General features: G+C 65.3%; 407 protein-coding genes, 1 tRNA gene and 1 riboswitch (1 of these 409 only partly in view). Of the genes, 185 read left to right on the top strand and 223 right to left on the bottom strand.

Features of this window, described 5'->3' with window-relative positions; all coding sequences use genetic code 11:
- Nucleotides 1-494, bottom strand: the 5' portion of a protein-coding gene (locus tag AC51GR_RS02040; protein ID WP_496322963.1) for a hypothetical protein. The gene continues 25 nt to the left of window position 1, outside the view; only the first 494 of its 519 coding nucleotides appear in the window; it begins with the start codon at nucleotides 492-494; its stop codon lies off the left edge, out of view.
- A 137-nt stretch (nucleotides 495-631) separates the two neighbouring features.
- Nucleotides 632-898, bottom strand: coding sequence for a metal-sensitive transcriptional regulator (locus AC51GR_RS02035; RefSeq protein ID WP_496322962.1), 267 nt, complete (start codon nucleotides 896-898; stop codon nucleotides 632-634).
- A 163-nt stretch (nucleotides 899-1,061) separates the two neighbouring features.
- Between AC51GR_RS02035 and AC51GR_RS02030 the strand changes: the two genes are divergently transcribed.
- From AC51GR_RS02030 to AC51GR_RS01985, 10 genes are all read left to right on the top strand, one after another.
- Nucleotides 1,062-3,215, top strand: coding sequence for an MMPL family transporter (locus tag AC51GR_RS02030; RefSeq protein ID WP_496322961.1), 2,154 nt, complete (start codon nucleotides 1,062-1,064; stop codon nucleotides 3,213-3,215).
- 21 nt (nucleotides 3,216-3,236) lie between these two features.
- Nucleotides 3,237-3,470, top strand: coding sequence for a YgaP family membrane protein (locus AC51GR_RS02025; RefSeq protein ID WP_496322960.1), 234 nt, complete (start codon nucleotides 3,237-3,239; stop codon nucleotides 3,468-3,470).
- 38 nt (nucleotides 3,471-3,508) lie between these two features.
- Nucleotides 3,509-3,919 carry a DUF302 domain-containing protein gene (locus tag AC51GR_RS02020; protein ID WP_496322959.1) on the top strand — a complete coding sequence of 137 codons (411 nt, stop codon included), beginning with the start codon at nucleotides 3,509-3,511 and terminating at the stop codon, nucleotides 3,917-3,919.
- A 65-nt stretch (nucleotides 3,920-3,984) separates the two neighbouring features.
- Complete coding sequence (locus AC51GR_RS02015) at nucleotides 3,985-5,211, top strand: cytochrome P450 (protein ID WP_496322958.1); 1,227 nt, start codon at nucleotides 3,985-3,987, stop codon at nucleotides 5,209-5,211.
- The gene (locus tag AC51GR_RS02010; protein ID WP_496322957.1) at nucleotides 5,208-5,822 is read left to right on the top strand and encodes a TetR/AcrR family transcriptional regulator; all 615 of its coding nucleotides are present in this window, start codon (nucleotides 5,208-5,210) and stop codon (nucleotides 5,820-5,822) included. Before AC51GR_RS02015 ends, AC51GR_RS02010 begins: the two co-directional genes overlap by 4 nt.
- A 104-nt stretch (nucleotides 5,823-5,926) precedes the next feature.
- Nucleotides 5,927-6,919: a metal ABC transporter solute-binding protein, Zn/Mn family gene (locus tag AC51GR_RS02005; protein WP_496322956.1), complete on the top strand. Its 993-nt coding sequence runs from the start codon at nucleotides 5,927-5,929 to the stop codon at nucleotides 6,917-6,919.
- A gap of 13 nt (nucleotides 6,920-6,932) precedes the next feature.
- Nucleotides 6,933-7,844 carry a metal ABC transporter ATP-binding protein gene (locus AC51GR_RS02000; RefSeq protein ID WP_496322955.1) on the top strand — a complete coding sequence of 304 codons (912 nt, stop codon included), beginning with the start codon at nucleotides 6,933-6,935 and terminating at the stop codon, nucleotides 7,842-7,844.
- A complete protein-coding gene (locus tag AC51GR_RS01995) occupies nucleotides 7,841-8,743 on the top strand; it encodes a metal ABC transporter permease (protein WP_496322954.1) in 903 nt (300 codons plus the stop codon). Before AC51GR_RS02000 ends, AC51GR_RS01995 begins: the two co-directional genes overlap by 4 nt.
- Nucleotides 8,744-8,874: 131 nt before the next feature.
- The gene (locus AC51GR_RS01990) at nucleotides 8,875-12,336 is read left to right on the top strand and encodes an ATP-binding protein (RefSeq protein ID WP_496322953.1); all 3,462 of its coding nucleotides are present in this window, start codon (nucleotides 8,875-8,877) and stop codon (nucleotides 12,334-12,336) included.
- Between the two features lie 128 nt (nucleotides 12,337-12,464).
- Nucleotides 12,465-13,859: an FAD-binding oxidoreductase gene (locus AC51GR_RS01985; RefSeq protein WP_496322952.1), complete on the top strand. Its 1,395-nt coding sequence runs from the start codon at nucleotides 12,465-12,467 to the stop codon at nucleotides 13,857-13,859.
- 27 nt (nucleotides 13,860-13,886) lie between these two features.
- On the opposite strand, the gene AC51GR_RS01980 is transcribed toward AC51GR_RS01985, so the two are convergent.
- From AC51GR_RS01980 to AC51GR_RS01970, 3 genes are read right to left on the bottom strand one after another with little or no spacing between them, the layout of a single operon-like run.
- Entirely contained in the window at nucleotides 13,887-14,402 is a 516-nt protein-coding gene (locus AC51GR_RS01980; RefSeq protein WP_496322951.1) for a DUF2599 domain-containing protein, read from the bottom strand.
- Nucleotides 14,399-14,857, bottom strand: a complete 459-nt coding sequence (locus AC51GR_RS01975; RefSeq protein WP_496322950.1) for a MaoC family dehydratase — start codon at nucleotides 14,855-14,857, stop codon at nucleotides 14,399-14,401. Before AC51GR_RS01975 ends, AC51GR_RS01980 begins: the two co-directional genes overlap by 4 nt.
- Nucleotides 14,854-16,416 (bottom strand): carboxylesterase/lipase family protein, encoded by a 1,563-nt coding sequence (locus AC51GR_RS01970; RefSeq protein ID WP_496322949.1) that lies wholly within the window; start codon nucleotides 16,414-16,416, stop codon nucleotides 14,854-14,856. Before AC51GR_RS01970 ends, AC51GR_RS01975 begins: the two co-directional genes overlap by 4 nt.
- A 92-nt stretch (nucleotides 16,417-16,508) precedes the next feature.
- Here AC51GR_RS01970 and AC51GR_RS01965 point away from each other — a divergent pair, with 92 nt between their 5' ends.
- Both AC51GR_RS01965 and AC51GR_RS01960 read left to right on the top strand, forming a co-directional pair.
- Complete coding sequence (locus tag AC51GR_RS01965) at nucleotides 16,509-17,279, top strand: alpha/beta fold hydrolase (protein WP_496322948.1); 771 nt, start codon at nucleotides 16,509-16,511, stop codon at nucleotides 17,277-17,279.
- Between the two features lie 164 nt (nucleotides 17,280-17,443).
- Nucleotides 17,444-18,268 (top strand): hypothetical protein, encoded by an 825-nt coding sequence (locus tag AC51GR_RS01960; RefSeq protein WP_496322947.1) that lies wholly within the window; start codon nucleotides 17,444-17,446, stop codon nucleotides 18,266-18,268.
- 86 nt (nucleotides 18,269-18,354) lie between these two features.
- Here AC51GR_RS01960 and rlmB read toward each other — a convergent pair whose 3' ends face one another.
- The 6 genes from rlmB to AC51GR_RS01930 all read right to left on the bottom strand — a co-directional run bounded on the left by rlmB (nucleotide 18,355) and on the right by AC51GR_RS01930 (nucleotide 23,611).
- Complete coding sequence (gene rlmB, locus AC51GR_RS01955) at nucleotides 18,355-19,320, bottom strand: 23S rRNA (guanosine(2251)-2'-O)-methyltransferase RlmB (RefSeq protein ID WP_496322946.1); 966 nt, start codon at nucleotides 19,318-19,320, stop codon at nucleotides 18,355-18,357.
- Nucleotides 19,321-19,384: 64 nt separating this feature from the next.
- Nucleotides 19,385-20,797, bottom strand: coding sequence for a cysteine--tRNA ligase (gene cysS / locus AC51GR_RS01950; protein ID WP_496322945.1), 1,413 nt, complete (start codon nucleotides 20,795-20,797; stop codon nucleotides 19,385-19,387).
- A gap of 11 nt (nucleotides 20,798-20,808) precedes the next feature.
- Entirely contained in the window at nucleotides 20,809-21,273 is a 465-nt protein-coding gene (gene ispF, locus AC51GR_RS01945; RefSeq protein WP_496322944.1) for a 2-C-methyl-D-erythritol 2,4-cyclodiphosphate synthase, read from the bottom strand.
- On the bottom strand, nucleotides 21,270-21,938 hold the full coding sequence (ispD, locus tag AC51GR_RS01940; RefSeq protein ID WP_496322943.1) for a 2-C-methyl-D-erythritol 4-phosphate cytidylyltransferase: 669 nt from the start codon (nucleotides 21,936-21,938) through the stop codon (nucleotides 21,270-21,272). The genes ispF and ispD overlap by 4 nt, the downstream gene beginning before the upstream one ends.
- Nucleotides 21,939-21,959: 21 nt before the next feature.
- The gene (locus AC51GR_RS01935; protein ID WP_020107769.1) at nucleotides 21,960-22,448 is read right to left on the bottom strand and encodes a CarD family transcriptional regulator; all 489 of its coding nucleotides are present in this window, start codon (nucleotides 22,446-22,448) and stop codon (nucleotides 21,960-21,962) included.
- A 245-nt stretch (nucleotides 22,449-22,693) separates the two neighbouring features.
- Nucleotides 22,694-23,611, bottom strand: coding sequence for a PaaI family thioesterase (locus AC51GR_RS01930; RefSeq protein WP_496322942.1), 918 nt, complete (start codon nucleotides 23,609-23,611; stop codon nucleotides 22,694-22,696).
- Nucleotides 23,612-23,801: 190 nt separating this feature from the next.
- Here AC51GR_RS01930 and AC51GR_RS01925 point away from each other — a divergent pair, with 190 nt between their 5' ends.
- Both AC51GR_RS01925 and radA read left to right on the top strand, forming a co-directional pair.
- Entirely contained in the window at nucleotides 23,802-24,431 is a 630-nt protein-coding gene (locus AC51GR_RS01925) for a copper chaperone PCu(A)C domain-containing protein (protein ID WP_496322941.1), read from the top strand.
- Between the two features lie 109 nt (nucleotides 24,432-24,540).
- The gene (gene radA, locus AC51GR_RS01920) at nucleotides 24,541-25,938 is read left to right on the top strand and encodes a DNA repair protein RadA (RefSeq protein ID WP_495514583.1); all 1,398 of its coding nucleotides are present in this window, start codon (nucleotides 24,541-24,543) and stop codon (nucleotides 25,936-25,938) included.
- Here radA and AC51GR_RS01915 read toward each other — a convergent pair.
- Nucleotides 25,930-26,511, bottom strand: coding sequence for a PaaI family thioesterase (locus AC51GR_RS01915; protein WP_496322940.1), 582 nt, complete (start codon nucleotides 26,509-26,511; stop codon nucleotides 25,930-25,932). The genes radA and AC51GR_RS01915 overlap by 9 nt on opposite strands.
- A 47-nt stretch (nucleotides 26,512-26,558) precedes the next feature.
- On the opposite strand from AC51GR_RS01915, the gene disA reads away from it, so the two are divergent.
- Nucleotides 26,559-27,641 carry a DNA integrity scanning diadenylate cyclase DisA gene (gene disA, locus AC51GR_RS01910; protein WP_496322939.1) on the top strand — a complete coding sequence of 361 codons (1,083 nt, stop codon included), beginning with the start codon at nucleotides 26,559-26,561 and terminating at the stop codon, nucleotides 27,639-27,641.
- Nucleotides 27,642-27,674: 33 nt separating this feature from the next.
- Nucleotides 27,675-29,408, top strand: coding sequence for a ubiquinone-dependent pyruvate dehydrogenase (poxB, locus tag AC51GR_RS01905; protein ID WP_496322938.1), 1,734 nt, complete (start codon nucleotides 27,675-27,677; stop codon nucleotides 29,406-29,408).
- A gap of 23 nt (nucleotides 29,409-29,431) precedes the next feature.
- Here poxB and AC51GR_RS01900 read toward each other — a convergent pair whose 3' ends face one another.
- Together AC51GR_RS01900 and AC51GR_RS01895 are read right to left on the bottom strand one after the other, a co-directional pair.
- Entirely contained in the window at nucleotides 29,432-30,205 is a 774-nt protein-coding gene (locus AC51GR_RS01900) for a hypothetical protein (RefSeq protein ID WP_496322937.1), read from the bottom strand.
- Between the two features lie 101 nt (nucleotides 30,206-30,306).
- A complete protein-coding gene (locus tag AC51GR_RS01895; RefSeq protein WP_496322936.1) occupies nucleotides 30,307-30,951 on the bottom strand; it encodes a carbonic anhydrase in 645 nt (214 codons plus the stop codon).
- 16 nt (nucleotides 30,952-30,967) lie between these two features.
- Here AC51GR_RS01895 and AC51GR_RS01890 point away from each other — a divergent pair, with 16 nt between their 5' ends.
- Entirely contained in the window at nucleotides 30,968-31,846 is an 879-nt protein-coding gene (locus AC51GR_RS01890) for an HhH-GPD family protein (protein ID WP_496323339.1), read from the top strand.
- Here the strand turns inward: AC51GR_RS01890 and AC51GR_RS01885 are convergent.
- Nucleotides 31,819-32,643 (bottom strand): alpha/beta fold hydrolase, encoded by an 825-nt coding sequence (locus AC51GR_RS01885; RefSeq protein WP_496322935.1) that lies wholly within the window; start codon nucleotides 32,641-32,643, stop codon nucleotides 31,819-31,821. The two genes, AC51GR_RS01890 and AC51GR_RS01885, sit on opposite strands and share 28 nt — an antisense overlap.
- Before the next feature lie 124 nt (nucleotides 32,644-32,767).
- On the opposite strand from AC51GR_RS01885, the gene AC51GR_RS01880 reads away from it, so the two are divergent.
- Entirely contained in the window at nucleotides 32,768-33,076 is a 309-nt protein-coding gene (locus AC51GR_RS01880) for an antibiotic biosynthesis monooxygenase family protein (RefSeq protein WP_496322934.1), read from the top strand.
- A gap of 152 nt (nucleotides 33,077-33,228) precedes the next feature.
- Entirely contained in the window at nucleotides 33,229-34,716 is a 1,488-nt protein-coding gene (locus AC51GR_RS01875) for an aldehyde dehydrogenase (RefSeq protein ID WP_496322933.1), read from the top strand.
- Between the two features lie 93 nt (nucleotides 34,717-34,809).
- Here the strand turns inward: AC51GR_RS01875 and AC51GR_RS01870 are convergent, their stop codons facing one another.
- The 12 genes from AC51GR_RS01870 to AC51GR_RS01815 form a co-directional block, all read right to left on the bottom strand.
- Entirely contained in the window at nucleotides 34,810-35,418 is a 609-nt protein-coding gene (locus tag AC51GR_RS01870) for a hypothetical protein (protein ID WP_496322932.1), read from the bottom strand.
- Nucleotides 35,419-36,441: an Rv1363c family protein gene (locus AC51GR_RS01865; protein ID WP_496322931.1), complete on the bottom strand. Its 1,023-nt coding sequence runs from the start codon at nucleotides 36,439-36,441 to the stop codon at nucleotides 35,419-35,421.
- Nucleotides 36,438-37,883, bottom strand: a complete 1,446-nt coding sequence (locus tag AC51GR_RS01860; RefSeq protein ID WP_496322930.1) for an MCE family protein — start codon at nucleotides 37,881-37,883, stop codon at nucleotides 36,438-36,440. The genes AC51GR_RS01865 and AC51GR_RS01860 overlap by 4 nt, the downstream gene beginning before the upstream one ends.
- On the bottom strand, nucleotides 37,880-39,142 hold the full coding sequence (locus AC51GR_RS01855; RefSeq protein WP_496322929.1) for an MlaD family protein: 1,263 nt from the start codon (nucleotides 39,140-39,142) through the stop codon (nucleotides 37,880-37,882). Before AC51GR_RS01855 ends, AC51GR_RS01860 begins: the two co-directional genes overlap by 4 nt.
- On the bottom strand, nucleotides 39,142-40,401 hold the full coding sequence (locus tag AC51GR_RS01850) for an MCE family protein (protein ID WP_496322928.1): 1,260 nt from the start codon (nucleotides 40,399-40,401) through the stop codon (nucleotides 39,142-39,144). Before AC51GR_RS01850 ends, AC51GR_RS01855 begins: the two co-directional genes overlap by 1 nt.
- A 2-nt stretch (nucleotides 40,402-40,403) precedes the next feature.
- Nucleotides 40,404-41,597, bottom strand: a complete 1,194-nt coding sequence (locus AC51GR_RS01845; protein WP_496322927.1) for an MCE family protein — start codon at nucleotides 41,595-41,597, stop codon at nucleotides 40,404-40,406.
- A complete protein-coding gene (locus AC51GR_RS01840; RefSeq protein WP_496322926.1) occupies nucleotides 41,597-42,658 on the bottom strand; it encodes an MCE family protein in 1,062 nt (353 codons plus the stop codon). Before AC51GR_RS01840 ends, AC51GR_RS01845 begins: the two co-directional genes overlap by 1 nt.
- Nucleotides 42,659-42,696: 38 nt before the next feature.
- Nucleotides 42,697-43,875: an MCE family protein gene (locus tag AC51GR_RS01835; protein WP_496322925.1), complete on the bottom strand. Its 1,179-nt coding sequence runs from the start codon at nucleotides 43,873-43,875 to the stop codon at nucleotides 42,697-42,699.
- Between the two features lie 3 nt (nucleotides 43,876-43,878).
- The gene (locus AC51GR_RS01830; RefSeq protein WP_495514565.1) at nucleotides 43,879-44,730 is read right to left on the bottom strand and encodes an ABC transporter permease; all 852 of its coding nucleotides are present in this window, start codon (nucleotides 44,728-44,730) and stop codon (nucleotides 43,879-43,881) included.
- Between the two features lie 5 nt (nucleotides 44,731-44,735).
- Nucleotides 44,736-45,500 carry an MlaE family ABC transporter permease gene (locus tag AC51GR_RS01825; protein WP_482135834.1) on the bottom strand — a complete coding sequence of 255 codons (765 nt, stop codon included), beginning with the start codon at nucleotides 45,498-45,500 and terminating at the stop codon, nucleotides 44,736-44,738.
- 270 nt (nucleotides 45,501-45,770) lie between these two features.
- Entirely contained in the window at nucleotides 45,771-46,778 is a 1,008-nt protein-coding gene (locus tag AC51GR_RS01820) for a 3-oxoacyl-ACP reductase (RefSeq protein ID WP_496322924.1), read from the bottom strand.
- 165 nt (nucleotides 46,779-46,943) lie between these two features.
- Nucleotides 46,944-47,135 carry a ferredoxin gene (locus tag AC51GR_RS01815; RefSeq protein ID WP_496323338.1) on the bottom strand — a complete coding sequence of 64 codons (192 nt, stop codon included), beginning with the start codon at nucleotides 47,133-47,135 and terminating at the stop codon, nucleotides 46,944-46,946.
- A 146-nt stretch (nucleotides 47,136-47,281) separates the two neighbouring features.
- Here AC51GR_RS01815 and AC51GR_RS01810 point away from each other — a divergent pair, with 146 nt between their 5' ends.
- Genes AC51GR_RS01810 through AC51GR_RS01800 form a run of 3 tightly spaced genes read left to right on the top strand, consistent with a single transcriptional unit; the run spans nucleotide 47,282 to nucleotide 51,224 of the window.
- Nucleotides 47,282-48,469 carry an acyl-CoA dehydrogenase family protein gene (locus tag AC51GR_RS01810; RefSeq protein WP_496322923.1) on the top strand — a complete coding sequence of 396 codons (1,188 nt, stop codon included), beginning with the start codon at nucleotides 47,282-47,284 and terminating at the stop codon, nucleotides 48,467-48,469.
- 39 nt (nucleotides 48,470-48,508) lie between these two features.
- A complete protein-coding gene (locus AC51GR_RS01805) occupies nucleotides 48,509-49,630 on the top strand; it encodes an acyl-CoA dehydrogenase family protein (protein WP_496322922.1) in 1,122 nt (373 codons plus the stop codon).
- Nucleotides 49,631-49,634: 4 nt separating this feature from the next.
- On the top strand, nucleotides 49,635-51,224 hold the full coding sequence (locus AC51GR_RS01800; protein WP_496322921.1) for a long-chain-fatty-acid--CoA ligase: 1,590 nt from the start codon (nucleotides 49,635-49,637) through the stop codon (nucleotides 51,222-51,224).
- Nucleotides 51,225-51,291: 67 nt separating this feature from the next.
- Here the strand turns inward: AC51GR_RS01800 and AC51GR_RS01795 are convergent, their stop codons facing one another.
- The 4 genes from AC51GR_RS01795 to AC51GR_RS01780 all read right to left on the bottom strand — a co-directional run bounded on the left by AC51GR_RS01795 (nucleotide 51,292) and on the right by AC51GR_RS01780 (nucleotide 55,825).
- Nucleotides 51,292-52,158, bottom strand: coding sequence for an SDR family oxidoreductase (locus tag AC51GR_RS01795; RefSeq protein WP_496322920.1), 867 nt, complete (start codon nucleotides 52,156-52,158; stop codon nucleotides 51,292-51,294).
- Between the two features lie 8 nt (nucleotides 52,159-52,166).
- On the bottom strand, nucleotides 52,167-52,967 hold the full coding sequence (locus tag AC51GR_RS01790) for an enoyl-CoA hydratase (protein ID WP_496322919.1): 801 nt from the start codon (nucleotides 52,965-52,967) through the stop codon (nucleotides 52,167-52,169).
- Between the two features lie 87 nt (nucleotides 52,968-53,054).
- Complete coding sequence (locus AC51GR_RS01785; RefSeq protein WP_496322918.1) at nucleotides 53,055-54,182, bottom strand: NAD(P)H-dependent flavin oxidoreductase; 1,128 nt, start codon at nucleotides 54,180-54,182, stop codon at nucleotides 53,055-53,057.
- Nucleotides 54,183-54,187: 5 nt separating this feature from the next.
- The gene (locus AC51GR_RS01780; protein WP_496322917.1) at nucleotides 54,188-55,825 is read right to left on the bottom strand and encodes an acyl-CoA synthetase; all 1,638 of its coding nucleotides are present in this window, start codon (nucleotides 55,823-55,825) and stop codon (nucleotides 54,188-54,190) included.
- Between the two features lie 105 nt (nucleotides 55,826-55,930).
- On the opposite strand from AC51GR_RS01780, the gene AC51GR_RS01775 reads away from it, so the two are divergent.
- Nucleotides 55,931-56,725 (top strand): crotonase/enoyl-CoA hydratase family protein, encoded by a 795-nt coding sequence (locus tag AC51GR_RS01775; protein ID WP_496322916.1) that lies wholly within the window; start codon nucleotides 55,931-55,933, stop codon nucleotides 56,723-56,725.
- Nucleotides 56,726-56,759: 34 nt separating this feature from the next.
- Here the strand turns inward: AC51GR_RS01775 and AC51GR_RS01770 are convergent, their stop codons facing one another.
- The 5 genes from AC51GR_RS01770 to AC51GR_RS01750 all read right to left on the bottom strand — a co-directional run bounded on the left by AC51GR_RS01770 (nucleotide 56,760) and on the right by AC51GR_RS01750 (nucleotide 61,055).
- Entirely contained in the window at nucleotides 56,760-57,383 is a 624-nt protein-coding gene (locus tag AC51GR_RS01770) for a TetR/AcrR family transcriptional regulator (protein ID WP_496322915.1), read from the bottom strand.
- Complete coding sequence (locus tag AC51GR_RS01765) at nucleotides 57,383-58,060, bottom strand: TetR/AcrR family transcriptional regulator (RefSeq protein ID WP_496322914.1); 678 nt, start codon at nucleotides 58,058-58,060, stop codon at nucleotides 57,383-57,385. The genes AC51GR_RS01770 and AC51GR_RS01765 overlap by 1 nt, the downstream gene beginning before the upstream one ends.
- Nucleotides 58,061-58,070: 10 nt before the next feature.
- Nucleotides 58,071-58,427, bottom strand: coding sequence for a DoxX-related protein (locus tag AC51GR_RS01760; RefSeq protein WP_496322913.1), 357 nt, complete (start codon nucleotides 58,425-58,427; stop codon nucleotides 58,071-58,073).
- A 72-nt stretch (nucleotides 58,428-58,499) separates the two neighbouring features.
- The gene (locus AC51GR_RS01755) at nucleotides 58,500-59,873 is read right to left on the bottom strand and encodes an ABC1 kinase family protein (protein WP_496323337.1); all 1,374 of its coding nucleotides are present in this window, start codon (nucleotides 59,871-59,873) and stop codon (nucleotides 58,500-58,502) included.
- A gap of 144 nt (nucleotides 59,874-60,017) precedes the next feature.
- Complete coding sequence (locus AC51GR_RS01750; RefSeq protein ID WP_496322912.1) at nucleotides 60,018-61,055, bottom strand: LLM class F420-dependent oxidoreductase; 1,038 nt, start codon at nucleotides 61,053-61,055, stop codon at nucleotides 60,018-60,020.
- Between the two features lie 65 nt (nucleotides 61,056-61,120).
- Here AC51GR_RS01750 and AC51GR_RS01745 point away from each other — a divergent pair, with 65 nt between their 5' ends.
- From AC51GR_RS01745 to AC51GR_RS01730, 4 genes are read left to right on the top strand one after another with little or no spacing between them, the layout of a single operon-like run.
- A complete protein-coding gene (locus AC51GR_RS01745; protein WP_496322911.1) occupies nucleotides 61,121-62,140 on the top strand; it encodes a Zn-ribbon domain-containing OB-fold protein in 1,020 nt (339 codons plus the stop codon).
- Entirely contained in the window at nucleotides 62,137-63,195 is a 1,059-nt protein-coding gene (locus tag AC51GR_RS01740; RefSeq protein ID WP_496322910.1) for a thiolase family protein, read from the top strand. Before AC51GR_RS01745 ends, AC51GR_RS01740 begins: the two co-directional genes overlap by 4 nt.
- On the top strand, nucleotides 63,195-64,370 hold the full coding sequence (locus tag AC51GR_RS01735; RefSeq protein WP_496322909.1) for a thiolase family protein: 1,176 nt from the start codon (nucleotides 63,195-63,197) through the stop codon (nucleotides 64,368-64,370). The genes AC51GR_RS01740 and AC51GR_RS01735 overlap by 1 nt, the downstream gene beginning before the upstream one ends.
- Before the next feature lie 34 nt (nucleotides 64,371-64,404).
- On the top strand, nucleotides 64,405-64,848 hold the full coding sequence (locus AC51GR_RS01730; protein ID WP_496322908.1) for a nuclear transport factor 2 family protein: 444 nt from the start codon (nucleotides 64,405-64,407) through the stop codon (nucleotides 64,846-64,848).
- 210 nt (nucleotides 64,849-65,058) lie between these two features.
- Here AC51GR_RS01730 and AC51GR_RS01725 read toward each other — a convergent pair whose 3' ends face one another.
- On the bottom strand, nucleotides 65,059-66,345 hold the full coding sequence (locus AC51GR_RS01725) for a cytochrome P450 (RefSeq protein WP_496322907.1): 1,287 nt from the start codon (nucleotides 66,343-66,345) through the stop codon (nucleotides 65,059-65,061).
- Between the two features lie 160 nt (nucleotides 66,346-66,505).
- Here AC51GR_RS01725 and AC51GR_RS01720 point away from each other — a divergent pair, with 160 nt between their 5' ends.
- From AC51GR_RS01720 to AC51GR_RS01700, 5 genes are all read left to right on the top strand, one after another.
- Entirely contained in the window at nucleotides 66,506-67,672 is a 1,167-nt protein-coding gene (locus tag AC51GR_RS01720; protein ID WP_496322906.1) for a steroid 3-ketoacyl-CoA thiolase, read from the top strand.
- A gap of 6 nt (nucleotides 67,673-67,678) precedes the next feature.
- Nucleotides 67,679-68,158, top strand: a complete 480-nt coding sequence (locus tag AC51GR_RS01715) for a nitroreductase family deazaflavin-dependent oxidoreductase (protein WP_496322905.1) — start codon at nucleotides 67,679-67,681, stop codon at nucleotides 68,156-68,158.
- 125 nt (nucleotides 68,159-68,283) lie between these two features.
- Complete coding sequence (locus tag AC51GR_RS01710) at nucleotides 68,284-69,984, top strand: alkaline phosphatase D family protein (protein WP_496322904.1); 1,701 nt, start codon at nucleotides 68,284-68,286, stop codon at nucleotides 69,982-69,984.
- Nucleotides 69,985-70,004: 20 nt separating this feature from the next.
- Complete coding sequence (locus tag AC51GR_RS01705; RefSeq protein WP_496322903.1) at nucleotides 70,005-71,084, top strand: metallophosphoesterase; 1,080 nt, start codon at nucleotides 70,005-70,007, stop codon at nucleotides 71,082-71,084.
- Between the two features lie 47 nt (nucleotides 71,085-71,131).
- Nucleotides 71,132-71,785: a GNAT family N-acetyltransferase gene (locus AC51GR_RS01700; protein WP_496322902.1), complete on the top strand. Its 654-nt coding sequence runs from the start codon at nucleotides 71,132-71,134 to the stop codon at nucleotides 71,783-71,785.
- Between the two features lie 188 nt (nucleotides 71,786-71,973).
- On the opposite strand, the gene AC51GR_RS01695 is transcribed toward AC51GR_RS01700, so the two are convergent.
- The 3 genes from AC51GR_RS01695 to AC51GR_RS01685 are packed head-to-tail and all read right to left on the bottom strand — an operon-like array spanning nucleotide 71,974 to nucleotide 74,062.
- On the bottom strand, nucleotides 71,974-72,348 hold the full coding sequence (locus AC51GR_RS01695) for a DUF8021 domain-containing protein (RefSeq protein ID WP_496322901.1): 375 nt from the start codon (nucleotides 72,346-72,348) through the stop codon (nucleotides 71,974-71,976).
- Entirely contained in the window at nucleotides 72,345-73,265 is a 921-nt protein-coding gene (locus AC51GR_RS01690; RefSeq protein ID WP_496322900.1) for an SDR family oxidoreductase, read from the bottom strand. Before AC51GR_RS01690 ends, AC51GR_RS01695 begins: the two co-directional genes overlap by 4 nt.
- A 17-nt stretch (nucleotides 73,266-73,282) precedes the next feature.
- Nucleotides 73,283-74,062 carry an SDR family oxidoreductase gene (locus AC51GR_RS01685; protein WP_496322899.1) on the bottom strand — a complete coding sequence of 260 codons (780 nt, stop codon included), beginning with the start codon at nucleotides 74,060-74,062 and terminating at the stop codon, nucleotides 73,283-73,285.
- Nucleotides 74,063-74,153: 91 nt separating this feature from the next.
- Here AC51GR_RS01685 and echA20 point away from each other — a divergent pair, with 91 nt between their 5' ends.
- From echA20 to AC51GR_RS01660, 5 genes are all read left to right on the top strand, one after another.
- On the top strand, nucleotides 74,154-74,927 hold the full coding sequence (gene echA20, locus AC51GR_RS01680) for a (7aS)-7a-methyl-1,5-dioxo-2,3,5,6,7,7a-hexahydro-1H-indene-carboxyl-CoA hydrolase (protein ID WP_496322898.1): 774 nt from the start codon (nucleotides 74,154-74,156) through the stop codon (nucleotides 74,925-74,927).
- A 6-nt stretch (nucleotides 74,928-74,933) separates the two neighbouring features.
- Nucleotides 74,934-75,824 (top strand): CoA transferase subunit A, encoded by an 891-nt coding sequence (locus AC51GR_RS01675; protein WP_496322897.1) that lies wholly within the window; start codon nucleotides 74,934-74,936, stop codon nucleotides 75,822-75,824.
- On the top strand, nucleotides 75,821-76,621 hold the full coding sequence (locus AC51GR_RS01670; RefSeq protein WP_496322896.1) for a CoA-transferase: 801 nt from the start codon (nucleotides 75,821-75,823) through the stop codon (nucleotides 76,619-76,621). The genes AC51GR_RS01675 and AC51GR_RS01670 overlap by 4 nt, the downstream gene beginning before the upstream one ends.
- Nucleotides 76,618-77,688 carry an NAD(P)H-dependent flavin oxidoreductase gene (locus AC51GR_RS01665; protein ID WP_496322895.1) on the top strand — a complete coding sequence of 357 codons (1,071 nt, stop codon included), beginning with the start codon at nucleotides 76,618-76,620 and terminating at the stop codon, nucleotides 77,686-77,688. The genes AC51GR_RS01670 and AC51GR_RS01665 overlap by 4 nt, the downstream gene beginning before the upstream one ends.
- A 184-nt stretch (nucleotides 77,689-77,872) precedes the next feature.
- Complete coding sequence (locus AC51GR_RS01660; protein WP_496322894.1) at nucleotides 77,873-79,189, top strand: class I SAM-dependent methyltransferase; 1,317 nt, start codon at nucleotides 77,873-77,875, stop codon at nucleotides 79,187-79,189.
- A 15-nt stretch (nucleotides 79,190-79,204) separates the two neighbouring features.
- Here AC51GR_RS01660 and AC51GR_RS01655 read toward each other — a convergent pair whose 3' ends face one another.
- From AC51GR_RS01655 to AC51GR_RS01630, 6 genes are all read right to left on the bottom strand, one after another.
- Entirely contained in the window at nucleotides 79,205-80,185 is a 981-nt protein-coding gene (locus AC51GR_RS01655) for a DUF389 domain-containing protein (protein ID WP_496322893.1), read from the bottom strand.
- A gap of 43 nt (nucleotides 80,186-80,228) precedes the next feature.
- A complete protein-coding gene (locus AC51GR_RS01650; RefSeq protein WP_496322892.1) occupies nucleotides 80,229-80,888 on the bottom strand; it encodes a TetR/AcrR family transcriptional regulator in 660 nt (219 codons plus the stop codon).
- 96 nt (nucleotides 80,889-80,984) lie between these two features.
- Entirely contained in the window at nucleotides 80,985-82,490 is a 1,506-nt protein-coding gene (locus AC51GR_RS01645) for an aldehyde dehydrogenase family protein (RefSeq protein ID WP_496322891.1), read from the bottom strand.
- A 257-nt stretch (nucleotides 82,491-82,747) separates the two neighbouring features.
- A complete protein-coding gene (locus tag AC51GR_RS01640) occupies nucleotides 82,748-83,998 on the bottom strand; it encodes an acetyl-CoA C-acetyltransferase (RefSeq protein WP_496322890.1) in 1,251 nt (416 codons plus the stop codon).
- Nucleotides 83,940-84,752: an SDR family oxidoreductase gene (locus tag AC51GR_RS01635; RefSeq protein ID WP_496322889.1), complete on the bottom strand. Its 813-nt coding sequence runs from the start codon at nucleotides 84,750-84,752 to the stop codon at nucleotides 83,940-83,942. Before AC51GR_RS01635 ends, AC51GR_RS01640 begins: the two co-directional genes overlap by 59 nt.
- On the bottom strand, nucleotides 84,749-86,002 hold the full coding sequence (locus AC51GR_RS01630; RefSeq protein WP_496322888.1) for an acyl-CoA dehydrogenase family protein: 1,254 nt from the start codon (nucleotides 86,000-86,002) through the stop codon (nucleotides 84,749-84,751). The genes AC51GR_RS01635 and AC51GR_RS01630 overlap by 4 nt, the downstream gene beginning before the upstream one ends.
- A 137-nt stretch (nucleotides 86,003-86,139) precedes the next feature.
- Here AC51GR_RS01630 and AC51GR_RS01625 point away from each other — a divergent pair, with 137 nt between their 5' ends.
- A complete protein-coding gene (locus AC51GR_RS01625) occupies nucleotides 86,140-87,735 on the top strand; it encodes a FadD3 family acyl-CoA ligase (protein WP_496322887.1) in 1,596 nt (531 codons plus the stop codon).
- Between the two features lie 267 nt (nucleotides 87,736-88,002).
- Here AC51GR_RS01625 and AC51GR_RS01620 read toward each other — a convergent pair whose 3' ends face one another.
- The 16 genes from AC51GR_RS01620 to hpt form a co-directional block, all read right to left on the bottom strand.
- Nucleotides 88,003-88,341, bottom strand: coding sequence for a histone-like nucleoid-structuring protein Lsr2 (locus AC51GR_RS01620; RefSeq protein ID WP_496322886.1), 339 nt, complete (start codon nucleotides 88,339-88,341; stop codon nucleotides 88,003-88,005).
- A 152-nt stretch (nucleotides 88,342-88,493) separates the two neighbouring features.
- Nucleotides 88,494-90,029, bottom strand: a complete 1,536-nt coding sequence (gene lysS, locus AC51GR_RS01615; protein WP_496322885.1) for a lysine--tRNA ligase — start codon at nucleotides 90,027-90,029, stop codon at nucleotides 88,494-88,496.
- Nucleotides 90,030-90,163: 134 nt separating this feature from the next.
- Nucleotides 90,164-90,601 carry a hypothetical protein gene (locus tag AC51GR_RS01610; RefSeq protein WP_496322884.1) on the bottom strand — a complete coding sequence of 146 codons (438 nt, stop codon included), beginning with the start codon at nucleotides 90,599-90,601 and terminating at the stop codon, nucleotides 90,164-90,166.
- Between the two features lie 175 nt (nucleotides 90,602-90,776).
- Nucleotides 90,777-91,592 carry a type III pantothenate kinase gene (locus AC51GR_RS01605; RefSeq protein WP_496322883.1) on the bottom strand — a complete coding sequence of 272 codons (816 nt, stop codon included), beginning with the start codon at nucleotides 91,590-91,592 and terminating at the stop codon, nucleotides 90,777-90,779.
- Between the two features lie 2 nt (nucleotides 91,593-91,594).
- Entirely contained in the window at nucleotides 91,595-92,035 is a 441-nt protein-coding gene (gene panD, locus AC51GR_RS01600; RefSeq protein ID WP_496322882.1) for an aspartate 1-decarboxylase, read from the bottom strand.
- Entirely contained in the window at nucleotides 92,032-92,949 is a 918-nt protein-coding gene (gene panC / locus AC51GR_RS01595; RefSeq protein WP_496322881.1) for a pantoate--beta-alanine ligase, read from the bottom strand. The genes panD (AC51GR_RS01600) and panC overlap by 4 nt, the downstream gene beginning before the upstream one ends.
- Complete coding sequence (locus tag AC51GR_RS01590) at nucleotides 92,949-93,839, bottom strand: Rossmann-like and DUF2520 domain-containing protein (RefSeq protein WP_496322880.1); 891 nt, start codon at nucleotides 93,837-93,839, stop codon at nucleotides 92,949-92,951. The genes panC and AC51GR_RS01590 overlap by 1 nt, the downstream gene beginning before the upstream one ends.
- Nucleotides 93,840-94,056: 217 nt before the next feature.
- Nucleotides 94,057-95,142: a DUF6779 domain-containing protein gene (locus tag AC51GR_RS01585; protein ID WP_496322879.1), complete on the bottom strand. Its 1,086-nt coding sequence runs from the start codon at nucleotides 95,140-95,142 to the stop codon at nucleotides 94,057-94,059.
- An 89-nt stretch (nucleotides 95,143-95,231) separates the two neighbouring features.
- A complete protein-coding gene (locus AC51GR_RS01580) occupies nucleotides 95,232-95,744 on the bottom strand; it encodes a DUF3180 domain-containing protein (protein ID WP_496322878.1) in 513 nt (170 codons plus the stop codon).
- Nucleotides 95,741-96,286 (bottom strand): 2-amino-4-hydroxy-6-hydroxymethyldihydropteridine diphosphokinase, encoded by a 546-nt coding sequence (gene folK / locus AC51GR_RS01575; RefSeq protein ID WP_496322877.1) that lies wholly within the window; start codon nucleotides 96,284-96,286, stop codon nucleotides 95,741-95,743. Before folK ends, AC51GR_RS01580 begins: the two co-directional genes overlap by 4 nt.
- 13 nt (nucleotides 96,287-96,299) lie before the next feature.
- The gene (gene folB / locus AC51GR_RS01570) at nucleotides 96,300-96,674 is read right to left on the bottom strand and encodes a dihydroneopterin aldolase (RefSeq protein ID WP_496322876.1); all 375 of its coding nucleotides are present in this window, start codon (nucleotides 96,672-96,674) and stop codon (nucleotides 96,300-96,302) included.
- A complete protein-coding gene (gene folP / locus AC51GR_RS01565) occupies nucleotides 96,667-97,551 on the bottom strand; it encodes a dihydropteroate synthase (protein WP_496322875.1) in 885 nt (294 codons plus the stop codon). The genes folB and folP overlap by 8 nt, the downstream gene beginning before the upstream one ends.
- A 20-nt stretch (nucleotides 97,552-97,571) precedes the next feature.
- Nucleotides 97,572-98,174 (bottom strand): GTP cyclohydrolase I FolE, encoded by a 603-nt coding sequence (folE, locus tag AC51GR_RS01560; protein ID WP_495514517.1) that lies wholly within the window; start codon nucleotides 98,172-98,174, stop codon nucleotides 97,572-97,574.
- Nucleotides 98,171-100,519 carry an ATP-dependent zinc metalloprotease FtsH gene (gene ftsH, locus AC51GR_RS01555; RefSeq protein ID WP_496322874.1) on the bottom strand — a complete coding sequence of 783 codons (2,349 nt, stop codon included), beginning with the start codon at nucleotides 100,517-100,519 and terminating at the stop codon, nucleotides 98,171-98,173. The genes folE and ftsH overlap by 4 nt, the downstream gene beginning before the upstream one ends.
- A gap of 199 nt (nucleotides 100,520-100,718) precedes the next feature.
- Nucleotides 100,719-102,080 carry an amidase gene (locus AC51GR_RS01550; RefSeq protein WP_496322873.1) on the bottom strand — a complete coding sequence of 454 codons (1,362 nt, stop codon included), beginning with the start codon at nucleotides 102,078-102,080 and terminating at the stop codon, nucleotides 100,719-100,721.
- A 10-nt stretch (nucleotides 102,081-102,090) separates the two neighbouring features.
- Nucleotides 102,091-102,669, bottom strand: a complete 579-nt coding sequence (hpt, locus tag AC51GR_RS01545) for a hypoxanthine phosphoribosyltransferase (protein WP_496322872.1) — start codon at nucleotides 102,667-102,669, stop codon at nucleotides 102,091-102,093.
- 291 nt (nucleotides 102,670-102,960) lie between these two features.
- On the opposite strand from hpt, the gene AC51GR_RS01540 reads away from it, so the two are divergent.
- Entirely contained in the window at nucleotides 102,961-103,581 is a 621-nt protein-coding gene (locus AC51GR_RS01540; protein WP_496322871.1) for a DUF8020 domain-containing protein, read from the top strand.
- Nucleotides 103,582-103,594: 13 nt separating this feature from the next.
- Here AC51GR_RS01540 and tilS read toward each other — a convergent pair whose 3' ends face one another.
- From tilS to dacB, 3 genes are read right to left on the bottom strand one after another with little or no spacing between them, the layout of a single operon-like run.
- Nucleotides 103,595-104,545, bottom strand: a complete 951-nt coding sequence (tilS, locus tag AC51GR_RS01535) for a tRNA lysidine(34) synthetase TilS (protein ID WP_496322870.1) — start codon at nucleotides 104,543-104,545, stop codon at nucleotides 103,595-103,597.
- Nucleotides 104,542-105,558, bottom strand: a complete 1,017-nt coding sequence (locus AC51GR_RS01530) for a zinc-dependent metalloprotease (RefSeq protein ID WP_496322869.1) — start codon at nucleotides 105,556-105,558, stop codon at nucleotides 104,542-104,544. The genes tilS and AC51GR_RS01530 overlap by 4 nt, the downstream gene beginning before the upstream one ends.
- Nucleotides 105,555-106,928, bottom strand: coding sequence for a D-alanyl-D-alanine carboxypeptidase/D-alanyl-D-alanine endopeptidase (dacB, locus tag AC51GR_RS01525; protein WP_496322868.1), 1,374 nt, complete (start codon nucleotides 106,926-106,928; stop codon nucleotides 105,555-105,557). The genes AC51GR_RS01530 and dacB overlap by 4 nt, the downstream gene beginning before the upstream one ends.
- Nucleotides 106,929-107,054: 126 nt before the next feature.
- On the opposite strand from dacB, the gene AC51GR_RS01520 reads away from it, so the two are divergent.
- Nucleotides 107,055-107,567: an inorganic diphosphatase gene (locus tag AC51GR_RS01520; RefSeq protein ID WP_496322867.1), complete on the top strand. Its 513-nt coding sequence runs from the start codon at nucleotides 107,055-107,057 to the stop codon at nucleotides 107,565-107,567.
- Between the two features lie 66 nt (nucleotides 107,568-107,633).
- Here AC51GR_RS01520 and AC51GR_RS01515 read toward each other — a convergent pair whose 3' ends face one another.
- Nucleotides 107,634-108,128, bottom strand: a complete 495-nt coding sequence (locus AC51GR_RS01515; protein WP_496322866.1) for a MarR family winged helix-turn-helix transcriptional regulator — start codon at nucleotides 108,126-108,128, stop codon at nucleotides 107,634-107,636.
- A gap of 145 nt (nucleotides 108,129-108,273) precedes the next feature.
- Here AC51GR_RS01515 and alc point away from each other — a divergent pair, with 145 nt between their 5' ends.
- Entirely contained in the window at nucleotides 108,274-109,299 is a 1,026-nt protein-coding gene (alc, locus tag AC51GR_RS01510) for an allantoicase (protein WP_496322865.1), read from the top strand.
- 49 nt (nucleotides 109,300-109,348) lie between these two features.
- Here alc and AC51GR_RS01505 read toward each other — a convergent pair whose 3' ends face one another.
- The 7 genes from AC51GR_RS01505 to AC51GR_RS01475 all read right to left on the bottom strand — a co-directional run bounded on the left by AC51GR_RS01505 (nucleotide 109,349) and on the right by AC51GR_RS01475 (nucleotide 113,738).
- Nucleotides 109,349-109,852, bottom strand: a complete 504-nt coding sequence (locus AC51GR_RS01505; protein ID WP_496322864.1) for a hypothetical protein — start codon at nucleotides 109,850-109,852, stop codon at nucleotides 109,349-109,351.
- Complete coding sequence (locus AC51GR_RS01500; protein WP_496322863.1) at nucleotides 109,849-110,481, bottom strand: aminotransferase class V-fold PLP-dependent enzyme; 633 nt, start codon at nucleotides 110,479-110,481, stop codon at nucleotides 109,849-109,851. The genes AC51GR_RS01505 and AC51GR_RS01500 overlap by 4 nt, the downstream gene beginning before the upstream one ends.
- Nucleotides 110,454-110,675 (bottom strand): hypothetical protein, encoded by a 222-nt coding sequence (locus tag AC51GR_RS01495; protein WP_496322862.1) that lies wholly within the window; start codon nucleotides 110,673-110,675, stop codon nucleotides 110,454-110,456. Before AC51GR_RS01495 ends, AC51GR_RS01500 begins: the two co-directional genes overlap by 28 nt.
- Nucleotides 110,676-110,706: 31 nt before the next feature.
- Nucleotides 110,707-110,822: riboswitch (SAM riboswitch) on the bottom strand.
- Nucleotides 110,823-110,889: 67 nt separating this feature from the next.
- A complete protein-coding gene (locus AC51GR_RS01490) occupies nucleotides 110,890-111,531 on the bottom strand; it encodes a DedA family protein (RefSeq protein WP_496322861.1) in 642 nt (213 codons plus the stop codon).
- A gap of 47 nt (nucleotides 111,532-111,578) precedes the next feature.
- Complete coding sequence (locus AC51GR_RS01485; RefSeq protein WP_496322860.1) at nucleotides 111,579-112,787, bottom strand: O-succinylhomoserine sulfhydrylase; 1,209 nt, start codon at nucleotides 112,785-112,787, stop codon at nucleotides 111,579-111,581.
- Nucleotides 112,788-112,824: 37 nt separating this feature from the next.
- Entirely contained in the window at nucleotides 112,825-113,238 is a 414-nt protein-coding gene (locus AC51GR_RS01480; protein WP_496322859.1) for a rhodanese-like domain-containing protein, read from the bottom strand.
- The gene (locus AC51GR_RS01475) at nucleotides 113,235-113,738 is read right to left on the bottom strand and encodes an Rv0361 family membrane protein (protein WP_496322858.1); all 504 of its coding nucleotides are present in this window, start codon (nucleotides 113,736-113,738) and stop codon (nucleotides 113,235-113,237) included. The genes AC51GR_RS01480 and AC51GR_RS01475 overlap by 4 nt, the downstream gene beginning before the upstream one ends.
- A 214-nt stretch (nucleotides 113,739-113,952) precedes the next feature.
- On the opposite strand from AC51GR_RS01475, the gene AC51GR_RS01470 reads away from it, so the two are divergent.
- Nucleotides 113,953-115,377: an FAD-dependent oxidoreductase gene (locus AC51GR_RS01470; protein WP_496322857.1), complete on the top strand. Its 1,425-nt coding sequence runs from the start codon at nucleotides 113,953-113,955 to the stop codon at nucleotides 115,375-115,377.
- Nucleotides 115,378-115,461: 84 nt separating this feature from the next.
- Here AC51GR_RS01470 and AC51GR_RS01465 read toward each other — a convergent pair whose 3' ends face one another.
- On the bottom strand, nucleotides 115,462-116,205 hold the full coding sequence (locus tag AC51GR_RS01465) for a MerR family transcriptional regulator (RefSeq protein WP_496322856.1): 744 nt from the start codon (nucleotides 116,203-116,205) through the stop codon (nucleotides 115,462-115,464).
- Between the two features lie 144 nt (nucleotides 116,206-116,349).
- On the bottom strand, nucleotides 116,350-116,820 hold the full coding sequence (locus AC51GR_RS01460) for a hypothetical protein (RefSeq protein ID WP_496322855.1): 471 nt from the start codon (nucleotides 116,818-116,820) through the stop codon (nucleotides 116,350-116,352).
- 260 nt (nucleotides 116,821-117,080) lie between these two features.
- On the opposite strand from AC51GR_RS01460, the gene AC51GR_RS01455 reads away from it, so the two are divergent.
- From AC51GR_RS01455 to AC51GR_RS01445, 3 genes are read left to right on the top strand one after another with little or no spacing between them, the layout of a single operon-like run.
- On the top strand, nucleotides 117,081-118,067 hold the full coding sequence (locus AC51GR_RS01455; protein ID WP_496323336.1) for a FecCD family ABC transporter permease: 987 nt from the start codon (nucleotides 117,081-117,083) through the stop codon (nucleotides 118,065-118,067).
- Nucleotides 118,064-119,191 (top strand): FecCD family ABC transporter permease, encoded by a 1,128-nt coding sequence (locus AC51GR_RS01450; protein WP_496322854.1) that lies wholly within the window; start codon nucleotides 118,064-118,066, stop codon nucleotides 119,189-119,191. The genes AC51GR_RS01455 and AC51GR_RS01450 overlap by 4 nt, the downstream gene beginning before the upstream one ends.
- A complete protein-coding gene (locus AC51GR_RS01445) occupies nucleotides 119,188-120,000 on the top strand; it encodes an ABC transporter ATP-binding protein (protein ID WP_496322853.1) in 813 nt (270 codons plus the stop codon). Before AC51GR_RS01450 ends, AC51GR_RS01445 begins: the two co-directional genes overlap by 4 nt.
- Before the next feature lie 30 nt (nucleotides 120,001-120,030).
- Here AC51GR_RS01445 and AC51GR_RS01440 read toward each other — a convergent pair whose 3' ends face one another.
- From AC51GR_RS01440 to AC51GR_RS01420, 5 genes are all read right to left on the bottom strand, one after another.
- Nucleotides 120,031-120,510, bottom strand: a complete 480-nt coding sequence (locus tag AC51GR_RS01440) for a DUF456 domain-containing protein (RefSeq protein ID WP_496322852.1) — start codon at nucleotides 120,508-120,510, stop codon at nucleotides 120,031-120,033.
- A 12-nt stretch (nucleotides 120,511-120,522) separates the two neighbouring features.
- Complete coding sequence (gene purT, locus AC51GR_RS01435) at nucleotides 120,523-122,043, bottom strand: formate-dependent phosphoribosylglycinamide formyltransferase (RefSeq protein ID WP_496322851.1); 1,521 nt, start codon at nucleotides 122,041-122,043, stop codon at nucleotides 120,523-120,525.
- An 84-nt stretch (nucleotides 122,044-122,127) separates the two neighbouring features.
- On the bottom strand, nucleotides 122,128-122,484 hold the full coding sequence (locus AC51GR_RS01430; RefSeq protein WP_496322850.1) for a UBP-type zinc finger domain-containing protein: 357 nt from the start codon (nucleotides 122,482-122,484) through the stop codon (nucleotides 122,128-122,130).
- Nucleotides 122,481-124,088 carry an adenylate/guanylate cyclase domain-containing protein gene (locus AC51GR_RS01425; RefSeq protein ID WP_496322849.1) on the bottom strand — a complete coding sequence of 536 codons (1,608 nt, stop codon included), beginning with the start codon at nucleotides 124,086-124,088 and terminating at the stop codon, nucleotides 122,481-122,483. Before AC51GR_RS01425 ends, AC51GR_RS01430 begins: the two co-directional genes overlap by 4 nt.
- A 164-nt stretch (nucleotides 124,089-124,252) precedes the next feature.
- On the bottom strand, nucleotides 124,253-125,539 hold the full coding sequence (locus AC51GR_RS01420) for an adenylosuccinate synthase (protein ID WP_496322848.1): 1,287 nt from the start codon (nucleotides 125,537-125,539) through the stop codon (nucleotides 124,253-124,255).
- Between the two features lie 189 nt (nucleotides 125,540-125,728).
- On the opposite strand from AC51GR_RS01420, the gene AC51GR_RS01415 reads away from it, so the two are divergent.
- Both AC51GR_RS01415 and AC51GR_RS01410 read left to right on the top strand, forming a co-directional pair.
- Nucleotides 125,729-126,442 (top strand): hypothetical protein, encoded by a 714-nt coding sequence (locus AC51GR_RS01415; protein ID WP_496322847.1) that lies wholly within the window; start codon nucleotides 125,729-125,731, stop codon nucleotides 126,440-126,442.
- Nucleotides 126,439-127,227, top strand: a complete 789-nt coding sequence (locus AC51GR_RS01410; protein WP_496322846.1) for a site-2 protease family protein — start codon at nucleotides 126,439-126,441, stop codon at nucleotides 127,225-127,227. Before AC51GR_RS01415 ends, AC51GR_RS01410 begins: the two co-directional genes overlap by 4 nt.
- An 83-nt stretch (nucleotides 127,228-127,310) precedes the next feature.
- Here the strand turns inward: AC51GR_RS01410 and AC51GR_RS01405 are convergent, their stop codons facing one another.
- The 3 genes from AC51GR_RS01405 to AC51GR_RS01395 form a co-directional block, all read right to left on the bottom strand.
- Nucleotides 127,311-128,231 carry a cation diffusion facilitator family transporter gene (locus tag AC51GR_RS01405; RefSeq protein ID WP_496322845.1) on the bottom strand — a complete coding sequence of 307 codons (921 nt, stop codon included), beginning with the start codon at nucleotides 128,229-128,231 and terminating at the stop codon, nucleotides 127,311-127,313.
- A gap of 86 nt (nucleotides 128,232-128,317) precedes the next feature.
- Nucleotides 128,318-129,484, bottom strand: coding sequence for an FUSC family protein (locus tag AC51GR_RS01400; RefSeq protein ID WP_496322844.1), 1,167 nt, complete (start codon nucleotides 129,482-129,484; stop codon nucleotides 128,318-128,320).
- The gene (locus tag AC51GR_RS01395) at nucleotides 129,447-129,863 is read right to left on the bottom strand and encodes a DUF3151 domain-containing protein (RefSeq protein WP_496322843.1); all 417 of its coding nucleotides are present in this window, start codon (nucleotides 129,861-129,863) and stop codon (nucleotides 129,447-129,449) included. Before AC51GR_RS01395 ends, AC51GR_RS01400 begins: the two co-directional genes overlap by 38 nt.
- A gap of 196 nt (nucleotides 129,864-130,059) precedes the next feature.
- Here AC51GR_RS01395 and AC51GR_RS01390 point away from each other — a divergent pair, with 196 nt between their 5' ends.
- Both AC51GR_RS01390 and AC51GR_RS01385 read left to right on the top strand, forming a co-directional pair.
- A complete protein-coding gene (locus AC51GR_RS01390) occupies nucleotides 130,060-131,754 on the top strand; it encodes an Rv0361 family membrane protein (RefSeq protein ID WP_496322842.1) in 1,695 nt (564 codons plus the stop codon).
- Between the two features lie 79 nt (nucleotides 131,755-131,833).
- The gene (locus tag AC51GR_RS01385; protein WP_496322841.1) at nucleotides 131,834-132,400 is read left to right on the top strand and encodes a hypothetical protein; all 567 of its coding nucleotides are present in this window, start codon (nucleotides 131,834-131,836) and stop codon (nucleotides 132,398-132,400) included.
- A gap of 7 nt (nucleotides 132,401-132,407) precedes the next feature.
- Here the strand turns inward: AC51GR_RS01385 and fbaA are convergent, their stop codons facing one another.
- Nucleotides 132,408-133,445 carry a class II fructose-bisphosphate aldolase gene (gene fbaA / locus AC51GR_RS01380; RefSeq protein WP_496322840.1) on the bottom strand — a complete coding sequence of 346 codons (1,038 nt, stop codon included), beginning with the start codon at nucleotides 133,443-133,445 and terminating at the stop codon, nucleotides 132,408-132,410.
- Between the two features lie 122 nt (nucleotides 133,446-133,567).
- Here fbaA and AC51GR_RS01375 point away from each other — a divergent pair, with 122 nt between their 5' ends.
- The gene (locus AC51GR_RS01375) at nucleotides 133,568-134,284 is read left to right on the top strand and encodes a DedA family protein (protein ID WP_496322839.1); all 717 of its coding nucleotides are present in this window, start codon (nucleotides 133,568-133,570) and stop codon (nucleotides 134,282-134,284) included.
- 31 nt (nucleotides 134,285-134,315) lie between these two features.
- Here AC51GR_RS01375 and AC51GR_RS01370 read toward each other — a convergent pair whose 3' ends face one another.
- The 6 genes from AC51GR_RS01370 to AC51GR_RS01345 form a co-directional block, all read right to left on the bottom strand.
- Nucleotides 134,316-136,115 (bottom strand): alpha/beta hydrolase, encoded by a 1,800-nt coding sequence (locus AC51GR_RS01370; RefSeq protein ID WP_496322838.1) that lies wholly within the window; start codon nucleotides 136,113-136,115, stop codon nucleotides 134,316-134,318.
- Between the two features lie 400 nt (nucleotides 136,116-136,515).
- Nucleotides 136,516-137,175, bottom strand: coding sequence for a TrmH family RNA methyltransferase (locus tag AC51GR_RS01365; RefSeq protein WP_496322837.1), 660 nt, complete (start codon nucleotides 137,173-137,175; stop codon nucleotides 136,516-136,518).
- Nucleotides 137,176-137,742, bottom strand: coding sequence for an orotate phosphoribosyltransferase (pyrE, locus tag AC51GR_RS01360; RefSeq protein ID WP_496322836.1), 567 nt, complete (start codon nucleotides 137,740-137,742; stop codon nucleotides 137,176-137,178).
- Nucleotides 137,735-138,658: a TtfA family protein gene (locus AC51GR_RS01355; RefSeq protein WP_496322835.1), complete on the bottom strand. Its 924-nt coding sequence runs from the start codon at nucleotides 138,656-138,658 to the stop codon at nucleotides 137,735-137,737. The genes pyrE and AC51GR_RS01355 overlap by 8 nt, the downstream gene beginning before the upstream one ends.
- A gap of 94 nt (nucleotides 138,659-138,752) precedes the next feature.
- Nucleotides 138,753-139,229, bottom strand: coding sequence for a hypothetical protein (locus tag AC51GR_RS01350; protein WP_496322834.1), 477 nt, complete (start codon nucleotides 139,227-139,229; stop codon nucleotides 138,753-138,755).
- A gap of 181 nt (nucleotides 139,230-139,410) precedes the next feature.
- A complete protein-coding gene (locus AC51GR_RS01345; protein ID WP_496322833.1) occupies nucleotides 139,411-140,427 on the bottom strand; it encodes a D-2-hydroxyacid dehydrogenase in 1,017 nt (338 codons plus the stop codon).
- A gap of 87 nt (nucleotides 140,428-140,514) precedes the next feature.
- Here AC51GR_RS01345 and AC51GR_RS01340 point away from each other — a divergent pair, with 87 nt between their 5' ends.
- The 6 genes from AC51GR_RS01340 to AC51GR_RS01315 all read left to right on the top strand — a co-directional run bounded on the left by AC51GR_RS01340 (nucleotide 140,515) and on the right by AC51GR_RS01315 (nucleotide 149,998).
- Nucleotides 140,515-141,777, top strand: coding sequence for an aspartate aminotransferase family protein (locus tag AC51GR_RS01340; RefSeq protein ID WP_496322832.1), 1,263 nt, complete (start codon nucleotides 140,515-140,517; stop codon nucleotides 141,775-141,777).
- 8 nt (nucleotides 141,778-141,785) lie between these two features.
- Nucleotides 141,786-144,836 carry an FAD-binding and (Fe-S)-binding domain-containing protein gene (locus AC51GR_RS01335; RefSeq protein ID WP_496322831.1) on the top strand — a complete coding sequence of 1,017 codons (3,051 nt, stop codon included), beginning with the start codon at nucleotides 141,786-141,788 and terminating at the stop codon, nucleotides 144,834-144,836.
- A complete protein-coding gene (locus AC51GR_RS01330) occupies nucleotides 144,815-146,308 on the top strand; it encodes an NAD-dependent succinate-semialdehyde dehydrogenase (protein ID WP_496322830.1) in 1,494 nt (497 codons plus the stop codon). Before AC51GR_RS01335 ends, AC51GR_RS01330 begins: the two co-directional genes overlap by 22 nt.
- A gap of 63 nt (nucleotides 146,309-146,371) precedes the next feature.
- Nucleotides 146,372-147,571, top strand: coding sequence for a M24 family metallopeptidase (locus tag AC51GR_RS01325; protein WP_496322829.1), 1,200 nt, complete (start codon nucleotides 146,372-146,374; stop codon nucleotides 147,569-147,571).
- A 22-nt stretch (nucleotides 147,572-147,593) separates the two neighbouring features.
- Nucleotides 147,594-148,829, top strand: coding sequence for an aminotransferase-like domain-containing protein (locus AC51GR_RS01320; RefSeq protein WP_496322828.1), 1,236 nt, complete (start codon nucleotides 147,594-147,596; stop codon nucleotides 148,827-148,829).
- Nucleotides 148,826-149,998, top strand: coding sequence for a M20 family metallopeptidase (locus AC51GR_RS01315; protein WP_496322827.1), 1,173 nt, complete (start codon nucleotides 148,826-148,828; stop codon nucleotides 149,996-149,998). The genes AC51GR_RS01320 and AC51GR_RS01315 overlap by 4 nt, the downstream gene beginning before the upstream one ends.
- Before the next feature lie 147 nt (nucleotides 149,999-150,145).
- On the opposite strand, the gene AC51GR_RS01310 is transcribed toward AC51GR_RS01315, so the two are convergent.
- The 3 genes from AC51GR_RS01310 to AC51GR_RS01300 form a co-directional block, all read right to left on the bottom strand.
- On the bottom strand, nucleotides 150,146-151,462 hold the full coding sequence (locus tag AC51GR_RS01310) for a M23 family metallopeptidase (protein ID WP_496322826.1): 1,317 nt from the start codon (nucleotides 151,460-151,462) through the stop codon (nucleotides 150,146-150,148).
- A gap of 158 nt (nucleotides 151,463-151,620) precedes the next feature.
- On the bottom strand, nucleotides 151,621-153,012 hold the full coding sequence (locus tag AC51GR_RS01305; protein WP_496322825.1) for an MFS transporter: 1,392 nt from the start codon (nucleotides 153,010-153,012) through the stop codon (nucleotides 151,621-151,623).
- A gap of 150 nt (nucleotides 153,013-153,162) precedes the next feature.
- Nucleotides 153,163-153,936 carry a GntR family transcriptional regulator gene (locus AC51GR_RS01300; protein ID WP_496322824.1) on the bottom strand — a complete coding sequence of 258 codons (774 nt, stop codon included), beginning with the start codon at nucleotides 153,934-153,936 and terminating at the stop codon, nucleotides 153,163-153,165.
- A gap of 200 nt (nucleotides 153,937-154,136) precedes the next feature.
- Here AC51GR_RS01300 and AC51GR_RS01295 point away from each other — a divergent pair, with 200 nt between their 5' ends.
- A complete protein-coding gene (locus tag AC51GR_RS01295; RefSeq protein ID WP_496322823.1) occupies nucleotides 154,137-154,883 on the top strand; it encodes a FadR/GntR family transcriptional regulator in 747 nt (248 codons plus the stop codon).
- A 10-nt stretch (nucleotides 154,884-154,893) separates the two neighbouring features.
- On the opposite strand, the gene AC51GR_RS01290 is transcribed toward AC51GR_RS01295, so the two are convergent.
- The 3 genes from AC51GR_RS01290 to AC51GR_RS01280 all read right to left on the bottom strand — a co-directional run bounded on the left by AC51GR_RS01290 (nucleotide 154,894) and on the right by AC51GR_RS01280 (nucleotide 160,065).
- Nucleotides 154,894-156,087, bottom strand: a complete 1,194-nt coding sequence (locus AC51GR_RS01290) for an amidase (RefSeq protein WP_496322822.1) — start codon at nucleotides 156,085-156,087, stop codon at nucleotides 154,894-154,896.
- Between the two features lie 77 nt (nucleotides 156,088-156,164).
- Nucleotides 156,165-157,985 carry a hydantoinase B/oxoprolinase family protein gene (locus AC51GR_RS01285; RefSeq protein ID WP_496322821.1) on the bottom strand — a complete coding sequence of 607 codons (1,821 nt, stop codon included), beginning with the start codon at nucleotides 157,983-157,985 and terminating at the stop codon, nucleotides 156,165-156,167.
- A gap of 1 nt (nucleotide 157,986) precedes the next feature.
- Entirely contained in the window at nucleotides 157,987-160,065 is a 2,079-nt protein-coding gene (locus AC51GR_RS01280; RefSeq protein WP_496322820.1) for a hydantoinase/oxoprolinase family protein, read from the bottom strand.
- 276 nt (nucleotides 160,066-160,341) lie between these two features.
- Here AC51GR_RS01280 and AC51GR_RS01275 point away from each other — a divergent pair, with 276 nt between their 5' ends.
- From AC51GR_RS01275 to AC51GR_RS01255, 5 genes are read left to right on the top strand one after another with little or no spacing between them, the layout of a single operon-like run.
- A complete protein-coding gene (locus tag AC51GR_RS01275; protein WP_496322819.1) occupies nucleotides 160,342-160,899 on the top strand; it encodes a MaoC family dehydratase in 558 nt (185 codons plus the stop codon).
- Nucleotides 160,896-162,113: a CaiB/BaiF CoA transferase family protein gene (locus AC51GR_RS01270; RefSeq protein ID WP_496322818.1), complete on the top strand. Its 1,218-nt coding sequence runs from the start codon at nucleotides 160,896-160,898 to the stop codon at nucleotides 162,111-162,113. The genes AC51GR_RS01275 and AC51GR_RS01270 overlap by 4 nt, the downstream gene beginning before the upstream one ends.
- Nucleotides 162,110-163,483, top strand: coding sequence for an MmgE/PrpD family protein (locus AC51GR_RS01265; RefSeq protein ID WP_496322817.1), 1,374 nt, complete (start codon nucleotides 162,110-162,112; stop codon nucleotides 163,481-163,483). Before AC51GR_RS01270 ends, AC51GR_RS01265 begins: the two co-directional genes overlap by 4 nt.
- Nucleotides 163,484-163,511: 28 nt before the next feature.
- Nucleotides 163,512-164,675 carry an acyl-CoA dehydrogenase family protein gene (locus AC51GR_RS01260; RefSeq protein WP_496322816.1) on the top strand — a complete coding sequence of 388 codons (1,164 nt, stop codon included), beginning with the start codon at nucleotides 163,512-163,514 and terminating at the stop codon, nucleotides 164,673-164,675.
- Nucleotides 164,672-165,517: an HpcH/HpaI aldolase/citrate lyase family protein gene (locus AC51GR_RS01255; RefSeq protein ID WP_496322815.1), complete on the top strand. Its 846-nt coding sequence runs from the start codon at nucleotides 164,672-164,674 to the stop codon at nucleotides 165,515-165,517. The genes AC51GR_RS01260 and AC51GR_RS01255 overlap by 4 nt, the downstream gene beginning before the upstream one ends.
- 24 nt (nucleotides 165,518-165,541) lie before the next feature.
- Here the strand turns inward: AC51GR_RS01255 and AC51GR_RS01250 are convergent, their stop codons facing one another.
- Together AC51GR_RS01250 and AC51GR_RS01245 are read right to left on the bottom strand one after the other, a co-directional pair.
- Nucleotides 165,542-165,931 carry a PPOX class F420-dependent oxidoreductase gene (locus AC51GR_RS01250; protein ID WP_496322814.1) on the bottom strand — a complete coding sequence of 130 codons (390 nt, stop codon included), beginning with the start codon at nucleotides 165,929-165,931 and terminating at the stop codon, nucleotides 165,542-165,544.
- 156 nt (nucleotides 165,932-166,087) lie between these two features.
- A complete protein-coding gene (locus AC51GR_RS01245; RefSeq protein ID WP_496322813.1) occupies nucleotides 166,088-166,735 on the bottom strand; it encodes a TetR/AcrR family transcriptional regulator in 648 nt (215 codons plus the stop codon).
- Between the two features lie 157 nt (nucleotides 166,736-166,892).
- Here AC51GR_RS01245 and AC51GR_RS01240 point away from each other — a divergent pair, with 157 nt between their 5' ends.
- Together AC51GR_RS01240 and AC51GR_RS01235 are read left to right on the top strand one after the other, a co-directional pair.
- The gene (locus AC51GR_RS01240) at nucleotides 166,893-168,434 is read left to right on the top strand and encodes an MFS transporter (protein WP_496322812.1); all 1,542 of its coding nucleotides are present in this window, start codon (nucleotides 166,893-166,895) and stop codon (nucleotides 168,432-168,434) included.
- A 130-nt stretch (nucleotides 168,435-168,564) separates the two neighbouring features.
- Nucleotides 168,565-169,380 carry a MerR family transcriptional regulator gene (locus tag AC51GR_RS01235; RefSeq protein ID WP_496322811.1) on the top strand — a complete coding sequence of 272 codons (816 nt, stop codon included), beginning with the start codon at nucleotides 168,565-168,567 and terminating at the stop codon, nucleotides 169,378-169,380.
- Here the strand turns inward: AC51GR_RS01235 and AC51GR_RS01230 are convergent, their stop codons facing one another.
- The 5 genes from AC51GR_RS01230 to AC51GR_RS01210 form a co-directional block, all read right to left on the bottom strand.
- On the bottom strand, nucleotides 169,381-170,856 hold the full coding sequence (locus tag AC51GR_RS01230) for an HNH endonuclease signature motif containing protein (RefSeq protein ID WP_496322810.1): 1,476 nt from the start codon (nucleotides 170,854-170,856) through the stop codon (nucleotides 169,381-169,383).
- Between the two features lie 476 nt (nucleotides 170,857-171,332).
- Nucleotides 171,333-173,885, bottom strand: a complete 2,553-nt coding sequence (gene clpB / locus AC51GR_RS01225) for an ATP-dependent chaperone ClpB (RefSeq protein ID WP_496322809.1) — start codon at nucleotides 173,883-173,885, stop codon at nucleotides 171,333-171,335.
- Nucleotides 173,886-174,006: 121 nt separating this feature from the next.
- Nucleotides 174,007-175,137 carry a PQQ-dependent sugar dehydrogenase gene (locus tag AC51GR_RS01220; RefSeq protein WP_496322808.1) on the bottom strand — a complete coding sequence of 377 codons (1,131 nt, stop codon included), beginning with the start codon at nucleotides 175,135-175,137 and terminating at the stop codon, nucleotides 174,007-174,009.
- 244 nt (nucleotides 175,138-175,381) lie between these two features.
- Entirely contained in the window at nucleotides 175,382-175,849 is a 468-nt protein-coding gene (locus tag AC51GR_RS01215; protein ID WP_496322807.1) for a hypothetical protein, read from the bottom strand.
- Between the two features lie 152 nt (nucleotides 175,850-176,001).
- The gene (locus AC51GR_RS01210) at nucleotides 176,002-176,628 is read right to left on the bottom strand and encodes a TIGR03086 family metal-binding protein (protein WP_496322806.1); all 627 of its coding nucleotides are present in this window, start codon (nucleotides 176,626-176,628) and stop codon (nucleotides 176,002-176,004) included.
- Nucleotides 176,629-176,685: 57 nt separating this feature from the next.
- On the opposite strand from AC51GR_RS01210, the gene AC51GR_RS01205 reads away from it, so the two are divergent.
- Together AC51GR_RS01205 and AC51GR_RS01200 are read left to right on the top strand one after the other, a co-directional pair.
- Nucleotides 176,686-177,705 (top strand): LLM class flavin-dependent oxidoreductase, encoded by a 1,020-nt coding sequence (locus AC51GR_RS01205; RefSeq protein WP_496322805.1) that lies wholly within the window; start codon nucleotides 176,686-176,688, stop codon nucleotides 177,703-177,705.
- 57 nt (nucleotides 177,706-177,762) lie between these two features.
- Nucleotides 177,763-178,317, top strand: a complete 555-nt coding sequence (locus tag AC51GR_RS01200) for a hypothetical protein (protein ID WP_496322804.1) — start codon at nucleotides 177,763-177,765, stop codon at nucleotides 178,315-178,317.
- Between the two features lie 16 nt (nucleotides 178,318-178,333).
- Here AC51GR_RS01200 and AC51GR_RS01195 read toward each other — a convergent pair whose 3' ends face one another.
- The gene (locus AC51GR_RS01195) at nucleotides 178,334-178,699 is read right to left on the bottom strand and encodes a hypothetical protein (protein ID WP_496322803.1); all 366 of its coding nucleotides are present in this window, start codon (nucleotides 178,697-178,699) and stop codon (nucleotides 178,334-178,336) included.
- A 134-nt stretch (nucleotides 178,700-178,833) separates the two neighbouring features.
- Here AC51GR_RS01195 and AC51GR_RS01190 point away from each other — a divergent pair, with 134 nt between their 5' ends.
- From AC51GR_RS01190 to AC51GR_RS01175, 4 genes are all read left to right on the top strand, one after another.
- Complete coding sequence (locus tag AC51GR_RS01190; RefSeq protein WP_496322802.1) at nucleotides 178,834-179,907, top strand: MsnO8 family LLM class oxidoreductase; 1,074 nt, start codon at nucleotides 178,834-178,836, stop codon at nucleotides 179,905-179,907.
- 38 nt (nucleotides 179,908-179,945) lie between these two features.
- The gene (locus AC51GR_RS01185; RefSeq protein ID WP_496322801.1) at nucleotides 179,946-180,605 is read left to right on the top strand and encodes a TetR/AcrR family transcriptional regulator; all 660 of its coding nucleotides are present in this window, start codon (nucleotides 179,946-179,948) and stop codon (nucleotides 180,603-180,605) included.
- Between the two features lie 30 nt (nucleotides 180,606-180,635).
- Complete coding sequence (locus tag AC51GR_RS01180; RefSeq protein WP_496322800.1) at nucleotides 180,636-181,829, top strand: hemerythrin domain-containing protein; 1,194 nt, start codon at nucleotides 180,636-180,638, stop codon at nucleotides 181,827-181,829.
- Between the two features lie 63 nt (nucleotides 181,830-181,892).
- Entirely contained in the window at nucleotides 181,893-182,741 is an 849-nt protein-coding gene (locus AC51GR_RS01175; RefSeq protein WP_496322799.1) for an MBL fold metallo-hydrolase, read from the top strand.
- Here AC51GR_RS01175 and AC51GR_RS01170 read toward each other — a convergent pair.
- Nucleotides 182,680-183,297 (bottom strand): hypothetical protein, encoded by a 618-nt coding sequence (locus AC51GR_RS01170; RefSeq protein WP_496322798.1) that lies wholly within the window; start codon nucleotides 183,295-183,297, stop codon nucleotides 182,680-182,682. The two genes, AC51GR_RS01175 and AC51GR_RS01170, sit on opposite strands and share 62 nt — an antisense overlap.
- Nucleotides 183,298-183,438: 141 nt before the next feature.
- On the opposite strand from AC51GR_RS01170, the gene AC51GR_RS01165 reads away from it, so the two are divergent.
- On the top strand, nucleotides 183,439-183,843 hold the full coding sequence (locus AC51GR_RS01165; protein ID WP_496322797.1) for a YchJ family protein: 405 nt from the start codon (nucleotides 183,439-183,441) through the stop codon (nucleotides 183,841-183,843).
- An 88-nt stretch (nucleotides 183,844-183,931) separates the two neighbouring features.
- Here the strand turns inward: AC51GR_RS01165 and AC51GR_RS01160 are convergent, their stop codons facing one another.
- Nucleotides 183,932-185,047, bottom strand: coding sequence for an alpha/beta hydrolase (locus tag AC51GR_RS01160; RefSeq protein ID WP_496322796.1), 1,116 nt, complete (start codon nucleotides 185,045-185,047; stop codon nucleotides 183,932-183,934).
- A gap of 125 nt (nucleotides 185,048-185,172) precedes the next feature.
- Here AC51GR_RS01160 and AC51GR_RS01155 point away from each other — a divergent pair, with 125 nt between their 5' ends.
- From AC51GR_RS01155 to AC51GR_RS01145, 3 genes are all read left to right on the top strand, one after another.
- Entirely contained in the window at nucleotides 185,173-186,594 is a 1,422-nt protein-coding gene (locus tag AC51GR_RS01155) for an MFS transporter (RefSeq protein ID WP_496322795.1), read from the top strand.
- An 84-nt stretch (nucleotides 186,595-186,678) separates the two neighbouring features.
- The gene (locus tag AC51GR_RS01150; protein WP_496322794.1) at nucleotides 186,679-186,840 is read left to right on the top strand and encodes a hypothetical protein; all 162 of its coding nucleotides are present in this window, start codon (nucleotides 186,679-186,681) and stop codon (nucleotides 186,838-186,840) included.
- Nucleotides 186,841-186,850: 10 nt separating this feature from the next.
- A complete protein-coding gene (locus AC51GR_RS01145) occupies nucleotides 186,851-187,027 on the top strand; it encodes a hypothetical protein (RefSeq protein WP_496322793.1) in 177 nt (58 codons plus the stop codon).
- A 9-nt stretch (nucleotides 187,028-187,036) separates the two neighbouring features.
- Here the strand turns inward: AC51GR_RS01145 and AC51GR_RS01140 are convergent, their stop codons facing one another.
- Both AC51GR_RS01140 and AC51GR_RS01135 read right to left on the bottom strand, forming a co-directional pair.
- Nucleotides 187,037-189,490 (bottom strand): transglycosylase domain-containing protein, encoded by a 2,454-nt coding sequence (locus AC51GR_RS01140; RefSeq protein WP_496322792.1) that lies wholly within the window; start codon nucleotides 189,488-189,490, stop codon nucleotides 187,037-187,039.
- 79 nt (nucleotides 189,491-189,569) lie between these two features.
- Nucleotides 189,570-190,568: a hypothetical protein gene (locus tag AC51GR_RS01135; RefSeq protein WP_496322791.1), complete on the bottom strand. Its 999-nt coding sequence runs from the start codon at nucleotides 190,566-190,568 to the stop codon at nucleotides 189,570-189,572.
- Nucleotides 190,569-190,717: 149 nt separating this feature from the next.
- Here AC51GR_RS01135 and AC51GR_RS01130 point away from each other — a divergent pair, with 149 nt between their 5' ends.
- From AC51GR_RS01130 to AC51GR_RS01060, 15 genes are all read left to right on the top strand, one after another.
- Nucleotides 190,718-191,845 carry an NDMA-dependent alcohol dehydrogenase gene (locus AC51GR_RS01130; RefSeq protein WP_496322790.1) on the top strand — a complete coding sequence of 376 codons (1,128 nt, stop codon included), beginning with the start codon at nucleotides 190,718-190,720 and terminating at the stop codon, nucleotides 191,843-191,845.
- A gap of 240 nt (nucleotides 191,846-192,085) precedes the next feature.
- The gene (locus AC51GR_RS01125; RefSeq protein ID WP_496322789.1) at nucleotides 192,086-193,678 is read left to right on the top strand and encodes an SMP-30/gluconolactonase/LRE family protein; all 1,593 of its coding nucleotides are present in this window, start codon (nucleotides 192,086-192,088) and stop codon (nucleotides 193,676-193,678) included.
- An 8-nt stretch (nucleotides 193,679-193,686) separates the two neighbouring features.
- The gene (locus AC51GR_RS01120) at nucleotides 193,687-194,550 is read left to right on the top strand and encodes an SDR family NAD(P)-dependent oxidoreductase (protein ID WP_496322788.1); all 864 of its coding nucleotides are present in this window, start codon (nucleotides 193,687-193,689) and stop codon (nucleotides 194,548-194,550) included.
- 59 nt (nucleotides 194,551-194,609) lie between these two features.
- Entirely contained in the window at nucleotides 194,610-195,995 is a 1,386-nt protein-coding gene (locus tag AC51GR_RS01115) for an aromatic ring-hydroxylating oxygenase subunit alpha (RefSeq protein ID WP_496322787.1), read from the top strand.
- A gap of 54 nt (nucleotides 195,996-196,049) precedes the next feature.
- Entirely contained in the window at nucleotides 196,050-197,885 is a 1,836-nt protein-coding gene (locus AC51GR_RS01110; RefSeq protein WP_496322786.1) for a flavin-containing monooxygenase, read from the top strand.
- The gene (locus tag AC51GR_RS01105) at nucleotides 197,882-198,811 is read left to right on the top strand and encodes an SDR family NAD(P)-dependent oxidoreductase (protein ID WP_496322785.1); all 930 of its coding nucleotides are present in this window, start codon (nucleotides 197,882-197,884) and stop codon (nucleotides 198,809-198,811) included. The genes AC51GR_RS01110 and AC51GR_RS01105 overlap by 4 nt, the downstream gene beginning before the upstream one ends.
- Nucleotides 198,801-200,507, top strand: coding sequence for a thiamine pyrophosphate-binding protein (locus AC51GR_RS01100; RefSeq protein WP_496323335.1), 1,707 nt, complete (start codon nucleotides 198,801-198,803; stop codon nucleotides 200,505-200,507). Before AC51GR_RS01105 ends, AC51GR_RS01100 begins: the two co-directional genes overlap by 11 nt.
- Nucleotides 200,508-200,558: 51 nt before the next feature.
- Entirely contained in the window at nucleotides 200,559-201,995 is a 1,437-nt protein-coding gene (locus tag AC51GR_RS01095) for an aldehyde dehydrogenase family protein (protein ID WP_496322784.1), read from the top strand.
- A 2-nt stretch (nucleotides 201,996-201,997) separates the two neighbouring features.
- Nucleotides 201,998-202,534, top strand: a complete 537-nt coding sequence (locus AC51GR_RS01090) for a nuclear transport factor 2 family protein (protein ID WP_496322783.1) — start codon at nucleotides 201,998-202,000, stop codon at nucleotides 202,532-202,534.
- A gap of 9 nt (nucleotides 202,535-202,543) precedes the next feature.
- A complete protein-coding gene (locus AC51GR_RS01085) occupies nucleotides 202,544-203,404 on the top strand; it encodes an SDR family NAD(P)-dependent oxidoreductase (protein WP_496322782.1) in 861 nt (286 codons plus the stop codon).
- Between the two features lie 32 nt (nucleotides 203,405-203,436).
- Entirely contained in the window at nucleotides 203,437-203,997 is a 561-nt protein-coding gene (locus tag AC51GR_RS01080; RefSeq protein ID WP_496322781.1) for a nuclear transport factor 2 family protein, read from the top strand.
- Between the two features lie 43 nt (nucleotides 203,998-204,040).
- Nucleotides 204,041-204,874, top strand: a complete 834-nt coding sequence (locus AC51GR_RS01075; protein WP_496322780.1) for a TauD/TfdA dioxygenase family protein — start codon at nucleotides 204,041-204,043, stop codon at nucleotides 204,872-204,874.
- Nucleotides 204,871-205,614 carry an SDR family NAD(P)-dependent oxidoreductase gene (locus tag AC51GR_RS01070; RefSeq protein ID WP_496322779.1) on the top strand — a complete coding sequence of 248 codons (744 nt, stop codon included), beginning with the start codon at nucleotides 204,871-204,873 and terminating at the stop codon, nucleotides 205,612-205,614. Before AC51GR_RS01075 ends, AC51GR_RS01070 begins: the two co-directional genes overlap by 4 nt.
- The gene (locus AC51GR_RS01065) at nucleotides 205,614-206,210 is read left to right on the top strand and encodes a carboxymuconolactone decarboxylase family protein (protein WP_496322778.1); all 597 of its coding nucleotides are present in this window, start codon (nucleotides 205,614-205,616) and stop codon (nucleotides 206,208-206,210) included. Before AC51GR_RS01070 ends, AC51GR_RS01065 begins: the two co-directional genes overlap by 1 nt.
- A 3-nt stretch (nucleotides 206,211-206,213) precedes the next feature.
- Nucleotides 206,214-207,047 (top strand): TauD/TfdA dioxygenase family protein, encoded by an 834-nt coding sequence (locus AC51GR_RS01060; RefSeq protein ID WP_496322777.1) that lies wholly within the window; start codon nucleotides 206,214-206,216, stop codon nucleotides 207,045-207,047.
- A 22-nt stretch (nucleotides 207,048-207,069) separates the two neighbouring features.
- Here the strand turns inward: AC51GR_RS01060 and AC51GR_RS01055 are convergent, their stop codons facing one another.
- From AC51GR_RS01055 to AC51GR_RS01030, 6 genes are all read right to left on the bottom strand, one after another.
- Nucleotides 207,070-208,923, bottom strand: coding sequence for an HNH endonuclease signature motif containing protein (locus AC51GR_RS01055; RefSeq protein WP_496322776.1), 1,854 nt, complete (start codon nucleotides 208,921-208,923; stop codon nucleotides 207,070-207,072).
- Between the two features lie 102 nt (nucleotides 208,924-209,025).
- Nucleotides 209,026-209,598 (bottom strand): ATPase, encoded by a 573-nt coding sequence (locus AC51GR_RS01050; protein ID WP_496322775.1) that lies wholly within the window; start codon nucleotides 209,596-209,598, stop codon nucleotides 209,026-209,028.
- Nucleotides 209,595-209,981 carry a TA system antitoxin ParD family protein gene (locus AC51GR_RS01045; RefSeq protein ID WP_496322774.1) on the bottom strand — a complete coding sequence of 129 codons (387 nt, stop codon included), beginning with the start codon at nucleotides 209,979-209,981 and terminating at the stop codon, nucleotides 209,595-209,597. Before AC51GR_RS01045 ends, AC51GR_RS01050 begins: the two co-directional genes overlap by 4 nt.
- A 78-nt stretch (nucleotides 209,982-210,059) precedes the next feature.
- Nucleotides 210,060-210,824 carry an enoyl-CoA hydratase/isomerase family protein gene (locus tag AC51GR_RS01040; RefSeq protein WP_496322773.1) on the bottom strand — a complete coding sequence of 255 codons (765 nt, stop codon included), beginning with the start codon at nucleotides 210,822-210,824 and terminating at the stop codon, nucleotides 210,060-210,062.
- Entirely contained in the window at nucleotides 210,824-212,086 is a 1,263-nt protein-coding gene (locus AC51GR_RS01035) for an acetyl-CoA hydrolase/transferase family protein (protein WP_496322772.1), read from the bottom strand. Before AC51GR_RS01035 ends, AC51GR_RS01040 begins: the two co-directional genes overlap by 1 nt.
- A complete protein-coding gene (locus AC51GR_RS01030; protein WP_496322771.1) occupies nucleotides 212,086-213,243 on the bottom strand; it encodes a CaiB/BaiF CoA transferase family protein in 1,158 nt (385 codons plus the stop codon). The genes AC51GR_RS01035 and AC51GR_RS01030 overlap by 1 nt, the downstream gene beginning before the upstream one ends.
- Nucleotides 213,244-213,316: 73 nt before the next feature.
- On the opposite strand from AC51GR_RS01030, the gene AC51GR_RS01025 reads away from it, so the two are divergent.
- The 5 genes from AC51GR_RS01025 (at nucleotide 213,317) to AC51GR_RS01005 (ending at nucleotide 219,633) form a co-directional block, all read left to right on the top strand.
- Nucleotides 213,317-214,840, top strand: a complete 1,524-nt coding sequence (locus AC51GR_RS01025) for a class I adenylate-forming enzyme family protein (RefSeq protein WP_496322770.1) — start codon at nucleotides 213,317-213,319, stop codon at nucleotides 214,838-214,840.
- A complete protein-coding gene (locus tag AC51GR_RS01020) occupies nucleotides 214,837-215,592 on the top strand; it encodes an SDR family NAD(P)-dependent oxidoreductase (RefSeq protein ID WP_496322769.1) in 756 nt (251 codons plus the stop codon). The genes AC51GR_RS01025 and AC51GR_RS01020 overlap by 4 nt, the downstream gene beginning before the upstream one ends.
- A 95-nt stretch (nucleotides 215,593-215,687) precedes the next feature.
- Nucleotides 215,688-216,671, top strand: a complete 984-nt coding sequence (acuI, locus tag AC51GR_RS01015; RefSeq protein WP_496322768.1) for an acrylyl-CoA reductase (NADPH) — start codon at nucleotides 215,688-215,690, stop codon at nucleotides 216,669-216,671.
- A gap of 15 nt (nucleotides 216,672-216,686) precedes the next feature.
- Nucleotides 216,687-217,877 carry a MaoC family dehydratase gene (locus AC51GR_RS01010; RefSeq protein ID WP_496322767.1) on the top strand — a complete coding sequence of 397 codons (1,191 nt, stop codon included), beginning with the start codon at nucleotides 216,687-216,689 and terminating at the stop codon, nucleotides 217,875-217,877.
- Nucleotides 217,878-217,914: 37 nt separating this feature from the next.
- On the top strand, nucleotides 217,915-219,633 hold the full coding sequence (locus AC51GR_RS01005) for a class I adenylate-forming enzyme family protein (protein ID WP_496322766.1): 1,719 nt from the start codon (nucleotides 217,915-217,917) through the stop codon (nucleotides 219,631-219,633).
- A gap of 51 nt (nucleotides 219,634-219,684) precedes the next feature.
- On the opposite strand, the gene AC51GR_RS01000 is transcribed toward AC51GR_RS01005, so the two are convergent.
- Genes AC51GR_RS01000 through AC51GR_RS00980 form a run of 5 tightly spaced genes read right to left on the bottom strand, consistent with a single transcriptional unit; the run spans nucleotide 219,685 to nucleotide 224,935 of the window.
- Complete coding sequence (locus AC51GR_RS01000) at nucleotides 219,685-220,794, bottom strand: acyl-CoA dehydrogenase family protein (RefSeq protein ID WP_496322765.1); 1,110 nt, start codon at nucleotides 220,792-220,794, stop codon at nucleotides 219,685-219,687.
- Nucleotides 220,794-222,008: an acyl-CoA dehydrogenase family protein gene (locus AC51GR_RS00995; protein ID WP_496322764.1), complete on the bottom strand. Its 1,215-nt coding sequence runs from the start codon at nucleotides 222,006-222,008 to the stop codon at nucleotides 220,794-220,796. The genes AC51GR_RS01000 and AC51GR_RS00995 overlap by 1 nt, the downstream gene beginning before the upstream one ends.
- Nucleotides 222,008-222,787 carry an enoyl-CoA hydratase/isomerase family protein gene (locus AC51GR_RS00990; protein ID WP_496322763.1) on the bottom strand — a complete coding sequence of 260 codons (780 nt, stop codon included), beginning with the start codon at nucleotides 222,785-222,787 and terminating at the stop codon, nucleotides 222,008-222,010. Before AC51GR_RS00990 ends, AC51GR_RS00995 begins: the two co-directional genes overlap by 1 nt.
- A gap of 31 nt (nucleotides 222,788-222,818) precedes the next feature.
- The gene (locus tag AC51GR_RS00985) at nucleotides 222,819-223,790 is read right to left on the bottom strand and encodes an acyl-CoA dehydrogenase family protein (RefSeq protein WP_496322762.1); all 972 of its coding nucleotides are present in this window, start codon (nucleotides 223,788-223,790) and stop codon (nucleotides 222,819-222,821) included.
- On the bottom strand, nucleotides 223,787-224,935 hold the full coding sequence (locus AC51GR_RS00980; protein ID WP_496322761.1) for an acyl-CoA dehydrogenase family protein: 1,149 nt from the start codon (nucleotides 224,933-224,935) through the stop codon (nucleotides 223,787-223,789). The genes AC51GR_RS00985 and AC51GR_RS00980 overlap by 4 nt, the downstream gene beginning before the upstream one ends.
- 94 nt (nucleotides 224,936-225,029) lie before the next feature.
- Between AC51GR_RS00980 and AC51GR_RS00975 the strand changes: the two genes are divergently transcribed.
- Nucleotides 225,030-225,833: a FadR/GntR family transcriptional regulator gene (locus AC51GR_RS00975; protein WP_496322760.1), complete on the top strand. Its 804-nt coding sequence runs from the start codon at nucleotides 225,030-225,032 to the stop codon at nucleotides 225,831-225,833.
- A 91-nt stretch (nucleotides 225,834-225,924) separates the two neighbouring features.
- On the opposite strand, the gene AC51GR_RS00970 is transcribed toward AC51GR_RS00975, so the two are convergent.
- From AC51GR_RS00970 to AC51GR_RS00930, 9 genes are all read right to left on the bottom strand, one after another.
- Nucleotides 225,925-227,211, bottom strand: a complete 1,287-nt coding sequence (locus AC51GR_RS00970; protein ID WP_496322759.1) for an HNH endonuclease signature motif containing protein — start codon at nucleotides 227,209-227,211, stop codon at nucleotides 225,925-225,927.
- Nucleotides 227,212-227,496: 285 nt separating this feature from the next.
- On the bottom strand, nucleotides 227,497-229,455 hold the full coding sequence (locus AC51GR_RS00965; RefSeq protein WP_496322758.1) for a gamma-glutamyltransferase family protein: 1,959 nt from the start codon (nucleotides 229,453-229,455) through the stop codon (nucleotides 227,497-227,499).
- Nucleotides 229,456-229,465: 10 nt separating this feature from the next.
- Nucleotides 229,466-229,771, bottom strand: a complete 306-nt coding sequence (locus tag AC51GR_RS00960; RefSeq protein ID WP_496322757.1) for a GlsB/YeaQ/YmgE family stress response membrane protein — start codon at nucleotides 229,769-229,771, stop codon at nucleotides 229,466-229,468.
- A gap of 136 nt (nucleotides 229,772-229,907) precedes the next feature.
- A complete protein-coding gene (locus AC51GR_RS00955) occupies nucleotides 229,908-230,339 on the bottom strand; it encodes a type II toxin-antitoxin system Rv0910 family toxin (protein ID WP_496322756.1) in 432 nt (143 codons plus the stop codon).
- A 44-nt stretch (nucleotides 230,340-230,383) separates the two neighbouring features.
- The gene (locus AC51GR_RS00950) at nucleotides 230,384-231,088 is read right to left on the bottom strand and encodes a CPBP family intramembrane glutamic endopeptidase (protein WP_496322755.1); all 705 of its coding nucleotides are present in this window, start codon (nucleotides 231,086-231,088) and stop codon (nucleotides 230,384-230,386) included.
- Entirely contained in the window at nucleotides 231,085-232,176 is a 1,092-nt protein-coding gene (locus tag AC51GR_RS00945; protein WP_496322754.1) for an NAD(P)H-binding protein, read from the bottom strand. Before AC51GR_RS00945 ends, AC51GR_RS00950 begins: the two co-directional genes overlap by 4 nt.
- 213 nt (nucleotides 232,177-232,389) lie before the next feature.
- Nucleotides 232,390-232,779, bottom strand: a complete 390-nt coding sequence (locus tag AC51GR_RS00940) for an SHOCT domain-containing protein (RefSeq protein ID WP_496322753.1) — start codon at nucleotides 232,777-232,779, stop codon at nucleotides 232,390-232,392.
- Nucleotides 232,780-232,930: 151 nt separating this feature from the next.
- Nucleotides 232,931-233,689 carry an SDR family oxidoreductase gene (locus AC51GR_RS00935; RefSeq protein ID WP_496322752.1) on the bottom strand — a complete coding sequence of 253 codons (759 nt, stop codon included), beginning with the start codon at nucleotides 233,687-233,689 and terminating at the stop codon, nucleotides 232,931-232,933.
- Nucleotides 233,690-233,729: 40 nt separating this feature from the next.
- A complete protein-coding gene (locus tag AC51GR_RS00930; RefSeq protein WP_496322751.1) occupies nucleotides 233,730-234,101 on the bottom strand; it encodes a hypothetical protein in 372 nt (123 codons plus the stop codon).
- Nucleotides 234,102-234,186: 85 nt separating this feature from the next.
- On the opposite strand from AC51GR_RS00930, the gene AC51GR_RS00925 reads away from it, so the two are divergent.
- On the top strand, nucleotides 234,187-235,908 hold the full coding sequence (locus AC51GR_RS00925; protein ID WP_496322750.1) for an NAD(P)/FAD-dependent oxidoreductase: 1,722 nt from the start codon (nucleotides 234,187-234,189) through the stop codon (nucleotides 235,906-235,908).
- Between the two features lies 1 nt (nucleotide 235,909).
- On the opposite strand, the gene AC51GR_RS00920 is transcribed toward AC51GR_RS00925, so the two are convergent.
- Nucleotides 235,910-237,106 carry an amidohydrolase family protein gene (locus AC51GR_RS00920; RefSeq protein WP_496322749.1) on the bottom strand — a complete coding sequence of 399 codons (1,197 nt, stop codon included), beginning with the start codon at nucleotides 237,104-237,106 and terminating at the stop codon, nucleotides 235,910-235,912.
- Between the two features lie 180 nt (nucleotides 237,107-237,286).
- Between AC51GR_RS00920 and AC51GR_RS00915 the strand changes: the two genes are divergently transcribed.
- On the top strand, nucleotides 237,287-238,441 hold the full coding sequence (locus AC51GR_RS00915) for an FAD-binding oxidoreductase (protein WP_496322748.1): 1,155 nt from the start codon (nucleotides 237,287-237,289) through the stop codon (nucleotides 238,439-238,441).
- A 1-nt stretch (nucleotide 238,442) separates the two neighbouring features.
- Here the strand turns inward: AC51GR_RS00915 and AC51GR_RS00910 are convergent, their stop codons facing one another.
- The 5 genes from AC51GR_RS00910 to dnaK form a co-directional block, all read right to left on the bottom strand.
- On the bottom strand, nucleotides 238,443-239,645 hold the full coding sequence (locus AC51GR_RS00910; protein ID WP_496322747.1) for a DUF7159 family protein: 1,203 nt from the start codon (nucleotides 239,643-239,645) through the stop codon (nucleotides 238,443-238,445).
- Nucleotides 239,646-239,820: 175 nt separating this feature from the next.
- Nucleotides 239,821-240,183 carry a heat shock protein transcriptional repressor HspR gene (locus tag AC51GR_RS00905; RefSeq protein WP_496323334.1) on the bottom strand — a complete coding sequence of 121 codons (363 nt, stop codon included), beginning with the start codon at nucleotides 240,181-240,183 and terminating at the stop codon, nucleotides 239,821-239,823.
- 65 nt (nucleotides 240,184-240,248) lie between these two features.
- The gene (gene dnaJ / locus AC51GR_RS00900) at nucleotides 240,249-241,445 is read right to left on the bottom strand and encodes a molecular chaperone DnaJ (protein ID WP_496322746.1); all 1,197 of its coding nucleotides are present in this window, start codon (nucleotides 241,443-241,445) and stop codon (nucleotides 240,249-240,251) included.
- Nucleotides 241,446-241,553: 108 nt separating this feature from the next.
- The gene (gene grpE / locus AC51GR_RS00895; RefSeq protein ID WP_496322745.1) at nucleotides 241,554-242,201 is read right to left on the bottom strand and encodes a nucleotide exchange factor GrpE; all 648 of its coding nucleotides are present in this window, start codon (nucleotides 242,199-242,201) and stop codon (nucleotides 241,554-241,556) included.
- The gene (gene dnaK, locus AC51GR_RS00890) at nucleotides 242,198-244,045 is read right to left on the bottom strand and encodes a molecular chaperone DnaK (protein WP_496322744.1); all 1,848 of its coding nucleotides are present in this window, start codon (nucleotides 244,043-244,045) and stop codon (nucleotides 242,198-242,200) included. The genes grpE and dnaK overlap by 4 nt, the downstream gene beginning before the upstream one ends.
- A 402-nt stretch (nucleotides 244,046-244,447) precedes the next feature.
- Between dnaK and AC51GR_RS00885 the strand changes: the two genes are divergently transcribed.
- On the top strand, nucleotides 244,448-245,914 hold the full coding sequence (locus AC51GR_RS00885; protein WP_496322743.1) for an MFS transporter: 1,467 nt from the start codon (nucleotides 244,448-244,450) through the stop codon (nucleotides 245,912-245,914).
- A 111-nt stretch (nucleotides 245,915-246,025) separates the two neighbouring features.
- Complete coding sequence (locus AC51GR_RS00880) at nucleotides 246,026-246,901, top strand: universal stress protein (protein WP_496322742.1); 876 nt, start codon at nucleotides 246,026-246,028, stop codon at nucleotides 246,899-246,901.
- Nucleotides 246,902-247,000: 99 nt separating this feature from the next.
- Here the strand turns inward: AC51GR_RS00880 and map are convergent, their stop codons facing one another.
- The gene (gene map, locus AC51GR_RS00875) at nucleotides 247,001-247,768 is read right to left on the bottom strand and encodes a type I methionyl aminopeptidase (protein WP_496322741.1); all 768 of its coding nucleotides are present in this window, start codon (nucleotides 247,766-247,768) and stop codon (nucleotides 247,001-247,003) included.
- A gap of 176 nt (nucleotides 247,769-247,944) precedes the next feature.
- On the opposite strand from map, the gene AC51GR_RS00870 reads away from it, so the two are divergent.
- Both AC51GR_RS00870 and AC51GR_RS00865 read left to right on the top strand, forming a co-directional pair.
- Nucleotides 247,945-250,125, top strand: coding sequence for an acyltransferase family protein (locus tag AC51GR_RS00870; protein ID WP_496322740.1), 2,181 nt, complete (start codon nucleotides 247,945-247,947; stop codon nucleotides 250,123-250,125).
- Nucleotides 250,119-252,272: an acyltransferase family protein gene (locus tag AC51GR_RS00865; protein ID WP_496322739.1), complete on the top strand. Its 2,154-nt coding sequence runs from the start codon at nucleotides 250,119-250,121 to the stop codon at nucleotides 252,270-252,272. The genes AC51GR_RS00870 and AC51GR_RS00865 overlap by 7 nt, the downstream gene beginning before the upstream one ends.
- Nucleotides 252,273-252,321: 49 nt before the next feature.
- On the opposite strand, the gene AC51GR_RS00860 is transcribed toward AC51GR_RS00865, so the two are convergent.
- From AC51GR_RS00860 to AC51GR_RS00830, 7 genes are all read right to left on the bottom strand, one after another.
- On the bottom strand, nucleotides 252,322-253,311 hold the full coding sequence (locus AC51GR_RS00860; protein WP_496322738.1) for an ABC transporter ATP-binding protein: 990 nt from the start codon (nucleotides 253,309-253,311) through the stop codon (nucleotides 252,322-252,324).
- Nucleotides 253,311-254,408 (bottom strand): ABC transporter ATP-binding protein, encoded by a 1,098-nt coding sequence (locus AC51GR_RS00855; RefSeq protein WP_496322737.1) that lies wholly within the window; start codon nucleotides 254,406-254,408, stop codon nucleotides 253,311-253,313. Before AC51GR_RS00855 ends, AC51GR_RS00860 begins: the two co-directional genes overlap by 1 nt.
- On the bottom strand, nucleotides 254,405-255,487 hold the full coding sequence (locus AC51GR_RS00850; RefSeq protein WP_496322736.1) for an ABC transporter permease: 1,083 nt from the start codon (nucleotides 255,485-255,487) through the stop codon (nucleotides 254,405-254,407). Before AC51GR_RS00850 ends, AC51GR_RS00855 begins: the two co-directional genes overlap by 4 nt.
- Complete coding sequence (locus tag AC51GR_RS00845; RefSeq protein ID WP_496322735.1) at nucleotides 255,480-256,436, bottom strand: ABC transporter permease; 957 nt, start codon at nucleotides 256,434-256,436, stop codon at nucleotides 255,480-255,482. The genes AC51GR_RS00850 and AC51GR_RS00845 overlap by 8 nt, the downstream gene beginning before the upstream one ends.
- A gap of 122 nt (nucleotides 256,437-256,558) precedes the next feature.
- Complete coding sequence (locus AC51GR_RS00840; protein WP_496322734.1) at nucleotides 256,559-258,175, bottom strand: ABC transporter substrate-binding protein; 1,617 nt, start codon at nucleotides 258,173-258,175, stop codon at nucleotides 256,559-256,561.
- A 125-nt stretch (nucleotides 258,176-258,300) separates the two neighbouring features.
- Complete coding sequence (locus AC51GR_RS00835; protein ID WP_496322733.1) at nucleotides 258,301-259,722, bottom strand: amidase; 1,422 nt, start codon at nucleotides 259,720-259,722, stop codon at nucleotides 258,301-258,303.
- Nucleotides 259,723-259,835: 113 nt separating this feature from the next.
- The gene (locus tag AC51GR_RS00830) at nucleotides 259,836-260,609 is read right to left on the bottom strand and encodes a TSUP family transporter (protein WP_496322732.1); all 774 of its coding nucleotides are present in this window, start codon (nucleotides 260,607-260,609) and stop codon (nucleotides 259,836-259,838) included.
- Between the two features lie 107 nt (nucleotides 260,610-260,716).
- Here AC51GR_RS00830 and AC51GR_RS00825 point away from each other — a divergent pair, with 107 nt between their 5' ends.
- Nucleotides 260,717-261,979 carry an acyltransferase gene (locus tag AC51GR_RS00825; protein ID WP_496322731.1) on the top strand — a complete coding sequence of 421 codons (1,263 nt, stop codon included), beginning with the start codon at nucleotides 260,717-260,719 and terminating at the stop codon, nucleotides 261,977-261,979.
- Here AC51GR_RS00825 and AC51GR_RS00820 read toward each other — a convergent pair.
- Nucleotides 261,909-262,526, bottom strand: a complete 618-nt coding sequence (locus tag AC51GR_RS00820) for a SanA/YdcF family protein (protein WP_496322730.1) — start codon at nucleotides 262,524-262,526, stop codon at nucleotides 261,909-261,911. The genes AC51GR_RS00825 and AC51GR_RS00820 overlap by 71 nt on opposite strands.
- Before the next feature lie 195 nt (nucleotides 262,527-262,721).
- On the opposite strand from AC51GR_RS00820, the gene AC51GR_RS00815 reads away from it, so the two are divergent.
- From AC51GR_RS00815 to AC51GR_RS00790, 6 genes are all read left to right on the top strand, one after another.
- A complete protein-coding gene (locus AC51GR_RS00815; protein WP_496322729.1) occupies nucleotides 262,722-265,991 on the top strand; it encodes a (Fe-S)-binding protein in 3,270 nt (1,089 codons plus the stop codon).
- A gap of 232 nt (nucleotides 265,992-266,223) precedes the next feature.
- Complete coding sequence (locus tag AC51GR_RS00810; protein WP_496322728.1) at nucleotides 266,224-267,477, top strand: pyridoxal phosphate-dependent aminotransferase; 1,254 nt, start codon at nucleotides 266,224-266,226, stop codon at nucleotides 267,475-267,477.
- A gap of 152 nt (nucleotides 267,478-267,629) precedes the next feature.
- Nucleotides 267,630-269,423, top strand: a complete 1,794-nt coding sequence (locus AC51GR_RS00805; RefSeq protein ID WP_496322727.1) for an SDR family oxidoreductase — start codon at nucleotides 267,630-267,632, stop codon at nucleotides 269,421-269,423.
- A gap of 24 nt (nucleotides 269,424-269,447) precedes the next feature.
- Nucleotides 269,448-270,323 carry a metal-dependent hydrolase gene (locus AC51GR_RS00800; protein WP_496322726.1) on the top strand — a complete coding sequence of 292 codons (876 nt, stop codon included), beginning with the start codon at nucleotides 269,448-269,450 and terminating at the stop codon, nucleotides 270,321-270,323.
- Nucleotides 270,320-271,438 carry a PDR/VanB family oxidoreductase gene (locus AC51GR_RS00795; RefSeq protein WP_496322725.1) on the top strand — a complete coding sequence of 373 codons (1,119 nt, stop codon included), beginning with the start codon at nucleotides 270,320-270,322 and terminating at the stop codon, nucleotides 271,436-271,438. The genes AC51GR_RS00800 and AC51GR_RS00795 overlap by 4 nt, the downstream gene beginning before the upstream one ends.
- 34 nt (nucleotides 271,439-271,472) lie before the next feature.
- Entirely contained in the window at nucleotides 271,473-272,984 is a 1,512-nt protein-coding gene (locus AC51GR_RS00790; protein WP_496322724.1) for a flavin-containing monooxygenase, read from the top strand.
- Between the two features lie 2 nt (nucleotides 272,985-272,986).
- Here the strand turns inward: AC51GR_RS00790 and AC51GR_RS00785 are convergent, their stop codons facing one another.
- The gene (locus AC51GR_RS00785; RefSeq protein ID WP_496322723.1) at nucleotides 272,987-274,606 is read right to left on the bottom strand and encodes a DHA2 family efflux MFS transporter permease subunit; all 1,620 of its coding nucleotides are present in this window, start codon (nucleotides 274,604-274,606) and stop codon (nucleotides 272,987-272,989) included.
- Nucleotides 274,607-274,726: 120 nt separating this feature from the next.
- Here AC51GR_RS00785 and AC51GR_RS00780 point away from each other — a divergent pair, with 120 nt between their 5' ends.
- Nucleotides 274,727-275,335, top strand: a complete 609-nt coding sequence (locus tag AC51GR_RS00780; RefSeq protein WP_496322722.1) for a TetR/AcrR family transcriptional regulator — start codon at nucleotides 274,727-274,729, stop codon at nucleotides 275,333-275,335.
- Between the two features lie 18 nt (nucleotides 275,336-275,353).
- Here the strand turns inward: AC51GR_RS00780 and AC51GR_RS00775 are convergent, their stop codons facing one another.
- Nucleotides 275,354-276,616 carry a hypothetical protein gene (locus tag AC51GR_RS00775; protein ID WP_496322721.1) on the bottom strand — a complete coding sequence of 421 codons (1,263 nt, stop codon included), beginning with the start codon at nucleotides 276,614-276,616 and terminating at the stop codon, nucleotides 275,354-275,356.
- Nucleotides 276,617-276,904: 288 nt separating this feature from the next.
- Between AC51GR_RS00775 and AC51GR_RS00770 the strand changes: the two genes are divergently transcribed.
- Nucleotides 276,905-277,642: a MerR family transcriptional regulator gene (locus AC51GR_RS00770; RefSeq protein WP_496323333.1), complete on the top strand. Its 738-nt coding sequence runs from the start codon at nucleotides 276,905-276,907 to the stop codon at nucleotides 277,640-277,642.
- Here the strand turns inward: AC51GR_RS00770 and dcd are convergent.
- Together dcd and AC51GR_RS00760 are read right to left on the bottom strand one after the other, a co-directional pair.
- Nucleotides 277,629-278,198: a dCTP deaminase gene (dcd, locus tag AC51GR_RS00765; RefSeq protein WP_496322720.1), complete on the bottom strand. Its 570-nt coding sequence runs from the start codon at nucleotides 278,196-278,198 to the stop codon at nucleotides 277,629-277,631. The genes AC51GR_RS00770 and dcd overlap by 14 nt on opposite strands.
- A 25-nt stretch (nucleotides 278,199-278,223) precedes the next feature.
- Nucleotides 278,224-278,685: a carboxymuconolactone decarboxylase family protein gene (locus AC51GR_RS00760; RefSeq protein ID WP_496322719.1), complete on the bottom strand. Its 462-nt coding sequence runs from the start codon at nucleotides 278,683-278,685 to the stop codon at nucleotides 278,224-278,226.
- A gap of 96 nt (nucleotides 278,686-278,781) precedes the next feature.
- Between AC51GR_RS00760 and AC51GR_RS00755 the strand changes: the two genes are divergently transcribed.
- Nucleotides 278,782-279,660 carry a sigma-70 family RNA polymerase sigma factor gene (locus AC51GR_RS00755; RefSeq protein ID WP_496322718.1) on the top strand — a complete coding sequence of 293 codons (879 nt, stop codon included), beginning with the start codon at nucleotides 278,782-278,784 and terminating at the stop codon, nucleotides 279,658-279,660.
- Between the two features lie 17 nt (nucleotides 279,661-279,677).
- Here the strand turns inward: AC51GR_RS00755 and AC51GR_RS00750 are convergent, their stop codons facing one another.
- Together AC51GR_RS00750 and AC51GR_RS00745 are read right to left on the bottom strand one after the other, a co-directional pair.
- Nucleotides 279,678-281,363, bottom strand: coding sequence for an HNH endonuclease signature motif containing protein (locus tag AC51GR_RS00750; RefSeq protein ID WP_496322717.1), 1,686 nt, complete (start codon nucleotides 281,361-281,363; stop codon nucleotides 279,678-279,680).
- 52 nt (nucleotides 281,364-281,415) lie between these two features.
- Nucleotides 281,416-282,036, bottom strand: a complete 621-nt coding sequence (locus AC51GR_RS00745) for a class I SAM-dependent methyltransferase (protein WP_496322716.1) — start codon at nucleotides 282,034-282,036, stop codon at nucleotides 281,416-281,418.
- Between the two features lie 82 nt (nucleotides 282,037-282,118).
- Between AC51GR_RS00745 and AC51GR_RS00740 the strand changes: the two genes are divergently transcribed.
- A tRNA-Gly gene (locus AC51GR_RS00740) sits at nucleotides 282,119-282,192 on the top strand.
- A 42-nt stretch (nucleotides 282,193-282,234) separates the two neighbouring features.
- Here AC51GR_RS00740 and AC51GR_RS00735 read toward each other — a convergent pair.
- Nucleotides 282,235-282,759: a CarD family transcriptional regulator gene (locus tag AC51GR_RS00735; protein WP_496322715.1), complete on the bottom strand. Its 525-nt coding sequence runs from the start codon at nucleotides 282,757-282,759 to the stop codon at nucleotides 282,235-282,237.
- A gap of 412 nt (nucleotides 282,760-283,171) precedes the next feature.
- Between AC51GR_RS00735 and AC51GR_RS00730 the strand changes: the two genes are divergently transcribed.
- Together AC51GR_RS00730 and AC51GR_RS00725 are read left to right on the top strand one after the other, a co-directional pair.
- Nucleotides 283,172-283,417 carry a hypothetical protein gene (locus tag AC51GR_RS00730; RefSeq protein WP_496322714.1) on the top strand — a complete coding sequence of 82 codons (246 nt, stop codon included), beginning with the start codon at nucleotides 283,172-283,174 and terminating at the stop codon, nucleotides 283,415-283,417.
- A 284-nt stretch (nucleotides 283,418-283,701) separates the two neighbouring features.
- On the top strand, nucleotides 283,702-284,205 hold the full coding sequence (locus AC51GR_RS00725; RefSeq protein ID WP_496322713.1) for a hypothetical protein: 504 nt from the start codon (nucleotides 283,702-283,704) through the stop codon (nucleotides 284,203-284,205).
- On the opposite strand, the gene AC51GR_RS00720 is transcribed toward AC51GR_RS00725, so the two are convergent.
- On the bottom strand, nucleotides 284,202-284,843 hold the full coding sequence (locus AC51GR_RS00720; RefSeq protein WP_496322712.1) for a nucleoside/nucleotide kinase family protein: 642 nt from the start codon (nucleotides 284,841-284,843) through the stop codon (nucleotides 284,202-284,204). The genes AC51GR_RS00725 and AC51GR_RS00720 overlap by 4 nt on opposite strands.
- 198 nt (nucleotides 284,844-285,041) lie before the next feature.
- On the opposite strand from AC51GR_RS00720, the gene AC51GR_RS00715 reads away from it, so the two are divergent.
- Nucleotides 285,042-286,226, top strand: a complete 1,185-nt coding sequence (locus AC51GR_RS00715; protein WP_496322711.1) for a glycoside hydrolase family 183 protein — start codon at nucleotides 285,042-285,044, stop codon at nucleotides 286,224-286,226.
- A 6-nt stretch (nucleotides 286,227-286,232) separates the two neighbouring features.
- Here the strand turns inward: AC51GR_RS00715 and AC51GR_RS00710 are convergent, their stop codons facing one another.
- Entirely contained in the window at nucleotides 286,233-286,799 is a 567-nt protein-coding gene (locus tag AC51GR_RS00710; RefSeq protein WP_496322710.1) for a DUF4334 domain-containing protein, read from the bottom strand.
- Between the two features lie 127 nt (nucleotides 286,800-286,926).
- Between AC51GR_RS00710 and AC51GR_RS00705 the strand changes: the two genes are divergently transcribed.
- Nucleotides 286,927-287,748, top strand: coding sequence for a DUF1542 domain-containing protein (locus AC51GR_RS00705; RefSeq protein WP_496322709.1), 822 nt, complete (start codon nucleotides 286,927-286,929; stop codon nucleotides 287,746-287,748).
- Between the two features lies 1 nt (nucleotide 287,749).
- On the opposite strand, the gene AC51GR_RS00700 is transcribed toward AC51GR_RS00705, so the two are convergent.
- Both AC51GR_RS00700 and AC51GR_RS00695 read right to left on the bottom strand, forming a co-directional pair.
- On the bottom strand, nucleotides 287,750-288,670 hold the full coding sequence (locus AC51GR_RS00700) for a vWA domain-containing protein (protein ID WP_496322708.1): 921 nt from the start codon (nucleotides 288,668-288,670) through the stop codon (nucleotides 287,750-287,752).
- A gap of 69 nt (nucleotides 288,671-288,739) precedes the next feature.
- Entirely contained in the window at nucleotides 288,740-289,687 is a 948-nt protein-coding gene (locus AC51GR_RS00695) for an AAA family ATPase (RefSeq protein WP_496322707.1), read from the bottom strand.
- Between the two features lie 121 nt (nucleotides 289,688-289,808).
- On the opposite strand from AC51GR_RS00695, the gene AC51GR_RS00690 reads away from it, so the two are divergent.
- Together AC51GR_RS00690 and AC51GR_RS00685 are read left to right on the top strand one after the other, a co-directional pair.
- Nucleotides 289,809-290,483 (top strand): acyl-CoA-like ligand-binding transcription factor, encoded by a 675-nt coding sequence (locus tag AC51GR_RS00690; RefSeq protein WP_496322706.1) that lies wholly within the window; start codon nucleotides 289,809-289,811, stop codon nucleotides 290,481-290,483.
- 224 nt (nucleotides 290,484-290,707) lie between these two features.
- The gene (locus AC51GR_RS00685; RefSeq protein ID WP_496322705.1) at nucleotides 290,708-291,517 is read left to right on the top strand and encodes a lytic transglycosylase domain-containing protein; all 810 of its coding nucleotides are present in this window, start codon (nucleotides 290,708-290,710) and stop codon (nucleotides 291,515-291,517) included.
- On the opposite strand, the gene AC51GR_RS00680 is transcribed toward AC51GR_RS00685, so the two are convergent.
- Entirely contained in the window at nucleotides 291,511-292,086 is a 576-nt protein-coding gene (locus tag AC51GR_RS00680; RefSeq protein WP_496322704.1) for an HdeD family acid-resistance protein, read from the bottom strand. The two genes, AC51GR_RS00685 and AC51GR_RS00680, sit on opposite strands and share 7 nt — an antisense overlap.
- A gap of 173 nt (nucleotides 292,087-292,259) precedes the next feature.
- Between AC51GR_RS00680 and AC51GR_RS00675 the strand changes: the two genes are divergently transcribed.
- Nucleotides 292,260-293,255 (top strand): MBL fold metallo-hydrolase, encoded by a 996-nt coding sequence (locus AC51GR_RS00675; protein ID WP_496322703.1) that lies wholly within the window; start codon nucleotides 292,260-292,262, stop codon nucleotides 293,253-293,255.
- A complete protein-coding gene (locus AC51GR_RS00670; protein ID WP_496322702.1) occupies nucleotides 293,252-294,244 on the top strand; it encodes a fumarylacetoacetate hydrolase family protein in 993 nt (330 codons plus the stop codon). The genes AC51GR_RS00675 and AC51GR_RS00670 overlap by 4 nt, the downstream gene beginning before the upstream one ends.
- Nucleotides 294,245-294,267: 23 nt before the next feature.
- Here the strand turns inward: AC51GR_RS00670 and AC51GR_RS00665 are convergent, their stop codons facing one another.
- On the bottom strand, nucleotides 294,268-295,668 hold the full coding sequence (locus tag AC51GR_RS00665) for a YibE/F family protein (protein ID WP_496322701.1): 1,401 nt from the start codon (nucleotides 295,666-295,668) through the stop codon (nucleotides 294,268-294,270).
- A 101-nt stretch (nucleotides 295,669-295,769) separates the two neighbouring features.
- Between AC51GR_RS00665 and AC51GR_RS00660 the strand changes: the two genes are divergently transcribed.
- The 6 genes from AC51GR_RS00660 to AC51GR_RS00635 all read left to right on the top strand — a co-directional run bounded on the left by AC51GR_RS00660 (nucleotide 295,770) and on the right by AC51GR_RS00635 (nucleotide 300,268).
- Nucleotides 295,770-296,123: a hypothetical protein gene (locus tag AC51GR_RS00660; RefSeq protein WP_496322700.1), complete on the top strand. Its 354-nt coding sequence runs from the start codon at nucleotides 295,770-295,772 to the stop codon at nucleotides 296,121-296,123.
- Nucleotides 296,124-296,176: 53 nt separating this feature from the next.
- The gene (locus tag AC51GR_RS00655) at nucleotides 296,177-296,632 is read left to right on the top strand and encodes a hypothetical protein (protein ID WP_496322699.1); all 456 of its coding nucleotides are present in this window, start codon (nucleotides 296,177-296,179) and stop codon (nucleotides 296,630-296,632) included.
- A 73-nt stretch (nucleotides 296,633-296,705) separates the two neighbouring features.
- Nucleotides 296,706-297,365, top strand: a complete 660-nt coding sequence (locus AC51GR_RS00650; protein ID WP_496322698.1) for a GntR family transcriptional regulator — start codon at nucleotides 296,706-296,708, stop codon at nucleotides 297,363-297,365.
- Nucleotides 297,362-298,612, top strand: coding sequence for an MFS transporter (locus AC51GR_RS00645; RefSeq protein WP_496322697.1), 1,251 nt, complete (start codon nucleotides 297,362-297,364; stop codon nucleotides 298,610-298,612). Before AC51GR_RS00650 ends, AC51GR_RS00645 begins: the two co-directional genes overlap by 4 nt.
- The gene (locus tag AC51GR_RS00640) at nucleotides 298,602-299,414 is read left to right on the top strand and encodes an acyl-CoA thioesterase domain-containing protein (protein ID WP_496322696.1); all 813 of its coding nucleotides are present in this window, start codon (nucleotides 298,602-298,604) and stop codon (nucleotides 299,412-299,414) included. The genes AC51GR_RS00645 and AC51GR_RS00640 overlap by 11 nt, the downstream gene beginning before the upstream one ends.
- A 20-nt stretch (nucleotides 299,415-299,434) precedes the next feature.
- The gene (locus AC51GR_RS00635; protein WP_496322695.1) at nucleotides 299,435-300,268 is read left to right on the top strand and encodes an alpha/beta fold hydrolase; all 834 of its coding nucleotides are present in this window, start codon (nucleotides 299,435-299,437) and stop codon (nucleotides 300,266-300,268) included.
- Between the two features lie 35 nt (nucleotides 300,269-300,303).
- Here the strand turns inward: AC51GR_RS00635 and AC51GR_RS00630 are convergent, their stop codons facing one another.
- Nucleotides 300,304-301,470, bottom strand: a complete 1,167-nt coding sequence (locus AC51GR_RS00630) for an ATP-grasp domain-containing protein (protein WP_496323332.1) — start codon at nucleotides 301,468-301,470, stop codon at nucleotides 300,304-300,306.
- Nucleotides 301,471-301,585: 115 nt separating this feature from the next.
- Between AC51GR_RS00630 and AC51GR_RS00625 the strand changes: the two genes are divergently transcribed.
- Complete coding sequence (locus AC51GR_RS00625; RefSeq protein WP_496322694.1) at nucleotides 301,586-302,602, top strand: DMT family transporter; 1,017 nt, start codon at nucleotides 301,586-301,588, stop codon at nucleotides 302,600-302,602.
- Between the two features lies 1 nt (nucleotide 302,603).
- Here the strand turns inward: AC51GR_RS00625 and AC51GR_RS00620 are convergent, their stop codons facing one another.
- Nucleotides 302,604-303,692: a phosphatase PAP2 family protein gene (locus AC51GR_RS00620; RefSeq protein ID WP_496322693.1), complete on the bottom strand. Its 1,089-nt coding sequence runs from the start codon at nucleotides 303,690-303,692 to the stop codon at nucleotides 302,604-302,606.
- Between the two features lie 167 nt (nucleotides 303,693-303,859).
- Between AC51GR_RS00620 and AC51GR_RS00615 the strand changes: the two genes are divergently transcribed.
- A complete protein-coding gene (locus tag AC51GR_RS00615; RefSeq protein WP_482136089.1) occupies nucleotides 303,860-304,075 on the top strand; it encodes a hypothetical protein in 216 nt (71 codons plus the stop codon).
- Nucleotides 304,076-304,127: 52 nt separating this feature from the next.
- On the top strand, nucleotides 304,128-305,243 hold the full coding sequence (locus AC51GR_RS00610) for a DNA adenine methylase (RefSeq protein WP_496322692.1): 1,116 nt from the start codon (nucleotides 304,128-304,130) through the stop codon (nucleotides 305,241-305,243).
- A 1-nt stretch (nucleotide 305,244) separates the two neighbouring features.
- Here AC51GR_RS00610 and AC51GR_RS00605 read toward each other — a convergent pair whose 3' ends face one another.
- On the bottom strand, nucleotides 305,245-305,529 hold the full coding sequence (locus tag AC51GR_RS00605; RefSeq protein WP_496322691.1) for a hypothetical protein: 285 nt from the start codon (nucleotides 305,527-305,529) through the stop codon (nucleotides 305,245-305,247).
- Between the two features lie 106 nt (nucleotides 305,530-305,635).
- Between AC51GR_RS00605 and AC51GR_RS00600 the strand changes: the two genes are divergently transcribed.
- Nucleotides 305,636-306,535, top strand: a complete 900-nt coding sequence (locus AC51GR_RS00600) for an alpha/beta fold hydrolase (RefSeq protein ID WP_496322690.1) — start codon at nucleotides 305,636-305,638, stop codon at nucleotides 306,533-306,535.
- Here the strand turns inward: AC51GR_RS00600 and AC51GR_RS00595 are convergent.
- Nucleotides 306,532-307,929: a WS/DGAT/MGAT family O-acyltransferase gene (locus tag AC51GR_RS00595; protein WP_496322689.1), complete on the bottom strand. Its 1,398-nt coding sequence runs from the start codon at nucleotides 307,927-307,929 to the stop codon at nucleotides 306,532-306,534. The genes AC51GR_RS00600 and AC51GR_RS00595 overlap by 4 nt on opposite strands.
- Before the next feature lie 129 nt (nucleotides 307,930-308,058).
- On the opposite strand from AC51GR_RS00595, the gene AC51GR_RS00590 reads away from it, so the two are divergent.
- The gene (locus AC51GR_RS00590; RefSeq protein ID WP_496322688.1) at nucleotides 308,059-308,832 is read left to right on the top strand and encodes a deoxyribonuclease IV; all 774 of its coding nucleotides are present in this window, start codon (nucleotides 308,059-308,061) and stop codon (nucleotides 308,830-308,832) included.
- 7 nt (nucleotides 308,833-308,839) lie between these two features.
- On the opposite strand, the gene AC51GR_RS00585 is transcribed toward AC51GR_RS00590, so the two are convergent.
- Nucleotides 308,840-309,505: a GTP pyrophosphokinase gene (locus tag AC51GR_RS00585; protein WP_496322687.1), complete on the bottom strand. Its 666-nt coding sequence runs from the start codon at nucleotides 309,503-309,505 to the stop codon at nucleotides 308,840-308,842.
- Between the two features lie 223 nt (nucleotides 309,506-309,728).
- On the opposite strand from AC51GR_RS00585, the gene AC51GR_RS00580 reads away from it, so the two are divergent.
- On the top strand, nucleotides 309,729-311,561 hold the full coding sequence (locus AC51GR_RS00580) for an acyl-CoA dehydrogenase (RefSeq protein WP_496322686.1): 1,833 nt from the start codon (nucleotides 309,729-309,731) through the stop codon (nucleotides 311,559-311,561).
- Between the two features lie 97 nt (nucleotides 311,562-311,658).
- Here the strand turns inward: AC51GR_RS00580 and AC51GR_RS00575 are convergent, their stop codons facing one another.
- Complete coding sequence (locus AC51GR_RS00575) at nucleotides 311,659-312,435, bottom strand: SDR family oxidoreductase (protein ID WP_496322685.1); 777 nt, start codon at nucleotides 312,433-312,435, stop codon at nucleotides 311,659-311,661.
- Nucleotides 312,436-312,485: 50 nt separating this feature from the next.
- The gene (locus tag AC51GR_RS00570; protein ID WP_496322684.1) at nucleotides 312,486-313,130 is read right to left on the bottom strand and encodes an MSMEG_1061 family FMN-dependent PPOX-type flavoprotein; all 645 of its coding nucleotides are present in this window, start codon (nucleotides 313,128-313,130) and stop codon (nucleotides 312,486-312,488) included.
- 270 nt (nucleotides 313,131-313,400) lie between these two features.
- On the opposite strand from AC51GR_RS00570, the gene AC51GR_RS00565 reads away from it, so the two are divergent.
- Together AC51GR_RS00565 and AC51GR_RS00560 are read left to right on the top strand one after the other, a co-directional pair.
- The gene (locus AC51GR_RS00565) at nucleotides 313,401-314,507 is read left to right on the top strand and encodes an isochorismate synthase (protein WP_496323331.1); all 1,107 of its coding nucleotides are present in this window, start codon (nucleotides 313,401-313,403) and stop codon (nucleotides 314,505-314,507) included.
- A 67-nt stretch (nucleotides 314,508-314,574) separates the two neighbouring features.
- Entirely contained in the window at nucleotides 314,575-316,479 is a 1,905-nt protein-coding gene (locus AC51GR_RS00560; protein WP_496322683.1) for a sigma factor-like helix-turn-helix DNA-binding protein, read from the top strand.
- On the opposite strand, the gene AC51GR_RS00555 is transcribed toward AC51GR_RS00560, so the two are convergent.
- The 11 genes from AC51GR_RS00555 to AC51GR_RS00505 all read right to left on the bottom strand — a co-directional run bounded on the left by AC51GR_RS00555 (nucleotide 316,457) and on the right by AC51GR_RS00505 (nucleotide 347,560).
- Nucleotides 316,457-317,356, bottom strand: coding sequence for an AMP-binding protein (locus tag AC51GR_RS00555; protein WP_496322682.1), 900 nt, complete (start codon nucleotides 317,354-317,356; stop codon nucleotides 316,457-316,459). The genes AC51GR_RS00560 and AC51GR_RS00555 overlap by 23 nt on opposite strands.
- Nucleotides 317,357-317,513: 157 nt before the next feature.
- Nucleotides 317,514-326,486, bottom strand: coding sequence for an amino acid adenylation domain-containing protein (locus tag AC51GR_RS00550; RefSeq protein WP_496322681.1), 8,973 nt, complete (start codon nucleotides 326,484-326,486; stop codon nucleotides 317,514-317,516).
- 29 nt (nucleotides 326,487-326,515) lie between these two features.
- The gene (locus AC51GR_RS00545; protein ID WP_496322680.1) at nucleotides 326,516-338,395 is read right to left on the bottom strand and encodes an amino acid adenylation domain-containing protein; all 11,880 of its coding nucleotides are present in this window, start codon (nucleotides 338,393-338,395) and stop codon (nucleotides 326,516-326,518) included.
- A gap of 176 nt (nucleotides 338,396-338,571) precedes the next feature.
- Entirely contained in the window at nucleotides 338,572-339,582 is a 1,011-nt protein-coding gene (locus AC51GR_RS00540; RefSeq protein ID WP_496322679.1) for an ABC transporter substrate-binding protein, read from the bottom strand.
- A gap of 133 nt (nucleotides 339,583-339,715) precedes the next feature.
- On the bottom strand, nucleotides 339,716-340,660 hold the full coding sequence (locus AC51GR_RS00535; RefSeq protein ID WP_496322678.1) for a methionyl-tRNA formyltransferase: 945 nt from the start codon (nucleotides 340,658-340,660) through the stop codon (nucleotides 339,716-339,718).
- A 69-nt stretch (nucleotides 340,661-340,729) separates the two neighbouring features.
- Nucleotides 340,730-341,137, bottom strand: coding sequence for an aspartate 1-decarboxylase (panD, locus tag AC51GR_RS00530; protein WP_496322677.1), 408 nt, complete (start codon nucleotides 341,135-341,137; stop codon nucleotides 340,730-340,732).
- Nucleotides 341,137-341,391, bottom strand: coding sequence for an MbtH family protein (locus AC51GR_RS00525; protein WP_496322676.1), 255 nt, complete (start codon nucleotides 341,389-341,391; stop codon nucleotides 341,137-341,139). Before AC51GR_RS00525 ends, panD (AC51GR_RS00530) begins: the two co-directional genes overlap by 1 nt.
- Nucleotides 341,372-342,673, bottom strand: a complete 1,302-nt coding sequence (locus AC51GR_RS00520) for a lysine N(6)-hydroxylase/L-ornithine N(5)-oxygenase family protein (RefSeq protein ID WP_496322675.1) — start codon at nucleotides 342,671-342,673, stop codon at nucleotides 341,372-341,374. The genes AC51GR_RS00525 and AC51GR_RS00520 overlap by 20 nt, the downstream gene beginning before the upstream one ends.
- A gap of 240 nt (nucleotides 342,674-342,913) precedes the next feature.
- The gene (locus AC51GR_RS00515) at nucleotides 342,914-344,707 is read right to left on the bottom strand and encodes an ABC transporter ATP-binding protein (RefSeq protein ID WP_496322674.1); all 1,794 of its coding nucleotides are present in this window, start codon (nucleotides 344,705-344,707) and stop codon (nucleotides 342,914-342,916) included.
- Nucleotides 344,704-346,482: an ABC transporter ATP-binding protein gene (locus AC51GR_RS00510; RefSeq protein ID WP_496322673.1), complete on the bottom strand. Its 1,779-nt coding sequence runs from the start codon at nucleotides 346,480-346,482 to the stop codon at nucleotides 344,704-344,706. Before AC51GR_RS00510 ends, AC51GR_RS00515 begins: the two co-directional genes overlap by 4 nt.
- Nucleotides 346,483-346,681: 199 nt before the next feature.
- On the bottom strand, nucleotides 346,682-347,560 hold the full coding sequence (locus AC51GR_RS00505; protein ID WP_496322672.1) for a siderophore-interacting protein: 879 nt from the start codon (nucleotides 347,558-347,560) through the stop codon (nucleotides 346,682-346,684).
- A 66-nt stretch (nucleotides 347,561-347,626) separates the two neighbouring features.
- On the opposite strand from AC51GR_RS00505, the gene AC51GR_RS00500 reads away from it, so the two are divergent.
- On the top strand, nucleotides 347,627-348,430 hold the full coding sequence (locus AC51GR_RS00500; protein ID WP_496322671.1) for an S-methyl-5'-thioadenosine phosphorylase: 804 nt from the start codon (nucleotides 347,627-347,629) through the stop codon (nucleotides 348,428-348,430).
- Between the two features lie 166 nt (nucleotides 348,431-348,596).
- Here AC51GR_RS00500 and AC51GR_RS00495 read toward each other — a convergent pair whose 3' ends face one another.
- A complete protein-coding gene (locus AC51GR_RS00495; RefSeq protein ID WP_496322670.1) occupies nucleotides 348,597-349,958 on the bottom strand; it encodes an acetyl-CoA C-acetyltransferase in 1,362 nt (453 codons plus the stop codon).
- Between the two features lie 152 nt (nucleotides 349,959-350,110).
- On the opposite strand from AC51GR_RS00495, the gene AC51GR_RS00490 reads away from it, so the two are divergent.
- Nucleotides 350,111-351,481 carry a 3-oxoacyl-ACP reductase gene (locus AC51GR_RS00490; protein ID WP_496322669.1) on the top strand — a complete coding sequence of 457 codons (1,371 nt, stop codon included), beginning with the start codon at nucleotides 350,111-350,113 and terminating at the stop codon, nucleotides 351,479-351,481.
- 1 nt (nucleotide 351,482) lies between these two features.
- Entirely contained in the window at nucleotides 351,483-352,394 is a 912-nt protein-coding gene (locus AC51GR_RS00485; protein ID WP_496322668.1) for a MaoC/PaaZ C-terminal domain-containing protein, read from the top strand.
- An 81-nt stretch (nucleotides 352,395-352,475) separates the two neighbouring features.
- Here the strand turns inward: AC51GR_RS00485 and AC51GR_RS00480 are convergent, their stop codons facing one another.
- Together AC51GR_RS00480 and AC51GR_RS00475 are read right to left on the bottom strand one after the other, a co-directional pair.
- Complete coding sequence (locus tag AC51GR_RS00480; protein ID WP_496322667.1) at nucleotides 352,476-353,072, bottom strand: TetR/AcrR family transcriptional regulator; 597 nt, start codon at nucleotides 353,070-353,072, stop codon at nucleotides 352,476-352,478.
- A gap of 80 nt (nucleotides 353,073-353,152) precedes the next feature.
- Entirely contained in the window at nucleotides 353,153-354,340 is a 1,188-nt protein-coding gene (locus AC51GR_RS00475; RefSeq protein WP_496322666.1) for a glycoside hydrolase family 3 N-terminal domain-containing protein, read from the bottom strand.
- 90 nt (nucleotides 354,341-354,430) lie between these two features.
- Between AC51GR_RS00475 and AC51GR_RS00470 the strand changes: the two genes are divergently transcribed.
- The 3 genes from AC51GR_RS00470 to AC51GR_RS00460 are packed head-to-tail and all read left to right on the top strand — an operon-like array spanning nucleotide 354,431 to nucleotide 359,402.
- A complete protein-coding gene (locus AC51GR_RS00470; RefSeq protein WP_496322665.1) occupies nucleotides 354,431-355,006 on the top strand; it encodes a universal stress protein in 576 nt (191 codons plus the stop codon).
- Complete coding sequence (locus AC51GR_RS00465) at nucleotides 355,003-355,203, top strand: DUF2613 family protein (protein ID WP_496322664.1); 201 nt, start codon at nucleotides 355,003-355,005, stop codon at nucleotides 355,201-355,203. The genes AC51GR_RS00470 and AC51GR_RS00465 overlap by 4 nt, the downstream gene beginning before the upstream one ends.
- A gap of 29 nt (nucleotides 355,204-355,232) precedes the next feature.
- Nucleotides 355,233-359,402, top strand: a complete 4,170-nt coding sequence (locus AC51GR_RS00460) for an alpha-(1->3)-arabinofuranosyltransferase domain-containing protein (RefSeq protein ID WP_496322663.1) — start codon at nucleotides 355,233-355,235, stop codon at nucleotides 359,400-359,402.
- Here AC51GR_RS00460 and AC51GR_RS00455 read toward each other — a convergent pair.
- Nucleotides 359,310-360,560 carry an acyltransferase family protein gene (locus tag AC51GR_RS00455; RefSeq protein WP_496322662.1) on the bottom strand — a complete coding sequence of 417 codons (1,251 nt, stop codon included), beginning with the start codon at nucleotides 360,558-360,560 and terminating at the stop codon, nucleotides 359,310-359,312. The genes AC51GR_RS00460 and AC51GR_RS00455 overlap by 93 nt on opposite strands.
- Before the next feature lie 125 nt (nucleotides 360,561-360,685).
- Here AC51GR_RS00455 and pgfA point away from each other — a divergent pair, with 125 nt between their 5' ends.
- Nucleotides 360,686-362,026, top strand: a complete 1,341-nt coding sequence (gene pgfA / locus AC51GR_RS00450) for a cell envelope lipid trafficking protein PgfA (RefSeq protein WP_496322661.1) — start codon at nucleotides 360,686-360,688, stop codon at nucleotides 362,024-362,026.
- A gap of 3 nt (nucleotides 362,027-362,029) precedes the next feature.
- On the opposite strand, the gene AC51GR_RS00445 is transcribed toward pgfA, so the two are convergent.
- Genes AC51GR_RS00445 through AC51GR_RS00435 form a run of 3 tightly spaced genes read right to left on the bottom strand, consistent with a single transcriptional unit; the run spans nucleotide 362,030 to nucleotide 365,233 of the window.
- Nucleotides 362,030-363,010, bottom strand: a complete 981-nt coding sequence (locus tag AC51GR_RS00445) for an LLM class F420-dependent oxidoreductase (protein WP_496322660.1) — start codon at nucleotides 363,008-363,010, stop codon at nucleotides 362,030-362,032.
- Entirely contained in the window at nucleotides 363,007-364,209 is a 1,203-nt protein-coding gene (locus AC51GR_RS00440; protein ID WP_496322659.1) for a lipopolysaccharide biosynthesis protein, read from the bottom strand. Before AC51GR_RS00440 ends, AC51GR_RS00445 begins: the two co-directional genes overlap by 4 nt.
- Nucleotides 364,210-364,222: 13 nt before the next feature.
- Nucleotides 364,223-365,233: a DMT family transporter gene (locus AC51GR_RS00435; protein ID WP_496322658.1), complete on the bottom strand. Its 1,011-nt coding sequence runs from the start codon at nucleotides 365,231-365,233 to the stop codon at nucleotides 364,223-364,225.
- A gap of 28 nt (nucleotides 365,234-365,261) precedes the next feature.
- Here AC51GR_RS00435 and AC51GR_RS00430 point away from each other — a divergent pair, with 28 nt between their 5' ends.
- From AC51GR_RS00430 to AC51GR_RS00415, 4 genes are read left to right on the top strand one after another with little or no spacing between them, the layout of a single operon-like run.
- A complete protein-coding gene (locus AC51GR_RS00430) occupies nucleotides 365,262-365,621 on the top strand; it encodes a GntR family transcriptional regulator (protein ID WP_496322657.1) in 360 nt (119 codons plus the stop codon).
- Entirely contained in the window at nucleotides 365,561-366,697 is a 1,137-nt protein-coding gene (locus AC51GR_RS00425) for an aminotransferase-like domain-containing protein (protein ID WP_496322656.1), read from the top strand. The genes AC51GR_RS00430 and AC51GR_RS00425 overlap by 61 nt, the downstream gene beginning before the upstream one ends.
- 9 nt (nucleotides 366,698-366,706) lie before the next feature.
- On the top strand, nucleotides 366,707-368,437 hold the full coding sequence (locus AC51GR_RS00420; RefSeq protein WP_496322655.1) for an MmpA family trehalose lipid delivery protein: 1,731 nt from the start codon (nucleotides 366,707-366,709) through the stop codon (nucleotides 368,435-368,437).
- Nucleotides 368,434-368,883 carry a nuclear transport factor 2 family protein gene (locus AC51GR_RS00415; RefSeq protein WP_496322654.1) on the top strand — a complete coding sequence of 150 codons (450 nt, stop codon included), beginning with the start codon at nucleotides 368,434-368,436 and terminating at the stop codon, nucleotides 368,881-368,883. Before AC51GR_RS00420 ends, AC51GR_RS00415 begins: the two co-directional genes overlap by 4 nt.
- Here AC51GR_RS00415 and AC51GR_RS00410 read toward each other — a convergent pair.
- Complete coding sequence (locus AC51GR_RS00410) at nucleotides 368,873-370,027, bottom strand: glycosyltransferase family 4 protein (protein ID WP_496323330.1); 1,155 nt, start codon at nucleotides 370,025-370,027, stop codon at nucleotides 368,873-368,875. The genes AC51GR_RS00415 and AC51GR_RS00410 overlap by 11 nt on opposite strands.
- Before the next feature lie 93 nt (nucleotides 370,028-370,120).
- Here AC51GR_RS00410 and AC51GR_RS00405 point away from each other — a divergent pair, with 93 nt between their 5' ends.
- Nucleotides 370,121-370,891 carry a class I SAM-dependent methyltransferase gene (locus AC51GR_RS00405; RefSeq protein WP_496322653.1) on the top strand — a complete coding sequence of 257 codons (771 nt, stop codon included), beginning with the start codon at nucleotides 370,121-370,123 and terminating at the stop codon, nucleotides 370,889-370,891.
- A gap of 98 nt (nucleotides 370,892-370,989) precedes the next feature.
- Here the strand turns inward: AC51GR_RS00405 and AC51GR_RS00400 are convergent, their stop codons facing one another.
- From AC51GR_RS00400 to AC51GR_RS00375, 6 genes are all read right to left on the bottom strand, one after another.
- Entirely contained in the window at nucleotides 370,990-373,527 is a 2,538-nt protein-coding gene (locus AC51GR_RS00400; RefSeq protein WP_496322652.1) for an ABC transporter permease, read from the bottom strand.
- Complete coding sequence (locus AC51GR_RS00395; protein WP_496322651.1) at nucleotides 373,527-374,309, bottom strand: ABC transporter ATP-binding protein; 783 nt, start codon at nucleotides 374,307-374,309, stop codon at nucleotides 373,527-373,529. The genes AC51GR_RS00400 and AC51GR_RS00395 overlap by 1 nt, the downstream gene beginning before the upstream one ends.
- 332 nt (nucleotides 374,310-374,641) lie before the next feature.
- Nucleotides 374,642-376,471: a phosphoenolpyruvate carboxykinase (GTP) gene (locus tag AC51GR_RS00390; protein ID WP_496322650.1), complete on the bottom strand. Its 1,830-nt coding sequence runs from the start codon at nucleotides 376,469-376,471 to the stop codon at nucleotides 374,642-374,644.
- Between the two features lie 480 nt (nucleotides 376,472-376,951).
- Nucleotides 376,952-377,314, bottom strand: a complete 363-nt coding sequence (locus tag AC51GR_RS00385; protein ID WP_496322649.1) for a DUF6802 family protein — start codon at nucleotides 377,312-377,314, stop codon at nucleotides 376,952-376,954.
- An 85-nt stretch (nucleotides 377,315-377,399) separates the two neighbouring features.
- Nucleotides 377,400-378,809: a hypothetical protein gene (locus AC51GR_RS00380; protein ID WP_496322648.1), complete on the bottom strand. Its 1,410-nt coding sequence runs from the start codon at nucleotides 378,807-378,809 to the stop codon at nucleotides 377,400-377,402.
- Entirely contained in the window at nucleotides 378,800-379,678 is an 879-nt protein-coding gene (locus tag AC51GR_RS00375; RefSeq protein WP_496322647.1) for a hypothetical protein, read from the bottom strand. Before AC51GR_RS00375 ends, AC51GR_RS00380 begins: the two co-directional genes overlap by 10 nt.
- Before the next feature lie 126 nt (nucleotides 379,679-379,804).
- Between AC51GR_RS00375 and trmB the strand changes: the two genes are divergently transcribed.
- The 3 genes from trmB (at nucleotide 379,805) to AC51GR_RS00360 (ending at nucleotide 384,822) form a co-directional block, all read left to right on the top strand.
- Nucleotides 379,805-380,638 (top strand): tRNA (guanosine(46)-N7)-methyltransferase TrmB, encoded by an 834-nt coding sequence (gene trmB, locus AC51GR_RS00370; RefSeq protein WP_496322646.1) that lies wholly within the window; start codon nucleotides 379,805-379,807, stop codon nucleotides 380,636-380,638.
- The gene (locus tag AC51GR_RS00365; RefSeq protein WP_496322645.1) at nucleotides 380,635-381,378 is read left to right on the top strand and encodes an NYN domain-containing protein; all 744 of its coding nucleotides are present in this window, start codon (nucleotides 380,635-380,637) and stop codon (nucleotides 381,376-381,378) included. Before trmB ends, AC51GR_RS00365 begins: the two co-directional genes overlap by 4 nt.
- A 111-nt stretch (nucleotides 381,379-381,489) precedes the next feature.
- Nucleotides 381,490-384,822: an MMPL family transporter gene (locus AC51GR_RS00360; RefSeq protein ID WP_496322644.1), complete on the top strand. Its 3,333-nt coding sequence runs from the start codon at nucleotides 381,490-381,492 to the stop codon at nucleotides 384,820-384,822.
- Nucleotides 384,823-384,903: 81 nt separating this feature from the next.
- Here the strand turns inward: AC51GR_RS00360 and AC51GR_RS00355 are convergent, their stop codons facing one another.
- Complete coding sequence (locus tag AC51GR_RS00355; protein ID WP_496322643.1) at nucleotides 384,904-386,283, bottom strand: MFS transporter; 1,380 nt, start codon at nucleotides 386,281-386,283, stop codon at nucleotides 384,904-384,906.
- Nucleotides 386,284-386,348: 65 nt separating this feature from the next.
- Between AC51GR_RS00355 and AC51GR_RS00350 the strand changes: the two genes are divergently transcribed.
- The gene (locus AC51GR_RS00350; protein ID WP_496322642.1) at nucleotides 386,349-386,993 is read left to right on the top strand and encodes a TetR/AcrR family transcriptional regulator; all 645 of its coding nucleotides are present in this window, start codon (nucleotides 386,349-386,351) and stop codon (nucleotides 386,991-386,993) included.
- On the opposite strand, the gene AC51GR_RS00345 is transcribed toward AC51GR_RS00350, so the two are convergent.
- The 5 genes from AC51GR_RS00345 to AC51GR_RS00325 all read right to left on the bottom strand — a co-directional run bounded on the left by AC51GR_RS00345 (nucleotide 386,981) and on the right by AC51GR_RS00325 (nucleotide 393,076).
- Nucleotides 386,981-387,637 (bottom strand): TMEM175 family protein, encoded by a 657-nt coding sequence (locus tag AC51GR_RS00345; RefSeq protein WP_496322641.1) that lies wholly within the window; start codon nucleotides 387,635-387,637, stop codon nucleotides 386,981-386,983. The two genes, AC51GR_RS00350 and AC51GR_RS00345, sit on opposite strands and share 13 nt — an antisense overlap.
- A gap of 141 nt (nucleotides 387,638-387,778) precedes the next feature.
- Nucleotides 387,779-389,812, bottom strand: coding sequence for a DUF2339 domain-containing protein (locus AC51GR_RS00340; protein ID WP_496322640.1), 2,034 nt, complete (start codon nucleotides 389,810-389,812; stop codon nucleotides 387,779-387,781).
- A 94-nt stretch (nucleotides 389,813-389,906) separates the two neighbouring features.
- Nucleotides 389,907-390,578 carry a response regulator gene (locus tag AC51GR_RS00335; RefSeq protein WP_496322639.1) on the bottom strand — a complete coding sequence of 224 codons (672 nt, stop codon included), beginning with the start codon at nucleotides 390,576-390,578 and terminating at the stop codon, nucleotides 389,907-389,909.
- Entirely contained in the window at nucleotides 390,578-391,801 is a 1,224-nt protein-coding gene (macS, locus tag AC51GR_RS00330; protein ID WP_496322638.1) for a MacS family sensor histidine kinase, read from the bottom strand. Before macS ends, AC51GR_RS00335 begins: the two co-directional genes overlap by 1 nt.
- A 9-nt stretch (nucleotides 391,802-391,810) precedes the next feature.
- On the bottom strand, nucleotides 391,811-393,076 hold the full coding sequence (locus tag AC51GR_RS00325) for an AI-2E family transporter (protein WP_496322637.1): 1,266 nt from the start codon (nucleotides 393,074-393,076) through the stop codon (nucleotides 391,811-391,813).
- 125 nt (nucleotides 393,077-393,201) lie between these two features.
- Between AC51GR_RS00325 and AC51GR_RS00320 the strand changes: the two genes are divergently transcribed.
- Nucleotides 393,202-394,341 carry a lysylphosphatidylglycerol synthase transmembrane domain-containing protein gene (locus tag AC51GR_RS00320; RefSeq protein WP_496322636.1) on the top strand — a complete coding sequence of 380 codons (1,140 nt, stop codon included), beginning with the start codon at nucleotides 393,202-393,204 and terminating at the stop codon, nucleotides 394,339-394,341.
- Between the two features lie 30 nt (nucleotides 394,342-394,371).
- Nucleotides 394,372-394,770, top strand: a complete 399-nt coding sequence (locus AC51GR_RS00315) for a DUF3054 domain-containing protein (protein ID WP_496322635.1) — start codon at nucleotides 394,372-394,374, stop codon at nucleotides 394,768-394,770.
- Nucleotides 394,771-394,783: 13 nt separating this feature from the next.
- Here AC51GR_RS00315 and AC51GR_RS00310 read toward each other — a convergent pair whose 3' ends face one another.
- Nucleotides 394,784-395,659, bottom strand: coding sequence for an RNA polymerase sigma-70 factor (locus AC51GR_RS00310; RefSeq protein WP_496323329.1), 876 nt, complete (start codon nucleotides 395,657-395,659; stop codon nucleotides 394,784-394,786).
- 87 nt (nucleotides 395,660-395,746) lie between these two features.
- On the opposite strand from AC51GR_RS00310, the gene AC51GR_RS00305 reads away from it, so the two are divergent.
- Nucleotides 395,747-396,487, top strand: coding sequence for an SDR family oxidoreductase (locus AC51GR_RS00305; RefSeq protein WP_496322634.1), 741 nt, complete (start codon nucleotides 395,747-395,749; stop codon nucleotides 396,485-396,487).
- A 4-nt stretch (nucleotides 396,488-396,491) separates the two neighbouring features.
- On the opposite strand, the gene AC51GR_RS00300 is transcribed toward AC51GR_RS00305, so the two are convergent.
- Nucleotides 396,492-397,328: an alpha/beta fold hydrolase gene (locus AC51GR_RS00300; protein ID WP_496322633.1), complete on the bottom strand. Its 837-nt coding sequence runs from the start codon at nucleotides 397,326-397,328 to the stop codon at nucleotides 396,492-396,494.
- Nucleotides 397,329-397,449: 121 nt separating this feature from the next.
- On the opposite strand from AC51GR_RS00300, the gene AC51GR_RS00295 reads away from it, so the two are divergent.
- The 3 genes from AC51GR_RS00295 (at nucleotide 397,450) to AC51GR_RS00285 (ending at nucleotide 400,721) form a co-directional block, all read left to right on the top strand.
- Nucleotides 397,450-398,013 (top strand): TetR/AcrR family transcriptional regulator, encoded by a 564-nt coding sequence (locus AC51GR_RS00295; protein ID WP_496322632.1) that lies wholly within the window; start codon nucleotides 397,450-397,452, stop codon nucleotides 398,011-398,013.
- 75 nt (nucleotides 398,014-398,088) lie between these two features.
- Nucleotides 398,089-399,360, top strand: coding sequence for an acyl-CoA dehydrogenase family protein (locus tag AC51GR_RS00290; RefSeq protein ID WP_496322631.1), 1,272 nt, complete (start codon nucleotides 398,089-398,091; stop codon nucleotides 399,358-399,360).
- Complete coding sequence (locus AC51GR_RS00285) at nucleotides 399,360-400,721, top strand: phosphotransferase family protein (RefSeq protein ID WP_496322630.1); 1,362 nt, start codon at nucleotides 399,360-399,362, stop codon at nucleotides 400,719-400,721. Before AC51GR_RS00290 ends, AC51GR_RS00285 begins: the two co-directional genes overlap by 1 nt.
- A gap of 10 nt (nucleotides 400,722-400,731) precedes the next feature.
- On the opposite strand, the gene AC51GR_RS00280 is transcribed toward AC51GR_RS00285, so the two are convergent.
- Nucleotides 400,732-402,375, bottom strand: a complete 1,644-nt coding sequence (locus AC51GR_RS00280) for an NTF2-like N-terminal transpeptidase domain-containing protein (protein ID WP_496322629.1) — start codon at nucleotides 402,373-402,375, stop codon at nucleotides 400,732-400,734.
- 170 nt (nucleotides 402,376-402,545) lie between these two features.
- On the opposite strand from AC51GR_RS00280, the gene AC51GR_RS00275 reads away from it, so the two are divergent.
- Nucleotides 402,546-403,316, top strand: coding sequence for a pirin family protein (locus AC51GR_RS00275; protein WP_496322628.1), 771 nt, complete (start codon nucleotides 402,546-402,548; stop codon nucleotides 403,314-403,316).
- Nucleotides 403,317-403,395: 79 nt separating this feature from the next.
- Here the strand turns inward: AC51GR_RS00275 and AC51GR_RS00270 are convergent, their stop codons facing one another.
- The 3 genes from AC51GR_RS00270 to AC51GR_RS00260 form a co-directional block, all read right to left on the bottom strand.
- Nucleotides 403,396-404,193, bottom strand: coding sequence for an ABC transporter ATP-binding protein (locus AC51GR_RS00270; RefSeq protein WP_496322627.1), 798 nt, complete (start codon nucleotides 404,191-404,193; stop codon nucleotides 403,396-403,398).
- Nucleotides 404,177-405,232: a taurine ABC transporter substrate-binding protein gene (locus AC51GR_RS00265; RefSeq protein ID WP_496322626.1), complete on the bottom strand. Its 1,056-nt coding sequence runs from the start codon at nucleotides 405,230-405,232 to the stop codon at nucleotides 404,177-404,179. Before AC51GR_RS00265 ends, AC51GR_RS00270 begins: the two co-directional genes overlap by 17 nt.
- 80 nt (nucleotides 405,233-405,312) lie before the next feature.
- A complete protein-coding gene (locus AC51GR_RS00260; protein ID WP_496322625.1) occupies nucleotides 405,313-406,182 on the bottom strand; it encodes an ABC transporter permease in 870 nt (289 codons plus the stop codon).
- Nucleotides 406,183-406,567: 385 nt separating this feature from the next.
- Between AC51GR_RS00260 and AC51GR_RS00255 the strand changes: the two genes are divergently transcribed.
- On the top strand, nucleotides 406,568-407,245 hold the full coding sequence (locus tag AC51GR_RS00255; RefSeq protein ID WP_496322624.1) for a PAS and ANTAR domain-containing protein: 678 nt from the start codon (nucleotides 406,568-406,570) through the stop codon (nucleotides 407,243-407,245).
- Nucleotides 407,246-407,276: 31 nt separating this feature from the next.
- Nucleotides 407,277-409,283: a M13 family metallopeptidase gene (locus AC51GR_RS00250; RefSeq protein WP_496322623.1), complete on the top strand. Its 2,007-nt coding sequence runs from the start codon at nucleotides 407,277-407,279 to the stop codon at nucleotides 409,281-409,283.
- 79 nt (nucleotides 409,284-409,362) lie between these two features.
- Here the strand turns inward: AC51GR_RS00250 and AC51GR_RS00245 are convergent, their stop codons facing one another.
- From AC51GR_RS00245 to AC51GR_RS00215, 7 genes are all read right to left on the bottom strand, one after another.
- A complete protein-coding gene (locus AC51GR_RS00245) occupies nucleotides 409,363-410,280 on the bottom strand; it encodes a L,D-transpeptidase (protein WP_496322622.1) in 918 nt (305 codons plus the stop codon).
- A 208-nt stretch (nucleotides 410,281-410,488) separates the two neighbouring features.
- A complete protein-coding gene (locus AC51GR_RS00240) occupies nucleotides 410,489-411,340 on the bottom strand; it encodes an alpha/beta fold hydrolase (protein ID WP_496322621.1) in 852 nt (283 codons plus the stop codon).
- Between the two features lie 27 nt (nucleotides 411,341-411,367).
- Nucleotides 411,368-411,982, bottom strand: coding sequence for a TetR/AcrR family transcriptional regulator (locus AC51GR_RS00235; protein WP_496322620.1), 615 nt, complete (start codon nucleotides 411,980-411,982; stop codon nucleotides 411,368-411,370).
- 113 nt (nucleotides 411,983-412,095) lie between these two features.
- Nucleotides 412,096-412,851 (bottom strand): ABC transporter ATP-binding protein, encoded by a 756-nt coding sequence (locus AC51GR_RS00230; protein ID WP_496322619.1) that lies wholly within the window; start codon nucleotides 412,849-412,851, stop codon nucleotides 412,096-412,098.
- Nucleotides 412,848-413,672, bottom strand: a complete 825-nt coding sequence (locus AC51GR_RS00225) for an ABC transporter ATP-binding protein (RefSeq protein WP_496322618.1) — start codon at nucleotides 413,670-413,672, stop codon at nucleotides 412,848-412,850. The genes AC51GR_RS00230 and AC51GR_RS00225 overlap by 4 nt, the downstream gene beginning before the upstream one ends.
- Complete coding sequence (locus AC51GR_RS00220) at nucleotides 413,662-415,677, bottom strand: ABC transporter permease (protein ID WP_496322617.1); 2,016 nt, start codon at nucleotides 415,675-415,677, stop codon at nucleotides 413,662-413,664. Before AC51GR_RS00220 ends, AC51GR_RS00225 begins: the two co-directional genes overlap by 11 nt.
- A 198-nt stretch (nucleotides 415,678-415,875) precedes the next feature.
- Nucleotides 415,876-417,138, bottom strand: a complete 1,263-nt coding sequence (locus AC51GR_RS00215) for an ABC transporter substrate-binding protein (protein WP_496322616.1) — start codon at nucleotides 417,136-417,138, stop codon at nucleotides 415,876-415,878.
- A 561-nt stretch (nucleotides 417,139-417,699) separates the two neighbouring features.
- Here AC51GR_RS00215 and AC51GR_RS00210 point away from each other — a divergent pair.
- The 4 genes from AC51GR_RS00210 to AC51GR_RS00195 are packed head-to-tail and all read left to right on the top strand — an operon-like array spanning nucleotide 417,700 to nucleotide 421,392.
- Nucleotides 417,700-418,344 carry a helix-turn-helix transcriptional regulator gene (locus AC51GR_RS00210; protein ID WP_496322615.1) on the top strand — a complete coding sequence of 215 codons (645 nt, stop codon included), beginning with the start codon at nucleotides 417,700-417,702 and terminating at the stop codon, nucleotides 418,342-418,344.
- The gene (locus AC51GR_RS00205; RefSeq protein ID WP_496322614.1) at nucleotides 418,341-419,543 is read left to right on the top strand and encodes a sensor histidine kinase; all 1,203 of its coding nucleotides are present in this window, start codon (nucleotides 418,341-418,343) and stop codon (nucleotides 419,541-419,543) included. Before AC51GR_RS00210 ends, AC51GR_RS00205 begins: the two co-directional genes overlap by 4 nt.
- Entirely contained in the window at nucleotides 419,528-420,592 is a 1,065-nt protein-coding gene (locus tag AC51GR_RS00200; protein WP_496322613.1) for a DUF8320 family protein, read from the top strand. Before AC51GR_RS00205 ends, AC51GR_RS00200 begins: the two co-directional genes overlap by 16 nt.
- 23 nt (nucleotides 420,593-420,615) lie before the next feature.
- Nucleotides 420,616-421,392, top strand: coding sequence for an SGNH/GDSL hydrolase family protein (locus AC51GR_RS00195; protein WP_496322612.1), 777 nt, complete (start codon nucleotides 420,616-420,618; stop codon nucleotides 421,390-421,392).
- Between the two features lie 82 nt (nucleotides 421,393-421,474).
- On the opposite strand, the gene AC51GR_RS00190 is transcribed toward AC51GR_RS00195, so the two are convergent.
- Nucleotides 421,475-423,652: a 3-hydroxyacyl-CoA dehydrogenase NAD-binding domain-containing protein gene (locus AC51GR_RS00190; protein ID WP_496322611.1), complete on the bottom strand. Its 2,178-nt coding sequence runs from the start codon at nucleotides 423,650-423,652 to the stop codon at nucleotides 421,475-421,477.
- A 60-nt stretch (nucleotides 423,653-423,712) separates the two neighbouring features.
- Nucleotides 423,713-424,921, bottom strand: a complete 1,209-nt coding sequence (locus tag AC51GR_RS00185) for an acetyl-CoA C-acetyltransferase (RefSeq protein WP_496322610.1) — start codon at nucleotides 424,919-424,921, stop codon at nucleotides 423,713-423,715.
- Nucleotides 424,922-425,069: 148 nt separating this feature from the next.
- On the opposite strand from AC51GR_RS00185, the gene AC51GR_RS00180 reads away from it, so the two are divergent.
- Complete coding sequence (locus AC51GR_RS00180; RefSeq protein WP_496322609.1) at nucleotides 425,070-426,308, top strand: TetR/AcrR family transcriptional regulator; 1,239 nt, start codon at nucleotides 425,070-425,072, stop codon at nucleotides 426,306-426,308.
- On the top strand, nucleotides 426,305-427,297 hold the full coding sequence (locus AC51GR_RS00175) for an adenylate/guanylate cyclase domain-containing protein (protein WP_496322608.1): 993 nt from the start codon (nucleotides 426,305-426,307) through the stop codon (nucleotides 427,295-427,297). The genes AC51GR_RS00180 and AC51GR_RS00175 overlap by 4 nt, the downstream gene beginning before the upstream one ends.
- Before the next feature lie 123 nt (nucleotides 427,298-427,420).
- Here AC51GR_RS00175 and AC51GR_RS00170 read toward each other — a convergent pair whose 3' ends face one another.
- Both AC51GR_RS00170 and AC51GR_RS00165 read right to left on the bottom strand, forming a co-directional pair.
- A complete protein-coding gene (locus AC51GR_RS00170) occupies nucleotides 427,421-427,795 on the bottom strand; it encodes a hypothetical protein (protein ID WP_496322607.1) in 375 nt (124 codons plus the stop codon).
- Nucleotides 427,796-427,798: 3 nt separating this feature from the next.
- Entirely contained in the window at nucleotides 427,799-428,176 is a 378-nt protein-coding gene (locus tag AC51GR_RS00165) for a nuclear transport factor 2 family protein (protein ID WP_496322606.1), read from the bottom strand.
- Between the two features lie 94 nt (nucleotides 428,177-428,270).
- Here AC51GR_RS00165 and AC51GR_RS00160 point away from each other — a divergent pair, with 94 nt between their 5' ends.
- The 14 genes from AC51GR_RS00160 (at nucleotide 428,271) to AC51GR_RS00095 (ending at nucleotide 441,613) form a co-directional block, all read left to right on the top strand.
- Complete coding sequence (locus tag AC51GR_RS00160) at nucleotides 428,271-429,413, top strand: acyl-CoA dehydrogenase family protein (protein WP_496322605.1); 1,143 nt, start codon at nucleotides 428,271-428,273, stop codon at nucleotides 429,411-429,413.
- 95 nt (nucleotides 429,414-429,508) lie between these two features.
- Nucleotides 429,509-430,297 carry an enoyl-CoA hydratase/isomerase family protein gene (locus AC51GR_RS00155; protein WP_496322604.1) on the top strand — a complete coding sequence of 263 codons (789 nt, stop codon included), beginning with the start codon at nucleotides 429,509-429,511 and terminating at the stop codon, nucleotides 430,295-430,297.
- Nucleotides 430,298-430,331: 34 nt separating this feature from the next.
- Entirely contained in the window at nucleotides 430,332-430,730 is a 399-nt protein-coding gene (locus AC51GR_RS00150) for a Zn-ribbon domain-containing OB-fold protein (protein WP_496322603.1), read from the top strand.
- Entirely contained in the window at nucleotides 430,727-431,878 is a 1,152-nt protein-coding gene (locus AC51GR_RS00145) for a thiolase family protein (protein ID WP_496322602.1), read from the top strand. The genes AC51GR_RS00150 and AC51GR_RS00145 overlap by 4 nt, the downstream gene beginning before the upstream one ends.
- Before the next feature lie 29 nt (nucleotides 431,879-431,907).
- Nucleotides 431,908-433,116, top strand: coding sequence for an acyl-CoA dehydrogenase family protein (locus AC51GR_RS00140; protein ID WP_496322601.1), 1,209 nt, complete (start codon nucleotides 431,908-431,910; stop codon nucleotides 433,114-433,116).
- Nucleotides 433,113-434,090 carry a phosphotransferase family protein gene (locus AC51GR_RS00135; protein ID WP_496322600.1) on the top strand — a complete coding sequence of 326 codons (978 nt, stop codon included), beginning with the start codon at nucleotides 433,113-433,115 and terminating at the stop codon, nucleotides 434,088-434,090. The genes AC51GR_RS00140 and AC51GR_RS00135 overlap by 4 nt, the downstream gene beginning before the upstream one ends.
- 29 nt (nucleotides 434,091-434,119) lie before the next feature.
- Nucleotides 434,120-435,322, top strand: coding sequence for an acyl-CoA dehydrogenase family protein (locus AC51GR_RS00130; protein ID WP_496322599.1), 1,203 nt, complete (start codon nucleotides 434,120-434,122; stop codon nucleotides 435,320-435,322).
- Nucleotides 435,319-436,077, top strand: a complete 759-nt coding sequence (locus AC51GR_RS00125; RefSeq protein WP_496322598.1) for an SDR family NAD(P)-dependent oxidoreductase — start codon at nucleotides 435,319-435,321, stop codon at nucleotides 436,075-436,077. The genes AC51GR_RS00130 and AC51GR_RS00125 overlap by 4 nt, the downstream gene beginning before the upstream one ends.
- Nucleotides 436,078-436,111: 34 nt before the next feature.
- Nucleotides 436,112-436,900, top strand: coding sequence for an SDR family NAD(P)-dependent oxidoreductase (locus AC51GR_RS00120; protein ID WP_496322597.1), 789 nt, complete (start codon nucleotides 436,112-436,114; stop codon nucleotides 436,898-436,900).
- Nucleotides 436,900-437,949 (top strand): NAD(P)-dependent alcohol dehydrogenase, encoded by a 1,050-nt coding sequence (locus tag AC51GR_RS00115; RefSeq protein WP_496322596.1) that lies wholly within the window; start codon nucleotides 436,900-436,902, stop codon nucleotides 437,947-437,949. Before AC51GR_RS00120 ends, AC51GR_RS00115 begins: the two co-directional genes overlap by 1 nt.
- Before the next feature lie 48 nt (nucleotides 437,950-437,997).
- Nucleotides 437,998-439,509, top strand: a complete 1,512-nt coding sequence (locus tag AC51GR_RS00110) for a class I adenylate-forming enzyme family protein (protein ID WP_496322595.1) — start codon at nucleotides 437,998-438,000, stop codon at nucleotides 439,507-439,509.
- A 48-nt stretch (nucleotides 439,510-439,557) separates the two neighbouring features.
- Nucleotides 439,558-440,181, top strand: a complete 624-nt coding sequence (locus tag AC51GR_RS00105; RefSeq protein WP_496322594.1) for a TetR/AcrR family transcriptional regulator — start codon at nucleotides 439,558-439,560, stop codon at nucleotides 440,179-440,181.
- A gap of 69 nt (nucleotides 440,182-440,250) precedes the next feature.
- A complete protein-coding gene (locus AC51GR_RS00100; RefSeq protein WP_496322593.1) occupies nucleotides 440,251-440,586 on the top strand; it encodes an EthD family reductase in 336 nt (111 codons plus the stop codon).
- 10 nt (nucleotides 440,587-440,596) lie between these two features.
- Complete coding sequence (locus tag AC51GR_RS00095; RefSeq protein WP_496322592.1) at nucleotides 440,597-441,613, top strand: MBL fold metallo-hydrolase; 1,017 nt, start codon at nucleotides 440,597-440,599, stop codon at nucleotides 441,611-441,613.
- An 82-nt stretch (nucleotides 441,614-441,695) separates the two neighbouring features.
- Here the strand turns inward: AC51GR_RS00095 and AC51GR_RS00090 are convergent, their stop codons facing one another.
- The 6 genes from AC51GR_RS00090 to AC51GR_RS00065 form a co-directional block, all read right to left on the bottom strand.
- Nucleotides 441,696-442,460 (bottom strand): SDR family NAD(P)-dependent oxidoreductase, encoded by a 765-nt coding sequence (locus AC51GR_RS00090; protein ID WP_496322591.1) that lies wholly within the window; start codon nucleotides 442,458-442,460, stop codon nucleotides 441,696-441,698.
- Between the two features lie 39 nt (nucleotides 442,461-442,499).
- On the bottom strand, nucleotides 442,500-444,200 hold the full coding sequence (locus AC51GR_RS00085) for an ABC transporter permease (protein ID WP_496322590.1): 1,701 nt from the start codon (nucleotides 444,198-444,200) through the stop codon (nucleotides 442,500-442,502).
- Nucleotides 444,197-445,363 (bottom strand): ABC transporter ATP-binding protein, encoded by a 1,167-nt coding sequence (locus tag AC51GR_RS00080; protein WP_496322589.1) that lies wholly within the window; start codon nucleotides 445,361-445,363, stop codon nucleotides 444,197-444,199. Before AC51GR_RS00080 ends, AC51GR_RS00085 begins: the two co-directional genes overlap by 4 nt.
- Nucleotides 445,360-446,148 (bottom strand): SDR family NAD(P)-dependent oxidoreductase, encoded by a 789-nt coding sequence (locus AC51GR_RS00075; RefSeq protein ID WP_496322588.1) that lies wholly within the window; start codon nucleotides 446,146-446,148, stop codon nucleotides 445,360-445,362. The genes AC51GR_RS00080 and AC51GR_RS00075 overlap by 4 nt, the downstream gene beginning before the upstream one ends.
- Nucleotides 446,149-446,184: 36 nt before the next feature.
- Nucleotides 446,185-447,225, bottom strand: a complete 1,041-nt coding sequence (locus AC51GR_RS00070) for an ABC transporter substrate-binding protein (protein ID WP_496322587.1) — start codon at nucleotides 447,223-447,225, stop codon at nucleotides 446,185-446,187.
- A gap of 209 nt (nucleotides 447,226-447,434) precedes the next feature.
- Nucleotides 447,435-448,760 carry an FAD-dependent oxidoreductase gene (locus AC51GR_RS00065; RefSeq protein ID WP_496322586.1) on the bottom strand — a complete coding sequence of 442 codons (1,326 nt, stop codon included), beginning with the start codon at nucleotides 448,758-448,760 and terminating at the stop codon, nucleotides 447,435-447,437.
- 252 nt (nucleotides 448,761-449,012) lie between these two features.
- Here AC51GR_RS00065 and AC51GR_RS00060 point away from each other — a divergent pair, with 252 nt between their 5' ends.
- Both AC51GR_RS00060 and AC51GR_RS00055 read left to right on the top strand, forming a co-directional pair.
- On the top strand, nucleotides 449,013-450,047 hold the full coding sequence (locus AC51GR_RS00060) for an ABC transporter substrate-binding protein (protein ID WP_496322585.1): 1,035 nt from the start codon (nucleotides 449,013-449,015) through the stop codon (nucleotides 450,045-450,047).
- 103 nt (nucleotides 450,048-450,150) lie between these two features.
- Nucleotides 450,151-450,939 carry an SDR family NAD(P)-dependent oxidoreductase gene (locus AC51GR_RS00055; RefSeq protein WP_496322584.1) on the top strand — a complete coding sequence of 263 codons (789 nt, stop codon included), beginning with the start codon at nucleotides 450,151-450,153 and terminating at the stop codon, nucleotides 450,937-450,939.
- A 32-nt stretch (nucleotides 450,940-450,971) separates the two neighbouring features.
- Here the strand turns inward: AC51GR_RS00055 and AC51GR_RS00050 are convergent, their stop codons facing one another.
- Nucleotides 450,972-452,555 (bottom strand): MFS transporter, encoded by a 1,584-nt coding sequence (locus tag AC51GR_RS00050; protein WP_496322583.1) that lies wholly within the window; start codon nucleotides 452,553-452,555, stop codon nucleotides 450,972-450,974.
- Nucleotides 452,556-452,663: 108 nt separating this feature from the next.
- On the opposite strand from AC51GR_RS00050, the gene AC51GR_RS00045 reads away from it, so the two are divergent.
- Nucleotides 452,664-453,728: an NADP-dependent oxidoreductase gene (locus tag AC51GR_RS00045; RefSeq protein WP_496322582.1), complete on the top strand. Its 1,065-nt coding sequence runs from the start codon at nucleotides 452,664-452,666 to the stop codon at nucleotides 453,726-453,728.
- 75 nt (nucleotides 453,729-453,803) lie between these two features.
- On the opposite strand, the gene AC51GR_RS00040 is transcribed toward AC51GR_RS00045, so the two are convergent.
- The 5 genes from AC51GR_RS00040 to AC51GR_RS00020 form a co-directional block, all read right to left on the bottom strand.
- The gene (locus tag AC51GR_RS00040) at nucleotides 453,804-454,874 is read right to left on the bottom strand and encodes an ABC transporter substrate-binding protein (RefSeq protein WP_496322581.1); all 1,071 of its coding nucleotides are present in this window, start codon (nucleotides 454,872-454,874) and stop codon (nucleotides 453,804-453,806) included.
- A gap of 145 nt (nucleotides 454,875-455,019) precedes the next feature.
- Complete coding sequence (locus tag AC51GR_RS00035) at nucleotides 455,020-456,081, bottom strand: sulfate/molybdate ABC transporter ATP-binding protein (protein ID WP_496322580.1); 1,062 nt, start codon at nucleotides 456,079-456,081, stop codon at nucleotides 455,020-455,022.
- Nucleotides 456,078-456,878, bottom strand: a complete 801-nt coding sequence (locus AC51GR_RS00030; RefSeq protein WP_496322579.1) for an ABC transporter permease — start codon at nucleotides 456,876-456,878, stop codon at nucleotides 456,078-456,080. Before AC51GR_RS00030 ends, AC51GR_RS00035 begins: the two co-directional genes overlap by 4 nt.
- The gene (gene modA / locus AC51GR_RS00025) at nucleotides 456,875-457,663 is read right to left on the bottom strand and encodes a molybdate ABC transporter substrate-binding protein (protein WP_496322578.1); all 789 of its coding nucleotides are present in this window, start codon (nucleotides 457,661-457,663) and stop codon (nucleotides 456,875-456,877) included. The genes AC51GR_RS00030 and modA overlap by 4 nt, the downstream gene beginning before the upstream one ends.
- Entirely contained in the window at nucleotides 457,660-458,064 is a 405-nt protein-coding gene (locus tag AC51GR_RS00020; RefSeq protein WP_496322577.1) for a TOBE domain-containing protein, read from the bottom strand. The genes modA and AC51GR_RS00020 overlap by 4 nt, the downstream gene beginning before the upstream one ends.
- 143 nt (nucleotides 458,065-458,207) lie before the next feature.
- On the opposite strand from AC51GR_RS00020, the gene AC51GR_RS00015 reads away from it, so the two are divergent.
- From AC51GR_RS00015 to AC51GR_RS00005, 3 genes are all read left to right on the top strand, one after another.
- The gene (locus AC51GR_RS00015) at nucleotides 458,208-459,029 is read left to right on the top strand and encodes a VOC family protein (RefSeq protein WP_496322576.1); all 822 of its coding nucleotides are present in this window, start codon (nucleotides 458,208-458,210) and stop codon (nucleotides 459,027-459,029) included.
- 217 nt (nucleotides 459,030-459,246) lie between these two features.
- Nucleotides 459,247-460,227: an ATP-binding cassette domain-containing protein gene (locus AC51GR_RS00010; RefSeq protein WP_496322575.1), complete on the top strand. Its 981-nt coding sequence runs from the start codon at nucleotides 459,247-459,249 to the stop codon at nucleotides 460,225-460,227.
- Nucleotides 460,224-461,078, top strand: a complete 855-nt coding sequence (locus AC51GR_RS00005; RefSeq protein ID WP_496322574.1) for an ABC transporter permease — start codon at nucleotides 460,224-460,226, stop codon at nucleotides 461,076-461,078. Before AC51GR_RS00010 ends, AC51GR_RS00005 begins: the two co-directional genes overlap by 4 nt.
- Nucleotides 461,079-461,373 lie beyond the last annotated feature (295 nt).

Here is a 461,373-nt window from a genome sequence, read left to right as displayed (position 1 = left end):
AGTCGACTCCGGTTGCCATCGTTTGCCAACACAAGCGTTTCACTGTCCGGCGGCAGCCCGGCGTAGTCGTCGAGATCGAGGGCTGTGTTGATGCTGTACAGAACTTGGGTGGCATCTGAGCATGCGAATCCCACGTCCTGAAGGCGACCCCCACCTTCGAAAGATGCTTCGCCACAGTCCATGCTGCGAAAGGCAGGGAAGTCTGGATTGGCGTCTGCCAGGGCTTCGACATTGGCCAAGTCACCGTTGGCCCCGTCATATCGGCCGAAATAGGTATTCTTCCCGCTGAAGCCGACCCGATCCTCGATCATTTGTCCGAACCGGTACTCCTCGGGAATCGTGACTCCGGTTTCGTTGAGCGCGTCTTGAGCGTCACTCTCGCCGATCTCGTATTCGCCGACTTCAACCTCCCCGCAGCCGGACATTGCGCTGACCGCTACCGCTGTTACCACCAGCACGCCGGCGACCCTGGTCGCACCCCACCCCATGTTCATCCACACATGGTGCCACTGCTCGATCCAATTGCTAACAACCGAATCGCCTGAAGGGGTAGAGAATCTCACACGGTCAAACCGGGCCGCTTGGGCCGCTCGGGTGATCGGCTCACCGTCCGAGTCGGTGCCGGCGATCCCTACGCCAGGGTGAGAAAGAGTTTTTCGAGCTCAGCCTCGGTCAGTGGCGCCTGGGTGCCATCTTCGGCGTTGATGCACTGTCGCATCCCCGATGCGACGATCTTGAAGCCGGCACGATCGAGGGCGCGGGAGACCGCTGCGAGCTGGGTGACCACATCTTTGCAGTCACGGCCGGCCTCGATCATGGTGATCACCCCGGCCAGTTGACCCTGCGCCCTGCGCAGACGGTTCAACACTGCCGCCATCGTCTCTTCGTCACCGATCACGTTTCACGTCCTTCTTCTGTTGCCCCTATCACACGATACCCCAGGGGGTACCGGTCGAGCAGGGTGCGCGGTTGACCAACCATACCCCCTTGGGTATGTTCGAGCGCAGTCCCAAGATACCCATGGGGGTATCTGCTTCCCGGGCCGAAGGAGTTTTCGCAGGATGACCGGCACCACACCCACCGACAACAAATCTGACTCACCACCGACCCGGCCCGCCGGCGTACTCGGGCGCTGGGGCGCGGCGATGGCGGGCCGATCCCGCCTGGTCTTCGGCGTCTGGCTGGTGGTGCTGATCGGACTGGGTGCAGCGGCGCCAACGGTGTTCTCTTCCCTGGCCGGCGCCGGATGGCAGGCGAACGGTTCGGAGTCGGTGCAGGTACGCGAACTGGCGCAGCAGCATTTCGGCGGGAATTCCTCGGCCGCGGTCCAGGTCGTCATCCACTCCGACCGCGAGACCATCGACAGTCCGACCATGCAGAACACGATCTCCGAGGCCACCGCGGTCTTCCACGGCGACTCGCGGTTCGGAGAGATCATCCCGCCCGCGCCGGGCATGACCATCAGCCCGGATCAGCACACCGGCATCCTGCTCGCCGGCGCGAACGCGAACACGGACGACATGGTCCGGGCGGTCGATGACGTCAAGGAAGAACTGACGAGTTTGTCGGGTGACGGTATCGAGGTCTACCCCACCGGCGCGTCGGCATTGTGGAGCGATTTCAACAAGGCCAACCACGACGCGATGATCAAGGCCGAATTGTTCTCCTGGCCGGTGACCCTGGCCATCATGGTCCTCGCGTTCGGGTCGCTCGTGGCGGCCGGATTGCCCTTGCTGTTGACCATTGCCGGCCTGGTCGCGTCGGCCGGAGGTCTGGTCCTTCTCAACCAGATCACGCCGATCTCGGTGTGGGCCATGAACTTTGCGATGATGTTCGCACTAGCGCTGGGTATCGACTACGCACTGTTCATCGTGTCCCGGTTCCGCGACGCGCTCAAACATCATTCGACGAAGGCGCAGGCTGTTGCCGAAACGATGGACACCGCGGGCAAAGCCGTTGTCCTGTCCGGCATCACCGTCCTGGTGAGTCTGTCCGCGGTCTTGCTGGTACCCGCGCCTGCGGTCCGGACGATGGCCATCGGGATCATGCTCGCCGTGACGTTTGTCCTCGCGGCGACCCTGACCCTGCTGCCCGCCACGCTGGGCGCACTCGGCCTCAAGGTCAATGCCGCGTCACTGCCGTATGCCAAACGCCAGCAACACCGTTCACCGTTGTTCGCTCGCTGGGGCAAGACCCTGCATGATCATCCCTGGCCTTTTGCACTGGGCTCGCTGGCGATACTCATCGCGCTGGCGATACCGGTGATCGGACTCAAGGTCGCGATGCCATCGATCGCGGTGGTGCCCGAGGATGCGCCGGTGCGACAGGGCTACGAGCTGGTTCAGCAGCAGATGGGTGAGGGCGCACCCGGCATGCTGCAGATCATCGCGCCGGCGGCCGCGGCAGAGGAGGTGACGACGGCTGCGACCGAGACCGCGGGAATCGACATGGTCACTCCCCCGCAACCGGCATCGGACGGCGCCGACCGCGTGATGCTGCAGGCACTGCCCTCAGTGGACCCCTCAGACGCACAGATGTCGACAATCGTGTCCGACCTACGCGACGCACTGCCCGCAGATGCCCTCGTCGGTGGCGCGCCGGCAGAGAATCTCGATCTGCAACAGGCCCTGAACGACTACTTCCCCCTGATCGTCGGCGTCATCCTGGTCCTGGGGTTCGTGCTCCTGCTGGTTGCGTTGCAGGCACCGCTGATCGCCGTGATCGGCACCCTGGTCAGTCTCCTGTCCACCGCAGCCGCATTCGGTGTCGCGAAGCTGATCTTCCAGGACGGACACCTCTCCGACCTGCTCGGCTTCACACCGCAGGGGTTCCTCGACGGCTGGGGACCGGTGTTCTTCTTCGCGATGATCTTCGCCATCGCCATGGACTACACCGTCTTCCTGCTCGCCACCGCCAAGGAGCACTTCGAGCGCACCGGTGACCCCGACACCGCTCAGATCGACGGGATGGCGCACTCCGGCCGCATCATTCTGGCCGCGGCGGCGGTCATGGTCGCAGTGTTCTTCACATTCGCGTTCGCAGAACCTTTGCCACCCAAAGAAATGGGGATCATCCTGGGTGTGGCGGTACTTCTCGACGCAGTCCTGATCCGGCTGATGCTGCTGCCGGCCCTGCTCCGATTGACCGGACGCGCGGCCTGGTGGTCACCGGCCTGGCTTCGGCGGGTCCTGCCCTCGATTTCGTTCTCCCACTGAACGAAACGAAAGGAATCAACGATGAACATCCAGACGTCACCCAGCCGGCCATGGACCATCGAACGAGTGGTCCCGCTGCTTGCCGGGACCGTGGTCCTGGTGAGCCTGGTTCTGGCAACCGCCCTCTCGACGTGGTGGCTGCTCCTGACCGCATTCGTAGCGGTGAATCTGTTGCTCTACAGCATCGTGGGCTGGTGCCCGGCGAGCCTGATCATGCACCGCCTGGGACTCCCCCGACAGTGCGAACTGCGTTGAGCAACCTCCCCCCCATCCATCCTGATAGGAGAATCACTGTGTCACTTGCCATCTCAACCGTTCTGAAGGTTCCGTTCGAAGAAGCCGTCACCAAGACCCGTCAAGCCCTGGCCGAACAGGGCTTCGGCATCCTCACCGAGATCAACGTCAAAGCGACCATGAAGACCAAACTCGACGAGGACATGGAGGACTACCTGATCCTGGGCTCGTGCAATCCGACGCTGGCCCACCGGGCCCTCGGAGTCGACCGTCAGATCGGATTGCTGTTGCCGTGCAACGTCGTCGTGCGCGCACACCCCGGCGACCCGTCGTCCACGATCATCGAGGCGATGAACCCGAACCTGATGGTCGAGGTGTCCGGCGACGCCGACCTCGAGCCGGTCGCCCGGGAAGCGACGGTGAAACTCCAGACGGCCATCACCACACTGAACGGACAGCCGACAACGTGAGTCCGAAATAGCCAACATGTCGATTGATGGTTGACACAAGGCGCAGGATGTCTCACGCTTGAGACATGTCCACCAAAGTGTCGCACGCGGCGACGTTCGTGCCGCGCTCCGGCGACACCTGGCGCGACCCCTGGTCGATGTATGCCGACCTCCGCGACCACGACCCCGTCCATCGCGTTCGATCAGCCGATCCCGGCCGCGATTTCTGGGTGCTGACCCGCCACGCGGACGTCTGGCAGGCCGCCGACGACTGGCGGACGTTCACCTCCACCGGCGGTCTGACGACGACCTACGGCGAGCTGGATAGCATCGGGCTGACCGACAATCCACCGATGGTGATGCAGGATCCGCCGATCCACACCGATTTCCGCAAGCTGGTGTCCCGCGGGTTCACACCCAAACAGGTGCACGAGATCGAACCGGCGGTGCGGGAATTCGTCCGGTCCAGGATCGATGCGCTGGCCGAATCCGGCGGCGGCGACATCGTCGCCGATCTCTACAAACCGTTGCCGTCCATGGTTGTTGCGCACTACCTCGGAGTTCCCGAATCGGACCGGAAGGCATTCGACGGATGGACCGAGGCGATCGTCGGCGTCGACACGTCCGACCTGAGCAAGGCCGGCGAGACCGCCACCGCCGCAGTACTGGAGATGATGGCCTATTTCGGCACGCTCATCTCATACCGGCGCACACACCCCGGAGATGACACCATCTCCCACCTGGTGGATGCAGGCGTAGGCGGGGACGACAGCACTGAGGGGTTGCTGTCGATCCTCGCCTTCACCTTCACCATGGTTGCCGGCGGCAACGACACCACCACCGGAGTTCTCGGTGGCGCAACGGAATTGCTCGCCGAGCATCCGGATCAGCGGGCGGCACTGGTCGAGAACCCGGACCTCGTCGACGATGCGGTCGACGAGTTCCTGCGTCTGACCTCACCGGTGCAGGGCCTGGCCCGCACCACCACCACCGACGCCGTGTTCGGTGACCACACCATCCCGGCGGGTCGCAAGGTTCTGCTCTGTTACGGCTCTGCCAACCGGGATCCACGAGCATTCGGCGACGACGCGGACCGTCTCGACATCGCGCGTCGTCCACGCCAAATCCTGACGTTCAGCCGTGGCGCCCATTACTGTCTCGGGGCTGCCGCGGCGCGGATGCAGAGCCGGGTGGCACTGACCGAACTGCTCGCCCGTTGTCCCGAGTTCACCGTCGATCCCGGATCGATTTCCTACGCCACCGGCAACTACGTGCGCCGGCCGACCACCATGCACCTGACCGTCGGCCCATGAGCCGCAAGTCTCCCGAAACCACTCGACATCCCGAGACGACCCCGAGTCCGGATTGGCTCGGTCCCAGCCGCACCGAGGCCGCCGCGGCCCGCATCCTCGATGTCGCGAGTGATCTGTTCGTCACCCGCGGGATCGCCGCGGTGAACATGAACCAGATCGCAGCCGCCGCCGGCTGCTCCAGGGCCACCCTCTACCGCTACTTCGCGTCCCGTTCCGACCTGCTCCTGGCCTATGTCGAACGCGGGGCCCGCGCGATCTCGGCAGCGGTGGCCGCACGCATCGCCGACCTGGACGACGTCGGCGAACGCATCACCGAAGCCATCCTGACCTCGGTGGAAGCGGTCCGCGCCGACCCGGTCATGTACAGCTGGTTCAGTCCGGAGGCCGCCGGACTGGCCGGCGCGATGGGCGCCGAATCCGAACTCGTCAATCAGACCGCCGTCGAAATGCTGGCCGGGGAGACATCCTCATCCGAGGCCGAGGTCGCCCTGCAGGCCCGGTTCATCGTCCGAATCGTGATCTCCCTGCTGACCACGCCAGGTGCCGACGCCGACGAGGAACGCGAGATCGTCGAACGGTTCGTCACGCCAGCGATCGTCAATCGATACTGATTTTCACAAGTTGTCGGTAACGGTTATCATTAACATCTGTTAGATGGTCCCCGCGCACATCAGCCCTGCGCGGAACACCGTCCATTGATGCGAAAGGTCCCGTGATGGCAACTTGGTCCCGACTCCTAGGGGTCACCACCGCCCTGACCCTCGCCGTCGGCGTGGCCGCCGGATGTTCCTCGGACGACGGTGGAACCACCGCGGACGGCAAGGTCTCCGTGGTGGCATCGACCAACGTCTGGGGTTCGGTGGCGCAGGCCGTCGGCGGTGAGCACGCCGAGGTCACCTCGCTCTACACCTCACCCGACGGCGATCCGCACGAGTTCGAGGCGAGCGCCAAGGACACCGCCAAGGTTGCCGACGCCGGTGTCGTGGTCCTCAACGGCGGTCACTACGACGCCTACATGGAGGCCGCGGCCAAGAACTCGAAAGCGATCGTGGTCAACGCCTTCGACATCATGGAAGGCGATGAACACGCAAGCGACGATCACTCCGCGGATGACCACGGCGGCGACCACGCCGAAGATGATCACAGCCACGCTCCCGGCGCGGTGAACGAACATGTCTTCTACAACCTGACCGTCGTCGGACAGGTCGCCGACAGCATTGCAAATGCGTTGTCCGAGAAGGACAGTGCCAATACCCAGTACTTCCGCGACAACGCCGCGGCATTCAACGACCAGATCGACGGGCTGCGCGGCGAACTGGCCGCGATCAAGGCCGCGGACCCCGGTGCGAAAGTGGTCCAGACCGAACCACTGGCCGGGTACCTGCTGGCCGAGGCCGGACTCGACGACATCACCCCCGCCGGATTGCAGGATGCGGTCGAGGCCGGGCAGTCCCCGTCGGCCCGCGACGTCGCCGCGACCCAGGAATTGATCGCCGACCGCCAGGCACGTGTCCTGATCTACAACACCCAGGCCGTGGATGACGGAACAAAAGCCTTGCTGGCCATAGCCGAGAAGGCAGGTGTTCCCGTCGTCGACATCACCGAGACCTTCCCGACCGGCACGACGGATTACGTCGAATGGCAGCGGGCTAATGTTGAGGCACTGTCGTCGGCCCTGGCGGCCGGCGCAACCAGCACTTCTCGATGAGGCAATCGATCACATGACCCAGCCCGAACCGGCATCCGCGCCACCGCCCCGAGTAGCCGATCAACGCGTTGCCGACGGCCTGAAAACCGTGCATCAAACCGCAGGCCGGGGTGCGGCGGTCACGATCACAGGTGCGCGTTTGTCGTTCGGGCAGCGGGTCCTGTGGGATCACTTCGACCTCACGGTGGCGCGCGGCGAGTTCATCGCCATCCTCGGCCCCAACGGCTCGGGTAAGACCTCGCTCCTGAAAACCCTTCTCGGCAAATACACTTTGGATGCCGGAACGGTCACCGTCGAGGGTCGCGGACTGCGCAGTGGTGACAGCAGAGTCGGCTACATCCCCCAGCAACAGACCCACGACGAGGGCGTGCCGCTGCGCGGCCGGGACCTCGTCGGTCTCGGTGTCGACGGCCAGGCCTGGGGTCTGGGATTTCGCAATCGCAAGCGGCGCAACGCACTTGTCGACGACGCCATCGCGCAGGTCGACGCCCGCGACTTCGCCGATGCACCGCTGGGCCTGCTCAGTGGTGGTGAACAGCAGCGCCTTCGCGTCGCGCAGGCATTGTCGGGCAACCCCGCGGTCCTGCTCTGCGACGAACCGTTGCTGAGCCTGGATCCGGCCAACCAGAGTCGCGTCGCCGCACTCATCGACCGTCGCCGCCGCGATCACGGCACCGCGGTGCTGTTCGTGACGCACGAGATCAACCCCATCCTGCCGTATGTCGACCGGGTGGTGTACCTCGTCGACGGCCGCTTCCGGATCGGCACACCGGCCGAGGTCATGACGTCCGAAACACTGAGCGAGCTGTACCAGACCCGGGTCGACGTCCTACGCGTCCAGGACCGGCTCGTTGTCGTCGGCGCCGATGAATCGGCCTGCCACGGTGACCATTCGTCCACACCGTCAACCGAGGTATCCGAGTGAGCACCAGCTGGTCCGACCTGTTCGATTTCGCCGAGACCGCCAATCTGCTCTCCTACGACTTCGTGCAGCAGGCATTGCTCGCCACCGCGCTGCTCGGCATCCTCGGCGGGGTCCTGGGGCCGATGGTGGTCAGCCGCCAGATGGCGTTCGCCGTGCACGGTACCGCCGAACTGACATTCACCGGCGCGGCCGCCGCCCTGTTGCTGGGGATCAGCGTGAACCTCGGCGGACTGATCGGCGCCATCATCGCCTCGATGATCTTCGGGCTCCTGGGCAACCGGGTCCGAGAACGCGATTCGGTCATCGGCGTGGTGATGGCCTTCGGACTGGGATTGGGTGTGTTGTTCATCGCCCTCTACGGCCGCACCGGCGCGGGCTTCAACCTGCTCACCGGGCAGGCGGTGACCGCCGGAGCCCAGGGGGTCGCGGCCGTTGTCATCACCACGATCGTCGTGGTTGTCGTGATGGCGATCATCTACCGTCCGCTGCTGTTCGCCAGCACCGACCCCCGGGTCGCCGAGGCCCGCGGCGTGCCGATGCGGTTGCTGTCGGTGGTCTTTGCCGTCCTGCTCGGTGCCGCGGTGGCACAGAGCGTCCAGATCATCGGTGCACTGCTGGTGATGTCGCTGATCATCACACCGGCCGCCGCCGCGATGCGGGTGTCATCGAATCCCACGGCTGTCCTCGGGCTGTCGATCCTGTTCGCGGAAATCGCGGCGATCGCCGGAATCGTCCTGTCGCTGGCACCCGGACTGCCTCCATCGGTGTTCGTCACCTCGATCTCGTTTGCGATTTATATGGTCTGCCGGGTGGTCGGCACACGACGATCCCGCAACGCCGGCCGGAGCACAACGCAGGCGAATACCGAACGCGTACCCGCCCCGACCCCCGGAAAGTAGGCCGATCGGCCGTTCCCTTCGACCGCCCACGTCACCTAGGCTCTGATCCAGCCGCTGCGTTCCGATCCCCGTTGTTCGATCGCCCGCGGCCATCCGGAAACTTCAGCCAGAGGTGAAGGGCGGGCGGGGTCATGCGCTACCAGCTACTCGGGCCGCTCACGGTGGTCCGGGACGAGAGCGGTGACGCCGGTGCCCGGATCGATCTCGGCTCCCCCAAGCAGCGGACCATCCTCGCGATCCTGCTGATCCACCGCGGCAAAGTGGTCTCGACGGACCGCCTGTGTGACGCGCTCTGGGGTGAGCAGGCACCACCGAGCGCGACATCGAGTCTGCAGGCCTACATCTCCAACCTGCGACGGGCCCTGCGCAACGAGGCGGGCACGTCACCGATCCGGCGACAGTCCACCGGGTACATCCTCGATGTGGCCGACTCCGACGTGGACGTCAGCGAGTTCCTCGATCTCGCCAACGCATCCCGTCAGCACGCCGACAACGAGGCCTGGACCGCCGTGCTCGAGACCGCCGACCAGGCCCTGACTCTGTGGCGCGGTGAACTGCTCGACGGACAGGGCGACGAGGACTGGGTGCGGACCGAAGCAGCCGGACTCGAGGAGATCCGTAGCGGCGCTCTGGAGAATCGGATCACCGCGTTGCTCGCGCTGGGCCGGCTGGCGCCGGCGTTGGCGGACGTCGTGTCGCTGCGCAATGCGCAGCCGTACCGGGACCACGGCTGCTGGCTGCACATGCTCGCGCTGCACCGGGCCGGGCGGTCCGCGGAAGCACTCGAGGTGTTCGCCGACCACACCCGGCGTCTCGACACCGACCTCGGTCTCGAACCGAGCGTCGAGATCCGTGATCTGCAGGGCGCGATCCTGCGCCACGATCCGGAACTGGCCGCCTGGCCACGCAAACCGATCTGGTCCGGCGCGGGCGAGCTCCGCACCCCGGAACACCCACCGGTGGTGCAGGTTCCGGCCGGCGCCGAGGTCCCGGCACAGCGCGGCCTGGTCGGTCGCGTCCGGGAACTCGCCGACATCGGCAAGGTGCTCGACGAGGTCATTGCCGGGCAGACGCGCTGGCTGGTGTTCATCGGCCCTCCCGGTATCGGCAAGACCCGACTTGCCGACGAGGCCGCCCACATCCTGCGGTCGCAGGGTGGACACGCACTCTGGGCCCGCAACCCCGAAGAAGGCGCACCGTCGTGGTGGCCGATCCGTCAGCTGGTCAATGCCCTCGGCGGGCAACCCGGCGAGGTGCTGGTCACCACCGGCGACGTCGATGCCGATACCGCCCGGTTCACCGTCTACGACCGCGTGCAACTCCTCATCGAACACGCCAGTACCTCACAACCGATCGCGGTGGTCGTCGACGACGTGCAGTGGGCTGATTCGATGTCGGTCGGCGCGCTGGCCTCGATGGCCACCGCACTGCACCACCATGCGGTCGCGTTCGTCATCACCCTCCGGGACGGCGAACACCCTCCGGCGCTGGCCCGCCTCCTCAGTGCCGTCGCCCGCGGTACCGGCAATCGCCAGATCCTGGTCCCCGCACTCGACAGGGATGGGGTCGCGGTCCTGGCAAACGAGATCGCCACCGAGGCACTGAACGACGCCGAGGTCGAGACACTCGACAAACGCACCGGCGGAAATCCGCTGTTCGTCTCCGAATACGCCCGGCTGCCGGCCGACGAGCGCAGCTCCGGCGAACTCCCGGTCGCCGTGCGATCAGTCCTCGGCCTGCGTCTGGCCGGCCTCGAACCCGCTGTCCTGCAGACACTCCGGACGGCAGCGGTCATCGGCGACACCATCGACATCGCATTGCTGGCACGCACCACCGGCCTCGACATCGATGCGATCGCCGACCACCTCGACGCCGCCGCGGATGACCGCATCATCACCGCGGCACCGGGTACCGACGGTTACGCGTTTGCACACGGCCTGCTCCGCGAAGAGATCCTGGCTCAACTGCCCGCGATGCGACGCAAGCGGACACACGCCAGGGTCGCCGAGATCCTCGGCCACACCGACCGGGCCGAAGCGCTCGGGTGGCGCGCTCATCATCTGATGGCGGCCCTGCCGCTCGTCGAGCCCGAGCAGGCGGTGGCGGCCTGTACCGCTGCTGCGGAAGACTTTGTCGACCGCTGGAATTCGGAGGCGGCCGCCTACTGGTGGCAGCACGCCCTCACCGCCTACGCATTGCTGCCGGCCGCCGAACAGATCGACGAACGCCGCGACGAGCTGACCGTATCGCTGCTCGAGGCGTTGTCACGGGCCGGCCGCGGCCAGACCGTCCTGGAAACCGTGGAAGCAGCACTGTCCGCCGCAGTTCGCGCCGAGAAGCCCTCCACGGTGGGCAAACTCGCCGGATCACTGCTCCGCTCCGGGGGCGGCTGGCCGTGGGTGTCGCCGGCATCGGATCCGGCACCGCTGTTGGCCCTACTGGCTCGCGCCGAGCTGGCCGTGGCCGACGAACCCGCCGAACGCGCACAGGTCCTCGGCGCACTCAGCGTCGGACACAGTTACCATCCGGACCCCACGCTGGCACCGGAATTGATCAGGCGCGCAGAAGAATTCGCGACGTCAACCGGCGATCCCGACATCATCGCCGAGGTGAAGATGGCCCGGCTGATCACGTTCTCCGGCGTCGCCACGCACGCCAGGGAATCCGTCGTGCTGATCAACGAACTGCTGGCACTGAATCATCGCCAGGCCCGCTTCGACGCGGTCATCGCGCATTCGATCGGAACAATGGCGACCTTCACGCTCGGTGACGTCGGGGCCGCCGAACACCACCTCCGGCAAGCCATCGCGGGCAGCGAAGAACTGAACCTGCCGATCTTGCGTGCCCAGCTTCGCTGGATGGAGGTCGTGGTCGCCGTCTGGACGGGCGATTTCGCGCGGGCACAACAACATCAGGCGATCGCCAAGCGTGTCCACGAACAGACCGAGCTGTACGAGACCGGGCAGGCCGACATGTCGCTGATGTCGTTGAGCCGAGAACTCGGCAGCCTCAACGACATCGGGACCGTCCGCGCCCGGGAGTGGATCACCGGCGTTGCGGCGAGCCCCGAGGACACGAACATGCGCGGAGTGATCGCCGCCGGTACCGCAGGCATACCCGGGGCGCCGGTGGATCGGACCCTCGCGGCCGCCCTGGTCGCGCAGCGACAGGCCACCTGCGGCGCACACGTCTGGCACACCCTCGGCCACGCAGTCGCTTTGGCGCATGTGGTGGCGGACTTCGAATTGACCGAATACGCAGCCGAATTCATCACCGAACTCGAACCGTTCACCGACCGGATCGGCCTGATCGGCCAGCTGGGCAACATCGGGCCGGTGGCCCTGGCGTTGGGTCGGTTGCACATGCTCACCGGAAACCGGACCGCGGCAAGGGAATCAGTATCGTTGGCAGCGGGCATCGCGGCGCGAACCGGCGGACTGCCCACAGTGTTGCGGTGCCGGGTTCTCGATTGGCAATTGCGCGCCTCGGACGAGCAGGGTCCGGCCGAACTCGACAGCATCGAAGAGCAGGCCACGCTACTGGGCATGGCCGGGGTGAAGAACGACGTGCAGCGCCTGCGCACCGCGCGCTAGTTCACGCGCAGTCGGACGGCCGGGCGATTCTTGAAACATTCTTGAACATCGACACCAAGAACCTCCCAAGTGCCCGCGCGCACGCTGGCGTCATCAGTTACGGACCTCGAGCGAAGGAACCAAACACGATGACCGTCACCACCCCCAGCAGCACAGGTACCGACCCGGTCGCGGACCTGCGGGCAGCCGTCGCGGGCCTGGTCGTCCGTCCGGGTGAGCCCGGGTTCGAACGCGCCATCCCATGGAATGTCGCCGCCTCGACGAACCCCCGTGCGGCCGTGTTCGTGGAGTCACCGGCCGACGTCGCAGCCACACTCCGGATCGCCGCACAGCACGGCCTGACCGTTGCCGTCCACGCCACCGGCCACGGTGCACTTCCCCTCGACCAGGGCAGCATCCTGGTGCAGACCGGTGCGCTGTCGGATCTGGTGATCGACCCGCAGGCCCGTACGGCGCACGTCGGCGCCGGCGTGAAGTGGCAACGGGTGATCGAGGAGGCCGCACCGCACGGGCTGGCCGGGCTGGCCGGTTCGGCACCCGATGTCGGGGTGGTCGGATTCATCACCGGCTGCGGCATCGGACCATTCGTCCGAACCGTCGGTCTGTCCTCGGATCATGTGCGTTCGTTCGAGTTGGTGACCGGCCAGGGCGAGATCCTGCACGTCACACCGGAGAACCATGCAGAACTCTTCTGGGGCCTACGCGGGGGCAAGGCCACCCTCGGCATCGTGACCTCGGTGGAGATCGACCTGCTGCCCATCGTCGAGTTCTACGGTGGCGCAGTCTATTTCGACGGAGCCGACGCAGCACAGATCCTTCGCGCCTGGCGGGACTGGAGCATCGACCTGCCGGAGCACGCCAACACCTCCATCGCGCTGCTCCGGCTGCCACCCCTCCCGGAGGTCCCGCCGCCACTCGCCGGCAAACTCACCGTCGCGGTCCGGTACGCATCCCTGGCGGATCCGGCCGAGGCAGAGGCACTCTTCGCACCCATGCGCGCACTGGCCACCCCGCTCATCGATGCCGTTTCGGTGATGCCTTATGCCGCAATGGGCGCGATCCACGCGGACCCGGTTGATCCGATGCCGTCATTCGAAGCCGGCACCCTGCTCGGTGAACTGAACGACACGGCATTGGGCGATCTGCTCTCGCTGACCGGCCCCGGTTCACAGTCCCCTCAGGTGGTTGTCGAAATCCGCCGGTTCGGCGGTGCGATGTCCGCCCCGGCAGCGCACCGCAGCGCGTTCTGTCATCGAAATGCGCCGTACCACCTGTTCGTGGTCGGGGCGCTGGTGCCGCCGGTCGCCGAACACGTGGCTCCGCATGCCGCAGCCGTCATCGATGCGATGGCACCGTGGGCCCTCGGGCAGCTACCGAACTTCGACCCGGGCAGCAGCCCGGAGCGATTGGCTCGCTGTTACGACGAAGACACCCTTGTCTGGCTCGGCGCGTTGGCCGACCGCCATGATCCGGCCGGTGTGCTCAGGGTCGGTCAGGTCGTCCGGATCCCGGCCCCGGCCTGATCAATACGGCCCGGAGCGAAGGGGTTGTCACGGGATCGTTTCTTCCGCTCCACCGGGATTGCACCGGTCTGCGATCATCTCGGCCCCGGAGACCACCGGCCGCCACGGCTCGAGATTCCAGCTGGTCTTCTCCGGCTCGACGAGCCTGGCAAATCGCCAGTGACAGGCGAATTGATCACGCATCCCCGGACTGTCGGCGGTCCGGTCCAGCGCAACCACCTCGGCCCAGGCCACATCGAGTTCGCCTTCCCCGGGCACGTACCGGCCGGCCTGGGTGGGAAACACCTGCAGGCTCGGGCCCTGCTCGGTCTGCGCCCACTCCACCCGGCCGATGAACGGCGGTAGGTAGGCCGACGTCGGTGTCGTCTCGACCGACGTCACCCCCGTCGTTGTCGGTGCGGTGGTACTCGGCCGGGTCGCCGGCGCCCCGCCATCGCCGGAAGATTCACCCCCGGAGTCGGAGCAACCGACGAGCAGTGCCGCGGCCACCAGGATCCCTGCTGCTGCGCGGCACCATGCAGTGGCCGTATGTGTGACTGTCAAAAAAGAACCCGGACAACCATTTCCGCGACCAGGGCGGGCTTGGTACCGCCCTCGATCGCCAGGCTGTGACCGAAGACGACCTGGACACCTCCGTTGGGCAGCTCGGTGGCATCGGCGAGGGTGGTGGTCAACTGCACCTTCGAACCGACCAGCACCGGCGTCGGGAAACGAACCTTGTTGCTGCCGTAGTTCAATGCCATCTTCACGTTCTCGAAACCGTAGATCTGGGCGCCGAGCATCGGGAGCAATGACAGGGACAGGAAACCGTGCGCGATCGTTCCCCCGAACGGGCTCGACTTGGCCCGTTCGACGTCGACGTGAATCCACTGGTGGTCGCCGGTTGCGTCCGCGAACAGGTCGACGCGATCCTGCGTGATCTCGAGCCAATCGCTTTTGCCGACCTCCGATCCGACCGCCCCGAGCACATCGGCAACCGAAGTGAAAACTCGCTTCATACCTTCTCCATCGTCTCCGTGGCCGGCTCCGCTCCCGGAATCGTGGCCACATAATCACCGAATCCGGCCCACGCCTCACGACGGGCGCGATAGGGGTCGATTTCCACATAAGAATGCTTGTCGAAGATCCTGGTGGCGCGGACCTTCGGAGTGTAGCGCGGCCAGGATTCCAGTGGCTCACCGGTTTTGGCGAATGCCAACCACTGATCCTGGATCTCGTCCGTGACGCGCAGTGCGCTGCGACGATCACTGCCCCGCGCGAGCAGCAGACCGGCCTTTCCGCGATAGACACCGAAGACGGCGAACAACTCGGTCGCGTGTGTTGCGCCCAGGCCCAACAACTTCAGCAGGCGTGGGGCGTAGTCGTATCGGTAGGCATAGGTGGGTGCATGCTGCGCATGGCCCTCGGTCGCCGCGATGGTGCCGACCAGGAAGATGTAGTCGCCGCCGAACTTCACCATCGACCTCGGCTTGGACAAGCCGCCGTACGCACCGGCGATCCGCTCCTGCGCGTCGGGTTCGGTGGCCGCGAACATCGCCGTGATCGATTCCTCGGTCGACAGCATCCCTTGCGGCAACCGCTTGAACAGTGTGCCTTCGTTGCGGTTGGTCCCGATGATCATCGGGACCCGGTGCGCGGTCCCCTGCGTGAAGGCATCGACCGGCGCCAGTGGCAGATAATCGCCGTCGACCACCGGCCCGAACGGCAGCAGCCCCGGGGTATCCGTGGTCACCCAGCGGGCCAGACGATGTCCGGCGCGACCGATCTCGGCGAGCGAGGCATCGACCAGCGCCCGGGCCGGATCGTCGACTCCCATGTCGGCGCACAGCAGTTCGGTGAGTTTGTGGCCCCACTTCCGCGCGAAATGCCGATGCAGCGTGAGGATCGGTGCCGAACTCTCGGCGATCGCGCGGTGGAACAGGCCACCGGCCGCGGGTGTGGCCATCAAGGTGGTGACGGCATTTCCGCCGGCGCTCTCACCGAAGATGGTGACATTGCCGGGATCTCCGCCGAATTCGGCGATGTTGTCCCGGACCCACTGCAGTGCGGCAACCTGATCGCGCAATCCGAGATTCGATTCGAACGGCCGCTGCGGGGTGGAGAGTTCGGTGAAATCTCCGTATCCCAGTGGCCCGAGCCGATAATTCATCGAGACGAAGATGACGTCTCCGCGGCGGACGAGGTCGTGACCGTAATAGAGCGGCGTGGCGGTCGATCCGAGAATGTATGCGCCGCCGTGGATGAACACCATCACCGGCCGAGGTTCGGTCGAGGCCTGCTCCGGCGCCACCACATTGACGATCAGCGAATCCTCACTGACCGGCTGCTTTTTGCCGCGCTCGACGAGTGCGTATTTCGGATTCTGCGGTGCCGCATTGCCAAAGCTGTTCGCCTGCAGCACCCCCGTCCACCCGACGGCGGGCTGCGGAGCGCGCAACCTCAGGTCGCCCACCGGCGGCGCGGCGTAGGGAATCCCCCGCCATCGGATGATGTCCCCGTCCCGAACGCCGGCGACAACACCGTCGGAAAGTGTCACTGTTGTGTTTGCACTGGCCATGTTCCCGACCCTAGCGGCCGGTAGCGGACGCTCGCCCGCCATCGGTGCGATTCACCGCGTCCGGTCGCGGTCCATCTGGGATCCTCGTGGCCATGACCACGGACTTCACCGGATATGTAGACATCAGCCATCCCGAACCCGGCGCAGCGATCTGGCACCAGGTCGCCGGCGAGGGCGAACCCGTGGTGCTACTGCACGGCGCGTTCTCGAGTGCGGCGGACTGGGGCGGGCAGTTCGGTCCGTGTGTGGACGCCGGATTCAGGGTCTATGCCCCTGAGCGCCACGGTCATGGACACAGCGCCGATGTCACCGCCGAGTTCCACTACGAGACGATGGCCCAGGAGACCATCGTCTACCTCGACGAGGTGGTGGGCGGTCTCGCTCATCTCGTCGGATGGAGCGACGGTGCCGTCATCGCATTCCTGGTGGCCCTGCGGCGCCCGGATCTGGTCGATCGCATGGTTGTGCTCGGCCAGTACCTGAACTCCTCCGGCCGGGCGGCGGGCGGGATGCTGGAGGCCATCGGCGACATCGACTCCGAGATCGTGCAGTTCCTGCGAGCCGACTACGCGTCGGCCTCACCGGATGGCGACGACCATTTCCCGGTGGTGTTCGAGAAGACCACCGCGATGATCGCGAACGAACCCGAGTTGGACCTGTCCGAGCTGACCGCGGTGACCGCCCCGACGCTGGTGATGCAGGGCGATCACGACGAGGTGCTCATCGAGCACACTCTGGCGATCGTGGATCAGCTTCCTCACGCCCGGCTGGCGGTGCTGCCCGGGACACATCTCATCCCGATCGAGACGCCGGACGTGGTCAATTCGGTGATCATCAATTTCCTCCGGGGCGATCCCGCGTGATCGTTCATTGCCGCGTTTGAACACACCGTTCTGTCATATCGCCGAGAATGTCAGCGATCGTTAATACTCCGGGGAATTGATTCAGCGATCGATTTCTCGTGTGGCACAGTCAATCAGCGGTTAGGATCACGGAGCATATTCCGCCGACAATAGATTGGCATTTCGTGACAAACAATTCAGATGACACGGCGATCACCCCTGCCGTCGTCGAGCTGTCGAAAACCCGGCGGATACTGACCGCATTTCTGAACTCCCCATTCGCCGGAATGTCGCCGTGGATTCTGATGGCGCTCATCGTGGGTCCGGGACGGTTCGAAGAGGCCGCGGCCGCTGCATTCGGTCTCTCACTCCTGCTGGTCCTCGGTAGTCATCGGCGCGGCAGCAAGCTGAAGTTCCTCGAGGTTTTCGACCTCACCTACTTCGCCGCAATGGTGGTACTGGCGCAGTTCGCCTCGGCCGACGTCGTGAAGTGGCTGGAGCACTGGGGCGGCGAGATGACCAATATCGCCCTGGTGGCGTTCGCGTTCGGATCGATCCTCATCCGGCAGCCGTTCACCTTGCAGTACGCCAAAGAAGGCACCCCGGAAGAACTCTGGACCCAGCCGCTGTTCCTGCGGATCAACTACGTGATCACCTGGGCCTGGGTGTTCGGGTTCGGCGTGGCTGCGGTCGCCGGGTTCATCGGTGATGCAGTCCTGGACAACAACAACAATTTCTGGACCGGCTGGATCATCCAGCTCGCCGGTACGTTCTTTGCCGTCGCCTTCACGGAGTTCTACCCCGATTACGCGACTGCCCACGCGGCCCGGGAAGCCGGCGAAGATGTGAGTCCACCGTCGCTCATGCATCTTCTGGGCTGGGTCCCGCTGTTCGTGATCGTCACCGGTGTCGCCGGTCTGATCACCGATGCGCTCACGACCGTGGTGAGTCTGATCGTCATCGCCGTGGGCATCGTGGGACGCGTTGCCGTGGACAAGCTCCTACCCTGAGCCAGTCCTCCCCCGCACCCCGATGATGTGCCCTTTTGGCGTCGCCCACCTGGGGTTTTGTTCGCCAAAAGGGCACATCATCGGGTTCAGGAGCGGCGTTGGCGAGCGAACTCGGCGAGCACGACACCGGCGGCGACCGAGGCGTTGAGGCTCTCGACATCCCCGGCCATCGGGATCGACAGGATCGAGTCACACGATTCGCGCACCAGGCGCGAGAGGCCCTTGCCCTCGGAGCCCACCACGATCACGGTGGGTCCGGAGCCGTCGTACTCGTCGAGGGTCACGTCACCATCGGCGTCGAGACCGACGAGCTGTACACCCGACTCGGCCCAATCCTTCAGTGTCCGGGTCAGATTCGTGGCCTGCGCGACGGGCAGACGCGCTGCGGCACCGGCACTGGTACGCCATGCCACCGCGGTGACCGACGCACTGCGTCGGGCCGGGATCACCACACCGTGGCCACCGAATGCGGCCACCGAGCGGATCACCGCACCGAGGTTGCGCGGGTCGGTGATGTTGTCGAGCGCGACCAGCAACGGCGGACGACCACTGTCGATCGCCTGCTGCATCAGGTCGCTGGGGTGGGCGTACCGGTACGGCGGGACCTGCAGGGCCAGGCCCTGGTGCATGCCGTTGGCACTCATCCGGTCCAGTTCGGGACGCTGTACCTCGAGGATCGAGATACCGGCGTTGGCGGCCAGCTGCACCGACTCGGTGACCCGTTCGTCCGCCTCGCCACCGAGGACCACGTAGAGCGCGGTGGCCGGAACCCCGGCACGCAGGCACTCCACGACGGGGTTGCGACCGAGTACGTACTCGGGACCATCTGTGGTCGGCTTGCCGCGCGGCACGCGTCCGCCGGTGGTTCCACCCGAACGCTTGGCCGCGGCCTTCGCCTTCTTGTGCGCCGCGTGGTACGTGCGCTCAGTCGCCTTCGGGGTTGCGCCCCGGGCCTCGAGTCCACGGCGGCGTTGTCCGCCCGAACCCACGGTCTGTCCTTTTTTGCTGCCGCCCTTGCGGACTGCACCCTTACGTTTTGAATTGCCGGCCATCAGGCCACCCACCTTACGCGAAATGCGCTGTAATCCCCGGTGACCGGTTTACCCGGCACCGCGTTCATCGGTCCGTCTCCACGGATTCTCTTGTTTCGGACATCGACCACTGCGGGCCGTCCGGTGTATCTGTCACTTCGATCCCGGCGCGCGCCAACCGATCACGAACTTCGTCTGCGGTGGCCCAGTCCTTCTCGGCACGGGCCGTGGTCCGGCGTTGCAGCTCGGCCCGGACGAGCACGTCGAGCGCGGCCTTGGTCTCGGCGTCCGGCCCGGAAGCCGCCCAGTTCGGCGCCAACGGGTCGACGCCGAGCACGCCCATCATCGCGCGCACCGATGCGGCCGCTTCCACGGCGGCCTGATGGTCGCCCGACTCCAGTGCCGTGTTCCCGACCCGGACCGCACCATGGATCTCGGCAAGGGCCGACGGCACGCCGAGGTCGTCGTCGAGCGCCGCGGCGAACGCGTCGGTGATCTCACCGATCGGTACTGAACCGGCCCGCGAAACCGTCCGGTGCACAAAGGATTCCACCCGTCGGTATCCGGCGGCGGCCTCCTGCAGTGCGCCCTCGGAGTATTCGAGCATCGACCGGTAGTGCGCGCTGCCCAGGTAGTAGCGCAGTTCGACGGCCCGCACCCGCTGCAGCATCGCCGGGATGGCGACCACGTTGCCGAGCGACTTCGACATCTTCTCGCCACCCATGGTGACCCAGCCGTTGTGCATCCAGTACCGCGCGAACGGGTCGCCGGCGCCATGGCTCTGCGCCTGCTCGTTCTCGTGATGCGGGAAGATCAGATCCATTCCGCCGCAATGGATATCGAACTCCGAACCCAGCAGCGAGGTGACCATCGCCGAGCATTCCAGATGCCAGCCCGGACGCCCGCGGCCCCACGGGGTCGGCCAGGACGGCTCGCCGGGCTTGGCGCACTTCCACAGCGTGAAGTCGCGCGGATCGCGCTTGCCGGTGCCGGCGCTCTCACCCTGATGGACGTCGTCGAGACGATGTCCCGACAGCGAGCCGTAGTCGGGCAGGCTCAGCACATCGAAGTACACGTTGCCGTCGGCGGCGTAGGCGTGCCCGCGCTCGATCAGCCGCTGCATGTACTCCACCATCTGCGTGATGAAGCCGGTGGCGCGGGGTTCGGCCGAGGGCGGCAGCACCCCGAGCTGGTCGTAGGCCTTGGTGAACTCTCGCTCGTGGGTGGCGGCCCATTCCCACCAGGGACGACCGGCATCGGCCGCCTTGCGCAGGATCTTGTCGTCGATGTCGGTCACGTTGCGCACAAACGCCACATCAAGGCCCTTGTAGGCCAGCCAGCGCCGCAGGATGTCGAAGGCGATACCGCTGCGGACGTGGCCGATGTGCGGCACACCCTGGACGGTGGCGCCACACAGATACACAGAGGCGTGTCCGGGACGGATCGGCGTGAATTCACGCAGATCTCGGGCGGCAGTGTCGTAAAGGCGCAGGGTCACGATCGGCAATCCTACTGGTCAAGCAACAGTGCAGTGGCGACGGCAGCAACGCCCTCGCCCCGTCCGGTCAATCCGAGACCGTCCGTGGTGGTGGCGGAGACCGAGACCGGCCCGCCGAGCAGATCACCGAGTACCTGCTGGGCCTCCGCGCGGCGCGGCCCGATCTTGGGCCGGTTGCCGATCACCTGGACGGCGGCATTGCCGACGACGAATCCCTGGGCTTCGTAGAGTTCGCGGACATGCGTGAGCATCCGGGCGCCGCTGACGCCCTCCCACTGCGGTTGTCCGGTTCCGAACACCGAGCCGAGATCTCCGAGGCCCGCTGCGGACAGGAGTGCGTCGCAGAGCGCATGAACGGCCACATCGCCGTCCGAGTGCCCGGCGCATCCGTCTGCGTCCGTGAAGAGCAATCCGGCCATCCAGCAAGGTCTGCCGATTTCGACGGGATGGACGTCGGTTCCGATCCCGACTCTCATGCGCGCGCCCGATCGGTGAGCAACCAGGTGGCCAGATTCAGATCCCAGGCGGTGGTGATCTTGAAGGCGAGCGGGTCGCCGGGGATGGTCTGCACGGCGATGCCCTGCGATTCGACGAGACCGGCGTCATCTGTGAAATCGGTCTCCGCGGCGGCGTAGGCAGCGGTGAGCACGGCGTAATCGAATCCTTGCGGGGTCTGCACCGCACGCAGCGAGGAGCGGTCGACGGTCCCGGTCACGAGGCCGGTGGAGTCGACGGATTTGATCGTGTCCGCCACCGGGAGGGTGGGGACAACCGCGGACGCGCCCGATCGGACAGCGTCGACGACGTCGGCGAACAACGATGCGGGTGTGAGGCAGCGGGCGGCGTCGTGCACCAGCACCACTTCAGTATCGGACGGCGCGGCCGACAATGCGGCCTTCACCGAGTCCGAACGTTTTGAACCCCCGGCCACCACGGTGACCTCGGGGAACTCGGACCGGACCTGGTCAACCAGATCGACGGGAACCGAGATGACGATACGATCGACGACCCCGCCGGCCAGCGCACCCTGCACGCAGTGGTGCAACATGCTCTGACCTGCGAGATCGACAAACGCTTTGGGTAAACCCATGCCGAGTCGCTCTCCGCGACCTGCGGCCGGGATCAATGCAACCGTAGACATTCAGTGAATCAAGCGACGCGCTCAGGAAGCGGCGGCGAGAACCTCGTCGAGAATGATCGAAGCCTTCTCGTCGTTGGTGTTCTGTGCCAGCGAGAGCTCGTCGACCAGGACGCGACGCGCACGGGTGAGCATTCGCTTCTCACCTGCGGAGAGTCCACGATCCTGTTCACGACGCCAGAGGTCGCGAACGATTTCGGCAACCTTGATGATGTCGCCGGAGATCAGCTTTTCCTGGTTCGCCTTGAACCGGCGAGCCCAGTTGGTGGGCTCCTCGGTGTGGGGCGCCCGGAGGACGTCGAATACCTTGCCCAGACCTTCTTCTCCGACTACGTCACGGACTCCGACGTACTCGAGCTTCGTAGACGGGATCTGAACTGTCATGTCACCATCGGCCACCTTCAAAACGAGGTACTCTACGGCCTCGCCCTTGATGGTTCGGGTCACAATGTCTTCGACCAGTGCGGCACCGTGATGGGGGTAGACAACGGTGTCACCAACTTTGAAATTCAATGTTCCATGCCCCTTTCGATTTCACCAGTCTAGCACGGTGCGTTCCGCGCCATCAGCCAACTGCGCAGGTCAGCGGCATAGCGGCCGGATTCGAAGTCTTGACGACGCCCGAAATGTGTGCTGGCGCACCACCTCAACCCAGGGGGCCACAGCACTCGAAGGCCCCGCCCGACAACCGATTTTGGCGACCGCTTCAGACCGCCGCGAACGGGACCGTTCCGGGCCCGCGCGACCCCGTCGGATCGCTACGACATCAATTGATGCCGAAGTGTGACCGTCGTGAGCGCCAGCACCGTGTCACCGGCACCGGCGTCGACCAACCGGACATCCACGACACTGTGGTCGCCGGCATCGCGGACGACCTCACCACTGGCCCGGGCGGGCCCGACCCGGACCTGCGACAGATAGTGGATCTGCATGTCGCAGGCCACCATTCCCGGCCGCATGGCACAGGCGGCGGATTCGGCGAGCACCGCCAGCGCCCCTCCCTGGATCGTGCCGATCTGGTTGACGACGAAGGAGGTGAGGTCGAGTTCCAGGACACCGGAACCCGCATCGACGACCCGCATGCCAAGCCGCGTATAGACGGACCCCTCGACCGGTATCGGCGTGCGTTCCCGGATCGTGCCGACGGTCTTCGCGGGCGAATACAGATCGGCATCGACCGCCGCGGTGCGCGGGATCCGGGCGAACACGACCAGCGCCCGCCCGGCGTGCGTGAGTCCATGGGCTCCGCGATCGATGTCGTCGGTCAGCACCCGCAGATCGGTGACCCCACATCCGTCGTAGATGTCGACCGAGATGACGACGACCTTCTTACCCGCCCGGACCAGCCTGGCGTCGGCGACGATCGGCCCGCGGGTGATCGGGTCGGCGGCGTACAGCGACAGATCCTGGGTCGCGGTCCAGTCCGGGGAGGCGGCGATCAGCGCGGGGTCCGAGGCGACGATGTCGACCACGGTCATCAGGACCCCGGTCGAGGCCGACCCGCCGGCGTCCCGGAGTTTGTCGGTCAGCGTGGCCCGGACCACGGATCGTTGCGGGGACGGCTGGAACGACGTCAGCCCGAAGTCCGACGCGAACGACACCGGACCCGGCAACACCATCCCCGGCCGTCCGCCGACCTGGGCCGGACGCGAGGTGGAAATCAGATTCTCACTCATGAGAATCATCATGCCAGTTTGGTGGGCGATGCGAAACGGACCGTTTTTGCGACCCGATCGGAATTTGCCGACACTCGCCCACTACGCTGCGTAGTGCACGCGTTGTGGATTTTGGTGGGCGCCGGTGAGTATCTGCGCGGCCGCCACACAAGGCGCGCGTCGCATCAGGACCTATCTCGGAGGAAAACCGGTGTCAGTGCACAAAGAATCGGCCCGGCGTGGTCGAGTGGGAACGATCCTCGCCACCGCAGCCATCGCCGCAGGCCTGCTGATCGGCACCACCGCGTGCGGCGCCGGCCAGATCGCCCAGACCCCCGATCAGGCGCCGGCCATCAACGGCAACGAGATCGACGCCGGGGCCATGGCATTGCGCAACGTGCACATCGTCTACCCCAAGGGCGGCAGCACCGAGGAGTTCGTCAACGGCGGACCGCTCCAGTTGGCATTCCTCATCGCCAACGAGTCGCCCGACACCCCGGACAAACTCGAGAGCATCACCTTCCCCGACGGCAAGGGCAAGGTCACCGTCGAGGGCGAGACCGAGATCGATCCCCTCGGCGTGCTTCGCGCGGGTGACCGCGACGTGGTGCACAACACCACCCTCGACCCGATCAACCCGAAAGAGAAGTGGGTCGAGGTGACCGTGCAGGGTGAGCCGAACAAACTCACCCCCGGCCTGACCTTCCCGTTGGTCTTCAAGTTCGAGAAGGCCGGCGAGACCACCATCGACGTCCCGATCGACGCCGGACCCATCCTGCCGCGCCAGGACAAGCCGCGGGGCATCGACGCCGACCACGTCGAAGTGGGCGGGCACCACTAGCATCCGGTCACCACAAGAACCCGAGAGAGGGGCCACGGCAATCGCCGTGGCCCCTCTCTCGTGCGCGGGTCGGCACAGCGCTGTCGGACCCGCTGGCTAGAGTCAGCCGGTGGCCAAACAGAAGTCGACATATCGGTGCAGCGCCTGTGGATACCAGGTCGCCAAGTGGGTTGGCCGTTGCCCGGAATGTGGTGAATGGGGTTCGGTGAGCGAAGCTGCCCTGGCAACCGTGGGCAGCTCCGGGATCGGTGGGGGTAAATCCGCCACCGTCGCAACCATTCCCAGCCAGCCGGCTCGTCCCATGACCCAGATCGACGCGACCAACGCGGCCGCATTCCCCACCGGCATCGGCGAATTCGACCGGGTGCTGGGCAAGGGTATCGTCCCCGGTTCGGTCCTGCTCCTCGCCGGAGAACCCGGTGTCGGCAAATCCACCCTGCTGCTCGAAGCCGTCAAACAGTGGGCGCTGCAAGGCCGCCGGGCGCTGTACGTCACCGGCGAGGAGTCCGCCGGGCAGGTGCGACTCCGCGCCGAACGCACCGGCGCCGTCCACGACGAGATCTACCTCGCCGCCGAAACCGACCTCGGCGCGGTACTCGGCCACGCCGAGGCGGTGATGCCGTCGCTGATGGTGGTCGACTCCGTGCAGACGATGATCGCCCAGAACGTCGACGGCGTGAACGGCGGTGTCACCCAGATTCGCGCGGTGACAACGGCATTGACGTCGCTGGCCAAGAACGCCGGCATCGCCGTCATCCTCGTCGGCCACGTCACCAAGGACGGCACCGTGGCCGGTCCCCGCTCACTGGAACACCTCGTCGACGTCGTCCTGTCCTTCGAGGGTGACAAGCACTCCCCGCTGCGCATGGTCCGGGGAATCAAGAACCGCTTCGGATCGGCCGACGAGGTGGGCTGCTTCGAGCAACGCGAAGACGGCATCCACGAGGTCACCGACCCGTCCGAACTGTTCTTGCATCACCGCGACATCGGGGTCGCGGGCACCGCCATCACCGTGGCGATGGACGGGAAGCGGCCGCTGCTCGGTGAAGTCCAGGCGCTGGTGTCGAAATCGAGCCTGGCCAACCCGCGCCGCGCCGTGGTCGGGCTCGATTCGGCCAGGGTGGCAATGATTCTGGCCGTCTGCGCCGCCCGGGCCAACCTGCCGACCTACGACCAGGACGTCTACGTCGCCACCGTCGGCGGCATGAAGATCAGCGAGCCCGCCGCCGACCTGTCGGTGGCACTGGCACTGAGTTCCATCCTCGCCCAACGTTCGCTGCCCGGTTCGATGGTGGCGCTCGGCGAGATCGGTCTGGCCGGCGAGGTGCGCCGGGTGGCCGGGGTCGGCAGGCGGGTGGCAGAGGCAAAGCGGTTGGGCTTCAAACACGCAATCGTTCCGGCCGGGTCCCTGGATCTGCCGTCGGGCATCAAGATCACCCAGGTCGCCGACCTTCAGACGGCGATGCGCGCGGCACTCAAGGGCCCGGCCGGTCCGTTCTCATTCTGAGGATTCGGCCCGGCGCCTGCGCTCCTCCTTGCGAGCCAGGCTCTCGGCGAATTGGTCGGCGGCGCCGCTGTTGGCGGCACTGTCCTTGAAGTGCTCGGCGGGGTCGATCCGGACGTAGATCGCGTGCGCGGCCGCGACCGGCTCGGTGTTGTCGCCGAGATACGCGATGCCGCTGGTGTAGATCTTGCGCCGCACGGTCCCGTGGGCCACCGCCTCGATCCGCAGTTCGCTGCCCAGCGGGATGGGCTTGGCGAAGTCGATCTCCAGATGCGCGGTCACCGCGGCGCATCCCACCATCCAGTGCGTCATACCGAGCGCCTCGTCGAACGCGGCCGACAGGATGCCACCGTGGATCACGCCGGGGCCACCCTCGAATCGGGGCTCGACCCGCATGCGTGCGGTGACCGCGGCACCCTCGCCCGCAGTGGCCACCATGTGCAACCCGTGCGGCACCGTCTCGCTGCAGCCGAAGCACATGGGGTAATGAGCGCGCAGCTTCTCGCCGAACGCCGGAGCGCGGGGCGACCGGACCGCGGCGACGAGCTCATCGGGCAAAACAAAAGAGGTTTTCACAGACAGCTAATCTAGTCACCACCTGCGTTACTACAGAAAGGCGCCTCATGCCAGAGGTACCGGCCTCCGATCTGCTCCGCACCACGATCGCCCGGCTCGCACCCGGCACTCCCCTCCGCGATGGCCTCGAACGCATCCTGCGCGGACGGACCGGCGCCCTCATCGTCCTCGGGCACGATCCCGAGGTCGAGAGCATCTGTGCGGGCGGCTTCGATCTGGACGTGGCATTCGGGCCGACCCGGCTGCGGGAGCTGTCGAAGATGGACGGCGCGGTGGTCCTGTCGACCGATGGTGCCCGGATCGTCCGGGCCAATGTGCAGCTGGTTCCGGACCCGTCGATCCCCACCGAGGAATCCGGTACCCGGCACCGCAGCGCCGAGCGGACCGCCATCCAGACGGGGTACCCGGTGATCTCCGTGAGCGCGTCCATGTCAATCGTGTCCGTGTACGTCGATGGAATCCGGTACGTCGTGGAGGGTTCGGATGCCATCCTCTCGCGCGCGAACCTGGCGGTGGCAACGCTCGAGCGGTACAAGACCCGCCTGGACGAGGTCAGCGCCCAGCTCTCGCGCTCGGAGATCGAGGATTACGTCACCCTGCGCGATGCGATGACCGTGGTCCAGCGGCTCGAGATGGTCCGCCGCGTCTCCGAAGAGATCAAATACTACGTCGTCGAGCTCGGCGTGAACGGCCGACAGCTCAGCCTGCAGCTCGAAGAACTGGTGGGCGACAACGACTCTGCGCGCGAACTGGTGGTTCGCGACTACTTCGCGACCCCGGAACCGGCGAGCACCCAAGAGGTCGAGCAGGCGCTTGCGGCCATCGAGAAGCTCACCGACGCCGACCTGCTCGACCTGACCGCGCTGGCCCGCGCATTCGGCTACCCGGACACCGTCGACGCCCAGGACACCGCGATGAGTCCACGCGGCTACCGGCTGCTGGCCCGGATCCCCCGACTGCAGTTCGCCCACATCGATCGACTCGTGCGCAGCTACGGCACCCTGCAGGCGCTTCTCGCGGCGACTGCGGCGGACCTGCAGGCCGTCGAAGGTATCGGGAGCATCTGGGCCCGGCACATCCGCGAGGGTCTGTCCCGGCTGGCCGAGTCGAGCATCGAACGTTTCGACTGAACCCAAACCCGCTTGGACACCTACCCTGGGTCCATGGCCACCATCGCAGACACAATCGTCGACGTCATCCACTCTGCAGGCGTCGAGCGGGTCTACGGCCTGCCTGGCGACTCGCTCAACGGGCTCACCGACGCCATCCGGCGCGCCGGCAGCGTCGAGTGGAAGCACGTACGCCACGAAGAGGCAGCGGCGTTCGCGGCGGCGGCCGACGCCGCACTGACCGGCGAGTTGGCGGTCTGCGCGGGTAGCTGCGGGCCCGGCAACCTCCACCTGATCAATGGGCTGTTCGACGCGAACCGGAGCCGCGTACCGGTGCTGGCCATCGCGGCCCAGATACCGGCCGCCGAGATCGGCAGCACCTACTTCCAGGAGACGCACCCCGAGCAGCTCTTCAACGAGTGCAGCGTCTACAACGAACTCATCAGCGTGCCGGAGCAGTTGCCCCGGGTGCTGGAGATCGCGATGCGGACCGCCATCGAGAAGCGCGGCGTCGCGGTTGTCGTCATCCCCGGCGAGATCTTCCTGAAGAAGAGCTCCGGTCGCCGGCGTTCGTCCCCGATCCGCCACATCCCCCGCATCACCCGTCCGACCGACGATCAGCTCCGCGACGCGGCCGCCATCCTGAACTCCGCCGACCGGGTGACCATCCTCGCAGGTGCCGGGGTCGAGGGTGCGCACGAGCAGTTGCTCGCCATCGCCCAGAGACTGCAGGCCCCGATCGTCCATGCCCTGCGCGGCAAGGAGTTCATCGAATACGACAACCCGTACGACGTGGGTATGACCGGTCTGCTGGGGTTCGCCTCGGGCTATCGTGCGATGGAGAAATGTGACGCCCTGCTGATGCTGGGCACCGACTTCCCGTACCAGCAGTTCCTCCCCGACAAGGCCAAGATCATCCAGGTCGACATCCGCGGTGAGCAACTCGGTCGACGTGCCCCGCTCGACTGTGGACTGGTCGGCAGCGTCGAGGACACCATCGACGCCCTGCTGCCGATGCTCGCCGAGCACGCCGACACCGAGCACCTCGACGCTTCCGTCGCCCACTATCGCAAGGCCCGCTCCGATTTGGACGCCCTCGCGACCAACGACCGCAACCGTCGGCCGATACATCCGCAGTATCTGGCGAAGCTGGTGGACGACAACGCGGCCGAGGACGCCGTGTTCATACCCGACGTCGGGTCACCGGTGGTCTGGGCGGCGCGCTATCTGACGATGAACGGGCGTCGCCGCCTCATCGGTTCGTTCGCCCACGGCACGATGGCCAACTCGGTTCCCCACGCGATCGGCGCCCAGTGCGCTTTCCCGGGGCGGCAGGTGATCACGTTCTCCGGTGACGGCGGCCTGGCCATGCTGCTCGGGGAGCTGCTGACGATCCGCCAGCACAGGTTGCCCATCAAGATCGTGGTCTTCAACAACTCGTCACTCAACTTCGTGGAGTTGGAGATGAAGGCCGCCGGCATCGTGAACTTCGGGACCGAGCTGGACAATCCGGACTTCGCCGAACTCGCCCGGGCGCTGGGCATCCACGGCGTCCGGGTCGAGGCGCCCGAAGACCTCGAGGCCGCGGTCAAGGAAGCCCTCGCCCATGACGGACCGGCGTTACTCGATGTGGTGACCGCCCGCCAGGAGTTGTCGATACCACCGACCGTGACTGCCGCCCAGGCGAAGGGCTTCACCCTGTACGCGCTGCGCACCATCCTGTCGGGGCGGGGCGACGAGGTGATGGATCTGGCCGACACCAACGTCTTCCGGCGTCTGTTCGACTGACCACCGGGCGGATTCGCCGCAGGCTACTGGACGTTGACCCGATCGATGTTGAACGTGATCGGTGCGCTGGCTTTCTCGCCGATCTTGGCCACCGCCTGGTAGGCACCCGGAACCACCGGCTCGCGCGGGGTCTGGCAACCCGGGGTGCTCGTGGTGCCGGACCACTGGATGGTGTCCTGCACCTGCTGGCCCGGCTTGAGGAGCTGGTTGTTGACCCCGGCGACCGGAGCACAGTCACCCGACGCCCAGATCCGCCGATCACCGGCGAGGTTCAGCACGGTCACGCTCTGCATCGCCTTGCCGACGTCCCGCGTGCACTCGGAGAGTCCGGCATTGGTCACCGCGATCGTGAAGATCGGCTGTTCGCCCTCGGTGTACGCAGGCTTGTCGGTGTAGAGGACCACCGAGATGTTCTGGTCGGGACACAGGCCGCTGGCCGGCACCGGAGCCGGGGTCTCACCGGGCGCGCCGGCGACCGCCGGGTCACCGGGAGCCGGGGAGCCATCTGGTCTGCCCGGTGCGGCTTCGCCACCACCACCGCCGCCGCCGCCGGAAACCCCGCCCGCACTCGGACTGGCCGATTCCGAACCCGAATCGCTGTAGGCCGACGGCAGGGCGTAGCTCGACGAGCTGGTGAGGTCGGTGCCGTTGGCGGTGTTCTTGTTGCTGTCTTCGCCGCCGGTCACCCAGAACACCAGACCCACGATGACCGCGAGCACAACCACCAGCACACCGACTGCCAGTGCACGTCGGCGCCAATAAATTTCCGGTGGCAGGGGGCCCTGAGGATCCAACACACCCCGACGCTAATGGGAGTGTGCCACCGGCTGTCCGACCTCGGGCGGCGTGTCGCGAGACGATGCTGTGCGCGAGGTCTCAGTTGACCGCCGGCCGCTGCTCAGGAGGCGAGGCTGGGCATGGCCGGGTCGTCGCCGATCTCGCCCAATGTGCCCCGCACGCTGACCGCGCCCTCGGCGAGCTCGTAGGTGAGTCCGACGATGCCGAGCCGTCCGGCCTGGACCCTTTCGGAGATGATCCGGCTGCGCTGCATCAGCAGACGACCGGTCTCCTTGACGTGGCGTGCCTCGAACTCGTCGACGCGGGTGAGCCCTTCGCTGCGACCGGCCAGGATGCTGGGGGTGACCCGTTCCACCACGTCCCGGATGAAGCCGCCCGGGATCTGCAGGTCGTCGAGCGCGTCGAGGGTGGCCTGGACCGCACCACAGCTGTCGTGACCGAGGATGGCGATCAGGGGCACGTCGAGCACCTCGACGGCGTATTCGATGGAACCGAGGACCGCGGAGTCGATCACGTGCCCGGCCGTCCGGACGACGAACATCGAGCCCAGGCCCTGATCGAAGATGATCTCTGCAGCGACGCGAGAGTCAGCGCATCCGAAGAGGACCGCCTGCGGGTGCTGCCCGGCAGCCAGACGCGCGCGGTCCTCGATACCCTGACTGGGATGATTCGCCTTGCCCGCCACGAAACGGTCGTTGCCTTCGCGCAGGTTCTTCCATGCTTGAGCCGGAGATGTTGAGGACATGACCGACATTCTGCCCTTGTCCGGTTCGGTGCCGCCAGGCAAGCTCCTTTCCTGGTTCGATCAGGCCGAACGAGACCTCCCCTGGCGAGCGCCCGACGTGAGCGCCTGGCACATCCTGATCAGCGAAATCATGCTGCAACAGACCCCGGTGTCCAGGGTCGCCCCGATCTGGGAGCAGTGGGTGAGCAGGTGGCCGGTTCCGTCGGCGATGGCCGCGACGCCGGTCGGTGAGGTGGTGCGGGCCTGGGGCAAGCTCGGCTACCCGCGTCGCGCGATGCGACTGCACGCCTGCTCGGCCGTGCTGGCCGCCGAACACGGGGACATCGTGCCCGCCGACGTCGACGTGCTGCTGAGCTTGCCCGGCATCGGGGACTACACGGCCCGCGCGATCGCGTGCTTCGCATACGGGCAGTCGGTGCCGGTGGTCGACACCAATGTCCGCCGGGTCATCGCCAGGGCGGTGCACGGGCGCGCCGAACCGGGAAATCCAGCGCGATCGGATCTGGCCGATGCGCAGGCACTGCTTCCCGACGACGCTCGCGCACCGAGGTTTTCGGCAGCCCTGATGGAGCTGGGTGCACTGGTGTGCGTCGCCAAGAATCCGAGATGCGAAAGCTGCCCACTGACCGAATGCCTCTGGGTGGCCACCGGCTCGCCCGCCCACACCGGCCCGGTGCGCAAGGTCCAGAAGTTCGCGGGCACCGACCGTCAGGTCCGCGGGCTGTTACTGGACGTGTTGCGCGACAGCACCATTCCGGTGCCACGCACCGCACTCGACATCGTCTGGACCACCGACACCGCCCAGCGCGACCGGGCCCTCGACTCGCTTCTTGTCGACGGCCTGGCGGAGATCACCTCAGATGGCCGCTACGCCCTTGCGGGCGAAGGGACCTGAACGCCCGGGAGCCGGCCGATCACCGTGCTCTGCAGACCACAGAGGAACGCCTCCACCGCGCCCCGGTACTCGTCGGGTGCGCTGTCATGGACCAGATGGTCGGACCCGGCCACCTGCAGCAGGATCGAACCCTCCACCGCGGCAGCCATCTTCGCCATCTGACCGTCCGGCGTGACACTGTTCTGGGCCTCGATCAACAGGGTCGGGGCCTGCACGGCCCGCCACTGCTCCCAGAAATCGCGCCGCCCCCACTCTTCGGCGATGTCGGCCCACACCGTCAGCCGGCCGTGCAGCACACCGTCGTCGAACGCCTCGTAGAAGTACCGGCCCGCGACCTCACCGAACATCTCCTGCGCCTGGTCGAGTGAATCGAAACGGTCCGGCCAGGACGAGAACCACGGTTCCCAGCCGGCCGTGGTTCGGCCTCGGAAGTCGGGGGCCATGTCCTCGATCACCAACGCCGCCACCAATTCCGGGTACTCCGCCGCCGTGCACCACGCATGCAGCCCACCCATCGAATGGCCGATCAGAACCGCAGGCCCCATGTCGATCCAGGTCAGGACCTCGGCCAGGTCGGCGACGAAGCGTTCCGTGCACAGCTCCTCGGGACCGCTCGGCAACGCCTCGTCGGCGCCGCGATGACCGGCCGCGTCGTAGGTGAAGACCCGGCCATGGCCGCGCAACCACGGGATCTGCCGCCGCCAGGTCCGGCCCCGGCCCATGAGTCCGTGCAACAGGACTATCGGCGCCCCGTCCGGCCTTCCGCCGTAGTCGATGAATCCGATGTCAGCGCTCACGAAGTAGAACAGTAGCTGCGAAAACCACCTTGCCCGGGATATCCGGAAGTGCCGCTTGCCGCAGGCGGCCGACCGCATGTTCACGGGGTTCACCGGCGCGATCGACGGCAGTAGGGTGAGCGACATGGCAATTGTGAAGATCAACGCGATTTCTGTCCCCGAAGGCGCCGGCCCCGAACTGGAGAAGCGGTTCGCCCAGCGCGCACACACCGTCGACGGCTCGAAGGGCTTCCTCGGGTTCCAGCTGCTGCGCCCGGTGAAGGGCGAGGACCGCTACTTCGTGGTCACCCAGTGGGAGACCGAAGAAGACTTCGCGGCCTGGGCGGGTGGACCGGCCCGCGAGGCGCATGCGGGCGAGAGCAAGAACCCGGTGGCCTCGGGCGCGAGCCTCCTCGAATTCGAGGTTGTCATCGACGCCCGCCCCTCCACATAGAACTTCGTACCGGTGACTGCGGGAACCACGTCGATCACGTGATTTCCGCAGTTCCCGGCGTCGCGCTCGACTGACGAGCCCCATACTCCTGCCGCAAAACTGGAACGTGTTCTACCATTGGCCACCAGAGGCAACCACCAACTGGAGGACCAATGACGGACACCGCCCACGCGGCACCACCCACTTCCCGCGACTACAGCGAACTGCTGATCGGCGGACGCTGGACCCCCGCCCACTCCGCAGACACACTCGAGGTCTTCTCGCCGGCCACCGGTCAGCGTGTGGGCAGCACGCCGCTGGCCGACGTCACCGACGTCGACACCGCGGTCAAGGCCGCGCGGGCCGCATTCGATTCGGGTGTCTGGCGCAACACCTCCCCCGAAGACCGTGCCGCCGTCGTCGCCAAGGTCGCCGATCTGATCGACGAACGGGGCGCAGAGATCGCCGACCTGGTCGCATCCGAGATGGGTGCACCACCGATCGCGGTGAGCACGTTGCAGCAGCTGCCCGCGACCGGTGTGCTCCGCGAATACGCCAAGGCCGCAGTCAATTACAACTGGCTCGAGTACCGCGACGGATTGTTCGGCAAGTCCCAGATCACGCGTGAACCCGTGGGTGTGGTCGGTGCGATCACCGCCTGGAACGTGCCCCTGTTCCTGATCTGCAACAAACTCGGCCCGGCCCTGTCCGCCGGATGTTCGGTGGTCCTCAAGCCCGCGCCGGAGACCCCGCTCTCGGCCAACTACATCGCCGAGCTGTTCACCGAAGCCGGATTGCCCGAGGGAGTGTTGTCGGTGGTTCCCGGCGGACCGGAGACCGGAAAAGCGCTCGTCGCCCACCCCGACGTCGACAAGATCACCTTCACCGGTTCGACCGCGGCCGGGCGCTCGATCGCAGCCGCCTGTGGTGAGCAACTCAAGCGCTGTTCACTCGAACTCGGCGGCAAGTCCGCGGCCATCGTGCTCGCCGACGCGAACCCGGCCGAGATCGCCGGAATGCTCACCTTCACCGGCCTGATGAACACCGGCCAGGCCTGCGTCGCCCAGACCCGCGTCCTGGTCCCGAGCGCCAAGCGCGACGAGATCGTCGACGCCATGGTCGAGGCCGCCAAACTCCTCAAGCCGGGTCTGCCCGACGACCCGGAGGCCCAGCTCGGACCGCTGATCACCGAGAAGCAGCGCGCCAAGGTCGAGGACTACATCCAGCAGGGCAAGGATGCCGGCGCCACGGCGGTCCTCGAGAGCGCCCGCCCGGAGGGTCTGGAGTCGGGGTACTACCTGAGCCCCACCATCTTCACCGGCGTCACCAACGACATGACCATCGCGCGTGAGGAGATCTTCGGCCCGGTGATCTCGGTCATCGACTACGACACCGAGGACGAGGCCATCGCCATCGCCAACGACTCCGACTACGGTCTGGCCGGGACGGTGTGGACGGCCGACGTCGAACGTGGTCTCGAGATCGCTGCCCAGATCCGGACCGGTACCTACGGCGTGAACTGGTACGCCATCGATCCGGGGTCGCCGTTCGGCGGCTACAAGAACTCCGGCATCGGCCGCGAGAACGGCACCGAGGGCCTCGAGTCGTACGTCGAGCACAAGTCCGTCATCCTGCCGATGGGCTACGACCCCACCGCCTAGGCTCCCTCTCCCCCGCAAACGAGCCACAAACACGAAGACGAGCCACATATTTGCGGCTCGTCTTCGTGTTTGTGGCTCGTTTGCGGGAGGGGGTCAGGGGGTCGGCGCGGGCGCCGGCACCGACGACTCCGTGGGCGCGGGAACCGGGATGGTGGAGGCACCGGCCTTGTCGGCCTCGGTGGCGAGCTCGGCCTTCACCGAATCGTCGGTGATGATGTCGATGTTGGTGACCAGCCACCGGTCGCCCGAGCGCTCCATCGAATACTGGAGCCGGCTGGGATTGATCGCCACCACGTCTTTGCCGCCCTTGGTCACCGACTGGTTCATGAAGATCAGGACCAGTGCCGTGTCGCGGGTGTTGGTGACGACTCCGGCCTCCTGGATCGTCACCTGGGATTTGACCTGCTGATCTTTCACGGAGGCAACCAGATTCGAGTCGGTGACGATCTGGTCGTACTCCTTGGCAGCTGCGCCGGAGACCAGCGTCTTGGCCTGCTCCACCTGCTGCGCGACGTTACCCGGGTCGTATCCGAACATCACCGATGCCGTATGGGTTCCGGCGTCCAGCGCTTCACCGCGGGCATCCTCCGTCAGCTTGGCGTCGCGGTAGTCGAGACCGGCGATCGTCGTGATGACCACCCCGGCAACCAGGATCACGACGGTCAGTACCGACACCGTCCACCACCAGAACTTGCGGGACATCTACGTCACCCACTCGAAGTTGGTCAGCTTGAGTTGCCCGTTGATGCGGGTCATCTCGACCTTCACCCGGAACGTCTGCAACACGGTCTGCTGCTCGGGAACGTTGGGCTGGTTCATCTCCCAGCTGTACACGACCATCACCGTGCCAGAGTCTGCGTCACTGGCGGTGACAGCGTCCGAAATGACGGTGCCCTTCGTGGACACGTTGTCGGCCTTGATCATGTTGACGGACTGCTCGATCGCTTGGCCCGACTGCTCCATGGCCTTGCCACTGGTGCTGTCCTGAAAAGACTTGATGGCGCCGTCGACGTTCTCGGGGTTCAGCGTTGTCAGGTTGATGATCATCTGACGGGCGAACGCCGAGTACTCGGCGCGCAACTCGTTGCGCTCATCGATCTTGTCCGTCCCCAGGATGAACAGCGTCGACGCGACGACCATGCCCGCGATCAGACCGATCGATACAACGGCCGCCAGCACGATGCCCAGTCCACGCAGATTCCCGCGGCCACGCCGCGAACCACCGGTGTCGGACGAGCTCCTGTCACCGGACCGGCCCAGGCGAACCCGGCGCCTCCGCGGATCGGACTTTCGGCCACCCCCGCGCCGATCCCGGTACGACACGCCTCCGGTCACCGACGCAGACCCGAAGGACTGCACCGAACCAGAGTCGGTCTCGGCCTCGGCCTCTGTCGCGGCCGGCGCGGTGTTGGCCTCGTCGGCCTCGTCGGCCTCGGGCTCCGGCTTGCCCAGATCCACCGGAGGGCTTGCCGACGCGACGGTCGGCCTCGGCTTCGGCTTGCGGCCCAGCGGCGACGACTTCACCGGGATACCCGCGTTCTTGCGGACCTTGCCGCTCGGCGCGGTACCGCTCGGCGACGACTCGGGCGCATCCGGTGGCGGACCGGCCGGTCGGCTGGCCCGGCGACGCCGAGGCTTCTGTGGTGCAGGTTTCGGCGCTTCGGCTGTCTGTTCGGTCGGTGTCTGTTCGGTCGGTGTCTGTCCAGTTGGTGTCTGGGCCGTCACTGGACGGTCCCCGTGATCAGGCTCTGCCATTGACTGTTGTCTTTCTGCTGCTGTCCGCTACCACCTGTACCAGATGTGCCCGACGGTACCGCGGTGCCGGCGTTGTACGTCTTGCCGTCCGGGCCGATGTAGTCACCGCTGACCGGGTCGTAGGTGGTGGCGTAGACGGCGGGACTGCCGTCGTCCGCGCCGGGTGCGCCGGTGGTCAAAAAGCCCTGTGGCAGGTCGACTCCCGGAAGCCCGTTCGGGAACGGCACGTTCTCGCCGATCGGTTCGTAGCCGGTCCGGCATTCGGCCGGGGTCGATGCGCGGCGCCCGGGGATCTCCATGCAGGGGAAGTTGCGGGTTCCGCGGACCGCGACGTTGGAATCCTGCGGGACGCGGCACAACATGCCCGGCGGGAGGTCACGCGGGGTCTGCGCCGACGCGTCACGCTCCGGTGTCATCGGCATGAAGCCGACGGTGCAGGTGCCGGGATCCTGGAACCCCAGGGCGAAGTCGACGTTGGCACCGTTGCGGTAGTCCTCGCTGTTGAGTGCGGTGATCAGCGCCGCGATCAGGCGCGGGTAGATCACCACGATCTGCTGCAGGTTGGGATGGTAGATCGCCAGCGTTCGGGCGGTGGTGTTGAGATTCGAGAACAGCAACGGCAGAGACTGATTCATCGAGGCGAACAGCTCTTGGCTCTGCTGCGCAACGCCCGGACCCTGATCCAGGATGCCCTGGATCTGCGGGTCGTTCGCCCGGAGCTGGTCGGTGACCTGCACGAGATTCGCCGTCCACGCGCGGATGTCGTCCACCGTGGCGGTCTGCGTCTCGAGCAGCGGAGCCGCTTGATCGATCAGCTTGACGATCGCCTCCGAGTTCTCGTTGGCGTCACCCACCAGCAGGGTCATCGAATCGAGCAGTCGTTGCAGGTCTTCGCCGGTGCCGTTGAACGCGTTGAACGCCTCGTCCATCACCCGGCGCAACTTCGTGTCCTGGATCTGTTCGAGCAGGGCATCGGCCTGATCGAGCAGCGTCCCGACCTCGACCGGAACCGTCCCGTTCTCGACCACCGAGCCGTCCTTGAGATTGCCGGTCGCCGGCGTCTGGGGATCGGGTGTGAACTCGATGTACTGCTCACCGACCGCCGAGACACTGCGCACCGCGGCGATCGAATTGTTCGGGATCTCGGTATCGCTCTTGATGGACACCGTCGCCAACACACCCGTCTCGGTCAGGGCCACCGTCTGAACCTTGCCGACGTCGACGCCGCGGAAGCTGACGTTGCCGTTCTGATAGAGACCACCGGTACTGGGCAGGTCCACCTTGACCGTGTACTCCCCGATCCCGACCATCGCCGGAACCCGGATGTAAAAGACCGCGACGGCGAGCATCGAGACCACCGTGATGATGGTGAAGATGATCAGCTGCATGCGGACGAACGGTGTGATGCTCATGAGCCTCCCTCCGCGTTCGGCATCGGTGAGGGCTGATTGTTGTCGACCGGCATCTCCGCGGTCAGCGGACCGGTGAACGGATCGCTGCCGCGGGCCGCCGCACCGGCCGGCGCGCCGAGGAGACCCTCGGGGCCGTAGAGCCGACTCTGCCCACCGAGACTGGCCAGCGCACCTCGCTCGAGACGACCGAATGTGAGGTCGAGGTTGATCTCACCGTTGAGATAGTCGCCCCGGACCACCTGTGGGATGACCTCCTCGGCGAACGGGAACGTCAGCAGGATGCCGAGCGACTGGGTCAGGGCCGGGCCGGTGGACTGGAGCTGGTCGAGCACCGGCACCAGATTGTTGACCAGCACCGTGATGTCCTCCGAACTCGCGTTCAAGATGTCATCGGTGGTGCGGCTCAGGGCACTGAGCGAACCCAGCGCGTCGGTGAACTGGACCCGTTGATCGGACAGCAGCGACAGGATCTTGGGGCCGTCGGCCAGCGCCTTCTCCACCACCGGTGTCTGCTCGTTGATACGCGCGGTCATCCGATCCAGGCCCTCCATGGCGCGAATGATGTTGGCCCGCTGACCGCTGAGCTCGTCGACCAGCGTGTCGAGTCGCGGAATCAGTTCGCGCAGGATGTCTTCGCGTCCGGCCATCGAGTTGTTGAGCTCGGTGATGATGTCACCGACCTGCGCCAGACCACCGCCGTTGAGCACCACCGACAACGAGCTGAGTACCTGCTCGGTGGTCGGATAGGTGCAGGCGGCCACCTGCTGCGCCGAGTTGATGTCGGGTATGGGCTGCTGGTTCTCCGGCTCGGCGATGTTCTCCGCCTCAGGACAACCGGCCGCCGGGATCTCGTCGCCCGTCTGCAGGGTGCCCGCATCGGCGTTCTCCGGCTGGACGATCTCGAGGTGCAGCGAACCGAGCACGCTGGTCATCCCGACCATCACGTGAGATCCGACCGGCACCTGGGTCCCCTTGTTGAGCCGCAGCGTCAGTTGCGCCTGCCAGTCCTTCACCGAGATCTTCCCGACGCTGCCGACGGTGGCGTCGTTGATCATGACCGGCGCGTTCTGAACCAGGTTGGCGGCGTTCGGAATCATCGTTGTCAGCTCGTAGGAACCTCGGCCGGTACCGTCCGCGCCGGGGATCGGCATCGAGTTGAGCCCCTCGAAGCCACAGCCCGACGCCACCAGCGCCGAACTGATCACGGTAGCGCCGAGGATGTTGCGGCCGAGGGCTTTTCGCCTCAGATTTGCACGCATCAGCCCTCACCTCCGAACGGCACCAGCAGCTCGGCCAAACCGGGATTCTTGTACTGGGAGCGGGTCGCGGCGTCCTGATCGCGAATGCCTTGCTGCGCACGCGCTTTCACGCCCGAGTTCTGATACGAGATCTGATCGGGCGTGGCGTTGATGCCCGACACCGGATTCGTCAGGAACGGCGGGTAGTTCACCCCGATCGCTCCGAAGATCGGACCCAGGACATCAACACACTGCTCGACCAGGTCTTCCTGGCCCGGACGGGCAGCACCGGCCATCGAGCCACAGAGGAGATTGATCAGGTTGCCGCCCATGCCCAGACCGAAAATGCCCGACAACGACCCCTGCAGAGGGTTGTAGATGTTATAGAAGTTCGACAGCTGCGTCGGCCCGGAATGCAGCAGACCCCGGATCTCTTCATCTTTCTGGGCGAGCACGTTGGTGGCTTCGGAGAGATCGCCGACCGACTCGCTGAGTGTCGCCCCATTGGCGTCGATGAACGTCCGGATGTCGGTCATCGCGGTGTTGAGGTTGGTCAGTGCGCCGTTCAGATTGTCGGTGTTGTCGGCGAGCACCTGACTCACCGACGCGATACGGCCGTTGAACTGCACCAACTGCTCATGGCTCTGCGACAGCGCCTCGGTCAGTGTCTGCAGGTTGCGAATCGACTTGAACAGATCGTCGCTGCCACCGGCCAGCGTGCCGGTGACGTCCGACAGTTGCTGGATGGCCTGGCGGATGGCCGTGCCGTTGCCGTCGAGGTTCTGATCGAAGACATCGACCGAGCGGGCAACCGAGCCGGGGTCGGCGCCCTGGGGGCCGACCGCCTCGGTCAACCTGCTCAGCTCCGCCTTGATCTCATCCCACTCGACCGGCACCGCGGTGCGCTCCATCGGGATGTCCCCACCGCCGCCGAGCGTCGGACCACCGTCGTACACCGGGGTCAACTGGATGAAACGTCCCGAGACCAGGGACTGCGCGACCACGATCGCCTCGACACCCTCGGGCAGTTTCCGGTCGCGGTCGATCTTGAGCTCGACCCGGACATCGTTGTCCCGCGGGGTGATCGATCCGACCGAGCCCACATCGACTCCGAGGATCTTCACCGCATCACCCTCGTACAGGGCATTGGTGTTCGAGAAGTACGCGGTATAGGTCTTGTAGTTGACCTTCTGAAAGCCGTAGTACACCGCCACGACCGCCACGATGGCGGCCACGACGATCGCGGTGACCTGCCAGAACCTCTTGCTCAACCGTCCCATCATCATCCCCCCGCCGGTCCGGTCGGATACGACGGTGCCGGTGCCGGTTTGTTCGAGTCGGGCGAGTTCGCCATGTCCGGGCGGGTCGTGATGTCCGGCGGAATCTTGAACGCGTACTTGGTGAATGCCTCGAAGGCTTCGGGGTACTTCTGCTGGAACACCCTCAGGAACGTCGCGGTGAGGTCACCGAAGGTGGTCAGGCCGACCAGCGAGGAGAAGTAGGGTCCGCTCGAGACCGCCTCTCCCAGCACGTTTGCGTACGGACCGAGTTCGTCCAGGGTCAGCCCCAGGTTTTCCTGGTTGTCGACCAGAATCGCGAGTACTCCGTTCAATTGATCGAGCACCGGCTTCAGCTGCGCATTGTTGTTGTCGATGAACAAACTGATCTGCGCGGTGACGTTCTCGGTTCCGGTGATCAACTGCTCCAACGCATATCGGCGGGCCTGGACCTCACCGAGCAGGGAGTTCGCGTCGACGAGCAGGCTGTTGATCTGGCCGCTGCGCTTGGCCACCACATCGGTGACGCTGCCGGCACGGTCGAGCAATTGCGAGAGGGACTCGTCGCGATCGGCGATCGCCTTGGACAACCGCGCGACCCCGTCGACGGCCGACCGCACCGATTCCGGGGTGTCGGAAAAGGTGGCGGACAACGTGTTCAGTGCATCGTTGAGCTGATCGGTATCGGTTTCACCGATCGTGTCGGTGGCCCCTTCCAGGGCATCGATCAGCGAATACGGCGCCACGGTCCGCTCGACGGTATCCCCCGGCATCAGCTTTCCGGTGCCCTCGGACACCAGGGTCAGATTGCGGCGGCCGAGCACGGTCTCGGTCTTGATGATGGCCGTGCTGGCGTCTCCGAGACGGGCTGTGTCGGCCATGTTGAACGTGACCTTCGCCTTGGTTCCGTTGTCGGTGTCGGCCAGCGAGATCCCCTGGACGGTACCGACATTCACCCCGGAGACCACCACGATGTCACCGGTGGACAGACCACCGGCATCGTCGAAGAGTGCGGTGTAAACGCTGCCGTTCGACAGGAACGGGAGCTTGTCCATCTGCAGGGCCACGATCACCACCAATACCGCGATCACCACACCGATGAAACCCACCCGGGCGCGGTCGGGTTCACCACGCTTGTGGCGCCGGGCCTCGTCGGCCTGGTCGGTGGCGGTTCGCTCACCCTTGAACAGTGCAGACATCACAGCGGGTTACACCTCCCTCCGGGGTTGGTGTTCGATCCGGTCGCGTCTGTCGACTTCCAGACGATCTCCTGCCCGTCGGGGCCGGTGAACATGAGATTGACCTGGCAGAGCCAGATCTGCAGCCACGCACCATAGCTGCCGAGGTTGGACAGTGCCTTGAAGTCCGACGGCAGACGACCGAGCAGACCCCGCACATAGTCCTCGCCCTTGAGTACTTCTTCGGAGACCTGTCCGGTGGCGGTGATCAGCGACGTCAGATCGGACTGGTTCTCGGCCAGCACATCGTTGAGGTCATTGGTCACCTCGGAGGTGTTGGTGATGGCCTCACCGATCACGTCGCGCTGCGAGTCGAGACCCGAGATCAGCTTCTGCAGTTGATCAAGCGAGGTGTCCAATCCCTCGTCGTCGGCCTCGATGGTGCCCACGGTGGTGTTGAGGTTGTCGATGACCTGGCCGATCAACTGGTCGCGGTCGGCGAGCGAATCAGTGAAAGTGGCTGTGTTGCTGAGTAGTTCACTCAGCGCCGGCCCCTGACCCTGGAACACCTTGACCAGGGACGCCGACAGCTCGTTGACCTCTTTGGGGTCGAGTGTGCGGAACAGTGGCTTGAAACCACCGAGGAGGTTGTCCAGATCCAGCGCCGGTTCGGTCTGGGTGATCGGGATCGACCCGTTGTCCTTGAGCAATACGCCCGGCTCACCGGCGCCTTCTTGCAGCTCGAGAAAACGGTCACCGGTGAGGTTTTCGTAACGGATCAGCGCTTGCACAGAGGTGGGCAGGCGATACTTCTCGTTGACGTCGAACTCGACAACCGCCTTGTTGTCGGGGTTCAGGCCGACCGAGCCGACCTTGCCGACCTCGACGCCGGCGATCCGGACCTTGCTGCCCGACTTCAATTGCGAGGCACTGGTGAACGTCGCCTTGTAGGCCAGGCTCGAACCACTGCGGTACTGGCTGAACACGACCACCAGGCCCACGAAGATGAGCAGCATCACCACGGCGAACGCGCCGAGTTTGATGACGGTGGCGCGAAACGCGCGCTCTCTGGACACTGCCATCTCACACCTCCCTTGGCTGACTGTTCATCGGTTGTTCCTCATCCACGCGGCGCCGGCCCGAACATCACGTCGAACAATTTGGACGCATCCACCTTGCGTGTGGTTCTCGGTTGGTACGGGACCGCGGCATTGTCGCCGACGTAGAACCCGGCGTGCTCACGACTATTCGGATCACTGAGCCCGTATTCACAGGTGGGCGGTCCGTCCATGTTCACCCTGGGCAGGTCCTCGGGGTAGCGATACGGTTCTTTACCCGGCAGCAAACCCGCGTTCAGATGCACTCGCGCGTCGTCGACACCGAACACCGGCAACGCTTTCTGACCGGCACTGGCCGTGGCCGTGATGAAGCAGGCCAGACCCGGGGCCTGGTATCCGAGCAGTGTTGCGGTCGGGTTGAGGTTCGCCAATGTCGAGATGATGTTCGCCTTGGACGGCGCGATGACACCGTTGATGGTGTCGGCCATGCCCGTGACGTTCACCAGCAGCGCGTCGAGGTCGGACGAATTGTCCACCAATGTATTACCGGTGGCCGTGAAGTTGTCGACGATCTTGAGCAGGTCGGGCATCACGTCGGCATAGACATTGGTGAACTCGGCGGTGGCCTCGATGTCGCGGCTCAGTTCGTCCATGTGCGGATTGACCTTGCCCAGCAGATCCGACAGGTCGGCAAACCCCTGACCGATCTGATCACCCCGTCCGGACAGCGCGGTGTCGAGGGCACTGATGGTGGCGTTGAGTTTCTCGGGCTGGACCGCGGCCAGCACACCGACCAGGCGCTGATAGATCGTGTTCAGTTCGACCACAACACGATCGGTGTCGATGGTCGAGCCGCTGCGCAGGGTCTCCTGGCTCGGATCCTCCGGGATCTCGAGGTTGACCGACTTGGCACCGAACACCGTGTTGGATTTGATGTCTGCCCGGACGTTGGCCGGAATGTACTGGAGCTGGTCCGGATTCATGTCGAGGACGAGTTCTACCCCGTTCTCCGATTCGGTGATCGCACCGACGCGACCGACCACCACGCCACGCAACCGGACCTTCGCATCCGGGCTCATCACGAGTCCGGCCCGGTCGGCGGTCAGTGTCACCGGCACCGTCGACGCGAACGAGCCGAGGAACTGCAGGGAGGCCAACGCGCAGGCCAGTATCAGCGACATCACCAGCACGGTGGCCGCAAGCTTCTTCGCCCAGGTGGGGCGTTCTGTTCTCTGTGACATGGCCTACCCCGAGAGGTTGAACTTTCCGTCGACGCCGTAGATGGCCAGTGAGGTCAGCAGGGTGATCACGACGACGACCACCAGCGACGCCCGCACGGCGTTGCCGACCGCGATACCGACACCCACCGGACCGCCCGAGGCGTTGAACCCGTAGTACGTGTGGATCATCATGACCGCCACCGCCATACAGATCGCCTGGACGAACGACCACAGGATGTCGGTGGGGATGAGGAAGGTCGAGAAGTAGTGGTCGTACACGCCGGACGACTGGCCGTAGAGGAACACCGTTGCAAAGCGACTGGCCAGAAATGAGGCCACGGACGCCAGAGAGTACAGCGGGATGATCGCGATCAGACCGGCCACGATCCGGGTACTGACCAGGTACGGAATGGATTTGATCGCCATCGCCTCGAGGGCGTCGATCTCCTCGCTCACCCGCATCGCACCGAGCTGTGCCGTGGCACCGGCCCCGATCGTGGCCGCCAGGCCGATGCCGGCGATGACGGGAACCGCGATTCGGACATTGATGAAGGCCGAGAAGAATCCGGTGAGTGCCTCGACGCCGATGTTCGACAAGGAGCTGTAGCCCTGGACGGCGATGGTGCCGCCGGTGAAGAGCGTCAGGAAGCCGACGACCACGACGGTGCCACCGATCATGGCGAGTGCGCCCGAGCCCATGCTGATCTCAGCGATCAGCCGCAGCGTCTCTTTTTTGTACGCCCGCACCGCGCGCGGGATGTTGATGAGACTGTCCCAGTAGAAGAATGCCTGATCACCTATGCGATCCCAGCCGGAACCGGCTCGTTTGAACGCCACACGCGTTGAGCGTAGTCGGACGGTATGAGGAAGGATCATTCGCGCTACCCTGCAGTCGCTTTGAGGCCGACCGCGGTGACCACGACGTTCACGACGAACAGCGCCATGAACGAATAGACCACGGTTTCGTTGACGGCATCACCGACGCCTTTGGCGCCGCCGGCCACGTGAAGGCCGCGGTAGCAGCCGACCAGGCCCGCGGCGAGGCCGAACAGCGCGGCCTTCACCATCGAGATCATCAATTCGGGAAAACCGGTCAGCAGAGTCAGATTCGCGATGAATGCGCCCGGGTTCACGTCCTGCAGATAGACCGAGAACACGAAGCCGCCACCGATACCGATGGTGCACACCAGGCTGTTGAGGAGGATTGCGACGAGCGTCGAGGCGATGACCCGGGGAACCACCAGCCGGTGGATCGGGTCGATGCCGAGGACCTGCAGGGCGTCGATCTCCTCCCGGATCGTCCGGGCACCGAGGTCGGCACAGATGGCCGTCGCGCCGGCTCCGGCGACAATCAGCACGGTGACGATCGGGCCGATCTGGGTGATGGTGCCCAGCGCGGCGCCGGCGCCCGAGAGATCCTGGGCTCCGAGTTCGCGAAGGAGGATGTTGAGGGTGAAGCTGACCAGAACGGTGAACGGGATGGCGACGAGAACGGTGGGAACCATCGACACCCGGGCGATGGCCCACGACTGCTCGACCGTCTCGCGCCACTGAAATGGCGCCCGGAAGAGCTCTCGTGCCGCACTGACGCTCATGGCAACAAAGTCCCCCACGCCCTCGAACGGACCTGCCAGTCTGCGGTTCACCAACTCTCCTTCAGCAAAAGACTTTCCCCCGGACCCGACTGAGCTGTCTGATCATAACGTGTTCTAGTTCTGATTTCGGTGATTCGCACTAGTTGCCAGCTGGAACTTTCCACCATCGGCGTCCATCCCACAGCTTTCATATTGAAACACGTTCCACACCTGCCCCGCCCTACGCTCCCCCGACGGAGGCCTGGCAGTTTGACCGCGAACTTATCACACGTCCAGTTCACTCAATGGGAAGAAACGACCAAGACCAAGGTCTCGAAATGGCTACCCGAACAGGGCTTTACCGGCAGAGAACGTCTGCGCCGGATCGCGGTCGACGAAGTATTCGGTCAGGTTCTTGGTGAGATCTCCGCGATCCCAGGCGTCACCGCCCGCGACAAAGCTCTGCTCGACCGTCGGCGCCGCCATCAATGTCACCTTGGGTCCGTAGACCACGAAGACCTGACCGTTGACGCCGTCCGATTCGGGACTCGCCAGGAACTGCACCAGCGTGACGACATGGTCGGTCGAGAGCGGATCGATCGAACCCTGGGGCGCGTCGCCGAAGGTCCCCTCGGTCATCGCCGTGCGGGCCCGCGGGCAGATCGCGTTCGCGCGCACGCCATAGGCGGCCAGGCCGCGCGCGGCGGTCAGTGTCAGCGATGTGATCCCGGCCTTCGCCGCGCCATAGTTCGCCTGCCCCACCGGACCGGTCAGGCCGGCCTCGCTGGATGTGTTGATCAGACGACCGAACACCGGCCCCCCAACCGATTTCGACTGCGACCGCCAATACGCTGCGGCATTGCGGCACATCAGGAAATGACCGCGCAGATGGACCCGGATCACCAGATCCCACTCATCGTCGGTCATGTTGAAGAGCATCTTGTCGCGGACCAGGCCCGCATTGTTCATCACCACGTGCAGGCCACCGTGCGTTTCGGTGGCGACGCGCATGATCTCGGTGGTGGTGGCCGAGTCCGAGATGTCGCCGGCCACCGGGACCCCGACGCCGCCGGCCGCCTCGATCTCCGCGACGACATCACTGGAATCGAGTGCACCGGCGAGATCGTTGACGATCACGGTCGCACCGAGGGCGCCGAGCCCGATCGCTTCGGCTCGCCCCAATCCGGCTCCGGCACCGGTCACCACCGCGACTTTCCCGGCGAGTTCCGGCCCGGGCGGCGCATCCCGGTCGAGCTCCGCCTTCGGCTGCGTCTTCGCATCCCGGTCGAGCTGCGTCTTCGCATCCTGGTCGAGCTCCGCCTTCGGCTGCGTCTTCGAGATTGCGCTCACAGATCCTCCACTCGATGTCACCAACCCCGGCGGAGCCTCAGGGGGCCACGCGGGACGTGTCGAGACAAATGTAGAACGTGTTCTCGATTTAGGGCAACTATCGGATCTGCAATCTCAGGTTCGGACCTCCGGTGCGCCGCCCATCGACGCACCGGATCGCCGCCCTCACTCCTCGACGGACAATGCCGACTTGGGGCAGCTGCTGACCACCTGACGCATCTCCTCGCGTCGCTCTTCGGGCACGTCTTCCTGCAATATGACCAGGTAGTCGTCGTCATCGAGATCGAACACGTCCGGTGCCATGCCCACGCAGACACCATTGGACTCACATAGGTCGAAATCAGCCTTGATCTTCATCGCCACGAGCTCCCTTCCCTTGCCGCCACAGGCGGCCCCAGTATTGACGGACACCTACCAACACGTTAGAACGTGTTATAGAAGGAATGCGACGCGGAACCCCTCGGCCGCAGCCCCTCCTGTCACCCGAACCCCCTGGAGCACCGATGCGCATCGCTTATACCGACCAGCAACAAGAGCTTCGGCGCGAACTCCGGGCGTACTTCTCCCATTTGATCACGCCGGAACGTCGATTGGCACTGTCTTCCACCAGTGGAGAGGTCGGCGAGGGCAACGTCTATCGCGAGGTCGTGAGCCAGATGGGCCGCGACGGCTGGCTCGCGCTCGGCTGGCCCAGGGAGTACGGCGGACAAGAGCGGTCGATGATGGATCAGCTGATCTTCACCGACGAGGCAGCCATCGCCGGTGCGCCGGTCCCGTTCCTCACGATCAACTCCGTCGCGCCGACGATCATGCACTTCGGTACCGATGAGCAGAAGGCAAAGTACCTGCCCGCCATCGCATCCGGCGACGTCCACTTCTCCATCGGGTATTCCGAGCCCGGCGCCGGTACCGATCTGGCGTCGTTGCGCACGACCGCGGTCCGCGATGGTGACGATTTCGTCATCAACGGCCAGAAGATGTGGACCAGCCTGATCCAGTACGCGGACTACATCTGGCTCGCGTGCCGCACCGATCCCACCGCGAAGAAGCACAAGGGCATCTCGATGCTGATCGTGCCGACCGATGTCGAGGGGTTCTCGTACACACCGGTGCACACGATGTCGAGTGTCGACACCAGCGCCACCTATTACCAGGACGTCCGCGTACCCGCCGACTCGCTGGTGGGCGAGCTCAACGGGGGCTGGCCGCTGGTGACCAACCAGCTCAACAACGAACGGGTGTCCCTGTGTAGCGCGGCGCCGATCCAGACGGCGTTGCGCGAGACGATCGAATGGGCGCAGAACACCAAAAACGCCCGGGGGGCACGGGTCATCGATTCCGAGTGGGTCCAGATGAACCTGGCCCGGGTCCACGCCAAGGTCGAGTTCCTGAAGCTGATCAACTGGAACATCGCGTCGGAAGCAACCGGCGGTGGATCCCCGTCACCGGCCGACGCGTCCGCCACCAAGGTCTTCGGTACCGAGTTCGCCACCGAGGCCTACCGGTTGCTGATGGAGGTGCTCGGCCCCGCGGCCACCCTGCGTCCGGGCAGCCCCGGCGTTCATCTGCGAGGTCGCCTCGAGCGTTTCCACCGGTCGTCCCTGATCCTGACCTTCGGCGGCGGCACCAACGAAGTCCAGCGGGACATCATCGCGATGCTCGCCCTGGGCCAACCCGCTGCCCGACGCTGATCTCCCGCCCGCTGTTCACGGACCAAAGGAACCTTCACCATGGACTTTCACCGCAGCGAGCAGACCGCCGACCTCGCCGGCCTCACCCGCGACATCACCAAGAAGCTGGTCACCACGGACCGACTCGAGGCCCTCGAGCATCGCGGCAGCGCACCCGGCGCCCAGCAGGGGAGCTTTGATCCCGAATTGTGGGCCCAGCTCGCCGCTTCCGGACTCCTTGCCCTCGAGCTCGACGACGACCTGACGGTGCTCGAGAATCTGGCGATCGCCGAGGAGCTGGGCCGGGCCCTGGCGCTCGTCCCGTTCGGCCCGGTCTCCTTCACCGCGGTACCGGCCATCGCGCGCTTCGGGACCGAGGCGATCAGGGCGCGCCGGCTCCCGGGTTTGTCCGAGGGCACCTCGATCATCACCGTCGGGCTCGACGAGGACCTGGCCGACGATCCACTGGCCCCGGTGGCGAGCGCCACGCCCACCGATGACGGATGGGCGCTCTCCGGCGCGAAACTCAATGTGCCGTATGGCCAATACGCCGACGCCATCATCGTGAACGTCGCGGGGCCACAAGGACCGGTGGTGTTCATCGTGCCCACCGACCGCGCCGGCCTCACCATCACCCCGGCCCTCTCGACGGGACAGGCGCCCGCCGCACTCGTCGAACTCGACGGGGTCGCAGTCACCGCAGAGGATCAATTGGGCGACGGGGGCACCGACGTGATCGACTTTCTCCGCGACCGGATGACCCTGGCCCTGTGCGCCGAACAGACCGGAATCCTCGAGCGCGCCCTGGAGTTGACCGCCGAATATGGCCGGGAGCGTGAACAATTCGACCGCAAGATCGGCTCATTCCAGGCGGTCGCACAACGACTTGCCGACGCGTACATCGATGTCCGGGGTCTGCGGCTGACCACCCTGCAGGCCGGCTGGCTGTTGTCCGAGGGCCTCGAGGCCGGCAAAGAACTGGCCACCGCCAAGTTCTGGGCTGCCGATGCCGGCCACCGGGTCGCCCACACCGCCGTCCACATCCACGGTGGTGTCGGTATCGACATCGACCATCCCGTGCACCGATATTTCCTGCGCGCCAAGCAAAACGAGTTCGACCTGGGGTCGGCACCGGTTCAGTTGCGGCGGATCGGGTCGGCACTTGCCACCGAACCCGCCTGAGCCGATGACCACCCTGGAGCACCTCACGCCGGTACCGGGTACGGTCGGCGCCCTGCTGTCACCGCTGGCCGACTCCGTCGACTCCGGCCTGTACTTCGAAGACGAATTCATCTGCTGGCGAGACCATTTGAAGCTGTCGGCGATCCGGTCGGCAGCGTTGCGCGGTCTGATCGACCCAGCCCGTCCCCCACATGTGGCCCTGCTGCTGGAGAACATTCCCGAGTTCAGTTATATGTTGGGAGCCGCCGTCCTCGGAGACCTCGTGCTGGTCGGGCTCAACCCGACACGACGCGGATCGGCCCTGGCCGCAGACATCGACACCGCCGATTGCCAGCTGGTGATCGTCGAGAACGCGACGGCGCACCTGATCGATGACCTCGATGCACCGAATGTCCTGGTACTCAACGTCGAGGACCCCCAGTGGGAACAGCTGCTGGTCCCGCACCGGGACGCCGAGCCCCGCTTCGGTACCGGCGATCCCGACACGCTGCTGATGTTGATCTTCACCTCCGGCACGAGCGGTGACCCCAAAGCCGTCCAGTGCAGTCACCGGAAGCTGGCGGCCAGCGGCGTGATGCTCTCCACGCGGTTCGAACTGGGCCCCGACGACGTTGCCTACCTGTCGATGCCGCTGTTCCACTCCAACGCGATCATCGCCGGATGGATGGTGGCGGTCGCCGGGGGTTCGTCGGTGGCATTGCGGCGCAAGTTCTCGGCAGGTGCCTTCATCGACGACGTCCGCCGGTACCGCGCCACCTACGCCAACTACGTCGGCAAACCGTTGTCCTATGTGCTGGCCACACCGCCGCGAGCCGACGACTCCGACAATCCCCTGCGGATCCTGTACGGAAACGAGGCGTCCGCGGCCGACATCGCCGCCACTACAACACGTTTTGATGTCCGGGTGGTCGACGGCTTCGGTTCCACCGAAGGTGGCGTCGCCATCACCCGCACGGCCGATACCCCACCAGAGGCCCTCGGCCCATTGGTGCCGCCGAACGAGGTCCGCAATCCCGAGACGGGCGAGGTCTGTGCCGTCGCCCGCTTCGACGAGTCGGGACGGCTCACCAACGCCGACGAAGCCGTCGGCGAAATAGTCAACAGCTCCGGCGGTGGTCTGTTCACCGGCTACTACCGCAATCCGGCCGCCGACGCGCAGCGGATGCGCGGCGGTATCTACCACACCGGCGACCTCGGATACGTCGACGAACGCGGATACGTGTATTTCGCCGGGCGCCTGGGCGATTGGGTCCGCGTGGATGGGGAGAACATGGGTACCGACCCCATCGAACGGGTGCTCCTGCGGCATCCGTCGATCGCGATGGCCGCGGTCTACGGGGTCCGGGCGGAGGTCGGTGACGAACTCGCCGCAGCCCTCATCGCCCCTGATCTGACCGCCGAGCAGCTCACGGATTTCCTGTCGGCACAACCAGACCTGGGTCCCAAGCAGTGGCCGCACAGTATCCGGTTGGTCGATGACCTCCCCCGGACCGACACCTTCAAGATCCTCAAACGGACGCTGGCCGCCGACACCACCGCACCCACCTGGATCCGCCGTGACCGCACCCTCGAATACGTCCCCCCACCCCGATAGTGTGCCCTTTTTGCGGTGCCCACCTGGGCTTTTAGTCGCCAAAAGGGCACATCATCGGGGGGCGGGGTCAGCTGCGGTTGACCCGGGCGAGGTACTTGGCCCGCTCGGACTCGTCGAACTCCAGGAACATCATGTCGAAGCCGAAGTACTTGCCGTAGAGGTTCTTCAGAAACCGCGGTGTCACCATCCAGCCGAGGACGGACATGCTCTGCCGCGGGATCACCACCCGGTCTCGGTTGGTCTCGATACTCCGGACGATCTCGCGCGCAACATCATCGGGTTCGATGGGCGGCATCATCTTGGTGGTCTGCAGGCCGTCGATGAGTCCGGTCTTGGTGAAGTTCGGCATCACTGCCAGGACCCGCACACCGCGGGAGCTCAATTCACCGTCCAGCGCCTCGGAGAACGCGATCACGCCGGCCTTGGCCGCGCTGTAGATGCTCAGTCCCGGAAGGGGAACGAGCCCGGCAACCGAGGAGACATTCAGGATCTGGCCCGAACCCCGCGCCACCATCCGCCGGGCGGCCAACCGCGTGCCACGCACCACCGCGAGCAGATCGATCTCGAAGTTCCGGGCGATGACCGCATCGGAGAAGTCGAGGAACGGTCCGGTCGGCATGATCCCGGCGTTGTTGATCAGCACGTCGAACCTGCCGAACTCGGCATCGACCCGGTCGAGGAAGGCGGCGAACGATTCGTCGCTGGTGACATCGAGGGGGTAGCCCTCGCAGCCGAGGTTGGCCGCCGCCTTGGCGACAACTTCCTCGTCGATGTCGCCGAGTACCACCTTGGCGCCCTTTGCCTGCAGCTCGGCCGCGGTGGCGAGCCCGATACCGCGCGCGCCGCCGGTGATCACAACCACCTTGTCCCGCAACGACACTTCCGCACCCTTACGACTCCGCACCACCGCCCGCAGATTTCCCGACTTCCCCATCTTGTCCCTCACTTCATCTGCTTGCGGCCGCGATCCATGACGTTGTCCCGAGCCTGTGCGACGGAGGACGGATCGAACGAGGCCATCCAGGCGGCGGAATGCGTTGCCTCGGTGTCCAGTACCGGACCGAGGACGTGTTGCTGGGCCTCGCGGTACGAGGCGAGCAGCGCCGCGACGGCCGGGGTGTTGTTGCCGGCGATGTCCGCGGCCAGCGCCATGGCGGTCGGCATCAGCGCGTCATGCGCGACGACCTGCGTGACCAGACCTACCTCCAGGGCCTTCCTGGCGTCGATGAAGTTGCCGGTCAGGCTCATCCGACGGGCGAAGCCCCAACCCACCGCCGCGGACAATCGTCCGGTCAGACCCCACGCCGGGACCATCCCGACCCGGGCGTGGGTATCGGCAAAACGAGCCAGATCGGAGGCGATCAGGAAATCACAGGCCAGTGCCAACTCGAGTCCGCCGGTGACCGCGGCGCCGTTGATCGCACCGATGACCGGCTTGCGCAGTGGAATCCACGGGTACCCGGTCGGCACGCCGGGGACGTTCACGTCGTCCCAGCCACCCTCGGATCCCAGTGCTTTGAGGTCGACACCCGCCGAGAATGCCGGATCAGAACCGGTCAGCACCACCGCACCCACGGAGTCGTCCGCATCGGCAGCGGCCAGGGCGGCACGCAGGGCCCGGACGACCTCTCCGGTCAGGGCATTACGTGCCTCCGGACGGTTGAGCGTGACCACCACGACGGTTCCGCCCGACTCGGTCTCGACCCGCGCCGTGAGCACCACGTTCGTATCCTGCTCGGCCATGCCCCCACCTCCCGCCCTTTCGAGAATTTGCTCGACGGCTGTGACCATATCTGATCACAGCCGTCGGCAAAATAATCCTGCGCGGGCCTAACGGGCCTTCTGCAACCGGTCGACGGCCACGTCGTACTCGCTGACCAGGTCGTCGATCAGGTCGGCCGTGGGGGTGATCGCGTTCATCCGCCCGACGATCTGTCCGGCCGGCATCGCCACGACGCCGGGATCGTCGGCGGCCGAGATCCGCGCATGGGCCTCGGCGACCAGGATGTTCTGCAGGGGCATCGGCAAGGCCTCCGGGGCATTGGCCGCGTCCCAGGCGTCCGTCCACTTGGTCTTGAGCAGACGGGCGGGCTTACCGGAGTAGATCCGCCGACGCACAGTGTCCTTCGAGGTGGCGTTCAGGATCGCCTGCTGCACCACCGACGGACCCGCACCGCGAACACCGAGCTGGTATTCGGCTGCGGTGAGCCAATAGGTCCCCATCCAGACCCCGCTGGTGCCCATGGCCAATGCGGCAGCGATCTGACGACCGCTGCCGACCCCTCCGGCCGCGAGCACATGCGCCGTATCCCCCACGGCATCAACAATTTCCGGCCACAGGATCATCGACGTGACCTCCCCGGTGTGACCGCCGGCCTCATAGCCCTGCGCGATCACCAGATCCACCCCGGCGGCGACATGCCGCAACGCATGCTCTTTCGCGCCGGCCAGTGCCGCGACCTTCACGCCGTGCGCGTGCACGTTGGCGATCACGTCGTCCGGGGGTGAACCCAGCGCGTTGGCGATGAGTTTGATCTGTCCGTACTTGTCGGCGTGTGTCATGGCCACATCGACGTGGGACCGGGCGACCGAATGCAGCCATCCCAGGACACCGGCGTTGACCCGATCACCCTCTGGCAGAGGTGGCACGCCGAGGTCATCGAGCGTGCGCTCGACGAACGCACGATGTTCCGGCGGGATCATCGCGTCGAGGTCGATCTGCGAACCCTCGGTGGGGATCTTGGCCGGCATCACCACATCGACACCGAACGGTTTGCCGTCGGTGTTCTCGCGCATCCAATCGAGGGTGGCGTCGAGTTCGGACGCCTCGTTGAACCGCACACAGCCCAGCACACCGAGGCCACCGGCCCGGCTGATCGCCGCGGCCACATGCTCGGACGGGGTGAACCCGAAAATCGGGTATTGGATTCCGAACTCGTCGGACAGTGAAGTACGCACCGGCGTCAGGCCTTTCGTGAACTGGTTGTCAGATTTTGGTCGGCAGGCCGGGATTCGGCGATGTCCGCCGCCCAGCGATAGTTGGGCTTGCCTGCCGGGGAACGTTTGATCTCGTCGACGAACCACACCGCCCGCGGACACTTGTAGCCGGCGATGTCCTGCCGGGCAACGGCATTGATCTCATCGAGCGTGGGTCGGGCGCCGTCCCGGGTCGCGATGACCGCGGCGACCCGCTGCCCGTACCGTTCGTCGGGCACCCCGACGACCACGGTGTCGAAGATGTCGGGGTGGGCCTTGAGCGCCGACTCGACCTCCTCGGGATGGATCTTCTCGCCCCCGGAATTGATACTCACCGAACCACGCCCGAGCATGGTCACCGTGCCGTCGTCCTCGACGCGCGCCTGATCCCCCGGGATGGAATACCGGACGCCGCGGTAGGTCTTGAAGGTCTTCTCGGTCTTGACCGGGTCGTTGTAGTACCGCAGCGGGATGTGCCCGGTCCGGGCCAGGATCCCCACCTCACCGTTGCCGGGCTCGATCACCGAACCATCCTCGCGCAGCACAACTGTCGACAGGTCCGCCTTGACCCGCGGGCCACCACCACTGTGCGACGTCTCCTTCGAGATGACACCCATCCCCGAGAAACCGGTCTCCGACGAGCCGATGGCGTCGATGATGACCGCGTTCGGGAACTTCTCGACGAACTGGTCCTTGACCGAGGCCGAGAACAGCGCCGCCGACGACGCAACCGAGAACACCGAGCTGACGTCGTAGTCCTTTTGCTCCAGCGCGTCGATCATCGGGCGCCCCATGGCATCTCCGGTGATGAAGATGACGTTCACCTGGTGGCGCTCCACGATCTCCCACGTCTGATGGGCACCGAACTCGGGGTAGACGATGGCCTTGCCGCCGGCGAACAACGCCTGGAAGACCGCCCACTGGGATCCACCGTGGATGAACGGTGGGATCGGGAACCTCACCAACTGGCCACCCGCGGCCCCGGTCTTGGCAAAATGCCACTCATCGGTGACCGCTTCGCCGGTGTACCAGTCGATTCCGCCGCCGAGGACCCGGAACACGTCCTCCTGCCGCCAGACCACACCCTTCGGGTTCCCGGTGGTGCCACCGGTGTAGAGCATGTAGAGGTCGTCGTCGGAGCGCGGCTCGAAGTCGCGGTCGATCCCGCCGTCGGCAACCGCCTGTTCGTAGGGGATTCCGTTCACCGCCGAGATATCCAGGTCGGAGCCGTCCTCGATCACGATCACGGACCACAATTCGGGCGCCTTCGGTAACACGTTCGCCACCTTGCCGACGTACTGACGCTCCACGATCAGCGCCTTCATGTCGGAGTCGGTGAAGATGTGCTCGAGTTCGCTCTCGACGTACCGGAAATTGACGTTGACCATCACCGCCCTGGCCTTGAAGATCGCCACCATCGATTCGACGGCCTCGATACCGTTTCTGCTGTACAAGCCCACAGAATCGCCCGGAGCGACGCCCAGTTCACGCAGGGTGTGCGCCAGCCCGTTGGCGCGCTGGTCGAGTTCGGTATAGGTCTCGCTGCGCCCGTCGGTTTCCAGCGCCACCCGGTCACCCATCGTGTCGACGGCATGCTCGACGAGGTCGGCAATGTTGTAAGCCATACCGACAAAACTAGAACGTGTTACCGTTTGATGGCAAGGCCCACGGAGATACAGGTCACGCCGCGCCCACGCGCGACTTGTCATGCGAGAAAACAGGAGCAAATCATGTCGGACGCTGCCCCCCACTGTCTTGTCTCCAAGCGCGGGCACACCTTGATCGTCACGATGAATCGGCCCGAGGCGCGTAATGCACTCTCGGGCGAGATGCTCGCGATCATGAACGAGGCCTGGGATCAGGTCGATTCCGATCCCGATATCCGGGTTGCGATCCTCACCGGCGCCGGCGGCTACTTCTGCGCGGGTGCCGATCTCAAGAGCATGAACAAGAAGGCCCCCGGTGACTCCTTCAAAAAGGGTGGCTTCGACCCGAAGATGCTCGACGCCCTCCTCAAAGGTCGTCGCCTGACCAAGCCCCTGATCGCAGCCGTCGAGGGCCCGGCCATCGCCGGTGGAACCGAGATCCTGCAGGGCACCGACATCCGGGTCGCCGGGCAAAGCGCCAAATTCGGTGTGTCCGAGGCAAAATGGGGCCTCTACCCGCTGGGCGGGTCGGCGGTCCGGCTGGTCCGGCAGATCCCGTACACCGTTGCCGCCGACATCCTGCTCACCGGACGCCACATCACCGCCCCCGAAGCACGCGATTACGGCCTCATCGGGCATGTCGTCCCCGACGGCACCGCGCTCGACAAGGCCATCGAACTCGCCGATCAGATCAGCGCGAACGGTCCGCTCGCGGTCCAGGCAATTCTCAAGACCATCCGCGACACCGAAGGCATGCACGAACAGGACGCGTTCAAGATCGACGCCGATCAGGGCATCAAGGTCTTCGTCAGCGACGACGCCAAGATCGGCCCGAAGGCGTTCGCGGAAAAGACGATCCCCGACTTCACCGGCAAGTAGCGGCCGACGCCCGAGCTCGTGCGGCGTGGGTTGCTCAGACGGTCGGCGTGCCGTAGCAGAGGAATCCGACCACGGTCCTGACCGTCTCCTCGACGTCGAGTTCGGCGGAGTTGTCGAGCATTCGCGGCAGTACCGCGCCGAGAAGGCACGACACCATCGCTTCGCCGGCGAACTCCACGTCGAGGTCCTCGCGTAGGTATCCGTCGGCCACCCCGTGTCGGAAGTATTGTTCACACAGCTGCCCGAGCTGAACGTAGCTGCCGGTCAGCAGCTCGAGCGACGCCTCGTCTATACCGGGCGCCTCCAGCATGACAAACGTCAGCGCTTCGGGGTGCTCGTTCACATGGTCGACCAATCGGCGGACCAAAGACTCCATCGCCGTGATGAATTCGCCCGCGTCGCGCGGTCGGGGGCGGTGCAACTCGGCTATCGCGGTGAGCTCGGCGAGTTCCCGGGCCAGTACTGCGTCCAGGGCATCGCGTTTGTTGTCGAAATAGTTGTAGAACGTGCCGTGGCTACAGCCGATCCGGGCGACGATCTCGGCGACACCGACATCGCTGTAACCGCTGTCGATGAACGTGCCCAGTGCGGCATCGAGCAGTTGACCTCGTCGAAGCCGGGTCCGCCGGGTGTCCTGGCGAGCTGTCGGTTGGACCATCACTCCCCATCCTTCGCCGGCGGCCGTTTCATCATTCCATGGAAGGCCAGATCGGCTGCGCCCCTGACGAACCGCTCACGCTTCTCCGGATCGTCTTCCGACCGGAGCGACAGGACCAACCCGGGCAGCGCCAGCATCATCAGCAACCGGGCGACGATCTGGCGCTGCGGCCCGGTCAGGGTGAACCATTCGTTCTCGACCGCCCGGGTCAGCGTCTTGACCACCAGGGAGTTGATCATGAACTCGAGCCCGACCACCCGCGCCTTGAGTTCTTTGTCGATTGCGCTGGCCTGCACCCCGATCAGCTTGAGCATCGCCGGATCGTCGTCGACCATCCGGTGGAGCCGTTCGCCGATGACCCGGATGTGCAGGGCCATCTCCTGCGCCGTCTGGGCTTCGGACGCGAGCAGCACGTTGGGATCAACGGTTGCGAAGATCCGCTCCACCGCCCAGTCGAAAACCATGTCCAGCAGTTCCCGTTTGCTGTTGACGTAGCGGTAGACCGTCCCCTGCCCGATGCCTGCACGCTGCGCGATCTCCGCGATACTCGTTCCGTCGTAGCCTTTTTCGGTCAATACGGCATAGGCCGCCTCGACGATCTGGGTACGCCGGTGATCGGCCAGCCCTTCGACTTTGGGCCGTCCGCGGCGACGGCGCACGGGAGCATCAGATGTCATCGCCCGACGGTCACGCCTTCAGGACACGGCTGGCGAGGAATCCGATGTACCCGATCAATCCCAGGTAGCCGAGCTTGCGCGTCCGCTTGTTCGCGATCGCCAGCCCGACCAGGGTTTCGGTGGCACCGTTGGAATAGGTCCACTTCGTGGTGTCCTCCGGAAACGCCGGCTTGGTGATCGGCTCAAAAGTCTTCGGAGTGATGAAGTGCGCCACCCCGGTCGCGGCCAGGCCGAGCCCGGCCACCCGCGGCAGGACCGCGTCCCGAGAGCCGGTGTCGGTATCTTGTTCGGAGTCCTTTGACCCGCGGGCCGCGGACAGACCCGCACCAGCAGACTTTTTCAGCACCCGCGCGAGCACGATTGTCATTCGTTGCCTTTCGTTGTTAACAACACTATCGACCTCTTACCCAGGACAGGCGTTCTCTGAACATCGCCGGGATCATCTCGTCGTACCCCCCGCACCTTCACCGCCGCGGATCCGGTGCCAGTTCGCAATCGCGGCGCCCATCGGAGTCGCCGGCGCGACATCGTCGTAGATCCATTCCCGGACGATCGAACCCCACGGCGCGGTCGCCTCCAGTCGGCCGAGGAGTTCGCACACACCGAGTTCGGTGCGCCGCGAGAACACGTGCGTCTCCACCAGGTCCTGATGCCGGATCTGACGATAGTGTCCGGAGCCGGGCAGTACCGCGCCGGCGAAGGCCCGCCGCGCCACCTCCCGGGTGACCGTCGACCGGTCCGGCGACATATGCCATCCGGCCACCTTGCGCGTGTAATCCGCGACCTGTTCCATCGACATCGCGTCTTCGTCGGGGATGAATCCGGCGTCGATCGCCAACCGGTAGACCTCCTCGTCCCGGTTCTCGAGCAGGGCACGAAAGACTTTGCGCTGCAACGCTATATCCGACTCCCCCATGGTCAGGTACAGACCGAAGTCCAGAAATCCGACCTTACCGTCGGCCAGCACCAGCACATTTCCGGGATGGGGGTCCGCACAGAATTCGCCGCGCTCGTAGACCCCGCCACAGTAGAAGCGGTACACCGCCTCCCCGATCCGGTCCCGATCCGCCGCCGGCAGTGCGCAGGCCGCGGCCAGCGGCATCCCATCCAGGTATTCGGTGACCAGGACCTGGTCGGTGCTGAACCCGGCGTACGGCCGCGGAATGGTCCAGACCGGATGATCGAGGTAGAAGTCATGCACCCGTTGATGATTGGCGAGTTCGGCCTTGTAGTCCAGCTCTGCCAGCACCTGCCGTGAAACCTCGGCCACCACGTCGTCCAGGTTGGCACCCGGCAGCCGGCCACGACCCATCCTGACCACCAGGGCAAGATTCTTCAGATCCGCGCGGACCGCCGATTTCACGTGTGGATACTGAACTTTGACCGCCACCCGGTCGCCGTCGAGGGTGGCCCGGTAGACCTGGCCGATGGATGCGGCCGCGATCGGTGTCGGCTCGATGTCCAGGCGGGCCATCCGGGTCGGTCCCAACGACGACTCCAAAACCGCCATCATCGACCTGTTGTCGACAGCCGGGGCACGGTCGAACAGCGGGGCCAGCCTGGCCGCGAACTCCGCCCGCGTCGCCTCCGAGCTCAGGCCCAGATCGAACATGGCCAGCATCTGTCCGAGCTTGAGCGCCGCGCCCTTCATACTCCCGACGACGGTGACCAGTTCGTCGGCGAACCGGAGCACCTGCTCGTCCTGCTTGCGAGCGCGGGCCTGGGCATCTGCCGCCGGTCCGGTCAGCTTGCCGGTCGCGGTCCGGACTGCATGCCCGGCCACCACCCGGCCGATCTTCTGGCCCCGCCCGATCCGGGCACCGACCTGCCGCGCCGCATCTGCGCCGCCGGGCGGCTCGGGACCTGCGGACGTGTCCGACACGGACGGGACTTTACGCATCACCGACCTCGATCGTCGACCACTTCGCCATGCCGACCGGATTTAGAACATGTTCGCCTACACCAGCCGGCCCAGTCGCGCGATCTGGTCGGGGTCGCGATTGGTCACCATCAGCATGGTGACCCCGGCTTGTTCCCACCGCTTGATCTGACGCCGCACCTCGTCCTCGTCACCCACGATCATCGTCTCCAGGACCATCTCGTCGGGCACTGCCGCGATCGCCTCGTCCTTGCGCCCGGAGAGGAACTTCTCACCGATCTCCCGGACCACCTCGCCGTACCCCATCCGGGTGTAGACCTGGGCGTGGAAGTTCTGGTCCTTGGCCCCCATCCCGCCGACGTATAGCGCGGTGGACGGTCGGTAGGCGTCGATGACCGCCGGGACGTCGTCGGTGATCTCGACCTGTACGGTCGCGGCGACCTCGAACGTGTCGCGGGTGCGGCGCGCCCCGGGCCGCGCGAAGCCTTCGGCAAGCCACGACTCATACATGTCCGACAGTCGCGGCGTGTAGTAGATCGCCAGCCAGCCATCGGCGATCTCCGCGGTCAACGCGACGTTCTTCGGTCCCTCGGCACCGAGCCAGATGGGCAGGTCAGCGCGCAGCGGATGGGTGATCGGCTTGAGCGATTTGCCGAGTCCGGTAGACCCGGCGGCCTGCGGCGGATAGGGCAACGGGTAATGCGGTCCGGCGTTGGTCACCCGCTCTTCGCGGGCCAGGACATCGCGGATCACGCGGACGTATTCGCGGGTCCGCGCCAGCGGCTTGGCAAAGGGCTGGCCGTACCAGCCCTCGACGACCTGGGGCCCGGACACCCCGAGCCCCAGGATGTGCCGGCCACCGGACAGATGATCGAGTGTCAGCGCCGCCATCGCCGCCGACGTCGGCGGTCGCGCAGAGAGCTGAGCGATACCGGTACCGAGCTTGATCGTCGACGTCTGTGAGCCCCACCAGGCCAGCGGTGTGTAGGCATCCGAGCCCCAGGATTCCGCGGTGAACACGGCCTCGTAGCCCGCCGCCTCCGCGGCGGCGATCAAAGCCGGCGCATCCGCGATCGGCGAAGCACCCCAGTACCCCAATTGCAGACCGAGCCTCATGCCTGGCGACCTCCCGTTCGGCCTAGTCCTTGCGTGACAATCTAGAACCTGTTCTACTCGATTCCGTGACCGTGAGCCAGATATCCGCAGGATTTGCCGCCGTAGTCGCCCCGATCGAGAATCCCGACGACCCCGTTCTGTCCGCACCGCTGCACAACGCGTTCGACTACACCCGTTCGCTCGGGCCGGTTCTCGGACGTTTTGCCCAGGGTCTGCTGGACGGAAAGGTCGTCGGCGGTCGCAGTGCCGATGGGACCGTGTATGCCCCTCCGGTCGAGTTCGACCCCGTCACCCGGGGCCAGATCGACGACTTCGTCGAGGTCTCGCCCGTGGGGACGGTGACGTCGTGGACCTGGATGGCAGAGCCCATCGACGGCCAGCCGTTGTCGAACCCGTTCGCGTGGGCCCTGATCCGACTCGACGGGGCAGACACCGCCCTACTGCACGCAGTCGCCGCCGACGGACCCGCCGACTTGCGCACCGGAGCCCGCGTCCGCGCGGTCTGGAAGCCGGCGCGCACCGGCCGGATCGACGACATCGACCACTTCGAGCTCGGCGAGACACCGAACCCGGTATCCCCCAACACCTCCGAGCCCACCGCATCCGATGGCGTCATGATCACGACGCCGATCGACCTGACCATCGACCACACCGCCTCCATCGAGGAGACCTGGTATCTACAGGGACTCAAGGAGGGCAAGCTCTACGGCGGGCGGACCGCCCCGGGCGAACCCGTCTACTTCCCGCCGCGCGGGGCGGATCCGACCAACGGCAAGCCGACCAACGAGAAGGTCGAACTCTCCGACAAAGGCGTGGTGACCACGTTCTGCATCGTCAACGTGCCGTTCCTCGGGCAGCAGATCAAACCGCCGTATGTCGCGGCCTACGTCCTGCTCGATGGTTCCGACATCCCGTTCCTGCACCTCATCCTCGACACCGAGGCCGCTGACGTCCACATGGGCATGCGGGTCGAAGCCGTCTGGCGCCCGCGCGAGGAGTGGGATCACACGTTGCGCAACATCAGCCATTTCCGTCCGTCCGGTGAGCCCGACGCCGACTACGACTCCTACAAGGATCACCTGTGAGCACATACCGCGAGATACCACCGATCGCCGTGATCGGTTTTGCGCACAGCCCCCACGTCGATGCGACGTTCGGCACTACCAACGGCGTCGAGATGCTGGTGCCGTGTTTCCAGAAGCTCTACGCCGACCTCGGAATCAGCCGCACCGACATCGACTTCTGGTGCTCCGGATCCTCCGATTACCTTGCCGGTCGCGCATTTTCGTTCATCTCGGCGATCGACTCGATCGGAGCGGTCCCGCCGATCAACGAATCGCATGTCGAAATGGATGCCGCCTGGGCCCTCTACGAGGCCTGGGTGAAGATCGCCACCGGCGAGGTCGACGTCGCCCTCGCCTACGGATTCGGGAAGCCGTCGGCTTCCAACACCGATCAGGTGCTCGCGCTGCAGACCGACCCGCACACCGTCGCACCGCTGTGGCCCGACGCCCGCTCCCTCGCCGCACTGCAGGCCCGCGCCGGCCTCGACTCCGGCGCGTGGACCGAAGCCGATATGGCCGCGGTGGCCGCCCGGGGTTCCGGGGCCTCGGTGGACGAGCTGCTCAAGTCCGAGTACGTCGCCGACCCGCTGCGCGCCCATGACGTCTGTCGCTACACCGACGGCGCTGCGGCCATCATCCTGGCCAGCGAACACCGGGCCCGGCAACTCGTTGCGCGTCCGGCCTGGATCACCGGCTGGGACCACCGCATCGACACCCCGAACTTCGGGGCCCGCGATCTGACGAAGTCGCCGTCGACGACACTCGCCGCCGACACCGCGCTCGGCAACAATCGCAAGGTCGACGTCGCCGAATTGCACGCACCGTACAGCCACCAGGAATTGATCCTCAAGTCCGCACTCGGACTGGATGATTCGGTGGTCATCAATCCGTCCGGCGGCGCACTCGCCGCCAATCCGCTGTTCTCGGCCGGACTCGAACGCATCGGATACGCGGCGACCACGATCCTGAACGGCAACGCCGACACCGCCCTGGCGCACGCCACCAGCGGTCCGCTACTGCAGCAGAACATGGTCGTCGCCCTGAGCGGCACGACCGACAGGGAAGGCAAGAGCTGATGGGCCGTTATCGCGCCGCGGTGCTCGGCACCGGGCAGACCAAATACGTTGCCAAACGCCATGATGTGTCGATGGCAGGCCTGTGCCGCGAGGCGATCGACAAAGCGCTCGCCGACGCACAGGTGTCGATGGACGACATCGACGCGATCGTCATCGGCAAGGCACCCGACTTCTTCGAGGGTGCGATGATGCCCGAGCTGGCGCTGGCGCAGTCGCTCGGCGCCGAAGGCAAGCGGATGATCCGCGTCCACACGGCCGGATCCGTCGGCGGATCCACGGCCAACGTCGGGGCGTCGCTGATCACCTCGGGGGTGCACCAACGCGTGCTGGCCATCGCCTGGGAGAAGCAGTCCGAGTCGAATGCCATGTGGGCGTTGTCGATTCCGATTCCGTTCACCATGCCGGTCGGCGCCGGTGCCGGCGGCTTCTTCGCACCGCACGTCCGCTCGTACATCCGCCGCTCCGGGGCCCCCGACCACATCGGGGCGATCGTCGCGGCCAAGGACCGGCAGAACGGCGCCCTCAATCCCCTCGCACATCTGCACCAGCCCGACATCACCGTCGAGAAGGTGATGAGTTCGCAGATGCTGTGGGATCCCATCCGTTACGACGAGACCTGCCCCTCGTCCGACGGCGCCTGCGCTGTGGTCATCGGCGACGAGGCATCCGCCGACAACGCCGTGGCCCAGGGCATTCCGGTGGCCTGGATCCACGCATCGGCGATGCGCACCGAGCCGCTCTCGTACTCCCACCGCGACACCGTCAGTCCGCAGGCGGGCCGGGATGCCGCCGCCGCGCTGTGGAAGGCCGGCGGGATCTCCAATCCGCTCGAAGAGATCGACGTCGCCGAGATCTATGTCCCCTTCTCCTGGTTCGAACCGATGTGGCTCGAGAACCTCGGCTTCACACCCGAAGGTGAGGGCTGGAAACTGACCGAGGCCGGTGACACCGCGATCGGCGGGAAGTTGCCGGTGAATCCGTCCGGCGGAGTGCTGTCGTCGAACCCGATCGGTGCCTCGGGGATGATCCGTTTCGCCGAGGCCGCCATCCAGGTCCAGGGCAAAGCCGGCGATCACCAGGTGGCCGGCGCGCGCAAGGCACTCGGCCATGCATACGGTGGTGGATCACAGTACTTTTCGATGTGGCTCGTGGGAGCCGACAAGCCCACGCACTGACATCGAACGCGACCACCGACACGACGGAGACATCATGACGAAGGCACAACCGGCCTACATGAACATCGACCGCGCCAACAACCCAGCGGTGGTTGCCGGCCGGTTGTCGCGTGAGTATGTGGGGTCGCGCAACAAGGCCGCCTGGGTGAACCTGTTTGCGCCCGACGGGATCGTGCAGGATCCCGTCGGCCCGTCGATGTTCGACGAAGAAGGTATCGGCTTCACCGGGCACGAGCGCATCGGCCAGTTCTGGGACATGTCGATCGGCGCGACCGAACAGATCGAGTTCCTCTTCGACGAGGAGATCATCTGCGGCAACGAGGTCGCGTACATCGGCAAGATCGTCACCCACATCGCCGGACATGTCTCCGAAGCCCGGGGCGTGTTCACCTACCGCGCCAATCCTGACGGCAAAATCGCTGCGCTGCGCGCTTTCTGGGAAGTCGAGAAGACGATCAACTCGGTCCGTAAGGCCTGATCCACTCCCCGTCGAGCGTGCCGATAACGCCGCCGACCGTGCCCTTATCACCGTCGACCGTGCCAAAGTTGCTGACCTGACTGCAATTTCGGCACGGTCGGCGGTTGTTTCGGCACGGTCGGCGGTTTTGTTGGCGGCGGGGCCGGAGGGTGCGGACAGCAATGTGGCCCCGTCCCTTTCCGGGGACGAGGCCACATTGGCTGTTCGAGACTAGTGTGCGACGGGGCAACCGGTTCCGTAGTTGACCGTCATCTCCTTGACCCCGTTGATCCAGCCGGACCGTAGGCGGCGCGGCTCGGCGACCTTGGTGATGTCTGGCATGTGGTCGGCGATGGCGTTGAAGATCAGGTTGATCTCCATGCGGGCCAGGTTTGCACCGACGCAGTAGTGCGCGCCGTGACCACCGAATCCGACGTGCGGGTTGGGGTCCCGGAGGATGTTGAACTCGAAGGGATTCTCGAAGACATCCTCATCGAAGTTCGCCGATCCGTAGAACATCCCGACACGCTGGCCCTTCTTGATCTCGACATCGCCGAGAACAAGATCGTGGCGGGCGGTGCGCTGGAAGCAGTTCACCGGCGTGGCCCAGCGGACGATCTCATCAGCCGTGGTCGCCGGACGTTCCCGCTTGTACAACTCCCACTGATCCGGGTTGTCGATGAAGGCGTTCATGCCATGGCTGATCGCGTTCCGGGTGGTCTCGTTGCCGGCCACCGCGAGCAGCAGCACGAAGTAGCCGAACTCGATCTCCTCGAGGGACTGCCCGTCGATGTCGGCGTTGACGAGCGCCGTCACGATGTCCTCCTTCGGGGAGTTCTTGCGCTCCTCGGCCATCGTGTAGGCGTACCCGAGCAGTTCGGCGGAGGCGATCTGCGCCGGACTGAGCTCTGCACCCTCGACGGGCTCGTTGAACTCGGGATCGTCGGTGTTCATCATCGTGTTCGACCAGTGGAACAGTCGCTCCCGGTCTTCGGCCGGAACGCCGAGCAGGTCGGCGATGGCCATCAGCGGGAGATTGACCGCGACATCCTCGACGAAGTCGCCTTCCCCCTTGGCGGCGGCATCGCGGGCGATCTTCTGAGCGGCTTCTTCGAGGGACTCCTCCAACGCATGCACGGCCTTGGGCGTGAAGAGCTTCGCCACGAGCTTGCGCAGACGGGTGTGCTCCGGCGGATCGTGGTTGATCAGCAGAGCCTTGGTGATGTCGAGTTGCTCGGTGGTCATCTCGTCGTCGAACCGCATGATCACACCGTTTTCGTTGGTGGACCAGTCGTCGTTGTTCTTCGACACCGCCCGAATGTGCTCGTGCTTGCTGACAACCCAGTAGCCCCCATCGTGGAAGCCCCCGCCCTTGCCCTCTTCCTGAGCGTTCCACCAGACGGGGGCGGTCTTGCGCAATTCCGCGAATTCCCGGACCGGGATACCCTGCTCTAACAGGTCAGGACTGGTGAAGTCGAACCCCTTCACGAACGGGCACACCTGCTCGGCCTGCGTCATTGCATTCCCCTCAATCCTCTGCATGAACGTGTTCTAGTCGATCGTAGAGCACAATGGTCTGCAAGGCCACTACCTGCTGTAATAGGACTTGTGTCCAGTTGGCAACTTGTTCTAGTTTCGTATGGACAACGACCTTTTTCACCGCACGAAAGGAAATGACATGGGAACACCGGTGATCGTCGAGGCGACCCGATCCCCGATCGGTAAGCGAGCGGGGTGGCTCTCCGGGCTCCATCCGGCAGAACTGCTCGGAGCGACGCAGAAAGCTCTGGTGGAACGCGCCGGAATCGACCCCAACGAGGTCGAGCAGGTCATCGGCGGCTGCGTGATGCAGGTGGGTGCCCAATCGAACAACGTGACCCGCACGGCGTGGCTGCACGCCGGGCTTCCCTGGCAGACCGGCGCGACCACCGTCGATTGCCAGTGCGGTTCCGCCCAGCAGGCCAATCACCTGATCGCCGGCCTGATCGCGACCGGCACCATCGATGTCGGCATCGCCTGCGGTGTGGAGTCGATGACGGCGGTGCCCCTCGGCGCCAACGTCATGCTCGAAGGTGCGGGCAAACGACGCCCAGAGTCATGGGATATCGACATGCCCGATCAGTTCGGGGCCGCCGAACGTATCGCGGACCGCCGCGGGATCACCCGCGCCGATGTCGACGCGCTCGGTCTGCGCAGCCAGCAGCTCGCCAAGGCGGCCTGGGACGAAGGTCGCTTCGACCGGGAGATCTTCTCGCTGAAGGCGCCCGAGCGGACCAAGGAAGGCGAGCTGACCGGCAACATCCTCGACGTCGCGCGCGATCAGGGTCTGCGCGAGACCACTCTCGAGTCGCTGGCCAGGCTCAAGCCGGTCGTCGACGGCGGCATCCACACCGCCGGTACGTCGTCGCAGGTCTCCGACGGCGCCGCGGCTGTCCTGATCATGGACGAAGACAAGGCAAAGGCGTTGGGGCTCAAGCCTCGTGCGCGTTTCGTCGCACAGGCATTGGTCGGCGCCGAACCGTACTATCACCTCGACGGACCCGTTCAGGCCACCGAGAAGGTCCTGACCAAGGCCGGGATGTCCATCTCCGACATCGATCGTTTCGAGGTCAACGAGGCATTCGCCTCCGTACTGCTGTCCTGGGCCGCCGTGCACAACCCCGACATGGACAAGGTCAACGTCAACGGCGGTGCGATCGCGCTCGGCCATCCGGTGGGCTCCACCGGATCGCGCCTGATCACCACCGCGCTGCACGAATTGGAGCGTTCCGATTCGTCCACCGCCCTGATTACGATGTGCGCGGGTGGAGCACTCTCCACCGGAACCATCATCGAACGGATCTGAGGTCGCGTGTTACCCCAAGAAACGCCCAAGGCGCTCAACTCCAAAGCCGTCAGCAAGATCGTCAAGGTCGCCTCTCGCCTCAACACGCGGATCTACAAGATGAGCGGCGGCAAGGTCGGGGCGAGCTGGCGGGTCGGGGCCGGTTTCAAGAAGCCGGTCCCGGTCATCCTGCTGACCACCATCGGCCGCAAATCCGGGAAGCCGCGCACGGTGCCGCTGGTCTATCTGCGCGACGGCGCCAACGTCGTGGTGGTCGCGTCCCAGGGCGGTATGGCATCGAATCCGGCCTGGTACCTCAATCTCAGAGACAACCCCGACGTCACCATCCAGGAGGGCAAGCACACCACCGTGATGCGGGCCCGCGAGGCCACCGACGAAGAGCGCGAACGGCTCTGGCCCGAGCTGGTGGGGATCTACGCCGACTTCGACACCTATCAGGGGTGGACCGACCGCAAGATCCCGGTGGTCATCTGCGAACCGAAATGAGTTGACGCCCGGAGGGCGCCGCCGAGCACAACGCCAAGAGTTCACCGACGGGTCGGAAAGAATTCTTTGCGAAGGTCATCAGTTCACATCCCTGAAGTGCCTGGGTATGCCAGGATTTGTGCGCCATGACAATTACTCCAGATTCCCAGCCGGCGGAGTCAGTGCCCTCCTGGATTCAACCGTCACGTCGCGCCTTTCTCGGCGGCGCCGCCGTGGGGACCGCCGGGGTCCTCGCGTCGGTCTACGGCGGGCGCGCAGCCGCTGATCCCGCGGCACCCGGAGCGGTGTTCGGGCACGGCATCGCCTCGGGTGATCCGCTGCCCGACCGCGTGATCCTGTGGACCCGCATCACTCCGATCGCCGACGCCACACCGGGGTCCGGGCGCGGCGGGGCCACCTCGGTGGCCTGGGAGGTCGCAACCGATTCCGGCTTCACCTCGGTGGTCTCGTCCGGAACCACCGACACCGGACCGGACCGCGACCTCACCGTCAAGGTCGATGCCGGTGGCCTGGCACCGAATACCCGCTACCACTATCGTTTCCGGGTTCTGGGCGGACCCGCCGCAGGTGCCGTCTCCCCGACCGGGCGGACGAAGACAGCACCCTCGACGACCGCGGAGGTGGCCGAGGCGCGATTCGGCGTTGCCTCCTGTTCCAACTGGGAGGCCGGTTATTTCAGCGCCTACCGGCACCTGGCCGCCCAACCCGACCTCGACGCGATCGTCCACCTCGGCGACTACATCTACGAGTACGGTGTCGGCGAATACGGCGGGCACGACGGGTCGGTCCGGGCACATCAACCACCGCACGACATCGTCTCCCTCGCCGATTACCGAATTCGTCACGGCCAGTACAAGTCCGACGCCGATCTGCAGGGCGCCCACCTGAACCTGCCATGGATCTGCACCTGGGACGACCACGAATCGGCCAACGACGCCTACGCGTCGGGGGCCGAGAATCACAGTGCGGCGCAGGGTGATTGGCCGGCCCGCAAGGCAGCCTCCGAGCAGGCCTACTACGAATGGATGCCGGTCCGGCCCGAAGTCGACGCCGGCGGACGCCATCTCTATCGCCGTCTGCGTTTCGGCAACCTGCTGGAACTGTCGATGCTGGATCTGCGGACGTACCGCAGCGCACAGCAGTCGATGACGTCGGCAAAGACCGACAGTCCGGCCGCGACCATCACCGGCGCGGCGCAGATGTCCTGGCTGACCAATGGCGTCATCTCGTCGCCGACCACCTGGCAGATCATCGGTAACCCCGTGATGATCAGTCCCATCCTGATCCCGCCGCTCGAACCCCGCACCACCGAGGCGCTGACCGAACTGCTCGGTGTCCCGCAGGCCGGTGTCCCCCTGAACGCCGACGCCTGGGACGGCTACACCGCCGACCGCAGGCGGCTCTATCAGGCGCTGAGCGACAACGACATCGACAACGCGGTGTTCATCACCGGCGACATCCACATGTCGTTCGCCTGCGAGCTGCCCGTCGACGCCGCCAACTATCCCGGTGCGGGCACCGTGGGCACCGAACTGGTGGTCACCTCGGTGACCTCCAACAACGTCGACGACATCGTCGGGGTCCCCGAATACACCGCGGGTACGGCCGCATCCGCCGCGCTCACCAACGTCAATCACCACCTGCGCTGGGTCGACACCGACGCCCACGGGTACGCGGTCCTGACCGTGACCCCGGCTGCCACACAGATGGATTGGTACTTCATCGACAACCGCGACGATCCGCGCTCCGGTCAGCGATACGCCCAATCCTGGCGGGTACCGAACGGCGCCAAGCAAGTTCATCCTGCCTCCCGACCAGCTCGTTGATCCCAGAAAGATGACCGACCATGAGTGAGCAACCCACCCCGTCCCGTTCCGGAATCCGCCGGCGTACGTTCCTCGCCGGGACCGCGGCTGCGGCCGGCGCCGGGATCGCCCTGGCCGGCGCCTCGCATGCCGCACCCGCAGGCAACGGACGTTTCCCGTTTCCCCAGACCGGTTCGACGGCACGGATTCTGATCACCGGCGACGCCGGGACCGGCGAGGCGCCGCAGTACGCCGTGACGAAGGCAGCCCGGGCACTGCACGCCCAGAACCCGTTCGGAATGGCAGTCGGGCTGGGCGACAACATCTATGAGACCGGTCCCAACGGGCCCGACGACCATCAGTTCGCCGAGAAGTTCGAAAAGCCCAACACCGGCCTCGATTTCCCGTGGGTGATGGCCCTGGGCAACCACGACAATTCGGCGGTGTTCCCCGGTGACGGCGGTTGGCTGCTGCGCGGCGATGCCGAGGTGGCCTACCACTCGCGGTCGCCGCGCTGGTACATGCCCAGACGTTACTTCTCGGTGGCGGTGCCGCAACAGACCCCGCTGGTCGAGTTCTTCATTCTTGACCTCAATCCCATCGCGGCATACATCCCGCCGTTCCTGGCACCGTATTGGGAACCGCAGGGCACGTACATGACTCAGCAGCGTCAGTGGCTACGCAAAGCGCTCGCCGAGTCCAAGGCGCGGTGGAAAATCGTCGGAACACACCACCCGTATCTCAACAACGGACCCCACGGCAGCGCCGGACACTACGACGGCATCCCGATCCCCCCGATCAACGGGATCCTGGTGAAGGACTTCTTCGAACAGGAGATCGCCGGTCGTGCGCAGTTCTTCCTGTCCGGACACGATCACTCACTGCAGGTGTTCGACCCGACAACGCTGTCGAAGGGCACCCGCCAGCTCGTGTCGGGCGCGGCGTCCAAGTCCGTCGAAGACAGATCGTCCAAACAGACCCCGGCGCTGTACGAGAACTACTCGAGCCGAGGATTCATGACCATGGACATCACCGAATCGGCCGTCGACCTGAAGGTCTTCACCGTCGACCTGGCGAGCGGAACCCCGACCCAGGCCTTCGGGAAGGTCTACTCCGGCTGAGCCGGGGTCAATCGGCCCCCCGAGCACATTCGCAATAGACTCACACCATGACTGATCCAGACCGCGCGGCAGTCCGCCGCGACATCACCGCCGCACTCGAAGCCGCCTTCGAACAACGCCATGCCGTACTCGACGCCATCGTCGAGGCCGAAGACCGTCCCGCAGCCGTGGCCGCCATCGCCGACCTGCTCTCGGTACCTGCCATCGGCGCCGAGGCCGTTCTCGGTATGTCGTTCGATCGCCTGACGGTATCGGCCCGACGCGCCAACGCCGCCGAACTCGAGGATCTCAACAGCAAGCTCACATTCACCCAGACCGACCGCCCGGCCGCGACCGCCGAGACGCTCACCCTGCGGGCATTCAAAGACAGCGACGCCGACCTGTTCGCCGCCCGGACCGCCGATGTGGGCGCGGCCGGTGACGGCAGCGGCACACCCGCCGCCGACATCAGCGAAGAGATCTCCTCGGCCAACAGCCGGATGGATAACGAAGAGGCCGTGTGGCTCGTCGCCGTCGAAGGCGAGGAGAAGGTCGGCATCGTCTTCGGCGAATTGGCCGACGGAGAGGTCGACGTGCGGATCTGGATCGCCCCGGAGCACCGCAAGCGGGGCTACGGCACCGCCGCACTCCGTCGCTGCCGCTCCGAACTCGCCGCGTACTTCCCCGGCGTCCCGATGGTGGTCCGCGCTCCCATCGCTTGACCCTCAACTGCTCCACATATGCGAAGACGCTCCACATATTTGTGGAGCGTCTTCGTTCTCAATTCAGCGTGCCCGACCTACCGTCGAGCGTGCCCAACCGACCGTCGAGCGTGCCTTAATCTGTTGCCCCCGTGCAACTTCGGCACGGTCAACGGTGATTTCGGCACGGTCAACGGGGGCGGTGCGGGTCAGTGGCGGTGCGGGACCCCGAACTTCGCAACGATCTTGATGATCGCGCCCGACTCGTCGAACTCGAAACTCTCGGTCACCAACGCCCGCAGCCGCAGTGGCTTCGGATGCACGTGCACGTAGAACGTCGCGTGGACGACGCCCCGCGTCGGGATCGTGGCCTCGAAGTCACCGATCGCGTGGATCAGCCGGAACTGCGGACCGCGGGACAGGCTGCGACGCAGATGATCTCCGTTGCGACCGGTCTTGAGGCCCATCTCGATCCGGACACAATCCGGATGAAACGGCACCCCCGATGGGTCATGGCTGACCAGCGCGTCGACATACGACTTCGCCGCGCTGATCAGCTCGCCATCGGAAGGTGCAGCGGTCATCGTGCCCCGTAGACCGGCATCGGGGTCGGGGCCTCTTCGAGGATGTCCTTCACGACCGGGCCGAGTTCGGCCGGATCCCACTTGGCGCCCTTGTCGCGCTTGGCGCTTCGCTGCCAGCCGTCGCTGACCGAGATGGTTCCGCCCTCGACCTCGAAGACCCGACCGCTGACCTCGGCCGACTCCTCGGAACCGAGCCACACCACGAGCGGGGACACGTTCGCCGGATCCATCGCGTCGAACGAGCCGTCTTCGGGCGCCGCCATCTGCGCGGCCATCGCCTCACCGGAACCGGTGGTCATGCGGGTACGAGCCGACGGCGCAATGGCATTCACCGTCACACCGTAACCCTTCATCTCGGCCGCGGCCTGGATGGTGAGTTCGGCGATCGCGGCCTTGGCCGCGGAGTAGTTGCCCTGTCCGACCGAGCCGTAGAGGCCGGCACCCGACGAGGTGTTGATGACCCGCGCCGCCCGGGTGTTGCCGGCCTTCGACTCGGTCCGCCAGTACGCGGCGGCGTGACGCAGCATCGCGAAGTGCCCCTTGAGGTGGACGCGGATGACGTTGTCCCAGTCCTCTTCACTCATCATCACGAGCATCTTGTCGCGCAGGAACCCGGCGTTGTTGACCAGCACATCGAGCCCGCCGAACTCCTTGATCGCGGTCGCCACCACGTTCTGAGCACCGGCCCAGTCGGCGACGTCGTCGCCGTTGACGACCGCTTCGCCACCGGCGGCGATGATCTCGGCGACGACCTGCTCGGCGGGAGACTCACCCGTCGCGGTGCCGTCGAGGCCGGCCCCGATGTCGTTGACCACCACTTTCGCGCCTTCACGGGCAAAGGCCAGCGCATGTTCGCGGCCGATCCCCCGGCCGGCGCCGGTCACGATGACAACGCGTCCGTCAACAATTCCACTCATCAGTTATCTCCTCAGGTTCAGGTGTTGGTAGGGGTGACCGAGTTCGCGGCGGTGGCGGCGTCCAGGAACGCCAGCTTCTCTCCGCCGCCGTGCACGGTCAGTGTCGATCCGGTGATGTAGGAAGCCAACGGCGACAACAGGAATGCCACCGCGTTGCCCACATCTTCGGGTGAGGCCAGCCGGCCCATCGGGATGGTCTTGCCGACGGCGTCCACCCCGGCCTGGTCGCCGTAGTGCAGCTCGGCCAGCTCGGTGCGCACCGCCCCGGCGACGACCGAGTTGATCCGCACCGTCGGCGCCCATTCGGCGGCGAGCGATCCGGTCAGCGAATCGAGCCCGGCCTTGGCCGCGCCATAGGCGGCGGTTCCGGGCGACGGCCGATGCCCGCTCATGCTCGAGACGTTCACGATCGAGCCACCGCCCGGCTGCTCACGCATGATCTTCTGCGCCGCCTGCGAAATGATGAGGGGCGCGAGCATGTTCAGCTCGACGATCTTCGAGTGATAGCGCGGTGACGCGTCGGCGGCGAGGGCAAATGGTGCACCGCCGGCATTGTTCACCGCCCCGTCGAGGCTGCCGTGACGCGTGACGATCTCTTCGACCATCGCGGTGACCGCGTCGGCATCGCGAATATCGCAGCTGACGAAGTCCACCCGCGGGTCGGCCACGTCGGCGGGCCGCCGCGCACACGCCACCACGGTGGCTCCCAGGTCTGCCAGTACCGCACTGATGCCGGCACCGACTCCTCTGACGCCACCGGTCACCAGCACCACCTGGCCTTGCAAGCCGAGGTCCATCCACGCTCCGTTCCGAGTCTGCAATTTGAGTGTTAAGGTACCAAGCAATTGCTTGGTTGGTCTACACCAGGACAGTACGCGAGGAGCATTGATGCCGATCACCACATCCACTGTTGAACCGGGAGTCGTCACGGTCACCGTCGACTACCCACCGGTCAACGCCTTGCCGTCAGCGGCATGGTTCGAACTCGGCGAGGCGATCATCGCCGCCGGTCAGGCGCCTGACACCCATGTTGTGATCCTGCGAGCCGAGGGCCGCGGATTCAACGCGGGCGTCGACATCAAGGAAATGCAGGCCACCGAGGGTTACGACGCCCTGATCGCCGCCAACCGCGGTTGCGCCGCGGCCTTTGCCGCGGTCTACGACTGTGCGGTGCCCGTCATCGTCGCGGTGAACGGCTTCTGCGTGGGCGGCGGCATCGGTCTGGTCGGCAACGCCGACGTGATCGTTGCCTCCGACGACGCCGTCTTCGGGCTACCCGAGGTCGACCGCGGAGCCCTCGGCGCCGCCACCCACCTGGCCCGCCTCGTCCCGCAGCACACGATGCGCACGCTGTACTTCACCGCACAGAACGTCACCGCCCAGCAGCTGCTGCACTTCGGTTCGGTGCAGGCCGTGGTGCCGCGCGCCGAACTCGACGAAACCGCACTGGAGATCGCCCGCAAGATCGCGGCGAAGGACACCCGGGTGATCCGGGCGGCCAAGGAAGCCATCAACGGCATCGATCCGGTCGACGTCAAGACCAGTTACCGCCTCGAACAGGGCTACACCTTCGAGCTGAACCTTGCCGGTGTGGCGGACGAGCACCGCGACGCATTCGTCGAAACAGGCAAGCCGAAAACCGCAACCAGTAAGGGGGCTTGAGCCCAGATGGCAACCGACAAGACCAGCACCCTCGACGAGATCATCGGCGAGATCTCCAGCGGCATGACCATCGGTATCGGTGGTTGGGGTTCGCGACGTAAGCCGATGGCACTCGTACGGGCCCTGGCCCGTTCGAGCGTCACCGACCTGACCGTGGTCACCTATGGCGGACCGGATCTCGGTTTGCTCTGTGCCGCAGGCAAAGTGAGCAAGGCCTACTACGGCTTCGTCTCCCTGGACTCACCCCCGTTCTACGACCCGTGGTTCGCCCACGCGCGGACCACCGGGGCCATCACGGTCCGCGAGATGGACGAGGGCATGGTCAAGTGCGGCCTCGAGGCCGCCGCGGCACGCCTGCCCTTCCTGCCGGTTCGCGCCGGACTGGGCTCCGACGTCCCGAACTTCTGGGAGGGCGAACTGCGTACCGTCACCTCGCCGTACCCCGACGAAGACGGTCGCCACCAGACCCTGATCGCGATGCCGGCACTGGAACTCGACGCCGCGTTCGTCCACCTCGACATCGCCGACAAGCACGGCAACGCCGCATACACCGGCATCGACCCGTACTTCGACGACCTGTACTGCGCTGCGGCCAAGCGCCGCTACCTCGAGACAGACCGTCTGGTGACCACCGAAGAGCTGGTGGAAAAGGTTCCGGTGCAGCGTCTTCTGCTCAACCGGCTCAATGTCGACCGGGTGGTGCACACCCCGAACGGCGCGCACTTCACCTTTGCCGGTGACTACGGGCGCGACGAGGCCTTCCAGCGGTTCTACGCCGAGTCGGCCAAAACACCCGAAGCCTGGCAAGCGTTCTCCGACCGGTTCCTGACCGTGCCCGAAGACGTCTATCAGTCCGAGGTCGAGAAATGGAACACCGAGCGAGAGGCGACACAGTGACCACAGGACACGCAGGGACCACCCCCGATACCGCAGCAGATGTCACCCGCGCCGAATACTGCGTGATCGCGTGCGCCGAGATCTTCACCGGCGCAGGCGAAACCATGGCCTCACCGATGGCCACCACGCCGTTGATCGGTGCCCGCCTGGCCCGATTGACCACCGAACCCGACCTTCTGATCACCGACGGTGAGGCGCTGATCTTCGCCGACACCCCGGCTGTCGGACGCTCCGGCGCCATCGAGGGATGGATGCCGTTCCGCAAGGTGTTCGATGTCGTCGCATCGGGCCGGCGCCATGTGGTGATGGGCGCCAACCAGATCGACCGTTACGGCAACCAGAACCTGTCGTCGTTCGGTCCCTTGCAGCAGCCCACCCGGCAGATGTTCGGAGTGCGCGGCGCTCCGGGCAACACCATCAACCACCCGACCAGCTACTGGGTGGCCAAGCACTCCGCGCGGGTCTTCGGCGGTGTGGTCGACGTCGTCTCCGGTGTCGGCTACGACAAGATCGACCCCGACAACCCGGCGTTCAAGTACCTGAACATCCCCCGGGTGGTCACCAACCTCGGCGTCTTCGACTTCGAAGGTCCCGACCACACCATGCGCGCGGTCTCGCTGCACCCCGGCGTCGACGCCGCGGAGGTCGCCGAGAACACCGGCTTCGAGGTCGCCGGCCTGGCCGACGCCGGGGTCACCCGCACGCCGTCCGCCGAAGAGTTGCGCCTGATCCGCGAGGTCCTCGACCCGAAGGGCCTGCGGGAGAAGGAAGTCAAGCCCGTGGGAGCCACCCGATGACCGCTGCACCTCTGGCCACCCGGTTCACCGACCTGGTCGGCATCGACTACCCGATCGTGCAGACCGGCATGGGCTGGGTGTCGGGGCCGTCACTGACCGCGGCGACCTCGAACGCCGGTGGTCTGGGCATCCTGGCATCGGCGACGATGACCTATCCGGAGCTCGAAGCGGCCATCAAGAAGACGAAGTCGCTGACCACCAAGCCTTTTGGTGTCAACATGCGTGCCGATGCCACCGACGCACCCGAGCGGATCGACCTGCTCATCCGCGAAAAGGTGAAGGTCGCCTCGTTTGCGCTGGCTCCCAAGAAGGAGCTGATCGCAAAGCTGAAAGACCATGGCATCGTGGTCATCCCGTCGATCGGGGCGGCCAAGCACGCGGTGAAGGTCGCCTCCTGGGGGGCCGACGCCGTCATCGTCCAGGGCGGTGAGGGCGGTGGGCACACCGGTCCGGTGGCCACCACCCTGTTGCTGCCGAGTGTGCTCGACGCACTCGGACCGGACGGGATCCCGGTGGTCGCGGCCGGCGGGTTCTTCGACGGCCGTGGACTGGTTGCCGCGTTGTCGTACGGCGCCGAGGGCGTCGCGATGGGAACCCGGTTCCTGTTGACCAGCGACAGCGCCGTGCCCAACTCGGTCAAGGCGCAGTACCTCGAACGTGGACTCGGTGACACCGTCGTCTCGACGAAGGTCGACGGCATGCCCCACCGGGTGCTGCGCACCGATCTGGTCGACAAGCTGGAATCCGGCAGTGCGGTGACAGCTCTGGGCGCCGCGGCCAAGAACGCCAACAAGTTCAAGCGGATGACCGGGATGAAATGGTCGACCATGCTCAAAGACGGTCGCACCATGCGCAAATCGGGCGAACGGTCCTGGCAGCAGATCATCATGGCGGGCAACACCCCGATGTTGTTGCGCGCCGGACTGGTCGAGGGCAATACCGAGGCCGGCGTCCTGGCCTCGGGTCAGGTGGTCGGCATGATCGACGACCTGCCCAGTTGTGACGAACTCATCCAGTCGATCATGACCCAGGCCCGCGAACGCCTGGACCATCTGCGCAAGTTCTGATCCCCCCAACCGTGCAGGGTTTTGCGAACGCACGCCGGTGTTGCAGTGCCGGTGCGCGGACGCAAAGCCTTGCACGGGGCGGGATCGTCCGCCAGTGGCCGGCTCTGCGACTTCGGCCCACTCCACCCGAACGAAAGTGCTAGCTTTTCGAAGCAGCTGACCGTTCGTGCAGGGAGGTGCGTCGATGAGTTCAGCCGCAGAGCGCTTGCTCTCGACCTTCGGGGAACTCGTCGGGGCCGAGCTCCCGATCCACGTGCAATGTTGGGACGGCTCCGAAGCCGGTCCGCCGAACAGCCCCGCGCGAGTCGTCTTCCGCAATCGCACCGCACTGCGCCGCATCTTGTGGTCCCCCGGCGAGCTCGGCCTGGTCCGCGCATTCGTGGCAGGCGACCTCGAGGTCGACGGTGACATCTTCGCCCTCCTCGAGGTCCCCGACCTCATCTCCCGGATCGGCGAACACCGCAACCGCGCGATGACGCCCGGCACGATCCGCCGCGCTGCGGTCTCCCTGATCAGGCTCGGTGCCCTCGGCCCGCCGCCGAAGCCGCCGGCAGTGGAGATTCGGCGCAGACGCGGGCCGCTGCACAGCCGGTCGCGTGACTCCGCCGCGATATCGCACCACTATGACGTCGGCAACGAGTTCTACCGCCTGTTCCTCGAGCGCTGCATGGTGTACTCCTGCGCATACTGGGACGACGATGTCGCCGACCTCGATGCGGCCCAGATCGCCAAATGCGACCTGGTCTGCCGGAAGCTCGATCTGCGGCCCGGGATGCGTCTACTCGATGTGGGTTGCGGGTGGGGCACGATGGCCATCCACGCCGCGAAGACATACGGGGTCGACGTGGTCGGTGTCTCGCTGAGCCGGCAGCAGGTCGAACTGGCGAAGGGCAGGGTGGCCGAAGCCGGGCTCACCGACCGGGTCGAGATCCGGCTGCAGGACTACCGCGACGTCGATGACGGTCCCTACGATGCGATCTCGAGTATCGGGATGTCCGAGCATGTCGGGCTCTCGCAACTGCCCACATACGCGAACATCTTGCACGGACTGCTCACGCCCGGCGGACGCGTGCTCAACCACGCGATCGCCCGGGTCACCTCCCTGCCCGCGGACCCGAAACCGTCGGCCACCTTCATCGACCGTTATGTGTTCCCCGACGGGGAGATCCTGCCGCTGAGCAAAAACATTGATGCACTGGAACATTCCGGCCTGGAGGTGCGCGACAGCGAGGCACTTCGCGAGCACTACGCGCTGACCCTGCGCGCCTGGGTCGCCAATCTCCTGCAATCGTGGGACCGGGCCGTCGAGTTGGTCGGCGCCCAGCGAGCCCGCACATGGCTGCTCTACCTCGCGTCCAGTGCACTCGGATTCGAGGACGCACATCGCCTCACCATTCACCAGGTCCTGGCGGTCCGGCCCCGCGACGACGGCACCGCCGGACTACCCCGCACCCGACGGGGCTGGTACCAACCACAGACGAACGGGCAACTGCCGCAATAGAAGCGGCAGCACTCATCATTCGTCGCGCTGCCATCGATCGCTCAGTTTTCGACCGATCGGCAGCGTCGCGCGGTACGCCGAGATCTTGACCCACACCATGTGCTGCACCGCCAGCGTCAACCAGCCCGCGATGGCCATCCCGAAGAGGTTGATGACCAGTTGGAAACCGCTGCCGACGATCGCCTGCCCGACCCCGAAAGCCAATCCGAGTGCCACATTTCCGGCCGCGGGGATGGTCGTCACCGAGATGAAGACACCGGACAACCCGCCGAGCCGGGCCGAGGTCAGCGACAGCACCCCGGCGACCCCCGCGATCACGGCGACGATGAACGACCACCTGTCCGGGGTGTAGATGAAGTCCGTATCCGGCCGGGACTCGGTCACATCGGCGACCGTCACCCAGCCCAGTCCGCGCGCGACGAGTGCTGCCACCGTCGTGGCCACGATGGCCAGCAGGAAGCCGCCGGTCAGTGTCGCCACCGCACGTCCGAGCAGCGTCATCCGACGACGTACCAGCGCGACCCCGAGTGCGGCAACAGCCCCGAACTCCGGGCCCAGGACCATCGCACCGACGAGAAGGATACTCGAATCGAGGACGATGGCCACCGCACACAACACCGTCGCCAGAACCATGAAGCTTGCGTAGGTCCAGTTGAACTCGGAATCGTTGTACGCCTGGTGGGTGACCTCGGCCCAGACGACCGCATCTGCGCTCGCTCCCGGGGTGCGCTGATCGGCTTCCCTGCCGCTCTTCGAGATCCACGTCGGAACCGGAGCCAGGTGAATACTGCCGAGACGGTGAATACCCATGTCCCGCAAGGTGTCGACCACCTCGTTGGCACCTTCCCGGGCGATGTAGGCCTCGATGACATCACCTGCGGGCTTGACCGACACACCACGATGGACGGTCACGTTGCTGACAGCAGTGTCGTGGCAGAGAAGTTCTACGATGCGATCTGCGTGTTCACCGGGGGCGATGACCCGTATCTGCAGCATGTCGACAGCTTGCCACGGCACACCCGCCGAACCGGCGAAGCGGTCAGCGTGGCACGATCCCGTCGAGCACAACGCTCAGATACTGGTCGGCGACCTGGCGTGCGGTCCGCTCACCACCGGGGCGGTACCAGCGGACGGCGACCCAGACCGTGTCGCGCATGAAGCGGTACACCAGCTCGATGTCGAGATCCGGCCGGAAGCTACCGTCGGCCACACCTTTGGCCAGCACATCGCTCCACAGTGCGCGGAACTCGACGTTGCGGTCCTGGATGTACGCGAACCGTTCCTGACCGGCGAGCCGCTTGGCCTCATCCTGATAGATGGCGACCGCCGAATGGTCGCGATCGATGCTCTCGAACGACGCGATCACCAAGGCGGTCAGCGTCTCTCGAGCCGGCATGTCGGCCGCGACCACCTCGTGATACGTCTCGAAGAGCGAGTCGAGGAACGACCTCAGGATCTCGTCGACCATCGACTCCTTGGAGTCGAAATGGTGATACAGACTGCCGGAGAGAATGCCCGCCGAATCCGCGATGTCGCGGACGGTGGTGGTCCGCAAGCCACGTTCGGCGAACAGCCCACTGGCCACCGCCAGCAATTCATCACGCCGGGACGGACGACCGTTGACCGGGTCAGCCGCAGCCGCGCCGTTCTTTCTCGCCTGGCCGACGCCCTGCTTCTTCGTTCCGCGGCTATCCGCCACCTGCGACCACCTCCATCGATAGCCTAGCAAGCGCTTGGTTGTCTGGCTGTCGACAGTGTGGCTGGCAGGTGGCGGAGTCCGCCCGAGACTACGAGGCTACTTGCTGTTCTTCTTGATCGATCGCTTCGTCAAGAAGTTCCAGAGTTTGAGCTGGAAGTTCGTGGTCTTGACATCGCGCGAGGTGAACGGCGCCGACATCATCTCCGACACGGTCATCTTGAGCGACGAGAAGGCGATGGCCCGCGTGTGCGAGAAGGTGTCGAAGCCGAACTTGCCGTGGTAGTTGCCCATACCGCTGCGGCCCACACCACCGAAGGGCAGATCCGGACCGAACATGTTGACCGCGAAGTCATTTCCGTTGATCGAACCCGAGCGGGTCGAATCGGCGAGCTTGGTGAACCGGTCGTTGTGGTCGCCGTACCAGTACATCGTCAGCGGATGGGGATGGCTGCTGATGTGGGTGATCGCCTCATCGAGTTCCCGGTAGGGGTAGACGGTCAGGACCGGGCCGAAGACCTCGTCCTCTTCGATCTTCATGCCGGCCTTGACCCCGGTCAGCAGTGTCGGCGGGATCTTGCGCGCCTGCGCGTCGGGCAGCTTCTCCCCCGCCGGGATCACCTGATGTTTGGTGGCGCCGAGAGCTTCGGCATCGTCGATGAGCCCGACGATGCGGTTGAAGTTCTTCTCGTTGATCGTGGACGTGTAGTGCGGGTTGTCCTTGATCGTCGGCAGGTTGGCGCGCCAGCGCGCCAGCACCCGGTCGGTGAACTCCCCGACCTTGGATTCGGGCACCCACACGTAGTCGGGGCACAGGCAGACCTGACCACCGTTGACCAGCCGCGCATCGGCGACACCGTTGGCGGCCTTGGCGATATCGGCGTCGATGTCGACGACCACCGGGTTCTTGCCGCCGAGCTCGAGCGTCACCGGCACCAGGTTCTTGCCCGCCTCCGAGGCGACCGACGCGCCCACCTCAGGGGAGCCGGTGAAGAACATGTGATCGACCTCGAGCTTTGCGAAGTCGGATCCACCGCCATGGGCGCTGGTCAACACGGCCAGCTCCTCGAGGTCGAAGTACTTGGGTGCGTGCTTCGCCAGTACTGCCGTGGTCTTGGCTGTGACCGAGGACGGACGCATCAGCACGCGGTTACCGGCGGCGAACGCCGAACCGGCCGGCACGATCGTGAGCTGCAGCGGGAAGTTCCACGGACCCATGATCCCGACAACACCCTTGGGGTCGTGCCGGAGTTCTTGCCGCAGACCGGCGCGGGCCAACCACTTGCCCGGCGTCGAGGTCTTCATCCAGCCGGCGAGGTGCTTCTTCTGGTGCGCCAGGTCGATCATGCAACCGGCGACATCCGCCGCCATCGACAGTTCCCGGGGACGGGTACCGAAATCGTCGTTGAGTGCCTGCGCGATCTCTTCGGCGTTGTCGAGCAGCAGGGACTGGAGTCGGTTGATCCGGTCGATCCGGGTCTTCGCGTCGGGGATCCCGTCTCGCAGGAATGCCGCGCGCTGCAGTTCGAGCAACGCCTGCAGCGACAGTGTGTCCGCCGACTTCTCATCACGGACCTGCTGTGCCACATCTGCTGGTTTTGTCATTGCGCGAACCTCCACGAGCCGTCGGTCATTTGCGGGACGTTGGAACGAAAGTCCAAGTCTGTCGCAAACCAGTATGCGCCACCTCACACCGGGGGCGCCACTGCCCGGTCTCCCGCCACCTGAATTTGTGCCGCCCACCTGCAATTGCAGGTGGGCGGCACAAGAACGAGTGGGTGGTCCCAGAGGTCAGAGCCGCTCGATGATCGTGACGTTGGCAGTGCCGCCGCCCTCACACCGCGGCGAACTGACTGAACCCGTCAGAGCCGTTCGATGATCGTGACGTTGGCAGTGCCGCCGCCCTCACACATCGTCTGCAGGCCGTAACGGCCGCCGGTGCGCTCGAGTTCGTGCAGGAGCGTGGCGAAGAGTTTCGCCCCGGTCGCGCCGAGCGGATGGCCCAGCGCGATGCCGCCGCCGTTGGGGTTGACCTTGGCCGGGTCGGCACCGGTCTCCTTGAGCCAGGCCAGCACGACGGGTGCAAAAGCCTCGTTGATCTCGATGACGTCGATGTCGTCGATGGTCAGTCCGGTCTTGGACAGCGCGTACTTGGTGGCCGGGATGGGTGCGGACAGCATCATCACCGGATCGTCGCCGCGGACCGAGATGTGGTGGATCCGCGCCCGTGGGGTGAGGCCGTACTGCTTGAGGGCGGCTTCGGAGACCACCAGGGTGGCCGACGCACCGTCGCAGATCTGCGAGGCGACGGCGGCTGTGAGATCCGAGCCCTCGGCCAGGACCTGCAGTGAGGCCATCTTCTCCAGCGACGTCTCGCGGGGGCATTCGTCGACGACACAGTCGCCGAGTGCAACCGTCTCGGCATCGAAGCGGCCTGCTGCGATGGCGGCGCGGGCGCGCTCGTGCGACTGCAGTGCCCAGCGCTCCATGTCGTCGCGGCTGATGTCCCATTTCTTGGCCATCATGTCGGCGCCGACGAACTGGGAGACCTCTGCCTCACCGAACCGCTTGTCCCAGCCCACAGATCCGAGGAAGGGGCTGTCGAATCCGTATTCGGCGCCGGCGAGCATCGCGGCGGAGATCGGGATGGCACTCATGTTCTGCACGCCACCGGCCACGACGACGTCCTGGGTTCCGCTCATCACGGCCTGGGCGGCGAAGTGGATGGCCTGCTGCGACGATCCGCACTGGCGATCGACGGTGGTGCCGGGGATCTCCAGCGGCAGGCCGGCGGCCAGCCAGGCGCTGCGGGCGATGTTGCCCGCCTGCGGGCCGATGGCATCGACGCAACCGAAGATGACGTCGTCGACGGTCATCGGATCGATGCCGGTGCGCTCGACGAGGGCGGAGATGACGTGGGCACCCATGTCGGCCGGATGCACCTTCGCCAGTGATCCGTTGCGCTTGCCGACGGGGGTCCGCAGGGCCTCGACGATGTACGCCTGGGGTTGAGACATTCTGTGCTCCTTGCTTGTCGATCCAAAGGTCAGGGGGTCAGGCGCGCTGGCTCGAGATCGAGACGACCTCGCCGGTGAGGTACGTGGTGTAGTCACTCGCGAGCATGGCGATCGTCGCTGCGATCTCCCAGACCTCCGCTGCCCGACCGTACGCCTCCCGCGAGGCCAGATCGGTGAGCAGTTCTTCGCTGGTGACCTTGGCCAGGAACGGGTGCCGCGCGATGGACGGTGCCACCGCGTTGATCCGCACACCGTATTCGGCGGCTTCGATCGCGGCACAGCGGGTCAGCGCCATCACGCCGGCTTTGGCCGCCGCGTAATGGGACTGGCTGTGCTGGGCCCGCCAGCCCAGGACCGATGCGTTGTTGACGATGACGCCACCGTGGGGCGCATCCCGGAAGTAGCGCAGTGCCGCGCGGGTGGCCCGGAAGGTGCCGTTCAGGGTGATGTCGATGACGCGATCCCACTCGTCGTCGTCCATGTCGACCACGGGGGTCTCACCACCGAGACCGGCATTGTTGACCAGGATGTCGATCCGGCCCAATTCGCTTGCGGCAGCCTCGATCAGCGCGTTGACCTGCGAGGTCTCCTGCACATTGCAGACGACCTGTCCGACGGTCTGCTCACCGAACTCGGCGCGCAGTTTGTCCGCGGTCTCGCCCAGTCGGCGTTCGTGCCAGTCACTGACCACCACGTCGGCGCCTTCAAGGAGCGCACGGCGCGCGGTGGAGAATCCGATGCCGGTGCCGGCTGCCGCGGTGACGACCACCTTGCGGCCGGCCAGGAGTCCGTGGCCGGGAATCTCTTCCGGGGCCGTCGCCAGCGGGCTGGGGCGATGTTCAACTGTCACGATCGTGCCTCTCGAGGTAATCCGAGCACGCGCTCGGCAATGATGTTGCGCTGCACTTCATTTGATCCGCCATAGATGGTGTCCGACCTGGTGAACAGGTACAGACGCTGCCATACGTCGAGCTCGACGTGGCCGGGATCGAAGATGTTGTTCGGCGCGCCCTCGCTCGTCGCGTCGGGGGCGATCAGTGAGGAGGGGCCCTGGACCGCGACCGCGAGTTCACCGAGATCGCGATGCCAGTTGGCCCACAGCAGTTTTGCCACCGAGGCCTCGCCGCCGGACCCGCCGGTGTCGACGGTGGCCAGTGTGCGCTGCACGTGGGCCCGCATCACGCGGAGTTCGAGCCAGGCGCGGGCGATCCGCTCCCGGATGACCGGATCGTTCGCCGCCCCGTTCGACTTCGCCATCTCCACGATCTCGCTCAGTTCGCGGGAGAATCCGACCTGCTGGCCGAGCGTGGACACACCACGTTCGAACTGCAGCAGACCCATCGCGACCTTCCAGCCGTCGCCGGGCGCACCGACCACGAGGCTCGCCTCGGTGGTCGCGTTGTCGAAGAACACCTCGTTGAACTCGGAGGTGCCGGTGAGTTGCTGGATGGGCCGGACCGTCACCCCGGGCTGATCGAGCGGGACGAGCAGAAAGCTCAGCCCACTGTGCCGTGTCGAACCGGGTTCGCTGCGGCACAGGACGAACGCCCACTGCGCCACATGGGCGAGCGACGTCCAGATCTTCTGTCCGTTGATCACCCACTTGCCGTTCTCCAGGCGGGCCGTGGTCGAGATGTTGGCCAGGTCGGAACCGGCCCCGGGCTCCGAATAGCCCTGCGCCCAGAGTTCGTCGACCGTGGTGATCGGCGGGAGGAACCGTTCCTTCTGTTCCGGGGTGCCGAACGCGATGAGCGTGGGGCCCAGGAGCTCCTCCCCGACGTGACTCACCCGGGCCGGAGCTCCGGAGCGCGCGTATTCCTGATGGAACAGGATCCGCTGCTCGATGGTGGCCCCGCGGCCGCCGAACTCGGTCGGCCAGCCCAGGCAGGTCCATCCTGCCTGCGCCAGCAGCCGATCCCAGGCCAGCCGGGGTCCAAAGAATTCGTGTTCACTGCCGGGGCCACCACGCGACTTCAGATGCTCGAACTCACCAGTCAGGTGCTCATCGAGCCAGGATCGCACGGCGTCCGAAAAATCGGTCGCCGTCCCGTCCCATCGTCCCAGGTCCACGCCTCGGTCAGCGAGCTTGATCGCCGTCATGCGACTCAGCCTAGCCGACCAAGCACTTGCTCGGTTTACTACCCAAGCAAGTGCTAGGTTTTTGCGACGGCGCCTGTTGCCTCCGGCACAGGTATTAGCCTTTTGAGCAGGTGAGAGCACCGAGAGGAATTGTGGCAGTGGGACAACAGCAGTCAGCAGCACCCGTGGAGACCGAAGAAGTTACAACTACGCCGCAGGCGTTGATCCGCGCAGCAAGGCTCTGGCCGGACCGGACCGCCATCATCGACGATCAGTGGGGCCAGACGGTCACACTCACCTGGTCGGAGCTGTTGAGCACGGTCCGCACCTTTGCCACCGCCCTCGCCGAACAGGGCATCGCCCCCGGCGACCGCGTGGCCATCTGGGCGCCCAACAGCCACCACTGGCCCATCGCCGCCCTCGGCATCCATTACGCCGGCGCCACACTGGTTCCGTTGAACACCCGTTACACCGCCAGCGAAGCCCTGGAGATCGTCCAGCGCACCCACGCCCGGGGCCTGGTGATCGCCGGAGCATTCCTGGGTTCGGACCGGCTCGATGAACTCACCGCCGAGGCCGGCGGCGACCTGGGGGCGGCAACAGACCTCGTTGCCACCGTGCGCATCCGCCTGCAGCCCGACGACGACCGCACGGCCGACAGCACCGACTGGGACGACGCCCTCGATGCCGCAGCGGCCCGGGATCACAGCGAGGCCGATCGCCGGGCCGCCGCAGTGGCCCCCACGGACTACTCCGACGTGCTGTTCACCTCCGGCACCACCGGACGGTCCAAAGGCGTCCTCGCCGAGCATCAGCAGACCATCGCCGGATCGGGTGCCTGGGCCGACAACGGCGGCCTCGGGCCCGACGACCGCTACGTGATGGCGAACCCGTACTTCCACACGTTCGGCTACAAGGCCGGCATCCTGGCCTGTCTCCTCAACGGGACGACCATGCTGCCGCTGGCGGTGTACTCGACCGACGCCGCGATGCAACTGGTCCAGGAGCGGCGCGCGACCGTCTTCCCCGGAGCGCCCACCATCTTCCAGACGATCCTCGACGCGCCCCGTCGCGAGTCGTTCGACCTCTCGTCCCTTCGCCTGGCCGTCACCGGCGCGGCGATCGTCCCGGTGGTCCTCGTCGAGCGCATGCAGCGCGATCTGGGCATCGACACCGTCATCACCGCCTACGGCCTCACCGAGGCGGGTGGCTTCGTCACCACCTGCACGCCGGACGACGACGACGAAACCGTCGCCAACACCTGCGGACGGCCGTTCCGGGGCATGGAGATCCGGTTGTCCGACAGTGGCGAGGTGCTGACGAAGGGGAAGATGGTGATGGCCGGTTATCTCGAGGACCCCGTGTCCACCGCGGAGGCGATCGACGCCGACGGCTGGCTCCACACCGGCGACATCGGCACCATCGACGCCAACGGCAACCTGTCCATCACCGGCCGCCTGAAGGACATGTACATCTGCGGCGGTTTCAACGTCTACCCCGCCGAGGTCGAGCAGGTGTTGTCCCGGATCGACGGAGTGACCGAGGCCGCAGTGATCGGAGTACCGGACGAACGCCTCGGTGAGGTCGGCCGCGCCTACGTGTCGGTCGCCCCGGGGGCATCGGTGGACGAATCCTCGGTATTGGACGCCGCCCGAGGGAAACTCGCGAATTTCAAGATCCCGCGCTCCGTGGTGTTCATCGAAGAGTTCCCCCGCAATGCGGCAGGGAAGATCCTCAAGCGCGAACTCCCTTAAGAATCTGTGCGCTATGCGAACCTTTTGCAGCTTTCAAACGTTCGCTTCAAACCACAGAATCCGCGGGCACCGATTAAATGTTGCTGACGGTCAGAAAATATAAACTAAAGTGCAAAAGTGATCGCGAAGATCATTTCTTTTCTGAATGTTTACTGTGGAGCGAGTTGTAGCAATTCACTGATGGCTCCTGGCAAACAAAAAGGCGGGCGATCCGAAACTCGGATCGCCCGCCTTTTGAAGACAGTGTGCGAAGTCAAACCATTGGCGTCAGTGCGCTTCGTTGTACGCCTCGACGACGCCGGCCGCGATACGTCCGCGAGCCGATACCGGGTGACCGTTACGCCGCGCCCAGTCACGGATCGCCGCAGTCTGCTCACGGTCGACCGGGGCCTTACCTGCGACGCTGAGTCCCTTGGGACGTTTACGTCCACCTACCCGACGTGCATGTTCTGCCCACCGCGCGACATCGTCACGCAGCTTGTCTGCATTCTTGGTCGAGAGATCGATCTCATAGGTGACACCGTCCACACCGAACTCGACGGTCTCGTCCGCAGTTTTGCTGTCGTCAACGTCGTCGACCAGCGTGACCGTAACCTTCTTAGCCATAACTCTCCAATTCTTGAATGGCTCCCCGACATACAAGACGGTTTCTCTGAACACAACTCGGAAGAGCATATTCATGCGGCCGCCTATTGGCCGACAGCATAGCGCGAATATCTTGTTCGCGCTAATAACGCGCTAACGCGTTTAGAAAATTATCAATGCTGCGGCTTGACGAGAGGAAAGAGTATCGTTTCCCTAATCCCAAGACCGGTAAGCGCCATGAGAAGTCGATCAATCCCCATTCCGGTACCCGTGGTCGGGGGCATGCCCTGCTCCATCGCGGCGAGAAACTCTTCGTCGAGCACCATTGCCTCGTCGTCGCCGGCGCGCGCGAGTCTGGCCTGATCGACGAACCGCTCCCGCTGAATGATCGGGTCGATCAATTCTGAATACCCGGTCGCCAATTCGAAGCCGCGAACGTACAGGTCCCATTTCTCACTGACACCGGGCTTGCTCCGGTGCTCCCGAACCAGCGGAGAGGTCTCCACCGGGAAATCCCGGACGAAAACAGGTCCCGACAAGGTGTCCCCCACCTGGTGTTCCCACAACTCTTCGACGAGTTTCCCATGGCCATAGCCTTTTCCTTCCGGGATCTCGAGCCCCACCCGGGCGCAGACCGCCAGCAGGTGTTCGACCGTGGTGTCCGGGGTGATGTCCTCACCGAGGGCCTTCGACAGCGACGGATACATCTCGACCGAGGTCCATTCACCGCTCAGGTCATTGACCGTTCCATCGGCCATCACCGGCTGCAACGTGCCCACGGCACCGAGCGCGACCTCTTGGATGATCTCGCGGATCATCGTGGCCGAGTCGTCGTAGGTGCCGTACGCCTCATACGTCTCGAGCATCGCGAACTCGGGCGAATGGGTGGAGTCGGCACCCTCGTTGCGGAAGTTCCGGTTGATCTCGAAGACCTTCTCGATACCGCCGACCACGGCCCGCTTCAGGAAGAGCTCCGGCGCAATACGCAGGTAGAGGTCGATATCCATGGCATTGGAATGCGTCACGAACGGCCGGGCCGCGGCGCCGCCGTGCAGTGTCTGCAGCATCGGCGTCTCGACCTCGAGGAATCCCCGGCGTTCAAGAGCGGCCCGCAACTCCCGCATCACCGCAACCCGGGTCCGCGCCATGGCCCGGGCCTCCGGCCGGACGATGAGATCGAGGTAGCGCGCACGCACCCGAGCCTCTTCGCTCATCTCCTTGTGCGCGACCGGGAGCGGGCGCAGTGCCTTCGACGCCATCTGCCAACTGTCGGCCAGGACACTGAGTTCGCCGCGGCGCGAACTGATCACCTCACCGTGCACAAAGACGAAGTCTCCGAGGTCGACGTCGGACTTCCACGCCGCGAGGGATTCCTCACCGACACCGTTCAGGCTGATCATCGCCTGCAGCTGCGTGCCGTCACCCTCTTGCAAGGTGGCAAAGCACAGCTTGCCGGTGTTGCGGACGAAGATCACCCGGCCGGCGACACCGACATGCTCACCCGTGGCCGTGTCGGTCTCGAGATCGGGATACTTGGCCCGGACCTCGGCGAGCGAATGCGTTCTCGGCACCGAAACCGGGTAGGGCTCAGTCCCTGCCGAGAGCAACCGATCCCGTTTTTCGCGACGGATACGCAACTGCTCTGGCGTCTGATCTTCGACAGTGTCTGCATCTTTGTTGGTGCGGCCCTGGCCACGGTCTTCGTTCACGCCAACGACCCTATCGGCCGGACACCACCGCGAGCCATTCGCCAAGGCCAAGCGCAGACAAACAGTCGCAAACCACAGTCGTAAACCACGTCAACACCGAAACGGACCGAAGGTCCCGCAACGACGGTCCGGGGTCAGTGCGCCGAGTAGGCAGCCAGTTCACGGCGGGTGTGCTCCCCGAGCAGACCCGGAGTGGCGTTGCCGGACAGAGCCCGCTGACCACCGGCGACGAAACGGGCGCCGACGATACCTCGCGCCTGCAGATGCCAGGTCAACATCTCCGCGTCGTGGCCGTCCGCACCGACCAGGACCCAGCGCTGATCGGTCGTGGCACTCGACAAAGACGCAGCCGAACCGGGGGTCAGGCGGTCGAGGACGTTCTCGGCGGGAACAGCCAACGCACCCAGAAGGATTCCGTCAGCGTCGCGGACCCGCTGGCTCCGGATGTCGACGGCGATCGCGCCGGACTGCAGGGCGGGCCCGAACTGATCGGCCGAGATGGACAGTGGCGCCGCCGCCGGAGCGGACACGGGAGCAGCGAGAGCAGAGATGGGTGCGGTGAGCACAGACATGATGGGAGCTTTCGAAAGTGATCGGCGACGAGGGCGCCGGAATCGGATGTAGGGGTCATCGAGAGGCGTCAGCCCCGACAACACTCCTGACAGCTCCGGTTCATCACGGACGAGATTCTGCCATATCGATTCGGCTCGCACCAGTGGGGCCGATCACAGCACGGGTCCAGGGGGGTCAGCGATCTGACCGGGACCTGCTGCGGCTCTCCCGTTGCCGCTCGTAGACCAGCCGCAAACCGTCCAACGTCAGCGTCCGCTCATGATGCTGCAAGGTCTCGCACTCGTCGAACACCAGCGGCGCGAGATATCCGGTGGCGACCACCGCCACATCGTCGGCGGGGCCGAATCCGCGGATCTCCCGCCGCACCCGCGTCACCAATCCGTCGACCTGGCCCGCGAATCCGTAGAGGATCCCCGACTGCAACGCCTCGATGGTGTTCTTGCCGACCACACTGCGTGGCGGCAACAACTCCACCTTGCGCAGCGTCACCGTCGCGGTGGCCAGCGCCTCCACCGCCAGGTCGATGCCGGGCGCGATGGCGCCACCGAGGAACTCACCCTTCGCCGAGACCACATCGACCAGCGTCGTCGTCCCGAAATCGACGACGATGCAGGCCCGCCCGTAGGCCGTGTAGGCCGCGAGCGCATTGGCAACCCGGTCGGTACCGACCTCTTTGGGATTGTCGACCAACAGTGGAACCCCGGTCCGCACACCGGGTTCGAGCAGGACATGGGGCCCGGCGCCGTAGTATTTCCCGACCATCACTCGCATCTCACGCAGCAACGACGGCACCGTGGACAGCCCGACCACCGCCGTGACCTGATCAACGTCGGCCCCCAGCAGACCCCGCAGGTTCAACGCGAGTTCGTCCGCCGTCATCCGCGGCTCGGTCCGCATCCGCCAGTCCCGGATCAGCCGGGCGTGGTCGCCCCGCCCGGAGTAGACACCCAGGTGGATGTTGGTGTTACCGACGTCCAGGGCGAGCAGCATGATCAGGCTGTAGCGGAAGACAACGGGGTGGAAGACAATTCGCGCGGATCCAGGAGGCCACTACCCTCCGGGGCATGTGCCGGGTCGGCACCGAGCTCGAGGATCTTGTTCTGCTCGTCCACGAAAACCACCCGCGGGCTGTACTCGAGCAGTTCACGCTCGTCGAGGCCGCCGTAGGCGATCAGGATGACCAGATCGCCCGGATGCACGAGATGGGCTGCGGCACCGTTGATACCGAGCACACCCGAACCCCGCTCACCGGCAATCGTGTAGGTCTCCAGGCGTGCGCCGTTGGTGATGTCGACGATCGAGACCTTTTCGCCTTCGAGCAACCCCGCAGCGTCGAGGAGATCCTGGTCCACAGTCACCGAACCGACGTAATGGAGATCCGCCTGCGTCACGGTGGCGCGGTGGATCTTCGACGTCATCATCGTACGAATCATGGTGTGTTCTCTCCTCTTTCGACGAATCCCGTACCTATCGCGACACCCACGTTGTCGATCAGCCGAGTGCTGCCGATCCGGGCCGCGATCAAAAGCCTGCCGTCACCCTTGTCCGGGGGTGCTTCCAAACCCGGACCACGCACCTCGAGGTAGTCGACCTCGATCTCCGGGTGCAGTGCCAGCACCTGCCGAGCGGTGTCCAGGATCGCCGGCACACCACCCGCGGCCGCATAGGCACCGGCGACCAGCGCCGCCGACAGGGTCGTTGCCAGCTCCCGCTGTGCCGGATCGAGGTACCGGTTCCGCGACGACATCGCCAGCCCGTCGGATTCCCGCACCGTCGGTACCCCGACGATCCGGATGTCGAGATCGAGGTCGCGGACCATCTGCCGGATCAACGTCAGCTGCTGGTAGTCCTTCTCACCGAAATACGCCTCCATCGGCGCCGCGATGTTGAGCAGCTTGAGCACCACCGTCAGCATCCCGGCGAAGTGCGTCGGCCGCGACGCGCCTTCGAGTTCGGCACCGAGCGGTCCCGGGTGCACTGTCGTCCGGGGCCCGTTCGGGTACATGTCCGACACCCGGGGCGCGAAGACCAGCTCGACCCCGGCAGCACGCAACAGATCGCAGTCCGCCTCGAAGGTCCGCGGGTAGGCATCGAGGTCCTCGTCGGCCGAGAATTGCAACGGATTGACGAAGATCGACGTGATCACCACGGCATCACCCTTGGCCTTCGCGGCCCGGATGAGTTCCAGATGTCCGGCGTGCAGCGCACCCATCGTCGGGACCAGCACCACGCGTTTTCCGGTCGAGCGCAACGCCCGGCTGATCTTGTTCAGCATCGCCGGATCACGATGGACCGTCAATTTACCTGCCGTATAGGGCTTTTCAGACGTCAAGTCAGTACTCGGCATCAGCGCTCACCTCCGAGGAGCTCGATCAGATCAGGGGGCGGATCGGTGTACGCGGCGGCGCGGCGGGCCAGTGCCCGATAGCCGTCGGCGATGGCCGGGTCCGCTGCGGTCAGTGCGTCGAGATGCCGCGCCACCGCCGCGGTGTCGCCGCGCATCACCGGGCCGGTCAGTGCCGCCGGTCCGATGTGCAGGGCATTGTCGAGGGCGGCGGTCAACAACGGGCCGAGGAGTCTTTCGGGCCGCACGTCCTGCCCGTCGAGGACCTTGCGGAGTGCCGCCGCCGCGTCGCAGACCAGCGCCACCAGATGATTGGCCCCGTGCGCCAGGGCCGCGTGATAGAGCGTGCGGTCGGCCTCGCTGACGTGGACCGGCTCCCCGCCCATCTCGAGCACCAGGGACTGTCCGATGGCCAGGCCGATCTCGTCGGCGGCGGTGACCCCGAAGCAGCAGTCACTGAGGCGGTCGGTGTCTTCTCCGGTGCCGATGAACGTCATCGCAGGATGCAGGGCCAGCGGCAGAGCGCCGGCGTCGGTGAGGGGGTCGAGGATGCGGACGCCCTGCGCCCCGGCGGTGTGGGCGACGATCGTGCCCGGCCGAACCGCACCCGAGGCGGCCAGGTCTGCGATCACCAGCGGAAGTTGATCGTCGGGTACCGCCAGGATCAGCAGTTCACACCGCGCGGCAACTTCTCGCGGGGCCAGGATCTCGGATTCGGGGAGGCGCTCGGCGGCTCGACGTCGCGATTGCGGCGACGACGCTGCGACCGCGCCGACCACGTGCTCGGCGCGTTCGAGCGCCTCACCGATGGCTGTGCCCACACGGCCCGCCGACACGATGCCCACCGTCAGGCGGGCAGGCGCGGGCCAGTTGGTAATCCCGGTCGAGGTCACCGATGTCCTCCATCATTCGTTCCAGTCCCACCGATCCCGCTCGACCTGTGTGAATCACGGTCGGACGAGTCGGATCCGGGTACCAGACGTCTCGCAGCGAGGATAGATCCCGCAGCGTCCAAACCGCCAACCGCTGTGATCGGCCTCACCGAATCCGGTGGTGGGCAGACCGGGATGCGGCCGGCGCACAGCGCGTCAGATCATCGATCGATCGGACTCAGTCACGGCGGCGACGGCGCCCCGCGCTGGGAGAAGAACCCGCAAAGCCTTGCAGCAGTTCCGACACCGAACGGCCGGATTCATGAGCCCCCGAGTGATCGGATGCCTCTTCGCCCTCGGCCAGCAGCGCATCGGGGATACCGCCCTCGGGAGATTCGGCGACCTCCCATTCGTCGGTCGGGTTGTCGTCGACGAAGCCTTTGGGTTCCGCAGCGTCCTCGGTGGGCTCGTCGGCACGACGGCGGGAACCACCTTTGTGTCGGCCGGCGCCGCGGGGATCGGACTCGGAGGCAGGTGCAGCAGTGCTGTCCTCGACCGGTTCTTCGACGACCTCGGCGACGAGTTCGGATTCTTCGACCTCCACCTCGACCTCGGCCGGTTCAGGCGCGGCCGGCTCGGGATCGGTGGGCTCGGGATCGGTGGGCAGTGGCTCCTCGGCGGCGATCACCGGAAAGACCTCGGTCATGTCGTCCCGCGGTGACTCATCGGCCGGCGGTGCCGTGGAAGCGAAGTCCTGTTCGGCAACCGCGCCGTCATCGACGAGGCCGCTCGGGTACTCGGCGAATCCGGCCGCGTACGCGGCGTCGGGGCGATTGAGCCAGCCGGATCCGTTCTCCAGCTCGGGCAGTTTCTCCCGGAACAGCGCAATGCGATCTTCCGGCAGTTCCCCGAGGAGCTGCTCCAAACTCTCCCGAAGCCCCTGCAGCTCGGTCTTGAGCGCGGCGAGTTCGGTACCCGCTTCGGCGCTGACCTCGCGACGCACCTGGGTCTCGACACCGAGTTCGTACTGACGGCGGGCGGTGATCTCGCGCTCGAGCTGCAATTCGTAGACCAGCCGCAGATCCCGGGCCTTGGCGTCTGCCGAATCAGCGGCGCGACGATACTTGGTCACCAGGATGGCGCCGATGACCGCGGCCCACAGCGCGGTGATGACGGCCAGCGAACCCGCCACACTCATCTCCGAGGTGACGATCATGAACACGCTCGAACCGAGCGCGAGTAGCAGCAAGGCGCCGAGCAGCCATTGGCCCGGACCACGACGAGTCCTTCTGGCGTCAGCCGAGCGGCCAGCGGAGGTGGTCATGGGGCAAACATACCGGGCAGCGGCGGTCGAATTCGCCATCTCACCCGGCAAGTCCTGTTATAGACGATCATGATGAACGTCACCGCGGATCAGGCCGGGAGGTCCTCGGACGGATCATCAGGCGCCCGACAGCAGTATTCGAGCCACAGCGCCGCGACCGCCAGCAGGATGCCACCGATCAACCCGACGATCGCACTCGGAAGATCCTCGCGAGCAGCGGTCAGCTCACCGAGCCGGGTCAGGAGATAGACGAGCGTCCCGGCCCACACCCCCGTCGCGATCGCACCGAGGATCGCCGACGCCTTGGCCAGTGCCAGGACCCGCGCCGCGGTGATCGGATGCAACTGGCCGTGGTGCGCCCCGACCTCGTGGTCCCGGACGCGCGAACGGACCACGAACGCGATCACCACCTCAAGTGCGGCAAGCAGATACAGCACCACCCCGGCAAGCAGCGGTAGCGGAGGCATCGACCCGTAACTGACGCGGACCAGTAGGAACACCACCACGGCGACCACGGCGGCCACCCCCGACAGATCGCGGACCTGGGTCGGCCCCATCTTGCCGTCATCGGGCTGTTGCCGCCGCGGATTCTGCCTGTTCATCTGCCCGTATCCGCCCCGTCGCGACCGGCGACGACAAGGTGCCGGTCGGTGCGGTGCACCCCGGACCGCTCGTCGTCCGGTAGTGCCGCAAGCAATTCGGTCACCGGCGTCGACCGGCCGGCCTCCCACAGGGTGGCCGACGGGTCGACGTCCAGCCACGGGATCAGTACGAATGCGCGCTGCGACGCCCGCGGGTGCGGCAGCGTCAGGACCGGATCATCGGAGATGACATCGTGGCCGTCGCTGGTCACCGAGACGACGTCGACGTCGAGAGTTCGTGGACCCCAATGCTGTTCCCGGACACGCTGGGCCTGCTGCTCGAGTTCCTGCCCGAGGGCCAGCCAATCGGCGGCCTCCCGGTTCGGATCGTCGACCACGACAACGGCATTGAGGAAGTCCTGTTGTTCCACACCACCCCAGGGGGCAGTCGAGTAGACCGCCGAGCTCGCCACCACCGCATCGCCGAGCCCATCGCAGACGGACTGCAGATGCGCCATCCGATCACCGATGTTGGATCCGATCGAGAGCACCGCACGACTCACCGCGTTCCCCCGCTCATTGCATGCCCTTGCGGGACCGCCTGGCCACCACCGCGACATCGTCGAACGTCAGCGGGATCGGCGCCGACGGTTTGTGGAGTGTGACCTCACACGCCGCGACCCGCTCGGTTTCGAGCATCACCGTGTCGGCGATCTCGGCGGCCACCGTCTCGATCAGATTGCGCGGGGTTCCGGCGATGATGTCGTGGGCGGTCTGGGCCAGTGCGCCGTAGTCGACCGTGTCGGCGAGATCATCGGTGGCCGCGGCGACCCGTGAGTCGACCCACAGGATCACGTCGACGATGAAGTCCTGTCCGTCGGTGCGCTCGTGGTCGAACACGCCATGGTTGCCCCGAACCTTCAACCCGCACAACTCGATTCGGTCAGCCATTGCGCTCCTTCGTATCGACTTCGTTGTTCACAGACGGATGACCGCCGGCGTTCCATGCCTTCGCAACGGCGATTGCATCACGGCTCGAGGCCACGTCGTGTACCCGAACGCCCCACGCGCCGTGGGCCGCGGCCAGCGCACTGAGTGCTGCAGTGGCGACCTCCCGGCCGGCCGGGGGCCTCGGGTTGCCGTCGGCGTCGGCCAGGAGCGTCCCGAGGAATCGCTTGCGGGAAGCCCCGATGAGCACCGGGAACCCCAACTGCGTCAGCTCGGGTAACCGCTGCAACAGCGCCCAGTTGTGTTCGCCGGTCTTCGCAAAGCCGAGTCCGGGGTCCAGGATCAGTGCACCGGGATCCACACCGGCCTTGACCGCGGCGTCGACCTGCTCGAGGAGTTCATCCCTGACCTCGGCCACCACATCGTCGTATCCGGCTGCTCTACCCGAATGCGCCCAGTCGGAGTCCGTCGGCCGCCAGTGCATCAGGATCCAGGGCGACCCCGATTCCGCAACGACCTTCGCCATCTCGGGATCGGCGCGCCCACCGGAGACATCGTTGATGATGCCCACACCGGCCGCCAACGCGGCTTCTGCGACCCGGGCCCGCATCGTGTCGACCGACGTGACGATTCCACGCGCCGACAGGCCTTCGATGACCGGCCGGATACGCGCGATCTCCACCTCTGGATCGACTCGCTGGGCGCCCGGACGGGTGGATTCACCACCGACATCGATGATGTCCGCGCCGTCGGCCACCAGAGCGACACCGTGCTCGATGGCCGCGTCCACGTCGAGATAGCGGCCACCATCCGAGAACGAATCGGCGGTCACATTGACCACGCCCATGATGACCGTGTTCACGACGCCCGAACCCTTCATGACGGCACTGTCTTGCAGCACTAGCTCTTTCGGGAAATCAGATCCAGTGCTTCTCCACGCGAGATCGCACTGGTCTTGAACTGCCCGCGGACCGCCGAGGTGGTCGTGGTGGCACCCGGCTTACGAATACCGCGCATCGCCATGCACAGGTGCTCGGCCTCGATCACGACGATCACTCCGCGCGGATCGAGCTTCCGGACGATCGCGTCGGCGATCTGCGTGGTGAGCCGCTCCTGGACCTGCGGCCGCCGGGCGTACAGGTCGACGACCCGGGCGAGCTTCGACAGGCCGGTGACCTGACCGCTGGCACCGGGAATGTAGCCGACATGCGCGACACCGTGGAACGAGACCAGGTGGTGTTCACAGGTCGAGTACATCGGGATGTCCTTGACCAGGACCAGTTCGTCATGACCGACATCGAATGTGGTCGCGAGGACCTCGTCGGGATCGGTGTGCAGGCCGCCGAACATCTCCTGGTAGGCGCGGGCCACCCGGGCCGGAGTCTCCTTCAGCCCGTCGCGTTCCGGGTCTTCGCCGACGGCGATGAGGAGTTCTCGAACAGCGCGCTCGGCACGCTCAGCATCAAAAGGGGCAATCGCGGTGCAGTCTTCGCGGTACGTCATTGTCCATTCTGTCCGGTTGAGGGCGGTTGGCCGTTCTGGCCATCATCGCCCTGGCCGCCACCGTTGTGCCTGCCGCCATGTCCGTCACCATTCTGATGTCCGTTTGCCGGGGGCTGTCCATACGGGTTCTGCGGTTGCGCATAAGGATTCCCTGGAGCCTGCGGGTAACCACCGTTGGGGTACCCGCCACCGGGTTGACCGTACGGTTGACCGCCGTACGGGACGCCACCACCGGCGGCATTCGAGGGGGGCCATCCGGGCGCCGACCAGCCGGCCGGAGCGCCGTAATCAGGACGGGTTCCCCCAGCGGTTGCACCCGGCTGCGGAGCCTGCTGCTGCGGATACTGCTGACCCGATGCGGGCTGCGCATGCGAACCGGTCTTGGTCAGCTCCGGCGTTTTCGGTGCCTCGGGCGGCCACGGCTCACCACGTTCCTTGGCCAGCTCACCCGGGGTCTTCACCGGGGGCTTGTCGCTGGGCGTGCGCTCACCGAAATCGTTGAACAGGGTGATGCGGGGACGCTTGACGACCTTGCCGAAGATCTTCTCGAGGTCCTTGCGGGTCAGCGTCTCGCGTTCGAGCAGTTGTGTCGCCAGTTCGTCGAGAGTGTCGCGGTACTCGGTGAGAATGGCCCAGGCCTCGGTGTGCGCAGCCTCGATCAGGCGACGAACCTCATCGTCGATCTCGCTGGCAACCTCGGGCGAGTAATCCGCGTGTGAGCCCATCGACCGGCCCAGGAACGGGTCGCCCTGTTCCTGGCCATAACGAACAGCTCCCAGACGGGCACTCATGCCGTATTCGGTCACCATCGCGCGGGCGATCTTCGTCGCCTGATCGATGTCGGACGACGCTCCGGTGGTCGGCTCGTGGAACACCAACTCCTCGGCAGCGCGCCCACCCATCGCCATCACCAGACGTGCGATCATCTCCGACCGCGTCATCAGGTCTTTGTCCTGCTCGGGCACGGCCAACGCGTGTCCGCCGGTACGACCGCGGGCCAGGATCGTCACCTTGTAGATCGGGTCGAGATCGGGCATCGCCCACGCCGCGAGCGTGTGCCCGCCCTCGTGGTACGCCACGATCTTCTTCTCGTGTTCGCTGATGATCCGGCTCTTGCGGCGAGGTCCGCCGATGACCCGATCCACGGACTCTTCGAGGAGTTCGGCAGTGATCGTGGTGCGGTTCTCCCGGGCGGCCAGCAACGCGGCCTCGTTGATGACGTTCGCCAGGTCGGCGCCGGACATACCGGGCGTGCGCTTGGCCAGACCGTCGAGGTCGGCGTCGGCGTCGATCGGCTTGCCCTGGGCGTGGACGTTCAGGATCGCCCGGCGACCGGCCATGTCCGGGTTGCCGACCGGGATCTGGCGGTCGAAGCGGCCCGGACGCAGCAGCGCCGGGTCGAGGATGTCGGGACGGTTGGTCGCCGCGATCAGGATGACGCCCGAACGCTCGCCGAATCCGTCCATCTCCACCAGCAACTGGTTGAGGGTCTGCTCCCGCTCATCGTGTCCACCGCCGAGGCCGGCACCACGCTGGCGGCCGACCGCGTCGATCTCGTCGACGAAGATGATGCAGGGACTGTTGTTCTTGGCCTGCTCGAACATGTCACGTACGCGAGAGGCACCGACACCGACGAACATCTCGACGAAGTCGGAACCGGAGATGGTGAAGAACGGGACACCGGCCTCGCCGGCAACCGCACGGGCGAGCAGCGTCTTACCGGTTCCGGGTGGGCCGTAGAGCAACACGCCCCTGGGGATCTTTGCGCCCAGGGCCTGGTAACGGGCCGGGTTCTGCAGGAAGTCCTTGATCTCGAACAGCTCTTCGACGGCCTCATCGGCGCCGGCGACATCCGCGAACGTGGTGGTCGGCATGTCTTTGCTGAGCTGCTTGGCCTTCGACTTCCCGAAGCCCATGACCCCGCCCTTGCCGCCACCCTGCATCCGGCTCATCACGAAGAAGAAGAGTCCGAACAGCAGGATCAGCGGCAAGATGAAGATCAGCATCTGCATCAGGAACGAGTCTTTGTTCACGTTCGTCTGATACGTCGCACCGGTGTCGTTGACGCGGTTGAAGATCTCTTCGGTCGCCTGCGCCGGGTACTTGGCCGAGATCTTCTTTTCACCGTCGGTCTGACTGGGATCCTTGATCGTCATCCGCAGCGTCTGCTCGCGGTCGTCGATCTGTACCTCGGTCACGTTCTTGGTGTTGAGCTGCGTCATCGCCACCGAGGTGTCGACAGACTTGTAGTCACGATTGTTGTCCCGTAGCAGGGTCCAACCCCAGATCGCGAGCACGATAACGGCCACGATCGCCAGATTGCGAAAGACAGTCTTACGGTTCATTGAGGTGTGTCAGCCGAGACCGAGAGCCAAGTCCATGGCTTTCGCTGTGATTTCGGCGCGTCCTTCCAGTCGGGATCTCTGAGTCATCAGGCTACCCGTCAACGATTCACCATGGTCAGCCGTTCCCTAGGAGCTGAAAACCAGACAGGTCCCCGACCGTGCCAACGCCGGAGCCGTCATGGTTCCGCCGGTTTGCCGATCAGAATCCGGGTGCGACCCTCTGCCAGGGACGGGTGGCCTCGATCTGGGCAGCCAGGCTCAGCAGGAGCGCTTCGGATCCGGGTCGGCCGGCGAAATGGACGGCCAACGGGGTCCGGCTCACCGGATGAACGCCGAACGGTACCGACATCGCCGGCCATCCGAGGAGATTGAAGAGCCCGTTGAACGGCGCATAACCGACGTTGGCCCACATGTTGGCGGCCCAACTCCTCGAACTCCATTGCTTCGCCGCCGGCGGTGAGGTCGCCAATGCCGGGGTCAGGAGCACGTCGGCCTTGTTGCGGTCGAGGTACGCCAGGACCTTCTTCTCCAGCTTGGCAACCGGCTTGTCGTCCACCAGATCGAAGCGGGTCACGGTCCGACCGAGTGAGGTGTGGACCTTGCTCCGCCGCTGCAGCCTTGCCAGATCCCCACCGGCCGCCTCGATGTCATCGGCGTCGGCGGCCGCCCCGGCGAGCCAGCGCATCAGCAGGGGCGCGGGATTCACGGGGTACGGCAGGTCGGCATGCGGAACCCGGTGACCGAGGTCGGCCAGCAGCGCACTACAGCTCTCCTGCGCCTGCGCCCAATGCTTGTCGGTCTTGCCGACGGCAAGCGGGAAGTTCTCTGCCACCGCGATCCCCAGCGACCGCGGCTCCGTCGACAGGGCGGCATTCGCCAGCTCCGGCCGGTCGGCCATCACCGAGAGCATGAGTGCAGCATCAGCGACCGTGGTGGCCAGTGGCCCGTTCTCGCTCATACCGAACCAGTCGTTGCCACCCAACTCCGACGGCACCACACCCCGACCCGGTTTGATGCCGAACAGCCCGCAGTCAGCAGCCGGGATCCGGATCGAGCCCAGACCGTCGTTGCCGTGTGCGATGTCGACCTGCCCGCTCGCGACCGCAGCCGCCGCTCCACCCGACGAACCGCCAGGGGTCCGGTCGGTATTCCATGGATTACGCGTAATGGTGGCCTGATTGTCCGTGGTCCCCCACAGGCACAATTCCGGAACTGCGGTGGTTCCGATGACAATGGCCCCGGCCGCCCGCAATCTGCGGACAACGGTGTGATTGCTCAGCTGCGGTGCGCGGCTGGTGGCCGCAGATCCGACCGTCATGATTTCGCCGGCGATCGGAATATTGTCCTTGATCGCCACCGGCACACCGGCCAGCGGTAATTCAGCGAGTTTTGGATGGGCGGTCAAAACCTCGGCTTCGGAAACAGCCCGCTCGGCGCGGACCGCCACAAAAGCACCGAGTTCCCGGTCGCGCTGCGCAATCCGGGCCAGCGCCTCGCGGGTGATCTCGACTGGGTCAAGCCGTCCCGCGCGTACTCCGGCGGCGGTCTGGACTGCAGTCATCGATCACCTTTTAGTCTGTGTAGACGGACGGATGCAAGCGGCCGACGTACGGCAGGTCGCGGTAACGCTCGGCATAGTCGAGACCGTATCCGACGACGAACTCGTTGGGGATCTCGAATCCCACATCGGCAACGTGGACATCAGCTCGGACCGCGTCCGGCTTGCGGAGAAGCGTGCACACCTCCAGCGACCGCGGGCGGCGGGTGCGGAGGTTCTTGATCAGCCAGGACAGGGTCAGACCCGAGTCGATGATGTCCTCGACGATCACGACGTCGCGGTCGTTGATGTCGCGGTCCAGGTCCTTGAGGATCCGCACCACGCCGGATGAGGACGTCGACGAGCCGTACGAACTCACCGCCATGAACTCGAGCTGCGAAGGGATCGGCAGCGCCCGGGCGAAGTCGGTCATGAACATGACCGCACCCTTGAGGACGCCGATCAGAACCAGGTCGTCGGGAGCGTCGCGGTATCGCGAGGCGACACTTTCGGCCAGTTCGATGGTCCGCTGCCGGATCTGCTCCTCCGTGACCACTACCGCTTCGATGTCATTGCCGTATGGATCACGCTGCGCCGTCACAAGGAACATCATGCCTCAAACGTCGTGACGACAATTGCAGGGGGCAACAACTCCCCAAAGCATCACGAAGTACACCGAACGGATGATTTCCGTCATCGCGAGTTTTTCCCAATCCCGGCTTTGTTTTACTGGTTGCGCGCGAGAACCGAACACCAAGATCCACGAGCCGTTTCGAAATACGGTTACGGGAGAGCGATCGGCGAAAGTCGGACACCTTTCGGTTGAATCGAAACTGGGCACGTGGCGAAATCAAACACTTTCGGGTGACGCTTCACACCCGCCCAAACCCAGGACGTAACCCCCATGAAACGCAGAAACGGATTCATCGCACTGATCGCAGCAGCCGTCACCGCCGCCGGCTTCCTGACCGCAATACCGGCAAACGCCGCACCGGCCACCGACATCAACTACCAGGCCGATGTCGTCGGGGGCGAGAAGATCGTCCTCTCGACCGACATCGGGTCACTGCGAACCAGTGACGGACAACTCGAGATCGTCGACCCCAGCGGGAACGTGGCCGCCACCGTTCCGCTCTTCTTCAACCTCGACAGCCGGCAGTTCCCGATCGCGGCGAACGTGGACGGACGCACAGCCACCCTCACCCCGGTTGTCGACCGGGGCGCCGCCACGCCGGCCGCCGCGCCCGCCACCAGGGAAGAACGCGACATGCAGGCGTTGGAGAAACTGGGCACCTACGTGTCGGTCTCCGTGGCGATCGGCGGACTGGTCGGCACCATCATCGGCGCCGGGATCGGTTGTGTGGCCGGACTGCCCGCCGTCGCAGTCGGTTGCCTTCCGGGTGCCGTCACCGGCGCCGGCATCGGCGGGGTCCTCGGCACCATCGCTGTCGGCGGGCCCACCCTGATCGGCGCTGCCGTCGAATACTTCACGACCGTCACCGCACCCTGGCCGCCCCCGGCGTAGCCATCTGAAGTCCTCAGCGTTCGCGGCGCTCGACCACAAGTCGGGCGCCGCGTCTGCTCACCTGGGTCCGGAACAGTGGCCTGCCCCCGATGGCCACCGCACCCTGACCTCGCCAGCGCATCACCAGCGCGTCGACGGCCTGCACGACGGTGTCGGTGGGTTCGGTGGCACCGTTGGCCAGCAGCCAGCGTCGGAGCAGGCGAAGCCGGATGGCCCCGGGCAGCACCGCGAGGTCGGCACAATCCACCTCATCCCCGTCGACGACTGCCGCATGGTCGTCGACCAGACCTTCGACCACGTCGATGTCGAGTTGCAACTGCTGCGCGGTCCGCGCCAACGCTTCGGCGACGCCGCCCTGCAGCACCTCTTCGAGCAAGGGCATCACCTCATGCCGCACCCGGACGCGGGTGAAACGGGCATCCCGGTTGTGCGGGTCCCGGTAGGGGGCCACGTCGAGTTCGGCGCAGGCATCCACGGTGGCCGCACGTCGTACGCCCAGAAGCGGTCGCCCGAACGGCGGCGCCCACGGCCGCATCCCGGCCACCGACCGGGCCCCCGATCCGCGCGCGAACCCGAGTAACACCGTTTCGGCCTGGTCGTCGAGTGTGTGACCGAGCAGGACCGGCCGAACGCCGCGGTGTGCCTCGAAGGCGGCGTACCGCGCGCGCCGGGCGGCAGCTTCCGGACCACCGGCACCGGCGACGTCCACCCCGACAACGACCGGCTGCGCACCCAGCGCCCGGGCCGTCGTCGCCGCCTCGCCGGCGACTTCGCCGGAACCGGCCTGCAACCGGTGGTCGACGATCAGTGCCCGCACATCGAGCCCCGCCAACACCGCGGCCGCGGTCAGCGCGGTCGAATCAGGACCTCCCGACAACCCCACACACACCTGCGGATCCGTCAGATACTCGTCGGCGAAAGCCTTTACCGCCCTGGTGATCTCGGAGACCGCCGGGGAGCTCACAAGACGCGATCGATCCACGCCCGAGGGGTGTCGATCTCGGCGGGCAACGGCATCGTCTCCGGCCCGGTCCAGATCGCGTTGAAACGGGTCATGCCGACCGTCTCGACCACTTCGTCCACGAATGCCTTGCCACGCGTGTACTGGGCGATCTTCGCGTCCATGCCCATCAGCGCGCGCAGCAGCCGCTGGACCGGGTTCTGCGGCCTGGCCCGACGCTTGTCGAAGGCGCTGCGAATGCGGTCGACGGTCGGCACCCTGGCCGGTCCGACCGCGTCCATCACGTGGTCGGCGTGGCCTTCGAGGAGCGTGCCGAGCATCATCATCCGGCTGAACGCTTCGTACTGTTCGGGGGACTGCAGGAGTTGCATCGCCCCGACGATTCCCTTTTCCCTCGGCAGCTCGCTGCGGAGCGCAGAACTGATCCGCGAGACCATCTCACCGGCGGACTCGGTGTCCTCGGCGGTGAGTGCCTCGACGTTCGACTGCATGTAGTCGCGCAGCCAGGGGTTCGCCGAGAACTGCACGCGGTGGGTTACCTCATGCAGGCAGACCCAGAGTCGGAAGTCGGCGGGCACGACGCGCAACCCACGTTCGACCGCGATGATGTTCGGGGTCACCAACATCAGCACACCATCGTGTCCGCTGACCGGGTCCGGGGTGAACGGGTCGTACTGACCGAGGATGGCGCTCGACATCACGGCCAGCAGTCCACCGGCCTGCATGCCCGCGATCCGTCCCGTCATCCCCGGTTTGTCGTCGGGTTCGGCGGGATCGAGCATCGCCGACATCGAGAGCGCCGCCGCCTCGATCCATTCGCCGCGATCGAGGACCCGCGCCGCGGGCACCGGAAGTCCGTCGGCCAACCCGGTGACCTCACGGACCGGCGCTTCGGACGCGACGGCCGAGGACGCCAGCTCACCGCGGGCCGCTTCGGCCGTGTATGCGGTGGTCAGAGGACCGGGCCGGGCGATCTTCTTGCCCACCGTCGCGGCGAGCTTCCAGTCGATACTCATCGGCAACCACAATCCCGCAGGGCGCCGGCGACGGCGTCGAGCGCGGGCCGCGCCTCGGCGGGCCCGGTGCCATTGGACATCAGAGCAAAACTGAGCACGCGACCTTCTTTCGTCTGCACTACTCCGGCCAACGCACTGGCGACGGTAAGTGTTCCGGTCTTCGCGCGGATCCATCCGGCGCCGTCGGCATTCTCGAGAACAAATCGCTCCGTCAAGGTGCCGGTGGCACCGGCCACCGGCAGCATGTCGAGCAGTGGCCGCAGTTTCGGCTGCGCAGTTCCGGCGCCGGCGCCGGTCACCTTGTCGAGCAACCCGGCCGAGATCCGGTTGTCCTCGGACAGCCCGCTGACGTCACCGAACTCGGTGCCGTTCATGTTGAAACCGTTGTCGCCGAGAACCTTTCGAACGGCTTCGATCCCGCCGGCCAACGTCGGCCGACCGCCGATGGCCTTGGAGATCTCGATGGACATGGTTTCGGCGAGCACGTTGTCGCTGGCGCGCATCATGTCGCCCAGCCGGGTGACCAGCGGCGCCGACGTCACGGTGGCGACCACGCTGCCAGCGGCCGGGGCGGTCGCCTGGACGACCGGGGTGTCCACACCGAGCGCTGCGGCCAGAGCCGACCCCGCGGCCAGAGCCGGGGTCGGTGTCCGCGGCGAGTCGATCTCCAGCGGATCGATTCGTCCGGAATCGGCGATGAGCGATTCGATCGGGGTGATGTTGCCGTCGGCGATGTCCACCGGGTCCCAGCTCGACGCCATCGTCGGGCCGGAGAAGGCACCGGTGTCGACCGCCACCGAGGTGACATCGATGCCGGCCTTCTCGATCTGGTCGGCGAGCGAGGCGATCCGCGGGGCGTCGGTGAAGAACGTCTCCTGCCCGTACGGTTGCACGGACAGAGTCGGATCGCCCGCGCCCACCAGGATCACCTGTCCGTCGGGTCCGGCGACCACCGTGGTGGAGATCCGCTGATCATGCGGCAACGCCAGCAGAGCGGCCGCGGCGGTGAGGATCTTGATCGTCGATGCCGGAACCATGGGACGGTTCGGGGTCTGCGACCAGAGCGTCTGTCCGGTGATCGCATCGGAGACCTCGCCCGACAACTCGCCCAGGCCCGGGTTCGCCAGCGCCTCCGTCAGCGCGGTGGCGATTCCGGACGCGGTGGGCAACGGTGCGTCGGGGGCCACGGGACTGATCTGTGGACTTAGCGTCACCGGTGAGGGTTGCGCGGAGGCACCCGCGGGCAGACTGTTGTGGTCCTCGTCCACCCGCAGTGCGATGACGAGCACGATTGCCGCAACGATGATCAGCACGATCACCGGAAGTAGCGTCCACAGGAGTCCCTTGCGGCGGGGCGAACTGCCTGGCACGAATTACCTCCGGTCGAAGTTCTTGCCGCGCGCGGCGGGCACAGGTCTCCACAGTATCGTTGAGTCGATTTGCTGACCGGCTACCGGAGAACACTTTGGGTAGGCAGAACTTACGAGGAGTACAACGTGGACTTCGACGTCACGATTGAGATCCCCAAGGGACAACGCAACAAGTACGAAGTGGACCACGAGTCGGGAAAGATCTATCTCGACCGGTACCTGTACACGTCGATGGGTTATCCCGCCGACTACGGATACATCGACAACACCCTCGGCGAAGACGGCGATCCGTTGGACGCCATGGTGTTGCTCCCCGAGTCCGTCTACCCCGGCGTGATCGTCCGCGCCCGCATCGTCGGCATGTTCCGCATGACCGATGAGGCCGGTGGCGACGACAAGCTGCTGGCAGTGCCCGCCGGAGATGTCCGCTGGGACCACGTCCAGGACATCGGCGACGTCGACGACTTCGAGCTCCAGGCGATCGCGCACTTCTTCGAGCACTACAAGGACCTCGAGCCCGGCAAAGACGTCCAGGCCGGCGGATGGACCGGTAAGGCCGACGCCGAGAAGGTCGCACAAGAGGCGATCGATCGTCTGGCCAAGCACCCGGACGAGGCGAACGAGCCCTCTCGCGGCTGATCGACCCCGAACACGAACAAGGGCCCGCCTCGCAGCAGCGATGTCGGGCCCTTCTCGGTGGGGGGGTCAGGACCGGGCGCGGTCCGCGGGTGTCTCGTTGGCCTCTATGAGGCTGCGTTCTGCGGAGCTGACGTAGCGGCCGAGCAACTCGGTCAAGGTCTCGACGTCATCGTCATCCCAATCGGCCAGCATCGTCTCGAGTTCTTCGGCCCGGCGGTTGCGGAAATCGGCGACCCGCTGCGCACCGGACTCGGTGACCACGAGGATCGTGGCCCGGCCGTCGCGCGGATCGGCCTCACGCCGGACATAGCCCAGCTTGACCAGTTGAGCGACGTGCCTGCTGATGGTCGACGGGTCGCTGAACAGCGCCTCGGCCAACTCACCCGAGCGTGCCGGCGCCCGATTCAGCCGAAAAAGGCAGTGATAGGCCGCTGACTCGACAGCATCGTCCGCGGTTCGCCACCGCGTCGCCGACAACCGGTCACGCACCCGCAGGTGCCTCGCGAGGACCTCCATGAGATCCGCAATCTGAGCGTCGCGCGACGCTGTCTCCTTCAACATGGTCCTTCTCATGGTTCAACGAGTTTCGACTTGCAACTAGTTGTTGGCAGAAAGTATGGCCCGCGTCACGGAGCTTTCGCAAGAACCGGGCGTCGCCGGCGCGACAAGTCGCACCCGCTGGGCGGTGCCACTAGCCTGATGAGTCGTGACTCCATCCCCGCCGAACTCGCGCCCCCACTTCACCTCGATGCCAGATCTGGCTCTACGCGCTCTCGGCGGCGCGGTCCTCTGGACCAACGACGCCCTCTTCGCCGAGGCCGAGAATCTCATCAAGACGTCTGCCGCCGAATATCAACCGGCGACCTTCGGGCACAAGGGTCAGGTCTATGACGGCTGGGAAACCCGGCGCCGGCGCGAAGCGGGTGTGGACCAGGCCATCGTGCGACTCGGTGTCCCCGGCATCATCTACGGCGTCGTGGTCGACACATCCTGGTTCGTCGGCAACTACCCCCCCTGCATTTCAGTGGAAGCTGCTGCGGTCGAAGGCATTCCGACCATTTCGGAGCTGCTCGAGAACACCAAGTGGCAGACGATCGTCGATCGCGTCGAGGTCAACGGCGATACACAGAATCCGTTCCGGGTGGACTCCAAGGAGCGGTTCACCCATGTGCGGCTCACAATCCATCCGGACGGTGGCGTGGCCCGATTCCGGGTGCACGGCCGTGGCGTCCCCGACCCGAAGTTCTTGTCCTACGGACACTTCGACCTCGCCGCCCTCGAGAACGGCGGCATGATCACCGCCTGCTCCAACATGTTCTACGGTTCCCCGAACAACCTCCTGATGCCCGGCCGGGCCCGCACGATGGGAGAAGGCTGGGAGACCTCACGGCGGCGCGACGACGGAAACGACTGGGTCCAGGTCAAATTGGCCGGTGAGTCGACGATCGGCCTGGCCGAACTCGACACCAGCTACTTCTTGGGAAATGCACCGGGCTCGGCGATGATTCGTGGCCGCGACGGCGAAAACGGTGAGTGGTTCGAGGTTCTGGGCCGATCCGCCCTGCAACCCGACACCCGACACCGGTTCCTGATCGAGGCAGACCGGCCGATGACCGAGGCCCGCCTCGACATCTTCCCGGACGGCGGCATGGCACGACTGCGGTTGTACGGCTCGCTGACCGAAGACGCTCGCGCACGGATCATCGATCGCTGGGAAAACGGCGAGAGCTGATCGGCGGATCGGTCCGCATCACGCCTGCGATCAGGCGTGGTGTGGGGCGTCAGGCCGCGGTGGCCCGTTCGAGCAGTCCGGGCAGCACGCGGTCGGCGATGAGCTGGGCCGAACCGGGCCGATCACCCGTCCGCCCCAGGTCGAGAGGCCGCAGGATGACCGCATCGGCGACCTCGGCGGTATAGATGTCGACGATCAGCGTCAGCAATCCGTTGGCGGTGCCGACATAGCGGACGGTGTCGCCGAACCTCGACTCCCCCAGCCGCAGAAGCTCTGCCCGCGCGGTGGCCGCGTCCTCGGCGATCACCACGTCGATCTCCAACGCCACCACCAGGTCCGCGGGATCCTCGCCCAGTTCCTGCCAGCCGGCACGCAGTGCGGCTCGCTCCTTGATGCCGCCCCGCAATTCCGGCTGGCGGATCCGGCGGACCGCCGAACCCCGGGCCTCGGACGGGCCAGGCCTGCTCCAGGCGAGCTGGTGGTTGTCGCCCTCGATGGCGACCAGCAGTTCGGGGCGGGTGCGTACGGTGGTGACGCGATCTGCTTCGGTCATGATTTCTCCTGCTCAAGAGTGCTGTCCACGAGTGAGTTCAGTTGCCGGGCAAGCTCATCGACGCCGGTGTGGGCGTCCCATCGGATGACGGCGGGCTCAGGGTGTCCGGCCACGGCCAGTGAGGCGATTCCCACGCGGTCACCGGCATCGGGCCACAGCTGCAGTCGGCGGATCCCGGGATGCCGGGCGGCTTCGGCGTCAAGCCACTCGGACAGTGCCTGCTCGTGGAGACCGGCGCTCTCGTAACCGAGGTCGGCCAGCGCCCGGGCCGGGGACCGGTCAGTGCCGACGTTGCCGTCGACGGTGTGGATATCGGCGTCGGCACAGTCGGCGAGCCAGTCGCCGCGGCCCACAACCACCGCCGGACCGGCGACGGACCGGCCGGACAACACGAGGTAGTCGATCCCGTGGCTGGTCAGGTTCACCGCCCGCCGGGACACGAGCTCACTGCCATCGACCAGCAGTCGCGCGCCGCGTCGGTGTGCGATCGCCGCCAGCGCGGGCAGCGGCACCACTTCGCCGGTGGCCTCGGCGACGGCCGGAACGATCAGGAGTGCGGCGCTACGGCGTTCGAGCTCGCTGTCCACCGCGGCCAGGGTGGTCACCAGATCGACCTGCGCCGGCACCACCCGGTGGTCACCATCGGGGTGGGGTTCGTGAGGGCGGCGGTCAGATCAAGTGTGACGACGCCACCGGGCGCGACACCGGCGACCAGCGCAACGGCCTCGGCGAGTTCGGAGGCGAACAGGACCCGATCGGTCGGGCGGGCCTTCACAAACCGGGCGATCTCGTCCTTCAAATCGTTCGTGGAGGAGTTCGTCACCCACAGTCCCTTCAGATCCGGACTCGGCCGGAGTCCGCGCTTGCCGCCGTCCGAACAGACAGCGGCCAGGTTGTCACCCGGAGCACCCCGCCGCGAATGGAGGGTTGCCGGCCAGCAAGCCGGGGCTTGTCGCTGACACTCGTCACCGATGACCACATTGCAGCGCCGTTGATTTCCCTGTCAAATATCGAACCTCTTTAACCCGGCGTGAATGTTATTCCGCGCTGGCCGCGGCCTTTTGTGACCTGCGCCGATGCTGCCACCAGCGAGCGGCGAAATAGAGAAGCATGAGCGCCCCGGCACCGAAAGCCAGGTAGAACATCACCGTCGCCCCGACGGTTTCACCGACCGCGTAGCCGATGATGCACACCACGGTCACCCAGACGACACCACCGGCGACGTTTGCCAGCACATACTGACGCGTCGGCATCTTGCTCATCCCCGCCACAAACGGGGTCACGGTGCGCACGTAGCCGATCCAGCGGGCTCCGATCACCGTGGCCACCCCACCATGGCGGATGAGTTCCTCGGCCTTCTGCCAGCGTTCTCGTCCGACCCATCCGCCGAAGCGGGTTTCGGTGATGCGGCCACCGGATCTGCGGCCGATGGAATAGCCGGTCCAATCGCCGAGCACCGCGGCAACGCACGCACCGACGATCAGCCAGACGATGTTGGTCTCGCCGAGGGCGGCCGCGACCCCACCGGCGAGCAGGACCGTCTCACCGGGCAGGACCAGACCGAGCAGGGCCGCCGCTTCTCCGTAGATGACGACGAACACCACGAGATACACCGCCCACGGCGGCGTCGACTGGATGATCGAGATGACCCAGTCGGCCAGCGAGTGAAAAATGCCCACCCTCCGATCCCCGGTGACGGCCGCAGGCGGCGTCGCCCAATTCTGCGTTACAGAGCCTGGTCGAGATCCTTCAGCAGATCGTCCACACCCTCAAGACCGACCGACAGCCGAACCAGCGAATCGGACAACCCGATCGCAGCCCGACCCTCGGGTCCCATCGCGCGGTGGGTGGTGGTCGCCGGATGCGTGATCAACGACTTCGAGTCCCCGAGGTTGTTCGAGATGTCCACGATCTGCAGACCGTCGAGCAATTCGAACGCCCGCGCCTTCCCGGATACCGAACCGGTGTCGGCCAGTTCGAAGGTCACCACGGTGCCACCGCCCGACATCTGCTTCTTCGCCAGATCATGCTGCGGATGTGATTGCAGGAACGGATATCGCACCCGCGCAACCCGCGAATCGGCTTCGAGGAACTCGGCGATGCGCAGCGCCGCGGCGGTCGAGTGATCCACCCGCAGCCGCATCGTCTCGAGTCCCTTGAGCAACGTCCAGGCGTTGAACGGGCTCAGCGCCGGACCGGTGTGCCGCATCAGGGTCTGCACCGGACCGTCGATGTATTCCTTGGACCCGAGTACGGCACCACCCATCACACGGCCCTGACCGTCGATGTGTTTGGTACCCGAATACACGATGACGTCGGCGCCGAGTTCCAGGCCACTCTGCAGGAGCGGGGTCGCAAAAACGTTGTCCAGCACGACCTGTGCACCGGCGGCGTGGGCGAGCTCGCAGACCCGCTCGACGTCGACCAGGGTCTGCATCGGGTTGGACGGGGTCTCGAAGAACACCGCGTCGGTCGGCTCGGAGAGCGCCTGTTCCCACTGCTCGAGGTCTTCGCCGTCGACAAAGACGGTTTCGACGCCCCAGCGGGGCAGGATCTCGTTGCAGACGACAAAGCACGAACCGAACAGGCTGCGTGCGGCGACCAGCCGGTCACCGGCCTTGAGCAGCGCACCGAGTGCCACGAAAACCGCGGCCATGCCGCTGGCGGTGGCGAAACATGCCTCGGCGCCCTCGAGCTGACGGAGTCGCTCCTGGAACATCGCCACTGTCGGGTTGCCGTAACGGGAGTAGACGAAGCGCTCGTCCTCGCCGGTGAAAGCCCGCTCGGCCGCGGCCGCGGACGAGTAGACATAGCCCGAGGTCAGGTACATGGCCTCGGAGGTCTCCTCGAAGCCGGACCGCATGAGGCCTCCGCGCACAGCGAGGGTCTCGGGCGAAAGTCCCTCGGGCAGATTGGCGTTCAACTCGTCCTCCATCGTGCGCAATGCATTGTCTGGTAGCCGGCGGCCGGAATCACGACTGCCGCCACGGGAGGCCGGTTGCCTTCCACCCGACCGCACCGCGATGTCCGTCCTGATCGGTCGCACCCTCGAAACCGTCGAGAATGTTGTACGCCTTGGCCACGCCGTCGGCGGTCGCGGCCTCGGCTGCACCGATCGAACGCTGTCCGGACCGGCAGAGGAACACGACCTGCTGATCGTCCGCAATACCGGCCTGGCGCAGCTGCGTCACGAAATCGGCGTTGCGGGCACCGTCGGGAAAGCTGACCCATTCGATGAAGATCGCCCTCTTGGAGACATCGGTCAGGTCCGGCACGCCCACGTAGCTCCACTCGGCCTGGGTCCGACAGTCCACGAGCACCGAGGTCGGATCCTCGCGCAGGAGGTTCCAGGCTTCTTGCGGGGTCAGATCACCTGCGTAGCTCATGAGCACACCTTCCAGTTACCGGCCTCTTTGACCAGAACAATAGGTGTGATCGTGGTTTCGCTCTTCTCTTCCCGGAACCAGTGCACATTCGCCGTTGCCCGGTCGCCGTTGACGACGGTCTCCGAGATGTTCTCGACCTCGATCTTGCCGTCGGCGTCCCGGGCTTCTTGGTATTCGGCCCTGAACTCGTCCTGGGTCGGGAAGTCCGCCGAGTCGAGTTCTGCGGTGCAGAAAACGGCACGGTAGCTCGTGTAGTTGATCGCGTTCTGCGCCGTGTAGTAATCGTTGATGGCGTGGGTCACCTTCGCCTGGTCCGTCAGCCGGTCCTCCGCCGGGCGAAGTACCTGCATGAGGACGATCGCACCGAGGACCACCACCATGATCACGACCGCAACCAGGAACGGCCAGATGGTCCGTCGCTCGTCGTCGAAAACTTCTGGTTCTGTCTCTTTGCCCCCACCTGACCGCTTGCGGTCGGGTGCGGAGTCGCTTCCTGCCATGGCCGCGAGCTTATCGCTCGTATTTGCCCGACCTGCCACCAGCGTGAGACGGTTAACAAGATTTTGGTCAGCCAACCCTTACTTGACTGACCCTGAAACCGACGTTTTTGGTTCCGGCCAGGTCCAGCGCCTACCGTGGGAGGGAAGTAGCCACCCCAGGTCCGCGTCGGTGACGGCCGCCTGAACTCTCCGCACGAGAAAGCAACTGCGACTCATGAGCGATCAGAACCGCCCGCTTCGCGTGGCCATCATCGGTGCCGGCCCCGCCGGTATCTATGCCGCCGACGCATTGATGAAGTCGGACTTCGCAAAAGACCACCCGGCGCCGGGACCAGAGGGAGCGGGCCGATTGTCAGGTGTCTCGATCGATCTGTTCGAGCGGATGCCGGCCCCGTTCGGGTTGATCCGGTACGGCGTGGCCCCGGACCATCCCCGGATCAAGGGAATCATCACCGCCCTGCACAAGGTCCTCGACAAGCCGCAGATCCGGTTGATCGGCAACGTCAACTTCGGCAGTGACATCGCGCTCGAAGACCTGCAGACCATGTACGACGCGGTGATCTTCTCCACCGGCGCCACCGACGACCGCGCGATGCAGATCCCGGGTATCGACCTGGACGGCTCCTACGGCGCCGCGCAGTTCGTCGCCTGGTACGACGGACACCCCGACTTCCCCCGCACCTGGCCGCTCGAGGCCGAAAAGGTCGCGGTCATCGGTGTGGGCAACGTGGCACTGGACGTGGCGCGGGTACTGGCCAAGACCGGCGATGAGTTGCTGCCCACCGAGATCCCGGCCAACGTCTACGAAGGTCTCAAGGCCAACAAGGCCGTCGAGGTCCACGTCTTCGGTCGCCGCGGCCCGGCCCAGGCCAAGTTCACCCCGCTCGAGCTCAAAGAACTCGATCATTCCCCGACCATCGATGTGATCGTCAACCCCGAAGACATCGACTACGACGAGGGCTCGACCATGGCCCGCCGATCGAGCAAGATCACCGACCAGGTCGCCACCATCATCGAGCAGTACGCGATCCGCGACCCCAAAGGCCGCCCGCACAAGCTGTTCCTGCACTTTTTCGAATCCCCCACCGAGATCCTGGGCGAAGACGGCAAAGTCGTCGGGCTGCGCACCGAACGCACCGAACTCGACGGCACCGGCAACGTCCGCGGCACCGGCAAGTACACCGACTGGGAACTCGGCGCGGTCTACCGGGCCGTCGGATATCTGTCGGACAACCTGCCCCAACTGCCGTTCGACGAGCAGGCCGGGGTCATCCCCAACGAGGCCGGCCGGATCTTCGATCAGGGTGAACACATGACCGGCATGTACACCACCGGCTGGATCAAACGCGGCCCCGTCGGCCTGATCGGGCACACCAAGGGCGACGCCAACGAGACCGTCGACTGCCTGCTCGATGACATGGCCGAGGGCAAACTCCTGCATCCGGCCGAGCCCGGCGAAGACGCCATCATCAAGTACCTCGACAACAAAAACGTCGCCTTCACCACCTGGGACGGCTGGTACCGCCTCGACGAGCACGAACGCGCCCTGGGTGCCGCCGAAGGCCGCGAACGCGTCAAGGTCGTCGAACGCGACGAAATGTTCGCCGCCTCCGAACCCCACAAGATCAACAAGGGCTGACGCCCGAAATAAAAAATTCGCGCCACTTACTCACGTCTGCGCCGGTTGCAACCGGCGCGAACGCAGGTAAGTGGCGCGAATTTTTTATTTGGAAGCCGATATGAGGGCATCCCTGACGAACTCGGCGTGCCGGCGATGGTCGGCGCCCGCGGGCGCGTAGTGGGCACCGAATCGCGCATCATCGACGTACATCTGGCCGAGTCCACGGATGTACTCGGCGGATACGGGCGCACCACTCGTCCGCAACCAGGCGATATGCCGGCGGGCGTTGGCCTGAGCGGGTTCATCGGACGGGTCGGCGCCGGCCTCGACGAGTGCGATCCAACGGGCGGCGATGGCGTCGTGTTCGGCAGCGAAGTCTTGGCGCTCATTGTCGCCCAGTGAACGGTACCAACGGTCCGATCGCCGGTAAGCGTCCGTGCCCCAACGCTTTTCGACCTCCTCGCGATGCACTGTGTGATCGAATCCGGCAAAGGCGTCTGTCGGCATGATGTCGAGTCCCTTCTCGAGTTGGCTGATGGTGTGGCCGACCGAGGAGATCTGCTGATCGATCTGATCGCGCCGCATACGCAATGCGGCCTGATGCTCGATCAGCGCTTCGAGCACCGACTGATCGCCACCGAGCACCTCGCGGATCCGGGTGAGCGGAAGTCCGAGCTCGCGCAACAGCAGAATCCGCTGCAGTCGAACGATCGCAGCGGAGTCGTAGAACCGCAGTCCGCCGGGCCCGATTCGTGACGGGCTCAACAAACCGATCTGTTCGTAGTGCCGCAGCGTGCGTGATGTGACACCGGAACTACGGGCGATGACGCCGATCGGGTGGTCCATGTCGACCTCCTTGGTCGAAGACCACACTGCCGGTTGACGCAACGTCAACCGCAAGCCCCAAACCTAAAATTCGCGCCACTTACTCACGTCTGCGCCGGTTGCAACCGGCGCGAACGCAAATAAGTGGCGCGAATTTGTGGCGGGCTAAGGGGTCGGCTTCGCCGAGGTGGTCGGCGCGACATCGTCGTCCGGCGTGTTGTCACGACGCTGGATGTTGGCCCAGAAGCCGATGTTGTTCTGCAACGGGTCGATGTCGCTGGAGATGGTGTAACCGGAGATCGAACTCGGGAAGCAGCCGAACCACTTGGTCTCGATGCGGAGCTTGTCACCCTTCTTGAGCTTCGGGGTGAACTTCTGGGCCCCGTTGAACTCCTGGAGGTTCACGTTGGGCCAATCGCGGCCGTGTGCGGTGACCTCCATCCAGCGGACCATGTACCAGGAGTTGACCCAGGGGTCACCCGGCTTGCCGAACGAGCAGAACACGCCGCCGGTCAGCTCGAGGTCGACCGGCCCGGCGGGGGCAGCCTGCGCAGCCCCGGTGGAGACAACACTTCCGGTGGCGATACCGACTGCTGCAGCTGCGGCGACGGCAGCGCGAATCAACTTCTGCTTCATCTTCACTCCTCTGGTGGCACCACGACGGTGGCATATGGGGATCAATCGGACGCTGACGCCTGAGCGTTAGCCAAGAAATCGCTGAGAGGCAAGTTATCCGGCCATCGTTACCGTTTCGTTACCGGAGTTTGACGGGTCCTTGACTCGACTGCCGAACCGGAGGCAGGTTAGGTTACCCTCGCCAGAACTGCTCATGCGCGGCACAATCCGCGGTTACCCACGGACAAGAGGCACCTCCGTTGACCAAGAAAACGCGCCGCATGTGGGGTCTGGCACTCTTGCTGACCCTGCTGGTCGTGGTCTGCGTGGCGTCCATCGCGATCGGTTCACGGGTGATCCCGATCGGCGACGTCTGGGACGCCCTGTGGGCCGACAACGTCCCGGGTGCGCCTGACGCGGTCGGGATCGTCCAGGACCTCAGGCTCCCCCGTACCGTCCTCGGGTTGATCGTGGGCTTGTCCATCGGCGCCGCCGGCGCCCTCACCCAGGGCCACACCCGCAACCCACTGTCGGACCCGGGAATTCTCGGCGTCAACGCCGGCGCGGCATGTGCGGTGGTCACCGGTGTCTACATCCTCGGGATCACCACGCCGATCCAGTACATGGGCTTCGGCCTGATCGGCGCGCTGATCGCCGCCAGCCTGGTCTTCTTCCTGGCCTCGGTGGGCAAAGGCGCGAGCCCGCTGACCCTCATCCTCGCCGGAACCGGCTTGACCGCAATGCTGACGGCGATCACCTCGGCAATCGTGCTCGTCGACTCCAAGTCCCTGGAGGCGTGGCGGTTCTGGCAGGTCGGCTCGATCGCCGGGCGCGGTACCGACGTCATCTGGGCCACCCTGCCCTTCGTCATCCCCGGCCTGCTCCTCGCGCTGGCGAGCGGGTTCTTCCTCAACATTTTGTCGCTGGGCGACGACATGACCAAGGCGCTGGGTTCACGGGTTCTGCAGGTCCGGATCGTCGGCATCCTGTCGATCACCCTGCTGGTCGGCGCAGCCACCGCCGCCTGCGGACCGATCGTGTTCCTCGGACTGGTGGCGCCCCACGTGGCCCGGTTCTTCACCGGCCCCGACTACCGCTGGATCGTGCCCTACTCCGCCCTCATCGGCGCGGTGTCCCTCATCGCCTGCGATGTGATCGGCCGGATGATCGCCCGCCCGGGGGAGGTGCAGGCCAGCATTGTGCTCGCCGCGGTCGGCGCCCCGTTCTTCATCGCCCTGGTCCGCGCCAAGAAGCTGGTGGCCGTATGAGTGCTCCCACCAAAGAGGGGTCGGGGGTCCCCCCGGAGAAGTCCTCGACCACGACCGCCCCATCGCTGCCGACCAACCACCTGCGGCGGACGGTGGTGCGTTTCGCCGGCGGCACATTTGTGGTGCGCCCCTGGGCAACCGGTGTCGGGCTGCTCCTGGCCGCGTTGGCATTGTTCCTGTTCGCGTTCAGCATCAGCATCAGCGATTTCCCGATGAGCACCGTCGACGTCGGCCGGATCCTGCTCGGCGGCGGAACCCGCGCCGAGAATGTCGTCGTCTTCGACACCCAGTTGCCGATCGGACTGGTCAGTCTGCTGGTCGGGTTCGGATTGGGCATGTCCGGCGCCCTGACCCAGGTGATCGCGCGTAACCCGCTGGCCACCCCGGACATGCTCGGGATCACCTCCGGTGCCAGCGCCGCCGCCGTCGCCGTGATCGCCTTCGGATCGACCTGGGCATCCTGGCTGGCCGACCTCGGACTGGCCACGGCAGCACTGCTCGGCGGCCTGGCCACCGCCGCGGTGATGTACGTCCTCACCTGGCGCAAGGGAATCGACCCGATCCGGCTGGTCCTGGTGGGCGTTGCCATCACGTGGGGATTGCAGGCCCTGATCGCCTACCTGCTCACCCGCGCCGACATCGATCAGGTGCAACGGGCCCAGCTGTGGATTGTCGGGTCGGTGTCCGGTGCCGGATGGTCGGCGGTGTGGCCGCCGCTGATCGTGCTCATCCCGGCGATCGCCATCGTCTGCATGCACAACCGGAATCTGAGCCTGATCAGCCTGGGCGACGACGTCTGCCGCGGCCTCGGTGTTCGCGCCGGTCCGGTCTCGGCCCTGATCCTGATCGTGGCGGTGATCGTTGCCGCGGTGTGTGTCTCGTCTGCGGGCCCGATCGCGTTCGTCGCGCTGCTGGCGCCCCAGATCGCGATGCGGCTGACCCGCGCCGAGGTACCCGGCCCGATCACCTCCGGACTGACCGGTGCCGCCCTGGTGCTCGGCAGTGACCTGCTCTGCCGCACCGTGATGCCCGCCGGCATCCCGGTCGGCGTGGTCACCGCCGGCATCGGCGGCCCGGCACTGATCTACCTGATGATCCAGATCAACCGAAAGGCCTCGGTATGAGCGCCGCCATCTCGCAACCGAATTCAGCGCGGATCGGGGCCACCGGCCTGCAGGTCGGATACGGCGATCGCACGGTCATCGACGACCTCGACATCAACATCCCCGACGGCAAGGTCACCACCATCGTCGGACCCAACGGCTGCGGCAAGTCGACGCTGCTGCGCTCACTGGTACGTCTGCTCAAGCCCACCGCCGGGACCGTACTGCTCGACGGCACCGACATCTCGTCGATGCGCACCAAGGACGTCGCGCGCATCATCGGTCTGCTACCCCAGAACCCCGTCGCACCAGAGGGTTTGACGGTTTCCGATCTGGTCTCACGTGGCCGTCACCCGCACCAGTCGTGGTACCGCCAGTGGTCGCCGGAGGACGAGATCGCGGTGACACAGGCGCTGGAACAGACCAACTGCACCGACCTCGCCGACCGAACCATCGACGAACTCTCCGGCGGCCAGCGTCAACGCGTGTGGATTGCCCTGACCCTGGCCCAGCAGACGGACATCGTGATGCTGGACGAGCCGACCACCTACCTCGACCTGTCACATTCGATCGACGTCCTCGACCTGGTCGACGACCTGTGCCACGAACACGGCAAGACCGTCATCATGGTGCTCCACGACCTGAATCTCGCTGTCCGCTACAGCGATTGGCTGATCGTGATGCGCGACGGCGAAGTCATCACCGAAGGCACACCGGCCGAGGTGATCACCACCGAACTCCTGGAAGCGGCCTTCGGGCTGCGATCCCAGGTCCTGACGGACCCGGTGTCGGGCGGGCCGATGATCGTTCCGATCGGCCGCAAGACGTAGTCGCCCTCGTCGAGTGCGAAAGCCGCAGGGCTAGAACACGAATGCGGCGCCCAGCCACAGCGATGCCGCGATCAGCGCTCCGGCGAGTTCGATGATCATCGCCACCCCGGCCGCCTTGGTGGCCGCCACCGCACCGTTCCAGCCGCCCCGAACATTCTTGCAACGCCACCATTCGGCCAGGAATGCACCGAGCACAAACCCGATGATCAGTCCGACCACCGGAACGACGAAGAACCCGACGATCCCGAGTAGCCCACCGGTGATCACGGTCCGCCCCGGCACGCCCGAGTTCTTCATCGACTTGTTGGCGACCAGGTATTTGACGGCGGCGGCACCGCCGAGGAACCCGGCTGCGATCGCGAGCACCAGCCAGGCCCAACCGCCGACCACGAACGCCCACACCGCGATTGCGGCCAGGATCAGGGTCAGTCCGGGAAGTACCGGCACCACCACACCGCAGAGTCCGAGAAAGATGACCGCAGCAACAACCAGCTCACCTGCAAATGGCACCGAGAATCCCCACTACCGGTTGTTGTCGACGGCGGAGGACTGCTTGTTCAGTCCTACCTGCGGACGCTGCCCCGCAGGAGGCGAGGACTGCGGGGGCGGGGCCTGCCGCGAGGGAGCCTGGGGTGGGGATTGCGGTGGGGGCGGCGACGTTTGCGGACGGACCGCTGCCGGTGGGCGGCGGGCGATCCGGGTCTGGTTGGCGTCGGCCGAGGGCGCGCGTTCCGGTTCCGACGGCCCCTGCAGCGGCGGCTTGGGCGACGGTGCGAGGGACGCAGTACTGACCGGCCGCACCATTCGCGCGGCCGCGGTGGCGCGCTGGCGAGCGGTCGCGACGTCATCGGCGGTCGCGATCACCACGCCCATCCGGCGTCGGGCGAAGCTCTCCGGTTTGCCGAACAGCCGGATATCGGTTTCCGGAACAGCAAGGGCGGCAGCAACATTCTCGAATGCGATGGCCGGTTCATCAAGTCCGCCGTAGATCACCGCGGAGGCTCCCGGGGAGGCCAAGGTGACGTCGACCGGCAGCCCCAGGATGGCCCGGGCATGCATCTCGAACTCCGAGAGTCGCTGTGTCCCAAGGGTGACCAGCCCGGTGTCGTGCGGACGGGGACTGACCTCGGAAAAGTAGACGTCGTCGTCCTTGACGAACATCTCCACCCCGAAGATGCCGCGGCCCCCGAGATGGCCGTCGCCGAGCGCAGCCGCGATCCGGGCGGCCACCGAGGTGGCGCCACCGAGCGCGGTCTCGCTCATCGGTTGGGGCTGCCAGGATTCGACGTAGTCGCCGTGCTGCTGGCGGTGCCCGATGGGAGCACAGAAGTAGGTGCCCAACTTGCCCGTGGCCGGATCGACCGCACGGACGGTGAGCAGCGTGATCTCGTAGTCGAAGTCGACAAAACCCTCGACGATGACGCGGCCGCCCTTCACCCGGCCGCCGGCGACTGCGTGGTCCCAGGCCCGGTCGATCTCGTCCGGACCGCGAACCACACTCTGGCCCTTGCCCGACGACGACATCACCGGCTTCACCACACAGGGGAAGCCGACGCGGGCGGTCGCCGCCCGGATCTCGTCGGCAGAGTTCGCGAAGGCATACGGCGAGGTGGGCAGACCCAGACGCTCGTCGGCGAGACGGCGGATCCCCTCACGATTCATCGTCAGCGCGGTGGCCCGCGCCGTCGGGATGACCTCGGTGAATCCTTCTTCGTGGATCTCGACGAGGACCTCCGTCGCGATCGCCTCGATCTCGGGCACCACGAAGTCCGGGCGCTCGGCCTCGATCACCGCGCGCAGGGCCACCGGATCGGTCATGTTGACGACGTGCGAACGATGCGCAACCTGGTGCCCGGGCGCGTCGGGGTAACGGTCGACCGCGACAACCTCGACACCCAGGCGCTGAAAGGCGATCACAAGTTCTTTGCCGAGTTCGCCTGCGCCCAGCAACATCACCTTGGTGGCGCCGGGCGACAACGGCGTACCGATCCGCTGCGGCACCGAATTGATCACGACGCCGGATTCCGAGTTGCTGATAGTCACGCGTCCAAGGCTAACCCCTGTGGGCCCGGCAATTGCAAAGGTAGACCCTGTCGAAGGCGATCAAATCTGACCGGTTGGGCCGAATCAGCCCATCCGCGCATGTAGATAGCACCAACGCCACCTCTCCCCGGACTGCAGCGAACGGATCACAGGATGGCCGGTGACCTCGAAATGTCTGGTCGCATGCCGGCGTGGGCTCGAGTCGCCGCAGGCGATGTGCCCGCAGGTCAGGCATCTACGCAGCGGCCCCGGATCGTTCACGCCGTCGGCGGCGCAGTCGAGGCAGACGGCCCTTTCCCCGTCGTGCGCGGTCTCGGATACCGGATCTTGCGCCGGATCAGTGGGTGCCGCCGCAAGTTCCGGGCACAACTCCTCGGCCGGTTCCATCACGTCGGCGGGTTTGATGAGCCGGTGCATCGCCGATCTGCGGATCGGTTTCATCCCCGGCTCCGCTGATCGTGCCCGGCCTCTCCGGTCGCTTGAGCGGCATAGAGATCGATGCCTGACGTGGCGACGTAGACCTCGGTTTCTTCCGAACGACCCCGCAGCAGGGTCGATTCGGATCGTCTCCAGTACGCGGCCTCACTCTCGGTCGCCGACCCGATCACCCGGCCGGACGCCACCGGAGCGGTCGGATCCCGTTTTGCGAACTCGCTGAGCCGGGCCGCCTCGTTCACGGCGTCACCGATCACGGTGTACTCGAATCTCTCTATCGCACCGACGTTTCCCGCGACGACCGGTCCGTACGCGACGCCGATCCCGGCGGCGAGTTCGGGGATCTCCCCGGACAGACGTTCGGAGATCTCCCTGGCGGTGGACAACGCTGCGGACGCCGGGTCGTCCAGTTCCAGTGGCGCACCGAACGCCGCGAGCACCGCATCACCCTGGAACTTGTTGACCAGGCCGGCATGCGATTCGACCGCCGAGACAACCACCGCGAAGAACTTGTTCAACAGCGCGACGACCTCATCCGGGGGTAGCGATGCGGCCAGCGCCGTGGACCCGATGACGTCGACGAAAACGACGGCCACATACCGCTCTGTGCCGCCGAGTTCGGGATTCTGGGCCAGCGCAGCCTCGGCGACGTCCCGGCCGACGTGCCGGCCGAACAGATCACGCATCCGCTCGCGTTCGGAGAGCCCTTCGACCATCAGGTTGAAACCCCGTTGCAGATCGCCCAATTCGGTGCCGTCGTAGACGACCACCCGGACGTCGTTGTCGCCCGCGCTGACCTTGGTCATCGCCTGCTGGACCGAGCCGACCGGCGCCTTGATCGCACTGATGCTGAGGTAGTTGAGCAGAAAACCGGTGAACAGGCCGATGGCTCCGAGCACCATGACCGCCACGAAGACATCGGTTTTGCTGGTGCTGTCCCGAAAGACGGAGAAGAAGGCGACCAGCATCGTCCCGACGATCGGGATGCCCGACCCGAGAACCCAACTCAGCATGACCCGGGTACGTAGTCGGCTACGTCGCTTGATGCCGGGATAGCCGGCTTCGAGGGCCTGGGCCGCCACCGGCCGTAGCGCGAACTCGACCAGTAGGTACGAGATGGCCGAGACCACCGCGCCGGACAGTCCGACCACCAGGGCGATCTTCGGGATGAGTTCGGGGTTCAGGATGCCGTAGCAGAGGGTGAACAGGACCCCGGCGATGAACCACAGCAGTAGCTGCATCTGGGTGAGCACCCACGGCGCCCGCAGCGCCCACCGCGCCTGCTGCGGTGTGGGCTGCTCGTCGCGCAGCGCCCATCGCAGGTGCCGTAGGACCCTGGCCGTGCCGAACGCCCAGCCGAAACAGAAAGCGACGGCGACATATACCGGGGCGGCGATGAAGTTGACCCACCAGAACTTCGTTTCGAGCACACTCGGTTCGGGGATCCCGATCACCACCAGCAGCATCGCGATCGCGGCACCGATCGCGTTGGCGGTCAGCACCGACACCGTGATCAGCAACTGGATCCGGATGCGCTGGCGGCGGGGGGTCTCGGTCGCAGAGCCGAGCAACACCGAACCGAAGTCCGATTCCTGTCCGGGAAATCTCACGCCTTCACCCTCTGCCGATTCATCAACATCCGCAATCTACCGGCTGCGAGGTGCAGCAGCTCATCATGCGGCACCCGGTCCCGCGACGGGATGGTCGGGGCACTCAAACAAAAGCCGCCGATCAGCGCAATGCTGACCGGCGGCCGGTGTGTTCGAAATCCGGATCAGATGATCTCGCGACGAACGATGGTCTGGTCGCGACCGGGGCCGACGCCGATGCAGGAGAAATAGGCGCCGGAGAGCTCTTCGAGACGCAGGACGTAATCCTGCGCGTTCTTCGGCAGCTCCTCGAAGGTGCGGCAGGCCGAGATGTCCTCCCACCAGCCGGGCATCTCCTCATAAATCGGCTTGGCGTGATGAAAGCCGGTCTGGGTCATCGGCATCTCGTCCACCCGCTGCCCGTCGACCTCGTAGGCGACACAGATCGGGATGGTGTCGAGGCTGGAGAGGACGTCGAGCTTGGTCAGGAAGTAGTCGGTGATCCCGTTGACGCGGGTGGCGTATCGGGCGATCACCGCGTCGAACCAGCCGCAACGACGGGCGCGTCCGGTGGTGACACCGACCTCGCCGCCGGTCTTGGCCAGGTAGGCGCCCCACTCGTCGAACAGTTCGGTGGGGAACGGTCCCGAGCCGACCCGGGTGGTGTACGCCTTCAGGATTCCGAGCACCGTGGTGATGCGGGTCGGGCCGATACCCGAACCGACCGATGCGCCACCGGCCGTCGGGTTCGACGAGGTGACGAAAGGGTAGGTGCCGTGGTCGACGTCGAGCAAGGTGCCCTGCGAGCCTTCCAGCAGCACGGTCTCACCGGATTCGAGCGCCTGGTTCAGCAGCAGTCGCGTGTCGGCGATCCGATGCTTGAATCCTTCGGCCTGACCGAGGACCTCTTCGACCACCTTCGCCGGATCGAGGGCACGACGGTTGTAGATCTTGGTGAGGATCTGGTTCTTGATCTCGAGTGCGGCCTCGACCTTCTGGGTCAGGATGCTCTCGTCCAGCACGTCGGCGACACGAACCCCGACGCGGGCGATCTTGTCCTGGTAGCAGGGACCGATACCACGTCCGGTGGTACCGATCTTCTTGTTGCCCAGGAACCGTTCGGTGACCTTGTCGATGGCCACGTGGTACGGCATCAGCAGGTGGGCATCGGCCGAGATCAGCAGACCCGAGGTGTCGACGTCCCGGTCTTCGAGTCCCCCGAGTTCGGTCAGCAACACACCGGGGTCGACGACGACGCCGTTACCGATGACGTTCTTGACGCCGGGGGTCAGGATCCCGGAGGGGATCAGATGCAGGGCGAAGGTTTCACCGTTGGGTAAGACGACGGTGTGCCCGGCGTTGTTTCCGCCCTGGTACCGCACCACCCACTGCAGACGTCCACCCAAGAGATCAGTGGCTTTACCTTTACCTTCATCGCCCCATTGGGCGCCGATCAGCACGATCGCAGGCATGTACGCGCTCCTTCCGGCCGGTATACGCCAGATGCGACACCGAACCGTGGGTCAACCCTACTTGGTCACGAACGGATATCCGTGACCGGACCTCCCGGCACGCGGTGGTGGCTCACAAAATCGGCGCCGACTCGGCGATCAGTAGGATCGCCGATAGGCGAAGGTGTGGGACAGGTGGGTCCACCGGATATGAGCGAGGACCGAGTGCGACCAACAGATGTACGGGTGATGGCCGACGAGTCGGTGCGGGTCATCGCCGAGGAGTCCGCGGCGGCCGAACTGATCCCGGCCGGGCTCGAAGCGGTCCGCACCACCCGCGAGCGGGCGCCGATCATCTCCGCCCTGACCGAGGCCTTGTCGGATCCGGCGGTCAAGCGTTTGATCGTCGTCGCCGGGCCCGAACTGCCGGACGCTTTCTGTGCCGCGGTGGTCGGCCGCCTGATGCTCCTCGAACGACTCGATGTCGAGGTCGCGCTGGTTCTCCCCTTCTCGACGCCCGCCACTCGCGTATACGGCCTGCCCAGCGGGCAGCGGGCCGCGACGCTGGCCGTCGAGGGGACGGCGGTGGAGGTACCGCTGATCCGCGACGACATGGCGATCGTGTTGCTCGGCACCGCCCGCCAGCGCGGCGTCGACGGCGAGTTCGACGGCGAGAGCTACGTCGACAGCACACTGCTGGTCCGAGGCAAGGCCAAGGCGGTCGTGGTCGAACCCATCCCCGAGATGCCCGGGGTACGCGCCCGGCTGGACAAACGCTTCCGCGCGCGTTGGCATGTCGGCCGGGCCGCACAGACCGGCGCGCCGGCGCTGATCGTCGAACGCGACGGCGTCACCGCGCAACGCCCGACCAAACGCTCGACCTTCTACCGGCATCAACAGAATTGGCACCTGGTGCGACCGTGACGTCCGGCACCATCGGGGTGCTCGCCCGCGCCGTCCGTCCCGGACCGGTGTTCCTGGCCGTTGTCGCGGCCACGGTGCTCGGCGGGGTGATCCTGTGGAATGCCGGTGGCGAACGCACTCCGACGGCCATCTTCGGCGCGCTGCTGATGGTGATCGGCGGTTGGGTCATCTCACTGTGCCTGCACGAGTTCGCCCACGCCGTAACCGGATTCCGGTTCGGGGACCACGGCGCCGCGCTCCGCGGTTACCTGACTCTCAACCCGCTCAAGTATGCACATCCGGGGCTGTCGCTGGTCCTGCCGTTGCTGTTCATCGTCCTGGGCGGTATCGGATTTCCCGGTGGTGCGGTGTACATCAACCAGGCCGGTTTCACGAAAGCCCAACGGAGCCTTGTCTCGGCCGCGGGGCCGCTGACGAACATCGCGTTGGGCGGGGTCTTGCTGGTGCTGATCGGCAGCCAAGATCTGTACGCGGTGCTGCCCGAGCTCAATTTCTGGTCGGCGCTGTCGATGCTGGCGGTCCTCCAGATCACCGCGGCGTTGCTGAATCTGCTCCCGATCCCCGGCCTCGACGGCTACGGGATCATCGAGCCCTATCTCTCGGATCAGACGCGGCGTTCGGTGGAGCCGATTGCGCCGTATGGCTTTCTGCTGATCTTCGTCCTGCTGTTCATCCCCACGCTGAACAACCTGTTCTTCGACATCGTCTACGGGATCTTCGAGTTGGGCGGCGCCGACCGGGCGCTGGCGCCGTGGGGCTGGCAGCTCTTCGTTTTCTGGCGCTAGCCCGAACCCGATGATGTGCCCTTTTGGCGAACAAAACCCCAGGTGGGCCCGCCAAAAGGGCACATCATCGGAGGGCGGGGAGGTTACCAGGTGATCTTTTTGTGGCAGTTCTCCTGCATGCCGGCCGGGTCGACCTGGATGGTGGCGTGATCGAGTCCGTGGGCCTCGAGCACTTCCCGGGCCGCGAGTAGAACAGCCGCGTTGTCGGAGGTCGTGGTCACGTGCACCGTCGCCACATCCATGCCGGTGGTCAGGGTCCACACGTGCAGGTCATGCACACCGGTGACTCCGTCGATGCCCACGAGTTCGCACCGGATCTTGTCGACGTCGACGTGTTGCGGGGCCTGCTGCGCCAGGATCCGAATGGCATCCAGGGCCAGTCGAATGGCTCGCGGCGCGACCCACAAGGCGATCAGGACGGCGACGACGAGGTCGGCATAGGGCCAATTCGTGGTCATGGTGACCACACCGGCGATCAGGACACCGACTGATCCGACGGCGTCGGCGAGCACTTCCATGTATGCCCCGCGCACCGCGATGCTCCCCTTGGAGTCGCTGCGCAGGAGCAGCATCACCACGATGTTGGCGACCAGCCCGATCAGCGCGACGACCACCAGGGTGAGCCCGGGGACGTCGGGATCGGTACCGATCCGCTCGATCGCCTCGTAGAGGACGTAGACCGCGACACCCATCAGCAGGATCGCGTTGGCGATGGCGGTGAACACCTCGGCGCGATGCCACCCGAACGTCTTGACGTCGTCGGTGGCGCCGTGGCGGGCGAGCAGCAGTGCGCCGAGCCCCATCAGCATCGCGACGACGTCGGTGAGCATGTGGCCGGCATCTGCGATCAGAGCCAGCGAGTTCACCATGACGCCGACGGTGATCTCCACGACGAAGAACACCGAGATGATGACGGCGCCGACCACCATGGGCCACAGCCTGCGATGCTCCCCCGTCAGCACGGGCGAGTGACTGTGTCCGGCATGGCTGTGCGAGTGACCCACCAACGCCCCCTCTGGTAGACGGATGCGGCCGGAATCAGCCGGACACCAATATATGCACGTTCTTGCATGTGTTGCAAGAGGTGCAATCACCGCAAGGTGGCGATCGCCGATACCCGGGACAACCCACAGACCATCAGCAGATCGACCAGCGTCGACCTGACCTGCGCCAGGATCACGGTCTCGGTGAGACCGCTGTCCTTGACGAGGCTCTTGCCCGACCGCCGCGCGATACTGCGCAGCACCCGTGCGGCTTCAGCCTGGTCGGGCTGGTGCCCCGGATCGGCCAGCATCATGTCGTTGAGCACATAGAAGGCGTGTCCGAGTTGCGAGACCAGGTCGATGATCTCGGGCTGGATCTGTTCGGAGTTCTCGACGGCCCCGACCGCGCGGCGCGCCAGCACCCGGACGTTGCGGACCGCATTGTCGAGAGGGTCGGCCACCGCCGCGACCCGATCGAACCGCGAGTGGTTCGCCCAGTGCAGCGGCGAGATCCGGCTGATCTCCTTGCCGCCGGAGATGTCGGCACGCATGGCGTCGATACCCGACTGCGTGCCGCGCGCCCGGTCCAGTGCGGCGCGAACCCGCTCGGAATCCATCCGCTTGAGGCTGCCCGCCACATCGACGAGGACGTCGGCGATCGTGGACATGACATTGGCGGCATCACGCCGGGCACGCAACACCGGGTGGATCGGGACCAGCGCGATGACCACGAGCGCCACCACTCCGCCGGTGAAGGCGTCGATCATGCGGTTGAAGCCTTCCATCCCGCCGGGCGGCAACAGTGTTGCGACCAGCACCGCCGAACTCGCCGCCTGCATGGGAACCAGCGGGCCCTTGTCGAGGAGGATCGCCGACGACATCGCGATCACCACGACGACCATGATCTGCCAGGTGCCCGATCCGATCACCGAGATGATGAGGTCGCCGACCGCCACGCCGACCGTGACACCGAAGGCAACCTCCATGGCGCGGCGCCAGCGCCTGCCCACCGAGAGACCCAGCGAGATGACCGCGGCGATCGGCGCGAAAAACGGTTGTTTGTGTCCGAAGACCTCGGTGGCGATCAGCCACGCCAGACCGGCGCCCAGCGCACACTGCAGAACCGGCACGATCGCGACCCGCAAGCGTTGCAGGGGCGCGCGAAGCCGGGCCGGGATCCGGTCCCGATCGATCGGGATGCGGTCGATCAGGCGGCGTCCCGACCGGCCGGACGCGTCAGGCGAGCCCGAGCTCGCCGGCGGCTGCGGGGTCACTTTCATTGAGCAGGTCGAGGCAGCGGAGGTATTCGTCTTCCTCACCGATGGTCTGCGCCGCCCGGGCGAGGACCCCGACACAACGCAAGAAGCCCTGGTTGGGCTCGTGGCTCCACGGAACCGGGCCGAATCCCTTCCACCCGTGGCGGCGGAGCTGATCGAGTCCGCGGTGGTAACCGGTGCGGGCGTAGGCGTACGCGGTGATGGTCGCGCCCTCGTTCATGGCTGCTTCCGCCAGGTAGGCCCAGGCAATCGAAGCGGTGGGATGAGCTGCGGCGACGGCGGCTGGATCGGCCCCGTTCAACAGGTCCGATTCCGCCTCGTCATCTCCGGTCAGCAGGGTGGGCTGGGGGCCGAGTAGATCTCCGAAGGACGTCATGGCCCCATTGTCGCAGCTCGGCCCGAGAACCGGTCGACCCGTACACCCTGCCCCTCCGTTAGATAGGGTGAGCCGAACGCTGCGCGGGGGGTATCTCGGTATCGAGTTCTTCGCCCGCTTCTGCGCTGAAATCAGTTGTCGGTCTAGGGACAGGGCTGGGTGGATGTCACATCCTGACGATGAGGGTAATTCGTTGGTGAACCGGACGTTTTCGACGTTTCGTAAGCGTCGCGAACAGAAGTACGGGCCGGCAGCTCAGACGCCCCCTGCTCCGCAGAACCGCCTCGATCGCAGGCCGGAGCGTGCAGAACCCGCCGCGTCAGATCAGACGGCGCCGGATCGCGCACCCGACGAGCACCCCGTCGCCTCGACCGACGGTCGTCCGAACGGCACCGGGACCGACCACATCGCCGCCGACAACAGCGCAGCCGACAACGGCGGGCTGCCGATCACCGCCTCTGCCACCCCGCAGACCAGCCCTCCCGAAACCGAGGTTCCCGGAACACCGGATGCCGAACTCGAGCCCGAAGCCGAAGCGACACCCCCGGCAGACGACATCGAGGCACCCGAGCCGGAGACACCCGAGCCGGAGACACCCAAGCCGGAGACATCCGAACTCGACGCCACCGAGGTCGGTGTGCCGGAGGGCGCCTGGCCCGATGACGTTGCGGCGGAAGACGCGGCAGTCGAGGACACTGCCGAACCGGTGTCCACCACACCCGAGGTGACCGACGCAGAGGTGACCGGGGCAGAGGTACTCGAACCTGAAGCAACCGAGGTCGAGGCGTCCGCAGTCGAGGTATCCGAGCCCGAAGCACCCGAGCCCGAAGCACCCGACTCCCCCACTGTCGAATCCACAGACGCCGACTCCACAGACGTCGAACCCGCCGCCGTCGAACCCGCCGCCGTAGAACCCGCCGCCGTAGAACCTGCGGCCGTTGAACCTGCAGCCATTGAAACCCCTGCGGTTGAAACCACCCCTGCCGAGGCATCTGCTGTCGAGACGCCTGCCATCGAGGTGCCCGAACCGAAGAGCCCGGAACCGGTGGCCGACACCCCGGTAGCCACCGAAGAAGCCGAATCCCACACCGTCGCAACGGAATCGACCCCGCCGACCCATCTCGCATTCAGCGAAGCCGAGACCACCCGCTTCGCAGCGGTGCCCCCGACACCGGTCGTCCCGGTCGCGCCGCCCGGGTCACCCGCCGACGACAACGAGACCGAACGGATCAACACCGGCTCCGAAGCGACCACCGAACGGATAAACATCGGTAAGGCCGCGACACCGAAGAGCGCCACCCGGCCCGCCGCGCAGGCGTCACCGAAGAGCGCCACCCGGCCCGCCGCGCAGGCGTCATCGGTCGGGAACTGGAAAGCAGAACCTGCCACCCCGCAGTACATTCCAGCCGGCGGCGGCAATCCGCGGCAGCGGCCACCGGAGAACAAACCCAAGAAATCCCGCAAGGGTCTGTGGACATCCCTCGTCGCTCTCGTCGCGATCATCGCCGCTGCTGTCGTGGTGGTCGCCCTGGTCGCCGGCGGCAGTGAAGAATCGGTGGCCCCCGCCGACGTCGCAGCCGACCGCGCTCTCGAATACGTGACCGCTCTGCAGGACGGCAACATCGTTGTCCTGCGCGCCATCACGTGCGGTGAGGCCCTGGAACGTTTTACGACGATGTCCGATCAGGAGTTCGCCGAAGACCACCAGATCCAGAAGGACAACAACGAACTCGTCGGGGTCGACGGCGTCAAGGCGTCGAAGATCATCGACGACGGGGACGCCGCGGTGGTCGAAGTGATCGCCTACAAGACCGCAACGCCCGACGAAAAGCTGGATGTCGCACTGACGCTGAGCAAGGTCGACGGCGAATGGAAGGTCTGCAAGGCCTGAGGACGCAACAAACGACCGCATTTTCACCGCCCGGGAACGCTACGCTCCTGGGGTGCCCTCATCGCAAGATCGGTCATCTGTGAATCCGCCCCCCGCCGACCGCGCGGTGAACGCCCCGGCCACTGTGGCCCAACCGGTCCTGCAGTCCGGTCTGCCCACGGTGGACAACTCCCACGCCACCACCGCCCCGGTGGCGGCTGCGCGACATCATGCGCCGCCGAGCCCGGAGCGACGCAGGCAGGCACAACCGACCCCGAACCCCGCGCCCACTGCGCAGTTCGAGCAAGCGGTGGTGCCGCCGCGGCCCGGCGTCTATTCACCGCCTGCCGCCTACTCGGCGACGCCCTACCCCACTGCCCATTCCCAGCCCGCGGCCACGTATTCGCAGGCTCCTGCGGGCCGGCCCCATCCGTCGCCCGGGTCCGGTCACGGGATCCGGCCGCCCCAGCCGTACCCGGGGGGCCATCGGGGTCCGTTGCCCCAGAGTCCACAATCGACCTACCGTCCGGTGGAGGTCGATCCCGGCTCGATTCGGATGACCACAACAACGCAGCGGCCACACCGCCGGGTTGATACCTCGGTCTTATGTGCAGCCGCTGCGTTGATCTTGCTGGCGCTGGCAGTCCTGGTCGGACTGATGCTCTGAGCTGTTGTCAGCCCAGGATCGACTTGCCCGTCGACTTGAGGTCGTTGCAGGCCTCGACGACACGCTCGCTCATCGACGCTTCCGCCTTCTTCAGGTAGTTGCGCGGGTCGTAGACCTTCTTGTTGCCGACCTCGCCGTCGACCTTCAGGACGCCGTCGTAGTTCTGGAACATGTGTCCGGCGATGGGCCGGGTGAACGCGTACTGGGTGTCGGTGTCGACGTTCATCTTGATGACGCCGTAGCTCAGCGACTCTTCGATCTCACTCTTGAGTGAGCCCGATCCGCCGTGGAAGACGAAGTCGAAGGGCTTGGAACCCTCGGCCAGACGCAGCTTCTTGACGGCCACTTCCTGGCCGGTCTTGAGCACCTCGGGACGCAGCTTGACGTTGCCCGGCTTGTAGACGCCGTGGACGTTGCCGAACGTCGCGGCCAGCAGGTAGCGGCTACCGGTGTCGCCCGCCCCGAGCGCCTCGATGGTTGCCTCGAAGTCTTCGGCGGTGGTGAACAGCTTGTCGTTGATCTCGTTCTCGACACCGTCTTCTTCGCCACCGACCACGCCGATCTCGATCTCGAGGACGATCTTCGCGGCTGCGGCCTTGGCCAGCAGTTCCTTGGCGATCTCGAGGTTCTCGTCGAGCGGGACCGCGCTGCCGTCCCACATGTGCGACTGGAACAACGGGTTCTGACCGGCGTCGACGCGGGCCTGCGAGATCTCGATCAGCGGGCGGACATAGGTGTCGAGCTTGTCCTTGGGGCAGTGGTCGGTGTGCAGCGCGACCAGCACGTTGTACTTCTCGGCAACAACGTGTGCGAACTCGGCGAGGGCCACCGCACCGGTGACCATGTCCTTGACGCCCAGGCCCGACCCGAACTCGGCACCACCGGTCGAGAACTGGATGATGCCGTCGCTGCCTGCGTCGGCGAATCCCTTGATCGCGGCGTTGATGCTGTTCGAAGAGGTGCAGTTGATTGCCGGGAAGGCAAACCCGCCTTCCTTCGCCGCATCGAGCATCTGTGCATATTGTTCGGGGGTTGCGATGGGCATATGTCCTCCAGCTGCAGTTTCGTTGTTGTCTCTGGTCAAGTATGGCAAGTGCCCCTCGACACCGCCCCTCCCGGACCGGCAGATTGAGTTCTGGAGACGATCACCCGGTACCCTTGGCTTCTGTGATCGAGACTCTTCTTGCCCAGACCACCACCGAAGTGGCCTTGTTGCCTGGGTTCCTGGACCCGATCAACCTCCTCAACTCGTTCGGAACATGGATGTTGGGCGGCTTGCTCCTCGTCGTGTTCATCGAGTCGGGGCTACTTTTCCCGCTGCTGCCCGGCGACTCGCTGCTGTTCACCGCCGGGCTGATCGTGGCCGCGAAATCCGATGAGATCGAGCCATTCGCCCCGCTCTGGGTGCTGTTGCTGACCATCCCGATCGCCGCATTCCTCGGCGATCAGGTGGGTTACTTCCTCGGCAACCGGTTCGGTTATTCGCTCTTCAAACCCGACGCCCGGGTCCTCAAGACCAAGTACATCGAAGAGGCCCACGTGTTCTTCGAGAAGCACGGCCCGATCACGATCTTCCTGGCCCGCTTCGTCCCGATCGTGCGTACCTTCGCACCACTGGTGGCCGGTGCCGCAAAGATGCGTTACCCGACGTTCCTCGTCTACAACGTCATCGGTGCCATCGTCTGGGGTGCCGGTGTGACCCTGCTCGGTTTCTGGCTCGGGCAGATCAGCTTCATCCAGGAGAACATCGACTACATCTTCTTGTTCATCGTCTTCGTCTCGGTCCTGCCGATCATCAGCGAGCTGTACAAGCGCTGGCGCAGGCGTGACGACGTGGACCCGATCGCCGACCCGGCGATCGAGCCCTCCGACAGCCCCAGCTAGCGCCAGGGGGGCGGAAACCTGCAACGGCTGTTCAGTCCGCGCTCAACGTCGCGTAGATGCGATCGGAGAGTTCCTGATCGTTCAGGTCGAGGATCTGATTCCAGAAGAACACCGCTTCGGGACCATACGAGTGACCGTGGCCGTACGGCACCTCTGCAGCGAAGACCATGTCCAGGGTCACCTGCCAGAACGAGACGAACGGTATCCAGGTCATTCCCTTGTCGATATCGTCGCCCCGCGGTTCATCGAGCCAATCAGGTTTGCTCCGAAGAAGATTCGACGACCACCAGACGATCGGGTCGCTCGGATGCTGCCAGTAGACGATCCGCGGGGTCTCCCACTGCCCCATACCCGGCGCGTAGAGATCATCCGGCGCCGACGCAAACCGGACGTTCTCGCCGCCGTAGATCACCGGCAGGATTTCTCGGCTGCCGGGATCGCGCGAATCGGTGATCCGGCGCCATTGTGAGGTGAAGTTGGGCGTGCCCACAAACAAGGCGCCGTCGGTTCGGGCAATCATGTCCTGCGCGCCGGAAAATGCGTCCTGCGACCCGTACGAGCCGAGCGATTCCCCGAATACCAGCAGTTTGGGACGACCGTCTTCCGGAAATGAACTCCACCGGTCATAGACCGCTTCGAACAGTGCCCGTCCGGCCAACCGGGGTGTTTCCCGGTCCGCGAGAAATGCCAGCGGACTCGGGAGGAACGAATACTGCATGGCGGCAATCGCGGAGTCTCCGCCCGAAAGGTATTCCAGCGACGCCGCGACGTGCTGGTTGACCCAGCCCCGGCCGGTGGTGGTGACCACCGCCAGGTATTCGCGGCTGAAGGCATCGGTGCGGTCGAGTTCTGCCACGACACCTTCGGCCAGCGCGTTCGCCGTCGTGGCGCCCTCGTCCAAACCGGACTCGTCGACGGAGGCCCGTCCGGCGTAGACCCGGATCGGTTCCAGCGCGGGACGGCCGGTCAACTCGGCGATCTGCTGCCGGCGCGGGCCACCGGCCACAAATGTTCGCCCCTCGCGCCCCAGCGAATCCCAGCTCTCCACGGATCCCGGAGAACCCGAACGTTCCGTCTCGGTCGGCTGGACCACGCCGTCGGCCGTGCCTTGGTCCGCGGCCATTGCCGAACCGTTCGCGACCCGGGCCACCCCGGCGGTCACCAGGCCGTCCACGGCCAGCAAGAACACCACCGCGACCACCAGGACACTGACGCCGATCGCCACCGGGTCGGGCAGGAAACGGTCGGCCAACCGGTAGAACAGTCGCACCAGCCCGGCGATACCACGCCCGAGGTAGAGGCAGACGAAAAACACCACGACACCGAGGACGAAGACCCCGATGTAGTCCCAGTTGCTCCCCGGTTCGATCCCGACCAGTTCACGCGTGATGTCCTGCCACCACGAACCCAGGACCAAGAACAGCGGTAGAACGATCAGCGCGGCCAGCCCGATCGCGTACCACCCGATGCGTTGCCAGGTCGGCGGCCATTCCCGGGTCAGCCCGCATTTGCGGAAGATCCAGACAACCAGGACACCGATGCCGTAACCGATCGCAACGCTGATGCCGGTGGCCACCGCCTGCAGAGCCCACGTCCGTGGCAACAGCGAGGGCGACATCGACCACGCGTAGAAGAAGAGACCGAACACCAACCCCACGGGTTCGAATCTGCTGAGCCACTGTCGAATTCGGTGAAACCCGGGCTTGTGCGGTTCATCGGCGACCGGTGCATCGACCGGCCCCTCACCGGCCGTGCGCTCACCTGGTGGCTTGTTCGGCACCGGATCGTCGGGCGACGGCCCGGTGGACAACTGATCGGGGATCTGGCTCATCTCGACCCTTCTCGGGGGGACATCCTGCGTGTGGGTCGAATCCCTGTCCGACCCATCAGGGCGGCGTCGATTCGAAATGTTCCATTTCGGACTCAAAGGATCAGCGGGGGACCGGGTACGTGCGAGCCGATAAATACGCTCCCAACAATCGCAGATCACCGGCCGGTGGCGCAACGAAACCGTCTGCCAGACAATGCGGATGTATTGATAGAAGGGCCGCACGTTTCCGCGGTTTCGACATCTCCCATTGCCGATGAGCCGAGCGACACTTCAGCCCCTTCGGGACAACCTCATCGAGCCACCCTGAAAACTGTCATATAGCCGGGCACCGAGGGCAATCTTCCCTCGGAGCCATTGCAGGTGACAGTTTTCGGGGGCAACTCGCGGTGTCGGTCGGCGATCACCAGGCCTGGTCCAGATCGGCGTGCCTACTGATCCACGCATGCATGGCGATACCGGCCGCAACGCCGGCATTGATGGAGCGGGTGGACCCGAACTGCGCTATCGACACGGTCAGGTCGGCCTGCTCCTGCGCATCGGGGCTCACACCCGGACCTTCCTGGCCGAACAACAGCACACATTCGCGCGGAAGATCCGCGGTTTCCAGCGGAACCGAACCCGGCGTGTTGTCCACCGCGACCACGGCCAGCTGGTTCTCGCGAGCCCAGACCATCAGGTCGTGGACCGATTCGTGGTGCAACACATGCTGATAACGATCGGTCACCATCGCACCACGCCGGTTCCACCGGCGCCGTCCGACGATGTGAACGGCACTGGCCAGGAAGGCGTTGGCGGTGCGGACCACGGTGCCGATGTTGCCGTCGTGGCCGAAGTTCTCGATCGCCACATGGAACGGATGACGTCGGGTGTCGAGGTCGGCGACGATCGCCTCCCGCGTCCAATAGCGGTATGCATCAACCACATTGCGTCGATCGCCGGCTGCGAGCAGCTCGGGATCGTAGCGTGGGTCGGTGGGTGGTTCGGTTCCGTGTTCGTCGACCCAGGGACCGACTCCGACGGCCGGTTCACCCCATTCGGTCGGGCCGGCTTCCTGTTCCACTCAGGCCAGGCCGATGTCGCTCAAGCCGAGCAGCGACCGGTATTCCACGCCCTCGGCGGCGATGACCGCGTCGGCGCCGGTGTTGCGGTCGACGACGGTCGCCACACCCACCACGATCGCGCCGGCATCGCGCAGTGCCCGCACCGCCGTCAGCGGCGAGTTGCCGGTGGTGGTGGTGTCCTCGACCACCAATACCCGCTTCCCGACGATGTCGGGGCCTTCGATCTGGCGTTGCATGCCATGGGCTTTGGCCGCCTTGCGGACCACGAACGAGTTGATGGGACGCCCGGGGGCATGCATGATCGCGGTGGCCACCGGATCTGCGCCCAGGGTCAGTCCACCGGCGGCGACGTAGTCCCAGTCGGCGGTCAGCTCACGCAGCAGAGCACCGATGAGCGCGGACGCCTCGTGGTGCAGGGTGGCGCGGCGCAGATCGACGTAGTAGTCCGCTTCCGCACCCGACGACAACGTCACCTTGCCGTGGACCACCGCGAGTTCTGAGACCAGTTCGGCCAACCGGAGGAGTCCCCCGGCGGGAACGATCTCGGGGGCTACTGGGTCAGTCAACGGGTCCTCCAGGTCGGCGTGGGATGGTGCCGGACGAACCCGGCTGGCGTGGGATCGGGCCCGACTGACGGATCGGCGGGAGCGGACTGCGACCGGCAGGATCACTGTTGCGCGGGGGTGTCGACGGCCGGCGGATCGGCTCGGCGTCGCGGGTTGAAGATCGGTCATCGGGCCCGGACGACCGGACCGGCGGCCGGGGCGGAAGATCTTCGCGACGGATGTTCTCGGTACGCGGATCGGCGAGTCCACGGCGTGACCGCCCGGTGGGGCTGGACGGGTCACGGGGGTCCGGTGCACCCTGCGGATCGACGATCGGGGGCAGGACCCGCAACAGATCGGTGAAACGTCGCACGGTCTCCAGAGCGGTGTCGAGACGCTCGGGATCGTTGGTGATCGGCATCGACCCCAGCGACCAGGCGCCCTCGTTCCACAGGATCTCGATGTAGTCCGGTGCGTTGGTGGCCAGGGTCACCATGCGGCGGTCACAGACCCGCCGGGCCACATCGAGGTTGCTCGAGAACATCACCCGTTTACCCATCGCACCGAGCAGTTCGACATCGGGCTCGGCCGGGGCCAGGGTCTTCTCGTGCCGCAGATCGATGATCACACTGGACGCGGTGGTGCGCCGGATCGCGACGATGGTGGCGGTCTCCGCGAGATCGAAGACAAGCGTCTGCTCGCCGTAGTACGTTCCCTCGGCGACATCCTGAACTTCGATGTGGTCGGGCACATTCATGCCGGCCCGGACGAAGTCCCGCTTGAGGCCGGGATCGGTTGCGCGGTATGTGAACCCGTGCTGGTCGCCCCAGATCGCACGTTCCTGACGTACGCCGGTGACGCGCTTACGATCAAGCCACAACAGCGCACCGGCACCGGCCAGCGCCACTGCGGCGATCAAGAAGTAGACGACAGTCATCACGGCTCAGCTTACCGTGGCACCCGCAATTGACCTGCGAACGGATCACCAACCCTCGGGGGTGTCCGGCGGTCGGTGCCGCGGCGCGTCGTGATCAGTTGTCGGGTATCGACGCCGACACCCGCCCGTCGACGATGAGGTCGACGGTGGTGGCGTCCTCGCTTTTGACAATTCGGACCACCACCAGGTCGCCTTTGGCGAGGTCGGTCACCTCGTCGCCCTTCGCGGACTCGACGTGGGTGTCCGGACTCAGGGTCAGTTGATGTTTGCGGCCGTCCGGGGTGTGCACGGACAAGATCTCGTCGCTGATGCCGTCGATCGTGCAGAGCATGATCTTCGATCGCTCGGTCTCGAGCTTCTCGGGCAACGCATCGGATTCGGCGGTGTCGTCGGTCGAGTTCATTCCGGCCTGATTCGGCGGGACATAGGTGAACTCGGCCGACGATTGCCCCGAGTCGTTGCGCTGCGCGCCCAGGTGGACGCAATAGGCCAACGCCACACCGGCAACGGCCAGCCCGGCGACACACAACAACGTCACGACAATCGTCGAGCGCGGTCGGGTTTCAGGCACGTGTCCGAACATAGAAGCCCAGCCTGAGATCCATCTGTGAATAGGCACAGGTTGGTCGAAACATCTCAACTGACCCGCACGTACCCGACCGATCCCCTGCCCGACCGGGTGGACGTCGACCTCTCAGCCGGCCCGCACGTATCCGACCGATCCCCTGCCCGACCGGGTGGACGTCGACCTCTCAGCCGGCCCGCACGTATCCGACCGTCTTGTCGACCTCGTTGGCCGGCGCCCGGCCCGCCGCATACTCGCGCAGGTTGTCGAGGAACAGGTCTGCCAGTTCATCGCGCCAACCCACGACGTCCCCGCTCATGTGGGCCGAGACATTGACGTTCTCCATCTCCCAGAGCGGGTTCACCTCCGGCAGGGGTTCCACCTCGAACACGTCGAGCGACGCCGCCGCGATGGTTCCGGACCGCAGCGCAGCGATGAGGGCACGTTCGTCGATGAGCTGCCCCCGGCCGACGTTGATCAGATGCGCGGTCGGTTTCATGGCGGCCAGCACCTCGGCGCTGATCAGCCCCCTGGTCTCCTCCGTCAGCGGGGCGATGGTGATCACGTTGTCGAACCGGCCGACGTACCCGGCGAGGTCGTCGGTGGTCAGGACCGTCCCGAAGTCGGGGTCGTCGGTACGTTCGGTGCGGCCGGCGCCGGTCACCTTCAGTCCGGCGGCCCGGAGCAGCCGGGCAACCGCCCGCCCGATACCCCCGGTACCGATCACCAGGACACTGCGACCGGCGGTCCGGATGGTGTCGCGGCGCTCCCAGCGCTTCTCGTGCTGCAGCCGTTTGGACCGGTGGAACTGTTTGTCCTGGGCGATGATCGATCCCAGCACGAACTCGGCGATCGGCCCGTCGAAAACACCGTGCGCATTGGTGACGGTGACCTTCGACGACCGCAACTCGTCGAACAGCATCGCGTCGACGCCGGCGGCGCACACGTGTACCCATCGCAGGGCCTTCGCGTGCGACCAGTTGTCCCGCAGCGCGGCGGAGAAGAAGTCCCAGAGCAGCAGCACATCGGCGCCTTGCCCGTCGGCCAGTGCGGCCCCGAGGCTGGTGGTGGTACACATGCGCACCTCGGCGACCTCGCGGATCTGCGCCAGATTGGCAGGTTCTCCGAGGCCCTCGCGGCCCAGGATCGCAACGACCGGCTTTTCCGACTTCTCGTGGCGACTTCTGTTCTGCCCGACTCCCATGAGGCCACGTTAAGGCAGTGAACCAACATCTACGACCGCAACTGTCTAATTGTTGACAATCCTGCAATCTGCCGTCACGGTGTACGAATGAGCCCCACCCAGCTGAGTCCCGCTCTGAAACAGGCGACACCGGTGGTCGTCGACCACGCTCAGGGGTCCTGGATTCATGGCACCGACGGAGTCGACTACCTCGACTTCACCACCGGCATCGGTGTCACCAGCACGGGCCATTGCCACCCGAAAGTGGTTGCCGCAGCGCAGGAACAGTGCGGCAAGATCATCCACGCGCAGTACACCACCGTGATGCACAAGCCGTTGCTCGAGCTCACCGAGAAGCTCGGCGAGCATCTGCCCACCGGCCTGGATTCGGTGTTCTACGCAAACTCCGGCTCCGAGGCCGTCGAAGCCGCCGTACGCCTGGCCCGAATGGCCACCGCCCGGCCCAACATCGTCGTCTTCCAGGGCGGTTTCCACGGACGCACCGTCGCCGCGGCCACCCTGACCACCGCCGGGACCCGTTTCTCCGCCGGCTTCTCACCACTGATGGGCGGGGTACACATGGCCCCGTTCCCCTATGCCTACCGCTACGACTGGGACGAGGTGACCGCGGTCGAGTTCGCGCTGCGCGAGCTCGACTACCTCTTCGCCTCCCGGGTCGCCCCCGACGACACCGCGGCATTCCTGATCGAGCCGGTACTCGGCGATGGCGGTTACCTGCCCACACCCCCGGCCTTCCTCGCCGGCCTGCGCGAACGTGCCGACCGGTACGGCATCGGCCTCATCCTCGACGAGGTCCAGGCGGGTGTGGGCCGGACCGGAAAGTTCTGGGGCCACCAGCACACCGACGGTCTGACCCCCGACATCCTGATCACCGCCAAGGGCATCGCGTCCGGATTCCCGATCTCGGCCATCGCCGCCCCCGAGGCGCTGATGGCCAAGGCCTGGCCCGGGTCGCAGGGCGGCACCTACGGCGGCAACGCGGTCGCGGCGGCGGCCGGTGTGGCCACGCTCGAGGTCATCGCCGAGGAAAACCTGGTGGACAACGCCCGGATACGCGGCGACCAGATGCTGCAGGGGCTGGCCGAACTCGCACCGAAGTTCAGCGAGATCGGGAACGTCCGCGGCCTCGGCCTGATGGCGGGTATCGAGTTCGTCGACGCCGACGGCGCCCCGGACGCCGTGACCGCCGCGGCCGTCCAGCAGGCCTGCATCCCCGAGCGACTACTGACGCTGACCTGCGGTCCGATGGGCAACGTGGTTCGCCTGATCCCCGCACTCGTGGTCACCGAAGACGAGATGGCCACCGGGTTGAACAGGTTCGAAGCCGCGCTGACCGCGACCCTTGGATAGTGGTGGTCATGGATCCGGCCCCATCCCCCGACCACATCTGCGCTGATCTCATCGCTCTCGGCCTGAGCGCCGACGCCTCCTCGCGGCGACGGACCGAATATGCGTACGACGCGTCGAACTATCGGCTGCGTCCACTGGTCGTGGTGTTCCCCCGCAGCGCTGTCGATGTCGCGGCGGTGGCGGCGTACTGCCACCGAAACGGGCTCACGCTGACCGCACGTGGTGGTGGGACGGGCATGGGCGGGAACGCGATCGGCGCCGGCGTCATCCTCGACTTCTCCCGCCATCTGAACCGAACACTGGCCGTCGATGCCGAGAACCGAACAGCGGTCGCCCAGGCCGGCATCGTCCTGACCACGCTGCAGAGCGAGGTGCGCGGCGCCACCGGCGGATCACTGACGTTCGCCCCCGACCCGTCGAGCCAGTCCCGGGCCACACTGGGCGGCGCCATCGCCAACGATGCCTGCGGCAATCATTCGGTCCGCCACGGCCGCACCACCGACCACGTCGAATCCCTCGACCTGGTCACCGCGGACGGACTGCAGCTGACCGCCACCCGCACCGGCCTGATCGCGACCGACCCGGCCGACGCCGTCGCCGCCGACCGCGCCGCCGAACTCTCGACACGGCTGCGCGAGTTGACCTCGTCGAACCTGGGCGCGATCCGCACCGAGATGGAACGCATCCCGCGTCAGGTCTCGGGCTACCACCTCGGCAAGCTGTTGCCGGAGAACGGTTTCGACGTCGCCCGGGCCCTGGTCGGAACCGAGGGAACCTGCGCGATCGTGGTGTCGGCGACCGTCCGGCTGGTCCCGTCGGCCACCCGCCCGCTGTTGCTTGCACTGGGCTATCGCAACGTGGTCGACGCCGCCCGCGACGTCCCCACGCTCCTCGAGTTCGCCCCGTCGGCCATCGAAGGCATCGACGAACGCATCGTCGCGACCATGCGGGCCCGGCGCGGCGACGACGCAGTCGCGGGACTGCCCAGCGGAAACGCCTGGCTCTACGTCGATCTCGATGAGGAGAGTGCGTTGAAATGGTCGAGCTCCGCCTCCGGCTTCGTCTCCGAGGGCCCGCAGGAAGCAGCTCTGGCGTTGTTCGACAAACTCCGCGCCAACGGACGTCTCGTCGACGGACGCACCGTGCCCGATCCGACGCAGCGGGTCTCGCTCTGGCGGATACGCGAGGACGGCGCCGGCCTGTCGTCGCGGCTGGTCGACCCCGAAGACGTCGCCCCCGAAGAAGGTGGGCACGGCGGCGCCTACGAATCCTGGCCCGGCTGGGAGGATTCCGCGGTGGCGCCGGAGAACCTGGCCGAGTATCTCGAGGGGTTCGAGCAACTCCTCGACCGGCACGGACTGACCGGTGTGATGTACGGGCATTTCGGCGCCGGCTGCATGCATGTGCGGATCACGTTCGACCTCCGCAGCGCCGCGGGCCGCGCCACGATGCGCAGATTCTGCACCGAGGCCGCAGAACTTGTTGTCGCGCATGGTGGTTCGCTCTCCGGTGAGCACGGCGACGGTCGGTCACGTTCGGAGTTCCTGCCGATCATGTACTCCCCCGAGCTCATCTCGGCGTTTTCCGATTTCAAGCAGATCTGGGATCCGGCCGGGATCCTCAACCCCGGCAGCATCGTCGACCCCGACCGGATCGATGACAACCTGGCCCTGGCCGATGTCCCGGACCGGCACTGGAAGACCATTTTCGATCTCGGGACACCCGAACTCTCCGACGGCGGCAAACCCGGCCTCGACCCGTTCGTGCACGCCGTCCAGGGATGTATCGGCGTCGGGCGATGCCGCACGACGTCCGGTGGCGTGATGTGCCCGAGCTACCGTGCCACCGGGGACGAAAAGGACTCCACCCGGGGCCGGGCCAGGGTGCTGCAGGAAATGGTCCGCACCGCCCCCGACATCAAGTCGGGGTGGCGCGACGAGGATTCCCGGGAGGCCCTCGACCTGTGCCTGTCCTGCAAGGCCTGTTCCACCGACTGTCCCGTCGGCGTCGACATGGCGACGTACAAGTCGGAGTTCTTCTCCAACTACTACCGCGGTCGGCTACGTCCCCTGTCGCACTACTCACTGGGGTGGATGCCGGCCTGGCTGGGGGCCGCCGCCCCGCTGGCACCAATGATCAACCGGGCGCTGTCCGGCCCCCTGGCCGGTCTCGCCGCCCGCGCCGGCGGTGTCGATCCCCGGCGCACCATGCCCACGTTCGCCCGGCGAAACACCGTGCGGGACGGCATGTCCGGGCTGCGCCCCGACCCGGCAGCCGACTCCGTCCTGTTCGTCGATTCGTTCACCAAGGCGTTTCGGCCGCAGGTCGCCGCGGCCACCGCGGGGGTGCTCGGCAGCGCCGGGCGGACGGTCAGTTGCGAGGCCGACAACTGCTGCGGGTTGACCTGGATCTCCACCGGTCAGCTCGGGCGGGCCCGTAAGGTCTTGGCGCGCACCGCCGATGCCCTCGACGACGGCACCGACCGGCCGATCGTCGTACCCGACCCCAGTTGCGCTGCCGCCCTGCGCAAGGACCTGCCCGAACTCGTCCACACCGACGCCGCCAAGCGGGTCGCCGGCCGCGTCCGCAGCTTCGCCACCGAGGTCGGGCACCTCCTCGACGGGGGATGGCAGCCGACCGTGCCGCTGCCGGCCGAGGTGACCGTGCAGACGCACTGCCACGAGTACGCGACCTTCGGGCCCAACACCCAGCAGTCGGTGCTACGCCGCCTCGGGGCCACCACCATCCACCAGGCCGACGGATGTTGCGGCGTGGCAGGCAACTTCGGATTCGAGAAGGGCCACTACGAGGTGAGCATGGGTGTCGCCGAGCAGGCGCTGGCACCGGCCCTGCGCACCCACGCCGATCACACCCCGGTGCTGACCGACGGATTCAGTTGCGCCATGGCGGTCCAGCATCTCGCGGCCACCGACGCGACCGTGCCCGATGTGCAGTCGGTACATCTGGCCGAGCTGCTGCACCCCGCACCGGCACGACCGAACGGCGGCACCCAACAACAACCACGAGGAGGTAGACCATGGCGACGTCACCGGTACTGAGGACGGATCGAAAGGCCCTCGCGGCCGGCCTGATCGGATCACTGCCTTCCGGACTGTTCATCGACGGACAGTGGACACCGGCAGCATCCGGCGAGACCTTCGAGGTCGAGAATCCGGCCACCGGTCAGGTGATCGCGCAGGTGGCCAACGGTGGTGCGGCCGATGCGACGGCAGCGATCAATTCCGCCGCCCGGCATCAGAAGACCTGGGCCGCCACCGCGCCCCGCGAGCGTAGCGAGATCCTGCGCCGCGCCTACGACCTGATCCTGGACCGCACGGACGAGCTGGCGCTGATCATGACCACCGAGATGGGCAAGCCGCTCGCCGAGGCCAAAGGTGAGGTGGCCTACGCCGCCGAGTTCTTCCGTTGGTTCTCCGAGGAGGCCGTCCGGATCGACGGCGGCCACACCACCACCGGTGACGGCAAGAATCGGATCATCGTCACCAAAGAGCCCGTGGGACCCTGCATCCTGGTCACGCCGTGGAACTTCCCGCTGGCGATGGGTACCCGCAAGATCGGTCCGGCGATCGCCGCCGGCTGCACCATGGTCTTCAAACCCGCTGAACTGACACCGCTGACGGCGCTGGCCCTGACCGAGATCCTCACCCTCGCCGGACTTCCCGACGGTGTCCTGAATTTGGTGACCACCGATGCGCCCGGCCCCGTCGTCGAAACCTGGATGGACAGCGGACTGGCCCGCAAGGTCAGCTTCACCGGATCCACCCAGGTCGGCAAACTCCTGCTGGAGCAGGCCTCCCGGACGGTGATGCGCACCTCGATGGAACTCGGCGGGAACGCGCCGTTCATCGTCTGCGAAGACGCCGACCTCGACAAGGCCGTCGACGGGGCGATGATGGCGAAGATGCGGAACATGGGTGAGGCCTGCACCGCCGCCAACCGGATGTTCGTGCACCGCAGCGTCGCCGGCGAGTTCGCCGCGCGACTGGCCGCGAAGATGGGCGCGCTGCGGGTCGGCGACGGCGCCGAGGACGGCACCGACGTCGGTCCGTTGGTCGAGCAGAAGGCCATCGACAAGGTCCGCGAGCTCGTCGCCGATGCCGTCAGCCGCGGTGCCGAGGTGCTCTGCGGCGGAGAGGCATCCACGGATGCCGGCTACTTCTACCCGCCGACGGTGCTCTCGGGTGTCGACCGGCGCTCGGCCCTGATGGGGACCGAGATCTTCGGCCCGGTGGCGCCGGTGATCCCCTACGACACCGAAGACGAGGTCATCGAGCTGGCCAACGCCACCCCATGGGGTCTGGTCGGATTTCTGTTCACCCAGGACATCGACCGCGGACTGCGGATGTCCGCGGGTCTGGAGGTCGGGATGGTGGGCCTCAACACCGGCCTGGTGTCCAACCCGGCGGCACCGTTCGGCGGCGTCAAACAATCGGGACTCGGCCGCGAGGGTGGGCGGGTCGGTATCGAGGAGTTCCTCGAGATCAAATACCTCGCCATTCCACGAACCTGACGGCCCGTTGGCGGAAATCCCCCGCCTGCAGGATGATTCGACAGCAGAAGGAGGTGTGACCAGATGTACCTCGGATCCCAGTTGTTCAGCGACGCCGAATACCAGACCCGGCTCGCCGGGGTGCGCACCCTGATGGACCGGCAGGGTCTGTCGGCGATCATCGTGACCGACCCGGCGAACATCTTCTATCTCATCGGATACAACGCCTGGTCGTTCTACACACCACAGATGCTGTTCGTCCCGATGGACGGGGACATGGTGTTCTTCGCACGAGAGATGGACGCCCACGGCGCCCACCGCACCACCTGGTTGCCGCCCGATCAGATCGTCGGATACCCGGAAAGCTATGTCCACCGGCCGCACGTGCATCCGTTCGACTGGGTCGCGTTCGCGCTGCGCCAACGGCATCTCATCGCCCCGGCATCGCGGGGCGGCTCGGTGGGACTGGAGATGGATTCACACTTCTTCTCCCCCAAGGCCTATCGCGCGCTGGTCAATGCCATCCCCGAGTGGAAGCTCGTCGACTGCTTCGAACTCGTCAACTGGGTGCGCTCGGTCAAGTCCGATGCGGAGATCCAGTTGATGCGCCAGGCCGGGATGGTCTGCTCGGAGGCGATGCGCGCCGCGATCGACACCATCGACATCGGGGTACGTCAATGTGATGCCGCAGCGGCCATCTCGCAGGCCCAGATCACCGGCACCGATCAGTTCGGTGGTGACTATCCGGCGATCGTCCCGATGATGCCCACCGGCGCCGCCGCCGACACCCCACACCTGACCTGGAATCAGTGGACGTTCATCAGTGGTGAGGCGGTGGTGGTGGAACTGACCGGCGCCCACAACCGCTACCACTGCCCACTGGCCCGCACGGTCTCGTTGGGTCCGGTCAACAAAGACGTGGACTACGTCGCGGGCGCCACCGCCGAAGGTCTGAACAATGTTCTCGACGCCATCGCGCCGGGTGTTGCCACCCGAGAACTGGCGTCGACCTGGAACTGGACCCTGGCCAAGTACGGCCTCGAAAAGCATTCCCGGCTCGGTTATTCCATCGGTATCGGATATCCCCCGGATTGGGGTGAGCGGACCATCAGCATTCGCACCGAGGACGAAACGATCCTCGACGAGAACATGACCTTCCACATCGTCTGCGGCATGTGGATGGACGGCTACGGATTCGAACTGTCCGAATCGGTACGCGTCAGCGCCACCGGCGTGGAAACATTCACCAGCTTCCCCAGAGAACTGATCAGGAAAGCGGGCTGATCGGAAAGTGAGAGGAAAACGCATGACCGCAACAGGACTCCCCCTCGCCGGGGCACGCACATTTCCACTCGCCGACCGGGCCAAAGATCTGGTCGGGTCGATGATCGACTCGTCGACGTCCCTGCTCGCCGCCCAGAAGCATGACATCGTGCGATTCGCCATGGGCTCGCCTGCGGACGAAGCAGTACCGGCCGACGAGTTCCGCGAGATCGCAGGCAGCATCCTCGATCACACGTCGTTCACGTATGGGGCGTCCGAAGGCGAGCCGCGGTTGCTCGACCTGCTGGTGAAATATCTTGCCGGCACACCTGATCCGGCAAGTGAGGATCGATTGGTCATCACCACCGGCGGCATGCAGGGACTCGACCTGGCCTGCAAGCTGTTCGTCGATCCGGGCGATCTGGTGATCACCGAATCACCCACGTACACCAACGGCAGTGCCACCGCGTTGTCGTACGGTGCCGAACTGCTGGAGGTCCCGGTCGACGACGAGGGCATGCTGGTCGATCAGCTCCCCGACCTCGTCGCCCGCACCGGGCGCACCCCCAAGGCCATCTACACGATCCCCAACTTCCAGAATCCCTCCGGCGTGACGTTGTCCCTCGAGCGTCGTAAAGCACTGCTCGAACTGGCCCACAAGTGGGGCGCGGTCATCATCGACGACGATCCCTATGCGCTGCTTCGCTTTTCCGGCCAGGACATCCCCACCTTCCGGACCCTGAGCCCGGACGACCCGTTGTTGTTCTCGGTGCGGACGTTCTCGAAGATCCTGGCTCCCGGGTGGCGCGTGGGCTGGATCGACGCGGACCCGGCCCTGCGCCAGTTGCTGATCAACGGCAAGCAGGCGATGGACACCTGCACCAATGTCCCGAACCAGCACATCGTCGCCGAGTACATTTCGCGCGGTGGTCTCGATGCCCATCTGGTCTCCCTGCGCGGCCTCTACCGGATTCGTCGCGACGCCATGATCTCTTCTCTCAACCAACATCTGGGAGAAGACTTCTCGACGACCAACCCGGACGGCGGCTTCTTCCTCTGGGTCACCCTGGCAGGCCGATACGCCGAGGTCGACACCCGCGAACTCTTCGAGATCGCCCTGGCGCAGGGCGTGGCCTTCATCCCCGGGCCGGCTCTGTCCCCCGGCGGTCATTTCCGCAACGCCCTGCGGTTGTGTTTCGCCTCCAGCACCCCCGAGCGCATCGACGTGGGGATCCGGCGCCTGAAGAGCGCGCTTGACCTGGCAGTGTCCGCTTCGTGAACGAGGCGGCCGTACTCGAGCTGATCGACGAGTCGGAACTCGTTGCTCTCACCCGGTCGCTGATCGATGCCGGTGGTGAGAACCCCGGAGGGACCGAGGCCCAAACCGTCGCGGTCCTCGGCCGCGCCTGCCAGGAACGAGGATTCACCGTCGAGACCCGGGAGGTGGCGCCGGGTCGTCCGAATCTGACTGCCACGGTTCCGCACTTCGGGGATCGGCCCGGGTTGATGTTGCTGGGCCACTCGGATGTCGTACCCGTCGGCGACGGATGGACCCGGCGTCCGTTCGGCGCCGGTGTCGAGGACGGGCGCGTCTACGGTCGGGGTGCCACCGACATGAAGGGCGGACTCGCGGCTGCGGTGATCGCGATGGCCGCACTCACCCGGTCCGGGGTGCACCTGCCCGGTCCGGTCCAACTGGCCTGCACCGTCGACGAGGAAGATCTCGGGATCGGGATCCGCGACTTCGTATCTCAGGGTTCCCGGTACCGGTTCGCCGGCTGCGTGGTCGCCGAGCCCACCGACCTCGAGACCGTCATCGCCTGCCGCGGGGCGTCCTACCTCGAGGTCCGGATCAGCGGCCGCGCAGCCCACTCCGGCCGCCCGGCCGATGGCCGCAACGCCATCGACGCGGCCGCGGCGGTCATCGATCTGGTTCGGACCGATCAGCGGCGGCTACTGGCCAACCCCGACCCGCTGCTGGGGTCGGGCACCTGGAACACCGGGCTCATCGAAGGCGGGCAGGGCATCTCGGTGGTGGCACCGAGCGCCACGGTGAGTTTCGACCGCAGACTGATGCCCGGTGAAGACGCCTACGACATCGCGAAGTGGTTGCGCGGAGCGATCAGCGACGCCGGAATCGACCGCGACGGCATCACGGTTGATGTGAAGGTGACGATGGCGATGCCGGGATTCCGTACCGAACGCGACCATCCCCTCGCGAGCCAGGCCGCCGGCGCCGTCACCGATGCCGGCGGCCACACCGCGATCACCGGGTGGACCGCCGCCTGCGACGGTGGCTTCATCCACCGCGATCTCGATATCCCCACCATCGTGCTCGGGCCCGGAGGACTCAACGACCAGGCCCACCGCCCCGACGAGTCGGTCTCGATCGCCGAACTGGTGATCGCCGCGAAAGCCTATGCACTCCTGGCATTACGGATGCTCTGACGAGACAATTTTCGGCACGCTGAACGGCGTTTTCGGCACGCTCGACGGATCCACCACCGAGCGGGCCGAAACCACCGCCGACCGGGCCGAAACCACCGTCGAGCGGGCCGAAATCACCGTCGACCGTGCCTTAAATGTCGTCGTGGCTCAGGGCACTTCGGGGAAGTTCACGATTGCGAGGTTGAGCGGGAGTTCGCCGGTGCGGGATTCGGGTGCGGCCGGCTTGCCCTGCAAGAACGTTCCGGTCAGATAATCGTCGGCGTCGGCGATCTGTTGCGGCGCCACCTGCCCGTCATAGTCGAAGCTCTTGAAGTTGTACGGCAGCGAATCCGATCCGAGAAGGCTCGGTCCGTCCATGAGCTGAAAGTGCAGATGCGATGCGTTGGCGTTGCCGGTGTTACCCAGCTTTCCGATGACCTGGCCTTCGGTCACCTTGTCGCCGGCCTTCACCGTCACCGATCCCGAGATCATGTGGGCGTACATCGCGTAGACGCCTCCACCGAGATCGAGGATCACGTGATTCCCGTCGACGTTCTCTGCGGTCAGCTTTGCCGCCAGCGTCGGGTCGCTCGCAGGCAACACACCCGGAGCGTTCGCCTCCATACCGTCGAGGATTGACACCACGGTGGCGTCGGCGACGGCGAGGATATCGGTGCCGTAGTCGACGTAGCTCTCGTTGCTCGTCTTGTCGCCCGTGTAGAACTCGCCCTCGTCGTTGACCCGCTTCCAGTCGATCGCGAAACGCTGACTGTTGTTCAGTTTCCCGTTGAACGACGACAGCGAACTGCGGTGCGGGAAGCCCGGCTCGCAGCAACCGTTGAGGGCAATCCAATTGGTCCCTCGCAATGGTGGAGAGATGGCCGGGACTGTCTGTGTGGACAGCGCAACGGGTGTTGTCAGGTAGTCGATGGGCCCCGGTTGCCCGAAAGCCGGTGAGGCCGCGCCCGTCCCGTACAGGTGGTGCAACAGCGCCTTCGGGGCATCATCGAGCGAGTCCAGCACAAAATCGATGAACAGGACGCGACTCTCCTGCGGCGGGATCGCGGTGTCGTCGACGGTACCGGCCGGCAGGTCCCGCAGTCGATTGCAGTCCCCGTAGTCGCAGTTCGGGTCGACCAGCGCAGTTCCGGAAAAGCTTGCGATCACCTTGGTCGGATCGGAGCCGTCCACGACATCGAACTTGTCGAGGGTGGCCGGCACCGCGGTGGCATTGGTGAGCTGCAGATCGTAGGCGACGTGGTACTTGCCGTCCGTTCCGCGGAACGGAAGCGGCGAGTTCCCGATGGTGTCCAAAGTGATTGCGGTGAACGCGTCCGGCACGGTCACACCGGGTACGGAACCGGCCGGGGGCGGCGCCGACGCACCGGTCGAATCACTGCCGGAGTCCGACGAGCAGCCGGAGGCGACCAACGCGATCGAGACCACGAGCGAGGCAATGACAGTGGGGACACGGGTGACTCTCACGACTGACTCCGATTTCTAGAAGTTGGCCGAAACATACCAGTTGGCGTTCTCGCTGAACGAAAGTCACCCAGGTACCCCGATGATGCTGATCCCATACACAGAAAACGGGGCTCGATCACCGACCGGCGATCGAGCCCCGTAGCGAAACCTTCAGTCGCTCAAACCGAATCGGAGGTTAGCTTTCGCTCGGCGGCCGTTTCGCCTCCGGGAACCTCGGTTCCACGGATCGAATATCCCGCGGTTTCCCGCAGGAACGGCAGCGCGATCATGCCGACGACACAGGCCAGCATCATGTAGCCGGCCGGGAACAGTTCCCACCCGTCGTTGGCCGTCACGGCATCGTTCACCAGCGGCGCGGTACCACCGAACGCGGCTGTGGCCACGTTGTACGAGATGGCGAATCCCGCGTACCGAACCTGCGTGGGGAACATTGCCGGGAAGGTCGCCGAAATGGTCGCCAACTGCGGGACGTACAAAAGCCCCAGCACCAGGAAACCGATGATGGCCCACGCCAAACCCTGCGCCATCAGCCAGTACATCGGGACTGCGAACACGAACAGGCCGATCAGCGAACCCCACCACATGGGTTTTCGGCCGATCTTGTCCGACCAGGCCCCAAAGAACGGAATAAAGGCCATCATCGCGAGCTGGCCGACCAAGATGACGATCGTGCCGGCCGTCTCGGACATCCCGAGGGTGGTCTTCAGGTAGGTCGGCTGATAGGCGAGCAACGTGTAGTTGGCCACGTTGAGCGCGATCACCAGACCGAACATCACCAGAATCGGCTGCCAGTAGTTCGTCAGCAGGTCCTTGAATGCCTGCCACGCCGAGCCCTCGATCTGGTTCTTGTTCTCCATCTCGATGAACACCGGGGTGTCGTTCATCTGATTTCGCAGATACAGGCCGATCAGCCCCAACGGCAGGGCGAACAGGAAGGGCACCCGCCACCCCCACTCGTACATCTGATCGTCGCTGAGGAACAAGTCCAGGACCAACACGAACGTGGTACCCACCACATACCCGCCAAGGGTGCCGACCTCGAGGAAGCTGCCGTACTTTCCTCGCTTCTTATCCGGCGCATACTCAGCCATGAACGTTGCGGCGCCGCCGTATTCACCACCGGTCGAGAAGCCCTGGACCACCCGCAACGCGATCAGCAGGACGGGAGCCCACACGCCGGCCACCGCATGGGTCGGCAGCAGGCCGATCATGGCAGTGGCGCCCGAGATGAGCAGGATGGTCATGGCCAACACTGCTTTTCGGCCGATCCGATCCCCGATCGGTCCCCAGATCATGCCACCGAGCGGACGGAGCACGAACGAGATGGCAAAACCGAGCATCGTGCCGATTGTGCCGATATCGCCAGGAAAGAAGGCCTGGGTCAGATAAGTGGTCGTGGTGGCATAGACGCCGTAGTCGTACCATTCGGTCGCATTACCGATGGCGGATGCCCCGATTGACTTGCGTAGAAGCTTCTTGCCTTCCGGTGATTCCGGATCCGGAAACCCCGGCGGTACTTCGGACGATGCCATTTTAACATTTGGGCTCATTGATAACTCCTCAAATCTGAAGACACCCAATCGATCTCGATGTCTTCGATGCCCACAAGAGAAATCTGCTTCCATGTGCTTGAAAGCAAAAGAACGTTCTTGTCTTCTGTGACATCCTCCTAAAGGGGTTGATCAGCGCCAGTCGCTGGATCAGGTATGCGAACCCGGTAGCGGATTCACGGGCACATTGGGACTCGGATCGAGGGCGGCACCGGGAAAATGCGACTCCGCACCCGGTTCGGAAATGATCCGGTTCAACCCGTCGCGCATGTGATCGATCATCACTTCATCGGCAAGCTTCATGTCACGGGCCTCGATCGCCTCGACGATTCGGCCATGTTCGGCGATCCGTTCCTGCGCCGACACATAGGTTCCGCGCATCGCCCCCAGGCACATGCGGGTCTCCACCAGGATCGTCTCGTGCAGTCGCGACAGACGCGAACTGCCGGAAAGTTCGACCAGTGCATGGTGAAAAGCCATGTCCGCATCCGCGATCTGCGGACCGTTCGGATCGTCGACATATCGCGCCATGTCGGCGACGCAACCGGCGAGAACCACTGCCGCCTCATCGGGGGTTCGCAGGATCACTTGCTCGAGGGCGGCCCGCTCCACAGCGGTCCTCGCGACGTACATGTCACGGATGTCGTCGTCGTCCATGGTGATCACGAACAACCCGCGATTTCGGTGGCTGACCAGTAGACCCTCCTGCGTGAGCCGCTGCATGGCTTCCCGAAGCGGTCCACGGCTCACCCCGAGGTCGGCGGCGAGCCCGGATTCGGTCAGCTGGAAGCCAGGTGGAAAGTCACCGTTTGCAATGGCGCTGCGCAGCTGACGTGCGATGATGGCCGGGGTCGACTCCTGGACCAGCGGTTCGAGGATCCGGGAGCGGATTGTGCGTTTGCGCACCCGGTCAGCCGGATTCATTGAATCCACTCTTGATCACCCCACCTCACACGCACCACCCACCGCTTTGGTAGATTGTCAACAATCAACGGTATCAGATCAGATGGGGAGCGACCCAGACCGGCACCGGCAGGTTGTTCCGACCACGACCGTCGCAGGCCTCCGAGCGCAGCACTGAGCTAAGCTGATCATCTAACTCAAGGCTTGAGCGATGATCGGAAATGATTGTGCCAGAGGATCTTCAACGCTCCCCAGACCCGGCGTACGCAGTCCTGGCGAACGCGATCCGCAAGCGCATCATCTCGGGTGAACTGCAGCCGGGAGCACGCCTGCCGACAGAAGCCGAACTGCGCAGCGAGTACGGTGTCGGCCAGAGCACCGTTCGCGAGGCAATTCGGTCGCTGGCCAGCCAGAACCTCGTCCACACCACTCGGGGCGTCACCGGCGGTACCTTCGTATCTGTTCCCACCATCGACCACATCAGCGCTCACATCGAAACCGGCGTCACACTCATGACCGCCGCATCGGCCGTCACCGTCGACCAACTGATGGAGGTGCGAGCGCTCATCGAGGTCCCCGCCGCCGGCGTTGCGGCCTACCGGCACACCGAAGCACAGCTGGAAGAACTACGCGCCACCATCTTCGATCCGACCGGGACCATCGGCCCGGAGACGTTCACGAAAAACCAGGGCTTTCACCTGGTGATCCTGCGCGCGGCCAACAACCCGTTGCTCGAACTGGTCACCGCCCCCGTGTTCCGGGTCCTGGGAAGCAGATTCGGCCGGGAATCGGCCCCCGAAGGTTTCTTCACGTGTGTCGCCGACGACCACGGAGCGCTGCTCGACGCCTTCGAAAGACGCGATTCGATCAGCACGATGAACCTCATGCGCCGGCATCTCGACCACCTCGGCGACGCCTACAAGCAGATGGATCTGCTGCTCACCGATCCCGATCGGCCTACGCGTTGAGGCTGATCGTCTACTCGTTCATCCTCATCACATTGAGCGGCGGCACTTTTCGCTGCCATCCGATCTGATCCTGAAGAGACTGCGCCACTGCGAACAGCACCTGTTCGCCACCCCGGGCGGCAGTGAGCTGCGCGCCGATCGGCATACCCGAGGCCGGATGAACACCGACCGGAATACTCAGCGTCGGTCCGTCGTGCAACGACCACGGATAGCTCAGTTGACCCAGTCGTCGCGACTGTGCGATCACATCGTCGCCACCGACGATGTGCGGGACGTCGACCGGAAGTGTTGGTGTCAGAACAACATCGACTTCGGCGAAGTACTCACGCATCGCACCGTGGAAATCAATCCGACGGGCAAGAGCGTGCTCTTTCGCCGTCGCCGAGATCACCAGCCCCTGTTCGATACGTTCGCGCGTTGCCTGCTGGAACTTCTCTGGATCATCCCGCAGCCGCGCCCGATGCAGGTCGGCGAGATCGGCGTAGACGATCGTGTAGACGATGTCTTGCGCATCTTCCATACCTACCAGCTGGTCACGAACAACGTTGTGTCCCAAGTCTTGGAGTATCCGTCCGCTGGCCGCGACCGCCGCCAGTATCGCGGGATCGATGTCGTCGGTGATGAACGGGACGGGCATCGCGATCCGCCATCTGTCCGGCAGGGGGACATCGGCGGTCGGCACCAACACGTCGAAGACCGCCTTGACCTGCTCCACCGACCGGGCCAGTGGTCCGACGGTGTCGAAAGACGCACTGACCGGATAGATTCCGGTGGTATCGATGAGCCCGAGCGACGGTCGCAACCCGACGACCCCGCATGCGGAGGCCGGCAACCGGATCGATCCGCCGGTGTCGGTCCCGAGCGCCACATCGACGAGGCCGGCGGCCACGGCAGCTCCCGAGCCACCACTGGAACCAGCAGGTACCCGCGCGGGGTCCCACGGATTGCGAGGGCCGCCGGCTGCCGAGTTCTGTGATGTCACCCCGACCGCAAATTCGGCCATGTTCAGGGTTGCGGTGATCTGCGCACCGGCAGCACGCAACCGCGGCACCACCGCCGCATCCGCGGTCGCCACTCGATCTGCGAAAAATACTGACGCGCAGGTAGATCGGACGCCCGCGACCTCGATATTGTCCTTCACCCCGATACGCATACCCGCGAGCGGGCCGTCGACATCGGGTGTCGGATCAATCCAGGTGATCACCGAATTGACGGTGTCGGTGATCGAAGGGGCCTCGCGGGCGGTGCCGGCTTCGTCGCCGGCACCGCCCTGCGAGAGATTCAGCTCGCCACCTTGGCATCGCGCAGTGTGGCGGTCGCCGCGTCGTCGACAACCCACTTCTCGGTGTCGACGACAACGCCGTAGTCGCGACGGGCTTCTTCGGCCGTGAGGTACTCGTCCCAGACGTCCGACAACACCGCGAAGGCGTCCCGTTCGAAAGGATCACCGAATCCGCCGCCGGAGGGCATCTTGATCTCGAGGGTCTCCCCCGCCCGGATGACTTCCTGGGTGACCTTGGAGTACAACACCTCTTCCCGATCGGTCCCCGGGTTGCGGGTGAACGATCCGGACGTTCCGTTGAAGCCACCGAGGGCTCCGGCGGGTGGGTCGTTGCGGTTGTCGGCTTCCGAGCCGAGGAACGTGTCGGTCTCCATCAGCCACGTACGCACGCTGCCGATGCCACCGCGCCACTTGCCCGGCGCCGGGGCCTCGTCGCGGAGTTCATAGCGCTCGGCACGCATCGCGTGGTTGAGCTCGAGTTCCTCGATCGGGTTGTTCCGGGTGTTCGCCATCAGCGTGTCGACGGCGTCCATCCCGTCCTTGCCGTTGCGCGCACCGTAGGAGCCCTCGTTGATCTCGATGTAGACCCAGTACGACTCACCGTCGGCGGCCACACCCGAATAGGCGATGGCACACAGCGCAGCCGACGAACCGGCGATCGCCCGGTCCGGAAGTACCGGCGCCAGTGCGAGGTTGATCGAGTCGAAGATCCGGTTGACCTGAGAGAACCGCGCAAAACACGATGCCGGGAAGTCCGGGTTGAAGATCGTGCCCTCGGGCGCGTATGCCTTCACCGGCCGGAAGCAGCCGTCGTTCTGCGGGACGAACTCCTCGGTCAGCTCCTCGTCGAGCAGGATGGTCCGGATTGCGCTGACCGCCACCGGCAGCACCGAACCCTCGAACGGGACGTTGAAGGCCGTGGGGACCTGCGGGTTGGACCCGGTCAGGTCGATCAGGACGTTGTCGCCATCGACCTGCACCCGGACCGCAACTGCCACCGGTTCGCCGCGATTCTTGCCGTCATCGTCGAGATAGCCGACGGGAGCCTCGTAGCTGCCGTCGGGGATCTCGCGGATCTTGGCGCGCAGCATGGACTCCGAGTAGTCCATCCACCGCTCGGCAGCACTCATCACCACGTCGAGGCCGTACTTCTCCAGCAGCTCGACAAAACGCTTCTCACCGATGCGCGAGCAGGCGATCAACGCTTCGAGATCGCCGCGGTTCTGTTCGGGGGTGCGGACGTTGTCCAGGATGTGCTGGATCAGCATCTCGTTGCGGACGCCGGCGTCATAGATCTTCATCGAGTCCATGAGCTTGCCCTCGGCCCAGACGTCGACGACATCCATGCACAGGCCCGGGAAGTTGCCGCCGATATCCGAGACGTGCCCGGTGCAACCGGCGAAACCGATGTGCTGACCCTCCCAGAAGATCGGGATGACCACACCGTAGTCCGGCGAGTGCGCCGCACCGTGGTACGGATGGTTGTGCAGGACAACATCACCCGGGTTGTACGTGCCGGCCAGCTTGCGGTTGATGCCGCGGATGTAGGCCGGGATCGAACCGCAGTGCATCGGGGTCGAATCCGATTCGCACAGTTCACGTCCGTTGACATCGAAGATGCCGGCACCGAGGTCCTCGGATTCCCGGATCAGGCTGGAGTACGCCATCCGGTAGAGCACCTGGGCCATTTCCTTGGCCATCGAGTTCAGGGCACCGCCGATCACGCGCAGGGTGATCGGGTCGACCTCGACATCGTTCCAGGTGCGGTGGCCCTCAGCTGCCAGCGAGACACCGGTTTTGGGCATCAGGGTCTTGGCCATGTCAGGAGTTCCTCTCGATGATGATGTGCCCGACGGCGTCGACCGTGGCCCGCTGGCCGATGCCGACAATGGTCGTCGAGTCGAACTGTTGCACGATCGCCGGACCCTCGAACACGTTGCCCGCCTTCAGCAGTGCGCGTTCATAGATCGGTGTCTGCACCCATTCGGGGTCGGCGTTCTCCGACTTCCAGAACAGCGCCCGGGTGGTGGTGGCGATCGCGGCGCTGGCGTCGGCGTCACCCTTTTCGATCTCGGCGATACGTACGTGCTCGACCGCACCGACACCGGTCACGCGAATGTTGACCAGCTGCACCGCTTTGTCGTCGAACCGCTGCGAGTACGTGCGTCCGTGCGCTTCGTGGAACGCCTCGGCCGTTGCTTTCACCCACGCCTCGTCGATGTCGCCGTCCGGCGCGATGACGCGGAGTTCGTAACCCTGTCCCACATAACGGCAGTCGACACTTCGCTCCAGCGAGATGTCGTCGTCACTGATGCCGTCGGCCTTCAACTGGGCCACCGCGTCCGTCGCCAGGCGGTCCATCTGGGTGCGGAGCAGCTCGAGATCAGGCTCGTCCGAGGATGTCCAGACCGTGGTCGGCACCTCGTACCGGATGTCGGTGGTCAGCAGTCCCACCGCAGAGGTGATGCCGGGGTGACCGGGGATGATCACGCGTGGGATGCCGAGCTGGTCGGCGATCTGCCATGCGTACAGCGGTCCGGCACCACCCTCGGCGATCAACGAGAAGTCGCGTGGGTCATACCCTTTGCGCACCGAGTGCAGGCTGATGGCCTCGGTCATCGAGTGGGCGAGGATCTTGAAGATGCCCATCGCGGCGTGTTCGACGTCCGAGCCGAGCTTGTCGGCGATGTGGGTCTTGACCGCTTCGGTGGCCAGCTCGGGCTTGATCGCCATGGTCCCGGACAGGAAGCTGTCTTCCCGCAACCAGCCCATCACGACCATGGCGTCGGTCGATGTGGGTTCGGTACCGCCGCGGTTGTAGCAGGCCGGTCCGGGCACGGCGCCGGCGCTGCGGGGACCGACCCGGAACATGCCGCCCTCGTCGATGGTGGCGATCGACCCGCCACCGGCGCCGATGGTGTCGACCTCGGCCATCGGGACCATCGCGTGGTAATCGCCGACCTGGGTGTCGAGCAGGTGCTTCATGCGCAGCTTGCCGTCGGGTGCCACACCGATGTCCGCGGACGTGCCGCCGACGTCGAGGGTGATGACGCTGGGATAACCCGACGCCTTGCCGATCGCGCAACCGCCGAGAAGACCCGCAATAACGCCGCTGGTCAGCAGCGACACCGGAATGTCACTGGCGCTGCGCGAGGTGACCAGGCCTCCGGCCGACGTCATCAGGTGCACGTCTTCGCCGACCTGTGCGGCCTTGGCCTTGGCAGCGAGGTTCGCGATGTACGTCGAGGTCTTGGGACCGACGAACGCATTGAGTGCGGTGGTGGAGAACCGCTCGTACTCGCGGTACTGCGAGGCGACCTCGCTGGAGAGCGAGATGAACACACCGGGGTACTCCTCGGTGATGATCTCCTTGACGCGCTGCTCGTGTACCGGGTTGCGGTAGGCATGCAGGAAGGCGACCGCGATCGCCTCGACACCGCGTTCGCGCAGGAGCCGGGTCTCCCGCCGGACGGCGTCCTCGTCGAGGGGCGTCAGGATGTTGCCTGCGGCGTCGATCCGCTCGGCGACGGTGCGGCGGTTGCGACGCGGCACCAGCTGCCACTTCTGCCAGGGCAGATCCTGGTAATTCGAGTAATTCAGGGGCCGCTTCTTGCGGGCGATGTGCAAGATGTCGCGGAAGCCGTCGGTGGTGATCATGCCGACGTCACTGCCGTTGTGTTCGAGAACGATATTGGTCGCCACGGTGGTGCCGTGAAAGAACATCTCGATATCGGACGGGACGAGCCCCGCACGCTTGGCGAGTACCTCGATACCGTCCATCGTCCCGATCGAGGGGTCGTGGTTGGTCGACGGCGTTTTGTGCACGGTGACGTTTCCGTCGTCGTCCCACAGCACGAGGTCGGTGAACGTGCCACCGACATCCACTCCAATACGTTTCATGGAAATCCATTCTCTCAACTGCGCTCACCGACCACGCCAGGGCTGGATTCGGTCTCGTCTCTGCATGCGAACCAGAGTCCAAAACCGAAGTCACTGTGACCTCGGCCATGCCGGCCTCTGGTCCACATCCTGCAATACCTCGGAACTTTTCGCTAGTCTCAAACGATAATTCGCAGCAAACCGCCAGGTTTCGCACCTTGACGGCTACATACATCTGATGTTTAGCTCGAGAGGGCGGGCCGCGCTCGGTGCCGTGCCCGCAAACAAGGAGGCAATGTGACGGTCCATCCCGCAACCCTGGGTCGGTTCTTCGAGGACTACGAGATCGGGGACACCTACCAGCACCCACTCGGGCGAACGATCACCGAAACAGACAACGCCTGGATCACCTGCCTCTCGATGAACACGAATCAGAACCACTTCAACAGCCACCTGGCCGCACAGAATCCGATCACCGACGGGCAGATCATCGTCAACTCCGGACTGACCATCGCCGTGGTACTCGGGTTGTCGGTCATCGACATGAGTCAGAACGCCGTTGCGAACATGGAGTTCACCGACGTCAAGCTCAGTCATCCGGTCTACGTCGGTGACACCCTGTATGCGGAGAGTGTCTGCACCGGGCTGCACAAATCGAAGAGTCGCCCCTACGCCGGCGTCGTCTCGATGATCACCCGGGGTGTGAACCAGGACGGCAAGGTCATCATCTCGTGGAAGCGTTCGGTGATGGTCGCAACCCGCGAGAGCGGAATCGGTCAGGGCTACTTTCCCGAGGTCGAGGGGGAATCGTTGGCCTCACTCGCCGAGGCGATGAAGAACGAGGGAACGCAGTGAAGCCACTCGAAGACGTCCGCATCATCTCGCTCGAGCAGTACGGTGCGGGACCGTTCGGCAGTGTCCATCTCGCCGATATGGGTGCGGACATCGTCAAGATCGAGGACCCGAGCGTGGGCGGCGACGTGGGCCGTTATGTCCCGCCCTACAACAAGGGTGAGGATTCGCTGTTCTTCGAGACCTTCAACCGCAACAAACGGAGCATCTCGCTCGATCTGACGACCGATGCGGGTCGGGCGGTCTTCGAAGATCTGGTCCGGACCAGCGACGCGGTCTACTCGAACCTGCGCGGTGACGTACCGGCAAAGCTGCGGATCCGATACGAGGACCTCAAGCACCTCAACCCGGCCATCGTCTGCTGCAGCCTGACCGGCTTCGGGATGACCGGTCCCCGCGCGAACGAACCCGGCTATGACTACATCCTGCAAGGCCTGGCCGGCTGGATGAGCCTGACCGGCGACCCCGAGGGCCCACCCACCAAATCCGGACTCTCCCTTGTCGATTTCTGCGGCGGGTACATCGCCGCGCTGAGCCTGATGGTCGGATTGCATGCGGCCCGCCGCGACGGCGTCGGCGGGGACTGTGACCTCTCGCTCTACGACACCGCGATCTCGATGCTCACCTATCCCGCCACCTGGCATCTGAACGCCGGTTACGAGCCCGTCCGGACCAAGAACTCCGCTCATCCGTCGCTGGTGCCGTTCCAGGCATTCGAGGCCTCCGACGGCTGGCTGGTCGTCGGCTGCGCCAAGGAAAAGTTCTGGAACCGGCTCATCGAGGCCATCGGCCTACCCGAACTGGGCAACGACCCGCGATTCGAATCCTTCACCACCCGAGGCGAATACAAGGACGACCTGCTGCCCATCCTCGAGAAGCGATTTGCCGAGAACACCGTGGACCACTGGCTGGCGCTGCTCACCCCCGCCGGCGTGCCCAGCGGACCGATCAACGACGTGGCGCAGGCCCTGCGGGAACCGCACACCATCGCGCGTGGACTCATCGCAAAGACCGAGCATCCGGTCTGGGGTGAGATCGAGCAGGTCGTCTCGCCGGTTCGTTTCGGTACCGAGGAGATCACGCATCGCCGGGCCCCGCTGCGGGGTGAGCATTCCGCCGACGTCCTCGCCGCACTCCCCGGGTACTCCGCCGAGCGCATCGCCGAACTGGCCAAGGCGGGGGCTTTCGGCCCGGACACCGAGATCGCATCGCGATGATCGGCCAACAACTGGCCGACTGGGCAGCCGGCCTCCGTCACTCCGACATCCCCGATGAAGTTCGTCACGAGGCTGCACGGCATCTGATGGATGGGATCGGAAATGGCATCGCTGCAAGGCAATTCGGCGACGGTGACGCCGGGCTGACCGTCGCCCGTGAGCTCGGCGGACCACCACAGGCGCATCCGCTCGGAGACCGGACCGCGATCTCCGCGCCCGCGGCCGCGTTTGCCGGCGGAGTCCTGATGCACGCACTGGACTTCGACGACACCCACGCCGGCGCGTTGGTGCACCCCACCGTGGTGGTCGCCCCGACCGCCCTGGCCGTGGGAGAACAACTCGCGTCGTCGGGCATCGAGGTGCTCAGCGCAGTCACCGTGGGCCTCGAAGTCGCCTGCCGGATCGGCGCCGCTGCACCACATGCGTTCCACGCCCGAGGACTTCATGCCACCGGCATGGTCGGACCGCTCGCCTCGGCCATCACCGCCGCTCGGCTGCACCTGTTCTCCGGAGCTCGCACAGCACATGCCCTCGGGATCGCCGGATCGTCGTCCAGCGGGCTGTTGGAGTTCCTGGAAACCGGCGACAACACAAAGATCGTGCACCCGGGCTCGGCCAACCTGAACGGAATCCTGGCGGTGCGGCTGGCCGCTCAGGGTGTCACCGGACCGGCATCAGTACTCGAAGGACCCCGCGGACTCTTCGCGGCCCTGGCCGGTAGGGCACCGGATACCGACGCCCTCATCGGCGACCTCGGGACCACCTGGCAGGCCGGCAACATCGGGATCAAGCCGTACCCCAGTTGCCAGCTGATGCACGTCTCCCTCGACGCGGTTGCCGCCGCACTCGTCGACCGGTCGCTCGATCCGGGGGCCGTCGAATCGATCGTGCTGCACGTCCATCCCGACAGCGCTCCCATCGTCTGCCCGCCCGAGGCCGGAAAGCGCTTACCCCGAACGATTTACGATGCGAAGTTCGACCTGCCATGGAGCGCCGCCTCCCTGATCCATGATGGCAGCGTCACCCTCGGGACGTACTCTGATACCGCCATCGCCCGCGCCGACGTACTGCAGACCGCAGCCAAGGTGGTTGTCCAGATCACCGAGACGACAGGGCCGGCCGCGGATGCACCGGGCCACGCAGAGATCCGCCTCGCCGACGGCAGCACGCTGATCGGTGACGTCGCGGGCAGTCGCGGCACCACTGCAGTCCCGATCTCCGACGCCGACCTCATCGCGAAATTCGTCCAGAACTGTGGCAATCACCCTGCCGCACAAGAATTGGCCGAGTTCCTGCTCCACCTCGACGATGCGCCGTCGTTGCACCCCCTGACCACGTCGGCCGCCGACATCGTCGTCGATCTTCGCTGACCACCACTTCTTTCAGACCAGGAGCACCATGGACTTCACCTTCACCCAGGAACAGAACGATTTCCGGGCCGCATTGCGCCAGCTTGTCGACAAGCAGATCATCCCGGTCGCCAACGAGTGGGAGCGCTCGGGTCGCTATCCCACCGAAATCGTCGAACACCTCAAGGCGATGGGCCTTTTCGGCATCACGACTCCCGAGGAATACGGCGGCCTGGCGCTCGACATGGTCTCGTTCACCCTGGTCTACGAGGAGATCGCCCGCGGCTGGATGGGTATCGCCGGCATCCTCGGCAGCCACAACCTCTCGTGCTGGATGATCGCCAAGCACGGCACCGAGGCCCAGAAGCAGCAGTGGCTACCCAGACTCGCCAGCGGTGAATGCCGCACCGGCATCGGCCTGACCGAGCCCGGCGCCGGCACCGACCTACAGGGCATCACCACCACCGCCACCAAAGACGGTGACCACTACGTGGTGCGTGGCATGAAGACCTGGATCACCAACGCCCGCCACGCCGATGTGTTGCCGGTCCTGGTCAAGACCGATCCGACCACCACCCCCGCCCACAAGGGCATGAGTCTGCTGCTGATCGACACCACATCCAACGGCTTTGACGTCCAACGGGATATGGGCAAACTGGGCTACAAGGGCACTGAGTCCTGCGAGATCCTGCTCGACGACGTCCGCGTCCCGGAAGATGCACTGCTCGGCGGGATCGAGGGCCGCGGCCTGCAGCAGGCGCTGTCCGGGCTGGAGATCGGCCGCCTGAACATCGCCGGCCGCAGCGTGGGTATCGCGCAGGCCTCCTACGACGCCGCGCTCACCTACGCGCGCGAGCGCACCGCGTTCGGCAAGCCGATCGCTGACTTCCAGGCGATCCAGCTCAAACTCGCCGACATCGCCACCCAACTGCAGGCCGCGCGCCTGATGACCTATTGGGCGGCATCCAAAGCTGATTCGGGTGCCCGGATCGACATGGAGGCCGGCATGGCGAAGTACTTCGCCTCCGAAACCGCCATCACCGCCAGCCTCGAGACGATGCGCGTACACGGCGGCTACGGCTACTCCACCGAGTTCAACGTCGAGCGCTTCTACCGTGACGCACCACTGATGTCGATCGGCGAAGGCACCAACGACATCATGCGCACTGTCATCGCCAAGGCACTCGTCGCCGGCCACGGGTCCATCGGATGACCACGAGCGCCCGGTCGTACCTCTATGTGCCGGGCAACCGGCCCGACCGGTTCGACAAAGCCCTGGGGTCCGGTGCCGACGCGATCGTCCTCGATCTCGAGGATGCAGTTGCACCGGCCGACAAGCAGAGGGCGTTCGTCGATGTCGAACGCTGGCTGTCCGGTATCGAGTCCCACCCCTGCCCAATCTGGATCCGCGTGAATGCCGGGGATCGGCAGGCCGACGAAGTCGCAATGGCTGTCCGGGCGGGTGCAGACGGTCTCTTCGTGCCGAAATGCGATGACGTGCAGGCGCTTGTCCTGCTGGACTATGACCTGGTCCGGTTGGAGAACGAATACCAGCGCACACCTCTGGCGGTGTCGCCCCTATTGGAGACGGCACAGGGCATTCTCAACGCCGCGGCCATCGCCGCCGCGCCGCGGGTGGCGTTCCTGCAGATCGGCGAAGTCGACCTGGCCGCTGATCTGGATCTGGAACCCGGCCCCACCGGCGAGGAACTGCTGTGGGCGCGATCGCGGGTTGTGATCGCGTCGGTGGCGGCGAAAATCCTGTCCCCGCTCGGGGCGGCATCTGCGAACATCCGCGATACCGACGTGTTTGCCGACGAGACCCGTCGGTTACGCCGGCTCGGCTTCTTCGGCCGCGCCTGCATCCATCCCTCGCAGATCGCGGCCGTTCACACCCTGAACACCCCGTCACAGCGGGACGTCGATGCGGCAACGGCAATCGTGCAGGCACTGGAGAGTGCCGACAGTGGAGTCGCGACCGACGCCCAGGGGAATCTGATCGATGAGGCCGTCGCACGGTCGGCCCGGAGAGTTCTCGAACGGGCCTCGAACTGACCGACGGGATCTACCCCGGCTTTGTCACGCGGGGTCAGCGGTGATCGACAGCCCGACGGTCCCGCCTTTGCCGCGCCGCAGCAGGCTGGCCTTCACGGTGATCCAGCCGAGGATGCCGTATTTCTTGATCACGACGTCGCGGACGTGGTCGGTGCCGGCCTGATCCAGGACGGTGCCGGTCCCGCGAACCGGTTCGCCGTAGGTCTTCTTGCCGCGTGCATCGCACGCCTGCACGATCACGGCCGGGTTGCGGCGCAGACGTTTGACCTTCCAGGAGTCGGCGACGGTCCACATCAATAGCGCCTCGCCATCGAGCGCGGCCCACAGCGGCGTGGCCACCGGGGTACCGTCTTTGCGAAAAGTGGTCAGTTGCACGTACTTTGCGTTGCCTGCTTGCCCAAACGGTGTGGTCATCGGAATCCTTCGGTAGCCCTGTTCCACTGATGCTACGGGTTCGGTGTCAGGCGACCCGTCCGAAGAGGGATTGCGGAGCGGGGCTCGGCCGCGTAATCCACGATGCCGACATCTCGCAGTGTCGCCCAGGCACCTGTCGGCCGGATTTGTTGCGGTTCAGATGTTTCGGGCTATCTCACAGAAAGTCTTGTAGGTGGCTTTGAGGGTCTCACCGGCCGCTGCCGAGTCGGCGACCTCACCGGAGCGCCCGCACCGCCAGGTATCGAGCGAGATGTGCATGAGCGACATGAACACTGACACGATGACCCGCACCCGCGGATCGTCGGCGTCGGTGTTCATGCGCTGAGCGACCATGTCGGTGATGCTGCGGAACTTCTTGTCGCCGAGCTCGATGCTCCGCGCATTCACCGACGGCGCGTTCTGGATGATCCGGTTCATCGTCTCGAACCGGGTGAGGTCGCCGGCGCCGACCGGACACTGCCCCCCGAGGATCTGCACCTGCGCGTTGACCAACGCCTCGATCTCGTTGCCGGTGACCGGCTGGGCGTCGAAAGCCGTCACCATCGAGGCGATCATGTCTTCGATCGGGGCGAGCACCACGTCTTCTTTCGTGGCGAAATACCGGTTGAATGTACGTGGGGAGATGTCGGCAGCATCCGAGATCTGATCAACGGTGGTGGCCTCGAAGCCCTGCTGATCGCATAGTTCGAGCGCCGCCGCGATCAGCCGATCGCGCGTCTGTAGCTTCTTTCGTTCCCGAAGACCGGCCTTGACCTGGCCCGTTCCGGCTTCCGCAAGTGTCACGTCCACATGATAACCCCGCGCAGGCACCTTTTCGCAGACCCCGCCAATTGACCATGTCCGAATTTTGTCTCTTGACGACTTCTGTCTGAGCCTGCCACTATTGGTCCAGCGTTGATTTACATGCCGTTTTCGTCAGCCCTCTAGATTTGAGGATCTCGTGGCTTCATCCGACACCGCCATCTCCAAAGAACTCCCCGACCCCACAACAACCACCCCGACCGCCGACCCGCGCCGCTGGTTGGCACTGGTGATCATCGCACTTGCACAGCTCATGGTGGTACTCGATGCCAGCATCGTGACCATCGCATTACCTTATGCCCAAGCCGATTTGGACATTTCGGACGCAAACCGCCAGTGGGCCCTGACGGCCTACACGCTGATGTTCGGTGGCCTGCTCCTCCTCGGCGGACGAATGGCCGATTACCTGGGACGCCGCCGAATGTTCCTGATCGGCCTCGCCGGATTCGCCGCATCGTCGGCCATGGCCGGGTTCGCCTGGGACGCGATGTCCTTCTTCGCCGGACGCGCCCTGCAAGGCGTGTTCGCGGCGATCCTCGCACCGGCAGCCCTGTCGCTGATCACCGTCACCTTCATCGAACAGAAGGAACGCGCCCGCGCCTTCGCCGTGTACGCAGCCGTCTCCGGAGGTGGAGCAGCCATCGGTCTCATCGCCGGCGGCGCACTGACCGAGTACCTGTCGTGGCGCTGGACCCTGCTGATCAACACCCCGATCGCCATCATCGCCGCCGTCGGCGGGTTGCTGCTGGTGATCCGCGACCGACCCTCCAAGCGAACCGGCGGATATGACCTGCCCGGCGCGGTCACCGTGACCCTCGGCCTGATCAGCCTGGTGTACGGATTCACCAAGGCGGCCGAATCGGGCTGGGGCGCAACGACGACCATTCTGCTGTTCGTCGCCGCCGCCGTCTTGCTGGCCGCATTCGTGACCATCGAGGTCCGCACTCCCAATCCACTGCTACCGCTACGCATTCCCGGCGAGATCAGCAGGGGCGGTGCCTATCTCGTCGCGTTCATCACCCCGACGGCCATGTTCGCCATGTTCCTGTTCCTGAGCTACTACTTCCAGAACACACTCGGCCACCCGCCGTTGTGGGCCGGCGTCCTGTTCCTGCCGTTCCCGATCACCGTCATCATCTCGGCCGGCTTCGCCAGTTCTCTGCTGCCGCGCTTCGGTCCCCGACCGTTGCTGATGCTGGGCACCGCCCTCGGCACAGCAGGCTTCCTGTACCTGGCGCAGCTGGACTCGGACTCGACCTGGGCGGTGCATGTCCTGCCCAGCGAAATCCTGATCGCGTTCGGCATGGGCCTGGTGTTCGTGTCGTCGCAATCGACGGCGCTTCATCGCATCAAGGAGTCGGACTCCGGCGTGGCCAGCGCGTTGTTGAACACCTCCCAGCAGGTGGGCGGGTCGGTCGGCGTTGCACTCTTGAGCACGATTGTGGCGCAGGCCTTCTCCGGACACAGCGGCTCGGCCATGACGCAGGACCCGGCCACGGGAGCACCGGTCCCGGTCGATCCGGCCGCATTCACCGAGGCCAACATCTACAGCTACGACGTGGCGTTCTACTGGGGCGCGGGATTCATGGTCCTGGCGTTCCTGGTCTCGACCTTCATGATTCGGATGGGCCGTCACTCACTGGGTGACGAACCACAGAACGCGGCGGTCGTCGCGGCCTGAGGACCTTTTTCTGCGGAGAACCGGGTCGCCGCCTTCGGGCGCGGCCCGGTTTTCTCTTGTCGGCTGTGCGCACCCGGTAGGTTCGGTCCTTGACCCTCACACAGTGTCAGGTTGCAGCGTGGAGACCGCCATGATCACCATCGGAGATTTTGCCAAGCTCGGCCGGGTATCGGTCCGAATGCTGCGACACTACGACTCGATCAGGCTGCTCACACCGTCACGCACCGACCCGCACAGCGGCTACCGGTTCTACGAGGTGAACCAGCTCGAACGACTCAACCGCGTTGTTGCGCTGAAGGATCTGGGTCTGCGCCTCGACGAGGTACGTCAGATCGTCGACGACGACCTCACCGGTTCCGACCTGCGGGCAATGTTGCGTCTGCGCCAGGTGGAACTCGAATCGCAGATCCGGCATGACCAGCATCGCCTCGCCCGAGTAGAAGCCAGACTCCGACTCATCGAAGGAGAAGAAGGCGTGTCCGAATCCATCATCACCACCAAAACCGTTGCACCGACCAAGAACGTGGGATTGCGAGCGGTGGCCGCCAGCACCACCACCGAGGACATCGGGCCGACCATCCGTGAGTTGTACCCTCGCGTCGGCGAAGCGCTCCGCGCCGCGCGCGAGACTCCGGTGGGACCGCCGCTGGCCTACTACTCCCCCGCACCCGAGGAATCCGAGGATGCGGTGTGGATCCATGCCACGATGCCCGTCCTGTCCGGTTCGGTACCCGGCCTCGACACCTTCGAGATCCCGGGCGGAGAAGTCGCCTCACTGATCCATCACGGGGAGATGGACACGATCGACGCGTCGTACCAAACCCTCAACCGCTGGGTCACCGATCAGGGATTCACCCTGACCGGACAGGGCCGAGAGATCTACCTGGAAATGGCTGACAAGCAAACCCACTGGGTCACCGAAGTCCAGGTCGACTTCGTCCGCTGATCAGCACTTTTCGCCGGGCCGCCCAGCCTCGTCGGGGGTGCCCGGCGAATCCGGCGGCTGGACGCCGCACTCGAGTTCACGCTGTTTCAGCTGCGCAATTCGACGGATACGCATTGCCTCCCGAGCCTCGCGAAGCGCCTCGTCGGGGTGGTGCGCCCGGTTGACCATGGGCTTTCTTTCCGGATCGATGAATACCGGCGGAATCCACGCACACCGACCCGCATCCGGTCCTTCTGTCAACATGACCGTCTGCCATTGATTGACCCCCGGACCGATCAGCTTGTGATGCTGCGGACATGCCGGTGCCTCGTTGAAGATATCGGTGAACCCACCGAGCACCCATTCCAAAATGTGATGGGCTTCGGCCCACATCGCCGGATTCGAACATCCTGGCGTCGAGCAACCGCGATGAGCAGCGAACATCGCCAGCCGCTGCGACTCGCTCGCCAACCGACGCGCCCGCCCGTAGTACAGGATCTCGTTCGAGTGATTCTTGAAGATCGCCAACGATTTGTCGCTGCGCACAGCGAGTTCCACAGCATCACCGATGGGCAGAATCGTTCCGGTCGACGTATACGCCACACCTGATCCGTACGGCCGCACCGGACTCCGGCTTCCAAGTGGCACAAGTTCGCCCGATCGGGTCCTGCTCGGCTCCAGCACCTCCGGCTCGAGAACCTCCACCGATTCCGATTCCGATTCAGGCTCCGGCTCCGGCTCCGGATGCGACTCGTCCGGTACCTCGGCATCGGCCTCGGCAACACCGTCGTCGCGTTCATCGATGTCGATGACCACACCGGCGCCGTCAGGTGAGGACCGCAGCGATTCGTCGAGCTGATCTTTCGTCATCGAGATGATCACCTGCACCGGCAGACCACGGTGCGATCTGCCGAGCTGACCGGACTCGATCAAATACAGCAGCGCGGCCTTCAACGCATCATGGTTGCGCTGCGCCTGACTGCGAATGTCATTGTCAGCAGCGGCCTGCAGGATGTCTTTGTCCAGGGCCGGGTCGTCCACCGCGCCCGACGGGGACAGCGGGTCACCAGGATTGTTCATCCCTTTCGCGGCCCAGACGGTCAACATCACGTCCAGCAGGGCGCGCGTCACCGGGTCCAGATGGCCGGTGATCTTCGACATCAAGTTCGTGGACTGATTGCCCAGGCTCAGACCGCGATGGCGGGCGCGGTCCGCATCGTCGGTCAACGTACCGTCGGGATCGAGATACTCGACGATCCGCTCACCGATCCGCTCCACTTCTGGCGGGGTGTACCGCTGGCACAACTCCGCCATCGCGGCCTCGGTGTTCTCCCGCCTTTCCGCATCGACCTTCGCGGGGATCTTGGCCATCACGTCCAACACGATCGCCGCATGCTCGAGATCGATCGCTCCGTCCCGCAACGCCGCCGCTGTCTCCGGATACCGCGGTTCGACGATCTCGCCGCTGGGCGTCACCGATGCGGTCAGAGCGTCCATTTGCCTCCAGCCGTTTACGGGCCGCCCCGGGCCGCAACCGCAACAGGTGTTTGAGCATCGCCACCGGCGACCCGAAACCCACCTTCGAAAAAGCCCGCCGCACAGCAACTTCGCGCAATACCGGCAAAGCTGCGGCCTGCAGTCTTCGCGTCGAGGTTTCGATCCGCTGCAGCACCCGCACGCAGTCTTCATCAGACAGCGGCGTCAAATCCGTTGTGGCGATGCGCTCGACAGCCGCCTCGAGCTCGAGCAGGGCAGCATGCGTCGGCATGTCGATTGCGAACTGATCAGACACCCCGGACCCCCCAGCCCCTGTGAACGAACGCGAAAGCGCTTGAAGAGAAGTGTAGCCCCAAAATGCCGAGTAATCAAACGTATGTTCGAACTGATCGAGAGTGTCAATCCTCGTGTCCGCAACAAGCGAGAACCCCTACACCGTTGCGGTGCAGGGGTTCTCGTTCAAATAGTCAGCCAGGTCAGCCGACGACCAACGTCTCGCCATCGTCGCTGGTGGTCACCGGGACAACGTCGCCGTCGGCGATCTTGCCGGCCAGCAAGGCCCGGGCCAGCTGGTCGCCGATCGCCTGCTGCACCAACCGGCGCAGCGGGCGGGCACCGTAGAGCGGATCGAATCCGCGGGTGGCGAGCCACTTCTTGGCGTCCTCCGAGACCTCCAGCTGCAACCGACGCTGTGCCAGGCGCTTGCCCAGCTGGCCGAGCTGGATGTCGACGATCGACACCAGTTGTTCGGCGGTCAGCGAGTCGAACACCACGACGTCGTCGAGTCGGTTGATGAACTCCGGCTTGAACGCCGCCCGGACGGCCGCCATCACCTGGTCCTTGTCGCCACCTGCTCCCAGGTTGGACGTCAGGATCAAGATGGTGTTGCGGAAGTCGACCGTGCGGCCCTGACCATCGGTCAGCCGTCCCTCGTCGAGCACCTGCAGCAGGATGTCGAACACGTCCGGATGTGCCTTCTCGACCTCGTCGAACAGCACCACCGTGTAGGGGCGGCGTCGAACGGCCTCGGTCAACTGGCCACCGGACTCGTAGCCTACGTAGCCGGGAGGAGCACCCACGAGCCTTGCCACACTGTGCTTTTCGCCGTACTCGCTCATGTCGATGCGAACCATGGCGTGTTCGTCGTCGAACAAGAACTCGGCAAGAGCCTTGGCCAACTCGGTTTTACCGACGCCGGTCGGTCCGAGGAACAGGAACGAGCCCAGCGGCCGGTTCGGGTCGGCGACACCGGCGCGAGCACGACGAACCGCGTCGGACACCGCCTCGACGGCCAGCTTCTGGCCGACGACCCGAGATCCGAGTTCGTCTTCCATCCGCAGCAGTTTCGCGGTCTCACCCTCGAGCATGCGGCCGGCCGGGATACCCGTCCAGGCGGAAACCACCTGTGCCACATCGTCAGGGCCGACCTCTTCCTGCAGCATCACGTCGCCGGTCGGGTCTGCACCCGACTTCTCCATGGCGGCAGCGAGTTCCTTTTCCAGGGTCGGGATGGTGCCGTACCGCAGTTCGGCTGCCCGGCCCAGATCCCCATCGCGCTCGGCCCGCTCGGATTCACCGCGCAGGTTTTCGAGGCGTTCCTTGAGGTCGCGGACCGAGTCGATCGCGTTCTTCTCACCCTGCCAGCGCGCGGAGAGCTCGTTGAGCTTCTCTCGCTGGTCGGCCAGCTCCTGACGGAGCTTGTCGAGGCGGATCTTCGACGCGGCGTCGGATTCCTTCTCCAACGCGACCTCTTCGACTTCGAGCCGACGCACGATGCGCTCGACCTCGTCGATTTCGACTGGGCGCGAATCGATTTCCATCCGGAGCCGAGATGCTGCCTCGTCGACCAGGTCGATGGCCTTGTCGGGCAGGAACCGCGACGTGATGTAACGATCACTCAGTGTTGCGGCGGCGACCAGTGCGGAGTCCGTGATCCGGACGCCGTGGTGCACCTCGTACCGTTCCTTGAGTCCACGCAGGATGCCGATGGCGTCTTCAACCGACGGTTCGCCGACGTAGACCTGCTGGAAACGCCGTTCCAGGGCGGCGTCTTTCTCGATGTACTGACGGTATTCGCTGAGTGTGGTGGCACCCACCAGCCGCAGTTCACCGCGGGCGAGCATCGGCTTGATCATGTTGCCGGCGTCCATCGCAGAGTCGCCGGTGGCTCCGGCACCCACGATGGTGTGCAGCTCGTCAATGAACGTGATGACCTGTCCGGCAGAGCCTTTGATCTCTTCCAGGACAGCCTTCAGTCGCTCTTCGAACTCGCCGCGGTACTTGGCACCGGCGACCATCGAACCCATGTCGAGGGACACAACGGTTTTTCCACGCAGACTTTCGGGGACGTCACCGGCGATGATGCGCTGGGCGAGCCCTTCGACGATCGCGGTCTTACCGACACCGGGTTCACCGATCAGGACCGGGTTGTTCTTGGTCCGGCGGCTCAGCACCTGGACGACGCGACGGATCTCTGTGTCGCGGCCGATGACCGGGTCGAGCTTGCCTTCACGAGCGGCAGCGGTCAGGTCGGTGGAGTACTTCTCCAACGCCTGATAGGTGCTCTCCGGGTCGGCGGAGGTCACGCGGGCACTGCCACGGACTGCGACGAACGCATCCTGGAGAGCCTGGGCGGTCGCACCCGCATCGGACAGCAGCTTGGCGACGTCGGAGTCACCCTTCGCCAGCCCGACGACGAGGTGCTCGGTCGAGACGTACTCGTCGTCGAGTTCACCGGCGAGTTGCTGAGCTGCCGAAATGGCCGCGATGCTCTCGCGGCTGAGCTGCGGTGTCGAGCTGGCGCCGGAGGCCTTGGGCATCCGGTCGACGAGCTGTTGTGCCGCGGCGCGGATCTGACCAGGATCAACGCCCACCGCCTTGAGCAGCGGCGCAGAGATCCCATCTGACTGATCCAGCAGCGCCACGAGCATGTGAGCAGGTCGTACGTCAGGGTTCCCGGACGCGGCTGCATCCTGGATCGCGGCCGACAATGCGGCCTGTGTCTTGGTGGTGGGGTTGAAGCTGTCCACGAGTCACCTTCCTTCTAAGGTCATACAAGAACTTACGGGTCGCCTCTGCGCCCGTTCAGAAGGTGTAACGCACCAAGAGTTGAGTCTGTTCCGCTCAACTAAAGATTCCTGCGACCAGCAGTCACTCCGGTTGGGCCTCGATCTCCACCCGGAGGATCCGATCATCACCCGGACGCGGGTCGGTGCCACCCCAGGTCGCCCGATCGGTATTCGACGTCATGAGCCAGAGCGCACCGTCGGGGGCGACCTCGACCGTGCGGATCCGGCCATACTCTCCGACGAGATGGGCGATCGGATCCGCCGTGGCGCGAGGTCCGGCGACTGGGAGCTGCCAGAGCCGTTGGCCTCCGAGCGCGCCGATCCAGAGTGAGCCCTCCGCGTAGGCCATACCGGAAGGGCTGGCTTCGTCCGGGTGGATGGTCGCGATGGGCGGCTCGCCGCTCTCTCCTGCGGTGCCCTCTGTGTCCGGCCACCCGTAATCAAGTCCCGGGAGCAGGACGTTCACCTCGTCCCAAGTCCGGTGACCCAGCTCCGACGCGTAGGCGGTACCGTCCGGCGCGAAGGCAATGCCCTGCACGTTGCGATGACCGCCGGAGAAGATCGGCGTCTGCGCAGGATTGTCCTGCGGCACCGAACCGTCGACGGCGATGCGCAGTATCTTTCCGTTGAGCGAGTCGTCGTCCGCCGCGTTCTCCGGCTCGAAGGCGTCGCCAGTGCCTATCCAGAGGTACCCGTCCGGGCCGATGGTGAGGCGGCCCCCGTGATGCCGATCTGCCGTTTGAATTCCGTCGAGCAGCACCCGGTCGACGGTGAGTGAACCGTAGTCCTCGGAGATGGTCAGCGCGACGATGCGGTTCTCCTGCGCCCCGGAGACGGAGGCATAAACAGTGCGGTCCTCGGCAAATCGGGGCGATGCAACGATGCCGAGGAGGCCCCCCTCTGAGCTCACGACCATCTCAGGAACGGCTCCCACAGTCCGAGGTTCACCCCCCTCGGCAGGAACCCGCACGATCGTTCCGCTGATCCGCTCCGAGACCAGGGCTGATCCGTCGGGAAGGAACGTGAGTCCCCAGGGCGCTTCCAGTCCGGTTGCCAGCTCGACGGGTTCACCCAGCGTCGCGGCACCAGCACCGGCCCCGGCACCGGCACCCACGGAAAGGGCGGTTGTGGACGGGCGCCACTGTTGATCAGTCGAGTCGGCACAGCCGGCGAGAACGAGAGTGACGATGATGCTGCAACACAGTGCCGTCACAGCTCCAACCCTTGCGCTTGGACGAATCCTGCACGCTAGCAGCATGATCGGCGACGACCCGACCGATCTATCGGTTGTGGTCATCAGCCGACCCCTCGGTATATGTAGGACTTGTACATAACGAAGGGTAACGCAGATATGTACCGATTGTCCATAAGTTGATCGTCCCAAGTCTGGTCGACCGGGCCCCCACGGTGCGCACTGCCGAACAATCGGACACAGCACGTTGACGTCCGGTGTCGCTTCACCGAATCGTGTAGACCAAACCCATTCCATCGGAAGCCAATTCGGCCATGAAGGTCTGGGCCAGGCGGAGGTACTGGTTGACGTAGGCCGCGTCCGAGTATGGGAACGGTTCCTTGATCGATGCGTCGTCGACGGGCTGGAACAGCACGATGTCCCGGGCGACCTCGCCTACCACCTCCGGTGGCAAGACATGCACGAAACCGACATGACCACCGTACGGACCCACCGGCGTCACGTTGCCCTTCACCAATTCCAGCGAGATGCGTGGACGCAAGTACCCGTCCTGCACCGTGAACACATGCTGGAGTTCACGCCACGCCTTGTCCAGGTACAGCATCCGTGGACGGTCTGCGTCTGCTCCCCAGGCGTCCATCAACGGATCGTCGGAGAGGAACAGATAGGGGTCGTGGCGCGCAGCGACGACGTCATGAGGTTGTAGCGGATATGCATAGTATCGAATGCCCATGTGCCCGAGGCTGTCACGCCGAAGGAGCCCAATACCGGCGCCGAGGCCATCTGTGTATAACCGAAGACTTTATCCACAGAAACCTCAGGGGTCTTGCACGGCGAGACCCAAGGACGGTAGCCGTACCCCTCGGCGCCCGAGATCCCGCGCGCTCATGACTGCGGAGCAAGGTGCCACGCCCGCGGATCGCGTCCGGTGATGGCCACCGTCCGGTCCAGCAACGGCATCGTCTCGCCGCCCCCGACCGACTCGCCCCACAGTCGAGGGATCGGTGCAGCCGGGACGAATACCTCCACGTGGTCATGGCAGGCACGCACCACGTGTTCGGGTACGGCAAACGCGTGGCCGGTGGCCACGGCCAGATCCCAGCCGTGCACGATCACCTCGGTCAGGGCGATCCTCCCCCAGGTCTCGTTCGCCAATTCGAGACCGGCCAGGTCGGAATCGCCCGCCCACGCCCCCGGCAGCAACCAGGCTCGCCCCAGATCGCGAACGTGATCGGCGACCCGCAACCGGGATGCGGCGTCCTCGACGTCGCTCACGGCCGGGCTCGAGATCGCGCCGTCGGCCACCGCCGTGAATCCGGTGGCACCCTCGTCGATGTGCATCAACAGGTCGGCCACGGCGTAGTCGTCGCATGGTGTCGGCCGCCGGAGATCGTCGGCACCCACCTTTCCGATGAGATTCGCCAGGGCTTCCGCCGCCGCGCTGAAGTCGATCATCTGCACCCTTCCGTCGACCTGTCCCTCATATAGACCGGGCAGAACGACCGACGTCATCGGGAGGACCGACATCGCGACGGGAATGAAACGGACCGCAGTTCCATTTAAGGTGTCATGAAGAACATCGGATTCCTCTCGTTCGGGCATTGGTCGGACTCGCCGGGCTCGCAGACGCGGTCGGCCGCCGATACCCTGCTGCAATCCATCGATCTGGCCGTTGCGGCCGAGGAACTCGGCGCCGACGGTGCGTACTTCCGGGTGCACCACTTCGCCAGGCAGCTGGGCTCGCCATTCCCACTGCTCGCAGCGGTGGGCGCGAAAACGAACCGGATCGAGATCGGCACCGGTGTGATCGACATGCGCTACGAGAACCCGATGTACATGGCCGAGGATGCCGGCGCCGCCGACCTCATCTCGGAAGGTCGACTGCAGCTGGGAATCAGCCGCGGATCCCCCGAACAGGTGATCAACGGCTACCACTACTTCGGATACGTACCCGACGACGACTCGACCGACGCCGAGATGGCCCGACAGCACACCGACGTCTTCCTCAAGGTCATCGATGGTGCGAAGTTCGCCCAGCCCAATCCTTCGCCGATGTTCCCCAATCCACCCGGCCTACTCGGCATCGAACCGCAGTCCCCGGGTCTGCGCGACCGGATCTGGTGGGGTGCGGGCAGCCGCGCGACCGCCGAGTGGACCGCACAGCAGGGCATGAACCTGATGAGCTCGACGTTGCTGACCGAGGACACCGGCGTCCCCTTCCACCAGCTGCAGGCCGAGCAGATCGAGCGCTTCCGCGACGCCTGGAAGGTGGCCGGACACGAGCGGGAGCCACGAGTTTCCGTCAGCCGCAGCATCTTTGCCCTCGTCGACGACCGCGACCGCGCCTACTTCGGTCGCGGTGGCGACAACACCGATCAAGTCGGCGTCATCGATGGTGGCATCGCCCGGTTCGGTCGCAGTTACGCCGACGAACCGGATCGGTTGATCGAGCAGCTCCGCGAGGACGAGGCGATCGCCGCGGCCGACACCTTGCTGCTCACTGTGCCCAACCAGCTCGGTGTCGACTACAACGCCCACGTCATCGAATCGATCCTCGAACACGTCGCCCCCGCGCTCGGTTGGCGCTGACCTACCGGGTCGATCACGCCGGGCCTGCACACGGGTGGTCCGACGTACGATCGCGCTATGGACGAACCGGGATCACCATGGCCGGACCCACGCCGGGCCCGACCCGAGATCCTGGTCGCGGGGCCACCTGTCCCCGATGATCGACCGGACCTCCTCGACGCCGCCGTGATCGCTTGGCTGATCACAGCGGCGGCATTGATGATCGCCGTCATCGGCACAGCCTTCAACCACGTCGAAGTACGCCGGACACTGACCGAGGCCTTCGTCGCAGATCACCCTGCGATCGACCCCGACGACATCGCCCAGACGGTGGACTTCATCCTGATCGGCAACGCCGCCGTGGCGGTGTTGATCGCGGCGGTCGCGGTCGTGGGCATCCGAAGGGTCCGTAACCGCCTCAACTCCGGGCGCACGACGCTGGCCGTCGACGCCGCACTCACGGTGGCCGTCGGGATTCAGTTCTGGCTGGTATCCGAGCCCACCCACGAGGTGGTCGGTGGGGTGATTTCCGTACTACCTCTGGTGGTGGCCGGTTTGGCGGTGATCAGCAGCGCTCTCCTCTATGCGCCGGCCGTGGCAACGTGGCTCAATGCACCCGTCGTGAACGGGTAACCCGCGCCCGACGGCATCACTGTCCGTCCGTCTGCCCGCGCCTGTCCCCACCAGCGGGTAGGAGCGAGAGCAGGCGACCCAGCAACGTCGGCGAACCGACTTCGAAGGACACCGTCAGATCACCTGCGCTCACCACGACCCGCGAGCCGTCGGAGGCGAAGGATATGTCGGCGACGATCGTGCGGTCGAAGTTGTAGGTGGCCGAGACGAATTCACGAACCTCCTCACTCGGCGCGATCAACAGCCGTTCACCGTCCGGGAATTCGACCATCGCGTCCGCGAAATCCCCCAGGTGCGAGGAAGGCCAATGTCCGACGACGATGCGGGTGCCGCCGGAGGTGCCGATCCCGAAGATCTCACCGTCGAATCGCAGCCTGCCCATGCCGTCCGACGGTACGCGTTCACGAATCAGGTTCGGCCAGAATCTCTTCGGTCCTACACGACGCGGCGGGTGCGCCCTGACGAGCATTCCGGGCATAGTGTGGGGATCGGTGTTCTGCCGACGCAGGAGGAGAAGTGTCCGTGAAGCTGTCCATCGTCGACCTGGGGACCGTCGCCCCCGGAACCACGGAGAAGCAGGCGTTGGCCGATTCCCTGGAGACCGCCCGTCGGGCCGAGAGCGCAGGGTTCCACCGCATCTGGTTCGCCGAGCACCACCTGAGCCGGTCGGGCGCCTCCCATCACCCCGAACTGTTGATCGCGGCCGCGGCGATGCAGACCTCCGCGATCCGCCTCGGTTCCGGTGCCGTGCTGATGAATCACTACAGCCCGTTCAAAGTCGCCGAGATGTTCAAACAACTCGAGGCGATGGCCCCCGGCCGCATCGACCTGGGCATGGGCCGCGCCACCGCGGGCCCGGTCCTGGATCTGGCCCTGCAATCGAACCGGGAGCACCGATCGCACGTCGACCACCACCAGCAGGTACTCGAAACCCTGTCGTGGCTGTATGAGGCCTTCCCCGACGAGCATCCGTTCGCCGGCCATCGGCTCATGCCGTCCGTGCCCGAGATCCCGCAGACGTGGCTGCTCGGATCGAGTCCGAACGGCTCGAACCTGGCGGCCGGACTCGGTATCGGCTACACGTTCGCCGGATTCATCCGCCCGACCGACGCAGCCTCCGCGCTGCGCCACTACCGCAAAGAGTTTCGGGCCCAGGGTTTCGGACTCGACTCTCCGCGCGCAATCCTGGCGGTCAACGTCACCGTGGGCGAGACAAAAGCCGACGGCGAACACCTCGCGAACTCCGCGAAGGGTTTCTATGCGCGCCTGAGCCGCGCCGGACGCTCGGCGGGATCGGTGACCATTCCGTCCGCCGACGAAGCCGCCCGGGAGATGACCGACGCCGAGAAGAACGAACCCACAACCATCGTGGACGGTCGATGGCCCCGGTTTGTGGCGGGCGGCCCCGAGGACGTGCGCGCGACACTGGAACAAATGATCGAGGAGAGCGGCGCGGATGAACTGATGCTCCAGGACCTCATCGCCGACCCCGCCGACCGCCACCGTTCCCACGCGCGCGTCGCGCGCGCGTTCGGCCTGTCACCGCGACGAACCGAGGATGAGTCGGCGTCCGAACTATTCGCTACATAGTCCTTGTATTGAAAACAGACCCGCTGTAGCTTGGAGGGGTGTCAACGGCCAAGGAAGACGCCGAGGCAGCAGGTACGGCACCAACGCGTACCTACCGATCCCCACGGCGACGTATGCAGGCGGCTCAAACCCGGACCGTGGTACTGCAGGCCGCCCAACAGTTGTTCGCCGACAACGGCTGGGTGGGGACGAGCATGCCGCTCATCGCTCGCACCGCCGACGTATCCGTCGAAACCATCTACTCGACGATCGGTTCCAAGGCCGCGGTCCTGAAACTGGTTGTGGACGTGGCGGTTGCCGGCGACGACGAACCCGTGCCTTTGGCTGACCGACCCGAATATGCCGCCCTCGGCACCGGAGACACGCTCCGAACCCGGGCTCGGGCGGCGGCCGAGTTGATGGGCGCCATCAACGAACGCACGTACCGGCTCGACGCCGCATTACGTCAGGGCGCGGCCGCGGAAAACGGCCTCGCCGAGCTCCTGGCCACCATCGACCGAAACCGGCGAGAGCAAACCATCGCCGGTGGACAGTTGATCGCGCGCCGCCCACTTCACGCCACCGAAATCGACGAGGTCTGGATGCTCACGAGCATCGCGGTCTACGACCTGCTCGTGCGCGACTCCGGCTGGAGCCGCGAACAATACGAGAACTGGCTCACCGACCGCATCGAAGAATTGTTGACCCGCCCGAGGTGAGACGTCGGGCACCGCCGAAAGGCCCAAGCCATGAAAACCGATCCGAACGGACCGGCCGACACCCGGATCAACGCCATCGTGCATGCCGCGCTGCGGCGTGACATCAACCGAGCGAAAACCGTTCTGGAACAGCCGCATCCGCCACCCGCCGACCAACGGGTTGCGCTTGCAGACCATCTGTTCTGGATGACCGGGTTCCTGCACCGCCATCACACGGCCGAGGACACTCTTTGGCCCTTGATACGGCAGCGCAACCCTGATGCCGGCGCACTGCTCGATCAGATGGAGGCCGACCACAGCCGGGTCTCTCCGGCGATCGATCGCGTCGCCGCGGCCGCCGAACACTACCGAACAACCGAATCGGCACGACCGGAGCTGGCGTCCGCCGTCGACGAGCTCGAGAGCGAACTGCTCCCACACCTGCGTCGCGAGGAGGACGAGATGATGCCGATCGTCTCGCACTCCATCACCCGCGCCGAATTCGACGAATGGGATCAGACGACGAACATCGCGCCAAAGAGCAAGCGCGAGCTGGGGATCGAGGGGCACTGGCTCATCGACAGCCTCGATCAGGAACGGTACGACCTCGTCGTCAACCTGGTACCCCCAGTGGTGCGCTTCATCGTGCTCCAGGGGTTCGCTCGTCCTTACCGCCGCGCCTGCACTGCCCGGTGGGGAACCACTGTCGACGTCACGCCGCGACTGCAGCGCTCCGAACGCGGGTTTCGGACAGATGGATCAGTGAGTCTGCACATCGACGCCGCGCCGAATGTACTGTACGACACCGTCTCCGACATCACCACGATCGGGGACCGCAGTCCCGAATGCCGCTCGAGTGAATGGCTTCCCGGCTCAAAGCCGGGCGCGGTGGGTGCCCGGTTCCGCGGACACAACAGGTTCCGGTACGCCCGCTGGTCCCGGGTCTGCGAAGTCGTCACCGCCGATCGAGGTGTCGAGTTCGCGTTCCGCACGATCCCCGAGCGCATCGACCGGACCCGGCACGACTCGACCATCTGGTCGTACACGTTCACCCCGCAGGAGCACGGGACACTGGTCACGCACTCTTACCGCATCACCATCCTGCCCGCGCGCCCGTTGATCTGGCTCTACTCCCGGCTCTTTCCTCACCACACCGATATGCGGCCACACATGCTGCAGAACCTCGAAGCCCTGCGGGAACAAACCGTCGGCACCGAGATGCACGCAGCCGCCCGCAACCGCTGACACCCGAACCTGCGGTATCGGTAGGGTTCCTCCTATGGTCGGACCCGGTGAGAACCTCAGCTGATGGAAACCGTCCTGCTCGGATCCGGTGCCGCCGACGGATGGCCGAATCCGTTTTGCCGGTGCGATTCCTGTACCTCGGCTTTGCGTCGCGGCGACATACGCGGGCAGACGGCGGCCCTGGTCGACAACGCACTGCTGATCGACTGCGGACCGGAGGCGCCGGCCGCCGCAAGCCGACTCGGCCGCACGCTTGCCGACGTCCGCACCATCCTGATCACGCACGATCACCCGGATCATTTCGGACCGCAGGCGTTGTTGTTCCGATCATGGATCACCGACGCCGGGCCGATCGACCTGGTGGGCCCCGGCGACCTGCTCGACCGGGCCAGGGATTGGATCGGACCGAACGATCCGGTCACCCTGCGTCCGGTCACCGCGGGTGATCGAATCAGGCTCTCCGGCTATGACATCCGCGTCCTGGCCGCGAACCACCACGTCTACCGGGACGGTGATTCCGTGCTCTACGACGTCACGGGTCCGGACGGTTCGAGGCTGCTGTGGGCCACCGATACCGGTCCGCTCCCGGACGAGTGGTTCTCCGAGGTCGCCGGGGCGCGCTACGACGCGGTGTTCCTCGACGCCACGTTCGGCGCCACACCGCACTCCCCCGGCCATCACGCACTCGACGACGCGGTGAAGACGATCAGCACCCTGCGCTCCTGCGAGGCCGTCCACGACCTGACGCACGTCGTCGGGGTGCACCTGAGCCATCACCATCGGTCGATCGAACACGTTGCGTCCCAACTCATCACCGTGGGAGCGCGGCCCGGCGCCGACGGCGACGTCATCAGCTCTCCTGTTCCAGCGGCGCGGCCTGCTCCGTCGCAACGAATCGGAAGTTCAGGATGACCTCGTTGGTCCGCTCATCGAGGTAGACGGTCTTCTGCGACGGTCCGTCCGCCAGCGCGTAACCCACCGGTGTCCGGGTCAGGCCGACCACCCAGCAGCCGATGCTCACCGGTACATCGATGTTCGCCTGTCCGGACATGTCGACGGCCCCGACATCCGCGCCGTCGCCGCAGGAATCGACGACAAACGCCGTACCGTTGAGCGGATTGCCATCAGCGGTCGTCCAGAGAGCGATGTTGCCGAGCAGGTCATGCGGTCCGTCATCGCCGGGTGGCGTCGACGTGTGGGTCGTGGCGGGTACGGGAGGCCGGTTGCCGTCGGTCACCGGGTTGCCGGGCCCCTGGGGACCTTCGACCTCATCAACCGGATCGGGAACGGTTGTGGACGAGGACGATACGGCCGGGGGACGCGACACCGAAGTCGTCCGTTCCGACGTGCGGGTTGCCGACGACGTGCTGTCCGAACCGGCCGAGGAGGCGTCGTCGCCGCACGCGGTCAACACCCCCGCGAACAATCCGATTCCGACGATGACCGAACCGATACTGCGTTTTCTCATGGCTGCTCCAGGTGTGTACGCCCGACCTACCCGGGTTGTAGCTCCTCGGTCGGCTCGCGTTAGCCGGTGTCGTTTGTTTGGGGGACGACCCTCATGGGAGGCGCGACCGGTGGAAGAACTGCGCCCCCTACGCTGGGGGCCGTGACTCCTTCACCTGCCGGCTCGCGACGCTGTCCTTGCACCAGTGGTTTCACGTGGGAGGACTGCTGCGGCCCCATCGTGGCCGGTGACCGTCCGGCCCCCACCGCCGAAGCGCTGATGCGTTCCCGCTTCTCCGCCTTCACGACCGGTGACCGCGATCATCTGTTGCACAGCTGGCACCCGCGGACCCGGCCCCAGTCCCTGGACCTCGACGAGTCGATGCGCTGGTATCGCCTCGACATCGAATCCACAAGCAAGGGTTCGCTTTTCGATACCACCGGCGAGGTCACCTTCACCGCGTATTACCGGATCAAGGGCGACGGCGCCGGAACCCTGCACGAGCACAGCCGATTCGAGCGGCTCGATGGGAATTGGGTGTACGTCGACGGCGTCGGCGCCGACTAGACCCCGGCAACTTCGGCCCCCTGAACGCCCGCGGAGGGCGTATTTCCCTCGAGCACCTCAGATCGGGACGATCTGGTCCGCAGCACGATCAGTGCGTCTGTTCTGCGTCCGGGTCGGGTGTGACGAAGCGGCGGGAGAGTTCGTACAGCGCCCGGAACACCCGCCGCGACGATTCGGCCCACGGCATGAGAATCGGGAAGACGTGGAACATCCCGCGTTCTTCCATGGCGCGCACCGGGACGCCGGCAGCCTCGAGGTTCGCGACAAACTCCCGGATCCCATCACGGAACATCTCATCGCCACCCCAACACACGAATGTCGGCGGAAACCACGCCGGATCGGCGTTGGCGTACACCGCGGAGACCCGCTCGTCGTCCGGCGAGACGCCTTGCAGGTACGGCGCGGAAGGCAGGTTCCAGGGCAGGATGTCCAGTTGTGCATTCTCGATGATCGACGGGTGCTCGAACAGGAGGTCGACCTCAGGAGAAAACAATGCGAGCGCGGCCGGAGCAGGCAGGTCATGCCCGTGTAGATGCGTGATCAGAGATGTCGCCAGACCACCGCCGCCGGAATCGCCGGCGACGACGAGGTGCTCCGCCTCGACACCACGGGCGAGGAGTCCCTGGTAGACGTCCGCGGCATCCTCCACGCCGGCCGGGAACGGGAACTCCGGTGCCATTCGGTAATCGACGATGAAGACCTCGGCGCCGGTGATCCGGACCAGCGATGAGGCGAATGCGGAATACATGATCGGTGAGGTGCCGATGTATCCACCACCATGGAGGTAGAGGATGGTGGCGCCGATCTCCTGTTTGGCGGCGGATTCGTCGACGTAGGAATCGGAGCTCGCCTGCGCCCGGCACCAGATGCCCTCGACCCCACCGATGGTGTCGCGGGTGATCTCCACGGAGTCCGCGAATTCGACGAACGGGGGCATCACGACACGGCAGATGTCGTCGAGGACCTTCTCCAACGACCGGAATTCCTCGATGGGCAGGCCCATCGAATAACCCATGAATGAGCGGATGGCCTGCCGGGTGACCGATTGGCCGAGGTTGTCGAGCAATCCGCCCGGCCCCTCCCAAGGCCGCCGGAAAGGCACCTTGGCCAGCCCGTTCAGCATGCTCTCCGCCAGACCCAACACGGCCAGCGCAGTCACCGGCGTGGACGCTGTCTTCACACCGGGACGATCAGCCATCACCATGCCGACCATCCTATGGGCCGGTGATAACGATCGGGATTCTCTCGCCGATGCCGCAGACCCCGAACCCGTCGCAAGCGCCGAACCCCTGGCTTGTGCAACCAATAGCCAGGACCTAGGCTCGACCCATGGTCATCGGTCAGCCCGTCCAGGCACCCACCCGCGCAGAAAACGCCCGCTGGTACGCGCTCGCCGCAGTCTGTTTCGGGATGATGCTGACGTTCCTCAACATCACCGCAACCATCTCGTCCGTTCCCGCGATCGAGGAGGATCTGCAGGCCGGCAGCGCCACGATGGTCTGGATCCCGAGCATCTTTGCGCTCGTGGTGGCCAGCCTGGTGCTGTCCGCGGGCACCCTCGGTGACGTCATCGGTCGCCGGACGGCGTTCGTGACGGGTTCGGCGATCATGTCGGCAGGCAGCCTGTGTTCGTTCCTGGCGCATTCGAGTGGATGGGTGCTGGCCGCCCAGGCCATCACCGGCGTTGGTGCGGCGCTGGTCCTCCCCAACAGCCTGTCCATCATCAGCGCCAGCTTCACCCAGCCCAAGGAACGCACCGAGGCCATCAGCATCTGGGCCGCTTGTTCCGGACTCGGACTGGCCATCGGGCCGCTCTCGGCCGGCGCGGTGCTGGGTGAGTTCTCCTGGAACACAGTGTTTTTGGTGAACTCCATCGCCGCTCTGGTGGTGACCCTCGTCGCACCGTTCGTGGTACCGCAGAGCAAAGTGGCCGGCGCACGCCTCGACCTGCCCGGACTCGTCACCGCCACCGCCGCCATCGCCTCCCTGACGTTCTGGGTCATCGACGGATCACACAACGGATTCGGCTCGATGCGCGCAATCATCGCGATTGTTGTGTTCGCCTGCGCCCTCGCCCTGTTCATCACCTACGAGCGTGCCGTCGACGCGCCGATGCTCGACCTGAAGCTCTTCCGTTCGCCATCGTTCTCCACCGTCATGGTGGTGAGCGCGACAGTTCTGTTCGGGTTCACCGGACTCTCCCTCATCTCGGTTCTCTTCCTCGAACGTGTGGGCGCGCTGAGCGCCTGGACCACCGGGCTCCACCTCCTGGCACTCATGGCGACATATGTGGTGGTCAGCGGAATCGCGCCACGATTGTTGCCCCGCCTGGGTTTCAAGGTGATGCTCACCGGCGGATTGTTGATCACCTCCGTCGGGGCACTGCTGCTGTTGCGGGTACATGCGAATGACGGCTGGACCGACCTCACCATCGCGCTGGTGGTCCTCGGTATCGGATTCGGCTCACTCATCGCCCCCGCCACCGCCGCCGCGATGAACAGCGTCGCCCCCACCCGGGCCGGAATGGCCAGCGGCACGGTCAACATGTTCCGCCAACTCGGCGGCGTCCTCGGAACCAGCGTGCTCGGATCGATCCTGACGGCGCAGCTGGCCGACGCCCTGCGGACACGACCGCCCGCCGAAGCCTTCGAATCCGCCTTTCACGTCTGCGCGGTGGTTGCCGCGATCGTATTCGCAATCGTGGCGGTACCTGCCGCGCTGTTCGTACACAGCCGGCCGAGCCACAGCTGACCCCTGCATTCCGCGAGCCTTCTTGGGGTTCGGACCGACACCGGGGTACGAATGGTGGACTGCCGGAGCAAGGAGGCCACGAACATGAGCGATTGGTATTACAACCTCTCCACAGGCGAGGTCAAAGAAAAAATGCCGCGGGGCTTCGATCGGATGGGGCCCTACCCCACCGAGGACGCCGCACGCCACGCACTGGAATTGGCCAAGGAACGCAACCAGGCCGCTGACAAGTACGACGAGGACTGAGCATCTCCGCATGCACCCCACCGCATCGAACGCGCTCCGCAGAGGTCTCACGCTGGCCGCGAGACCCCACGAAAACACGGCCGTCGTCGCGGGCACTGCCGCATCACATCCCGCGCACTTCGGGAACTACGCGATCGGCCGCGACTTCGTCTCGCACCCGGACGGCTCGCTGATCCGACTCAGCTGACGATCAGGCTCAGCGCGGCAACGGTATCTCGATCGGCCCGACTCCCGGGACGGTGATCGTTGTCGGCGCGATCGGGCGACGACTGGTCGATTCCGCGCGGCCGGTGCTGACCGACAGTGCGATCGTGCTGCCCGGGATCGCCGACTCGTCCGGGTTCGCGGACACCACCGTTCCGGCCCGCTGCCCGCTGGCCACGTTCTCGGTGGTCACCTTGAAACCTTCGCCCTCGAGCGTGGAGGTCGCCAGGTCGACAGACATCCCGACCACGGACGGAACCCGCTTACCGCCGACGCCGGCCACGTACTTGGGGTCCTTCGGCGGAAGCGCGGTGTTGCCGAACTTGCTCTCGACCGGCAGCATCGCCGAGAACCAGGTGCGGGCCGGTTCGTTACCGCCGTAGAGGTTTCCGTAACCACACTGCCGCAACGGGCTCGAGCAGAGGTCGGAGATCACGGGCGAATCGTTGTAGACGTAGGTGGCACCGGCCAGGTTGTTGGTGAAACCCAGGAAGGCCGATGACCGGTTGGCCTCGGTGGTGCCGGTCTTGCCTGCCATCGGAAGGCTCCAACCGACCGACCCCGCGGCGCCTGCCGCGGTACCGGAACCACGGTCGTCCTCACTCATGGCGTTGGCCAGGGTGTTGGCCAGCCCTTCCTCGACCACCCGCTCACACCCCGGACGCTCGAACGGGACCTCCTGGACCGCGGGCTTGCCCTCGGCGTCGAGGATCTGGTTGCCATTGGCATCGCGCTTGGGCTGGGTGATCGACGCGATCGGATTCGGCGGGCACCAGACGCCGCCGGACGCCAGCGTGGCGGCAACGTTGGACAACTCCAGGGTGTTGACGGCCGTGGGCCCGAGAGTGAACGAACCCAGGTTGTTCTCTTTGACGTAGTCGGCCAGGCTCTGGTCGCCGTAACCCGACGAGCCGGGATCGGTGTACGAGCGCAGGCCCAACCGGACAGCCATGTCGACGGTTGGCTCGACTCCGACGTCCTGCAGCAGTTTCACGAATGCAGTATTCGGAGACTGGGCCAGCGCCTGGGTGACCGTCATCTTCGCCGGGTAGTTTCCGTCGTTCGACACGCAATAGGTATTCGCGGGGCAGCCGTTGACGCCACCGCTGCTGCCCATGCCCTTTGCCTGCACGGTCTTCGGGACCTGCAAGGACGAGCCCGCACCCAGTCCGCGTTCCATCGCGGCGGCGACGGTGAAGACCTTGAACACCGACCCGGCGCCATTGCCGACCATCGAATAGGGCTGCGGCTGAACGGTCTGTCCGGCCTCCCGGTCCAGGCCGTAGTCGCGGCTCGAAGACATGGCCAACACGTCGTGGGACTCGGTGCCCGGGCGGATCACGTTCATCACGTTGGCAACGCCTTCGAGATCCGGCGATGCGTACGTACGGACCGAATCGTGCGTTGCCTTCTGAACCTCGGGATCGAGCGTCGTGCGGATGAGATATCCACTGCGCGAGATCTCATCCCGACTGATGCCGTTGTCGGCGAGGAACTGTAGAGCGTAGTCACAGAAGAATCCGGCGTCGCCGGCTGCGATGCAACCCTGGTCGATCGTGCGCGGAGCCGGGAGCACCCCGAGCGGAAGGTCTTTCGCGGCCTGGTACTCGTCGGCCCGGGCCGGGAAGTTGGCAATCAGCGTGTCGAGCACGATGTTGCGGCGCTCGAGAACACCTTCGGGGTTGGTGTACGGATCAAGCGCCGAACTCGACTGGACCATGCCGGCGAGCATCGCCGATTCCGGAACGGTGAGGTCCTTGGCCGACTTGCCGAAGTAGGTGTCCGCGGCGGACTGGATCCCGTAGGCACCGTTACCGAACGGGACCAGGTTCAGATAGCGGGTGACGATCGCTTTCTTGGCCTCTTGTTTGGCCGCCTCGGCGTCGAGGTTCTTCTCGCGCATGGCCTGCTCGGTCAGACTCGACTCGAGTGACTGCGCCATCCGGATCTCCCGGAGTTTACGGGCGGCGGTCGTCTCCGTTGCGGCGCGACGTTCGGCATCGGTGCGGGCCAGGACCAGCAGCTGGTAGTTCTTCACATACTGCTGGTCGAGGGTCGATGCACCCTGCTGGACCTCGCCGGACGCCTGGTTGGTGACGAACGCGCGGATGGTCCCCTTCCAGTCGACACCGTCGTGCTCGAGGAATCGCCGGTCTTCGACCGAGATGATGGCGCGCACCATCTCGGGTGAGATGTCGTTGTAGCCGACCTGGAAGCGGCGCTGATCGTAGAGGTAGGCGATCGGCGTGCCGTTGGCGTCGGTCATGGTGGTCACCTCGGGGACCTGACCACCGACCAATTCGGACTCGACGTTCTCGAGGGTGCCGGCAGCGCGCCCGGCCGTGAGCCCCAGACCACCGGCTATCGGGAACAACAGACCTGCGACCAGAACGCCCGCAAGTACACAACAGCCCACCAAGCTCCACAACGACCTAGATTTCGACACGATCGATACATTACGGACAATTCGGGTCACGGAAACTCCGAGAGGTGAATCCGCGGTCCGCGCTCACCCGGAGAAGCGGCTAACGCAGGCCCGGTGTGGCGTCGTGAACCAGGGACAGAGTGTCCTTGATCATCGATTGGGCGACGCCGGCTGGACTGCTGTCACCACCGAACATCGTGATCGATCCGAAGTCGCCGCAGTCGAAGATGGCTGCCTTGTCCGGCCACCGGAGCAGACCCAGTTGCGAGTCGGCGGGAACCACCCGCAACGACACCGTGACGAGATCGGGGATGTCGTGATCGGCTACCGCGACCTGGCGCAGCCGCAGCCCGCGCCGGCCGGCCCGGTACACAGAACGCTCGATCTCCGAGGTGATCGGTTCGAGGAGCACTTCGGCGTCGGCGGGATCGCGCGCCCACAGCAGTCCGGTCAGGATCCGGAGCTGGGTCGCCACATCTTCTCCCGAGAGCTCTCCGCCGGCATCGCTGTTCATCACTCCGGTCTGCCGGGCGGTGGCGGTCGCCACGTCGAGCGTGACCCCCTCACTCAGCTGGTCGAGAATGTACGTGGCGGTGGCGCTCAGGCATCCGCTCACCGAGGTCACCGAGATCCCCTGTCCGAGGGACCGCGCGAGGTCCGCTGCCGGCAGCATCGCCCCGACCGCGCCGGAAATCCTTACCGCACAGCCGAAATCGATTGCCAGCTGCTCGAGCTGCTTCCACCCGTAAAGTGGCGTCGACGTCGTCGCGGTCACCAGATGCGCGCCACACCGGATCGCCATCATGGCGTCCGACACCGCCTGCGATGCCTGCAGATCGGTGGACGGCACTGCCTGCACCACCACCTTTGCCTCGACTTCACCGAGGAAATCGGCCAGATCGGTGAGCTCTGCCCACTCCGACTGGGGCGGGACCGCGTCGTCGTCGCACACCACCTGCGATCGGCGCGTGCGCACCGCCACCACACTCAGGTCGACGTCGTGCCGCTTGCGAACCTCGTCGCGGTGGGCGCCGATCTGATTGATGTAGGCGCGCGCGACCGGCCCGTACCCAAGAACAGCTATCGGAAGTCCGCGCATCGCCCCTCCCTCAGTTCTCCCGTCAACCAAGCTCGACGTGCGGAAAGTGCTGTTCAACGTTCGCACACCGAGCCCAAACCCGCACGCCGTCCACGCCGCCTCACTAAAGTGATGCAAATCACATTACGGTGCGAGCAGAAGGAACCACCATGAAAACGAAAGCCGCGATCCTGACTGAACCCAATACCGATTGGAAGATCGACGAGATCGAATTGGGCGACCCCGTCGCCGGTGAGGTCCAGATCCGACTGGCGGCCTCAGGACTGTGTCACTCGGACGCCCACATCGTCACCGGCTCCCTCCCCATCCCGACCTTCCCGATCCTCGGTGGGCATGAGGGCGCCGGCGTGGTCACCAAGGTGGGTCCCGGTGTGGTGGACCTCGAAGAAGGCGACCACGTGGTGCTCGCCTTCATCCCCGCCTGCGGGACCTGCCCCTCGTGCGCCCGCGGCCTACAGAATCTTTGCGACAAGGGCGCCAGCCTGCTGACCGGTCAGGCGATTTCCGATGGCACGTTCCGAGTCACCAAAGACGGTGCGCCCGTGGTCCAGATGTGCCTGCTGGGCACTTTCGCCCCCTATGTCACCGTGCACCAGGCATCCGTGGTGAAGATCGAGAAAGACATCCCCCTGAAGACCGCCGCACTCCTGGGGTGCGGCGTCTCGACGGGCTGGGGTTCGGCCACCGAGATCGGCAACACCCGGCCCGGCGACACCGTCGTGGTCGCCGGGATCGGCGGCGTCGGCATCAATTCGGTCCAGGGCGCCGCCTACGCGGGAGCCCGTCACGTGGTCGCGATCGATCCGGTCGAGAGCAAGCAGAAGACCGCCCTCGACTTCGGCGCCACCCACTCCTTCTCGTCGATGGAGGAGGCGATGCCCCAGCTCGCCGATCTCACCTGGGGCACGATGGCGAACACCGTCATCCTCACGATGGGCGAGATCAAGGGCGAGTACATCCAGCAGGCACTGTCGCTGACCGGCAAGGGCGGCCAGGTGATCGTCACCGCGATGGGTCCGTACGACCAGATCGCCACCGACCTGAATCTCTTCGAGCTCACCTTGTTGCAGAAGCGGGTACAGGGAGCGATCTTCGGTGGCGTCGGACCCCGGACGCAGATCCCCAATTTGCTGAACCTCTACCGCTCGGGCGCCCTCAAGCTGGACGAGCTCGTCACCACCACCTACCGGCTCGAAGACATCAACCAGGGCTACCAGGACATGGCCGACGGGAAGAATCTGCGAGGCGTGGTCATCTACGGAGAAGACGACCACTGACGCAACCCGCAGGACAGCTCGCACAGCGACAGCACCCACCGCCACATGCGGTGGGTGTGTGCATTTGCGCCGCCAGGACCCCCTGAGTGACCCAACTTACCCCTATCCTCATAAGGATAGCAATACTTGTAAAGCTGACGCATTCACGCTTACACTACCTCCAGAAATGTGGTCTGCGTCACGACCTCACTTTGCGTATTTGTAAGCCCCGGCGTCATTCCTCACGACAGGAGGCCCACCTTGGTACAGGCGGCCCGCTACACAAGCCAAAGCTCATTCGATCTCGCCGAGGGATGGAATCTGAGCCGAGTGACCGAGCCGAGCCGGCTGTTCGGAGCCAACGGGATCCGATCCGGCCCCGACGGACGCGTCTACATCGCACAGGTGGCCGGGAGCACGATCAGCGCACTCGACGTCGACACCGGCGACCTCGAGACCATCAGCGCCCAGGGCAGCGACATCGTGGCGCCGGACGACATGGCGTTCGACGCGAGCGGCGACATGTACATCACCGAGTACTACGACGGCCGCGTGAGCGTCCGGAGCCCCGATGGCAGTACCCGGCTGCTGCGCGACGACCTGCCCGGCGCCAACGGCATCACCATCCACCAGGAGAGATTGTTCGTCAACGAGTGCCGCATCGGCGGCCGGCTGATGGAGATCAACCCCGCGGGCGGTGCCCCCAAGGTGCTCGCCGACAACCTCCCGATGCCCAACGCCATGGAGGTCGGCCCCGACGGGATGCTCTACTACCCGCTGGTCGCCAGCAACGAGATCTACCGGATCAGCCCCGACGGCGGAGAACCGCAGCGCGTCGCCGCCGATCTCGGTGGCCCCACCGCGGTCAAGTTCGACTCCGCCGGATTCATCATCACCACCCAGGTCGGCTCCGGTCAGGTCCTGCGGATCGACCCCCGCAGCGGGGACAAGAAGGTGTACGCCGACATCGGCCCCGGGCTCGACAACCTCACCTTCGTCGGCGATCGGCTCTTCGTGTCCGGCTTCACCGGTCAGATCACCGAGATCCTCGGCGAAGGCCAGACCCGCACCGCACTCGACGACGGCCTGACCTGGCCGCTCGATCTGACCGTGGGCCCGGACGGCACCCTGTACGTCGCCGATGGAACATTCCTCCTCGCCCTCGAGGCCGATGGCGAATTGCGCACGCTGGGCATGCTTTTCAGCCCCGGCTACCCCGGTTACATCCGCGGTATGACGGCGATCGGCAAAGACCAGTTCATCGTTGCCGGCAACGGCGACGTCTCCCGGTACGACGCCGCCACCGCCGAGAGCGAGGTCCTGGTGACCGGTCTCGACCAGACCTACGGTGTGGCCGTCTCGGGTACCGGCGCCATCGCCGTCGCCGACTTCGGTGCCGGCGAGGTGCACTCCGTCGGATCCGGCACCTCGGAGGTCCTGGCCAGTGGGCTCGACCATCCGACCGGCGTCGCCTTCACCGCCTCGGGAACCCTGCTGGTCTCCGAATCCGGTGCGGGACAGGTCGTTGCGGTGACCGGTTCGGGCACCGACACGGTCGTCGACGGACTCGAGTGCCCCCATGGCCTCCTGGTTTCGGGACAGACGCTGTACATCGTCGACGTCGGGGCCAAGACCCTCGTCACCTTCGACCTCGAGACCAAGAGTCGCCAGAGGATCGCGAACAACCTCCCGGTCGGCGCTCCTCCCGGGGTCACCCCGAAGCCACTGCTCGGCCTCGTGCCGTTCTCCGGACCGCAGGGACCGTTCACCGGCATCGCCGCCGGCCACGACGGCACCATCTACATCTCCGGTGACGCCGAGGGCAGCGTCCTGGCACTACGCAAGGGGGCCTGATCACAGTCATGGTCAACTCCCCAACCGACAGCAATGGTTTCACCGATCTGACCGGCCGGATCGTCATCGTTTCAGGTGCCGCCGGAGGTGGTATCGGCACCTCGGTGACCAGCATGATCGCCCGGGCCGGCGCGACGGTCATCGCGATGAGCCGATCGAAGGACAACCTCAAGACCCACATCGATCCCCTTGTCGGGGAGGGCCTCTCCGTCATCCCGGTCGCCGCCGACGCCGCCACCGACGAGGGCATCGCCACCGTCATGGACGTCGCGCGCCGCACCGAGGGCCGCCTCTACGGATTGGTCAACGTCGCCGGTGGCGCCGCTCCGGCCACCTGGATGCCGGCCACCCGGGTGACGCGCGCCGACTGGCGGGCCCTGTTCACCGCGAACCTCGAGACCATGTTCTTCATGAGCCAGGCGGTCGCCGCCGAACTCAAGGCGCAGGAACTACCCGGCTCGATCGTGTCGATCTCGTCGATCAGCGGAATGAACACCGCGCCTTTCCATATCGCGTACGGCACAGCCAAGGCGGCTCTGGTGGCGGCCACCCGGACCATGGCCGTCGAGCTGGCCACCGACAACATCCGGGTGAACACCATCGCTCCGGGCGTGACCGCCACGCCCGCCTCCGAGATGTATGTCGACAAAGACCCCGAGCGGGACCGCCGCGCGATCGCCATGGGCCGCCGAGCCCGTCCGGAGGAACAGGCCGGCGCCATCCTGTTCCTGCTGTCCGATCTCTCCAGCTACATCACCGGGCAGACACTGCTCGTCGACGGTGGCTTGAACCTCAAGTGGACACACATGGGCGCCGATCACACCTCCCTCTTCCTCAAGGACGAAACGTTCCGCGCCGCCATGACGCACTGATACGAGCCGCAGACCAATCGCCGAGTAAGCAAGCACGACAATAAATTTCAGGAGATGTCATGACCGACACAGTCGACAATATCCAGAGAATCGTCACCACCACCGACGACGAACCCCCGGTCACCCCGCTGGAGATCGGTGTGGAGGCGTATACCTCGAAGGACTATCTGCGCGCCGAGCAAGACAAGCTGTGGAACAAGGTGTGGCAGCAGGTCGGCCGAGTCGAAGAGATTCCCAACGTCGGCGACTTCCTGACCTACGAGATCATGGATGACTCGTTCATCATCGCCCGTTCCAGCGCGGACAAGATCAACGCGTATCACAACGTCTGCTCGCATCGGGGCCGTCGGCTCGTCGACACCCCGGACGGCAAGCACGAGGCCAAAGGCAATTGCCGGACCTTCGTGTGTGGCTTCCACGGGTGGACCTACGATCTCGAGGGCCAGAACACCTGGGCCGCAGAGCGTTCTGACTGGCCGACCGGACTGACCGATGAAAAGGCCCGGCTCAAGAACATCCAGGTGGACACCTGGGGCGGTTGGATCTGGATCAACATGGATCCGGACTGTGAACCGTTGCGGGATTACCTGGAACCGGCGGCAAGCCTGCTCGACCCGTTCCAGCTTCAGAACATGCGATACCGGTGGCGCAAATGGCTTGTGTTCGACTGCAACTGGAAGATCGCACTCGAAGCATTCATGGAGACCTACCACGTCCCCTACACCCACCCCGAGTTCCGGGCCTACGGCACATTCCTGGGATGGTCACGCGCACAGGGTAAACACAGCAACATCGGGTACGACGCCCCCAAGGGCATGGAAGACAATCAGGCCAAGCTGCGGGTGGCCGACGGTCCCGACGCACGCATCTCGACGATCGACCTGCAGAACTTCACCTGGGAGAACGCCAACACCAACACCACCCGCACACTCGTCGATGCCGCTCAGCGGCTGATCGACGAGTTGCCCGAGGGCACCCCGCCGGGTGAGGTACTCGCACACTGGCTCGCCTCGGCCCGCAAAGACGATGCCGATCGCGGCGTGATCTGGCCGACCGTCGATCCGGCGACCGTCTCCCAGAGCGGTACCGCCTGGCAGATCTTCCCCAACTTCCAGATCGGGCACGCCCTCAACAACATGCTCTGCTACAGCGCCCGGCCCTACGGCGACGACCCCGACAAATGCTACTTCGAGGCCGCCGTCTTCGAGTTGTTCCCGGAAGGTGAAGAGCCGCAGACGGAGTGGGAGTACGCACCGCCGGACGATCCGGGCTGGCGCACTGTTCTCCCCCAGGACTTCGTCAACATGGCTGCGATGCAGAAGGGCGTCAAGTCGCGGGGCTTCTCCGGGCCCAAGCCCAACCCGTATCGCGAGCGCAGCATCGTCAACCTGCACCACAACCTCGCCAAATACCTGGGCACCGGCGCGCCCACCGATCTGGCCTGACCCTTCCCACCCCAAACCACCACGAGCCCCCGAACATCGAGCTTAGGAATCACCATGCAGAACTGCGCACCTACGCAGACCCCGGAAGTCGACAAAGCGGCGCTACGGGAAAAGTACCTCCTCGAACGCGACAAGCGCCTGCGGCCGGAAGGTCAGCAGCAGTATCTGGAGGCAGAGGGCGAGTTCTCGGACTTCTACGAGGGCGATCCGCACATGCCGGTCATCCCCCGTGAACCGATCACCGACGACATCGAGGTGGTGATTCTCGGTGGCGGTCTGTCCGGACTCATCACCGCGCACCGGCTGCAGCAGTCCGGCGTCACCAACTTCAAGATCATCGAGCTCGGTGGAGACTTCGGCGGTGTCTGGTATTGGAACCGGTACCCGGGCATCCAGATCGACTCCGACGCCTACTGCTACCTGCCGCTTCTCGAAGAGACCGGCTACATGCCGAAGGAGAAGTTCTCCAAGGGCGATGAGTGCTTCGAACACGCGCAGCGGATCGGCAAGCAGTTCAACCTCTACGATCACGCGATCTTCCACACGTTGATCCAGTCGCTTCAGTGGGACGACGAGATCAACCGCTGGCAGATCAAGACCAACCGTGGCGATGAGATCCGCGCCCGTTTCGTGATCATGTGCCAGGGGCCCTACAACCGTCCGAAACTCCCGGGTATCCCCGGCATCAAGGACTTCAAGGGCCACACATTCCACACCGCCCGCTGGGATTTCGACTACACCGGCGGCGATCTCCATGGCGGACTGGACAAAATCGGCGACAAGAAGATCGCCATCATCGGCACCGGCTCCAGTGGCATCCAGGCGATTCCCCATCTGGCGCAGGGTGCGAAGCATCTGACCGTCTTCCAGCGGACACCGTCGTACATCTTCGAGCGGGCCAACTACCCCACCGATCCCGAATGGGTCGCGAGCCTGGAACCCGGTTGGCGCGCCGCACGTCAGCGCAACTTCCACAACGCGGCTTTCGCGTTCTACAACCCCGGCGAACCCGACCTCATCTGTGACGGCTGGACCGAGGTGGCCCGCAACCTGGCCGCGAAGCTGAACGCGACCGAAAACTATTCGGGCTGGGCCGAATTGGCCGATCCGGCACGGTTCATGGAACTCAAGGAGGACGAGGACTACCGGTCGATGGAGCGGTTGCGCCAGCGCATCGAGTCCATCGTCGAAGATCCCGTCACCGCGGAGACCCTGAAGCCGTACTACCGCAACATGTGCAAGCGTCCGGTCTTCAACGACGACTATCTGCCGACCTTCAACCGCGACAACGTCACGCTCATCGACGTCTCCGAGACCAGGGGTGTCGAGCGCATCACGGAGAAGGGCATCATGGTCGGCGGCGTCGAGCACGAGTTCGACTGCATCGTGTTCGCCAGCGGCTTCGAGATCACCACCGCGCTCGACCGGCAGTACGACATCGCGCCGTTCGCCGGCAAGAACGGCACGTCGTTGTATGACCACTGGGGCAAGGGATTCCGCACCCTGCACGGCATCATGGCCAACGGATTCCCCAACCATTTCGCCACCGGATTCATCCAGGGTGGCGTGACCGCGGCCACGACGCTGATGTTCGAACAGCAGGCCGATCACATCGCGTACATCATCAAGGAAGCGCAGGACCGTGGCGCCACGTATGTGGAGCCAACTCCCGAAGCCGAAGACGGCTGGGTGCAGACGGTCCGCCAGTACTCGGTGGACAACAGCACATTCACCAGCGAATGCACCCCCGGCTACTACAACAGCGAGGGCGAACCCAACGGGCGCTCGTTCCTCGGTGATCCCTTCTGGGGTGGCTTCTACGAGCTCACCGAACTGCTGGAGGGGTGGCGCAGCACCGGCGAGTTGGAAGGTCTGGTGCTGGACAAATGAGCACCGAACTACGGTTCGACGACCGGGTCGCCGTCATCACCGGCGCCGGTCGCGGCCTGGGCCGGGAGTACGCGCTGCTCCTGGCCTCCAAGGGCGCGAAAGTGGTGGTGAACGACCCGGGTAGCGCGATCAGCGGTGAGGACGTCGACAGCGGCCCGGCAAAGAACGTGGTCGCCGAGATCAACGCCGCCGGCGGTGAAGCCGTCGCCAACACCGACTCGGTGGCCACCGCCGAGGGTGGCCAGGCCATCATCGACACGGCCATCGACACCTACGGCAAGATCGACATCCTCATCCACAACGCAGGCAACAACCGCTACGCACCGTTGACGGAGATGTCGTACGAGGATTTCGACGCCGTCCTCGATGTGCATCTGCGGGGTGCGTTCCACGTTGTGCGACCGGCATTTCCACTGATGGTCGAGGCCGGGTACGGACGTCTGGTCCTGACCTCGTCGATCGGCGGGATCTACGGCAACAAGAATGTCGCCAACTACGGGTCCGCCAAAGCCGGGATCATCGGACTCTCGAACGTCGCGGCGGTCGAAGGCCACGAGCACGGCGTGATCTCGAACGTCATCCTTCCCGCCGCCCTGACCCGGCTCGCCGATGGCCTGGACACGTCGGCGTACCCGCCGATGGGCCCGGAATTGACCGCACCCGCGGTGGGATGGCTTGCGCACGAATCGTGTTCGATCACCGGCGAGATGCTGATCGGGATCGCCGGTCGCATCGCGCGGGCGTTCATCGCCGAGACCCCGGGTGTCTACCAACCGGCTTGGACGATCGAGGAGGTCGGCGAACAGATCGCCACCATCCGCGACACCAGCGACCCCTGGATTCTGCCGGTGGTCCCGTCGGGACACATCGAGCACATCACGAAAAGCTTCACGACAGCCATGGAGGGCAGTGCACGTGTCAGTTAAGGTCTACGAACGAATTCTCGACCTCTTCGAGGCAGAGGGAATCAACACGCTTTTCGGTATCCCGGATCCGAACTTCGTCCACCTGTTCCACCTCGCCGAAGAACGTGGCTGGAATGTTGTCGCCCCGCACCACGAAGAGTCTGCCGGGTTCATGGCAGAAGCCGTCTCCCGGATGACCGGCAAGGCCGCCGTGTGCATCGGCACCCTGGGCCCGGGTCTGGCCAACCTCGCCGGCGCCATCATGTGCGCCAAGGTCGAGAACTCACCGGTCATCTTCCTCGGCGGCCAGCGGGCCCGGATCACCGAACAGCGAGTGCGGCGCGGACGCATCCAGTTCGTCCAGCAAACCGCTCTGGTCGAGAACTCGGTCAAATACAACGCGAGCATCGAATATGCCGACCAGACCGACGAGATCATTCGTGAAGGTCTGCGCAAGGCACTGTCGGGCGTACCGGGACCGGTGTACATCGAATACCCGCAGAATGTGATCCTCGAAGAGGTCGAGGACCGGCCGATCCTTCCCCCGTCCAAGTACCGCCTCGTGGGTCAGACCGCGGGCCAGAACTGGATCGACAAGGCCAAAGAACTCATCGGCGCCGCCAAGCAGCCCGTTCTGCTTGTCGGACACGGCGTTCACACCTCGCGCGCGGGCGCGGCGGTCAAGGAACTCGCCGATCTGATGGCCTGCCCGGTCATCCAGACCTCCGGCGGCACCTCGTTCATCGAGGGCCTCGAAGACCGCACGTTCCCGTACGGCTTCTCCAAGTCCGCGGTCGACGCCGTCGTGAAATCCGACCTCTGCCTGGCGGTCGGCACCGAACTCGGCGAGCCGGTTCACTTCGGGCGCGGGCGTCACTGGGTTCCGAATGAGGCCAACCGCAGCTGGATCCTCATCGAGCAGGATCCGTCGGCCATCGGCGTGAACCGGCCGATCGACGTCCCGCTGGTCGGCGACCTTCGCGCGGTGGTTCCCCAACTCGTCGAGGCACTCAAGGATTCACCCCGCAAGGCGACTCCCGAGCTCGCACAGTGGATCAAAGATGATGCCGCACAACTCGCGGAGCTGGCCGAGACGGCACCATCGGGCCAGACACCGGTGCATCCGGCACGTCTGATCGTCGAGGCCACCAAGGACTTCCCCGCGGACGGGATCATGGTCCGCGACGGTGGCGCCACCACCATCTTCGGCTGGACCTACTCGCAGGCCAAACCACATGACGTCATGTGGAACCAGAACTTCGGCCACCTCGGTACCGGACTCCCCTACGCCGTCGGCGCCGGCGTCGCCGCCGGTGGCAAACGTCCGATGATGCTCATCACCGGCGACTCCTCGTTCCAGTTCCATATCGCAGAACTCGAAACCGCAGCGCGACTGAAGCTTCCGTTGGTCTGTGTCGTGGCCGTCGACTACGCGTGGGGCCTGGAAGTGGGTGTCTACAAGCGCACCTTCGGACACGGATCTCGAGAGACCGGCGTCCACTGGAGCACCGATACCCGCTTCGACAAGATCGCCGAGGGCTTCGGCTGCTATGGCGAGTATGTCGAGAAGGACGAAGACATCGCCCCCGCCATCAAGCGGGCATACGCCAGCGGTAAGACCGCCGTCATCCACGTGGCCGTCGACCCGAAGGCCAACTCGGAAGAGATGCCCAGCTACGACGAGTTCCGGACCTGGTACGCCGAAGGTCAGCAGTGAGTCATGCAGCGCAACAGAGGTATCGGGCAATATCGATGAATTGGGGAAATCATGCGTGAGTATCTGAAGTTCTACATCGATGGCCAGTGGGTGGAGCCGGCACAGTCGGGCACCTTCGACGTCATCAATCCGGCCACCGAAGAGGTCGCGGGCACGGTGGCCGCCGGCAGCGCCGGTGACGTCGACCGGGCGGTTGCCGCTGCCCGTAAGGCTTTCCCCTCGTGGTCGGCGACCTCCGTCGCCGAACGGGTCGCGGTGCTGGAGAACATCGCGGTCGAGTACCAGAAGCGCATGCCCGACATCGGTGCTGCCCTGACCGAAGAGATGGGTGCACCCAAGGCACTGGCAGGCGGATTCCAGGTGAATCTGGGTGCCGGACACCTGAGCACCGCCATCGAGGTCCTCAAGGGCTTCACCTTCGAGGAGCTGCAGGGCAATGCGCTGATCGTGAAGGAACCGATCGGTGTCTGCGGGCTGATCACGCCGTGGAACTGGCCGCTCAACCAGATCGCGGTCAAGGTGTTCCCCGCTCTGGCCACCGGTTGCACCGTGGTCCTCAAACCGTCGGAGCGTTCACCGTTCGACGGTCAGATCTTTGCCGAGATCCTCGAGGCCGCCGGTGTCCCCGCCGGTGTCTTCAACCTTGTGCAGGGCGACGGACCGGGTGTGGGTGTTCCGCTGTCGAGCCATCCCGACGTCGACATGATCTCGTTCACCGGATCCACCCGGGCCGGAATCGAGATCGCGAAAAATGCTGCGGCCGGCGTCAAGCGGGTCACCCAGGAACTCGGCGGCAAGGGCCCCAACGTCATCCTCGACGACGAGGCATTCGCCGACAACGTCAGCGCCGGCGTGGTCACCATGATGCTGAACTCGGGACAGACCTGCAGCGCGCCCGCGCGCATGCTGGTCCCCAACGAGCGGATGGAAGAGGCGATCGGCATCGCCAAGGCCGCGGCCGCCACGGTCACCGTGGGCGATCCGAACGGTGATTTCACCATCGGCCCGGTGGTCGCGAAGTCACAGTTCGACAAGATCCAGGAACTGATCCAGCAGGGCATCGATGAAGGTGCCACCCTGGTCGCCGGTGGTCCCGGCCTGCCGGAGGGGATCACCAAGGGCTACTTCGTCCAGCCCACCGTCTTCGCAGATGTCAAGAACGACATGACCATTGCCCGTGAGGAGATCTTCGGCCCGGTGCTGACGATCCTGGGCTATGACAGTATCGACCACGCCATCGAGATCGCCAACGACACCGAATACGGCCTGGCCGGATTTGTCGCAGGCACCGATCTCGACGCCGCGCGCGCAGTGGCCCGCAGGATTCGGACCGGATCGGTGGCGATCAACGCCGCCTTCGATTTCTGCGCTCCGTTCGGCGGATACAAGAAGAGCGGCAACGGACGCGAGTGGGGCGAGTTCGGATTCCACGATTATCTGGAGATCAAGGGCATCCTGGGCTATGCACCGGAAGGTGACGGCGAATAGCGATGAGCGCCAACGATCTGGAGGCATTGCTCGACCACCATGCGATTCGCACCTGCCTGGCCCGGGTCGCCCGTGGCGAGGACCGGCGAGACGCGGAACTGATCACTGCCTCCTACTGGCCGGACGCCACCACCGACTTCGGGATCTTCGCCGGCTCTTTCGACGAATACCTGGCGTGGGTGGTGCCCGGATCGGCCGCGATCACGGTCACCCAGCACACCCTCGGACAGACACTGACCGAGTTGAACGGCGATGTGGCGCTGTGTGAAACCCACGCCTCGGCATATCACCGGGTCAACATGGGCACCGAGGAGAGCGACGCCACGATCGGTGGCCGGTACCTCGATCGGATGGAGAAGCGGGACGGGCAATGGCGTATCGCCCACCGCACGATGCTCTATGACTGGGTCCGCAACGACGGGGTGTCGGCCGACTGGTCGCAGGGCCTGATGGGTGCACCCTTCTCCGGTGACCACTACACCGCCAAATCGGTCGGCGATCCCAGCGAGCACTTCTTCGCTGCAGCCGACCGGCTCTGAGGGAGTCCGGTGAACTCTCTCGGAGGCCGGGTCGCTGTTGTGACCGGCGCCAGCCGCGGTATCGGAAAAGGTATCGCGCTGGCGCTGGCACAGCAGGGCGCCACGGTGTACGTCACCGGCCGAACGGTGACGGCCGGGATCGACCCGTTGCCCGGAACCATCGGTGAAACCGCAGCCGAGTGTGACCGGCTGGGCGGCAAAGGCATTGCCGTCGCAGTGGATCATTCCCGGGATGGCCAGGTGGCCGCGCTCTTCGAACAGGTCCGTCGGGAACAGGGGCGCCTGGACCTGTTGGTAAACAACGCCTTCGCGTTACCCGACGACCTGACCGATCCGGATCCCTTCTGGTGCAAGCCGCTGTCCAACTGGCAGATGATGGATGTCGGAGTGCGATCGAACTTCGTCGCCGCCTGGCACGCCGCCCAGATCATGGCTCCACAAAAGTCGGGCCTGATGGTGGCCATCTCCGGATACACCGGGGTGTCCTACACCTACGGCGTGCTGTTCGGTACCGCCAAATCTGCCGCCGATCGAATGTCGCGGGACATGGCAATCGAGTTGAAACCGCATGGTGTCACGTCGATCTCGCTATGGCAGGGCCTGACCTTCACAGAACGCGCAGAACGTAATCTGGCCGCGATCGGCGGGCTGTCCACTCAGGCAGCCACCCGCCCGGAAAACGGTTGTTCCCCGGAGTATCCGGGCCGGGTGATCGCGGCACTACTCACCGACCCCGATCTCCTCGACCGCACCGGTGGAACCTTCATCACCGCCGAGCTCGGCGACGAGTACGGCATCAAAGACATTGACGGCAGGGCGATTCCATCACTGCGCTCCACGCGGGGCGCCCCGATCTGGTCGCCCGTCTGACATCGCATCACCCACATGAACTGGAGGACATCGTGAGTACGTTGGCCACGCCGGAGCGGCAGGCAAAGCTGGAGGAACTGCTCGACCGCCAGGAAATTCTGGATGCCCTCACCCGATTCTCCCGGGGCATGGACCGGTTCGATCGCGACCTGTTCCTGTCGGCATTCCACACCGATGCCACCATCGCCGCCGGCGAGTTCGTCGGTGGACCGATCGACCTGTACGAGTGGGCCTCCCCCATGCACGAGCAGGGGCAGATCGCCACCCACCACAACCTGCTCAACCACACCTGCGACATCGACGGCGACGTCGCCCACACCGAGACGTACTACCTGTTCGTCGGCCGAAATCGCGACGACAGCAACTGGATTGCCGGGGGCCGCTACATCGACCGGGTCGAACGCCGCGACGGCCAGTGGAAGATCGCTCTGCGTACCAACGCGATCGAGTGGTCGGGCATGGTCCCGACCATGGACATCCCGTTCGCCGACGTTCCGGACGTCTTCCTCAACGGCACGCCGTCGCGCAGCACGGACGATCCCTCGTATCAGCGCCCGCTGACTAACATCCGGGCCGCCCACATACCCAGCTGATCCGGCAACCACTACACCGAACCCAGTAATTAGGAGAAGGACCATGACCGCACTTGCCGTCGAGCGACTGTCGGATTCCGTCGGAGCGAAGCTGTTGGATGTCGACGCCGACCGGTTGCGTAACGACCGCGACCTACCCGACGCCGTCTCAGAGGCTCTCGAGGAGTACAGCGTTCTGCTGTTGCCCGAGCTCCACGCCAGCGACGAGGACACAACCGCGTTCTGCGCGAATCTAGGCACTCTGATCGACTTCTCACATGTGCCACCGGCTGCCGCAAAGGTCATGGAGATCAGTTTCGATCCCAGCAACCCGAACGCGGAATACTTTGCCAGCAACTCGTTTTGGCATATCGACGGACTGCTCGACGAGACAGCGGCAAAGACCTCGATCCTGACAGCCCGGGTCACCTCCGCCGTGGGCGGCGAGACCGAGTTCGCCAGCACCTACGCCGCCTACGACGCCCTCTCCGAGGAGGAGAAGGAGCGTTTTGCCGACCTCCGGGTGATCCACACATTCGAGGCGATCCAGCGGTTGACCTATCCCGATCCGACCCCGGAGCAGCTGACGGAGTGGGCCTCTCGCGCCGTCAAGAACCATCCCCTGGTGTGGGAACACGATTCCGGCCGACGCTCGCTCGTCCTGGGCGCGACCGTGTCACATATCGAAGGAATGGACTTCGATGAGGGCCGCGCATTGCTGGCCGACCTCCAGGCCCGCGCCACCGCCCCCGATCAGGTGTGCCGGCACACCTGGTCCGAGGGCGACACCGTGCTCTGGGACAACACCGGACTGGTTCACCGCGTCTGCGACTTCGACCACACCAAACCCCGAGTCATGCACCGACTCACCATCGCAGGCCAGGAGAAGATCAAATGAGTGATCGCACAGCGATTGTCACCGGCGGAGCCTCCGGCATCGGCAACGCGATAGCCAAACGCTTTGCCGCCGACGGCAATCTGGTGGCCATCTTCGACATCAACGGCGACGCTGCCGAGGCCGCGGCCGTCGAGATCGAAAAGGCCGGCGGCAAGGCCATCGGCCTCGCCGTCGACGTCACCGACCGCGACCGGATCGACTCGGCCATCGCCGAGGTCAAGTCCACGCTGGGACGTCCGACGGTCCTGGTGAACAACGCCGGCCTGACCGTCGCCGAACCGTTCCTCGACATCACCCTCGAGACCTGGAATCGTGCGCTGGCAATCAACCTGACCAGCGCATTCCACTGCTCTCAGGCGGTGATCCCGGAGATGCTCGAAGAAGGCTGGGGTCGGATCGTCAACATCTCATCCTCCAGCGTCCACAGCGGATCGCCCGGACTCGGCAGCTACGTGACCGCCAAATCCGGCGTGATCGGTTTGACCAAGGTGCTGGCACTCGAATTCGGCAGGCGCGGAATCACTGTCAACACCGTGCCGCCCGGCTTCATCGATACCCCGATGCTCCGGCGGACCGTTGACACCGGGTTGGTCGACGTCGATGCACAGATTGCCAAGACCCCGGTCGGCCGGATCGGTCAGCCCGAAGACATCGCCGCCACCTGCGCATTCCTCGTCAGCGAGGAAGCCGGCTACATCACCGGGCAGATCATCGGAGTCAACGGCGGGCGGAACACGTAGTGGCCCGGATCGCTCCGGCCAAACGCGTGGACTGGTCCACCGAGATGCAAGATTTCGTGGACGGATTCCGCTCGTCGGTGGCGGGCGCCGGCCCAGAAGAGGGCCGGCAGGCGGGTGACAACCTACTCGGCACGCTGGCCCGCTATCCGTCGTTGGCCATGGCTTTCCTGACCTTCAACAAGCACCTGCTGTCCGGATCCTCGTTGTCGATCCGCGAACGCGAGCTACTGGTCCTGCGGGTCGCGCACCTGCGCGAGGCCGAGTACGAGTGGGCACAACACGTGATCCTGGCCGACCGGGCCGGGGTGACCGCCGATGAGATCGCCCGTGTCGCCACCGGTCCTGATGCTCCGGAATGGATTCCGGTCGAGCGGGCCCTTCTGCGATCGGTAGAAGAATTGCTGAACGAAGGCATCGTGAACGAGCAGACGTGGGGTGTGCTCGCCGGCGAGTTCGACGAGCAGAAGCTGATGGACGTGATCTTCACGGTCGGTTGCTACTCGATGCTGGCAATGGCGTTGCGGTCCTTCGGCATCGAGCCCGAGGAGGGGCTGCGCCCCTTCCTACCCGCCGGGATCACCACAAGTGAGGAATGACCGATGCAAACAATCACCCTGAAGAAGCTCAGCGAGAATGTCGGAGCGGAAATCCTCGACGTCGACGTCGACCGTCTACTCAATGACGAGGACCTGCCCGGCGCATGCCTGGAAGCACTCGAGACGTACGGCGTCCTACTGTTCCGCAACCTCCATGCCGATGACCGGGCCCAGGTCGAATTCGGCAGCAAGCTCGGTACATTGCGCAAGTTCCCCACGGTTCCTCCCGCCACGGAGGAAATCATGGAGGTCAGCTTCGATCCCGCCAACGGGAATGCGGAGTACCTCGCGGCCAACGTGTTCTGGCACATCGACGGTCTGACCGACGAGGTCGCATCGAAGGCGACGATGTTGAGCGCCCGCGTGATCCCCGGCGAAGGTGGCGAAACCGAATTCTCCAGCACCTATGCAGCTTACGACGCCCTCAGCGACGAAGAGAAGGAGCGTTTCGCCGACCTCAAGGCGATCTACACCTTCGAAGCCATCCAGCGCCGGTCGTACCCGAACCCGACACAGGCACAACTCGACGAGTGGGCATCTCGAACCCCACGCAAGCACCCCCTGGTCTGGAAGCACGATTCGGGTCGCTGCTCGCTGGTCATCGGAGCATTCGCTTCACACATCGAGGGTATGGACTTCGACGAGGGCCGAGCACTGTTGGAGGATCTGGAAAAGCGTGCCACCACACCCGATTTGGTATACCGGCACACCTGGTCTGTCGGCGACCTGGTCGTCTGGGACAACCACGGTCTATTGCACCGAGCCTGCGCCTTCGACTGGTCGAAGCCTCGCGTGATGAACCGCTCGACGGTCGCCGGACGGGAACCGATCAAATGAGTGACCGCACAGCCATCGAACATCAGTAGGTCGGCGGCGGTTCGTTCCTTCCTCGTTCCTCGGCTCGCTCCCGGGCGACCCGCGCTGCTGCTTCACGCAGCCGACGATTGGCGAGTCGCTCTTGCTGTCGGCGTGCATGCTTCGCAGCGGTGCGCGACTGTTGTCGGTCGGTGTGCTGCGGGCGTGATGGCGATGATGCTCGGGGTGGCCGGCTTGGTGAGCCGCGTTGGTCGTCGAAGATGATCAACCTCAGTGTCGGGAACAGGTCATCGCCGGTCCATCCCGGGCCGTGATAGTTCCGGTGTTCGGGGGTGGTGAAGACAAGCCGGGGCCGTCCGGTCTCGGGGTCGGGGTACTGATCATCGAGCCAGTCACTATAGGTCTTGAGCAGATGATGAAAACGGCAGAGGGTCTTCATCTCTGAGGGATGGGTGCAGCCACCGGCGTCGGGGTCGTTGTGGTTGTACTCGCAGGTGTGGTCCAGATCGGCGCCCCAGGCTTTGTGTTCACAGCCGGGCCACATGCAGTAGAGGTCCCGGATCCGGAGATAAGTGTCCAAGACAACCGAGGGCCGGTACTTGTCGCCGGGTTGGGTGGCCGGCAGCGGAACAACTTGCGGGAAAGGCGCGGTGGCAGTGGCGCTGTCGTCGCCGGAAATGTTCTCCGCTGGTGGGTTCTGCGGTCCGCGCATGTACACGTTCGGCCGCTTCGGTTTTGGTGTCTCCTGCTCAGGCCGTTCGGGTTCCGGTTGCACAGGTTCGGGCTGCTCGGGTGCTTGTTGCGCTGGGTCGGTCTCCGAGTGCGGTGGTGCGGGTTCGGACTGCGCTGGCGCGGGCTGTGCAGGTTCGGATAGTGCGGACGCAGATCGTACCGGCTCTGCGGGCGCAGTCTTGTTGCCCATCGGCCGCTGGACCGTTTCCGGGCGAGCCGCGATGTCGCGAACGTGATCGCCGGAGATGACGCCGTGTCCGTCCATGAAGCCCGGGTTGTCGGCGGCGCCCTCGAGGGTGGCCTGATCGGCGATCACATGCATGACGATCTTCACGTCCACACCCGAGATCACCTGCCCGGCAGGAACAGTGACAATCTCGGCGGTGCAGGGATGTTTCGGGTCATTCGGGCATTCACACATGAACTCACGGCCCATCACGGTGGCGAACAACGCATCGGCCATCCGATCGGACCGCTTCCGCGGATCAGCGTTACAGGTGGCCATGGCCAGTTTTTCCAACCTGGCCATGATCAACGTCAATTCCTCAGCGGTGGAATGGGCATCCAGTACTGCCATGCCGTGGTCGGTGTTGTTGGCCCACACCCCGCGATTGTTTTTCGCATCCTCCCGGTTCTTACGAACCAGATCCGGGTCCCGGCGGAAGATGATCGCATCGACCATGTCTCGTATCCGACCCTTGGACCACGTCCCCCGCCGCTCCAGGGCTTCGGCGATCCCCCGATCGATATCGGCCATATGGGCTGAGCCCTCGATCAACTCGGTCCGGGCGATGATGTCAGGAATATGGTGCGCAGCGATCCGGCCGGCCTTCAACAGCGCATTGACCGCAGGCAGCCGATCGCGCAACGCCACCCCACGGTTGATCTGCAACTCCGCAGTCCGCTGCGTCAGACCTTGTGCGGCAGACAATCTCGCCGCACACTGCGCGAACGGATCAAGCGCCCGCATCTCCGCCTCAGACCCGGCAGTGGGCTCAACGAGATGTCGGTGCAGCATCGCCGCAGCTGCATAGCGTTCCCACTCCATTCGCGACTGCTGGACCATCGCGAGCTCGGTGTTACGCAGCAACTCGTTGACACCCAGCGACTCGACAGGACCGATTTCATCGTCCCCACCTGTATCTTCGATATCCCCCTCGAACATACATTTGATTCTAGATGAGGGGTACGACAATCGATTTGAAGTCACAGGACATCGGGGACATACGCCCCGATCGAGTGACGGTTGCGGCGCCCACCGGGCGGGCTACGACAGTGCGGTGAGAACTCGCGGAGTCCAGGACGGCCATCGTGCGACGCCGACGAGAGTTCCCGCGGTGTATTCGGCGATCACAGAAGGCGCTACTCCTACAGCAGAGTTGTAAATGGTGGCTTCGTCGGCGCGCGCGATGGCCACCGCCACCAAGGGCCAGAGCCGCCGAAACCGTTCTCGAATCTTGGCCTCGGGCACCGCATGACCACCCGACTCGGTGCGGTACCCCACGCGCCGAACCGCAAGTGATTCCGGGACGAGCAGCACATGCAGGACCACCGCGAATCCGGCCTGTTGTGCCTCGCCGATCAGGTCGAGTTTCGATTCGTGTGAAAACACGGTTTCGGCGATGAACGAGCGCCCTTGCTCTACCAATTGGTTTCGCGTCGCCGCCGCGATCTGAGCCGCTTCATAGGACTTCTCCTGAGCTTGCTCGGGCCATCGCTGTTTGGCGATCAGGTCCGCATTGACAAACACGCTTCGGGGAAGGAGCGGTTGCAGCGTCAGCTCGACGAAGGTCGACTTGCCCGCCCCATTCGGGCCGACAACAAGGTCTAGGCGTTTCACTCGTCGTCAAGGACCTTGGTGGTGCCGTCGGGCCGGTATTCGACCAACCGACCGTCTTCGTCGAGGGCCACGGTAGTGACACCGCGCGTGGCCAGTGTGCTGCGATAGTCGGCCTTGGCCAGGTCTTCGGTGACGCGTGCCCGAACCTCGGCGTTGAATATGCGTCCCTCGACGTTGCTCAGGTCCGTCGTCGGCCGATCCCCGTTCAACACCGCCTGGATCCGGCGCGCCGAGGCGGTCTCGTGCGCGGTCACCGAACGGCCGACGAGTGCCCAATGTTCGAGTTGCTGACGACCGGTTCGTTGTTGACGGCGACCTTCGGCGATCGCGCTGTCGACCAGGTCGGCGTCCACGCGCGTGACCTTGTCTGTAGCTCCTGACATCGCAAACCCCTCGTTGTAGCAGTGTGCTACCGAGTGTAGCAGCCAGCTACGGCCACCTGGCGCGAGTTCGGGATTCGATCAGGCTCCAGTCCACACAGGCGCCCGTTTCTGCGAAAACGCAGTGGGTCCCTCCTGGGCGTCGGCGCTGTTGTAGCAGTCTTCGGAAGCGGCCCTGGCGGCAACCAGCGCCTCCGACCGGCCCATCTCGGTTGCGATCATCACCGTGTCGCGTGCAGCTTTCACGGACAGCGGCGCGCCGGCGAGGATGTCCGTCGCAAGGGCGATCGCCTCGCTCAGCAGATTCTCCGGCTCGGCGATCCGGTTGACCAGACCGATCTCATAGGCCCGCTGTGCGGTGATCGGTTTTCCGGTGAGCAAGATTTCCATCATGATCCGCTGCGGGATCATGTGGATCAGCGGCGACGCCCACGGCGAACTCCGGCCGACCTTGACCTCGGTGACGGCAAACTTCGCGCTGGTACTGGCCACACACAGGTCGCAGGCCTGCGCGATCATCCAGCCACCGGCGAAGGCGTAGCCGTTGACCGCGGCGATGGTCGGCTTCGACAATTCGACGGTGTCGTAGGGAAGGGCGAACATGTCACGTGGCGGCACCGCCATCTGCGTTGCGACCATCTCCTTGAGATCGCCTCCGGCGCAGAAGCTCTCGCCGGCGCCGGTCAGGATCGCCACCCGCAGCGCGGCGTCGTTCTCGAAACGCTCCCAGCCCTCGCGCAGACCTTCGCGGACTTCCAGCGAGAGGCAGTTGCGGGTGTCGGGACGGTTGATCGTGATGACCGCGATCCCGTCCTCGCGGGCGTCGAACAGGACGGCGTCACTCACTAGAATCCCCTCTGCGAAATTATGTGTGCCTCGCGGGCAAGGTCTTCCTGAAAATCCGGATGCGCAATGGCGATAAGGCGTTTGGTCCGCTCGGCGAGTGTCTGTCCCCGTAGCTGCGCCGCACCGAACTCGGTGACGATCACGTCGACATCGCTGCGCGGCGTGGTGACCGGACCCGACAACCCGGCGGTGATCCGGCTGATCGTCCCCTTCTTGGCGGTCGCCGGGAGAGCGATGATCGCGTGCCCACCCGGAGAACGTGCGCCGCCGCGAACGAAGTCGAGCTGGCCGCCGGTCCCGCCGAGATATGCGGCGCCGCTCTGTTCGGCGTTGACCTGCCCGGTCAGATCGACTTCCAGCGCCGAATTGATCGTGACCAAGTTGTCCAATTGCGCCATCACCGCGGCCTCATGCGTGTACGCCGTGTTGCACATCCGGAGTTCCGGGTTCTGATGCGCGAAGTCGTACAACCGCCGGGTGCCGATCAGGGCCCCGGCGATACTCACTCCGCAATCAATCCGTTTGCGGGCGTTGGTGACCGCTCCCGCCTCGATCAGATCGACCAGCCCGTCCCCGACCATGCCGGAATGCACGCCCAGGTCTTGCCGGTCGCGCAGCAGCCGCAACATCACCTCCGGGACCGCACCGATGCCCATCTGGATCACCGAGCCGTCGCCGATGAACGCAGCGGCATGTTCGGCCATCGCCAGATCGGTGTCGGTGATCGGCGCCGACGGTACCTGCACCGGTGGACGCGAGACGTGAACCGCATGGTCGATCGCGGAGGCGGGGATCTTCTCACCGCAGGTGTATGGCACCTGATCGTTGACCTCGGCGATGACAACGCGGGCCCTGGCGACCGCGGCCTGGACGTAGTCGCTGATGAGGCCAAGGCTGTGGTTGCCGTCGGCGTCAGCCGGACTGACCTGGATCAGTGCGATGTCGCAACCCATGTACCCCGCGGTGATCATCGGGGCTATCTGGCCGACGTGGCACGGAAGTACATCCAGCGCATGGGCTTTGCTCATCACCCGCAACGAACCCATGGCCCCCATACTCGCCAGCGCAAAGCTCTTGGCCGTTTCCGGCGTGAAAAGCCCGGAGAAGCTGGTCGAGATGAACGCCGAGAGTCCGCCGACCTCGTGCCCTTGCTCGATGAGGGCCTCGACGAGGGTGGTGGGCTCCCCGCAGGCCTGACCGATGACGATCCGATCGCCCGGGAGCAGGAACCGTTTCAGGTCGACCGCCGCAGAGGTCGCCATCAGGACCAGGCCCCGCCGGCCGAACGCAGCTGGGCCTTGACCTCGTCGGTGTTCTCACCGAGCCTCGGGGCCGCGCTGTCGATCCGGCCGGGTGTTCGGGAGAACCACGTGGGCGGTCCGGGGAAACGAACTGAGCCATAGGGGGATTCGACTTCTTCGAAGAAGTCCACCGCCTCCAGATGCGGATTGTCGAACAGCTCATCGAGGGACCGGACCGGTGCGGCCGGGATATCGAGCGAGCGCAGCAGGTCGAGCCACTCCTGGGTGGTCCGCTCGGAAAAGGTCTCTCCCAGAAGCGAGTACACCTCGTTGATCCGGGCGGCACGCTGGCTCAGGGTGGCAAAATGCTCACCCGCCCATTCCGGGGCGACGGCGGCAACAAACGCATCCCACTGCTTGTCGTTGTAGACCAGCGCCGAGATGTGTCCATCCTTGGTGCGGTATGGCTTCCGGTTCGGCGAGACCGCGCGGTGGTAGGCCGCCGGCCCGAGGGGCGGCGTGAACATCGCCCCACCGGCATGCTCGACCAGCATGAAAGCGGCCATGGTCTCGAACATCGCCACCTCGACCTCCTGGCCTTCACCGGTGCGTTCACGATGGAACAGCGCCATCATGGTGGCGTAGAGCGCGGTCATCCCGGCGACCTTGTCGGCGATGATCGTGCCGACGTAGCCGGGTTCGCCGGTGAGTTGCTCCTGCGCGAACGGCAGGCCGCATTCGGCCTGGATGGTGTCGTCATAGGCGGTGAGGTTCGCGTCCGGGCCGCGGCGTCCGTACCCGTAACAGTTGGTGTAGATGATCGACGGATTGATCGCCGCCACCGCGTCGTAGTCGAAACCGAGTTTGCCGATCGCCGTCCCGCGCATCGAGTGGATGAACACATCGGCGTCGCTGATCAGGTCACGCAGCACCTGTTTGTCCTCGTCGGTCCGCAGATCGAGGACCACGCTGCGCTTGCCACGGTTGACGTTCACGAACACGCCACCCATGCCCGGTTCAGGACCCACCGAGATGTATCGGGTGTTGTCCCCTGCCGGGATCTCGACCTTGATGACGTCAGCGCCCATGTCGGCCATCACCTGGGTGCAGTAAGGACCCATGACCATTGCCGTCAGGTCCACCACTCTTACGCCGACCAACGGACCTGTGTGTTTCATCCCTACCCGCCTCTTCGACAACGAACTCAAGCTATCAGGTCAATGTTTACAAGGATAGTGGTATGACTAGCAGGTGGAGATTTTCAAGCCGATCGGCGAAGTCCTCGATGCCGCGCTCGCGGCCCGCCCGAATGCCCCCGCGGTCGAGGCCGCATCCGGCATCTGGACGTACTCCGAACTGGACGACCAGGCCCGGCGGGCCGCCGGCGCACTGTGGTCGCTGGGGGTGCGCCCCGGCGACCGCGTCACCGCCTGTCTGCCCAACGATCTCGACATCGTTGCCGCGTTCCATGGCACCCAGCGGATCGGCGCGATTTGGGCCGGGGTGGGCGAAGCACTGTCGGCGGGCGAGCAACAGGACATCGTCGACCTGTGCGGACCCACCGTGGTGCTGTCGGGAACGCACGGCAAGGTGACCGGCCCGGAATGTGTTGACCCGCAGCGATGGTCCGAGCTGTTGAACAGCGACTTCGAGGCACCGGATGTCGAGCCCGACATCGACGCCCCGGCCGGGATCGCGTTCACCAGCGGCACCTCCGGTCGCCCCAAGGCCGTCGTCCACAGCCATCGAAACCTGCTGTTGCCCGGCGCCGTCCTCACCAAGTCCCGCGGATGGGGTCCCGAGCTGCGCAAGGGCGACAGCTTCCCGCTGACGATCCTCAACCTCATGGTCTTGTCGACGCTGCTCACCGCACAGGCCGGCGGATGTGCGGTGGTGATGAACCGTCGCGACGCCGACGGGCTGATCGAGTGGATCAGCAGCAGGCGCGTGACGGTGTGGAACGGTGCGCCCGCACAGCTCTACGACCTCGCTCGCCGTCCCGACGCCGACCTGAGCTCGTTGCGCGAGGTGTGGAGCGGCGGCGGTGACACCTCCGACGCGCTGCGCCAGGAGTTCGCCGACGCCCACGGACTGATTCCCCGGGTCACCTACGGACTGACCGAGGCGCCCACCGTCGTCTCGATCGATCCACCGGACGGGCAGTGGCGCGTGCGGGCCAGCGGCCAGGTGCTGCCGCATTTCGATGTCGCCGCATACGACGGCAACAACAATCGACTGCCGGCGGGCAAATCCGGCGAGCTGAAACTGGCCCCGTCCACCCACGGCCGTTGGGCCGGCATGTGGCGGCCCATGCTCGGCCACTGGGGCCCGGACGGGCTCGAGGCGACCGAGCCGGGCCCGCTGCCGACCGGCGACATCGGCACCGTCGACGCCGGCGGGTGGCTGACCGTGATCGACCGTAAGAAGCTGGTCATCATCCGAGGCGGCGCCAACGTCTATCCGCTCGAGGTGGAACGCGCGATCAGCACGCACCCCGCTGTCGAGCGGGTGGCGGTCTACCCGATCCCCGACGAGCGTCTCGGACAGCGAGTGGCCGCGGTGGTCGAGAGTTCGCTTCCCGCCCTGGATTTCGACGAGCTCAAGGAGCATTGCCGCCGGGAGGTCTCGGGGTACAAAGTGCCCGAGACCTGGACCCAGGTCGGCGCCCTACCGGTGAACGCCATGGGCAAGGTGCAGCGAGCCGGACTCGCCGAGTTCGTTGAGCAACAACGCGTTTCCAGCGCGCCGAAGACGTCGAAGGGAACCACCGCGTGAGCGAGCTGTTCAACCTCAAGGGCAAGGTGGCGATCGTGACCGGCGCATCGTCGGGGCTCGGGGTCGCGGTCGCCGAAACCCTGGCCGAGGCAGGTGCCCGGGTGGCGGTTGTGGCCAGGCGCAAAGACAAGCTGAGCGCCGTCGCCGAGCGGATCAACGGGCTCGCGGTCGCGTGCGACCTGTCCGACCTCGAACAGGTCGGATCGATCGTGCCCACCGTTGTCGACGAACTCGGCCCACCGGACATCATCATCAACGGCGCCGGCAGCATGTTCACCGAGGAGAAGGCGGAGTCCGAACCACTGGACGCCATCCGGCAGACCCTCGGCCTGAATCTGATGGCCCCATTCCTGTTGGCCCAGAGCGCTTTTCCCCACCTGGTCGAAGCCGGCGGGGGGTCGATCGTGAACATCTCCTCGATCAGCGGCAAGGTCGGCATCCCAGGGATCCCGCAGGCCTCCTACGCGGCGAGCAAGGCCGGCCTGTCCGGACTGACAGCCGAACTCGCGGTGCAGTGGGCCAGGCACTCGATCCGGGTGAACACCGTGGCCCCCGGCTTCTTCCGCAGCGAGATCACCGACCCGCTCTACACCAGCGAGCGCGCATCCGAGTACCTACGCCGCAACACCCCACTACCGAAAGAAGGTTCCGCCCAGGACATCGTCGGTGCCGTGCTCTGGCTCGCCTCCGATGCCGGGAGTTATGTCACCGGCCAGACCATCGTCGTCGACGGCGGATGGACAGCACGCTGAACCGAGCCAGCAAGCATTGCAATCCTTACTAGGATTAACGTAATGTCGGCCACATTGTCAGCCCCGATTTGGGGCGGTTGAAAGGACTTCTCTTCATGTTTTCGGCAGTTGTCATCGAAAAGGGCGAAGCAGGGCAATCCGTTGCCCTCAAAAACGTCGAGGAATCCGAGCTTCCCGAGGGAAACGTCCAGATCGACGTGGACTACTCCTCACTGAATTTCAAAGACGCCCTTGCCATCACCGGCAAATCCCCGGTGGTCCGCAAGTTCCCGATGGTGCCCGGCATCGACCTCGCCGGCACCGTCACGGCCAGTTCACACGGAGAGTGGTCCACCGGTGACCGCGTGGTCCTCAACGGCTGGGGCGTCGGCGAAACGCACTGGGGCGGCTTCGCCCAACGCGCCAGCCTCAACGGCGACTGGCTGGTCCCGCTGCCCACCGCGTTCACCGCCAAGCAGGCCATGGCGATCGGCACCGCCGGGTACACCGCCAGCCTCTGCGTCGAGGCACTGATCAACGCCGGCGTCACCCCCGACCAAGGCGAGATCCTCGTGACCGGAGCCACCGGTGGCGTCGGCAGCGTGGCGATCGCACTGTTGACCAAAGCCGGGTTCACCGTTGCCGCCTCCACCGGCAAGACCTCCGAGGTCGCGTACCTGCAGGCACTCGGAGCCTCGACCGTGGTCGACCGCGCCGAGCTCTCCGAAAAGGGCAAGCCGATGCAGAAAGAGCGCTGGGCCGGAGTCGTCGACTCGGTCGGCAGCTTCACTCTGGCCAACGCATGCGCACAGACCCGCTACGGCGGCACCGTCACCGCCTGCGGTCTGGCCCAGGGCATGGACTTCCCGGCATCGGTCGCCCCGTTCATCCTGCGCGGGGTCTCACTCCTGGGCATCGACAGCGTGATGGCACCGAAGGCGCGGCGGATCACCGCCTGGGAACGCCTGTCCCGCGATCTCGATCCGAGCGCACTGGAATCGATCGCCACCGAGATCTCCCTTGCCGAATCAATCAACGCAGCCGACCAGCTGATGGACGGCACCGTGCGTGGCCGCATCGTTGTCGACGTCAATCGCTGAATCAGGAGCACACACATGACCACAAGCGAGACCGAAACCGTCCAGCTCGACCTGACCGACGTCGACCACCGCGTCGGCAAACCCGTTGGCGGCGGCCAACTCTACGATCCGTGCAGCGGCTCCGACATCCGCCGCTGGGTGATGGCGATGGACAACCCCAACCCCTTGCACTGGGACGAGGAGTTCGCGCGCAACTCGAAGTTCGGTGGGATCATCGCACCGCAGTCGATCGCGGTGGGCCTGGACTACGGACACGGGGCCGCACCGGCCTGCGTCGGATACATTCCCGAAAGTCACCTGATCTTCGGCGGCGAGGAGTGGTGGTTCTACGGGACACCCGTTCGCCCGGGCGACAAACTGTTCCAGGACAGGTGGTTTCACGACTACAAGGTGACCGAGACGAAGTTCGCCGGACCCACCATGTTCTCCCGCGGCGACACCGCCCACAAGAACCAGCACGGGGCATTGGTCGCCCGGGAACGCTCGACCGCCATCCGCTATCTCGCGGCCGAGGCCACCAAACGCGGCATGTACGACAGCCAGATCGGTTCGCTCAAGAAGTGGACCAACGACGAACTGATCGAGGTCGAAAAACTCCGTGACGATTGGCTGATGTCCAATCGTCTCGGCATCTCACCCCACTTCGATGAGGTCAACATCGGCGACAAACTCCATCGCCGGGTGATCGGTCCGCACAGCATCGCCAGCTTCACCACCGAATACCGCGCCTTCGTCTTCAACATCTGGGGCACGTTCGGTTGGGTTGCACCAGAAGGTGTCGACGATCCGTGGGTGTACCAGGATCCGGGTTGGGTCGAGGGTTTCGGCTACGACGAAGAGGGCGCCAAGATCGATCCGCGCAAACGGGACGGCTTGTACGTCGGACCGTCACGCGGTCACATCGACGCCGACAAGGCCGGTGAGGTCGGCATGGCCCGCGCCTACGGTTACGGCGCGACGATGGGTGCCTGGTGCACCGATTACCTCGCCAACTGGGCCGGCCACGACGGCATGGTCCGGCACACCAAGGCAGACTTCCGCGGCCCCGCCTTCGAAGGCGACGTCACGTACTTCGATGCCGAGGTCGTCGACAAGATCACCGAATCCGAGTGGGGCGTACCGCTTGTGCAGATCAAGCTGAAGCTCACCAGCCAGGACGGCACCACCCTGGTGACCTGCACGGCCGAGGTCGAACTCCCGATCTGACCAGACCCAGCACGCCAAGACGACAACGAGGTCAGCCATGAGTACTCAGATCACCACCGAATCGACCGCCGCACTTTCGGTGGTATCGGGTCCACCGCTGAGCGAAGAGCCCGGCCTCGGCACTCTGACGATGCCGGGCTTCTTGCGCGAGGTCACCGAGTTGTACGGCGACCGTGAGGCATTGGTGATGCACACCCCCGACGGTGTCATCCGCTGGTCGTATACCGAGTTGTGGGAGCGGTCGGTCGCCGTGGCGCGTGCGCTGCAGGCGGCCGGCATCGGCAAAGACGGTCGGGTCGGCGTGCTCATGACCAACCGCCCCGAGTGGATCACCGCGGTGTTCGGCACCTCACTCGCCGGCGGCGTGGCCGTCACCCTCAGCACGTTCTCGACAGCCGCCGAGTTGGACTACCTGCTCGAGGTCTCCGCCGTCTCGGTGTTGCTGTTCGACCGCAAGGTTCTCAAGACCGACTACGCGTCGGTGCTGACCGAGCTCGAGCCCGCGATCAGCGACGCCGCCCCCGGCGAGCTCCACTCGTCGAAATACCCGTTCCTTCGGCACCTTGCAGCGGTTGGGGACGGTTCCGGTCTACCGGGTGCGATCGAGAGCTGGGACGACTTCGTCGCCCGGGGCCAGTCCTCACCGCGGGAGTTGGTCGAGGCGACCGCGGCCACGACGAAACCCAGCGATACCGCAGTGCTGTTCTTCTCGTCGGGATCGACCAGCAAACCGAAAGGCATCTTCAGCGCGCATCGCGGTGTCGCGATCCAGCTGTGGCGATTCCGCCGGCTCTACCACTTCGGCCCCGAGAACAACATCCGGTGCTGGAGCGCAAACGGATTCTTCTGGTCGGGCAATTTCGCGATGGCGCTGGGTAATACGCTGTCCAGCGGCGGTTCACTCGTCCTGCAGACTACCTTCGATGCCACCGAGGCGCTGGAGCTCATCGAGTCCGAAAAGGTGAACTTCCCGTTCGCCTGGCCGCATCAGTGGGCGCAATTCGAATCCGCACCCAACTGGGCCACCGCCGATCTGAGCAGCCTGCGTTACGTCGATTACCGCACCCCGGTGGCGCGCCACCCGTCGGTCGACGCGCAATGGATCGAACCCGGCTACGCCTACGGCAACACCGAAACCTTTACCATCTCAGCCATTTACCCGGCCAACACCACCGAGGAACAGGCCGGTGGCAGTAGCGGCGAGCCGCTCCCCGGTGTGACGTTCAAAATCGTCGACACGTTGACCGGCGATACCCTGCCATTGGGTGAACGTGGCGAGATCTGCGTCAAGGGACCGACACTGATGCTCGGCTATCTCGGCACCCCGCTGAGCGAGACCGTCGACGACGAGGGATTCTTCCCCACCGGCGACGGTGGATACGTCGATGGCGAGGGCCGGTTGTTCTGGGAAGGACGCCTCACCGACATCATCAAGACCGGCGGCGCCAACGTCTCACCGCTCGAGGTCGACGAGGTCCTGGTGGCCCATCCCGGCGTCAAGGTCACCCGTACCGTCGGTGTCCCACATGAGACGCTCGGCGAGGTGGTTGTCGCCTGCATCGTTCCGCATCCGGGCGCCGATCTGAAGCCCGACGAGATCCGTGCGTACATCAAGACCGAACTCGCGAGTTACAAAGTGCCGCGCCATGTTCTGTTCTTCACCGATGACGAGATCACTCTGACCGGTAGCGCCAAGATCAAAACCAGCGACATCCGTGAGCTAGCCGCGAAGAGGCTCGCCCCCGCACCCCGATGATGTGGGGTTCTGGCGACGTCCACCTGCGGGTTTCGTCGCCAGAACCGCACACTATCGGAGTCTGGCGGCGAGTGCTTCTCGGTGCTGTGCGGGCGAACCGAACAATGATCGATTCAGGATGGCCCGCTTGAGGTAGACGTGGATGCCGCTCTCCCACGTGTAGCCCATTCCGCCGTGGAGTTGCATCGCGTCACCGGCAACCTCGACGGCCATCGCACCGGTGAACGACTTGGCCATCGCAACGGCCACCGCGGCGTCCGGCCGATCGGCAGCCAGGGCACGAACGGCCGCGTCGACGAGCTTCTGTGCGACCGTCACCTGGACCAGCATGTCGGCACAGGCATGTTTCACGGCCTGGAACGAGCCGATCTTGCGCCCGAATTGTTCTCGTACCCCGACATATTCGACGGTTGTCGCCATTGCCGCTTCACTGAGCCCGAGGCTGTCGCAGGCCACTGCCAGCGCAGCCCGATCATGTAGGTTCCGCAACGCCTCCGGGCCACCGGATTCGAACTGCCACAACGATTCCGGCGGCACCACGACGTCCGCCGCCGTCACGCGGCCGAAACTGCGGGTCAGGTCGACAACCGGCTGTTCGACGATGGCCAGCCCGGCAACGTCGCGATCGAGTGCCACGACGACGATGACACCGGGTTCGTCCGGGTCGACTGCGGGAATCAGGAGCCGGTCGGCCACCGGCGCGTCCAGAACCAGGTCGGCCTCACCGCCTAGTTGCCAACCCGTCTCGGTCCGGGTGACCCGGAATGATGGTTGATCGACCTCGTCGAGATCACACTCGCCTTCGATCACCACGATCGGAACCACGCCGCCAGAGACGGTGTCGCGCAGCAATTGATCTCGGCCGGGGGCCGGCGCCAACAGCTCCAGCAGGCCCAGGCTCAGCGTTGCGACGGCCGGGTACGGGCCGGAGGCGACCGCCCGGCCGACTTCTCGGAGTACGACGGCGACCTCCGCGAACGTCGCATCGGCCCCGTCGAATTCGTCGGCGGCCTCCAGCCCCAGCCATCCCGAATCGGTGACCAACTGCCAGTCGACCGGCGTGCCGACCTCGGCTTTGGCGAGTACATCGCGGGCCACTGCCCGCAGTTCCCGGTGCAGGTCGGAAAGATCGTGCAGTTCGGAGAGGTTATCGGTGGACATCAGGTTCCTGCCGGTTCTCGCGGCAGGCCCAGGCCCCGCTCGCCGATGATGTTTCGTTGTATCTCGCTGGTCCCACCCGGGATGGTCCATTCCCACGATCCGATGAAATCCAGGACCCAGGACCCCGATTCCCAACCACTCGACAGCGGTTTTCGCAGGTGGGTCTGTGCGGACAGCCCGGCGATCTCGGCACCGAAGTCGGTCAGTTCCTGCAGCAATTCGCTGTAGAACAGCTTCACGATCGAGGCGTCCGCGGGCCCGGGATCATCGTTGGTGGCGAAATCAGAACACAGCAGGCGCAATCCCTCGATCTTCGTCTCCAGCATCGCCAGCCGATCCGCCACGAGCGAATCATCCAGTGGCACGGACCCATTGCGGCGAGGCCGGGAGCACTCTTCGACCAACCACCGGAAACCGCCGTGTGCCAACCGTTCCGACAACTCCAACATCGTCATCCCGCGTTCGGCACCGAGCGTTTCCTGCGCGACCTGCCAGCCGGCGTTCTCCGGCCCGACGAGGTTCTCGGCGGGGATCACCACATCGTTGAGGAAGATCTCGCAGAAGTGCGATTCCCCGGTCGCCTGACGGATGGGCCGGACCTCGACGCCGGGCGTCTGCATGTCCAGCAAGAAGTAGGAGATGCCGCGGCGCTTCGGGGCGTCCGGGTCGGTGCGCGCCAACAGCAGGCACCAGTCGGAGTGCAACGCACCACTGGCCCAGAGTTTCTGGCCGTTGACTACGTACGCCTCACCCTGTTTGCGGGCAGATGTCTTGAGCGCGGCCATATCCGAGCCCGCACCGGGTTCGGAGAATCCCTGACACCAGATCTCACCATCGAGGATCGCCGGTAGGTGCCGCTGCCGCTGTTTCTCGGTACCCGCGGCGAGCAACGTGGAGGCCGCATGGTGGATGGAGACGAACGGCAAGACCAATCGTGGTGCGTCGTGGGCGGCGAGTTCCTGATAGAGCACCACCTGCTGCTCGACGGACATGCCGCCACCCCACTGCGCCGGCCAGTGCGGCACGGCGTAGCCGGCCTCGTTCAACTCGGCGAACCACTCCTTCTGGAAGCGGACGAACGCCTCGTCCGACACACTGGTCTGTGCCGCCCGCCAGTTCGCGGGTATGTGCGCCACACACCAATCCCGGACCGTCGCCCGAAAGTCATCGATCTGAGAGTTCTCGGCCTGGAAGCCGCCGCGTTCTGCCGTCATCAGGTACGCGTCCGTTCGACCAGTGCCAGTAGGCGATTGCGGTGCTCCTCGGTCTGCATCGTGACGACCTCAGCGGCGAACCCGGCCTGCAGCGGCCCGGCCAGAGCCTGGCTCAAGTGCATGTTGACGATCCGTTTGGTGCTCTGCAACGCTTCTCGGGGTTGCGCGGCCAGGCGCTCCGCCAGTGCGCGGGCCGAACCGGCGAGTTCGTCGGGGGCGCAGACACGGGTGGCGAGACCGAGTTCGACCGCGGTGGCCGCCGGGATCCGATCACCGGTGTACAGGTACTCCCGCGACCTCAGGATCGGTGTGAGCAACGGCCAAAAGGCCGCTCCCCCATCACCTGCGGCCAGCCCCACTGCCACGTGTGGGTCGGCCAGATACGCCTTCTCCGAGATCAGCACCATGTCGCACAGCACCGCGATGCTGCATCCCAGACCCACCGCGGGACCGTTCACGGCAGCGATGATCGGCAACGGGAACCGCAGCATCTCGTCGATGATCTCGGCGCCCTCGCGAATGCTCTCGTCGCGACCGACCGGATCGTCGAGAAACGAGGTGATCCAGGTGAGATCCCCGCCGGCACTGAACGCCCGGCCGGCGCCGGTCAGGATCACGACGGCGGCGTCACGGTCGGCGGCGATCTGCCGCCAGACGTTGGCCAGGGCCCAGTGCAGGTTCTTGTTCACCGCACCCAGGTCATCGGGCCGGTCGATGGTCACCGTGCGGATCGAACCTTCGCTCGTCACCGTCAGCTCGTCGGGCAGGTCGTACTTCACCAGTCCCCCAATGGTTTCACTGAACGGGTTTTCATTGAACAATCGCCACCGGCTCGGGCGCCGGGGCAATGGTGTTGCTGAACAGACCGGTCAGCCCTTTACGTCCCACGCGGGTGGTGAGCGCCGCACCGGTGGCGGACAGGCCCAGTGGCAACCGCCGCAGCGGCAGGCTGTACCGCGAGAGCCACGAGAGCGTGGTCTCGTCGCAGAACCCGGTGGCGCCGTGCAGCTGATGAGCGATCCGGAACACGACATCGGCGGCCTCCACCGCGGCCAACCGCAGTGCCAGTGCATCGTCGACGGCCTCGTCCAGGCCCGCCTCGATGCTCCACAACGCGTACTTGGCCAGCACTTCCACACCGCTGCGCTCGACCTCGGCATCAGTGAGCTGGAACTGCACGCCTTGCAATTGGGCCAGCGGCCTGCCGAACTGTTCCCGCATGAGCACGTGCGCGCGGGTCAATTCGAGCGCCCGGTCGAGCATGCCCAGCAGCGTCCAACAGGGCAGCACCAGTCCGAGAGCGAGATCCTTGTCGCCATCGGTGTCGATCGGGGTCAGCGCCAAGGGTGCGACAAAAGCCGATGTCCGGGGCGGGGCCGTCGCCGGCAGAACGGTGACGGAACTGCGAAGTCCACTGACTGCGACCGCAGACCACCGCAGGTCGATGTCGGCGATGGCGGCGGCCGGACCATGATCGGCGACCACCACCAACCCGTCGACATCGAGGTCGGTCGGCTTGGCGAGACGCTCGGCCACCGGATACGGGATACCCCAGTAGCCGGCGCTGCGACACAGCGCAGCCGCCGCCTCGAGTTCGTCGGCGTCGCCGCGGGGATCGAGTTCCCACGCACCGAGTCCCGTGAAGACCGATTCCAGTGCTCGTCCCCGGCCCGCCGGATCGACCTCTGCCTCTTCGAGAAGCCGGTCACCACCGGCCGCCTCGAACGCCCGCAGTGCCGCAGCACCGTATTCGATGGCTTCAGGGCTCAAATCGATGTTCATGATGCCGCCAGAAGGTTGCGAGCGAGCAGGATCCGCTGCATCTCGATGCTGCCCGACGCGACTGTCGCAGCCTGCGAGTAGCTCCAGTGCGCCTGGACGTCCAGCCGGAATCGTTCCGCCTCGTCCCCGGTCAGGGGTGCGTAGGTGGCGAGTTCGGTCAGCACGTTGGCGCTGGACTGATCTAGCGTGGTCACCGCGATCCGGTACAGCGCGGCGTCCGCCGGCCGAACCCGTCCGTCGCTCTGCATCGAGACCACCCGATACGCGAGCAGCCTGGCCCGACGACAGTGGACCAACATCCGGGCCCAGCGCGCGTGGAGTTCCGCGGGCAGGTCGTCCCACGCATCCCCGATCACCGCAGGCGCTTCCTGCAGCAGTCGCTCGCAGCGGGCGTACCGGGCGATGCCGACCCGCTCGAATGCGAGTACCTCCTGGACGACCTTCCATCCTTCGTCCACGGTTCCGAGGACCTGAGCCTGCGTGACCTTGAGGTCGTTGAAGAAGACCTCATTGAGGTGATGGGGACCCAGCATCGCGCGGATCGGCCGGACTTCGATCGCCGGATCGGACATCGGCACCAGGAAGACGGTCAGTCCGTGCTGCTTCCGCTCACCGGACGAGGTGCGGGCGAGCAGGAAACACCATTGCGCCATCGTGGCGTACGACGTCCAGATCTTCTGACCTGAGATGCTCCACCCGTCGCCCTCACGTCGGGCCGCGGTGCGCAGCGACGCCAGGTCGGAGCCAGATCCGGGCTCACTGAACCCCTGGCACCAGATCACCTCACCGCGCGCGATCGGCGGCAGATGTAACTGCTGCTGCTCCGATGTCCCGTGCCGCATGATTGTCGGCCCCACCCAGTTCACGCCCATGTACTGGGCACCGCGCGGTTCGTGATGTGCCCACATCTCCTCGCGGACCACCGTCTGCTCCCAGACCGAGGCGCCCCGGCCACCGAACTCCTCGGGCCAGGCCATACAGAGCAGGTCACGATCGGCGAGGAAACGACAGAAGGCCTGCGCGGTTTCGAGATCGTCCGGGTCGTCGGTGAACGCACCCCGAAACTCTGCCGGAACATTTTCCTTGATCAGCCAGCGAAGATCGTCGCGAAGCGCGCTCGCTGCCTCACCCAACGTGAAGTCCATGACTGCATGTTAGCTCTATCCTCATAAGGATTGGAATACTTGAATGGTAAGTCTCCACGGATTAGGCTGACGGGGTGAATATAAGGTGGCGAATGTGACATCTGCCCAGAGCCGCCGTGTTCCACAGCGCCGGATTGCCGAAACCGTTGCCGACGAGCTGCGGGACAACATCCTGGGCGACGACCACTATCGTCTCCCCACGCAGGAACAGCTGGTCAAGGATTTCGGGGTCAGCTACCCCTCGATCCGCGAAGCCCTGCGCATTCTGGAGACCGAAGGCCTGGTCACGGTCCGTCGTGGCAACGTCGGCGGCGCCGACGTCCACCGACCGGACGAGACGTCGGCCGCCTACCACCTGGGGCTCTCGCTCCAGGCCGGACGCGTCACCCTCAAGGACCTCGCCGACGGACTTCAGATGCTCGAGCCCATGTGCGCCGCGGAATGCGCCAAACGCGAGGACCGCCTCGAGGTCGTCGTCCCCGCGCTCACCAAGGCCATCGACGAATCCGTCGACCACCTGACCAACGGTGTCGAGTTCACCAACGCCGCGCGAGACTTCCACGACCTGGTGGTCGCCTTCACTCCCAACGCCACGATTCGTTACGCCGTCGGCAGTTACGTCGCACTCTGGTCGGCACAGGAAGAAGCCTGGGCTGAGGCCCGCACCAGGCACGGCGAGTACCCCTCGCAACTCGAAGCCGAGGGCGCAGTGCACGCCCACCGCCGCCTCGTCGAGGAGATCGCCGCCGGCCATGTCGAGGAGGCCGCACGCTATGCCCGCGCTCACCTCGCGGCAACGCAGGCGCTCGTGCTCGAGCGCTATGGCGACCGGGTCGTCAACGCGTCGGCAGCCATGTCGCGCCAGACGATCCAGTCCAGTCGACGGTCCCGCATCTGAGCCTGCCCGCGGGTGGCTCACACTGTGAAGTTTTCAAAGAGCTTGCAGTACACAGCTTCAGCTGTGTTGCAGATGGAAACTTGCGGTTTGGTCAGGCTGCGGTGAGTTCGGTGGTCAGGGTGCGGCGGGCGTTGGATCTGATCGGGGTCCTGGTGGTGTCGTCCGGGGCGATGAACCACGGATGTCCGTCGCGGTTGATGAAGACCCCCCACCCGCGGTGGTGGATGTAGCGGTGGTGTCGACGGCAGAGCAGGACCATGTTGATCATGCTGGTGCCCCCGCCGTGGCTCCAGAAGTCGATGTGGTGGGCATCGGTCCGGCCAGCGGGGCACCCGCAGCCCGGGAACGCGCACCCTTGGTCCCGCGCGATCAGCGCCTTCCGGATCGCCGGCGTCACCGTGCGTTGATCGCGGCCGACATCAAGGGGTACCGAATTGTTGTCGAGCAGAATCCTGGTGATGACCGAATCACAGGCCACCATCTGCGCGGTCGATGCTGACGCCGGCCCGGTCCATTCAAAGGCCGGCGCCAACGCGGGCGCCTTGGCACCCGGGATGCCGCGTAGTTGCAGCTCCTGCAGGTGTTCCGGGGTCACCGTGACCACCACATGCGGTTTGGCGCCGCCACGCGTCGGACGATCTTCCTGATCGAGATACGAATCCAGCAGGCGTTCCAGAGCATCGGCACGGATCTGGGCATTCGATCGACGATCCGGTGAACCATCGGGTTCGGGTACCGGCTTCGACAACGGATCGAGCGCGACACGAAGTTTCTCGCCCAGCAGGTTGTCCAAGTCCAAGGTGCCGTGACTGCGCCCGTCGTCCCCATTCCCGAGGGTGAACTCGTTGAGCTCGTGATTCTCGGCATCAGGGATCGGCTTGTCCGGCGGCGACAACACGATCGCCATCTGCCGCGCCCGCGCCGACACCGCCGCCGGACTCGCCATCAAGGCCTCGGTCAGCAAACCGCGCACACAGTCAGCGCGGTCCTCGCCGGCCAGATCCGGGTTCCGCCACTCAATGTGATTGAGCCCTTTGACGATCGAGTCCACATGCTCACCCGACAGCGCTCCGTCGACACCGTAGGCCGCCACTGATGGAATGTCACCGAGCGCCTTGCTCACCCGTACGTAGCGATGGGCCGCCACCGGCGCGACCCCCTCCTTCTGGAGCAGTCCGGCGGTGGAACGCTCACCTGACTTCTGAGCCAACCCGCGCCGATCGACTTCACCGACCAGGCGGAAAAGTATCTGTTCCACAACATGATTGAGTCGAATAGCCGCCACCGTGCGAGCTGAAATCTCAGCATCATCCCCGGCGACCACAGCCGCATCCCCGGCCAGATCCGACAACCTGGCGAACATTCCCCCGAAGTCCATGGGATGAGCTTACGGCCCAAACCCGATTCGCACAAGCTTTCGAATGAACCGATATTGTTGCGCCGCAACATATTTCGCCATTCTTACATTCGGAGTCCAGTAGTATACAGAGAGGGTCTGACAGACTCCGGACCGCCGCCGGGACGCAGTCAGCCCTTGACCACCTCAGCAGATCGTTGACTTCACAGATCGACAACCGTTCCGAGATGCGCTCTGGGGTCTGCGGCAATTGAGCGGGAACACGTAGAGGTCAGAGTCTCCGATCCGGGTGATCTCATCTCCAGGTCATGGAGGGTCGCCGAGGACGATACCCTCACGGCGCGGGTCGGCTCCGCCGGACCAACCCCCATCTGTCCGCACCAACGCGCTCAGACCGCTCGACTGATCGGCGACGTCCACTTGATGTCCCAGCCGTCCCAGACCTTGAACCAGGGGGTCTGCGGCGCCGCCATTTACCGTGTCAATTCCTGGATGCTCGCCGCCGACATTGGTTTTCGGGGTGTTGGCGGCACCGAAGTTGACCATGGACACCGCCTGTTGCGGATCCATGTCCCAATCGATCAGACCGACCAGGGTTTTCACGACAAATTGGATGATCACCGATCCGCCTGGCGACCCGAGAACCATCTCGAGCTCGCCGCGCTGATCGCCTTGCGGCGCAGCGAAGACAAGCGTCGGCGCCATCGAACTGCGCGGTCGTTTGTTCGGCTCCACCCGATTGGCCAACGGAAGCCCCTGCGCATCCGCCGGTTCGGCCGAGAAGTCGGTGAGCTGATTGTTCAGGATGAAACCGTCCACCATGTGGAAGGACCCGAATGCCGACTCCACCGTGGTGGTCATCGACGCCGCGTCGCCGTTCTCGTCCACGACGGAGATGTGACTGGTGCCGTGTTCGACTCCGGCATACCAGCCCATGGGCCCGCCGGTGTCGAATACCCCGGCGGTGGCGGTACCCATCGAACGTGCCGGATCGATCAGCGCAGCACGCTCTTTGAGGTACACCGGATCAAGCAGTGCATCGGGTCCACCACCCGGCAGCGGCACGAAATCTGAATCGGCGACGTACTTGTCGCGATCGGCGTATGCCAGCCGCTCTGCTTCGGCAACCAGGTGTGCGGCTGTCACAGAAGGCACGCCACCGTTCGCATCGACTGCGGTCGGACCGTATTGGTCGAGGGGGAAGCTGGAGAGAATCCCGAGTGTGGACGCCACGGCCAGGCCGCCGGAGGACGGATTCGGCATTCCACAAACCTGGTTGTCCCGGTAATCGACACACAGGGGCTCCCGCACCTTCGACTCGTAGTTCGCGAGGTCCTCGAGCGTCATCAGCGACGGCGTCATACCGTTTTCGGTTGAGCGCGCCTTCGCAACAACCGATTCCGCGATGGGGCCGGTGTAGAACGCATCGGCGCCGTCGGAGGCGATTGCGCCCAACGTCTTGGCGTATGCGGGATTGGTCAGTACCGTTCCGGGAGCTTTCGCGGTGCCGTCGGGATTCAGGAAGTATGAGCGGGCAGCCGGGTCGGCCGCGAGTTCTGTGGTCGACGCCGCGATGGCCGCGGCCATCCGGGGACTGATCTCGAAACCGTTGTCGGCCAGCCGAGTTGTGGAACCGAACAGGCTCGACCAGTCAGAATTCCCTTGGTCTTCGTGGACGTCTTCAAGGAGTCGCAGCACGCCGGGAACTCCGATGGACCGGCCACTTTCACGGGTGCTGGGGAGGGGTTCACTTCGATTGACGTCGTCGATCCACCGCAGATAGTTCTCGTCTGCCGCGGCGGGCGCCACCTCCCGACCATCGTAGGCCCGGACCGACGCGGTGTCGGCGTCGTAATACAAAGCGAACGCACCACCTCCGATGCCCGAGCTCTGTGGCTCGACCAGACCGAGCATCATCTGGGCGGCAACGAGCGCGTCGGCCGCACTGCCCCCATCGGCCAGGACCTCACATGCCGCCTCGGTGGCCAACGGATTCGCGGTGGCCGCAGCGAACGACTTGGTCTGCACCACAGACATGTCGGTTCGGTAACCGGTGGCGACCTCCGGGTTCGTCGAGATGTCCGGCGCCGCAGTAACGCCCGATGCTGGAGAAGCGGCAGTCACAGTCGAATTCGCCGCCGACTCCGCCGGGATGGCGCAGACACCGCCGAACTCGGCGCCGTCGTTCGACGGCGCCGAGCAGGACACGGTCAGCAGAACGGCGAGCGTCCCTGCGGTGACGACGCCAACCCCACGGATCTGCATGTGGCCGGATCTATCGCCGGATCTTCTTCACGATCCACAACAGGATCACCGAGCCGAGGAGTGCGGTGAGGAAGGTGAAGAACCATCCGCCGCTTGCGGTGTCGAAGGCGAAACTCAGCAGGAAGCCACCGAGGAAGGCGCCGATGACACCGACGACGATGTTCAGCAGGATGCCCATGTCTTTGTCGGTGCCCATGAACTTGCTGGCGATCCAGCCGGCGAGACCGCCGATGATGATGTAGCCGATGATTCCCACCGAGGTCGTGGTGGTGGATCGCTCGGCAAGAATCTCTACCGCTTGATACGTGGTGCTCACTGCATATTCCTAACGTCGTTGTCGGAAACTGTCCGGCGTCTGCAACCGCCGACCTCAGTCTTGTCCCCCGGGAATGCCCATGTCCATGTACATCCCAAACCTCTGTCGTCCGATGCCCAACCGTTATGGCCCGTCGTCAGCTGCGCATCGCCACCAGATTGTCCACTGACCTGCGGACATCCGAATCGATGACCCTGGCAACAAGATTGCCGATCGGACCGTTCAACACCCCACCACTGATCGATGCGCCAAGGTCGAAGACCGAACCGTCGCCGTCCGGAGTCACTTTCAGTTCGATGTCGATGTGAATGCCACCACGCCCTCGCCCGGACAGTTCGAGGAGTTGGGGCTTCTCGTACCGCGTCACCGTCCAGTGGATCGTGTTGCGAAAACCCTTCACCTTGATCAGTGACGAGACCTTCGTGCCCAACTCGACCTCGTTCGGCAGTGGGCTCTTCCAGCCTGCGAAAATCGTCATCCATTCATCGAAACGACTCAGGTCGGACGCCATCACCCACGCGTCCTCCGGTGGCAGATCCGACCGCACCGATACATCCACACCAGCCATGCAAATATCCTTCCATCAGTTGTCGCCCCCCACGGGAGTCCGGATCAGAAGAGCTGCGGCAACACCAGAACCATGACGATGGTCCACGCGATGTGCGTGAAGATCGGTGCCATCACACCCCCGGTTGCCCGACGTTCGAATGCACACACCAGGCCCAGCAGGATCGCCGCGAAACCCAGCATCGGGTTACCGCTGGCCAGCGTGGCCGCCACATAGATGATCGTCGAGAAGATCACCGGCGCATGACCTTTGAGCGCGGAGTAGACCGAGCCCCGGAAGAACATCTCCTCGGCGATGCCGTTGACGATTGCCGTTGACAGAGCCAGCACCACACCGCCGGTGTCGGCGTGTTCGAGCACATCGGCGATGAAGTCACGCAGCGGTGGGATCTCCCGCGCGACAAAGCCGCCGATGACGAAGATCGCGCCCAGGACAAGTCCCACAGCGGCCCCGATCGCCGCTGCTCGCACGGGACCACCTCGTGGTGGTGGGAATGCTCCCAAGGGCAACGGCCCGGCCAGCAGCGCACCGATCGCCCACACCGCGGCGAGCGCGAATGTCATGGGATAGAACGCCGAATCACCCGAGTCGATCGACAGCGAGATACCCAGGAACACGCTGCCCACCACCAGGACCACACCGACGACGATGCGTCGCCGCAGCACCGTCCACCGCGATTCCGGTGGTTCTCCGGAATCGTCCTGGATCGTGCCGATCAGGAACTCGAGCTTCTCGGGCAACGCGATCACTGTGTGCGCCACAACTTGTGGAGGCCGGTGGTGGCGGCCAGCGCCCCCACCACCGAGCGCGCCGGCGTCACGACCCGGTCCCGAATGCCCCGTTTCACACGCATCAGATCTCCGCCGGCCCAGGAAGGATCGGTGTCTGCGAGGTGGTGGACATCGGCCAACTCGTTCACCGGCCTGGGCATCGGGCTCTCGACCGAACACCGCACTGCTTCCCGAATGGTCACGAGGCCTCCTGGCGGGTCGGGGACGTGATCTCTGATCGTGCGCTCGGACGCCACCATCGGATGGTCCAGCGACCGCACCAGGTCCGAGGCGAGCCCGCTCGGCACCGGGACCACGAACCCGCTGAGGAAGCCGGCGAGCCGAACATCGACGCTCGGCAACACCACTCCCAACCGTGGCATCCGGATCGCGCGGAGATAGGTGAACAGCAACGAACTATACGACGAGGACTCTGGGCCGGCGATGTCGTAGTGCCCCGGCGGCAGCGCGTCCGATGAGGCCGCCACGAGGTAGTAGATGGTGTCGCGCACCGAGATCGGATCCATCGGGTTGTCGATCCACGACGGCAGGGGGATCACCGCCAGACGATCGGACATGTACCGGACCATCTCGAACGACGTCGATCCGGCACCGATCACGACTGCTGCACGTAGCCAGACGACTTCGGGACCACCGTCGATGTGCAGAGCGCGACCGACCTCGGCCCGGCTCTCCAGGTGCTCCGAGAGCTCGTCGCCCTCGGGTACGAACCCGCCCAGATAGACGATGCGCCCGACCTGGTGGTCCCGTGCCGCCGCTGCCACGTTCTGCGCTGCGGCCTCATCGTTCCGGCGGAAATTCTTCTGGCCGATGCCGTGGACCAGGTAGTACACGACGTCGATCGAACCTGCCGCGGCCAGTCCGGCACGCACCGACTCCGGATCCATGGCGTCCAGTTCCACCGCGCGGACCTCATCGAACCATCCGAACTGCTTCAGCCAGCCGTGGTCCCGTGATGCGGTGACCACGTCGTGGCCGGCGGCGAGCAACGCCGTGACCAGTCGGGCGCCGATATAGCCCGTCGCTCCGAGTACAAGTATTCGCATGTCATCGCCGTCCGTTGGATCCGTGCGTCCACACTTTCGGTGAGCGCAGCCGACCCGCCCCGGTTCTGGAGCAGCTGTCGCTGTACGTCAGACATGCATATCACCGTCGCCTCAGATGCGCAGTGATGCGGCGCACTGCACCCGCAAACGTTCCAGGCACCGACCGCGCTGGGCGTTCGGTGCCTGGAATGAAGGTGGTGCGTACGCGAAGGGTCAGGCCGCCGCGAGTGCCTTTGCCTTGAGGTGTTGGAACTCGTCTTCGGTGATCGTGCCGTTGTCCAGCAGCGCCTTCGCGGCCGCGATCTGATCTGCGGGCCCGGCGGTTCCGGCCGTCTGCTTGATGTAGGCCTCGGCCTGCTTCTGCGCGTCGAGCTGGGCTTCACGCGCACGCTCGGCCATTCCGCGGCCGCGAGCGATGAGGTAGACGAAGAGGGTTATGTAGGGCAACAGGACCAGGAAGAAAATCCAGACCGCCTTGACCCACCCGGACGTCTTGTGGTCACGGAAAAGATCTATCAGAACGTTGAAAAGAATCATCAAATACGCGATGAAAGCGAAGATCACCAACGTGTACCAGATGAAGTCCCAGAATGAATCCCACATAGCCGCGTGCTCCTTACTCGGCAGATCGCCGGGTATCGGCGACCATTGGATCATTGCACGTCATGTGCCCAAATCGGGGCAATCCTGGGAAGGAATTCGTGCCTTGTGCGAAATCCGCGGAACCATTGGTGAAGGTATTTCAAAAAATCGGTCATCGAGTGGTTGATATGCCACCATCGACAGGAATCACCGCGCCGGTGAGATATGAACCGGCCCGGCTCGTCAGATAAACAACGGCGCCGACCATGTCGTCGGGACGGCCGATACGGCCCAGTGGTGTACTCGACTCGATCTCGTCGCGTCGTTCTTCCAGCATCGCCCGCATCATGCGGGACTCGAATGGCCCTGGCGCGATGGCATTTACGGTGATGTTCGCCGAACTCAGATGTCCTGCCAGGTGCCGGGTCAGCTGGTGGACACCGGCCTTGGCCGCCGAGTACGAATACGACGGCGTCTGCGGCACCCGGATCCCGTCGATGCTGCCGATCATGATCACCCTTGACGGCTGCTCTGCAGACGCTGCCCTCTCCAGCGCCGGTAGCAGTGCTTGCGTCAACAGAAACGGCGCCCGGACATTGAGTCCGAGGACCTTGTCGAATGCCGACGACGGGAACTCCTCGATGGGCGCACCCCAGGTGGCACCGGCGTTGTTCACCAGGATGTCGAGTGAGTCGGTCTGAGCCAGGACGTTCTGCGCGAGGTCGGTGCAACCCTGCGGCGTCGACAGGTCTGCTTCGATCGCGGTCAGCCCTGCCTCCGACGCCTTCTCGAGCGCGTCGGCTTTGCGGCCGGCGATGATGACCCGGACCCCGCGCTCATGGAGGCCGCGGGCGATCATCGCGCCGATCCCGCTGGTACCCCCGGTGACCAGGGCCGTTTTTCCGCTGACGTCGAACAGATCGTAGGCCATGCTCCGTTGATACCAAGCCTGGCCGCACAAAGTGCGGGAATCAGACCTGCACCCCGAACCCGTCACGCACCGCGATGGTGGTCGGGCAACAGTCACCTTTTCCGAACAGCTTGTGCCGCAACGCACCCGGCGTCACGGCGGATGCGAGGTCGAAACCGTCGACGCCGGTGATGATGGTCAGCAGCGGATGGATCCGCGCGTTCCACGCCCCTTCCGCCGGCGACCAGCTCTTTACAGATGTCGTAACCAGCGCGCGCAGAAGCCCTCTGGTGGGTGCGCTGACAAATACGGCCTCGGCGTTCTCGGCAGCGAACTTCACCCCGCGAAGATGCCCCGCGAAGATGCCCCGGCCTGATGGATCACCGGTGACCGCATTCCGGCCGACCCGGCCGCGGGTCAGTTCCGAGGACATCGGCGATGACGAGACCCTCGAAGCCACCGGTCTCCAGGAACAGTTACACCCACACCGGGCCGAACACCGCGCTAGATTGGACGAGGTGACCTCGTCAGAGAACGATCCGAATGACCGTCTGACGCCGGCGATCGTGCTGGCGACCACCGAACCGTCGCGCAACACCGTCATCGATGAGATCCGCAGCCGGTACGGACGCGACTACACCGTGAAATACGCCGACAGCGGCGACGCCTGCCTCGATGTCGTGAAAAGTCTTGTGGAACACAATGTCCCAGTGGCGCTGATTCTCGTCGAACTCGATCAACTCGGTTCATGGCAGGGTTCCGATCTGCTTCAGAAGCTCCGGTTCGTCGTCCCGACCGCCAGGAGAGTCGCCCTCATCCCGGCGATCCGGTTCGGAACCTCGTACGACGAACTGAGAGCGGGTGTCGCCGAGGGCCGCTACGACACCTACCTCGGCATCCCCCGCGGCCAGCGCGACGAAGAGTTCCACACCGCAATCGTCGAGTACCTGTCGGACTGGGGCTGGTCGGTCGCCGCGCCCGAGGTCGCCTTCCTGCAGATCGTCGCCGACGGGCCATCCCCGGAACTGGCCGAGATCCGCGACTTCCTCGACCGGATGGGCATGCCCGTACAGATCCACGACCCCGAATCCCCGGCCGGCCGGGAGATCCTCCAATCGGTGACCGGCGACTCCGAGCTGCCGATCCTGCATCACCCCGGAAAACCGCCGCTGTCCCGTCCGACGGTGAGCGACGTCGCCGCCAGCATCTACGGCACCCCCGACAGCATCCCTGAGGGCACCGTCGCCGACCTGCTCGTGATCGGAGCCGGACCGGCGGGCCTGGCCGCGGCCGTCTACGGGGCCTCCGAAGGTCTGTCCACCACGGTCATCGAGACCGGGGCCATCGGCGGGCAGGCCGGAACCAGTTCGATGATCCGCAACTATCTCGGCTTCCCGCGCGGGATCTCGGGAATGCGGCTGGCACAGCGGGCCAGGATCCAGGCCGGCCGGTTCGGGGCGCAGTTCTTCTGCGGTCGCGGTGTCACCGAGGTGGACATCGATGCGCGATACGACCATCACCACGTGATGGTCGATGAGGCACGCATCTGCGCGCGCACGATCGTCATCGCCACCGGTGTCGCGTACCGGCGGTTCGGTGTCCGCGGCTGCGAGGATCTCGTCGGCTCGGGCGTCTACTACGGCGCTGCGACCAGCGCCGCCCGCGAGATGACCGGACGCGACGTCGTGGTGGTCGGCGGCGGCAACTCCGCCGGTCAGGCGGCGATGCACCTGTCCCGGTTCGCCCGGTCGGTGACCATGGCGATCCGCCGCGAATCGCTGACGGAAACGATGTCGGACTATCTGATCAGGGAGATCGAGGCCAGCCCCTGCATCACGGTGCGCGGTCACACCGAAGTGGTCGACGGTGGTGGTGAAGGCCATCTGGAATGGCTGGAGCTGTGCGACAACCGGACCGGCTCCTCGCAGCGCATCACCGCGTCGGGCCTGTTCCTGCTCCTCGGTGCGGCACCGACCTGCGACTGGATCCCGCCGCAGGTCAAGCGCGACGACCACGGCTTTCTTCTGACCGGACGATCCATCCCGAAGGAGTACTGGCGCAACGGCTTGCCACCGGCATTCCTGGAGACCACGGTGCCGGGGATCTTTGCCGTCGGCGACGTCCGGAGCGGATCGATGAAGCGCGTGGCGGCGGCGAGCGGCGAAGGTGCCTCCGCGGTGCCGCTGGTCCACGACCGGCTACAGCAACTCCGCCTGGAGAACCTGCCACCGGCGCATTAGATCAGCCCAACCTGTACACGCGCCGGGCGTTCTCGCGGAATACCTTGCGGAGCAGATTGCCGCCGTAGGGTTCCAGGGTTTCGAGCTGGCTGCCGACGATCATCTGCAGCGTCGCGTTCGGTTTGTCCCCCGGGTAGTTGGACCCGAACATCAACCGTTCCGGGCCGAATGCCGCCACCGCATGTTCGATCAGCGGCCCGGTCATGTTGGTCAGCGTCTGCTGGGTGCCGATGTTCCCGGAACGCTGATGTCCGTATCCCAGCAGGGGGAATGCGATACCCGACAGTTTCGCGACCACGTTGCGGCAACTCGCCAGTGCCGAGATGTCCTCGCGCCACGCCCGCAACAGTTCATGCCGCTGCGCCGCGGTGCTGCCCGTCGTCTGCCCCATCGGCCCGAACAATCCGACCGGCGTCCCGAGATGGTTGAGCACGATGGTGGTGTCCGGATACTCCCGCGCCAGGGCCCGGACATCGCGGAGCTGGTGTGAATACACCCAGGCCTCGAAAACCAACTTGTTTTCCGCGATCGCGGCGAACCCGGCCAGGAAGTCCGGGTCCACCAGGACCCCCTCGCCTTCCACCCAGCTGCGCACCTTGGGATCGGGGTGCCAAGCCGATACACAGCGGATACCGCGAACCTTGTCGCTGATGTCGAGGTGCCGCTCGATCAGCTGCCCGAACGTCGGCTGGCGCGGATCACCGCGGGCGACGATCGCCGCGAGTTCGGGGGCACCGTCCTGCCCGAAGGGAAGGTTTGCCACCCAACGTGTCTCATCGGTGGAGCCGAACGGTTCCTCGAGGACCCAGTCGGTCTGCATGTAGACCACAGACTCGACGGGGACGCCGGCTGTCGGCTCCGCACCGCGAAAGTCGGAGTGATAGTGCTTCGGCAGGTACGGCCGGGCCACGATCCGTGGGTCGAGGACGAGTTCACGATCGCCCTGCGCCACCGCGTACCGGAAGATGGCCTTACCGAGAATCGGCGCCGCCCGATAGAGTCGAGCGCGTCGGGTCGACTCCCAGGGAGAATGCAGCGGATCCCAGTGGTGGACGTGTGTGTCGATGATGCCGGGAACGACCCGGCGCAAGAGACCGAAATCGCCGGCCGGGGTCGCGCGTGGCTGTGTCCCGGACCATTCGGAAGGACCGGCGAGCGCACTGTCGCGCACATTATCATTGGCGCGCTCCTTTGCCATATGAAGACTGTACCCAGCAAGCCGCCATCGCTTGATCGTAAGTGGCGGCAAAACACAATAAACTGTGGCACGGGTGCGGGGACCAACCTGATCCACTCGATGAACTTCGCGGTGCGCGGCCATCGAAATGGCCTCTCACCTGATATTTGTTGGCAATCAACGGAGAGGCCGGGACTGAGCGTGGGTACCCATACGCGGCACGTGCTGTTGCAGGTGCGCGATGTGCTGGCCCGGGATCCGGAACGATTCACCGCCAACTTCTACAACCGATTATTCGCAACAAATCCAGCGCTCCGGGAACTCTTCCCGGCGAATATGGCACGCCAACGAGAAACCCTGTTCCGGGTCATCGATTATGTCTTTGAAGCTGTCCCGGACCGCGAAAATCATGCGCTGCTGCTGGAGTTTCTCGGCCAGCTCGGTCGCGACCACCGGAAATACGGTGTCACGGAGGAGAATTACAACGAGTTCTTCGTCGCGCTCATGCGTGAGATCGCGTCCGTCATGGGTTCCGAGTGGGACGAGGAAGCCGCGGGCGTCGTCTCCCAGGCGCTGATGCTGACCACCGGGGTGATGCGCGGCGCCGCGCATTCCGCACAGGGCCCGGCGACCTGGCCGGCCACCGTCGCCGAAAAATATCGGCTGTCAAGAGATCTCGCAGTCGTCCGGCTGCGCACCGACGAACCGCTGCGATTTGCCGCCGGCCAATACCTCGAGGTGCAGATCCCCCAGTGGCCACGGATCTGGCGCCACCTGTCCCCGTCGATCCCGCCGAATCCCGACGGAGAGCTGGAATTCCACGTCCGGGCGATCCCGGGCGGAACGGTCAGCAGCTCCATCGTCACCGAGACCCGGGTCGGTGACGTCTGGAATCTGGCGCAGGCCCACGGCGCACTTCACGTCGACCCCACCGGCAACGACGTACTGATGGTCGCGGGAGGAACCGGGCTGGCACCGCTGCGCGCGATCATCATCGAACTGACCCGCCTGGTGCGGCCACCGGCGGTGCACCTGTTCTTCGGTGCGCGATACCCCGCCGACCTCTATGACCTGTCGAGACTGTGGCAGATCGCCGCCATGAACCCCTGGCTCACGGTCACCACGGTGGTCGAGGACACCGAGGACCCCTGGTGGAGCAACTCGGGCGAGCAGTCCGGGCGGATCACCTTCGAACGTATCCGGGGACAGCTGTCGGACGCGGTTCTGGAGTACGGCAAGGACTGGACCTCGCATCAAGTACTGATGGCCGGATCACCCGAGATGCTGGTCAACACCCGTCGACGATTCCTGATCGCCGGCATCCCGGCCAGCCACATCCAGAACGACCCGTACTGAGTCACGCCGCGGGTGGCGGTGCCACGCCCGCTGCGCCCGAAGTAGTGGTCGGAGTCACGGTTGTCGCCGTCGCCGAACCGGTCGTGGTCGTTGTGGTCTCAGGCGGTGGCGTCGTCGTGGTCGTCGTCTCGGGCGGTGGCGACGGGACCTGGGTGATCGTCGTGGGTGGTGGGACCACGGTGACGGTCTCCGGTTCCTCGACCACCGGCGGAGCCTCGGTTGTCGTGGTCTCGGGCGGGGGCGGGGGTGGTGCGGACGTCGTCGTCCGCGGAGTGGACTTCGTCGTGGTTGTCGTCGTGGTCGAAGAACTGAACTCCGATGTGGTCGGCTGTTCGTCGACCGCGGTCTTCGGCTCACTGGTGTTGCTGGTCATGATCACGGCGGTGATCACACCGATCGCCACGAACAGTGCGGCCGCAGCCGCGGCCGACAACAGGACCCAACGATTGTTGTTGCTCACGCCGATCGCGGCAGCGGCGACCATCGCGGCGCCATAGGCCGTCGCGTACTGGCCGTCATCGGCGATCTGCACCGGCAGCTGCAGGGCGTATTCCAGGGATGGCGCGACACCTGGGATCACTGCCCCGGGGCCGAGTACCGCGATGCCCTGAAATGCACCGGTCGCGTTGGGGATGACCCCGACCGCATCGCCGACGAGCTGGGCTCCGTCCCGTTCGGTGACCGGCGGGCGCAACCCCACACCGGAGATCTCACTGGCACCGACCACCGTGCGGGTGCTGGTGTCGACAAGGGCAACGGATTGTCCGGGGAACAGTGCACCGGAGCGGTCCAGGTCGGCGACGAGCACCAGACCCCGGGCGCCGAAGATCGCAGCCACGATCTCGGCATAGGCCACCGGAGATCCGACCACAGTCGTCCGGGAGAACCAGTCCGGCGTCGACGATGCACCATCCGGTGTCGCGGGATCGGGCCTGTGATGCGGCAGCAGATGCGCGGGAAGGCGCCCGGAATCGATGATGTCGCCGATGGCAACGACGGTGGCGCTGTCTGCGCAGGCAATCGTGATCGCCCCCGGCAGGACCGGGGCTGACTGCACAAGCTGGTAGATCGCATCGAACACGTAGTCGGGGGACGAGTTCGACAACTCGACGAAGTTACGGGCCAGCACCTCACCGGTGCCGGAGTCGGCTACGACCGATGCGATCTCCAGGTCTGTGACAGATATCCCGAGTACCTGGCTCATGCTGATGTATCGCCCTATCGACTGTTCTTGTTACCTGCGGACCCTGTTACGTGCGGATCCTGTTACGTGCGGATCCTGTTACGTGCGGATCCTGTTACGTGCGGATCCTGTTACGTGCGGATCCTGTCACCTGCAGACACAAAGCGCGGCAGAACTCGGCCACCGCCCCGGACTGTCAACGATTGCCGCGGTCGCGGCGTGGTTTCCAGACCACGAGAGCGTTGGTGCGCGGGATCGGGACCAAGTCGCCCCGGCGCGGCGAACGTTGTTGCGCAAGTTCGGCTTCGAGTTCGCGAACGCGGCTCTGGAGCGCATCGACCTGGTTGGTCAGCTCGATGACCCGCTTGATGCCGGCGAGGTTCACGCCGTCGTCCTGCGACAGTCGCTGCACCTCGCGCAAGAGTTCGACGTCGCGGCTGGAGTAGCGGCGACCGCCGCCGGCCGCCCGCTGCGGGGTGACCAGTCCGAGACGGTCATAGGTCCGCAGCGTCTGGGCGTGCATCCCGGCGAGCTCGGCCGCCACCGAGATCACGAACATCCGTGCAGACTCGGTGGCTTCCCGATCTCGGGTCTCCCGGTCTCGATCATTCGGTGGCGGGTCGGTCATGATCTACCCCAGTTTGCACGCGGGTCGAACCCGCTGGCTTTCTCTGCGGCGGCGTACTTGTTCAACGCCTCGATCGCGGCGTCGTCCAACTTCGGTGGGACGGCGACCTTGACGGTGACCAACAGGTCTCCGGCACCGCCGGCCCGCTTGGCCACACCGCGGCCGCGCACCCGAAGGGTCCGTCCGTCCACCGTGTTCGGCGGGATCTTCAGCCCGACACTGCCCTCGAGCGTCGGCACCGACACCGTGGTGCCCAGTACCAGCTCCGCGAAGCTGACCGGCAACGTCACCTTGATGTCGTCGCCGCTGCGGGTGAAGGTGCGGTCGGGTGAAACCTTGACGGTGACGTAGAGGTCACCGGACGGGGCGCCGCGCAGACCGGCCTCACCCTGGCCCGCCAATCGAATGCGCCCACCGTTCGACACGCCCGGCGGGATACGCACGGTGATCGGACGGGTCCGGACCGTTGCGCCGTTGCCGTCGCAGTCGGGGCACGGATCGTCGATCCGCGAACCGGTGCCACGGCAGTCGGTGCAGGGCTCGCTGAACCCGAATGCGCCCTGGTTGCGGCTGACCACACCGGCGCCGTTACAGGTCGGGCAGACCCGTGGGCTCGTGCCCGGCTTGGCACCACTGCCATGACAGCTGGTGCATGGCGCAGAACTGGTGATCGTCAGGGTCGTGGAGGTACCCAGAGCAGCTTCTTTGAAGCTGAGGGTGGTCTCGGTTTCCAGGTCGTTGCCGCGACGGCTCCGCGTCTGCGTACCTCGCGAGCCACCACCACTGCGGTTGAACAGGCCGCCGAAGAGGTCGCCGAGGTTCGTCTCGGTCCCCGCTGCGGCCGGGCCGTCCCCGAAAAGATCGTTGATGTTGAATTCCTGGCCGCCGGACGGACCTCCGAAGCCACCGGGGAATCCGCCCCCACCACCTCGCGCGCCGCGTCCGCGCGCTCCGGCGAACATGCGCCGGGTGTCGTCGTACTCTTTGCGCTTTGCCGGATCGGACAAGACGCTGTGCGCTTCGGAGACGAGCTTGAATCGCTCCTCTGCCGCGGCGTCGTTCGGATTGGCGTCGGGATGCAATTCCCGGGCCAGCTTCCGATAGGCCTTTTTGATCTCGTCGGCGGACGCACCGGGCGCGACGCCCAGCGCTTTGTAGAAGTCCTGTTCCAGCCACTCACGTTGTGGGGCCACCAGGCGTCACCTCCTTTTGTAGATCTTCGCTGTTTTTGGTTCTTTTTGTATTCATTGTGTGCCGAAGATGCCGGCCCAGGCACTGCAAGTGCCTGGGCCGGTCAGCTCCTAGTCCTGTGGCGGCGTCGTGTCCGCGGGCTTCGGCCCGTCGACCACGACCACCATCGCCGTGCGCAGGACGCGATCACCAAGGCGGAAGCCCTGCCGATACACGGTCCCGATCACCGGACGAGCACCGTCGCCCTCATTCTGCACGGCCTCGTGCAACGCCGGGTCGAACTCGTCGCCCTCGGCGCCGAAGGCCGCCAGGCCCGCGGCACTGAGGGTTTCGGTGATCTTGTCGGAGACCGCGCGTAGCGGCCCGGCCTCGAGGTCACCGTGAGCCCGCGCCCGGTCCAGGTCGTCCAGCACCGGCAGCAGCGACTTGATCAAGTCACCCTTGCCGTACTGCTGGGCCGAGACCTTCTCGCGTTCAGCGCGCTTGCGGTAGTTGGCGTACTCCGCATGAACCCGCTGCAAGTCGGCCAGCAATTCAGCCTCCTTGTCCGAGCCCGCTGCGTCGGCAGCGACCTCATCGATTGCGGCATCCACTGTGTCCATCGATTCTGTGTCCATCGATTCTGTGTCCACCGAATCCGGTTGCGCCCCTTCTGTCTCCGGAGCGTCCGTGGTCTCCTCGGGACGCACCTCACCCGTGTCGGGATCGATCCGTCGCTTGTCGGTCACGGTCACCGGTTCGGATTCGGGACGGGTCACTTCTGCTCTCCGGCGTTTTCAGAGCCGTCGACACCCTCGTCGACAACCTCTGCGTCGACGACGTCATCGGCGCCACCGGGTGTCGGTGCACCCTCTTCGGCAGCGGCGTTGGCGTAGATGGCCTGGCCGAGCTCCTGCGAGTCGGTGGTCAGCTTCTCGACAGCCGACTTGATGGCACCGAGATCACTGCCCTTGAGCGCTTCGCGCACACCTTCGATCGAGCCCTCGACCTTGGTCTTGAGATCGGCGGGAACCTTGTCGTCGGAGTCCTTGAGGAACTTCTCGGTCTGGTTCACCAGCGATTCGGCCTGGTTGCGGGTCTCGGCCTCTTCACGACGCGCACGATCCTCGTCTGCGTGAGCTTCGGCATCCTTGATCATCCGGTCGATCTCGTCCTTGCTCAGGCCCGAGCCGTCCTGGATGCGGATGGTGTTCTCTTTGCCGGTGCCCTTGTCCTTCGCGGTGACGTGCACGATGCCGTTGGCGTCGATGTCGAAGGTCACCTCGATCTGCGGGACACCCTGCGGGGCAGGAGCGATACCGGCGAGTTCGAACGATCCGAGCAGCTTGTTGTGCGCAGCGATCTCGCGCTCACCCTGATAGACCTGGATCTGCACCGAAGGCTGGTTGTCTTCGGCCGTCGTGTAGGTCTCCGACCGCTTGGTCGGGATGGTGGTGTTGCGCTCGATGAGCTTGTGCATGACGCCACCCTTGGTCTCGATGCCCAGGCTCAGCGGGGTCACGTCGAGCAGCAGCACGTCCTTGACCTCACCGCGCAGCACACCGGCCTGCAGTGCGGCACCGACGGCCACGACCTCATCGGGGTTGACGCCCTTGTTGGGCTCGCGTCCACCGGTGAGTTCCTTGACCAGGTCGGTCACGGCCGGCATCCGGGTCGAACCACCGACGAGCACCACGTGATCGATGTCGGAAACCGAGACACCGGCGTCCTTGATCACGGCCTGGAACGGCGCACGGGTGCGCTCGAGCAGATCGCCGGTGATCTTCTGGAACTCGCTACGGGTGAGCTGTTCGTCGAGGAAGAGCGGGTTCTTGTCCGCGTCGACGGTGATGTACGGCAGGTTGATCGAGGTGCTCTGTCCCGAGGACAGTTCGATCTTCGCCTTCTCGGCAGCCTCACGCAGACGCTGCAGGGCCATCTTGTCCTTGGTCAGGTCGATGCCGCTGCTCGCCTTGAACTTGTCGACCAGCCAGTCGACGACACGCTGATCCCAGTCGTCGCCACCGAGGTGGTTGTCGCCGGAGGTCGCACGGACCTCGACGACGCCGTCGCCGATCTCCAGGAGGGACACGTCGAACGTGCCGCCACCGAGGTCGAACACGAGGATGGTCTGCTCTTTTTCGCCCTTGTCGAGGCCGTAGGCCAGCGCCGCCGCGGTGGGCTCGTTGACGATGCGCAGGACGTTCAGGCCGGCGATCTGGCCGGCTTCCTTCGTCGCCTGACGCTGGGCGTCGTTGAAGTATGCGGGCACGGTGATCACGGCGTCGACGACCTCGTCGCCGAGGTATGCCTCTGCGTCACGCTTGAGCTTCATCAGCGTGCGGGCGCTGATCTCCTGCGGGGTGTACTTCTTGTCATCGATCGCGGTGGTCCAGTCTTCGCCCATGTGGCGCTTGACGGAACGAATGGTGCGGTCGACGTTGGTCACAGCCTGGTTCTTGGCCGGCTGTCCGACCAGGACCTCGCCGTTACGGGCAAACGCGACCACCGACGGGGTGGTGCGGGCGCCTTCGGCGTTTGCGACGACGGTGGCTTCTCCACCTTCGAGCACTGACACCACCGAGTTGGTGGTGCCCAGGTCGATTCCTACAGCACGAGCCATTGTTGCCTCCTATAAGCAGTGCGTCCGCAGCAGCGCGGAGCACGGATGTTCACGTTTGTGGTTGTAACTGAAACCTCAGCGCGATCGACTCAACTTCTACCGAAGTCTAAACATCGCAGTCAAGTCGGATTGAGTCGGGGTCGCTCAGGTCTCACGAGTCTTGTAACGGTGAATCTTGCGAATGTGTTCCCGGTCCCGCGAAAAAGTTGAGTGACGTCGGCTCAAGTACGGCTCAGGTCGGTCGGGATATCCAGTGGCCCCAATCACCCGAATCCGATTCAGGTGAGGTCCGTCACGAATAGCGCGGCGGTGTTTGCAGATGACACATGGTTGCCCTACGCTAACTAAATCGTGTGACTTAAATATGCACAGAACTATTTGCAAGTCGATGGAGAGCCCTTGATGTCCACACCCACCAATTCGCCGCCCCTGGCGAAGACGCCGCCAACCGGGCCGATCGTGGCAGTGCTGGCATTCGCCGGCATCGTGGCCTCACTGATGCAGACACTGGTCATCCCGATCATCCCGCATCTGCCCGAGTACCTGGACGCGCCGGCATCCGACACCGCCTGGGCCGTGACCGCCACCCTGCTGGCCGCGGCCGTCGCAGTGCCGACGATGGGCCGCCTCGGTGACATGTTCGGCAAGCGTCGCATGATGCTGATCAGCATCGGACTGCTCGTCGCGGGTTCGGTCGTCGCCGCACTGTCCTCGAGCGTCATCCCGATGATCGTCGGTCGAGGCCTACAGGGTCTGGCCGCCGGCCTGATCCCGCTCGGTATCAGCGTGATGCGCGACATCCTGCCGCCTGCGAAGCTTGCCGGTGCAGTCGCCATGATGGGTGCTTCGCTGGGCGTCGGTGGCGCATTGGGTCTTCCGATCGCGGCGATCATCGCCGAGTACGCCGACTGGCACATGCTCTTCTGGGTTTCCGCTGCTCTCGGCCTGGTCGCAGCCGTACTGGTCATCCGCGTGGTGCCGGAATCCCCGGTGCGAACGGGCGGCAAGTTCGACTTCGCCGGTGCGATAACCCTCGCCATTGCGCTCGTTGCGCTGCTGCTGCCCATCTCGAAGGGTTCCGACTGGGGCTGGACCAACAGCAAGACGCTTGTCCTGCTGATTGTTTCGCTCATCGCGTTCCTCGTCTGGGGCTGGTGGGAGCTCCGCACCGCCAAGCCGCTCGTCGACCTTCGGGTGTCCGCCCGCCGGCAGGTTCTGCTCACCAACGCCGCGTCGATCGTCTTCGGGTTCGCCATGTTCGCCCAGACGATGGTGTTCCCCCAGATCGTTCAGTTGCCTGAGGCCACCGGCTTCGGACTCGGCGGATCCATGCTCGTCTCGGGTCTGGTGATGGCACCATCCGGCATCATCATGATGCTGATCTCACCGATCGGATCGAAGATCACCAACGCGGTCGGCCCCAAGATCACGCTGATGATCGGTGCCGTGATCGTGGCACTCGGGTACGGCATGGGCGTCGTTGCCATGCACTCGATCTGGCAGCTCGTCGTGATCGCACTGATCATCGGCGCCGGAACGGGTATGGCCTACGGTGCGATGCCGGCTCTCATCATGGCAGCGGTTCCGCCCACCGAGACCGGTGCGGCGAACAGCTTCAACACCCTGATGCGTTCACTCGGAACCTCGTTCGCGAGCGCCATCGCCGGCGTCATCATCGCCAACATGACGATGTCGCTCGGCTCCGCCACCCTGCCCTCCGAGGACGGGTTCCGGATTGTCATGGCACTGGCGGCCGGCTCGGCGATCATCGCATTGGTCATCACCGCGTTCCTGCCCAAGTTCCGGGCACCGGCCACCGCGGACTCGGCTGCCGGCGACCACGAGGCTGCGCAGACATCGTCCAAGTGAGCATGACCAGGTGACACCCCGACCCGAAGGCGCTGCATCCGCGGCGCCTTCGGGCTTTGGCCGGGTCGTCGAGAACATCATCAAGAGAACAAGCAAGAGGAGTAACCCGAAATGCCGAAACCTGTGATCGTCGGAGTCGACGGTTCCGAGAGCTCAGACCATGCCGTGGTGTGGGCCGCGAACACCGCCCAGCTGATGGGCACCGACCTCGTTGTGGTCGGCGTCTACGAACCGCAGCTCGGTGGCCTGGCGGCGTCGTCGATGGCCTACACCGGAGACCTGGTCGCCATTCTCAAGAAGGCTGCCGAAGACACGGTCGCAGCTTCCGAGCAACTGGCCCGGACCACCGCCCCGTCGGTGAACGTCTCCGGACGGGTCGTCGCCGGCACACCTGCCTCGTCTCTGACCCGCGAATCCGCGGACGCCGCAATGGTTGTCGTCGGCAGCCGCGGCCTCGGCGCCGTCCGTGGACTGATCGCCGGATCTGTCAGCACGGGCGTGGCCGCGCACGCCACCAGCCCGGTGGCCGTCATCGCGCATGCCCCGGGCACCGGTCCGGTGGTGGTCGGCATCGACGGCTCCGCGATCGCCGATCGTGCACTCACAGCAGCGTTCGAGCAGGCCGCACTGCGCGGAACCGGCCTCACCGTCGTCCACACATGGACGGACCTGGCCACCAACACCTTCGGTGGAGTCGGGATCACCGACGAAATGATCGAAGAGGTCCGGGACGAGGCCAAAAAGCTTGTCGCCGAACGAATCGCGGCCCACTCAGCCGACTTCCCCGACGTCCGGGTCTCGACCGTCGTCGCTGCGGACGGACCCGCACACCAGCTGCTGACCGCCGCCGCTGAAGGAGCCCAGCTCCTGGTCCTGGGCAGTCGTGGACGCGGCGGTTTCACCGGCCTGCTGCTGGGCTCGGTGAGCCAGACGGTGCTGCACCATGCTCCGAGCCCGGTCCTGATCATCAACTCCCACACCAGCTGATCTTTCGCCGGCTGCACTCGGCCCCGCCTGCTCTACGGAGTGCGCGGGGCCGAGTTCTGCAAAGGGCACGCCCGGATCACCAGGTCACCGCGCGATCGATCACAGGACGGTGAGGATTCGTGGTCCCTCCGCAGTGATCGCGACCGTGTGTTCGAAATGTGCGGCGCGAGCACCGGATGCGCTTGTGAGCTCCCACCCGTCGGGGGCATGGACGTATCGGTCGTCGCCACCCCGGATCAGCATCGGTTCGATCGCGATCACCAGGCCGGCGGAGAGTTTGATTCCGCGGCCCGCGCGGCCCTCATTCGGGACCTGCGGGTCCTCGTGCATCGCCCGCCCGATCCCGTGACCGCCGTGGTTTTCCAGCATCCCGTACCCGGCCGCACGAGCCGGTCCTTCGATCGCATGCCCGATGTCGCCCATCCGGCCACCGGGTTGCGCAGCTTCGATACCACGCAACAGCGCGGCCTGGGTCGCCGCGATCAGATCAACATCGGCCTGATCGGCTTCACCCACAACGAAACTGACCGCGGCGTCGCCGCACCAACCATCGAGGAACGCCCCGCAGTCGACGCTCACGAGGTCACCATCACGCAACCGTCGCCCGTCGGGGATACCGTGAACGACCGCGTTGTTCACGCTCGCACAGATGACTCCGGGGAAGGGCGTCGGCGCCCACTTCGGGTGATAGCCGAGAAACGCCGACTTCGCTCCGGCCCCGCTGATGATGGCGGCCGCCACGTCATCGAGTTCTTTGAGGGTCACACCGACTGCGGCGTGCGCCTCCACCGCGGACAACGCCCGCGCCACCACCCGGCCGGCCTCCCGCATCATCTCGATCTCGCCGGATGACTTGAGTTGCACCATCGCCACTCCCCCTTTCGTCGCCCGCCATGATCCTCCACAGGGGAGCCGGGGTCTTACTCGCCCATCGGCCGTGAGGCCCTCAGATTCAGTGCTGTTGTGGAAAATCGGGAGATCTGGCTCATAAAACCGGGTTGTCGGCACCAGGATATGGCGTCCCATCTGGAAGAATCTGCCGCGTGAGTGCGACCGTGACCGACCTGTCCGTCGCATCGCGCTCCCCTGGCCCGGCCTCCGGTACCGAATACCGGGTCGACCTCGACGGCCTGCGCGGTATCGCGATCACCCTGGTGGCGGTCTTCCACATCTGGTTCGGCCGGGTCTCCGGCGGAGTGGATGTCTTCCTGACCCTGTCGGGCTACTTCTTTGTCGCCTCGCTCCTCAAACACGTCCTCGCGACGTCTCCGGCAGGCGTCGGCTGGACGCAGGCGGTGAACCCGGGACCTCGCCTGTGGCGCCTGGCGCGCCGACTGCTGCCCGCTCTGCTGACGGTGCTCCTGTTCATCGTGGTGATGTGCCTGCTGCTCATGCCCAGAACCCGGTGGGCCCCGTTGAGCAGCGAAGTGATCGCCTCGGCGTTCTACTACCAGAACTGGCATCTGGCGCTCGCCGCACAGGACTACACCGCCGCAGACTCGGCGAACAGCCCGATGCAGCACCTGTGGTCGATGTCGGTGCAGGGGCAGTTCTTCGTGCTGACCCTGCTCTCGGCGCTGGCGCTCGGCGGGATCCTGAAATTGCTGGCGAAGCGATTCGCCACGTTCGGCAAACCCGTGGTGATCAGATCGATCATCGGGACGGCGCTGCTGGGAGTCGCACTGGTGTCGTTTGCGTGGGCGCACCATCGCCACGGCATCAACCAACCATTCAATTACTACGACACCATCGCGCGTACCTGGGAACCCATCGCCGGCGGCTTGCTCGCGGTGGCGATGCCCCGGGTCCGGATGCCCCAATGGCTGCGCAACGCCATCGGGCTCGTCGCCCTGGGACTGATCATCACGTGCGGCTGGTGGATCGTCGGAGTTCAGCAGTACCCGTCGACGATGGCCCTGGTGCCCGTCGGTGCCACGCTGCTGCTGATCTGGAGCGGGTCACGGCAAACCGCGCCCACGGACATCACCGAACCCGCCACGGTCAGCTCCTGGCTGGCCCATCCCTCGATCGTCTGGCTCGGTTCCATCGCCTACGCCCTGTATCTCTGGCACTGGCCGCTGCTGATCTTCTACCTGACCTGGCGCTACAAGGACAGCGTCAACGTCATCGAAGGGGCCGGCATCATCGCGGCCTCCCTGGCACTGGCCTGGGCGACGACCACGTACATCGAAAAGCCCCTGCGCCAGTCCGACAAGAAGCCGCCGCGCGAATCGGATACGGCTCCGGCAACCCCTGCGCGCCGTCGTCGATGGTTGACTCCCGCAGCGGTTCTGACCTCCGCCCTCGTCGTCCTCACCGCCATCACCGGAGTCGGCATCGTCGCCTGGAACAACCACGTCCAGAACCTGACCATCGACACCGAGAACCTCGACCCCCGGCTCTACCCGGGCGCCCGCGCCTATCTCGACGGCGTACCGGTTCCGCGGGTCGAGGCCGAGCCCACTCCGGATGTGGCCGACAAGGATTGGCCGATAACGTCTTACGACTCGGTGATCTCCGGATGGAAAGACGGCTCGATCAAGGTCGGCGTCTACGGCGATCCCACCGCCCAGCGGACCGTAGCCCTCGTCGGCGGGTCACACGCCGAGTACTGGATCACCGCGCTCGACGCGGTCGGCAAACAACAGGGTTTCAAGGTCACGACGTATCTGAAAGTCGGATGTCCACTGACCACCGATCATGTCTTCACCTGGTTCGGACAGAAGTACTACCAGTGCAACGAATGGTCGCGCGACGTGATGGATCGCCTTGCCGTCGACAAACCGGACGTGGTGTTCACCAACAGCACTCGCCCCGTCGAAGGTGAAGTGACCGGAGACTTCGTCCCGCAGGACTACATCGACATCTTCAGCGAATTCCGCGACCGCGGCCAGAAAGTCATTGCGGTGCGCGACAATCCGTGGACCGTCGGCAAAGAAAGTCCGCCCGAGTGTCTGGCACTGGGCAAGAAGCCGTCGGTCTGCGGCGTCGAGCGGTCGCTGGTGATGTCGCCGACGGATCCGGCGCTGGCCATCGCACCCGACTTCCCCAACATGAGCTTCCTCGACTACACCGATGCCATGTGCGACGCCACGTACTGTCCGGCGGTCGTCGGGAACATCCTGGTGTGGCACGATTTCCACCACCTGAGCGCGACATTCGTGCGTAGCCTGATCCCCGCGTTGGGGACCGACATGCAGAAGGTGCTGTCCAGCTGGTGGTGATAACGCAGAAGGCTGTGGCCGCAAACGGCTATCGGCTGGATCTCGACGGATTGCGTGGTCTGGCGATCACGCTCGTGGTCGTCTTCCACATCTGGTTCAATCGGGTATCCGGTGGCGTGGACGTCTTCCTGACCCTGTCCGGCTATTTCTTTGTGGCGTCGCTGCTCAAACACATCCTGGCGACCTCTGCCGGATCCGGCTCGACCTGGGTCGCGGCCTTGAATCCGTTCGGGCGGTTGTGGCGCCTGGCCCGGCGACTGGTACCCGCGCTGATCACGGTCCTGATCGCCGTTGTCGTACTCGCCGTGACGGTGCTGCCGAGGGCTCGCTGGGAAGCGTTGGGCGATGAGGTGATCGCCTCGTCGCTGTACTTCCAGAATTGGCACCTGGCACTGGCGGCGCAGGACTACGCCGCAGCCGATTCGGCCAACAGTCCGATGCAGCATCTGTGGTCGATGTCGGTGCAGGGCCAGTTCTTTGCCGCGACATTGGTGGCGCTGCTGCTGGTCGGCGGCGTGATCCGGTTGCTCGGCATCGGCTCCGAGCCCTTCCGGCGACCGGCGGTCGTCCGCGGCGCCCTGGCCGGCGTCATCGCCCTCTCGGCCGTGGCGTCGTTGTCGTGGGCGGCGCATCGCCATGGGATCGACCAGCCGTTCAACTACTACGACACCTTTGCCCGGGCCTGGGAGCCGCTATTGGGTGGCCTGTTGGCGTTGTGGATGCCGCGTGTTGCGTTGGCGCAGTGGATCCGCAACGCACTCGGTGTCGCGGCACTGGTCCTCATCGTCAGCTGCGGATGGTGGATCTCCGGCGTCGACGAGTACCCGTCCACGATGGCTCTCGTGCCCGTCGGGGCAACCGCGCTCCTCGTCTGGATCGGATCGGCGCACACCGCGCCAACGGCCAGTCCGTTCGCCACGCCCGAAGCAGCACAGGTCAGTTCGTGGCTGGCCCATCCGAAGATCGTCTGGCTCGGTTCCATCGCCTATTCGCTGTACCTCTGGCACTGGCCGGTCTTGATCTTCTATCTGGCGTGGCGCTACCAGAGCGACGTCTCGTTCCTCGAAGGCGCAGGCATCATCGCGGTGTCAGTGGTACTCGCTCATCTGACAACGAAATTCATCGAGGTGCCGCTTCGGGCCGGCCGCACGAAGGTCAAGCCGGCGCGCATCGACGTGCGCCGCATCCCGGTACCGAGCTACGCCGCCGCCCTCACGTGTGTGCTCGCGGTACTCACCGCCGGCACCGGCCTGGCGATCCATGAATGGCAGTCCCGATCGGCGAGCCTGACCCTCGACGCCCAGAATCTGGACCCCGAGCTCTACCCGGGAGCCAGGGCATATTGGGCCGACGCAGCGGTTCCGCGAGTCAGCCCGCAGCCGAATGCACTTGCAGTGGAGAATGATTGGCCGATCTCATCGGCCGACGGAGTCGTCTCCGGCTGGACCGACGGTTCGGTGCGCGTAGGCGTGTACGGCGATCGCGGTGCCGCACGGACGATCGCACTGGTCGGTGGTTCCCACTCCGAGCATTGGCTCACGGCCCTCGACGCGATCGGCCGGGAGCAGAACTTTCGGGTGACGACCTACCTGAAGGTCGGCTGCCCGTTGATCACCGAGACGATCCTCACCCCGATCGGTGAGGAATACCCACAATGCAACGAGTGGTCGCGGATGGTGATGGATCAGCTGGCCGTCGACCGACCCGACGTCGTGTTCACCACCAGCACCCGCCCCACCGACGGTGAGGGGTCCGGCGATTACATCCCGTCCGACTACCTCGACATCTTCACCGAGTTCCGCGACCGCGGGCAGCAGGTGATCGCAATCCGTGACACCCCCTGGGCGCTCGGCCCCCAACTGACACCACCGGAGTGTCTGGCGGATGGCGGGTCGGCGATCGACTGCGGCGTCGACCGTGAGCAGGCGCTGTCTCCGGAGGACCCGACGCTCGCCATCCGATCCCAGTTCCCCAACATGTCGTTCCTCGACTTCTCCGACGCCCTGTGCGACGACACCAACTGCCCGGCAATCGTGGGAAACATCCTGGTATGGCACGACTATCACCACCTGACCACCGCCTTCGTATCGAGCCTGACCCCGGCGATGAGAGACGGCCTCCGCGATGCACTGCCCGGGTGGTGGTGACCGGTCGCCGGGGGCGCAGATCTCGATCGCCTGGTGTCGCAGACTGCGATCACACGTTGTGGCACGCCACCTGATGCCCCGCACCGACGAGACGAAGGTCGGGAACTTCCTCAGCGCAGCGATCGGTGACCAGCGGGCATCGGGTCCGGAACCGGCACCCGCTCGGTGGATTCAGCGGCGACGGAAGCTCGACTGCTTTCTGCTCCACGTTCTGCGAGGCAGTCACTGTGGCGTCGGGATCCGGGATCGACGCGAGCAGCAACTGCGTGTACGGATGCAGTGAGCGCTTCTGCATACCCTCTGCCGGGACGATTTCGCAGACACGGCCCAAATACATGATCATCACGCGATCACTGATGTTCTTCACGACGGCCATGTTGTGCGCGATGAACAGCATGGAGAGTCCGTGGCGCTTCTTCGCGTCCTCTAGCAGATTCAAGATCTGGGCCTGCACCGAGACATCGAGACTGGAGACGGGCTCGTCGCAGATCAGGACCCTGGGATCGAGCATCAACGCGCGTGCGATACACACCCGCTGGCACTGACCGCCCGACAACTCACGGGGCGTGCGATCCCAGACCACGTCGGGATCGAGGCCGACCTCGGCCAGAACCTCGCGGGCCCGGGCCTCGATGGATCTCTTGTCCTTTCCACCCCAGATGGCCGGCCCCTCGGTAACCAGCGCTTTGACCTTCCGACGAGGGTTCAGCGATGAGATCGGATCCTGGAAGATCATCTGCAGCTGAGTGCGGCTGCGGCGCAGTGCTTCCGCGTCCAACTCGGTCATCTCCATGTCGCCCAGGCGGATGGAACCCGATGTCGGCGAAGGTAATTGCATGATCGCGCGGCCGGCAGTGGACTTGCCGCAGCCGGATTCACCGACCACGCCCAGCGTTTCCCCCGGACTGACGGTGAAGGAAATACCGGACACGGCGTGCACGGTCTGCCCTTTGCCGACATCGAATTCGACGACCAGGTCTTCGACAGTCAGAGCCACCGCACGCGTCTCGGGCTCTTCGGTATCCGTTGCCACGGCCATCAGATCATCTCCTTCACCGTGAGCGGCAAGCCCGCTGCGGTCCTGCCGGCCTCTTCATTGGCGGCCAATGCCGCAGCGCCCTCCGGTGTATCCACCGGGTAGTGGCACGCAAACAAATGGCCATTCGATGTGCGGTCGTCGGGGCTGCCGGGCGCCAGGCCCGGATCGGTGGTCAAGCAGTCATCTTGCGCGTACTTGCAGCGCGCTGCGAAGCGGCAACCCTCGACCGGCTTCGTCATGTCCGGCAACCCACCCGGAATGGTTTGCAGCACCGTATGCGTCGGCGATTCGAGGCGCGGAATCGCGGAGATCAACGCTTCGGTGTACGGGTGGCGCGGGCGCGTGAACAGTTCTTCGGTCGCCGAGGTTTCCACCACGACACCGGCGTACATCACGGCGACACGATCGCATCGTCCCGACACCACGCCGAGATCATGACTGATCAGGATCACGGCCATGTTGAGCTTGTCGTTGAGCGAGGCGAGCAGATCGAGGATCTGCTTTTGCACGGTGACGTCGAGTGCTGTGGTCGGTTCGTCGGCGATCAGCAGCTTCGGCTCACAGGCCAAGGCCATGGCGATGACCACGCGCTGACGCATGCCGCCGGACAATTCGTGAGGGAACTGGTCGACGCGGCGCCTCGGCTCGGGGATACCCACCATCGTCAACAGTTCCACCGCGCGGTCACGTGCGGCGGCCTTCTTCAGGCCGAGGTGAAACCTCAACGACTCGGTGATGTGCGTGCCGATCCGCTTGAACGGGTTGAGCGACGTCATCGGATCCTGGAAGACCATCGCGATTTCCGGACCCCAGAAGTGTTTCATCTGAGACTTCTTCATCGTCGACATATCGTGACCGGCAAAGGCCATGGTGCCGCTGATCTTCAGACCCGGACCATTCTGCAGCAAACCCATGACGGTGCGGCCGAAAACCGATTTGCCGGAACCTGATTCGCCAACAATACCGAGGGTTTCACCCTCGGCGACGTGAATCGAGACACCGTCGACGGCCCGCAACTGCCCGCGGGGAGTGGCGAATACAGTCCGAACGTTGTCTGCCTGCAGCAGCGGCGCCCCGGCGTTCAATGATGTCGTCACAGTTTGCTCCGATACTTCTCACCGATGAGGTTGAACGAGAACACGGTCAGGAAGAGGAAGACGCCGGGCACCAGAACGATGAACGGATGCTTCTCCACGATGCCACCCTGACCTTCTGCGATCATGTTTCCCCACGTCGGATCAGGCTGTGCGATACCGAGTCCGAGAAAACTGAGCGACGCTTCCGCGACGATCAGCCCGGACACGGCCACCAGTCCGAGTGCGGCCACCGGGACCAGGACGTTGGGGACGAGTTCCCGCCAGATCACGCGCCACTTCGTGGCACCCATTGCACGGGCCGCCAGAACGAACTCTCGCTGTGCCACCACGATGGTGTTGGCTCGGGCTATCCGAACCATGCTGGGAATACAGAGGATCGACAGTGCCAGCGTGATGTTGAGCAGGTTCGGCGTCAGCGCGGCAGCCAACGCGATCAGCAGAACCAGTGACGGAATCGCCAGGAGCGAGTTGGTGAGGATTCCGACCACGGCGTCGACCTTCCCACGGAAGTATCCGGCCATGACGCCGACGGTGACGCCGATGATCACGCCGATCAGCACGGCGCAGATCGCCACCGTCAGAGAGGCGCGGGCACCGTACAAGACCCGGGCGAGGAGATCGAGGCCCAAGTTGTTGGTACCCAACGGGTGCTCCGAGAACAGGCTCGGGGAGGCGAATCCGGGTTCGGTCAGGGTCTTGACCGTGTCCTTGTGTTCACCGAGCGGTAGGAGGGGGGCAAGGATTGCGGCCGACACCAACGCCGCCAGCCAGATGACGGACAACCAGTACGACAGGTCGAATCGACTGCCCCACCTGGCCAGGCCGATCTTGCCGAGACCTTTGAACAGAAACACGAACGCAACCAGAGCGATGACGATTCGAACCGTCATCATGATGCCGGAGCCGAACAGGGAGGTCCCCAGTAGCGCGAGCCCGACAACTGTCAGGATCGTGCCGATCAGCACCAACCTCGTCGGCTTGTCTTGCGTCTCTGCCGGGCCGGTTGTAGGCGGTTCCGCCTGCTGCCGATGTGTCGTCACCCCGGGCCGGGCAGCTCCGGCGGGCGTCACTTCAGACATGGACACGACGACTCCTCGGGTCAAGATAGGTGTACAGAACGTCGATCGCACTGTTGACGGCCACGTAGATGACCGCGATCACGACCACGGCTCCCAGCAACATCTGCGAATCACCCTCTTGGGCAGCACGAACGATCAGGGTGCCCATTCCCGGCAGCGAGAACAGGGTCTCGACGATGACGGTGCTGCCGATCATGGCGCCGAGCGCCAGGCCCATCATGGTGATGAGCGAGAACGAGGATGGGCGCAGTGCGTCACTGAACAGGACTCGCAGAGTGGGCATCCCTTTGGCCTTCGAGGCGAGGATGTAATCCTCACGCAAGGTCGTGACCAGATCGCTGCGGAGCACGCGAGTGAACATCGCCATCTCGAGAAGGCTGATGGTGATCGCGGGAAGTATTGCATGAGAAAGGTTCCCGGTGAAGCTCTCACCGAGACGAACCCACTGCGAGCGGGGAAACCAGCCGAGCCAGTTGACTGTCACCATGATGAGCAGCAGGCCGGCCAAAAAGCTCGGAACGGACAGGACGCCGAACGTCGCGGCGCTGATGACGCGGTCGATGACACCACCCTCGTGGTGGGCCGACCACAGTGCCATCGGTACTGCGATCACCAGGGCGAAGGCCAGGCCCATCACAGCGAGTTGAACGCTGACGGGTAGAGCAGAACTGATCGCGGTGAGGACGTCCTGCTGCGGCGGGATCAGCGAGATACCGAGATCACCCTGCAGGGCGTCGGTCAGCCAGTTCCAATAGCGAACCAGGAGTGGGTCATTGAGGCCCAACTGCTGACGCATGTCCTCGTATTCGGCCGGGGACCGGCCCGCACCCAGCACCGCAACGGCGGGGTCACCTGGAATCAGGGACGCCAGCACAAAGGTGCCGAAGCTGACGATCAAGAGCACGACGAGAAGCTGGCCCAGTTTCTTACCGATTGTGCCGATGTCCATCTGGTTTTCTCCTTCGGACAGCCGGCTCGCATTACCAGCAGTTCCGTATCTCGGTGGCTTTCAGTGGCGTCCGGCCCCGCACGAAGACCCTGCGGAGCCGGACGCCCACCTCGGTTCGAAAGCTAGGACTTCCAGACCTCGTCGAAAAGTACGATGCCGTCGACGTTTTGCTTCAGTCCGTGAACGTTCTGGTTCCACACGTCGAACGTCGGCACGTTACCCCAGACCAACCACGGCACGGTCTCGTTGGCGCGCTCCTGGATCTGGGCGAGAGCTACCGTCTTGTCCTCGTCGGTGGTGGCAACGCCGAGTTGATCGAGCAGAGCGTCCATCTGGGCGTCCGTGTAGCCGGTGGCGTTGTTGGCGCTACCGGACTTGAGGTTGGCGTAGAGACGCTCGTACGGATCGGCCTCGGACAGCGACACCGCTGCGGCACTGACGTCATAGTTGTGGTCGACGTACATGCGCTTGACCAAATCGCCTGCGCCGGTGGCGTACTCGATCTGAGTGTCGAAACCGACCGCGTCGAGCATTGCCTGGACCGCGAGAGCAGTCGCCTGCGCCGACGGTTCCTGCACGGCAAGGAACGTGATCTTGCCGTCATAGCCGTCGGCCTTGGCCGAAGCGAGCAGTTCCTTCGCCTTGGCCGGGTCCACGCCGATCGGTGCGACGTCGTTGTGCCACCGCGAAGTGTCCTGGAAGATTTCCTGACCGGGCAGCCCCTCGCCATTGTTGACGCGGGTGTTGAGCGTGTCCGGGTCGATGGCCAATGCCATCGCCTGACGGACACGGACGTCTGCGCCGGGACGGCCTGGGGCCACATTCACATTTGCGGTGTACCCGAGCGCCGGGATGTCGATGAAACCGGGTTTACCGCTCTCGATCAGATCCAGGATCGGGGTGAGCGAACGTAGGTACGCGACATCGATTCCGTTGGTGTTCAGTGCGTCGGCGGTGGCCTGTGCACCGACGATGCTGATCAGCTTGAGCTTGTCGATGTTGGGTGCGCCGCCGTAGTAGTCGGGGCGAGCTGCGAGCAATAGTTCCTCGTTGGGAGCAAATCTCTCGAGCGTGAACGCGCCTGCACCGATGGGCGTGAACGTGTCACCGTTCTGCGCGGTCGGCGAGACGATCATGCCCGGTCCGGTGGCGAGCATCGACTGAATACCTGTCCAGGGACTACTCAGGTTGAAGACAACCGTCGTCGCGTCCGGGGTGTCCATCGAGGCGACCTTGGTGGCCCAAACGCTTGACGCCGGTCCCTTGTTGGCAACGTAGCGGTTGATGCTGTCGGTGACGGCTTTGGAGTCGAGCGGTGTCCCGTCGCTGAACGTGACGCCGTCGCGAAGTTTCAGCGTCCAGGTCGCGCTGTCCGCACTCGGCTCGAGCGAGTTCGCCAGCTGCGGCACGAATTCCTGCCCGATGGGGTCGTAGCGCACCAATACGTCATAGATGGCACCGAGCTCGCTGCCTTCGGAAGCACCGGCGACTTGGCTCTTCGCCGGATCGAGCGTCTTCACAGCGGAATAACCGCTGAACGTCACCGTGCCACCTTTGGTGGGGGCACCGGGATCGGCCTGCTCGTTGACCATGCCGATCGTGAGCGCCGAACCTGATTCGGCAGTTTCACCGCCGCCGCTCGATCCGTCGTCGGCACACGATGCCAGGAACATGCTTGCGGTGACGGCGAGGGTGATAGCGGCTAACCTGCGACTCCTGCTGCGGGAACTGCGACTCATTCTGGTGCCTTCCATAGACAAAGTCCGCTGTGATGTGTCGTGAACACAACAGAGTGTGTGACAGATGCCACACATTGCCTAGGGCAGTCTCACTCAGTGAAACCAGCCGAGTTCTGCTCTCGACCTCACCGAGGTGGCCACACCGGAGCAATACTCCACGGACGCGCCGCCTCGAGCTGCGATGCCACCTGCAACAGCAGATCCTCGCGTCCGAACCCGGCGACCAGCTGAACACCGACCGGCATGCCGGATCCGTCCTTGCCCAGCGGGAGCGAGATCGCCGGTTGACCCGTTACGTTGAACGGACTTGTCATGCCGCTGAACGACATTCCGTGCTCCCAGACCGACGCCGGGTTGGTGGTGTCGAGCAGTCCCAGCGGCGGAGTCACGGTTCCCAGCGTCGGTGTCAGCAACAAATCGTGGTCGGTGAAGTAGCCGCCCAACATGGTTGCCGCTTTCTCCAGGTCAGAGAGCGCCCGGACATAGTCCCCCGCGCTCTCCGCAATTGCGCGGTCGTAGATCATGCGGGTCATCGGTTCGAGATCGTCGCTGCGCAGTTCGCGTCCGAGCTCCGCCAGACGCGCATTCACCGCCACCGACATCGGGACTGCCATCAAGTGCGTCAGGCCGCTCATGAGTTCGGCGAAGGGGAAGTCGGGGGCTTTGTCCACCACCTCGTGTCCGATATCGGAGAGCACACCCGCAACGTCGAGAGTCGCTGCAACACAGTCTGAATGCACCGCCGCCCCGGAAGGCAGCACCGTCGCGATTCCGATGCGCAAACGTCCCGGATCGGTCTGCACCACGTCGACGTACCGTTTCGATGGCGCAGCGATGACGTACGGATCGCCGGCTACGGCTCCTTGACTGACGTCGAGCAACAACGCCGTGTCACGCACGCTGCGAGTAACGGCATGATTGACGCTCATCGGACCCGCCAGCAAATGCGTCTTCGGGTGAGCAGGCACGCGACCGCGGCTGGGTTTGAGTCCCACCAACCCGCACGCCGACGCCGGGATGCGGATGGATCCGCCACCGTCACTGGCCTGTCCGGCAGGAACAATCCCGGCGGCAACTGCTGCGGCCGAACCACCCGAGGAGCCGCCGGCGGAGTGGGTGAGGCGATGGGGATTGCGAGTCGGCCCGAACAGCACCGGCTCCGTGCTCGCGTTCATACCGAACTCCGGCGAGTTCGTCTTGCCGATGATCACCAACCCGGCACGGCGGTAACGTTTCACCAGTTCAGAATCCTCGGCGGGCACAACATCCTCGAACAGTCGAGATCCGTTGGTACTCGGCAACCCTGCAACGTCCATGTTCAGGTCCTTGATCACGATCGGGACACCGCGCAGCGGACCTTGTGGCAGGCCGGCGGCCACCTGTTCACGTGCTTCGTCACCGCACGCACGGATGACCGCATTGATCGCCGGGTTACGCTCGTCGAGTCGATTCAAGCTGAACTCGAGGACTTCCTCTGCAGACGCGTCGCCGGTCTTGATCGCTTCTGCCAAACCGGTCATGTCGTTGGAATCAAACAACTCATGCATCGATATCCCACCTCGCTTGCTCGACGGTACTGCGGTGCATCATCTCGCCACGCCGCGAACCGAGGGTGAGAATCCCACTTACCGGGACGGTTGATGGAGGCCTGCCCGGTGCGTCAGGCCCACTGATCCCACGCGAGTTTGGTCGACATCACAACCACCACGGACAACAGCGCGATACGAATGACACCCGTCCCGCGGTTGAGCACCGTCCGCGACCCGAGGATCGACCCACATACATTGGCAACGGCGAGCATCAAACCCAATGCCCACCAGATGTTGCCGCCGATCGCAAAGACCACCAGCGCACCGAGATTGGTGGCGGTGTTGGCGATCTTGGCCAGTGCCGCGCTCTCGATGAAGTTGCGCGACAACAATGCGGTGAGCGCGATGATCAGGAACATCCCGGTACCGGGGCCGAAAATGCCGTCGTAGTAACCGATCACGGCAAACGCGACGCATCCGCCGATCATCTGCGTCCGGGTCAGCGGCGGACTCTCACCGCTGTTGCTCCCGAACGACGGCCGCACCGCGACGAAGATGCCGACCGCCAGCATCAGCACGATCACCAGTGGCCGGATGACATCTGACGAGATCGCTGCCGCCGACAACGCCCCGGCCGCCGAGGAGACAAACGCGATCGGCACCGACACCACCGCCAGCTTGCGGGGAACGGTGACCGCACGCGAATAGTTGAATGCGGCCACACCCGTCCCGGCGATCGCCGCCAGCTTGTTCGTTCCCAGTGCCATCGCCGGCACCGCAGCCGGGAAGGCGATCAGCATCGCCGGGATGAGGATCAGTCCACCGCCGCCGATGACCGCATCGATCCAGCCCGCCACTCCCGCAGCCACCAGCAACCAGGCCAGGACATCCCAGTCCGGAATCATCTACCCCCACCCGTCACACGTCATGCCTGCACCGTAGATCGCCCCTCACTTGTGATGCAGACCTCCCATCCACCACTGCCACGGCCGGATACGGCATGCTTGACGCGATGCTTTCCCCGAATTCCGCGAGCACCGCGACCAACACGACTGTCACCCAGACGGCTCGCCCGCGGACTCGGCATGCCTATCTGCACCATGTCGACCTGATTCGGGCGACGACGTTTTCGCTGGTCATCTTCGTGCACTGCCTCACCGCGACCACCGATGAGTTCAACAGCATGCCGGTCAATTCGACGACCCTGCTGCTGCATTTCACCCGGAACATGTTCTTCGCGCTGACCGGGTTCGTGCTGATGTATCAGAACTTCGACCGGACCGATTTCCGGACGGTCCACTTCTGGCGCCGCCGGATCAAGCTCGTCATCATCCCGTATCTGATCTGGTCATTCATCTACTGGGTGATCGAGGACATGTGGGACCAGGGCCGTCTCGGCGAGGTTCCGGGGAGCCTGGACGAGTTCTGGGATCTGCTCAAGTGGGGCCTGTCGGGCTTCCACATGTACTTCCTGTTCGTGATGCTGCAGGTGTACGTGCTGTTCCCGGTTGTTCTGTGGATCGTCCGCGCGACCAAGAACCATCACGCTGCGCTCCTCGCGGTCAGTTTCGCGGTCCAGGTCGCGGTCGCCTCGATCATCACGTACTGGCAACCGCCTGCCGACTGGGCCGGCCTCTGGTGGCACTACTACGCCACATTCGTCCCGTACCAGTTCTTCATCTTCCTGGGCTCGGTCGCCGCGGTGCATCGCGAGCGGATCCGCCTCTGGCTCCGGGGCAAGGGCACGTGGCTGTTCGTCGCCCTCCTGCTGACCGCGGCATTTGCGCTGGTCACCTTCTGGCGGCGGGTGTGGGGCCTGGATCAGATCCCGCTGTACGCCAGTGCCGCCTTCCAGCCGACACTGTTGCTCTTCCTGGTTGCGGCCATCGCCTGCCTGTACACGCTGGGCCAGCACTGGACCGACACCTACCGGGAACGGACGCCCACTTTCGACAGCGTGGTCAAGTACGCATCGAACCGGTCGTTCAGCGTGTTCCTGTGCCACGCCATCCTCATCTTCGCGATCCTGCACCCGCAGAAAAACGGACAATCCTGGATCAACACCCTGGGTTCGCCCTGGGCACCGGTCCTGACGTACATCGGCACGATCGCCGGTTCGTTGTTGCTGGTGGAGATCCTGCGCCGCCTGCCCGGTTCGTCGTACCTGACCGGGCGCCCGCGTCTTCCGATGCCCGGTCAGGGCATCACCGCGCCGACGACGTCGTCAGACCCGTCAGCAACGCACGCGGCCGCGCCAGAAAAGTCTCGCGAATGACGTTTCGGGCCACCGTCCACACCGCGCAATCACAGTCCGCGTAGACACCGCGGGCATCCACGCCGACGTTCCGGCACAGCGCGATCGCGCGCCCGAGGTGGAAATCCTGCGTCACGACGAGGACGTCGTCGAAGCCGTAGACGTCCCGGGCCCGACGGCAGCCGGCAGCGGTGTCGTAGCCCTCCGGGTCGTCGATGATCGCGGCGGCCGGAACGCCACGTTCTTCGAGGTAGGCTCGCATCACGGCCGGTTCGTCCCCCGCCTCGGGGCGACCGTTCCCGGAGTTGAGAACGCGCTCCACACGTCCCGATCGATACAGCTCGAGGGCGGTGTCGAGGCGCCCCCGCACATACGACCCCGGACCCTGCTCATCTACTTTCGACCCAAGGACCAGAGCAACCGGCGCCGACGGCGCGTCGGTGACCGCGAACTCCCGGTCGAACGCCATCACATAAATCCATGTGGCGGCCACCGCGATGACAAACTGGACAGAGACCGCGGCCACTCCGACCGACGCAAGGATTCTGACGCGATTTATGGCAGACATCACAATGAACCTTACCGATTAGTAACTTAGGTCTACCTGCGCAATAGTGCTGAGAAGCAAAGCCTTAACGTACATATCGGAGAACACTGCGTGTGCTCTGCGCTGTGTACTGCCAGCCCGTTGAACGCCCGCCTTCTGTTTCGGGATACATACACCGGAAGTCGGGAAGTTCGGTTATAGAAAGGTCGAGACGCCGTGAATGCCACGACGATCACCCTGGGAACCATCGGGGCGCTCCTGAGCCTCGTGTGTTGGGCCCTATTCCTTCGCGGAGTCAGCCGCATCTTCCGAACGATCATGAAGGGTCAGCCGGCCCCGGATCGCTGGCGCCCCTTCATCCCGCGCTTCAAGACGATGATGGTCGAGTTCATCGCCCACACCCGGATGAACAAGTTCCGGACCGTCGGCTGGGCGCATTGGCTGGTGATGATCGGCTTCCTGCTCGGATCACTGCTGTGGTTCGAGGCCTACGGACAGACGTTCGATCCGAAGTTCCACTGGCCGCTGTTCGGTGACACCTTCGCCTGGCATCTCCTCGACGAGATCCTCGGCCTGGGCACCGTGATCGGCATCATCGTGCTGATCATCATCCGGCAGCTCAATCACCCGCGCGTACCCGAGCGCCTGTCCCGGTTCGGCGGCTCCAACTTCAGTGCCGCGTACTTCGTCGAGATCGTCGTCCTGCTCGAGGGCCTGGGCATGATCTTCGTCAAGGCCGGCAAGATCGCCACCTACGGCCACGCCAACGCCGGCTCGGACTTCTTCACCATGCAGGTCGCCAAGCTCCTGCCCGCGAGCGCGGTGATGGTCTCGGTCTTCGCCCTGATCAAGCTGATGAGCGGCATGATCTGGCTCGCTGCCGTCGGACGCAACATCACCTGGGGCGTCGCCTGGCACCGCTTCGCGGCGTTCTTCAACATCTACTTCAAGCGTGAGGACGACGGCGGCGTCGCACTCGGTGCTGCCAAGCCGATGATCTCCGGGGGCAAGGTCCTCGACATGGAGACCGCGGACCCCGACGTCGACGCCTTCGGTGCCGGCAAGATCGAGGACTTCTCCTGGAAGGGCTGGCTCGACTTCACCACGTGTACCGAGTGTGGTCGTTGCCAGAGCCAGTGCCCCGCGTGGAACACCGGAAAGCCGCTCTCGCCCAAACTCCTCATCATGTCGCTGCGTGACCACGGCAACGCAAAGGCGCCATACCTGTTGGCCGGCGGTAAGAAAGACCTGGGCGGCGACGAGGTGGGCCTGGTCGACGCCGACGGCAACGTCCTCCAGGACAAGCTCGACGCGATTCCCGAGTCCGCCCGCCTCGAGGCCGAGCGCAAGCTCGTCGGCGAGAGTGAAGGCGCAACCGGCGCTGTCATCGACACCGAGACGCTGTGGAGTTGCACCCAGTGTGGTGCCTGTGTGGAACAGTGCCCCGTCGACATCGAGCACGTCGACCACATCATCGACATGCGCCGCTACCAGGTGCTGATCGAGTCGGACTTCCCGACCGAACTCGCCGGACTGTTCAAGAACCTCGAGAACAAGGGCAATCCCTGGGGCCAGAACTCCAAGGACCGCACCAAGTGGATCGACGAGATGGACATCGAGATCCCGGTCTTCGGCAAGGACGTCGAGAGCTTCGAAGGTTTCGAATACCTCTTCTGGGTCGGCTGTGCCGGCGCCTATGAGGACCGCGCCAAGAAGACGACCAAGGCCGTCGCCGAGTTGCTCGACATCGCGGCTGTCGACTTCCTGGTCCTGGGCGAGGGTGAGACCTGTACCGGTGACTCCGCTCGCCGCGCAGGCAACGAGTTCCTGTTCCAGATGCTGGCGCAGCAGAACATCGAGATGCTCGGAGAGGTCTTCGCCACGGCTCCGCAGCAGAAGAAGAAGATCGTCGTCACCTGTGCGCACTGCTTCAACGCCCTGGGCAACGAGTACCCGCAGGTGGGTGGCAAGTACGAGGTCGTGCACCACACCCAGCTGCTGAACCGGCTGGTTCGCGACAAGCGCCTGATCCCGGTCGCCGAGGTCAACGAGGACATCACCTACCACGACCCCTGCTTCCTGGGACGCCACAACAAGGTCTACGACGCTCCCCGTGAGCTGATGGCCGCCTCGGGCGCAACTCTCCGGGAGATGCCTCGCCACGGCGAGCGGTCGATGTGCTGTGGCGCCGGTGGCGCCCGCATGTGGATGGAAGAGAGCATCGGCAAGCGCATCAACATCGATCGGGTCGACGAGGCCCTGGGCACCAACCCCAAAAAGGTTGCCACCGGTTGCCCGTTCTGCAAGGTGATGCTGACCGACGGTGTCACCGCCCAGACGTCGGGTACCGAGAACGAGGGCAAGGTCGAGGTCGTCGACGTCGCCCAGCTGATCCTCGAGTCCGTCAAGCGTGGTGCTCCCGAGATCAAGCGTGGTGGACGGTTCCTCGGAGCCGCGTCGCTCGGTCTCTCGGCTCCGACGATCGAGCCGGAAGAGAAGAAGGCACCGGAGCCGGTCAAGGCAGCTGCACCTGCCGCGGCCACCGCTTCGACCGACACGGCCGAAAAGCCCAAGATCGGTGGCGGATTGGGTATCGGCGGCGGGGCCAAGAAGCCCGGCGGCGCACCCAAGCCCGGCGGCGCGGCAAAGAAGCCGGGTGGACTCGGTATCGGCGGCGGCGCGAAGAAGCCCGGCGGCGGAGCTCCCAAACCAGGTGGGGCAAAGCCGGCAGCAGCAGCACCGGCGCAGGCTGAAACCGAGGCGCCGGCAGCCGAGTCCGCTGCAACCGAAACCGCGGCACCGGCGGCCAAGGGTCTGGCCATCGGTGGCGGCGCCAAGCGTCCGGGAGCACCCCGGCCCGGCGGCGCAGCCAAGAAGCCAGGGGCAGCCAAGCCCGCGGCGGCGCCTGCAGCAGAACCTGCCCAGGCACCGGCAGCGCAGGCCGCACCCGAAGAGGCCAAGCCGGCAGCCGCACCCGTGAAGGGTCTGGCCATCGGTGGCGGCGCCAAGCGTCCGGGAGCACCCAAGCCCGGCGGCGCAGCCAAGAAGCCAGGGGCAGCCAAGCCCGCGGCGGCGCCTGCAGCAGAACCTGCCGAGGCATCGGCTCCTGCCGAGGCCGCACCGGAAGAAGTTGCCACCGAATCGGTGAGCGAGGCCCCGAAGGAGCCCACTGTTCCGGTGAAGGGTCTGGCCATCGGAGGCAAGGCCAAGCGTCCGGGAGCAAAACGTCCCGGAGCGCCGAAGCCCGCCGCGGCAGCGCCGGCACCAGCCGAGCCCGAGGCGACCGAACCCGAGGCAACTGAACCCGAGGCGACCGAACCCGAGGCGACAGAGCCCGAGGCAACTCCGGCCGAGTCCACTCAGGATGCCGCGCCGGCGGATACCCCGTCGACCAACGGTGAGGCGCGGACACTCAGCGAAACCGGACCGGCCAAGGCCAAAGGTTTCGGCATCGCGGCCGGCAAGAAGCGCCCGGGCAAGAGCTGACCGACCGGGTAAAAATTAAAGAAACATCACATTGAACGCGGTCGCGGCCGCCGGTCTTGGCGAGGTTCAACGCCAAATCGGCGGTCGCGACCGTTTTCGATACGAAAAATCGGACATCTGGGCCCGTTCCAACCGCAATTTCCGGGGCTCAGAGGACAGAAATTCGACGAGTTCGAGGCAATACCCCTCTCAGGCCGAAACCCACTTGCCCGGTACTGGCACCATGAGAGACGTGAGCAGACCACACGTTTCGCATGTTTACCGCGACCTGAAACCCCTCGAACAATCGGCAAAGCTTCGCAACGTCGCCTACGAAATCCGCGGACCCGTCACCGCCCACGCGGCCCGCCTCGAGTCAGAGGGCCATCGGATCCTCAAACTGAACATCGGCAACCCTGCCCAGTTCGGCTTCGAGGCCCCTGACGTCATCATGCGCGACATGATTCACGCTCTCCCCTACTCGCAGGGCTACAGCGATTCCCTGGGCGTCCTGTCGGCGCGCCGGGCGGTGGTGACCCGATACGAGCTGCTGCCCGACTTCCCCTTCTTCGACGTCGACGACGTGATCCTGGGCAACGGTGTCTCCGAGCTCATCACCATGACGATGCAGGCGCTGCTCGATGACGGCGACGAGGTCCTGATCCCGTCTCCGGACTATCCGCTGTGGACCGCGATGACCGCGCTGTCCGGCGGTAAGGCCGTCCACTACGCGTGCGACGAGGCCAACGGCTGGAACCCCGACATCGCCGACATCGAATCGAAGATCACCCCGCGCACCAAGGCCCTTCTGGTGATCAATCCCAACAACCCGACGGGCGCGGTCTACTCGCACGAGGTCCTCACCGAGATCGTCGAGTTGGCGCGCAAGCACTCATTGCTGATCCTGGCCGACGAGATCTACGACAAGATCCTCTACGACGAGGCCAAGCACATCAATATCGCCTCGCTCGCGCCGGACCTGCTCTGCCTCACCTTCAACGGGCTGTCCAAGGCATACCGCGTCTGTGGTTACCGCGCCGGCTGGGTCGCCATCACCGGGCCCAAGGATCACGCAAAGGGCTTCGTCGACGGCATGAAGATGCTCGCCTCGACCCGATTGTGCGCGAACGTGCCCGGCCAGCATGCAATCCAGGTGGCGCTCGGTGGCTACCAGAGCATCGACGCGCTGGTCCTTCCCGGCGGACGGCTACTCGAACAGCGCAATGTCACCTGGGAGAAGCTCAACGAGATCCCCGGCATCAGTTGCGTGAAGCCGATGGGCGCGCTCTACGCGTTCCCGAAGATCGACCCGGAAGTGCACGAGATCCATGACGACGAGAAGTTCGTCACCGATCTGCTCCTGCGCGAGAAGATCCTGGTGGTCCAGGGAACGGGCTTCAACTGGCCGAGTCCGGACCACTTCCGGGTCGTCACCCTGCCCTGGTCCCGCGACCTGGTCGACGCGATCGACCGCCTGGGCAACTTCCTGGCCAGTTACAAGCAGTAGCCCGCCAAGGCCCCACCCGGTTCAGCCATACCCACCAGCCACAACTGGTGGGTATGGCTATTTCTGGTGGGTTTCTGCAGGTCACGGGCTCTTGATTTATATGTGACTGCTGGTAACGTCTAATGCATCACGGCGAACTCAAAGGGGAGTTGATGACCGCTATCGATGATGAGACGTCCGCGTCGCCGATCTCATGGCGCCGGCAAGATGTTGTCCGCGACGGTGTCCGGCTGGCGGTTTTCGAGCTCGGCGAGTCCGCGTTCGACCGGCCGACCGTCGTTCTGGTGCACGGCTGGCCCGACACCCATCTCCTCTGGACGCAGGTCGCGCCAGAGCTGGCATCGCGCTATCACGTGGTCGCCTACGACACCCGCGGGTACGGCGAGAGTGACCGCCCGGATGGTGATGCGCCGTATCGGCTACCCGAACTCGCCGCGGACCTCTTTTCGGTCATCGATGCGGTGAGCCCCGACCGCCCGGTTCACGTTGTCGCCCACGACTGGGGTTCGGTGCAGACCTGGGAGGCCGTCACCACGCCCGATGCCGAGGAGCGGATCGCATCGTTCGTCTCGGTGTCCGGCCCCAACCTCGACCACCTCGGCCTGTGGGCGCACGAACGCCTGAGTCATCCGACTCCGAAGTCATTGGCACAGGGCATGTCCCAAGCCCTGTCGTCGGCATATACCGTCGTCTTCCAGCTACCGGTGGTGCCAAAGGTACTGTTCGGCATCGGTTTGCACGCCCCGGTCTGGCATCGGTTCCTGGCCGGCATCGAGGGCACCGATCCCGCGAACATGACCCTGGCACCCACATTCCGCGCCGACGCCATCTCCGGTCTGCGCTACTACCGCGCCAACATCCGTGACCGGATCGCCAATCCCGACCCACGCAGCACCAGGGTTCCGGTGTTCGAGGTGGTCAACACCCGGGACATCGCGCTACGCAAGGCCATCTTCGCGAACACCCACAAGTTCGCAGAACAGCTGTGGCGCAAAGACACTCCCACCGGACACTGGCTGCCCTACACCAATCCGGGATATCTGGCCGACGTCGCAACGCAATTCATCGAATCGATCCGGGGAGCAGAGATGTCGCCCGCCATCGCGCGAGCCCGCCAACAGGGCGACCATCGATCGATGAACGGCAAACTCGCAGTCATCACCGGGGCCGGCAGCGGCATCGGACGCGAAACCGCCTATCTCCTCGCCGAGAACGGCGCCGAGGTGGTCCTGGCCGACATCGACCTCGACGCCGCCCAGAAGACCGCCGCAAACATCGCCGCCACCGGCGGCATCGCACATGCCTATGCTCTCGACGTCGCCGACACCGACGCCTTCACCGAGTTCGGCGAGCGGATCACGAAGACCCACGGCATCGCGGACGTGATGATCAACAATGCCGGAATCGGCTTCGCCGGGCACGTTCTCGACGCCACCGACGAACAGATCCGACGTCTGGTCGACATCAACCTGATGGGTGTGATCACCGGCAGCCGGGTCTTCGGTCGCAAGATGGTCGAACGCGGCCTCGGCGGACACATCGTGAACCTGGCCTCAGCTGCGGCCTTCACCCCGCAGCACAGCATGGGCGGCTATGCCGCCACCAAAGCCGGGGTCCTGATGTTCTCCGAATCGCTGCGCGCCGAACTGGCCGAGCACCGCATCGGCGTGTCGGCGATCTGCCCGGGCATCGTCGACACCAACATCGTCGCGACCACCGAATTCGCAGGTGCTGCAGCCGATATCGAAAAGCAGTGGCAAGACAAGATGAGCGGACGCTACAAGCGGCGTGGCTACACCCCCGACCGCGTCGCGGCCGCGATCCTCGGGGCCATCACCGACAACAAGGCCGTGGTTCCGGTGACCATCGAAGCAAAGGTCGGCTACCGCATCTACCGCTTTGTTCCCGGGCTGTCACGCCGGCTCGCCCGCGCCAAGATCTTCTAGCGCCGACATCTTCGGGAGGACGAGATGTACAACTTCGATACGGGGCCGGTCGAACTCCACGCTCGCAACGTCGAGTTCGATTGGACAGACACACCGCTGCACTGGATTCCGGATCATCCGGTTCCGTCCAACGTGGTCAGCATGCTCAACCTGCTGCTCCCCGAAGGGGAACGCTGGTTTGTCCAGACGTACAACGAGGCCTTGCCGCTGGTGAGGGACGAGGAACTCGCCGCGGCGATGCGCGGGTTCATCGGCCAGGAGGCGATGCACGCCGAGACCCACGACCGGGTGCTGTGGGAATTCATGGAGGCGCGCGGCTTCGATCCCACCCCCTTCCAGAGGCAGATGGAGTGGGTGTTCCGCAAGGTACTCGGACCATCCCGGCACCCGGATGCCGATGTGCGGCACAAACATCTGATCGAGCGGCTCTGGTTGATCGCGGCCATCGAGCACTACACCGCCATCCTGGGCGACTTCTCCCTCAACAACACCTGGACCGAGTACAACGCCGACCCGGCGATGACGGATCTGTTCCGTTGGCACGGCGCCGAGGAGGTCGAGCACCGCGAAGTGGCCCATGACGTGGCCACCTACTTCGGTGACAGCTACCTCAAGCGCGGCCGGGCGATGCTGGCCGTGCTGCCTGCTCTGCTGTTCGTGATCCACCGGGGCACCCGGTTCCTGGCCGTCAATGATCCGACCGGCAAGATCGGCTACGCCAAGACGATGGTCGGATATTTCCGGGGCGCGCGCCGAGGTCTGCTACCCACCGTGCGGTCGATCATCCTGGCCACCTTCACCTACTTCAAACCGTCGTTCCGCCCCACGCAGGTCGGATCCACGGCACAGGCCGTCGCCTACCTCGCGTCGTCGCCGGCAGCAAGGGCCGCGCACAAATGAATCAGCATCACCTCGAGCACACCACCACCATGACCGCCGCGCCGCCACATCTGCGGGGCCGATACCGGCATGATCCCGCGATGCGAATTGCCGACGTCATCGGCAAGGTCTGGTTTCCGTTGTGGGGCAGGTTCACCCGCCTGAACATCCCCGATCAGACCGGTGGGGTCACCACCCTGGAGGTCGTCGGTCGCGAGGTCGTCGCCCACGACAACAACGTGGTCGCGCTGACCATGGCCGCACCTGATGGCGGTGAACTGATGCCCTGGTACGCCGGGGCACATCTGGACCTGCTCTTGCCGTCGGGCCGAATGCGGGAGTACTCCCTGTGTGGAGACCCTGCCGACCGCCATCGGTACCGCATCGCCGTCCGGCGGATCCCGGACGGCGGTGGCGGGTCGATCGAGGTCCATGACACCCTGCGCGTGGGCAGCACTGTCCGGATCAAGGGTCCGCGCAACGCATTTCCGCTTGCCGCACCCGGCCATGGTTCTCCGGCAAAGAACCTGCGATTCATCGCCGGCGGTATCGGGATCACTCCGATTCTGCCGATGCTCGGCGCGGCACAGCGTCTCGGGCTGGATTGGTCGATGGTCTACACCGGCCGCAGTGCCGATTCGCTGCCTTTCCTCTCGGAACTCGCCGAGTACGGCGACAGGGTCACGATCCGCACCGACGACCGTCACGGACTACCCGGTGCCACAGACCTGTTGGGGACGATGGAGCCCGGAACCGCCGTGTACTGCTGCGGTCCGCCGCCGATGCTCAACGCGATCCGCACCGAATTGCTCGGACGCAGCGACGTCGAGCTCCATTTCGAGCGGTTCAGTCCGCCCCCGGTGGAGGACGGGAGGCCGTTCACGGTCAGTCTCCGTTCGAGCGATCACCGGATACCGGTCAGTGCAACGGAGTCCGCTCTGGCCGCGATCCGGCGGGAGCTACCGTCGGTCCCCTATTCATGTCAGCAGGGTTTCTGCGGAACCTGCAAGGTGCGGGTACTCGAAGGCGCCGTCGAGCACCGCGACAACATCCTCACCGAACCCGAACGCGATGCCGGCGTGATGCTCACCTGCGTATCGCGCGCCGCAGGCGAGCACCTTCGGCTCGACCTCTAAAAGTCCAGACCCGATCCCAGCCCAGGAGACCCCCATGGCATCAGCCGAACGCCGACAGCCTGATCACACCGCCGCACCTGATCACACCGTGGCAATCATCGGCGCCGGTTTCGGTGGCCTCGCGGCCGGGATCAAGTTGCAGGAACGCGGTATCGACGACTACGTCATCTTCGACCGCAACAATGATGTCGGTGGCACGTGGCTCGCCAATCAGTATCCCGGTGTCGAGGTCGACATACCCTCGGTCACCTACTCGTACAAGTTCGCACTGAATCCCGACTGGTCGCAGGTCTTCGCCCCCGGTGCCGAGCTGCTGCAGTACGCCCGCGACATCGCCGAGCGCTACGGCATCCGCCGGCATATCCGGTTCGAAACCCCGGTAACCGCAGCCGACTTCGATGAGTCCACCGATCTGTGGACCATCACCACCGCTTCGGGCGACACGGTCACCGCGCGGTTCCTGATCTCCTGCCACGGCGCACTGTCGACCCCGGCCACCCCGGATCTACCCGGCCTGGAAAGCTTCTCGGGCAAAGTCCTGCGGTCGGCGTCGTGGGACCACGACTACGACCTGACCGGCAAGAAGGTCGCTGTCATCGGCACCGGCGCCACCGGGATCCAGATCATCCCCACCATCGCACCGCAGGTGGAGCACCTGACGGTCCTGCAACGGACCGCGATCTGGGTCCTGCCCAAGCCCAACGCGCCCGTACCCGGACTGGTGCGGGGCATCTACCGCCGCATTCCCAAACTTCAACTGCTGCCCCGCTTCCTGATCGACTCCACCTTCGAGATCGCCGAAACGGTCGGCGTCGTCTACAACAAACAACTACCGGCCATCACCCGTGGCGTCGAGAAGTTGTGTCTGCGACATCTGCGCGGCCAGGTGAAGGACGAACACCTGCGCGAGCAGCTCACCCCGCACTACGGCTACGCGTGCAAGCGTCCGTCGTTCTCCAACGACTACTTCCCCACGTTCAACCGGGACAACGTCGATCTGGAGACCGCACCGATCAGCCGGATCACCAGCACCGGAATCGAATTCGCCGATGGTCGCAACCTGGAGATCGACGCCCTGATCCTGGCGACCGGCTTCAAGATCTTCGACCTGCCCTACCAGATCAGCGGGATCGACGGCCAAGATCTGGCGACGACCTGGGAATCGGAACGGATGCACGCCTACGAGGGCATCACCGTTCCGGGCTTCCCCAACCTGTTCCTCGCTCCGGGACCGTACGGCGTCATCGGGTTCTCGTGGTTCGACACCATCGACCTGTGCGTCACCCATGCGGTGCAGGTGGTCGCCAAGGCCGTTGCGTCGGGTTCGTCGCGGGTCAGCGTCACCGACACGCAGACCGCCGACTTCGTGGAGAAGATGCGCAAGAAGGTGCGCAGCACGGTCTTTGCAAGTCCGCGCTGCGCCGGGTCGAATACGTACTACATCAACGCCCAGGGCGATTCGCCCTACCTCCGGCCGACCACCCGAATCGAGTCGGCACTCTCACTGCGCAAGGCCCTCAAGCACGGCTACGAATACTCGGCCTGAGTTCAGCGGGTCGCCGCATCCTCGGCCACCGTCTCCCCGTCCACTGCGTCCTCGTCCGGGACGACGTCGGCCACCACGGCGTCGCCGAGTTGCTTGCCGCGCAGCGTGAACCATGCGATCGGTGCCGCGAGCCCGGCGGCGGCGATCGCTGCGATGACCGATGTGTGCAACCCGTCGACAAACGCATCCTGGACGGTGAGCAGGATCTGCCGACCTGGCGCCCCGCCTACCTCCGACGCCACCTGAACGCCGGCCATCACCGAGTTCTGCGCTGCGTCAACGGCTTCCGGCGGCAGACCCACATTGTCGAGTTGTGTTCCGATCTCGGTGGTGTACATCGAGGCGAGGATCGAGCCGAGAACTGCCACACCGAGTGTTCCGCCGATCTCCCGCGTCACGTCGTTGACCGCCGATCCGGCGCCGGTCTGCTCCGGTGACAAGGAGTTCGTGATGATGTTGGTCGCCGGGCCCTGAACCAGCGCGAGTCCCATTGCCATCAAGCTCATCGACCAGATGATCAGGCCCCAGTACGACGCGTCCCGACCGGCCAGTAGGACCAGCGCAAACCCGCCTGCCATCGTGGCCGAGCCCAGCGCCGCGACCCGGCCGGGACCGAGGCGCCGCGCCAAGATCATTGCCAGCGGCGAGAAGACCGCCATCACCACCGCGAAGGGCAGTGTGTGAAGGCCGGCCGACAGGGGGCCGTATCCCTTGACCGCCTGGAAGTACTGGGTGATCAGGAAGATGAATCCGAACAGGCTGAAGAACGCCACCGCGATCAGACCCGAAGCGACCGAGAAGTGCCTGTTGGCGAAGAGCCGGACATTGAGGATCGGGTGCGTCGCCCGCAGCTCCCGGAGCACGAACAGCGCGAGAATGACTGCCGCGCCGATGAATCCGACAATCGTGGTGACTGACCCCCAGCCGTGGTTCGGACCTTCGATGACGGTGTACACCAGCAGCGACACACCGGCGATGGACGTGAATGCGCCGACTGCGTCGAAGGGGCCCGGCTGCGCCTTGCCGCCGCTCGGCACCGCGAGCGCGACACCGATGAGCACCGCCGCCGCGATCGGCAGATTGACCCAGAAGACCGAGGACCAGGAGTAATGCTCGAGCAGCCAGCCACCGAGCACGGGCCCGATCGCCACCGCGATGCCGGAGGTACCGGCCCAGATCCCGACCGCGATCGCGCGTTCCTTGAGGTCGGGGAACAGTCCGATCAGCAGCGACAATGTCGCCGGGAACACCATCGCGGCGAACAGTCCGAGACCGGCCCGGGTGGCGATGAGCTGGCCCAGGGTCTCCGATGTGGCAGCAACGACCGACACCGCGGCAAACCCGAGCACACCGATCACCAGCAGTCGACGGCGGCCGAAGCGGTCGGCGAAGTGGCCCGCGGTCAGCAGCAGACCCGCAAAGGTCAACGTGTACGCGTCGACGACCCACTGCAGACCGGAGTTGTCGGCGGAGAGGTCACGGCTCAGGGTCGGCAGTGCCACGTTGACGATCGTGTTGTCGATCATCACCAACAGCACCGCGCCACAGAGGGCAACAAGTGCCCACCAACGCTTGTCGGTTGCCGGCGAGGTCGCCGGCTCAACCAAGGTTCGGTCACTCATCGGAAGCTCCTCGAGTAGAAGGTTGATCTATTGTTGTAGGACACTGTTCTACTCAAGAAGAACACTGTGCTACAAAGGTGTCAAGGGTTTTTCCAGAACCGCTGTGAAAGGATCGACGTCGTGGCTGTCAGACCATCGGGACCGGCAACAAGAACTCCGGCCGGTGACGTGCGCAAATTGCTCCTCGCCGCGGCGTTGCGCGTCCTCGATGAACACGGCGAAAAAGGGTTGACGGTTCGGGCGGTGGCGACCGAGGCCGGTGTTGCACCCATGGGCGTCTACAACCATTTCGACGGCAAGGCCGGCCTGATGACCGCAGTGGTCACCGAAGGGTTCACGCGGCTACGCGCAATGGTCGGCGGTACAGCCGATTCCGACCCGCGAGCCCGGCTCCGCAATTCCGGGATCGCATACCGCGACTTCGCCCTGCAGTCGCCCACGCTGTACCGGCTGATGTTCTCCGGCCAATGCAGGCCGGAAGGTGATCTCGCGGACACCGCGCTGTATGCGCTGACCGAGATCGTTCGGCACGGCCAGGCCGCGGGGACCATCCGGGCCGGCGATCCGATGATCCTGACGTTGCAGATCTGGGCCTGCGTGCACGGCGCCGTCAGCCTCGAGCTCGACAGTCGTGAGTTCGACGGCGGCGGGCCTGCCGGCAGCAACTCGCATTGGCCCATCGTCTACGAACAGACCCTTGACCTGATCGGCCGGGGCGTCGCGCCCTAGCCGTAATGGCCAGAACCGTCAGGGCAGCACGATCGGGGGCTGCCCAGGGATCGGATTGGGAATCGTGTTCTGCCTCGGGCGTGGTGGGGTGGCACGCCGCGTGGTCGGCGGCGGCGGCGGTGGTGGCGGCGCGGTGTAGACGACGATCGGGCCGAGCGCGGCCGCCGTGTCGATCGGCGGGACCACGGACGCCGACCGCGGGGTGGACGGCTTCGTCGAGGTGGTTGCCGGCGCCTTGGTGGTGGTTGTGGCGCTCTCGCTCGTGGCCGGTGGCGTCAGGTAGCGCTGGGACTCCAGGCCGGTGGTGTCCTCCCGCCACGGACCGACGGCCGCGGTGATCCCGCCGGCCACGATCACCGCAGCGATTGTTGCCGCGCCCGCCATCACCAGTCGATTCTGTTTGCGTCGACGCTCCGCTGCCCGCGCATCGAACACCGGGGCCGGCTCGGTGACCGGTCCGGGAAAGGGTTCGGGCAGCGGGTCCGGGAGCGGATCGGAGGTCGTCACGGGTTCCGTCGCCTGCACGGGCATCGGTGTCGGCTCGCTCCGCGTTTTCGGAACATAAACCGGGGACGGGGCTGTGACCGCGGTCGTGGGCGGCACCGCAGTCGTGGGCGGCACCGCGACGGGGGTGAGGTCGCGCTGCGCTGCCGAATGTGAATGCTTGCCCTCGCGGGCCGGTTCCGGCGTCGTGAGCATCGGCAGTACCGGCACCTGTCCATCGAAAGCCTGTGACAGCTCGGCAAGCAGACCCGGCCATTCGACGTGTTGGGACATCACAACCACTGCACTGATCGGGATCGGCGACGCCAACGACACCGACCGGGCCACACTGGTCGCCCGGACCGCCGACGGATTCAGGGCCTCTTCCACATCTGCCCGGTTGACCCGGAGCAGGCCGACGTCCTGCTCGCCCATCACGAAGACGGCCTCGGAGTTGCCCAGCAGCGCCCTCGCCTGCGCCATCAATCCGACCAGCTCACGGGCCCATTCGGTGGTTGTGGGGATCGCGGTCTTGCCGGTGCGCACCAGGTGGTCGGCCATCGCACGATCGAAGGATGCCGAGTGCAGGGTGTTGTCGTTGAGTTCGATGAGGCATTGGCCGGTCTCGGCATCCACGGCCGCGCCGCGCAGACCGCCGTCGTCGAGGTCGATCAGCACAAATGCCGGCCCGAGTACGCCCAGGGTGGAGGTCAGCATCTCCCGGATATCCGCGAAGACCGCCGCGTCCAGCCAGACCACCCGGCCAGGTGCCAACGCCTCTCCCGGATCGTGATCCACCACTGCCCCCCGCCGTGACCGACACACCTTTGCGAACGTTGTCGGTCGCCATTCTGCCCCGAGTCACTGTCACTGTCGCCTTCGGGACCGGCCACTGTGCGCTATGTGGTCAGATCAGCTGACGGCATCTGCCGTGTGACTCGAGTCATTCGAACCACGGAACATTGTTGCACCGGACGCCGCCATCGGTCGGCGATTGCCCCGAACACCCCGCGTTTCGCTCCGCTAAACTCAGCCCTCGACCTTGTCCTGAACGAATCCAGCATGCAGCCGATCGAAGGCGATGGGATGACCGAATACCGGATCGACGACCTGGCGCGAGCCGCGGGAACCACCACCCGCAATGTCCGCGGCTATCAGGATCGTGGGCTGCTCCCCCGGCCCGACCGGCGTGGTCGGGTCGCGATCTACTCCGACAATCACCTCGCCCGGCTGAAGGTGATCAACGACCTTCTGCAGCGCGGATTCACCATCCGGCACATCGGTGACTTCCTGCACGGGATGCAACGCGGCGACGACCTGGCCGATGTCCTCGGCCTCCGTGAGGTGATCACCGAACCGTGGTCCAAGGCGCACACCGAGGCCATCTCCGCCGAAGCTCTCAAGGCATTGCTCAACTCCGGCAACCCAACTCACTACGACAAGCTGATCGAGTACGGGCTCATCGAGCGCACCGACGACGGCTATACCCTGCTGGACCGCGAAACGGTGCGGGCTTTCGGCAGGCTCACAAAACTGGGGCTGTCCCTGGCGATGCTGCTCGAGGTGCACGGCCGTGTGGAGGCTGACATGGCCCAGGTCGCCTCGACCCTGATCTCCGCCGGACGAACCGTCATGGCCGAACAACACGGCGACGGATGGATTCCGAAGACTGATTCCGAATCGGAGTGGGCCGTCGAACTGCTGCGCGAAATGCGCCAGGCCGGAACGATTTCCGCCCACAATGCGCTCGACCGCGCACTGGACCGCGACCTGGCCCAGCAACTCGACGACTACCTCGCGGGTCGGGGATCTACTGCTGGGTGAAGTTGAGGTACGCCTTCGACGGGGTCGGGCCGCGTTGTCCCTGGTACTTGGATCCGGCGGCGGCACTGCCGTAAGGAGATTCGGCCGGACTGGACAACTTGATCAGACACAGCTGGCCGATCTTCATCCCCGGCCACAGCGTGATCGGCAGGTTCGCGACGTTCGACAGCTCCAGCGTGATGTGACCGGTGAAGCCGGGGTCGATGAAACCCGCGGTGGAGTGGGTCAACAGGCCCAGTCGACCCAGTGACGACTTGCCTTCGAGGCGACCGGCGAGGTCGTCGGGCAGGGTGCAGACCTCGAGCGTCGACCCTAGGACGAACTCGCCGGGATGCAGCACAAACGGCTCACCCTCGGTTCGCTCGACCAGCGTCGTCAGGTCGTCCTGCCGTTGCGCCGGGTCGATGTGGGTGTACCGGGTGTTGTTGAAGACCCGGAAGAGACCATCGAGCCGGACGTCGATGCTGGACGGCTGTACCAGCGTCGGGTCGAACGGTTCGATGGCCAACCGGCCGTCGGCTATCTGGGCACGGATATCGCGGTCGGAGAGCAGCACAGGACGAGATTAGCCGCTCCTGGCGTCAGCTCCATGTTGTGCCCGCGGGTTCGCCGATCGTGACATTGATGCGATTGAAGAGGTTGATGGTCGCGATCGTCAGCACGATGCCGGCCATCGCCTTCTCGTCGAAGATGTCCGCGGCTTCATCCCAGATCTCGTCCGAAACCGCCTTACCAGGCGAATCGGCGAGCCGCGTCGCTGCCTCGGTCAGGTTCAGGGCGGCCCGCTCGGCGTCGGTGAAGAAGGGCGATTCCCGCCAGACCGCGACCGTGTCGATGCGCTCATCGGATTCTCCTTCTTTACGCAGTGCTGCGACGTGGCCATAAACACAGGCCGCACAGCCGTTGATCTGGCTGGCGCGAAGCATGATGAGTTCGCGCAACGTGGCGGAGACGCCACCTTGGTCGATCGCACCGAGCAGATGCGGAACAGCCTTGGCTGCCTGCGGCAGGATGGTGGCTGGGTTGGTCATACGTGCAGACATTTCGGCTCCTCGGATCGGCCCGGCCGGTGCGCATGTCACATCGGCGGTGTCGGGCGGTTCATGGCTCTGACACCCGAGGGAAGGGAAATGTGACCGATGGACACCAACGATTTTCTGCTCACCGAGTTCGAGGCCAATCGCGGACACCTACGCGCAGTCGCCTATCGGATGCTGGGGTCGCTGCCCGAGGCCGAGGACGCGGTGCAGGAGACCTGGCTGAAGGTCGCGGCGGCCGACACCGATGACATCGCCAATATCGGCGGCTGGTTCACCACCGTCACGTCGCGGGTGTGCCTGAACATGTTGAGGTCGAGGCGGACTCGCCGCGAGGAATCGCTGGACATCGTGCGCGTACCCGATCCGATTGTGGCTCCGCTCAATCCGACCGGGGACCCTGAGGCCCAGGCCGTGCTGGCCGATTCGGTGAGTGTCGCTCTTCTTGTCGTCTTGGAGACACTGACGCCGGGTGAGCGGTTGGCGTTTGTTCTGCATGACCTGTTTGCGATGCCGTTCGAGGAGGTCGCGCCGATCGTCGACAAGACGCCCAGCGCAGCCAGGAAGCTCGCCAGCCGCGCGCGGGCTCGCGTGCAGGGCGCGACGCCGCGGTCGCCGGAACATTCGGAACAGCGACGGGTGGTCGAGACGTTTCTCGCCGCGTCCCGGGGCGGTGACCTCGATGCGCTCATGGCCGTCCTCGACCCGGACATCGTCCTGCGTAACGACCATGCAGCCGACAAGGCCCCGATGGAGTTGGTCGGTGTGGAGAAGGTTGCCCGCGGAGCGATCCTCTACCGGGCCGCGAACGCACGCAGCCAACTGGTCCGCGTGAACGGCGGTTTCGGCGTGCTTTCGTTCGCCGGCGACGAGGTGTCCGCGATCGCATCGTTCACCGTCGCCAACGGCCGCGTACGCGCGATGAACATCGTCTCCGACCCGCAGCGGATCGCCCGGATGGATTTCTCGGGCATCGTCTGACGCTCTTCCGGATCCCACTAGAACGGAGCCCGCGGCGTCTTCCTCTCCGGTTCTTCTCGAAGTCTGCGGTTGCGTAGACGTTCTTGTTGACGGCGTGCGTGTTTGGCTGCAGTCCGTGATTGCAGGCGCGTTGGTGACAGCGATGGTGATGACCGGGGCGAACCACGCTGGCTGTCGAAGACGATGAGCCTGAGCGTCGGGAACAAATCGTCGCCGGTCCAGCCCGGGCCGTGGTAGTGGTGACCTTCCGGGGTGGTGAAGATCAGCCGGGGCCGTCCGGTCGCGGGGTCGGGGTACTGGTCGTCAAGCCAGTCGCTGTAGGTCTTGAGCAAATGGTGAAAACGGCACAGCGTCTTCATCTCTGATGGATGGGTGCAGCCACCGGCGTCGGGGTCGTTGTGGTTGTACTCGCAGGTGTGGTCCAGGTCCGCCCCCCAGGCTTTGTGCTCACAGCCGGGCCACATGCAGTACACATCCCGGATCCGGAGATAACTGTCGAGGACGACCGACGGCCGGTACTGATCGCCGGGTTGGGTGGCCGGCAGTGGAATCACCTGCGGGAAAGGCGCTGTGACGATGCCGCCCGCGGCTGCTGGGTTCTGCGGTCGGCGCATGTACACCTTCGGCCGCTTCGGTTCTGGTGTCTCCTCGGGCTGCTCAGGTTCCGGTTGCACTGGTTCGGGTTGAGGCTCGGGTTGCACGGGAGCGGGTGCAGGTTTGTTGCCCATGGGCCGCTGGACCGTTTCCGGGCGGGCAGCAATGTCACGAACGTGATCGCTGGAGATGACACCGTGTCCGTCCATGAAGCCTGGATTCTCGGCGCGACCGTCGACGGTGGCCTGATCGGTGATCACGTGCATCACGATCTTCACGTCCACACCAGAAATGACCTGACCGGCAGGGACGGTGACGATCTCGGCAGTGCAGGGGTGTTTTGGGTCGTTCGGGCATTCGCAGCGGAACTCGCGGCCCATCACCGTGGCAAACAAGGCGTCGGCCAGTCGGTCAGACTTTTTCCGCGGATCGGCCCTACACGTCGACATCGCCAGCTTCTCCAGCCGTGCCATGATCATCGCCAATTCCTCGGCGGAGGAATGCGCATCCATCACCGCCATCCCATGGTCGGCGTTGTTCGCCCACACCCCGCGATTGTTCTTCGCGTCCTCACGAGCCTTGCGAACCAGATCCGGATCACGCCGAAAGATGATGGTATCGACCATGTCCCGCAACCGGCTCTTCGACCACGCCCCCCGCCGTCGCAGCGCCTCGGCGATCGCCTGATCGATCTCGGCCCGATGTACCGACCCGTCGATCAGCTCGGTCCGAGTAATGATGTCCGGAATATACTCCGCGGCAACGTGTCCCGCCTTCAACACAGCGTTGACCTGTGGCAGACGGTCCCGCAGCGCCACCCCACGCTTGATCTGCAACTCAGCGGCATGCTGGGTGATGCCCTCCGCCGCAGACAACCTCGCCGCGCACTGCGCGAACGGATCGAAGACCCGCATCTCCGCCTCGGTACCCGCGGTCGGTTCGACCAACAACCGGTGCAACACCGCCGCGGTCTCATATCGCTTCCACGCCACCCGCGCCTCGATCGCCCGAGTACCCTCGGCGCCGCGGAGGATCTCGTTCGGACGCAGCAGAAACCCCGAGCCGGTATCTACGGCCCCATCTGCTGCATCACCCGCCCTATCGAACATGCATTCGACACTACAGAAGCCCTCCGACAAACTCCGGCGAAAGCAAATTTCGTCAACGGAGCCGGGCGACCAGGTGCACTGCGGGGAAGCGATGGTGGGTGTCCGGGCGGTTGATCGTCCGCCACAGTTCCTCGAATCCGGCGTCCGACAGCGCCTGGGAGAGCCGGTCCGGATGCCAACGCCATGCCGGCGCAACGGCGTGATCGAACTCCGTGATCGCACCGACCGTGTCGGTCGTCTGGCCGGCGACCGCAACCAGTGCCCCGGGATCCATCCTCACCGCCCACCGGGCCAACACATCCGGCACCTCAGCGGGCGGTACGTGAATCAGACTGAACCGCGCCATGATTGCGGCGATCTTGACACCGCCCAGCTCGGTGGACGCAAGTCGCGCATCATCTTGAACGAACTGAAGGTCGGGGTGATAACGACGAGCGATCGTCAGCATCTCCCGGCTCGGATCGACACCGATCACGTCCGACCCCCGGCTCGCGAGGTCCGCGGCGACCTGACCCAGCCCGCAGCCCACGTCGAGCACGGCCCCCTGGACGCGGCCTTCGTGCACCAGGTCGGCAAACGCGGCGACCACGTGACGTTCAAGTGATGTCACATACGGATCGGGGAAGGTCTGCGCGTACAGGTCGGCAAGTGCGTCGTATCCAGGCTGGGTCACCCCCGGATTGTTCCAAAACCGAGCGCGCCACGTGCGCTGCCCGAGACGCCTGTTAATATCGCTCTCGCGGCCAAAACCGCACGCCGATGTAGTTCAATGGTAGAACGGCAGCTTCCCAAGCTGCATACGCGGGTTCGATTCCCGTCATCGGCTCCATCAGAACTCCCAGGCCAGGTCAGACCCGGTCAGCTCAGCGACTCAGCTCGCCTCAGCGAACACCCGGTGCTCAGGAACCGCTTCGGATTCGAAGATGTTGGCGTCGATGAGGCTTTCGGCTTCCGCCTCGGGAATCGACAAGACCAACGACAGCTCGGTGACCACCGGGCCGCGCGCCGAGCGGAGCATTGCCTTCTCGCCTACCGAAAGATGACTCTTGCGCTCGCGACGGGCCAGATCCCGGACGACCTCTGCGGCGACAAAGAGGTCACCGCGTCGGAGCTTCTCTTGATTCTCTTTGAACCGCCGCGTCCACGAGTCCTGCTCGTCACCGGTGGGCGCGCGCAGCACCTCGAGCAGTCGCGAGAGTCCGGCGGCGTCGCACAGCGGCCGGACGCCGAGCTCTTCGGCCTGCAGCGCCGGCAGGTCGATGGTGAGGTCGGAGTGATGAATGGTGAGCCGCAGATACTCCGTCGGCACCATACGGATTGGGCGACTGTAGATCTCGGAGACCGTGGCGGGGCCGTGGTGCGGGTGGACAACAACTTGACCGGTTGAGAACTGCATACTGATGTGATCCTTCTGACGTGCTGGCGTCGCGCTCAACCGCAAGCAGCACCCAGGGCGCACACACCCTCTGCTTGACGGTCATCACATCGCATGACCAGAACAACGGGTGCTCGGCCAAGCAACGCGACCACGGGACACTGCGCTCATATCGATGGGCACATCGGAGCCCGCGAGCCGACAGTCCCATTATCCTCCTGCAATCACGGAATGACGGGGTGAGTTTGCTCACGCTCCCGCACCCGCGCTCGCCGCGCATCGAGATATCCAGCGCTACAGCGTAATGCGTCGAGATCACCTCCACATTCCGCGAATGCCGAAGCCTGGCAGAGGATGTCGAGCAAACGGCACCGAAGGACCGTTCCGGCCGCAGTCTTTGGGGGCAGAGTTCGGCGAGGCTAGAGTCTCGACCATGGCAGATGAGCTCGTTACCCAGAAGAACAGTTCGATCAGTGCGTGGTGGCAGAACCAAACCGTCCGCGCCGGCCGCTCCGCCGACGCAGTACGAGCCGAGAAGGCTGCAAAGCGGAAGCTGAAGGCCCACCAACCCGAAGGTGGGGTGTACGGGGCACACTGCCTCGGGCGTCACAACCCTTCCGCACCGTGGCCGTGCGATCTGGTCCGCGGCCTGGACAGCCCCGGATTTCGTAGTCGTTAGCCTTTCCGGCGGCCGTTAGGTTGTCGCCAACCAATTCGGACCGAGCCGAGACCCTCGACCACCTCTCCGCTGAATGGAGTTGCAACCCTTGGCGACTGTCACCGGCGGCCGCCGCACCCAACTCGGTTGGGGAACAAGTGACGTTCGCGTTGTATTGCTGAGGCTCACAACGATTCCGAGCTGATCTACGTCTCGGCACGATCTGCAGGTACAACAGGCAAACTGGTCCACGGACCTGGGACACCGGTCGGCGGGTTATCCTTCGACAGACGAAGGGAAGCGCATTGAATCTCGAGGAGTTCCGCCAGATCATCCAGAGCTCGGGTCCAGATGACTGGCAGGTGATCAAGCATCAGGGACCGAGTTACCACAACTGGTTCGACGGTGCAGCGACTCCGGACGGTTACCGCATCGAGGTCAACAGCCACTACGCGACCGCCTCGTACAAGCCCAACATCAACATCACGATCGCCTGGGGCATGGGGCTGGACTTCGAACACGCCGGAGACGCGAGCCACGCTCGCATCTTCGAGTGGTCAAAGATCTTCTCCGACAAGACGGTCAATCTTTGTTTCGCCGACTTCTTCTGGTGCGGCGCACTCGTCGACCGGTTCAACTATGTGGTCGCCGATGGTGGTCGCGCGGTACTGCCCTGGGCCATGGAGATCCGCGGCCTGGTCACCACCCAGCACGAACACGACACGGCAAAACTCATCCACCACCTCGGCGACCACGTCGAGGGTTTCGAAGAGTACTTCCGCCGAGTCGGTTTCACCATCGAGCGTTAGTCCAACGCTTCGGCAAAACGCATCACGTCGATGATCAGATCGGCCTGATCCCGGAAGGCTTCGATCCGCACCGCGTTGGTCTCGTCCGGGCCGGCGGCCCAGGCGCGCGCCGCGGCCTCATCCATTCCGAAGCTCACGTGTCGCTGCACCAAACGCTCCAGGCGGATCTCGCGTGGCGCTTCGACGAACCAGATCTCGTCGAGGAGCGAACGCAACTGCCTCCACGGCGGGTCGGAGTCGAGCAGGTAATTGCCCTCGGTGATGACCACCGGAACCGCAGCGGGGACCGCAATGGACCCCGCAATCGACTCCTCGACTCCGCGGACGTAGTCGGGGGCATAGACCACCGGCTCGTCGGCCGCGCGCAGGCGTTTGATCAGGTGGAGGTAGCCGAACCCGTCGAAGGTGTCGATCGAGCCCTTGCGGTCGTCCGAACCCAGTCGGACGAGTTCGGAGTTCGACAGATGAAATCCGTCCATCGGGACGACCACCGCATCGCCGCCCAACCGGTCCGCCACCGCGGCCGATACCGTGCTCTTCCCGCTGCCGGGGGCGCCGGTCACACCGACGAGTACGCGGTCGTCTCGTCGCCGGAGCGCCTCCAGACGTTCGACCAGTTCACCGGGCGCAGTGATCACGTCGCTACCTCTCGTCTATTACCGAAGCCGATTATCGGGCATTCGCTCGGTCGACGTTCACACTGGGTGATCAACGGAAACCAGCACCTATCACCGCAGAAGCGCCATAGAAGACGCAGAACTCTGCAACACTGAGAACTCCAGAATCGGCACGCACACTGGCCACTTCCGTATCTGCGTCCGGCGCGAGGAGCCCTCATGCATGCATTCCGCTCGGTCACGATCGGCACATCCGTGGTCGCACTCGTTGCCGGCGGACTCGTCGCACTCGCGTCCCCCGCCATGGCGCAGCCGTGTGGAAATGCCGGTAGTGGGAGCAGCGGAAGCAGCATCTTCGGCAGCAGTGGTGGGCAACCACCAAAGGGACCGCAAGGCGCACTCCCGGTCGTCGCCGGCCCCAACACGACTGCCGTCGAATGGGTCACCGGCCCCCGCAGCAAGAACAACACATACGACCGCTTCGCCATCTCCGGCACCGACCTCGGGATCAGCTGGGACAACGGATCCGGACAGATCCTGATGGCGTTCGGTGACACATTCGGGAACTGCTCGATCGCCGGGCAGCAGTGGCGACACAACGTCCTGCTCCGCTCCGATGACAGAGACCTCTCGGACGGGATCACGGTCTCGAGCGCCGTTGCGGGCGAACTGATCCCCTCGCTCGGCGCGAACCATATCGAGATCACCACCATCCCCACGGCCGCGATCTCCATCGGGAACACCCAATACATCAACTACATGTCGGTACGGGCGTGGGGCGATCCCGGACAATGGGCCACCAACTTCTCGGCGATCGCGGTCTCGCACAACAACGGTCAGACCTGGGCCGTCGACGGCAACACCATTCGCGTCAACGCCGACGTCACCATCCCCGGGATCGGGCAAGTCCGCCAGGACAACAGCAAGTTCCAGATGAACGCCTACACCAAGGGCAACGACGGTTACATCTACCAGTACGGGACACCCAACGGCCGGCTCGGCTCCGCTTATCTCGCAAGGTTTCTGCCGCAGAACATCCTCGATGTGAGCAAGTACGAGTACTACACCAACAACGCCGCCCAGCGCTGGTCGAGGACGTTCGGGAATCTGCAAAGCGTTGCACCACAACCGATCAGCGAACTGTCGGTGGCCTGGAACGACCACCTCCAGCGGTACGTGATGCTGCACACCAGCGATCGCGCCGGCGGGCTCGTCATGCGAACGGCCGAGAAGCCCGAAGGACCTTGGAGTGGACCGAAATTGCTGGCTCCGGCCAAGGGACTCGGCGGCATCTACGCGCCTTACATCCACCCCTTGTCGTCGGGGAAGTACCTTTACTACACCGCATCGGTGTGGAAGCACTACAACGTGATGCTGCTGCGCACCGATCTCGACCAGATCTGACCGGCGCTAACGGCCTTGTGCCAACACGGGCAGAGACTCGTCGCGCCGCAGGGAGAAGAAGTAGGGCGGCGCCCCGCGCTGGTCCATCAGTCCGATCACCACGTCGTCGCTGATCTTGCGAAAAACGTCGTTGATGGGATGCGCGTCGTAGACCATCGTCGCCGAACCGACACCGCCGTACACGGTGGTCCGCAGCCGCGCCTTGGGTTTCTTGGTCCCCATCACCGGACGCGAGGCGATCACCAGGCCGGACAGCGACCGTCCCTCCAACGACGGCAACGGCGCATGCTTGAGCAGGTTGAACGGCAGGCGGCGCGGGTCGAGCGCCCACAGCGCCTGCCCGTCGGCAGTCGGGAACAGCAACGGATGCACCGTTTCGGCGTCGACGAACTGTTTGCCCCACCAACCGCTGGCGGCGAGCATCCCGTCCATCCAGTGACCCGTTCGCACCTCCGCGCCGCGCCAGGTTCCGATCATGAAGTCCGGTTCCACAGGCGCGGCCTCGTCGAAGACGGCCTGGGCCTGCTCGGTGGTGGCCTGCTGGTCGGCAACGACGTTCTCTGCGATCGACATTCCGACAATCTAGCCAGCCGCAGCGCTTCGGCCAACCCCTCCGGCCGATTGTCGCTGTCTGCACGTGGCCGGGAGAGCGCCGGGTACGCTGGATTTTGTCCGATTCGGAGAACCGAAAGGGGCGATCATGGAACTCTTCCTGGTCATCGCCGTCATCGCTGTGATCGTGGGCTTCGTTGCCGTGACCCGTAACCAGGGTTCCGTACGCCGCCGCAACGAAGAGTCGTCTTTGGCCGATGCCAAAGCCGATGCCCGCCAGGCCATCGAAAGACTCGGCGGCCAGGTCTACAGCCTCATCGGCTCCAACGAACCGGCCAAATCGGCCCTGGCCGATGCCTCGGAACGGTTCAACGCGGCCGGCTCCCAGATCGAGCAGGCCACCACCCCCAAACAGGCACTCCTCGCGAAGCAAACCGCCTTGGAGGGCCTCTACTACGTTCGCGCCGCAAGGCTGGCCATGGACATGGATCCCGGACCCGAGATCCCGACACTCGAGGGCCAGAAGTCCTCGGGCGCCGTCAGCGAGGACCGCGACATCGAGTTCGAGGGCCGGCACATCGCGGCCTCACCGAAGCCCTCCGACAAGACGCCGAATTACTACCCGGGCGGACGTGTCGCGGGACGTCCGGTGCCCGCCGGGTGGTACTCCGAGCCGTGGTGGAAGCCGGCACTGGTGGCCGGCGCCTGGGGCCTGGGTTCAGTACTCCTGTTCAACGCGATGTTCTCCGGTATGGCCGGGGTCAACTACGACGCCAACGCCTTCGAAAGCGGTGCTGGCGAGGGCTACCAAGAGGGTCTCGACTCGGGGGAAGGTGACGTCGGTGGTGATCAAGGCGGGGATATCGGCGGTGATCAAGGCGGAGACTTCGGTGGTGACCAGGGTGGCGACCTCGGTGGCGGGGACTTCGGTGGCGGAGACTTCGGTGGTGGCGACTTCGGCGGCTTCTGAGTCAGCCGAAGATCGACGTCAACGCCGGCGCCACATCGTGATGATCGCGGATCAGGCGGCATCGGCCCCGGCCGATCGTCGCCAGGTCACGACCCAGGTCGACATCGTCTTCACCTGAGGTGTCGAGCAGCACGTCCAGGCGCGGCAGTCGCGCCGCGACGCCCCGCGGGTCAGGGCCCGCGTTGTGGACGCAGTCGCTGAGCAGCAGCACCCGCGCATCCGCCGGCGGCACCCCGGCCAGTTCCTGCGCCGCGACCTCGAGGGCAAACGCGACGTTGGTCAGCCCCTGGGTCGGCAACGTCAGCAACTGGTCCAGCACGGTCTGGGCACCGACCCGCTCCCCCAGCCGGACCAGGATCGCGGCATCCGACCAAAAGGCCACCACCGCAACGTCATCCCGCGCGAGTTCACCGACCATCGCACCGACCGTCGCTGCCGCGGTCCGTACCTGCTCGCCTTTCGTGGACCCCGAGATGTCGACAACCAGAACAATCGAACGCCGGTTGCGGACCCGTTCGCGAACCAGGATGTCGTCGTCGGTGGGCAACGGGTTACCCGCGATCGCAACCAACGTCGCATCCAGATCGATCTCATCGGTGCCGCCGCGCCAGCGCATCGTGGTCAGCGTGCCGGCACTGGCCCGACGGGCGCGACGCTGCCTCATCGGCTGTGCCAACGCCAACCGCCGAGCGATCTGTTGGGCCCGCCGCCGACCGATCTCGTCGACGACCGCATCGGTACGCGAGTCCACCAGATCGCCCTCGTCCTCGGTGGCACCGGGCGCCGACGAACCGGGCAACTGCATCGGCTTGCCGCGCTCGGTTCCCTTGGGGATCAACGTGAATCCGCCACCCCCGGCCGAAGGTTTGAGCAGCGCGGGCTCTTCGTCGAGAACCTTGGGTTTACGACGCAGCGGCTTCATGTGCGCGCGATCCTTGCCGTGGCCGCTCTTCGACCGGCGCGACAGGGGACCATCGGCCGCGACTGCTCTTCAACCCGGCTCGGCGGCCGCCGGAATCAGGACGAAGTGGTCCTGCCAGATCTCGCGCAACACCGCTTCGGGCGTCTCGAAGGCGGTGTCGTCGAGGTGGATTCGCCCCGACAACGCCACCAGCATCGCGTCGAGCATCGTGTTGGTGTAGTCCTCCGGCAGGCCGCGCGGTGGTTCGACCGAGTCCGCCGCGGGCAGCGTGATCCCACGCATCTGGGCCAGTTCGGCGGCCAGCAGCGCAACGTCGATGGCGCCACGCACACTGCTCCCCTGGCGGATGTCGTCGCGTTCACGGGTGGCCCTGGTGACCGCAACGGCATCGGCCACCACCCGAGCCGAATCGACGCCGGTTCGGCGCTTGACGATTTCACGTTCGGCTGCCGCGTCCTGATAGGTCACCACCAGTCGGCACATCCGGTCATGCACGGACGTTGACAACCGGGTGGTGCCGATGTTGTCGTACGGGTTCATCGATGCCACCACCCGGAACGTGGGAAGCGCCTTCACACTGCCCACCCGAGGGATCGTGATCACCCGTTCCGCCATCGCCGTGAGCAATGTGTTGAGCGTGTCCTCGGGGGCCCGGTTGAACTCCTCGATGTAGAGGAACCCGCCCGTCCGCATCGCCTCGATCAACGGCCCCTCGACGAAGTTGTCCGCCGAATAGTCCTCGCGAAGGACCCGCGCAGGATTGTGATGTCCCACAAGCCGACTCGGGGTCAGGTCGGCGTTGCCCTCCACGAACACCAGCGGGATGTCCCACTCCGCGGTGATGGTGCCGAGCAGTGTCGACTTCGATGTCCCGGGCGGACCTTCGAGCATCAGGTCCCGTCCGGCCGATACCGCCGCCAGCAACAGATCGACCTCGCGCTCGCGTCCCACCACCCGCTCGGCGATCCTGGCCCGGATCGCGGCGGTTGCGGACACATCTACGAGAGCTCTTGTCATGCCATCAATCTAAGGTCGACGAGCACCTACGACAAGGGACGCTGTACGCAGCCGGCGGCCATCGCTTTCGCGCCACGTTGGTGAGACCATGGCACACAGCCATACAGACCGGGGGAATGTCATGGAACACGCGACGATCGACAAGGGCGGCAGACCCGCAACCACCAGTGCGAGCAAACTGGCCACGGCCGCACGGGAACTGTTCATCAGTCAGGGTTTCGAGCGCACCAGCGTCGAGGACATCGCCGCCGCGGTGGGCGTCAGCCGCCGGACATTCTTCCGCTACTTCCCCACCAAAGCCGATGTGCTCTGGCTCGAATCGGATGCCGAGATCGACCGGCTCAATGCGTACCTCGCCGCCGACGAAGGCATTTATCCGCCACGTCAGGTGCTCGAATCCGCAATCGTTGCAGCCCTGATGTTTCGCCCTGCCGACGAGCGATGGGCGAGGTACCGCGCCCAACTCGTCCTCACCGTTCCATCGGTCCACACCCAGGCCGCCCGGATGTACCACCGGATCCACGAGTCGGTGATCGCATTCCTCGCGCGCCGCGGCATCTGGCTCGCGGACGAGATGGCCGCCCTGACTTTCGCGCACGCGACAACCGCGGCCATCATGGCCGCGCATGAGTATTGGATAACGCACCCGGAGACAACACTCCCCGAATGCCTTCATTCGACGATCCAACTGCTGGTTCCCGAAGACCCCGGCACGGAATGGATCGCATCGCGCCTTCCGGCCACCGAGGCGTCGATCGGGATGTCCCGAGAGCCCGCGATTCACTCCGGGTGGTGACCGGCAGATCCGCTTTCCCCTGATCCGCAGGGACAGCCGACACGCCAACAGAGTGACCGGGATCACATTCTTCGCATTGCTAAAGTTTTGACCTGCGACGAGGTCTCGATCCGGCAACGCCGTCCCCGGATTTTCGATCACGGAATGATAACGAAGCAGGGCTATCTGATGTAGCGTCGGCGCGGACTCAACGGGCGAACGCCCATCTACAGGAGGTCACCGCCTTGGGTAAGCATTCGGCACCAAAGAAGACGTCGACGCTGATGACGAAGTGGCGCTCGCCGTACGCTCTGGCCGCGCTTGTGCCCGTCGGGCTGGTCACCGCAGTGGCCGGGGCCCACGCCGGTCAGCAGATCACCGGTGAACCCACGAAGCAGGTGGCCGACAGCGCCGCATCGGCCGCGGTGAGATCGGCGGCGGCCACCGAGGACGTGGCACCTGTGGCCATCCCGGCCGTGGAACAGCTCAGCGCCGAAGCCGAACCGGCCCCCGCACCTGCACCCGAAGCCGTCCCGGCCAGTGTGACCAGCGGCCAGATCCCCCGCATCAATTACCAGGCGTATCACGCCGCCGGTTCGAAGCTGGCGAAAGAACTTCCCGGCTGCGGGGTCTCGTGGCAGTTGATCGCCGGGATCGGCCGCGTCGAATCGACCCATGCGAACAACGGGAAAGCCGATCCCTCAGGCGTCCTGGAGTCACCGATCCTGGGCCCGCTGCTCGATGGCACCCTGGCCGGCAACAACGTCATCCATGACACCGACGGCGGCGAGCTCGACGGAAACCCCTACTACGACCGCGCGGTCGGCCCGATGCAGTTCCTTCCGGAAACCTGGCATCACTACGCCGCGGACGGAAACGGCGACGGTGTCGCCGATCCCCAGAACCTCTTCGACGCGGCCCTGACCACCGGCCGATACCTCTGCGACGGCGGCCTCGACCTCCGTGACCCGGATCAGGTCGTCAAAGCAGTCCTGCGCTACAACAACTCGATGGACTACGTGTCCAAGGTGCGTGGCTGGGCCGAGGGCTACTGACGCGCAACCGGGGTGACCGTCTCCCGCGGCAGCGTCAGGAGCGTGACAACGCTGACGACGATCAGCAGGATCGCACCCACGATCAGGAACGTGGTGATCGCGGCCCCGGGCAGGAACAGCACCACGATGCCGGCGATCAGTGAGATCACGCCGGACCCGATCAGAAACCATTTGGGCGCGTACAGGGCACCGCCGAGTCCCGCGGCGATCTCCTGGATGCCCTGAACGATCCACGAGATGCCGATCACGATGGCCAGCAAGACCAGCGACTCGGCCGGGTTGAACAGACACACGATGCCCGCGATCAGGATGATCGCGCCCATCAGCCCGAGGAAGACCCGCAGCCCGGTGGGCAGCAGCTTTGCCGAGAAAGCCATGGTCAGGCGGTAGATGCCGGTGAAGATCAGGGTGATCCCGAAGAGAACCGCAACCACGACAAGTGTGGGCTCGGGCCAGATCAGGGCCACGATACCGATGATGATCCCGATGACCGCGCTGGCGATGAGTCCGGCCCGCACCGCGTTGCGCAGCTGATCGGGAAACGACTGGGTGACAACAATGTTCGTCATGGCTGGAACTTACCCCGCGAAACCCCTGGTGACACACCAAATCAAGGCAAGTTTGTGCCGTCCGACCGTCCCGTTCATCAGGGGCATCCCCCGATCCGTAGTCTCCCCAGAGCCAACAAAAGCGAGTCCCCGCTCGGTAGAGTGAATCGAAAGGCCTCTATCAAGGAACACCGATGCCCACTCGGCACGACCAGCTGACCCAAATCGACGCCAGAACATACGCTTTCATGCATCTGCCCGGCGGATGGGGGCAGACCAACACCGGCTTGGTGGTCGGCGATGACGCAGCGATGGTGATCGACACGGTCTGGGACCAGGGACGCGCACAGGAAAACGCCGAAGCCTGGGCCTCGGTCAGCGACTTCCCGATCACCGAAGCGGTGAACACCCACTCCGACGGTGACCACTGGTGGGGCAACAACACACTTCCCGAAAGCACCCGCATCACGACGTCGGTGGCCGCGCTGGCGGCGATGAAGGATGACACGCCACCGGGAGCGGTGGCGACGTTCGCCAGAATCGGTGGGCTGGCCCGGTCGATACCCGGGCCGGCCGGTCATCTCGGCGGTTACATGCATCAGGTGACCGGCGGCGCCGACCTCCCCAAGCGTCTACCCCGACTGCCCGACCACACCTTTTCCGACACCGAGGACATCGAGATCGGTGACCGTGTCGCTCATCTCCGCAACTTCGGCCCGGCGCACACACCCGGCGACCTCATCGTCCACCTCCGCGACACCGGCGTCGTTTTCACCGGCGACCTCCTGTTCATCGGTACCACCCCCGTGATTTGGCATGGGCCACTGGTTAATTGGATAACCGCAATCGACCATCTCCTCCAACTCGACGGTGCCACCTACGTCCCCGGGCACGGCCCGATCTGCGGTCGTGCCGAGATCGAGTTGTTGCGGGACTACTGGTTGTGGCTCTCGCAGGCCGCGCGCGACAACCATGCCGCCGGGCGGGCACCGTTGGCAACGGCCCGCGAGTTGGTCCGTACCCCGGAGTTCACGCCCTTCTCGGCATGGGGTTCGCCCGAACGAATCGTGCTGAACCTCAGTACCCTCTACCGACTGTTCGACGGCGCACAGCCGGCGCCGCCCACCATCGTCCGGCGGGCCCGCGCCTTTGCCGACGCCGGCAAACTCCAGCACGGCTGGCTGTCATGAAGATCCGCCGCCTACCCGGGCCCCCATCGTTGGCGATCCTGCACGAACCGTCGAACCGGTGGATCAGCCTTCGCGACGCAATCGGCGCCCGTACCGAACTCGGAGAACTCTCATACCTGCACTCGAATCTGTTGGCGCTCTTGGCTTCCGGTGAGCACTCGCGCGCCAAGATCGTCAATGCCGTCGATCAGGCTGCGAATGCGGGGATCGGGATCGCCGCCGATCCGCCCCCGGCCATCCCTTACTACCCGAGTTCGCTGCGCTGTTCCCTCGGATGGGAAGAGCACTGGATCAAGGCCGCCCATGGCCTCATCCAACGCAATCTGCCTGCCAGCCGCCCCATCATCCGGACCTATGAACGCTTGACGCACAGGGTTTTTCCGCTGCTACGCCCTGGTCCTGCTTTTTATGATCACCCCGTCTACTACACCGGCAACCACCTGTCGGTCATCGGCGACGGCGAACCGATGCCTTGGCCGAGCTACACCGAGGAACTCGACTTCGAACTCGAGTTCGGCATGATCATCGCCCATCCGGTGCGCGATGCCACCCCCAGAACCGGGGCTGCGGCCATCGGGGGCTTCGTGGTGTTCAACGATTTCAGTGCACGTGACATGCAGTGGGACGAACAGCGTCGTGGCGTGTTCGGGCCGGTTGTGAAAGCGAAGACCTTTGGCAGTTCCATCGGCTCGGTGGTGGTCACCGCCGACGAGATCTTGCCCCAGATCGATCGACTGACCGCTTCGGTCCACGTCAACGGGCAGCTGTGGTCGTCCACCGGTACTCACGGATTGCGTTATAGCCCGGGCGAAGTCGTCGCGTGGGCCAGCCAGTCAGAGAACCTGCACTCCGGTGAGCTGATCACCTCCGGCACCCTGCCGTCGGGATGTGGTCTCGAACTCGACCGCTGGATCCGTCCGGGCGATGAGGTGACCCTGACGATCGACGGGATCGGTTCGGTGACCAACACGGTGGCCGATCCCGGCTGAGGCGGGATCGGTCCGGCAGGTGTCTACTCGGGCATCCAGTGTCGCCCGTGTTCCGGTTCGGTCTCCTCCGTTGCCGGTTCGGTCTTGTTGTCACCGCCGCGGGTGACGCCGGCCACCGGTGGCCTGGTGGACAGCATCACGGCAACCGCGGTGGTCAGCGGAACCGACAGCGCAATGGCGATACCACCGACAAAGCTCCGGGCGAGTTCGATCGCCACCAATTCGGTGGTCATCAGCGTCCCGAGAGTCTGACCGGACACCGAAAACAGAAGCAAGAGCGGAAGTGTGCTGCCCGCGTACGCGAACACCAGGGTGTACACGGTGCTGGCGATGTGGTCGCGGCCCACCCGCATCGCAGCGGCAAAGGTCTGCAAGCGATTGCCACCGTCGGCCGCGGAGAGCTCGAACACCGCCGACGCCTGGGTGATGGTCACGTCGTTCAGCACGCCGAGTGCGCCGATGATGAACCCGGCCAACAGGATTCCGTTCACCGAGATGGCGTTGTTATAAATCTGCAGGTTGGTCGACTGCTCCTGCGAGATGCCGGAGATGTGCATGGTCTCGATGGCCAGCCAGGACAAGAAGCCCGCCATCAGCAGTGAGGCCAGCGTCCCGAGTAACGCCGCACTGGTCCGCAGGCTCAGCCCGTGTGCGAGGTAGATGACCACGAACAGAATCGCCGCCGACGACACGATCGCCACTGCCACCGGCGATTTCCCGTCCAGCATCGCGGGCAATGTGAAGCCGAAGAGCACCGCGAAGGCGAAGACGAGACCGATCACCGACCGCAGCCCTCGCCAGGAGGCCACGAGAACGATCGCGAACACAAACACCAACGCCCACACGATGATCGATGTCGAGCGACCGTAGTCGAAGAACGAGTAGCTGTCGCCGGCGACGCCCGCCGAACGCGACAGCTTGATGTTGTCGCCGACCTCCAGGTCGGGCTGACCGGGCAGCGGCTGCCCGAGTTGCTCCGGCGTGAGCTCATCACTGGCGGAATCCTGCTCGATCCCGGCCTGAACCCGGTTCGTGGGGACCTCGATCAGGGTGTTGGCGCCCTCGTTCGGTCCCGAGGTCAGCCGTACGGTGTTCTGGATGCACGGGCCGTCTTTGACGGACCGCACCACGGGATCACCGGCGAAGACCTGCCCGGCCTGCTGATTGAGGCAGTCGGACGTGGCCTGTGCCACCACCTGCCCGGATTCGACCTGGATGGAACCACCACCGACAGCCTGGAAGTTCACCGGGATGTCGTGGTCCCGATCGCCGGGCCAGAGCAGAACCAGACCGAGAACGACGGCAACTGCGGACGCGATCAGCAGTCCGACGACCACCTTCGCCACGTTCGGGTGCAGGTCCACCGGCCCCAGCTGATGGTGGTGGTGTCGGGGCGACTCGTCGCGACGAGAGGGTCGGCTCACCCCGGTCACATTAGTGGTCGCGCCCGGCCACGACCCGCCCGATCGGGTTTACCGTGGGAATGCACGCAATTCAACTGCTGAAGAAAGGACAGGAGGTCACCATGAAACGCTCATTCTCCGCGGCAGCGGCAGCAATCCCCGTGGTGACGGTCGGGCTCATCGGAGGAGTCGCCGCCCCGGCGCAAGCCGCCCCCACACAGATCTGTACGCAAGCCTGGTCCGACAAGGACACCGGGTCGAGCACCGCCAAATCGAATAACGCGATATTGCGGAGCGGCCCGGACAACACCTGCCGCGAAGTGGCCCGGGTCCCGGGAGGCGTCTCCCTGGATTTCGACTGCTACATCATCAACAGTGCAGGTAAGAAGTTCACCCACGTCCAGTTCTCCGACGCCGACAAACAGGGCTGGCTCTCACACGTCTACCTCGAACAGGGCAGCAACACACGCTGCTGACCTGACACCATCTCTGCGCCGAAATCGGTGAACCCGCCGCGACGGGACACCGGATGCGCCAGAGTGGACATGTGCTCGACGAAATGCAGCGTGAGGCCACCGAGCTTTTCGAAGCCGGCGAATACGAACACGCGCTTGCGGAGTTCTCGGTGCTCAAAGAGATCCGGTGTCGCCGGGAAGGCCCCTACTCGCTGAAGTGCCTCTCGAATCTGCATGACGTCATCCGCTGTCAGGTGCGCCTGGGGCTGTGGGTCGATTGCGAGCCGCAATGCCGCGATCTGCTCGCGAAGTACACCTTCACGCACGGACCGACCGACCCCGACACCCTCGACGTCGTCGAACACATGGCCAGGACGTTGGACGCACTCGGACGCACCGACCAGGCCGCCGAATTGTGCGAACGCACCGCCGACGTCCTGACAGCAGGCGGTCAACACCGCAAAGCGCTGTCCTTCCGCGACGCCGCGATCCGCTATCAGGCAGAAACCACAAAACCCGCAGTTCGCTGACACCCCCCGCTCACCCCGCGGTTCGGCACGCTCGACGGGGGCCGGGGTGGGCGGCCATGCTTAGATACAAGTTGTGTCCAAGGAGTTGTCCGCCTCTGAGCGCGCATATCAACAGGTGAAGGGCCAGATCCTGGCCGGGACGCTGGCCGGCGGCGAGCTGATCAGCGAAGGCGAGATCGCCACGATGCTCGGCACCTCGCGCACGCCGGTCCGCGAAGCCTTCCTGCGCCTCGAGGCCGAGGGCTGGATGAAGCTCTATCCGAAACGGGGCGCACTGATCGTGCCGGTCCCCGCCGACGAGGCCGAGCACGTGATCACCGCACGGTTCGTGGTCGAGACCGCCGCCGTGCGGATGCTCGCCTCCCGCGACCGCACGTCGCTGATGACGGATCTCCGCGCCGCGCTCGGCAGGCAGGCCGCGCACGCCGACGCCGATGAGGTCGACGAGTTCACCATCGCCGACGCCGCCTTCCACCGAATGTTCGTCGAGGCCGCGGGCAATCCGCTGCTCGAAGGGTTCTACGACACCCTCCGGGATCGTCAGCTGCGCATGACGAGCACCTCCGTCCAACGGGATCGCGCCCAGATGCAGCGGATCATCTCCCAGCACACCGAACTCGCCGAACTCATCGAAGCCGGTGACGCCGATGGATTCACGACGTCACTGGCCGCGCATCTGAACGCGGTCCACAATCTCCGCACGCCGCTGCCCTCCGATGGGACACCGGCATGAGGGACTGGCGCGGTGTTGCCGCGGCAATGTTCGCGATCGCCTGGGGCGGAAACGAGTTCACGCCGCTGCTGGTGTTCTACAAGCATGAGTACGGGATGGCCGGACCGACCGTCGATGTCCTGCTGTTCGCCTACGTGGTCGGCATGGTGCCCGCGTTGCTGATCGGCGGACCGCTCTCCGACCGATTCGGCCGCCGACCGCTGATGCGCCCCGCCGCGTTCATCGCCGCCGCCGGATCATTGGTCCTGGCGGTGGCGACGGACTCCGTCCCGCTGCTCGCCGTCGGCCGCATCCTCAGTGGCATCGCCATCGGACTGGCGATGGCGGTCGGCACCAGCTGGCTCAAGGAGCTCTCCGGTCCTCCGTTCGACCCCGCCGGCACCGGTAACGGCGCCCGCCGAGCCGCGATGAGCCTGACCGCGGGCTTCGGCGTCGGCGCCGCCTTCGCCGGAACGATGGCGCAATGGGGTCCGTGGCCGCACGCGTCGTCATACGTGGCGAACGCGGCGATCTGCCTGATCGCCGCGGCCTGGCTGTGGTCGGTTCCGGAAACTCGACGCCTTGCGACCCAGAAGACGCGGCTGTTGCATGACCTGCGGATCCCGTCCCTTCGCGATCGGCGATTCCTGCTGGTCGTGGTCCCATTGGCGCCCTGGGTGTTCGGTACCGCCATCGGATGCCAGGCGATCCTGCCGACCCTGATCGCCCCCGAGGTCGATGCCGCCCCGATGGCGTTCGCGGCACTGATCTCGGCGGTCACATTGACCTGCGGCTTCACCATTCAATCCGCCGGCCGCCGGATCGACCGGGCCGATTCGGCCCGGGCCAGTCAGGTGGCGCTGCTCCTGATGATCGTCGGGATGGGCGCGGCCGCACTGGCCTCGGCCCTGCTGACCATCTGGGCGGTGCTGGTCGCGGCGGTGATCCTGGGTGCGGGCTACGGCATCGCACTGGTCGCCGGATTGTCCGAGGTGCAGCGCATCGCCGGCCCCCGCGACCTCGCCGGTCTCACCGCGGTCTACTACGCCCTGACCTACCTCGGGTTCGCCATCCCCGCAACCCTGGCCTACCTGCACGAATACCTCCCGGCGGTCACCTATCCGCAGATGTTCGGGTTCGGTGCGGTCGCGGCAACACTCACCCTGGCGGTGATCACGCGCCAGTCCCGCAAGAACCTGCCGTCCACCGCGCCCGACACCCAGGGCAACAAGATCACCGCAGGTCTGGAACTATCGAATGGTGTCTGACCCGAGCTACTTCACCCTCGACGCCGATGGCGTCACGCTGATCCCGACCACGTGGGCGCGCAGCGCATGGGGACCGAACTCGTTGAACGGTCCCGCGGTCTGCGCCGCCGCCGCGCACGCTCTCGAACGCGACTACGCAGATCCCGAGTTCGTCCCCTCCCGGTTGACGATCGATCTGTTCAAGGCGGCACGCAACGAGCCCACGGTGGTGAACACCCGGAAGGTCCGGTCCGGCCATCGGATCGTCGTCGCCGACGCCGAGGTGATGCAGGGCGAGGTGATGGTCGCCCGGGCATCCATCGTGTTCCTGCGTCGGTCGGCCCCGCCTCCCGGAAACGAGTGGCGTCCGGAGTCGACGTTCACGCCGCCGGACAACGCATTCGACAACAAGCCCCGTCACCCCTACGTGCACACCGACGGCAACGAGTGGAGCCAGAGCATCGGCGGGCATCAGAACGTCGAACGGAAGCGGGCCTGGAGCACCGGCATGGGCGTGCTGCCCGGAGAGCCGTGTTCACGCCTCGTCCACGCGGTCCAGTGCGCCGAGTCGACAAGTCTGGTCACCAATCTAGGTACCGAGGGCATCGGTTACATCAACTGCGACCTCACGATGGCGTTGTCCCGCATCCCCGAGGGTCACGAACTCGGGGTCGAGGCCGACAACCACATCACGGCGGACGGGATCTCCGTCGGAACCGCAACGCTGTATGACCGAAAAGGGCCATTCGGAACCGGTATGGTCACCGCAGTCAGCAATGCTGCGGCGCAGATCGACTTCTCGGTGCGCAAGGGACTGCTGTAGGACCGAAAGGCGCGACCCCCATGGAGATGGCGACCCTGGAAACCGGAGTTGTGCTGGGTTGCAAGCGCGTCGGTGAAGGTCCCACCGTCCTGCTGAACGGTGGGCTCGGGATGCCGTCGATGGTGTGGGAGATCTGCGGACTCACCGATTCGCTGGTCGATGCCGGATTCAGCGTGATCTCCTATCACGCCAGGGGACTGTCGCCCTCGTCCGCGCCACCCGCGCCGTATTCGGTCGCCGACCTCGCCGAGGACGCCTGCGGTCTCCTCGATCACTTCGACGTCCCGCAGGCGCTGGTTGTCGGGTTCTCGATGGGCTGTTACACAACTCAGATGATGCTGCGCACTCGACCCGAATTGGTCAGCGCAGCAGTATTTTTCGCCGGCCTACAACCGAGTCCGATCGGCGCCCTCGTCGGCGAGATGGAACTGGCCCTCATCGAGCAGATCGGTGAGATACCGCGGGCAGTACTGGTTTTCGAGCAGCTCATGACCACGCTGCACACCACACTCCTGCAGGATCCGCGCACGGTGGCCGGCTGGCGACAGGCACTCACCGATTCCGACGGCGGGTGGTCGAGTCCGGAAGGTTTTGCCGGACAACTCAATGCCTCATACAACTGGATCAAGGCCGCAGAGCCCTTGCCGGAGCATCTGGCCGCGATCGACGTCCCCACCCTGGTCCTCGCCTTCGAGCACGACCTGTTCTTTCCCCCGGAACCGAACGAGGCAACCGCGCGCCTGATCCCGGGATCACAGTTCGCCCAGATCGACGGTGCCGGCCACGGGGGGCTTTTCACCGGCCCGGGTGACAGCGTCGAACGGATCACCGAGTTCTGCGCCCGTCACCGCTGAGTGCAGTCCGGGCCCGGGCGCACCCTTTCATCACCTCACAGCGGCTGGCCGTCCCACTCATGGTCGTGCATGAATCCCTCGGCCAGGCCCACCCGGTATCGAAGCGAGTTCTGCAGGATGTTGCCCACCGCAAGTGGAACACCGAGGAATGGCCCGATGTCGTCCCGTCGGGTGATGATCTCGTCCGTGTTCCGGAAATCCCGCGCAAAGCCGCGCAGCGTGTTCCCTTCCAGCGCCGATTTGCGCCACCCATAGAGCAGCATCCCCGCGCCGACCATCTTCCGGACATCGGGATCAGGCGTGATGACGTCCTCGTTCTCGCCGAAGAACGCGAGGTCGACGCGGTTGTGCGCCTCGAACATCAGGATCCCGCTGGTGGAGCGCGGGTTGCATTCGATGGTGTACAAACCACCGCCCGGATCCTCGATGAAATCGAATCCGATTTGCCCGGTGAAGTTTGTTTCTTTCACCCTTTTGGTCACCCATTCGGTGATCCCGGCGTGCTCAACCGACTCAAACGTAAGACACGAGTGACCGTCAATTGCGTAACGAACCGGATATATCGCGTGAGCATGAATACGCCCCTCATGACATACCGAATACGTGCAGTATTTGTTGCCTTTGAGCCACTCCTGCGCCAGCCACGGATTGGCCGGGTCGAATTGGATACCTTCCGGCATCTGCCCCGGGGTCACTTTGTACACCTGCTGCGAACCGCGCGAGTAGACCTGCTTCAGCGCGAAGGGCTTGTCGAAATCCAGCGCCTCGAACTCTTCGACGGATCGCACCTGCGCGTACTTCAGCGTGGGGACACCGAGCGCGTCGAGCAGAACCTGATATTCAAACTTGTTGTGCAGCCGGAACTCGGTCTCGAAATCCGAGAGCAGCAGCCGGCATTCCGGCGGAAACTGATCGCGCGCCATCGCCAGGATGTCGGTCTCCTCGTGGATGGGTATGACCATGTCGATGGATTCGGATCGGACCAGTCGCGCTATTTCCGCGATGTACTCTTTCGGCTCATATTTGGGCCGCGGTACGCGAAATACTTTTTGCACGGAATTGGAGAATCGACTGACTGGAAATGGGACCGAATCAGCGATGTACACATCGTGTCCACCAGCATTCATCAACCTCGCGAGATCGAGTGTGAGAAACGACCGGCCGAACGTTATGAGGACCTTTTTGCCGCTACGGTCGGACATCACACCTCGCAGGAAAACCGGGAAATGGCTGCACTCGCAGCATGGTAGCTTAAAATTCGCTGCATAACAGTTGCCTGGTGTATGCCACCATGCGCGCGAGGAAGAAGGTGTCCGGATGTTCCTGATCGGCGTCCTCTTCGCGAGCGCTGCCGCCGTGGCGTACGGCGTCTCGACCGTATTGCGGGCTTTCGGCGCCCGCAAGGCGGCGGTCGCGGCCCGCGACGCCGACAAGCAAGATCAGCTCACCAGTGAGGGCGGCCCCTCGGTCACCTCCACCCTCGACACCTTCAAGACACGCGAGTTCATCATCGGGACATCACTGGTGGTGATCGGGTTCGGCGCCGGAGCGGTGGCCGCCCGTTTCCTCCCGCTGTTCCTGTCACAGACGATCGTGTCGGCCAACCTGATCGTGACGGCCCTGCTCGGTACCGCGATCCTCGGGATCGGTCTGCACGGCCGTGACTGGGTTGCCATGTGCGTTGTCGTCTTCTCGCTGTGCGCGCTGGGCATGTCGTCTTCACACACGAGCGGTGGTGGCGAGGAGATCAGCTTCCACTGGGGCCTGTTCGGCGCCACCTGCATCCTGGCGATCGTGGCGTTGCTTGCGGTCTACCGCCTCGGTAAACGCGGGGCCATCGTCGGTGGCGCCGCTGCCGGCCTCCTGTTCGGCATCATCGCGATCTCGGTCCGCATCCTGCGCGGCGTCGATCCGTTCGACATCGTCACCCTGCTCACCGATCCGGCCGCCTGGACGATCGCGGTCGCCGGCGCGGTGGGCTTCTACGTCCAGACCGTCGCCCTGCAACTCGGACAGGTCAACGGGGTCACCGCCCTTTTGGTCGTGGGCGAGACCGCGGGCCCCGGGATCATCGGCGTGATCTTCCTGGGCGACAGCGCCAAACCCGGACTCGCCTGGCTGGCGTTCCTCGGATTCATCGGCGCCGTGGTCGGGGCCATGCTGGTGGCGCTCTACAGCTCCGTGGACGCCGACCACTTCGGCGAAGCCGAACCGGACCCGGGCGGATGGAGTCTGCGACGTTCCAAGCGCGGAGTATCCAAGGGCGCCGGCTCTGACAACACGCCCTCGGCAGCGGATCCGGGCAACACCGACGCCTTACGCGACCAAGGCTGAGTCAGATGCCGAGAAACTCCTGGTCCTTGCTCATCCGGCGGGCGGCCAAGAGCTTGTCGCCCCGACCGACCACCACCACCGCGAATGCCGCCAGTCCCCAGCCGAGCAGGATGTCGAGCACGTAATGCTCGGCGGTGTAGACGAGCGTGAAGGCCATCGCGAATGCGTAGCCCACGAACAACGTTCGCGCCAACGCCCCCACCCTGGGCCACATGAACAGCGCCAGGAACATCGTCAGACCGGCGTGTAGCGACGGGATCGCGGCCACCAGGTTCGCCTTCGCCTGACCGAGCCGCAGCAGCCCGGACGCCGCGTGGATGTCCAGGACGTCCCAACCCCTGGCCGAGATCCGCTCCACGTACGGCTCTGCACCCTCGTGCCGGGGCGCCACCTCGCCCAGCATCCCGCCGCCCTCATAGGGAGCGCGGTCCATGCAGTCCGGATGCCGCGGATTGTCGGTCACCTCGGCGGCCGAACACTGCGCGGCGGCCCACGGCGGCGCAGCGGGCACCAGGGTGTACCCGACCAGCGCCAGGAACGTCGTCAGCAGGAATCCGATCGCATACCGCCGCCAGGCGTGCCGGTCGCGGAGCCAGAGCAACGCCGCGGCCGCGTACGGGACGATGAAGTACGACATGTAGACAACGCTGGTGATCACCTCCCACCAGGGCGGTTCGGCCGCCTTGAGGTGGGTCTGCAGGAATGCCGTCGGGTTCACCCCGAACATCCACTGATCGAAGTCGACGGCCGGCGACCACTGGGTGGGCATGTCCATCCACTGGGCGATATTGCGGGTGAAGTCGTACAGCAGCAGGATCAACGCGAACGGCAGCCAGTCGATGACCACCGTGATGACCCGCCGACGTCCGATGCTCGCCGCCGCCAGTCCGGCACACAGAAGCAGCAACAGGCGCGTCCGGTCGAAGGCCAGTCCGAGGTAAGCGAGGTGCCAGATCACCACCGCCAGCCACGCGGTGAGCGCGACGGCCCGCCACAGTCTCAGATCTCCCAGGCGGGTGCGCCACGACCGGTCGGAGACCGGACGACCGGCGATCGCCGCGTCGGACCGATCGGCCTCCTGCGTGCTCATGAAGCCACGTTGTCATCGAAGGCCTGCTGTTGGCCAAGAATTCGCGAAAACGTTCCCGCCAGGAAACAGACATTTATCGCCTGGGCGGCTCGGCCCGAAAATACCAACACCGGAAGTGGCGTGAGTCACACTGATTGGACACGCAACCGACTCGATCCGGAGGCAACGTGCCCAACAAGTATCTGCGATATGGCGATCGGCGCTACATCATCAACAACGAAGCCGAAGCACGCCTGAACCGGACCTTGGAAGCCGTCTACGCCGATGGCAGTCGCGGTCACCAGTGGCTCAGCCTGTACCGCGACTCCGAGGCGCCCTGCCGACTGCTCATCGCGACCGGTGTGCCCATCACCATCGAGACCGAGATCTGTCTGGACGACTGAGCCGGCGGACGCCTGTTCGATGTGCGAACAGCCCTCGATACGCTCTGCAGTTGTGGACACGGCCGAAGCGGAAGACACCGAAGCCACCTACCGCACCTCACAGCTGATCACCTACATCGGTAACAAACGCCAACTGCTGGTCCTGATCGACGAGGCGCTGGCGCAGGTACAGGAACAGGTCGGCAGGAAGCTCGTGACACTCGACGCGTTCTCCGGAAGCGGGGTGGTCTCGCGGCTGGCGAAGGCCCGGTCGAAATCGGTCATCGCGAACGATCTGGAGAGCTACGCCCGGGTGATCAGCGAGTGCTACCTCACCAACGCCTGCGAGATCGACCCGGCACTGCTCACCGCGACCGTCGACGAGATCAATCAGATCGTCGAATCCGGCTACCGGACAAGCGGTTTCATCGCCGAGCATTACGCACCCGCAGACGACAACCGGATCGCACCGGGCGAACGGGTCTTCTACACGAGCGAGAATGCTCGACGCCTGGACGCCTACATCCACCTCATCCACGGGCTCGACGAACCGTTGCGCACCCTGTTGCTCGGACCACTGCTGTCGGCAGCATCGGTCCACGCCAACACCTCTGGCGTGTTCAAGGGCTTCTACAAAGACCGGGAGACCGGGATCGGACGATTCGGCGGCAGCGGCGCCGACGCCCTGGGACGCATCACCGGAACCATCACCCTGCGTCCACCGGTCCTGAGCAGTCACCATTGCGAGCGCCGGGTCCTGCAGACCGACGCAGCGGCATTGCCCGCATTGGTCGGCGGCGTCGACGTGGCCTACCTGGACCCGCCGTACAACCAGCACCCCTACGGCTCGAACTACTTCATGCTCAACCTGATCGCCGACAATCGCGTGCCCACCGCCATGAGCCCGGTCTCGGGCATCCCCGGCGACTGGAACCGCTCGGGCTACAACGTGCGTTCGGTTGCCGCCGGGCTGTTGCGGTCACTGATCGACGGACTGGACGCGAGGTATCTGCTGATCTCGTTCAACGACGAGGGGTTCATCGCCCCGGAACAGATGCGTGACATGCTCGAACCCATCGGGGCGGTCACCGAATTCACGCAGCGGTACAACACATTTCGCGGCAGCCGCAATCTCCGGGGCAGGAGTGCCCACGTCACCGAGCACCTCTACCTCGTGGAGCGGTCCTGATCTACAGCGGATAGCGCGCCCGGTACACCGCGTGGTCGCGCCGGGCCTCGATGTCGTGGGTGTGCTGGTCGGAGATTCGCGGGATCGCGCGCATCGACACGATCGCCAACACGACCAGGGCCAGCAGGCAGCCGCCGGCAACAGCACTTTCCACATAGTGTTCGCTCGCCAACGCGAGAAGCGTCAGAGCCGCGGCCGCCGCCCCTGCCAGACCGGCAAAGTAGGCCAGCCAACCAGCCGGCCAGACCGCGAGCCTGCGGACATGTAGTGAGGTTCCCGAATGCATGACAGCTCCCATCTCCTGCCCCAACCGTGATGCACATCACTATTGAGTCATCGTACGCTGCCGACAAGAACGGCGGCATCACTCATACCCCAGTACCGTCAAGCAGATGGAAAGTGTTTTGGTGAGGGCACGCGATGCGATCTTGCGCCGGGGAGAAAGGGTCTTCAACCAGTACCCCGTCCGCGATCTCCCCGACGGTCACATGGTTTACCTGCCCGGGCGGGGTTCGACGTACGTGACGGACTCCGGGCCGAAGGACAAACCGACGATCTTCCTGCTGCATTCGGTGATGACCAACGGACTGCTGTGCTGGTATCCGCTGATCCCCGAACTCAACAAGGAGTTCCGCGTGATCACACTCGACCTGCGGTGGCATGGTCGCGGCATCCGCGACAAGCCGTTCGACCTCGACGACTGCGCCGACGACGTGGTCGCGCTCGCCGACGTCCTGGGTATCGAGACCTTCACCGCCGCCGGATTCTCGATGGGCGGCGGTGTGGCCCAGCTGGCCTGGCACCGGCATCCGGGCCGCGTAGAAGGGTTGATCCTGTGTTCCACCGGCCCGTTCTTCGGCAGCCACGACCCGAAGCGTCAGACCAACATGTCGAACATCGGCCGGATCATGAAGATCATCCATCCGCCGCACGTACGGCCGAATGCCGCCAAGCTCGACGATCGATCGGTCCCGGACTCGTTGTGGGCCATGCGGCAGTTCCTGGCGACGCCCCTGTCCCGTCTCGGACCGCTCGGCGACGGCATGTCCGTCTTCGATTCCCGCCCCTGGCTGGCCGAGATCGACGTGCCCAGCGCTGTCCTGATCTCGACGAAGGACCGGGTGATCCCGCCATCGCGGCAACGCCTGCTTGCCGACAACATCCCCGGCATCAAGGCCTTCGAGGTCCACGGCGGTCATGCCTGCTGCGTACTCGAGGCCGACGAGTTCGTCCCGGTCTTCATGGAGGCAGCCCGGGAGGTCGCGCTCGTCCCCGCCGCGAGCGACGCCTAGGCGCAGGCGGCCAGGAGCGCTTTGACCTCGTCTTCGAAGGCCTGCATCAACGGCCAGGGATCGGGGACGAGTTCTTTGCAGGCGATGACGCCGACGTTGAGTTGCCCGTCGAGGGAGAACACCGTGATGTTCATGCCCGCACCGTGGAACACCGGCCCGAGCGGGTACATCCCCTCGATCTTCGCGCCGAGGTAGTACATCGGGAAATCGGGCCCGGCCACATTGGAGATCACCAGGTTGTAGATCACCGGATGCCGATCGGCCAGTTCCTGTGATGCGTACAGCCGCATCGCCATACCGATGGTCGCCGGCGGCACGAATTGCGCCCAGCCCCGGAACAGGTTCGAGTCCATCGAGCCGTGATGCTCCTTGGATTTGCGGACCTGCTCACCGACGGTCGTGATGCGCTCGATCGGGTCGGCGATGTCGGTGGCGAGTTTGGTGAACATGCCGGTGACCTTGTTGGTGCCCTGTGTCACCAGGTCGTCGTCGTTGTCGCCGTGGACCGACACCGGGACCATCGCGACCAGCGGCTGGTCGGGAAGTTCCCCGAGATCGTCGAGGTAGCTTCGCAGCGCCCCCGCGCAGACGCTCAGGACGACATCGTTGATCTTGACGCCGAAGTGGTCCTTGATGCGTTTGACGTCCGACAGGGACACCTGTGTGTAGGCCAGGCTCCGATGGCCCGTGATCGATTTGTTGAACGGCGTGCGCGGCGCCCGGAACGGTAGCGGCATCGCCTCGTTGCGGCGGGCTCGTGAGATCCAGTCGAACGGCACCTGCGCAGTCTTGGGCAGCAGCCGCGCGAAGCTCAGCGGCCTGCGCGCCACCTGGAGCGCACCATCGACCGCGAGCCCGGCGAGCGAGGCGTCCCCGGCCGAGGAGGCCATGGCCTCCTCGTCCAGCTCGGGTTCCTCAGGAGTGATGGTGCACAGCTTGGCCAGCAGGTCCGCGGCGCTCACCCCGTCGACGCTGGCGTGGTGCATCCGGAGCAGCACCGCGATCTTGCCGTCGGCGAGCCCCTCGATGACCCACATCTCCCACAGCGGTTTGCTGCGGTCCAGCGGCACCCCGGCGATGTGCGCACAGAAATCTGCCAGTTCGTGGCGTCCGCCCGGTGGTGGGACGGCCACCCGGTGGACGTGGCTTTCGATGTCGAAATTCCGGTCCTCCACCCACACCGGGTGATCGATGTTCAGGATCGAATCCCGAAGCTTCCGACGGAATGTCGGGAGTCCGGCGATCCGGCGGTCGAGTACATCGCGCATCTTCTCGAACGAATATCCGCCCTCGACGGTATCCGGGTCGAGTTCGATCAGCCCGACGATGTGCATCAACTGCGATCGTGATTCGAGATAGAGAAATGAGGCGTCCAGACCGCTCAAACGTTCCACGTTTACTCCCCCACAACAGTTCGTCCGACAGGGTGTTACGGATCTCCACTCTGCCCCTAATCGTCGCCAAATATCCGTGGATCGGCGATGAGAAACACTCTCGCAGGCGGAGCCTCCTAAGCTGTGCTCATGCGCATAGGTGCCCACGTACGACAAGACAGCGATCCAATCGGCCGCGCCGAGGAGCTCGGCGCCGAATTGCTACAGATGTTTGTGACCGATCCACAGGGCTGGGAAAAGCCGAAGCCCCATCCGCTGGCAGAACAAATCCGCAACTCCCCGATCGATGTTGTGGTCCACAGCTCGTACATGATCAACGTCGCGAGCCTCAACAACCGGCTCCGGATGCCGTCACGTCAGGCAGTGATCAACCAGGCCATCGCCGCCGCCGAACTCGGTGCGTTCGGGTTGGTGGTGCACGGCGGACATCTACGTGACGACGAAGACGCGAAGGACGGATACGAGAACTGGCGCAAGCTATTCGAGCGGGCGAACGACAAGGGCGGATTTCCCGTCCCGATCCTGATCGAGAACACCGCGGGCGGCGATCATGCGATGGCCCGCACCCTGGAGAACATCGAACGGCTGTGGGATGCGGTCGGCGATTACGAGAGCGCCGGCTTCTGCCTCGACACCTGCCATGCATGGGCGGGCGGCGAAGATCTCGTCGACATCGTCGAGCGGGTCAAGGCCATCACCGGGCGGATCGACCTGATCCACCTGAACAATTCACGCGACGAGTTCGACTCCGGCCGCGACCGTCACGCCAACCTCACCGACGGCCACATCGACCCCGATGTCCTGGTCGCGGTGGTGAAGGCAGCCGGTGCCCCGGTGATCCTCGAGACACCCGAGGACGGTCTCGCCGACGATCTGACCTATCTGCGTGAGGCATTGGCCTGACACAGCGTCAGAGCTCGTGATTTCCGCTGCCGTGGATCTCCCGCCGGATCGCCTGCATCCTCTGATCGAGGATGTTGGCGGTATCGGCGGCCTCGGCGAGCTCGTCGAGGAGATGGGCGGGCACGGTGCGATCGTATTTGTAATAGATCTTGTGCTCGAGGCTGGCCCAGAAGTCCATCGCGATGGTTCGGATCTGTAGTTCGACCTTCACCGGCAACTGGCCGGTGCTCAGGTTCACCGGCGTCTCGACGATGGTGTGCAGTCCGCGGTACCCGTTCGGTTTGGGATGCGCGATGTAGTCCTTGGTGTGCAGGGTTTTCACGTCGGGTTGCGCACACAGCAGCTCGGTGAGCCGATAGGCGTCGGCGATGAACGTGCACGACACCCGGACGCCGGCGATGTCGTCGATCCGATCCTGCAGGGAGCCGGGGTCCATCGGGATGCCGCGTCGCCGGGCCTTGGCGAGCAGGCTCTCGGGGGTCTTGACCCGCGCACTGATGTGTTCGATCGGGTTGTAGTCGTTGAGGTAGGCGAACTCGTCGCGCAGGATTTCCAGCTTGGTGACGATCTCCTTGATCGCGAACTGGAACGGCAGCATGAACTTCTGCAGGCGATCACCGATCTCGAGGAGCTCGGTCCCCACACCTTCACTGCTCTTCACCGCGTCAGACATGACATCCATGGTGCCCGACCTGCCGACCACGCCGCCGGTGAGCCATCTCGGCCTGGACCCCCGATATGTCGCGCATCACATTCGTTGATGTACAGAGCGTTTGTGCGACGTGGTAAGCGGATGTATATTCACAGTTGTTACTGGTGAGTAACTTACTGTGCAGTCCACCAACCGAGTACTCGCCACAATCAATAGCCGTTCGACGATTGCAAAGGATTCTGCAATGGGGCATTACAAGAGCAATCTCCGCGACCTCCAGTTCAACCTCTTCGAGATGTTCAAGCTCGAAGAGGTCCTCGGCAGCGGAGATTTCGGCGATCTCGACAAAGAGACCGCCATCGACATGCTGCGTGAGGTGAACGTCCTCGCCCAGGGCCCGCTGGCCGAGTCCTTCGCGGACGCCGACCGCAACCCGCCCGTCTTCGATCCGGAGACCCACAGCGTCACCGTCCCCGAGTCGTTCAAGAAGTCGTACAAGGCTCTGACCGACGCAGGCTGGGACAAGCTCGGCATCGATGAGGAGCTGGGCGGCCTGCCTGCTCCCCGGTCGCTGTACTGGGCGATCGGCGAACTGCTCCTCGGCGCGAACCCGGGCGCGTTCATGTACGCCGCAGGCGCCGGCTTCTCCAACATCTTCTACAACAACGGCACCGACGAGCAGAAGAAGTGGGCCGTCATCAGTGCCGAGCGCGGCTGGGGCGCCACCATGGTGCTGACCGAGCCCGACGCCGGTTCCGATGTGGGCGCCGCCCGCACCAAGGCGATCAAGCAGGAAGACGGCACCTGGCACATCGACGGTGTGAAGCGCTTCATCACCTCGGCCGATCAGGACATGACCGAGAACATCATCCACCTGGTGCTGGCCCGCCCCGAGGGCGCACGGCCGGGCACCAAGGGCCTGTCGTTGTTCTTCGTCCCGAAGTTCCACTTCGACCACGAGACGGGCGAACTCGGCGAGCGCAACGGCGTATTCGTCACCAACGTCGAGCACAAGATGGGTCTCAAGGTCTCGTCCACGTGTGAGCTGACCTTCGGCCAGCACGGCGTCCCCGCCAAGGGCTGGCTCGTCGGCGAGGTCCACGACGGCATCGCGCAGATGTTCGACGTCATCGAGCACGCCCGGATGATGGTGGGCACCAAGGCGATCGCCACGCTGTCGACCGGTTACCTCAATGCGCTCGAATACGCCAAGGAGCGCGTGCAGGGCGCCGACATGACGCAGATGACCGACAAGGCCGCCCCGCGTGTCACGATCACCCATCACCCGGACGTACGCCGGTCGCTGATGACCCAGAAGGCATACACCGAAGGCCTGCGCGCGGTGTACCTGTACACCGCCTCGCACCAGGATCTCTCCTCCGCGCAGATCGTCTCCGGCGCCGACAAGGACATGGCCTACCGCGTCAACGACCTGCTGCTGCCGATCGTCAAGGGTGTCGGCTCCGAGCGGGCCTCGGAACAGCTCATCGGTTCACTGCAGACGCTCGGCGGTTCGGGCTTCCTGCAGGACTACCCGATCGAGCAGTACATCCGCGACGCCAAGATCGACTCGCTGTACGAGGGCACCACCGCCATCCAGGCGCAGGACTTCTTCTTCCGCAAGATCATTCGTGACAAGGGCCAAGCCCTGGCTCACGTCGCCGGCCAGATCAGTGCCTTCATCGAGTCGGACTCGGGCGATGGTCGCCTCAAGGCGGAGAAGGCCCTGCTCAAGACGGCCCTCGAAGACGTCCAGGCGATGGCCGCGACGCTGACCGGCTTCCTGATGAACGCCCAGGAGCAGCCGACCGAGCTGTACAAGGTCGGCCTGGGCAGCGTGCGCTTCCTGATGAGTGTCGGTGACCTGATGATCGGCTGGCTGCTGCTGCGCCAGGCCGAGGTGGCGCAGGCCGCGCTCGATGCCGGTGCCAGTGAGGCCGATACCGCCTTCTACAACGGCAAGGTGGCCGTCGCGACGTTCTTCGCGAAGAACATGCTGCCCGAGCTCACCGCCGTCCGCGGCATCGTGGAGAAGGTCGACAACGACATCATGGAGCTCGACGAAGCCTCGTTCTAGTCATTTCGCAAGTCCCCCAGCAAAATCCGCGCCACGTCCTCACATTCGCGCCTGTTGCAACAGGCGCGAACGGAGGTACGTGGCGCGGATTTTTGGGTTACTTGGGCGGGAGCCGCACGCCGCCGTCGACGCGGACGACCTCGCCGTTCATGTAGGAGTTCGTGATCAGTTCGATGACCATCGACGCGAGTTCGTCGGGGGTACCGAGACGGCGTGGGTACAGCACGCTCTCACCGAGTTTGGCCTTGAACGCCTCGGATTCGGGACCCGTTCCGTAGATGGGGGTCTCGATCAGGCCGGGGGCGACGGTGTTGTTGCGGATGCCGGCGGCCGCCAGATCGCGGGCGACGGTCAGGGTCAGACTGACGATGCCGCCCTTGGATGCGGAGTAGGCGGCCTGACCGATCTGGCCGTCGAATGCGGCGACGCTGGCCAGCGACACGATCGCACCCTTCTCGCCCGACTCGGTCGGCTCACCGCGGCTCATCGCGGTGGCTGCCAGCCGGGTCGCGTCGAAGCTGCCGATCAGGTTGATGTTGATGACCCGCCGGAAGGTATCGATATCGTGGGCGGAGGAGAACTCACCGTCCCGGCCGATGGTGCGCTGCGCCGAACCGACGCCTGCCGAGTTGACCAGCGCCCGTAGCGGTCCGAGCTCGAGGGCCTTGTTGACCGCTGCCTCGATCTGCTCGGTCTTGGTGACATCGACGTTGACGAAGGCCCCACCGATCTCTTTGGCCAGGGCCTCCCCCTTGTCGGCCTGCACATCGGCAACCACGACCTTGGCCCCCAAAGCGGCGAGTTGCCGCGCCACTGCGGCACCGATACCCGATGCCCCACCCGTCACAATTGCGCTTGCTCCGTTGATTTCCATTCTCGCACCCTATGACCGAGCGCTTGTTCGGTTCAAGGGTCGATCACCGATCAGTACAGATGCGAGCGGTACGGCTCCTGTCGGCGCGGCTCGTCGGCAGGCACCGGCATCGCGTGTTGCTCGGCCAAGATGTCGCGAACGGTCGGCACGACGTCCGGATCGGCGAATCGCTCGGGATTCCACAGATCCGACCGCAGGATCGCCCGGGCGCAATGGACGTAGACCTCGTCGATGTCGATGACAACGGCGAGCGTCGCCGACTTGCCCTTGATCGCCATGGCGTCCAGCAGATCCGGGTCGGTACGCAACCTCGCCCGGCCGTTGACCCGGATCACCTCATCGATTCCGGGAACCATGAACAACACCCCGACGTGGGGATTCGCCAGGATGTTGCGGTACGAATCGACCCGCCGATTGCCCATCCGATCGGGTAGCACCAGGGTGTGCGGGTCGGGGACGAGTACCGCCGAATCGACGTCACCGCGCGGCGAGCAATCACAGTTGCCGTCGGCATCCGCCGTGGCCAGCGCGAAAAACCTGGCATGCCGGAGATATTCGACGATCGACGGAGTCAGCGACGACGTGTGCTTGTTCAGGACGTCTGGATGGGCGACTCCGAGCACCCGCTCGAGGTCCGCCTGCGTGGTGATCGCATGGGTGTCGTCTGGGCTCGATGCCGGATTGGTCGTCGTCACACTCCCATCAGACACCAGGCCCCGAGCCGCAGGCCGGCGGGGTTCGTCATCCTGCCTGCCGGAAGTCGTGAAGTAGTGGCCGACGTCGAATGGGCGGCCTGGGGGGAGCCGGGAAGGACACCTATCAAGAACTACATCATTCGGATAGGCTATTTCTACTGGGGTACGGTCGGAAGCACTAGGCTGTTCACAGCCGACAAGCGTTGAGAGGTTAGTCAGACCATGTCCACCACATCCGCCGGTACACGCTCGAAGCCGGAGGCCACGATCATCAGCGCCACGACAGGAACCACTCCGACGTTCACCCTCTCGCGCCCGGGGTATCACCTGCAGGCGACCGGTGTCAGCGCCCGCTTCGACAGCATCGCGGCGGCACGCGAGGCACTCGAAAGCGGTGGCCACAACTACATCGTGGGCGCACTCCCCTTCGACACCGAGCGGCCCGCCGCCCTCTTGGCCCCGGCCGAGGTGACCCACACCGCACAGCAATGGCAGTCGCCGGGCGGGGTACTGCCGCCGGTGGAGATCGTCACGACGATCCCGGCACCCGAAGAACACGTCCGGCGCGTTCGCCTGGCCCTTGGCGCCCTGACCGATCCGGCCACCGAACTCTCCAAGGTGGTTCTGGCCCGGACACTGATGTTGCGGGCGAGCGCGCCGATCGACCCCGTCGCGCTACTCGGCCGACTGGTCGACGCAGACCACGCCCACAACGGTTTCCTCGCCGATCTCTCACCTGCCGGCCCCGATTTCGACGGCCATCTGCTGATCGGGTCGAGCCCGGAAGTGCTTGTCCGCCGAACGGGTTCGACGGTGACCTGCCATCCGCTCGCCGGCTCGGCACCGCGGTCTGCCGACCCGGTTGCCGATCGAGAGCAGGCTGCGCGACTGACCGCATCGGCCAAAGACCAGCACGAGCACGCCTTTGTCGTCGAGGCGTTGGCCGAACGGCTGCGCCCACTGTGCGGCGACGTCATCGTGCCGACCGCCCCCTCACTCACCAAGACGCCGGCCATGTGGCATCTGGGGACGGAGATCTCCGGTCGGCTCCGCGATCCGGCCATCACGGCGCTGGACCTGGCCCGCATCCTGCACCCGACCCCCGCCATCTGCGGTACACCCACCGCCCAATCCCGCGACCACATCCTGCGCAACGAGGAGGACCGACGCTTCTACGCCGGTGCGGTCGGCTGGTGCGACGCCACCGGCAACGGAGAGTGGCTGGTCAGCATCCGATGCGCCGAACTCGACGCGGACCGGCGCACCATCCGAGCCTCGGCGGGCGGCGGTATCGTCGCCGATTCCGACCCGGATCAGGAGCTGGCCGAGACCTCGGCCAAATTCCGCACCATCCTCACCGCGTTGGGTGTCGGTTAAACTGCGGTGTCGCGGCTGAGTTGTCCACGCTGCTCGATATACCCGCTGCACCCGAAAGGTCGTCTTGATGCCCGCCGCGAATGCAGTTCGCCCGCTGGCACACCGCCGGTGGGTTGAGCTTCTGCCGTGGCTCGATGACTATCGATCGGGTCCGTCGATCCTGTCGGAGAACGAACTGATCCCGAATGCGTGGATCGGGGCGTCGCCTGCGGAGAGCCTGACCAGCGAAAACTTCGACGCATTCTGCACCCTTGTCGCTGCCCGATACATCGCCGACCGGCCGGATCATCAGCTCGCCGCCGACTTCCCGCATGCGGCACATACGGGCCATCGGCTCGATCGAACCGTGAATCAGCTGCTCGAATCCCCTGGTCTCGACCGCGGCGCCGTGGCCGAGATCGTCCGGAACCTCATCGCGACCACAGCGGTTGCCGGCGATTCGCCGTCCGCCGATGACGCACTGCCGATCCCGCTGACCGAAGACCGGCGCGTGAGGGAATTCATCGACGGGCTCGACGACCGCGACCGTCTCATCCTCGCCGAACGTATCGTCACCTCGCAGCCGCGCACGCAGGCCCACCTGGCCTCACAGTTGGGCCTGTCCCGCGAGCGGGTGAACCAGCTCGACCGGAGCCTGCGGCTGCAGTTGACCGAGATGGTCGAGGCCTCGACCTCGCTGCGCCCGTTGTTGTCGGAGATGACTGCGCGGGCCAATCCGATCGCCGACGTCTCCGACGTGATCGCGGACATCCCCGCGCTGGGACGGCAGTTCCCCACCCTGGATATCCCGCTGTGGCGCATCCTCGGCGCCGGGTCCGGCGAACTCCATATCGCCGACAACTGGATCATCAAAGGCAGTGTGCAAGAGGCGAATACGCGAGTACGGGAGATCCTCGACGAATACGCCGGCCCAGAGTCGGTGGTACCGCTGGCCCCGGTGGCCGGGGCGTTGATGCTCAGTGTCGAAACCACCGCCCGCTGGCTGGGGCGCAACGGTTTTGCCTTGATCGGCGATCATGTGGTGACCGCCTCGACTGCGACCGGCGATCTGGTCGCGGCCGCGTTGTCCATCGCGGGCACCCCGCTGACCTTCGACGAGATCGTCGATTCCATGGCCGATACCCCGCGGTCGCGGTCGAGCATCCGCAACGCCATCACCACCGATGACCGGATCGTCAAGACCGATCGCACCACGTACGGGCTGGTCCGTTGGGGCGGTGAACGCTATCTGCCCGTCCACCGGCAGATCGGCGCGATCCTCGACGAGGTCGGCGGGCAGATCGGTATCGAAGATCTGATCAGCCGGATCATGGCCAAGTACAACGTCACCGAATCATCCATCCGCGCATACGCCGGGGCCGGTGAGTTCATCACCCGCGATGATGTCGTCACCCGGCGCGAAAAGCGTTACGTGAACCGGAAATCACCGGCAAAGACCCGAAATCTGTACCGCGGCGGCGACATCGTCCGCTGGCGTTCGGTTGTATCCAAGGCGCACGTCAAGGGGTCCGCGTTCAACATCCCGTCCGCTCTGGCCGGGCATCTGGGGGTCGGCCCGGGTAAACCTCTGCAGCTTCCGTCGAGACTTGGTCCGCAATCGATCATCTGGGTATCGGTACAGGCCCGGTTGGGCACCATCAAACGGTTCATCGACGACCTCGGCCTGACCGAGGGTGATGAGATCTTCCTGGAGTTCGCGCCACAGCAGTTCGATGTCCGGCCATACCGACCCCCGGCCGGAGCCGAACCGGCACAACAGATCGTGGCGATGCTCGGCCGATCGGACCGGCCCCCCGCGGACGTTGCACAGCTGCGAGAGATCCTGGTCTCTGCGCTGTGGTTGCCGGAGGACACCGATATCGCGGCGGTGATCGACACACTGCGGCACCGCCGAGAAGATGCTCTGGCCGAACTGGTGGACCTCGCGACCGGCCCTCCGGGCACGGATACTACGAAACCGACCTCAACCTGATCGGGCAGTTCTCCGCCTCGTAGATCGCAACGTTACCGACGCACTGGCGAACCAGGCCATACCGGCGTTCGACCACCTCCGGCACCGCGTCCCGCAACGCCAGGGCCACCCGAAGGCTGCGCCAAAGCTGTTGTGGTGCTTGCTCGATGAATGAGCACACCGATGCAGACGGCGCAAAAAGGACCGACGTGTGACCGGTGCCGATCGCCGGCCAGTTGTTCGCATCCACCGCAGGCGACGCGATCTGCAGGCACGATCCGGCGCTGGCACAGGCGAGGATCACCATGACTGCCGCCGCACTCTCGCAACTCCCGCAGAGCATCACCTGAGCCTTCGAATCCAGATCGAGCCCCTTGCGGACCTCGTCGACCGCTTCGACACAACGGAGCCAGCTCCACGTAGACCGATCGGCCCCGCCGAGGACAAATCCGCCGGCTCGGTCGATGGGCCCGTCCCCGACACCGATCAGCGTGAATTCATCGGCGACGCTGAACATCGGGGCGCAATCGCGTTCACCGACCAGCGCGGCCACCTCCTCGACGAGGTCGTTTTCCAGCACGTGGGACACGACGTAGTGGAGGTCGAGATCGCGGACGCCGACAAGGGCTTCGTCGTCAAGAGGATTCAGCGGGACGATCACGGCGTCCATGCGCATCAAGGCGTGCAAGGCGAGCACGAACTGCCGTCCCTCGCGGATACAGAGCCCGACCCGATGGCCCGACCGCATGCCGCACGCGGACAGATCCTCACAGAGCCAGTCGACGGATTCGTCGAGCCGCTCGAAGTCCACCACGTCGTCACCGCAGACCATGGCCTCCAGCTGCGGATCGGCACATACAACGTGATCGAACATCGCATTCGGCGCAACAGCGAGCATGCGGCAATTTCCTCCCGTCGGTATGGCGTCGGCGCACTCGGCGTCGTGCCAACCGGACACGGGCCACTCACCAACTTCATGAGGGTAGCCTTATCTTATCTGGGGCGCCAGCCTCCCTATTTGAATTGCCGCAATGCTTTATCTCCATTTTGTGAACTCAAAGATCAGTGCCGGGCACATTTGATGCACGGTTTTTGATGGCGGACGCCCACGAATCCAAGAATTGATCACCGAAATCCTCCTGAGCTCCACAAATCATGAGGTCAACCGATTCTCCTCGGAGGCGGTAGCTGAACACGATTCGGTAAAAGAGTTCATTACTTTCGCGCATATTCGGCCGCGCACTCACCCCGTATTTTCTGGTGAGCAATATCGGCAAAGCCGCATATCGCTTCGCCTTCTTGCGGCCCTCACGTGTTCCGAAGCGGGCCAGCGGGTTCCAGGCACGCACTGCCGGGTCCGCCGACGCCCCGTCACCCGCGGCCGGTCCGGCTGATGTCCACCAGCCGAACGCGTCCCGGACCTCCCGCTCGTCCGCACCGGCGAGCAGTCGCAGATCGGCATCGAGGTCGACCGCCGCAGCGAACCCACCACGGCCTGCGGCCTGCAGGAATGCCGCCTCCACCGATGCGGCGTCAGCACTGATCGGCACCTGACGGGCAACTGTCTGCGCCCAGTCGCCGGTACCAACTGACGAAAGGTCCACAGCGCCGGATCCGGGGTCGCGCAGGTCATCGATCGCGTCGGCGGCCCGCTGTGACTGCGACAGATCGTTCAACGCGGCCGCCACGTCCACCACCGAGACCCCGGCATCGCCGGGCTCGAGCACCCGCGGCCCGGCGGCAAGTGCGGTCGCCAGCGTGTGCAACGACCGGTTGTCGGCGGCCGTCCCGTGCACCGCAACCACCAGGTGATCTCCGGCAGACGAGGCAACCACCGCCACCCTGCACATCACACCCTGCGCGGCATCGAGTTCGCCACACATCTGATCCGCGACGTGGGCGATGGCCGCCTCGGCGGGCATGTCGAGGGTGTGGAAGGAGATGGCATCGGCAACGGCAGCGGCCGAAACCGGCAGCACCTCGGCGAGCAACACCCGACCCCGGGCCCGCACCCGTTGGCGCAGTGAATCATATCGGTCCATCTGCTCCAGCAGCGCCACTTCGAGTCGGCCGCGGTCGGGGGTCTGCGCGAGGTCGATCACCTCGGTGAGTGCGAATCCGGCGACATCCACCTCGCCGGCGCGGAGCCGATGCTGATTTGCCGTCGGCACCACCGCCACCGAGGCTTCATCCCTGGCCGCGGGGCGCTGCCGATCCGTCACGGAGATCAGCGTCACGACAGCCTGTTCCCAGAGTCCGGCGATCTCGGCCAGCACGGGCCCGTATTCCGGCCGATCGGATTCCAGCGAGTAGTGGAACGCGGTACCGCCGGCGGACCGACGGCCCACGATGTTGACCACCAGCGGATGCGCCGGGCGTGCCGGGTCGGTGGCGATCAGTCGCGGGAGACCGGGCGGTGTCGTCCACACCCGGGCTTGTGCCGCCGAGGTGGTCATCCCGCCGTAGTTGAATTGAACTTCGGCGGTGGGTAATTGGGCGAACACCTCCCGGCTCTGGCCGTCCAGGTACCGGAGGATGCCGTAGCCGAGTCCGTCGTCGGGAACCTGATCGAGGGCCCGGTCGACGGCATCGAGCGCATCGAGTCCCACGATCGGCGACTCGAACAACCGCCCGGACACCTCGTCCGGAACCCGCAGCGCGATCGGCTTGACGGTGGTGAACCACCCCACCGCACCCTCCGAGGCCGGCGCGTCCGGTCGGCTCACCCGGCCATGTCCCTCGACATCGACCAGAAGACCGGCCCGGGGTTCCTGCCCGGCGCGTTGACGCCGGATCCCCAGTGCCAGTGCCAATCCCGCAAGGAGCACCGAATTGACGAACCCGTCGCGCCCGGCCACACCACCGGCGACCGCGGCGCAGGCCGCCTCACCGAACGTCCCGGTATGTGCGACCCGGTCGATCCGTTCCGGTTCTGTCACCACATCATTCGAACCCACTGCCCCGATGCACTCGATCCAGTAGGGCAACTGGGGACGGAACTGATCGAGTGTCGATTCGATGTTGAGATACTCCATCCACTCGAAATACGACAGGTCGACCTCATCTGCGAGCACCGGGCGTTCGTACATCTGTGCCAGGTCGGCGACCAGGATCTCCCAGGACACGAAGTCGACCGCAAAATGGTTGACCACCCAGGCCAACACACCTTCGCCCGCGCCACGGTCGAAGTGGACCATGGCGGTCAGGGCTCCGTCCCCCAGATCGAGTTCCTGCGCCGCCTTCTCCTCTTCCGCCCGGATCAGGTCGGTGAACTCGTCGTGCGAAAGTCCGCGGGCGTCAACGGTTCTGATATCCGACAGTTCCGGGTACGGACCCCCCGCGTGCACCGCCGGACCCTCGTCATCGCGGGTGACGCGGAGCGAAAGTGCACCGTGGATCGCAATGGTCGCGGACAGTGCCTCACGCAGCCGCACGAGATCGACATCGGTTGGTGCGGTGAGCAGAAGTGTTTGCCGCACCCCCGAGTGGTCATCTCCGGCACCACCGGAACCGGAGTCCAGTTGCCGGTGCATGATGGGCATCAACGACGTCGGGCGGTGCGTCAGGCGAACCCGATCCGTTGCCGTACCGGCACCGTCGACGGGGTCGGCATGGACCGCGATGTCCTCGACCGTCCGGTGATCGAACACCATCCGCAGGCTGGTGACCGCGCCGTGGGTCCGGGCATGCCGGACGATCGCGAGCGCCGAGATGCTGTCACCGCCGAGATGGAAGAAGTCGGTGTCCACGGCCACGGCGTCGAGCCCGAGGACCGTTTCGAAAGCCCTTGCCACAGCGACCTCCATCGGCCCCTCCGGTCCGCGCGCATCGGCACCTACCCGGAGCACATCCTGCGGGTTGGGCAGCGCCCGCCGATCGAGCTTTCCATTGGTGGTGAGCGGCAACGCATCCAGACCGATCACGTGAGCGGGCACCATGTGCGCCGGAAGCGAGGCCTCCAGGTGTTCGCGCAGCATCTTGTCGACGTCGACGGCCGGATCCTCTCGGCCCGGATCCACACCCACCCAGTACGCGGCCAGGTATTTCTCCGGCGCGTCATCCGCCGAGGACCCGCCGCGTTCACGTTCGCCGACAACAACCACCGCCGACCTCACCATCGGATGCGCTTCGAGCGCCGCCACGATTTCATGGAGTTCGATTCGGAATCCACGGATCTTGACCTGTTCGTCCGCACGCGAGGCGTATTCGAGTAGTCCGCCGGAGTTCCACCGCATCAGGTCGCCGGTGCGGTACAGGCGACTGCCATCGGCATCAAACGGATTGGCCACGAACCGGGTTGCGGTCAGGCCGCGACGATTCCAATAGCCCTGCGCCACCTGATCACCGGCGACATACAGTTCACCGACAACACCCGGGGGCACCGGGGCCATGCGGTGATCGAGCACGTACGTGTTCAGATTGTCGAGCGGTCGGCCGATGACACTGGCCCCGTGCTCGGAGTCGCCGCTGAGCCGATGGACGGTGGTGTGCACCGTGGTCTCGGTGATCCCGAACATGTTGATCAGGTTCGCCGCGCTCTCCGGGTGCGATTCGTGCCATCTCCGAAGCTTGCGGAAGTCGAGTGCCTCACCACCGAAGATGATGGTGTGCAATGCAAGTGGGGTATCGCCGGCGCGTTCGCACTCGGCATCGACAAACGCGTAGAAGGCCGACGGCGTCTGATTGAGTACGGTCACCTGTTCCCGGCGCACCAGATCGCCGAACGCCGCCGGGTCCCGGGACGTGCCCTGGTCGACAACCACAAGATGTCCACCGGTGCACAGCGCACCCCAGATCTCCCACACAGAGAAGTCGAAGGAGTAGGAGTGGAACAGCGTCCAGACATCCTGCCCGCCGAAAGCCATGTCGCCGGTCGCGTCGAGCAGTGCGATCACGTTGCGGTGCGGGACCACCACACCTTTGGGCGTGCCGGTGGAACCGGAGGTGTAGATCATGTGGGCCGGATCGGTGTTCACATGCCGGCGACGGCGATCGGCGTCGGCAACCGGTTCGGCCGACAGCATCTGAAGTTGTCCTGCCACTGCGTCATCGGTCAGGACGATGCACGGTGCCGCGTGATCGACAACGATCCGGCGCTCGTCCTCGCCGTAGACCAGCAGTACCGACGGGTCGCTGTCGGTGAGCAGGTGATCGATCCGGGCTGCGGGATAGCCCGGGTCGACGGGCACATACGCGGCGCCGGCCGTCAGCGTCGCCAGCACCATGACCACCAATTCCGGTCGCCGTGGCGCGAGTACGGCCACCCGGGCCCCGGACCCGACGCCGCGGGCGATCAGCAGGCGGGCCAGGCGGTTACCGGCCTCCGCCAACTCCCGATACGTCCACCGGGCCTGGCCCTGTGACAGCGCCACCGCATCGGGGGCCGCGGCGGCCTGCTCGGCGAACAACCCGTCGATGGTGTGCGCGCGCACCTCCACTTGCGGTGCACGCGACCAGTTCTGCACCATCACACGCTCACGATGGTCGGCGATGTCGAGGTCGCTGATCCGCTCGGCGGCGGCGCCGGCAAGCTGCTCCAGCGCCCGCGTCAGCGCGTCGACGTAGCGCTCGCCGGTGATGCGATCGAAGAGGTCCGCGGCAAAGACGACGTCAGCGGTCAACGCACCCGAATCGAGTTCCACCAGTTCGAATTCGAGGTCGAACTTCGCAGTGGTGGCAGGCGTGTGGATCAGCTCGATCGGCACGTCACCGATGTCGGCGGGCAGTCCACGCGCGTTCCGGTAGACGACCATCGTCTGGAAGAGGGGGTGTCGCGAGGCGATCCGCTCTGGTTTGAGTTGATCCACCACCCTTTCGAATGGCACGTCCTGGTTGTCGAACGCATCGAGAACCAGCGTTTTCGTCCGCTGCAACAGTTCTGCCACGGTGGGATCCCCGTCGAGTTTGGTGCGGACGACAAGTGTGTTGACGAAGAAGCCGATCAGATGCTCGATACCCGGTTGTCCGCGCCCGGAGACCGGTGTACCGATGGGAACATCGGTGCCCGCGCCGAAGTGGCCGAGCACCAACGCGACGGCGGTCTGCGCAAACATGTATTCGGTGATCTCGTACCGGCGGCAGGCCGACTTGATGGCGCGCACCACGCCCGGGTCCAGAACCCGGCTGACGGTGAAGCCCTCCTGGCCGGCCGCTGCCGACCGCGGCCGGTCGGTGAGGATCGGCAGTTCGTCCGGAAGATCCGACAGTCGCGCGGCCCAGTGGTCGAGTTGCCGCCGGATCACCTCAGCGGGTTCCCCACCGCCCGCTGCCCCACCGAGCATCGTCTGCTGCCAGTGGGCATAGTCCGCGTAGTGCACCGGTAGTTGTGCGGGTTCTCCGACAGCCTCTCCCCGGAACCGCCGATAGGCACCGTCGAGGTCGGTGAACAGGATCGGCACCGACCACTGATCGAAAGCACTGTGGTGCACGACGATGCACAACACCGATTCGCCGTCGGCGCGTTCGAGCACCGACATCCTGATGGGGATCTGTGATCCGAGGTCGAACCGATGTCCACGGCAATGATCCACGAAACCCTGCTCGTCATCGCCGTCGATGAACTCCACCCCCGGATCCGCCTCATCGACGGTGAGCACGTCCTGAACCGGGCCCGTCGGGGTGTCCACGAAGACGGTGCGGAGCGGTTCGTGCCGGGACAGCAACGCGCGCAGGGCCGCCCGGAGTGCATCGGCATCGAGCCGACCGTGCACCCGGAGCGGGATCACGATGTTGTAGACCGGGCTCGGGCCTTCGAGCTCATGGAGGAACCACAGTCGCGCCTGCGATGCCGACAACGGCGCCGGAGCCGACTGCCCTCGGGGCAGGATCGGCGGTGCGGCGTCGAATCCCCCGGCACTGCGCTTGCGGTCGACCACGACGGCCAGGGACACGATGGTCGGGTTGTCGAAGACATCCCGCAGCGACAGCGCAACACCTGTCTGTCCCGCGATCCGCGCCAGCACCCGGGTTGCCGACAGTGAATGACCGCCCAGGGCGAAGAAGTTCTCGGTGGTTCCCGGTTCCGCGACGCCGAGGGCATCTGAGAAATATTCCGACAACCGCGTTTCCGTCGGCGTCGACGGTGCGGTGGTCTCGGCGTGCCGGGGCCGGAAGTCGCGGCCCGTCAATGCGGCCCGGTCGAGTTTGCCCGATGTGGTGACCGGCAACTCGTCGAGTACCACCACCGCCGCTGGGACCAGATGGGCCGGCAGTGCCGATGACAGGTCGGTGACCATCGCGGCGGGATCGAGACCTCCGGCGCCGGCAGGGGTGACGTATCCGACCAGAACACGTCCACCGTCGCTCTGGGGATGTGCGACGACCACTGCGGTCGCCACCCCGTCGAGTCCGCCCAGCACCGACTCGATCTCACCGAGCTCGATCCGGAATCCACGGATCTTCACCTGATGATCGGCGCGTCCCAGATAGACGATGTCGCCGTCGGTGGTCCAGCGCGCGAGATCACCGGTGCGATACATCCGGGCGCCGGGGGCGCCCTGGCGCGCGGCAACAAACCGCTCCGCACTGAGCCCGGCACGGCCCCAGTACCCGCGCGCCACCTGGGTGCCGCCGACGTAGACCTCTCCGATCGCGCCCGGGGGTGCCGGTGCCAGCCAGCGGTCGAGGATTTCTATGGTGGTGTCCGGGACCGGCCTGCCGATCGTCACCGACCCGGGCGCGCCGAGTTCGGCGTAGGCCACATCGCCGGCCACCTCAGACGACCCGTAGGAGTTGATGACCACCGAATCCGGCGCCACCCGAAGAAGATCCGCGGTCAGCGATTCCGGTAGGTCCTCACCGCTCGAAATCCAGCGCTCGACACCGGCGAGCTTGTCGGCGGCCACATCGATCATCGAGCGCAACAGAGAGGGCACCGCGGTGAGCTGGGTAACCCGATGGGTGTCCACTGCCTCGGCGAGGGCCCGTGGGTCGGATGCGATCTGGTCGTCGGCCAGCACCACCGTGGCCCCGGCAACCAGCGCGGCAAGCAATTCCGTGGTGCCGTCGATGAAACCGGCCGAACTCTTGGCGATCCTGACATCGCGGCGGCCGGGATCGCCCGGACCCCAGGCCGTGGCCGCCCATCCGATCCGGTGTGCCAGCGCGCTGTGGGTACCGGCAACACCTTTGGGCTGCCCGGTCGAACCGGATGTGTAGATGAGGTAGGCCATGTCGGCGGCTTGTACCGCCCGCCCCAGTTCACCCACCTCGATCCTGCTAACGGGGAACTCCGTTATGCGCGAGCGTGTTTCGGGATCGTCGAGCACAAGGACACGGGTACTGACGGAGCCGAGCAGGTCTGCCCACTGCGCCGCAGCCGACCCGCTGGTGACGATCAGATCGGGCAGCGCATCATCGAGCACGTACCCGATCCGGGCCCGAGGATAGTCCGGGTCGATCGGGACAATCGCCGCTCCGACGGTCAGTGCACCGAGCATCGCGGTGACGTGGTCGGTTCCGCGGTTCAGCAACAACGCAATCCGGCTTTCCGGGCCGACCCCTTCGGCTGACAGCATCCTGGCCAGCCGGGCCACGTCGCGGGCCAGCTCGGAGTACGTCACCTTCCCGGCCCAGGTGATCAGTGCCGTGCGTCCGGAGCGCTCGACGGCGCGCGAGGCGAACTGGTCGGCAACTGCCGGGTGCTCGGTCATCGGCAGGTGGCCGGATCCGGACCAGTCTGCGATGCAACGGGTTTCCGCCTCGGTGACCGTGGTGACTTCACCGGTTCGGGCCTGCGGGCCTGCAGCCACGATCCGGCTGAAGTAGTCCGCAAACCGGTCGAGCAGGGCTTCGAGTGTTTCCTGTGTGTAGAGGTCCGGGTTGGCGTCACAGTCGAACACGAAGCCGTGGATCGGGTCGTTGTACACCGACAACGCCACATCGGTGACCGGTCCGGTGGCGATGCTCTCCGGGACGACTTCGAGGTCGCCGAATTCATATCGGTAGTCGAAGGCCTTGATGTTGATGAGCGAACCGACCGGCTGCATGTCGGTGCCGACGAGCCCGTTGTCGCGGGCGATGTCCTCGACCCGGTACTCCTGGTGGGCCCGTAGCGTCTTGAGACCTGCCACCACCGCTTTCACCGACTCGGCGATGGTTGCCCCGCCGGAGAGGTGGAGGTGCAGCGGCAGGATGTTGGCGGCCAGCATCGGCGTGCGCAGCGCGGCCGGACCACGTCGCCCCATCATCGGCATACCGACGATCACCTCATCGGATGCCAGCAGATGCCGGGTATAGGCAGCCCAGCCGAGGATCGCCACTTCCGCCCATGTCGAACCCGTGGCCTTGCAGAGGTTTTCGATGTCGGCGATGACCTCGTCTGCCACCACTCGGCGGGCGTGCAACGGCAACCTCGGGTTGACCGGTGCCAGCGCCACCGATTCACCGGCCAGTGACCGGCTCACACCGCGCCCACGCACTGTCGTCGACCAGAATTCCCGGTCGGCGGCCACCGCATCGGCCGATCGTCCGGCGGCCTCCGCGACCGCCGCCAGAGTGGCAAACGACGACTCCGCGACAGGCTTGCCGGAAACCAGTGCGGTGTACACCTGTGCCACGCGCTTCGACACCAGCGACAGACCATAGGCGTCGATGAGGATGTGATGGATACGCAGGAACCAAACCCACCGGTTCTCACCGAGATCGAACAATGTCGAGCCCACCAGATCATCACCGTGCAGGTCGCGGGAGATCGCCAGTTCCGTCTCCATCGCGCGACGGACCCGGGCGGCGACGGTCTCGGTGCCGGGTGCATCGGACGACAGGTCGATGACGGTCCACGGCGCTTCCCGATCGTCGGGACACGCCACCACGCTGTCACCGTCGGCGACAAACTGCGAACGCAATACTTCTGCGTCCCTCCATGTTTGCCGCCATGCGCTCTCGAGTGCCCGCGCATCGAGCTCTCCGTGCAACCACATCGCCTGACCGATGTTGAACACCGCGCTGCCGGGCATCAATTGCTGGGCGAACCACACACCCTGCTGAGCTCGGAACAGTTCGATTCCGGTGACTGTCGACGTTGACATGTTCAGATCTCCTAGATCGAATTACGAGTTCAGCGAAGGTGCTGCGCCCACCACGGCGCCCATTCGCAGACACCTGCGGCAGAGACCATGTCCTCGTGGTCGACATCCACACAGCGGACCTCGACGCCGTTGTGGAAGTGCCGGCGCCACTGCTCTGTGGTCCGACCCACCGAGTCGGCGTGCTCCCGGCCCAGGACAAGCAGACCGCGGGCCCCGAGTGCGCCCCTGGTCGGCCGGGCCTCCATCAGCCGCAGGCACCGCTCGAACGAGTCCATGAATGCAAATGCTTCGCGGTCACCGAGGTTCGAGAGCGGACCGGTGGTTGCGGCGTTGAGTTCCTGGATCCGTTCCCGGGACAGTCCGGTGACATCGGGCAGTTCGGCGAAGCGTGCGAACGAGGTCCGCACCTCGTGTTCCCGTTCCTCGTCGTCCCATACGATCACGCCGGCCCCGGTCACCGGCGGTGTGTCCAGGATCGTCACGGTTGCAACCTCTTTGCCCATCGCCTCGAGCTCACGCGCGATACCGAATGCGATGTGGCCTCCGTACGACCAGCCGACCAGGTGGTACGGCCCATGGGGTGCGACCGCCAGTACCGATGCGGTGTAGAAATCGACCAGCTCGTCGAGGGTCCCGAAATCCTGCTGATCACCCGCGTGGGACGGATCCTGCAGCGCGACAAGGCCTCTACCGGATTCGACGTACGGCGTCAGCGTCGAGTAGACGGTCCCGAAACCTGAGCTCGCATGTACGGCGATCACCGGTTGCTGCCCGGTATCGGTGTCGGCCAGGCGCAGGAGCACCGGATCGGTGTCCGATCCGGCGCCGCGATCAGGATCGAGCGCCTGCGCCAACGCCCCGACCGACGGCGCGGAGAACACACTCTGCATGGTCAGCGAACTCCCCAGATCCCGGTTCAGCCGCGTGACCAGCCGCGCGGCCAGCAGCGAATGCCCACCCAGCCGGAAGAAGTCGTCTTCGAGCCAGAGCGTCTGGTCCGGATCGAGACCCAGGATCTCTTGCACCACCTGTGCCACAGCCCTTTCCAGGTCCGTGGTCGGCGCCGTGCCGACTTCGTTCGAAGTGCCGGGCTCCGGCAGCGCTTTCACATCGAGCTTGCCGTTCACGGTGACCGGGATGGCCTCCAGCGCGACGTATGCCGATGGCACCATGTAGTCGGGCAGCCGGGCCGACAGATGTGCGCGCAGTGTGCGTTCGATTGCCGCCGGATCAGCGGCGGCGAACTCGGGTCCGCCGGACGCCTCGACACAGTAATAGGCGGCCAGGTAGCGGTCCGACGAGGTGACGCCGGTCCGGTCGCGCGCCACCACGGCCGCCGACCGAATACCCCGATGCTGTTCGAGAACTGTTCTGACCTCGTCGACCTCGACCCGGAATCCGCGGATCTTGATCTGATCGTCCACCCGTCCCAGGTACTCCAAGGACCCGAACTTGTTCCACCGCACCAAGTCCCCGGTCCGGTAGATCCGCTCCCCCGCGGCGCCGGGTATCGGGCTCGCCACAAACGCGTCGGCGGTCAGGTCCGCTCGGCCATGGTAACCACGGGCCAGCTGCGGACCGCCGAGGTACAACTCGCCGACCACACCGACCGGGACCGGCGAGAGGTACCGGTCGAGCACCAGCGCCTGTGAATTGTGGGCGGGCACGCCGATCGGCAATCCACCGCCGAAACGGGCCCCGGATTCGAGCAACGCCGAACTGATCTTCTGCGAGGTGATCCCCACCGTGGTCTCGGTGGGGCCGTAGAGGTTGAACAGGATGTCACCGAACCTCGCCAATGCCGCCGACGCGGTGGCCACCGAAAGTGCCTCACCACCGCAGAAAATCCGCCGCAGACTCGACATGTCGACGTCATCGACGCCATATTCGAGGAGGGCGTCGAGCATCGACGGGACGAACTCGATGGTCGTCAGTTGTTCTTCGGCGATGATCCGCGCCAGGTAGGCCGGGTCCCGATGTCCATCCGGATCCGCCATCACCACCGTCGCGCCGATCATCAACGGAACGAAGAACTCCCAGAGTGAGGCGTCGAAGGAGATGGGTGTCTTCTGCAGCACCCGTTCATCGGATTCGATACCGGTGACCTGCTGCTTCCACCGCAGGAAGTTCACAAACCCGTGGTGTTCGATCACCACGCCCTTGGGCCGGCCGGTCGATCCCGACGTGTAGATGACGTAGGCCGCATCGGATCCCAGGATCCGGCGAGGACGCTCTCCCTCCTCGATCGCAGTACTGCCGAACTGTGCGAGTTGCACCTGCACGTCCGAATTGCCGAGGTCGATGACCGTGACGCCGTCTCCGATCGCGACCCCGTCCAGCGCTGCGCGCGTGGCGGATTCGACGATCACGATGGTCGAACCACTCTGGGTGAGGACGTATTCGATCCGGTCCGCCGGATTCGACGCGTCGATCGGAACGAATGTCGCACCGGCACGGACGATTCCGCTCAGCACCGAGGGGAGTTTCACCGATCGATGCAGTAGGACGGCCACCCGGGCCTGGGGTGTCACACCCCGCGCCAGCAGGAACCGGGCCAGCCGGTTCACCGCACCATCGAACTCCGCGTAGGACAACTGCTTCCCACCACCGCGAACCGCAGGTACTGCGGCGTGCGACCGCGCGGCCTCGGCCAGCAGCACGTCCACGGTCACATCGCGATCAAGGGGTACCACCTCACCGCACGACCAGCCGCCGATGCGCGCCAGCTCTGCCGAACCGACCACCGCCACATCCGACAGCCGCCGATCCACATCGCCGGCAAAAGCCGCCAGCACCTCACGCATCCCATCGGCCAACCGCTGTGCGGTGACCTCGTCGAACAACGAGGACGCGCATGAGATGGTGCCGACGAGGCTGTCACCGGTCTCCCCGATGTCGACCTCGAGGTCGCTCTTGACCGCGCCGATCCCCACCCTTTCTCCGAATGGCGAGAAGCCCTCTGCCACCAGTGACTCCACACTCGTGTCGAGTACTCCGGCAACCCGATATGTCACGAGGGTCTGGAACAGCGGGTTGTGGGCGCTGCTCCGCCGCACGCCGGAGTCCTGCACGATCTGTCCGAACGGCACATCCTGATTCGCGAACCCACTCAGGACCACCTCCCGGACCCGGGCCAGTACCTCGGCCAGGGTCGGGTTCCCGTCCAGTCGGTGACGCAGCGGCAGAGTGTTGACAAAATAGCCGACCGCCTCGTCCAGATCCTCGTCACCACGACCACCCACCGGCGACCCCAGCACCACGTCGTCACCGGCGCCGAATCCGAACATCATCACCGCGACAGCGGCCTGGACCACCATGTACATCGACACGTCCGACGATGCGCACAGCTCCCGAAGACGCTGCGTGACAGTGTCTTCGACATCGAATTCGAGCGCGAATCCAGCAAACTCCGCGACCACCGGACGCGGCCGGTCGGTCGCCACCATCGATACCTCCGGCGCACCGGCGAGATGATCGCGCCAGTGTGCCAACTGCCCATGACCGATCGAGCCCGGCTTTTCGAAGTCGCCCAACAACTCCCGCTGCCAGACCGCGTACCGCCCGTATGACACCACCGGGCGATCCCAGACCGGGGCCTGGCCGCCGCGTCGGGCCGCGTAGGCAACACCCAGGTCTGCCAGCAACACCGGCAGCGACCACTCGTCGACCGCGACATGGTGGATCGCCAGTGCGACGAGCACAGCGCGAGCACCATCCGAGGCCCCCACACCGACATCTGTGAACACCGCCGCACGCACCGGGAAGTCCCGGCCCACGTCGACCGGGTGCTGCACCCACGATTCGACCCGCGAGTGAACCGCGCTCCTCGCGGCCCCGGCGGCAGCAGCCGAGAGAGCCGGCCGTTCAACACCGAACCATGAACCGAGGTCGTCGGCGGGGACAACCCGCTGCACCAACACACCGTCGCCGGAATCGACGAGCAGGGTTCGCAGCGCGTCCTGGCGGATCAGCACATCGGTCAGTGCCGCCGACCATGCGGTCTCGTCGAAATCAGCACCAACCCGAAGGACCACCGGGATCGTGTACACCGAGCCCGCACCGGTCACCTGCCCGATCAGCCACAGCGCTTCCTGACCGAAGGACGCCGGCACGACCTCGCCACAGACCACATCGGCGAGCCGAACCCGACTCGTGCCGATGGCAGCCGAATCTGCCACGCCGGCAAGCCCTGCCACCGACGGGCGGTCGAACACATCACGCAGCGACAACGCCGACCCGAGCGCGCCGTTGATCCGTGACACCACCCGCATCGCCAACAGCGAATGGCCGCCCAGGCCGAAGAAGTCATCGTCGGCCGACACCCGGTCCAGACCCAGCACATCGGCGAACGCGGTGGCGATCAGTTGTTCGGTGGGGGTCTCGGGAGGTCGCCCGGTGCCCGCGGACTCCTCCGGTGCGGGTAGCGCACTGTGATCGAGCTTGCCGTTTGCGGTGCGCGGCAAACTCTGCACCACGATCACCGCGGACGGAACCATCTGCGCCGGAATATGATCGAACAGTGCGGTCCGGATCGCCGACGGGTCGAGGTCGTCGACCGTTCGCGGCCCGTCCGGGGTCACGTATGCGATCAGGCGGGATACACCTATCGGCGAGTCCAGTACGGTCACCGCGCAGTTCGCGACGCCGGCAATGGATCCGAGCGCGCCCTCGACGTCACCGAGTTCGACCCGGGACCCGTTGATCTTCACCTGATCGTCGGCCCGGCCGACAAAGACCAGATCCCCGGTTTCGGTCCATCGCACGAGATCACCGGTGCGATAGAGCCTCTCGCCGCCGGCACCGACCGGCGAGGCGATGAATCGTCCGGCGGTCAGGTCGGGGCGATCCAGATAGCCGCGGGCCAATTGCGTTCCACCCACGTAGAGTTCGCCCGTCACCCCTGGGGCCGCCGGCCTCAGGAGGTCGTCGAGCACCAGCACATGGGTGTTCCAGACGGGCGAGCCGATCGGGATCGCACCCCGGCTGTCGGTCTCGCCGCCGAAGCTGGTGACCTCCACCGCGGCCTCGGCCGGACCATAGGTGTTCCAGACCGGTACATCCCAGGCCTGTGCGATGCGCTCACGCAGGACCCCGGACAACGCCTCACCACCGGCGGACAGGTATTTCAGTCCGGATCCGGACAGGTCGATGCCCTGTTCGATCATCGCGGCGATCACCGACGGGACGAGTTCGACAAAGGTGATGTCGCCGGAGTCCAGTTCGCGCCCGAGATAGGTCAGGTCTTTGTCCCCACCATCATCGGCCAGGACCACCGTGCCCCCGACGACCAAGGGCCACAGGATCTCCGGGATGGCTGGATCGAATCCCACCGACGTCTTCTGCAACACGCTCTCACCCACGGCGAGGGGGAACTCCGACTGCCGCCACCGGATCAGGTTGATGATCGCCCTATGGTCGACGACGACGCCCTTGGGCCGACCGGTGGACCCGGACGTGTAGATGACGTACGCCGCGTTGGACGAGCCGATCACCGATGGTCCGTCGTCCAGACCGGTGGTCTCCGACGAACTCTGGTCGAGTTCATCCAGACAGATCACATCGGCGCCGAGTCGTCCGGTGATCGCCGAGATTCTCTCGGCCACCGCGGATGTGGTCAACACCGTCGCCGGACGGCAGTCGTCCAGAATCATCCGGATACGTTCGGTGGGATACGACGAATCCACCGGCACCACGGTCGCTCCGGCGACCAGTGCGCCGACAAATCCCGTCACCATCTCGATCGATCGTGGAACGAACACCGCCACCCGATCTTCGGGGGTGATCCCAGCGGCGTTCAGGCGCAGCGCCAGACGCGTTGTGGCCGCACCGAGCTCGCGGTAAGACAGCTGCCTTCCGTCACCGCGGACCGCGATCACGTCGGGCTGGGTTCGGACCGTGTCGGCCACCAGCACATCAAGCGTCGACTCACGATCGGCGGGGACAGTCTGACCTTGCGACCAGCGTTCGATGTGTTCGAGGTCCGATGGGCTCAATACCGCGACGTCCGAGAGACGACGGGTCAGGTCTCCGGCGAATGCGGCCAGGACTCGCGACAGACCGTCGGCCAATCGCCTGCCGGTCGACTCGTCGAACAGCGCTGCCGAACAGGCGATGACACCGCTCAGTCCGTCGGCCCCGTCTGCGATGTCGATGTCGAGGTCACACTTGACCGTGCCGATCTCGACCCGCTCGGCATAAGGACCGAATCCTGCTGCCGTCAGCGAATCCGCACTCGATCCGACCACGCCCGCGGCGCGATAGGTCACCAACGTCTGGAACAGGGGGTTGTGTGCGCTGCTGCGCGTCACGCCGGAGTACTTCACGATCTGGTCGAACGGCACATCCTGATTCGCGAAGCCACCGAGCACGACCTCACGTACCCGATCGAGTACCTCGGCCAAGGCCGGGTTGCCGTCCAGTCGATGACGCATCGGCAACGTGTTGACGAAGTAGCCGACCAGATCGTCGAGGTCCTCGTCGCCCCGGCCGCCCACCGGCGATCCCAGCACCACGTCGTCGCCGGCACCGAAGGCATTCATCGTCACCGCCACAGCCGCCTGAACCAGCATGTACATGGACACATCCGACGACGCCGCCAGCGCCCGGAGACCCTGCGCCACAGCATCATCAACCGAGAACTCCACCGAGAATCCGTCATAGGCCGCCAGCGCCGGCCGCGGCCGGTCGGTCGCCACCATCGACAGATCCGGCGCATCCGCCAGATGCGAGGCCCAATAGCCCAGCTGCTGCGCCGCAACCGAACCCGCCACATCACCGTCACCGAGCAACTCCCGCTGCCACAGTGCGTACTGCCCGTACGACACCGCCAACGGCTCCCATGCCGGATTCTGTCCACGGCTGCGCGCCGCGTACGCAACACCGAGGTCGCGCAACAACACCGGCAACGACCACTCGTCCATGAACGCGTGATGTATCGCCAGCGCCGCGACAGTGGGTGCACCCGCGGCGATTCCATCGGACCCACCCGAGAACACAGCGGCCCGCACCGGAAAATCGCGGCCCACGTCCATCGGTTGCCGCACCCAGGTCTGCACCCGCTCCGGCACATCCGAGGCCACGGTGCCCGTCACGTCGATGTTCTCGACGGCAAGCCACGAGTCGACCTCGTCCGCGGCAACAGGGTGCTGTTCCAGGACGCCGTCACCGACGTCGACCAGCAAGGTGCGCAACGCTGCTTGCCGCATCACCACATCTGTCAACGCCGCAGCCCACACCGCCCGATCGAAGTCGGGACCGACCGAGAGCAGCACCGGGATCGTGTACACCGAGCCGGCACCGGTCACCTGCCCGATCAACCAGAGTGCCTGCTGACCGTACGACGCCGGCACCACATCTGCGAGAGCCACGTCGGCCACCTTGAGCCTCCCGGCACCGGTGGCCTCGGAATCCACCACCGCCGCAATGCCCGCCACCGACGGATTGTCGAACACCTCTCGCAACGACAACGCCGAATCCAATGCGGCGTTGACCCGCGAGACCACCCGCATCGCCAACAGCGAATGACCGCCCAGCGCGAAGAAGTCGTCGTCCACCGATACCCGGTCGAGATCCAGGATCGAGGCGATGACCTCGGCGACTACCTCTTCGGTCGCCGTGCGCGGTGCCACGTGGACGTCCTCGCCGGTGTCCACTGCCGGAAGGGCCCTGGTATCGACCTTGCCGTTGATGGTCAGCGGTATCTCGGTGATCACGCCGAAGGCCGACGGGACCATGTAGTCCGGCAGTCTCTGTGCGACGTGCGAGCGAAGAGCATCGGGGTCGATCTGCCGATGATGCTCCGCAGCAACCACATACGCGACCAGGATCGGACCGGCTGCACCGTCGCGGACGACCACGGTCGCCTGCCCGACACCCGGTGCGTCGAGCAGGACGTTGACGATCTCCCCCAGTTCGATGCGATAGCCCCGGATCTTCACCTGGTCATCGACCCGGCCCAGGTATTCGATGCTGCCGTCGGCACGCCACCGCGCCAGGTCGCCGGTGCGGTACATCCGCTCACCATCGCCCCACGGGCAGGCGACAAATCGGTGACCGGTCATCGACGGCTGTTCGAAGTAGCCACGCGCGGTTCCCGCGCCGGCGAGATACAGTTCGCCGGCAACACCGGGGAGGGCCGGATTGAGTCCGGAGTCCAGGATGTGCGCACGGGTGTTGAAGATCGGGTTCCCCACCGAGGACACGGTGCTGTCGGCGACATCGGCGCCCAGTGCGTTGATGGTGTATTCGGTTGGGCCGTAGAGGTTGTAGCCCTCCACCCCGGGCGCTTCCCGTAGTGCGGTCCAGAGCACATCCGGTACGGCCTCGCCGCCGAGCGAGACGAACACGACGCCGGCCGCGGTCTGCGACACCGACAGGCCACGCGGACGATCGCGCTCCAGCAGTCCCTGCTCGATCAGATACATCGCATACGACGGCGTCACGTCGAATCCGTCGATCGCCTCGCGGTCGTAGTAGGCGAGCAACGCGGCCGGATCCCGGCGCATGTCCTCGTCGATCACGTGCACCTCGTGTCCGGCCAGCAGCCAGAACAGTTGCTCCCACGAGGCGTCGAAGGAGAAGGAGGTGGTGTGGGCGATCCGCATCCGGCGTCCGCCCTGTCCTGCGACAACCCGATCGAAGATGCGCTCGGCGTGGTTGAAGTACATGTTGGTCAGGCCCCGGTACGGGACGGCAACACCTTTGGGCCGACCGGTCGAGCCCGAGGTGAAGATGATGTAGGCGAGATTGTCCAGATGTACCGGCGTACCGAGTTCTTCGGCCGACAGCGGTCCGGGCGCGTAGGCACCGAGTTCGTTGATCACACCCGCATCGTCGAGGTCGAGGACGGCACAGTCCACCGATCCCAGCCGCGCCGCGAGAGCGGTGGTCGTCACGACCAGGGTCGGCGCGGCGGCCTCGATCATGTATCCGATCCGGTCGACCGGGTAGTCCGAATCGACAGGCACGTATGCCGCCCCGACCGCAAAGGTCGCGAACATCGAGATGATCATCCGCTCGTCCCGAGGAAGCATCAGGATCACCCGGGATTCCGGGGCGACACCGCGGACGCGTAACGCGCGGGCGTATTGGTGGACCCGCGTGCTGAGTTCGGCAAACGTCAGGCACATCCGATCCGAGCGCAGCGCGATCTCGTCCGGTGTCCGGGCCACACCGGCATCGAAAAGCTCTGCAACGGTGACGGGTTCGATCTCGCGGGCGGTCGCATTCCAATCGGAGGCGACCAGCGCGAGTTCGCCGTCGGTGGCCACCGCGATTCTGCCGACCGGCGACGCGGTACTCGCCGACATGTCCAGCAGCACACCGCGCAGTCGATCCACCAGTACGGCAACCTGTTCGGCGGTCAGCAGATCGCCGCGGTAGGCGCACCGCACGTGGATCTGCTCACCGGGATACAACGCGAAGGAGACCGGATAGTGGGTCGAGTCGGTCAGCGCGGCATCGGCGACGCTCATCTCGCCGTCCGGACCGTAGGACTGTCCCTCCCGACGCCCCGGATGGTTCTGGATGATGAAGAGGGTGTCGAACAGCGTTCGCAGACCCACCATCGCCTGCATGTCACCGAGCCCGATGTACGGGTGTTCCAGGACGTCCATGTTGCGCGCGTGAAGGTCGGTCAGCGCCTGGGCCGCCGTCTGATCCGGACGCAGCGTCAACCGCACCGGAACGGTGTTGAACAGCAGCCCCACAATTGATTCCGCACCTTCGAGGTCGGCGGGTCGACCGGACACGGTGGTGCCGAAGACGACATCGTCCTTGCCGACCAACCGCGACAGGGTGATGCCCCAGGCCGTCTGCAGGAACGTGCTCACGGTGACGCCGGTGGCCGCGGCAGCGACCCGGATGTCGTCACTGAGCGATCGGGAGAGGTCTTCGTGGTGATCCCTGGCCATCGCCGTCGTCGCCGCGATCGTCGCGGCCTCCGGGCATAGCAGGGTCGGCTCGTCGAATCCCGACAGTTGACGACCCCAGGTGTCGCGGGCCGCAGACCGATCCCGGCCTGCCAACCATTGCAGGTAGGTCCGGAACGGGACCGCCTCGGGCAGCGACCTCCCCGACGGGTCGGTGTACAGATCGAGGAGCGTATCCATCATCAGGCCCGCGGACCAGCCGTCGGCCAGGATGTGCTCGAAGGTGACGCACAGTACCGAACTGCGCTGCGCGACCTCGATCAGCACGAAGCGGATCAACGGCGGCTCGGTGGCGGAGAACGGCTGGGCGCGTTCGTGTTCGAACACCTGCGCAACGGTGTCGAAGTCCTTCCGCCACACGTCGCGACCCAGGCGACGGAAGGGGACCTCGATGACGGACGGGACCACCGACAACGTGCGGTGACCGAGCGTGACAAAGCCTGCCGCCAGGTTCGGGTGACGCAACAACAACGCACGCACCGCATCCCGCATCCGGTCCGCATCGACATGACCGTCGATGGTCAGATGGAACTGCGATGCGTACAGGTCGCTCGCCTGCGACGCCTGCGCGGACTGCAGGTGAAAGAGCAGACCCTCTTGAAGTGCCGAGACGGGCAACACATCTCGCGGCGTTCCGAACAATGCCTCGATACGCGCGCTGGTGTCATCATCGACGGACACCAGCGACGCCGCCACCGGATCGGCAGCAAGAACAGAGCCCAGGCCGATCACGTCATCGAGATGTCCGGCACCCCAGGCACCCAGAGAGGCCGCCACGGATGTGGCCAGATCCTCGGCACCGGGCCGGGCATCGGGGCGAATCGTCACGTCGACGACCACCGGTCGTTGCCCGTCGATCGCCGTCGCACCGATCCAGACCGTCACCACGACCGCGTACCGACCGAACGCGGTCTGTTCGCCATCGCGGTGATCCGAGGCGGGCAGTGCGTCACCGAAGCGGATCGAGACCAGGATGTCGGCTTCGGCCAGATCGTCGAACATGCCTTCGGCCAAGGGATTCGTGAATCGCAGCGCGCCGTGATCCGCGGCGGTCGGGCCATCGATGTCCACCACGGCGGACAGGCCTGCGAGGTACTCGGAATCGGAGTCGGCGGCGATGAGTTCGTCCGGGATCAAGAGCGGGAACCGACGACGGATCCGGCCCGGGATCAATGCCCAGCGATCCGTTCGGGCCGGCTCCTCGACGTCGATGAGCACGCCGTCGCCGGTATCACCTTCGAGCGCCTGCACATCCACGAGTGCCCGCAGCACCGATCCGACCGCCACGACCCTCGAAGAAGTCCCGGAGTCCGCCGCCGGTGCATGGATTCGGAGCCGATGGCAATTCGCGTGCGCGGACCCGGTCTCACGGTTGGCCCGGTCGCTCGCAATGGTCGCCGGCTCGAGTTCCTCGAGTTCGGTGGTGAATTGGGCCCAATGATCACGTTCGAGCAGCTCTGGCGACCCCGCTTCGAGAAGGTACTGCGCGAGTACGCCCCGCCCATCGCCGAGGGCAACGGAGCTCTCACGATTCTCGAGACGGTCGTGGGCCAGTCGGCGGATGACGGCGGCGGCGCCGGAGATCCAGACCTCGTCGAGATCGTTGGTGGTGACGCCGATCATCAGTTCCAAAACACCGCCGGTGGTGTCGACGAGGCAGGTGGCATCGACGACGGCGCCGGGGTGCGGGGTGCTCAGATCGCCACGCTCGGTGCTCGCCCGGTATGCGGGCGCCGGCCCGTTCACCGACCCGCGCAGCAGGCCCGAGTAGTGACTGAACCATCGTCGAACGGCCCATGCGACAGTGGGTTCCGGAAGTCCGTGCACGCCCGTCACCGCGAGCGACAGGCGGATCGGAGGTTGGCCGAAGCCCGCATCGATGTCGGCGTCGGCAAGCAGATCCACAGTGCCACCGGCATATTCACCGCCCGGTGCCGCTGGGACAACGCCTGCAGTGGTTGTTTCGAACGTGTCAGTCATGTGAACCGAACCCTCCGTGACACCCCGGTCGGACTATCTGCACGACCTCACGCGTACTTGCCTATCAGTTTAGGCTATATGAAGTGGCGGCGGTTGGTCGGATGCCCCGAGAACGCGGTGAGCCACCCCGGCCAGGCCGGGGTGGCTCACCGCCGATTCACACTGACGCGAATCGCCTATTTGCTTGCAGCAGCTGCCAATTGCGGAGCCAGCTGGTTCACGCCCCACTCAAGGCTGAGCGGCGACGGGAAGGCGAGTGCGAACGGCACACCCTCGGTCTTCGGCACCACGGCCACCGCACCCTTGGTCACGGCGGTCAGCGTCGGCCACAGCGGCTGCGCCTCTAGGACCTGCACCTGATCGGGGGTATCGGGGATCACCCACAGCAGATCGGCGTCCAGATTGGGCAGGTTCTCCCAGGAGACCTCGCCCTTTCCGCCGTCACATTCGACGGTCTGCGCGTAGTCACTGAGCACGAGCCCGAGGTCGGCCATCACCCGTGCCATGTTGTCGTCGGTCGAACACAACACGTACACACCATCTTCGGACGGCGAGATGATCGCGTTGTATGTCTTGCCCGCCAACACCGGGTTGTCGGTCTTGGCAGTCGCCACCGCCGCCTCGGCGGAGGAGATGCTCGCCTCCGCCTCGTCGGCGCGATCGACGACCTGGCCGATCTTGCGCACGTTGTCCTGCCACGGATCAGCGTTGGCCTCGGTGTCGAAATGCAGCACCGGAGCGATCTCGGACAGCGCCGCGAAGGACGTCTCATCGAGGCCCCAGAAGCCGGTCGCCACAATGAGATCCGGGTCGAGCGCCGCAACGGCTTCGATGCTGAAATCAGTGGAAGGGGCGGCGATCTTCGGTGTATCGGCCGGGTACTTACCCTCTGCCCAGGGGTAGATGCTCGTCCCGTTGGTCGCCGCATCGGTTTGCGGCATACTCGGAATCGCGATCGGCGTCACCCCGACGGAGAGTAGGAAATCGGCATCGGTGGCCGACATCGCGACCACGCGCTGCGGCGTCTCTTCGACGACGGTCTCGCCGTACGCGCCCGTGACCGTCACGGCCGATTCATCCGACGAACCGGCATCGGAGTCGCTCGAGCATGCGGCCGGGAGCATGAGGGCGAATGCCAGGATCGCCACCCGGCCCGCCATTCCCGTGGCTCGACTATTGGATTTCACTTTGTGCGACTTCCTTTACTTGCAGGCAGAGCCAGTCGTGCCCTGCGCCATCCAGATGATCCTTGCGATAGTACCTTTTGAGGCACTCTCTGTATAGGTTCAAATGGCCGACGCGGGGTCGCCGCGAGTTGATCTATGCGTCGCCGGACAGGTATCCGCCGCCGTGCGGGAAGAAGTCCAGTGCGTTGTGTTCGACGTCGTCATCGGTGCGAACCCGTTCGAGCACCAGGCCATGGTTCTGGCCCCGATGCGCGTTCGGGCCGGCCACGATCACCATGCCGTCACCCTCCTTGATGAAGATCCGGCCGGGGGTACCCCCGTAGACGCCCCGCGAAACCCGCGCCTTGGTGATCCGGATGCGCTGACCGCGCGCAAACGTGTACGCGTTCGGGTAGGGGTCGGACAATGCCCGGACGAGCCGATCGAGATCCTCTGCCGGCCAGGACCAATCGATCAGGCTGTCACGCTCGGACCGCTTGTGGAAGAATGTCCGATCGTCCAGGTTCTGTGGCGTCCACGTCGCGGTCCCGGACTCGATCTGCGAGAGCGCATCGAGCAGCACCTCGGGGATCAGATCGATCGTGGCACCGACGAGTTCGGTCGCGGTGTCGGTGGGCCCGATCGGAACCGACCTCTGCACCAGCACATCTCCGGTGTCGAGATCGTCGTCCATCCGGTGTGCCGTCAACCCGGTTTCGGATGCCCCGCTGATCATCGCCCAGATCACCGGGGAAAAACCGGTGAACCGCGGCAGCAACGAATCATGGAGATTCAGGGTGCCATGTGGCGGGAGGTCGAACAGCTCCCTGGGCAACCAGGTTCGCCAGTTGTTGGCGACGATGATGTCGGGTTCGGCGAGCTTCACACGGTCGATCAACTCCGCCGTCGGCCGGGTGGCGAGTTCTACCTCGACCCCGTTCGACCGGGCCAGATCCTCCACGGAATCGGCCCAGATCGACTCGTACCGCTGCTCACTCACCGGGTGGGTCACCACCAGGGCGACCTCGTGATCGGATCCGATCAGCGCCTCGAGGGTCCTGTACCCCCACGTCTGATATCCGAACATCACGACACGCATCGTTCACCTTCCATAGAGTTCGCCCGGTCACTTCGACACCGGACGGGGTTCACCGCGGGTATTACTGTCTCACCGCGACGAGATCTGATCAACCGCACCCGGAACCGGCTGCGCCACATCATTTCCCAGCGCCACGATCGAGTTGTTCCCGTCGACGTGGACCACCTTGGTCTCGTGCACCAGTACCTCGGCCTCGTCGAGCTGGACATAGGACATGATGATCACCAGATCACCCGGGTCCACCAGATGGGCCGCGGCACCGTTGATACAGATGACCCCACTGCCGGCGGCGCCGGTGATGACATACGTCTCCAACCGTGACCCGTTGGTGATATCGACGATGGTGACCTTCTCGCCCTCGACGAGATCCGCCGCCTTCAAAAGGGTTTCGTCGATGGTGACGGATCCGACGTAATGCAGATCGGCCTGGGTGACGGTGGCGCGGTGGATTTTTCCGTTCACCAGAGTGCGCAACATCAATTCCCCGGACTCGATGCGACCTGCGCGGGCGCGAGGTCCATGGCGTCCCGAAGGCTCTTCGGTCGCATATCGGTCCATTGCTGTTCGACGTGATCGAGACACGACTGCCTCGACGTCGACCCATCACTTCCGTGCACTATTGTCCAGCCCGGCGGCACCGTCGCAAAAGTCGGCCACAACGAATACTGCTCTTCGCCGTTCACCACCACATAGAACGTTCCGTCTTCGTCATCAAAAGGATTTGTCGACAAGAGTGGGCACTCCTTCCGTGTCCATATCACCGACACGCGGTCTGCCGGCCAGTGAGTTCACCAATTCGCCCGCTCGCACAGCAAGATTCGAGAGCAGGGTCGATGTCAGTCCGTGCGTGTGTTCGGTATTGCCCTGGAGGTAGATGTCGCCTTCGACCCCATCATTGGTCACGATGCGGTACTCGCGATCGATGAGCGGCCTGCCCTGCTCGTCGACCTGACATTCATCCGCCAGCGGACCGAGCAGCTCCGCAAGGGCCACCGGCTGAAATCCGGTCGCGAATATTATCGCATCACAATCGATTTCGGTGTGATCCCGGGTCGTCCGGTGACCGATCCGGACGGTGACGCCGTCTCCGTAGTCCGACACGTCGGCGATCTCGGATGCCCCGTGCACAAACAGTCGGCGGCTATCGGAGACCCGCTCGGAATACTCTCGCCGGTAGAGCTCTTCGATCAGTGGCAGATCCACCGCGGAGTAGTTGGTGGCCCGGTGATAGTCGAGCAGCTGCTGACGGAGTTCGACCGAAGCGCTGTGGAATTCGACCACCGCCTCCGGATCGAAGATGCGATTGGCGTAGGGGCTGTCGTCGGCCGGCGTGTAGCCGTACTTTCCGAAGACGGCGTGAACTTCTGCCTCCGGATACGCATCATGCAGGTAAGCGGCAACTTCCGCCGAACTCTGCCCGGCCCCGACAACCACGAACCGGTGGTGTGTGGGCGTCGGCAGGACGCGCAGGTGATCCAGCAGTCGATGATTGTGGAATACCCGAGCACTCGAGGCGACACCGTCCGGGAGCTTGGCCCGCAGGCCGCCCGCGACCACCACGTTGCGTGCGGTGACCGGCGCGCGCCCACTGATGCACACCTCGAACGCGCCTGCGACCTGGCGCACACCCGTCACCTCGGCGCCGTACAGAACGAGTTCATCCACCTGCTCCGCCGCCCATTCGAGGTAGTCGTGGAATTCGATCCGGGTGGGAAAGAAGCTCTGCTGGTTGATGAAATGCGTCAACCGGTCGCGCTGGGACAAATAGTTGAGGAAGGAATATCGACTCGTGGCGTCCCGCTGCGTGACCAGGTCCTTGAGGAACGAGATCTGCATCGTGGTCCCCGGCAACAACATCCCCCGGTGCCATCCGAATCGGCTCTGCTTCTCGACAAAGCACGAGGTGATCCGGTCGGCGGGATCGCAATCACGATTGTGCTCCTCGAGTGCAATCGCCAGGGCGAGATTCGAAGGACCGAAACCCACGCCCACGACGTCGAACTCGGCGTTCATGAATTGGCCACCGATCCCCGTGCGGCCGGCGTCTGCTCCCGGCTCGCCGGATCCCGTCGGGTACCGGTGCATCTGTTGCGCACGTCGTGGACCATGAGCACTCTCCTACCTGTGGCGTCTGCTGATCGATCTGCAGGGGCCGTATCGACCACCAGAAATACACAGTTAGCCTAGCCTGATATTTCTACCCAGGGTAACTCAGATTTATATAGGTTTTATATCGACCGACCTGATCCGCAACTATTTGCTCGACACCCCACGTCCCCGCGACCAGGCGTTCCAGAGCTCGCAGTAGCGACCTCCCCGCGCCACCAGATCTGCATGCGTACCCACCTCCACGATCCGGCCACGCTCCATGAACACGATCCGGTCGGCGCGGGCGGCCTGGCTCAACCGATGCGCGACGATCAACGCGGTCCGGCCCTTCAGGGCGGCCTGCGCCGACTCCTCGAGTACCCCGGCACCGACACTGCCCGCGTCGGCGGTCGCCTCATCGAGTATCGCAACCTTGGGATCGAGCAGTACGAGCCGCGCGAGCGCGAGTTGCTGTGACTGCATCGGTGTGAGCTGGTGTCCTTCCGAACCCACCTCCGTCCGGATACCGTCGGGCAGGTTGCGCACCCACCCACCGGCGCCGACGAGTTCGAGTGCGGCGGACAGGTCCTCGTCGGTGGCCTCGGGCGCAGCCATCCGCAGATCGGCTGCCAGTGTGCCTGCGAAGACATGGACTTCCTGCGTGACAAGGGCGATCGAACGGGACAGTTCCGAGGGTTCCACCGACGCGATGTCCACACCCGCCAGCCGGACCCGGCCGACCGTCGGCCGATGGACACCGGCCACGATCGTCGCCAAGGTGGTCTTTCCGGCACCGGATGGTCCCACCACCGCGACGTGTTCGCCGTCGACGAGGGTCAGTGAGATGTCGTGCAACACCTCGTGTTCGGCCGAATAGCCGTGACTGATGCCCTCCAGTTCGAGCAGCGGTGCCGATGGTGTCGGCGCGCCCGGCGCGATGGGGTCCGGCACCGATTTCGATTCTTCGATCACTCCGACGATCCGGCCCAGCGCTGCCGCGCCGGACTGCAGGTCATCGACAACGAACAGCAGCATGCCGATCGGGTCGAAGAGCAGCAGGAAGAACAACATCGCCGCGGTGACCGCGCCGATGGTCAGGGAGTTCCCGTCGACCAGGAAGAATCCCACGATCAAAATGGTTGTCATGCCGACGAATTCGCCGGTGTTCACCCGGACACCCAGGCGACTGAAGAGCACACTCGCCCGGATCGACCAGCGGACCACTTCCCACGAGTGCCGGTCGATCCGCCGGTTCAGCAGAGCCGACAACCGGAATGCGTGCACTGATTCGAGCCCCTGGATCGCACCGAGCACGTGGTGCGCCCGGTCCGCGGTGGCCTCGCGCTGCGCCGCATAGAGCACGGGGGCGTGCCGCAGATACATCCGGATCCCGTTGACGTACACCGGGATCACCAACAGGATCACGATCAGGAATCGCCAGTCGAGGGCGGCCAATCCGACAAATGTGACACCGATGGTGAAGACCGCGGTCAGTACCGCGGGCACGGCTTTGCTGATCGCCTCACTCACGGTGCTGACATCCGCCGTTGCCCGCGACACCAGGTCACCGCTGCCTGCGCCCTCGATCCGCGACAGCTTCAACGTCAGTGACGCCGCGATCATCTCCTCGCGCAGGTCGGCGAGGATCGCCTCGAATATCCTGGCCGACAACACGACTCCGAGGGCCGCGAAGATCGCGGCACCGACCGCGGAGGCCGCCATGACGGCGGCCAGCCGCCAGATCTCGGCGGCCTCGCCATTGCCGCTGTCGCCGTTCACGATGTCGATGATCGTGCCCAGCGAACGCGGGGTGACCAGACCCAGACCGGCGGCCAGGGTCATGACCACCGCAAGCAGCAACAGTTGCGCGGTGTGCCTGCGCAATTGCGTCCGCAGATACCGCATCGTCAACGAAAAATCGGTGACCATGAGTTTCGAGTTCGACATCGGGGTACTCACCGGCCACCCCCGAGCGTTCCGGCGAGCATCGACTCGGCGTCCGCCAGGGCACCCTGGTAAATCAGTCGCCCGCCTTCGATGATGACCACCTGATCGGAAACCTCGAGCAACGCAGGCGAATTGGTGAACACCACGGTCGTCCGGCCGGCCCGCGCCTGATGCAGGCGGGAGACAACGGTCGCTTCGGTGACCGAATCGACCGCGGTGGTCGGATCGTTGAGCACCAGGATCGCCGAATCCGCGGCCAGCGCCCGGGCCAGACTCACCCGCTGACGTTGACCACCCGACAACATCCGGCCGGCCTCACCGACCGGGGTCTCCAAGCCATTCGGCAGTACGTCCGCGACATCGTCGCAGGCCGCCGCGAAGATCGCCCTGGTGATCCGCGAATCACGATCGGGCCCTTCGGGCACCCCGGCACCGATGTTCTCCAGCACCGTGCCCTCGAACAGGTCCGGGGCGTGCGGCACGGTCCGGATCAGCTCGCCGGTCACCTCGCCGTGCAGATCGAACAGATCGATGTCGCCGACCGTCACCTGCCCGGAATCGGGATGGGCCCTCCTGGACAGCACCGAACTGATGGCCTCGGTGACCTCGGGAGGACAGACGACAACGACCACACCGTCGGTGGGCAGCGTCAGGTCGAGATCCTCGACCGGACCGATCGTGACATGGTGGAACGACAACGCCCCGACCGCATCTCGGACGTCGCCGGTCCTCGTCGCCGGATCCGCCTGCAACACAGACAGCACCCGTTTTGCACACGGAACCGCACTGTTCCAGACCCGGCCGAAGTTGGTGCCCAAGTTGTTCAACGGCCCCATCATGAACTGGGTGAGCCCGACCACGGTGATCAGTTCACCCAGACTCACCTTCCCGTCGAGCGCCATCAGCCCCGCCGCGATGCACACGCCCACCACGAACAGGGCCGAAATCATCTGCATCACACCGGTATACGCACCCTGCGTGCGCCCGGCGCGAATGGCGGCGTCGCGGGCCCGCGAGCTGGCCGCCCGGTAGCGGCGTCCGGCCTCGGCTTCGGCACCGAGACCCTTCACGATGCGCAGGCCTGCCACCAGATCGGTGGCGGTGCCTGCCGCCTCCCCGGACACCTCCTGTTCCTGCTCGGTCCGCGCCCGCAGCGGGCCTCCGGTGAGATCGAGAATCCAGAGCAGCACCGGGGTTCCGACCAGGATCGCCAGGCCCAGCGGCCACGAGATGAACAGGAGTACGCCGCCGGCCACCAACACCGCGGCCATCTCACCGATCGGGAACACCGCGATGAAGACCGCCATCGACAACCGGTTGACGTCGGAGGTCGCGATGTTGAGTGACACACCCGGCAGACGGGCCGGGCCCGCCATCCCCATCGGGTTCAGGATCCGATCGGTCACGCGCATCCGGAACTGGTGCTCGACCATCGTCTGCCCATAGACGGCGAGCCGTTCACCGAAGCGCCAGGTATACGACAACAGGACGAAGTCGGCGGCCAAAGCGATCAGCCAGATCACCAGCGATCCGACGTCGCCGGTGGCCACCGCCCGGTCGATGGCGATACCCATGATCACCGGGACAAGCGCCTCGCCGACAAAATGGCCGACCATCAGGATCGCGGCCGGGATCGTGTACTTACCCGCACCGAAGATCGTGCGGAGGGCAAACCGCCGCGGCGTCGTGTCAGCGTCGACCCGAATCTCTTTGCCACGAACCGGTTCCGCGGGTGGAACCAGGAACACCGGCAACCTGGTACCGGGGTCGTACCTGTCAGAATCCACCCGAAGCCTCCGGCCCTAGTCGTCGCGCAGATCAGTCGTCGCGCAGATCAGTCATTTCGCAGATCAGTCATTTCGCAGATCGGATATCTGCGCTGGTGAGTCGCCCGCACCCCGTCAGATGCCCGATCTGCACTCGTGGCGACACCCTAGTACCACCCCGGGGCGCACAATCGTCCCGGGCGCGGGCAGAACGTGCCTGCTACAACCCGACCCGCTCGAGCGCATCGTCGTAAATTTCGTTGGCGACCTTCGGGCTCTTCCCCTCGGCGAGCGCCTTCGTGTACACCTCGAGCGCCTGCGCGCCCTGTTCGGAGAACTTGCGCGCCCACTTCTCACCGTCGAAACGCCAGTACCCGATGATGTCGCACTGCTCGGTCTTCCAGCCGAACTGGCGGCGCAGATGTTTGCGCACCGCACGCGACGCCTTCGCCTCGGCGGCGAACCAGCAATAGCCGCGGCCTTCGGGATGCTCGAACTCCTCGACCGCGACGTCGAGGCGGCTGTCCCCATTTCCGTTGCCACTGCCGACCAGTGAGATGAGCTCGACGCCATCTCGCGAGGGCAGGTAGTCGAGGTCGCTTTCGTCGACAACTTCCACGATCGCCGTGGCGCGCGCTCCCTCGGGCAGCTCTTCGATGATTCGCGCCAGCGCGGGCAATCCGGCCAGGTCGGCAACCAGCAACTGCCAGTCGGTGGTGGGTTCGGGGCGGTACCACCCACGTCCGTGAGACATCGCCACCTCGTCGCCGACCTTCGCGCGCTGCGCCCACATCGTGGCGACGCCGTGGTCGTGGACAACAAAATCGACGGTCATCACGTTGGTGCCGGGCTCGATGCCACGAACCGTGTAGTTACGGCCCTCGGGCACCGGATCGACGTCGTAGTAGCCCCAGATCCCGTCCCGGCACTCCATGTCGGGTGGCGAGTCCTGGCCGTCGACCGGGAAATAGATGCCGACGACCTCGTCGGCGAGCTCGGGCAGTGCAATGTCGGCGAGGTCGGGAACCTCCAGTCGGATCCTCCGCAAACGCGGATTCAGCTCCGCGACCTCGACCACTTTTGCACGTGAAAAACCCATGGGAGGAAGGCTAGCCTAAGCGATACACGTTTCGACAGGGTTGATCGGCTGAGGCAGGCTGAATCCATGAGCGCAGACACTGAGCCACGTATCGGGATCATCGGCGGATCCGGCTTCTATTCGTTCTTCGAACCCGGCGCGCGGCAGGTCATCGTCGACACCCCGTATGGCGACCCGAGTGCCGCGATCACCATCGGCGACGTCGACGGCGTGCCGGTCGCATTTCTTCCCAGGCACGGGCTGTCCCACGAATATGCACCGCACACCGTTCCCTACCGGGCCAACGCCTGGGCCCTGCGGTCGGTGGGTGTGCGCCGGATCTTCGCGCCCTGCGCGGTGGGCGGGCTCAACCCAGACCTCGAACCCGGGACCATGGTGATCCCCGATCAACTCGTGGACCGCACCTCCGGCCGGGCCCAGACCTTCTTCGACGGGCCGGCCGTCCACGTCGCGTTCGCCGACCCCTACTGCCCCACCCTGCGGAGGGCGTTGTCCACCGCCGCGCCCGAAGCCGTCGTCGACGGCACGATGGTGGTGGTCCAGGGGCCACGTTTCTCGACCCGCGCCGAAAGCCGGGCGTATGCGGGCCAGGGGTTCACCCTGATCAACATGACCGGTCAGCCCGAAGCCGTGCTGGCCCGGGAACTGAAGATGTGTTACGCCTCGGTCGCCTTGGTCACCGACACCGACGCCGGTCTGGTGGCCGGCGAGGGAGTGATGGCCTCACAGGTGTTCGCCGTGTTCCAGGAAGGCCTGAGCCTGATGCGCGATGTGTTGACCACAGCGATCCGCGAGGCCGCCCGACAGTCCGAATGCCATTGCGCGCAAGGCGAACACGAGATCGCGTCCGTGATGAACCCGATCTCCTGACCCGGGCCGGACGGGCCCGGATACAACGACACCGGTTGAGCTACAGGGTCGGGGGTCATGTAGCTCAACCGGAGTCATCAGGTTCATCGCCGAGGTTCTGTGAGGCGTTACACGGTCATCGAGCAATTCTCGCCAAGGAGATTTCGGCCGTCCGGATTGCCCGGGATCAGGCCTCGATGATGGCCGTGACGCCCTGCCCGCCGGCAGCGCAGATCGAGATGAGGGCACGGCCCCCACCGTTCTCGCTGATCTGCTTGGCGGCCTGGGCCACGATCCGTCCACCGGTGGCGGCAAACGGGTGACCGGCGGCCAGCGACGAGCCGTTGACGTTCAGCTTCGAGCGGTCGATGCTGCCCAGTGCGCCGTCGAGGCCGAGGCGCTCCTTGCAGTACTCGTCGGATTCGAACGCGGCCAGTGTGCACAGCACAACCGACGCGAACGCCTCGTGGATCTCGTAGAAGTCGAAATCCTGCAGGGTCAGACCGTTGCGCTCGAGCAGCCGCGGGATCGCGTAAGTGGGGGCCATCAGCAGACCGTCGGGGCCGTTTACGTAGTCGACCGCGGCCGTCTCGACGTCGACGAGGTGTGCCAACACCGGAAGCTTCTGCTGCGCGGCCCATTCGTCCGTGCTCAGCAACACCGCCGAGGCGCCGTCGGTCAACGGCGTGGAGTTGCCTGCCGTCATCGTGGCGTCGCCGAGCGAAACACCGAATACCGGCTTGAGTGTGGCCAGCTTCTCCACGGTGCTGCCCGGACGCAGGTTCTGATCGCGGGTCAGGCCCTGAAACGGCGTGACGAGGTCGTCGAAGAATCCCCGGTCGTAGGCGGCGGCCATCTTCTGGTGGCTGGCCGCGGCGAGTTCGTCCTGATCTTCCCGTTTGATGCCGAATTCCTTGGCCGTGATGGCCGCGTGGTCGCCCATCGACATCCCGGTGCGCGGCTCTCCGTTGCGCGGGATCTCGATGCCCAGGGAGGTCGGGAGCTTGGCGATCGCCTTGATCCGGGCGGGCGTGCTGCGGGCCCGGTTCACGGCCAGCATCGCCTGCCGCATGCCCTCGGACACGCCGATCGGGGCATCGGAGGTGGTGTCGACGCCGCCGCCGATGCCGACGTCGAACTTGCCGGTGGCGATGCCGTCGGCAACCGCCGAGATCGCCTGCAGGCCGGTACCGCAGGCCTGCTGCAGGTCGAAGGCGGGCGTGTACGGGGACAGCGCCGATCCCAGCACCGACTCGCGGATCAGATTGAAGTCGCGGGAGTGCTTGAGCACGGCTCCACCGGCGACCATTCCGAGTCGCTGTCCCTGCAGGTTGAACCGGCTGACCAGTCCGTTCAGCGTGGCGGTGAACATGTCCTGGTTGCTCGCCTTGGCGTAGGCGCCGTCCTGGCGGGCAAACGGGATCCGGTTGCCGCCGACGATCGCCACCGGCCGCACGCTGCGGGTCTTGCGCGATGTGGCGCCGCCACCGCTGGTGTCTGCGGAACCGTTGTCAGGCCCGTTGTTCGTTGCGCCGTTATTCGTTGCCACTGCGGATCTCCCAAGTTGTGGATGGCTCTTATGGCGTATTCTTACTCCCGAGTAAGTTCGTTGTCGACTCCGCCCCGGGGGTTACCCCCGATCGGGTGGTGCAAACAACACCGATGCGTCCGAAACCCCGCTTGAGAACCCAAGGAGTGCACGTGCCTTCCAACGGAACCACCGACCTGTATTCGACGTTTGTGAACTCCGGCCCGGGGTCGTTCCTCGCCGGGAAGATCGGCCTTCCGCAGCCACCCCATCTCCGTCGTTACCGGGCCGGCGAACCCGCCCTCACCGGTCCCGTCCTGCTCGGCGGCAACGGCCGGTTGATCGAGCCGCTGCGCGAGATGCTCGGCGACCCGGACAGTGGATATGAGCTGATCACGAACAACACCGCAGGCCGGGGAGCCGACAAGCTCGGCGCCGTGGTCCTCGACGCCACCGGCATCACCCAGTCGTCCGAGCTGTCGCTGCTCTTCGAATTCTTCGGTCCGGCCATGCGCCAGACCGGCAGCTGCGCCCGGTTCGTGGTCATCGGCACCACACCCGAACTCGCGAAGACACCGAACGAACACATCGCCCAACGCGCGCTGGAAGGTTTCACCCGGTCGTTGGGCAAGGAATTGCGCAAGGGCTCGACCGCGCAGCTCGTCTACGTCTCGCCCGACGCCAAGACCGGACTGTCCGGCCTCGAATCGACGCTCCGATTCCTGCTCTCGGCCAAGTCCGCGTTCGTCGATGCCCAGGTCATCCGCGTCGATGAGAAGGACGCCGTCGCCCCGGCGAGCTGGGACAAGCCGCTGCAGGGCAAGGTCGCGCTCGTGACCGGTGCGGCCCGCGGTATCGGCGCCACCATCGCCGAGGTCCTCGCCCGCGACGGCGCCCACGTCATCGCCGCCGACATCCCGGCCGCCGGTGATGCACTCTCCGCCACCGCGAACAAGGTCGGCGGCACCTCGCTGCCACTCGACGTCACCGCGCCCGACGCCGGCGCCAAGATCGCCGAACACGTGCTGTCCCGCCACGGTGGCCTCGACATCATCGTCAACAACGCCGGAATCACCCGGGACAAGCTGCTCGCCAACATGGACGACGCCCGCTGGAGCTCGGTCATCGGCGTCAACCTGATTGCGCCGCAAAAACTTGTCGACGATCTGCTCGAAGCCGGCGCACTGCGCGAAGGCGGCTCGGTCATCGATGTGTCGTCGATCGCCGGCATCGCCGGCAACCGCGGCCAGACCAACTACGGCACCTCCAAGGCCGGGGTCATCGGCCTGGTCGACACCTACGCTCCGATCCTGGCCGAGAAGAAGATCACCATCAATGCCGTGGCTCCCGGGTTCATCGAAACCGCGATGACCGCCGCGATCCCGCTGGCCACCCGCGAGGTCGGCCGTCGGATCAGCTCGTTGCAGCAGGGCGGACAGACCGTCGACGTCGCCGAGACGGTCGCATACTTCGCCAACCCGGCCTCGAGTGCTGTCACCGGCAACGTCGTACGCGTCTGTGGTCAGAGCATGCTGGGGGCCTGATATGTCGAAAACCGTTACCCTGAAGGACTTTCCGGCCACCGGCGACATCTATCGTCGCGCCGTGACCGCCATGCTCCCGGTGGTCGGCAAGTCCGGGCGGGTGTCCCCTGATGCCGTACTGCCCGACACCGTACTGCGCCTGCCGGACGTGGAGGTCGACCTCGGTCAGCTGCGTGACTACTGCGCGTGCACCGGCCAGCAATACGGCGACACCCTTCCGCTCACGTTCCCATTCGTGCTGCAGTTCCCACTGGTGATGAAACTACTTGTGGCCAAGGACTTTCCGCTGACCGCGATCGGTTCTGTGCACATGGAGAACAACATCGAGCGACTGCGCCCGATCAATGTCCGTGAGCCACTGACCATCGAGACCCACGCCGAGAACCTGCGTGAGCATCGCAAGGGGATGCTCGTCGACGTCATCTCCGAGTTCTCGGTGGGCAGCGAATTGGTCACCCGGCAGACGGCGACGTTCCTGAGCCAGCAGCACACCAGCCTGTCGGATGGACCACGTCCGCCGGCGCCGGCCGAACATCGGCCCCCGCCGCCGGATGCCACCCTGGTCGCCAACCTGGGCCTGATCCGCAAATACGCCGCAGCCAGTGGCGACCGGAACCCGATTCACACCGGCAACCTGAGCGCCAAGGCGTTCGGGTTCCCGCGGGCCATCGCGCATGGCATGTGGACGGCAGCGAGGGTGGTGGCGAACACCGAGGGACAACTCGGTGACCGCGTCACCTACAACGTGAAGTTCGGCAAGCCCCTGATCCTGCCGGCGAAGGTGAATGTCTACACCAAACGGGTTGACGGTGGAGACGAAGGCGGAGCCGGAGCTCGACCCTTCGCCGGTTTCGACATCTCCGTCCTGAACCCGAAAAAGGGCTACCCCCACCTCACCGCAACCCTCCGCTGACGGCTCCCAAACCCCGATGATGTGGCCTTTTGGCGGTGCCGACCAGGCATTATGTTCGCCAAAAGGGCACATCATCGGGGGTTAGGGGCGGTCTCCGGCCAGGCCGCGCCAGCCCATCGAGACCATCAGGTCGGCAGCCGAGTCGAGGTCGATGTCGCCCTCGGAGATCCGGTCGGCGACGGCCTCACCGGCACCGACGAGCGCCACGGCCATCAGTTCGAAGTCGGTGTCACTCGGATGCGGGACGGTGGTGCCGCGACGGAGGAGGTCGGCGACCATCTCGATCAGCCGGGCCCGACTGGCGGCGACGAGACCGGCGAACTTCGCCTGCCCGCTGGCCAACCGGTAGAGCACCCGCCACGACTCCCGGTTGTTGTGCACATAGTGCAGGAAGTCGTAGATGACCGTCCGGGCCTGATCGCGCTGCTTGAGGTTCGGGTCGAACCCGGCGCTCATCGCCTCGATGAACCGGGCGCCCTCGCGGTTGATGCAGGCACCGAAGAGTTCGTCCTTGGACCCGTAATAGAGGTAGAGCATCGGTTTGCTGATGTCCGCCTCCGCGGCGATCGCATCCATCGAGGTCTCACGGAAGCCGTTGGCGGCGAAGACGTGCACCGCGGCATCGAGCATCTGCTGCTCGCGGACGGCGCGCGGCAAGCGTTTGGTTCCTCCGGCCACGACACCAACTTCCCTAGACGTTCGAATCCTGTGCATCTTACCAGCCGGTAAGTTCCTCCGGGCCCAGATGCGGGCCCCCGCTAGCAGTCCAGGACACCCTTGGCGCGCAGTACCCGGACCACCGAGGAGTCCACCTGATCGGCCGGGAGTTCACCACTGTTCACCGCCGTGGTCAACGTGTCCAGAACCGCCGGGACGGCGTCCGTCGAGAGCCACAGCGCGATGTCGGCACCCGCGGACAACGCCAGGGTGGTCGCCCTCTCGATGCCGTACTTCGCCGAGATCGCCGCCATCCCGGACAGATCGTCGGTGAAGATCGGGCCATCGAACGGCGGTGCGTCGTAGCCGGTGCCCTCACGCAGCAGCGAAATCGCCTCCGGGCTGATGCTCGCCGGGGTGTCCGGGCCGGTCAGTCCCGGGACAATGAGGTGTCCCATCATCACACTGACACCGGGCATCGTGACCAGGGTCCGGTACGGCACCAGGTCGCTGGTCTGCAGTTCCGCCAGCGGCGGTGTGGCGACCGTGCCGGTGTGCGAATCCCCCGAACCGCTGCCGTGTCCGGGGAAATGCTTGAACACCGGCATGATGCCCGCGTCCTGCAGTCCCCGGGCGTACGCCTCGGCGTAGATGGTCACCGTCTCGGGATCATCGCTGAACGAGCGGTCCCCGATCACCTCGTTGTCCGACTCCGCACTGACATCGACGACCGGCGCGTAGTCGACCGTGATGCCCAGTTCACTCATCTGCTGCCCCTGCGACGTCGCCAGCTCGCGCACCTGCTCCGGGGTCATCGTCTGCGCCATCTCACGGGCCGAGGGTCCGTCGATGCCCAGCGACGACAACCGCGAGACCCGGCCACCCTCCTGGTCCACCGAGACCATCACCGGGAAGTCCGCAGCATCCTGCACCGCGCCCACGCCACCATCGGTGAGGATCGACAGGTCCGTCCAACTGCCGATGAAGATCCCACCGACCTGCTCACGCTGCACCACATCGAGCGCATCGGACGTACCGGTGACCCCCACCATGAGCAACTGGGCCAGCTTTTGCCGCAGCGACATCGCCTCCAACTCGGAGGCGCCACAGACCGCAGGCGTCACCATCGGCGTACCGGATGTCGCAGGTGGCGCGGCCGAGCTCGACGACGACTCCCCGCTGCTCAACAGCTCCTCGGGTTCATCTCCGTCACCACAGGCGGCCAGAACTGAGGCGAGGACGATCGTCAACGCGGCCATGGTGCGGCGGGGACGGTGTTTGGAGAACATAAAACGAGTCTTGCACGGCATCGTGGTGTGATGTCCATTACATTCGACGGGTATCCTCGACCTCGGAGGACCTTGTACAGGAGGCACACCATGTCCGGGCAGCAAACCACCGACAAACCGGGGCACACCGGACAAGACACCATCATGATCGCCTACGACGGCAGCGAGAACGCCGATCGGGCGATCGACTATGCCGGTCGGTTCCTGCAATCCCACACCGCTTTCGTGGTGACCGCATGGGAGTCGGGCGTGCACCAGAGCGCGCGGCTCTCGGCACTGTCGGGCGGTATGCAGCCGGTCCTGCATTCGGTGGTCGACCAGGGCATCGACGACGCACTGCACGACGAGGCGCGCGATCGGAACACCCAGGGCGTCCAGCGGGCCATCGCCGCGGGCCTCAACGCGCAGGGCCGTCTGGCCGAAGTCGACTCGACCGTATGGGCCGCACTGGTCGACGCCGCCGACACACTCGAGGTCGACATCCTGGTCACCGGCACCAGCGGGGCCTCCGGTCTGCGGGCACTACTGCACAGCAGCGTGTCCGAGCACGTCCTCAAGCACTGCCATCGTCCGGTCCTGGTGGTCCCCGCCGGATGCGACCGGCGGACCGAAGACCCACGCGCACTGCGTAGGTCGAAGGCCAGGATGGTAACTTCGCACCCATGATGAACAACCGCCTGATTGCGGGCGCTGTGGCCGGAGTTCTGGGCGTTGTATTCGCCATCGCCGCTGTCTTCCTGGGCGGCGTGCTCACGTCCGAGGATTCGCCGGCCACGGACGTGAACAGCTTCGACGCTGGAAGCGGCTTTGTCGAGGGAACTGTCGACTACGGCACCCGAGACAACGCCGGAGTCACAAACTGACCAAACGAGGACTGCTGCATGCAGCTCTCGTGGCGCTGTTCGCGTCGTTCCTCCAGTCCCCTGGCCTGATATCGGCCGACACCAAACTCGACCTGACCGGGGATCCACTCGGATTCCTCGGTCGGGCGGCGCATCTGTGGTCGTCGATCGCACCGCTCGGGCAGGTGCAGAACCAGGCCTACGGGTATTTCTTTCCCCACGGCGCGTTCTTTGCGCTCGGCGATCTGCTGTCGATACCCGCGTGGATCACCCAACGGCTGTGGTGGGCAGTCCTGCTGTGGGTCGGATTCGTGGGGTTCGTCCGTCTCGCGGACGCCCTCGGGGTCGGTTCACGGTGGTCCCGGATCTTCGCGGCCCTTGTCTTCGTCACCAGTCCCCGGGTCCTGACCACCCTCGGTTCGATCTCGTCCGAGACCCTGCCGATGATGCTGGCGCCCTGGGTCCTCGCCCCCGTGGTGATGGCACTCAATCATCAGGTGCCGACCAAAACCCCTCGCCGCCTGGCCTTCGAATCCGCCTGCGCACTCGCCCTGATGGGCGCGGTCAACGCGGTGGCAACCCTGGCCGCGGCGTCGGTGGCCATCATCTGGTGGCTGTTGCACACACCCCTGCGTGGCGGTGCCGCCCGCTGGTGGCGGTTCGGCGCCTGGTGGCTGCTCGGCGGTGTGATGGCCTGCCTGTGGTGGATCGTGCCGCTTCTCATCTTGTCGCAGGTCAGCCCCCCGTTCCTGGACTTCATCGAATCGTCGCGGGTGACCACCGAATGGGTGTCTCTGACCGAGGTTCTCCGGGGGACCAGCGCGTGGACGCCGTTCGTCTCCCCGGAACGCGTGGCCGGTGCGGGACTGGTCTCCCAACCCGCCGCGGTCGTGGCCACGGGCGTCCTGGCCGCGGCCGGGCTCACCGGATTGGCGATGCGGGCGATGCCCGCGCGGGGCCGCCTGACCGTCATCCTGATCGTCGGCCTGCTACTGATCTGCCTGGGCTACCCCGGCCAGCTGGGATCGCCCATCGGGGAATCGATTCGCGTCTTCCTCGACGGCACCGGCGCCCCACTGCGCAACGTCCACAAGTGGGAACCGCTGATCCGGATCCCGCTGGCCCTGGGCATCGCACACCTGCTGGCCCGGGTTCCCACCCCGCAAACCGTCGGTTGGCGGGGTATGCGGGTCGCGTTCGCGCACCCCGAACGGTCGAAGCCGGTGGCGGCCGCAGTCGTGGTGCTGGTCGCCCTCCTCGCCGCCGGTTCGATGGTCTGGACCCGATCACTCGTCGCGCCCGGCAGTTACAGCGCCATCCCGTCGTACTGGGAGGACACCGCCGACTGGCTCGACGACAACGGTGCGGATGAAAACCGTCGTGCGCTGGTGGTGCCCGGCTCTCCGTTCGCCAACCAGACCTGGGGCCTGACCCGCGACGAACCGCTGCAGGTCCTGGCCGACGAGCCGTGGGCTGTCCGCGACGCCATCCCGCTGACCCCGCCGGGCGCGATCCGGGCGATGGATTCGGTGCAACGGGCGATCGCCGCCGGCACGCCGATGCCCGGTCTGGCCGCGACCCTTGCCCAGCAGGGCATCTCCTACGTGGTGGTCCGCGCCGACCTCGATCCCACCACCTCCCGATCGGCCCGTCCGGTGCTGGCGCAGAATGCGATCGCCGGATCACCCGGGATGAGCCGGGTCGCCACATTCGGCCCCGAGGTGGGAGCCCCCACCATCGACGACGACATCGTGTCCGACAGCGGGTTGCGGCCGAAACTGCCCGCGATCCAGATCTTCCGGGTCGACTCGAGCGTCGCCTTCCCGGGAACCCGGCCCGCGACCGTCCCGCTGGACGCGATGCCACGTATCGCCGGTGGGCCCGAATCCCTGGCCCAGCTGCAGAACAACGCAGCGATCGCCGACGAGCCGCCGCTGGGACCGGTCGTCCTGCAGTCCGATGCCGACAAGGCCGGCCTGCCCGAGGTCCCGATGGTTGTCACCGACACACCCACCAACCGGGAGGTCGACTTCGGCCGCGTCGACGACCACAGTTCCGGCATCCGCACCCCCGACGATCCCCGGCTGACGCAGAACGCCGTGGCCGACTATCCGGTCGACGGCCAGCCCCTGGTACAGGGCGAATGGCTGCTCGACGGCCGGTCCGATCAATTGTCGGTCAGCGCATCCGGATCAGCCTCCGATGCCACGCAACTGGGCCAGAGTTCCCCGGGCTCTGCACCTTCGGCCGCCTTTGATCAGAACCCGAACACCAGCTGGGTCAGCCGCGGACTGGACTCCGCGGTCGGGCAGTGGCTGCAGCTCGATTTCGCCGAGCCCCGCGAGCGGCTCGCCCTCGACATCACCCTGGGAACAGCCCTGGGGCCCGGTGTCTCGACCCTGCTGATCACCACCGAGGCCGGCAGCACCGTCGCCTCCGGGGTCTCTCCCGGCACCGCAACCAGGGTCGTCCCGCCGAGCGGACCGACCCGATGGGTGCAGATCCGCGCCGTCGACACCGAGAACCACACAGCCGGAAATCAATTCGTGATCTCCGAGGTCGAGTTGCGGGATGCCGCGACCGACCGGGTCCTCCCGATCCGGCACCGGATCGTGCTCCCCGAACTGGTTGCCGGTCAGCAGGTCTCACAATGGGACCTCGGACCGGAACTACCCGGCCGCGCGGCCTGCGTCCCGGACGGCGACGTGACGCTCTGCTCGGATTCATTGAGCCTGCCCACCGAAGAGCCGGGCACCTTCGGCCGGGTGCTGTCGGTCCCGTCCCCCGTGACGGTCGAACCCTCGGTGACGGTCACCGCCAGACCGTCAGAAGCGTTGACCGCCTTGCTCTCCGACCCCACCGAGATCACCGCGTCCGGTGAATCGGCCATGATCGATCCCCGCGGCGGGCCGTCTGCCGCCGTCGACGGTGATCCGGGCACCAGCTGGATCGCCCGCGCCGGCGAGAGCGGCGACGCCGACCCCACACTCCGGCTGCAATTGCCGACACCACAGGTCGTGGACGGCCTGAAGATCACCGTCCCGTCCCGGCAGTTCCCCGCCGATCCCCTGCTGGTCGGCGTCGATCTCGGAAACGGCCGACAGGTTCGGGAAGTCGGCGACGACGGCGTCATCGCACTCGATCCACACGAGACCTCCGCGATCACCATCGTGATCCTTCAGGAGCGGGAGATCCTCGACGCGAACAGCCTCGGGTTCGCCGACCTGGCCCCGACCGGCATCGCCGAGGTCGAGGTGCTGGGCGCCGACCTGCCCCCGGCCGACCCGGACCGGCCGATCGAGGTGAACTGCTTCGCGGGCCCCGGACTCACCATCGCCGGGACCGCCGCGCGCTTCTCCCTGAAGACGACCGCAGCGGCACTGCGGTCGGGCGCACCGATCCGGGCCACGCTCTGTGGCACCACGGCTCTTGAACTCCCGGCCGGTGAACAGGAACTCGCGGTCAACCCCGGCGAGGCGTTCTCGGTCTCGGCGGTGACACTGACCGCCGCCGGGGCGCAGATCCCGCGCGCCGTCCCGGACCCGACCACGGTCACCCGCTGGGACGCGACCGATCGCCGGGTCGAGGTGGCCGCCGCATCCGAGGAGCGGGTTCTGATCGTTCCCGAGAGCGCGAACCCCGGCTGGGAGGCCCTGGCCGGTGACAGCACGCTCGAATCATTGACCGTCAACGGCTGGCAGCAGGGCTGGATCGTCCCGGCCGGGTACGTGGGCGCCATCTCGCTGACGTTCCCGCTCGACCAGCCATATCGGTGGTCCATCGGGATCGGTCTGGCGCTCGTCGCACTGCTGTTCGTCGCCACACTGCTGCCGACCCGCCGCTCACCGGCGCCGATCACCCCGGTGGCACAGCCGATCCGGGCCGGCATCGTCGCTCCGCTGATGTTGGCGGGCGCCGTCTACCTGCTGACCGGGGCGGTCGGACTGGTCGTCTCGGCGGTTGTCGCCGGCACGGTCACCGTCACGGCAGTGCTCGCCCGCCGTGGCCGACGCCGGAACTTCGGCGCGGGGATCGTCGCAATCATGATGCTGCTGGCGACCTTTGGGCTGGCTTCGGGCCCATGGCGTTCGTCGCTGGGCTACACCGGCTGGGACTGGTGGGTTCAGTTACCGGCTCTGCTGGCGGTCGTACTCCTCGCGTGGCTGGCGATCGATGTGCCGCGGTGGCTGATCCGCCTGCGGTACCGGTTTCGGCGATAGCCTCTCGCGCCCGGCTTCGCCCGCTGCCGCGCGAGCCTCGCGCTCGCGCAACCACTGCCGGGTCGGCTCCTCGATCCACGCATAGCCGGCCGCCGACACCCCGATGGTCAACAGCAGGGTCAGCGTGAACACCACGAACATCGACCCCGAGAACGGGACGATCCCGCCCAGGGGAAAGACCCAGGCAAGCACCACCAGATGCCAGATGAAGATGGAGTACGACCATCGGCCCAGCGCCTGCATCGGCGCCGAGTCCAGGAATCGGTGGCTCCGGCCGGGAACCAGTGTCAGCGGGGCGATCAGGGCGAAACCGATGATCACGCCCAACACCATCTTGACCGCGAACTGCCACGGCTCGAGCGGGGCCAGTCCGGTCGGTCCGGCGAGTTCGGTGCACGAGAGCGCAAAGGCCACCACCGCCACACCGGCCATCAACCACTGCCGGCTCCCCAGGCGCACGAACCATCCGCGAATGCCGACCGCACTCGTTGTTCCCAGTTCGGCCAGCACCAGACCGCACAGGAACCACGGCAGGTGGCCGGGCAGCCAGTTCTTGGCCTCGACCCCGGCTGCCAACGGCAGCGTATCGGCCACCCAGGCCCAGCCCAGGCTGATGATCCCGGTCCCGACCAGCACCGGGATCCGCCACCGTGCCGCACTCCCGCGCAGACGCACCATCAACCAGGCGATCAACGGCAGCGCCAGGTAGAAACTGACCTCCACCGACAGGCTCCACATCTGGGTCAGCCCGGCGGTCAACGTCAACGGCACATAGACCTGGGTCAACGTCAGGTTCGCGATCCAGACGGTGAAACTCGCCGGTCGCGCATCCGGGAGCAGACACAGGACCACCACCACGACCACCACGTAGGCGGGCCAGATCCGGACCACCCGGTGCCGCAGATATCGCCAGGTCGAGGCCACCTTCCGGCGCGGGTCCCTGGCGGCTTCGGCATGCGGACGCCACAGGAGATAGCCGGAGAGCGCGAAGAACAGGGCCACCGCCATATCGAACCGGCCCCAGACCGCTCCCAATATGCTTCCATCCACCGAGCCGGTCTGGAAAGCGACGTGCGTGACAATGACACCGACGGCGGCGACCGCACGCATGCCTTCGAGTGCTCGGTTGAAACCGGCGACCGGCCGCTGAGAGCTCATGATGTGCCCAAAGTACCCGGCGCGCCGGGTGCCGGCGGCTTCAAGGCACTGAAGGCCGGGGCTGTGACTGTTAGTCTCGCTGTGCTGCAAGCCTTGCCGCCCAACCCTCGAAGGAGAACCGCCGGATGGCACCTACGCCACGGATGTCTGCAAAGGACCTCGCAGGTCCGGTCGCGATCTTCTTCGGAACGTTGTTGCTGGTGGCGGCCATCGCGCTGCCGCTCTATTTCGTCGACACGCTCAAGAAGACCCCGATGGACCTCGACATCACCAGCGTCGCGACGAGCCAGCCGCAGCCGACGGTGTCCGGAAGTGCCTCCCAGCCGGCCAAGATCTTCAACAGCTGTTCGGTCGACGAGGCCCGCGCGGAGGTCTCCGACGCCCGTCTCACGCAGCAGCAGCGGGTCATCGTGGTGGACCCGGCCGACAGCAACATCGTCACCTTCCAGGCCGGCAACTCGACCAGGATCGACTCGTACACCAGCGGCGATGAGACGATCACCCCGTCGGCGACCGGTGGGCAGGACGGCTGCATGTCCTCACTGCTGACCGCCACGCGCGACCTCGTCACCACCAACCGAGAGACTGCCGAACCCGCGATCTCCGGCGGCGGACAGTCCGAGGTCAAGGTCGACGCCAGCGACAACAGCGTCAGCCTCCCCGACCGCACCGGCCTGCAGTACCGCTTTCCGTTCGGTGTCGAGAAGAGCGACAAGTACCAGTACTTCGACCTGACGACCCGGACCACCAATCCGCTGACGTACGTCGACGACAAGACCGAGATCCACGGCGTGAAGGCCTACCACTTCACCCAAGAGGTTCCGGAGGTCGACCTGAGCACACTCGTCGATGCCAACGATCAGCAGTTGCCGAACACCTCCCTCGATCAGACGGCAGGCTGGTACGGCGGATTCCCCGACTACCGCAACAGCGACAAATTGCCGGCCTCGCTGGTGCAGACCAGCACCCGCGACCTCTACGTCGATCCGGCCAGCGGAACGATTCTCAATGAGCGGCAACACATTCGGCAGGACTACAAGCTGAACGTGAGCGATGATTCACCGAAGGAGATGATCGACTACCGCCTCACCGCGCTGGACGTCGTGTTCTCGTACGACCAGACCACGCAAGAGGAATTGGCTTCGGACGCAAAGAGTCTGAGCGATCCGATCACGCTGTGGGGTCGCTGGATTCCGATCGTCTTCGGCATCGTCGGCGTTGTCCTGCTCGCGCTGGGTATCTGGCTGCTGTTCCGTTCCGGTGGCGACCCGAAGCCGGCTGTGGCTGCCGACGGACCCGCCGATCCGGATCAGCGGCACCCCGAGGATTCCACCCACCCGGGATCCACCCATCCGGAACAGCAGTACGGGCAGCAACCCTACGATCCGGATCAGACCCGGCAGATCCCGATCATCCGGGACGAGGGTGACGGATTCACCGACTGGTCGCCGCCCCGCCGCTCCTGATCGTCAGTTGACCAACGGGGACAACGCTTTTCCGGCAAGGGTGATCATCCCCGGGACATGGCCGTTGGAGATCATGTTGATGGTGATGCCGTCGATGCCGACGTCGAGGACCCGGGTCTTGAGCTGCACCGCGACCTCCTCGGGTGAGCCGACAAAGAACCGATCCGTGGCCGCAGCCCATTCATCGGCCCCGATCACGTCGCTGTCGAGTCCGCGGACTTTCATCATGTCGACGAGGGTCTCACGCGCCTTGTCACCGTCCGGATCGAGGATCACGGTCGCCAGAAAGCTCGTCTTGAGCGTGCTGCGATCCCGGCCGACCTCCTCGCACCGTTTCGCCAGTGCCTCGAGTTTGCGCGGCAGTTCACTGACGGAGGCGATGATGTTGAGGTGCTGGGCATAGCGCGCCGCGAGCCCGAACGTCTTCTTCTCGCCACCACCGCCGAGCATGATCGGCAGGTCGGTACGCAGTTGGGGATGGTTGCGGGTGCCGTGGGCCTGGTACCACTTGCCGTCGAGTTCGGGCTTGTTGCCGCGCAACATCGGCTCGATGATCTGCAGGGCCTCTTCGAGGCGTTCGAACCGCTCGGTGAATGTACCGAACTCGTAACCCATTTCGTAGTGCTCGAGTTCGTACCAGCCGGCACCGATTCCGAGGATCGCGCGTCCGCCGCTGATCACGTCGAGCGTGGTGATGGTCTTGGCCAGCATCGCCGGATTGCGATAGGTGTTGCCGGTGACCAGGGTCGACAGATTGATCGTCGACGTCGCGGTCGCCAGGGCACCCAGCGTGGTGTACGCCTCGAGCATCGGTTCGTCCGGATCACCGATACCCGGCAATTGGTAGAAATGGTCCATCACCAAAACCGTGTCGAATCCCGCTTTTTCGGCTTCCTGGGCCTGCGCGATGACCGTCGGGAAGAGTTCTGCGACGCCACCGGGATAGGTGAAATTGGGAATCTGATAACCGAGTCGGATGCTCATGCATCCACAGTACGACTGTTGCCCATCCGGCGATGTGTTGTCAGCGCAGCAAAAGTCAGGCCGGTCCCGATCACCGCACAGGTCGCGGCGGTCACCGCCAGCGTCGTGATGCTGTGTGCCCAAACCACGATCACCACGATCTCCACCACCAGGACCACCCAACTCAGTGCGGCCACCAGGGTGCGGTCGGCGGCGATCGCGGCGAGCAGGCCCACCTGCAGAATCGACAGGGCACTGCCGGTGAGTGCGAACACCCACAGGATCGGGACCACCGGACGGTACTCGTCGCCGACGAGTACCGGGACCAGCGGCGCGCAGATGGCGGCGCCGGCCACCACCACCGCACCGATCCCGGCCAGCCAGATGACCGCGGTCTTCAACGCCTCACGCGACTGCGCGGCGTCGGCGAACTGCGGGAACAGCACCACCCCGATCGCCTGCGGCAACCAGAAGGCGGCCTTGGTCGCGATGGTCCCGAAGGCGTAGACGCCGGCGTCCTGTTCACCGAGCACCGGCCGGGACAGCAGCAGGTCGGCGGACGACAGTGCGATGAGTACCAGCTGGACCTGGGAGGCCCGGAGCACCATGGACAGCGCCAGTGCCTGCGCGGACCCGCCCTGTGCGGCCGGGACCGTGGTCGTCCGCGTCACCGCGACCCAGACACCCGCGGCGGCGAGCGCGGCACCACCGGCGGTTGCGGTCAGCGCACCGGCGGCACCACCGCCGGCCGCGAGGATGACGATGCCCGGCACGGTCCGCAGGATCCCGACCGCGGCCAGCACCCACGACAGGATCGAGAAGTGTTGCCGCCCTTGCAGAATTCCTTGTCCCGCGGCGATCAGGACCAGCAGCGGGGCGGTGGCGAACGCCGCGATCGTGGCGGCGGTACCGGTATCGGCGATCGCCATCATCACCGGGACCGCAATCACCGCGGCGATCAGCACCGCGACCGTGGTGCGCAACGTGATCGAGATCAGATCGGCAGTTGCCCGGCCCCGCACCACTTCCCGGGCGATCACCACCTGCAGGGCCAGCGCCGGGACCCCGAGGATCAGCATCGACTGGAGCAGGACGGCGAACTCGCCGTAGTCACTCTCGGTCAGCCAGCGGGCGGCGGGCAGGTGGATCAGGTATCCGCAGATGTTGGCGACCATCGTGCCGACCGCAACACCCCCGACACCCGCCATCCGATTCGCCATGGCGTTCAGTGTCTCAGGGCCCGTCGTCAGAGGAATTCGCGCCACCTGCCTGCACACGCGCCGGTTGCAACGGGCGCGAACGCACGTAAGTGGCGCGAATTTGTGGTGGAGCCGTGGTCTGCAGACGAGCCCGCTGAGCGACCCAGACGAGCAGGCTCAGGATGAGTCCGACGAGATAGATCCAGGCGTCGAGTCGCTCGCCGAGCAACAGGGCCGACCACACGATCGTCAGGAGGGGCTGGATCTGCTGGAGCTGGCCGATCCGGGCGATGCCGCCGCGGGCCAGACCGCCGTACCAGGCGAAGAATCCCAGGAACTGCGAGATCACGGTGAGGTAGACCATCCCGGCGACCACGGAGGCGGTCAGCGACACCGTCCCGAACAGCATCCCGACGATCGCGGCCGGGATCGACAGCGGCAGCAACAACACCAGCGACCACGAGATGCTCTGGGCCCCGCCGATCCGCTTGGCGACCGAACCACCGCAGGCGTAACCGAATCCGCCGCTGATCGTGGCCAGCACCATCCACAGGTGGCCCCAATCCAGCGAGAAGCCCCCGAGACCCTCCGGACTGGTGGCGAGCAGGTACGCGGTCAGGACGACAACACCGGCGCCGGTCGCCATCCAGAACACCGGCGGCAGGCGCTCACGGCCCACCAGCGCGGCAAACGTCGCGGTCAATGCGGGCAAGAGCCCGTTGATGACCGCGGTGGTGGCCGAATCGATGCGTTCGAGCGCCAATGACGAGAAGAGCGGAAACCCCACCACCACACCCATTCCGGAGCACACCAGCAACACCACATCGTGGCGTCCGGGCATCGACGGACGCCGCATCAAGAGGTAGACCAGGGCCAGCAGGCCGGCGAAGGCCGCCCGCAGGGCGGTCACGGTGTAGGCATCGATTCCGGCGACCGCGAGTTTGTTCATCGGCAACGAGAAGCTGAAGGCCAGGATGCCGAGTCCGCCGAGCAGGACTCCCGCCGGGAGGATCCGGGGCCGGCCGGCGTTATCCGCTATCGCCATTCCGGGCGAACCGTTATCATCTGTGTTCATGTTGAACGATAGCGGAGTATCGGTTCTCCGCGAAAGTCTTCGGGGCATCATCGCCGAAAGCCGCCCCGGCACGCGACTCCCATCCGTCCGCGTGCTCCAGGAACAGCACCGGGTGTCACCGAACTCGGTACACCGCGTCCTGAGAGAACTCGCCGCCCTGGGCCTGGTCGACGTCCGTCCCGGCGCCGGTTCCTTCGTCGCGGCCGCACCCCCGCCGCATACCCCTGCCGACACCTCCTGGCAGGAACCGATACTCGGCAGCCGGGTACCCCCGGAACTCACGAGGACACTCGACCTGTGGCGGTCCCGGGATCGGATGTCATCCGCCTCAAGGGCGGCTACCTCGACGACGAACTGATCCCCCGCGCAGCGCTCGACGCCGCGATGACCCGCGCGATCAAACGCATCCCGAGTTGGGGCCGTTATCCGGTCGAGGGCAGCGACGAGCTACGCCGTTGGTTCGCCTCCGAGATCGACGGCGTCCACGCCTCCGAGGTGATCGTGACCGCAGGCGGTCAGAGCGCACTGTCGGTCGCGATCCGGGCCCTGGTCCGTCCCGGAGATCCCATCATCGTCGAAAGCCCCACGTACACCGGCATCATCGCCGTCGCGCGCAACCACGGGGCGGACGTCATCCCGGTACCCACCGACTCCGACGGCATCCGAACCGACCTGCTCGCCGACGCCATCGAACGCACCGGTAGCCGCCTGGTGGTGCTGCAACCGGTCTTCGCCAATCCAGGCGGCGCCACCCTCTCGAGCAGCCGTCGCCGCGAGGTGTTGTCGCTGGCGCAGCAGCACTCGCTGTTCGTGATCGAGGACGAATACGCCCGCTACCTCGGTATCGACCGGGAGCCACCGGCTCCGTTGATCAGCGGCGACCCGAATGGTCATGTGGTACATATCCGTTCCCTGACCAAACCGGTGGGGCCGGGCATCCGCGTGGCGGCGCTCTACGCCAGGGGCCCGGCACTGGCGCGACTCCGGGCCGCCAAGACGCTCGACGACTTCTATGTGTCGGGGCCGATCCAGGAGACCGCGGTGGAGTTCTTGCGGTCACCGGCCTGGCCCCGCCACAACCAGATGGTCCGGCGGGCACTGGGGCAGCGCCGAGATGCCCTGGTGGGGGCGCTGACCCGGCTGATCCCGCAGATCTCCGTAACCGCGGTGCCACACGGCGGGATGCACCTGCTGGTGCGGCTGCCGGACGGTGTCGACGACCGTGATGTCACCGCCGCCGCACACGCCGAAGGTGTCCTGGTCGGAGAGGGCCACCCCTGGTTTCCCGGCGGTTTCGATCACTCGCATCTGCGCCTGACCTACGGCGAGACACCGGTTCCGATGATCGGGGAAGCGGTGGCCCGTCTGGCCCGGGTCCTGAACCCTTCCGAGTCCGGAGTCACCGGATCCGGCGCCCACACATCAGTCCGTTAGGGTCCGTTCATGACCCGCGGGCACTGGATCACGCTGTGGCTGACCAGCGCCACCCTCTCACTGGTGATCACCGCGCCGCTGCTGGGTTCCGGTCACCTGTTGATCGCGGACATGGTCAGCACGCCCCGATCGCATCTCACCGATTCGACGATCGGCCTGGGAGTCGGCGCCCCACGCGCAGTCCCGCAGGATTGGTTCATCGCGCTGGCCTCGCAGGTGGTCGACGGCGGGCTCGTCGTGAAGGTGCTCACGACGCTGGCGCTGGTTCTGGCCGGGGCCGGTTACGGTCGCCTGGTCCGGGTGGCGCTACCCGGGGTCGGCCTACCGGGCATGCTGGTCGGTACCACGATCGCCATCTGGAATCCCTATGTCGCAGAACGTCTTCTGCAGGGACACTGGAGTCTGCTGTTCGGTTACGCCGCAGTCGCCTGGATCTTCTTGTGCGCGAACCGGGTTCGCCGACACCCAGATTTCACCGGCTGGTCGATGCTGGCGGCCACCCTGGCCGTGGCCGGCCTGACGCCCACCGGCTCGATGCTCGCCCTGTTCACCCTGATCGCCGCGCTGGTGGTCCCGTCCGCGATCGGCGATCCGGGCCGGGTCGCCGTGCGGACCGGGGCGGTGACCGCGGCGCTGTGGGTGTGTTCGGCACTCCCCTGGATCATCGCCTCGCTGCTGGGATCCGGCACTGCCACAGCCGATCCGGCCTCCGTGTCGGTCTTCGCCGCCCGCGCCGAGCCCGGCCTGGGCACGGTCGGTTCGGTGCTCGGGCTCGGCGGTATCTGGAATGCCGGCGCCGTCCCGGCCAGCCGAACCTCCGGCTGGGCCGCGGTCGCGACGGTATTGCTGCTGATCGTCGTCGCCGCGGCGCTGCCTGCGCTCTGTCGCCGCCGGCGCAATCCGCTGGTGTCCGGGGCCGCGGCCCTCGCCGTGGTGACGATGGTGCTCGTCCTCGCAGCGGCCACCGCTCCGGGCATCGCGGTCCTCGAGTGGGCGGTGGACACCATCCCCGGTGCAGGTCTGCTGCGTGACACCCAGAAGTGGACCGCACTGGCCGTCCCCCTGTATGCGCTCGCCGCCGCCGCAGCGGTGCAGACGTGCGGGCGATGGGTGCCACGGGCGTTCGCGGCCACGGTGGCAGCGGTTCTCATCATCGCGCCACTGCCCGACCTCGCGTGGGGTGTCGGCGGCAAGCTCACCGTCAGTACCTATCCGGCCGACTGGCAGCAGGTCGCCGACCTCATTCCGGCCGACGAGGGCGACGTCCTGCTGCTACCGACCGGGATGAACCGGCGCTACGAGTTCACCGGTCACGTCTCGCTCGACCCGGCGCCCCGGCTGCTGCGCGCCGACGTGCTGCAGACCGGAGAACTCCTGGTCGGCGGCACAGTTGTCGATCGCACCGATTCACGGGCCACCGCCGCGGAATCGGCTCTGCTCTCGGGTGCCTCTCCGGAGGTCCTCGCAGATCTCGGTGTCGGGTGGATCCTCGTCGAGGGCCGGCTCCCCGCCGAGGCACCGGCCCAGCGGACGCTGGCCGGGACCACCCAGGTTTTCGACGGTCCCGACCTGCGCGTCCACCGGATCCCCGATCCTCGGACGTTCTCCGCTTCCGCCATCGACCGGGCACTGGTCTGGAGTGCGCACCTGTTGTGGATTGTGCTGATCGCCAATGGGTTTGTGGTGATTGTGCTGCAATGGGCGCACCGATCAAGCCGCCGGAAGAAGGTCAGCCAGTGAACGACATCGAAGCCATCAAACAGGTCAAGTACCGCTACTTGCGGGCCCTGGACACCAAGGCGTGGGACGACTTCGAAGACACACTCACCACCGATGTCACCGGCGAATACGGTGAAAGCCTGTCGTTTCGCGACCGCACCACCCTGGTCGACTTCATGCGTTCGTCGGTGGGCCCGGCGGTGATCACCGAACATCGCGCCGATCATCCGGAGATCACCGTGGACGGCGACGAGGCAACCGGTCAGTGGTACCTGCAGGACCGGGTGATCGTGACCGACTTCAAGTTCATGCTGTTCGGCGCGGCCTTCTACAGCGATCGCTACCGTCGGACCCCGCAGGGCTGGAAGATCTGCGCCACCGGCTACCAGCGCACCTACGAGGCGACGCTCTCGCTCGACGACGTGCCGAGTTTCACCTGCAAACCCGGAGCGGCACTCAACCTTTGACGAGTCCGGAGATCGGCTTGCCGGCCACTGCCGCGGCGAGCACCTGGGTGACGCCGGTCGCGGCTGCCGCCCACGAATAGCCACCGGCACGCTCGCGCGCCTTGTTGCCCAGATCCTGGCGCCATGCCGGTTCGTCGAGCAATTGCGCTGTCACAGTGCCGAGTTCGTCGATGTTGTCGACCAGCACGCCGGTCACCCCATCGACCACCGAATCGGTCAGACCACGCGACGACCGATAGCCGACGGTCGGGACGCCGTACCCCGCGGCCTCGATCACCGCCAGCCCCCAGCCCTCGGTACGCGAGGGCATCAGGTGTACCGCGGCACCGGCCAGGAGCTGATGCTTGCGCTCCTCGCTGACGTGCCCGTGGAACACCACACGCTCATCGATCCCGAGGTCAGACGCCTTGGCCCGCAACTCTTCCGACCACCATCCGTCGCCGATCACATCGAGCATCACGTCGGGACGGGTCACCGAGATCCGGGCCGTCACCTCGAGTGCGTGTTCGATCTGCTTGTGCGGCACCAACCGGGACAGCACACAGAGCCGAGGCGAGTCGGACTCGATCGGCACATCAGGTACGGCAACCGGCGACGGATCGGTCCCGGCGCGAACCACGGCCACCCGCTCGCCGTCCACACCCATCGAGACCAGATCCTCCGCCGAGGGAAGGGAGACGGTCAGGTACTGCGCGTCGCGATGTACCCGCGGCGACAACCACGACTCGATGAACCAGCCGACCTTGCCCATCAGCGCACCGGCCACCGGCCATTGCCGTTTGTGGCAGTGATGCACCAGCACCACCACCGGCGCCGGACTCACCCAGCGCGCAAAGAACGGGATCCCGTTCTGGGTGTCGATCACCACGTCGGGGTTGATCCCGGCCAGCGACCCGCGGCCGATACGGGCGGCCAGGATCGCGGCCATCGCCCGTGGGTACACACTCAGGCGTCCACCACCCCGGGACACCGTCATCCCGGCCCGCGACTCGGTGGCCGGAGCACCCGGGTATCCCGCGGTCCGGAATGTCACCTTCACCCCGCGACCGGCCAGTTCGGCGCCGACCCGTTCGAGGTAGCGCTCACTGCCGCCACCCTGCGGATGGTCACTGTCGCGCCAACACAGCAACAGCACCTCACGCAGAGGTGCCTTCGGTGGGGTGGCGTCGACGGGTTTCACTTCCAGACAGGGTAGCGGCCGCGGCCGCGGACCTGCACCACCCGTATCCTTTGGCCCGTGAACGCTGCCACTTCCCGAGCGCAAAAGCGGGCAACGTTGCCGCGGTCGGCTGCTCTGCTGAACCATTTCCGGTACGAACAGCCTGATCCGGACCGGTTCTACGGGGCACTGGCCGACGACTCCGTCGAACTCATCGAGGCCTTGCACCAAGACGTCAACCACACCGGACTCGAAGGATTGACCGTCCTCGACGTGGGCGGCGGCCCGGGTTACTTCGCCGAGGTGTTCCGATCACGCGGCGCCGATTACGTCTCCGTCGAACCGGACGCCACCGAGATGCACGCGGCCGGACTCCCCCAACGCGCCAGTGTCCGGGGCTCGGGCATGGCGCTGCCGATCTTCTCGGGCAGCGTCGACATCTGCTACTCGTCGAACGTGGCCGAACACGTGCGGGATCCGTGGACGATGGCCGAAGAGATGTTGCGGGTCACCAAACCCGGCGGACTGGTGTTGCTGAGCTACACCCTCTGGTACGGCCCGTTCGGCGGCCACGAGATGGGTCTGACCCATTACTTCGGTGGTGCCCGGGCCGCTCGCCGGTACACCCGCAAACACGGTCATCCCCCGAAGAACCTCTATGGCACATCCCTGTTCAAGGTGACCGCGGCGGACGGTCTGCGCTGGGCCCGTTCGGTCCCGGCCGAACAGGCCACGCTCCTCGCCGCATTCCCGCGCTATCTGCCCGGCCGGATGTGGTGGATCATGCGGGTGCCGCTGGTGCGAGAACTCCTGGGCAGCAACCTGGTCCTGATGTTCCGCAAGAACTGACCGGCGACCTCGCGTCGAAAATGCACCAAACCCCTGCACCGGGACACGGCACAGGGGCTTGGGCACAGCGGATCGGTGACGACCCGCTGTCGGGATGGCTATTCGGCGATCGCCTCCAGCGGTTTGGTCTTGGCCGCGCGCGACGCCGGCCACAACGCGGCGGCCACACCCACAAAGGCCGCCCCGACGAGGGTGACGATGATCAGACCCGTCGGCAGGACGGGATCTCCCAGACCCCAGTACCGCAGGGTCCGCACCAGCGCCCAACCGAACGCGACACCGAGCACGACGCCCAGGACCGCACCGAAGATCGCGATGAGCAACGATTCGACGTAGATGGTCCGGCGCACCTGCCACCTGGCCATGCCGATCGCCCGCAACATACCGATCTCTCGTTTGCGTTCGATCACCGACAGCGCCAGCGTGTTCACGATGCCGAGCACCGCGATCACCAGCGCGAGTCCGAGCATCGCGTACAGCACACTGAGCATCTGATCGATCTGCGACGACTGCTCGCCCTTGAACTCCGACGGCGTCTGGACCTTCACCGTCAGATAGTCGGCGGTGACGTCCTCGATCCGTTCGCTGATCTGATCGACATCGGCACCCGGAGCGGTCTTGACCGCCGCGAACACGTCCGTCCGCAACGGTTCCGGGATCAGCCGCTCATAGGCGTCGGTGCCCATCGCCCACGGATCGACCAGCGGGTTGTCCTCGAAGATGCCGGTCACTGTCACCGGGACAACAGTTCCGTCATAGTTGCTGAACTCGACGACGTCGCCGACCTTGAAACCGTTCTCCTTGGCCACCCGCTCGCTGAAGATGATGCCGTCCGGCTCGATCGTCGTCGGACCGTCGACCATCTTGTAGGGGGTCACGGAGTACATGTCGCCGTTCGGCGAGAAACCGAAGACCGATTCACCGTCGGCCTCGGCCTGGACCGCACCGAACGACACCACGGATTCGACACCGTCGATGTCCCCGATGGCCTCACTCACCAAGGGCGAGAACCCACTTCCCTGTGAACCCGAGACGATCAGGTTCGCGTTCAACCCGGTGTCGATCGCGTCGTCGATCGTGCCCTTGAAGGTCGATCCGAGCGTGCCGATGACCGCGACCAGCATCAGTCCCAGCGTCAACGCGAAAGCTGTTGCAGCCGTACGCCTCGGGTTACGGACGGCGTTGGTCCGGGCCAGCTGCCCGATCTTGCCGAACGGTCGGGCCAGCACCGCACCGAGTGCCCGGACCGCCGGCCGGGACAGCGCCGGGGAGGCGAAGACCACCGCGAAGATCATCACCAGCGCACCGAGGCCGACCGTGGCGGCCGCATTGCCGCCTTCCCCGGACGCACCGATTGCCAGCAACACAATTGCGATGACACCCAACACGATTCCGATGATGGTCCGGACCTTGAGAGAGGCCTGACCGTCGGTCGCACTCTCCCGCATCGCCTCGACCGGCGACACCTTGGAGGCCCGGCGGGCAGGCGCATACGCACTGATCATCGTCACACCGATACCCACCACCAGGCAGGCGATGATCGACGACGGGCCGACCTGCAGCGACGTACTGGGCAGACCGGTTGATGCCGTCAGCGCCCGCAGCAACGCCGCGATACCGATACCGGCGGCCAACCCGACCAGCGCGCCGATCAATCCGACGACGAACGCCTCGAGCAACACCGAGCGGGTGACCTGTTTTCGGCTCGCGCCGATCGCCCGCAGCAGAGCCAACTCTCGCACCCGCTGGGCGACGATCATCGAGAAGGTGTTGTAGATGATGAACGTTCCCACGATCAGACCGATGGCGGCGAACGCCAGCAGGATGTAGTTGAAGACATCGAGGAACTGGTTGACGTTGTCTTTCTCGTCCTGCCGGACCTGGTCGCCGGTACGCAGCTTGTAGTCGTCGCCGAGCAGGCCGGCCACCCGCGACTTGAGCTCGTCAGCGCTGACCCCGGCCACTGCCTGCAGATCGATCGTCTGCGAGTGCGAACCATCGGTGAACAAGTCCCGCGCCGTCGACTCGAGGAACTGCACGTTCGTGAAACCACTTGTCGCCCCGGGAATATCGAGGATTCCGACGATCGTGACCTCCACCGGCGCATCGCTGCCCCGGCTGGTCGCGACCTTGGTGGTCGAACCCACCTGCAGGTCGGCGTCCTCGGCGGACGACTTGTTGAGGGCCACCTCGTTCGGCGCCTCGGGTGCGCGACCTTCGATGAGGTCGCTCTCGACATCCGACAACCGCTGCTCCGGCGGTACGAAGGTGCTGCCGACACTCGGCGCACCCCCGGTCTGCAACGCCTTACCGTCTTTCTTGGCGATGGTTGCCGGTCCGGAATATGTCGGCAGGATCTTGGCGATACCGAGTTCGGACTTGTTGTCCTGCAACTGGGTCAGCACCGAATCCGGCACGCCGGACGAGTTGGAATCCTTGGGCGAGACCTGGGTGTCCACCCCGAGCGCGGCCTTGTCGAAGATCCCGTCGAAGGCAGAGGAGATCGTCGCGGTGAAGACCATCGAGCCGGCCACGAACGCCGTGCCCAGCACGACCGACAACACTGTCAGGACGAGCCGGAGTTTATGTGCCGCAAGGTTTCTCAGCGACACCTTTCGCATGGTGTTCGAGGCCATCACAGCTCCCGGGGAGCTTTGGCGAAGCCTCCGGTCGACGGGGTCTCGTCGAGGTTCTTCATGTATTCGAAGATCTCGTCGGCGTCGGGGTTCCGGAGTTCCTGGACGATCTGACCGTCGGCGAGGAAGATCACGCGATCGGCGTAGCTGGCCGCCCGCGGATCGTGGGTCACGATCACCACGGTCTGGCCGAACTCACTGACCGAGGCCCGCAGAATGCTGAGCACCTCGCCCGAGGAACGGGAGTCGAGGTTGCCGGTCGGCTCGTCACCGAAGATGATCTCCGGTCGGCCGACCAGCGCGCGCGCACAGGCGACCCGCTGCTGCTGTCCACCGGACAGTTCGCTGGGACGATGGTCGAGGCGATCGCCGATGCCGAGACGGCCGATGACGGTGTCGAACCACTCCTGGTCGGGCTTGCGGCCGGCGATGTCGATCGGCAGCGTGATGTTCTCACGTGCGGTCAGGGTCGGCACCAGGTTGAACGACTGGAACACGAAACCGATCCGGTCGCGGCGCAGCATCGTCATCTGTTTGTCGGACAGACCGGACAGGTCGGTGTCGCCGATGCTCACCGAGCCGCTGCTCGCGGTGTCGAGGCCGGCCAGACAATGCATGAGCGTCGACTTGCCGGAACCCGACGGGCCCATGATCGCGGTGAACTCACCGCGGACGAAGTCCACGGAGACACCTGCGAGCGCGACCACCTGCGTGTCGCCGCTGCCGTACACCTTCCTCAAATCGGTCGCGCGGGCTGCAACTGCGGTCGGTGGGGCAGTCATGTTCTGGCCTTTCTCGATGTCGGGTCAGTGATGGACGAACTCTGGCGTCGCCGATTCGCGATGAGCGGATACAGCGAAAGATGCCGGCCTGTCGGGCAGTACAAATAGTGACTGCCCGGGCGCCCCCGAATCATCGGGGACCACCCTGATCTTTCCCCCCACATCCTCCGCCGGCCGCGTTCGCCACCGATCTGGGTTCGTCCTGACAAGTAGGGATGAACCCGATCATCACACGCAACCGATTAACGATCCACCTCAATAATGCACAAGCACCCACAGGCGGTGCCTGTAGGTGCTTGTGTGAATGCAATGCGGTCTGAGGAGACCCCGGACTACTCGGCGCCCAATCGCTGCTTGAGCGCGTCGAACTCGTCCTGCAGACCGGTGGGCAGCTTTTCGCCGACGAAGTTGAACCACTCCTCGATCGACGGGATCTCGCCGAGCCATTCGTCGTTGTCGACCGCGAGGGCCTCGGCGACGTCTGCCGCGGACACATCGAGTCCGTCGAGGTCGAGCGACTCGGGGGTGGCCACGATCCCGATCGGGGTCTCGACACCGCCGGCCTTGCCCTCGATGCGTTCGACGATCCACTTCAGCACGCGGCTGTTCTCACCGAATCCTGGCCACAGGAAGCGCTTGTCGTCGCCGCGACGGAACCAGTTGACGTAGAAGACCTTCGGCAGCTTGGACTCATCGGCGTTCTTGCCGAGGTCGATCCAGTGGTTCAGGTAGTCGCCCACGTTGTAGCCGAGGAACGGCAGCATGGCCATCGGATCGCGGCGGATGGCACCGACGGTGCCCTCGGCGGCTGCGGTCTGCTCGGAGCCGACCGTGGCACCCATGAAGACACCGTGCTGCCAGTTGCGGGCCTCGGTGACCAGTGGGACCGTGGTCTTGCGACGGCCGCCGAACAGGATGGCCGAGATCGGCACACCCTGCGGGTCGTCCCACTCGGGGGCCATGATCGGGCACTGTGCCATCGGCGTGCAGTACCGCGAGTTCGGGTGCGCCGCGGGCGTATCGGAATCCGGCGTCCAGTCGTTGCCCCGCCAGTCGATGAGGTGCTTGTGCTCGCCCTCGAGCCCCTCCCACCAAATGTCGCCGTCGTCGGTCAGCGCCACGTTCGTGTAGAGCGTGTTGCCGGCCTCGATGGTCTTCATCGCGTTCGGGTTGGAGCTGTAGTTCGTGCCGGGAGCGACACCGAAGAAACCGAATTCGGGGTTCACCGCGTACAGCCGGCCGTCTTCACCGAAACGCATCCAGGCGATGTCGTCGCCCAGGGTCTCGGCACGCCAGCCCGGGATCGTCGGCTGGATCATCGCGAGGTTGGTCTTGCCACAGGCGCTCGGGAACGCGGCCGCGATGTAGTAGGCCTTGTCCTCCGGGCTGATCAGCTTGAGGATCAGCATGTGCTCGGCGAGCCAGCCCTCGTCGTGTGCCATCGCCGAGGCGATCCGCAGCGAGTAGCACTTCTTGCCCAGCAGCGCGTTGCCGCCGTAGCCGGAACCGTAGGACCAGATCTCGCGGTCCTCGGGGAAGTGGGTGATGTACTTCTCCGAGTTGCACGGCCACGGCACATCCTGCTGGCCGGCTTCGAGCGGCGCGCCCAGCGAGTGCAGCGCCTTGACGAAGAACCGGTCCTCACCGAGGGCGGCGATCACTTCGGGTCCGACGCGGGTCATGATCCGCATCGAGAGCACGACGTAGGCGGAGTCGGTGATCTCGACGCCGAGCTTCGGGTCGTCCGAGCCGAGCGGTCCCATGCAGAACGGGATGACGTACATCGTGCGTCCGCGCATGCTGCCGCGGTAGAGGTCGGTCATCGTGGCGCGCATCTCGGTCGGATCGACCCAGTTGTTCGTCGGGCCGGCGTCGACCTCGTTCTTCGAGCAGATGTAGGTCCGTGACTCGACCCGCGCGACGTCGGCGGGGTCGGAGTGGGCCAGGAACGAGTTGGGCTTGCGCTCCTCGTTCAACTTGGTCAGGGTGCCTGCCGCCACCAACTCTGCGGTGAGGCGATCCCACTCGGCGTCGGAGCCGTCAGACCAGACAACCTGGTCCGGCTGGGTCAGTTCGGCGATCTCCCGCACCCAAGCCAGGAGCTCAGAGTGCGACGTGGGAGCGCTGTCGGGGTCCAAACCAGGAATTGTCGCTGAAGTCATTGTTATCTCTCCTGCTGGTGACCGGCCGGTGTCGGTAACGCCAAGGTGTGCGTCTGCGCCGGTCAGCCCCTCCGTGGGGTGCGTTGTCAGATTACTTCGACCGCACCCGATCCGGTCAATCGGGTACGTGCGTTACGGCACATCTCATCACGCGAGGTGATCAAATACTTGATCGCAGTCCAAGTTACAGCTGTGACAATAATCGCGAAATCGGCTATTCGAGCTTAGCGCTGTCCGTGAAAATCCACCGGCTCCTCCGTGATTTCGCACGTGAGCGCAGTCTTGACCAGGAGGGAACGGCTGGTGGCACCACCTCCACCGGCGGCGGCACCGGGTTCGGTTGGAAGGCCCTGCGCATTCGCTCCTTGTCGGGCCAACGAGTTACTTCACGCAACTAAAACAAGGCATTTCCGATCGAGTTGATCTTCGTGAATATCGGATTTGTTTGCACGACACATTTATCGGGAGCTCACGAATTCCCTATTCGAGTCGACCGCTGTCGGTGGCCGTCCATCGGCCGCTGTCCGGATCGAGCCGTGACGTCCGGTATCCGCCGTCGCGGTTCACCTCGGTGATCAGATCGACCTGTCCGTCACGATCGCTGTCGGTGTAGACCGTCATCCCCGCCGGACCGGTGCGCGTCAGGGAGTCGGCCACCCCGTCTGCGTCGGTGTCCAGATCGGCGGGACCGAGATCCCAGACCCGGTCGTTCTCGACGATCCACAGGTTGTCGTACGGATCGCTCCCCCCGACGAGGTCGGGGGTGATCGCGGCGGCCGCGTGAATTGCCGGCCCCCGATCGACCGGATCGTCACAGAACTCGGGTCCGAACTCGCCATCCATCTCGTGCGCCCCCGGGGGTTGTAGTGGTCGCAGGTCCGATGCCTTGGACGCATCGGAGGAGTCCGTTGGTTCCGCGCCGAGCAGATCAGTGACCGATGGCGACGAGGACCTCGTCGAGACGGTCCCGCGCCCGGACCGCCGCCTCGAGTCGGCGCAGATCCTGCTGCCGTGATTCGGGGGCCGACCGGCGGCCCACCCGGATCCGCATGTCGAGTTCGGCCACCTGGTCGGACACCGTCTGCGCCCGACGCTCGTAGAACCGCGCCAGTCTGCCGCCGATCACGGATTCGGCGGCCTGCACCTGACGCGCCACATCCTGTTCGAGGCGACCGCGCGTGGTGGCGATCGCTTCGCCTGCCCAGGCCGCCATGGACGTTCGTAACGACGACAGGCGCCGCAACCGCACCAATCCGACCGCGATCGCGGCCCCGAGCAGCAGCGTCAGCGGCATCGCGATCCACTGCAGCGTGTGGACCGCGGAGAGGGGCATGACCAGGAGCCGGCCCAGACCGAGTCCGGCGGAGGCACCGAAGACCACCAGCAAGGCCTCCTCCACGCCTCGACCCTTCGGGGGCACCGGCGGCAACTCGACGGGCACCGACGGGCGGGCCGGCGGTGGTCCCACTGGTTCGAGGCCGAGCAACGCCCGATATTCAAGCGCACTGCGGTCCTCGTCGAAGCGCTGCTGGGCCCGATCCCGCAGTCGGGTGAGCCTTCCGCGGAGCCACCGCTCGAACTCTTCGGCGCCCGGTCGGTTCACTGCGGACGCCCGGGCCGCGGCAGCGGCCGACAGCTCGCGTGCCGCATCGTCGAGTTCGGTGACGGCTGCCGCCCGGATCTGGTTGGCGCCCCCGCGCAGCGCCGCCAGCCGGTCGGACCGGCCACGGTCACGGGAGGCGATGACGGTCGCGCGCTGCGCCAGCAGATCCGCGGCCGGGTCGCCGGGCTCGGTCGCGAGTTCGGTGATGAGGTCGTCGAGGCGCCGTTCCGCTTCGAGGGATTCGAGTCGTTCCGGGCGGGCCGGACCGTTCACCTGGTCGTCGAGCCACTCGATCAGTTCATCGAACCCGGATTCGAGCTGGTGACCCGCCAGCGCCGCGGCCGCCGACACGGCGAAGATCGGCATCCTGCCGTCGGGGTCGACGATGCCCCGGTTGACCTTCAGCAACGTCGGCCAATCCCAATAGGCATCGATCTTGTTGCAGACCACGGCCACCAGGGACGCGCATCCGCTCAATCGCCGCACCACGTCGACCTCGGTGTCGGACACCCCGGACGACGGGTCGAGGATCAGCAACGCCACCGCCGCCCGTCGCCCCGATTCGGACAACTCCCGGGCCCGCACTCCGTGGTCACCGAGGACCCGGGTCACCGACGTGACCCCGACCTTGCCGGTGCCGCCGACCACGACATCGGTTGCGTCGATGCCGGCCAGCCCGCTTCCGGTCAACTCGGCGACCTCGGCGATGACCGACCTCATCTGCATCACGTCCATCCGAGGGCCTCCGGTGCCGCAGTTTGCCCCACCGTCGCGGCGGCGAGCATCGATCCCGCCAGCAGATCTTCGATCTCGTCGCGCAGAACACCCTGTGCCGCAAGGATTTCGAGTTCTGCTGCCACCCGGCGCAGGCGTACGGCCGGAGCGGCGGCGGCGAAGGCCCGGAGCGGCTCGATCAACGCATCGAGCCCGCTGCGCTGCATGAGCAGCTCGGAGATCTCCGCCGGCGAGCAGCGGGTGTGGCGCAGGACCGCGATCGCGGCGGCGATTCCGTAGGCGTCGAGACGACGCAGCAACGCCATCCGCTGCAGCCGCTGCCCCGGTCCGCCGACGTCGACGAATGTGGCCTGCATGGGCGGCACGTGTTCGCCGGCCGCGGCCATCTCCGAGAGCAGGTCGATCTCCTCCTCACCGAGATCGGCGACCACCAGCAGCGGCATCACCGGGATCACCGGTCGGCCCAGTTCCTGGGCGCACTCCGCAGCCCGGGTCCGCGCTGCCGGCCAGGATCCCAGACTGTCCGCCTTCCCCAGCAGCACCAGACTGCCTCGGGGGTCACTGCCCGCCAGCGCCACGATGTCGTCGGCCCGGGGCCAGCCCGCCAGGAGATGCAGCCGGGCGTCGGCGTCCTCGGGGTTGTCGCCGGGGCCGATCGGACTGACGTCGAAGCGGCGGCGCAGGGCGCCGGCGAGCGTGTCACGACCGGTACCGAAACGTCCGGTCACCGCCACCCGCAGCGGACCGTGCAGCTCCGCCACCGACCGCTCGAGGTCGGCGGCTCCCGCTACCCGCGCAGACAACGTCTGCAGCCGAACCGCCAGATCGGCATACGCCGCATCCCCGATCCGCAGATCTGATTGATCCAATTCACCCTCCCGGAGGAAAACCAGCCGCCAACAGGTCAGACGCGGCGCGTGTCGCTATGGTTCCGGTCACTTGCAGGTAACAATCGGCAGGTGGTTGGTCAACCCCTGCTGTCACATCCGTGCGTAATGCGGGACTATGGGCCGGTGACCAGCCCACGCTCGAACCCGAATGCGGACACCGACCAGGGCGTCGATACCGAATCCGACGTCTCCTCCCCGGCCCTGCCGGAGGTCGCCGATACCTCCCCCTCGGCCGCTGATGAGGCCCAGCGCCGCGAACGCGCCCGGCTCTATCCCCGGGTGACCAGTTTCCGGACCCGGCGCGGCAGCCTGACCCCCACCCAGCAGGCCAACTGGGAGCGCCTGTGGCCGTCCGTGGGCCGCGACGTCAGCGAAACCGAACGGATCGATCCCGTCGCATGGTTCGGCCGTAGTGCACCGCTGATCTTGGAGATCGGCTGCGGAACCGGTACCTCGACCGCTGCGATGGCGGCCGCCGAACCCGAGAACGACGTCATCGCGGTCGACGTCTACCGGCCGGGCATCGCCCAGCTCGTCGGAGCCATCGACCGGGAACACCTGACGAACATCCGGATCATCCGGGGCGATGCCATCATCGTCCTGAAGAACATGCTCGCGCCGGCATCGCTGACCGGGGTCCGGGTGTTCTTCCCCGATCCCTGGCCGAAGGCCCGGCATCACAAGCGGCGGCTACTGCAACCGGAGACCATCGCGCTGATCGCCGAGGTCCTGGCCGACGGTGGCGCGCTGCACATCGCGACCGACCACGCCGAGTACGCCGAATCGATCGCCGAGGTCCTCGCCGGGCAGTCCCTGCTGGTCCCGACCGACGAGAAGGTCCCGTTCTCCACGCAGCGCCCGGTCACCAAGTTCGAAGGACGGGCCGCGGTCGAAGGTCGCCCGGTCACTGAGTTCGTTCTCACACGGGTGCCCCGATGAGCCCCGCGTCGTACGGCGATGACGCCGCCCGCGGACCCGACAACTCGGTCGCCCACACCATCTCGGGCGCGAGCCAGGAATCGCGGGTCCTCCTGATCTGGGATGCCCCCAACCTCGACATGGGACTCGGTTCGATCCTCGGTGGCCGTCCCACCGCAGCTCACCGGCCCCGATTCGACGCGCTGGGCCGGTGGCTGCTGAGCCGGACCGCGGACATCTCCGCATCGGTGCCCCGGGTGGCCGCCGAAGGTCAGGACCGTCCCAAGGTCGGTTACTCACCGATCCCCGAGGCCACCGTCTTCACCAACATCGCCCCTGGTACCGCCGAAGTGGTCCGGCCTTGGGTCGAGGCGTTGCGTAATGTTGGTTTTGCTGTTTTTGCCAAGCCCAAGGTCGATGAAGACAGCGACGTGGACTCGGACATGCTCGACCACATCGAGCTGCGTAGGCACACTGTGGGGCTGGCCGGTCTGATCGTCGCATCGGCGGACGGGCAGGCCTTCCGGGAGCTGCTGCTCGATGTGGCCTCCGATGGTGTGCCCGTGCAGGTACTCGGTTTCCGGGAACACGCCGCGTGGGCACTGACGTCGGAGAGTTTGGAGTTTGTAGACCTTGAGGACATCCCCGGTGTGTTCCGCGAGCCCCTGCCGCGGATCAACCTGGATTCGCTTCCCGAGGAAGGCGCCTGGTTGGCTCCCTTCCGGCCGCTCACAGCGTTGCTGTCCGGCCGCCAGAACTGAAAGCAAACTATCCACAGTGGTGTGCACGCCCGGTCCCCGATGTGACCACCTATCCGCCGATGAGAATCTGCGCGACCACAATGACGGCCTGAGTACAGAAAGGACGCTGCGGTGTTTGGTGCCATAGGCAACTTCGTGTACCGGATGCGCTTTGCGGTCATCGCGGTGATGGTCGCATTGATGGCCGGTCTCGGCCTCTACGGTCTCGACCTGAACAAGCATCTGAGTCAGTCCGGCTGGTTCGATCCCGGTTCCGAGTCCGTCGCGGGCTCGCAGCTGCGCGACGAGATCCTCGGCCGCGACCACAAGTCGGACGTGATCCTGCTGGTCACGCCGCCGGCCGGCACCAAGGTCGACGACCCGGCCTTCGGGGTCAAGGTCGAGCAGATCGTCGAGGATCTGGTGGCGCAGTACCCGGACATCGTCGACCGCAACGATCCCGGCATCATCGACCCGTTCTCCGCCACGACCAACGAGTTCCAGAAGGGCGCTCAGCAACAGATCCGGGACCGGTTGTTCGATGACTCCCTCGAACACGCCTTCATCAGTATCGGCATCCGCGGTGACGATGACACCACGATCCTGAACAACTACAAGAAGGTCGCCCCGTTCTTCGACGATCTCGCGACGAAGTACAACCTACCTGGCACAACGTTCGAGTTGGCCGGTCTGCAACCGGTCTCGGGCGCGATGTCGGCCGGTATGGACGAGGACATCAAACGCGCGGAGATCATCGCGCTGCCGCTGGTGGCGATCATGCTGTTCTTCATCTTCGGCGGGGTGATCGCCGCCTGTCTGCCGGTGGTGGTCGGTGGTCTGACGATCGCCGGCTCGCTCGGCATCATGAAGGTCCTGGCCCAGGTCACCGAACTGAACGTCTTCGCCCAATCGGTGGTGACGCTGATCGGGCTCGGCATTGCCATCGACTACGGATTGTTCATCGTCAGCCGCTTCCGAGAGGAACTCGCGGAGGGCTATGACACCCCGAGCGCGGTTCGAAGAACCGTGATGACCGCCGGGCAGACGGTGGTCTTCTCGGCGACGATCATCGTGGCCGCGCTGGCCTGTCTGCTGATATTCCCGCAGGGCTTCCTGAAGTCGGTGGCCTACGGTGCGATCGCGTCGGTCACCCTCGCCGCGGTCTGTTCCCTGACGGTCCTGCCCGCGATCCTGTCGATCCTCGGTCCCCGGATCGACATGTGGGGCTTTTCCTTCCTGCGCCGGACCAAGACCAAAAAAGAGGTCGAGGACGGTTTCTGGGGCAAGCTCGCCGGCTGGGTCATGCGGCATCCGCTCAAGATCGCGATCCCCGTGGTCCTGCTGCTCCTGGCCCTGATCATCCCGTTCGCCGGCATCCAGTTCGGCGGCATCACCGAGAAGTACCTGCCGCCGAGCAACGACACCCGCGTCGCACAGCAGCACTTCGACGAGTTCTTCCCCACCGAGCGTGCCGAAGAGATCAAGCTCGTCATCCTCTACGACCCCGAGAGCAACGACGACGCGGCCAAACTGCAGGCGATCGCCGATCAGGCCAACGAGATCCCCGGTTTCACCAAGGAGTTCACCCTCGACGGGGCTCTGGCCGAGGGCGACCTCGTCGAGATGTCGGCCGGCCTGATCGACATCAACACAGCCGGTGAGGCCGTCGACGAACTCCGGGCGATCGACACCCAGGGTCTGCAGATGTACGTCGCCGGAACGCCGGCACTGACCCAGGATTCGATCAACGCATTGCTCTCCGACCTGCCGTTGATGGTGGTGATGCTGATCCTGGTGACGAGCCTGCTGATGTTCCTGGCGTTCGGCTCGGTGGTGTTGCCGATCAAGGCGGCGCTGGTCTCGGCATTGGGACTCGGTGCCACCCTCGGCATCCTGACGTGGATCTTCATCGACGGTCACGGCTCATCGATCGCGAACTTCACCCCTGGCCCGCTGATGTCTGCGGTCCTCGTGCTGATCATCGCCATCATCTACGGCCTCTCGACCGACTACGAGGTGTTCTTGCTCTCCCGCATGGTCGAGGAGAGACAGAAGGGTGCCAGCACCACCGATGCGATCAGACGGGGCACCGCGCACACCGGGCGGATCATCACCGCTGCCGCCGCGATCCTGGTGGTGGTGACCGGGGCGTTCGGTCTGTCGGAGATCGTGATGATGAAGTACATCGCGTTCGGCATGATCGCCGCGTTGATCTTGGACGCCACCATCATCCGCATGCTGCTCGTGCCGGCGATCATGAAACTGCTGGGCGACGACTGCTGGTGGGCTCCGCAGTGGATGAAGAAGGTGCAGGAGAAGATCGGGCTCGGAGAGACGATCCTCGACGACGAAATCGGTGCCGGCCGTTCGGCTCAGGCCGCCCGCGGTGACCGCATGGCGGGAGCCGTTGTCGCCGAGGCACCCACCTCTGCCTTCCGCACATCCTCGGCCACCGACCGTAAACAACCGGTCGCCGTCGGTGCCGCCGCCGGCCCCACCCGGCAGTCCGGCCCCGTCAATCGGCCACCCCAGGGTCCTCGCCCATCGCCCGGTTCCGGACGTGGTGGCGGCCAATCCGATCCGGACCGGCCGTCGGGTCCCCGGGTGCCACCGTCACCGGGTTCCACCGCGGCGTTGCCGAACCGGAATGGTCAGGGGCCCGCACCCACCGGCCGGATGCCCGCACCCCGGACCGATTCCGGTCCGGTACACCGTCCTGCCCGTCCGTCGGAGCCCCCGGTCAGCGGACCGATCCGGCGTTCACCGAGTCGTCCGGCGCCCAATTCCGATCCGGTCGTCCCCCGGACACCCAGTCGGGGTGATGCCCGCAGGAATGGGCCCGACACCGGCGGCTGGAGCCTGGGCGCAGGCGGTATCCGCCTGGGCGGCAACGATGGCCCGGCCACCAACGGTTCCGGAACCGGCCCGTCGATGCCCACCAACGGAACTCCCGTCGGGGGATCCGAACCGACGCGTCAGCCGGGTCGTCCACCGCGTCCGCAACCGATCCAGTCCGGCGGCACGACCGGGCCGACCAGTCGGCCCGCCGAGCCCCGAAGTCCCGGTCCCCGAACGGTTCCGGCCGGGCGACAGGATCCTTCGGGTCGAGGTCCCACGACGACCGGTCCGTACGACGGTGAGCAGAGCAGCCCGTTGCGGCGTCGCCCGGAACTGGGTTCGCACGGTGGGGCGCCGCTGATCGCCTCGCTCAATCCGGAGCAGTCGGCAGCACCGCGCAACCCGGCGCAATCGGTTCCGCCGCGGCAGAACCGGCCGCAGCCCGCTGCACCGACTCCGGCGCCACAACCGCCGCAGCCGCAGCCGCAGCCGCAGCAGCAACAACAACCGGAGGACGTCGAGTCCGAGGATTCTTCCTCGAGCGGTGGGCGGCGGGCCCGCGGTCGGGGCGATGGGCAGATCAGCGTCCGTGATCTCCTCCGTCGCGGCAACGACTCCGACAACTGATCGGCACCGGTACCGGCCGGCCGTTCACCGAACGGTCGGCCGGTACCGGTTTCAGTCGCATCCCCTCGACCGCCGTATCCCCTACTGCGACAATTGTTTCGGCAGCAACAGTCCGATTACTCCGGCGGTGCCCGCCACAGCGGCGAGGACACCGAGGTTCACCGCCCAGTCGGTCGACGACCCCGACAGCAACAAACCCATCAGGGTGGCACCGGCGGCAGCGGCCAGCTGGACCGTGATGAACAGCGATGTGGTGGCCTGCGGCACCGCACTTTCCGGGACCACCCGGTAGACGTTGGAGAAGGTCGGCGAGGCAACCGATCCGAAGGTGACGCCGATCAACACGTACAGGGCGAGTAACACCGGCAGTGCGATCACATCGATGGTCAGCGCCACCGACAACATCAGGGCCGCGGTGAGTGCACCCCCGCCGGAGACCAGCGGGCGCGGCCCAATCCGATCGCTCAGTGCCCCTGCGACACTCATGCCGAACAACAGTCCTAGACCCAGGGACGCGACGATGATCCCCGCCATCGCACCGTCTCGCCCGAACTCGTTGCGGGCCAATTCGGGCAACATCACCAGTTGCGAATACATGATGAAACCGACCATCGCCATCACACCGAGACTTGCCGCGTAGCCGCGCGACCTGGTGAGCATCCGGAGGTCGATCACCGGCTCGGGTGTACGAAGTGCGTGCCAGACGTAGCCGGCCAGTAGTGCGACCCCGGCAAGGGCGGGAATCGTTATCCGCCAGGGCGATCCACTGCCGGCCTGCTCCACCGCGACGAGCACGGCGGCAAAGCCCGGCGACAGCAACAACAGTCCCCTGATGTCCGGCCGGCCGGCCGCGCCCACCTCACCCGGCGTCCGCTTCGGCAGCAGCATCAACGCACCCACCAGGATCACTGCACCGATCGGTACGTTGATCCAGAAGATCCAGTACCAGGTGTCCGGGCCGCTCAGGAAGCCGCCGAGCAGGGGCCCTGCGATGGGCGCGAAATTGATCACCATCGAGAGCAGCCCCATCACCTTGCCCATGCGTTCCTTGCCGGCGACCGCCGCCGCCAGGCTGAGCGACGTCGGCTCCAGCAATCCACCACCGAAACCCTGGAGCACCCGGAAGGCGATCAGACTCTCGATCGACCAGGCCGCGGTCGTCAGTACCGAGCCGGCCACGAACAGCACCAGCGCGGCGACGATCAGCTTGCGCCCGCCGAACCTCTCCAGCAAAGCGCCGGAGACGGGCAGCACCAGCGCGGCCGCCAGCAGGTAGCCCGCGACGACCCACACCACCGACGTCATCGGCGCATCGAAGGATTCCCCGAACTGGTCGAGAAGGGTGGTGACGGCTGTGCCGTCGAGTACGGCCATGAAGGCGGCGAGCGCCAACAGCACGATGGTCAGCGCCGGAGCCTTTTCGGACTGTCCGGCCGGCGGCTTCTCCACGTCCATGGCCATGTCGATCAAACTAAACTACACCGTTTAGTGTAGTCAAGAGTCGGTGGCGGGTAGAATCTGCAACCATGACGTCCACGCAGGTCACCGGCGAACAACCCGCGAGACGACTGCGTCCGGGCAAGCGGGAGGCCATCCTGCGAGCGGCCGGTGAGATCTTCGACAACGAGGGATACGAGCGCACCAGCATCGACGCGGTGGCGGCCAAATCGGGGGTGTCGAAGCCGACGATCTACAACCACTTCGGGAGCAAAGAACAGCTGTTTCGCGATCATGTCGCCTTTGCCGCCCAGACCGTGAACGCCCGGGCCACCGAAGCCGTCCTCGAGATCGATCCCGACTGCGTCGCGTGGCGGCAGGTCTTGTCCGAGGCCGCCCTGCGGCTGGCCGATTGCGGGCGCAGCCACTGCTCCATCTCACTCAACCGACAGCTGCACGCGGCGGTCGTCCGAGACCCGTCGGTTTATCAATACGTTCTCGACAATGCCGCCGCGCCAGTGCTCGCCTTGCTCGCGGACAAACTCGCCCGACTCAGCGGGGCCGGCCATCTGTCCATCCCCGACCCGGCGCTGGCCGCCCGTCAGTTCCTCGCCCTGATCAGCGCGGAACTGCCGGAGATGAGCCGGCTGGGGACGGTGACCATCAGCGACGACGACTTCACCCGCGCCGTGATGGCCGGTCTCGACACATTCCTGCGGGCCTACGCCTGCTGACCGGTATCCCCCGCCGGCGCAGAGAGATCCCGCGAGCCGAGCAGTTTGTCGGAGAGCTTGGTGATCGGTCCGGCGGCGATCAGGCTCAGGACCGGCCATAGACCGAGGCGCGGGATCGCGATCGCGAATCCCATCGCCAGGAGAATGACGATGACGGGCAGCACTTTCGACAAGATCTGACTCGCGGTGACACCTGGATCTGTGAGCAATCCGGCACGCACCAGGAGCATCTCTTCGACGCGCGTCATGATCATCGTGAACGCAACCGTGCCGAGGTAATAGGCAATCGCCCCCCGATCACCCGAGGACGCGGACACATAGAGAACGGTGGCCAGCGGTATATTCACCACACCCGCCAGCCACATCAGGTTCACGCGCAGGAGCAACGGCGTGTACCCGGTCGCGCGCTCGAACAAGCGGTGGTGATCTCGCCAAAAGGCGCCGATTACAGCGAAGCTGACGGCGGCGGCGATGAGCCGGGAATGGTTGTCGGCGAGAAAGTCTGCGACCGATGCCCCGTCGAGGTTGCGCACTTCGTCGACGAGAGGCAACACCACGAGAGTGAAAGCGATGGCCAGGACGGCATCAGTGAAGAACACGAGGCGGTCGAGCCCCTTGTCGGTCCCTATCGGGTCGGCGTTCACGTTCTCGAAGCTAGCCGTTTCTACGGGCGTTCGCAGGCCGGCCTTTGTGACCACAAACCCCCACCCATTCCAGCCAGATCCACATGATGTGCAGCGTGTGATTTTGACTGGAACGGCTGGGGATTCACAGATTCCACAAGATCAGTGCTGCGCACCTACGGGGTTGCGGGGCTGATCGCCGGCAGCGGCCACGCCCTGCCCCAGTGCCCGGGCGTATCCCGAACCCAGCGCCAACAGGATCAGGCCGACCACGATGAAGGCCGTGACCCGGAAGATGCCATTCAAGGTCGCCAGATCGAACAGGAACAGCTTCGCCACTGCCGCCGCGGCCAGCAGGAGTCCGGCGCCCACAACGATGTTCCGACTGATGCCACCGAACATCCGGCGGCCCTTCGCGATCGAGATGGAGATGACCAACAGCCCGGCCGCGACGACCATCCAGCAGATGGTTGCCGCCACGTGGCCGCCGAGGAACCCTCCGTCGGGACCACCGAGCGCGACGCCGGCACTCACCGTCAACGCGGTCACGGAGTAGAGCGAGGCCAGTGCGCCGAGGATTCCGAAGATCTGGACGTTCCCGGCCGAATGACGTTCCGCGGCCCGGTACCACGACCACATCAGGATCCAGATGGCAGCCACGACCAGAAGGCTGGCAACGATCACCGAAACAGCATGGGAAACAGCGAGTTCAGACGATTCGAACAGTTGCTCCGGCGGAGAGATGGCCAGGTATCCGAACCCGCCGAGAACTCCGATCGCCGTGGCGATCACCCGTCCGATCAGATCGTGCCGTGCGGCCACCGCGATCACGATCGACATCGCGAGGAACACCGGTGTGATCACCGGACCCTCGAAGGCCACCGCCACTGCGATGACCGCGGCCAGTGCAGCACCTGTTGCGTAGATGTGCCGGATGTGGGAGTGCCGGCCACGATCTGTCAACGCCACCGACAGCAGCAGTGCGGCCGATCCCCAGATCAGTCCCGCAGCGACCGTCCGGTCGAACACCAGGGGCGACAGAAGGATCGGAAGTGCGGTGGCGCAACCGAACAGCGCGGTCAGCGAGGGCAACCTGGTGCCACGCACCAGAACCGCCGAGGTGATGATCCCGAATGCGGCGTGGATGACCATTGCGACCGCCCCCGACACGACGTGCGTGTCGCCTCCGACAACGCTTGCCGCGATCCACGCGAGGAGCGCCGACGTTCCGGCGATGACCCGGACCCCGTGCAACCAGATCCAGTCTTGGCCGAGTTGGATCGGGAACGATCCGATCGCCATGGCCAACATGAATCCGACCAACAACAGAGACGGTCCCTCGGTGAGCACGGGAGCGAGGATGAAGACCGGCACCAGGACGAGCAGTCCCAGATGTTCCGAATCCCAGCGACGGGCCAACAACAATCCGGTGAACGTGATCAGTCCGGCCAGAACAAGCCCGCCGTAATCGGGTAGCCAGTCGTAGATCCGGGTCACCGCAACAACATCGAGGTAAGCAGCGGCAATACCGGTGGACGACATTGCGATCGCACCTACCCGTCCGCCGGGACGCTGTGCCATCCGAATCGCGATCACGATGAGCGCGATCGCCAGCGCGCCACCGGCCGCGACCCTGATCTCTGGCCGCAGGATTCCGGCCTGCGCGGCCAGAACGAGCATCATCACCACGCCGATCAACGTCACCGTCACACCGGCGACCGCGAGGATCTTGCCGATCAGGCCACCGCCGGATTCAGCGGTCAACCGCTGCCACAGTGTCGGTGTGGCCGGTGGCGGGGGTCCGGGCGGTCGAGGGGCGGTGGCACCGTGGTGCGATGCGTAGGGAGCGGTGGGGGCCGGTGGGCGCTGGGCCTGAGATCTCGGGGCAGGCGCGCCGTACCCATGGGCCGCAGGGGCTTTCGGGTGCGGCGGCCAGGCCTGCGGCGGTGGGACCGGCGCCGACATCGGCGGGACCTGTGCCACCGACGGCGGGATCGGTTGCGGTGCCGGCGCAGGTTGTGGATGCAGGGCCGGTGCAGGTGGTGGGGTTGCTTGCGGGCGTACTGGTTGCTCTTTGAGCTGCGTGAGCACGGAATGCAGTTCGTTCAGATCGCCCGACACACGAGCAAACTGATTCGACAATGAGGTGAACTCAGTGGACAGTCGGCTGATGACAGCTTCGTTCGGTTGGGTCATGTATCAATCGTCGCGGGACGGGCGTCGTCGCGGATGAGTAGCACTACTCGGTTCACCTAGGGACTTACCACGAGGGGACGGGCCGCCGGGCGGCTCATTCCGGTTCGGTGTCGAGTCCGTGTTCGATGGCGTAACGGGTCAACTCGACCCGATTGCCCAGCTGCAACTTTCGCAGGGTCGCCTGCACATGGTTTTCCACGGTCCGGTGACTCAGGGTGAGCTTCGACGCGATCTGCTTGGCACTCAACCCCTTTGCGACGTACCGCAACACCTCGGTCTCCCGGTCGGTGAGGGCCGGCGCGTCGACGGCCCGACCGGGGTCGCGGGCGATACGCCGATACTCGCCAAGTACCAGGCCGGCCAACCCCGGGGTGAACACCGCCTGTCCCGCCGCCGTCGACCGCACCGCCGCCAGCAACTCTTCCTTCGATGCGCTCTTGACCAGGTAGCCGCAGGCGCCCGCCTTGACCGCCTCGAGTACGTCGTCGCGTTCATCTGACGCCGAGAGCACGAGCACCCTTGTGTGGGGAGAGTTCTCGAGGATCGAGGCGGTGGCCTGCGCTCCGTTGCCGTCGGGCAACTGCATGTCCATCAGCACCACATCCGGTCGAACCGCACGGCCACGTGCGGTCGCGGCGGCCACGCTGTCGGCAACGGCCACGACGTCGAACCCCGCGTCGGACAGGTCGCGGGCAACTCCGTCGCGCCACATCGGATGGTCGTCGACCACCATCACCCGCAGCATTCCCTGCCCCGTATCGGCCATCAGATCCGCCCCTCGTCCTTGTTCGTCACACCCGGGTCCGAACCCGGCCCTGCATGACCCGTCCCTTTCGGCACCGTGAGTTCCCATTCGGTTCCCTCACCGGGGCCGGTGTCGAGTTCCGCCGTACCGCCGAGTGCTTCGATCCGGCCCACGATCGACTGCGACACACCCAGCCGGCCCGCGGCGGTTGCCTCACGGAGGCGGCCGTCGGCGATACCGGTCCCATCATCACGGATGCTCACCACGACCTCGTCATCGAGATCTTCGACAAGGACATACGTCCGCGCTCCGGGCCCGGCGTGCAACCGTACGTTGTCGAGCGCGTTGACGACCGCCGCCTCGAGTTCGATCGCCCGAAAGTGGTCCAGCAGCACCGGTTCTCCCGGTTCGCTCACCGTCACCAAATCGTCGGCGTGGGGTCGCAGGAGCAGGCGCAGATCCACCTCGGCCGCGCCCTTGTCCATCAGCGGCGGTTCGATGTCGGCGATCAGCCGGCGTAGCGAACGCTCCTGCTCGCCGGCCATCTGCGCGAGCTGGGCTGTCTCTCCACCGATCTCGGCACCCCTTCTGCTGATCAGGGCCAGGACCTGCAGCACCCCGTCGTGCACCTGCCTGCTGAGCCGATCCCGTTCCGACGCCGCCGCGGCCAGGCGTAGGGCCCGGGTGATCCGCTCCTGATTGCGACGTGCCGAATTGGCGGCCAACCCGACGCCGACACCCACCGCCAGCAACACGACCACGGTCGCATCCCGGCCGACGTTCAGGTCGTAGCCACCTTTGGCCACAGCGCTGGCCACCCGGACCGCGAGACCGAAGACCGCGCCCACCACCGGACCGCCCAGGATCGCCGCGGCCACAACTGCATTGGTCGCCCACAACGTGGTCGGAAACGACTGGTTGTCCGCGGCCCACTGCGCCGAGGCCAGCGCTCTGGTCGCGACGATCAGACCGCAGGCCACCACCAGATCGGTGACGACCCAGCCCCAGCGACGCCCGGGTCCCTTCAGATAAAGGATCGTGCTGGCGCCCGTCCACAGCGTGAGCAGTGCAAAACAGAACCAGCTCCAGCCCGCCCGCTCGTAGTCGTCGTAGACAGCGAGTTGAAAACCCAAGGCGTAGAGGTAACTCAGGAGACGAAACACCTGGGCGCCGCGCCACAGCGGCGCCACCGGATCGTCGTCGGTGCCGGATGGTCGCCGCAGTGCGCTCGAGGATCGGGTCACGCCACGCCCTCAGCTGGACTCGCCCGCGTGGTCCTGCTCGTTGTCCGGTGTCGCGCCGGAGGCCCGGAGGGGATCGAACTCGTCCCACTTCGGTTTGTCCGGGGTGGCCTCGTACATCCGGTCGTGTTCACCGCCGGTGACCGCGGCGAACTCCGCGAGATCCGGATCAGCTTCGACAAGGTGCGATTTCGCCACCAGCGTGCGGACCGCCGTATTCAAGAATGCGATGACCGGCACGGCCAGCAGACCACCGACGATGCCCGCCGTGATCAGGCCCGCAGCGATACCGAGCACCACCGCCACCGGATGCAACCGCACCGACCGTCCGAGCAAGAACGGCTGTAGGACATGGCCTTCGAGCTGCATCACCGCAATCACCACAGCCAGCGCGATCAGGGCGGCAATCCAGCCCTGCGTGACCAGGGTGACCAGCACCGCGAGCCCACCGGTCACCAGCGCGCCCACGATCGGGATGAATGCACCGATGAACACGAGCGAGGCCAGCGGCAAGGCCAGCGGAACCTGCAGGATCGCCAGGCCGGCTCCGATGGCGATCGCGTCGGTGGCCGCCACGACCACGGTCGCCCGCACGTATCCGACCAGCGAACCGAAACCGTTTTGTCCTGCCTCCCAGACCTTTTCGCGGGATGTCACCGGCACCGCGAGGGTCAGGAACCGCCAGATCTGACCGCCACCGTAGAGGAAGAAGATCATCAGGAAGAGCATCAGGAACGCGCCGGTGACGATCTCCCCGACCGTGGTGGCAGTCGACAATGCGCCCGAGGTGACCTTGTCCTGGTTGTCCTTCAGGACCTTGATGGCGTCATCGCCGAGATGTGCGATCTGGTCCTCGGCGAGATTGAAGGGTCCGTCGACCAGCCAGCTGCGGCTCTCGTTGATGGTCTTGGTGATCTGCTCGGTCAGCTCCGGAAGCCCGTCGATGAACTGCTGAACGACGAAAGCCATGATCCCCGCGAGCAATCCGATGGCGACGAGCAACGTCCCCAGAACCGCGAGCGCGCGAGGAATGCCGCGACGGTCGAGCCAATCGACGACCGGGACAAGGAACGCGGTGCCCAGCACCGCCAGGCCGATCGGTACGAACACCTCTTCGTATTCGGAGACGACCATCGACACCACGAACAGTCCGGCGGCTATCGCCAACAGTCGCCAGGACCATTCGGCCGCAGCGCGGACAACGGGGTGCACTTTGAGGCGGTCGGCCGGGTGACTGTCGACTACGTCACTACTACTCAAGTTTTTCGCCTCGCTCACCAGCGCAACACTAGACTGAAGGTGGCCTGTGCGCGCTGGACAACACCGTTCGCCAGAGGCGTCGGTTCGTACATTCATGCCTCCTGTCACCGAGTCGGACACTCTGGGCCGCTAGGCTGCAGATCATGACGGCGACGAACAGACCCCGCCGCCGCTTTTGGTGGGTGCGCTGGCTGACACTCGCACTCGTTCTGGTGATCCTCGGCGTCGAGGCCTACCTGGTCTGGCCCAAGCTCCGGGAAACGTGGTTTCACCTCGACGAGATCGAGTGGGAATGGGTTGCGCTGTGCATTCTGGCCGCGATGCTGTCGATGGACAGTTTCGCCCAGGTCCAGCGCGCATTGCTGCGATCAGCGGGCCTCAAGGTCAAGCAGTGGCAGTCGCTGTCGGTGGTCCTGGCCGCGAACTCGCTGAGCCAGACGATGCCCGGCGGTCAGGTCCTCTCCCCGGCCTTCACCTACCGCGAAACCCGCAGGTGGGGCGCCACTCCGGTGGTCGCCTCCTGGCAGGTGGTGATGTCCGGGTTGCTGATGGGCGTGGGGCTCGCAGTCCTCGGCCTCGGTGGCGCACTGCTCGCAGGCGCCCAGACCAGCCCGTTCTCGATCATCTTCTCGATCAGCGGCTTTTTGGCGTTTGCGGTCGTGGCCCAGTACATCGCGCGCCACCCACACTCGGTCGAGGGCCTCGGTGTCACACTCCTGCGCTGGATCAACAACACGCGCGACAAGGCCGCCGACCACGGCGTCGAGCGCTGGCAGGAGATCCTGCGGCAACTGAAGGCCGTCCAGCTCAAACCCAGGGAAACGACCACCGCCTTCGGCTGGTCGCTGTTCAACTGGGTCGCCGACGTCGCCTGTCTGGCGTTTGCGTGTTACGCCGTGGGAGGTCAGCCGAGTATCTCAGGGCTGATGGTGGCTTATGCCGCGTCGAAGGCCGTGGGTACTGCCATCCCGTTGCTCCCGGGTGGCCTCGGCGTCGTGGACGGGGTCCTGGTGCCCGCGCTCACCTCGGCGGGCATGGGCGCCGGTGAAGCGGTGACCGCCGTGTTGGTGTACCGGATGATCAGCTACCTGTTGGTCTCGCTGGTCGGCTGGGTGGTGATCTTCGTGAAGTTCCGCACCACATACCGCTCCCTGGAAAGCCCCGACGAGGTCGAAGTGAAGATCGAGGCAGAGATAGACGCCGAACTCAGACGCAACAAGTCGACATCGCCCGAAGGCGAGAGCCCGGAAGACGGCGAATCACCGCCCGACACGGTTCGCTGAACGCACCCGGTGCCCGCTAACGTGGCGGGTATGCGCCGATTGTTCACCGCCTTTGCAGACCTCTTGGCGGTAATCGTCTTCGCCTTCATCGGCCGGATGAATCATGACGAGGGCCTCTCCGTCCAAGGCGTCTTCAGTACCGCCTGGCCCTTTGCGCTCGGCGCGGCGATCGGATGGTCGCTGGCCTATCTCTACGCACACATGCGTTCCGACCACGGTCACACCTATGACTTCCGGCCCGAACGCCTGTTCCCGGACGGCGTGCTGGTCTGGGTCGGCGCGGTCGCCATCGGCATGCTGTTGCGTCAGCAGTTCCACCAGGGCGTGGCGTTGAGCTTCATCATCGTCGCCACGATCGTCCTCGGCGTCTTCCTGCTCGGATGGCGCGGCGTTCGGATCAGGATGATCCGCCGGTCCGTCACTGCCTGATCCACGGCAGGCACTACACCCGCTGGTGGAGGGCCCGCAACTGCGTGAGTTTGTGCGGATTCCGGACGAACAGCAGTCTGCTGATCCCTTCGGGTCCCACCTCGAACGCCAGCAATGTGTCCGGTTCACCGTCGCGCACCGTCAGCACTGCGGGACTTCCGTTCACCTGCACCATCACCGGATGTGAACCGGCGGCGAACTTCGCGAGCGCCCCGAGCACAAACCTGGCCACCTTGGCGCGGCCGACCACCGGCATCCTGGCCGCACTGACAACACCACCGCCGTCACTGATCGAGACAACGTCCGCCGTCAGCACCGATTCGAGCGCGGCGAGGTCCCCGCCGGTCGCCGCGGCTGCAAACGCCGTCATGATGCGCTCGCGTTCGACCGGGTCGATCTTGGTGGCACGTTCGCGCCCGATGTGCCCCCGGGCCCGATGAGCGAGCTGACGGGCCGCCGCCTCACTGACAGCGAGCACCTCTCCGATCTGGCGGTACGGGTATGCGAAAGCCTCCCGGAGCACGTAGGCCGCCCGCTCGGCCGGGTCGAGACGTTCGAGCAACATCACCACGGCCAGCTCCAGCGCCTCGGCACGATCGGCACCGAGGGCCGGGTCATCGCCCGTCGATACCGGTTCGGGAAGCCAGGAGCCGACGTAGGTCTCGCGGGTCGCACGCGCGGAGGTCAGCGCATTGAGCGAGAGCCGGGTGACGATCGTGGTCAGGAACGCCTCGGGATTGCGCACCGCGTCCCGGTCTGCCCCCTGCCATCGCAACCAGGCGTCCTGTAGTACATCGTCGGCTTCGGTGACCGACCCCATCATCCGGTAGGCGACGCCGAACAGTCGGGGCCGGACCTTCTCGAATGCGGCCAATGCCGTGTCCTGCATCACTCCGACCCCGTTCTCGTCACGAACGCGTTCTGCCGTCGGTCTCAACCAATACCAGCCAAACGCAGTCGGCGAGAGGATCGAACGATGACGACCTATTTGATCACCGGGGCCACCGGGACGATCGGGACCCCCACCACCGCCCGGTTACGCGCGCAGGGCCACGACGTCCGGGCCCTGAGCCGTCGGAGCGGACCGGGGCTGGTCGCCGGCGATCTGCACAGCGGTGCCGGGTTGGCCGCTGCCATATCGGGCGTCGACACGGTCATCCACCTCGCGACGACCAACGGTGCCAAAGACATTCGGATCGCCGAGAACCTCTTCGCCGCGGCGGCGGATGCCCGCGTCCGGCATGTTGTGTTGCTCTCGATCGTCGGCATCGACAAGATCCCGATGTCCTTCTACCGTCAGCGCCTCGACATCGAAGAACTGGCATTGCATTCCGGCGTGCCGTTGACGTTGCAGCGGTCCACCCAGTTCCACCCGTTCGTAGACACCCTGTTCAGTGCGCAGCGTTTCCTGCCGGTGCTTCTCACCCCGTCGATCCGGTTCCAGCCGATCGCCCCGCAGGACGTCGCGGCCCGGTTGGTCGAACTCGCCGAGGAAGCACCGTCGGGCCGGGTCGACGACATCGGCGGACCACAGCAGCGCACTGCCGCGGACCTGCTCGCCGCCTGGAGAAAGGCCCGGCGTTCGCACCGCCCACCCCTGCCGCTGCGAGTGCCCGGCAAGCTCTTCAAGGCCTTTTCCGATGGCGAAAACCTGGTTCCCGGAGCCCCCTTCGGGCAGCGGAACTTCGAGCAGTACCTCGTCGAGAAATACCGGTGATATCTCAGCGCGCCAGGAACTTCAGCAGCACCTCGTTGATCTCGTCCGCGTGGGTCCACAGCAAGCCGTGCGGGGCGCCCTCGATCTCGACGTACTCCGCCTCGGGCAACAGGCGAGAGAACAGGCGTCCGGTGGCGTCGATCGGCAGGATTTTGTCTGCGGTGCCGTGGACGATCAGGGTGGGCACATCGATTTTCGGGATGTCACCGCGGAAGTCGGTGAACCACGTCAACGGCGCTGCCGCCGAGGCGAAGGCCCCGGATCCGGCGGCGACGTTCCAGCTGTTGCGCAACGCCTCCTCGCTCAGCCGCGTCCCGAGGAACTCATCGGTGTTGTAGAAGCCGGCGTAGAACTCGGTGAAGTAGGCGTAGCGGTCCTTCTTGATGCTCGCGACGATGTCCTCGAAGAACTCCCGCGGAGCGGCACCATCGGGGTTGTCGTCGGTCTTGAGCAGGTACGGCTCGAGTGAGGCCAGGAAGGCGGCCTTGGCGACCCGACCGGAGCCGTAGCTGCCGATGTACCGGGCGACCTCTCCGGTGCCCATCGAGAATCCCACCAGGACGGCATCTTTCACGTCCAACGTTTCCAGGACGGTGTTCAGGTCCGCGGCGAAGGTGTCGTAGTCGTATCCGACGGTCGGCCGGCTCGACTGCCCGAAGCCGCGACGATCGTAGGTGATCACCCGGTATCCGGCGTCGAGCAGCGCAGCGCTCTGCTTCTCCCAGGAATGCCCGTCCAGGGGGAATCCGTGGATCAGCACGACGGGCTGCCCGGTGCCGTGATCCTCGTAGTAGAGATCGATGTTCGTGGTGTTCTCGGTTCCAACGGTGACGTACGGCATGGCATCGCCTTTCAGCGTCGAGTGGGACAAGCGGTTCGGGATCACGCCCGCCGGAGAATGATCATTCTCTGGCGTGGTTGCTACTGTAGAGAATGAACGTTCTCCACGCAAGGCGGTACCGATGAAAAACAATGCAGAGTCGCGCGAGCTGATCGTCGAAGCCGCCGACCGGCTCTTCTACAGCCATGGGATCCAGGCGGTGACGATGGCGCAGATCAGGGCAGAGGCATCGGTCTCACTGAAGCGGCTCTACGCCACCTTCCCGTCGAAGGACGACGTGGTACTCGCGGTGCTCGACCACCGCCGGAAGATGTGGGAGACCGCGGTTGCCCAGGCGACCGAGTCGGCTCCCACGGCCCGCGACAAGATCCTGGCGATCTACGACTTCCTGTTCGAGTGGTTCAGCCAGGACGACTATCGGGGTTGTGGCTTCATGAACGCCTTCGGTGAACTCGGGGCGACGTTCCCGGACGTCGCCGCCGCGGTCCGGGAACACAAGCAGGCGTTCCAGCGGTTGATGGCCGACCTGGTCGAGCAGGCCGGAGGCGAAGAGGCACTCGGCATCCAACTCACCATCCTCGCCGAAGGGGCGCAATCGATGTCGGCGATCTGCGGCGATCCCGACGTCGCCCGGCATGCCCGGTCCGCCGCCGTGATTCTGATCGACCAGGCCATACCCCTTTGATCGTCCCCAAAACCCGTTACGGTCGCCCTGAACGATTGTTCACCGCAACACCCGTCAACGGGAAGGACCCCGACCGTGGACTATGCCGTCCCCGAGGCGATCACCACCACCCTGCGTGAGATCGACGAGTTCATCGACACGCAGATCCGGCCGTTGCAAGAAGCAGACGACAACATCCGCTTCTTCGACCACCGGCGCGAGTGGGCGCGGACCGATTTCGAGGGCGGCGGCGTTCCACGTCCCGAATGGGAAGAGCTGCTCGGGCAGATGCGCCGGCTCGCCGACGAGGCGGGCTGGTTGCGGTACGCCCTGCCGACCGAGATCGGTGGTCGCGGTGGCAGCAACCTGGACATGGCCATCATCCGGGAGCACCTGGCGCACAAGGGCCTCGGCCTGCACAACGACCTACAGAACGAATCGTCGATCGTGGGCAACTTCCCGTTCGCCCACATGCTGCTCGGCCATGGCACCACAGCGCAGCAAGACGAGTTCCTGGAACCGATGATCCGCGGTGAGGCCCGGATCGGATTCGGCCTGACCGAACCCGATCACGGCAGCGATGCCACGTGGATGGAAACCACCGCCCGCCGGGTCGGTGACTCGTGGGTCATCAACGGCGGCAAGCGCTTCAACTCGGGTATGCACAACGCCACCCACGATGTGGTGTTCGCCCGGACATCGGGCAAAGACGGTGACGCGCGGGGAATCACGGCGTTCTTTGTTCCGACCGACGCCCCCGGATTCTCGGTCGACTTCCAATGGTGGACGTTCAACATGCCCACCGACCACGCCGAGGTCACCATCACCGACGTCGAGGTCCCGGACTCGGCGATCTTCGGCGAAGAAGGCGAGGGACTCGCCGTCGCGCAGACGTTTGTGCACGAGAACCGGATCCGTCAGGCCGCCTCAGGGGTCGGTGCGGCCCAGTACTGCATCGACCGCAGTGTCGAATATGCCGGGCAGCGGATCACTTTCGGTGCTCCCCTGTCGAGTCGCCAGGCGATCCAGTTCCCCCTGGTCGAGCTGCACACCGAGGCCGAGATGGTCCGCGGGCTGGTTCGCAAGACGGCCTGGGAGATGGACCGGCTCCCCCATCCGGAGATCAGTGACCGTGTCTCCATGTGCAACTACCGCGCCAACCGATTGGTCTGCGACGCCGCCGACCAGGCCATCCAGGCCCACGGCGGCATGGGCTACACCCGGCACATGCCCTTCGAGCACATCTACCGGCACCACCGCCGATACCGGATCACCGAGGGTTCCGACGAGGTACAGATCCGCAAGATCGCCGGCTATCTGTTCGGTTACGCCGGTCCCCGCCGTAACCGACCCACCTCCCAGAGCTGATGGCGCAGAACGACATCGCCGACCTCCTGGCCAGGGTTCTGGGCGCGGTCCTCGGCGAGGACGCGCAAGTGGCGGACCTGCGCAGGCTGACCGCCGGGGCCAACAGCGAGACCTGGTCGTTCACCTGCCGGCGCGGAGCCGAATCGCAGCGGCTGATCTTGCGACGTCAGCCCGGCGCCCCGCACGGACCGCAGGGGATGAGCCGTGAATCGGAGGCGATCTCGGCGGCGGCGCAGGCCGGTGTCCCGGTACCCCGGGTGATCGACTTCTCCGATGACACCGAGGCACTCGGTGCCCCGTACCTCATCTGTGAGTACATCGACGGTGAGACGATTCCGCGAAAACTGTTGCGCGACGACCGTTATGCCGGGGCGCGTGCGGGCCTGGCCGCCGAACTCGGCCGCACCCTGGCCCGTATCCACTCGATATCGCCGGATGCGGTGCCGGCACTGCGGAGCGGGGTCCGCGGCGGCCTCGACGAACTGCGGCAGTCGTATCTAGACCTCGACACCCCGTCCGCGGTGACCGAGATCGCGCTGGCCGCACTCGCGCTGTACCGGCCGGAACCGGTTCCGGAGACGGTGGTACACGGCGATTTCCGCAACGGGAACCTGCTCATCTCCGACGCCGGACTCGAGGCGGTCCTGGACTGGGAACTCACCCATATCGGCGACCCCCGCGAAGATCTCGGCTGGCTGCTGGTCAAGTGCTGGCGGTTCGGGACCGCCCCGGAGGTCGGTGGATTCGGCACCGTCGACGAACTGCTCGACGGTTACGCCGAGATCGCCGGAGCGCGACCGGACATCGAGGCAGTGCGGTGGTGGCAGCTCTACCGCACCGTGTGGTGGAGCATCGTCTGCGCGCAGATGGCGCAGCGGCATCTGTCGGGCAGACAGCGATCGGTGGAGCTCGCGGCGATCGGACGACGGGTCTGCGAACAGGAGCACGACATCCTCCTCGCACTGGGCCGGCCGGCCGATGCGGTGGCCGATCCACCCGATCCGGCAAACGAACCCGGGCTCTACGGACGTCCCACCGCCGCCGAGCTCGTCAACGCGGTGTCGGAGTTTCTTCGCACCGCGGTGATGGCCGGTGACGATGTCGGGGACGCAACCCGATTCGGGGCCCGCGTCGCTGCGAACGTGCTGGACATCGTCGAACGTGAACTCGACGCCGGCCCGGCCCCGCTCGATCGTCAGCGCCACGCGCTGGCCGACCTGGGCTTCGACTCCGAAGCCGAGTTGGCACTGGCGATCCGAGCCGGCGAGGTGAATCCACAGGACCCGCGGGTCATCGCCGTGGTGCGGGCCGCGGTCACCGATCGGCTGATGGTGGCCAACCCGCGGTATCTGGAGCTGTGAGGGTCCGGTTCTACTGCGCGTGCGGCCGCGGGGTCAGGAAGCGTTGCGCGACCGCCAGTGCGGCACTACCGGACTTCTCGCCTTCGCAGTAGACGACGAACACCCGGTCACCCTGGATCCCGACAAACCAGCCGGGTCCCTGGGGTCCGTTGGTGCCCACCAGGGCTCGCAGGCCCGGTGCGTTGACCAGGTCGCTGGCGTCACCGTCGGCGGCGGTGGCCTTCATCGCGCCCTCGACCGCGGCGAGAACCTCGGGATCGACGGCACCGAGTTCACCGCCTTCGACCTGTCCGGCGACACCGGCGATCACGGACGGGGCCACCGAGCTCCCGCGCGCAACGGCCACACCGAGCGTCGCCATGTTCAGCGCCGACACCCGCAGATCCTCGGACCGGAAGGTCATCGGCTTGACCATGGGCTTCTCGTCGGCGGCAGATGCGGGGCGAACACCGGCGACCGTGAAGTCGACGCCCAGTCCCAGCGGACCGAGCAGCGCTTCGGCCTTGGCATCGTCAGAACCGGCCGCCCTGTTGATCACGTCGGCCACCGGGCCCAGGGTCGCGCCCGGGGTGTACTTCTTGTCGATCCGGATGTCGGAGACCTCGGCCTGGTCGTTGCGCATCGACGCCCGGATCTGTCCGGTATTCGCATCCACCACCAGGATCGAGGCCGGCTGCGCCACCTCGACCACGGCGTCGAGGGCGTCGAGCTGGATGTTCGGATCAATGTTGGTGGTCACGTCGGGTCCGGGGGGTCCCTGCTCGCCGGCGAGCTGCACCGGTGCCTGGCCGGGTGCCACACCCTGCACGGCCCAGCCCGAGGTGGCGTCGAGAATCGCCTGCCAGTAGTCGCGCACACCGTCGAAGACCGGTGAATCGAGCCGGCGGTCGAGCAGAACCAGCTTGGGTTCCTTGGCGATCGACACCCCCGGGATGGACGCCGGATCGCCGGCCAGCGCGATCATGTCGGACTCACGGACCGACACGACGGTCACCGGCCTGTTGTCGGCGTCGGCCAGCTGGCGGTTGATGACGTCCGGGGTGATCAGTTGGGCCAGTGGCTCGATGGTCCTGGCGAGCCTCGCGACGGAACCGACGACGTCACCGGTCGCCGTGGGGTCGAGGATGATGTTGTTGATCGTCTGTTGGGTGAGCATCCGCTTGCCGAAACGGTCGAGCACCGCGGGCGCCGGCGTGGCATCGGTGCGGACCTGGCGCAGGCTGCCGCCGGTCGACAGGTCCTCGGCGAGCAGACCTGGCTCCCACTGCACCCGCCAGCCCGGGGTCAGTTTGCGCGCCGACCCCTCTGTGGTCGTCTGGAACTCGCGGTCGTCACCGAGAATCCAAGTGGTCTCGACCTCGAAAGTTGCGGTGCCGTCGGAATATTCTTCGGCCCGTTGGACATCGACATCGACCTTCTCCGCGGCCATCTCCTCGAACGTTGCCTCATAGGACTTCATGGCCAATTCCGGCGACGAGGTCAGCAACGCGGTGGCAGTGGGATCCTGGTCTTCGATGGCCTTCGCGAAGTCGCTCAGCATCGCTCCGGCACCCGTGTCGGTGGACTCGCCGAAGTTGCCACAGGAAGCAACGGCGAGCGCGCAGACAAGCGCGAAAACGGAGGTGGCCGCGAGGCGGCCCGGGGAACGATGCATAGTCACAATTTTCACTCCTGTAACAGGGTGAACGGCACCAATGTGGTTTCCAACTTGCTTACGAGGTCGTCACGATCCTGTAACTACCCTTAATCCTTGGCATCCCGGCTGTGTCAGACGCCTTCTGCCATTTTTGCACCATCGCGGATTGGGGGTGGAGTATTGAAAAGGTGAGCTCCAGGTATTTTGCATTTCGCTCGAATGATCGACCTGTCACCGGTCTCGACTGGCTCGATTCGCGGCACGGTTTTTCCTTTGGCGACCACTACGATCCGGACAACACACATCACGGTGTCCTGATGGTCCACAACGACGAAACCGTTGCGCCACAGCAAGGCTTCGACACCCACCCGCATCGCAATATGGAGATCGTGACGTGGGTGCTGTCAGGGTCGCTGGTCCACCAGGATTCGATGGATCATGCGGGCGTCATCTATCCCGGTCTGGCGCAACGGATGAGCGCGGGCAGCGGTGTCACCCACTCCGAGCGCAACGACACCTGGCGGGGCGGATTGGTCCGCGGCGGCCGCCCGGTTCCGACCGGCGCCGAGCCGGTGCACTACATCCAGATGTGGGTCCTGCCCGACGACACCGGTACCGAACCCGGCTACGAGCAACTCGATGTCGCCGACGAGTTGCGGTCCGGGTCGCTGGTGACCGTCGCCTCGGGCATACCCGCCTATGACTCGGCCATCCGGATCGGCAACAACTCGGTGGCCTTCCATGTCGCCAGGCTCGACGCCGGGCAATCGGTGACCCTGCCCGATCTGCCCTGGGGACACGTCTTCATCGCCTCCGGGTCGGCCCGGCTCGAACCCATGCCCGACGACCTCCACGCCGGGGACACCGTCCGGATCACCGGCGGCGGCGGTGAACGTCTCACCGCGATCACCGCCACCGAGGTCCTCGTCTGGGAGATGCACCGCACCCTCGGCGGCTGACCCCCCCCCCCCCGTCGAGCGGGCCGATATCACCGTCGACCGTGCCGATATCACCGTCGAGCGGGCCGATCGAAGGTGGTCAGGCGGCAACCGCAGCGGCCTTGACCGCGTGGCTGACCTCCGATCGCAGCGCGTTGTAGTCGCTCGAGTTGCGGAGTTCGTCGTAGTCGACGTGACCGCGCGGCAGATCCACCTTCAGGTCGAGCGCGACCTTGCCGGGCCGTTTGGTGAGCACCACGATCCGCGAACCCAGGAACACCGCTTCGTCGGCGCTGTGGGTGACGAATACCGATGTGCGGCCGGTGTCCGTGCTCACGGACCGGACATCTTCCTGCAACCGCTCACGGGTCAGGGCGTCCAGAGCCGCAAACGGCTCGTCGAGCAGGAACAGTGGATTCTCCGCCGCCAGTGCCCTGGCAATGGCGACGCGCTGTTGCTGGCCTCCCGAGATCTCCCAGATGCGACGTTCCGCCGTACCTTCGAGCCCGACCCGTTCGAGCAATTCATCCCGCCGGGTGGTCCGCTCGGACTTCGCCACACCGGCGTACTTCAACGCCAGGTCGACGTTGCCGCCCACCGTCCGCCACGGGAACAGCCGTGGCTGTTGGAACACCACCCCGGCCGATTCTCCCGGGACCGGGGCGCGCCCGAGCACCTCGACCGCACCCGCAGTGGGTTGTTCGAAGCCGGCGATCAGTCGCAGCAACGTGCTCTTGCCACACCCCGAGGCCCCGACCAGCACCAGGAACTCCCCGGCCGGGACGTCAAGGGACACCGGACCCACTGCGGTCACCGCATCGGGACCGCTGCCGTAGCGGTGCTCCACGGTGTCGAGCCGGACCGCGCTCACCGACCGGTCATCACTGGTCGAGGGCACCTGGCAGGCCTTCCACGTAGATCGCCTGCTGCAACTCTTCCAGAGTCGGCGCTTTCTCGATCTGCTTCTGCGCCGCGAGGAACTCGGCCGCGCTGAGCAGGTTGTTCGCGAGGTTGCCCGCCGCGCCGGGTGTACCCAGCCACTGCGGCGACGCGATCTGTGCAGGGGTCAGGAACACGCCCTGCTTGAGCTGGCCGAGGGCTTCGTCGGCGCTGATGCCGAGTTCTTGTCCGACGAATCCCGCGGCGGCCGCGGGATCGTTGTTGATCAGGTCCAGCGCCCGGGCCTGCACCTTACGCCAGGCGTCGACCGCCGCGGGGTCGTCGGAGATCAGCTGGTTCGACACCACACCGAGGTCCAGGGTGGGGTTGCCGGATTCACCGATCGCCCGGCTCGTGACCAGGTCCTTACCGGTCTTGCGAAGCTCATCGAGGGTCGGCAGCCAGGTGTAGGCGGCATCGATGTCACCACGTTCCCAGGCCGCGAGGATGGCCTGGGGTTGCAGGTCGACGATCTTGACGTCGTCGGCCGACAGTCCGGCCTGTTCCAGTGCGACGAGCAGACTGTAGTGCGCTGTCGACGCCAGTGCGGTGCCGATGGTCTTACCCTTCAGTTCGGCAACACTGTTGATGTTGGTCCCGTCGCGTACCACGAGGGCTTCGTTGTCCCCGGCGACGTCGAGCACGAACGCCACCTTGTATTCGATCGGTGAGGTCCCGGACAGGCCTCTGGCGACCGGGCTCGATCCGATGGCGCCGATGTCGATCGAGTTGGCGATGAAGGCCTGGTTGATCGTGGCGCCGGACTCGAACTTGGTCCATTCGATGGTGTAGTCCGGCAGGGCCTCTTCGAGCCACCTCTGATTCTTGACGATCAGGTCTCCGCTGGGGAACGACTGGTAGCCGATGGTGATCGTCTTGCCGCCGTCGCTGTCGTCGGAGCAGGCGGTGAGACCGAGCGTGAGGGCCAGGGCGGACAGCGCGGCGACGAACGTGACCCGTCGCCGGTGTAGGCGAGCAGATATGAGGGAGCGACTCATGGGAGTGGGGGGTTCTTTCTCTAGTGGGACTCGACGTTGCACAAACAGGGGGTACGAAAGAAATCGGTGGGCGACCGCGATCAGACCCGGCCGCGCCAGGGGACGGTCTTGCGCTCGATGAGCTGGAGCAGTCCGTCGATGATCAGCCCGGAGGCTCCGATGGCGATGATCCCGACCAGGACCACCGGCGTGTTGTTGTAATTGGATGCGTCCCTGACCATTCCGCCGATGCCGGGAAGTCCGTTGACGAGTTCTGCCGCGACGAGCGACGAGTACGCAACGCCGACCGCGAGGCGGATACCGGTGAACGTCTCCGGCAGTGCCGATGGGACCACCACGTCCTTGATGACGTCGAACTTGCTTGCACCCAGCGCTTTCGCGGCCTCGACCAGACCTTGCGGCGCCGCCAGGACGGCCGATGTGGTCGCCACCGCAACCGGCGGGAAGGCGGCGATCGCCAGCAGCGTGATCTTGGGTTCCTCGTTGATGCCGAGCCAGATGATCAGCAAGGAGAAGTAGGCCAGTGGCGGCAACGTGCGCAGGAAGGTGATCCAGGGTTCGAACAACGCACGAATCTTGCCGAAGGTACCCATCAGCAGGCCGAAGGCAATTCCCACCAGGATGCCGATGGCGATGCCGTAACCGATCCGCTCGAGGCTGATCAGCAGGTGTTCCCACAGGTACTTGCCGGCGTATCCCCGCACACCGTCAGTGGTGGTCGAGGTCTTCACGAAGGCGTCCCACACCGCGGACGGGGGCGGCACCAGCGTCTCGTTCCACAGCTTCAGACCGACCACGAGCTGCCAGAGCGCGACGAACACGACCAGGGACAGCAACGGCAGTCCGACCCGCGACAGCAACGGCCGAACACGCGTCCCCCGACGGCGGGAGAGCGGCGCATCCGGGCCGGCGGTTTCCGACGGCTTCTCGATGGCGGGAACTACGGACACTGCGGACCCCTGGTGACTGATGGAGAGGGAATGACACCGAAGGCTCCCGAGCGGACGGCCTACGGAAAGATGCTCACCGACAACAGTTCTGCGACTCGAGGCGGCAGAGGTCCACCGAGAGCATGCGCACCGGGGTTGTCATGAACACCGCGTCACGTTAGCCCAGCAATTCCCCCGCCCGCGGCGTTGGATTTGGTCCGGGTTCAATCCTTTACCGGTAAGTTCATAGCTGGTATGTGGCAGGCGGTCGCCTTCTGCCATCGCAGCTTCGTGTTACATAATCGTTAGCTCGTCGGATCGCGAGCTGTGTCGCCAGACGATCACGTCCGTTGGACGATTGTCAGGCGACCGACAACCATTGCCAGAGGGCACGAGGGAGCAAGTGATGGAGCGGGACAGCACCGGGACCGAGCAGGTCGAACAAGTGCTCGGGGGTGTCAATCAGCATGCGGGCAGCTTCCGCTTCCTCATCGAAGCGCAGCAGTGGTTCTGGTCCGACGAGGTCGCCGCGATCCACGGCTACGGCCCCGGCGAGGTCACCCCGACCACTGAACTACTGCTGTCCCACAAACACCCCGAAGACCGTCAACGCGTCGAGCACGTCGTCCACGAACTTCTCGAGGGCAAGGCGTTCAGCAGCCGCCATCGCATCATCGACCGCGCCGGCAGGGTTCGTCACGTACTCGTGATCGGCGACCGGATGACCGACCCATCCGGAAAGCTGATCGGCACCGAAGGGTTCTATGTGGACCTTACAGAGGCACATAAAACAGAGTTGAAAGAAACGATGGACGCCGCGGTCAAGGATTTCGCGGCGTCCCGGGCGGTGATCGAGCAGGCCAAGGGCATGTTGATGCTCACCTACGCCATCTCTGATGATCGGGCGTTCGAGGTGCTGACCTGGCGTTCACAGCAGACCAACACCAAACTTCGCGCGCTGGCCCAGAGCATCGTCGATGCAGCGGTCGGAGCGGTTCCGGTCAGCGACGAAAGCCGTCGCGCATTCGACCATCTGCTGCTCACCGCGCACCAGCGGGAGGGGTCTGCGCTCAACGGCAGCTGACGAACCGGCCGAGGAGTGCCAGGATGGTCTGGTGACTTCATCAACCGAGACCGCTGCCGCCACCGAATCGCCGGATCCCCGGTCCGGAATCGACCTGCGCTGGGTCGATGATTCCGTGCGGCCCCAAGACGACCTGTTCGAACACGTGAACGGCGTGTGGTTACGCGACCACGTGATCCCCGACGACCGGGCCGTGGACGGCGCCTTCCATGTGCTCCGCGATCGCGCCGAGGAAAACGTCCGCGACCTGATCACCGAGTGTGCCGAGTCCTCGCCGGAACCCGGCAGTGACGCCCAGAAGATCGGCGACCTGTACGCCAGCTTCATGGACGAGGAACGGATCAACTCACTCGGCATCGAACCGATCCGGGCCGATCTGGCGGCGCTGTCCGAAGCAGCAGACCGCACCGAGCTGGCCCGCCTGATCGGCGCGCAGCAGCGCCGGGGCATCGGCGGCCTGCTGGGCTACTACGTCGACACCGACGCCAAGGCATCCGATCGCTATCTCGTCCACATCACACAGTCCGGGCTCGGACTACCCGACGAATCGTATTATCGCGAAGAGAACCACGCCGAGTCGCTCGCCGCATACCGCGAACACGTCGCAAAGATGTTCCGGCTGGCCGGTTTCGACGACCCCGAAGGTGCCGCCGCGACCGTCGTCGACCTCGAGACGGCGATCGCCGCGCAGCACTGGGACGTTGTCCGCCGCCGCGACGCCGACCTCACCTACAACTTGCGCACATTGGCGGAATTCAAGTCCGAGGCAACCGGTTTCGATCTCGATGCCTGGACCGCGGGATTGAGCACCCCGGCCGAGGAAACATTCGGCGAAGTGGTCGTCGGACAGCCTTCGTTCGTCTCCGGCGTCGCGGCGCTCTTCGCCGAGCGCGACCTGGCCGAGTGGAAACTCTGGGCACAATGGCGGTTGCTGCATTCGGCGGCGCCGTATCTGTCCGACGAGTTCGTGGCCGAGAACTTCGCGTTCTACGGCAAGACCCTCACCGGCTCCGAGGTCATCCGCGACCGCTGGAAGCGCGGTGTGGGCCTGGTCGAACAGGGCCTCGGATTCGCCGTCGGCAAACTGTATGTCGCCAAGCATTTTCCACCCCAGGCCAAGGCCCGGATGGACGAGCTCATCGAGAATCTGGTGAAGGCCTACCGCCGCAACATCACCGACCTGGATTGGATGAGCCCGGCGACCCGCGAGAAGGCGCTCGTCAAACTGGAGAAGTTCACCCCCAAAATTGGCTATCCGGCGACGTGGCGGGACTACTTGTCGCTGACCATCGAGCGCGATGACCTGTTCGGGAACATCGCTCGGGCAAGCGCTTTCGAGGAGGATCGGGAGTTCGCGAAGATCGGCGAGCCGGTGGACCACGACGAATGGTTCATGACGCCGCAGACCGTCAACGCCTATTACAACCCGGGAATGAACGAGATCGTCTTCCCGGCCGCGATCCTGCAGCCGCCCTTCTTCGATCCCGAGGCCGACGATGCCGCGAACTACGGTGGGATCGGCGCGGTGATCGGGCACGAGATCGGCCACGGTTTTGACGACCAGGGCGCCAAGTACGACGGTGACGGCAACCTGATCGACTGGTGGACCGACGCCGACCGCGCCGAGTTCGGCACCCGCACAAAGAAACTCATCGAGCAGTACAGCCACTTCACACCCAAGGGCCTCGACGAGAAGTACAAGGTCAACGGCGAGTTCACCATCGGCGAGAACATCGGCGACCTCGGCGGTCTGTCCATCTCGCTGGTCGCCTATCAGATCGCGCTCGACGGCAAGTCCGCGCCGGTGATCGACGGACTGACCGGCCTGCAGCGGGTGTTCTATGGGTGGGCACAGGTGTGGCGCACCAAGACTCGGGATGCCGAGGCGATCCGTCGGCTGTCCATCGATCCGCATTCACCGCCAGAGTTCCGCTGCAACGGCGTGATCAGCAACATCGATGCCTTCTATGAGGCGTTCGATGTCGGGGCCGCCGACGCCCTGTATCTCCCGGAACCTGAACGCGTCCACATCTGGTAGCGCTCCCCCACCCCGATGATGTGCCCTTTTGGCGGCTTCCACCTGCGGGTTTGTTCGCCAAAAGGCCACATCATCGGGGTCAGGGAGCGGTGAAGTCGGTGAGCCCGTCGGCGGGATCAACTGTTCCGCCGACGGTGTTCTGGACGACGACCGGGGCACCTTTGGGGGCATTCTCGAAAAACCATCGCGCGTCGTCGGTACTCACGTTGAGGCCACCACGCGAGACGTTGGTATTGCCTTGCTGGCCGACGGACCACGGCGCCGCATGCAGGAATATGCCACTGTTCGACAACCGCGTCGCGTACTCGACATAGGTGCGGTAGCCACCCGGCGAATCGACCGGCACGCCGTACGTGGAGGAGTCCAGGTACATGTCGGCGAACCGCTCACCGACCGTGTAGACGCCGTTGGGTGTCGGATTCTCGTTGGCGCCCATGGATGTCGGGATGGTGCGTGCCGTCGTGCCGTCGACGGACACCGTGATGGTGTGGGTGTTGTCGTCGGCCGTTGCGACCCATTCCTCTCCGACGGAAAACCCTGCGGCCGCACTTCCGGCCTGCACCTTGACCTTGGTTCCGGCCGGCCAGAATCCGGCCGGCTTCCAGCGCAGCTCTCTGTTGCCCACCCAGCGGTAGGCGCCGTCGACCTCGGGTTCGGTGGACACCCGGATCGCCTTCTCGGCGGTCTCCCTGTCCCCGATCGCCGCCGTGAACGAGATGATGACCGGCTGGGCGATGCCGACGGTCTCACCGTCGACCGGATCGAGTACGGGAGTGGAGAAGTTGGCGCGCGCCAACGGCTGCTCATCGGACGGTTTGACTGCGCCGGGATCGGGCAATGGGATGCGCGGCGTGGACAACCCCGGAACATCCGGACCGCCCGGCCAGAGCGGATCGGCCTGCACCGACACGACCGAACCACCGGCGACCAGGGTGCCGCTGACAACGACCAGCACCACACGCCCTGCGAGGCGGCCACCGATGATGCCGAGCTGCATGCAACGTCCCTTTGATCATCGCCTGTGCAACAGAGCGTGCCCACTGCGCCGGAAACGGCGATCGGCGCCAGATTGCCCAAGATACGTCAGCGCGCAACCATTCATCACGAACTCCCCCGAGCACGACGGGATCGGTCGTCAGATGTCAGTGAAACCGCCGAATACGCTGGTAAGTGCCGTCAGAACGGACGACTACGACGGCCCGCCCTCAGCGCGAGAGGAAATCGAGAACCGCACCCTCGAACGCGGTCTTGGCCTCGATCATCACCCAGTGACCGCATTTGGGGAAGACATGCAGCTCGGCGTCGGGGATCAGCCGCATCGGCAGCATCGCCATGTCGGGAGGGCTGACCCGGTCATCGCGCCCCCAGGTCAGCAGCGTCGGACAGCTCACCTTGTGCATCATCGACCAGTACGGCGGGGTATCGGAGGCAGCCATGAACTGTTGCTGCATCTCGAATGCCGCCGAGCCGTACATCATCTGGGCGGTGGCCTGCGCGTCCGGATTGATCGCCGCCTCCCAGCGCTCCTCGATCAAGTCCTCGGTGATCAGGTCCCGGTCGTAGACCATTCCGGTCAGCCAGCGGATCAACTTCTCGCGGTCGGGCGCATCGGTGAACTCCTGTAGCAACCGCAGACCCTCGCTCGGACTGGGACTGAAGACATTGGGTCCAACACCACCGATGGTGACCAGCTTGCTCACCCGCTCCGGCTTCTTGATCGCCAGGTTGACGCCGACCACGCCGCCCATCGAATTGCCGATGATCGGCGCCGACTCGATACCGAGGGCGTCCATGAATCGGATCACCGACGAACCGGCGGTCAGGACCGGATGACCCTTGACCGGATCGCTGACCCCGAACCCCGGGAACTCCAGGACGTAGCAGTGGTGGGTCTGCGCGAAGACACCGATGTTGCCCCGGTAATTCCGCCAACCGGTGACACCCGGGCCCGACCCGTGGAGCAGGATCAGAGGTGGTCCCGACCCTGCCTCGTGATAGCGCAGCACGCCGGCATCGGTCGGTAGTTCTCGCTTGCTGGTCTCATATGTCACGTCCACCGAATCAGACTAGAACGTGTTCCAGTTTCATGTACCACTTGGGTGGTTTTCCACGGTTTCTGCGCCCAGAGATCGGTCGATCGCCTGCAACTGGACCACATCCACCGTCCGCAGGACCGACAGCGCGGATGACACCGCCAACTCGCAGGCGGTATCGATGCTCGCCCCCGCCACGATCACCGCGCGGTGGGCGACATCGAGGGTCATCCCGATCAGCATCGAGGCCAGGACGTCGACCCCGACACCGACGTGGTGCCCACGTTTGGAGAACGCAGCCCGGAGACGTTGCGCGAGTCTGGGTTCCAATGCGGCCGACAGTTGCCGCGCGGATTCACGGTGTTCCTCCCGGTTCGTCAGCAACACCCGGAACCCTTCTGGATTGCGGCGTGCGTATTCGAAGAGGACCTCCACCGAGTACCGGGTGTGGTCGCCGTAGGCCATCTCGTCGCCCTGGTCATAGGCGGCGAGTTTCCACCGGGTCAGCGTGCTCATCTCGCGATCTAGTACCGCGTCGACCAACGAATCCCGAGAACCGAAGTGCGCGTACAGCGTGACCCGGGACGTGCCCGCACGCTCGGCGATCATGTCCATGGTCGCCCGCCGGGCACCGACGTCGGCGATCACGGCCAGCGCAGCATCCATCAGCTCACTGTCGGTCGGCCGATTACGGGTGCTCCGAGTGATTTTGGACCGACTTGCGGCCGCGCGTGGCGTGTTCGACACAATCGGTTCCTCTACGGGTATACGGTTTTGTCTCAGCCTGCGGAGGCTGCCGCCTCATCATCGGGGCCGTCGACCAGACCGAAGTATGCGGCCTCAACCCTTTCACGCTGGGCACTGAGTTCGGCTGCGGGACCGGACAATGCCACCCGACCGTGGTGCAGCACGATCGCCGAATCCGCTATCGCAAGCGCGAGGTCGATGTGCTGCTCCACCAATACGATCGCCATCTGTTGTTCGTCGGCGATGGCGCGTAGTCGGGGCAGCAGATCCTTCACCGCGATCGGCGACAGTCCCAGGCTGAGTTCGTCGATGAGCAACACCTTGGGGCGGGGCAACAACGCCTTGGCCAGGGCCAGCATCTGCTGCTCGCCGCCGGAGAGGTTGCCGCACTTGCGTCCCCGCAAACCTTTGAGCTTCGGGAAGTATTCGAAGACGACGTCCACATCGGCGCCACCCTTGCGATGCGCCAGTCGAAGGTTGTCGGAGACCGAGAGCTTGTGGAAGACACCTCGATTGTCCGGCACCAGCGTGACGCCGCGCCTGGCGTTGCGTTCGATCCTCTTGTCCAACGGCTCCCCGAGCGCTGTGATGGTCCCCGCCATCACCGGCAACGCCCCGACCGCCGCGAGCAGCGTGGTGGTCTTGCCCGCCCCGTTCGGACCGAGCAGTGCCAGGATCTCACCCGCATGCACACGCGCATCGAGGTCCCGGACGGCGGGCACGCCGTCGTATCCGACGGTGATTCCCTCGATCGTCAGAACCGGTTGCGTAACAACACCTGTACTCATCCGGCGTCCCCTTTCTGCAGTCCGACGCCGGGTGCGCCGTCGAGATCGATGTCGGCCTCGGTGACCTCGGGGCTGCCGAGATACGCCGCGATGACCTCCGGGTTGTCCCGGATGTCCTGCGGTGCCCCGGAAGCGATGACCCGTCCGAAGTCCAGGACATACAGCCGGTCACACACTTCCAAGACCAGCGACATGTCGTGATCGATCAGCAGGATGCCGATCCCGGTCTCGGCGATCCGCCGCAGTTCGGCACCGAATGCCTTGCTCTCGTGGGTGTCGAGGCCGGCCGCCGGCTCATCGAGCAACACGAGCCGCGTGCCACCCACGAGCGCACGGGCCACACCCACCATCTTCTGCCGGCCCAGGGTCAATTCGCCCGGCCGTCGGTCGGCGACGTCGGTGAGCCCGACCATCGCCAGCGCCTCGCCGATCGTGGCCGCCGGTGGTTTCGACCCGGTGAACACGTCGGCGACCAGAGCTCGCAGCCCCGGACGTTGCACTGCGACAGCGAGGTTTTCGGCAACTGTCAGGTCCACGAACAATTCGCCGGCCTGCCAGGTGCGGGCCATTCCGGCACTGCGCCGGCGATGCGGACTCTGCTTCTCGATACGGGTCCCGGCCAGCGATACCTCGCCGATTGATCTGGTGAATCCGGTGACGGCATCGACGAACGTGGTCTTCCCGGCCCCGTTGGGCCCGATCAATCCGACGATCTCCCCGGCCTCGACCGAAAGGGCGATGTTGTCGTTTGCGACCACGCCGCCGTATCGCACCGAGAGATCACGGGCCTGCAGCAGCGACGTGGTGTTTTCAGCCGACATGAGAACTCGCTTTCGGTTCGGAGTTGTCGTTCGGGGGTGGTGGTGGCGACTGGGCCGGTGACGAGGTGCCGAACCTGGTCTTGATGTGCGTCACCGTCTCCTGCACGGCGCCGACGACCCCGACCGGGTTGAGCACGGCCATCAGCAGCAGGCTGCCTGCGGCAATGAGCTGGTAATACTGTCCGAGATCGAGTGTCTGGGTGAGGAATACGTATCCGACGCCGAGCGGACCGATGATGCCGGCGATGAATGCACCCCAGACCGAGGTGATACCGCCGACGTAAGTCATGGCCAGCAAGACCAGACCGACGATCACCGTGAACGACGCCGCCGACAACTGCCCGCGGCTGTAGCCGATGAGGCAACCACCGACACCGGCCAGGAAGGCGGACAGGGCGAACCCGAGCAACTTGGTCGCCGCGACGTTGATCCCCACCGACGCCGCCGCCCGTTCGTTGGAACGGACCGCGAGAAATGCGCGCCCGGTCGAACCCGCCATGAATCGCAGGACGATCAGCGTCAGCACCCCGACAACCACCAACACCATCATCGAGAATTCGATGGTCGTCAGTTCGGTCCCCTGTCGCACCGACAGGTCCCACCCGAAGAGCTTCGGATCCTCGATCAAGTTGCCCTCGAACGGCGTGATCGACGGGTTGTTGAAGATGAAGCTCTGAATGGCCAGGGCTGCAGCCAAAGTCACCACCGCGAGTTGCGCGCCTCGGATGCGCAGGGCCGGAACGCCGACGATCACACCCAGCGCGGTAGCCAGCAGCGCCGAGATCAGGATGCTGAACGGGAAGGGCACGCCCCAGTTGATGGTCACCTTCGACAACGCGAACCCGGCGGTACCGGCAAAGGCCATGCTGGCCAGTGAGATCTGCCCCAGATAGCCGGTGAGCAATACGAGCGACAGGGCGATGAGAGACAGGATCATCGAGGTCACGATTCCGAAACGCCAACTGCCCGAGGTCAACAGAACCGCGATCACCACTGCCGCGATCACCACGACGACAGGGATCGGGCGGATACGCGGAATGGTCACCGCCGGCATCTTCGCCTCCCCGAGCGAGCCGCGTGACGGGATCTTCCCACCGAGCAGGAACAGGGCAACGACCACGATGACGAACGGGACGGCGTCGCCGAGACCGGTCTGCGCCCAGCTCGGCCACCACTCGAGTGTGCCGGCCCACAGGATGACCGCCTGGAATGATCCGAGTACAAGCCCGGCCGCGCAGGCGATTCCGAACGATGTCAGGCGGCCGACGAGTGCGACGGCCAGGGCCGGGATGATGTAGAAGGTGTAGCTCGCCGAGTCCAATCCGATGGTGTAGGCACCCAGGACGACGATCAAACCGGACGCCGCGCCGCTGATGACCCAGACGATGGCAGCCAGTCGGTCCGGCGAGTATCCGGCGAGCCGGGCGGCGAGTTCGTCTTCGGCACCGGCCCGCGTGGCCACTCCGAGGGTGGTCAGCTGGAAGTATGCCCAGAACAGTCCCGCGATGACGATTGCGGTGGCCGCCAGCAGCAGGTCGCTGACATTGATGACCGCACCGGCGAGTTCAAAAGTCTTCTCGGGCAAGACCGGCAGCGCCATCAGTGAATCGGTCTCGAAGCGCAGGGACACCAGGGCCTGGATGAAGAGCATCAATCCGACCGAGGCGACCACCTGCGCCAGGACCGGGGCACGCCGCAGCGGCCGGAAGATCAGGAGATGGGCCAGCAGCGCCCAGATCGCCGCGGTGGCCACGCCGATGATGATCGCCGGGACCATCGCTGTCGGATCGTCCTCGCTACCCAGCGAGATACTGCCGATCGGCAGCACGAACGTGCCATCGGTACGCAGTGCGGCAACAACATACACCGCCCACAGGGCGATGGACCCCTGTGCGAAGTTGATGACTCCGGTCGCGGCGTAGATCCCGACGAGGGACGTCGCGAAGACCGAATAGATCGCACCGACAGATAGGCCGAGGAAAACGAACTGCAGAAACTGACTCATGAGACCGTGGCCACCTCACTCCCGCTCGTGTGATTCATGGGTGGGCGCCAGGGTGCGAACATGCGCACCGGACCGCCCGGGTTGTTGCGCCCGAAAAATCGCCCCACGCGGCGCTTGTGCGGGGGACGATTCGGGGGTGCGCCGCCCGGCCTCTGCCGCGCCGCACACCCCCGAATCTGTTGCGTTGTAACCCCGTTGCTAGCTGGCGCCGGGAATCATGGCCAGCGCCTGCGGGTTCGGCTGGATCAACCCGCCCCCGATGGGTTCGGTCTTCTTGTCACCGGTCACCTCGAAGACGAACATCTCCGTGGTGCAATTGGGGCTTGTCGCCTTACCGCAACTGAGCACCGGTCCCAGCCAGCTCTGGTAACCGTCGACGGCCTTCAGCGCGGCCAGAACAGTCGGTCCGGTGACCTCCGTCGGCGCGGCCGCACCCAGGGTCCTGGCGAAGTCGACGAAGGTGGCGAAGGTGCCGTATGCGTAGAAGCCCCCGTTGCCACCCGCCTCGTCGACGTATTCCTCTGTGATGTCGAGGTTTTCCTGCATCGGCGCCGGTGCCGAATCTTTGGCCGGTTCCAGCCAGATCGGCGAGTAGGTCTGCGCGCCGACCGCTTGTGCACCCATCGTGTCGATGAACTCGGTGCAGGCCGCCAGGAACATCGTGTTCTGGAAGCCGACACTGCGCAGCGACTGGGCCAGCTTGGTGCAGTTGGCATCGGTCTGCGACGTCAACAGGCCACCGACATCGGGATCACCCGAGTTGATGGTCGAGGCCAGTGCGGTGTAGTTCGGGTTGGTGGGCGAATAGTAGATGCTGCTCACCTCGAGACCGAGTTGCGCGCCAAGGGGTTTGAGAATTCGGTCGAATGTCTGATGCGCCGCGGCGACATCGACGTTCGCCAATGTCAGAGAGTTCTTTCCCTGCTGCTTCAGCGACTGCATGACACCGATCAGGAACGAGGCCTGCGGTGGCCCGAAGTAGACCCGATTCTCCGGCGACGAACCGGTGACCGAGTCGAACGGGATCTGGCCGACCATCGGGATACTCGCCGATTGCAGAATCGGCAGGGCCGCACTCGATGCCGCGTCGTATCCGTCTATCACCGCGACGACTCCGGCCTGCACGAGCTGATTGGCACAGCCGATGGTCGATTCCGGTGCCGTGACATCGACTGCGCAGTTCACGACCTCGATCGGGCGCCCGGCGATGCCGCCCAACTCGTTGTTGATGTAGTTGAGGGCGGCCTTCTGTCCGGTCTCGACACCCGGCTGGGTGATCGGGCCATTGGACGGGTTCAGGAAGCCGACCTTGATCGACTCACCCGCCGCCTTGATGCCGCTCTCCGACGGAGACGCACTGTTGTCGCTGTCGGAATCACTGTCGTCGCTACAGGAGACGACGGAAAAGACACACACCGCCGCAACAAATGCTGCCGCTATTCGGCCGGTTCTCTTGCGCATTTCAATGCCTTTCCCGGCGGTGAGTGGTCGCAATGGATATGCGTCGACAACATCGATCCGCGAGTGGCGAGTGGCGATGTTCAGGCGCACCTTTGATCCCGGCCAGACCCTCCGAGTTACACGGGGTTGCAACCGAATAGCGTTCTTGCCATCCGTCGTGCCCATCCCGGGTGTGATCTGGGCCACTCGAAAAGTAGCCCCTGCCTTACAGGCGTGTCAAGGTGCAGTTCGGACGTTGATCCGTCGATGTGAATCAACCCGAAATGGTCACGACCCTGCATAGAATGCCGAGCTCAGCGGGTAGGAGCGGGCATATTCTTGTAATTCGCTTGGAACACTAAATGTCGTAGCCCGTAGGGCTTACTTTTGTGAGCCGAACGATCACAGGACCCTCGGGATTGATACTGATAACCCGTTCAGCGTCTATATTTTGTCGGGATCGGTTCGGCACTGAAGAAACCTTGGCCCGGGCCCGAATCAGCCGGTGTCGCAGCAGTGACCTTCGTCCAACCCGGACATGAGGCCGACGACGGTAGACCGAGAACAGCGGAGTGGCGTGACGTGAAGCGGATAGGTGTGGTGGAGGACCACTCGTCGGTCGTCCTGGGACTCAAGGCCATGCTGGCCGACCATCCCGGATTGGTCGTGGCCGCAGCCACCCCGACGGTCACCGAACTACTCGCTCTGCATGCCGATTTGGATTTGGTTCTGCTGGATCTACGCCTGTCGGACGGATCCTCTCCCACCGCCAACGTCGAGGAACTCCGCGCGGCCGGATTGCAGGCGCTGGTGTTCACCGGCGCCGAGAACCCCTACCTGGTGCGCTTGGCCGCCAAAGCCGGTGTGCTGGGTGTGGTCAGGAAGACCGAATCGACCGAGGTCGTGGTGGCGGCGATCGCCGCAGCGGCCGACGGTCGCCAGGTCGTGACCACCGAGTGGGCCGCCGCCATCGACGCCGACCCCGGACTCCCCGATGTCGGCCTGAGTCCTCGCCAGCGCGACGTCCTGAGTCTGTACGCCTCGGGCGAGAAGGCAGATCGTGTCGCCCGACTGACCGGATTGACGCCGCACACCGTCAACGACTATCTGGCCCGGATCCGGGCCAAGTACGCCGATGCCGGCCGGCCGGCCGGAACCAAGATCGAGCTCTACAAGCGCGCCGTCGAAGACGGCCTGCTTCCGATGCCGGAGGCGCCGGAACCATGAGCTGCCAAACGCTTTTCCACTCCGGCAATCTCGGCGGTGGGGAGAACACCCTTCGTCTCGTTCGCATGTTCGCGCGCTTCATCAGCGTCGGCTATCTGGCCTACCTCGTCATCCTCCTGCCCGCGATCAGCATGTTGGCGCCCCGGATGGACTGGTGGTGGACGCCCGTCAACGTACTGCTCGTCTTCGGGTCCGGAATGCTGCCGGGGGCGTTGTCGTTTCGGTCGGACCCCCAACCCATGAAGTTCTTCAGCGGTGTTGCGGCCATCGCTTTTCTGATCGCGGCAGCAACCTGGCCGCTGGCGTGGAACGGCCCGCCCATCGAGGACGGCGACGGTGTCTGGCTGGCCTTCTTCCCTGGTGTCGCAAGCCTGGCCGCCGTCATCGTATGGCCACCGGTACTGGTGTTCTCGCATCTGGTGGTCGGGTGTACCGCGGTCCAACTGATCAACTTCTACGCCCGCGGTGACTCCTCGGCCTGGGTGTTGGCTCCGGAGATCATGTTCGCGATCATGTTCTGCACCCTGTTCGTGGGCGGTGGCGCGATGGCGATGCGGACCGGCCGCCTCCTCGATTCCACCACCGAGACAACATATGCCGCCGCTGCGATGGCGGCAGCCGGCCATGCCCGCACGGTCGAGCGCGAACGGTTCGACGCGTTGATCCACGACAGTGTGATGTCGACGTTCCTGGTCGCCTCCCGGGGTCAGCCCCCGGAGATCATCAGTGCGATGGCGGCGACCACACTCGAAGAACTGGACAACATCAGAACCGAATCGGCCCCAAACCAATACTTTTCGCCCGAACAGGCGACCACTCACCTCCGCGCGGCGTGTGTGGACGCCGACCACCAGGCCCTGTTCCGCGTTTCCGAGTATCCGGACAAGAAGGTGGCAGCCCTGCCCGCCGATGTGGTCCGCACGATGGGTTCGGCATTGTCGGAAGCGTTACGCAACAGCCAGATACATGCAGGGTCGGATACCACCCGCACCGTCGATGTCAACATCACCGACACCGGGCTCGGCGTGGTGGTGGCCGACGACGGCAGCGGTTTCGATCCGGCCGCCGTTGCCCCGCATCGCCTCGGTATCGCCGTCAGCATCCTGGGCCGGATGCGCAACCTTCCCGGCGGCACGGCGCACCTCGATACCCGGCCCGGCGCCGGCACGCGGGTGTACCTGGGATGGGAAAGCCGATGACGCTGACCCGGACCACAATCGACGACCCGAGGTCGGTCGGTGACGCGGGTTCACTCCTCGGACTGCACACCCCCGCCGCACGAATTCTCGTGGCGGCATACGTGATCACGTTCGCGGTGGTCAGCTGGTCGGATCCACCGGCAGGCGGCCTGTGGTACGAGTTCGCCGCATGGATTGTGGTCAGCATCGGCGCGATCAGTCTGATCTCCATCCCCGGGGATCCCCTGCCGGCGCCCGCAGCGGTGTGTCTCGCCGCTGTCGGCCCGATTGCCATCAACCTCAATCTCGTGACGACAGCACTACCCCTGGAAGGCCACCTACCGCTGTGGACGCTGGGGGCATCGACGGCCATCTACGCCTACATGGCCGTACGCGGACGTCCGCTGTGGGCGTGGATCGGGATGCTGGCGACACTGGTCAGCTGCATGGTGTGGACGGCGATGGCCGGCGAAGGTGCGCTGTACGGGCTCTCCATCTCGGTCATCAATCTCGCACCGCTGCTGATGGCCACGTTCTTTGCGTGGACCATCCGTCCGGCGGCCCGCAGCATCTTCGAACTGCGCCGGCAGGGGACGTTGCGGGTGGCGGCCGAGGCCGCCGGCAAGGCAATCCTCGAAGAGCGCGACGCCCGGCTCGCCCAACTCGACGAACTCGCCCGCCCTCTGCTGGAGCAGATGAAAGAATCCCGGCCGCTGACCGAAGACGAACGGCTCGCGGCCAAGCTGGTCGAGGCCCGACTCCGCGACTCGCTGCGCGCGCCTGCTCTCGACCGGCCCCCGATCCCGGCCGTGGCCCGGCAGGCCCGCTCCCGCGGCGTCGACGTGGTGCTCCTCGACGACCACGGCCTGGACACCGCGCCCCCTGAGGTCTGTACCGAGATCTGTCGCGCCATCACCGACGCCCTCATCCGCGCCGATACCGGAACCCTCACCATCCGGGTCCTCCCGCCGCACCGGGATGCCCTGGTCACGGTCCTGCACAGCACACCGGACGACACCACCAGGGTGGAGTACGGCCACAACGGCAAAGCGTTGGCACCCCGGCTGTGAATCGGACGCCTTAGACTTCCTGGGTGCATTTCTCTCGTTTTGTGGCCATCGGTGACAGCCAGACCGAAGGTATCGGTGACGGTGACGACGTCGCCGGCCACCGCGGATGGGCGGATCGCCTCGCCGAACAACTCGCGCTGACCAACCCCGACCTGCATTACGCGAACCTCGCGGTACGGGGACGCCGCACCCGCCAGATCCGCGATACGCAGCTCGAGCCCGCGATCGCACTGTCTCCCGACCTGATCGCCGCCCCGCTCGGGATGAACGATGTGTTGGCGAGTTCGACGCTCGACGACGTTCATCACGATCTCGACCACATCTACTCGCGGCTGGCCGCCACGTCGGCGACGGTGATCATCTCGACCTATCCGAACATGGCCAAGACGGTGCCGATCGCCAAACGCCTCGAACCCCGCCTGCTCGCATTGAACGAGATGATGCGCGGGTTCGCCGCCACCTATGACTTCATCCTGGTCGATCTCCACGAGGCACCGGTACTGGTCGACACCCGGTCCTGGTCACTCGATCGACTGCACGCCTCGCCGTTCGGGCACGAGCGGTTCGCCGCCGGCGCCGCCCACGCGCTCGGCCTGCCCGGCAGTGACCCGGAGTGGGGCGTCTCGCTCGCTCCTGCCGAGCCGATGACGTTGGCGCAAAAGACGATCCGTGAGGCACAGTGGGCACGGGCCTTCCTGGTGCCGTGGATGATCCGCCGACTGCGCGGCGTCTCGACGGGCGACGGGATGAGCGCCAAACGTCCCGAGCTGTCGCCGGTGATCCCACCGCCGCCGATCTGAAAAGAAAAACCGCGGCCCGGTTCCCCTTTCGGAGGAACCGGGCCGCGGCTTTGGCTTCAGACCACGCCGATCAGCGTGCTGCTCAGTACTTCTCGCCCTTGGCTGCCTTCTCGACAAGCGAGGCAGGCGGCTCGAAGTGGCTGCCGTACTTGCTCGCCAGATCGCGGGCGCGATCGACGAAGCCCTGCAGTCCACCCTCGTACTGGTTGATGTACTGGATCACGCCACCGGTCCACGCGGGGAAGCCGATGCCGAAGATCGAGCCGATGTTGGCGTCGGGCACCGACGTCAGGACACCCTCGTCGAAGCACTTGACGGTCTCGATGGCCTCGGCGAAGAGCATGCGCTCTTTCATGTCCTCGAACGGGATCTCGGTGCTGCCCGAGGAGAACGCCTCACGCAGACCGGGCCAGATCTGAACGCGCTTGCCGGCCTCGTCGTACTCGTAGAAGCCCTTGCCACCGGAGCGGCCCGGACGACCGAGCTCGTCGACCATCTTGTCCACCACCGCATTCGAGCCATGCTGGGGAACCGGCTTGCCCTCGGCTGCGAGTGCCTTCTCGGTCTCCTTGCGGATCTTCTGCGGCAGTGTGAGCGTGAGCTCGTCCATCAGCTGCAGTGGCGGTGCCGGGTAACCGGCCTGTGCGCCCGCCTGCTCGATGAACGCCGGCTCGACGCCTTCGCCGACGGCCGCGATGGCCTCGTTGATGAAGGTGCCGATGACCCGCGAGGTGAAGAAGCCGCGGCTGTCGTTGACCACGATCGGGGTCTTGCGGATCTGCAGGGTGTAGTCGATGACCTTGGCCAGGACCGCGTCAGAGGTCTTGGCGCCCTTGATGATCTCCACCAGCGGCATCTTGTCGACCGGCGAGAAGAAGTGGATGCCGATGAAGTCCTCGGACCGCTTGACACCCTCCGCCAGGATGGTGATCGGCAGCGTCGAGGTGTTCGAGCCGAGCACGGCGTCGGGTTCGACGATGTCCTCGATCTCACCGAAGACCTGCTTCTTGACCTCGACCGACTCGAATGCGGCCTCGATCACCAGGTCGACACCCTTGAAGTCGGCCGCGTCCACGGTCGGGGTGATCCGCGCCAGCAGGGCGTCGGACTTCTCCTTTGTGGTCTTGCCACGCGAGAGCGCCTTCTCCTCGAGCTTGACCGAGTAGGCCTTGCCCTTTTCGGCAGCTTCGATGTTGATGTCCTTGAGGACGACCTCGATACCGGCCTTGGCGGATACGTAGGCGATGGCCGCGCCCATCATTCCGGCGCCGATGACACCGACCTTCTTGGCGGTGAACTTCTCGTAGCCCTCGGGACGCGAACCGCCGCCGTTGATGTAGTTCAGGTCGAAGAAGAACGCCTTGATCATGTTCTGTGCGATCTGACCGGTCACCAGGGACACGAAGTAGCGGGTCTCGATCAGATCGGCGGAATCGACATCGACATACGCACCTTCGACGGCTGCGGCCATGATGGCGCGCGGCGCGGGCATCGGTGCGCCCTTGAGCTGCTGACGGAGCAGCGACGGGATGGCCGGAAGCAACTGCGCCAGAGCCGGACTCGTCGGTGCGCCACCGGGGATCTTGAAACCCTTCTTGTCCCACGGCTGTGCGGCTTCGGGATTGGCGGCGATCCAGGCCTTGGCGGCCGGGAGCAGTTCGTCGACGGAGGAGACGACCTCGTCGACCAGACCGGTGTCCTTGGCCTTGGTGGGGCTGAAACGGTTGCCCTGCAACAGAACATTCATCAGCGCGTTCTGGATACCGAGCAGACGCACGGTGCGGGTGACGCCACCGCCACCGGGCAGCAGGCCGAGGGTCACCTCGGGCAGGCCGATCTGGGTGCCCTTGACGTCGGCCGCGATGCGGTGATGGGCGTGCAGCGCGATCTCGAGGCCACCGCCGAGTGCAGCACCGTTGATGGCGGCGACAACCGGCTTGCCCAGGGTCTCGAGCCGGCGCAGTACGGCCTTGATGCCGTTCGCGTAGTCGGTGGTCTGCGTGGCGATCTCGACCTTGTCGATGCCACTCTTGTCCGAGGTCATGTCTTTGAGGTCGCCGCCGGCGAAGAAGGTCTTCTTCGCAGAAGTGATGACGACACCGGTGATGTTGTCTTTTTCGGCCTCGAGGCGATCGACGGTGGCCGCCATCGACGAAACGTAGAGGTCGTTCATCGTGTTCGCGCCCTGGTTGGGGTCGTCCATGGTGAGAACAACGACGCCGTCGCCGTCTTGCTCCCAGCGAATCATGTTGTCAGTCATAACTTTAAGGTTCTTTCGTGAAGGTTTGGAAGAAGCCTGTCAATACCAGCGTCAGCTGATTCAGATGCGCTCGATGATGGTCGCGACACCCATGCCGCCACCGATGCACAGGGTGACCAGGCCGTAGCGGCCGCCGGTGCGCTCGAGTTCGTCGAGGCAGGTGCCGAGGATCATCGCGCCGGTGGCACCGAGGGGGTGACCCATGGCGATCGCGCCGCCGTTGACGTTGACCTTCTCGTGCGGGATCTTCAGGTCCTTCATCCACTTCATGACCACGGATGCGAACGCTTCGTTGAGCTCGAAGACGTCGATGTCGTCGGTGGTCAGGCCGGCCTTCTTGAGGACGAGTTCGGTGGCCGGGGTGGGTCCGGTGAGCATGATCGTGGGGTCGCTGCCGGTCTGAGCGGTGGCGACGACGCGAGCACGCGGAACCATCCCGGCCTTCTTGCCCGCGGCCTCACTGCCGACCAGGACCAGGGCTGCCCCGTCGACGATGCCCGACGAGTTGCCGCCGGTGTGAACGTGATCGATCTTCTCGACGTTGACATACTTCTGTCGCGCGACGTCGTCGAAGCCACCCATGGCGGCCAGACCCGCGAAAGCGGCCTTCAGCTGGCCGAGGCTCTCGACGGTGCTGCCGGGACGGCGGTGCTCGTCGTGATCGAGCAGGGTGACGCCATTGATGTCCTTGACCGGGACAACCGACTTCGCGAAGTAGCCGGCCGACCAGGCGGCCTCGGCGCGGCGCTGCGACTCGGCGGCGTAGGCGTCGACGTCTTCCCGCGAGAAGCCCTCGAGGGTGGCGATCAGGTCGGCACCGATGCCCTGCGGGGCGATATAGAGGTCGAAGACGGTGGTGGGGTCGGTGAACATCGCGCCGCCGTCACTGCCCATCGGCACGCGGGACATCGACTCGACACCACCGGCGATGACCAGGTCATCCCAGCCCGAGGCGACCTTCTGGGCAGCGAGGTTGGTGGCTTCCAGGCCGGAGGCGCAGAAGCGGTTGACCTGGGTTCCGGGGACGGTCTCGGGGAGTCCGGCAACGAGTGCTGCGGTACGCGGGAGCACGGCGCCCTGCTCGCCGACCGGCGACACGATGCCCAGGACGACATCGTTGATGTCGGCGGGGTCCATGTCGGGGAAGCGAACCTTGAGTTCGTTGATCAGGCCGACCACGAGGTCGACGGGCTTCACGGTGTGCAGCGAGCCCTTCCGCTGCTTGCCACGAGGCGTACGAATGGCCTCGTAGATGTATGCATCAGTCACGCTGGGGGTTCCTTTCAAAGAATGAACTGCGCTGTTCGTCGCGCCCGCCCGAAACAATCACAAGGCTAACGCGCTGTAACTTAGTTGACCATACCCCGAGTACAAACATGCATTCAAGGGTGTGCCCATGCGCTAGGGTTGATTCACAATGTCTGCAAACCCCGATGTCGGATCAGGCCGGACCGCGAGCCGCACTCGTCGCCCCGCCGACCGCAAACGCCAACTGGTCGACCGCGCGGCCGAGCTGTTCCTCGCGCGCGGGTACGCCCATGTGTCGGTGACCGACATCGCCAAGGCGGCCGGCGTGACCGGACCCTCCATCTACCGCCATTTCGCGGACAAACAAGCCATTCTCTTCGCCGCGGTGATGGCCGGTGTCGAAGAGATCGAGAGCTGCACCGACACCGCGCTCTCCCCGGCCGTCGATGGGGAGGTCCCCATCGACAAGGCCATCGAGAAGCTCTGTGTTCTCGGTGTCACCAACCCGAATGCCGCGGCGCTGTGGCGCTGGTCGTCGGCCCACCTGTCGCCCGAGCAGAACGACGAGGTGGCCCGGCGGACCCACAAGGTCCTGCACCGGTGGTCCGGCGCGGTCTTCTCGCATCGAACCGACCTGTCCGCCCGCGACATCGACCAGCTCGCCTGGACAATCCTCAGCGTGAACGGCAGCGTGTCGGTCCACCGCACCCGCATCTCCACCGCGCGTGCGGTGGCCCGACTGGTTGCACTGGTCGACCGCGTCGTCGAACTGAGTCCGGGCCTGGCCCGGCCCATCGAACCCCTGCCGAGGGCACTGGCCGAGCCTTCCGGCCGACGGGACGAAATCCTCGACGCCGCCGCGGCGCTGTTCGCCCACCGCGGTTTCGCCGCCGTCGGTGTCGACGAGATCGGCGAGGCGGTCGGGATCTCCGGACCCAGTGTCTACAACCATTTCTCGAGCAAGCAGGCCATCCTGATCGGGATCAGCCAGCGCAGCGCCAACCGACTCGAGGCCAGCGCGATCGCCGCCTATTCGGTGGCCCAGGACCCGACCACACTGCTCGGCCTCCTGATCGACTCCTACGTCCAGGTGCTCACCGCAACACCCGATCTGTCCGTGTCCTTCAACAGCCGAAGTGTGCTCGAGAGCTTCGACAATGGTGATCTGATCACCTATCAGCGCCGGTACGTGGCACGCTGGGTCAACCTGGTCGAACAGATCGAGACCGACCTTCCCACCCCGGAGGCCGCAGTGACCGTGCACGCAGCACTGACCATCGCCAATGACGCCATGCGCTTGCGGCGCAACTGGACTCGTCCCGAGATGCCGGCGCTGCTGGCCTACCTGATGAAGGGCGTCCTCGGGTTGCCGCAGACCCCGGTGGCCGCGGTTCGATCCGCGTCATGACCCCGCCGCCGGATATCGCGGGCCGCGCCGGGATCACCGCCGAATCGATCGAAACGCATCTACTCGGTGGTGAGCGGCTCTTCACACTCGAGGACATGTCCGCAGCCCTGAACATCTCGGAAGAGCACGCCCGCCGCGTCTGGACCGCATTCGGTTTCACGATCGACAACAGCGACGACCGGCTCTTCACTGCCGATGATGTGCAGGCCCTGCAACTGATCCACGCCGTCGACGCGGATCGACCGCTCGAGTTCGAGGTGGCGATGGCCCGCGCCCTCGGCCAGACCATGTCACGCCTGACCGACTGGGAGGCACACAACATCGCCGAGCGGATCCGGTCCGACACCGAATCCGGCAGGGAGAGCCTCGATCTGGCAACGATGGTGAAAGCGGTACAGCGGGTGCAGACGCTCGTCTGGCGGCGGCATCTGGCCTCGGCGCTGCAGAACGCCCTGGCCACCACCGACGGGGTGAACCGCACCCTCACGATCGGATTCGTCGACATCGTCGGATACACGAGCCTCTCGCGCCAGCTCGACATGACCGAACTCGACAATCTGCTCGACCGCTTCGAGACGAACGCCTACGAAACGATCACCCTGCGCGGTGGTCACGTGGTGAAGACCATCGGTGACGCGGTCATGTTCGAGGTCGAGGACCCGATCATCGCCGCCGAGATCGGCCTTGCCCTGCAACTGCTTTCCGCTGAGCACGATCTTCCGCCACTCCGGGTCGGGATGGCGCTGGGCACCGTTCTCACCCGCCTCGGCGACATCTTCGGAGAACCCGTCAACATCGCCTCCCGGCTGACCAGTGCAGCTCGCCCCGGCACCATCCTGGTCGACACCACACTGGCATCGGCCGCCCAGCACGAACGTTACTTCTTCAAATCCATCGGACCACTGAATGTCCGTGGCTACAAACGACTTCGGGCCCGCACCCTGGAACTGAACAAGAAGCTGGAACCGAAAGACAGACCCACCACCTGACCGCCGAGCGTGCCGATATCACCGTCGAGCGTGCCCAACCGACTGTCGAGCGTGCCAAAATCGGTTGTGCACGTGCAACTTCGGCACGGTCAACGGTGATTTCGGCACGGTCGACGGCGTGGGTCAGAACTGCAACTCGGGTGTGCGGCAGATGAGCAGACGCCGGACCTTGCCTTCGTCGTCGACCTGCGCCGACGCGTTGAAGGACGCTTCGAACCCGCCGTCGCGCACCGTCCGCCCGAGGACCAGTTCCACCTGTCCCACAACGGAACCCGCATCGATGTGATGGATCAGGACGCTCTTCTCCCGCTGGGCCAGGTAGGCGATCAGACCGGCGTGGTCGCCGACGAACTCCGCGGCCTGGCCACCACCTTTGGAGAACTGCACCGACATCTCGAAGTCCTCGGTGACCATGGTCAGCACCCGGTCGGGGTCGTCCGAATCCATGTATTCGAACCACTGGGCGAGTATCGGGGTGGCGACGGCGGTGTCGGTCATGGGTCAGGCTCCTTCGACAGTCAGAACAGCGGACGGCAACAGCGAGAACTCGGCATCGAACGACACCTGATAGCGGTCGACCAGTCCGTCGGCGCCGAGATGCATCACACCGACGAAGAATCCGGTTGTCACGCCGTCGTCGGTGACCGCACCGTGGGCGAATTGCAGGTCATCTGCGACGGCAACCCGCTGGACCACGTGTTTGCGTTCCACCGGCGGACGCCCCTGCAGATATCCGAGCATGACCGCGCGACCCCGGTCGTGCTTGATACCGGTGGGCAAGACCATGGCGAACTCGACGTCGTCGGCCAGCATCGCGACAGCATCCTCGAGGCGACCGCTGTCGACGGTGGCGTAGTACTTCTCGATCTCGATACTCATGAAATGAACTTAGTTCGGTTAACCCTTCCTTGTCGAGAGCATGCCGCGTTACTGTGACAACAAAACGAACTGAACTCACATCAATTGGAGCGACATGTCCACATCCACAGCCATCGAGGCACCCTGGCCTCGCTCTGAGCCCTCCACGCTGACCCCCGGAACCGAGCAGGCCGAGCTACGGGACGCGATCCGCGGCCTGTTCGGCAAACACAGCAGCATCGAGCAGGTGCGCGCCGCAGCCGACTCCCCCCTCGGCTATTCGTCCACCCTGTGGCAGCAACTGGTCGACGACATGTCGGTGACCGCACTGGCGGTACCCGAAGCGCGCGGCGGACTGGGCTACGGCATGGTCGAACTCGGGATCATCCTCGAAGAATGTGGCCGCAGCCTGGTCTGCGAGCCGGTCTACACCTCCGCCGCCGTGGGTGTGGCCGCACTGCTGTCGGCCACCACCGACAACGCTGCATCCGAACTGCTCGACAACGTCCTCGCCGGCACCTCGATCGCGACGGTCAGCTCCCTGACGGCCCAGACCGACGACGTCCGGGCCCACGAGAACGGCAACACCTGGACACTGTCCGGCACAGCGACGCATGTGCTCGGCGGCGCCGGCGCCGATGTGATCATTCTGTCCGCCGACACCACCGCGGGCCGCCGACTGTTCGCCACCACCTCGGGCGAACACCTGTCTGCATCCGGTCGCGAGGTCATCGACCCGACCCGGCGACTGGCCGATCTCACACTGCGCGAGTCTCCGGCGATCCCACTGACCACCGCCGCCGATCATGATCAGATCCGCACCCGGCTGCAGGACCTCGCGACGCTCGCGCTCGCCTGCGAGAACACCGGCATCGTCGACGCACTGCTGGAAATGACGGTCGCGTATGTCCAGACCCGACACCAGTTCGGACGACCCATCGGGTCGTTCCAAGCCGTCAAACACCGATTGGCCGACGTCCTGCGCGAGCTCGAACGTGCCCGCTCGGCCTGCCGCTACGCCGCCGCGGTCTACGACGCGGACCCGGCCGGCGCCCGCCTGGCCATCGCGGTGGCCGGGGCGGTCTGCACCGATGCCGCCATCGGTGCGGCCGCAGAAGCCGTCCAGCTCCATGGCGGTGTCGGCTTCACGTGGGAGCACCCCGCCCACTCCTATTTCCGTCGGGCGATGGGAAACGAAGCACTACAAGGAGATTCGCGCGCCCACCGGGCCCGGATCGCCAACCTGATCGGAATCTGAACCCAGTTCAGGTTGGGTATTGACGCCACGCATCTCCGTGGTCAATACTGAAGTGAATCCAGTTCAACTTTGAAGGTCGACAGAAAGGCTCAATCATGATCGAGACTGATCACATCCTGTTGGAGAAAGACGGCGAAGTTGCCCGCGTGTGGCTGAACCGCCCGCACAAGAAGAACGCGGTCACCGTGGAACTGCTGCATCGTCTCGACGAGATCATCGTCGAGGTCGACAACGATCCGAACCTCAAGGTTCTGGTCCTGCGCGGCGTCAACAACACCTTCTGCTCGGGCTTCGACCTCGATGAGCTACTGTCCGACTTCATCGGCAGCACGACCGCGATGGACGTCGCCGTGCTCTCGGCGAAGGTCTGTGACCGCCTCTACTCGATGAACACCCCCTCGGTGGCAGTCCTCGAGGGCTACGTCACCGCAGGCGGCTTCGAGCTGATGATCTCGTGTGACTTCGCAATCGCATCTGACGACGCCAAGATCGGTGACTTCCACATCCGTCGCGCACTGTTCGGTGGCGCCGGCCCGATCTACCGCCTGCCCCGCATGATCGGCATCCGCAAGACCAAGGAGCTCATGCTCACCGGCAAGCTGCTCTCGGGTCAGGAAGCCTCCGCTTTCGACCTGATCAACGATTCGGCACCGGCCGATCAGCTCGACCAGCGCGTCGAGGATTTCATCGCGACTCTGACCGACAAGAGCCCGTTCATGATGAAGCTCACCAAGATGTGCATCGACCGGGGCCTCGACGCCGACATCCAGTCGCTGATGGTCATGGAACACCTCGCTGTGGGCAACGCCCTGCAGTCCGAAGACGGCAAGGAAGGCGTCACCGCATTCCTCGAAAAGCGCGAGCCCAAGTGGGTCGGTCGCTGATCTTCCGTCAGATCTTCAACCCGAAGGGATAGACATGGACGAGGCGTCGACGTCGTCGGAAACCTCCACCGCCGCGGTACTCCGCGGCAGCAAATGCTCCACCTGTGGCACCGTCGGATTCCCGGCGAGCACGATGTGCAGCAGATGCGTGACCCCGACCGCAGATCCACTGGATCTGAGCACCGAGGGTGTGGTGTGGGCGTACACGATCCAGCGCTTCCCTCCCAAGTCGCCGCCGTATGTCCCACCTGCAGAGGGATTCACACCTTTCGCAGTGGGCTACGTCGAACTCCCTGAAGGCATCAAGGTCGAGGCAATCCTCGACTGTGATGATTTCACCGAACTGGACCGGGCTCCGGTGAGCTTGATCGCAAGCTCACCGGTGCCCCGGTTCGCGGTCGGACGCTTCACCACGCAAGGAGCTTCCCAGTGACACAGCCTGTTTCCATCGTCGGAGCCGGACTCTCCAAGTTCGGACGCCAGCCCGGTGTCACCGGACGCGACATGGCCGTCACCGCGATCAATCGCGCGCTCGCCGATGCCGGACTGACCTGGCCCGATGTGCAGGTCGCGTTCGGCGGCAGCGACGGATCCGGCCTCGCCGACACCCTCGTCGCCGAATTGGGCTTCACCGGAATCCCTTTCACCAACGTCAAGAACGGCTGCGCCACCGGTGGCAGCGCACTGTTCTCCGCGGTCAACGCCGTGCGGGCCGGCGCCGCCGACATCGCACTCGCGGTCGGCTTCGACAAACACCCCCGCGGCGCGTTCGACCCACGCCCCGAAGAGTGGGGTCTGCCGGAGAGTTATGGCGATGCCGGCCTCATGGTCACCACCCAGTTCTTCGGCGCCAAGATCTCGCGTTATATGCGGAAGTACGACATCTCCGCGGACACCCTGGCCCGGGTGGCCGAAAAGGCCTACCGCAACGGAACTCTCAACCCCAACGCCTGGCGCCGGGAACCGATGTCCGCCGAGACCATCGCCAATGCCGACATGGTCAACGATCCGTTGACGCGCTACATGTTCTGTTCTCCCGGCGAGGGCGCGGCCGCCATCGTCGTCGCGAGCGCCGAGGCCCTCGCCCGGATCGACCGCACACCGGTACATCTGCGGGCGATCACGCACCGCACCAGGAGATTCGGATCGTTCGAGGTCTTCAGCCCCGCGGTCCAGGGCACCGGGGAACCGACCAGCGTCAGCGCCGATGCCGCCAAGGCCGCATTTGAGCAGGCCGGGCTGACCCCGGCGGACGTCGACGTCGCCCAGTTGCAGGACACCGAGAGCGGTGCCGAGATCATGCACATGGCCGAATGCGGTTTCTGTGAACCCGGCGAGCAGGAAGCACTGATCGCAGCCGGCGCAACCGAGATCGGTGGTCGGATACCGATCAACACCGATGGCGGATGTATCGCCAACGGCGAGCCGATCGGGGCATCCGGCCTACGGCAGGTCCATGAAATCGTCACCCAGCTCCGCGGAGAGGCAGGCGCCCGTCAGGTGCCGGGTACTCCCCGAGTCGGCTTCACCCACGTGTACGGCGCTCCCGGTATCAGCGCCTGCACCGTTCTGACCGTTTGACAAGACCCCCAGGCGCAGAAGGTAATCCAGTGACAGCACAAACCCTCCCCGACCTCGCCACCTTCACCGACGAAGCCGTCGCGTGGCTGCAGAGCGTGGCATCGACCCGCACCGAAACGGTCTGGGGAACCGGCTCCGACTCCGTGGCCGTCTTCGAGAACTGGACCGCCGCGCAGGAGCGCGAACACACCGACAAGATCTCGGCCTACGAGAAGCTCAAGTACGACGCCGGGTGGGGCGCCTTGAACTGGCCTGCCGAGTACGGCGGCCGCGATCTCCCGCTGTCCTACGTCCTGGCCTTCCGTCGCGCGGAAGAGTCCTTCGACATCCCCCGTCGCACCGAGATGTTCTCGGTGACACAGCAGTTGGTCGCGCCGACGATTGCACAGTGGGGCACCGAAGATCAGAAGGAACGCTACGTGCGGGCGATGCTGCGCACCGATCTCATCGCGTGCCAGCTGTTCTCCGAGACCGAAGCCGGTTCCGACCTCGCCGCCGTCCGCACCAAAGCTGTTCAGAACGAGAACGGTTCGTGGCAGATCGACGGCCACAAGGTCTGGACCTCGGGCGCACCGGTGTCCGACTTCGGTGTCGCGGTTTGCCGTACCGATCCGACCGTCGCCAAGCATGCCGGCCTCACCGTCTTCCTGGTCCCGATGGATGCCGAGGGTGTCACCATCCGACCGATCCGGCAGATGACCGGCGGCAGCTCATTCAACGAGGTGTACCTCGAGGGCGTTGTCCTCGACGACACCTACCGGCTCGGCCCGGTCGGAAAGGGCTGGCAGGTCGCCCTCACCGTCCTGGCGGCCGAACGTCTCGACGGCGGCAACCTCGGGCTGGCCAACGCCGATCAGGCTGTGGCACTGGCCCAGAACCTGGGACGTCAACTGACCGAGATCGAGCGCGACAAGGTCGCCGACCTGGTGACCCGGAGCTACCTGCAGCGCGTGAGCAACATGCGCGTGGCCGGCGCGGTGGTCGCCGGCAACGACCCCGGCCCGGAGGCCTCACTCGGAAAGCTACTTGCCACCGACACGATGGCCCGGACCTCCGAGGTCGCCCGCATGCTGCTCGGTCGGGACCTCGCCTCCGACTCCGGCCGATGGGGCACATACGCCTGGAGTGAGCACGTACTCGGTGCCCCCGGCTACAAGATCGCCGGTGGCACCGACGAGATCCAGCACAACATCATCGCCGAGCGGGTGCTCGGCCTACCGAGGGAGCCGCGACCATGACATCCCCAGAAACAGGGACGGGACAGCATCTGAAATCCAGAGTCGCACAGCGGCTGCAGTCCGACTGCGGACTGACGATGGTCGATTTCCAGGTGTTGCCCGGCGGACACTCCGGGCTGACCTATCGCGTCAGCACCTCCGGCCCCGACGTGGTGATCAAGGCGGTTCCCGAAGGTCAGCGTTCGATCGGGCGCCATGACATGCTGCGCCAGGCCACAATCCTGAAGGCGCTGGAGGACACGGATGTCCCCGTACCCCGCATCGTCACGGTCGACGAGACCGAACCGGCCTGGTTCGCGATGGAGTTCGTCGCAGGCGAATCACTCGAACCGGTGCTCGACGATCCGGCGGTGGAACCCGAACTCGCCGCCGCCCGCATGCGCCGCGCTGCTGAAGTACTCCCTCTCCTGCACGCGGTCGACCTCGCAACGATACCCGGACTGGCCGAACCACTCTCCCCCGCAGACGAACTGGCACGCTGGGCGCGGACCTTGGGCGCAGTCCCACCGGAGCTCGTGGTCGGCGGTGCCGAGCTGCTCGCGTTGCTCGAAGCCGATATCCCCGAGCCCATCACACCCACCCTCGTGCACGGCGACTACCGCCTCGGCAACATCATGTCGCAGGGACTCGAACCGGTCGCCCTGATCGACTGGGAGATCTGGAGTGCCGGCGATCCGCGCGTCGAATTGGGCTGGTTCCTGGTCTTCGCCGACGGCAGCAACTTCCCCGAGGTGGGACGAGAGGTCCCCGGTCTGCCCAGCGAAGACGAGCTGATGTCGCTCTACACCGGAGGATCCTCGGATCTGCCGGATCAGAACTGGTTCAACGCCCTTGGCCGGCTGAAGATGGCCGCGATCATGGGCCACAACCTGCGCCGCCATCGCGAGGGACGCCACCACGACCCCGACCAAGAGAAACTCCCGGCCACGATCAACAGACTGATCGAGACCGGCACCGCCCTGCTGCGCCGGTAGGCGCACACCCCCAAACCACAGGAGTCACCGTGGATTTCGCCTATTCCGCCCGCACCGAGGAACTCAAAGACAAGCTCGAATCCTTCATGGCCGAGCACGTCTACCCCGCCGAGAAGGTGTACGACGAGCAGATCGCGGCCAACGAGAACCCGCACGAGCAACCGCAGATCATGCGCGACCTGCAGGCCATCGCCCGCGAACAGGGACTGTGGAACCTGTTCATGTGCCACGACAACCTGGGAGCCGGACTCACCAACCTCGAATACGCACCCCTGGCCGAGATCGTCGGACGCTCCATCATCGGCAACGAGACCATCAACTGTTCGGCCCCCGACACCGGCAACATGGAGATCCTGGCCATGTTCGGCACCGAGGAGCAGAAAGCGCAGTGGCTCAAGCCGTTGCTGGACTGCAGCATCCGTTCGGCATTTGCGATGACAGAGCCGTTTGTCGCGAGCTCGGATGCCACCAACATCACCTCGACCATCACCCGTGACGGCGACGAGTACATCCTGAACGGCCGTAAGTGGTACACCTCCGGCGTCATGGACCCGGACTGCAAGCTCATCATCTTCATGGGAAAGTCCGATCCCGAAGGTCCGACGTACCGCCAGCAGAGCATGATCCTGGTGCCCGCCGACGCCCCCGGCATCGAAGTCCTGCGCGATCTGCCGATGTTCGGATTCAAGGATCGCCTCGGACACGGCGAGGTCCAGTTCACCGATGTCCGGGTGCCGGCCGGCAACATGCTCGGTGCCGAGGGTGATGGTTTCGCCATCGCCCAGGGACGACTCGGACCCGGCCGGATGCACTACGCCATGCGGGCGATCGGTATGGCCGAACGCGCGTTGGACATGATGTGCAAACGGTCGTTGGAGCGCATCGCCTTTGGCGGGCCGCTGTCAGATCAGGGCGTCGTCCGCGAGTGGATTGCGCGCAGCCGCATCGAGATCGACCAGATCCGTCTGCTCGTCCTCAAGTCCGCGTGGTTGATGGACACCAAGGGCAATGCGTCGGCCCGCTCAGAGGTCGCGGCGATCAAGGTCTCCGCCATGGAGGTGGCGCACAACGTGGTCAACCGCGCCGTGCAGACGTACGGTGCCGCCGGCGTCAGCGACGACACCATCCTCGCCCGCCTGCATGCCATCACCCGTGCGCTGCAGATCGCAGACGGCCCCAACGAAGTTCACCTGCGGACCATCGCACGCCTGGAAGTGAAGAAGCACAAATGAGCACATCGGACCTGACCGGCAAGGTCGCCCTGGTCACCGGCGCCAGCCGCGGTCTGGGACTTGCCATCGCCAAGGGCCTCCTCGAGGCCGGGGCCACCGTGATCGTGTCCAGCCGCAAGATCGAGGCCTGCGAAGCAGCCGTTGCCTCACTCGCCGACAGCGGGCCGGGCACCGCACATCCCTTCGCCCTGCACGTGGGCAGGTGGGAGAGCATCGAGCCGGCGGTCGATCAGATCATCGAGCAGTTCGGCAGCCTCGATATCCTCGTCAACAACGCCGGTATCGCGCCGCTGGCCGAGAACCTCGTCTCGGTCACCGAAGGGCTGTGGGACAAGACGATCGAGGTCAATCTCAAGGGTCCGTTCCGACTGATGGCCGTGGCCGGTGAGCGCATGGTCAAGGCCGGTGGCGGATCGATCATCAACATCTCGAGCATCGGCGCCGAACGCCCCAGTCCTCCCGAGGCCATGTACGCCGCGGCCAAGAACGGTCTCAATGCCCTGACCCGGGCGTTCGCGCAGGAGTACGGCCCCACCGTGCGGGTGAACTGCGTGATGCCAGGCGGTTTCGCCACCGACATGGCCGAGAACTGGGATGACGAGTTCATCGGAAAGATCGTCGATCGCCTGCCCGCCGGCCGACTGGGGTTGCCGGTGGAGATCGCCGGCATGGTGACCCATCTGGCCTCTGACGCAGCCGGTTACACGACCGGAGCCATCATCCCCGTCGATGGTGGCCGAACCGCGGTCTACTGATGCCGACGTCGAACTGTGAAGCACGGGAGAAGTGATGACTGACAACACCTCTGGATCGGACTCGACGCTGTCCTCGATGTTCGGGCTGTCCGGTCGCGCCGCGATCGTCACCGGCGCCTCGTCCGGACTCGGACTCGGTTTCGCCCGGACACTCGCGGGCGCCGGTGCGACGGTGTATGCCGCGGCCCGCCGGCTCGACCGGCTCAACGCACTGGCCGACGAGGTACCCGGCATCGTCCCGGTCCGCTGCGACGTCACCGACGACAACGACCGCAGGGCCCTCGTCGATGAGGCCTACAACAACTCCGGTCGCCTCGACATCCTGGTGAACAATGCGGGTATGCCCGGACCACCGAATGCCGAAGACGAAACGGCCGACGGGTTCAACTCAATCCTCGAGGTCAACCTCGTCGCGGGTTTTCATCTCGCGACGTACGCGTCCACCCGCCTGTCGGAGGGCGAAACGGCCTCGTACATCAACATCTCGTCGGTGATCGGGCTGGTGTCCACCGCTCCGATCGGCGGCGCCAGCTATGCCGCGTCGAAGGCGGGCACTCTCGGACTCACCCGCGAACTCGCAGGGCAATGGGGTCGTCGGGGTATCCGCGTCAATGCGGTCGTGCCCGGCTGGTTTGATACCGAGATGACCGATGGCCTGTTCAGCAACGACAAGTCCGCCGGCTGGGTCCGTCGCAACACCATGCTCGGTCGAGGCGGTACCGACGGTGAGATCAACGGCGCCGTGCTCTTCCTGGCCTCGGACGCCTCCTCGTACATGACCGGGCAGACCCTGATCGTCGACGGCGGCTGGACCGCCCGCTGATGTTGGCCGTTCAGCTCACCGAATGGGGCCGACCGCCGGTGGTCCGTGAGATCGACGACCCGGCACCGACCGGTGAACAACTCCTGATCAAGGTCGGGGCGGCCGGATTGTGCCGCTCCGACCTCAGTGTCATGGATTCCCCCACCGACCGCTTCGATTACCCGCTTCCGCTGACGCTCGGACACGAGGTGGCCGGGACCGTCGTCGACACCGGACCGGACGGCGACCACACCCTGCTCGGCAAAGACGTCGTCGTACACGGCATCTGGTCCTGCCGGGCCTGCCGCAACTGCCGGCGCGGGCGGCAGAACTATTGCCTCGACCTCGCGCCCCGTCCGGACGGTCGGCTTTCCCCGATCGGCAACGGCCTCGGTCGCCCCGGCGGGCTCGCAGAACTCATGCTGGTCCCTTCCGCCGATGTACTCGTCCCCACCGGACCCCTGCCCACGCAACAGGCCGCGCCCCTGGCCGACGCCGGGCTGACCGCCTACCACGCAATTCGCACGCACAGGGATCTGATCGACAGCGAGACCGTTGCCGTGGTTGTCGGAATCGGTGGACTCGGTCACCTGGCGGTGCAGATCCTGCGGGCGTTCGGGGTCCGGCACATCACCGCGGTCGACAATCGTGCCCAAGCTCATGACCTGGCAATCGAATTGGGCGCCCGGACCTGCCACGTGAGCCTCGACGACGCCGCCGCCGACATCATCGCACTGGGCGGCGCCGACGTGATCTTCGACTTCGTCGGCGCGCCGGCCACCATCGGCCCGGCACCGGCACTGCTCGGCCCGGGCGGACGGATTGTCGTCGTCGGCACCGCCGGTGGTCGGCTGGCCGTCGGCAAAGACCTTGGTATGCCCAGCGGTTGGCAGATCAATGCCCCGTTCTGGGGGACGACCGCAGATCTGCGTGAGGTGGTCTCGTTGGCACAGGCGGGCACCCTGCACTCCGAGGTGACGAGCTTCGGTTTCGCAGACATCCCCGAGGCCTACCGACAACTACGTTCCGGCGCCTTCGCCGGCCGAGGAGTTCTGGTCCCCGGGCTCTGAGCTCCCCCTGCACGCGACACAAGACAGCAACCCGAAAGAGACAGCGCAGTGAAAAAACTTGCACAGGAAATGGTCGCCAGGGCCCAGACCGATCCGGAATCCATCGCCGTCATCGACGAACACGGCAGCCACAGCCTCAAGACGGTGGTCGACGCTGCTCGTGAACTGGCCGACCGCATCGCCGCCATCGACGAGGCGCCGCCGACCGCACTCATCCAGGCCGACAACACCTGGCAGACCCTGGCCACCGCGCTGGCCGTCGGGATGCGGGGCGGTCTGGTCGCCGTCTTCAGCCCGCACGCAACCGAATCCGAGTTCGACCTGGCCCTGGAAGACATCGCACCCGACATCGTTGTCGGCGACCCGGCATCGCTGGCTCATTGGGGCGTGGACACCGAGCGGTTCAGCAACTCGGTACAGGCCTTCGACACCCGTCTGCTGCGTTCGGGCGCAAACGGTTTCGGGGACATCGACCGTTGGCAGGGAGGCACCGCAATCGCGATGACCTCTGGTTCGACCGGGCGACCCAAATGTGTTGTGCAGTCAGAAGATGCCATCCGTTACGCCTGTCAGAGCACGATCGACACCGTCGGACTGCGGTCAGGCGAGGCCATCGGCGCGTTTGTCCCACTGTCATCGGTGGCGGCTTTCTGCTTCGGCATGTACCTACCGGCGTATCTCGGCGGTTCCCTTGTCACGATCGGGAAGTGGTCACCCGCCGCAGCGGTCGACGCGATGGAAAAACACCGTGTCGCCTGGACGATGCTGGTCCCGACCATGGCACTGCAACTGTCGGTGACCGAGGGTTCGCAGGGCCGGCTCTCGAACATGCGGGCGCTGACCGTGGGCGGCGGACCCATGAACGAGCGCGCCCTCGAAAACGCCGAGACCACACTGGGAACGGTGTTCCTGCGGGTCTTCGGGATGTCGGAATGCCTGGGTCACACCACCCCTGCGCTCGATGATCCCCCAGCGATCCGACTCGGACGCGACGGCCGCCCGTTTCCCGGCACCACGGTGCGGGCCGTCGACACCACCGGTGTCCCGGTGCCCGCCGGCGAGATCGGTGACGCCCAGGTCAAGGGGCCGTCCATGTTCATCGGTTACGCCCGCGGCGGCAGCCCGGTTGCACCCGCGCTGACTCCCGACGGATTCCTGCCCACCGGCGACCTGGTCGAGGTCGGCGACGACGGCACCATCGCGGTGATGGGCCGCCAGAAACAGATCATCATCCGCGGTGGCCGCAACATCGACATCAACGAGATGGAGTCGGCCATCGCCGGACTACCCGGTGTCGTCCAGGTATGTGTGGTCCCGGTCCCCGACGACATGCTCGGCGAGCGCGGGGCCGCACTGGTGGTCACCCAGGGCGAGCAACTCACCCTGGAATCCGCGACGCAGCAGCTCGCGGCCGCCGACTTCCCGAAGTTCAAGTGGCCCGAATACCTCTTCACGGTCGACGATTTGCCCCAGAACCGCGTGGGCAAGCTGTCGCGACCGGATGCGGTGAGTCTGGCCACCGGTCTCGCATCAAAAATTGACCCTAATTCACCTCAGTGAGAGGTAGAGTCAGAAGACACGTGTACATGCCAGACCCCAGGGGGCCCAATGACCACTGATACCGAGGTTCGTCGCGAGAGTCCGCGATCCAAACGAACCCTGATCCTATCGGTGGCGATCGACCAGTTCGGCAAAGTCGGCTACGAACACACCAAATGGGCGTCGATTGCCGACGAAGTAGGTATCGGCCAGACCGCGCTCTACCACTACTTCGAGTCCAAAGCGCACTGCCTGCTGACGATCATGCGCCTCGAGTTGGCCGAGTCGGCCGAACGGTTCACCGCCGCCACCGCAGGCGTGACCGATCCGGTGGAGGCACTGCGCGCGGCGGTTGCGGCATCGCTGGAGGCATCCCCCACCGAGGCCTCCCAGCGCCGAATCCTGCAGAACCACATGGATCTGCTCGCCACCGAGCGCCAGTCCGTCAAAGAAGAGGACGAACGCCTCCGATCGCGTGAACTCGTCGGCAAGATCGAGCACGATTGGACCGAGCTGATCGCCCGGGGCATCAAGTCCGGGGACTTCGTCGATTCAGACCCACATCTGTTGGGCCGCCTCGTGCTCGCCCTGGTCATCAGCATCTGGCGCTGGTATCGGCCCGGCGGCAAGATCACGCTCGACGAGATCACCACGTTGGTCACCGAGGCCGCCGTCCGGGTCGTCAGTAAGTAATCACACCTTCGCTCGGCGCCGTTCTTCGGTCGGCCGAGCGTAATGAACTGAATTCACTTAGGAGATTCGATGTACAACTTGATCCTCATCGCAGCGCGACCGACCGACTGGACGCATGAGCAGTTCATGACGTGGTGGCGGGGCGAACACGCTGAGGTCACCTATCCACTGCCGGGGTTGCTGCGCTGGCAGCACACCGAGCTGCTCGAATCGTTCGGTGGCCGCTCGGAAGGCTGGGATGGCCTGTCCGTCTTGAGCTTTGAATCGCGAGAAGCCCTCGAAACCGCCCTTGCGAGTCCACAGTGGCAGGCCGCCGTCGACCACGTCGGCACCATGGGTGGTCGACGGATGATGTGGTACGGCGACGAGAAGACGATGGTCCCACTCGCCACCGGCGCGGAATGACCGCCGGAGCATGAGCGCCGGTTGGGCCGAGGCCGGGTGCACACAGGTCACCGATGGCGTGCACCGCATTCCGCTGCAGATGCCGCAGGACGGGTTGCGGGCGATCAATGTGTACGCCCTGGAGACCAGCAACGGGATCGCCCTGATCGACGGTGGCTGGCACCGGCCTTCGACCCACGATGAGCTCTCCGCCGCACTCGCCCGGATCGGGCGCACACCGGCGGACATCCACGACGTCTACGTCACCCATGTGCACCGCGATCACTACACCTTTGCCGTAGAACTGCGCCGCCGCCATGGATCTCGGGTTCATCTGGGTCGCGCAGAGGCACCCGGTATCGAGGCGATCGCCCGGCTGGGCAGCAACGTCCCGGAGAGTTCGATCCGCGAGTTGCACCGAGCCGGTGACACGGCCATCGCCGAGCAGGCCTACCGCAGTTCGATCGACGAACCGTTTTTCGCCGGCGATTGGGAACTGCCGGACAACTGGCTCTCCCCCGGGCCGATCGACATCCCCGGACATTCCATCGTTGCGGTGCACACTCCCGGACACACTAAGGGCCACCTGATCTTTCACGACATCGATCGAGGTCTCTGTTACACCGGAGACCACGTTCTGCCGACCATCACGCCGTCCATCGGCTTCGAACTCGGCGACTGGGAACTCCCTCTGGGCCGGTATCTGCAGTCGCTGACAATGCTCCTCGACCACCCCGAGAGCACCATGGCGCCCGCGCACGGACCGGTCGGCGGCGACGTACACGCCCGCTGCCTGGAACTGCTGGCCCATCATGATCGCCGACTCGAGCAGACCCGCAGTGCCGTAATCGAATTGGGTCCGAGCACTGGCCTTCGGGTCGCCCGGGCACTGACCTGGACGCGTCGCGACCGCAGATTCGCCGAGCTGGATTCGTTCAATCAGATGGTCGCCACGTGCGAGACCCTCGCCCATCTCGACGTACTGGTCGACCGCGATCTGCTGACGGTGACCACCGACAACGGTGTGGATCTCTTCAGCGGTTCCTGATTCTCACCATAGTCATCCCCTACAGCGATGCCCGAGGGAAATATTCCCTCGGGCATCACCATTCGGGACGATTGTGGTGAGGTCAGTCAGCGGTCCAGCCGCCGTCGACGTACATTTCCGAACCGGTCACGAAGGTCGAGTCGTCGCCGGCCAGGAATGCCACCATCGCAGCCACCTCCGACGCCCGGCCCAGCCGCCCCATCGGGGTGTGGGCGACCATCGACCGGTACCGATCGCTGCCCGCGTAGCGATCCAGCAGGGGCTGCGTCTCGATGAACCCGGGGTGCAGGGAGTTTACCCGCACCCCTTTTGTGGCCCAGTGCAACGCAGCGTTTTTCGTCATCGTCCGCACAGCCCCCTTGGCGGCCGCATAGGCGAAGCTGTTGCCCAGTCCGCCGACGCTACCGAGAATCGAGCAGATGTTGACGATCGAGCCGCCACCGCTCTGCTCGATGGCCGCGCCGGCATGCTTCATCCCCAGCCAGGTACCGGTCTGGCTGACCGCGATGACCCGGTTGTATCGCTCGAGGTCCTCATCGACCACGGTTTCCAGGCTGCCGATGGCGCCGTTGTTCACCAGGGCGTCGATGCGCCCGTATCGCCCGCGGACGGATTCGACGACGCTCTGCCACTGCGATTCCTGGGTGATGTCGAGAGCGAGGGGCTGGTGCCGATCGGGTTGCTCCTGAGAAGCAACCAGCGCCGCGCATGCCTGTCCGTCCACATCGGTGACCGCCACATGGGCGCCCTCCGCGGCCAGTCGGGCGACGATCTCGATGCCGATCCCGCCGGTGGCCCCCGTCACGAGGACGACCTTGTCGAGCAGTCGGGTATTCATCGAAGTCATGGTCCCTGAATCCTTTTGGCTCACAGTTTGCCCGCCCGTCTACAGCTTGCTCAGCACGTTACGTCCACCGAAGAGCATCGCGATCGCAACACCCACGGTGGTCACCGCCGTCATCAGCAGTGCCATCGCAGCGACCAGTGGGTACGAACCGTTCTGCCACATGTCATAGAGCAGGGTGCCCATCACCTGGGTGGTCGATGCCCGGACGAGCAGTGAGGCGGCGAACTCATGGGTGAGCAGGATGAACATCAACGCAACGGCACTGAGGATCGTGGGACGCATGAGCGGCAACATGATTCGCAGAGTGGTCACCATCGGCGAGGCACCACTGGTGGCCGACGCCTCGGTGTAGGTGTTGCCCAGCGCCAGCATCGACGTCATCTGCATGCGGACCGCGAACGGCAGCATCAGCACGATGTAGACCAGGATGATCACCGTCCGGGTGCCGTACAGGATGAACGGCGGCTCGGTGTACACCATCAGGAAGCCGACACCGAAGATCACCGCCGGGATACCGAGTGGCAGGGCCGTCATCAGATCTGCGATCAGGCCGAGGATCTTGAACCGGCGCCCTCGCACAAGGAGATTCGCGATCAGATAGCCGATCGGGATACAGACGGCCACGGCCCCGATCGATGTCACGACACTGGTGATGACCGATTCCACGATCGCGTTGGTCTCGAAGAGTTCTCGGTAGTTGGCCAGCGTGAACAGATCCCAGCTCAGCGAACCCGACCAATACGGAGTCAGGGAGACGATGATCAGGCCGATCAGCGGCAGCACCAACGCGAACAGCGAGAAGATCGCGATCGTGGCAGCGGCCCACCTGCCGCCTCCGGTGGGATTGACGAAAGACTTTCCACCGTGGGTCACGAACCGTGACTGGTTGCCCAGCAGCCCCTTCTGGATCAGGACCACCGCCAGGCCGAAGATCACCAGGGGTGACCCGGCTGCCGCAGCGGCGGCGAAGTCAGAGGGTGATTGCGAGACCCGCAGATACATCTCGGTGGTCAGCACCTTCACACCGCTGTTCTGGCCGAGCATCAATGGTCCGGTGAACTGTCCCAGCCCGAGCAGCAACGCGATACCGCCGCCGTAGATGAGCGATGGGCGCAGCAGTGGGAGAACGACTTTGAAGAAGATCCCGGCTGTCGACGAGCCGCTGGTCTGCGCTGCCTCGAGATGTTCGGAACTGATGTTCTGCATCCCCGAGCTGACGAACAGGTAGACGAACGACGTGAGTCCGAAGCCGGTGAGGATGATGATCCACGGCACGCTGTACACATCGACGGGCCCTGATTCGAGATCGCTCCACCACGGAAGTTTCCGGAGCAGCACGTTGAGGTAGCCGGGCCCGGGCGAGAGCAGAAATGCCCAGCCGACGATGTTGGCGACCGCTGGCATCACGATCGGCAGGATCGGGATGACCTTGAGCCAGGCCAGTTTCTGCGGAAGGCGACTGGCCGCGTACGCCAGCAGTGTGCCGAGCACCATCGCGATCACCAGCGAGCCGACGGCCAGCGCTCCCGTGGTCCAGAGCGTCTTCGCGATGTCATAACGACCGTATTGGGTCTTGTACCCCGCGGCACCGTCTTCGAAGGCCAGGATCTGCAACCGGACCATCGGAAGCACGACGAGGTACGCCAGCACCGCCAGGATCACGAAGTATCCGATCCGGGCCCGCCAGTGGGAAGGGATCGTGAAAGATCGCGCGGGTGCCGCTGCGGTGACAGTTGTCATGACGGCATGCTCCCGCTGCCCACCGCGACCAGGCCGGGGTCGGCTGCCGAGGAACCGGTCGGATCACCATAGACCCGCAGACTGTCCGGTGAGAAGCTGATGACCATCGGCGCACCGGCCGTTGTCTGACGCAGCCGAGCTCCGTGATCAGAAGCCCTGGCCCGCAACGACAGCTGCTCGGTTCCGGTCTTGACCATCACATCGAAGTACCGGCCACCGTATTCGTGATCGACCAACTCTGCGTGCAGTGCGACATTGCCGGCCGGCACATCAGAGAGCGACCCGTGCAGGAAGACGTCGTCCGGCCGGAACCTGGCGACCGCACTCTGACCCTCGTCGGCCCGGTCGCGCACCACGGCGCCGCTCAGATCGATGATGTCACCGGCGCTGGTGATCCAGCCATCGTGACCCCGTTTGAGTTCGAGCCGGTTACCCATCCCGATGAACGCGGCCACGTACTCCGAGGCCGGCTTCTCGAAGACGTGTTCCGGGGCGTCGTACTGTTCGATCTTGCCCGACTTCATGATCGCCAGCCGGTCACCGAGCGCAAACGCCTCCGCCTGATCGTGGGTGACGAAAACCGCTGTGAAACCCAGCTTCCGGTGTAGCTGGTGAATCTGTGAGCGCACCTGGTCTCGCAACCGGGCATCGAGGTTGCTGAGCGGTTCGTCGAACAACACCAGGTCGGGCTGGGCCACCAGCCCACGGGCCACCGCGACGCGTTGCTGCTGGCCACCGCTGAGCTGGGAGGGGTACCGATCGAGCAGCGCCCCACAATCGACCATGTCGGCTGCGGCCTCGACCGCACCCTCCGAGATCGCCTGCTTCAGCTTGCGGACCTTGAGGGGGTACTTGATGTTCTCGCGGACCGTCATGTGCGGCCACAGCGCGTAAGACTGGAACACCATGCCGATATTGCGCTTGTGCGCAGGAACATTGAGCTTGGCGGCGGAATCGAAGACCATCTTGTCCCCGAACGCGATCGACCCATCTTGTGGGGTCTCGAGTCCGGCCAGACAGCGCAGCGTGGTGGTCTTGCCACATCCGCTGGGTCCGAGCAGGACCAGGAACTCGCCCTCCTCGATGTCGAGGTCGAGTTCATCGACGACCACATTCGTTCCGTAGGTCTTTTTCAGACCCGAAACCTTGAATTGAGAGGTCATTTCGCGACTCCTTCTGTCGAGATCTTCGGTGTCCGGACGCCCGCTGCCTGACCACCGTCGATGATCAGGTCGGTTCCGGTGATGTATGCGCTGTCGTCGGTGGCGAGGAAGCGGATCGACTTCGCCACTTCTTCGGACGAGCCCCGCCGCTGCATCGGAATGCTGCGGACGTAGGCCACGGTGTCATCGGCGGCAAAGTCCGGAACCGAGGTGATCTCCGTTTCGATGCTGCCCGGGCAGACCGCGTTGACCCGGATGCCCCGGTCGGCGAGCTCCAGTGCTGCAACCTTTGTCAGTGCGCGCACACCCATCTTCGCGGCCCCGTATGCACCGAGTTCCGCGGTGGCCAGGACGCCGCGCAGTGAGGCCAGGTTGACGATCGAACCGCCGGCGGTCATCGCCTCGGCCGCGGCCTTGATTCCGAGGAAGGTACCGACCAGGTTCAGGTCGATCATCTTCCGGAACCCGTCCAGCGACGTCTGTTCGAGTGGCGCCTTGATTGCCGCACCGGCACTGTTGACCAGGACGTTGAGCACATGACCACTCGCCGCCATGGCCGATGTGACTGCCGCCCAGTCACTTTCATCGGTCACATCGAGATGGAGGTAGTGAGCATTCGGCCCCAGCGCATCCGCCCGGGCCTGCCCCGCTGCGTCATCGACATCGGTGAGGTACACCGTCGCACCCTGCGCCGCAAACAGTTCGGCGCTCGCGCCACCGATTCCGCCGGACGCGCCGGTCACCAATACGGTGATTCCGCGCAGCGAAGCTGCCGTGTCATCCATCTTCGTCGTACCTTTCGGGTTCGTGTCCGCAGGGCGTCAGCTCTGAAAGAGCTTCGACCACTCCTGGGAGTACTGATCAACCTTTTCCGGGGTGAGATCGCCGGTCTCGGGAGAAGCGATGTCCTGCGCCCGGGCAACAGCGCCCGGGATGTCGGGGAGAACCGCGGCATAGCCGTCATTCAAGGCGGTCTGGCCTTCCACGGTCACCAAGAAGTCTGCGAGCACCTGGGCCGCGTTCGGATGCGGGGCAGCCTTGAGAACCTGTGTGTACCAGGGCGTTCCCCAGGGTTTGGCCGGCAGGGCCCAGTCGACCGGCGCGCCGGCTTTCACCTCGGTCACCAGGGGCTGAACCGAAGGACTGACCACCACCTCACCCGAGGTCAGCGCCTGGGCGACACCGAGTGCGCTGGGGTAGACGCGGGGATTCAGGGCCGCGAGCTGCTTCCAGTAGTCCTCGCCGTAGTTGGTGGCGAAGAAGCGGTACATGTCGACGTACGAGGCGATTCCGGTCGGGTTGACGATGCCGATCTTGCCCTTGTATGCGGGATCGATGATGTCGTCGGGAGTGCTCAACCCATTCGGTACGGCGATGGTGTTCCACCCCATCGAGAAGACCGCGGCGCTGGTGAGGAAGAACCGATTGTTGATGACACTGCGTTCGGGTTCGAGCGCCGGCGCCCGGAGAGCGGGTCCGAGGAGTTCCGCGGAGTACGCACCCGATTCGGCGGCGGTGTTGATCCACGACGCGTCGGTGAGCATGTGGACATCGGCGGTGCCTTTGCCCGTCTTGCTCTCGGTCTCGACCCGGGGGTTGATCTCCGGGTCGGTGCCACGCACGAACTCCATGGTGATCTCGGGGTATTTCGCCTCGAAAGCCACCTTGAGCGCTTCGAGGTTCGCGGGCTTCTGGCTGGAGTAGAGCATCACGCTGCCCTCGTCGTTGGCCGCCGCCACGACGTCGTCCCAACTTCCGTCGACGGCTGCGTTCGATGAACCCGACGAGCCACCGCACGCGACGGTGCCGAGCAACGCAAAGGCTGTGGCCGCGGCCCCGATTGCCTTGGAAAGGGTGTTCATGTTCCTGGTCCCTTCGGGCTCGACGACGAGCCCTGAACGTGCGTGGGAGTTCGGGATCCGCATACATCTTCCCTGAACTGATTTCAGTTTGAAAGTTACTGTTCGTCGGCTGTGGTGTCAATCACTTTCGGACAATTGAACTGAATTTGTTTTCAGTTCTGGGTGCAGTGGCGATCGCACGCTCCGAGCAGGCCCACCCGATCCGCTGATCAGGACGCCGTGGCGGCCGCGGTCAGCCCGAAGACCAGGGCCGATGCGATGCCGCCGGCATACGCTTCGTGCCACAGACCACCGGTATCCGACCCGGCCGCAAGCAGGCCCGGTATCGGAACACCCGCTGTGTCCAGGACTCGCGCCTGGTCGTCGATCAAGATCCCGTGGAAGGGAAAAGTGACGGCCGGGACCGTCTCGATGACGTAGTACGGACCCTCCGTGAGCGGTTCGCGATCCCGCTCCCGCCCGGGCGTCAGGTCCTGACCGCCCTCGGCGGCGCGATTGAACTCGGTGATCGCCGCAGCTATGGCGACACCGTCGTAGCCCCACTCCTCTGGCAGGTACTCGAGCTCTTCGAGCTCTTCGGCCATACCCACCCGGCCGCCGCGCTTGCCGGCCAACTCGAATTTGTCGAGAGCAACGGCTCCCTCGACGTAGGACGCCAGCATCCAGTCCCGGTGCACTCGCGCATCGGCGATCAGCAGCCCGCGACTCTCCGGCTGGTCCAGAAGGGCCATCGTCGTCAGATGATCGCCGAGTGTCTCATCCACGAAACGCTTGCCGTCGAGGTTGAACAGCAACGCGTGTTCGCTGTAGTAGAGCGACATGTCGACGAAATCGGCCGGGTCCGCGAGTTGCACGCCGCTCGGGATCAGGTGGCCGTAAAAGCCGACATTGTCCGGCCCCGCACCTGCACCGACCGCCATCGCCAGTCGATACCCGGCACCAGAGCTGTTCGGGTTCGACCGCAACTGCATCTTCCCGGCATCGGGATGGACGTGCTGGGCGAGTAGCTCTTTGTCGCCCTGGAAACCACCGGTGGCCAGCAGTGTGTACGCAGCCGAGATCTCTCGCGACTCACCGGGACCGGTTCGCACGCGGGCACCGGTCACGACGCCATCGACGGTGACAAGACTGTCGGTTTCCGTACGGAGCAAGACCTCACCACCGGCGTCGAGGACGATCCGGCGGCAGGTGTCGATGTAGTGGTTGGTGTCGAATTTGTGGCCCTGCCCCCCGAAACTCAGGATTCGCTGGGCGTCGTCGACATCGATTCCGACCGAGCGGATCCAGTCCACCCCGCCCGGAAAGCGGTCGACCAGAGCGCGCTTGAGCGCCTCGTCTCCACGCGGATTCTCGGCGTCCATCACCTCATGGGTGGGAGCAGTCCAGGCATAGCCGGCGAACCGTGCCGAGCCGCCGACGTCGCCGCCGACCTCCAGTAGACAGACCTTCTTGCCGCTCGACGCGGCTTTGGCGCCTGCGGTCAGTCCGGCCATGCCGGCACCGACAACCAGGAGGTCAAAGGCTTCGTTGGACATAAATTCCTCACTTCGGACGGGCCGGAAGCCGGCCGTTCGCACAGCCCCGCGGCCACCCTCGCCGGGCCGCACGAGACCAACTGCGCAAAACAGAACTGATATCGGTTCAATTAGATTTTCACGAACCGTAAGCGGTGTCAATCACCAGTCCATCAGAGGCGAGGTCCATTGCATACAACGCTTGCATTGTGTGGCGCGTCACTTTAGGGTGAATTGAATTAACTTCAGCTTCTGGAAAGAGGACGCCCCGAAATGAATCGCAAATTCATCCGCGCCACGGTCGCGGTCGCCGCGGCTGCCCTGACGCTGACCGCGTGCGGCAACAGCTCATCGGGTACCTCCGAACCCGTCTCCGGTTCCTGGGACGAGGTCGTCGCCGCGGCCAACAAAGAAGGCAAGGTCACGATCTACTCGACGCAGGCCGCCCCTCGGCTCGCAGCGCTCGAGACCGCATTCGAGGCCGAATACCGGGACATCGACCTGGAGATCGTTCGCGGTGTCGACGCCGACCTGCTGTCGAAGATCGACGCCGAGAGCCGCTCCGGGAAGGGGATCGGAGACCTCGCGGTCATCACGGACGTGTCGTGGATGAATGCGAACGAAGAGAGTGACGCCGCGGTTCCGCTGGTGGGGCCGAGCTTCGACAACCCCGACTACAACCGCGAGAGCAGCATCATCGCCGACCGATACTTCCTCGAAGGCGCGGTGCTCCTCGGATTCGGCTGGAACACCGGCCTGCTGCCCGGTGGCGTCTCCACACCGCAGGACATGCTGGATCCGGCCCTCAAGGGAAAGATCGGCATCGTCAACCCGGCGACATCGCCCACCTACCTGGACTACTACGCCCACACCGAGAAGTACTACGGCGGGCGTGGAATCTTGGAGCAACTGGCAGAACAGAATCCGCGGATGTACCCCAGCAACCAGCCACTCGCGCAGGCGATCGCCTCGGGTGAGATCAGCGCCGGACTGATGGCCGACCCGATGCTGCCGAACAAGGAGGCCGGCGCACCGGTCGAATGGGCTGCAGGCGAACATATCTGGGGTGCCAAGTGGTACGGGCTCGCGCTGGGCACCGCACCGCATCCGAATGCCGCGCAGGTCCTGGCCGACTTCATGGTCACCGCAGCAGGCCAGGCGGCCACCTCCGTCGGATACAGCTCGGTCCTACCGGACATCGAGGGATCCCTTGCACTGGCACAGGAACTCCCCGACCAGAACACCGACGTCACCTCCGGCGAAGGCGCCGACAAGTATCGCGACGAGCTCGAGCAAGTCTTCAACTGACAGACCTCCGGCCCGCGTGCCGCCGTTGACTGGCCGCACGCGGGCTTTGTCGTCCCGCGACCTCCGGTCGCCGGACGTATGACCCCCAACCGAAAGGCAAAAGATGACCGACAATCAGTTCGCCGGCAAAATCGCCGTGGTGACCGGCGCCGGATCCGGCATCGGTGCGGCAACCGCCAAGGCACTCGCCGACCGCGGGGCCCGCGCCGTCTACCTCTGTGATGTGAACGCCGCCGCCGCGGAGGCGGTCGCAGCCGAGATCGAAGTCGGGCAGGCCATCGGACTCGACGTCAGCGATTCGGATGCGGTGGCAACCGCTTTCGCGGCCATCCTTGCCGACCAGGGCCGCATCGACGTCGTTGTCCATGCCGCAGGCGTCGATGACCCCAAGAGCAAACAGCGCATGTACGACGCCGCCGAAAAGGGCGAACCGATCGACATCCTCGCGCATCTCGAGGACGACGACTGGCGCCGGGTCATGTCGATCAACCTCGACGGCACCTTCTTCGTCCTGCGCGAGGCGGTACGCGCCATGAAGCCGGCCGGGAGTGGCGCCATCGTGACGATCGGATCGTCGTCCGGGTTCGACACCCTCATCGGCTACCCGCATTACAGTGCGTCCAAGGCGGGTGTGCACGCCCTGAGTCAATCCGTGGCGAAGGAGGTGGCCCCCTTCGGGATTCGGGTCAACACCGTCGCACCGGGCCCGGTGGACACCGGTATGGCGGCCCGCACCCCGGCGCACCTGCGCGAGGCGATGGCCGGCAGCGGTGCCCGCGGGTACGCCTCCCCCCAGGAACTGGCCGACAACATCCTGTATCTGGCATCCGATGCCGCCGTCAACCTCGTGGGCGTCGTCCTACTGAGCAACGGTGGCCGGTTCACGGTCTGAGAACCGCTGTGCAATAACTGTGTTCATGCCCCTCACGGCGTCTTCGGTTCGATCAGCACCCGCGTCCGCGGTTCTGTCACCAGGTACTCCGTGAGGAGCGTGCGCAGCCGGTACTCCGGTACCGTGAGCCGCTCGGTCTCCTGCGACCGATATTCCGACCAGTCCTTGAACATGCAGTATTCGACAAAGGTGTCGGAGGCATCCGCCGGCGTGGCCAGGGTCCATCGCCTGGCACCGAGTCGCAGGCGCGAGCGCCGCAGCTCGTCCATCGCCGCGACGAATCCGCTCGCGCCTTCCGGGACCACCCGGTAGGTGGTCTCGATGATCACCCATTTGCCCTCATGCCCGGGTGGTGGAGCAACCGGAGCCGGAGCCTGGGCGAGATCCGGTGTGATCTGGTCGCTGGGCATGATCCCGCGCCGCACGACCTCAACCGCGGATACAGCCATCATCAACGCCGACAACAGGATTGCCCAGTGCAGGCCGACAACGTCGGCGAGGACACCCCACAACACCGAACCCACGGCCTGACTGCCCTGGAACATCAGCATGATGAACGCGATCACCCGCGCCTTGATCCACGGCGGGACGGCCGCGTGGGTGGCGATCATCCAGGTGCTCTGCACGCCCACCCACGCCGCCCCGACCACCACCAGCAGGACGAACATGACGCTGAACCAGGGCACGATCGCCATCCCGGCGAGCACAACCGCATAGGCCCCCGAACCGAGTGCCACAAAGTGATTCCAGCTCAATCGCGCCCGTACGGGCATCAGGGCGACGGTACCGAGCACGGCGCCGACCCCGATCGCTCCGGACAGCACCCCGAACTCGAATGTGCTCACCTGGAGACGCTCGTGCGCCACGATCGGAAGCAGGCCCCACAGACAACTCGCCGGTATGCCGAACATGGTCAGACGCAACAACAACCGTCGCGTCCACCGGCTGTGCCGGATGAACCGCAGGCTGCCACCGACGGCTGCGGTCACGGGTTGATGCGTGGCGGCCCGGCCGATGTCACCGGGAACGTTCCATGCCGAGATCCCGACGCACAGCGCGAAAAGGACGGCGATGAGCGCAAACGCCCAGGTCGCACCGAACCCGGCGAGCACTGCGCCACCGACAACCGGCCCGACCGCCCGCGCGCCGTTGAACACCGCGCCGTCGATGGCCGGGACCACCATCAACATGTCTCGACTGACGATGTGCGGCAACAATGCCTGCCACACGATGGCAACCGAGGCCAGGCCCGCGCCGGCGATGAACACCGCGCTCATCAGAACCGGCGTGCCGGCCATGCCGAGTTGCTGCAGAACAGACAGCAGGATCGACGCCGCCAGCAGAGCCAGTGAGGTCCCGACGAGAAGTGCCCGATGGCTGACGAATTCGGTGAGCGCACCGAGCGGCAGGGCCAGCAAGAAGAACGGCAGGCTGGCAGCGAACTGCACCAGAGACACCGTTGCCGCCGATTCCCCGGCTTCGGCGAGCGTCCACTGCACGGCCAGCACCAGAATCCACACGCCCACACTTGCGCTCAGCGAGAAGCCGAGCATATTGCGCAACCGCCGCACCCGCAGTGGCGCAACAAGGCTCATCGTCTGAGCGTTGCTCATCATGTTCCAACTCCGTTGATCGGTCTGTAGTTGAACTTAGTTCAGTTGATACCGAGTGTGTGCTACTTTCGGGCGAATACCCAAACTGAACTCACCTTTGTTTACCGGGTAGTGCATCCCACTCATCGGAGGTTCGTCATCACCACCGCCAACCGTGTCGTATGCCTCGCCTCGGCACCCACCGGAGCCCTCACCGCAGAGCACTTCACGATCGCGGAAGCAGACGTTCCACAGCTCATGCCGGGACAGGTCCTCGTGCAAAACAGCTGGCTGTCGATCGATCCGTCGATCCGAATCCGGCTGGGCAGCAACGCGCCGGCCGGATACCTACCCCCGTTGCGCGCCGGTGATCCCCTCGCGGGGTTGGCACTGGGCGTGGTGGTCGAGTCCCGCAGCCCCGACTTCACCGTCGGCGACCTGGTCTCCCATATGCACGGCTACCGGGACTACGCGGCCGTCGATGCGGGCGCCGAGGGCGCGCTCGGTGGCGCGGGCGCACTGACCACGATCCACACCGGAGGCCTTGAGCCACAATGGTTCCTCGGGCCGCTCGGCAGCTCCGGCCTGACCGCGTACGTCGGACTGTTCGAGATCCTCGAACTGACACCGGACGACACGCTGTGGGTGTCCGCGGCCGCCGGGGCCGTCGGGAGTATCGCGGTGCAACTGGCCAGGCTCCGCGGGGCCAGGGTTGTCGCGTCCGCAGGCGGTGCCGACAAGGTCCGCCACCTCACCACCGACCTCGGTACAGATCGAGCGTTCGACTACCGCAGCGGCGACCTCCGCACACTGCTGTCCGAGGCTGCGCCCGACGGGATCGATGCATACTTCGACAACGTCGGAGGTGACCATCTCGCTGCGGCGCTCGATGTGCTACGTGAGAACGGTCGCATCGCCATCTGCGGCGCCGTGTCGACATATGACCGCAGCAGCCCGCTGCCCGGTCCGTCAAACCTGTTTCAGATCACCGCAAAAAGCCTGCGCCTGCAGGGCTTTCGCGCCGGCTCCTTCAACCACCTCTCGGACACGATCCGCACTGAGATCGGGCAGCACCTCGCCGACGGAACCATGCATCACCAGGAATCGGTGTATCACGGCCTGGATCAGGCACCTGCCGCGCTGGTCGCAATGTTGAACGGCCACACCAGGGGAAAGACGTTGTGCCGCCTGGACTGAGGCCCAGCAGCAGCGAAGCCGCCGCCAGGGTCCGGTTCACGAAAACCTGACCGCGGCGACGGCAATTCGCCGATCTCAACCCACAAACATCTTCTCCCACTGCTCCTGATACTTGGCGATACTCTCCGGCGTCAACGCGGACGTATCGGGGAACGGAATATCCTGCGCCCGTCCAACGGATCCCGGAATACCAGAAAGCACGCTGCCATAACCCTTCGACAGTGCTTCCTGCCCTTTGCTGCTGACCAAGAAGTTCGCCAGCACCTGTGCGGCATTCGGGTGTGGCGCCGATGCCAGAACGTGGGAGTACCACGGTGTCCCCCACGCCGGGTCCGGAAGCACCCAGTCGACCGGCGCCCCGGCCTCCATCTCACGAACCAACGGTTGCACCATCGGCGTGGCGACGATCTCGCCTGAGCTCAACGCCTGCGCGATACCGAGCGAGCTGGGGTAGACACGCGGATCAAGGGCCGCCAACTCTTCATTGAACGTACCGTCACCCCAACGCTTCTCGAAGAACTGATATTCATCCACAACAGCAGCGAAGCCAGAGGGGTTGACTACGCCGATCCGACCGCGCAGAGCTGGATCGAGTAAATCATCCGGGGACTGCAGACCTTGCGGAAGTTCGTTGACATTCCACCCCAGCGCCATGATCGCCGCGCTGGTCAAGAAGAACTTGTCGTTCAGTACGCTGCCCTCGCGGTCGTAGTCCGGATCGTCGAACGCCGGTCCGACGATGTCCACCGAGTACGCACCGGAATCGGCCGCTGCGGCCGCCCACGCCGGGTCGGACAGCATGTGCACGTCAGCAGTGCCCTTCCCGGTTCTCACCTCTGCCTCGACGCGCGGATTCGTCTCTACGTCCGTGCCGCGGGTGAATTCGAGCTTGATCGCTGGATACTCCTGCGCGAAAGCCACTTTCAGCGCCTCTAGATTCTCCGGGTGTTGCGTGGAATACAGGTGGACGACACCTTCCTCCTCAGCGGCGGTGACCACATCCTCCCAGTTACCCTCGACTGGCCCGGACGCGGACTCCTCGCCTCCGCATGCGGCGGAAAGCAAGAGAACGCTGACAATGCCGACCGCACGTGTTGCCCTGGCAAACGAATTCAAAAAAAGACCTCCAGAATGGCGCGACAGCATCAATTGCCTACCGCGGGGGGGAATATCAGGACCGGTAACTCAAACTGATATCAGTTCAGTTAACTTAGACCGCTTGGATGGTGATGTCAATCACTCACTTCTTCTGATTGCTGCTCTCGACGGCGAAATGGCCGCCTCGAGGACGTCAACGCGGGTGGTACAGCGTGACCTCGCTGGCCTTGATCACCAGGTAGACGTCGTCGTCGGCGGCCAGGTCGAGTTCGGCCACAGCGGCCCACGTGATCGCCGCGGCGACCGTCTGGGCACCCACGCCGGTATCGACGCGGGCCAGATCACCTTGCGGAACGATCCGTGTGACAACCGCTTTGACCACGTTGCGTGGGCTGCCGGTCGGCGGTGTCCGATAGATCGCGACCGCGGTCGGTGAAAACGCGGCCATGACCGGATCACCGACGGTCAGCGGGGTATCGGCCATCCCGGTGATGTGGAAGGCCCCTGCATCGAGCGCATCTCCATCCCACTGTCCGGCAACAAGATCGAGACCCGCCAATTGTGCCGCGAACTGATTTGCCGGGCTGGTGAGCAGCTCACGCACGGGACCACGGTCGACGATCCTGCCCTCCCCCAGGATGATCGCCGAGTCGGCCAGAGTGACCGCATCGGCGATGTCGTGGGTGACCAACATGGTCGTGCGCGCACGGTCTGCGAGGATGCCACGCATCAGCACCCGGATACGATGGGCCACATCGATATCGAGTGCGCTGAACGGTTCGTCGAGCAACAGGAGCTCCGGATCGGCCGCCAATGCCCGGGCCAGTGACACCCGCTGCGCCTGCCCACCCGACAGTTGTGCCGGTTTGCGATCCGCCAGGTCCATCGCGTCCACTGCTTCGAGCCATCGATCGGTCAGCGATCGCACCTGCGCGCGGGGCAGTCGGGCCGCCGCCGGAGCGAAGGCAACATTCTGCCGGACCGTCAGATGCGGAAAGAGCATGCCCTGCTGCGAGAGCATCGCAACACCCCGCTTGTGCGGTGGTACAAATACTTTCGGACCGACGAGTTCACGCTTTCCGATGGTCATCGTTCCGGCAGAGGGTTTGATCAGACCCGCCAACAGATTCATGAACGTGCTCTTGCCGGCGCCATTCGGGCCCAGGACCGCCACCGTCGTCCCGGCCGGAACTGTCACCTGCAGGTCCAGAAACGGAACCCCACTGTGCAATTCGGCGACAAGATCCCCACTCATATCGCCACCGTCCGACGAGAATCGCGCAGATGCACCGCGATGACCACCAGCAAGGCCACCAGTACGAGCACCATCGACAGCGGCAGAGCCTGTTCGGGTTCGTTGATCGATTCCACGTAGATCGCCAAGGGCGCGGTCTGGGTGACTCCTTGCAGGTTGCCCGCGAACGTGATCGTTGCGCCGAACTCACCGAGCGCCCGCGCAAAAGCCAGCACCATTCCCGAGAGCAATGCCGGAAACACCAGCGGCATGGTCACTTTCCACAGAGTATGTGTCGGCGATGCCCCCAATGTGGCCGCCACCTGTTCATACCGATTGCCGACGCTGCGCAAGGCGCCTTCGAGGCTGATCACCAGGAAGGGCAGCGCCACGAAGGTCTGAGCAAGGATGACCGCTGTTGTCGAGAACGCGATATCGATACCGAGCGCCACCAGATGTTCGCCGATCAGACCGAATTTGCCGAAGGCATAGATCAATCCGATGCCGCCGACCACCGGCGGCAGCACCAGCGGCAAGAGCACCACCGAGCGCAGCAGGCGAAAAACCATACCGGTACGGCGGGCGAAGACGATCGCCATCGGCACTCCCAGCACGATGCACAGCAAGGTGCTGATCGTCGCAGTCCGAAGGCTCAGCAAAAGTGCGTCCCGCGAGGCATCCGAGGTGATGTTGCCCCAGAACTCACTCCACGGCGTGTTCACCGCCAGTGCGATCGGCGGCAGCACCACCAAGACCACCCCGATCACGGCCGGAATGTACAGCCAGGCCGGAACCGCCTTCAGTCCAGTGGTTTTCACTTTGCCGGACCGAAGCCCATCGATTGCAACAACGTGGCACCCCGGGCACCAAGCACCATGTCGACGAACTTCTGGGACGCTTGCTTGTTCTCGCTCGCTGCAACGACACCGATCGGGTATGCGTTGACCACCGAGGCGAAGGCAGGATCGGACACTGCGGTCACCGTCTCACCCGCCCCGGTCGCGTCGGTGATGTACACCAGCCCCGCATCGGCCTGCCTGGTCTGCACTTTGGTGAGCACACCGGTCACCGCGGTCTCCTCACTGACCGGCTCGATGTCCACACCGGTGTTCTCCTCGACGTTCGCGGTCGCGACGCCGCAAGGCACCGCAGCGGCGCAGATCACGGTGCTGACATCGGATCTGGTGAGATCTGCCAGGCCCTGAATGTTCTTCGGATTGCCCGTTTGGGTGACGATGGTGAGGACGTTGGTGGCGAAGATCTGCGGATCGCTCACTGCGTCAACAAGTTTCGCCATGTTCGTCTCGTCGGCGGTGGCGATCACATCCGCGGGGGCACCCTGCCGGATCTGGGTGACGAGCGCCTGGGACCCGTCGAAGTTGAACCGCACCTCGATGGACGGATTGTCCTCGGAAAACTGCTCGGCCAGGGCGGTGAAACCGTTCTTGAGCGATGCCGCGGCGAAGACCGTGAGCGTGACCTCGTCGGCACCTCCCCCATCGGGGCCACTCGTCGAGTTGTCGTCGCCGTCCGACGAACATCCCGCCATCAGCACTGTCGCCGACAACAGAAGAGCAAGCCCGGTGGCGTTTCGCGACTTCATTCGACGGGCCGCGTTTCGACGATGACATTGGTCGCCTTGACCACGGCAGTCGCCACCGAGCCGGGTTTGAGGTCGAGTTCGCGCACCGCATCGGTACTCATCAAGGAGGTCACCTCGAACGGTCCGCACTGCATCGTCACCTGACTCATCACCGGATCGGACCGCACCTCGGTCACCAGACCGACAAAGCGGTTGCGGGCCGACCGCGAGACAGGCGCATCGGGTGAGGACAGCACCGGCGCCCGTTCCCTGGCGAGCTTTGCCAGCTCTGCCCCGTCCACCACCTGGCGGCCACTCGCGTCGGTGTGCGCGGACAGTTCGTCTGCAGCGATCAACCGTCGCACGGTGTCGTCGCTGATCCCCAGGAGTTCGGCGGCTTCCCGGATTCGGAGGTCGGTCACCCACTGAGATTCGTCCGATTCTGCGGTTCTGTCAAGGTGATCCATCCGCGTATGCGGAACCGCTGTCTCGCGATGATTTTTCGACCGCACCCTGGTCTATGCCTGTGAAGCTTTCGATCCGACGCCCCGAGGAGACCACAGCCATGCCGACCATCGATTCCCGACCCGACGGCGTCCCCGTCTGGTTCGACCTGTCCAGTTCAGAGCCCGTCGCGGCCGCGAAGTTCTACGGACAACTGTTCGGCTGGGAGTGCACCGAACCGGACGAGCAGTTCGGCGGGTACGCGAACTTCACCTATAAAGACAAACTCATCGCCGGGATCGGCCCGAAGATGGCACCCGGCACACCCGACTTCTGGGGGATGTACTTCCAGACCTCCGACATCAATGCCTCGACCAAGAAGGTCACCGAAGCCGGTGGGAGCATCCTCGTCGAGCCGATGGAGATCCCCGAGCTGGGGACGATGGCCATCGCCACGGACCGCGGGAGCAACCCGGAGACGGCGCCCGGACTCAATCCCCATGGAGCGGTATTCGGATTCTGGGAACCTCGATCGCACAAGGGTTTCGAGCTTCAGATGGAAGCCGGAGCACCCTGCTACTTCGAACTGCAGAGCACCGACTTTCCGGCCGCCGTCGACTTCTACCGCGACGTCCTGGGCAATACCGTGGTCACGGTCAGCGACACCGACGACTTCCGGTACAGCCAACTCGCGCTCTCAGATCAGGGCCCCGGCGAAGGTCACGCCGGGATCATGGACGCCTCGAAGTACCTGCCACCGGAGCTCCCCTCACACTGGTCCATCTACATCGGCGTCAAGGATGCGGACGCGTCGGCGGCCAAGGCCACCGAACTCGGAGGCACCGTGATCCAGGCCCCGGAAGACACCCCGTACGGACGCCTCGCCTCGATCGGCGACCCCTGGGGCGCGATGATCAAACTGCATCAGGTCCTCGAATCCTGATCGGGCCGTCGGAATTTCTTCGTCCACAACGATATGAACGTATGGGGATCACGTCCGGCCCTTGACTTCATGTGCGCTTGAAGTCGGAAGATCGGCATCGACACCTTGCCAACAACCATCAGGGAGAATCCCAGTGTCAGTCCTTGGCAGTAAAACCACGGCGGGCGGCAATAAATCCACTGGCCTTGTGTCGGACCACGTCGCTACCGTTACGACTATGACTTCCGCCACAGCAACCGACTACGCGATCGAGGCCATCGATCTGGTCAAAGAATTCGACGGCGTCCGGGCCGTCGATGGGGTGAGCTTCAATGTCCCACCGGGTTCGGTCATGGGCCTGCTCGGTCCCAACGGCGCCGGAAAGACCACGATCGTGCGCATGATGACCACCCTGAGCACGCCGACCTCGGGCACGGCCAGGATTGCGGGGTACGACGTCGGTGAACATCCTGACCTGGTCCGCAGCAGCATGGGATTGACCGGGCAGGCCGCCACCGTCGACGAACTGCTGACCGGCCGCGAAAATCTCTGGATGATCGGCAGCCTCTACGGTCTGCCTCGCAAACAGGTCCGGCGCTCCGGCGACGAGTTGCTCGAGCAGTTCTCACTCAGCGATGCGGCCGATCGGGTGGTCAAGACCTACTCCGGCGGCATGCGCCGACGACTCGACCTCGCGGTCAGCCTGTTGGCGTCGCCGCCGGTGCTGTTCCTCGACGAACCGACCACCGGCCTCGATCCCAGGAGCCGCCAGGAACTCTGGGACGTTCTGCTCTCGCTGGTGCAGCAGGGCACCACCTTGCTTCTCACCACGCAGTACCTCGAAGAGGCCGATCAACTCGCCCGGGACATCGTCGTCATCGACAAGGGCAAGATCATCGCAGCCGGCACGCCGCTGCAGCTCAAGGAGCAGGCGGGTAACGCCAGCCTGGTGCTCACCGTCTCGAGAACCGATGACCTGGCAGAGGCGACACGTCTTCTGCGCGAGAACAGCGGAGAAGTGTTCGTGGACGAATCGGCCAGACAACTGACCGCGGCTGCCAACGGGATCGCCGATCTGACCAAGATCGCCGGGATCTTCGAACGCAGCGAAATCGAGGTCGACGACATCGGACTGACCCGCCCCAGCCTCGATGATGTCTTCCTCTCACTCACCGGGCATCGCGCAGAAGATGCCGACACCGAGGAGACCAACTCATGACCACCACTGCCGCCGGTACGGCCGCCAAGCAGGCCACCCGCGAGTTCACCCGAGGCCGTCCCGACCTACTGAGGGAATCGTTGGTGATGGTGCGGCGCAACCTGATCCACACCAAACGGCAGCCCGAGATGCTCTCGGATGTGACGGTTCAGCCGATCATGTTCGTCTTGCTGTTCGCGTACGTCTTCGGGGCATCGATCAATCCCGGTTCGGGTTTCGACTACAAGGAGTGGTTACTGCCCGGGATCATGGGCCAGACAATCGCGTTCTCCGCTTTCATTGTGGCGCTCGGTCTCACAAACGATTTGGAGAAGGGCATCATCGACCGGTTCCGGTCGCTGCCGATGTCGAGATCATCGGTGCTGGTCGGCCGATCGGTGGCCGCACTGATCCACTCATCGATCGGCATCGTGGTCATGGCTGTCACCGGCCTGCTGATCGGCTGGGGTATCAACGAGGGATTCCTCAAGGCGGTCCTGGCATTTGCCCTGGTATTGCTGTTCGGTTTCTCGATGATCTGGTTCGGGATCCTCATCGGGTCGATCATGCGGTCGCCCGAGGCGGTCAACGGCGTGATGTTCACTCTGTTGTTCCCGATCACGTTCCTGTCCAACGCGTTCGTTCCGACCGCACCGATGCCGTCGTGGTTGCGGACCATCGCCGAGTGGAATCCCATCTCGGCACTGGTACAGGCCATGCGGGAACTGTGGGGCAATGGTCCGACCGCTCCGGCCGGGGCGCCCTGGCCACTTCAGAATCCCGAACTTGCCACGATTCTGTGGTCGGTGGCATTGACCCTGATCTTTGCCCCGTTCGCCCTGATCGCGTACCACAAGCGCACCACCGACTGACCCATCCAGACCGCACCCAGCCGTCGAGCGTGCCGAAATCACCGTTGACCGTGCCGATAATGCAGTTGCCCCTCCGTGTCAGCCTCAAGGTGAGTCACCGCACCGAGAGGAAGCCCGATGCTCGCCTTCACCACCGATGAGAAACGAGAGTTCGTCCTCGATTACCTGCAACAGCGCCACGGCAGCAAGACCGCCTGGCTGCAGGACAAACCGTTCAGCCTCCGACAGTTAGCACGCTGGCGCAGCGCCTATCTCCACGGCGACCTTGACCGCGACCTCGTACCTCGCAAGACTC

This window comes from Williamsia sp. z71 (assembly GCF_059553375.1).
Note: the sequence above shows the minus strand (reverse complement) of the source record. Positions and strands in the feature narration are given on the sequence as shown.

Excerpts from the sequence above, each read along its gene's own strand:
- AC51GR_RS01815 (WP_496323338.1), bottom strand. The coding sequence starts at position 47,135 with ATGAAGATCAAGGCTGATTTCGACCTATGTGAGTCCAATGGTGTCTGC.
- AC51GR_RS01855 (WP_496322929.1), bottom strand. The coding sequence starts at position 39,142 with ATGCGTGCAAATCTGAGGCGAAAAGCCCTCGGCCGCAACATCCTCGGC.
- AC51GR_RS00730 (WP_496322714.1), top strand. The coding sequence starts at position 283,172 with ATGGCAGATGAGCTCGTTACCCAGAAGAACAGTTCGATCAGTGCGTGG.
- AC51GR_RS00445 (WP_496322660.1), bottom strand. The coding sequence starts at position 363,010 with ATGAGCATCCGACTCGGTTATCAGATTCCCAATTTCACCTATCCCGGT.
- AC51GR_RS01260 (WP_496322816.1), top strand. The coding sequence starts at position 163,512 with ATGGACTTCACCTTCACCCAGGAACAGAACGATTTCCGGGCCGCATTG.
- AC51GR_RS01280 (WP_496322820.1), bottom strand. The coding sequence starts at position 160,065 with ATGAAACGTATTGGAGTGGATGTCGGTGGCACGTTCACCGACCTCGTG.
- AC51GR_RS01505 (WP_496322864.1), bottom strand. The coding sequence starts at position 109,852 with ATGACCGAAGCAGATCGCGTCACCACCGTACGCACCCGCCCCGAACTG.
- AC51GR_RS01090 (WP_496322783.1), top strand. The coding sequence starts at position 201,998 with ATGAGCGCCAACGATCTGGAGGCATTGCTCGACCACCATGCGATTCGC.
- AC51GR_RS00175 (WP_496322608.1), top strand. The coding sequence starts at position 426,305 with ATGACCCCGCCGCCGGATATCGCGGGCCGCGCCGGGATCACCGCCGAA.
- AC51GR_RS01685 (WP_496322899.1), bottom strand. The coding sequence starts at position 74,062 with ATGGACCTCGGCTTGCAAGGCCAGGTGGTGCTGGTGACCGGTGGCGTC.
- AC51GR_RS00800 (WP_496322726.1), top strand. The coding sequence starts at position 269,448 with ATGTACAACTTCGATACGGGGCCGGTCGAACTCCACGCTCGCAACGTC.
- AC51GR_RS01470 (WP_496322857.1), top strand. The coding sequence starts at position 113,953 with ATGAGCGATCAGAACCGCCCGCTTCGCGTGGCCATCATCGGTGCCGGC.
- AC51GR_RS00235 (WP_496322620.1), bottom strand. The coding sequence starts at position 411,982 with ATGGATGCTGCGCTGGCCGTGATCGCCGACGTCGGTGCCCGGCGGGCG.
- ftsH (WP_496322874.1), bottom strand. The coding sequence starts at position 100,519 with ATGAACCGTAAGACTGTCTTTCGCAATCTGGCGATCGTGGCCGTTATC.
- AC51GR_RS00545 (WP_496322680.1), bottom strand. The coding sequence starts at position 338,395 with ATGACTGACACGTTCGAAACAACCACTGCAGGCGTTGTCCCAGCGGCA.
- AC51GR_RS00335 (WP_496322639.1), bottom strand. The coding sequence starts at position 390,578 with ATGGCCGATACGGGGCAGGGAATGCTGCGGGTGATGGTGGTCGACGAC.
- AC51GR_RS00605 (WP_496322691.1), bottom strand. The coding sequence starts at position 305,529 with ATGCATTCGGGAACCTCACTACATGTCCGCAGGCTCGCGGTCTGGCCG.
- trmB (WP_496322646.1), top strand. The coding sequence starts at position 379,805 with ATGCGGGACTATGGGCCGGTGACCAGCCCACGCTCGAACCCGAATGCG.
- AC51GR_RS01130 (WP_496322790.1), top strand. The coding sequence starts at position 190,718 with ATGAAAACGAAAGCCGCGATCCTGACTGAACCCAATACCGATTGGAAG.
- AC51GR_RS00380 (WP_496322648.1), bottom strand. The coding sequence starts at position 378,809 with ATGGACGTGATGCAGATGAGGTCGGTCATCGCCGAGGTCGCCGAGTTG.
- AC51GR_RS00340 (WP_496322640.1), bottom strand. The coding sequence starts at position 389,812 with ATGACCCAACCGAACGAAGCTGTCATCAGCCGACTGTCCACTGAGTTC.
- AC51GR_RS01460 (WP_496322855.1), bottom strand. The coding sequence starts at position 116,820 with ATGAAGCAGAAGTTGATTCGCGCTGCCGTCGCCGCAGCTGCAGCAGTC.
- AC51GR_RS00505 (WP_496322672.1), bottom strand. The coding sequence starts at position 347,560 with ATGGGTTTTTCACGTGCAAAAGTGGTCGAGGTCGCGGAGCTGAATCCG.
- AC51GR_RS00310 (WP_496323329.1), bottom strand. The coding sequence starts at position 395,659 with ATGCAGGACACGGCATTGGCCGCATTCGAGAAGGTCCGGCCCCGACTG.
- AC51GR_RS00040 (WP_496322581.1), bottom strand. The coding sequence starts at position 454,874 with ATGCTGTCGCGCCATTCTGGAGGTCTTTTTTTGAATTCGTTTGCCAGG.
- AC51GR_RS01145 (WP_496322793.1), top strand. The coding sequence starts at position 186,851 with ATGCACCCCACCGCATCGAACGCGCTCCGCAGAGGTCTCACGCTGGCC.
- AC51GR_RS00690 (WP_496322706.1), top strand. The coding sequence starts at position 289,809 with ATGGAACACGCGACGATCGACAAGGGCGGCAGACCCGCAACCACCAGT.
- AC51GR_RS00955 (WP_496322756.1), bottom strand. The coding sequence starts at position 230,339 with ATGGCTGGTGTGGATGTATCGGTGCGGTCGGATCTGCCACCGGAGGAC.
- AC51GR_RS01850 (WP_496322928.1), bottom strand. The coding sequence starts at position 40,401 with ATGGGACGGTTGAGCAAGAGGTTCTGGCAGGTCACCGCGATCGTCGTG.
- map (WP_496322741.1), bottom strand. The coding sequence starts at position 247,768 with ATGGTGCAACTCAAGTCATCCGGCGAGATCGAGATGATGCGGGAGGCC.
- AC51GR_RS01540 (WP_496322871.1), top strand. The coding sequence starts at position 102,961 with ATGAAACGCAGAAACGGATTCATCGCACTGATCGCAGCAGCCGTCACC.
- hpt (WP_496322872.1), bottom strand. The coding sequence starts at position 102,669 with ATGATGTTCCTTGTGACGGCGCAGCGTGATCCATACGGCAATGACATC.
- AC51GR_RS00980 (WP_496322761.1), bottom strand. The coding sequence starts at position 224,935 with ATGGACTTCACGTTGGGTGAGGCAGCGAGCGCGCTTCGCGACGATCTT.
- AC51GR_RS00095 (WP_496322592.1), top strand. The coding sequence starts at position 440,597 with ATGAGCGCCGGTTGGGCCGAGGCCGGGTGCACACAGGTCACCGATGGC.
- acuI (WP_496322768.1), top strand. The coding sequence starts at position 215,688 with ATGTTTTCGGCAGTTGTCATCGAAAAGGGCGAAGCAGGGCAATCCGTT.
- AC51GR_RS00760 (WP_496322719.1), bottom strand. The coding sequence starts at position 278,685 with ATGTCTGCACGTATGACCAACCCAGCCACCATCCTGCCGCAGGCAGCC.
- AC51GR_RS01265 (WP_496322817.1), top strand. The coding sequence starts at position 162,110 with ATGATCGGCCAACAACTGGCCGACTGGGCAGCCGGCCTCCGTCACTCC.
- ispF (WP_496322944.1), bottom strand. The coding sequence starts at position 21,273 with ATGAGAGTCGGGATCGGAACCGACGTCCATCCCGTCGAAATCGGCAGA.
- AC51GR_RS01305 (WP_496322825.1), bottom strand. The coding sequence starts at position 153,012 with ATGAGCCCAAATGTTAAAATGGCATCGTCCGAAGTACCGCCGGGGTTT.
- AC51GR_RS01515 (WP_496322866.1), bottom strand. The coding sequence starts at position 108,128 with ATGTTGAAGGAGACAGCGTCGCGCGACGCTCAGATTGCGGATCTCATG.
- pgfA (WP_496322661.1), top strand. The coding sequence starts at position 360,686 with ATGGCACCTACGCCACGGATGTCTGCAAAGGACCTCGCAGGTCCGGTC.
- AC51GR_RS00400 (WP_496322652.1), bottom strand. The coding sequence starts at position 373,527 with ATGGCCTCGAACACCATGCGAAAGGTGTCGCTGAGAAACCTTGCGGCA.
- AC51GR_RS01585 (WP_496322879.1), bottom strand. The coding sequence starts at position 95,142 with ATGACCACCTCCGCTGGCCGCTCGGCTGACGCCAGAAGGACTCGTCGT.
- AC51GR_RS00075 (WP_496322588.1), bottom strand. The coding sequence starts at position 446,148 with ATGGATGACACGGCAGCTTCGCTGCGCGGAATCACCGTATTGGTGACC.
- AC51GR_RS01645 (WP_496322891.1), bottom strand. The coding sequence starts at position 82,490 with ATGACAAAACCAGCAGATGTGGCACAGCAGGTCCGTGATGAGAAGTCG.
- AC51GR_RS01430 (WP_496322850.1), bottom strand. The coding sequence starts at position 122,484 with ATGAAACCGATCCGCAGATCGGCGATGCACCGGCTCATCAAACCCGCC.
- panD (WP_496322677.1), bottom strand. The coding sequence starts at position 341,137 with ATGTTGCGCACTCTGGTGAACGGAAAAATCCACCGCGCCACCGTCACC.
- AC51GR_RS00700 (WP_496322708.1), bottom strand. The coding sequence starts at position 288,670 with ATGAAGCCGCTGCGTCGTAAACCCAAGGTTCTCGACGAAGAGCCCGCG.
- AC51GR_RS00005 (WP_496322574.1), top strand. The coding sequence starts at position 460,224 with ATGACCACCACTGCCGCCGGTACGGCCGCCAAGCAGGCCACCCGCGAG.
- modA (WP_496322578.1), bottom strand. The coding sequence starts at position 457,663 with ATGAAGTCGCGAAACGCCACCGGGCTTGCTCTTCTGTTGTCGGCGACA.
- rlmB (WP_496322946.1), bottom strand. The coding sequence starts at position 19,320 with ATGGCCGGCAATTCAAAACGTAAGGGTGCAGTCCGCAAGGGCGGCAGC.
- AC51GR_RS00860 (WP_496322738.1), bottom strand. The coding sequence starts at position 253,311 with ATGGCCGTGGCAACGGATACCGAAGAGCCCGAGACGCGTGCGGTGGCT.
- AC51GR_RS01720 (WP_496322906.1), top strand. The coding sequence starts at position 66,506 with ATGGGAACACCGGTGATCGTCGAGGCGACCCGATCCCCGATCGGTAAG.
- AC51GR_RS00295 (WP_496322632.1), top strand. The coding sequence starts at position 397,450 with ATGAAAAACAATGCAGAGTCGCGCGAGCTGATCGTCGAAGCCGCCGAC.
- AC51GR_RS01180 (WP_496322800.1), top strand. The coding sequence starts at position 180,636 with ATGAAAACCGATCCGAACGGACCGGCCGACACCCGGATCAACGCCATC.
- AC51GR_RS01255 (WP_496322815.1), top strand. The coding sequence starts at position 164,672 with ATGACCACGAGCGCCCGGTCGTACCTCTATGTGCCGGGCAACCGGCCC.
- AC51GR_RS00190 (WP_496322611.1), bottom strand. The coding sequence starts at position 423,652 with ATGACTGACAACATGATTCGCTGGGAGCAAGACGGCGACGGCGTCGTT.
- AC51GR_RS01690 (WP_496322900.1), bottom strand. The coding sequence starts at position 73,265 with ATGAGTGGAATTGTTGACGGACGCGTTGTCATCGTGACCGGCGCCGGC.
- AC51GR_RS02030 (WP_496322961.1), top strand. The coding sequence starts at position 1,062 with ATGACCGGCACCACACCCACCGACAACAAATCTGACTCACCACCGACC.
- AC51GR_RS02000 (WP_496322955.1), top strand. The coding sequence starts at position 6,933 with ATGACCCAGCCCGAACCGGCATCCGCGCCACCGCCCCGAGTAGCCGAT.
- AC51GR_RS02025 (WP_496322960.1), top strand. The coding sequence starts at position 3,237 with ATGAACATCCAGACGTCACCCAGCCGGCCATGGACCATCGAACGAGTG.
- AC51GR_RS00965 (WP_496322758.1), bottom strand. The coding sequence starts at position 229,455 with ATGCAGATCCGTGGGGTTGGCGTCGTCACCGCAGGGACGCTCGCCGTT.
- AC51GR_RS01705 (WP_496322903.1), top strand. The coding sequence starts at position 70,005 with ATGAGTGAGCAACCCACCCCGTCCCGTTCCGGAATCCGCCGGCGTACG.
- AC51GR_RS00200 (WP_496322613.1), top strand. The coding sequence starts at position 419,528 with ATGGGAAAGCCGATGACGCTGACCCGGACCACAATCGACGACCCGAGG.
- AC51GR_RS01250 (WP_496322814.1), bottom strand. The coding sequence starts at position 165,931 with ATGACCACACCGTTTGGGCAAGCAGGCAACGCAAAGTACGTGCAACTG.
- AC51GR_RS00970 (WP_496322759.1), bottom strand. The coding sequence starts at position 227,211 with ATGGACTTCGGGGGAATGTTCGCCAGGTTGTCGGATCTGGCCGGGGAT.
- AC51GR_RS00675 (WP_496322703.1), top strand. The coding sequence starts at position 292,260 with ATGCCCACTCGGCACGACCAGCTGACCCAAATCGACGCCAGAACATAC.
- AC51GR_RS00910 (WP_496322747.1), bottom strand. The coding sequence starts at position 239,645 with ATGAGCCAGGTACTCGGGATATCTGTCACAGACCTGGAGATCGCATCG.
- AC51GR_RS01200 (WP_496322804.1), top strand. The coding sequence starts at position 177,763 with ATGGACGAACCGGGATCACCATGGCCGGACCCACGCCGGGCCCGACCC.
- AC51GR_RS01075 (WP_496322780.1), top strand. The coding sequence starts at position 204,041 with ATGACCGCACTTGCCGTCGAGCGACTGTCGGATTCCGTCGGAGCGAAG.
- AC51GR_RS01790 (WP_496322919.1), bottom strand. The coding sequence starts at position 52,967 with ATGGCCGAGCAGGATACGAACGTGGTGCTCACGGCGCGGGTCGAGACC.
- AC51GR_RS01060 (WP_496322777.1), top strand. The coding sequence starts at position 206,214 with ATGCAAACAATCACCCTGAAGAAGCTCAGCGAGAATGTCGGAGCGGAA.
- AC51GR_RS00315 (WP_496322635.1), top strand. The coding sequence starts at position 394,372 with ATGCGCCGATTGTTCACCGCCTTTGCAGACCTCTTGGCGGTAATCGTC.
- AC51GR_RS00015 (WP_496322576.1), top strand. The coding sequence starts at position 458,208 with ATGCCGACCATCGATTCCCGACCCGACGGCGTCCCCGTCTGGTTCGAC.
- AC51GR_RS00580 (WP_496322686.1), top strand. The coding sequence starts at position 309,729 with ATGGGGCATTACAAGAGCAATCTCCGCGACCTCCAGTTCAACCTCTTC.
- AC51GR_RS00880 (WP_496322742.1), top strand. The coding sequence starts at position 246,026 with ATGCCGAAACCTGTGATCGTCGGAGTCGACGGTTCCGAGAGCTCAGAC.
- AC51GR_RS01000 (WP_496322765.1), bottom strand. The coding sequence starts at position 220,794 with ATGTCCACCGATAACCTCTCCGAACTGCACGATCTTTCCGACCTGCAC.
- AC51GR_RS00695 (WP_496322707.1), bottom strand. The coding sequence starts at position 289,687 with ATGACAAGAGCTCTCGTAGATGTGTCCGCAACCGCCGCGATCCGGGCC.
- AC51GR_RS01605 (WP_496322883.1), bottom strand. The coding sequence starts at position 91,592 with ATGCTGCTCGCCCTGGACGTCGGTAACACCAACATCCACCTGGGTGTC.
- AC51GR_RS00920 (WP_496322749.1), bottom strand. The coding sequence starts at position 237,106 with ATGGCAAAGGAGCGCGCCAATGATAATGTGCGCGACAGTGCGCTCGCC.
- AC51GR_RS00820 (WP_496322730.1), bottom strand. The coding sequence starts at position 262,526 with ATGTCTGCCATAAATCGCGTCAGAATCCTTGCGTCGGTCGGAGTGGCC.
- AC51GR_RS00715 (WP_496322711.1), top strand. The coding sequence starts at position 285,042 with ATGCATGCATTCCGCTCGGTCACGATCGGCACATCCGTGGTCGCACTC.
- fbaA (WP_496322840.1), bottom strand. The coding sequence starts at position 133,445 with ATGCCCATCGCAACCCCCGAACAATATGCACAGATGCTCGATGCGGCG.
- AC51GR_RS01295 (WP_496322823.1), top strand. The coding sequence starts at position 154,137 with ATGATTGTGCCAGAGGATCTTCAACGCTCCCCAGACCCGGCGTACGCA.
- AC51GR_RS01835 (WP_496322925.1), bottom strand. The coding sequence starts at position 43,875 with ATGTCACAGAGAACAGAACGCCCCACCTGGGCGAAGAAGCTTGCGGCC.
- ispD (WP_496322943.1), bottom strand. The coding sequence starts at position 21,938 with ATGTCTACGGTTGCATTGATCCCGGCCGCAGGTCGCGGAGAGCGACTC.
- AC51GR_RS00115 (WP_496322596.1), top strand. The coding sequence starts at position 436,900 with ATGTTGGCCGTTCAGCTCACCGAATGGGGCCGACCGCCGGTGGTCCGT.
- AC51GR_RS01110 (WP_496322786.1), top strand. The coding sequence starts at position 196,050 with ATGCAGAACTGCGCACCTACGCAGACCCCGGAAGTCGACAAAGCGGCG.
- AC51GR_RS00060 (WP_496322585.1), top strand. The coding sequence starts at position 449,013 with ATGAATCGCAAATTCATCCGCGCCACGGTCGCGGTCGCCGCGGCTGCC.
- AC51GR_RS01660 (WP_496322894.1), top strand. The coding sequence starts at position 77,873 with ATGAGTTCAGCCGCAGAGCGCTTGCTCTCGACCTTCGGGGAACTCGTC.
- AC51GR_RS01730 (WP_496322908.1), top strand. The coding sequence starts at position 64,405 with ATGACGAAGGCACAACCGGCCTACATGAACATCGACCGCGCCAACAAC.
- AC51GR_RS01155 (WP_496322795.1), top strand. The coding sequence starts at position 185,173 with ATGGTCATCGGTCAGCCCGTCCAGGCACCCACCCGCGCAGAAAACGCC.
- AC51GR_RS01205 (WP_496322805.1), top strand. The coding sequence starts at position 176,686 with ATGAAGAACATCGGATTCCTCTCGTTCGGGCATTGGTCGGACTCGCCG.
- AC51GR_RS00055 (WP_496322584.1), top strand. The coding sequence starts at position 450,151 with ATGACCGACAATCAGTTCGCCGGCAAAATCGCCGTGGTGACCGGCGCC.
- AC51GR_RS00885 (WP_496322743.1), top strand. The coding sequence starts at position 244,448 with ATGTCCACACCCACCAATTCGCCGCCCCTGGCGAAGACGCCGCCAACC.
- AC51GR_RS00160 (WP_496322605.1), top strand. The coding sequence starts at position 428,271 with ATGTCCACATCCACAGCCATCGAGGCACCCTGGCCTCGCTCTGAGCCC.
- AC51GR_RS01655 (WP_496322893.1), bottom strand. The coding sequence starts at position 80,185 with ATGCTGCAGATACGGGTCATCGCCCCCGGTGAACACGCAGATCGCATC.
- AC51GR_RS00840 (WP_496322734.1), bottom strand. The coding sequence starts at position 258,175 with ATGAGTCGCAGTTCCCGCAGCAGGAGTCGCAGGTTAGCCGCTATCACC.
- AC51GR_RS01485 (WP_496322860.1), bottom strand. The coding sequence starts at position 112,787 with ATGGAGGACGAGTTGAACGCCAATCTGCCCGAGGGACTTTCGCCCGAG.
- AC51GR_RS00305 (WP_496322634.1), top strand. The coding sequence starts at position 395,747 with ATGACGACCTATTTGATCACCGGGGCCACCGGGACGATCGGGACCCCC.
- AC51GR_RS01760 (WP_496322913.1), bottom strand. The coding sequence starts at position 58,427 with ATGACAATCGTGCTCGCGCGGGTGCTGAAAAAGTCTGCTGGTGCGGGT.
- AC51GR_RS01415 (WP_496322847.1), top strand. The coding sequence starts at position 125,729 with ATGAGCGAGGACCGAGTGCGACCAACAGATGTACGGGTGATGGCCGAC.
- AC51GR_RS01665 (WP_496322895.1), top strand. The coding sequence starts at position 76,618 with ATGACCGCTGCACCTCTGGCCACCCGGTTCACCGACCTGGTCGGCATC.
- folB (WP_496322876.1), bottom strand. The coding sequence starts at position 96,674 with ATGGCTGACCGAATCGAGTTGTGCGGGTTGAAGGTTCGGGGCAACCAT.
- dnaK (WP_496322744.1), bottom strand. The coding sequence starts at position 244,045 with ATGGCTCGTGCTGTAGGAATCGACCTGGGCACCACCAACTCGGTGGTG.
- AC51GR_RS01045 (WP_496322774.1), bottom strand. The coding sequence starts at position 209,981 with ATGTCAGGAGCTACAGACAAGGTCACGCGCGTGGACGCCGACCTGGTC.
- AC51GR_RS01695 (WP_496322901.1), bottom strand. The coding sequence starts at position 72,348 with ATGACCGCTGCACCTTCCGATGGCGAGCTGATCAGCGCGGCGAAGTCG.
- AC51GR_RS01630 (WP_496322888.1), bottom strand. The coding sequence starts at position 86,002 with ATGACGGCGATCAAGCTCGCTGACCGAGGCGTGGACCTGGGACGATGG.
- AC51GR_RS01340 (WP_496322832.1), top strand. The coding sequence starts at position 140,515 with ATGAGCCCCACCCAGCTGAGTCCCGCTCTGAAACAGGCGACACCGGTG.
- AC51GR_RS01195 (WP_496322803.1), bottom strand. The coding sequence starts at position 178,699 with ATGGGCAGGCTGCGATTCGACGGTGAGATCTTCGGGATCGGCACCTCC.
- AC51GR_RS00735 (WP_496322715.1), bottom strand. The coding sequence starts at position 282,759 with ATGCAGTTCTCAACCGGTCAAGTTGTTGTCCACCCGCACCACGGCCCC.
- AC51GR_RS00710 (WP_496322710.1), bottom strand. The coding sequence starts at position 286,799 with ATGTCGATCGCAGAGAACGTCGTTGCCGACCAGCAGGCCACCACCGAG.
- AC51GR_RS01395 (WP_496322843.1), bottom strand. The coding sequence starts at position 129,863 with ATGACGTCCTTCGGAGATCTACTCGGCCCCCAGCCCACCCTGCTGACC.
- AC51GR_RS01450 (WP_496322854.1), top strand. The coding sequence starts at position 118,064 with ATGAGTGCTCCCACCAAAGAGGGGTCGGGGGTCCCCCCGGAGAAGTCC.
- AC51GR_RS00575 (WP_496322685.1), bottom strand. The coding sequence starts at position 312,435 with ATGGAAATCAACGGAGCAAGCGCAATTGTGACGGGTGGGGCATCGGGT.
- AC51GR_RS01175 (WP_496322799.1), top strand. The coding sequence starts at position 181,893 with ATGGAAACCGTCCTGCTCGGATCCGGTGCCGCCGACGGATGGCCGAAT.
- AC51GR_RS00085 (WP_496322590.1), bottom strand. The coding sequence starts at position 444,200 with ATGACAACTGTCACCGCAGCGGCACCCGCGCGATCTTTCACGATCCCT.
- AC51GR_RS00590 (WP_496322688.1), top strand. The coding sequence starts at position 308,059 with ATGCGCATAGGTGCCCACGTACGACAAGACAGCGATCCAATCGGCCGC.
- AC51GR_RS00655 (WP_496322699.1), top strand. The coding sequence starts at position 296,177 with ATGCGCCAGAGTGGACATGTGCTCGACGAAATGCAGCGTGAGGCCACC.
- AC51GR_RS00365 (WP_496322645.1), top strand. The coding sequence starts at position 380,635 with ATGAGCCCCGCGTCGTACGGCGATGACGCCGCCCGCGGACCCGACAAC.
- AC51GR_RS00550 (WP_496322681.1), bottom strand. The coding sequence starts at position 326,486 with ATGTCAACGTCGACAGTCACCGGAATCGAACTGTTCCGAGCTCAGCAG.
- AC51GR_RS00770 (WP_496323333.1), top strand. The coding sequence starts at position 276,905 with ATGACCGAATACCGGATCGACGACCTGGCGCGAGCCGCGGGAACCACC.
- AC51GR_RS02015 (WP_496322958.1), top strand. The coding sequence starts at position 3,985 with ATGTCCACCAAAGTGTCGCACGCGGCGACGTTCGTGCCGCGCTCCGGC.
- AC51GR_RS00170 (WP_496322607.1), bottom strand. The coding sequence starts at position 427,795 with ATGACCGACACCGCCGTCGCCACCCCGATACTCGCCCAGTGGTTCGAA.
- AC51GR_RS00435 (WP_496322658.1), bottom strand. The coding sequence starts at position 365,233 with ATGGCGATAGCGGATAACGCCGGCCGGCCCCGGATCCTCCCGGCGGGA.
- AC51GR_RS01005 (WP_496322766.1), top strand. The coding sequence starts at position 217,915 with ATGAGTACTCAGATCACCACCGAATCGACCGCCGCACTTTCGGTGGTA.
- poxB (WP_496322938.1), top strand. The coding sequence starts at position 27,675 with ATGGCCACCATCGCAGACACAATCGTCGACGTCATCCACTCTGCAGGC.
- AC51GR_RS01055 (WP_496322776.1), bottom strand. The coding sequence starts at position 208,923 with ATGTTCGAGGGGGATATCGAAGATACAGGTGGGGACGATGAAATCGGT.
- AC51GR_RS00465 (WP_496322664.1), top strand. The coding sequence starts at position 355,003 with ATGATGAACAACCGCCTGATTGCGGGCGCTGTGGCCGGAGTTCTGGGC.
- AC51GR_RS00555 (WP_496322682.1), bottom strand. The coding sequence starts at position 317,356 with ATGCTCGCTGTTGCGCCGAATGCGATGTTCGATCACGTTGTATGTGCC.
- AC51GR_RS00785 (WP_496322723.1), bottom strand. The coding sequence starts at position 274,606 with ATGAGTGACCGAACCTTGGTTGAGCCGGCGACCTCGCCGGCAACCGAC.
- AC51GR_RS01870 (WP_496322932.1), bottom strand. The coding sequence starts at position 35,418 with ATGTCCCGCAAGTTCTGGTGGTGGACGGTGTCGGTACTGACCGTCGTG.
- panC (WP_496322881.1), bottom strand. The coding sequence starts at position 92,949 with ATGCCGAGTACTGACTTGACGTCTGAAAAGCCCTATACGGCAGGTAAA.
- AC51GR_RS00255 (WP_496322624.1), top strand. The coding sequence starts at position 406,568 with ATGGAGCGGGACAGCACCGGGACCGAGCAGGTCGAACAAGTGCTCGGG.
- AC51GR_RS00355 (WP_496322643.1), bottom strand. The coding sequence starts at position 386,283 with ATGGCCATGGACGTGGAGAAGCCGCCGGCCGGACAGTCCGAAAAGGCT.
- folE (WP_495514517.1), bottom strand. The coding sequence starts at position 98,174 with ATGACGTACCGCGAAGACTGCACCGCGATTGCCCCTTTTGATGCTGAG.
- AC51GR_RS01610 (WP_496322884.1), bottom strand. The coding sequence starts at position 90,601 with ATGTCTGTGCTCACCGCACCCATCTCTGCTCTCGCTGCTCCCGTGTCC.
- AC51GR_RS00485 (WP_496322668.1), top strand. The coding sequence starts at position 351,483 with ATGTCGAAAACCGTTACCCTGAAGGACTTTCCGGCCACCGGCGACATC.
- AC51GR_RS00080 (WP_496322589.1), bottom strand. The coding sequence starts at position 445,363 with ATGACCTCTCAATTCAAGGTTTCGGGTCTGAAAAAGACCTACGGAACG.
- AC51GR_RS00680 (WP_496322704.1), bottom strand. The coding sequence starts at position 292,086 with ATGACGAACATTGTTGTCACCCAGTCGTTTCCCGATCAGCTGCGCAAC.
- AC51GR_RS01735 (WP_496322909.1), top strand. The coding sequence starts at position 63,195 with ATGGGCCGTTATCGCGCCGCGGTGCTCGGCACCGGGCAGACCAAATAC.
- AC51GR_RS00455 (WP_496322662.1), bottom strand. The coding sequence starts at position 360,560 with ATGAGCTCTCAGCGGCCGGTCGCCGGTTTCAACCGAGCACTCGAAGGC.
- AC51GR_RS01930 (WP_496322942.1), bottom strand. The coding sequence starts at position 23,611 with ATGAGTGAGAATCTGATTTCCACCTCGCGTCCGGCCCAGGTCGGCGGA.
- AC51GR_RS01805 (WP_496322922.1), top strand. The coding sequence starts at position 48,509 with ATGGACTTTCACCGCAGCGAGCAGACCGCCGACCTCGCCGGCCTCACC.
- AC51GR_RS00535 (WP_496322678.1), bottom strand. The coding sequence starts at position 340,660 with ATGCGTGTCGTGATGTTCGGATATCAGACGTGGGGGTACAGGACCCTC.
- AC51GR_RS01070 (WP_496322779.1), top strand. The coding sequence starts at position 204,871 with ATGAGTGATCGCACAGCGATTGTCACCGGCGGAGCCTCCGGCATCGGC.
- AC51GR_RS00670 (WP_496322702.1), top strand. The coding sequence starts at position 293,252 with ATGAAGATCCGCCGCCTACCCGGGCCCCCATCGTTGGCGATCCTGCAC.
- AC51GR_RS01300 (WP_496322824.1), bottom strand. The coding sequence starts at position 153,936 with ATGAATCCGGCTGACCGGGTGCGCAAACGCACAATCCGCTCCCGGATC.
- AC51GR_RS01840 (WP_496322926.1), bottom strand. The coding sequence starts at position 42,658 with ATGGCAGTGTCCAGAGAGCGCGCGTTTCGCGCCACCGTCATCAAACTC.
- AC51GR_RS00995 (WP_496322764.1), bottom strand. The coding sequence starts at position 222,008 with ATGACGGCAGAACGCGGCGGCTTCCAGGCCGAGAACTCTCAGATCGAT.
- AC51GR_RS00225 (WP_496322618.1), bottom strand. The coding sequence starts at position 413,672 with ATGTCGGCTGAAAACACCACGTCGCTGCTGCAGGCCCGTGATCTCTCG.
- AC51GR_RS00280 (WP_496322629.1), bottom strand. The coding sequence starts at position 402,375 with ATGCATCGTTCCCCGGGCCGCCTCGCGGCCACCTCCGTTTTCGCGCTT.
- AC51GR_RS00245 (WP_496322622.1), bottom strand. The coding sequence starts at position 410,280 with ATGCAGCTCGGCATCATCGGTGGCCGCCTCGCAGGGCGTGTGGTGCTG.
- AC51GR_RS01330 (WP_496322830.1), top strand. The coding sequence starts at position 144,815 with ATGGCGACGTCACCGGTACTGAGGACGGATCGAAAGGCCCTCGCGGCC.
- AC51GR_RS00165 (WP_496322606.1), bottom strand. The coding sequence starts at position 428,176 with ATGAGTATCGAGATCGAGAAGTACTACGCCACCGTCGACAGCGGTCGC.
- AC51GR_RS00835 (WP_496322733.1), bottom strand. The coding sequence starts at position 259,722 with ATGCATGAGTTGTTTGATTCCAACGACATGACCGGTTTGGCAGAAGCG.
- AC51GR_RS00205 (WP_496322614.1), top strand. The coding sequence starts at position 418,341 with ATGAGCTGCCAAACGCTTTTCCACTCCGGCAATCTCGGCGGTGGGGAG.
- panD (WP_496322882.1), bottom strand. The coding sequence starts at position 92,035 with ATGATTCGTACGATGATGACGTCGAAGATCCACCGCGCCACCGTGACG.
- AC51GR_RS01750 (WP_496322912.1), bottom strand. The coding sequence starts at position 61,055 with ATGAGGCTCGGTCTGCAATTGGGGTACTGGGGTGCTTCGCCGATCGCG.
- AC51GR_RS00640 (WP_496322696.1), top strand. The coding sequence starts at position 298,602 with ATGGTGTCTGACCCGAGCTACTTCACCCTCGACGCCGATGGCGTCACG.
- AC51GR_RS00155 (WP_496322604.1), top strand. The coding sequence starts at position 429,509 with ATGATCGAGACTGATCACATCCTGTTGGAGAAAGACGGCGAAGTTGCC.
- AC51GR_RS00905 (WP_496323334.1), bottom strand. The coding sequence starts at position 240,183 with ATGTTCGTGATCTCGGTGGCGGCCGAGCTCGCCGGGATGCACGCCCAG.
- AC51GR_RS00050 (WP_496322583.1), bottom strand. The coding sequence starts at position 452,555 with ATGATGAGCAACGCTCAGACGATGAGCCTTGTTGCGCCACTGCGGGTG.
- AC51GR_RS01830 (WP_495514565.1), bottom strand. The coding sequence starts at position 44,730 with ATGATCCTTCCTCATACCGTCCGACTACGCTCAACGCGTGTGGCGTTC.
- AC51GR_RS01135 (WP_496322791.1), bottom strand. The coding sequence starts at position 190,568 with ATGCGCGGACTTCCGATAGCTGTTCTTGGGTACGGGCCGGTCGCGCGC.
- AC51GR_RS00100 (WP_496322593.1), top strand. The coding sequence starts at position 440,251 with ATGTACAACTTGATCCTCATCGCAGCGCGACCGACCGACTGGACGCAT.
- AC51GR_RS00985 (WP_496322762.1), bottom strand. The coding sequence starts at position 223,790 with ATGAACATCGATTTGAGCCCTGAAGCCATCGAATACGGTGCTGCGGCA.
- AC51GR_RS00500 (WP_496322671.1), top strand. The coding sequence starts at position 347,627 with ATGAGCGCAGACACTGAGCCACGTATCGGGATCATCGGCGGATCCGGC.
- AC51GR_RS01550 (WP_496322873.1), bottom strand. The coding sequence starts at position 102,080 with ATGACTGCAGTCCAGACCGCCGCCGGAGTACGCGCGGGACGGCTTGAC.
- AC51GR_RS01985 (WP_496322952.1), top strand. The coding sequence starts at position 12,465 with ATGACCGTCACCACCCCCAGCAGCACAGGTACCGACCCGGTCGCGGAC.
- AC51GR_RS01580 (WP_496322878.1), bottom strand. The coding sequence starts at position 95,744 with ATGAACAGGCAGAATCCGCGGCGGCAACAGCCCGATGACGGCAAGATG.
- AC51GR_RS01860 (WP_496322930.1), bottom strand. The coding sequence starts at position 37,883 with ATGAGCATCACACCGTTCGTCCGCATGCAGCTGATCATCTTCACCATC.
- AC51GR_RS01975 (WP_496322950.1), bottom strand. The coding sequence starts at position 14,857 with ATGAAGCGAGTTTTCACTTCGGTTGCCGATGTGCTCGGGGCGGTCGGA.
- AC51GR_RS01355 (WP_496322835.1), bottom strand. The coding sequence starts at position 138,658 with ATGACTGTCGTCTACTTCTTGATCGCCGCAGTGGCGCTGGCCGGTGCC.
- AC51GR_RS01325 (WP_496322829.1), top strand. The coding sequence starts at position 146,372 with ATGTACCTCGGATCCCAGTTGTTCAGCGACGCCGAATACCAGACCCGG.
- AC51GR_RS00790 (WP_496322724.1), top strand. The coding sequence starts at position 271,473 with ATGGCATCAGCCGAACGCCGACAGCCTGATCACACCGCCGCACCTGAT.
- AC51GR_RS00285 (WP_496322630.1), top strand. The coding sequence starts at position 399,360 with ATGGCGCAGAACGACATCGCCGACCTCCTGGCCAGGGTTCTGGGCGCG.
- AC51GR_RS01845 (WP_496322927.1), bottom strand. The coding sequence starts at position 41,597 with ATGTCTGCACTGTTCAAGGGTGAGCGAACCGCCACCGACCAGGCCGAC.
- AC51GR_RS00430 (WP_496322657.1), top strand. The coding sequence starts at position 365,262 with ATGTTGAACGATAGCGGAGTATCGGTTCTCCGCGAAAGTCTTCGGGGC.
- AC51GR_RS01480 (WP_496322859.1), bottom strand. The coding sequence starts at position 113,238 with ATGAGCTACGCAGGTGATCTGACCCCGCAAGAAGCCTGGAACCTCCTG.
- AC51GR_RS00520 (WP_496322675.1), bottom strand. The coding sequence starts at position 342,673 with ATGAACGCCGAGTTCGACGTCGTGGGCGTGGGTTTCGGTCCTTCGAAT.
- echA20 (WP_496322898.1), top strand. The coding sequence starts at position 74,154 with ATGCCGATCACCACATCCACTGTTGAACCGGGAGTCGTCACGGTCACC.
- AC51GR_RS01780 (WP_496322917.1), bottom strand. The coding sequence starts at position 55,825 with ATGGCTTACAACATTGCCGACCTCGTCGAGCATGCCGTCGACACGATG.
- AC51GR_RS00795 (WP_496322725.1), top strand. The coding sequence starts at position 270,320 with ATGAATCAGCATCACCTCGAGCACACCACCACCATGACCGCCGCGCCG.
- AC51GR_RS00350 (WP_496322642.1), top strand. The coding sequence starts at position 386,349 with ATGACGTCCACGCAGGTCACCGGCGAACAACCCGCGAGACGACTGCGT.
- AC51GR_RS00220 (WP_496322617.1), bottom strand. The coding sequence starts at position 415,677 with ATGAGTCAGTTTCTGCAGTTCGTTTTCCTCGGCCTATCTGTCGGTGCG.
- AC51GR_RS00215 (WP_496322616.1), bottom strand. The coding sequence starts at position 417,138 with ATGCGCAAGAGAACCGGCCGAATAGCGGCAGCATTTGTTGCGGCGGTG.
- AC51GR_RS01800 (WP_496322921.1), top strand. The coding sequence starts at position 49,635 with ATGACCACCCTGGAGCACCTCACGCCGGTACCGGGTACGGTCGGCGCC.
- AC51GR_RS00755 (WP_496322718.1), top strand. The coding sequence starts at position 278,782 with ATGGACACCAACGATTTTCTGCTCACCGAGTTCGAGGCCAATCGCGGA.
- AC51GR_RS01105 (WP_496322785.1), top strand. The coding sequence starts at position 197,882 with ATGAGCACCGAACTACGGTTCGACGACCGGGTCGCCGTCATCACCGGC.
- AC51GR_RS00935 (WP_496322752.1), bottom strand. The coding sequence starts at position 233,689 with ATGGCCTACGATCTGTTCGACGTCAGCGGAAAAACGGCCCTGGTCACC.
- AC51GR_RS01115 (WP_496322787.1), top strand. The coding sequence starts at position 194,610 with ATGACCGACACAGTCGACAATATCCAGAGAATCGTCACCACCACCGAC.
- AC51GR_RS01965 (WP_496322948.1), top strand. The coding sequence starts at position 16,509 with ATGACCACGGACTTCACCGGATATGTAGACATCAGCCATCCCGAACCC.
- AC51GR_RS00385 (WP_496322649.1), bottom strand. The coding sequence starts at position 377,314 with ATGGATGGCGAGTTCGGACCCGAGTTCTGTGACGATCCGGTCGATCGG.
- AC51GR_RS00135 (WP_496322600.1), top strand. The coding sequence starts at position 433,113 with ATGACATCCCCAGAAACAGGGACGGGACAGCATCTGAAATCCAGAGTC.
- AC51GR_RS00845 (WP_496322735.1), bottom strand. The coding sequence starts at position 256,436 with ATGGACATCGGCACAATCGGTAAGAAACTGGGCCAGCTTCTCGTCGTG.
- AC51GR_RS02010 (WP_496322957.1), top strand. The coding sequence starts at position 5,208 with ATGAGCCGCAAGTCTCCCGAAACCACTCGACATCCCGAGACGACCCCG.
- AC51GR_RS00470 (WP_496322665.1), top strand. The coding sequence starts at position 354,431 with ATGTCCGGGCAGCAAACCACCGACAAACCGGGGCACACCGGACAAGAC.
- AC51GR_RS00230 (WP_496322619.1), bottom strand. The coding sequence starts at position 412,851 with ATGAGTACAGGTGTTGTTACGCAACCGGTTCTGACGATCGAGGGAATC.
- AC51GR_RS01970 (WP_496322949.1), bottom strand. The coding sequence starts at position 16,416 with ATGGCCAGTGCAAACACAACAGTGACACTTTCCGACGGTGTTGTCGCC.
- AC51GR_RS01170 (WP_496322798.1), bottom strand. The coding sequence starts at position 183,297 with ATGAGAAAACGCAGTATCGGTTCGGTCATCGTCGGAATCGGATTGTTC.
- AC51GR_RS00625 (WP_496322694.1), top strand. The coding sequence starts at position 301,586 with ATGTTCCTGATCGGCGTCCTCTTCGCGAGCGCTGCCGCCGTGGCGTAC.
- AC51GR_RS01320 (WP_496322828.1), top strand. The coding sequence starts at position 147,594 with ATGACCGCAACAGGACTCCCCCTCGCCGGGGCACGCACATTTCCACTC.
- AC51GR_RS00395 (WP_496322651.1), bottom strand. The coding sequence starts at position 374,309 with ATGACTGCCCCACCGACCGCAGTTGCAGCCCGCGCGACCGATTTGAGG.
- AC51GR_RS00010 (WP_496322575.1), top strand. The coding sequence starts at position 459,247 with ATGACTTCCGCCACAGCAACCGACTACGCGATCGAGGCCATCGATCTG.
- AC51GR_RS00265 (WP_496322626.1), bottom strand. The coding sequence starts at position 405,232 with ATGAGTCGCTCCCTCATATCTGCTCGCCTACACCGGCGACGGGTCACG.
- AC51GR_RS01895 (WP_496322936.1), bottom strand. The coding sequence starts at position 30,951 with ATGTCCTCAACATCTCCGGCTCAAGCATGGAAGAACCTGCGCGAAGGC.
- AC51GR_RS01795 (WP_496322920.1), bottom strand. The coding sequence starts at position 52,158 with ATGGGGAAGTCGGGAAATCTGCGGGCGGTGGTGCGGAGTCGTAAGGGT.
- AC51GR_RS00420 (WP_496322655.1), top strand. The coding sequence starts at position 366,707 with ATGACCCGCGGGCACTGGATCACGCTGTGGCTGACCAGCGCCACCCTC.
- AC51GR_RS00320 (WP_496322636.1), top strand. The coding sequence starts at position 393,202 with ATGACGGCGACGAACAGACCCCGCCGCCGCTTTTGGTGGGTGCGCTGG.
- AC51GR_RS01160 (WP_496322796.1), bottom strand. The coding sequence starts at position 185,047 with ATGGTGATGGCTGATCGTCCCGGTGTGAAGACAGCGTCCACGCCGGTG.
- AC51GR_RS01370 (WP_496322838.1), bottom strand. The coding sequence starts at position 136,115 with ATGAGCCAGATCCCCGATCAGTTGTCCACCGGGCCGTCGCCCGACGAT.
- AC51GR_RS00125 (WP_496322598.1), top strand. The coding sequence starts at position 435,319 with ATGAGCACATCGGACCTGACCGGCAAGGTCGCCCTGGTCACCGGCGCC.
- AC51GR_RS01880 (WP_496322934.1), top strand. The coding sequence starts at position 32,768 with ATGGCAATTGTGAAGATCAACGCGATTTCTGTCCCCGAAGGCGCCGGC.
- AC51GR_RS00645 (WP_496322697.1), top strand. The coding sequence starts at position 297,362 with ATGAGGGACTGGCGCGGTGTTGCCGCGGCAATGTTCGCGATCGCCTGG.
- AC51GR_RS00750 (WP_496322717.1), bottom strand. The coding sequence starts at position 281,363 with ATGTTCGATAGGGCGGGTGATGCAGCAGATGGGGCCGTAGATACCGGC.
- AC51GR_RS01465 (WP_496322856.1), bottom strand. The coding sequence starts at position 116,205 with ATGGACCACCCGATCGGCGTCATCGCCCGTAGTTCCGGTGTCACATCA.
- AC51GR_RS01810 (WP_496322923.1), top strand. The coding sequence starts at position 47,282 with ATGCGCATCGCTTATACCGACCAGCAACAAGAGCTTCGGCGCGAACTC.
- AC51GR_RS01420 (WP_496322848.1), bottom strand. The coding sequence starts at position 125,539 with ATGCCTGCGATCGTGCTGATCGGCGCCCAATGGGGCGATGAAGGTAAA.
- AC51GR_RS01345 (WP_496322833.1), bottom strand. The coding sequence starts at position 140,427 with ATGGGAGTCGGGCAGAACAGAAGTCGCCACGAGAAGTCGGAAAAGCCG.
- AC51GR_RS00065 (WP_496322586.1), bottom strand. The coding sequence starts at position 448,760 with ATGTCCAACGAAGCCTTTGACCTCCTGGTTGTCGGTGCCGGCATGGCC.
- AC51GR_RS00070 (WP_496322587.1), bottom strand. The coding sequence starts at position 447,225 with ATGAACACCCTTTCCAAGGCAATCGGGGCCGCGGCCACAGCCTTTGCG.
- AC51GR_RS01030 (WP_496322771.1), bottom strand. The coding sequence starts at position 213,243 with ATGAAACACACAGGTCCGTTGGTCGGCGTAAGAGTGGTGGACCTGACG.
- AC51GR_RS00940 (WP_496322753.1), bottom strand. The coding sequence starts at position 232,779 with ATGTGGGATTCATTCTGGGACTTCATCTGGTACACGTTGGTGATCTTC.
- AC51GR_RS01210 (WP_496322806.1), bottom strand. The coding sequence starts at position 176,628 with ATGACGTCGGTCGTTCTGCCCGGTCTATATGAGGGACAGGTCGACGGA.
- AC51GR_RS00660 (WP_496322700.1), top strand. The coding sequence starts at position 295,770 with ATGAAACGCTCATTCTCCGCGGCAGCGGCAGCAATCCCCGTGGTGACG.
- AC51GR_RS01285 (WP_496322821.1), bottom strand. The coding sequence starts at position 157,985 with ATGGCCAAGACCCTGATGCCCAAAACCGGTGTCTCGCTGGCAGCTGAG.
- AC51GR_RS01455 (WP_496323336.1), top strand. The coding sequence starts at position 117,081 with ATGTGGGGTCTGGCACTCTTGCTGACCCTGCTGGTCGTGGTCTGCGTG.
- AC51GR_RS01230 (WP_496322810.1), bottom strand. The coding sequence starts at position 170,856 with ATGGACGCTCTGACCGCATCGGTGACGCCCAGCGGCGAGATCGTCGAA.
- AC51GR_RS00705 (WP_496322709.1), top strand. The coding sequence starts at position 286,927 with ATGGAACTCTTCCTGGTCATCGCCGTCATCGCTGTGATCGTGGGCTTC.
- AC51GR_RS00585 (WP_496322687.1), bottom strand. The coding sequence starts at position 309,505 with ATGTCTGACGCGGTGAAGAGCAGTGAAGGTGTGGGGACCGAGCTCCTC.
- AC51GR_RS00475 (WP_496322666.1), bottom strand. The coding sequence starts at position 354,340 with ATGTTCTCCAAACACCGTCCCCGCCGCACCATGGCCGCGTTGACGATC.
- AC51GR_RS01725 (WP_496322907.1), bottom strand. The coding sequence starts at position 66,345 with ATGACGCAGGCCGAGCAGGTGTGCCCGTTCGTGAAGGGGTTCGACTTC.
- AC51GR_RS00300 (WP_496322633.1), bottom strand. The coding sequence starts at position 397,328 with ATGCCGTACGTCACCGTTGGAACCGAGAACACCACGAACATCGATCTC.
- AC51GR_RS01875 (WP_496322933.1), top strand. The coding sequence starts at position 33,229 with ATGACGGACACCGCCCACGCGGCACCACCCACTTCCCGCGACTACAGC.
- AC51GR_RS00390 (WP_496322650.1), bottom strand. The coding sequence starts at position 376,471 with ATGACTTCAGCGACAATTCCTGGTTTGGACCCCGACAGCGCTCCCACG.
- AC51GR_RS00150 (WP_496322603.1), top strand. The coding sequence starts at position 430,332 with ATGGACGAGGCGTCGACGTCGTCGGAAACCTCCACCGCCGCGGTACTC.
- AC51GR_RS01095 (WP_496322784.1), top strand. The coding sequence starts at position 200,559 with ATGCGTGAGTATCTGAAGTTCTACATCGATGGCCAGTGGGTGGAGCCG.
- AC51GR_RS00825 (WP_496322731.1), top strand. The coding sequence starts at position 260,717 with ATGCTTTCCCCGAATTCCGCGAGCACCGCGACCAACACGACTGTCACC.
- AC51GR_RS01620 (WP_496322886.1), bottom strand. The coding sequence starts at position 88,341 with ATGGCTAAGAAGGTTACGGTCACGCTGGTCGACGACGTTGACGACAGC.
- AC51GR_RS00035 (WP_496322580.1), bottom strand. The coding sequence starts at position 456,081 with ATGAGTGGGGATCTTGTCGCCGAATTGCACAGTGGGGTTCCGTTTCTG.
- AC51GR_RS01215 (WP_496322807.1), bottom strand. The coding sequence starts at position 175,849 with ATGGGCATTCGATACTATGCATATCCGCTACAACCTCATGACGTCGTC.
- AC51GR_RS00850 (WP_496322736.1), bottom strand. The coding sequence starts at position 255,487 with ATGTCTGAAGTGACGCCCGCCGGAGCTGCCCGGCCCGGGGTGACGACA.
- AC51GR_RS00600 (WP_496322690.1), top strand. The coding sequence starts at position 305,636 with ATGGAAAGTGTTTTGGTGAGGGCACGCGATGCGATCTTGCGCCGGGGA.
- AC51GR_RS01700 (WP_496322902.1), top strand. The coding sequence starts at position 71,132 with ATGACTGATCCAGACCGCGCGGCAGTCCGCCGCGACATCACCGCCGCA.
- AC51GR_RS01235 (WP_496322811.1), top strand. The coding sequence starts at position 168,565 with ATGATCACCATCGGAGATTTTGCCAAGCTCGGCCGGGTATCGGTCCGA.
- AC51GR_RS01675 (WP_496322897.1), top strand. The coding sequence starts at position 74,934 with ATGGCAACCGACAAGACCAGCACCCTCGACGAGATCATCGGCGAGATC.
- AC51GR_RS01445 (WP_496322853.1), top strand. The coding sequence starts at position 119,188 with ATGAGCGCCGCCATCTCGCAACCGAATTCAGCGCGGATCGGGGCCACC.
- AC51GR_RS00105 (WP_496322594.1), top strand. The coding sequence starts at position 439,558 with ATGACCACTGATACCGAGGTTCGTCGCGAGAGTCCGCGATCCAAACGA.
- AC51GR_RS01770 (WP_496322915.1), bottom strand. The coding sequence starts at position 57,383 with ATGGTCCAACCGACAGCTCGCCAGGACACCCGGCGGACCCGGCTTCGA.
- AC51GR_RS00805 (WP_496322727.1), top strand. The coding sequence starts at position 267,630 with ATGACCGCTATCGATGATGAGACGTCCGCGTCGCCGATCTCATGGCGC.
- disA (WP_496322939.1), top strand. The coding sequence starts at position 26,559 with ATGCCAGAGGTACCGGCCTCCGATCTGCTCCGCACCACGATCGCCCGG.
- AC51GR_RS00120 (WP_496322597.1), top strand. The coding sequence starts at position 436,112 with ATGACTGACAACACCTCTGGATCGGACTCGACGCTGTCCTCGATGTTC.
- AC51GR_RS01710 (WP_496322904.1), top strand. The coding sequence starts at position 68,284 with ATGACAATTACTCCAGATTCCCAGCCGGCGGAGTCAGTGCCCTCCTGG.
- AC51GR_RS00945 (WP_496322754.1), bottom strand. The coding sequence starts at position 232,176 with ATGCGAATACTTGTACTCGGAGCGACGGGCTATATCGGCGCCCGACTG.
- AC51GR_RS00180 (WP_496322609.1), top strand. The coding sequence starts at position 425,070 with ATGTCTGCAAACCCCGATGTCGGATCAGGCCGGACCGCGAGCCGCACT.
- AC51GR_RS00090 (WP_496322591.1), bottom strand. The coding sequence starts at position 442,460 with ATGACTTCGATGAATACCCGACTGCTCGACAAGGTCGTCCTCGTGACG.
- AC51GR_RS00620 (WP_496322693.1), bottom strand. The coding sequence starts at position 303,692 with ATGAGCACGCAGGAGGCCGATCGGTCCGACGCGGCGATCGCCGGTCGT.
- AC51GR_RS01335 (WP_496322831.1), top strand. The coding sequence starts at position 141,786 with ATGGATCCGGCCCCATCCCCCGACCACATCTGCGCTGATCTCATCGCT.
- AC51GR_RS01475 (WP_496322858.1), bottom strand. The coding sequence starts at position 113,738 with ATGGCAGGAAGCGACTCCGCACCCGACCGCAAGCGGTCAGGTGGGGGC.
- AC51GR_RS01035 (WP_496322772.1), bottom strand. The coding sequence starts at position 212,086 with ATGGCGACCTCTGCGGCGGTCGACCTGAAACGGTTCCTGCTCCCGGGC.
- AC51GR_RS00830 (WP_496322732.1), bottom strand. The coding sequence starts at position 260,609 with ATGATTCCGGACTGGGATGTCCTGGCCTGGTTGCTGGTGGCTGCGGGA.
- AC51GR_RS00635 (WP_496322695.1), top strand. The coding sequence starts at position 299,435 with ATGGAGATGGCGACCCTGGAAACCGGAGTTGTGCTGGGTTGCAAGCGC.
- AC51GR_RS00630 (WP_496323332.1), bottom strand. The coding sequence starts at position 301,470 with ATGTCCGACCGTAGCGGCAAAAAGGTCCTCATAACGTTCGGCCGGTCG.
- AC51GR_RS01530 (WP_496322869.1), bottom strand. The coding sequence starts at position 105,558 with ATGAGTATCGACTGGAAGCTCGCCGCGACGGTGGGCAAGAAGATCGCC.
- AC51GR_RS00930 (WP_496322751.1), bottom strand. The coding sequence starts at position 234,101 with ATGTCCTCGGAACTGACCCGCGGCCGGGTCGGCCGGAATGCGGTCACC.
- folP (WP_496322875.1), bottom strand. The coding sequence starts at position 97,551 with ATGAAGGGTTCGGGCGTCGTGAACACGGTCATCATGGGCGTGGTCAAT.
- AC51GR_RS00560 (WP_496322683.1), top strand. The coding sequence starts at position 314,575 with ATGCCCGCCGCGAATGCAGTTCGCCCGCTGGCACACCGCCGGTGGGTT.
- AC51GR_RS01010 (WP_496322767.1), top strand. The coding sequence starts at position 216,687 with ATGACCACAAGCGAGACCGAAACCGTCCAGCTCGACCTGACCGACGTC.
- AC51GR_RS01990 (WP_496322953.1), top strand. The coding sequence starts at position 8,875 with ATGCGCTACCAGCTACTCGGGCCGCTCACGGTGGTCCGGGACGAGAGC.
- AC51GR_RS02005 (WP_496322956.1), top strand. The coding sequence starts at position 5,927 with ATGGCAACTTGGTCCCGACTCCTAGGGGTCACCACCGCCCTGACCCTC.
- AC51GR_RS01775 (WP_496322916.1), top strand. The coding sequence starts at position 55,931 with ATGTCGGACGCTGCCCCCCACTGTCTTGTCTCCAAGCGCGGGCACACC.
- AC51GR_RS01765 (WP_496322914.1), bottom strand. The coding sequence starts at position 58,060 with ATGACATCTGATGCTCCCGTGCGCCGTCGCCGCGGACGGCCCAAAGTC.
- AC51GR_RS00440 (WP_496322659.1), bottom strand. The coding sequence starts at position 364,209 with ATGGCGAATCGGATGGCGGGTGTCGGGGGTGTTGCGGTCGGCACGATG.
- AC51GR_RS01120 (WP_496322788.1), top strand. The coding sequence starts at position 193,687 with ATGGTCAACTCCCCAACCGACAGCAATGGTTTCACCGATCTGACCGGC.
- AC51GR_RS01150 (WP_496322794.1), top strand. The coding sequence starts at position 186,679 with ATGAGCGATTGGTATTACAACCTCTCCACAGGCGAGGTCAAAGAAAAA.